The 458,229-nt window shown below is 69.8% G+C and carries 393 protein-coding genes and 12 pseudogenes (2 of these 405 only partly in view); 200 read left to right on the top strand and 205 right to left on the bottom strand.

Annotated features, from left to right (window positions below; translation table 11 throughout):
• The 4 genes from secD to OG718_RS08545 form a co-directional block, all read right to left on the bottom strand.
• Window positions 1–1,205, bottom strand: the 5' portion of a protein-coding gene (gene secD, locus OG718_RS08560; RefSeq protein ID WP_328843797.1) for a protein translocase subunit SecD. It extends 1,078 nt beyond the left edge of the window; only the first 1,205 of its 2,283 coding nucleotides appear in the window; its start codon is at window positions 1,203–1,205; its stop codon lies off the left edge, out of view.
• A gap of 63 nt (window positions 1,206–1,268) precedes the next feature.
• The gene (locus OG718_RS08555; protein WP_143641625.1) at window positions 1,269–1,736 is read right to left on the bottom strand and encodes a hypothetical protein; all 468 of its coding nucleotides are present in this window, start codon (window positions 1,734–1,736) and stop codon (window positions 1,269–1,271) included.
• Between the two features lie 151 nt (window positions 1,737–1,887).
• Entirely contained in the window at window positions 1,888–2,112 is a 225-nt protein-coding gene (locus OG718_RS08550) for a helix-turn-helix domain-containing protein (RefSeq protein WP_143641626.1), read from the bottom strand.
• Window positions 2,112–2,609, bottom strand: a complete 498-nt coding sequence (locus OG718_RS08545) for a DUF2975 domain-containing protein (RefSeq protein ID WP_328843796.1) — start codon at window positions 2,607–2,609, stop codon at window positions 2,112–2,114. Before OG718_RS08545 ends, OG718_RS08550 begins: the two co-directional genes overlap by 1 nt.
• A gap of 122 nt (window positions 2,610–2,731) precedes the next feature.
• Between OG718_RS08545 and OG718_RS08540 the strand changes: the two genes are divergently transcribed.
• The 3 genes from OG718_RS08540 (at window position 2,732) to OG718_RS08530 (ending at window position 6,636) form a co-directional block, all read left to right on the top strand.
• Window positions 2,732–3,706, top strand: coding sequence for a hypothetical protein (locus OG718_RS08540; protein ID WP_143641627.1), 975 nt, complete (start codon window positions 2,732–2,734; stop codon window positions 3,704–3,706).
• A 149-nt stretch (window positions 3,707–3,855) separates the two neighbouring features.
• The gene (locus tag OG718_RS08535; RefSeq protein WP_328843795.1) at window positions 3,856–5,316 is read left to right on the top strand and encodes an alpha/beta hydrolase family protein; all 1,461 of its coding nucleotides are present in this window, start codon (window positions 3,856–3,858) and stop codon (window positions 5,314–5,316) included.
• 114 nt (window positions 5,317–5,430) lie between these two features.
• Entirely contained in the window at window positions 5,431–6,636 is a 1,206-nt protein-coding gene (locus OG718_RS08530) for a cysteine desulfurase-like protein (protein ID WP_328843794.1), read from the top strand.
• 19 nt (window positions 6,637–6,655) lie between these two features.
• Here OG718_RS08530 and OG718_RS08525 read toward each other — a convergent pair whose 3' ends face one another.
• The 5 genes from OG718_RS08525 to OG718_RS08505 all read right to left on the bottom strand — a co-directional run bounded on the left by OG718_RS08525 (window position 6,656) and on the right by OG718_RS08505 (window position 19,468).
• A complete protein-coding gene (locus OG718_RS08525; RefSeq protein WP_328843793.1) occupies window positions 6,656–8,509 on the bottom strand; it encodes a hypothetical protein in 1,854 nt (617 codons plus the stop codon).
• Entirely contained in the window at window positions 8,506–12,270 is a 3,765-nt protein-coding gene (locus OG718_RS08520; protein WP_328843792.1) for a vWA domain-containing protein, read from the bottom strand. The genes OG718_RS08525 and OG718_RS08520 overlap by 4 nt, the downstream gene beginning before the upstream one ends.
• A 5-nt stretch (window positions 12,271–12,275) precedes the next feature.
• Window positions 12,276–13,445 (bottom strand): ATP-binding protein, encoded by a 1,170-nt coding sequence (locus tag OG718_RS08515; RefSeq protein ID WP_143641632.1) that lies wholly within the window; start codon window positions 13,443–13,445, stop codon window positions 12,276–12,278.
• Window positions 13,446–13,556: 111 nt separating this feature from the next.
• Window positions 13,557–18,617 (bottom strand): hypothetical protein, encoded by a 5,061-nt coding sequence (locus OG718_RS08510; RefSeq protein ID WP_328843791.1) that lies wholly within the window; start codon window positions 18,615–18,617, stop codon window positions 13,557–13,559.
• Window positions 18,614–19,468, bottom strand: a complete 855-nt coding sequence (locus tag OG718_RS08505; protein WP_328843790.1) for a DUF4132 domain-containing protein — start codon at window positions 19,466–19,468, stop codon at window positions 18,614–18,616. The genes OG718_RS08510 and OG718_RS08505 overlap by 4 nt, the downstream gene beginning before the upstream one ends.
• A gap of 173 nt (window positions 19,469–19,641) precedes the next feature.
• Here OG718_RS08505 and OG718_RS08500 point away from each other — a divergent pair, with 173 nt between their 5' ends.
• The 4 genes from OG718_RS08500 to OG718_RS08485 all read left to right on the top strand — a co-directional run bounded on the left by OG718_RS08500 (window position 19,642) and on the right by OG718_RS08485 (window position 22,970).
• The gene (locus OG718_RS08500; protein ID WP_186001369.1) at window positions 19,642–20,475 is read left to right on the top strand and encodes an 8-oxoguanine DNA glycosylase OGG fold protein; all 834 of its coding nucleotides are present in this window, start codon (window positions 19,642–19,644) and stop codon (window positions 20,473–20,475) included.
• 124 nt (window positions 20,476–20,599) lie between these two features.
• Window positions 20,600–20,965, top strand: a complete 366-nt coding sequence (locus OG718_RS08495) for a peptidoglycan-binding domain-containing protein (protein WP_186001370.1) — start codon at window positions 20,600–20,602, stop codon at window positions 20,963–20,965.
• Window positions 20,966–21,118: 153 nt separating this feature from the next.
• Window positions 21,119–21,832 (top strand): N-acetylmuramoyl-L-alanine amidase, encoded by a 714-nt coding sequence (locus OG718_RS08490; protein ID WP_260695566.1) that lies wholly within the window; start codon window positions 21,119–21,121, stop codon window positions 21,830–21,832.
• A 127-nt stretch (window positions 21,833–21,959) separates the two neighbouring features.
• Complete coding sequence (locus OG718_RS08485; protein ID WP_143641637.1) at window positions 21,960–22,970, top strand: ArsR/SmtB family transcription factor; 1,011 nt, start codon at window positions 21,960–21,962, stop codon at window positions 22,968–22,970.
• A gap of 113 nt (window positions 22,971–23,083) precedes the next feature.
• Here OG718_RS08485 and OG718_RS08480 read toward each other — a convergent pair whose 3' ends face one another.
• The 7 genes from OG718_RS08480 to OG718_RS08450 form a co-directional block, all read right to left on the bottom strand.
• On the bottom strand, window positions 23,084–24,343 hold the full coding sequence (locus tag OG718_RS08480) for a vWA domain-containing protein (RefSeq protein WP_143641638.1): 1,260 nt from the start codon (window positions 24,341–24,343) through the stop codon (window positions 23,084–23,086).
• Window positions 24,340–25,602: an AAA family ATPase gene (locus OG718_RS08475; RefSeq protein WP_143641639.1), complete on the bottom strand. Its 1,263-nt coding sequence runs from the start codon at window positions 25,600–25,602 to the stop codon at window positions 24,340–24,342. Before OG718_RS08475 ends, OG718_RS08480 begins: the two co-directional genes overlap by 4 nt.
• Before the next feature lie 118 nt (window positions 25,603–25,720).
• Entirely contained in the window at window positions 25,721–27,172 is a 1,452-nt protein-coding gene (locus tag OG718_RS08470; protein ID WP_143641640.1) for a hypothetical protein, read from the bottom strand.
• Window positions 27,173–27,282: 110 nt separating this feature from the next.
• Window positions 27,283–28,794, bottom strand: a complete 1,512-nt coding sequence (locus tag OG718_RS08465) for a HEAT repeat domain-containing protein (RefSeq protein ID WP_328843789.1) — start codon at window positions 28,792–28,794, stop codon at window positions 27,283–27,285.
• Between the two features lie 69 nt (window positions 28,795–28,863).
• Window positions 28,864–29,400 carry a hypothetical protein gene (locus OG718_RS08460; RefSeq protein WP_143641642.1) on the bottom strand — a complete coding sequence of 179 codons (537 nt, stop codon included), beginning with the start codon at window positions 29,398–29,400 and terminating at the stop codon, window positions 28,864–28,866.
• 59 nt (window positions 29,401–29,459) lie between these two features.
• Window positions 29,460–30,311, bottom strand: coding sequence for a class I SAM-dependent methyltransferase (locus tag OG718_RS08455; RefSeq protein WP_143641643.1), 852 nt, complete (start codon window positions 30,309–30,311; stop codon window positions 29,460–29,462).
• 32 nt (window positions 30,312–30,343) lie between these two features.
• The gene (locus OG718_RS08450; RefSeq protein WP_186001382.1) at window positions 30,344–30,754 is read right to left on the bottom strand and encodes a MerR family transcriptional regulator; all 411 of its coding nucleotides are present in this window, start codon (window positions 30,752–30,754) and stop codon (window positions 30,344–30,346) included.
• Window positions 30,755–31,018: 264 nt separating this feature from the next.
• On the opposite strand from OG718_RS08450, the gene OG718_RS08445 reads away from it, so the two are divergent.
• On the top strand, window positions 31,019–31,282 hold the full coding sequence (locus OG718_RS08445) for a hypothetical protein (RefSeq protein WP_186001371.1): 264 nt from the start codon (window positions 31,019–31,021) through the stop codon (window positions 31,280–31,282).
• 41 nt (window positions 31,283–31,323) lie between these two features.
• On the opposite strand, the gene OG718_RS08440 is transcribed toward OG718_RS08445, so the two are convergent.
• Entirely contained in the window at window positions 31,324–31,923 is a 600-nt protein-coding gene (locus OG718_RS08440; protein ID WP_143641645.1) for a TetR/AcrR family transcriptional regulator, read from the bottom strand.
• Window positions 31,924–32,019: 96 nt separating this feature from the next.
• On the opposite strand from OG718_RS08440, the gene OG718_RS08435 reads away from it, so the two are divergent.
• Window positions 32,020–33,510, top strand: coding sequence for a carboxylesterase/lipase family protein (locus tag OG718_RS08435; protein ID WP_328843788.1), 1,491 nt, complete (start codon window positions 32,020–32,022; stop codon window positions 33,508–33,510).
• A gap of 170 nt (window positions 33,511–33,680) precedes the next feature.
• Here OG718_RS08435 and OG718_RS08430 read toward each other — a convergent pair whose 3' ends face one another.
• A complete protein-coding gene (locus OG718_RS08430) occupies window positions 33,681–35,213 on the bottom strand; it encodes a DUF4419 domain-containing protein (RefSeq protein ID WP_328843787.1) in 1,533 nt (510 codons plus the stop codon).
• A 51-nt stretch (window positions 35,214–35,264) separates the two neighbouring features.
• Between OG718_RS08430 and OG718_RS08425 the strand changes: the two genes are divergently transcribed.
• Window positions 35,265–36,248, top strand: coding sequence for a phosphotransferase family protein (locus tag OG718_RS08425; protein ID WP_443054947.1), 984 nt, complete (start codon window positions 35,265–35,267; stop codon window positions 36,246–36,248).
• A gap of 34 nt (window positions 36,249–36,282) precedes the next feature.
• Here OG718_RS08425 and OG718_RS08420 read toward each other — a convergent pair whose 3' ends face one another.
• The gene (locus OG718_RS08420; protein ID WP_143641648.1) at window positions 36,283–36,999 is read right to left on the bottom strand and encodes a FadR/GntR family transcriptional regulator; all 717 of its coding nucleotides are present in this window, start codon (window positions 36,997–36,999) and stop codon (window positions 36,283–36,285) included.
• A gap of 220 nt (window positions 37,000–37,219) precedes the next feature.
• On the opposite strand from OG718_RS08420, the gene OG718_RS08415 reads away from it, so the two are divergent.
• From OG718_RS08415 to OG718_RS08400, 4 genes are all read left to right on the top strand, one after another.
• Window positions 37,220–38,443, top strand: coding sequence for an aminotransferase class V-fold PLP-dependent enzyme (locus OG718_RS08415; RefSeq protein ID WP_328843786.1), 1,224 nt, complete (start codon window positions 37,220–37,222; stop codon window positions 38,441–38,443).
• 119 nt (window positions 38,444–38,562) lie between these two features.
• Window positions 38,563–39,867, top strand: a complete 1,305-nt coding sequence (locus tag OG718_RS08410; RefSeq protein WP_143641650.1) for an ABC transporter substrate-binding protein — start codon at window positions 38,563–38,565, stop codon at window positions 39,865–39,867.
• Window positions 39,868–39,869: 2 nt separating this feature from the next.
• Complete coding sequence (locus OG718_RS08405) at window positions 39,870–40,865, top strand: carbohydrate ABC transporter permease (RefSeq protein ID WP_143641651.1); 996 nt, start codon at window positions 39,870–39,872, stop codon at window positions 40,863–40,865.
• Window positions 40,862–41,698, top strand: a complete 837-nt coding sequence (locus OG718_RS08400; RefSeq protein ID WP_055611961.1) for a carbohydrate ABC transporter permease — start codon at window positions 40,862–40,864, stop codon at window positions 41,696–41,698. The genes OG718_RS08405 and OG718_RS08400 overlap by 4 nt, the downstream gene beginning before the upstream one ends.
• Before the next feature lie 95 nt (window positions 41,699–41,793).
• Here OG718_RS08400 and OG718_RS08395 read toward each other — a convergent pair whose 3' ends face one another.
• Together OG718_RS08395 and OG718_RS08390 are read right to left on the bottom strand one after the other, a co-directional pair.
• Window positions 41,794–42,258: an SRPBCC family protein gene (locus OG718_RS08395; RefSeq protein ID WP_143641652.1), complete on the bottom strand. Its 465-nt coding sequence runs from the start codon at window positions 42,256–42,258 to the stop codon at window positions 41,794–41,796.
• Window positions 42,259–42,594: 336 nt separating this feature from the next.
• Window positions 42,595–44,544 carry a rhamnogalacturonan lyase family protein gene (locus tag OG718_RS08390; protein ID WP_328843785.1) on the bottom strand — a complete coding sequence of 650 codons (1,950 nt, stop codon included), beginning with the start codon at window positions 44,542–44,544 and terminating at the stop codon, window positions 42,595–42,597.
• A gap of 359 nt (window positions 44,545–44,903) precedes the next feature.
• On the opposite strand from OG718_RS08390, the gene OG718_RS08385 reads away from it, so the two are divergent.
• Entirely contained in the window at window positions 44,904–45,980 is a 1,077-nt protein-coding gene (locus OG718_RS08385; protein WP_143641653.1) for a LacI family DNA-binding transcriptional regulator, read from the top strand.
• A gap of 112 nt (window positions 45,981–46,092) precedes the next feature.
• On the opposite strand, the gene OG718_RS08380 is transcribed toward OG718_RS08385, so the two are convergent.
• Window positions 46,093–48,951, bottom strand: coding sequence for an ABC transporter substrate-binding protein (locus OG718_RS08380; RefSeq protein ID WP_328843784.1), 2,859 nt, complete (start codon window positions 48,949–48,951; stop codon window positions 46,093–46,095).
• A 148-nt stretch (window positions 48,952–49,099) separates the two neighbouring features.
• Between OG718_RS08380 and OG718_RS08375 the strand changes: the two genes are divergently transcribed.
• From OG718_RS08375 to OG718_RS08365, 3 genes are all read left to right on the top strand, one after another.
• Window positions 49,100–49,819: a hypothetical protein gene (locus OG718_RS08375; RefSeq protein WP_328843783.1), complete on the top strand. Its 720-nt coding sequence runs from the start codon at window positions 49,100–49,102 to the stop codon at window positions 49,817–49,819.
• Between the two features lie 207 nt (window positions 49,820–50,026).
• On the top strand, window positions 50,027–50,470 hold the full coding sequence (locus OG718_RS08370; RefSeq protein WP_306935838.1) for a hypothetical protein: 444 nt from the start codon (window positions 50,027–50,029) through the stop codon (window positions 50,468–50,470).
• A gap of 252 nt (window positions 50,471–50,722) precedes the next feature.
• Window positions 50,723–52,237, top strand: coding sequence for an FAD-binding oxidoreductase (locus OG718_RS08365; protein ID WP_328843782.1), 1,515 nt, complete (start codon window positions 50,723–50,725; stop codon window positions 52,235–52,237).
• 13 nt (window positions 52,238–52,250) lie between these two features.
• Here OG718_RS08365 and OG718_RS08360 read toward each other — a convergent pair whose 3' ends face one another.
• Together OG718_RS08360 and OG718_RS08355 are read right to left on the bottom strand one after the other, a co-directional pair.
• Entirely contained in the window at window positions 52,251–53,633 is a 1,383-nt protein-coding gene (locus OG718_RS08360; RefSeq protein ID WP_328843781.1) for an FAD-binding oxidoreductase, read from the bottom strand.
• A 21-nt stretch (window positions 53,634–53,654) separates the two neighbouring features.
• Window positions 53,655–54,635: an antibiotic biosynthesis monooxygenase gene (locus OG718_RS08355; protein ID WP_306935835.1), complete on the bottom strand. Its 981-nt coding sequence runs from the start codon at window positions 54,633–54,635 to the stop codon at window positions 53,655–53,657.
• A 78-nt stretch (window positions 54,636–54,713) separates the two neighbouring features.
• On the opposite strand from OG718_RS08355, the gene OG718_RS08350 reads away from it, so the two are divergent.
• Window positions 54,714–55,280, top strand: a complete 567-nt coding sequence (locus tag OG718_RS08350; RefSeq protein WP_143641659.1) for a nucleoside deaminase — start codon at window positions 54,714–54,716, stop codon at window positions 55,278–55,280.
• A gap of 1 nt (window position 55,281) precedes the next feature.
• Here OG718_RS08350 and OG718_RS08345 read toward each other — a convergent pair whose 3' ends face one another.
• Window positions 55,282–56,244 (bottom strand): AraC family transcriptional regulator, encoded by a 963-nt coding sequence (locus OG718_RS08345; protein ID WP_328843780.1) that lies wholly within the window; start codon window positions 56,242–56,244, stop codon window positions 55,282–55,284.
• Between the two features lie 110 nt (window positions 56,245–56,354).
• Here OG718_RS08345 and OG718_RS08340 point away from each other — a divergent pair, with 110 nt between their 5' ends.
• From OG718_RS08340 to OG718_RS08330, 3 genes are all read left to right on the top strand, one after another.
• Window positions 56,355–57,338: an oxidoreductase gene (locus tag OG718_RS08340; RefSeq protein WP_328843779.1), complete on the top strand. Its 984-nt coding sequence runs from the start codon at window positions 56,355–56,357 to the stop codon at window positions 57,336–57,338.
• Between the two features lie 245 nt (window positions 57,339–57,583).
• The gene (locus tag OG718_RS08335) at window positions 57,584–59,059 is read left to right on the top strand and encodes an alpha/beta hydrolase (protein WP_328847711.1); all 1,476 of its coding nucleotides are present in this window, start codon (window positions 57,584–57,586) and stop codon (window positions 59,057–59,059) included.
• A gap of 13 nt (window positions 59,060–59,072) precedes the next feature.
• Window positions 59,073–59,726, top strand: coding sequence for a hypothetical protein (locus OG718_RS08330; RefSeq protein ID WP_328843777.1), 654 nt, complete (start codon window positions 59,073–59,075; stop codon window positions 59,724–59,726).
• Window positions 59,727–59,836: 110 nt separating this feature from the next.
• Here the strand turns inward: OG718_RS08330 and OG718_RS08325 are convergent, their stop codons facing one another.
• The 3 genes and pseudogenes from OG718_RS08325 to OG718_RS08315 all read right to left on the bottom strand — a co-directional run bounded on the left by OG718_RS08325 (window position 59,837) and on the right by OG718_RS08315 (window position 62,299).
• Window positions 59,837–60,394 (bottom strand): DUF1062 domain-containing protein, encoded by a 558-nt coding sequence (locus OG718_RS08325; RefSeq protein ID WP_143641663.1) that lies wholly within the window; start codon window positions 60,392–60,394, stop codon window positions 59,837–59,839.
• Between the two features lie 246 nt (window positions 60,395–60,640).
• A pseudogene (locus OG718_RS08320) lies at window positions 60,641–60,871 on the bottom strand (VOC family protein); the annotation flags it as partial.
• 39 nt (window positions 60,872–60,910) lie between these two features.
• Complete coding sequence (locus OG718_RS08315) at window positions 60,911–62,299, bottom strand: glycoside hydrolase family 43 protein (protein ID WP_328843776.1); 1,389 nt, start codon at window positions 62,297–62,299, stop codon at window positions 60,911–60,913.
• A gap of 385 nt (window positions 62,300–62,684) precedes the next feature.
• Here OG718_RS08315 and OG718_RS08310 point away from each other — a divergent pair, with 385 nt between their 5' ends.
• Both OG718_RS08310 and OG718_RS08305 read left to right on the top strand, forming a co-directional pair.
• Entirely contained in the window at window positions 62,685–63,911 is a 1,227-nt protein-coding gene (locus tag OG718_RS08310) for a cytochrome P450 (protein ID WP_143641665.1), read from the top strand.
• A gap of 11 nt (window positions 63,912–63,922) precedes the next feature.
• The gene (locus OG718_RS08305; protein WP_055611986.1) at window positions 63,923–64,123 is read left to right on the top strand and encodes a ferredoxin; all 201 of its coding nucleotides are present in this window, start codon (window positions 63,923–63,925) and stop codon (window positions 64,121–64,123) included.
• An 84-nt stretch (window positions 64,124–64,207) separates the two neighbouring features.
• On the opposite strand, the gene OG718_RS08300 is transcribed toward OG718_RS08305, so the two are convergent.
• A complete protein-coding gene (locus OG718_RS08300; RefSeq protein WP_328843775.1) occupies window positions 64,208–65,839 on the bottom strand; it encodes an amidase in 1,632 nt (543 codons plus the stop codon).
• Between the two features lie 223 nt (window positions 65,840–66,062).
• On the opposite strand from OG718_RS08300, the gene OG718_RS08295 reads away from it, so the two are divergent.
• The 3 genes from OG718_RS08295 (at window position 66,063) to OG718_RS08285 (ending at window position 69,728) form a co-directional block, all read left to right on the top strand.
• The gene (locus OG718_RS08295) at window positions 66,063–66,755 is read left to right on the top strand and encodes a hypothetical protein (protein ID WP_306935827.1); all 693 of its coding nucleotides are present in this window, start codon (window positions 66,063–66,065) and stop codon (window positions 66,753–66,755) included.
• Between the two features lie 720 nt (window positions 66,756–67,475).
• On the top strand, window positions 67,476–68,756 hold the full coding sequence (locus OG718_RS08290; RefSeq protein WP_143641668.1) for an MFS transporter: 1,281 nt from the start codon (window positions 67,476–67,478) through the stop codon (window positions 68,754–68,756).
• A gap of 207 nt (window positions 68,757–68,963) precedes the next feature.
• Complete coding sequence (locus tag OG718_RS08285) at window positions 68,964–69,728, top strand: alpha/beta hydrolase (RefSeq protein ID WP_328843774.1); 765 nt, start codon at window positions 68,964–68,966, stop codon at window positions 69,726–69,728.
• Between the two features lie 48 nt (window positions 69,729–69,776).
• Here OG718_RS08285 and OG718_RS08280 read toward each other — a convergent pair whose 3' ends face one another.
• Together OG718_RS08280 and OG718_RS08275 are read right to left on the bottom strand one after the other, a co-directional pair.
• Window positions 69,777–70,196, bottom strand: a complete 420-nt coding sequence (locus OG718_RS08280) for a VOC family protein (protein ID WP_143641670.1) — start codon at window positions 70,194–70,196, stop codon at window positions 69,777–69,779.
• A gap of 82 nt (window positions 70,197–70,278) precedes the next feature.
• Window positions 70,279–70,671 carry a helix-turn-helix domain-containing protein gene (locus tag OG718_RS08275; protein ID WP_223064960.1) on the bottom strand — a complete coding sequence of 131 codons (393 nt, stop codon included), beginning with the start codon at window positions 70,669–70,671 and terminating at the stop codon, window positions 70,279–70,281.
• A gap of 185 nt (window positions 70,672–70,856) precedes the next feature.
• Between OG718_RS08275 and OG718_RS08270 the strand changes: the two genes are divergently transcribed.
• The 4 genes from OG718_RS08270 (at window position 70,857) to OG718_RS08255 (ending at window position 74,713) form a co-directional block, all read left to right on the top strand.
• Window positions 70,857–71,480, top strand: coding sequence for a tellurite resistance TerB family protein (locus OG718_RS08270; RefSeq protein WP_328847710.1), 624 nt, complete (start codon window positions 70,857–70,859; stop codon window positions 71,478–71,480).
• A 199-nt stretch (window positions 71,481–71,679) separates the two neighbouring features.
• Entirely contained in the window at window positions 71,680–72,603 is a 924-nt protein-coding gene (locus tag OG718_RS08265; RefSeq protein ID WP_186001374.1) for an SGNH/GDSL hydrolase family protein, read from the top strand.
• A gap of 117 nt (window positions 72,604–72,720) precedes the next feature.
• Window positions 72,721–74,082 (top strand): NAD(P)/FAD-dependent oxidoreductase, encoded by a 1,362-nt coding sequence (locus tag OG718_RS08260; protein ID WP_328843773.1) that lies wholly within the window; start codon window positions 72,721–72,723, stop codon window positions 74,080–74,082.
• Window positions 74,083–74,239: 157 nt separating this feature from the next.
• Window positions 74,240–74,713, top strand: a complete 474-nt coding sequence (locus OG718_RS08255; protein ID WP_443054944.1) for a cupin domain-containing protein — start codon at window positions 74,240–74,242, stop codon at window positions 74,711–74,713.
• Between the two features lie 33 nt (window positions 74,714–74,746).
• Here OG718_RS08255 and OG718_RS08250 read toward each other — a convergent pair whose 3' ends face one another.
• The 5 genes from OG718_RS08250 to OG718_RS08230 form a co-directional block, all read right to left on the bottom strand.
• Window positions 74,747–75,640: a Gfo/Idh/MocA family protein gene (locus tag OG718_RS08250; protein WP_143641673.1), complete on the bottom strand. Its 894-nt coding sequence runs from the start codon at window positions 75,638–75,640 to the stop codon at window positions 74,747–74,749.
• Window positions 75,641–75,787: 147 nt separating this feature from the next.
• A complete protein-coding gene (locus OG718_RS08245) occupies window positions 75,788–77,854 on the bottom strand; it encodes an iron ABC transporter permease (protein ID WP_143641674.1) in 2,067 nt (688 codons plus the stop codon).
• 44 nt (window positions 77,855–77,898) lie between these two features.
• Window positions 77,899–78,882, bottom strand: coding sequence for an iron-siderophore ABC transporter substrate-binding protein (locus OG718_RS08240; RefSeq protein WP_143641675.1), 984 nt, complete (start codon window positions 78,880–78,882; stop codon window positions 77,899–77,901).
• Complete coding sequence (locus OG718_RS08235) at window positions 78,879–79,748, bottom strand: ABC transporter ATP-binding protein (protein ID WP_328843772.1); 870 nt, start codon at window positions 79,746–79,748, stop codon at window positions 78,879–78,881. The genes OG718_RS08240 and OG718_RS08235 overlap by 4 nt, the downstream gene beginning before the upstream one ends.
• A gap of 56 nt (window positions 79,749–79,804) precedes the next feature.
• A complete protein-coding gene (locus OG718_RS08230; RefSeq protein WP_143641677.1) occupies window positions 79,805–80,368 on the bottom strand; it encodes an MSMEG_1061 family FMN-dependent PPOX-type flavoprotein in 564 nt (187 codons plus the stop codon).
• Between the two features lie 299 nt (window positions 80,369–80,667).
• Between OG718_RS08230 and OG718_RS08225 the strand changes: the two genes are divergently transcribed.
• Window positions 80,668–81,477, top strand: a complete 810-nt coding sequence (locus tag OG718_RS08225) for a hypothetical protein (protein ID WP_143641678.1) — start codon at window positions 80,668–80,670, stop codon at window positions 81,475–81,477.
• 39 nt (window positions 81,478–81,516) lie between these two features.
• Window positions 81,517–82,668 carry an acyl-CoA dehydrogenase family protein gene (locus tag OG718_RS08220; RefSeq protein ID WP_143641679.1) on the top strand — a complete coding sequence of 384 codons (1,152 nt, stop codon included), beginning with the start codon at window positions 81,517–81,519 and terminating at the stop codon, window positions 82,666–82,668.
• A 73-nt stretch (window positions 82,669–82,741) separates the two neighbouring features.
• Here the strand turns inward: OG718_RS08220 and OG718_RS08215 are convergent, their stop codons facing one another.
• The 6 genes from OG718_RS08215 to OG718_RS08190 all read right to left on the bottom strand — a co-directional run bounded on the left by OG718_RS08215 (window position 82,742) and on the right by OG718_RS08190 (window position 89,847).
• Entirely contained in the window at window positions 82,742–83,287 is a 546-nt protein-coding gene (locus tag OG718_RS08215; RefSeq protein ID WP_143641680.1) for a PaaI family thioesterase, read from the bottom strand.
• A gap of 16 nt (window positions 83,288–83,303) precedes the next feature.
• Window positions 83,304–84,278 carry an LLM class flavin-dependent oxidoreductase gene (locus tag OG718_RS08210; RefSeq protein WP_143641681.1) on the bottom strand — a complete coding sequence of 325 codons (975 nt, stop codon included), beginning with the start codon at window positions 84,276–84,278 and terminating at the stop codon, window positions 83,304–83,306.
• Entirely contained in the window at window positions 84,275–86,848 is a 2,574-nt protein-coding gene (locus OG718_RS08205) for a bifunctional acetate--CoA ligase family protein/GNAT family N-acetyltransferase (RefSeq protein WP_328843771.1), read from the bottom strand. The genes OG718_RS08210 and OG718_RS08205 overlap by 4 nt, the downstream gene beginning before the upstream one ends.
• Window positions 86,849–86,883: 35 nt before the next feature.
• The gene (locus OG718_RS08200) at window positions 86,884–87,963 is read right to left on the bottom strand and encodes an amidohydrolase family protein (RefSeq protein ID WP_143641682.1); all 1,080 of its coding nucleotides are present in this window, start codon (window positions 87,961–87,963) and stop codon (window positions 86,884–86,886) included.
• A gap of 84 nt (window positions 87,964–88,047) precedes the next feature.
• Window positions 88,048–89,010, bottom strand: a complete 963-nt coding sequence (locus tag OG718_RS08195) for an electron transfer flavoprotein subunit alpha/FixB family protein (protein WP_328843770.1) — start codon at window positions 89,008–89,010, stop codon at window positions 88,048–88,050.
• A gap of 75 nt (window positions 89,011–89,085) precedes the next feature.
• Window positions 89,086–89,847 (bottom strand): electron transfer flavoprotein subunit beta/FixA family protein, encoded by a 762-nt coding sequence (locus OG718_RS08190; protein ID WP_328847708.1) that lies wholly within the window; start codon window positions 89,845–89,847, stop codon window positions 89,086–89,088.
• A gap of 174 nt (window positions 89,848–90,021) precedes the next feature.
• On the opposite strand from OG718_RS08190, the gene OG718_RS08185 reads away from it, so the two are divergent.
• From OG718_RS08185 to OG718_RS08155, 7 genes are read left to right on the top strand one after another with little or no spacing between them, the layout of a single operon-like run.
• On the top strand, window positions 90,022–91,347 hold the full coding sequence (locus tag OG718_RS08185; RefSeq protein WP_328843769.1) for a phenylacetate--CoA ligase family protein: 1,326 nt from the start codon (window positions 90,022–90,024) through the stop codon (window positions 91,345–91,347).
• The gene (locus OG718_RS08180) at window positions 91,347–92,081 is read left to right on the top strand and encodes a hypothetical protein (RefSeq protein WP_328843768.1); all 735 of its coding nucleotides are present in this window, start codon (window positions 91,347–91,349) and stop codon (window positions 92,079–92,081) included. Before OG718_RS08185 ends, OG718_RS08180 begins: the two co-directional genes overlap by 1 nt.
• Before the next feature lie 2 nt (window positions 92,082–92,083).
• A complete protein-coding gene (locus OG718_RS08175) occupies window positions 92,084–92,995 on the top strand; it encodes an SDR family oxidoreductase (protein WP_143641687.1) in 912 nt (303 codons plus the stop codon).
• A gap of 1 nt (window position 92,996) precedes the next feature.
• Window positions 92,997–93,464: a Zn-ribbon domain-containing OB-fold protein gene (locus OG718_RS08170; RefSeq protein WP_328843767.1), complete on the top strand. Its 468-nt coding sequence runs from the start codon at window positions 92,997–92,999 to the stop codon at window positions 93,462–93,464.
• A complete protein-coding gene (locus OG718_RS08165; protein WP_328843766.1) occupies window positions 93,461–94,609 on the top strand; it encodes a thiolase family protein in 1,149 nt (382 codons plus the stop codon). Before OG718_RS08170 ends, OG718_RS08165 begins: the two co-directional genes overlap by 4 nt.
• A gap of 18 nt (window positions 94,610–94,627) precedes the next feature.
• Window positions 94,628–95,872: an acyl-CoA dehydrogenase family protein gene (locus tag OG718_RS08160; RefSeq protein WP_328843765.1), complete on the top strand. Its 1,245-nt coding sequence runs from the start codon at window positions 94,628–94,630 to the stop codon at window positions 95,870–95,872.
• Window positions 95,869–96,990, top strand: coding sequence for an acyl-CoA dehydrogenase family protein (locus OG718_RS08155; RefSeq protein WP_328843764.1), 1,122 nt, complete (start codon window positions 95,869–95,871; stop codon window positions 96,988–96,990). The genes OG718_RS08160 and OG718_RS08155 overlap by 4 nt, the downstream gene beginning before the upstream one ends.
• Window positions 96,991–97,014: 24 nt before the next feature.
• Here OG718_RS08155 and OG718_RS08150 read toward each other — a convergent pair whose 3' ends face one another.
• The 7 genes from OG718_RS08150 to OG718_RS08120 all read right to left on the bottom strand — a co-directional run bounded on the left by OG718_RS08150 (window position 97,015) and on the right by OG718_RS08120 (window position 104,517).
• Complete coding sequence (locus tag OG718_RS08150) at window positions 97,015–98,964, bottom strand: protein kinase domain-containing protein (protein ID WP_443054943.1); 1,950 nt, start codon at window positions 98,962–98,964, stop codon at window positions 97,015–97,017.
• Between the two features lie 114 nt (window positions 98,965–99,078).
• Entirely contained in the window at window positions 99,079–100,236 is a 1,158-nt protein-coding gene (locus OG718_RS08145; protein ID WP_328843762.1) for an acyl-CoA dehydrogenase family protein, read from the bottom strand.
• Window positions 100,237–100,273: 37 nt separating this feature from the next.
• Window positions 100,274–100,810: a DoxX family protein gene (locus OG718_RS08140; RefSeq protein ID WP_143641693.1), complete on the bottom strand. Its 537-nt coding sequence runs from the start codon at window positions 100,808–100,810 to the stop codon at window positions 100,274–100,276.
• Window positions 100,807–101,718, bottom strand: coding sequence for an SDR family NAD(P)-dependent oxidoreductase (locus tag OG718_RS08135; protein WP_328843761.1), 912 nt, complete (start codon window positions 101,716–101,718; stop codon window positions 100,807–100,809). Before OG718_RS08135 ends, OG718_RS08140 begins: the two co-directional genes overlap by 4 nt.
• Before the next feature lie 28 nt (window positions 101,719–101,746).
• The gene (locus tag OG718_RS08130; RefSeq protein ID WP_143641695.1) at window positions 101,747–102,901 is read right to left on the bottom strand and encodes a CaiB/BaiF CoA transferase family protein; all 1,155 of its coding nucleotides are present in this window, start codon (window positions 102,899–102,901) and stop codon (window positions 101,747–101,749) included.
• Window positions 102,902–102,979: 78 nt separating this feature from the next.
• Window positions 102,980–103,759, bottom strand: coding sequence for an enoyl-CoA hydratase/isomerase family protein (locus OG718_RS08125; protein ID WP_328843760.1), 780 nt, complete (start codon window positions 103,757–103,759; stop codon window positions 102,980–102,982).
• Window positions 103,760–103,761: 2 nt separating this feature from the next.
• Complete coding sequence (locus tag OG718_RS08120) at window positions 103,762–104,517, bottom strand: SDR family NAD(P)-dependent oxidoreductase (protein ID WP_328843759.1); 756 nt, start codon at window positions 104,515–104,517, stop codon at window positions 103,762–103,764.
• Between the two features lie 85 nt (window positions 104,518–104,602).
• Between OG718_RS08120 and OG718_RS08115 the strand changes: the two genes are divergently transcribed.
• The 6 genes from OG718_RS08115 (at window position 104,603) to OG718_RS08090 (ending at window position 111,327) form a co-directional block, all read left to right on the top strand.
• On the top strand, window positions 104,603–105,745 hold the full coding sequence (locus OG718_RS08115; protein ID WP_328843758.1) for an acyl-CoA dehydrogenase family protein: 1,143 nt from the start codon (window positions 104,603–104,605) through the stop codon (window positions 105,743–105,745).
• A gap of 117 nt (window positions 105,746–105,862) precedes the next feature.
• Entirely contained in the window at window positions 105,863–107,353 is a 1,491-nt protein-coding gene (locus OG718_RS08110; RefSeq protein WP_328843757.1) for an aldehyde dehydrogenase family protein, read from the top strand.
• 27 nt (window positions 107,354–107,380) lie between these two features.
• A complete protein-coding gene (locus OG718_RS08105; protein WP_328843756.1) occupies window positions 107,381–108,988 on the top strand; it encodes an AMP-binding protein in 1,608 nt (535 codons plus the stop codon).
• A gap of 4 nt (window positions 108,989–108,992) precedes the next feature.
• Window positions 108,993–110,144, top strand: coding sequence for a thiolase family protein (locus tag OG718_RS08100; RefSeq protein WP_328843755.1), 1,152 nt, complete (start codon window positions 108,993–108,995; stop codon window positions 110,142–110,144).
• Window positions 110,141–110,560 (top strand): Zn-ribbon domain-containing OB-fold protein, encoded by a 420-nt coding sequence (locus OG718_RS08095; RefSeq protein ID WP_328843754.1) that lies wholly within the window; start codon window positions 110,141–110,143, stop codon window positions 110,558–110,560. Before OG718_RS08100 ends, OG718_RS08095 begins: the two co-directional genes overlap by 4 nt.
• Window positions 110,561–110,577: 17 nt before the next feature.
• Window positions 110,578–111,327 carry a FadR/GntR family transcriptional regulator gene (locus OG718_RS08090; RefSeq protein ID WP_260695573.1) on the top strand — a complete coding sequence of 250 codons (750 nt, stop codon included), beginning with the start codon at window positions 110,578–110,580 and terminating at the stop codon, window positions 111,325–111,327.
• 87 nt (window positions 111,328–111,414) lie between these two features.
• Here OG718_RS08090 and OG718_RS08085 read toward each other — a convergent pair whose 3' ends face one another.
• The 3 genes from OG718_RS08085 to OG718_RS08075 are packed head-to-tail and all read right to left on the bottom strand — an operon-like array spanning window position 111,415 to window position 114,385.
• Window positions 111,415–112,437: an LLM class F420-dependent oxidoreductase gene (locus OG718_RS08085; RefSeq protein ID WP_143641704.1), complete on the bottom strand. Its 1,023-nt coding sequence runs from the start codon at window positions 112,435–112,437 to the stop codon at window positions 111,415–111,417.
• Window positions 112,434–113,585 carry an acyl-CoA dehydrogenase family protein gene (locus OG718_RS08080; RefSeq protein WP_143641705.1) on the bottom strand — a complete coding sequence of 384 codons (1,152 nt, stop codon included), beginning with the start codon at window positions 113,583–113,585 and terminating at the stop codon, window positions 112,434–112,436. The genes OG718_RS08085 and OG718_RS08080 overlap by 4 nt, the downstream gene beginning before the upstream one ends.
• Before the next feature lie 5 nt (window positions 113,586–113,590).
• Window positions 113,591–114,385 (bottom strand): enoyl-CoA hydratase/isomerase family protein, encoded by a 795-nt coding sequence (locus OG718_RS08075; protein WP_143641706.1) that lies wholly within the window; start codon window positions 114,383–114,385, stop codon window positions 113,591–113,593.
• A 126-nt stretch (window positions 114,386–114,511) separates the two neighbouring features.
• On the opposite strand from OG718_RS08075, the gene OG718_RS08070 reads away from it, so the two are divergent.
• The 3 genes from OG718_RS08070 (at window position 114,512) to OG718_RS08060 (ending at window position 118,550) form a co-directional block, all read left to right on the top strand.
• Window positions 114,512–115,378 (top strand): crotonase/enoyl-CoA hydratase family protein, encoded by an 867-nt coding sequence (locus OG718_RS08070; RefSeq protein WP_143641707.1) that lies wholly within the window; start codon window positions 114,512–114,514, stop codon window positions 115,376–115,378.
• Between the two features lie 29 nt (window positions 115,379–115,407).
• A complete protein-coding gene (locus OG718_RS08065) occupies window positions 115,408–117,009 on the top strand; it encodes a GMC family oxidoreductase (RefSeq protein ID WP_328843753.1) in 1,602 nt (533 codons plus the stop codon).
• A gap of 131 nt (window positions 117,010–117,140) precedes the next feature.
• Entirely contained in the window at window positions 117,141–118,550 is a 1,410-nt protein-coding gene (locus tag OG718_RS08060; RefSeq protein ID WP_328843752.1) for a glycoside hydrolase family 1 protein, read from the top strand.
• On the opposite strand, the gene OG718_RS08055 is transcribed toward OG718_RS08060, so the two are convergent.
• Both OG718_RS08055 and OG718_RS08050 read right to left on the bottom strand, forming a co-directional pair.
• Window positions 118,529–119,029, bottom strand: coding sequence for a MaoC family dehydratase (locus tag OG718_RS08055; RefSeq protein ID WP_328843751.1), 501 nt, complete (start codon window positions 119,027–119,029; stop codon window positions 118,529–118,531). The genes OG718_RS08060 and OG718_RS08055 overlap by 22 nt on opposite strands.
• 74 nt (window positions 119,030–119,103) lie before the next feature.
• A complete protein-coding gene (locus OG718_RS08050; protein ID WP_143641711.1) occupies window positions 119,104–119,925 on the bottom strand; it encodes an enoyl-CoA hydratase/isomerase family protein in 822 nt (273 codons plus the stop codon).
• 109 nt (window positions 119,926–120,034) lie between these two features.
• Between OG718_RS08050 and OG718_RS08045 the strand changes: the two genes are divergently transcribed.
• Genes OG718_RS08045 through OG718_RS08030 form a run of 4 tightly spaced genes read left to right on the top strand, consistent with a single transcriptional unit; the run spans window position 120,035 to window position 123,682 of the window.
• Window positions 120,035–121,153, top strand: a complete 1,119-nt coding sequence (locus OG718_RS08045; protein WP_328843750.1) for an acyl-CoA dehydrogenase family protein — start codon at window positions 120,035–120,037, stop codon at window positions 121,151–121,153.
• 20 nt (window positions 121,154–121,173) lie between these two features.
• The gene (locus tag OG718_RS08040; RefSeq protein WP_143641713.1) at window positions 121,174–122,352 is read left to right on the top strand and encodes an acyl-CoA dehydrogenase family protein; all 1,179 of its coding nucleotides are present in this window, start codon (window positions 121,174–121,176) and stop codon (window positions 122,350–122,352) included.
• Entirely contained in the window at window positions 122,349–122,918 is a 570-nt protein-coding gene (locus OG718_RS08035) for a nuclear transport factor 2 family protein (protein WP_328843749.1), read from the top strand. The genes OG718_RS08040 and OG718_RS08035 overlap by 4 nt, the downstream gene beginning before the upstream one ends.
• The gene (locus OG718_RS08030) at window positions 122,918–123,682 is read left to right on the top strand and encodes an SDR family NAD(P)-dependent oxidoreductase (protein WP_143641715.1); all 765 of its coding nucleotides are present in this window, start codon (window positions 122,918–122,920) and stop codon (window positions 123,680–123,682) included. The genes OG718_RS08035 and OG718_RS08030 overlap by 1 nt, the downstream gene beginning before the upstream one ends.
• Before the next feature lie 247 nt (window positions 123,683–123,929).
• On the opposite strand, the gene OG718_RS08025 is transcribed toward OG718_RS08030, so the two are convergent.
• Window positions 123,930–125,141 carry a CaiB/BaiF CoA transferase family protein gene (locus OG718_RS08025; protein ID WP_328843748.1) on the bottom strand — a complete coding sequence of 404 codons (1,212 nt, stop codon included), beginning with the start codon at window positions 125,139–125,141 and terminating at the stop codon, window positions 123,930–123,932.
• Window positions 125,142–125,317: 176 nt separating this feature from the next.
• Between OG718_RS08025 and OG718_RS08020 the strand changes: the two genes are divergently transcribed.
• The 6 genes from OG718_RS08020 to OG718_RS07995 all read left to right on the top strand — a co-directional run bounded on the left by OG718_RS08020 (window position 125,318) and on the right by OG718_RS07995 (window position 130,213).
• Window positions 125,318–125,812 (top strand): PaaI family thioesterase, encoded by a 495-nt coding sequence (locus OG718_RS08020; protein WP_143641717.1) that lies wholly within the window; start codon window positions 125,318–125,320, stop codon window positions 125,810–125,812.
• A 4-nt stretch (window positions 125,813–125,816) separates the two neighbouring features.
• Window positions 125,817–126,668 carry an enoyl-CoA hydratase-related protein gene (locus OG718_RS08015; protein ID WP_328843747.1) on the top strand — a complete coding sequence of 284 codons (852 nt, stop codon included), beginning with the start codon at window positions 125,817–125,819 and terminating at the stop codon, window positions 126,666–126,668.
• Window positions 126,669–126,747: 79 nt separating this feature from the next.
• Window positions 126,748–127,200 carry an FAS1-like dehydratase domain-containing protein gene (locus OG718_RS08010; RefSeq protein WP_328843746.1) on the top strand — a complete coding sequence of 151 codons (453 nt, stop codon included), beginning with the start codon at window positions 126,748–126,750 and terminating at the stop codon, window positions 127,198–127,200.
• Window positions 127,197–127,619, top strand: a complete 423-nt coding sequence (locus OG718_RS08005) for a MaoC/PaaZ C-terminal domain-containing protein (RefSeq protein WP_143641720.1) — start codon at window positions 127,197–127,199, stop codon at window positions 127,617–127,619. The genes OG718_RS08010 and OG718_RS08005 overlap by 4 nt, the downstream gene beginning before the upstream one ends.
• A gap of 4 nt (window positions 127,620–127,623) precedes the next feature.
• Window positions 127,624–129,096, top strand: a complete 1,473-nt coding sequence (locus tag OG718_RS08000; RefSeq protein WP_143641721.1) for a class I adenylate-forming enzyme family protein — start codon at window positions 127,624–127,626, stop codon at window positions 129,094–129,096.
• Window positions 129,086–130,213, top strand: coding sequence for a serine hydrolase domain-containing protein (locus OG718_RS07995; protein WP_328843745.1), 1,128 nt, complete (start codon window positions 129,086–129,088; stop codon window positions 130,211–130,213). The genes OG718_RS08000 and OG718_RS07995 overlap by 11 nt, the downstream gene beginning before the upstream one ends.
• A 90-nt stretch (window positions 130,214–130,303) precedes the next feature.
• Here OG718_RS07995 and OG718_RS07990 read toward each other — a convergent pair whose 3' ends face one another.
• Window positions 130,304–131,485: an amidohydrolase family protein gene (locus OG718_RS07990; protein ID WP_143641723.1), complete on the bottom strand. Its 1,182-nt coding sequence runs from the start codon at window positions 131,483–131,485 to the stop codon at window positions 130,304–130,306.
• Between the two features lie 98 nt (window positions 131,486–131,583).
• Window positions 131,584–132,384 carry a FadR/GntR family transcriptional regulator gene (locus tag OG718_RS07985; RefSeq protein WP_143641724.1) on the bottom strand — a complete coding sequence of 267 codons (801 nt, stop codon included), beginning with the start codon at window positions 132,382–132,384 and terminating at the stop codon, window positions 131,584–131,586.
• Between the two features lie 170 nt (window positions 132,385–132,554).
• On the opposite strand from OG718_RS07985, the gene OG718_RS07980 reads away from it, so the two are divergent.
• Together OG718_RS07980 and OG718_RS07975 are read left to right on the top strand one after the other, a co-directional pair.
• Window positions 132,555–133,403, top strand: a complete 849-nt coding sequence (locus OG718_RS07980; RefSeq protein WP_328843744.1) for an enoyl-CoA hydratase-related protein — start codon at window positions 132,555–132,557, stop codon at window positions 133,401–133,403.
• Window positions 133,400–133,969 (top strand): DUF2889 domain-containing protein, encoded by a 570-nt coding sequence (locus tag OG718_RS07975; protein ID WP_143641726.1) that lies wholly within the window; start codon window positions 133,400–133,402, stop codon window positions 133,967–133,969. The genes OG718_RS07980 and OG718_RS07975 overlap by 4 nt, the downstream gene beginning before the upstream one ends.
• A gap of 200 nt (window positions 133,970–134,169) precedes the next feature.
• Here the strand turns inward: OG718_RS07975 and OG718_RS07970 are convergent, their stop codons facing one another.
• Window positions 134,170–135,387 carry an acyl-CoA dehydrogenase family protein gene (locus OG718_RS07970; RefSeq protein ID WP_328843743.1) on the bottom strand — a complete coding sequence of 406 codons (1,218 nt, stop codon included), beginning with the start codon at window positions 135,385–135,387 and terminating at the stop codon, window positions 134,170–134,172.
• A 103-nt stretch (window positions 135,388–135,490) separates the two neighbouring features.
• On the opposite strand from OG718_RS07970, the gene fabG reads away from it, so the two are divergent.
• The 5 genes from fabG to OG718_RS07945 all read left to right on the top strand — a co-directional run bounded on the left by fabG (window position 135,491) and on the right by OG718_RS07945 (window position 141,042).
• Entirely contained in the window at window positions 135,491–136,237 is a 747-nt protein-coding gene (gene fabG / locus OG718_RS07965; protein ID WP_143641728.1) for a 3-oxoacyl-ACP reductase FabG, read from the top strand.
• Between the two features lie 90 nt (window positions 136,238–136,327).
• Complete coding sequence (locus OG718_RS07960) at window positions 136,328–137,587, top strand: acetyl-CoA C-acetyltransferase (RefSeq protein WP_328843742.1); 1,260 nt, start codon at window positions 136,328–136,330, stop codon at window positions 137,585–137,587.
• On the top strand, window positions 137,587–139,026 hold the full coding sequence (locus OG718_RS07955) for an OB-fold domain-containing protein (protein WP_328843741.1): 1,440 nt from the start codon (window positions 137,587–137,589) through the stop codon (window positions 139,024–139,026). The genes OG718_RS07960 and OG718_RS07955 overlap by 1 nt, the downstream gene beginning before the upstream one ends.
• Entirely contained in the window at window positions 139,023–140,231 is a 1,209-nt protein-coding gene (locus OG718_RS07950) for an acetyl-CoA acetyltransferase (protein WP_143641730.1), read from the top strand. Before OG718_RS07955 ends, OG718_RS07950 begins: the two co-directional genes overlap by 4 nt.
• Window positions 140,232–140,247: 16 nt before the next feature.
• Entirely contained in the window at window positions 140,248–141,042 is a 795-nt protein-coding gene (locus tag OG718_RS07945) for an SDR family NAD(P)-dependent oxidoreductase (RefSeq protein ID WP_143641731.1), read from the top strand.
• 67 nt (window positions 141,043–141,109) lie between these two features.
• Here the strand turns inward: OG718_RS07945 and OG718_RS07940 are convergent, their stop codons facing one another.
• Window positions 141,110–143,866, bottom strand: a complete 2,757-nt coding sequence (locus OG718_RS07940) for a branched-chain amino acid ABC transporter permease/ATP-binding protein (protein ID WP_328843740.1) — start codon at window positions 143,864–143,866, stop codon at window positions 141,110–141,112.
• A gap of 188 nt (window positions 143,867–144,054) precedes the next feature.
• Here OG718_RS07940 and OG718_RS07935 point away from each other — a divergent pair, with 188 nt between their 5' ends.
• Genes OG718_RS07935 through OG718_RS07920 form a run of 4 tightly spaced genes read left to right on the top strand, consistent with a single transcriptional unit; the run spans window position 144,055 to window position 148,803 of the window.
• A complete protein-coding gene (locus OG718_RS07935; RefSeq protein WP_328843739.1) occupies window positions 144,055–145,293 on the top strand; it encodes an ABC transporter substrate-binding protein in 1,239 nt (412 codons plus the stop codon).
• Window positions 145,294–145,338: 45 nt separating this feature from the next.
• Window positions 145,339–146,052, top strand: a complete 714-nt coding sequence (locus tag OG718_RS07930) for an ABC transporter ATP-binding protein (RefSeq protein WP_143641734.1) — start codon at window positions 145,339–145,341, stop codon at window positions 146,050–146,052.
• Window positions 146,053–146,062: 10 nt separating this feature from the next.
• Window positions 146,063–147,406, top strand: a complete 1,344-nt coding sequence (locus OG718_RS07925; protein ID WP_328843738.1) for a hypothetical protein — start codon at window positions 146,063–146,065, stop codon at window positions 147,404–147,406.
• Window positions 147,403–148,803, top strand: coding sequence for an acyl-CoA reductase (locus OG718_RS07920; RefSeq protein ID WP_328843737.1), 1,401 nt, complete (start codon window positions 147,403–147,405; stop codon window positions 148,801–148,803). Before OG718_RS07925 ends, OG718_RS07920 begins: the two co-directional genes overlap by 4 nt.
• A 61-nt stretch (window positions 148,804–148,864) precedes the next feature.
• Here OG718_RS07920 and OG718_RS07915 read toward each other — a convergent pair whose 3' ends face one another.
• Window positions 148,865–149,551, bottom strand: a complete 687-nt coding sequence (locus OG718_RS07915) for a DUF2848 domain-containing protein (protein ID WP_143641737.1) — start codon at window positions 149,549–149,551, stop codon at window positions 148,865–148,867.
• A 139-nt stretch (window positions 149,552–149,690) separates the two neighbouring features.
• Here OG718_RS07915 and OG718_RS07910 point away from each other — a divergent pair, with 139 nt between their 5' ends.
• The 3 genes from OG718_RS07910 to OG718_RS07900 are packed head-to-tail and all read left to right on the top strand — an operon-like array spanning window position 149,691 to window position 152,233.
• Window positions 149,691–151,055 carry an MFS transporter gene (locus tag OG718_RS07910; RefSeq protein WP_143641738.1) on the top strand — a complete coding sequence of 455 codons (1,365 nt, stop codon included), beginning with the start codon at window positions 149,691–149,693 and terminating at the stop codon, window positions 151,053–151,055.
• Between the two features lie 51 nt (window positions 151,056–151,106).
• A complete protein-coding gene (locus OG718_RS07905; RefSeq protein ID WP_328843736.1) occupies window positions 151,107–151,898 on the top strand; it encodes a carbon-nitrogen hydrolase family protein in 792 nt (263 codons plus the stop codon).
• Window positions 151,895–152,233 carry a cupin domain-containing protein gene (locus tag OG718_RS07900; RefSeq protein ID WP_328843735.1) on the top strand — a complete coding sequence of 113 codons (339 nt, stop codon included), beginning with the start codon at window positions 151,895–151,897 and terminating at the stop codon, window positions 152,231–152,233. The genes OG718_RS07905 and OG718_RS07900 overlap by 4 nt, the downstream gene beginning before the upstream one ends.
• A 98-nt stretch (window positions 152,234–152,331) precedes the next feature.
• Here the strand turns inward: OG718_RS07900 and OG718_RS07895 are convergent, their stop codons facing one another.
• The 3 genes from OG718_RS07895 to OG718_RS07885 form a co-directional block, all read right to left on the bottom strand.
• A complete protein-coding gene (locus OG718_RS07895; RefSeq protein ID WP_143641811.1) occupies window positions 152,332–152,958 on the bottom strand; it encodes a GntR family transcriptional regulator in 627 nt (208 codons plus the stop codon).
• Window positions 152,959–153,116: 158 nt separating this feature from the next.
• Complete coding sequence (locus OG718_RS07890; protein ID WP_328843734.1) at window positions 153,117–153,614, bottom strand: hypothetical protein; 498 nt, start codon at window positions 153,612–153,614, stop codon at window positions 153,117–153,119.
• Window positions 153,615–153,847: 233 nt separating this feature from the next.
• The gene (locus OG718_RS07885) at window positions 153,848–154,858 is read right to left on the bottom strand and encodes an ArsR/SmtB family transcription factor (RefSeq protein ID WP_328843733.1); all 1,011 of its coding nucleotides are present in this window, start codon (window positions 154,856–154,858) and stop codon (window positions 153,848–153,850) included.
• 404 nt (window positions 154,859–155,262) lie between these two features.
• On the opposite strand from OG718_RS07885, the gene OG718_RS07880 reads away from it, so the two are divergent.
• Window positions 155,263–157,377 carry an AAA family ATPase gene (locus tag OG718_RS07880; protein ID WP_328843732.1) on the top strand — a complete coding sequence of 705 codons (2,115 nt, stop codon included), beginning with the start codon at window positions 155,263–155,265 and terminating at the stop codon, window positions 157,375–157,377.
• A 26-nt stretch (window positions 157,378–157,403) separates the two neighbouring features.
• Window positions 157,404–157,967, top strand: coding sequence for a helix-turn-helix transcriptional regulator (locus tag OG718_RS07875; RefSeq protein ID WP_328843731.1), 564 nt, complete (start codon window positions 157,404–157,406; stop codon window positions 157,965–157,967).
• A 333-nt stretch (window positions 157,968–158,300) separates the two neighbouring features.
• On the opposite strand, the gene OG718_RS07870 is transcribed toward OG718_RS07875, so the two are convergent.
• From OG718_RS07870 to OG718_RS07855, 4 genes are all read right to left on the bottom strand, one after another.
• Complete coding sequence (locus OG718_RS07870) at window positions 158,301–159,209, bottom strand: GlxA family transcriptional regulator (protein WP_328843730.1); 909 nt, start codon at window positions 159,207–159,209, stop codon at window positions 158,301–158,303.
• 10 nt (window positions 159,210–159,219) lie between these two features.
• On the bottom strand, window positions 159,220–159,819 hold the full coding sequence (locus OG718_RS07865) for an isochorismatase family protein (RefSeq protein ID WP_143641745.1): 600 nt from the start codon (window positions 159,817–159,819) through the stop codon (window positions 159,220–159,222).
• Window positions 159,820–159,943: 124 nt separating this feature from the next.
• Window positions 159,944–160,180 (bottom strand): hypothetical protein, encoded by a 237-nt coding sequence (locus OG718_RS07860; protein WP_143641746.1) that lies wholly within the window; start codon window positions 160,178–160,180, stop codon window positions 159,944–159,946.
• 334 nt (window positions 160,181–160,514) lie between these two features.
• The gene (locus OG718_RS07855; RefSeq protein WP_328843729.1) at window positions 160,515–161,846 is read right to left on the bottom strand and encodes a cytochrome P450; all 1,332 of its coding nucleotides are present in this window, start codon (window positions 161,844–161,846) and stop codon (window positions 160,515–160,517) included.
• Between the two features lie 186 nt (window positions 161,847–162,032).
• On the opposite strand from OG718_RS07855, the gene OG718_RS07850 reads away from it, so the two are divergent.
• The gene (locus tag OG718_RS07850; RefSeq protein WP_328843728.1) at window positions 162,033–162,500 is read left to right on the top strand and encodes an SRPBCC family protein; all 468 of its coding nucleotides are present in this window, start codon (window positions 162,033–162,035) and stop codon (window positions 162,498–162,500) included.
• 261 nt (window positions 162,501–162,761) lie between these two features.
• On the opposite strand, the gene OG718_RS07845 is transcribed toward OG718_RS07850, so the two are convergent.
• The 3 genes and pseudogenes from OG718_RS07845 to OG718_RS07835 form a co-directional block, all read right to left on the bottom strand.
• Complete coding sequence (locus OG718_RS07845) at window positions 162,762–163,664, bottom strand: TIGR03619 family F420-dependent LLM class oxidoreductase (RefSeq protein WP_328843727.1); 903 nt, start codon at window positions 163,662–163,664, stop codon at window positions 162,762–162,764.
• Between the two features lie 213 nt (window positions 163,665–163,877).
• Window positions 163,878–164,774, bottom strand: coding sequence for a hypothetical protein (locus tag OG718_RS07840; protein ID WP_328843726.1), 897 nt, complete (start codon window positions 164,772–164,774; stop codon window positions 163,878–163,880).
• 255 nt (window positions 164,775–165,029) lie between these two features.
• Window positions 165,030–165,236: pseudogene (locus OG718_RS07835) on the bottom strand (NAD(P)-dependent oxidoreductase); the annotation flags it as partial.
• Between OG718_RS07835 and OG718_RS07830 the strand changes: the two are divergent.
• Window positions 165,226–165,426 (top strand): annotated as a pseudogene (locus OG718_RS07830) (LmrA/YxaF family transcription factor); the annotation flags it as partial. The pseudogenes OG718_RS07835 and OG718_RS07830 overlap by 11 nt on opposite strands.
• Before the next feature lie 77 nt (window positions 165,427–165,503).
• Here the strand turns inward: OG718_RS07830 and OG718_RS07825 are convergent.
• A complete protein-coding gene (locus OG718_RS07825) occupies window positions 165,504–167,168 on the bottom strand; it encodes a serine/threonine-protein kinase (RefSeq protein ID WP_328843725.1) in 1,665 nt (554 codons plus the stop codon).
• Here OG718_RS07825 and OG718_RS07820 point away from each other — a divergent pair.
• Entirely contained in the window at window positions 167,167–167,574 is a 408-nt protein-coding gene (locus OG718_RS07820; RefSeq protein WP_328843724.1) for a hypothetical protein, read from the top strand. The genes OG718_RS07825 and OG718_RS07820 overlap by 2 nt on opposite strands.
• Window positions 167,575–167,601: 27 nt before the next feature.
• Here the strand turns inward: OG718_RS07820 and OG718_RS07815 are convergent, their stop codons facing one another.
• From OG718_RS07815 to OG718_RS07800, 4 genes are all read right to left on the bottom strand, one after another.
• Complete coding sequence (locus OG718_RS07815) at window positions 167,602–167,943, bottom strand: VOC family protein (protein ID WP_328843723.1); 342 nt, start codon at window positions 167,941–167,943, stop codon at window positions 167,602–167,604.
• A gap of 140 nt (window positions 167,944–168,083) precedes the next feature.
• Window positions 168,084–168,419: a YnfA family protein gene (locus OG718_RS07810; protein WP_328843722.1), complete on the bottom strand. Its 336-nt coding sequence runs from the start codon at window positions 168,417–168,419 to the stop codon at window positions 168,084–168,086.
• 57 nt (window positions 168,420–168,476) lie between these two features.
• Window positions 168,477–169,997 (bottom strand): serine/threonine-protein kinase, encoded by a 1,521-nt coding sequence (locus OG718_RS07805; RefSeq protein ID WP_328843721.1) that lies wholly within the window; start codon window positions 169,995–169,997, stop codon window positions 168,477–168,479.
• 229 nt (window positions 169,998–170,226) lie between these two features.
• Window positions 170,227–170,778, bottom strand: a complete 552-nt coding sequence (locus tag OG718_RS07800) for a DUF3455 domain-containing protein (protein WP_328843720.1) — start codon at window positions 170,776–170,778, stop codon at window positions 170,227–170,229.
• Window positions 170,779–171,227: 449 nt separating this feature from the next.
• Between OG718_RS07800 and OG718_RS07795 the strand changes: the two genes are divergently transcribed.
• Genes OG718_RS07795 through OG718_RS07775 form a run of 5 tightly spaced genes read left to right on the top strand, consistent with a single transcriptional unit; the run spans window position 171,228 to window position 176,677 of the window.
• Entirely contained in the window at window positions 171,228–171,851 is a 624-nt protein-coding gene (locus OG718_RS07795) for an isochorismatase family protein (RefSeq protein WP_223064962.1), read from the top strand.
• Complete coding sequence (locus OG718_RS07790; RefSeq protein ID WP_328843719.1) at window positions 171,848–173,737, top strand: anthranilate synthase family protein; 1,890 nt, start codon at window positions 171,848–171,850, stop codon at window positions 173,735–173,737. The genes OG718_RS07795 and OG718_RS07790 overlap by 4 nt, the downstream gene beginning before the upstream one ends.
• A gap of 33 nt (window positions 173,738–173,770) precedes the next feature.
• Complete coding sequence (locus OG718_RS07785; RefSeq protein WP_143641757.1) at window positions 173,771–174,280, top strand: PhzA/PhzB family protein; 510 nt, start codon at window positions 173,771–173,773, stop codon at window positions 174,278–174,280.
• Window positions 174,277–175,806, top strand: a complete 1,530-nt coding sequence (locus tag OG718_RS07780) for an FAD-dependent oxidoreductase (protein WP_328843718.1) — start codon at window positions 174,277–174,279, stop codon at window positions 175,804–175,806. The genes OG718_RS07785 and OG718_RS07780 overlap by 4 nt, the downstream gene beginning before the upstream one ends.
• Before the next feature lie 7 nt (window positions 175,807–175,813).
• Window positions 175,814–176,677, top strand: coding sequence for a PhzF family phenazine biosynthesis protein (locus tag OG718_RS07775; RefSeq protein WP_328843716.1), 864 nt, complete (start codon window positions 175,814–175,816; stop codon window positions 176,675–176,677).
• A gap of 58 nt (window positions 176,678–176,735) precedes the next feature.
• Here OG718_RS07775 and OG718_RS07770 read toward each other — a convergent pair whose 3' ends face one another.
• From OG718_RS07770 to OG718_RS07755, 4 genes are all read right to left on the bottom strand, one after another.
• Entirely contained in the window at window positions 176,736–177,704 is a 969-nt protein-coding gene (locus OG718_RS07770; RefSeq protein ID WP_328843715.1) for an AraC family transcriptional regulator, read from the bottom strand.
• A gap of 243 nt (window positions 177,705–177,947) precedes the next feature.
• Window positions 177,948–178,523: a DedA family protein gene (locus tag OG718_RS07765; protein ID WP_328843714.1), complete on the bottom strand. Its 576-nt coding sequence runs from the start codon at window positions 178,521–178,523 to the stop codon at window positions 177,948–177,950.
• 140 nt (window positions 178,524–178,663) lie between these two features.
• Entirely contained in the window at window positions 178,664–179,830 is a 1,167-nt protein-coding gene (locus tag OG718_RS07760; RefSeq protein ID WP_328847707.1) for an FAD-dependent oxidoreductase, read from the bottom strand.
• A 136-nt stretch (window positions 179,831–179,966) separates the two neighbouring features.
• Window positions 179,967–180,896: a LysR family transcriptional regulator gene (locus tag OG718_RS07755; protein ID WP_328843713.1), complete on the bottom strand. Its 930-nt coding sequence runs from the start codon at window positions 180,894–180,896 to the stop codon at window positions 179,967–179,969.
• 255 nt (window positions 180,897–181,151) lie between these two features.
• Between OG718_RS07755 and OG718_RS07750 the strand changes: the two genes are divergently transcribed.
• The 3 genes from OG718_RS07750 (at window position 181,152) to OG718_RS07740 (ending at window position 185,439) form a co-directional block, all read left to right on the top strand.
• Entirely contained in the window at window positions 181,152–182,963 is a 1,812-nt protein-coding gene (locus tag OG718_RS07750) for a non-ribosomal peptide synthetase (RefSeq protein ID WP_328843712.1), read from the top strand.
• The gene (locus OG718_RS07745) at window positions 182,954–184,201 is read left to right on the top strand and encodes a cytochrome P450 (protein WP_328843711.1); all 1,248 of its coding nucleotides are present in this window, start codon (window positions 182,954–182,956) and stop codon (window positions 184,199–184,201) included. The genes OG718_RS07750 and OG718_RS07745 overlap by 10 nt, the downstream gene beginning before the upstream one ends.
• 254 nt (window positions 184,202–184,455) lie before the next feature.
• Window positions 184,456–185,439 carry a helix-turn-helix domain-containing protein gene (locus tag OG718_RS07740; RefSeq protein WP_328843710.1) on the top strand — a complete coding sequence of 328 codons (984 nt, stop codon included), beginning with the start codon at window positions 184,456–184,458 and terminating at the stop codon, window positions 185,437–185,439.
• 49 nt (window positions 185,440–185,488) lie between these two features.
• Here OG718_RS07740 and OG718_RS07735 read toward each other — a convergent pair whose 3' ends face one another.
• On the bottom strand, window positions 185,489–187,033 hold the full coding sequence (locus OG718_RS07735) for a hypothetical protein (RefSeq protein ID WP_328843709.1): 1,545 nt from the start codon (window positions 187,031–187,033) through the stop codon (window positions 185,489–185,491).
• A 145-nt stretch (window positions 187,034–187,178) separates the two neighbouring features.
• On the opposite strand from OG718_RS07735, the gene OG718_RS07730 reads away from it, so the two are divergent.
• Both OG718_RS07730 and OG718_RS07725 read left to right on the top strand, forming a co-directional pair.
• Complete coding sequence (locus OG718_RS07730) at window positions 187,179–187,904, top strand: TetR/AcrR family transcriptional regulator (protein ID WP_328843708.1); 726 nt, start codon at window positions 187,179–187,181, stop codon at window positions 187,902–187,904.
• A 51-nt stretch (window positions 187,905–187,955) separates the two neighbouring features.
• The gene (locus tag OG718_RS07725; RefSeq protein WP_328843707.1) at window positions 187,956–189,125 is read left to right on the top strand and encodes an FAD-dependent oxidoreductase; all 1,170 of its coding nucleotides are present in this window, start codon (window positions 187,956–187,958) and stop codon (window positions 189,123–189,125) included.
• 25 nt (window positions 189,126–189,150) lie between these two features.
• Here the strand turns inward: OG718_RS07725 and OG718_RS07720 are convergent, their stop codons facing one another.
• On the bottom strand, window positions 189,151–190,341 hold the full coding sequence (locus tag OG718_RS07720) for an MFS transporter (RefSeq protein ID WP_143641768.1): 1,191 nt from the start codon (window positions 190,339–190,341) through the stop codon (window positions 189,151–189,153).
• 122 nt (window positions 190,342–190,463) lie between these two features.
• Here OG718_RS07720 and OG718_RS07715 point away from each other — a divergent pair, with 122 nt between their 5' ends.
• The 3 genes from OG718_RS07715 to OG718_RS07705 all read left to right on the top strand — a co-directional run bounded on the left by OG718_RS07715 (window position 190,464) and on the right by OG718_RS07705 (window position 192,661).
• Window positions 190,464–190,901 (top strand): glutaredoxin domain-containing protein, encoded by a 438-nt coding sequence (locus tag OG718_RS07715; RefSeq protein ID WP_143641769.1) that lies wholly within the window; start codon window positions 190,464–190,466, stop codon window positions 190,899–190,901.
• Between the two features lie 171 nt (window positions 190,902–191,072).
• Complete coding sequence (locus OG718_RS07710; protein WP_328843706.1) at window positions 191,073–192,176, top strand: DUF4037 domain-containing protein; 1,104 nt, start codon at window positions 191,073–191,075, stop codon at window positions 192,174–192,176.
• 104 nt (window positions 192,177–192,280) lie between these two features.
• On the top strand, window positions 192,281–192,661 hold the full coding sequence (locus OG718_RS07705; protein WP_143641771.1) for a RidA family protein: 381 nt from the start codon (window positions 192,281–192,283) through the stop codon (window positions 192,659–192,661).
• A 108-nt stretch (window positions 192,662–192,769) separates the two neighbouring features.
• Here the strand turns inward: OG718_RS07705 and OG718_RS07700 are convergent, their stop codons facing one another.
• Both OG718_RS07700 and OG718_RS07695 read right to left on the bottom strand, forming a co-directional pair.
• On the bottom strand, window positions 192,770–193,147 hold the full coding sequence (locus OG718_RS07700; protein ID WP_306935785.1) for an SRPBCC domain-containing protein: 378 nt from the start codon (window positions 193,145–193,147) through the stop codon (window positions 192,770–192,772).
• A 64-nt stretch (window positions 193,148–193,211) separates the two neighbouring features.
• Entirely contained in the window at window positions 193,212–193,634 is a 423-nt protein-coding gene (locus OG718_RS07695) for an ankyrin repeat domain-containing protein (protein ID WP_143641773.1), read from the bottom strand.
• 79 nt (window positions 193,635–193,713) lie between these two features.
• On the opposite strand from OG718_RS07695, the gene OG718_RS07690 reads away from it, so the two are divergent.
• The 3 genes from OG718_RS07690 (at window position 193,714) to pepN (ending at window position 197,711) form a co-directional block, all read left to right on the top strand.
• Window positions 193,714–194,676, top strand: coding sequence for an NAD(P)H-dependent flavin oxidoreductase (locus OG718_RS07690; RefSeq protein ID WP_328843705.1), 963 nt, complete (start codon window positions 193,714–193,716; stop codon window positions 194,674–194,676).
• A gap of 13 nt (window positions 194,677–194,689) precedes the next feature.
• Window positions 194,690–195,025, top strand: coding sequence for a nuclear transport factor 2 family protein (locus tag OG718_RS07685; RefSeq protein WP_328843704.1), 336 nt, complete (start codon window positions 194,690–194,692; stop codon window positions 195,023–195,025).
• Window positions 195,026–195,233: 208 nt separating this feature from the next.
• The gene (pepN, locus tag OG718_RS07680; RefSeq protein WP_328843703.1) at window positions 195,234–197,711 is read left to right on the top strand and encodes an aminopeptidase N; all 2,478 of its coding nucleotides are present in this window, start codon (window positions 195,234–195,236) and stop codon (window positions 197,709–197,711) included.
• Window positions 197,712–197,724: 13 nt separating this feature from the next.
• Here the strand turns inward: pepN and OG718_RS07675 are convergent, their stop codons facing one another.
• Entirely contained in the window at window positions 197,725–198,450 is a 726-nt protein-coding gene (locus OG718_RS07675) for an alpha/beta hydrolase (protein ID WP_328843702.1), read from the bottom strand.
• 157 nt (window positions 198,451–198,607) lie between these two features.
• On the opposite strand from OG718_RS07675, the gene OG718_RS07670 reads away from it, so the two are divergent.
• A complete protein-coding gene (locus OG718_RS07670) occupies window positions 198,608–199,453 on the top strand; it encodes a helix-turn-helix domain-containing protein (protein ID WP_328843701.1) in 846 nt (281 codons plus the stop codon).
• A gap of 167 nt (window positions 199,454–199,620) precedes the next feature.
• Here the strand turns inward: OG718_RS07670 and OG718_RS07665 are convergent, their stop codons facing one another.
• Window positions 199,621–202,629 carry a family 16 glycoside hydrolase gene (locus tag OG718_RS07665; protein ID WP_328843700.1) on the bottom strand — a complete coding sequence of 1,003 codons (3,009 nt, stop codon included), beginning with the start codon at window positions 202,627–202,629 and terminating at the stop codon, window positions 199,621–199,623.
• Between the two features lie 424 nt (window positions 202,630–203,053).
• On the opposite strand from OG718_RS07665, the gene OG718_RS07660 reads away from it, so the two are divergent.
• Window positions 203,054–203,512: a nuclear transport factor 2 family protein gene (locus OG718_RS07660; protein WP_328843699.1), complete on the top strand. Its 459-nt coding sequence runs from the start codon at window positions 203,054–203,056 to the stop codon at window positions 203,510–203,512.
• Window positions 203,513–203,652: 140 nt separating this feature from the next.
• Here the strand turns inward: OG718_RS07660 and OG718_RS07655 are convergent, their stop codons facing one another.
• Both OG718_RS07655 and OG718_RS07650 read right to left on the bottom strand, forming a co-directional pair.
• A complete protein-coding gene (locus OG718_RS07655) occupies window positions 203,653–204,345 on the bottom strand; it encodes a metal-dependent transcriptional regulator (protein WP_328843698.1) in 693 nt (230 codons plus the stop codon).
• Between the two features lie 8 nt (window positions 204,346–204,353).
• A complete protein-coding gene (locus OG718_RS07650; RefSeq protein ID WP_328843697.1) occupies window positions 204,354–204,893 on the bottom strand; it encodes a YbhB/YbcL family Raf kinase inhibitor-like protein in 540 nt (179 codons plus the stop codon).
• Window positions 204,894–205,052: 159 nt separating this feature from the next.
• Here OG718_RS07650 and OG718_RS07645 point away from each other — a divergent pair, with 159 nt between their 5' ends.
• From OG718_RS07645 to OG718_RS07630, 4 genes are all read left to right on the top strand, one after another.
• Window positions 205,053–205,799: a helix-turn-helix domain-containing protein gene (locus OG718_RS07645; protein WP_328843696.1), complete on the top strand. Its 747-nt coding sequence runs from the start codon at window positions 205,053–205,055 to the stop codon at window positions 205,797–205,799.
• Between the two features lie 10 nt (window positions 205,800–205,809).
• Window positions 205,810–206,694, top strand: a complete 885-nt coding sequence (locus OG718_RS07640) for a hypothetical protein (protein ID WP_143641784.1) — start codon at window positions 205,810–205,812, stop codon at window positions 206,692–206,694.
• A 312-nt stretch (window positions 206,695–207,006) separates the two neighbouring features.
• A complete protein-coding gene (locus OG718_RS07635; RefSeq protein WP_055617413.1) occupies window positions 207,007–207,210 on the top strand; it encodes a cold-shock protein in 204 nt (67 codons plus the stop codon).
• Between the two features lie 106 nt (window positions 207,211–207,316).
• Entirely contained in the window at window positions 207,317–208,303 is a 987-nt protein-coding gene (locus OG718_RS07630; RefSeq protein WP_328843695.1) for a phosphotransferase family protein, read from the top strand.
• A 105-nt stretch (window positions 208,304–208,408) separates the two neighbouring features.
• Here OG718_RS07630 and OG718_RS07625 read toward each other — a convergent pair whose 3' ends face one another.
• Window positions 208,409–209,731, bottom strand: coding sequence for a HEAT repeat domain-containing protein (locus OG718_RS07625; RefSeq protein ID WP_328843694.1), 1,323 nt, complete (start codon window positions 209,729–209,731; stop codon window positions 208,409–208,411).
• A 137-nt stretch (window positions 209,732–209,868) separates the two neighbouring features.
• On the opposite strand from OG718_RS07625, the gene OG718_RS07620 reads away from it, so the two are divergent.
• Window positions 209,869–210,237 (top strand): hypothetical protein, encoded by a 369-nt coding sequence (locus OG718_RS07620; RefSeq protein WP_328843693.1) that lies wholly within the window; start codon window positions 209,869–209,871, stop codon window positions 210,235–210,237.
• Window positions 210,238–210,337: 100 nt separating this feature from the next.
• Here the strand turns inward: OG718_RS07620 and OG718_RS07615 are convergent, their stop codons facing one another.
• Together OG718_RS07615 and OG718_RS07605 are read right to left on the bottom strand one after the other, a co-directional pair.
• Window positions 210,338–211,012 carry a GOLPH3/VPS74 family protein gene (locus OG718_RS07615; protein ID WP_328843692.1) on the bottom strand — a complete coding sequence of 225 codons (675 nt, stop codon included), beginning with the start codon at window positions 211,010–211,012 and terminating at the stop codon, window positions 210,338–210,340.
• Window positions 211,013–211,592: 580 nt separating this feature from the next.
• Window positions 211,593–213,830: an MMPL family transporter gene (locus OG718_RS07605; protein ID WP_328843691.1), complete on the bottom strand. Its 2,238-nt coding sequence runs from the start codon at window positions 213,828–213,830 to the stop codon at window positions 211,593–211,595.
• A gap of 241 nt (window positions 213,831–214,071) precedes the next feature.
• Between OG718_RS07605 and OG718_RS07600 the strand changes: the two genes are divergently transcribed.
• From OG718_RS07600 to OG718_RS07590, 3 genes are all read left to right on the top strand, one after another.
• Entirely contained in the window at window positions 214,072–214,803 is a 732-nt protein-coding gene (locus OG718_RS07600) for a TetR/AcrR family transcriptional regulator (RefSeq protein ID WP_143641790.1), read from the top strand.
• A 109-nt stretch (window positions 214,804–214,912) separates the two neighbouring features.
• The gene (locus tag OG718_RS07595; RefSeq protein ID WP_143641791.1) at window positions 214,913–215,332 is read left to right on the top strand and encodes a YciI family protein; all 420 of its coding nucleotides are present in this window, start codon (window positions 214,913–214,915) and stop codon (window positions 215,330–215,332) included.
• Window positions 215,329–216,474 carry an RNA polymerase sigma factor gene (locus tag OG718_RS07590; RefSeq protein ID WP_223064968.1) on the top strand — a complete coding sequence of 382 codons (1,146 nt, stop codon included), beginning with the start codon at window positions 215,329–215,331 and terminating at the stop codon, window positions 216,472–216,474. The genes OG718_RS07595 and OG718_RS07590 overlap by 4 nt, the downstream gene beginning before the upstream one ends.
• 8 nt (window positions 216,475–216,482) lie before the next feature.
• Here the strand turns inward: OG718_RS07590 and OG718_RS54395 are convergent, their stop codons facing one another.
• The gene (locus tag OG718_RS54395) at window positions 216,483–216,836 is read right to left on the bottom strand and encodes a hypothetical protein (RefSeq protein WP_443054937.1); all 354 of its coding nucleotides are present in this window, start codon (window positions 216,834–216,836) and stop codon (window positions 216,483–216,485) included.
• 104 nt (window positions 216,837–216,940) lie between these two features.
• On the opposite strand from OG718_RS54395, the gene OG718_RS07580 reads away from it, so the two are divergent.
• Window positions 216,941–217,378: a VOC family protein gene (locus OG718_RS07580; protein ID WP_005474438.1), complete on the top strand. Its 438-nt coding sequence runs from the start codon at window positions 216,941–216,943 to the stop codon at window positions 217,376–217,378.
• Window positions 217,379–217,426: 48 nt separating this feature from the next.
• On the opposite strand, the pseudogene OG718_RS07575 reads toward OG718_RS07580, so the two are convergent.
• A pseudogene (locus OG718_RS07575) lies at window positions 217,427–218,616 on the bottom strand (IS110 family transposase).
• Window positions 218,617–219,095: 479 nt separating this feature from the next.
• Here OG718_RS07575 and OG718_RS07570 point away from each other — a divergent pair.
• Window positions 219,096–220,721 carry an IS4 family transposase gene (locus OG718_RS07570; RefSeq protein ID WP_328843690.1) on the top strand — a complete coding sequence of 542 codons (1,626 nt, stop codon included), beginning with the start codon at window positions 219,096–219,098 and terminating at the stop codon, window positions 220,719–220,721.
• Between the two features lie 33 nt (window positions 220,722–220,754).
• Here the strand turns inward: OG718_RS07570 and OG718_RS07565 are convergent.
• Together OG718_RS07565 and OG718_RS07560 are read right to left on the bottom strand one after the other, a co-directional pair.
• Window positions 220,755–221,891: pseudogene (locus OG718_RS07565) on the bottom strand (IS110 family transposase); the annotation flags it as partial.
• 700 nt (window positions 221,892–222,591) lie between these two features.
• Window positions 222,592–223,400 (bottom strand): IS5 family transposase gene (locus OG718_RS07560; protein ID WP_328843689.1). Its coding sequence is split into 2 segments (ribosomal slippage): window positions 222,592–223,061 and window positions 223,061–223,400, totalling 810 coding nucleotides; the frame shifts between segments, so codons are not numbered across the junction.
• A 171-nt stretch (window positions 223,401–223,571) separates the two neighbouring features.
• Between OG718_RS07560 and OG718_RS07555 the strand changes: the two genes are divergently transcribed.
• Window positions 223,572–223,814: a DUF6411 family protein gene (locus OG718_RS07555; RefSeq protein WP_328843688.1), complete on the top strand. Its 243-nt coding sequence runs from the start codon at window positions 223,572–223,574 to the stop codon at window positions 223,812–223,814.
• Window positions 223,815–224,075: 261 nt separating this feature from the next.
• On the opposite strand, the gene OG718_RS07550 is transcribed toward OG718_RS07555, so the two are convergent.
• From OG718_RS07550 to OG718_RS07540, 3 genes are all read right to left on the bottom strand, one after another.
• Entirely contained in the window at window positions 224,076–224,525 is a 450-nt protein-coding gene (locus OG718_RS07550) for a spore-associated protein (protein ID WP_143642602.1), read from the bottom strand.
• 431 nt (window positions 224,526–224,956) lie between these two features.
• Window positions 224,957–225,502 carry an AAA family ATPase gene (locus tag OG718_RS07545; protein WP_328843687.1) on the bottom strand — a complete coding sequence of 182 codons (546 nt, stop codon included), beginning with the start codon at window positions 225,500–225,502 and terminating at the stop codon, window positions 224,957–224,959.
• A 225-nt stretch (window positions 225,503–225,727) separates the two neighbouring features.
• Window positions 225,728–227,797 carry a serine/threonine-protein kinase gene (locus OG718_RS07540; protein ID WP_328843686.1) on the bottom strand — a complete coding sequence of 690 codons (2,070 nt, stop codon included), beginning with the start codon at window positions 227,795–227,797 and terminating at the stop codon, window positions 225,728–225,730.
• A 165-nt stretch (window positions 227,798–227,962) separates the two neighbouring features.
• Between OG718_RS07540 and OG718_RS07535 the strand changes: the two genes are divergently transcribed.
• Window positions 227,963–228,451 carry a MarR family winged helix-turn-helix transcriptional regulator gene (locus tag OG718_RS07535; protein ID WP_143642605.1) on the top strand — a complete coding sequence of 163 codons (489 nt, stop codon included), beginning with the start codon at window positions 227,963–227,965 and terminating at the stop codon, window positions 228,449–228,451.
• Window positions 228,448–229,737 (top strand): MFS transporter, encoded by a 1,290-nt coding sequence (locus OG718_RS07530; RefSeq protein WP_328843685.1) that lies wholly within the window; start codon window positions 228,448–228,450, stop codon window positions 229,735–229,737. The genes OG718_RS07535 and OG718_RS07530 overlap by 4 nt, the downstream gene beginning before the upstream one ends.
• An 84-nt stretch (window positions 229,738–229,821) precedes the next feature.
• On the opposite strand, the gene OG718_RS07525 is transcribed toward OG718_RS07530, so the two are convergent.
• The 3 genes from OG718_RS07525 to OG718_RS07515 all read right to left on the bottom strand — a co-directional run bounded on the left by OG718_RS07525 (window position 229,822) and on the right by OG718_RS07515 (window position 235,552).
• Window positions 229,822–230,580 carry a YhjD/YihY/BrkB family envelope integrity protein gene (locus OG718_RS07525; RefSeq protein WP_306935764.1) on the bottom strand — a complete coding sequence of 253 codons (759 nt, stop codon included), beginning with the start codon at window positions 230,578–230,580 and terminating at the stop codon, window positions 229,822–229,824.
• Window positions 230,581–231,237: 657 nt separating this feature from the next.
• On the bottom strand, window positions 231,238–234,531 hold the full coding sequence (locus OG718_RS07520) for a GH92 family glycosyl hydrolase (protein ID WP_328843684.1): 3,294 nt from the start codon (window positions 234,529–234,531) through the stop codon (window positions 231,238–231,240).
• A 562-nt stretch (window positions 234,532–235,093) separates the two neighbouring features.
• Complete coding sequence (locus OG718_RS07515; RefSeq protein ID WP_328843683.1) at window positions 235,094–235,552, bottom strand: DUF6086 family protein; 459 nt, start codon at window positions 235,550–235,552, stop codon at window positions 235,094–235,096.
• A gap of 538 nt (window positions 235,553–236,090) precedes the next feature.
• Between OG718_RS07515 and OG718_RS07510 the strand changes: the two genes are divergently transcribed.
• Both OG718_RS07510 and OG718_RS07505 read left to right on the top strand, forming a co-directional pair.
• The gene (locus OG718_RS07510) at window positions 236,091–237,179 is read left to right on the top strand and encodes a LacI family DNA-binding transcriptional regulator (RefSeq protein WP_143642609.1); all 1,089 of its coding nucleotides are present in this window, start codon (window positions 236,091–236,093) and stop codon (window positions 237,177–237,179) included.
• A 276-nt stretch (window positions 237,180–237,455) separates the two neighbouring features.
• Window positions 237,456–237,905, top strand: coding sequence for a DUF5959 family protein (locus OG718_RS07505; protein ID WP_328843682.1), 450 nt, complete (start codon window positions 237,456–237,458; stop codon window positions 237,903–237,905).
• On the opposite strand, the pseudogene OG718_RS07500 reads toward OG718_RS07505, so the two are convergent.
• A pseudogene (locus tag OG718_RS07500) lies at window positions 237,885–238,459 on the bottom strand (transposase); the annotation flags it as partial. The gene OG718_RS07505 and the pseudogene OG718_RS07500 sit on opposite strands and share 21 nt — an antisense overlap.
• Window positions 238,460–238,513: 54 nt before the next feature.
• Here OG718_RS07500 and OG718_RS07495 point away from each other — a divergent pair.
• The 6 genes from OG718_RS07495 to OG718_RS07470 all read left to right on the top strand — a co-directional run bounded on the left by OG718_RS07495 (window position 238,514) and on the right by OG718_RS07470 (window position 246,060).
• Window positions 238,514–239,473, top strand: coding sequence for an ADP-ribosylglycohydrolase family protein (locus OG718_RS07495; RefSeq protein ID WP_328843681.1), 960 nt, complete (start codon window positions 238,514–238,516; stop codon window positions 239,471–239,473).
• A gap of 550 nt (window positions 239,474–240,023) precedes the next feature.
• Complete coding sequence (locus OG718_RS07490; RefSeq protein WP_328843680.1) at window positions 240,024–241,268, top strand: sugar ABC transporter substrate-binding protein; 1,245 nt, start codon at window positions 240,024–240,026, stop codon at window positions 241,266–241,268.
• Window positions 241,269–241,283: 15 nt separating this feature from the next.
• Window positions 241,284–242,261, top strand: coding sequence for a carbohydrate ABC transporter permease (locus tag OG718_RS07485; RefSeq protein WP_328843679.1), 978 nt, complete (start codon window positions 241,284–241,286; stop codon window positions 242,259–242,261).
• The gene (locus OG718_RS07480) at window positions 242,258–243,127 is read left to right on the top strand and encodes a carbohydrate ABC transporter permease (protein ID WP_328843678.1); all 870 of its coding nucleotides are present in this window, start codon (window positions 242,258–242,260) and stop codon (window positions 243,125–243,127) included. Before OG718_RS07485 ends, OG718_RS07480 begins: the two co-directional genes overlap by 4 nt.
• Before the next feature lie 135 nt (window positions 243,128–243,262).
• Window positions 243,263–244,465, top strand: coding sequence for a glycoside hydrolase family 1 protein (locus OG718_RS07475; protein WP_328843677.1), 1,203 nt, complete (start codon window positions 243,263–243,265; stop codon window positions 244,463–244,465).
• Between the two features lie 170 nt (window positions 244,466–244,635).
• A complete protein-coding gene (locus tag OG718_RS07470; protein ID WP_328843676.1) occupies window positions 244,636–246,060 on the top strand; it encodes a glucoamylase family protein in 1,425 nt (474 codons plus the stop codon).
• A gap of 51 nt (window positions 246,061–246,111) precedes the next feature.
• Here OG718_RS07470 and OG718_RS07465 read toward each other — a convergent pair whose 3' ends face one another.
• The gene (locus OG718_RS07465; protein WP_328843675.1) at window positions 246,112–247,314 is read right to left on the bottom strand and encodes an erythromycin esterase family protein; all 1,203 of its coding nucleotides are present in this window, start codon (window positions 247,312–247,314) and stop codon (window positions 246,112–246,114) included.
• Between the two features lie 58 nt (window positions 247,315–247,372).
• On the opposite strand from OG718_RS07465, the gene OG718_RS07460 reads away from it, so the two are divergent.
• The gene (locus OG718_RS07460) at window positions 247,373–248,140 is read left to right on the top strand and encodes a TioE family transcriptional regulator (RefSeq protein WP_328843674.1); all 768 of its coding nucleotides are present in this window, start codon (window positions 247,373–247,375) and stop codon (window positions 248,138–248,140) included.
• Between the two features lie 211 nt (window positions 248,141–248,351).
• Here OG718_RS07460 and OG718_RS07455 read toward each other — a convergent pair whose 3' ends face one another.
• Complete coding sequence (locus OG718_RS07455; RefSeq protein ID WP_328843673.1) at window positions 248,352–249,371, bottom strand: aldo/keto reductase; 1,020 nt, start codon at window positions 249,369–249,371, stop codon at window positions 248,352–248,354.
• A gap of 154 nt (window positions 249,372–249,525) precedes the next feature.
• Here OG718_RS07455 and OG718_RS07450 point away from each other — a divergent pair, with 154 nt between their 5' ends.
• Window positions 249,526–250,116 (top strand): TetR/AcrR family transcriptional regulator, encoded by a 591-nt coding sequence (locus OG718_RS07450; protein WP_143642749.1) that lies wholly within the window; start codon window positions 249,526–249,528, stop codon window positions 250,114–250,116.
• Between the two features lie 158 nt (window positions 250,117–250,274).
• The gene (locus OG718_RS07445; protein WP_143642620.1) at window positions 250,275–251,090 is read left to right on the top strand and encodes a DUF899 family protein; all 816 of its coding nucleotides are present in this window, start codon (window positions 250,275–250,277) and stop codon (window positions 251,088–251,090) included.
• 120 nt (window positions 251,091–251,210) lie between these two features.
• Here OG718_RS07445 and OG718_RS07440 read toward each other — a convergent pair whose 3' ends face one another.
• Window positions 251,211–251,498: a hypothetical protein gene (locus OG718_RS07440; RefSeq protein WP_143642621.1), complete on the bottom strand. Its 288-nt coding sequence runs from the start codon at window positions 251,496–251,498 to the stop codon at window positions 251,211–251,213.
• A gap of 267 nt (window positions 251,499–251,765) precedes the next feature.
• On the opposite strand from OG718_RS07440, the gene OG718_RS07435 reads away from it, so the two are divergent.
• Window positions 251,766–252,749 (top strand): helix-turn-helix domain-containing protein, encoded by a 984-nt coding sequence (locus OG718_RS07435; RefSeq protein ID WP_186001417.1) that lies wholly within the window; start codon window positions 251,766–251,768, stop codon window positions 252,747–252,749.
• 176 nt (window positions 252,750–252,925) lie between these two features.
• Window positions 252,926–253,375, top strand: coding sequence for a DoxX family protein (locus OG718_RS07430; RefSeq protein WP_143642622.1), 450 nt, complete (start codon window positions 252,926–252,928; stop codon window positions 253,373–253,375).
• A gap of 92 nt (window positions 253,376–253,467) precedes the next feature.
• On the opposite strand, the gene OG718_RS07425 is transcribed toward OG718_RS07430, so the two are convergent.
• From OG718_RS07425 to OG718_RS07415, 3 genes are read right to left on the bottom strand one after another with little or no spacing between them, the layout of a single operon-like run.
• On the bottom strand, window positions 253,468–254,127 hold the full coding sequence (locus OG718_RS07425; protein WP_143642623.1) for a response regulator: 660 nt from the start codon (window positions 254,125–254,127) through the stop codon (window positions 253,468–253,470).
• A complete protein-coding gene (locus OG718_RS07420; RefSeq protein ID WP_328843672.1) occupies window positions 254,124–255,272 on the bottom strand; it encodes a sensor histidine kinase in 1,149 nt (382 codons plus the stop codon). Before OG718_RS07420 ends, OG718_RS07425 begins: the two co-directional genes overlap by 4 nt.
• Window positions 255,269–256,105 carry a CPBP family intramembrane glutamic endopeptidase gene (locus tag OG718_RS07415; RefSeq protein ID WP_328843671.1) on the bottom strand — a complete coding sequence of 279 codons (837 nt, stop codon included), beginning with the start codon at window positions 256,103–256,105 and terminating at the stop codon, window positions 255,269–255,271. Before OG718_RS07415 ends, OG718_RS07420 begins: the two co-directional genes overlap by 4 nt.
• A 183-nt stretch (window positions 256,106–256,288) precedes the next feature.
• Here OG718_RS07415 and OG718_RS07410 point away from each other — a divergent pair, with 183 nt between their 5' ends.
• Window positions 256,289–257,155: an LLM class flavin-dependent oxidoreductase gene (locus OG718_RS07410; RefSeq protein WP_328843670.1), complete on the top strand. Its 867-nt coding sequence runs from the start codon at window positions 256,289–256,291 to the stop codon at window positions 257,153–257,155.
• Window positions 257,156–257,168: 13 nt separating this feature from the next.
• Here OG718_RS07410 and OG718_RS07405 read toward each other — a convergent pair whose 3' ends face one another.
• Window positions 257,169–257,993: an SDR family oxidoreductase gene (locus tag OG718_RS07405; RefSeq protein WP_306935748.1), complete on the bottom strand. Its 825-nt coding sequence runs from the start codon at window positions 257,991–257,993 to the stop codon at window positions 257,169–257,171.
• Window positions 257,994–258,450: 457 nt separating this feature from the next.
• On the opposite strand from OG718_RS07405, the gene OG718_RS07400 reads away from it, so the two are divergent.
• Window positions 258,451–259,104 (top strand): DUF1707 SHOCT-like domain-containing protein, encoded by a 654-nt coding sequence (locus OG718_RS07400; RefSeq protein ID WP_328843669.1) that lies wholly within the window; start codon window positions 258,451–258,453, stop codon window positions 259,102–259,104.
• A gap of 162 nt (window positions 259,105–259,266) precedes the next feature.
• Here the strand turns inward: OG718_RS07400 and OG718_RS07395 are convergent, their stop codons facing one another.
• Window positions 259,267–260,229 (bottom strand): LysR family transcriptional regulator, encoded by a 963-nt coding sequence (locus OG718_RS07395; RefSeq protein ID WP_328843668.1) that lies wholly within the window; start codon window positions 260,227–260,229, stop codon window positions 259,267–259,269.
• Window positions 260,230–260,352: 123 nt separating this feature from the next.
• Here OG718_RS07395 and OG718_RS07390 point away from each other — a divergent pair, with 123 nt between their 5' ends.
• Entirely contained in the window at window positions 260,353–261,600 is a 1,248-nt protein-coding gene (locus OG718_RS07390; protein ID WP_328843667.1) for an MFS transporter, read from the top strand.
• A 231-nt stretch (window positions 261,601–261,831) separates the two neighbouring features.
• On the opposite strand, the gene OG718_RS07385 is transcribed toward OG718_RS07390, so the two are convergent.
• The 3 genes from OG718_RS07385 to OG718_RS07375 form a co-directional block, all read right to left on the bottom strand.
• Window positions 261,832–262,254, bottom strand: a complete 423-nt coding sequence (locus OG718_RS07385) for a hypothetical protein (RefSeq protein WP_328843666.1) — start codon at window positions 262,252–262,254, stop codon at window positions 261,832–261,834.
• Between the two features lie 623 nt (window positions 262,255–262,877).
• Window positions 262,878–263,291 carry a hypothetical protein gene (locus tag OG718_RS07380; RefSeq protein WP_143642632.1) on the bottom strand — a complete coding sequence of 138 codons (414 nt, stop codon included), beginning with the start codon at window positions 263,289–263,291 and terminating at the stop codon, window positions 262,878–262,880.
• Between the two features lie 383 nt (window positions 263,292–263,674).
• Window positions 263,675–264,514 (bottom strand): alpha/beta fold hydrolase, encoded by an 840-nt coding sequence (locus OG718_RS07375; RefSeq protein ID WP_328843665.1) that lies wholly within the window; start codon window positions 264,512–264,514, stop codon window positions 263,675–263,677.
• 70 nt (window positions 264,515–264,584) lie between these two features.
• Here OG718_RS07375 and OG718_RS07370 point away from each other — a divergent pair, with 70 nt between their 5' ends.
• Window positions 264,585–265,535, top strand: coding sequence for a GlxA family transcriptional regulator (locus OG718_RS07370; protein ID WP_328843664.1), 951 nt, complete (start codon window positions 264,585–264,587; stop codon window positions 265,533–265,535).
• A gap of 54 nt (window positions 265,536–265,589) precedes the next feature.
• Here the strand turns inward: OG718_RS07370 and OG718_RS07365 are convergent, their stop codons facing one another.
• Window positions 265,590–266,648 carry a helix-turn-helix domain-containing protein gene (locus tag OG718_RS07365; RefSeq protein ID WP_328843663.1) on the bottom strand — a complete coding sequence of 353 codons (1,059 nt, stop codon included), beginning with the start codon at window positions 266,646–266,648 and terminating at the stop codon, window positions 265,590–265,592.
• Window positions 266,649–266,844: 196 nt separating this feature from the next.
• On the opposite strand from OG718_RS07365, the gene OG718_RS07360 reads away from it, so the two are divergent.
• Both OG718_RS07360 and OG718_RS07355 read left to right on the top strand, forming a co-directional pair.
• A complete protein-coding gene (locus OG718_RS07360; protein ID WP_143642636.1) occupies window positions 266,845–267,630 on the top strand; it encodes an SDR family NAD(P)-dependent oxidoreductase in 786 nt (261 codons plus the stop codon).
• A gap of 63 nt (window positions 267,631–267,693) precedes the next feature.
• The gene (locus tag OG718_RS07355; RefSeq protein ID WP_143642637.1) at window positions 267,694–267,876 is read left to right on the top strand and encodes a hypothetical protein; all 183 of its coding nucleotides are present in this window, start codon (window positions 267,694–267,696) and stop codon (window positions 267,874–267,876) included.
• Window positions 267,877–267,892: 16 nt separating this feature from the next.
• On the opposite strand, the gene OG718_RS07350 is transcribed toward OG718_RS07355, so the two are convergent.
• The 3 genes from OG718_RS07350 to OG718_RS07340 form a co-directional block, all read right to left on the bottom strand.
• Window positions 267,893–269,098 carry an aldo/keto reductase gene (locus tag OG718_RS07350; protein ID WP_328843662.1) on the bottom strand — a complete coding sequence of 402 codons (1,206 nt, stop codon included), beginning with the start codon at window positions 269,096–269,098 and terminating at the stop codon, window positions 267,893–267,895.
• 691 nt (window positions 269,099–269,789) lie between these two features.
• The gene (locus OG718_RS07345; RefSeq protein ID WP_328847706.1) at window positions 269,790–270,584 is read right to left on the bottom strand and encodes an SDR family NAD(P)-dependent oxidoreductase; all 795 of its coding nucleotides are present in this window, start codon (window positions 270,582–270,584) and stop codon (window positions 269,790–269,792) included.
• A 282-nt stretch (window positions 270,585–270,866) separates the two neighbouring features.
• Window positions 270,867–271,187 (bottom strand): hypothetical protein, encoded by a 321-nt coding sequence (locus OG718_RS07340; protein WP_306943077.1) that lies wholly within the window; start codon window positions 271,185–271,187, stop codon window positions 270,867–270,869.
• 439 nt (window positions 271,188–271,626) lie between these two features.
• Here OG718_RS07340 and OG718_RS07335 point away from each other — a divergent pair, with 439 nt between their 5' ends.
• The gene (locus OG718_RS07335; RefSeq protein ID WP_143642640.1) at window positions 271,627–272,274 is read left to right on the top strand and encodes a dihydrofolate reductase family protein; all 648 of its coding nucleotides are present in this window, start codon (window positions 271,627–271,629) and stop codon (window positions 272,272–272,274) included.
• Between the two features lie 216 nt (window positions 272,275–272,490).
• Here OG718_RS07335 and OG718_RS07330 read toward each other — a convergent pair whose 3' ends face one another.
• From OG718_RS07330 to OG718_RS07300, 7 genes are all read right to left on the bottom strand, one after another.
• Window positions 272,491–273,492 carry a hypothetical protein gene (locus OG718_RS07330; protein ID WP_328843661.1) on the bottom strand — a complete coding sequence of 334 codons (1,002 nt, stop codon included), beginning with the start codon at window positions 273,490–273,492 and terminating at the stop codon, window positions 272,491–272,493.
• A 57-nt stretch (window positions 273,493–273,549) separates the two neighbouring features.
• Window positions 273,550–274,830, bottom strand: a complete 1,281-nt coding sequence (locus tag OG718_RS07325; protein ID WP_328843660.1) for a TRAP transporter large permease subunit — start codon at window positions 274,828–274,830, stop codon at window positions 273,550–273,552.
• 3 nt (window positions 274,831–274,833) lie between these two features.
• Window positions 274,834–275,439 (bottom strand): hypothetical protein, encoded by a 606-nt coding sequence (locus tag OG718_RS07320; protein WP_328843659.1) that lies wholly within the window; start codon window positions 275,437–275,439, stop codon window positions 274,834–274,836.
• On the bottom strand, window positions 275,436–277,565 hold the full coding sequence (locus tag OG718_RS07315; RefSeq protein ID WP_328843658.1) for a hydantoinase/oxoprolinase family protein: 2,130 nt from the start codon (window positions 277,563–277,565) through the stop codon (window positions 275,436–275,438). The genes OG718_RS07320 and OG718_RS07315 overlap by 4 nt, the downstream gene beginning before the upstream one ends.
• 99 nt (window positions 277,566–277,664) lie before the next feature.
• On the bottom strand, window positions 277,665–279,263 hold the full coding sequence (locus OG718_RS07310; RefSeq protein WP_328843657.1) for an FAD-dependent oxidoreductase: 1,599 nt from the start codon (window positions 279,261–279,263) through the stop codon (window positions 277,665–277,667).
• A 58-nt stretch (window positions 279,264–279,321) separates the two neighbouring features.
• Window positions 279,322–280,419 (bottom strand): LacI family DNA-binding transcriptional regulator, encoded by a 1,098-nt coding sequence (locus OG718_RS07305; protein ID WP_328843656.1) that lies wholly within the window; start codon window positions 280,417–280,419, stop codon window positions 279,322–279,324.
• A 308-nt stretch (window positions 280,420–280,727) separates the two neighbouring features.
• A complete protein-coding gene (locus tag OG718_RS07300) occupies window positions 280,728–281,006 on the bottom strand; it encodes a LysE family translocator (RefSeq protein ID WP_260695686.1) in 279 nt (92 codons plus the stop codon).
• Between the two features lie 205 nt (window positions 281,007–281,211).
• Here OG718_RS07300 and OG718_RS07295 point away from each other — a divergent pair, with 205 nt between their 5' ends.
• From OG718_RS07295 to OG718_RS07285, 3 genes are all read left to right on the top strand, one after another.
• Window positions 281,212–282,345: a serine hydrolase domain-containing protein gene (locus tag OG718_RS07295; protein ID WP_328843655.1), complete on the top strand. Its 1,134-nt coding sequence runs from the start codon at window positions 281,212–281,214 to the stop codon at window positions 282,343–282,345.
• 38 nt (window positions 282,346–282,383) lie between these two features.
• On the top strand, window positions 282,384–282,983 hold the full coding sequence (locus OG718_RS07290) for a YdcF family protein (protein ID WP_143642648.1): 600 nt from the start codon (window positions 282,384–282,386) through the stop codon (window positions 282,981–282,983).
• 278 nt (window positions 282,984–283,261) lie between these two features.
• The gene (locus tag OG718_RS07285; protein WP_328843654.1) at window positions 283,262–283,402 is read left to right on the top strand and encodes a hypothetical protein; all 141 of its coding nucleotides are present in this window, start codon (window positions 283,262–283,264) and stop codon (window positions 283,400–283,402) included.
• On the opposite strand, the gene OG718_RS07280 is transcribed toward OG718_RS07285, so the two are convergent.
• The 8 genes from OG718_RS07280 to OG718_RS07245 all read right to left on the bottom strand — a co-directional run bounded on the left by OG718_RS07280 (window position 283,399) and on the right by OG718_RS07245 (window position 294,236).
• On the bottom strand, window positions 283,399–284,127 hold the full coding sequence (locus OG718_RS07280) for a spermidine synthase (protein WP_306935728.1): 729 nt from the start codon (window positions 284,125–284,127) through the stop codon (window positions 283,399–283,401). The genes OG718_RS07285 and OG718_RS07280 overlap by 4 nt on opposite strands.
• Window positions 284,128–284,268: 141 nt before the next feature.
• On the bottom strand, window positions 284,269–285,954 hold the full coding sequence (locus OG718_RS07275) for a ribonuclease J (protein WP_143642650.1): 1,686 nt from the start codon (window positions 285,952–285,954) through the stop codon (window positions 284,269–284,271).
• Between the two features lie 458 nt (window positions 285,955–286,412).
• Complete coding sequence (locus OG718_RS07270; RefSeq protein WP_328843653.1) at window positions 286,413–287,150, bottom strand: phosphotransferase; 738 nt, start codon at window positions 287,148–287,150, stop codon at window positions 286,413–286,415.
• A 175-nt stretch (window positions 287,151–287,325) separates the two neighbouring features.
• Entirely contained in the window at window positions 287,326–289,794 is a 2,469-nt protein-coding gene (locus tag OG718_RS07265; protein WP_328843652.1) for a CBM35 domain-containing protein, read from the bottom strand.
• Window positions 289,795–289,894: 100 nt separating this feature from the next.
• Entirely contained in the window at window positions 289,895–290,719 is an 825-nt protein-coding gene (locus OG718_RS07260; RefSeq protein WP_143642752.1) for a carbohydrate ABC transporter permease, read from the bottom strand.
• Window positions 290,720–290,763: 44 nt separating this feature from the next.
• Window positions 290,764–291,693, bottom strand: coding sequence for a carbohydrate ABC transporter permease (locus tag OG718_RS07255; RefSeq protein ID WP_143642653.1), 930 nt, complete (start codon window positions 291,691–291,693; stop codon window positions 290,764–290,766).
• 31 nt (window positions 291,694–291,724) lie between these two features.
• On the bottom strand, window positions 291,725–293,059 hold the full coding sequence (locus OG718_RS07250) for an ABC transporter substrate-binding protein (protein WP_143642654.1): 1,335 nt from the start codon (window positions 293,057–293,059) through the stop codon (window positions 291,725–291,727).
• A 109-nt stretch (window positions 293,060–293,168) separates the two neighbouring features.
• On the bottom strand, window positions 293,169–294,236 hold the full coding sequence (locus tag OG718_RS07245) for a LacI family DNA-binding transcriptional regulator (protein WP_143642655.1): 1,068 nt from the start codon (window positions 294,234–294,236) through the stop codon (window positions 293,169–293,171).
• Between the two features lie 85 nt (window positions 294,237–294,321).
• Between OG718_RS07245 and OG718_RS07240 the strand changes: the two genes are divergently transcribed.
• Window positions 294,322–296,457, top strand: coding sequence for a glycoside hydrolase family 36 protein (locus OG718_RS07240; protein WP_328843651.1), 2,136 nt, complete (start codon window positions 294,322–294,324; stop codon window positions 296,455–296,457).
• A 96-nt stretch (window positions 296,458–296,553) separates the two neighbouring features.
• Here the strand turns inward: OG718_RS07240 and OG718_RS07235 are convergent, their stop codons facing one another.
• Window positions 296,554–299,214 carry a cellulosome protein gene (locus OG718_RS07235; protein ID WP_328843650.1) on the bottom strand — a complete coding sequence of 887 codons (2,661 nt, stop codon included), beginning with the start codon at window positions 299,212–299,214 and terminating at the stop codon, window positions 296,554–296,556.
• 730 nt (window positions 299,215–299,944) lie between these two features.
• On the opposite strand from OG718_RS07235, the gene OG718_RS07230 reads away from it, so the two are divergent.
• The 7 genes from OG718_RS07230 to OG718_RS07200 all read left to right on the top strand — a co-directional run bounded on the left by OG718_RS07230 (window position 299,945) and on the right by OG718_RS07200 (window position 307,506).
• Window positions 299,945–301,000, top strand: a complete 1,056-nt coding sequence (locus tag OG718_RS07230; protein WP_328843649.1) for a LacI family DNA-binding transcriptional regulator — start codon at window positions 299,945–299,947, stop codon at window positions 300,998–301,000.
• A 166-nt stretch (window positions 301,001–301,166) separates the two neighbouring features.
• Window positions 301,167–302,411: a sugar ABC transporter substrate-binding protein gene (locus tag OG718_RS07225; protein WP_143642658.1), complete on the top strand. Its 1,245-nt coding sequence runs from the start codon at window positions 301,167–301,169 to the stop codon at window positions 302,409–302,411.
• A 19-nt stretch (window positions 302,412–302,430) separates the two neighbouring features.
• Window positions 302,431–303,414, top strand: coding sequence for a carbohydrate ABC transporter permease (locus tag OG718_RS07220; RefSeq protein ID WP_143642659.1), 984 nt, complete (start codon window positions 302,431–302,433; stop codon window positions 303,412–303,414).
• Window positions 303,415–303,494: 80 nt separating this feature from the next.
• Window positions 303,495–304,256, top strand: coding sequence for a carbohydrate ABC transporter permease (locus OG718_RS07215; RefSeq protein WP_373466344.1), 762 nt, complete (start codon window positions 303,495–303,497; stop codon window positions 304,254–304,256).
• Window positions 304,257–304,366: 110 nt separating this feature from the next.
• Window positions 304,367–306,124, top strand: coding sequence for an amylo-alpha-1,6-glucosidase (locus OG718_RS07210; protein ID WP_328843648.1), 1,758 nt, complete (start codon window positions 304,367–304,369; stop codon window positions 306,122–306,124).
• Window positions 306,125–306,192: 68 nt separating this feature from the next.
• Complete coding sequence (locus OG718_RS07205) at window positions 306,193–306,615, top strand: hypothetical protein (protein WP_328843647.1); 423 nt, start codon at window positions 306,193–306,195, stop codon at window positions 306,613–306,615.
• Between the two features lie 60 nt (window positions 306,616–306,675).
• On the top strand, window positions 306,676–307,506 hold the full coding sequence (locus OG718_RS07200; protein ID WP_328843646.1) for an alpha/beta fold hydrolase: 831 nt from the start codon (window positions 306,676–306,678) through the stop codon (window positions 307,504–307,506).
• Between the two features lie 131 nt (window positions 307,507–307,637).
• Here the strand turns inward: OG718_RS07200 and OG718_RS07195 are convergent, their stop codons facing one another.
• From OG718_RS07195 to OG718_RS07170, 6 genes are all read right to left on the bottom strand, one after another.
• The gene (locus OG718_RS07195; RefSeq protein ID WP_328843645.1) at window positions 307,638–310,613 is read right to left on the bottom strand and encodes a glycoside hydrolase family 2 TIM barrel-domain containing protein; all 2,976 of its coding nucleotides are present in this window, start codon (window positions 310,611–310,613) and stop codon (window positions 307,638–307,640) included.
• A gap of 51 nt (window positions 310,614–310,664) precedes the next feature.
• Window positions 310,665–313,394, bottom strand: coding sequence for an alpha-mannosidase (locus tag OG718_RS07190; RefSeq protein WP_328843644.1), 2,730 nt, complete (start codon window positions 313,392–313,394; stop codon window positions 310,665–310,667).
• A gap of 41 nt (window positions 313,395–313,435) precedes the next feature.
• Window positions 313,436–314,242 carry a carbohydrate ABC transporter permease gene (locus OG718_RS07185; RefSeq protein ID WP_328847705.1) on the bottom strand — a complete coding sequence of 269 codons (807 nt, stop codon included), beginning with the start codon at window positions 314,240–314,242 and terminating at the stop codon, window positions 313,436–313,438.
• Between the two features lie 47 nt (window positions 314,243–314,289).
• The gene (locus OG718_RS07180) at window positions 314,290–315,246 is read right to left on the bottom strand and encodes a carbohydrate ABC transporter permease (protein ID WP_306935715.1); all 957 of its coding nucleotides are present in this window, start codon (window positions 315,244–315,246) and stop codon (window positions 314,290–314,292) included.
• A gap of 7 nt (window positions 315,247–315,253) precedes the next feature.
• Entirely contained in the window at window positions 315,254–316,588 is a 1,335-nt protein-coding gene (locus OG718_RS07175; protein WP_328843643.1) for an ABC transporter substrate-binding protein, read from the bottom strand.
• A 314-nt stretch (window positions 316,589–316,902) separates the two neighbouring features.
• Window positions 316,903–317,907, bottom strand: a complete 1,005-nt coding sequence (locus OG718_RS07170; protein ID WP_143642667.1) for a LacI family DNA-binding transcriptional regulator — start codon at window positions 317,905–317,907, stop codon at window positions 316,903–316,905.
• A gap of 189 nt (window positions 317,908–318,096) precedes the next feature.
• Between OG718_RS07170 and OG718_RS07165 the strand changes: the two genes are divergently transcribed.
• On the top strand, window positions 318,097–318,282 hold the full coding sequence (locus OG718_RS07165; protein WP_055613218.1) for a hypothetical protein: 186 nt from the start codon (window positions 318,097–318,099) through the stop codon (window positions 318,280–318,282).
• Window positions 318,279–318,590 carry a hypothetical protein gene (locus tag OG718_RS07160; protein ID WP_143642669.1) on the top strand — a complete coding sequence of 104 codons (312 nt, stop codon included), beginning with the start codon at window positions 318,279–318,281 and terminating at the stop codon, window positions 318,588–318,590. The genes OG718_RS07165 and OG718_RS07160 overlap by 4 nt, the downstream gene beginning before the upstream one ends.
• A 114-nt stretch (window positions 318,591–318,704) precedes the next feature.
• Here the strand turns inward: OG718_RS07160 and OG718_RS07155 are convergent, their stop codons facing one another.
• The 3 genes from OG718_RS07155 to OG718_RS07145 are packed head-to-tail and all read right to left on the bottom strand — an operon-like array spanning window position 318,705 to window position 320,498.
• On the bottom strand, window positions 318,705–319,277 hold the full coding sequence (locus OG718_RS07155) for a hypothetical protein (protein WP_328843642.1): 573 nt from the start codon (window positions 319,275–319,277) through the stop codon (window positions 318,705–318,707).
• Window positions 319,267–319,842: an NADPH-dependent FMN reductase gene (locus OG718_RS07150; protein WP_143642671.1), complete on the bottom strand. Its 576-nt coding sequence runs from the start codon at window positions 319,840–319,842 to the stop codon at window positions 319,267–319,269. Before OG718_RS07150 ends, OG718_RS07155 begins: the two co-directional genes overlap by 11 nt.
• Complete coding sequence (locus OG718_RS07145; RefSeq protein ID WP_306935711.1) at window positions 319,839–320,498, bottom strand: dihydrofolate reductase family protein; 660 nt, start codon at window positions 320,496–320,498, stop codon at window positions 319,839–319,841. Before OG718_RS07145 ends, OG718_RS07150 begins: the two co-directional genes overlap by 4 nt.
• Window positions 320,499–320,618: 120 nt before the next feature.
• Between OG718_RS07145 and OG718_RS07140 the strand changes: the two genes are divergently transcribed.
• Window positions 320,619–321,479 (top strand): LysR family transcriptional regulator, encoded by an 861-nt coding sequence (locus tag OG718_RS07140; protein WP_328847704.1) that lies wholly within the window; start codon window positions 320,619–320,621, stop codon window positions 321,477–321,479.
• 178 nt (window positions 321,480–321,657) lie between these two features.
• On the opposite strand, the gene OG718_RS07135 is transcribed toward OG718_RS07140, so the two are convergent.
• Together OG718_RS07135 and OG718_RS07130 are read right to left on the bottom strand one after the other, a co-directional pair.
• Entirely contained in the window at window positions 321,658–322,167 is a 510-nt protein-coding gene (locus OG718_RS07135) for a DinB family protein (RefSeq protein WP_328843641.1), read from the bottom strand.
• A 42-nt stretch (window positions 322,168–322,209) separates the two neighbouring features.
• Complete coding sequence (locus tag OG718_RS07130) at window positions 322,210–322,890, bottom strand: SAM-dependent methyltransferase (RefSeq protein WP_328843640.1); 681 nt, start codon at window positions 322,888–322,890, stop codon at window positions 322,210–322,212.
• 132 nt (window positions 322,891–323,022) lie between these two features.
• Between OG718_RS07130 and OG718_RS07125 the strand changes: the two genes are divergently transcribed.
• The 5 genes and pseudogenes from OG718_RS07125 (at window position 323,023) to OG718_RS07105 (ending at window position 327,733) form a co-directional block, all read left to right on the top strand.
• A complete protein-coding gene (locus OG718_RS07125; RefSeq protein ID WP_328843639.1) occupies window positions 323,023–323,610 on the top strand; it encodes a helix-turn-helix domain-containing protein in 588 nt (195 codons plus the stop codon).
• 241 nt (window positions 323,611–323,851) lie between these two features.
• Complete coding sequence (locus OG718_RS07120; RefSeq protein WP_328843638.1) at window positions 323,852–324,964, top strand: ABC transporter substrate-binding protein; 1,113 nt, start codon at window positions 323,852–323,854, stop codon at window positions 324,962–324,964.
• Between the two features lie 187 nt (window positions 324,965–325,151).
• Window positions 325,152–325,570, top strand: a pseudogene (locus OG718_RS07115) (ATP-binding cassette domain-containing protein); the annotation flags it as partial.
• Between the two features lie 253 nt (window positions 325,571–325,823).
• On the top strand, window positions 325,824–326,282 hold the full coding sequence (locus OG718_RS07110) for an SRPBCC family protein (RefSeq protein ID WP_328843637.1): 459 nt from the start codon (window positions 325,824–325,826) through the stop codon (window positions 326,280–326,282).
• A gap of 392 nt (window positions 326,283–326,674) precedes the next feature.
• Window positions 326,675–327,733 (top strand): WD40/YVTN/BNR-like repeat-containing protein, encoded by a 1,059-nt coding sequence (locus OG718_RS07105; RefSeq protein WP_328843636.1) that lies wholly within the window; start codon window positions 326,675–326,677, stop codon window positions 327,731–327,733.
• A gap of 145 nt (window positions 327,734–327,878) precedes the next feature.
• Here OG718_RS07105 and OG718_RS07100 read toward each other — a convergent pair whose 3' ends face one another.
• Complete coding sequence (locus tag OG718_RS07100; RefSeq protein ID WP_328847702.1) at window positions 327,879–329,447, bottom strand: LamG domain-containing protein; 1,569 nt, start codon at window positions 329,445–329,447, stop codon at window positions 327,879–327,881.
• A gap of 694 nt (window positions 329,448–330,141) precedes the next feature.
• Between OG718_RS07100 and OG718_RS07095 the strand changes: the two genes are divergently transcribed.
• The 3 genes from OG718_RS07095 (at window position 330,142) to OG718_RS07085 (ending at window position 332,631) form a co-directional block, all read left to right on the top strand.
• Window positions 330,142–330,915 (top strand): metal-dependent hydrolase, encoded by a 774-nt coding sequence (locus tag OG718_RS07095; RefSeq protein ID WP_328843635.1) that lies wholly within the window; start codon window positions 330,142–330,144, stop codon window positions 330,913–330,915.
• Window positions 330,912–331,487: a helix-turn-helix domain-containing protein gene (locus tag OG718_RS07090; protein WP_306935704.1), complete on the top strand. Its 576-nt coding sequence runs from the start codon at window positions 330,912–330,914 to the stop codon at window positions 331,485–331,487. Before OG718_RS07095 ends, OG718_RS07090 begins: the two co-directional genes overlap by 4 nt.
• An 82-nt stretch (window positions 331,488–331,569) precedes the next feature.
• Window positions 331,570–332,631 carry a threonine aldolase family protein gene (locus OG718_RS07085; RefSeq protein ID WP_328843634.1) on the top strand — a complete coding sequence of 354 codons (1,062 nt, stop codon included), beginning with the start codon at window positions 331,570–331,572 and terminating at the stop codon, window positions 332,629–332,631.
• A gap of 166 nt (window positions 332,632–332,797) precedes the next feature.
• Here OG718_RS07085 and pgm read toward each other — a convergent pair whose 3' ends face one another.
• Window positions 332,798–334,438, bottom strand: a complete 1,641-nt coding sequence (pgm, locus tag OG718_RS07080) for a phosphoglucomutase (alpha-D-glucose-1,6-bisphosphate-dependent) (protein WP_143642682.1) — start codon at window positions 334,436–334,438, stop codon at window positions 332,798–332,800.
• A 268-nt stretch (window positions 334,439–334,706) separates the two neighbouring features.
• On the opposite strand from pgm, the gene OG718_RS07075 reads away from it, so the two are divergent.
• From OG718_RS07075 to OG718_RS07065, 3 genes are all read left to right on the top strand, one after another.
• Complete coding sequence (locus OG718_RS07075; RefSeq protein WP_443055328.1) at window positions 334,707–334,904, top strand: DUF3556 domain-containing protein; 198 nt, start codon at window positions 334,707–334,709, stop codon at window positions 334,902–334,904.
• 17 nt (window positions 334,905–334,921) lie between these two features.
• Window positions 334,922–336,352 carry a phytoene desaturase family protein gene (locus OG718_RS07070; protein ID WP_328843632.1) on the top strand — a complete coding sequence of 477 codons (1,431 nt, stop codon included), beginning with the start codon at window positions 334,922–334,924 and terminating at the stop codon, window positions 336,350–336,352.
• Window positions 336,353–336,466: 114 nt separating this feature from the next.
• Window positions 336,467–337,009: a GNAT family N-acetyltransferase gene (locus OG718_RS07065; RefSeq protein ID WP_328843631.1), complete on the top strand. Its 543-nt coding sequence runs from the start codon at window positions 336,467–336,469 to the stop codon at window positions 337,007–337,009.
• 126 nt (window positions 337,010–337,135) lie between these two features.
• Here OG718_RS07065 and OG718_RS07060 read toward each other — a convergent pair whose 3' ends face one another.
• On the bottom strand, window positions 337,136–337,540 hold the full coding sequence (locus OG718_RS07060; protein WP_328843630.1) for a nuclear transport factor 2 family protein: 405 nt from the start codon (window positions 337,538–337,540) through the stop codon (window positions 337,136–337,138).
• Window positions 337,541–337,636: 96 nt separating this feature from the next.
• On the bottom strand, window positions 337,637–338,599 hold the full coding sequence (locus OG718_RS07055; RefSeq protein WP_143642686.1) for a threonine ammonia-lyase: 963 nt from the start codon (window positions 338,597–338,599) through the stop codon (window positions 337,637–337,639).
• Between the two features lie 285 nt (window positions 338,600–338,884).
• On the opposite strand from OG718_RS07055, the gene OG718_RS07050 reads away from it, so the two are divergent.
• The 5 genes and pseudogenes from OG718_RS07050 to OG718_RS54390 form a co-directional block, all read left to right on the top strand.
• Window positions 338,885–341,734, top strand: coding sequence for a lectin (locus tag OG718_RS07050; RefSeq protein ID WP_443054931.1), 2,850 nt, complete (start codon window positions 338,885–338,887; stop codon window positions 341,732–341,734).
• A gap of 17 nt (window positions 341,735–341,751) precedes the next feature.
• Complete coding sequence (locus OG718_RS07045; RefSeq protein ID WP_328843629.1) at window positions 341,752–343,509, top strand: lectin; 1,758 nt, start codon at window positions 341,752–341,754, stop codon at window positions 343,507–343,509.
• A gap of 208 nt (window positions 343,510–343,717) precedes the next feature.
• Window positions 343,718–344,785 (top strand): hypothetical protein, encoded by a 1,068-nt coding sequence (locus OG718_RS07040; protein ID WP_328843628.1) that lies wholly within the window; start codon window positions 343,718–343,720, stop codon window positions 344,783–344,785.
• A gap of 20 nt (window positions 344,786–344,805) precedes the next feature.
• Window positions 344,806–345,915 (top strand): WD40/YVTN/BNR-like repeat-containing protein, encoded by a 1,110-nt coding sequence (locus OG718_RS07035; protein WP_328843627.1) that lies wholly within the window; start codon window positions 344,806–344,808, stop codon window positions 345,913–345,915.
• A 222-nt stretch (window positions 345,916–346,137) separates the two neighbouring features.
• Window positions 346,138–346,377 (top strand): annotated as a pseudogene (locus OG718_RS54390) (hypothetical protein); the annotation flags it as partial.
• 214 nt (window positions 346,378–346,591) lie between these two features.
• Here OG718_RS54390 and OG718_RS07025 read toward each other — a convergent pair.
• A complete protein-coding gene (locus OG718_RS07025; protein ID WP_143642691.1) occupies window positions 346,592–346,975 on the bottom strand; it encodes a hypothetical protein in 384 nt (127 codons plus the stop codon).
• A gap of 378 nt (window positions 346,976–347,353) precedes the next feature.
• Between OG718_RS07025 and OG718_RS07020 the strand changes: the two genes are divergently transcribed.
• Both OG718_RS07020 and OG718_RS07015 read left to right on the top strand, forming a co-directional pair.
• A complete protein-coding gene (locus OG718_RS07020; RefSeq protein WP_143642692.1) occupies window positions 347,354–347,779 on the top strand; it encodes an effector-associated constant component EACC1 in 426 nt (141 codons plus the stop codon).
• Window positions 347,776–350,418: an ATP-binding protein gene (locus tag OG718_RS07015; protein WP_328843625.1), complete on the top strand. Its 2,643-nt coding sequence runs from the start codon at window positions 347,776–347,778 to the stop codon at window positions 350,416–350,418. Before OG718_RS07020 ends, OG718_RS07015 begins: the two co-directional genes overlap by 4 nt.
• A 110-nt stretch (window positions 350,419–350,528) precedes the next feature.
• Here the strand turns inward: OG718_RS07015 and OG718_RS07010 are convergent, their stop codons facing one another.
• On the bottom strand, window positions 350,529–351,392 hold the full coding sequence (locus OG718_RS07010; RefSeq protein WP_328843624.1) for a helix-turn-helix transcriptional regulator: 864 nt from the start codon (window positions 351,390–351,392) through the stop codon (window positions 350,529–350,531).
• Window positions 351,393–351,523: 131 nt separating this feature from the next.
• Between OG718_RS07010 and OG718_RS07005 the strand changes: the two genes are divergently transcribed.
• The gene (locus OG718_RS07005; RefSeq protein WP_328843623.1) at window positions 351,524–352,474 is read left to right on the top strand and encodes an NADP-dependent oxidoreductase; all 951 of its coding nucleotides are present in this window, start codon (window positions 351,524–351,526) and stop codon (window positions 352,472–352,474) included.
• 115 nt (window positions 352,475–352,589) lie between these two features.
• On the opposite strand, the pseudogene OG718_RS07000 reads toward OG718_RS07005, so the two are convergent.
• Window positions 352,590–353,488: pseudogene (locus OG718_RS07000) on the bottom strand (helix-turn-helix transcriptional regulator).
• Between the two features lie 201 nt (window positions 353,489–353,689).
• Here OG718_RS07000 and OG718_RS06995 point away from each other — a divergent pair.
• The 6 genes from OG718_RS06995 to OG718_RS06970 all read left to right on the top strand — a co-directional run bounded on the left by OG718_RS06995 (window position 353,690) and on the right by OG718_RS06970 (window position 359,435).
• On the top strand, window positions 353,690–355,090 hold the full coding sequence (locus OG718_RS06995) for an MFS transporter (RefSeq protein ID WP_328843622.1): 1,401 nt from the start codon (window positions 353,690–353,692) through the stop codon (window positions 355,088–355,090).
• Complete coding sequence (locus OG718_RS06990) at window positions 355,087–355,488, top strand: DUF2255 family protein (protein WP_328843621.1); 402 nt, start codon at window positions 355,087–355,089, stop codon at window positions 355,486–355,488. The genes OG718_RS06995 and OG718_RS06990 overlap by 4 nt, the downstream gene beginning before the upstream one ends.
• A 61-nt stretch (window positions 355,489–355,549) precedes the next feature.
• Window positions 355,550–356,593 (top strand): NAD(P)-dependent alcohol dehydrogenase, encoded by a 1,044-nt coding sequence (locus tag OG718_RS06985; protein ID WP_328843620.1) that lies wholly within the window; start codon window positions 355,550–355,552, stop codon window positions 356,591–356,593.
• 300 nt (window positions 356,594–356,893) lie between these two features.
• A complete protein-coding gene (locus OG718_RS06980; RefSeq protein WP_328843619.1) occupies window positions 356,894–357,277 on the top strand; it encodes a DUF2255 family protein in 384 nt (127 codons plus the stop codon).
• 156 nt (window positions 357,278–357,433) lie between these two features.
• Window positions 357,434–359,029: a Na+/H+ antiporter gene (locus tag OG718_RS06975; RefSeq protein WP_328843618.1), complete on the top strand. Its 1,596-nt coding sequence runs from the start codon at window positions 357,434–357,436 to the stop codon at window positions 359,027–359,029.
• A gap of 22 nt (window positions 359,030–359,051) precedes the next feature.
• Complete coding sequence (locus tag OG718_RS06970) at window positions 359,052–359,435, top strand: nuclear transport factor 2 family protein (RefSeq protein ID WP_328843617.1); 384 nt, start codon at window positions 359,052–359,054, stop codon at window positions 359,433–359,435.
• Window positions 359,436–359,464: 29 nt separating this feature from the next.
• Here OG718_RS06970 and OG718_RS06965 read toward each other — a convergent pair whose 3' ends face one another.
• Window positions 359,465–360,367: a helix-turn-helix transcriptional regulator gene (locus tag OG718_RS06965; protein ID WP_143642702.1), complete on the bottom strand. Its 903-nt coding sequence runs from the start codon at window positions 360,365–360,367 to the stop codon at window positions 359,465–359,467.
• Between the two features lie 259 nt (window positions 360,368–360,626).
• On the opposite strand from OG718_RS06965, the gene OG718_RS06960 reads away from it, so the two are divergent.
• Together OG718_RS06960 and OG718_RS06955 are read left to right on the top strand one after the other, a co-directional pair.
• A complete protein-coding gene (locus OG718_RS06960; protein ID WP_328843616.1) occupies window positions 360,627–361,601 on the top strand; it encodes an aldo/keto reductase in 975 nt (324 codons plus the stop codon).
• A 257-nt stretch (window positions 361,602–361,858) separates the two neighbouring features.
• A complete protein-coding gene (locus OG718_RS06955) occupies window positions 361,859–362,836 on the top strand; it encodes an aldo/keto reductase (RefSeq protein ID WP_328843615.1) in 978 nt (325 codons plus the stop codon).
• Between the two features lie 120 nt (window positions 362,837–362,956).
• Here the strand turns inward: OG718_RS06955 and OG718_RS06950 are convergent, their stop codons facing one another.
• From OG718_RS06950 to OG718_RS06935, 4 genes are all read right to left on the bottom strand, one after another.
• Entirely contained in the window at window positions 362,957–363,571 is a 615-nt protein-coding gene (locus OG718_RS06950; RefSeq protein WP_223064981.1) for a flavodoxin, read from the bottom strand.
• Between the two features lie 92 nt (window positions 363,572–363,663).
• Complete coding sequence (locus OG718_RS06945; RefSeq protein WP_328843614.1) at window positions 363,664–364,443, bottom strand: SDR family oxidoreductase; 780 nt, start codon at window positions 364,441–364,443, stop codon at window positions 363,664–363,666.
• Between the two features lie 44 nt (window positions 364,444–364,487).
• Complete coding sequence (locus tag OG718_RS06940; RefSeq protein ID WP_328843613.1) at window positions 364,488–365,339, bottom strand: aldo/keto reductase; 852 nt, start codon at window positions 365,337–365,339, stop codon at window positions 364,488–364,490.
• A 43-nt stretch (window positions 365,340–365,382) separates the two neighbouring features.
• A complete protein-coding gene (locus OG718_RS06935; protein WP_328843612.1) occupies window positions 365,383–365,649 on the bottom strand; it encodes a hypothetical protein in 267 nt (88 codons plus the stop codon).
• Window positions 365,650–365,816: 167 nt separating this feature from the next.
• Between OG718_RS06935 and OG718_RS06930 the strand changes: the two genes are divergently transcribed.
• Window positions 365,817–366,737, top strand: coding sequence for a helix-turn-helix transcriptional regulator (locus OG718_RS06930; protein ID WP_328843611.1), 921 nt, complete (start codon window positions 365,817–365,819; stop codon window positions 366,735–366,737).
• 66 nt (window positions 366,738–366,803) lie between these two features.
• Here the strand turns inward: OG718_RS06930 and OG718_RS06925 are convergent, their stop codons facing one another.
• Together OG718_RS06925 and OG718_RS06920 are read right to left on the bottom strand one after the other, a co-directional pair.
• Complete coding sequence (locus tag OG718_RS06925) at window positions 366,804–367,718, bottom strand: helix-turn-helix transcriptional regulator (RefSeq protein ID WP_328843610.1); 915 nt, start codon at window positions 367,716–367,718, stop codon at window positions 366,804–366,806.
• Between the two features lie 367 nt (window positions 367,719–368,085).
• Window positions 368,086–368,946, bottom strand: coding sequence for a helix-turn-helix transcriptional regulator (locus tag OG718_RS06920; RefSeq protein ID WP_306935673.1), 861 nt, complete (start codon window positions 368,944–368,946; stop codon window positions 368,086–368,088).
• Window positions 368,947–369,073: 127 nt separating this feature from the next.
• On the opposite strand from OG718_RS06920, the gene OG718_RS06915 reads away from it, so the two are divergent.
• Entirely contained in the window at window positions 369,074–370,069 is a 996-nt protein-coding gene (locus tag OG718_RS06915) for an aldo/keto reductase (protein ID WP_328843609.1), read from the top strand.
• A gap of 135 nt (window positions 370,070–370,204) precedes the next feature.
• On the opposite strand, the gene OG718_RS06910 is transcribed toward OG718_RS06915, so the two are convergent.
• The 5 genes from OG718_RS06910 to OG718_RS06890 form a co-directional block, all read right to left on the bottom strand.
• On the bottom strand, window positions 370,205–371,224 hold the full coding sequence (locus tag OG718_RS06910) for a ThuA domain-containing protein (protein ID WP_328843608.1): 1,020 nt from the start codon (window positions 371,222–371,224) through the stop codon (window positions 370,205–370,207).
• Window positions 371,225–371,238: 14 nt separating this feature from the next.
• Window positions 371,239–373,398, bottom strand: coding sequence for an outer membrane protein assembly factor BamB family protein (locus OG718_RS06905; RefSeq protein ID WP_328843607.1), 2,160 nt, complete (start codon window positions 373,396–373,398; stop codon window positions 371,239–371,241).
• A 153-nt stretch (window positions 373,399–373,551) separates the two neighbouring features.
• Window positions 373,552–374,373 (bottom strand): citryl-CoA lyase, encoded by an 822-nt coding sequence (locus OG718_RS06900; protein WP_143642713.1) that lies wholly within the window; start codon window positions 374,371–374,373, stop codon window positions 373,552–373,554.
• Window positions 374,370–375,572 (bottom strand): CaiB/BaiF CoA transferase family protein, encoded by a 1,203-nt coding sequence (locus OG718_RS06895; RefSeq protein WP_328843606.1) that lies wholly within the window; start codon window positions 375,570–375,572, stop codon window positions 374,370–374,372. Before OG718_RS06895 ends, OG718_RS06900 begins: the two co-directional genes overlap by 4 nt.
• A gap of 90 nt (window positions 375,573–375,662) precedes the next feature.
• Entirely contained in the window at window positions 375,663–376,445 is a 783-nt protein-coding gene (locus OG718_RS06890) for an IclR family transcriptional regulator (RefSeq protein WP_260695677.1), read from the bottom strand.
• Window positions 376,446–376,576: 131 nt separating this feature from the next.
• Between OG718_RS06890 and OG718_RS06885 the strand changes: the two genes are divergently transcribed.
• Genes OG718_RS06885 through OG718_RS06855 form a run of 7 tightly spaced genes read left to right on the top strand, consistent with a single transcriptional unit; the run spans window position 376,577 to window position 385,557 of the window.
• Window positions 376,577–378,127, top strand: coding sequence for an aldehyde dehydrogenase family protein (locus tag OG718_RS06885; protein ID WP_328843605.1), 1,551 nt, complete (start codon window positions 376,577–376,579; stop codon window positions 378,125–378,127).
• Window positions 378,124–379,878, top strand: a complete 1,755-nt coding sequence (locus tag OG718_RS06880; protein WP_328843604.1) for a thiamine pyrophosphate-binding protein — start codon at window positions 378,124–378,126, stop codon at window positions 379,876–379,878. Before OG718_RS06885 ends, OG718_RS06880 begins: the two co-directional genes overlap by 4 nt.
• Window positions 379,879–379,919: 41 nt before the next feature.
• Window positions 379,920–381,095, top strand: coding sequence for an ABC transporter substrate-binding protein (locus OG718_RS06875; RefSeq protein ID WP_328843603.1), 1,176 nt, complete (start codon window positions 379,920–379,922; stop codon window positions 381,093–381,095).
• 17 nt (window positions 381,096–381,112) lie between these two features.
• Window positions 381,113–381,982, top strand: a complete 870-nt coding sequence (locus OG718_RS06870; RefSeq protein WP_055612771.1) for a branched-chain amino acid ABC transporter permease — start codon at window positions 381,113–381,115, stop codon at window positions 381,980–381,982.
• Window positions 381,979–383,898 carry a branched-chain amino acid ABC transporter ATP-binding protein/permease gene (locus OG718_RS06865; RefSeq protein WP_328843602.1) on the top strand — a complete coding sequence of 640 codons (1,920 nt, stop codon included), beginning with the start codon at window positions 381,979–381,981 and terminating at the stop codon, window positions 383,896–383,898. The genes OG718_RS06870 and OG718_RS06865 overlap by 4 nt, the downstream gene beginning before the upstream one ends.
• The gene (locus OG718_RS06860; protein WP_328843601.1) at window positions 383,895–384,653 is read left to right on the top strand and encodes an ABC transporter ATP-binding protein; all 759 of its coding nucleotides are present in this window, start codon (window positions 383,895–383,897) and stop codon (window positions 384,651–384,653) included. Before OG718_RS06865 ends, OG718_RS06860 begins: the two co-directional genes overlap by 4 nt.
• A gap of 25 nt (window positions 384,654–384,678) precedes the next feature.
• A complete protein-coding gene (locus OG718_RS06855) occupies window positions 384,679–385,557 on the top strand; it encodes a shikimate dehydrogenase (protein WP_328843600.1) in 879 nt (292 codons plus the stop codon).
• A gap of 115 nt (window positions 385,558–385,672) precedes the next feature.
• Here the strand turns inward: OG718_RS06855 and OG718_RS06850 are convergent, their stop codons facing one another.
• Window positions 385,673–387,964 carry an FUSC family protein gene (locus OG718_RS06850; RefSeq protein WP_328843599.1) on the bottom strand — a complete coding sequence of 764 codons (2,292 nt, stop codon included), beginning with the start codon at window positions 387,962–387,964 and terminating at the stop codon, window positions 385,673–385,675.
• Window positions 387,965–388,432: 468 nt separating this feature from the next.
• Window positions 388,433–389,299, bottom strand: coding sequence for a helix-turn-helix domain-containing protein (locus OG718_RS06845; protein WP_143642721.1), 867 nt, complete (start codon window positions 389,297–389,299; stop codon window positions 388,433–388,435).
• 200 nt (window positions 389,300–389,499) lie between these two features.
• On the opposite strand from OG718_RS06845, the gene OG718_RS06840 reads away from it, so the two are divergent.
• The 3 genes from OG718_RS06840 (at window position 389,500) to OG718_RS06830 (ending at window position 391,654) form a co-directional block, all read left to right on the top strand.
• Window positions 389,500–389,835 (top strand): carboxymuconolactone decarboxylase family protein, encoded by a 336-nt coding sequence (locus OG718_RS06840; protein ID WP_328847700.1) that lies wholly within the window; start codon window positions 389,500–389,502, stop codon window positions 389,833–389,835.
• Window positions 389,836–389,882: 47 nt separating this feature from the next.
• Window positions 389,883–390,296: a (R)-mandelonitrile lyase gene (locus OG718_RS06835; protein ID WP_328843598.1), complete on the top strand. Its 414-nt coding sequence runs from the start codon at window positions 389,883–389,885 to the stop codon at window positions 390,294–390,296.
• A gap of 518 nt (window positions 390,297–390,814) precedes the next feature.
• The gene (locus OG718_RS06830; RefSeq protein ID WP_328843597.1) at window positions 390,815–391,654 is read left to right on the top strand and encodes an SDR family oxidoreductase; all 840 of its coding nucleotides are present in this window, start codon (window positions 390,815–390,817) and stop codon (window positions 391,652–391,654) included.
• A 174-nt stretch (window positions 391,655–391,828) separates the two neighbouring features.
• Here the strand turns inward: OG718_RS06830 and OG718_RS06825 are convergent, their stop codons facing one another.
• From OG718_RS06825 to OG718_RS06815, 3 genes are all read right to left on the bottom strand, one after another.
• Complete coding sequence (locus OG718_RS06825; protein ID WP_143642724.1) at window positions 391,829–392,545, bottom strand: DUF4389 domain-containing protein; 717 nt, start codon at window positions 392,543–392,545, stop codon at window positions 391,829–391,831.
• 103 nt (window positions 392,546–392,648) lie between these two features.
• Window positions 392,649–393,746: a MerR family transcriptional regulator gene (locus OG718_RS06820; protein ID WP_186001426.1), complete on the bottom strand. Its 1,098-nt coding sequence runs from the start codon at window positions 393,744–393,746 to the stop codon at window positions 392,649–392,651.
• A 351-nt stretch (window positions 393,747–394,097) separates the two neighbouring features.
• Window positions 394,098–394,355, bottom strand: a complete 258-nt coding sequence (locus tag OG718_RS06815) for a hypothetical protein (protein WP_328843596.1) — start codon at window positions 394,353–394,355, stop codon at window positions 394,098–394,100.
• Window positions 394,356–394,858: 503 nt separating this feature from the next.
• Between OG718_RS06815 and OG718_RS06810 the strand changes: the two genes are divergently transcribed.
• A complete protein-coding gene (locus OG718_RS06810) occupies window positions 394,859–396,058 on the top strand; it encodes a serine hydrolase domain-containing protein (RefSeq protein WP_328843595.1) in 1,200 nt (399 codons plus the stop codon).
• A 203-nt stretch (window positions 396,059–396,261) separates the two neighbouring features.
• Here the strand turns inward: OG718_RS06810 and OG718_RS06805 are convergent, their stop codons facing one another.
• Both OG718_RS06805 and OG718_RS06800 read right to left on the bottom strand, forming a co-directional pair.
• Window positions 396,262–396,639 (bottom strand): hypothetical protein, encoded by a 378-nt coding sequence (locus OG718_RS06805; RefSeq protein WP_328843594.1) that lies wholly within the window; start codon window positions 396,637–396,639, stop codon window positions 396,262–396,264.
• A gap of 121 nt (window positions 396,640–396,760) precedes the next feature.
• Complete coding sequence (locus OG718_RS06800) at window positions 396,761–397,975, bottom strand: MFS transporter (RefSeq protein ID WP_328847699.1); 1,215 nt, start codon at window positions 397,973–397,975, stop codon at window positions 396,761–396,763.
• A 352-nt stretch (window positions 397,976–398,327) separates the two neighbouring features.
• On the opposite strand from OG718_RS06800, the gene OG718_RS06795 reads away from it, so the two are divergent.
• A complete protein-coding gene (locus tag OG718_RS06795; RefSeq protein ID WP_328843593.1) occupies window positions 398,328–398,606 on the top strand; it encodes a hypothetical protein in 279 nt (92 codons plus the stop codon).
• 51 nt (window positions 398,607–398,657) lie between these two features.
• Window positions 398,658–399,077 carry an SgcJ/EcaC family oxidoreductase gene (locus OG718_RS06790; RefSeq protein ID WP_328843592.1) on the top strand — a complete coding sequence of 140 codons (420 nt, stop codon included), beginning with the start codon at window positions 398,658–398,660 and terminating at the stop codon, window positions 399,075–399,077.
• 446 nt (window positions 399,078–399,523) lie between these two features.
• Here the strand turns inward: OG718_RS06790 and OG718_RS06785 are convergent, their stop codons facing one another.
• From OG718_RS06785 to OG718_RS06750, 8 genes are all read right to left on the bottom strand, one after another.
• Window positions 399,524–399,946 (bottom strand): nuclear transport factor 2 family protein, encoded by a 423-nt coding sequence (locus tag OG718_RS06785; RefSeq protein WP_143642727.1) that lies wholly within the window; start codon window positions 399,944–399,946, stop codon window positions 399,524–399,526.
• Window positions 399,947–399,951: 5 nt separating this feature from the next.
• Entirely contained in the window at window positions 399,952–400,758 is an 807-nt protein-coding gene (locus OG718_RS06780) for an MBL fold metallo-hydrolase (RefSeq protein WP_328843591.1), read from the bottom strand.
• A 31-nt stretch (window positions 400,759–400,789) separates the two neighbouring features.
• Complete coding sequence (locus OG718_RS06775; protein WP_143642729.1) at window positions 400,790–401,416, bottom strand: DsbA family protein; 627 nt, start codon at window positions 401,414–401,416, stop codon at window positions 400,790–400,792.
• A gap of 151 nt (window positions 401,417–401,567) precedes the next feature.
• Window positions 401,568–402,062 carry a MarR family winged helix-turn-helix transcriptional regulator gene (locus OG718_RS06770; RefSeq protein ID WP_328843590.1) on the bottom strand — a complete coding sequence of 165 codons (495 nt, stop codon included), beginning with the start codon at window positions 402,060–402,062 and terminating at the stop codon, window positions 401,568–401,570.
• A 208-nt stretch (window positions 402,063–402,270) separates the two neighbouring features.
• Window positions 402,271–402,918, bottom strand: a complete 648-nt coding sequence (locus tag OG718_RS06765; RefSeq protein ID WP_328843589.1) for a response regulator transcription factor — start codon at window positions 402,916–402,918, stop codon at window positions 402,271–402,273.
• Window positions 402,915–404,171: a sensor histidine kinase gene (locus OG718_RS06760; protein ID WP_143642732.1), complete on the bottom strand. Its 1,257-nt coding sequence runs from the start codon at window positions 404,169–404,171 to the stop codon at window positions 402,915–402,917. Before OG718_RS06760 ends, OG718_RS06765 begins: the two co-directional genes overlap by 4 nt.
• 133 nt (window positions 404,172–404,304) lie before the next feature.
• Window positions 404,305–405,444 carry an ABC transporter substrate-binding protein gene (locus OG718_RS06755; protein WP_143642733.1) on the bottom strand — a complete coding sequence of 380 codons (1,140 nt, stop codon included), beginning with the start codon at window positions 405,442–405,444 and terminating at the stop codon, window positions 404,305–404,307.
• A gap of 183 nt (window positions 405,445–405,627) precedes the next feature.
• Complete coding sequence (locus tag OG718_RS06750) at window positions 405,628–406,665, bottom strand: LacI family DNA-binding transcriptional regulator (RefSeq protein WP_328847698.1); 1,038 nt, start codon at window positions 406,663–406,665, stop codon at window positions 405,628–405,630.
• 363 nt (window positions 406,666–407,028) lie between these two features.
• Between OG718_RS06750 and OG718_RS06745 the strand changes: the two genes are divergently transcribed.
• The 5 genes from OG718_RS06745 to OG718_RS06725 all read left to right on the top strand — a co-directional run bounded on the left by OG718_RS06745 (window position 407,029) and on the right by OG718_RS06725 (window position 416,671).
• Window positions 407,029–407,976 carry a carbohydrate ABC transporter permease gene (locus tag OG718_RS06745; protein WP_328843588.1) on the top strand — a complete coding sequence of 316 codons (948 nt, stop codon included), beginning with the start codon at window positions 407,029–407,031 and terminating at the stop codon, window positions 407,974–407,976.
• The gene (locus tag OG718_RS06740) at window positions 407,973–408,794 is read left to right on the top strand and encodes a carbohydrate ABC transporter permease (RefSeq protein ID WP_143642736.1); all 822 of its coding nucleotides are present in this window, start codon (window positions 407,973–407,975) and stop codon (window positions 408,792–408,794) included. Before OG718_RS06745 ends, OG718_RS06740 begins: the two co-directional genes overlap by 4 nt.
• Before the next feature lie 55 nt (window positions 408,795–408,849).
• Window positions 408,850–410,118 (top strand): ABC transporter substrate-binding protein, encoded by a 1,269-nt coding sequence (locus OG718_RS06735; RefSeq protein WP_328843587.1) that lies wholly within the window; start codon window positions 408,850–408,852, stop codon window positions 410,116–410,118.
• Between the two features lie 72 nt (window positions 410,119–410,190).
• Window positions 410,191–413,391 carry a family 78 glycoside hydrolase catalytic domain gene (locus tag OG718_RS06730; protein WP_328843586.1) on the top strand — a complete coding sequence of 1,067 codons (3,201 nt, stop codon included), beginning with the start codon at window positions 410,191–410,193 and terminating at the stop codon, window positions 413,389–413,391.
• Window positions 413,392–413,476: 85 nt separating this feature from the next.
• The gene (locus tag OG718_RS06725) at window positions 413,477–416,671 is read left to right on the top strand and encodes a family 78 glycoside hydrolase catalytic domain (protein ID WP_443054927.1); all 3,195 of its coding nucleotides are present in this window, start codon (window positions 413,477–413,479) and stop codon (window positions 416,669–416,671) included.
• Between the two features lie 128 nt (window positions 416,672–416,799).
• Here OG718_RS06725 and OG718_RS06720 read toward each other — a convergent pair whose 3' ends face one another.
• The 7 genes from OG718_RS06720 to OG718_RS06690 all read right to left on the bottom strand — a co-directional run bounded on the left by OG718_RS06720 (window position 416,800) and on the right by OG718_RS06690 (window position 425,404).
• Entirely contained in the window at window positions 416,800–417,936 is a 1,137-nt protein-coding gene (locus tag OG718_RS06720) for an XdhC family protein (protein ID WP_328843584.1), read from the bottom strand.
• Between the two features lie 75 nt (window positions 417,937–418,011).
• Window positions 418,012–420,216 carry a xanthine dehydrogenase family protein molybdopterin-binding subunit gene (locus OG718_RS06715; RefSeq protein ID WP_328843583.1) on the bottom strand — a complete coding sequence of 735 codons (2,205 nt, stop codon included), beginning with the start codon at window positions 420,214–420,216 and terminating at the stop codon, window positions 418,012–418,014.
• A complete protein-coding gene (locus tag OG718_RS06710) occupies window positions 420,213–421,193 on the bottom strand; it encodes an FAD binding domain-containing protein (RefSeq protein WP_143642741.1) in 981 nt (326 codons plus the stop codon). Before OG718_RS06710 ends, OG718_RS06715 begins: the two co-directional genes overlap by 4 nt.
• Before the next feature lie 6 nt (window positions 421,194–421,199).
• Window positions 421,200–421,841: a (2Fe-2S)-binding protein gene (locus OG718_RS06705; protein WP_143642742.1), complete on the bottom strand. Its 642-nt coding sequence runs from the start codon at window positions 421,839–421,841 to the stop codon at window positions 421,200–421,202.
• Window positions 421,842–422,243: 402 nt separating this feature from the next.
• Window positions 422,244–423,485 (bottom strand): sugar ABC transporter permease, encoded by a 1,242-nt coding sequence (locus OG718_RS06700; RefSeq protein WP_328843582.1) that lies wholly within the window; start codon window positions 423,483–423,485, stop codon window positions 422,244–422,246.
• The gene (locus OG718_RS06695; protein WP_186001421.1) at window positions 423,476–424,255 is read right to left on the bottom strand and encodes an ATP-binding cassette domain-containing protein; all 780 of its coding nucleotides are present in this window, start codon (window positions 424,253–424,255) and stop codon (window positions 423,476–423,478) included. Before OG718_RS06695 ends, OG718_RS06700 begins: the two co-directional genes overlap by 10 nt.
• A gap of 36 nt (window positions 424,256–424,291) precedes the next feature.
• Window positions 424,292–425,404, bottom strand: a complete 1,113-nt coding sequence (locus tag OG718_RS06690; protein WP_328843581.1) for a sugar ABC transporter substrate-binding protein — start codon at window positions 425,402–425,404, stop codon at window positions 424,292–424,294.
• 812 nt (window positions 425,405–426,216) lie between these two features.
• On the opposite strand from OG718_RS06690, the pseudogene OG718_RS06685 reads away from it, so the two are divergent.
• Window positions 426,217–426,863, top strand: a pseudogene (locus OG718_RS06685) (DinB family protein).
• 262 nt (window positions 426,864–427,125) lie between these two features.
• On the opposite strand, the gene OG718_RS06680 reads toward OG718_RS06685, so the two are convergent.
• The 3 genes and pseudogenes from OG718_RS06680 to OG718_RS06670 all read right to left on the bottom strand — a co-directional run.
• Window positions 427,126–427,539 carry a VOC family protein gene (locus tag OG718_RS06680; protein WP_328843580.1) on the bottom strand — a complete coding sequence of 138 codons (414 nt, stop codon included), beginning with the start codon at window positions 427,537–427,539 and terminating at the stop codon, window positions 427,126–427,128.
• On the bottom strand, window positions 427,536–428,120 hold the full coding sequence (locus OG718_RS06675; RefSeq protein WP_328843579.1) for a dihydrofolate reductase family protein: 585 nt from the start codon (window positions 428,118–428,120) through the stop codon (window positions 427,536–427,538). The genes OG718_RS06680 and OG718_RS06675 overlap by 4 nt, the downstream gene beginning before the upstream one ends.
• 149 nt (window positions 428,121–428,269) lie before the next feature.
• Window positions 428,270–428,495, bottom strand: a pseudogene (locus tag OG718_RS06670) (IS256 family transposase); the annotation flags it as partial.
• A 17-nt stretch (window positions 428,496–428,512) separates the two neighbouring features.
• On the opposite strand from OG718_RS06670, the gene OG718_RS06665 reads away from it, so the two are divergent.
• Window positions 428,513–428,887 carry an IS110 family transposase gene (locus OG718_RS06665; protein WP_328843578.1) on the top strand — a complete coding sequence of 125 codons (375 nt, stop codon included), beginning with the start codon at window positions 428,513–428,515 and terminating at the stop codon, window positions 428,885–428,887.
• Between the two features lie 26 nt (window positions 428,888–428,913).
• Here the strand turns inward: OG718_RS06665 and OG718_RS06660 are convergent, their stop codons facing one another.
• Window positions 428,914–430,143: a PP2C family protein-serine/threonine phosphatase gene (locus OG718_RS06660; protein ID WP_143645110.1), complete on the bottom strand. Its 1,230-nt coding sequence runs from the start codon at window positions 430,141–430,143 to the stop codon at window positions 428,914–428,916.
• A 269-nt stretch (window positions 430,144–430,412) separates the two neighbouring features.
• On the opposite strand from OG718_RS06660, the gene OG718_RS06655 reads away from it, so the two are divergent.
• A complete protein-coding gene (locus tag OG718_RS06655; RefSeq protein ID WP_328843577.1) occupies window positions 430,413–432,146 on the top strand; it encodes a sensor histidine kinase in 1,734 nt (577 codons plus the stop codon).
• On the opposite strand, the gene OG718_RS06650 is transcribed toward OG718_RS06655, so the two are convergent.
• Together OG718_RS06650 and OG718_RS06645 are read right to left on the bottom strand one after the other, a co-directional pair.
• On the bottom strand, window positions 432,132–433,127 hold the full coding sequence (locus tag OG718_RS06650; RefSeq protein ID WP_328843576.1) for an Acg family FMN-binding oxidoreductase: 996 nt from the start codon (window positions 433,125–433,127) through the stop codon (window positions 432,132–432,134). The two genes, OG718_RS06655 and OG718_RS06650, sit on opposite strands and share 15 nt — an antisense overlap.
• A gap of 133 nt (window positions 433,128–433,260) precedes the next feature.
• Window positions 433,261–433,962: a response regulator transcription factor gene (locus tag OG718_RS06645; protein ID WP_328843575.1), complete on the bottom strand. Its 702-nt coding sequence runs from the start codon at window positions 433,960–433,962 to the stop codon at window positions 433,261–433,263.
• 225 nt (window positions 433,963–434,187) lie between these two features.
• Between OG718_RS06645 and OG718_RS06640 the strand changes: the two genes are divergently transcribed.
• On the top strand, window positions 434,188–434,775 hold the full coding sequence (locus OG718_RS06640) for an Rv1733c family protein (RefSeq protein ID WP_328843574.1): 588 nt from the start codon (window positions 434,188–434,190) through the stop codon (window positions 434,773–434,775).
• Between the two features lie 403 nt (window positions 434,776–435,178).
• Here OG718_RS06640 and OG718_RS06635 read toward each other — a convergent pair whose 3' ends face one another.
• Complete coding sequence (locus OG718_RS06635) at window positions 435,179–435,511, bottom strand: carboxymuconolactone decarboxylase family protein (protein WP_328843573.1); 333 nt, start codon at window positions 435,509–435,511, stop codon at window positions 435,179–435,181.
• Between the two features lie 387 nt (window positions 435,512–435,898).
• Here OG718_RS06635 and OG718_RS06630 point away from each other — a divergent pair, with 387 nt between their 5' ends.
• Window positions 435,899–436,333, top strand: a complete 435-nt coding sequence (locus tag OG718_RS06630) for a DUF7144 family membrane protein (RefSeq protein WP_373466108.1) — start codon at window positions 435,899–435,901, stop codon at window positions 436,331–436,333.
• A gap of 61 nt (window positions 436,334–436,394) precedes the next feature.
• Window positions 436,395–436,760 carry an amphi-Trp domain-containing protein gene (locus tag OG718_RS06625; protein ID WP_143643883.1) on the top strand — a complete coding sequence of 122 codons (366 nt, stop codon included), beginning with the start codon at window positions 436,395–436,397 and terminating at the stop codon, window positions 436,758–436,760.
• A 182-nt stretch (window positions 436,761–436,942) separates the two neighbouring features.
• Here OG718_RS06625 and OG718_RS06620 read toward each other — a convergent pair whose 3' ends face one another.
• Both OG718_RS06620 and OG718_RS06615 read right to left on the bottom strand, forming a co-directional pair.
• Entirely contained in the window at window positions 436,943–437,617 is a 675-nt protein-coding gene (locus tag OG718_RS06620) for a CBS domain-containing protein (RefSeq protein WP_143643884.1), read from the bottom strand.
• Between the two features lie 34 nt (window positions 437,618–437,651).
• Window positions 437,652–438,114 (bottom strand): annotated as a pseudogene (locus tag OG718_RS06615) (Crp/Fnr family transcriptional regulator).
• Window positions 438,115–438,514: 400 nt separating this feature from the next.
• On the opposite strand from OG718_RS06615, the gene OG718_RS06610 reads away from it, so the two are divergent.
• The 3 genes from OG718_RS06610 to OG718_RS06600 all read left to right on the top strand — a co-directional run bounded on the left by OG718_RS06610 (window position 438,515) and on the right by OG718_RS06600 (window position 441,957).
• On the top strand, window positions 438,515–439,423 hold the full coding sequence (locus tag OG718_RS06610; RefSeq protein ID WP_143643886.1) for a universal stress protein: 909 nt from the start codon (window positions 438,515–438,517) through the stop codon (window positions 439,421–439,423).
• 42 nt (window positions 439,424–439,465) lie between these two features.
• Window positions 439,466–439,822 (top strand): universal stress protein, encoded by a 357-nt coding sequence (locus tag OG718_RS06605; RefSeq protein ID WP_143643887.1) that lies wholly within the window; start codon window positions 439,466–439,468, stop codon window positions 439,820–439,822.
• A 326-nt stretch (window positions 439,823–440,148) separates the two neighbouring features.
• The gene (locus OG718_RS06600; protein WP_398940085.1) at window positions 440,149–441,957 is read left to right on the top strand and encodes a PAS domain S-box protein; all 1,809 of its coding nucleotides are present in this window, start codon (window positions 440,149–440,151) and stop codon (window positions 441,955–441,957) included.
• A 44-nt stretch (window positions 441,958–442,001) separates the two neighbouring features.
• On the opposite strand, the gene OG718_RS06595 is transcribed toward OG718_RS06600, so the two are convergent.
• From OG718_RS06595 to OG718_RS06565, 7 genes are all read right to left on the bottom strand, one after another.
• On the bottom strand, window positions 442,002–442,382 hold the full coding sequence (locus tag OG718_RS06595) for a hypothetical protein (RefSeq protein ID WP_143643889.1): 381 nt from the start codon (window positions 442,380–442,382) through the stop codon (window positions 442,002–442,004).
• Window positions 442,379–443,044 (bottom strand): DUF4389 domain-containing protein, encoded by a 666-nt coding sequence (locus OG718_RS06590; RefSeq protein ID WP_328843572.1) that lies wholly within the window; start codon window positions 443,042–443,044, stop codon window positions 442,379–442,381. Before OG718_RS06590 ends, OG718_RS06595 begins: the two co-directional genes overlap by 4 nt.
• 128 nt (window positions 443,045–443,172) lie before the next feature.
• Window positions 443,173–443,649, bottom strand: coding sequence for a pyridoxamine 5'-phosphate oxidase family protein (locus tag OG718_RS06585; protein WP_143643891.1), 477 nt, complete (start codon window positions 443,647–443,649; stop codon window positions 443,173–443,175).
• Between the two features lie 164 nt (window positions 443,650–443,813).
• The gene (gene adhE, locus OG718_RS06580) at window positions 443,814–446,516 is read right to left on the bottom strand and encodes a bifunctional acetaldehyde-CoA/alcohol dehydrogenase (RefSeq protein ID WP_328843571.1); all 2,703 of its coding nucleotides are present in this window, start codon (window positions 446,514–446,516) and stop codon (window positions 443,814–443,816) included.
• 203 nt (window positions 446,517–446,719) lie between these two features.
• Complete coding sequence (locus OG718_RS06575) at window positions 446,720–447,445, bottom strand: CBS domain-containing protein (RefSeq protein WP_306935577.1); 726 nt, start codon at window positions 447,443–447,445, stop codon at window positions 446,720–446,722.
• Window positions 447,446–447,725: 280 nt separating this feature from the next.
• Window positions 447,726–450,413 (bottom strand): pyruvate, phosphate dikinase, encoded by a 2,688-nt coding sequence (gene ppdK, locus OG718_RS06570; RefSeq protein WP_143643893.1) that lies wholly within the window; start codon window positions 450,411–450,413, stop codon window positions 447,726–447,728.
• A gap of 163 nt (window positions 450,414–450,576) precedes the next feature.
• Window positions 450,577–451,449, bottom strand: coding sequence for a universal stress protein (locus tag OG718_RS06565; RefSeq protein ID WP_328843570.1), 873 nt, complete (start codon window positions 451,447–451,449; stop codon window positions 450,577–450,579).
• A 337-nt stretch (window positions 451,450–451,786) separates the two neighbouring features.
• Here OG718_RS06565 and gap point away from each other — a divergent pair, with 337 nt between their 5' ends.
• Complete coding sequence (gene gap / locus OG718_RS06560) at window positions 451,787–452,815, top strand: type I glyceraldehyde-3-phosphate dehydrogenase (protein WP_143643895.1); 1,029 nt, start codon at window positions 451,787–451,789, stop codon at window positions 452,813–452,815.
• Between the two features lie 412 nt (window positions 452,816–453,227).
• Here the strand turns inward: gap and OG718_RS06555 are convergent, their stop codons facing one another.
• The 5 genes in view from OG718_RS06555 to OG718_RS06535 are tightly spaced (at most 5 nt apart) and all read right to left on the bottom strand, a layout consistent with a single transcriptional unit that may run on beyond the window.
• Window positions 453,228–453,605: a cupin domain-containing protein gene (locus OG718_RS06555; RefSeq protein WP_260695830.1), complete on the bottom strand. Its 378-nt coding sequence runs from the start codon at window positions 453,603–453,605 to the stop codon at window positions 453,228–453,230.
• Window positions 453,605–454,342, bottom strand: coding sequence for a respiratory nitrate reductase subunit gamma (narI, locus tag OG718_RS06550; RefSeq protein ID WP_328843569.1), 738 nt, complete (start codon window positions 454,340–454,342; stop codon window positions 453,605–453,607). The genes OG718_RS06555 and narI overlap by 1 nt, the downstream gene beginning before the upstream one ends.
• Entirely contained in the window at window positions 454,339–455,025 is a 687-nt protein-coding gene (narJ, locus tag OG718_RS06545; protein WP_260695831.1) for a nitrate reductase molybdenum cofactor assembly chaperone, read from the bottom strand. Before narJ ends, narI begins: the two co-directional genes overlap by 4 nt.
• 5 nt (window positions 455,026–455,030) lie before the next feature.
• Window positions 455,031–456,836, bottom strand: a complete 1,806-nt coding sequence (gene narH / locus OG718_RS06540; protein WP_328843568.1) for a nitrate reductase subunit beta — start codon at window positions 456,834–456,836, stop codon at window positions 455,031–455,033.
• Window positions 456,836–458,229 carry the 3' portion of a nitrate reductase subunit alpha gene (locus OG718_RS06535; protein WP_443054926.1) on the bottom strand. Its footprint extends 2,347 nt past the window's final position, so only the last 1,394 of its 3,741 coding nucleotides appear in the window; the start codon falls outside the window, past its right edge — the gene reads right to left on this strand; its stop codon occupies window positions 456,836–456,838. The genes narH and OG718_RS06535 overlap by 1 nt, the downstream gene beginning before the upstream one ends.

Genomic DNA, 458,229 nt, shown 5'->3' with positions numbered 1-458,229 from the left:
CCGGAGGCGAGGAAGAAGAGCAGGCCCGCGGCGATGAGCGTGGTGATGTTCGAGTCGGCGATGGCGCTGAACGCGTTGCGGAATCCGGCGGTGAGGGCGGCGCGCAGGCCCTTGCTCTGGCGGGCCGCGTATTCCTCGCGGGCCCGCTCGAAGACGAGCACATTGGCGTCGACGGCCATACCGATGGCCAGGACGAACCCGGCGAGCCCCGGGAGGGTGAGAGTGGCGCCGAGCGCGGCGAGAGCCGAGTAGGAGATGACTCCGTAGCAGGCCAGGGCCACGGCGGCCAGGGCGCCGAGGAGCCGGTAGACGGCGATGATGAAGAGCGAGGTCAGCGCGGTGCCGATGACGGCGGCCCGGGCACTGGCCTCGATGGCGGTGGCGCCCAGGGTCGGGCCCACAGTGCGCTGTTCGACGGTCTCGACCGGCACCGGCAGGGCTCCGCCGTTGATGAGCAGGCCCAGTTCGCGTGCCTCGTCCCGGCTGAAGGAGCCGGTGATCTGGGTGGATCCGCCGGCGATGCCCGTACGGCAGGCGACGGAGGAGTTGACCTGGGGTGAGGAGATGACCTTGTCGTCCAGGACGATGGCCACGCGGCGGGCGGGATCGCCGGCGGGACGGCACGCCGCCTCGCCCGTCAGTCGGGCCCAGGCGTCGCCGCCCGCTCCCTTGAAGTCGACGCCGACGTACCAGCCGACCCCGCTCTGCTGGTCGATGCGCGCCTCGGCGCTGTCGACGTCCGCGCCGGTGAGTGCCGACGGGCCCAGGCGCACGGGCCGGCCGGATTCGTCGGGCAGGACGAGTTCCGCCGGCTTCTTGGGCAGCGGCTGACGTGAGGTTTCGCCGGTGTCCGCGGTACCGAGGACCGGATGGAAGGCGAGTTGGGCGGTACGGCCCAGGACGTTGGCGGCCTCACGCGGGTCCTGGATGCCGGGCAGTTCGACGATGATCCGGTTGTCCCCGGAACGGGCGATGGTGGGTTCGGCGACGCCGAGTGCGTCGATGCGGTGGCGCAGCACTTCCAAAGTGCGGTCGGTGGCCTCCGAGTCGGCCTTGGCTGTGGGCGAATCCCGGGTTTCCAGGACGATCTGAGTGCCGCCGCGCAGATCGAGTCCGAGGCGGACCGGCACGGTCAGCGTGATGTAGAGCGACAGGGCGAGAACGGCAAGGGCGAAGAACGCCCGCACGCGGATGGCGCGCGTCAAGGGTGCCTCCAACAGGCATACCGCAGCCGTGAGAAAGGTGCGGTGGGGATCGACTGGGTGACGTCAGATGCCGTTGGAGGGCGGCGGGCCCCGCCCGCTGTGACGCTCGGAATGCTGTGGAGGCGTGAAGGTGCCCTGCGAGAGCGGCAGTTGCTGCCCGGGCTCCGGCAGAGGGAGCACCAGGCTGGTCGGGACGGACACCCCGCCCGGAGACAGGGTGTGCCACTCGCCCGGCGTGGCCCTGCCTACGCGGGGCTGCTGACCGCAGGCGGTGGTGCACTTGTCGTCCGCGTTGCTACGAGTGTCGGCCTGGGTGGCAACACTCGTGGCCGGGGGGATCGCTGCGGCCGGTGCCGGGCTCTGGTGTGCGGCGGCTGCGACCGGCGTCGGTGCGGCGGGGGAGGCCGCGGCGGGGATGCCCTGGAGACCGAGTACGCCGAGGAGTGCGAACAGCGCCGACAGGAGCGCGCCGGTGATGGGCGTGAGGTTCCGGCTGGTGGAGGTGGCGGACGCACGTGTTTGCTGTGCCATGCGATGCCTCCTCCTCCACTGCTTCTGGTGGAACCCCCGGGCCCGGCCACGGGCAGGACCGCCACCCGTGGCGGCCCTTGAGGACAACGGATGAGGAACGCATAAGGTTCGCCGGGACCGGTACGGAGGGCGAATCCGGTCCGGGACTTCTTCAGCCGTCGTTCGTGTCGTCGTCGGGAACCCAGCGAAGTACGTCGCCGGGCTGGCAGTCGAGCGTGCGGCAGATCGCGTCGAGGGTCGTGAACCGCACCGCCTTCGCGCGGCCGTTCTTCAGTACGGCGATGTTGGCGGGCGTGATGCCGACGGCGGCGGCGAACTCGCCGACCGACAGGTTGTGTCTGGCGAGCTGGACGTCGAGGTCGACGATGATCGCCATCAGACGACCGCGGCGATCTCGGTCTGCAGATCCGTCGCCTTGCGCAAGAGGCTTCGCATGATGACGGTGAGCATCGCGAACGCCGCTCCCACGCCGACGCTGATGATCGCGGCGCCCAGAGCGCTGAGTTCCTCCATACCGTCGTCGGGAGACGGGATGTCGGCCACGAAGAGATGCCCGGCGACCCCGATCGCCAGCAGCGTCGCCACGACGGAGGATCCGATGACGATGTCGACCCACCGGAAGGCCAGCGGCGAGAAGATCGCGCCGCGTCGGACCATGGCGAGCAGCATCCACACCGCGACGAGGGCGACCTGGACACAGACGACGCCGACGATCGCCACCATCACATACGGCGTGGCGAACGGTGCGTAGGGAGGGAAACGGTCGACCTCGTCCGCCGCGGTCGTCGGAATGACTACGATCTGGCCGAAGAGACCGAACAGGATCGCTGCGGCGATGCCGGCGCGGAGCGCGGCTATGAAGAGACGATGCATGCATCGATTATCGATTGGTATCGATCGAAAAGCAATCGATTCTGTCCGGATCTGGAGACGTTGCGGGTGGAAGTCGATCTCGCGCGTCGGATTCTGACGGGAACTCACCCGGGAGGTGCGCCGTGTTGAGGGGACCTGGGTGGCGGATGTCGGGCCTGGCCGGGCTCGCCGTGACACGGCGCTCCTTCCGGCGACGGCGTCCTGCCGCACGTCCGACGCTCGATCTGCTCGAGCCGTGGGAGGAGGAGGTCGACGAGCAGGCCGCGCGCGTCCAGGTACTCACCGGGATTCGCGGGTTCCCGTACCGGCCGCGCCGAGCCGAGGACGTGCCCGGCGACGCGCTCGCGGCACTTCGCCAGGCCGTTGGGGCCAGGGGGGTCGAGGACCTGTTCGTTGTTCCGGCCCAGGCCAGGCCCGGCCGTCTCGGAGGCGGCCGTCGGCAGATTCTGACGCCTGCCAGTGTGCTCGGGTTCGGACCCGGCGGCGTGGCGATGTGGGTCGGTGCTCCCGCCCTCCCCGGAGTGCGAGTGGTTCTCCGCCCGGAGCAGGTGGCCGCGATCGAGACCGAGCACATCCTGCTGTACGCCCGCCTGACGATCCTCGCCACCGACGCGCGGCTGAACATCCATTACAACGCCGTCGCCGATCGCGAACTGCGGCCTCTGCTGCTGTCCTTGCGGCGCTGTGTCGCCGGCACCGCGCTGGACCTGCCCGCTCCTGTGCCGAACGCCGGGCTTCCGTACAAATGGCGACGGCTGCTCACCTCGGGTGCGGCGTGCCTGGACGACGACGATACGGTCGCCGCGGTCGCCGGGGCCCTGCCCGTGCCTCGGTGGGGCGAAGCCGCGTACGCAGCTGTTGTGCTCACGTCCCGCGAGCTCGTCGTCCTCGCGGACCCCGTACACGCCGAGGGGGCCGGTGGCCGCCACGGCGTGGACATCCACTGCATTCCCCGCGCGAGGATCGAGCAGGTACGCGCGGATGGCCCGCTCCTGCGAGTCCGGGTTTGCGGAGCCGATCTCCAACTGCCGTTGGGCGGGGAGCTGTCCGCCCGGGTCGTCCGGGCCTTCGCTCGGCATCTGCCCACCGTTCAGTGACTCTCGGCCGAGGCGGGCATGTCTCGGGGCGGGCGAATGGGCGAGCGTACGGCTGCTGGTGTCCAAGGCATGTCGTCGCTACCGATGAGAACGCGCCCGGCGCCCAGTCTGCACTTGAGTACGCCTGTGGACGACGACGGGAGACGAGAGTGAGCAGATGGACGAGCGGGGCGGGCCGGTGGCGTCGGCGGACGGCCCGGGTGGGGCTGGTGGGTGCGGCTCTGGCAGGGTTGGTGGCCGGGCTGGTCGTCGGAGGGCCGCCCGCCGGAGCGTCGGCGGAGGCGTCGGCCGCTGCCGGAGGACGGAAGACGTACACCGGTGAGATCGACGGGGCGGAGTACCGCGTCGAGTTGCCCGCCCGCTGGAACGGGACGCTGGTGCTCTACAGCCACGGGTACTTCCTGGCCGAGTGGGTGCCGGAGGGCGTCCAGGTGGCGAACCGGGTCGAGACCGAACAGTGGCTGATCGAGCACGGCTACGCGGTGGCGGCGTCGAAGTTCAAGAACGACGGCGTCGGCTACGGCGTCCAGGACGGGGTGACCGACCAGGTCGCCCTGCTCGACTGGTTCGAGGAGCACGTGGGCGAGCCGTGGCGGACCGTGTCCAGCGGCATGTCGCAGGGCGGTCTGATCGCGGCGCTGCTCGCCGAGCGGAACCCGAAGCGCTTCGACGGGGTGGCCGCGATGTGTGCGGAGTACGACACGCACGCGACGTGGAACTCCGGTCTCGACATCACGTTCGTGGTGAAGACCCTCCTCGCGCCCGGCGAGGACATCGAGTTGGTCCGGGCCGGCGAGGACGCCGCGGCCAGCCGGGACGCGTTGGCCGCCGCGATCGATCGTGCCCTCGAAACACCGGAGGGGCGGGCCCGGTTGGCCCTCGCCGGAGCCGTGGCGAACATCCCGGGGTGGTACGCGGCGCACGAGCCGAAGCCGAAGACGGCCGACGAACTGGTCGCCGCCCAGTCGCTGTGGACGAAATGGGCGTACAGCTATGGCATCGGCCCAGTCGGCCGGACCGAGTTGGAGGCCCGCGCGGGCGGCAACCCGTCCTGGAACACCGGCATCGACTACGCTCGGCTGCTCGCCCGGTCGAGCCGGCGGGACCTGGTCCGCGACGCGTACGCCGCCGCACCCGGAGGCGACCTGGACGCCGACCTGAAGCGCCTGGCGAAGGCGCCGAGGATCCGGCCCGACGCGAAGGCGGTGGCCTACCAGTACCGCCACGGCATCGTCCGCGGTACGACGCCGGCTCCCGTCGTCACCCTGCATTCGACCGGAGACGGCGGCGCGGTGACCGACCAGGAGCGGTGGTACGCCGACCGGATCCGACGCCACGGCAGCTCCGCCTCGCTGCGACAGCTGTGGGTCGACCGCGGTGGGCACTGCTCGTTCAGCTCCGCCGACGAGCTGGTCATGCTGCGGACGTTGCTCGACCGGATCGACGACGGGCAGTGGCCGAGCACCACACCGACACGGCTCAACGCCTCGGTGAGCGCGATGGGTCCGGCGTACCAGAAGGTGCTGGACCTCGGCACCGGCGCGGACCTGCCGTTGGATCCCGCGTACACCAGGTTCACACCGCCGAGGATGCTCCGCCCGTCGCGGTGACCTCGGAAGAACGGCTGTACAGCTCAGGAGGACCTCATCCCTGCGGGGCAGCCCTGGACGAAGTGCGTACTCTCGTCCAGGAACTGCCCCGGCACGGCACCCACAGGAGCTCTCGTGACGTACGACATCGCCGCCCTCCGCTCCCAGTTCCCGGCGCTGAGCGCCGGAACCGCGCACTTCGACGGCCCCGGTGGCACCCAGACCCCACAGCCCGTCATCCGGGCCATCGCCGACGCGTTGGCACAGCCCTTGTCGAACCGGGGGCAGGGAACGCCGGGGGAGCGGAACGCCGAGAGCATCGTCACCAAAGCCCGTCAGGCACTGGCCGACCTTTTGGGAGCGCAACCGACAGGGATCGTGTTCGGCCGTAGCGCCACCCAGCTCACCTACGACTTCTCCCGCGCCCTCGCCAAGACGTGGTCGCCGGGGGACGAGGTGGTCGTCACCCGTCTCGACCATGACGCCAACATCCGCCCATGGGTTCAAGCCGCCGCCCAGGCCGGTGCCACCGTGCGATGGGCCGACTTCGATCCCGCCACCGGAGAACTGACCGCCGCCGACGTCCGTGCCGTTCTGTCCCCGCGCACCCGGCTGGTCGCCGTGACCGCCGCCTCCAACCTGATCGGCACACGTCCCCCGATCACCGAGATCTCGGGCCTGGCGCGTGATGCCGGAGCGCTCACCCACGTCGACGGCGTCCACCACACCGCCCACACGCTGGTCGACCTGGAGCGGCTCGGCGCGGACTTCTTCGTCTGTTCCCCGTACAAGTTCCTCGGCCCCCATCACGGAGTCCTCGCCGCCCGGCCGGAGTTGCTGGAAACGTTGCAGCCGGACAAGCTCCTGCCCTCCACCGACGCGGTCCCGGAACGCTTCGAACTGGGCACACTGCCCTACGAGTTCCTCGCGGGCACGGCAGAGGCGGTCGATTTCCTCGCCGGACTCGACGCGGATGCCACAGGAACGCGACGACAGCGCCTCGCCGCGGCGTTCACGGCACTCGAAGCACACGAACAGGCCCTGCGCACACGGCTCGACAAGGGACTGTCCTCACTCCGAGGAGTCCAGGTCCACTCCAGGGCGGTCGACCGCACTCCCACCCTGTTGCTCACGTTCGAGGGACGCTCGTCGGTGGAGGCCTACCAATTCCTCGCGGAGCGTGGCGTCCACGCGCCGTCCGGGTCCTTCTACGCGATCGAGGCCTCCCGTCGGCTCGGCCTGGGCGACACCGGTGGGCTCCGGATCGGCCTGGCCCCCTACAACAACACGGAGGACGTCGAACGGGTCCTGGAAGGCCTGTCCGAGTTCCTGGCGCACTGAGGGGAACCATTGGCCTCGTTCAGGGGACAGGCGCCGGCGCCGGATCCGCTCCCCACGCGGCAGCGCACAGTGACCGGTCGACCTCCTCGGTGTAGTGGGCAGCCGCGAGCCAGGCGTGGGTGAACCGGTTGACGTCGGCGGGGACGAGACGGCCGAAGACGTCGCGGGACCGGTCCGCTGCGGCCGAATGGAGTTCGTCTAGGAGGTCTCCGGCGCAGGCGAAACCGTAGCGGCCCAGGCGTCGGCTGTCGGTGGCGCTGTCCCCGGGGAAGGCGAGCACGCGACGGCCCGCCGAGGCCGCCTGGTGGACACGGCGGCGCAGGAGATGCAGCGGGGCCTCGTCCGAGGCGGGTGGAGATCCGGCGGGCGGCATCGCCGGGGCGGGCAGGTCCGCGTGCTGGAGGCGGTCGAGACCCAGGTCGAGATGGACCCCGGGATCTCGGGGGTGGTCCGAGGCGAGGAGCAGCGCACGGGGCACGGGAGACGGGTCGAGGCGGGCGACGACACGCAGTCGGGTGCCCGGGGAGGCCGCGAGGAGACGGAGGTTGTCGCGGTAGGGCAGTGCGGGGTGGTCATGGGCGGCGGCGAGGCGGAGCGTCAGTCCGTCGCAGTCGGCGAGCAGGCAGTCGCCCGCTGCCTCGCGGACCGTACCGGTCAGGGTCACGTCGAGGAACAGCAGGCCGTCCCCGCCGGTCAGGGCACGTGACACCTGGTCGGCGACGGGCAGGGCCCACAGGCGGTCGAGGGGGGCCTCGCGCCAGGCGGCGCCGGACGCGCGCACGGCCCGTACACCCGCGCCCGCACCCAGTCGGCCCGTCGGGGAGACGGTCGCGCCGGACACGGCGAGCCCGGCCCCCGACAGTTCACGGTGGGTGAGAGCGGTGTCCCCGATGCGTACGGCCCGGTCGGCCGCACCCACCGCCCGGCCGGGCCCTCCCGGGACGACATCCGAGACCGTACAGAGACGGCCCTCGGCATCGGCCGTCCAGGTGACCGCACCCGCGTATCCGGTCGCGGTGAGGACGGGTTCGGAGAAGAGCCCGTACAGCCGCAGGGATCCGTCCGGGGTGTACGGCTGCCGTGCGGTGCCGCGCAGGGTGGCGAGTTCGGGACCGGTGGAGCCCGGAAGGCGATGGGTGGTCCCGAGGACGTCGCGGAGAGCGGCGGTCAACTCGGTGAGGCGGTACGCCGGATCGGTGCCGCGGGCGGCGCGCAGCTGGGTGACCACGGAGACCGCGGAGGCGGCGATCCTGGGCAGACCGCTGATCCGCGCGGTGTGAGCGGCGCGCAGCAACTCCGCCTGCAGCACGGCTCCCGCCCCGTCCGTACCGGCTTCGAGTACGGCGGCCGCGGCGTCGTACATGGCTTGCGCGGCGGCGCACTGGTCGGGGGTGGGGGACTCGGGCTCCGTGGGTGACGCGGACTGGGTGGAGGCCGGAGTGTTCGGTGTGCCTGGTGTGCCTGGTGTGTCCGCCGCGGTTGGCGTATTCACGGAGGCCGGGCCGTCCGGGGAGACGGGCACGTCCTCGCCGACCGATGCGGACAGGGCTTCCGGTACCGTCCGCGACTCGGTGTCGGAGTCGGAGTCGGCGATCGGTGCCGCCGAGGCCGCGGCCGCGCGGTGCAGGCAGTCCGGTGCGAGCAGACAGCCGCAGCGGATCGCGTCCGTGCTGGTCACGGTGCCACCGGGGGCGTGCAGTTCGAGGTGGGTGTCGTCGTCGACGGCGATGCGTACGGTGTCGCCGTCGCGGACGGCCGGCCGCCCCGCCAGCTTGGTGACTCCGGCGTCCAGCCGCTTGCGGAGCCGGGGCGTGAGCCCTTGGACGAGTTCGGCGGTCACGGCCGGTGAGACTGGAGGCAGGTCGAGGCTCAAGAGACTTTCTCCCCTACCCAGCGGGCGAGTTCGAGTGGGCTGAGGGCGGCGACGGGCATGCCCGCGGCGACGAGCTGGCCCGCGACGCCGGTCGAGTAGCGGGGGCGACCGGCGTCGTCCAGGCTCGCGCAGCCGAGTACGTGGCAGCCGGCCCCGACGAGACTGCGGACTTCGGCGAGCAGACCACCGAGGGGGTAGCCCTCCTCGAAGTCGCTGATGACCACGACGAGGGTGCGCGACGGCACGGTGACGAGCTCGCGGGCGTGGCGCAGCCCGGCGGCGATGTGGGTGCCGCCGCCCACGCTGACCTCGAGCAACAGCGACAACGGGTCGTCGACATGGCCGGTGAGGTCGATGACCTCCGTGGAGAAGGCCAGGAAATGGGTGGACAGGGTCGGCACTCCGGCCAGGACGGAGGCCGTGAGAGCGGCCCAGACCGTCGAGGCCTCCATGGACCCCGACACGTCGGTGACCAGGATGAGCCGCCAGTCCGCGGCGCGTTTGGCGCGCGAACGGAAGACGGGGTGCTCCGGAATGACCTGGACGGTGCCGTCCGGGCCGCGGCGCGCGGTCGCGAGGTTGGCGCGCAGGGTGCGGGGCAGATCGAGGCCACCGCCCGGCCGTCGGCTGGGGCGCGGCAGGACCGTGCCGTGCAGAGCGGGGCGCAGGCGTGTGGCCAGTTCCCGGGTCAGCGCCTCGACCAGGCGGCGGACCAGCGGGCGCAGGGCGGCCAGTTGTGCCTCGGGCAGTCCTCCCGCGTGCTGGAGCACGGTGCGCAGCAGGTCGACGGAGGGCCGCACGACGTCCGGGTTGAGCTCGGCTATCACGTCCTTGCGGCCCGACGCCGCGGCCGCCGCCAGCACCTCTTCCCGGATGCCCGGTCCGAACAGGGCGGCCAGTTCCTCGGACCACTCACGCACTCCCGGGTACGAAGCCTCCCTGCCGCCCCCGCCACGTCGGCGAGGTCCGGTCAGGTCGCCCCTGCTGCCCTCGCCGCGTCCGCTGCCGTACAACTCGTCCAGCGCCGTCGCGAACGCCGAGGCCGAGCGCGGCAGTTGATCCGTACGACGGCCGAGTACGAGCCGCCAGCGGTCGGCGGACGCGAGGACGTGATCCTCGGGGGAGTGGTCAGCAACTCGCTCGGTTGCTTCGGTTGCTTCGGCTCCGGGGCCCGAGAGGACCTCGAGGGCTTTGGCTGCTTCGCCCGCTTCGGGGTTCTCGGCCGTCGGAACGAGGTCGTCCCCCTTGGGCGGAGGCAGCAGCCCGAGTGTGCGCAGGGCGGCGCGGGCCGCGAGGTCCGCGCGGGTCCAGGTGGCGAGTGCGGCGGGGTCGACGCCGCCGGTGTCGGTCAGATGCGTGGTGGCGAGGCGCTCTTCGACGGTGTCGAGAAGCCGGTCGCGTGCCGCCGGGCTGAGGGTGTCGAAGCCTCCCCGGAGCGCGGGGAGCCGATCGAGGAACTGCCGGTCGGGCATGTCGACGATGCGGTTGAGCAGCGGCTCCAGGGCGGGAGCCGCCGCCTCCAGGAGCGGGCCCGCGGCGGTCAGCACCCCGACGAGCCGGTCGGTGAGGGCGGTCCGGGCCTCGGGAGTGTTGGCCGAGTCGACCCATGAGGCGATGCGATCGCCCAGAACACGCGGGTCCTCGTGACCGAGGAGTACGCGTACGGCTCCGGCGGCGCCGCGCATCAGCGGGGAGCCGTCGGCGGCCAGCCGGGCGAGCGCGTCGGCGAGCCGTATGCCGCCCAAGAGGTCCGCGCGATGGGCGAGTTCGAGCAGCGCGTGCGCGTCGTTCCGGTCCTCGGAACCCGTGAGACCGTCCACCTGGCGCACCGCCGCGGCGGTCAGCAACTCGGCCACGGTGGCCACCGTTTCGGTGCGTTCCTCGTCGGTACCGAGGCCCGCGACGTGACCCGCCCGCAGTCGGTCCAACAGGGCCAGACCGGCGAGGAGTTCCGGCAGTGCGGCGGACTGCGGCAGCACGTCGCGGACGTCGGAGAGGCGTTCCTCGGTGAGGGCGGGCAGGCCGCACTCCGCCGCCTGCCGAAGACCGTGCAGGGTCTGCGCGGCCGTGGGCCCGCCCTCGTCGCGCTCCGCGCGCCGGCGTTCGCGCAACAACCCTTCGGCAGCCTGCGCGGCGGTGACTCCTCGGACACCGGCGGCGGTCAGCATGGCCGCGGTGGCGGGTGTCCAGCGCACCTCCCAGCGAGAGGTCAGGGCCTCGGACCCGCCTGCGCCGACGACCTCCTTGTGGTCTCCGTACGGCACGCCGCACACGGTCAGGCGCTGCAGCAGGAGTTCACGGCGGCGGTCCAGGTCGGAACGCAGCGGGTCCAGGCGCAGATCCCGCTTGGCTTCGGTGCCCCGGCTGTCGGGCCCGGGCAGCCCCAACGCCGTCAACTCCGTCTCCACCGCCGGAGCGAGTCCACTGCGGGGCGCGCCGGGTGCCGGGCGGCCGCCGCGCGTTCCTACCAGCACCCGTTCCATCGCCTGCGCGACGGCGCGGCCACGCCCGTACGGCTCACCCTGTGTGAGTACGGTCTGCACCGCTTCGACCAGCTCGCCCCGGCCGGCCGCGGGGAGTCCGCGCAGCCGGGCGAGGTCTCCCGCGAGGCGGCAGATCTCCCGGGCGTCGGGGGGTCCGGACGGGTGGCCGAGGGCGCGTAGTTGGGCACAGATCCGTACGGCGGCGCGTGTCAGGGCGTCTTCCAGCGCGGCCGGGTCGCCTGCCGCGCCCAGGACCAGGTGCTGCCATTCCGGGTCCCGGATGCCCGCCGGGTAGCCGGACCGCTCGTCGAGAAGCGCGTAGGTGTAGGGGATGAACGACGTCGTCCATGCCGAGGCCTCGGCGCCCGGGCCGCCGGGAACGGGCGATCGAGGGTCCGCCGGTGTGCCCGGTGACGTCAACGCCGGGGCGTGGAAGGCGCCGACGACCACGGCGGCGCGTTCGCCGTTCGCGGTGGCGGCGGCCAGCCGGGCGCGCATCCACTCCTCGCGCCGCAGGTCCAGCTCGGGCACACCTCCCGAGGCGGCCGCGTCCTCGCGCAGCGCCCAGCCCGTCAGAAGGGCGGCGCGCCGCAGTGCTTCGGGAGGCGAGCCCGGGGCGGCCGCCTCGACGAGACGGTCCCACAGGTCGTCACCGGTACGGCCCGTGAGCCGGGCTCGTAGCGCGGTGGCGAGGCCGGCTCGGCCGGACGTCTCGTGGACGCCGACGGGAGCGGGAGCGCCCGGTGTCTCGCCGGTTGCGACCCGGTCGGCGCCGGGGGTCTGCGCTGGTGGAGGGGCAGGGCTGCCGGACGGCTGTGCGGACGCCGGGGCGCCGTGAGGGTCGGGCGGCTCCGGGGCCGAGGTCAGGTCCGTACCGTCGTCCGGGCATGCGGGAGCGTGCCGTTCGGCACTCCACGCCCGGTCGGCGAGCGGGAGATCGCATGCGACGACCGGCACGTCGTGCCGCGCGGCCCAGCGCACGGCGGCGAGTTCGGGGGAGAAGTCGGCGAACGGATAGAAGGCCGGGCCCTGGCCGCCGCCCCCGTCGCGGGGAGCGGCGGCGAGGGCGACCGGGGCCCGCGTCTCCTCATGACCGAGCCAGGGCAGCCATTCCTGCATCTCGCCGGGGAGTTCGACGAGCAGCACGTCCGGCTTTGCCTCGTCCAGCAGCGCGGGCACGGCCGCGGCCAGGGAGGGCGCGTGGTGCCGTACGCCGATGAGGTAGGGCGCCGCCGGGTCGGTGAGGGCCGCGACGGCTTCGTCGGGGGAGAGGGACACGGTGGTCAGTCCTCCAGGACGGTGCGCAGGTCCCACAGGGTGCGCCAGGTGGCGGAGCCCTGTTCGGCGCGGCGCCTGACGGGGCCGTCCCAGTAGCCGCGGAGCCTGGCCGCGTCGGCGGGGTCGTCCTTGCGGACCACGCCGAGGAGATGACCGGGCAGCAGGCCGAGGACGTCACGGTCGCCAGGGAAGTAGGCGGCGGCGAGCCCCAGCGCGCCCGCCACGGACACGGCTTCCGCGGTGCTCATCACCGTGGAGGGCCGCTCGACCTCCCAGCCTTCCGCGGACCGGCCCTCCCGCAGGTCCCGGAAGGCCGTGATGAGGGCTTCCAGTACGGCGTCGTCGACCCGGAAGGGTGCTCCGGCCCGCTCGACCGAGGCACGTGCCTGACTGCGTACGAGCGCGGTCTCGGCGTCGAGGTCCGTGATGGGGCCGACGGTCTCGAAGTTGAAGCGGCGCTTGAGCGCGGCCGACATCTCGGAGACCCCCTTGTCGCGCAGGTTGGCGGTCGCGATGAGGCTGAAGCCGGGTGCCGCGTGGGCCAGGGAGTCCTCGGTGCCCGCCAGTTCGGGTACGGCGATGCGCCGCTCGGAGAGCAACGACACGAGTGCGTCCTGCACTTCGGGCAGGCAGCGGGTGACCTCCTCCACCCGGGCGACGGCTCCCCGGGTCATGGCGGTCAGGACGGGCGAGGGCACGAGGGCCTGCCGGCTGGGCCCCTGGGCCAGCAACAGGGCGTAGTTCCAGCCGTACTTCAGCTGGTCCTCCGTCGTGCCCGCGGTGCCCTGGACGACCAGGCCGCTGGTGCCGCAGACGGCGGCGGACAGCAGCTCGGAGAGCATGGACTTGGCGGTGCCGGGCTCGCCGACGAGGAGCAGCCCGCGCTCGCCGGCGAGGGTGACGACGCACCGCTCGACCAGGGCCCGGTCGCCGACGAACTTGCCTTCTACGACGAGGCGCCGCGGCACACCCTCGGGCGTCGGGGCGTCGTCGGGCAGCCGCAGGGCCCGGCCGTCGCTGCCCATGACGAACGTGACGACGGCACGGGGCGTGAGCCGCCACGCAGGTGGGCGCGGCCCGTCGTCATAGGCGGCGAGGAAGGCCAGTTCGGTGGCGTGCCGGTCCTCGGGCGGGGTGATCTGGCGGGCCGTGTCGGGGGCCAGGGTGGCGGTCATCGGTGGTCCGTCCGGTCGGGTCGGGAGGTCGTCAGCAGAGGGGGCGTCATCCGGGGAGCCGTCATCCGGCGCGCCGTCAGCAAGGGTTCATCCGGTCGGCTCGGGTGGTGGTCATCGGCGGCGGCCCTTCCGGGTGGCGCGGGTGGTGAGCTTTTCGTAGGCGGGCGCGTCGCCGTCCTGGACGCGCTGCCAGGCGTGGGCGAACAGGTCGGGCACCGGGAGGCGGGGCACGGCACGCGAGCCGTCGCGCACCGGGTAGAGGCCTTCCTTCCAGGTCTCCACCGGCAGGGCGGGGGACTTGAGGTCGCGCCAGCCGCACGGCAGGAAGAGGGTGCGCCCTGCGCGCGGTCGCTTCGCCTCGACGACCAGGTCGGTGGCGGCCAGTTCGGTGCGGGCCTTCTTCAGCCGGGCGGGCTTCCAGCCGGTCCAGCGTGCGCAGTTGCGGTCCGTCGGATCGGGCAGGGCCAGCAACTGGAGGTACAGCGCGGCCGCGTCCTCACTCAGACCGTGAGCCGAGGCCACTTCGGTGACCAGCGCGGGAGCGACGACGGTGGGGTCCTGTGCGTGACCGACGGGCTCCTCCGGGGCGAAGCCGGCCGCCAGGGCGCGGTCGAGTCCGTCGCCGAGGATCGTGCGCAGGGCCTGGAGACCACCGTCGCGGTCCGGACCCACCAGGCCCTCCAGGAGCCCGAGGACCGCGTCGTCCGGACCGGTGAGCGCGGCGGGGCGGAGCAGTACCGTCTCCTGATCGCCGTACCAGGGGCGCAGCACGAGAGCCTCCCCGACAGGCGTCAGGCCGTGTGCGTCGGCGCCTCCGGTGGCGGGAAGCCCGTACGCCTTGCGCAGTTCGACCGCGGTCGAGCCGCCCTTGTCCGTCCACATGACGTCGAGGTCGAGCAGCAGACCAGGGTCGGTGAGGCGGCGCCGCACGGCGGCCAGGCCCTCGGGCAGGCGGGCGCGCAGCGAGTCCCCGTACGGCAGGCCGTAGGCGAGTGCGGCCAGCGAGGCGACGGCACGCGTCAGGTCGTACCGTCCGGGCAGCGCCGCGGGGTCGGCGGCGGCGAGGTTGCCGTCCTTGTCCGGCCGTTGCACCGTCGTACGGCTGATCCAGGGGGTGAGCGTCGGGTTGAGCACGGCCTCGACGGCGTCGGCGGGCAGACCTGCGAGATCGACCCCGAGGTCCTCGGGCAGGCGGACGACGGAACCGAGTCGCTCGGCCCACACCCGGCCCGCGGCCGCGATGTCCGGACCGGACGCCCACAGGTCGGCAGGGTCCTCGGGCAGCAGCACGCTCATGAGGGCGAACCGGTCCTCCCGGCCGAGCGACGACAGCCGGCCGTTGCCCAGGTCCAGCTGCCGGGGTTTCAGGCCGATCGTGACGAGTACGTCGGCACTGGGGTCCCGCGGACGTGCGGCGAGCAGCACGGTCGCCTGGACGGGGCCCAGACCGTCGCGGGTCGCGGCGGCGAACGCGGCGGGCGCATCGGGCCGCCAGGGGGCGGCGCCCTTGTCCCGGATCGTCCGGACGAGAGTGGCCAGCCCGTCGGCGGGGAACGCCGACGGCACTGCGGTCTCCTTGTCCAGGGTGAAGTGGGCCACGGCGCCGAACGCGCCGGAGGGGTCGTGGTCCAGGGCGAGCCAGCTGACCCGGTTGTGCTCGGTGTCGACGGACTGACAGCCGAGGAGGACCACGGTGCGTCCGTCCCGGCGGAGCACCTGACCGGCACGTTGCTGCTTGTCGTGCGGCTCGCTCAGGAGGATCTCGCGCAGCCCGTGTCCGGGTGCGGCCAGCGGTCCTTCGGAGACCGCGTCGAACAGTAGGAGAAGGGCTTCCCGTTCGGCGTCGGTCAGGGTCGGCGTGGCGGCCCGGTAGGCCAGCGGCCGCAGCACGGCCAGGATCGACGGCCACACGATGCCGATGCCGGGGATCGTGCGCTCCTCGCTCCGCCAGCCGTCACCGAGGGCGCCCGTCCGCGCGAGATCGGGCAGCGGCTTGCCGTCGGCGGGCCGTCCGGACAGTACGTGGTTCACGGCCCGGATCTGGCGCAGGGCGGTCCACGCGTGGTTGCCTCCCCACCATCCCCCCAGATCGGCGATGCCGGCGGTGACCGCGCGCAGGGTGCGGTCCTCACCGTGCTCGGGGCGGTAGTCGGCGAACATCTCCTCGTTCTGCCGCTGTTCGGACCGCTTCTTCTCTGTCGGCGGTGCCACGAACGCGGCGGCCGTCCCGGCGAGTTGGAGCGCCGCACGGACCAGGGCGGACACACCGATGAGCAGCCGTTCGTCGGTGAGGCCGGGCAGGGACCTCGACACGGCAGGCCGAATGAAGTCGTCCACCGACGGGACGACGGGCTTGCCGTCGACGGTGGTGTCGGCGGCGTCGCCGGCCTCGACGATCCGGGCCTCACGCTCGGTCAGGGCCTGGGCTCCGGCGCGGAGCACGTCCGCCGCCGCCTCGTCGGTGAGCGCGCGCAGCACGGCGGACGCCCGTTCGTCACGGGGACGCAGTGCGTGCCAGAAGGCGACAGGCGGTACGAGCCGGGTGCCCGCGGCGAACTCCCCGCCCCGCTGACCGGGTGCGACCCGGCCGAGTTCGCCGGTGGCCGAGGTGTCCTCGGAGGCGAACAGCGCGACGTGCTGGTGCAGTTGCGCGGCGATGGGCTCGGCACCTCCGGGCAGCCGGAGCGCGCCGAGAGGGAATCCGCCTGCCTGCAGAGTGACGGTCCGGCCGTCCGGCGTACCGGCGGTCGTCCTGGCCTCGGCTCCCGCGCCCTCCGAGCGCACCCAGCGGCCGAGCACCGAGCCGTCGGTGCCGAAGGGGCTGTGTTCGAGGCCGGGTTGGAGCGGCAGGACCTCGCAGTGATGCTGCAGGAGTGTGGTGTCCTCGCGGATGCCGGAGCGCAGGAAGGCGGGCAGGGAGGCCCGTCCGTGCGTACCGGTGGCCGGGTCGTACTCCAGCCAGACCTGCTGTCGGCCCTGCCTGCCCTGGCGCCAGCAGGTCGTGCCGTCACCTATGACGGACCGGCTCGGCGGCAGGACGGTGTCCCCGGCGTGCAGGGTGCGTCCGCCGGTGGCGCGGCCGCCGTCGGTCAGGGGGATGGAGGGGGCACCGGCGTCGTTGCCGTACCAGTGGGGCAGTTGCTCGCCGCCGAGGGCGAACACCTCGGACGGCCGGGCCGACCAGTAGCCGAACTGTTTGCTGTCCTGCCGCCACATCACGAGCAGTTCGCCGTCGGTGTAGCGGAACTGCGGTTGCTGCCAGCGGTTCAGCTCGACGGGCAGGCTCAGGTCGTGGTCGAGCAGCACCTTGTCAGGTCCGACGACGACGGCCTTGTGCCTGCGGGAGAGGATCAGCGTGGGCCAGGCCTCGGTCAGGCGCAGTGGGTCGTCATCGTGGTTGTGCCTGCGTTTGTTCTTGGGCTTGGTCCCGGTGTCGGTGTCGAGGAGGCGCAGCGCCTCGTCAAGGGCGGGCCAGCCCAGTTCGTCGGGGATGCCGGCCCGCAAGGTGCGGCCGAGCAGCGGCGCGATCTCGTGCTCTCCGACACGTGCGACCGCTTGGGGGCTGACCCGGGCGGCGACCGGACGGAAGGGGCGCAGGCGGTTGAGCGCCGCGCGGGCGCCGGGCAGGCCCGTCGAGGCGCTGAACGTCTTGGCCGCGTCGTCCAGCCACTCGCGCAGCACGTCACCCAGTACGGGATGGGAGGCGAGGTCCTCCAGAACCCCGGCGAGTGCCCGGTTGTCGCTCAGCGCGTCGATGGCCCGGTGCAGCAGGGGCCGGAAACGCGGATCCGCGGCGGTGGCGGTCAGGTCGCGACCACCGGGCTGACCATCGCGCAGCCAGCGGTCGAGGGACAGATACACCTCTCCGTCCGCGTCGGGCATCGCGAGGGGAATCCCCTGCGCCACGCACAGGTCCAGCAGGTCGAGGTCGGCACCGGCGTGCCAGCGGCCCGTGAACAGGTCCACGGCCCGGCCGTCGGCACACAGCCGCGGCGCCATCCGTCCGACGAGTTCGAGCGTGAGCGGGGAGCGCCCGCAGACCGTGCCGCCGTGCTTGCGGTGGGCGGCCCAGCGGCTGAGCCACTCCGCGGCGTCGATGCCGTCGGCCGCGTCCACGCCTCCTGTCTTCTCGCCGTCCGGACTGTTCTCGCCGTCCTCGCGGTCCTCGCCGGTGAGGAGGCGATCGGCGCCGCTCTCCGCGAGCAGTGTCAACCAGAACTCGTCGTCCTTGACGTCGCGTCCCAGGGCGGTCGGCATGATCTCCAGCAGCCGTGCCCGTACGGCCGGTTGCCGCTCGGCGAGGACCGGGAGGGTGGCTCGGTAGGCGGTCCAGAAGGAGACGGGCGCGCGTACCGCGGCGGGCGAGGCGACCAGATCGGCCACCAGGGCACACTCCTCGGTGACCCGGGACAGGCCGGCGGCCTTTATCAGGCCGCGGGCGTCCTGCGGCAGCGACGCGTACGGCGGCATTCCCGCCGCGCAGCGCTCCACGCACAGCTGCCGGAACTGCGCCCACGCCGTGGCCGGGTCGAGCCGGTGGGCCAGGTCCTTCACATGTTCCTTGAGCGCCTTGACCGTCAGTGCCCCGGCGAAGGCGAACTCCAGGAACACGGCGCGCTGCCGCTCCTCGTCGACGGCGAGCGCGTGCACTCGCTCGGCCTCGCGGGCCTTGCCGAAGAAGGTTGCGGCGTACGTAGTGTTCTCGTGCTGGAGGAAGATCCGGGCGGCCTGCTCGTAGAAGGTCGGCAGGAAGTGCGGCACGGCACGGCCGAGCCGCTCGCCGAGTTCCTCGAAGCCCTCCTTGGCGGTGCCGGGGCGGGACTTGGCCTGGCGAGCGAGCCGTTCGACGTCCTTGACGAGGGCCAGTGCGTGGTGGCCGTTGGCCGGGTCGTTGACCAGTGCCCAGGCGGGGAAACCGAGTGTCTCGCGACGTACCTGTCCGACCTCGGGGGTCTCCGGTTCGCGGGCCAGGCCGAGGAACTCCAGGGCGAGGTCCTCGGCCTCGCCGAGGGTGCCCGGCACCAGACGCACGGCGAGCCGGCCGTCCAGCGCGGAGTGGGTGTACGTCCGTACGGTGAGGGAATCGGCGTCCTCGCCGGTGGTGGTGCCCACGGGCAGGACGGCACCGGCTTCGAGCAGCGCGGCCGCGGTGGTGTGTGCGTAGGTGGTCATGCCGCCTGCTCCTCGTCCTCGATGTCACGCCCGGCGAACAGTGCGGCGGCCATGCGCATGCCCTCCGACCAGGCGACGGGCCCCACCTGACCGAGCTTCAGCACCCGGCCGGAGCCGTCGGTCCATATGAGGGGGCCGGTCTCGGTCTCCTCGTAGCCGTCGTAGTCGCCTATCCAGACCCGGGCCTCGACGCCGCGGGCGTCCTCCCGCACGGAGCAGACGGCGTTGCCGCCGCGCACGCGGTAGCCGAGCTGAGTGGTCCTGCCGTGCAGGAAGCGCAGTTGCTTGAACGCGCCGCCCGCGTAGTCCTCCACGGTGGTGGCGTCGGCGTCAAGGCCAGCGGGGCGCTGCCACACTTCGCGGAAGAGCTGCTGGGCCCGCTGCTCGACGCCGAGTTCGACGGCGAACTCCCGCAGTTCCTCGAGGTCGTCGAGAAGGACGGGGTGGGGGAGGTGGACGAGTTCGGGGGCGATGCGGACGCTGTCCCCGTCGAGGTCGACGAGGCCGAGACCGCGGTCGAGGTCGGCGTCCCGGAGGAATCCGGCCACTTCGCCGTCCGGACCGGTGACGACGAGATCGCGCATAGCGCTCTGCCAGGCGGGATCCGGCCACACCCGGGCGATGACGGCGAGCGGGACCGGAAGCGAGCGCACCATCCACTTCTCGACGTCGGTGAGGCACTGGCGTTCGTGCCGTTCCAGCCACTCGGCGAGCTGTCGCAGTCCCATGACCGCGGGATCGTCCGCGAGTTTGGCCGGTACGGACTTCAACCGCCGCCCCGCGGCGTTGCGGCACACCACCTTTCCGCCGTCCAGGCCGACCTCGTAGTCGCCGGCCGTGACCCACCCCATATGTGCCTCCCCGCACTTCACTGATCAAGTGACCGGAACTCTAAGTGAGACCACTGACAACACCTGTCCCGAGCCGGCCCGGACCCGGCTCCGGGCCGGTTTCCAGTCCGGAATCAGCAAGTCCCCAGTACTCTGCGGACTTTCGAGGTGTCAGGGGACACGGGGGGTGCGGGATGGGACGTCAGGATCTCGCGGACGCGCTGGACGACGAGCTGAGGAAGCGGCTGCTGCCCCCAACTGCGGTGCGCGCGCTGGGACTTTGGCTGGCCGGCTCAGGTGCTCAGTACACGACAGGTGCCGGCGGCCACGCCGTGGAGTACGTGCCCGCACACTGGTCCGGCGTCGAGCCATGGCCCGTTGAGCTCCCCGAGCGGACGCAGACAGCAACCGCGAGAATCAGCCGTGACCAGGTGGTCGCGTCGACCCGGAGGGCAGCAGAGCGCTCGGAGTGGTCCGAGGCCCTCATCGCGTCGTACGTATGGGGGCAGGGCCGGACCGGCTACGGTCCGCACCGGCTCAAGGAGATCCTGGCGGAGCCCACTGTCGACGACGCGTTGGCCATGGCCGGCGCCACCCTTCGCCAGGAGGGCGCAGTCGCGGCGTACCGCGGCCTCCACGGGGCGGTGAAGGGACTGGGGCCGGCGTTCTTCACCAAGTTCCTCTACTTCCTCGACCAGGCGAACCGCCTCGACCAGGTGTACTTCCGCGCCCTGGCGACGGACGCTCCCGCCGCTCCCCGCGCGCTGATCCTGGACCAGCGGGTCGCGCGTGTGATGAGGGCTCATGCCACGCGGGTCGGTGCGGACATGGCACTGGCCTCCGCGCCGGACGTGGCGGCCTGGATCTGGTCGGACAGCGGCTGGACCTCCCATCGGTACGGGGTGTACCTGGGGTGGATCCATGCCGCGACCGGACAACTCGCCTCCGCAGGGGTCGGATGGCCCGGGTCACGCCCGGATCTGCTGGAACTGGCGTTGTTCGACGGCGTCTGGAACCCCGCGGCCTGACCCCTGGCGGGAAGGAACGCCTGACCTGCGTTCTTTCGGCCTGGTCGAATCTCGTAGACCGGTGGTCATGTTCACACGCACTCTTACTTTCATCACAACAAACACACACCTCGGGAGAGACAACATGCGCACCCACCGCCTAGCCCTCCTGTGCAGCACCGCCGTACTGGCCATCGGAGGGAGCCTCGCGGTCGCGCCCTCCGCGAGCGCCGCGGTCGCCGAGCCGAACTGCAACTACATCTCCGACACCGCGCGGCCCACGGTCCGTCCCAACGACGAGGGCAACGCGGTTCGCCAGGTGCAGTGCCTCATCAACAACTACAGCAAGTACAACACCTGGATCGATGTGGACGGGGACTACGGTCCGGCCACCGCGCGGGGGGTCTACTGGGTGCAGACCTGCAACGGAACCACGGGCGGCGCCGACGGCATCGTGGGCTCCAGCACCTGGAACCGCCTGTACAACCCCAAGCCCGCCTGCGCCTTGTAGGAGCGCTCCTCCGCTCCACCGGCTGCCCGCTTCCCGACCGCAGGAGCGGGCAGCTTCGACCGGCCAGGACACCCCCACAGGAGGAATCACGCGATGACGGTCCCGGACTCGAACTCCGCAGGCTCCCCGAGCCCAGCTCGCACGACGCCCCCAGTGCCGCGACGCGTGTTCCTGGGTGCGCTCGGAGTCGCCGCCGCGTTGAGCGTCGTGCCCCGTCCGCCCGCGGCCGCTGCCGCCTCCGCCGCGTACACGTTGCGCTCGCGCGCGGCCTGGGGTGCGGACGAGGCCCTGCGGTACGCCGCCGACGGCACGGAGATCTGGCCGCCGGAGTACTACCCGGTCCAGACCCTCACCGTGCACCACACCGACGACGGGAGCACCGACCCGGACCCGGCCGCAGTGGTACGCGCGATCTACCGCAACGACACCGTCGGCAAGGGCTACGGCGACATCGGTTACAACTTCCTGATCGACCGGAACGGCCTTGTGTACGAGGGGCGTTGGTCCGGCACCGACGGCACCGACGGCACGCCCGCACACGACGCGTCGGGGCGGCTCGTCACCGGAGCGCACGTCCAGGGATACAACAGCGGAAACCTCGGCATCGCCCTTCTGGGGACGCTGACGACCACGCCCCCGACGGCCGCCGCACGCACCGCGCTCATCCAGCTCCTGGCCGAACTGGCCGAGCGGCACGCGATCGCCCCCTTGGGGAAGGTGTCCTACGTCAATCCGGTCAGTGGGGTGAGCCTCGTCGCGCCCGCCATCGGCGGTCACCGCCACTGGGCCGCCACCGACTGTCCGGGTACGGTCTTCGCCGACATGCCCGCCATACGCACAGAGGTGGCCGCCCTGATCCAGGGCTGACAGCTCGGCGTACCCAGCACTGACTCCGCTGTGTGCGCCCGAGGATGATCCGTTCCAGTCATTGTCTTCAAGGGGGCCGGCGCGGCATTGTCTGCCGCATCGGGCAGGAATCACGCATGGGGGGACCGTGCTGCGCATTCACTTCACGTCGGAGGATCTCATCCGAACGCGGCTCGCCTGCCGCCCCGACCCCTTATGGGAGATCGCCGCCAGTCTGCACCGGCTACAGTCCCAGCTCGGGCGCTGGGCCCATGCCGCCTGGTACCGCGACGCCCGCGCCGCCATCGCCACCCAGCAACTGGGCACGGTCGTACGCACGTTGTTGTTTCCGCTGTTCCCGCGCGCGACGTACTTCCCCGACTTTCTGACCCCGGCCGAGGCGGGCCAGGGACTGAAGAGCGGGCTCGACGCGATCCTTGATACGCCGCCTGCCCGGGTCCGGCACGAGATCGGTCTGCTGGCACAGGTGAGGAACGTACCGAAGGACATGTACCGCCTGGCCGACAAGGACGTCCGCGGGGAACTGGTCGCGGCGCTGCGCAAGTACCACAACGCGGCCATCGCCCCCCACAGCGAGCGTATGCAGGCCCGCGTCGACGCCGAGTGCGCCCGACGAGGCCGCGATCTGCTGCACGGCGGGGCGGAAGGGCTGCTCGGGGGACTGGGGCCCGCCATGCGCTGGAGAGCCCCCGTCCTCGAGGTGGAGTACGTGGGCGGTGTCGATCGTGATCTGCGCCTGGGCGGCCGCGGGCTGGTCCTGATCCCCTCGTACTTCTGCTGGCAGAAGCCGGTCTCCTTCGCCGACCCCAACCTGCCGCCCGTCCTGCTGTACCCGCTGGCATCAGGCAGCCCCGTTCCCCAACACCGCCCGGCCGAGGCACCGTTGTCTGCGCTGCTCGGGCGCACCCGGGCCGCGGTACTGCTCGCGGTGACGTACGGCGCCACCAACTCGGAGATCGCCCGTGCGGTCTCGGTGTCCCCGGCCAGCGCCAGCCACCACACCACGGTGCTGCGCGACTCGGGACTCATCGCCAGCCACCGCCACGCGAACACCGTCCTGCACACCCTCACACCGCTGGGGGCGGCACTCCTTCGTCTCCCCGACCAGGACCGCCAGATCGCGGTGCAGGACGGCTGAATCCCGGAGCCCGGTCCTTCCGGGGCGGCCGCGATACCACCGGGCCGCCCACAGGACGGTCGGGGTCACGAGCATGAACTCCGTTACCCGGTCCGCGAGTTGACCTGAAGAGATCACCGGACGGCGGGAGCCGAGCCGATCTCCACCACGCGAGCCCACGCGGGCGGCGTGTCCGGGACGTACTCGGGATCGTCCTCGTCCCACGCCCCTGAGTCGTACGGCCGGGGAAACAGGCCCACCACCGTCCGGCAGGACGGCTGCGAGCTCGGCCAGGGCGTCTGACCGTCGGTCAGGACCACGATGACATCCGGCCGCGGCCGGGTACGGAGCGCCTTGGCGAAGCCCGTGCGCAGGTCCGTGCCCCCGCCGCCCAGCAGCGGAATCCCCTCGGCCCGGCACAGCGGGTGCACGACCTCGGCGGCCGCGTCGCACGGCAGTACGGAGACCAGGTCCCGGCGGCCGCCGACGGCACGGGAGATCGCGGCAACCTCGCGGAGCGCACTGCCCAGTTCGGTGTCACTGACCGAGCCGGAGGTGTCGATGATGACGGAGACCCGCGGAGGCCTGCGCCGGAGACTGGGGAGCACCACGCCGGGCAACCCGGCCGACCGGCGTGAGGGACGGCCGTAGCTGTAGTCGTCGCCCGCGCCGGAGCCCGAGGTTGCCGAACGGATCGCCGCGCCAAGCAACTCCCGCCACGGCTGCGGTGGTTGGAACGCCTCCTCCGCCCATCGCTGCCACGCCTTGGACGTGTTGCCCGGACGGCCCTTGATGCCCTGCGCCACCCGGAACCGAACCGCGTCGCGTTCCTGCGCGCTGAGGCCGTGCGCGCCGTTCGGACCCAGCTCCCACTCCCTCTCCGAACCGTCCGCCCCACTGCCGCAGTCCAGCCAGGAGTGGCTCTGGGTGCGCGGCCCGAGCCGGAACTGCCGCAGGTAGTCCTCCATGAGTTCGCCCTCGGGCAGCCCCAGGGAGCCCGGCTCGACGACGTCCTTGGGCCAGGCCAACCCGTCGCCGTACACGTCGTCGTTGATCTCGCAGTCCGCGGCGATGTTCATCCGAAGCCGTTCCCCGGGGCCGGTCAGTCCGCGTTCCTTCGCGACCCTGTCGCTGCGCCCGTGGTGGTCGCGCAGCAGGTGCGACACCTCGTGCACCCACACACCGGCCAGTTCCTCCACCGGTGTGCGATCCACGAACGCCGGTGAGACGTAGCACCGCCAGTGCCGGTCGACGGCCATCGTCGGTACCGAACGCGACTCCACGGTGTGCAGGGCGAACAGCGCCGTGGCCAAGTAGGGCCTGGCCCTCGCCGCCTGCAGCCGGGCGGCGAAGAGCTTGTCGAGGTCCAGTGCCCTCGTCGGCTCCGGGATCACCGGCTCGCCTTGGTGGCGACCGCGGCCCGGGCCGCCGCCCGGTCCGCCCGCCGGGAGATGGACACCGCTCCGGCGAGCCTCTCGATCGACGCCGGAACGTCCCAGTCCTGTCGGCGCAGCGAGGCGAGTGTGGTCGCGGGGACGACCACCAGGTCCGGGGCTCCGGTGTCCAGTGCCCGCACCAGGAGCGCCCACGCGGCGTCCCAGCGCGCCTTGTCCGGGCGCTTGCGGACGGCGGCCACGACACCGTCGAGCACGGCCTGGCGCAGATCTCCGCGCTCGGGCAGGGCGGCGGACGCCGGGTCGGCGAGCAGCAGTTCGGGGTCCGGGAGGTCCATACGGTCCAGACCGGCAAGGAGTTCCAGACCCGGGCCGTCTCCCACCGTTCCCCTGACGAGCAGGGACAGCACCTCCCTGGAAGAGCCGGCCGCGGTGGCGAAGGCGATCAGGCACAGGGTCATCTCCCAGCTGCGGGGTGACGGCCAGGGTCCGCCCCGACGCGTCTCGTTGCTGGGCAGCCGGTGTACGAGTCCGGGGCGGGCGGAGAGGAGCTCGCACACGGCACGGCGGGCGAAGCTCACGGCCTCAGGCAGCCGCTCCGGATCCAGCCGCGGCAGTGTGGCCCGCGGCCATGTCCCGCCGAGGCCGCGAACCACCACGTCGTGGTCGTGGGTCCACTGGAGATGGACGAACCGGTTGGCCAGGGGCGGGCTCAGCTCCCAGCCGTCGGCGGCGGAGGACCGCGGATTGGCGGCGGCCACGATACGTACGCCGGGCGGCAACTGCAGGGCGCCGATGCGCCGTTCGAGTACGAGGCGAAGCAGCGCGGCCTGCACGGCGGGAGGCGCGGTGGACAACTCGTCCAGGAACAGCAGCCCGCGGCCGGCCCGTACCAGTCGGACCGCCCAGTCCGGCGGGGCCATCGGGACGCCCTGTTCCGCGGGATCGTCGCCGATGACGGGCAGCCCGGAGAAGTCCGACGGCTCGTGCACGCTGGCGATGACGGTGGTCAGTGGAAGGTCCAGGGACGCGGCGAGCTGTGTCAGGGCCGCGGTCTTGCCGATGCCCGGCTCGCCCCACAGGAGGACGGGCAGGTCGGCGGCGACGGCCAGTGTGAGGGCCTCCAGCTGGATGTCGGGGCGCGGTTCCGTGGTGGTGTCGCGCAGGCGGGCCAACAGGTCGCCTGCGATGTCCAGTTGGGAGATGTGCGTCGGGTCGGAGGGTGCGTCGGGCGCGGCGAACGGGCTGTATGAGGGCATGTTTGATCACCTGAGGGTTCGTGGAGCGGCGAGTAGAGGCAGCGGCGAGCAGAGGAAGGGCGAGTAAAGGGCGAGTAGAGGGAGGGGCGAGCAGAAGGCAGGGAGAGGCGCCCCTGGGTCAGCGGCCGGTCGTGTGGCGTGGACGGGAGCGGTGGTTGCGAGGGCGAGGCGGACTCGGGCGGACGCGGCCGGGTCCCGGGCCGGCGAGATCCGCCCGAAAGAGCCCGTAGGTGATGCGCCGCCTCGCGGCAGCCTCGAGTTCGTCCCGCAGCGCGCCGTCGCGCAGCAGTGCGTCGGGGCCCAGCAGGCCCTCGACAACGGCCAGTGCTCCGGCGATGTCGCCGTGGTGGAGGCGTTCCCGGACACCGGTCAGGCAGTCGGGATGACGGTGTGCCGTGTCGATGGTCTGAAGGCAGGGGAGTGGTGTGCCGGTCAGCTCTGCCAGGAGTTCCTCCCGGCGGATCTCGGCAGGGTCGTGGTCCAGCGGGGACAGGACTCCGTCGACCAGGCCGATCCGGTGCTGTTCTCCCCGGCACTCCACCAGGTGCGGCTGCCCGGGCCGGGCAGGGGTGCGGGAGGGACGTGTCACGGGGTGGTCCGGTGCCAACGCCGAAGCGACCAGCGGGTGCAGCCGATCGACCTCGATGGAACCACTGCGGATCAGTTCCAGGTCGGGCAGCGTCCAGGTCGCCGCATCGGGCAGGACGGGCAGCGCGGCGGTGGCCCCTCTCGTGGGCGCCACCGCGACGGTGAACCCGGGCGGCCCCGGGCCGTCACCGTCCGCGACCAGGTCCAGCAGCAGCCGCTGCCCGGACCCCAGCCGCACGGCGACTGTACCGGTGGCCCTTCCCTCGGCGCGGAGCAGTATCCCTGCCTCGGCGGCCCACCGGCCGACGGCACAGCGCGGATCCCACTGCACCGGCTCCAGTGCGTCCGGGTTCCCCAGGGGAAGCCCTTCGCCGGCCTTCACCAGGGGAAAGCCCTCGCCCGCCGGCCGATCGGCTCCCGACCGGACCCGTAGCTCATCGCTCCTGCGCGCGTCCCACAGGTGACGGTGCAGATCGAGGCGGAACCGTCGGTTGGGACGGGGATGCGGGTGACGGCGGGCGCCGGCGTCGGCATGGGATCCGTCCCACAGCGCGAGGCTGACGCGCTGACCGGCATCCGCCCAGGCAGGCGCCGTCCGGACCACCAGATACACCGTTCCCGGGCCGTCATGCACAGGGCCAGGGCCGTCACGCTCCACCGCGTCGTACCGCGTCAGAGCGATCGTCAGGCCCGGTCGCAGCAACCCGTGGGGAGCGATCCTCGGCATGTGCCAGCGCAGCAGGTCAGGAGCCAAGTGGCGGAGATCTGTGCGGACTTGGGCGGCGAGGTCCCGGCCTCGGTCACGAGCCAGGGACCGCAGATCGAGATCGATGTCGACGCCCGCGGCGGCGCACGCCCCTGCCCAGTCCCCGGCACGGCGACGGGCGGTAGCAGTCTCGATCATGGAGGGCGGCACGGCGAACTCTCGCACGCGCGGCCAGAAGGAAAGGCGGAGATCCTCGTACGCGGTGTCAGTGAGCATCAGCACTCACCTTGCGCGGACGGGACCCCCATTCTGTCAACAGAGTGAGTCGTCATCGCGAGCGACAGTATCTCGCCCGCGCCGACCTGTCAGGTGGTTTTCCACGGCAGTCAGTTCCGGCCACCTGGATCAGCGAGGGTCTGGAGCACGGTGGCGGCGGCCCGCCGCAGCCGCGGGGACGGGTCCGACGCGAGGGTCTCCAACCGGTTGTGCAGCGCCTCACGGTCAGGCGGGAGCGCGAAGCCGAACTTGAGCCACTGCTCGAGAGCGAGCGCGGCCCTGTAGCGGACCGGCTCCTCAGGGTCGTCGAGCGCCCGCACCAAGCGGCGTACGTCCTCCGCGGAGCCGTATCTGCCGCGACCGGGACCATCAAGGTCTTCCGGGACGAGCAACGAGAGCACCGCGGCCCTGACCTCGGCCGCCTCGGCACTGTCGGCCAGGCGTCGCAGGGCCGGCAGGGCGTCAGGCAGCCCGATCAGGGCGTAGCCCGTCCGGTATGCGGTGCCGGGTTCGGCCGTGAGGCGATCGACCAGAACGCGGGTCACGGGCCAACGCTCCCAGAAGCGCAGTCCTCTGTAGACGGCCGCGCCCAGGCCGTCGACGGCACCGGCCTGCACGTCCGCGTCCGGGTCGTCGAGCAGCGGGAGCAACTGCCACACGGCGTCCCATCTCCCGCACTCGCCGATGGCTTTCGCGGCGGCGGCACGGGTAGGTCCCGGTACCGCCGTGTCGTCGATGACGCCGCGCAGGAGTTCCACGGCCGTCCCGGTGTCCACCTCTCCCAGCGCGCGAGCGGCCGCCGGACCGGCCACCGGGTCGTGAAGCCATCGCCGTGCCGGGCCGATCAGCTGCCGGTCGTCCGGCTGTTCCAGCATGCCCAGCAGGCGCGCTGCCACGGCCGGGCTCTGCTCGGCGTCGAGAGCGGCGGCAAGCGCGTCACGAACCTGCGGCGTCTCCACGCCGGACAGTCGTCCCGCCACCGCGATCCGTACGTCGGGGGACGGGTCGCGCAGCCCCGCGAGCAGCGAGTCGAGCAGTCGCTCGGTGCACTGTCGGGGCAGCAGCGTGAGCGCCTCCACGCGTGCAGCGGCTTCGCCCTGCCGGGCCGTTCGGATCACCTCTGCCTTCACGGCCGGATCGTCCCTCAGTACGTAGATCAGGCTCCGGGCCCGCCCCCACACGGCGCCGTCCAGATCGCCGAGCAGGCTCACCAGCGCCGGGACGTCGCCGGGTACGCCCAACGCCGTCAGGCCGACGAGTGCGTTGATGCGGACGTGATGTTCCGGGTCGTTGAGCAGCCCCGCGAAGGCCCGCACGATCCCGTCACCGTGAAGCTCAAGGCGGATCGCGGCGAGCGAGGCCCTTCGGCGTACCCATGGATCCATGTCGCGCATCAGGAGCGGCAGCACCTTCTCGCCCGCCTCGGGCACTCCCAGCCGACCGAGACCGACGGCCGCGGCCTCGCGCACCTGGGGCGCCGGGTCACCGGCTGTCTCGGCGAGCACCCAGGCGTGCTCGCGACGACCGAGCTTGCCCAGCCCCTTCGCCGCCGCCACGCGACGCTGAGTGTCCCGTCCGGCCAACTCCCGCAGGAAGAAGGCGATCTGGTGTTCCGATCCCATGTCACACCCCGGAAAGGAAGACCTCCGAGCCGCTCGGAGGTTGTACGGCCGGACCGGGTCCGCCGAGGGTCACAGCGCCCGGGCGAAGGAGTCGAGGACGGCGAAGTCGGTGTCGAGCAGCCCGACCCGAGCGTCGACATGATGGAGAAGTGCCGGGCCCCCGTGGTGCGAGGCGACGAAAGCGCGGTCGGTGTCGTCGACGTCGTCGTCGACCCAGGCGAACGGCCGGCCCTCGGCGTGTGCGACGAGGTGACGGGTCTTCCAGAACGTTCCGTCCGGGCGTATGTCATGTGTCGTGGGCCAGTCCACGACCGGCAGCCGGGGAAGGCCGATGACAGGCCCGATGAACGTGTTGGCCTCCGCGCCCCAGGTGGTCGCCCACACCAGGTCGTACCGCTCGCCCAACTCCCGGAGACGGGAACCGTGTTCGGGGTTGAGCCAGACCCGGAGGGGTTTCACGTGGGCCCGCGGCGTTCCGGGGTGCTGGGCGATCCAGCCCTCGGGCTTCATCCGATGCGTGGCGTAACCCGCGGGCCGTCGGTGCGGCTTGGCGGCGTAGGGGTTGAGCGGCCCGTCCACGTCGAGGTAGAGAATCGGCCGGATCACGGCGGTACCCCCTTCTCCGTTCGTTGCGTATCGCTGCTCCGGCCCCGCAGTCGGCTCGTTTACGCGACTCCCGGCCAGGTGGCGGTCACCAGCCAGAGGCGGGCTGTCAGCCGCACGCCGGTGTCCGACTCGTAGGCGCGGAAGGCGTCGACCGCCGCGCGCCGGGCGCGCTCCGTGGCGTCCGGGTCGGCGTCCCGCAGCCAGTGCCGCATGGGGCCCCAGCCGAAGAGGAAGGTCGCGGCGTCCTCCGCGTCCGCGCCCCACAGTTGAGTCCGCTCGATCGCCTCGGCACCGGGGTCCTCGAAGCCGGCGTCGCGGAGTACGCCCGTGGTGCGTTCGGGGTCGGCGAAGGCGGCGGGGCCGGTCTTCGTGTCCTGGGACAGGTCGGGCAGGGTCACATGCTCGGCGACGGCGGCGAGGATGACGGACTGTTCCATACGGCTGAAGGCCTGCGGACAGACGAAGGCAAGCCGTCCGCCCGGCCGCAGAGCCCGTCCGATGTTGGCGAACGCGGCCACCGGATCGGCGAAGAACATCACCCCGAAGCGGCTCAGCGCCACGTCGAAGCCCGCCTCGGGAAAGGGATACACCTGGGCGTCGCCCTGCACGAAGGAGACGTTGTCGAGCCCCTCCTCGGTGGCGCTCGCCCTGGCCCGCTCCAGCATCGGCACGGACAGATCGACGCCGAGGGCACGGGCTCCTCGGCCGGCCGCGAGGCGGGCGAGACGTCCGTTGCCGCAGCCGATGTCGAGGACCGCGTCCGTGTCCTGGATGCGGGCGGCGGCCAGGAGAGGCTCGTTGGAGGCGTCGTTGAGATCGTCGTAGCGCGTCTGGTGTTCGGCCCAGTGGGTGCCTTCATAGCCGTTCCAGGCCTCGGCCTGATGCGTGTTCACGATCGTCTCGTCCGTCATACGTACATGGTGACTCCCGGCTTTGTCCCGTGTCACCGCGTGGGAGCGGGGTGCGAGGGCCGGTAGCAGGCGGATGTGGCCGATTGGAGCCCGTCGCGGTGTGCCCGGGCCGTGGTCATCAGCCGGTCCAGGGCGTCGCGGGTGTGAACGAGTTCCGCGATGTGTGCGGTGAGCCGGTCGCGCTCCTGGCCCATGCGACCGAGAGCGGCGTCCGAGTTCTCCTCGCTGGGCGAGTCGACGCAGGGGAGCAGTTCGGTGATGGTCCCGCTGGACAGGCCTGCCGCGTACAGCCGCTGGACAAAGGTGACGCGTTCGGCGTCGTGGTCCGTGTAGCGCCGCTGTCCACTGGCGCTACGGGTGCTGGTAAGCAGGCCCTGTTCCTCGTAGTGGCGCAGCGACCGGACGCTGACGCCGGCCCGTTCGGCGAGCTCTCCGATGCGTATGCCGCTCTCCCCACTCCCCGCTGTCACTGCGCCACAGGCCATGCCTCTGACGTCAATGTCAGGTTTTAGCGTAACCGTCGTGCCCGGGACCCGGGCTGACGGATCGTGAAGGAGTCTTGAAGTGACGAGCCTGTTCCAGCGTCATCAACTCGGCGAACTGACGTTGCCCAACCGCGTTCGGCTCTCTGCCTCTCCCGTTGCTCAGTGCCCGGCCGGCCCCTTCGTCAGGCCGAACGAGTTGTCGGTGGAGGGGCGGGGACGTTCATGCGCCAGGAGTGGTCATCCGAGGACGTGGTCGCGTGCTGGACGCCGGCAGGCCCTGACTGGGAGCTGGTCGCGAACAAGTCCGGACCGACCCGGCTCGGGTTCGTGCTGACGCTGAAGTTCTTCGAGCTGGAGGGCCGGTTCCCCCAGTTCGTGGAGGAGTTCCCGCCGACCGCGGTCAAGGTGCCGGGTCGACAACCTGAGCGCGGCGGCCGTTGCGTCAATCTCCGACCAACCGATGCCGGGCGCCGTAGCCCGCGCTAGAGCTGGTCTTGTCCCCACCTGCCCCTATGTCCGGGGGCAGGTCACGTACTGCTGAACAGCCGGTCCAGATGCACGTCGATCGCGGCGAGCGCGTCCGAGGGCTCGATCACGTCGAGTTCGATCAGGGAGGTGAAGCCGGTGAGGGCGAGGAGCAGGTTGGTCTCGGTCGCCGGGTCGCGGCCGGAGTCGATGTGCCCGTCGGCGATCGCCTGGCGGACCAACTGCTCGACGAGGCCCCGCCCTTGGACGAGGCCGCGGCGCGCCTGCTCGTGCACGGCCCGGTCGTGCAGCGCCTCCAGGACGTAGGCGGCGCTCATCCGGCTGGTCGCGCGGGCGTCGGCATGCAGGGGGAGCATTTCCGCGAGCGTCAGTCGCAGCACGTCACGGGGGTGCGGACGGTCACCGAGCTTTTCGAGCCCCTGGTTCACGCGCACCGAGGTCTGCTCGGACGCGAAATCCATGGCGAAGGAGAGCATGGCGGTCCGGGAGGCGAAGTAGTGCTGCAGCTGCCCGAGTGACATGCCCGCCTCCTGCGCCACCACGCGCATCGTCAGCTGTGTGACGCCGCGCTGCTCCACCACCCGCCACAGTGCGCGGGCGATCGCTTCGCGGCGTCTGCGGTGATCCACCTGTTTCGGCATCGCCGGCTCCTCCCTCGTACCCCTGGACTGTTCCAATACAGTCGACATAATACATCTGACCCATAACCTTGGGTCCACTCGAGGGAAGGAATCGTCATGTCCGAACAGCCAAAGGTACGGACCGCGGAAGGCGTGGTGCAGGGGCGCCGGCGGCAGGGGCACGCGGTGTTCCGCGGCATCCCCTACGCCCAGCCCCCGGTCGGAGCGCTCCGCTTCGCCGCACCCGCGCCACCGCACCGCTGGGAGGGGACGAGGCAGGCGGTCGAGTTCGGCCCCGTGGTGCCGCTGTCCCTGCCGATCGACGTGCCCCCGCAGGGCACCGACTGGCTGACGCTCGACGTCGGCACTCCGGATCCCGGCGCGGCGGGACTGCCGGTCCTGGTGTGGATCCCCGTGGGCGGCTACCTCTCGGCGGTGTCGAGCGACCCGATGTACGACCCGGCGGCGCTGGCCGAGGCGGGAGTCGTCGTGGTGACCATCAACTGCCGCGTGGGCGCGGAGGGATTCGCGTTCCTCGACGACGCGCCGCCCAACCGCGGATTCCTCGACCAGATCGCGGCGCTGGAATGGGTGCAGCGCAACATCGCCGCCTTCGGAGGCGACCCCGGCCGGGTCACCGTGGGTGGGCTGTCCGCCGGGGCGGGCTCGGTCGCCGCCCTGCTGACGATGAAGTCCGCGCGCGGCCTGTTCCGGCGGGCCATCGCCCATTCGGTGCCGGGGCTGCACAGCACCCCCGCACTGGCACGGGAGGTCACCGCCGCGTTCGCGGACCGGCTCGGCGCGGTGGCCCCCACCGCCGAGGCCCTGCGCGACATCGACCCGTGGCACCTGGCCGCCGAGCTCACCTCCTTCAACGCCGGTCTCCACGCGCACCGGGAGAACTGGGGACGCCTCACGGAGACCGGCACGGCGCTGTGCCCCGTCGTCGACGGCGAGGTCCTCCCGGAAACGCCCTGGGCCGCGCTGACCGGCGCCCGCGCGAGCGGGACCGAACTGCTCGTCGGCCACACCCGGGACGAATTCCGGTATTTCAGCGTCATGAGCGGACGGCACGGCACCTTCACCGAGGAGGACGCCCACGCAGCCCTGGAACTGCTCGCCCCGCGACCGGACGGCGCGCGGGCCTACCGTGCCGCGTTCCCGCAGGCAGGCCCGGAGGAGCTGGTGGAGACGGTGTACTCCGACGCCCTCTTCCGCATGCCGTCACAGAAGCTGGCCGAGGCGAACGCCGCAGCCGGCGGCACCTCGTACCTGTTCGAACTGAGCTGGGTCACCCCGGTCCTCGGCGGCATCCTCGGCGCCTGCCACAGCCTCGACGTGCCCCTGGCGTTCGGCACGCTGGACAGCCCCGTCGGCACCCAGCTCATCGGCGGGGAGCCAACTCCCGAGGCCGTCGCGCTCTCCCGCGAACTCCAGGAGGTATGGGTTCGCTTCGTCACCACCGGCGACGCGGGCTGGTCCGCCCACCGGCCCGGCGGGCACCTCACCCGCGTCCTGGACGCCGAGTCGAAGACTCTGCCCTACCCCGAACAGGCATCCCGCCAGATCTGGGAAGGCCACTCCCCCGCCCCCTTCGATCATTCGTAACTGTCCGGGTCGGCTCCTACGACTGCGACGCCGCCACTCACCTGCCCATCGAGGACAGCGTGAATTGGCGTACAGCCAGGCAACACCCGGCCCGCTTGGCATCAGATCCCACCCGAGGGTGACGGACGACGTCAGCGCCGGTTCCCGAGCCCTGTATCCGGTCGCCTCGGTCAGGCGATACCGCGGTCCAGTTCGTCGAGTCGGCCGGTCTCCAGGTGCGCGATGTCACCGCCCGAGTCCAGGGCCGCATCGAGGAGGAGAGCGAGTGAAGTGCCGTACACCGGGACCTCGTTCGGCTCGTCGACGAGCCGGCGGCGCGGGCGGTTCGTTTCCGCGGCGTCGGACGGTACTTCCTCGACCCGGCAGACGACCCAATGGGTCGTCCGTGTGCGGGAGTTGTCGACCGCGCCGAGGCTCCGGCCGTCCGCGAGGTCGATGACGACGGCGATCGAATGCGCGCGGTGGCCGCGCCACACCGTGCGGCGCTCGGCGATCGGCCGGAGCCGCCAGGCGCCGTCGAACAGCGTCGCGGAGCCGACGCGACTGTAGAGCGCCACCACGTCCGCGCACCCCTCGAACCAGAGCCCGTCCGGCGACTGCGCGGGGGTGGTGGCATGGTCGCGCACGATCCGGTCGATCACGTCGTCCATCTCGACCGCCGCCGACGCGAGATGCCAGCCCGCCACCGGCCGCAGCGACCCGTCGTCGTCCTGCCCGACACCCACGAGTCCGGCGTGCAGGGCGACCGCTCGATTGTCGCCCCCCACCCGGTCGTTGATGTGGACGACCAGCCGTGACAGGGTCGCCGGCACCTCGTCGCTGCGCACCCCTGGGCCCCGGTAGAACATGCCGTCGAGGGTCAGGTCGCGTGGTTCGTCGAGAGGAAGTTCCAGCAGTGGATTCGGCTTCGCGACGGCACCGTGGCGGGTCAGGTACGGATAGAACCGCGCGATCCACCCCGTGACCACCTCGCCGCCATAGGCGTCGACCGGACTGTAGATGCGCTGCCAGAACGCGGTGTCCACGTCGCCTGTCGCGGCACGCACGAACTGGTCGGCTATCGGGACGAGCGATCGGCACCACGTCTCCGGGCCCAGGTCGGCGACCGCGTCCAGCCGTGCGTGAATCCGCTGCCAGTCCTCGACCGTGCCGGTCAACGTGATCGACGGGATTCCGCACACGAAGGTCATCCACACCGCGAAGTACGGCGCGTACGCGTCCAGCATGACAATGCGTCCCGCTACCCGCTCGACGTCGGTACTGGTGGAGAAGTCGCACTCGAAGAGGTCGGCGTTCGTCCCGGTGTCCTTGATCTCCGCCGCGAGCAGTTTGTGGAACAACTCCACGGCGTCCTGCCAGGAGTTCGGGTCGTGCGGCATCGGTCCGTCGACGGCCACGGTGAGCCGCTTGCGACCGGCGTGACGCACCAGCCGCGGCCGCAGTTCCTCGGCATGCAGACGGATGTGCTGGGCGAGGCCCTGCGCGATGGTCAGCCACACCGCGTCCGGAGTCAGCACGAGCCGACGATGATCGGCGAACGCACGCCCCACCGCCCCGAGCAGCGGATGCACACCATTCGGCTCGACAACCGGCGTATTCGGGTCCCCACCGACCGCGAGCGCACCCACAACAAGTTCACCGAGAGGCCGGGTGGGCAACGGCTCGACTGCGGGCGTCACATCGTCGATCTCGAAGGTCACCATCGCGCGATCCTATGGAGTTCCGGGCTCCTCGGTGATCAGTAGGCTGTTCCCGTGGACGTGGGGGAGCATGCGGACGTCGTGGGTGCCGGAGTGGATGATCGAGGCTGGTCCAACACCCGTGCCTGGGTGGAGAAGACGCTGGGCGAAGGCGATCGCATCAGGGCCGTCGTCCCGCTGCGCGGCGGCTGGACCTCGCGGATGCGCCGTCTCGACATCGAAGGGAAGGGCGAACCCCGGTCGTTCGTCCTGCGGTCGTTCGTCAAGCCCTTCTTCGTCAAGCACGCGCAGGGGCTGCTCACGCGCGAAGCGGACATGTTGAGGTTCCTCGCGGAGACACCCGTGCCGGCCGCCGACTTCCACGGTGTGGATGCCCTGGCTGCGCACTGTGACCACCCCTCGCTCCTGATGTCCTGGCTGCCGGGAAGCGTCAGGCTGGACGACGAGGACGTGCCGCGCAGGACCGAGCTGCTGGCTCGACAACTCGTCGACATCCATGGGCTGTTCGTGCCGACGAGGTCACGGCCGCGTACGTACGAGGCCTGGACGGCACCCGATCGCGTGCGGTTGCCCGAAGGCACGCCGCGGCCCGAACTGTGGCGACGAGCCGTGGATGTCATCCGTCGTCCGCCCCCGCCGTACCGGTCCTGTTTCCTGCACCGGGACTTCCATCCCGGCAATGTCCTCTTCACCGGCCACGGCGCCGACTTGGCGGTCACCGGTGTCGTGGACTGGGTGGAGACGTCCTGGGGCCCGGCCGACCTGGATGTGGCACACTGCTCCACCGCGCTCGCCCTGCTGCACGGCGTCGACGCCGGAATGCGCCTGGCCGACGACTACTCGGCGGCCGGGGGAGTGCTCGACGGGGACCACGGAGGTCACCTGTACTGGCGTCTGCTGGATGCCCTGGCCTTCGCGCCGGAGGCGGAGAAGGTCGCCGGGCCCTGGCGGGAACTCGGCCGGCATGACCTCACGCCCATGACGCTCACCCATCGGCTGGAGGACTACCTCCGGGCACTCTTCAGCCGCTACGGATGACCCCGCCCGACCGTGCTCCGAGAACGAGCGGCCGTCAGCCCCGGGAGTCCTCCGGCCCTCCGTCGTTCTCCTCCACCGGTGGCATGAAGGCTCGCAGCCATCGTTCCGTCTGGGCGACGTGGGCCTCGGCGGCGCCGGCGGCGGCGCCCGGGTCGCGGTCGGCGATCGCTGTGGCCAGGACCCGGTGGTCGGCGTCGCTCTTGCGTCGCATTTCCGGGCCTTCGGGGAGGGTGAAGACCTGGTACTTGCGGGAGCGGGCGCGGAAGACCGCGAGCAGGGAGGCGAGTGTGGGGTTCTCGGCGGCCCGCGCGACCTCCGCGTGGAAACGGTGGTCGAGCTCCGAGGCCTCGGTGGGATCCTCGGTGGCCTCCATGGACTCGATGAGCGAGTAGAGCGTTTTCACCGTCTCGGGGGTCCGGCGCGCGGCGGCTTTGGCGGCCACGTGCGCCTCCAGCACCCGCCGGATCTCGTAGACCTCCAACAGGCCCGACAGCGGCAGGAGTTCGAGAGTCAGAGAGAGACTTCCGATGACGTCCTCCGGCCGGAGCTGGGAGACGTATGTGCCCGATCCGTGCCGCGGCTCCACAACGCCGAGCGCCGCGAGCATCCGTACGGCCTCGCGCAACGGACCCCGCGAGACGCCCAGTTCCTCGCCGAGCTCGGCCTCGGGCGGGATGCGATCCCCCGGGCCCAGACGTCCCGTCGCGATCATGTGACGCAGACCGTGGAACGCCTTGTCGACTGCGGACATCCGATTCCTCCCCTGACGGGCCGGCGGCACCACCGAAACCCTCGGGCACTGTAGTCAGTCATCTGATGTCTCGGACGTATCGGCCGGAAGTCATCTGATGACTTTCGCTGCATGACCCTTGCGAGGCCGGAAAACGCCTGCCAGGATGCCGAGTCATCATACGTGTCGCCGTCATCCTCTGATGTCTGGTGGCACTCGGGTTCGGTAGATGTGGAGTGATGTGAGCGAGACCGAGGTCACCACCGCCCCGCGTCCCCTGCTGCTGGCGGACGGCCGGCCCGCCGCCCGGGCGTGGTCGCTCGATCCCGTCATGAAGCACCTGAACCACGGTTCGTTCGGGGCGGTCCCGCTGGTGGCGCAGGAGCGGCAGAACGAACTGAGGGCCGAGATGGACAGCTCCCCGGTGGTGTGGTTCCCCGCGCTGCCGCAGAAGATCGCCGACGCCCGGGTCGACCTCGCCGCCTTCCTGCGGGCCACGCCCGACGACCTCGCCCTGGTGCCCAACGCGAGTGCCGGAGTCAGCGTCGTACTCAACGCTCTCCCGCGCCGCCGCGGCGGCGCGATCGTCGTCACCGACCACGGCTACGGAGCCGTGACCATGGGCGCCGAACGACTGGCCCGCCGTTGGGACGGCGAGGTCCGTACCGCCCGGGTGCCGCTGGACGCGGACGAGGAGCACGCGTACGAGGCCGTGATGGCGGAGGTCGACGACGCCACGGACCTGATCGTCGTCGACCAGATCACCTCGGCGACCGCCCGTCGGATGCCGGTGGAGCGCATCGGTGCGCAGGCCGGGCGGCTTGGGATCCCCCTGCTCGTGGACGGCGCGCACGCCCCCGGCCTGATCGCCGCCCCGCTGGACGGCCTGACGTGCGACTTCTGGGTCGGCAACCTGCACAAGTGGGGCTGCGCACCGCGCGGCACCGCCGCACTGGTCGCACGCGGCGCGCTGCGCGAGGACCTCTACCCGCTGATCGACTCGTGGGGCGCCGCCGATCCCTACCCCGACCGCTTCGACCAGCAGGGCACGGTGGACGTCACCGGCTATCTCGCCGCGTCGACGGCACTGGACTTCGTCGACCGCACCTGGGGCTGGGACACCGCACGCCAGTACATGGACGACCTGGCCGGCTACGCCGAGCGCCTCGTCGGAGCCGCCTTCGCCGGACTCGGCGCCGTCCCCGGCACCGTCGACGTGGGCATGCCCGTTCCTGGTATGCGGCTCGTGCGACTGCCCGAAGGGCTGGCCGCCAGCCGGATCGAGGCGGACGCGCTGCGCGACCGCGCGGCCCGCGAACTGGGCGTGGAGGCGGCCTTCACCAGTTTCGACGGCATCGGCTACATGCGGCTGTCCGCACACGTCTACAACACCGCCGCCGACTACGAGTACTTCGCCGAGGACTGCGTCCCCGTCATCGGCGAATGGGCCCGTGCGGCCCACTGACAGCCCGGCGCGTCGACGGCGCGACACCGCGCTTCCCCGACAGCACGGCCCCCGACAGCACGGCTCACGGCCCCGAAGCCGCAGCCGGCGCGCCCGTATCCAAGGAAGAGGACGGCACGATGAGTAGAAGGACGGCAGCTCTCGCCCTCGGCACAGCCGCCACCATGGTCCTGACCGGCTGTTCCGCCATGAGCGGCGGAGAAGCCGACGGAACGGTCACCCTCAACATGGTCGAGAGCCTGACTAACCCCGCCCGCACGGACCTGCTGAAGAGCCTCATAGCGGACTTCGAGAAGCAGAACTCCAAGATCAAGGTCAATCTGATCTCGCCGCCCACCGAGCAGGCGGACCAGAAGATCCAGCAGATGCTCCAGTCCGGCAGCGGCGTGGACACCCTCGAAGTACGGGACACCACCGTGGGCCCGTGGTCGAACAACGGGTGGCTCCACGACATGAAGAAGGACCTCAAGCCCTGGAAGGGCTGGGAGGCGATGACGGAGAACGCCGTCAAGGCCTCCGAGACCGCCGAAGGCAAGACGTACTTCGTCCCGTACGGCTTCTACGGCCTGAGCGTCTTCTACCGCACCGACCTGATCAAGGAGGCCGGCTTCGACAAGCCTCCGGCCACCTGGGACGAGCTTCTCGAACAGGCCTCCGCCATCCACGATCCGGCCGAGCGCCGGTACGGGTACGCCTTCCGGGGCGGGGCCAACGCCAACGGCAACGCCACCGCCGTCATCGAGGCGTACGTCGCCGACAAGATCGACCCCGCCGACGGCTTCAAGGTGAAGGACGGCAGCACGATCTTCGCGGCCCCTGAAGCGGTCGACGCGATGAAGACCTACCTCAAGCTCTTCAAGGAGGCGTCTCCCAAGTCGTCGGTCTCCTGGGGCTACCCGGAGATGGTCGAGGGCTTCTCCAACGGCTCCACGGCCTTCCTCCTGCAGGACCCGGAAGTGATCGCCACCGTCTCGGAGTCCAAGGCGATCGCGAAGGACCAGTGGGACACCGCTCCGCTGGTGGCGGGGCCCAGCGGCAAGACCGTACAGCCGCTCGCCACCGCCGGCTGGGGGATCGCGGACGGCAGCAAGCACAAGGCAGAGGCCGTCAAGCTGGTCGAGTTCCTCTCCGAGGGCAAGGCGTCGACGGCCTTCACCAAGAAGAACAGCCTGGTGCCGATCCTCAAGTCGGCGACCGAGGACCCCTTCTACAAGACCGGCCCCTGGTCCAGCTACGTCACCATGACGGAGAACCCGGACACGTACCTCAACGTCAGCCAGCCGCGCGGCGTCGCCTGGTGGGCGGAGTGGCAGCAGAAGGCCGACGCGGACATCCAGAAGATGGTGCTGGGCAAGACGACTCCCGAGAAGCTGCTGGACGGCTGGGACGCGTACTGGACCGAGAAGCGGCAGCAGGAGAACTAGCCATGCCGACCGCGTCCGACACGACGGAAACGACGAAAACGGCGTCGGCGGGGTCCTCCGGAACAGGGGGCACCCCGCCCGGCCGCGGCGCACAACGAGGCCGCCGCAAGCCGGAGTTCACCGCCCGGCGCGGCTTCCTCATCGCCGCGTTCATGGCACCGGCCGCGGTCTTCGTGGCGGTCTTCACGTACTACCCGATGATCGCCGGCAGCCAGATGGCCTTCCGCAACTGGAAGCTGACGGACCTGACCGACACCTCATGGGTGGGCCTGAAGAACTTCCGCGACGTCTTCGCCGACCCCGCCTGGGGCACCGTGCTGGGCAACACCGGGATCTGGGTGTTCGGGTCGATCGTGCCCCAGTTGGTGATCGGCTTCGCCCTCGCGCTGTGGCTGCGCAGGAAGTTCCGCTTCCGGGGCCTCTACCAGGCGCTGATCTTCTTCCCCTGGGCGATATCCGGCTTCCTCATCGGCATCCTGTTCCGCTGGATGTTCAACAGCGAGTTCGGCGTCGTCAACGACCTGCTCCAGAAGGTGGGCCTGATCGACGAGCCGGTCGCCTGGCTGGCCGACCCGAAGACGGCCATGTTCGCCGTCGTGGTAGCCAACATCTGGTACGGCGTCACCTTCTTCACCATCATGATCCTGGCCGCGCTGCAGTCCATCCCCGAGGAGCTGTACGAGGCGGCGGCGCTGGACGGCGCGGGCAAGGTGCGCACCCTCTTCCAGATCACCATTCCGTACATCAGGGTCACGCTCGCGCTGACCGTGCTGCTGCGCGTCATCTGGATCTTCAACTTCCCCGACCTGATCTTCGGGATGACCGGCGGCGGGCCGAACAACGAGACGCACATCGTGACCACCTGGATGATCAAGATCACCCAGCAGGGCGACTACGGCAGGGCGTCCGCGCTCGGGCTCATCGTCGTCGCCACACTGCTGGTGTTCGCGGTCTTCTTCCTCCTGGCCACGCGTGAGAAGCGAGAGGTGAAGTCGTGATCGGCAAGGAGTCCACGGCGGGCCGGGCCACCAAGTTCACCTTCCTGGGGCTGTGGCTGGTCTTCACGGTCTTCCCGCTCTACTGGATCACCATCACGTCCCTGAAGGCGCCCGGCGACATCTTCGCCTTCCCGATCGCCTACTGGCCCGAGCACTTCTCGCTGGAGAACTACAGCGGGCTCTTCGGGAAGGCCGACTTCGGTGTCTACCTCACCAACAGCCTCATCGTCGCGTTCGTGGCGGGCGCGGTGGCCACCGCGATCTCGATGCTGTCGGCCTATGTGCTGGCCCGCTTCGAGTTCCGCACCAAGTCCGCCCTGCTGATGGCCGCGCTGGTCACCCAGATGATCCCGACCTTCATCGCGCTGGGACCGCTGTACCTGCTCATGACCGACCTCAACCTGGTCGACAACAGGCTCGGGCTCATCCTCGTGTACGTCGCCGTGTGCATCCCCTTCTGCACGGTGATGCTCCGGGGCTTCTTCGAGAACATCCCGGACGCGTTGGAGGAGGCCGCGATGATCGATGGCCTGTCCCGGTTCGGAGCACTGTTCCGGGTGCTCCTGCCGGTGATGCGTCCGGGGATCGTGGCCGCGTTCATCTTCAACTTCGTCAACTGCTGGAACGAGCTGTTCCTGTCGGTGACGCTGATGAACAGCGACAGCAACAAGACCGTCCCCACGGCCCTGAACGGCTTCATCTCCAGCTTCAACATCGACTGGGGATCCATGTCCGCGGCCGCGGTCCTCACCATCCTGCCCACGATGGTGCTGTTCGCCTTCGCCAGCCGTCACATCGTGCAGGGGCTCACCGCCGGTGCGGTGAAGGGCTGAGGGACTGACGACCGAGGAAAGACGGCCTGAGGCTGAGGTCAGAGGGCTGCGGGCGGCTTCGGAGAGTGGGCGCGGGGCGCGCAGGACCGCGTGGCTCAGCCGCTGCGGCCCTCCAGCGCCGCCGCGATGTCTTCGAGGTCCTTGGCGATGGCCTTGCTGACCGCCCGCGCGCCCAGACCGCCCATGATCTTGGCAAGCAGGCCCGCGACCCCACCCGACGCCACGGCCGAGAAGGTCATGCGGACCGTCGTCGTCACCGGACCGTCGGCTCGCAGCACCCACTCCGAGATGTAGCGCGAGCCATGGGACTCGGCCTCCACCACATACCGCTCGGGCGGGTCGCTGGCCGTCACCCACATCTCCTCGGTGGCGTCCTTGCCGAACATGCGCCGCGTCTCCCGCCACCGCGTGCCGACGCCGAAGGCGCCCTCCGTGAGGACCTCGACCTTCGAGACGCTGCTGAGGACGTGCTGCATGCCGGCCAGGTCGGTGATGGCCTCCCACACCGGTCCCTGGGCCGCGGCGATGCGCCGTTCGACGACGACACTTCTGCTGGTCATGGTTCCCATGAAAGCATCAGGGTCGGACAATGGCCTGATGACCGCCTCGACGCGTACGTGCTCGTCGCGCTGCGCGCAGGCGCCTACGGTTTCCCGCTCAAGGACGTGCACCACGCCGAACCGCTGCACGGCGTCCGGGCAGTGACCGCGGGCGAGAGCCCGCTCGCCCCGTCCGCGCCCCGGCTGCTCGTCGCTGCTCGTCGGTCACTCCGCGGCCGGGCCGGACATCGGGAGCCGGGCCGGAAGCGGCTCCCGCCGGCTGGACAGGCCGACCGGAAGCCGACGGAACGTCCTCCCCGGCCGGCGCAGGGACCGGGTGCGCGCCGAGAGGCAGTCCTACCTGCGGGAAGCGGCCCGTTCGACTGGTGCTCCCGTGGCGACGGAACCGCCCGCCGCGTAGGCGATGTTCGGCCGAGGCGGCCTGGCCATTCCTGCTCCGAGGAAGTAGTCGGGGTGGTGGGACTGCATGTACCCCTTGAACGTCATGGCGTTCCGGTAGGCGGGATTGTGGGCCAGTGCGTAGAGCCGGGTGTTCGTCGGCTGGTTGGTGGAGAAGATGATCAACTCGTCGTAGGACGCGTTGGTGTACACGGCCTCCTCACGCCAGTCGCCGAGGATGTCGCCGACGAAGGTGGGACCGCCCTGGGCGGCCGTGACCGCGCCGTGGTTCCAGGTGCTGACCACCCGGGGCAGACTGCCGCTGGGCGTCGGGCGCGCAGGGTCCCACTTTTCGATCTTGCCGTCGTTGAGCAGCTCCATCGTGAGGTCACCGTCCCACCACAGGCCCAGCTGCGGCCACGGGCGCAGCGACGCGTTCGGTTCGGTGAGCCTGTTGGCGGGCGCGTTGTACAGGCCGGAGAAGGACCAGACCTCCATGCCGGGGAAGCGTGGGTCGACATCGCCCGCCATGCCGCGTCCGATGTCGGCGGGGCCGCCGTTGTGTTTCCAGACGACGGATCCGCTCGCGGCGTCGTAGTAGTAGTCCAGCAGGCCGTTCGGGTTGTCCTGCTGCACGCCGTAGCCCTCCAGGCCCGGCCGGCTGGGGTCCATGTCGGCGATGTGGAAGCGGTCGCCGTGGACGATGCCCTGGGGCGCCATCGAGTAGCGCAGGGAGCCGTTGCCGTTGAGTACGAACCCGATCTCGGCGACCTCGTCCGTCCCGTCACCGTTGACGTCGACGGCGCGGGTGTTGTGTCCGTCGGGCGCGTCCTGGTTGCCTCGCTCCCACGTCCACTGGCGGTCCAGTGAATCGCCGTCGAACTTCCAGGCGCCCATCATCAGGTTGAAGGCTCCGTCGTCGCGCCGGTTCTTCATGTAGGCGACCAGGCTCGGCGTGGTGCCGTTGAGGTACGCCACCCCGAGACGCGCGGCCATCGGACCGTCGCCCAGGTAAGTGGTCGGCACCGCGGACCAGTTGCGGAGCGCCCCGGTCCGCCCGTCGAGGACGGCCATGAACTGACGCGCGTCGTTCTCGTGCGTCCAGGTCGTCCCGTCGCCGAACCTGACCCCGTCGGCGATCCGTACGGCGACCTCCGCGCGGCCGTCGCTGTCGAAGTCGAAGACCGTGACGCCGTCCCAGTGGCCCAGGTCGATCGCGGACGACCCCGGTTCGATGTTGTCCTGGTTCTGGCTGTTCGGCCCCATGTCGACGTCCCAGAGGAAGTCGCCGTCGCTGCTGTAGGCCTCGATCTTCTGGGGGGAGGTCTGTCGGTCCACCACGTAGTCGTACTCACCGTCGCCGTCGAGGTCGCCGACCCAGACGAACTTCACCGGACCGCCGGAGCGCAACGGCACACGGACCACGGGTTCCTTGGCATGGTCGGCCGTCAGGGCGAAGGCACCGCTGGGCGCCTGCTCCTGCCCGTTGACGACCGGAGTCACTCGGTAACTGTTGGACCGAGTCAGGTCGGCCGTGGAGTCCACGTAGTTGGTCCCACCGGTCAGGACGCCGGCGTTGAGCCTGGCGTACGCGCCGCCGCCGGTGGACCGGTACACGTTGAAGCCGATGCCCTCCGGGTCGAGCCCCAGCAGCCGCCAGGAGACGAGGACCTGGGTGTCGGTGGAGCGCACCGCCACGACCCCACGACCGAGATTCTCCATGACGCGCGCCGCCCGCACCGCTGTGTCGCCGGCCGTGGCACCGGCTGTGGATGTGGTGGTTGCCGTGGACGCGCCGGGCGAGGCGGGGCTCGCGGGGCCGACGGCCAGAGCGGCGCAGACGGCCAGGACCGCCGAGACGGTGACAGGCACCCGGTGGGCGGCTCGCCACCGATGCGTTAAGTGCATGACAACCTCCTTGGGTTGCTGGTGGATGAGCACGTGGCGCGGGGTGCGGAGCGGACTTGACTGCTTGTGCTCGCCTCACGGGTTTGAGCCTGGGGCCGGTCGGAAGCCCCGGAAATCCTGAGAGAGTTAAACCGTTTACACAGTCGCAATGGAAGCAGTGTGACGAGTACGCGTCAAGGTGATGATGAGGCTGTTGAATGGAAATGCGGATGGTGACACGCATCGAGCGCCGTCCGATCAGGTCGGCGCCCAGACGGGAGAAGTCCACGATCCACGGCCTGCGTTGACGCGTCTGGCCGCGTGCGGGACCATCGGACGGAAACGGTTACATGTGGGTGTGATGGGAGACGGGAGGCCCGATGCCTGGCCGGATCGCGCCCGACGACGGGACGCCCCGCATCGCGACGATCCGCGACGTGGCTCAACACGCAGGTGTCTCGGTCGCCACCGTCTCCCGGATCCTGTCCGGCACATACCCCAGCGCCCCCGCCACCCGCGCCAAGGTCCTGCGCGCCGTACGCGAGCTCGACTATGTGGCGAACGCCCACGCCAGAGGACTCGCGGGTGTGCGGCCCAAGAGCGTGGCCATCGTGGTCAACTCCGTTGTCTCGCCGCACTACGCCCACGTCGCTCAGGGCGTGCACGAAGAGGCCGCGCGGGAGGGCAGGCTGTGCATCGTCGGCACGACCGGCGGCGACCCCGAGAGGGAGCTGGCGGCCATCCGGCTGATGCGTCAGGAGCAGGCCGAAGCGGTGATTCTCGTCGGGAACATCGTCGTCGACGACGCCTACCGCGAGCGCATGGCGAACTACGCCCTCGCCCTCGCCAAGGCCGGTTCGCAACTCGTGCTCTGTGGCCGCCCTCCGCTGGGGCCCGACGTTCCGGCCATCGTGGTCGAGTACGACAACACCGCCGGCGCCCACGCCATCACCAGCCACCTGCTCTCCGCGGGCCACCGGCGCATCCTGTTCCTGGGGCGTCGCACCGGATACACGACTCCCGACAGCAGAATCGCCGGCTACCGCGCGGCCCTGGCCGCGTACCGCGTCCCGCACGACCCCGACCTGGAGGCCGACGGCACGATGGTGCGTGACGAGGGCTACCGCATGATGCGTGAGCGGCTCGACAGAGAGGCACGAGACTTCACCGCCGTCTTCGCCGGCAACGACCTCATCGCCGCCGGCGCGCGCGATGCGCTGCGCGAGCGCGGGCTGCGCATCCCGGACGATGTCTCGATGGTCGGATTCGACGACCTTCCCCCGGCGGCGGACGTCGACCTGACGACCGTTCACGTCCCGCACGAGGAACTGGGCCGTACCGCCGTGCGGCTGGCGCTGAGGAGCGGGACGCCTGGTGTGGCTCAACACGTCCTGTTGGGCACCCACATCGTGGTCCGTGACTCGGTAGCTGTGCCCGCAGGCCCATCGCTCCCGTGAGTGACATGGTCGCTCGACCCTGGTCCGAGCCCCGCAATGTCGTCGGCGGGAGCCGTGAGCGCCGCGCAAGGACGTGCGGACCCCGACGATCGCCTCGGTCGGCGAACGGCTGTCACTCGGTCACATACGCGTTGAGCGGCGACAGCCCGTCCAGGTCCACCTGGAGCCCCTTCAGCCTGGAGCTGTAGAGGAACGTGCGCACCGGCACGTACACCGGAATGGCCGCCGCCTGCTCCATCACCCGGCGGTCGACGGTGGACCACTTCTCGCCCGCGGCCGCCAGGTCGGCCGTCGCGTTGGCCTCGTCGATCGCGTTGTTGACCGCAGTGCTGTTGAGCCGGGAGAAGTTGGAAGTCGTCGGGAAGGTGTAGCGGCCGTCGAAGGAGTCCGGCAGAAACGCCGACGCCAACGGGAGGCCGCTGATGTTCATCGGCAGACGGGCCAGGTCGTACGCGCCGTCGCCCACGTTCTCGTAGATGTCGGATACGTCGACGTTCTTCAGCGTCACCCGGAAACCCGCCTTGTCCAGGGCCTTCTTCACGGCTTTCGCCCGTGCTTCGTCGGCCGTCGTCGCGTAGGCGACGGTGAGGGCGAATCCCGTCTCGCCGGCCTCGGCGAGCAGCGCGCGGGCACGGGCGGGGTCACCGTGCTCCCCGGCCCCGTACAGGTCGAAGTCACGCGAACCCGGGATGCCGGGCGGCATGAGGTGGTGCGTGGCGACGCCGTCCTCGCCGCTCGCGGCCAGGACGTCCGCCGCCGGATACGCGGTCGCGATGGCCTGACGGACCTTCAGCTTCGGTACGCGTTTGGTGTCGACCGAGTACGCGTGGACGTAGGGAGCCGGTGAGGTCACCCGGACCGTGCCGCTGCCTGTGGCGCCGTCCGTCGTGCCCAGTCCGTCCTTGTCCAGCGAGCCGGAGAACGTCATCACGGCCGACTTCGAACCGGCCGTGCGGATCCGGGACTTGATCTCGTCGAGGGTCAGCGAACCGGTGACCTCGTAGCGGTCGGGGTACGCGGTGCGCACCGGGTCCGTGTCCGCGCGCCACTTCGGGTTGCGGGTGAGCGTGAGGTTCTTGGCGCCGCTGAAGGAGTCGACCTGGTACGGGCCCGTCGACGGCAGGAGCGTGGAGGTGCCGGAGATGTCGGCGACCCGCTCCGGCATGGGTGCGCCGTTCGGGCCGGCCAGGACGACGTTGAAGTCGGGGTGGGCGCCGTCGAGGTGGAAGATGATCGTGCGGTCGTCCGGGGTCTCGATGACGCCCGGCGGCATCTCGTGCTCGCTGCCGATGCCGTCCGCGTCCTCCGGACCGAGCAGGAAGTTGCGCAGGGTGCGGTCACCCATCGGGAACTTGTCGGGGTCGAGGGCGCGCTTGACGGCGTACGCGAAGTCCTGGGCGCGTACGGGCGATCCGTCGTTGTAGGTGAGGCCCGGTTTGAGGGTGAACGTCCATTCGCGGCCGTCCAGCGACGGCCGGCCGGTGTCCTCGGCGAGGTCCCCGACGAGTCGGACGGAACCGTTGGGCAGGGTTTCGAGGGTGGTCAGGCTGCGGTAGACGAGGCGGGAGATCATCCGGTCGGTTCCGGACCACATGTTGCCCGGGTCGAGAGTGGTGATTCCGCCCGGTTCGAGGACCGTGACCTTGCCGCCCTTGGTGGCGCCACGCACCGCAGGAGCGGGGCCCTTGGCGTCGGCGCCGGAGCCGAGTGTGAGGGTCTGGGTCTTCGCCACCGGGGCCACGGTGCCGGCTTTCGGCGCGTCCGGGCCGCTCTTCCCGCTGCCCTCGTCACCGTCGTCGCCGCCGAAGGGCTGGACGACCGAGAGTACGACCACGAGCGCGGTGACGACCGCGGAGGCCGCGATCCACGTGACGCGCCGCCCGCGCAGGCGAGCCGCCGGGGGAGCCGGCGGCTGCTTCGGCAGGGGTGGCGCGAGCAGGTACGAGGTGGGGTCAGGGCTCGTGGTCGCGGCGCCCGCGGCGAGTTGCCGCGGGGCTGGGGCAGGCGCGGGGTGCTGCTGTTCGGGGGATGTGTGGGCCGGGCCCTCCGGTGCGGTGGAGCCGGAATGCTGCCCCGGAGGCGGGATGCGATCCCGGACCCCGTCCGCAGTCTCGGCGGAGGCAGGGACCCGTGGTGCGGGCAGCGCCAGTCTCTCGAATGCCGCCCGTGCCTCCTCCGCCGTGGGCCGCTGATCGACCGGCTTCGCCAGCATCCGCCCCACCAGCTCGTCCCACTGGGGGGCGAGCCCCGGACGCCGTACCGACGGCTTCTCCGGTGTCTCGTACACATGGCTGTGCATCAGGGCGGGCGCCGACGTCGAGTCGAAGGGCGGTGCGCCGGTGAGCATCTCGTACACCGTGCAGCCCAGTGCGTACACGTCCGTACGGCCGTCGTCCGCGCCTCGCGTGAAGCGCTCGGGCGCCATGTAGGGGAGGGTGCCGATGGGGGAGTCGGTGGTTGCGGTGAGCCGGCCGCCGGCCGCCGCGTCGAGGAACTTGGCGATGCCGAAGTCAAGCACCTTGACCGTGCCCTCGTCCGTGAGCATCACGTTCGCCGGTTTGATGTCGCGGTGGACGATGCCGGCCCGGTGTGCGGTCGCCAGGGCCCGGCAGACCTGTGCCGCGAGCTCCGCGACCCGCTCCGGTGGCAGCGGCCCCTCGGTCAGCAACTCGCCCACGGTCCGGCCCGAGAGCAACGGCATGACCAGGTAGGGGACTTCACCGTCCGCCCCGTGGTCGAAGACCGGCACGATGTACGAGCTGTCCAGTGCGGCGGCGGCCCGCGCCTCCCGTCCGAACATGGCGAGCAGCCGCTCCCGTTCGGCGCCGGCCGTACCCGGCGGCAGGCTCAGCAGCTTGACGGCCACCGGGCGTTCGAGCCGGGCGTCCCTGGCCCGCCACACCACACCCATACCGCCCGCACCGATCCGCTCCGTGAGCGTGTACCGGCCGTCCAGGACCGTGTCGCGCATCCCCGCCCCCACTCGCTCAAGGAATCAGCGGTCTCAATGTACCTACGCACAACCGGAGTTGAGCGGTTCCCGAGTGAGGTCCGGGGGCTTGCGCGACCGATGCGGACGTCCCATGCTGGCCGCAACGCCGAGGCAGGGGGGCCTTGAGATGCGATACGGGCGCGTCGTACGAGCTGCTGCCCTACTGGGTGTACTGGTGTGGGCGGCCGGCTGCTCGGACGGCGACGACGAGGCGCGCGGATCGTCGGCGTCACCAACCGTGTCGGCCCCGGCCACGACCGGGACCCCGTCGAGCAGTTCGTCCAGGCCGGCGTACTACGACAACGACGACAACGTGCTGATGGCCAAGGGCGACTGCTACGGGCCCCCGAGGGGTGACGGGCAGGGTCATGCCGTGGAGGTGCCCTGCGACGACCCCGACGCCATCGGCAAGGTCCTCAAGCGCGTCGAGAAGAAGACGACCCTGTACACCTACACCGACTGCTCCGACTCCACGGACGACGTGCTGGGCATCAGCGGCGATCCCGGATGGGAGGTCGCGGGCTCGCGTGACTACGCCGAGTACGCGGTGGGTGAGGGTTATGCCTGCGTACGCAACCTCAAGGCCCCGCACCCGGGCGAACCGGGCGAAGGCGGTATGGAGATCCGCGTCGGTGACTGCCTGGAGGCTTCGGACACGGGAGACAGGTACGAGGAGGTCCCCTGCGAAGGGGAGGTGCTGCCCGACGTCAAGGTCATCGGCCAACCGGACCTGGACAACAACTGCCCGCGCAAGGACGACACTCGGCTGACGGAGGAGTCCATCCTGGACGTGGCCGGGCTGGGGGGCGGTCCGGACTACTGCGCAAGGGCTTTCGCGGACCCGTGACAAGGCGCGCGCCACCGGATCCCAGTTCCGCGCAGGGCCGTCGAGCCTCAGTCGCTCCGGCCCCTGGCGAGCGCCCGGAATCGGCCAACGGGAGTGCCGTCGAGGACGGAGTGGGAGAATCCTCTTCCTGGGGCCGCGCGCTACGGCCATGGGACGGTCGGTGCATCTCTCCGTCGGCGCCCGGGAGGACCGGAAGGAACCGTCAGCGTGATCGAGTGGGTTTCTCTCAGCGTTGAGGCAAGGCCCGTCCCTCGGCCGGTCGCGACCCCGCTGGTGTGGGCCGCGGCTTTCGGCGGTGCCCTGTTGCTGGTGGCAACCCTCAACACCCTCGTCGGCCCCGACCGGCCCGCACTCGCGCTCACGGCGCTGTCCCTGCTCGCCGCCCTGCTGGGCGGGCGCTCACGCTTCACCGCGGCACCCGGAACAGCCGCGCTGTGCTGGCTGTTCCTCAACGGCTTCGCCATCCCGCCCCTGGGCACCCTCAGCTGGGCCGGACACCGCGACACGTTCTGGCTCGGCTGCCTGCTCGCCGCAGCCCTCGTCGGCACAGCGGTGGCGCGCCTTGCCCATGCCCGCGCCGCCTACCGCCGCATAGCCGCGGGAGCCGGCCCCGCGGCGTGGGAACCGGGCGAGCGCCCGGAGGACGCCTGACCGGCACGAGGACGCCTGACCGGCACAGGGGCACACAGAGGCGTCGTACTGGGCGCGCTTCCAGGGGCCGGACGGCCTTGATCGTCTCTGGCCCGTTCGCATGAAGCCTGCCTGCCCCGGGGTGTCAAAACCCCTTCCCCACCCCGCCCATCTACATCGTGAGCCCTGCCCGGGCTGGAGGATCCTGCGCATCGCGCGTGCACGACTGCCATGCCTGCGGCGTCCGGACACCATGTGCGAAGGGGCGTACCTGTGCAGACTGGCCGACGAGATGTCCTGCGTACCGGAGGGGCCATCGTGGCCGCCGGGGCCGCGATCGCGCTGGGCGGCGCAGACGGCCCGGCGTTCGCCGCTGCCCGCCGGACCTCCCTCGCCGGGGGAACGGAGCCCGCCGCCTGGCGCGAGCTGGCCAGGAGTCTGAGCCCGGCAGCCCGGCTCTACCGGCCGGGGCAGCCGGAGTACGCGGCCCGGGCGACGGTCGACAACCAGCGCTACGCGTCCGTGCGCCCGGCCGGGGTCCTCGCCTGCGCGACGGAGAGCGACGTACAGACGGCGGTGCTGTGGTGCGCGAAACACGGAGTGCCGCTCGCTCCGCGCTCCGGCGGTCACAACTACGCCGGCTACTCCACCACCCCTGGCCTCGTGATCAGCCTGCGTGCGATGAAGCAGGTCGAGCCGCGAGGAAATGAGCTGCGGCTGGGCGGGGGCGCCACCAACTCCGACGTGTACGCCGCCCGAGCCGCGAACCTGTACTTCCCCGGCGGCCGTTGCCCCGAGGTGGGCGTGGCGGGCCTGACTCTCGGCGGCGGCCTCGGCTTCAACGACCGCAAGTGGGGCCTGACTTGCGACCGGCTCACCGAGACCCGTCTCGTACTGGCCGACGGCGCCCTCGTCCGCGCGGCCGAGGACGAGAACCCGGACCTGTTCTGGGCCTGCCGCGGCGGAGCGGGCGGCAACTTCGGCATCAACACCGCGTTCACCTTCGCCGCCGTACCCGTGGGCAGGCTGCGCGCCACCGTCTTCCACCTCACCTACCCCCTGCACGCGGCCGTCGACGTGCTGGCAGAGCTGCGGGACATCCTCGACACCGACCGGGACAACGACTTCGACGTACGCATCGGCTTCAAGCACGCCGGGGACGGCACGGCCACCCTCGCCCTGCTCGGGCAGCGACTCGGCGACGAGGACGGACTGCTCCGCCGGTTCACACCTCTGCTTCGCCTGCGTCCGGCCCAGGCGGTCATCGAGGAACGCGGTTTCTGGTCCGCGCAGGAGTTCCTGATGGAAACCCCCGGCCCGAAAGAGGCCTACGCCTCCAAGTCCCTCGTCCCCAACCAGTGGCCGAGCCCGGACACCGTGGCGGCCATCGCCGACTGGACCCGCAACTGGCGCCCGGGACCGGGCCGTGGCACCGGCTACGTGACCCTGTTCGCCATGGGCGGCGACACCGCGACACGACGACCGGACGAAACGGCCTACCCCCACCGGGAAGCAGCCTTCGTCATCGACATCGGCACCCACTGGAAGCCGGCCACCCGGCCCGCCGAAGTGCGGGGCCTGCTGGAGCAGACCCGCGCCGCCCATCACATGCTGCGCCGTCACTTGAACACCGACGCCGCCTACGTCAACTTCCCCGACCCGGACCTGCGCGACTGGCGGCACGCCTACTACGGCGCCAACTACGACCGCCTGGTCGACGTCAAGCGCCGGTACGACCCCGCCGCCCTGTTCCGCTACCAGCAGGCCGTCGGCCGTCCACAGCCCTGATGAGCATGGATCCCTACGGCGTGAGGTAGGTGTGGAAGACGTTCGCGGGGTCGTACGTGGACTTGAGGGCCTGTAGCCGCTCCCAGTCCTCCGGGGCGTACGACCTCCGGGCCCGGGAGGCGTCGGCGGTGAGGTCGGCCTCGGCGATGTAGTGGCCGGTTCCGTACGGCTCGACGGCACGCATGGTGTCCCGGAGCCAGCGGGTGTTGGTGTCGTCCGCCGCCGGGTCGTCCCAGATCGCGAAGGGGGCGACATAGGTCTCGCCCAGGACCGAGAAGGCCATGTCGTCCGAGAGGGAGCGGTCCCGGGAAGCGGGCCACAGGGGAGCGAGGATGAGCGACTGCTCGGAGGGGGCCCGGTCGAGCGAGGCGCCGAGCGCCGGCAGCAGGGTCTCGTAGCCGGTGTCCGACCACAGGGTGTCCACCGCGTTGCGGTGCGCTCGGGGCCAGAAGCCGGACGACGTGCCGTACAGGTCCTCGAAGGTCTTCGGCTCGTCCGTCTGCCGGAACAGGGCGCGTTCGGCGAACGGGCAGGCCCGCAGCGGCTCCAGGCAGCGGACGGCCTCGTCGCGCGTACGGGCGAAGGCGGTGCCGGTGAAGCTGATCACCTTGGGCCTCGGTGAAGCCGCCGTGATGTCCGGGGAGGCGGTCGAGAGCATGAAGGACGCCTCGACGTTCGCCGGAAGGCGCTGGGCTGCTTCGGTGGCCCATCGGGCCACCCGTTCGGCCTCGGCCAGGGGAAAGGTGTACGTGGTCTCGGCGACCGCCGCCGGAAGTTCGTGCAGTGTCACGTGGAAGCGGGTGGCGACCGCGAAGAAGCCGGGGCCCGCGCCGCGCGCGGCCCAGAAGAGGTCGGGGTGCTCGCGTCGGCTGCAGGTGAGGACGTCGCCGTCCGCGGTGACCACCTCGACCGCGTGCACGCTGGCGGCAGCCGGACCGAGCAGACCGGAGTTCCAGCCGAGGCCACCGCTGAGGAGGTAGCCGCTCAGGGCGACGGGCCCACAGTGCCCGGCAGGGAAAGCAAGGCCGTGCGGGGCGAGCGCGGCGACGAACTCGCGGCCGGTGAGCGCGGGTTGCACGGTCGCGGTGCGCGCGGCCGGATCGATCTCGCAGGCGTTGAGCGCGGAGAGGTCGATGAGCATGCCGCCGTCGCGCAGCGGGGAACCGCACCAGCTGTGTCCATGGGAGCGAATGGCGACCCGGAGACCCTCGGAGCGGGCCAGCCGGATGGCCGCCGAGATGTCGCGGTCCGAGGCGACCCGGACGATGAGGTCGGGAAAGCGCTCCGGCTTGAGGCTGTTCCAGAGCATGGCCGACCAGGTGCTGTCGTAGGCGGCGTCGCCCCGCCGGACGATCTCTCCTTCGATCACCTTGCCGACTCCGCCAACTCCGCTCACGATGCGCTCCTCAGCCGGTGGTCAGTCGGTGGTGGTCAGCCCGAATATCAGGATGCACAGCCCCCAGCACAGCATCACGAGGGCCGCCCCCGCCACATGGGTCCGCACGGAACGCGCCCTGCTGGGCGCCAGCCAGAAGGCGAGAACCCGGTTCACCAAGGGCATCAGCAGCCAGGTCAGGATGGAGACGCTCAGCATGTTTCCGATGAACAGGCCGATATAGCCGGGCAGTCCGAGCTCGTCCAGCTCGAAACCGACCGTCAGATTCAGAACCATCACGGTGGGATACAGCGCCAGCACCACGGTCATGGCCTGTTTCCAGCTGGGCGGGACGGCCTCGTCCGCGCCTTCCCCGAAGCGGAACCAACCACTGAACGCCGACTCCACCTTGCGCACGTCGTAGGAGTAGAAGTAGTCCCGGCCCTCTTCGAGGAGCTTTTCGCGGGCGCCGGACGCGAGCCATTCGTCGAGGTGCTCGTGGGTGTCGAATCTGAATACAACCACCCAGTTGTCCTGGATCCCCTCCACCGGCTTGAACAACTCGGTCCCCATGAAACCCGGGTACTTCTCCTGGGCCTTGAGGGCCTTGTCCTGCCACCGCATGAAGTCCTCTTCGCGGCCGGGCCGCACCTCGTGGGAGATGACCGCCGTGACGGCTTCCTCGTCCGGGGGCGGTGGCGTGCCGCCGACCAGGACCTCCTGGGTCGGTGTCCCGTCGAACAACGGACGTCCCTGGGCAAGCAGTTCCTGGCGCTCGCCGGACTCCAGCCAGGCGGTCAGCAGGTCGATACGGGAGAAGCGAAAGACCACCACCCATTCCCGCTCTTCACCGGCGCCCGGGGGATATATTTCCGTCCCCTCGAATCCGTCGAATGCGCGCACGGCATGGTTGGTCCGCTCCTGCCATCGCTCATAGTCGTCGGCGCGGCCTTCCCGCACCTTCTGGGAGGTCACAACGGTCGCACCGTCGCCGGTCGGGGCACGGATTGCACTGACACCCATACGGAGTAGTCTAATTCCAAGGGGAGTTATCGGACAATCGGGGCAGTTTTCCTCGGTGATACCGAGCGGAGGTCCGGCATGAGCCACAAGGAGTTTCTGACCGAAGCGGTACGGTTGGCCACCGAATCCGTCGAAGAGGGCTGGGGCGGTCCGTTCGGTGCCGTGATCACCCGGGACGACGAAATAGTGGCCCGGGGTCAGAACCGCGTCCTGCTCACCGGCGACCCCACCGCGCACGCCGAGGTGGAGACCATACGCAAGGCCGTGCAGCGCCTTAATCCCGAGGCTCCCTCGATATCGCCGGAACACCAGAACGAGAGCACGCTCGAATATGTGCCGCGCCCCGAAGGGTCCCCCGACCCGGTACCGGAGCGGGCCCGGATGCTCAAAGGCTGTTCGATCTACATCAGCGGCGCCCCCTGCCCGATGTGCATGAGCGCCATCTACTGGTCGAGGATCGACAACGTCTACTACAGCTGCGATCTGAAGGCCACACGTGAGATCGGCTTCGACGACGCCTTCCAGTACGAGGACTTCCAGAAGCCCCTCGACCAGCGCCGGATCCACGTCGAGCAAATCCACCCCGAACTCGGCGCCCACGCCTACGAAACCTGGTCGCACAAGCCCGACCGGCATCCCTACTGACCTACTGAAGTCGTGGACGGCCGGGACCTGTCCGTGGTCGCCCTTCCGTGGCCTCTGCCCGGTAGCGTCGCGGCGCCACGCCGACCGCCCGCTTGAAGGCGTTGCTGAAGGCGCTCTCGGAGGTGTAGCCCACGGAGCGGCCGAGCGCCGCGACCGGGGTGGTGTCCTGCCGCAGGGCCCGGGCGGCCAGGCTCATGCGCCAGTTCAACAGGTACGTCAGGGGCGGCACCCCGGCCGCTTCCTTGAACCGTACGGCGAACGTGGTGCGGGACATCGCCGCCGCCCGGGCGAGCTCCTCAAGCTGCCAGGGGTGGGCCGGGTCGCCGTGCATCAGGCGCAGCGCCGGGGCGAGCCGTTCGTCGGCGAGGGCGCGCAGCCAGCCGGGCGGCAGCCCGTCCGCCTCGGTCAGGCAGACCCGCAGCACCTGCACGAACATCAGCTGTGCGAGATGGGCGGAGACGAACTCGACCCCGGCCCGGCGCTTCGTCATCTCCGCCGCCAACTGCCCGATGAGCCACCGCAGTACGCCGGCCTCGGGTGAGTCGGCCCGTACGTGGACCAGCTCCGGCAGTGCCCGTCGCAGCAGGTCGCCGCGGTCCCGGCTCAGGTCGATGTGCCCGGACACGCAGGCGACGTCCACGTCCTCGCCGCGGCCGAGTCGGGCCATCCGGGTCACCGGGTCCATGACGACGTCGTCGGAGTCGGTCGGCTCGATGCCGGGCCCGCTGCACAGCGTGTAGGGCTGCCCGCCGTCGGAGACCACGACGTCCCCCTCCGTGAGCCGCAGGGGTTCGCCGCCCGAATCACGGGCCAGCAGACAGCTGCCCCGCAGTACGGCGTTCACCTTCAGCCGGTCTCGGCCGCGCAACCGGATCGCCCAGTCCCCGCCTGCCTCGAAGCCGCCGGAGAACACACTGCGGGCGTCGGCGACGGCGAGAGCGTCGGACAACGGGTCTGTGGTCATGCTCGAACTATCACGCAAGTAATGCGGATCCTCAAGCATTCATCGTACGGATCCGTCGACCTACGGTGGTCCGGACAGCTCAGGTTGAGCACGTTGAGGAGAGACCGGACATGACCACCGCACAGCACCCCCTGGGTTCCGGCTTCGGCGCCGCGTCCACCGCCGAGGAGGTGATCAAGGGGATCGACCTGACCGGAAAGGTCGCGATCGTCACGGGCGGCTACTCCGGCATCGGGCTGGAGACGGCTCGTGTACTGCGCGCCGCCGGCGCCGAGGTCGTCGTACCGGCACGGGACGTGCAGCGGGCCCGGACGGCGCTGGAGGCCGTGCCCCGAGCCGAGGTCGAACACCTGGACCTGCTGGACCCGGCGTCCATCGACGCCTTCGCGGAGAAGTTCCTGGCGTCCGGACGGCCGCTGCACCTCCTGGTCAACAGCGCCGGGATCATGGCAACCCCTTTGGCGCGGGACGCGCGCGGATACGAGGGACAGTTCGCCACCAACCACCTGGGGCACTTCCAGTTGACCACCCGACTGTGGCCCGCGCTGGTCGCGGCCGAGGGCGCGCGGGTCGTCGTGCTGTCGTCGCGGGGCATCCGCTTCGCCGGCGTCGACTTCGACGACCTGCACTTCGAGCACCGGACGTACGAGCCCTTCCTGGCCTACGGGCAGTCGAAGACGGCCAACGCCCTGTTCGCCGTGGAGTTGGACCGGCGCGGGCAGGCGCACGGCATCCGGGCGTTCGCCGTGCACCCGGGTCTCATCGTCGACACCGGGCTGGTCAAGCACCTCGACACCGCGACGCTTCAGGCCGCGGGGGCGCTGGACAGCGAGGGCAGGCCCGTCCGTGATCCCGAGCGCCAGATGAAGACGGTGCGGCAGGGCGCGGCCACCAGTGTCTGGTGTGCGACCAGCCCGCAGCTCGACGGTCTCGGCGGGGTCTACTGCGAGAACGTCGACATCAGCCCGTTGGTGACCCCCGAGAAGGAGGCCGCCTGGGCCGGCGGCGACAGCACCCCTGGCGTGCTGCCACGTGCTGTGGACCCGGAGGCGGCCACCCGCCTCTGGGAGGTCAGCGAACGGCTCACGGCCTGACGATCGCGTCGATGCGGGCCGGCTCGTCGGCGTCGAGGCCCAGATCGCGGGTGACCGCGACGCCACGTCATGCTTTCGCCCTGACGAACGTCATGGCCAAGTGATGACATCACGCCCTGTCAGGTGAGTGTGCCGGCGGCTGAGGTGGATGCATGACCTCGAAACCCGGCACCGACGCTGAACGCCTGAACCTCACCTACGGCGACGTCCACTCCGTGAAGGAGCTGCCTCACGGAGGACATCGGATGCGCAGAGTCTTGTCCCTCGCCCTCGCCACCACCGCGGTGGCGGCGGCGACCGCGGTTCCCGGAGTGTCGGTGGCGGCGACCCCGGACACTGTGCGGTGGGGACCGTGCCCGCAGAAGGCCGACTCGGAGAAGGCCACCTTGCCCCGCCTGGAGTGCTCGACGCTAGAAGTCCCGCTGGACTACCGGGATCCGGACGGCAGGCAGATCGAGATCGCGATCTCCCGGCTGGCGAGCAAGGAACCCTCGCAGCGCCGCGGCGTACTGCTGACCAATCCGGGCGGGCCCGGCGTCACGGGACTGGGCTACCCGGCCGTACTCGCCGCCTCGGGGCTGCCACGGAAGGTGCTGGACTCCTATGACCTGATCGGCTTTGACCCGCGTGGCGTCGGCCGCAGCGCGCCGGTGACCTGTGACCTGACCCCGGCACAGCGGAACCGCGGCAACTTGCCGCCGTACGCGCACACCGCGGCCGATGTCGCGCACGCGGCGGGGAACGCGCGGACCATCGCGAAGCAGTGCGCTGCCTCGCAGACGGCATCGATGCTGCCGCACACCACCACCGCGAACACCGCGCGCGACATGGACCGTATCCGGGAGGCACTGGGCGAGCCGAAACTCTCGTACCTCGGGGGGTCCTACGGCTCCTACCTCGGTGCGGTGTACACGACGCTGTTCCCGGGGCGCAGCGACCGGATCGTGCTCGACAGCAACCTGGGCCCCGGCGGTTACGACGTCACGGCCATGCGGTTGCTCGCCCGTGGAATGGAGGACCGGTTCCCGGACTTCGCGGCGTTCGCGGCCGCGCGCCCCGAGTACGGTCTGGGCACCACACCGGAGCAGGTGACCGCGAAGTTCTTCGAGCTCGCGAAGCGGTTGGAGGCGAAGCCGGTCCGAGGCATCGACGCGACGTTGTTCCGCGGGCTCACCTTCGACCGCCTCTACAGCGACGCGTCCATGCCGTTGGTGGCCGAGATGTGGCAGGCGCTCGACAGGGACCGGCCGCTGCCGCCCGACACCCCGCCGTCGATGGAGGCCATGGAGAACTCCATGGCCGCGCGCTTCTATGTGATCTGTGGTGACTCGCGCTGGCCGCGCACGATCCGGGAGTATCAGCGCGATGTCGCCGTCGACCGGCTGAGGTACCCGATGATGGGCGGCTCCGCGGCAAGCATCGGACCGTGCGCGTTCTGGCCGGCCGAGCGGGTCGAGCCGCCGGTGCGCATCGGTGACCGGGGCCCGTCGAACGTGCTCATGGTGCAGAACGAGCGCGACCCGGGAACGCCGTTGGCCGGGGCCCGGGAGCTGCGGCGGGCGTTCGGAAAGCGGGCCACGATGGTGACGGCCGATCAGGGCGGGCACGGTGTCTATCCGTACGGCGGCAACACGTGCGCGAACGACACGGTGACGGCGTTCCTGACCACCGGTCAGCGCCCCTCTCGAGACCTCGCCTGCGCGGCGGAACCCAGCAAGTAGCAGGAGTAGAGGCATGCTCAAGGATTGGCGGCATCGTCGGGCCCTGCAGCGGGTCAAGCCCGGGGACGGGCGACCTTTGAAGCGTTTCCGCTGGTGGCAGATGCTTACCCGCGCACTGTTCCATCTCCGGCTGATGAACGACGACGGTCGGCAGACCGTCTACGCCGTCGACGTCAAGCACCAGAACGCGTCGGAGGGCCACGTCAGGGCCCACCTGTACCTCGATGGCAGGCATCACGCCGAGTCCAGAGTCCCTGCCGTCTTCCCCGTCCAGGGCGGCACCGTCGAAGTAAGGGCGAGCGGCTTCGGGCTCAAGCGCTGCCACTACGTCACCACCGAGGGCGCCGAGCACCAACTCGTCCCGGATCCCGCCTCCGCCGAGGGGCGCCGCGCGCGCTTCGACCGCTCGCACCCCGCACTGAGCCGCTGTATCGGGTTCCTCTCGGTGACCGTGCTCGCCATCGGCCTGGTTCTCCTGGTCCTTCAGCTCGCCGAACAGATCACCCGGGCGCCGGAGGGCGTCGCCCAGTACGTCGGGACCTTCACCTCGCCCATTGACCTGTCGGCATGGGGCAACACCGTGCTCGGGGTCGCTACCGTGGCGGCCAGCACGGAGCGGGCGCTGCGGCTGCGTTACAGCCGGCTGCTCGACGGCGCGGCAGGCTGAGCTCGACGTTTGTCCGGGTGCCCGGCGGTTGAGCGCTGTGAGGTGCGTTCGGGACCAAGGGGCCTGTCCGGCGGAACTTGCCGGACAGGCCCCTTGGTCCCCAGGAGTGCTCAGCGCTTGAGCGTGAAGGTGAAGTCGCCGGAGAGCTTGCCGCTCAGCCGGACTGCCGAAACGAGCTTCCCCTCCGTGATCAGTCGCTCGACCTCGGCCCGCGAAACTCCGCAGCCTTCAGCGATCAGCCGCACCGGCCGGACCGGGATCCGCGCCGCGAAGCGGACCGACACGTCGATGGCGTCGTTCACCTCGCGGCCCAGGTGTTCCGATCCGCCCGTATCGAGACGCCAGGCGCTGTCCCAGTCGAGGGCGATGCGATTACGGCGCCGCACGACCGGATCCTGGAGCAACTCGGCTGCCAGGCCGAGGTCGTTGTCGTGCATCCGGTCCAGCAGCTCAGATCGTACGGAGCGCACGTTCATCCGTTCCAGGACCGTGAGCTTTGCCGTGTCCCCGCAAGCGGTACAGAGGACGAGGAGCCAGGCGTCGAGGAGCTTGTGGTTTGCGTTGACGCGGAATTTGCCGTTTGCCCTGAAGCGCTCGGACGCGCACGCGTGGCAACGGCGGAGAACAGTAGGCAGGCAGGTGGGCATGACCACCCAGCTATTGAGCACAGAAGTACACCGGTTTCAGTGAGAAGTCCGCAGCAAAAAGGAGCGCGGCGCACATGCGCGACGCGCGACAGATCAGCTCTCGGGAGGTCTCACAGGGTGTACAACGGCACGTCCTTGCCTAGACGACTTGGCTCGGCAGCACGGTAAGGCAGCACAGCGGCGCCGCTCCACCGATTTTCGAGCGCCTCATGCCCCGGCACACGCGGCGTCAGCCGAAGGCATTGAAGGGTATTGCCCTGGAAGGGATCAGCCTCTGACCAAGCAGAAGGGGTGCCCGGCCGGGTCGGTGAGGACTCGCCATCTGGCCTCGTCCGGTTGGTGGTCCGGTCTGCCCGCGCCCAGTTCCAGCAGCCGGGCCTCGGCCTCGTCCAGGTCGTCGACCGCGAAGTCGAGATGAAACTGCTGGGGAACGGTCTGGTCGGGCCAGCGCGGTGCCTGGTGGTCGTCGACCCGTTGGAAGCCGATGGAGAGCCCGTTCCCGAAGCCTGTGCGGAGCGTCCCGGTGGACCTGGGCCCTCAATAGCCGACGCGGAACGTCGCGTCCTGCCGTTCGGTGGACGTGGAGATCGGGTCGATGCGCAGCACGTAGTCGGCGTGGCGGATGTAGCGGGTCGGGTTGTTGTACGAGCGGAAGGACGCCCAGGAGCTGTCCGCGAGGCCCGCCGTGCGGTAGAAGGTCGCGTCGCCCGCAAACGTCGACGTGCCGTCGTTGACGTCGAGTTGGAGCTGGTAGTTGTAGTGCCGCAGATAGCGGGTGGGGTGGTTGACCGACTGGAAGGAGACCCCGGAGCTGTCGGCCAGGCCCGGGACGAGCTTCCACTGCGAGTCGGAGTACAGGTCGAACGGGTACGTGTCGATGCGGGCCGCGTAGTTGGCGTGACGGACGTAGCGGGCCGGGTAGTTGTACGACTTGAGCCGGTTCCAGGTCGGCGCGCCCCACTTGGTGAGCAGGTTGTTGTACTCGGCCGTGGTGATCGTCGCGATGCCGCAGTGCTTGGAGTTGACCGGCTGGGTGTACGTCTTCTGGTCGAGCGCGGTCCAGGTGCCCGCGGCCAGGTCGGTGGACTGCCAGGCGTAGAAGACGCCGTTGGGGGTGTATGTGTCTCCCCAGAGGTACCAGGTGTTCGAGGTCAGTGACTTGAACACGGTGGGGGCCTCGGTGCCGCCGTGTGCGACGCCCGCGCTGAACTCGGTGAAGCTGCCCGGGGCGAGAGAGCTGGACCTCGCCGCCACCAGTGTCTGGTTCTTCTTGAAGAAGAGGTAGTTGACGCCGTTGACGCCGACGGCCATGTTGCCGTCGATGACGTCGTAGCCGGGGTCGAAGAAGACCTGCGGGGCCGATGCGGTGACGAAGTCGCTGGTGTAGTTCACCATGATCACGTTGTGGCCGCTGGAGTTGACCGAGGAGTAGATGACCGCGTACTGGCCCCGCCCGGCGTCCCAGAACGCCTCGGGGGCCCAGCTGTGGGTGGTCATGTCGTGGAGCTTGAGGCGGCGGTAGCCGGTGAAGGTGCGCAGGTCGGCGGAGTCCCAGACGTGGATGTACTGGCTGTTGTAGCCCCAGTCGGTGCCCTTGAGGTCGGTGGCGATGACGACGAAGGTGCCGTCCTGCTTACGCATGAGGAACGGGTCGCGCAGGCCGAGTGCGCCCGCGGTGGGGGTGACCAAGGGGTTGTTCTGGTTCAGCGGCGTCCAGTTGAGCGAGTCGGTGCTGACAGCGAGGTGAAGGCCGTAGTCGGTGCCCTCGCCCAGGCTGGTCGACTCGGTGAAGTAGCACATCACATAGGCCGAGTCGGCCGCGTGGGCGGTGCCGGCGCCGAGGGTCATCACGCCGGACATGGCCAGGGGGGTGGTGGCGGCCATGCCGAGGAAGAGGCGGCGGGACGGCTGGGGTCTTGCGCTCATCGTGGTCTCCAGGCGGCGGGTGCGGGGGCGGAGTGAGCGGCTGCGCGGGGTGGGGGACCGGGGGACGTGAACTGAGCAGCCACGCAAGCAAGTTGGCCGAAATTTCGAACTAGGTTCGGAAAGTCGATCAGAAGGTAGAGCCCTGTCCGGTGCGCGTCAATCACTCTGTCGAGGCTGTGGTGATTCTGTGCCGCCGAGAGCTGTGGGCTTCCGGTCGCGAGGAGTCGCCGTGTTCGACGGAGCGGCCGAACTCGCACACCGGAGCGGTCAATTCCGGCCAGATTGTCCCCTTCGTGGATCTGGCTGAACTCGATGTCGTCTCATTAGATGCCCGCGGCATCTAATGAAGATCGGTACGACGCATCCTTCGTCCGCGAGGTCTTCGATGACAGACATGACGGATACGGCAGACGTGACGCCGCTCTCGGCACCCGTCGCCTTCCCCCAGGACCGCACCTGTCCCTACCAGCCGCCCACGGGCTACGACCCTCTGCGCGCCGCCCGACCGCTCGCCCGCGTCACCCTCTATGACGGCCGGGCCGTCTGGCTGGTCACCGGCCGTGACGTGGCCCGCAGCCTGCTCGCCGATTCCCGCCTGTCGTCCGACCGTATGCGCCCCGGTTATCCGGCCACCTCACCGCGCATCGTGGCGTTCCGCGACCGCCGGGCCGCCCTGCTGAACGTCGACGACCCCGAGCACCATGCCCAGCGGCGGATGCTGGTCCCGAGCTTCACCCTCAAGCGCGCCGCCGCGTTGCGGCCGGCCATCCAGCGGATCGTCGACGAGTGCCTCGACGCGATGCTCGCGCAAGGCCCGTCGGCCGAGCTGGTGAACGCCTTCGCGCTCCCCGTTCCCTCGACGGTGATCTGTGAACTGCTCGGTGTCCCGTACGCCGACCACGAGTTCTTCGAGGAACAGTCCCGTCGCCTGCTGCGTGGCCGGGACATCGACGAGGTGCGGGACGCGCGCGACCAGCTCGACGGCTACCTCGGGGCGCTGATCGACCGCAAGTCCGAGTCACCCGTCGGCGACGGTGTCCTCGACGCCCTGGTCCACGAACAGTTGCGCGACGGCGCTGTGGACCGCGAGGAGGCGGTCTCGCTGGCCACGATCCTGCTGGTCGCCGGCCACGAGACGACCGCCAACATGATCTCGCTGGGCACGTACACCCTGCTCCAACACCCTGAGCGGCTGGCGGAGCTGCGGGCCGATCCGTCGCTGTGGCCCACCGCCGTCGACGAGTTGATGCGGATGCTGTCCATCGCGGACGGGCTGCTGAGGCAGGCCACGGAGGACATCGAGGTGTCCGGGACGACGATCCGCGCCGGTGAGGGCGTGGTCTTCGCGACGTCGGTCATCAACCGCGACGGAGAGGTCTACGCCGAACCCGACGCCCTCGACTGGCACCGCCCCACCCGCCATCACGTGGCGTTCGGCTTCGGCATCCACCAGTGTCTCGGCCAGAACCTCGCCCGTGCCGAGATGGAGATCGCCCTGCGTTCCCTCTTCGAGCGCGTGCCCGGGCTTCGGCTCGACGTGGCGCCGGACGAGGTGCGCTTCAAACCGGGCGACACGATCCAGGGGATGCTGGACCTCCCCGTGGCCTGGTAGGGGGTCTCCTCGTGCACATCGACATCGACACGGACGTGTGCATCGGCGCCGGCCAGTGCGCGCTGTCCGCCCCGGCCGTCTTCACCCAGGACGACGACGGCTTCAGCACCCTCCTGCCGGGACAGGAGGACAGCGGCGACCCGATGGTCCGGGAGGCGGCCCGAGCCTGCCCGGTCGGCGCCATCAAGGTGTCGGAAACCGCGCGGCCGTGACTGTCGTGGTGGCCCCTCGGACAGGGGCCACCACAGGTACGCCGTCATGTGCGTCGCAGCCCGGGCGCGTTGTCGACGGCCGGGTCAGAAGCCGACATCGGCGTCCCGGTAGGCCGGCGGTCGGCGGACACCGCTGGCCTGCTCATGGGCGTAGGCGAGACGGAGCAGCACCGGCTCGCTCCACGCCGTACCCATGAAGGTCAGGCCGACCGGCAGGCCGAACGCGAAGCCGGCCGGGACGCTGATCGCGGGGTATCCGGCGAGTGCGGCGGGCGTCGACGAGCCGCCGCCGTAGCTGTCCCCGCGGATCAGGTCGATCTTGGCCGGTGGTCCGGTGGTCGGCATGACCAGCGCGTCCAGGTCGAAGCGGCGCAGCACCGCGTCGATGCCCTCGGTGCGTGAGAGCCGGTGGTTGGTGGCCAGTGCCTCACGGTATTCGCGTTCGCCGAAGTCCAGCTTGTGCACCGCCTCCAGTCCGTCCTGCTGCACATAGCGGAGTTCGCGGTCGGCGTGCGCACGGTTGAACGCGATCAGCTCCGCCAGGCTGCGCGGATGGTCGCCGGGGGCGGCGGCCAGGTAGGCGTTCAGTCCACGCTTGATCTCGTACGCTTGGACGACCATCGAGCTGGGCAGGTCCTCGAGCTGTTCGGCTGTCGGGATGTCGGCCGGGTCGACCACCGTCGCCCCCGCCTTGCGCAGCACGGCGATCGCCCGCTCCGCGATCTCGTCGGCGTGGTGGCTGTAGCCGAAGTACACCGCTCGCGGCACGCCGATGCGGGCCCCGCGCAGCCCGTCGGCGTCGAGGAAGCGGGTGTAGTCGCGATGGAAGTGGCCGCGGCTCGCCTCGGTCGCCGGATCGCGGTCGTCGATTCCGACGAGCGTGCCGAGCAGGATCGCGGCGTCGCGGACCGTGCGCGCGATCGGACCGACACTGTCCTGGCTCGGTACGCCGGGGATCATGCCGCCGCGCCCGACCAGTCCGACGGTCGGCTTCACCCCGACGACGGAGTTCGCCGAGGACGGATCGATGATCGAGCCGTTGGTCTCCGTACCGATTCCGGCGACGCACAGGTTGGCCGCGGCGGCGACCGCGGTGCCCGAACTGGACTCGTTCGGTGACCGGTCCAGTTTGTAGGGGTTCCTGGTCTGGCCGCCGCGAGCGCTCCAGCCTGCATGGTGGGTGAGCGACATCCCGCCGGCCCACTCGCTGAGATTGGTCTTGCCGAGGATGACGGCACCGGCCGCGCGCAGCCTGGCGGCGACCGTGGCGTCCCTCGCGGGCCGCAGGCCCTGCAGGGCGAGTGATCCGGCCGTCGTGTGCATCCGGTCCCCGGTCTCCACCAGGTCCTTGAGCAGGATGGGCATGCCGTGCAGGGGTCCACGCCGACCCCGCTCGGCGTCCAGGCGCCGGGCTTCTCGCAGCGCGTCGGGATTGACCTCGATCACCGCGTGCAGGAACGGGTCGATGCGTTCGATGCGCTCCAGGTAGTGGCGGGTGAGCTGTTCGGCGGTGAGCCGTCCGTCGTCCATCCGCCGGCGAAGCTCACCGATGCCGAGTTCGTCCAGTCCGGTGGCCGCGGCGTGTGCCGTGTCCGCGGCTCGTTTCGTGGTCGAGCCGTCGGCCCGGGCGGGGCCTCCGCCGAGCCAGGGTGTGGCTGCCGCGGCGGTGCCGAGTGCGAGCACGGTGCGGCGGCGTGGGGCGTTGATCCGGTCCATTCACCGCACGTTAGAGGCGTGGTGGAGGATTCTCGCTCCGGCTGTCCCCCGGCTCTGTGGTGACAGCAGCCCCCGGTCACTCCGGGTGCCAGCCGGAACGTCGTGCACGGCAGGCCGCTGTTAGCCGCTCCTCCACTTGTGTGGATTCAAGTTGTTTGTCTGGTGCGGGTGTTGAGCCGCGGTTAGCGTGCCTTGACCGATGTGCCTCAAGGGGGAGCAGTAGATGCGTAAGACAGGCATCCGCAGGATTCTGGCGCGACTGAGCGTCGCGCTGCTGGCGGCCACAGGACTCGTCCTGACCGGACCGAACGCCGCCCAGGCCAGCACCGTCGTCGACATCCCGGCGCCCACGCCCGGCGGCGTCTCCATGACGATGAAGTTCTACGGGGCCGTCGTGCCCCAGCCCTACACCCCGGACCCGGACGCCGCGTACAACGAACCGAACACCTGCCAGCTGTACTTCCGGCAGTTCGACCCGACCTCCGGCTGTGGCGGCTTCAAGTTCGGGACGGTGCTGCACGACGTCCGCGAGCAGCCCGGTTACAAGGCGGGACTGGCCGGCACCGGCTACTTCGACGCGTATGCCGACACCGACCGCACCTTCGGCTGCCTGCGTCCTGACGGCAGCTTCGACCACTCCACCTCCTTCGTCGTCCACCAGGACCAGCGCCGGCTGTCCCCGGTCTACGTCGAGGGCGGCGCCGCCAATCTCGTCCAGCGCCTCCGGGACTATCCCGACGCCGAATACGGGCCCAACTGGTTCGTCAACTTCACCCCCATCGTCGACGTCGACTGCCCGGCCGGCATGACCCCGACCCAGTACGGGCTCAAGGTCAGCAACGTGCGGGTCTCGATCGAGGACCCCGAGATCTTCGGTACGACGACGTGGGCCTACCCGGGGCCGTTCTACGCGTAGAACGTCGTAGAACCGGCGCGTACGAGGGCCTGCCCGGCCTTGAGAGGCTCCCGGGCCCTCGTACGTCACCCCCGTCAGCCGGTCCGGGGACGCCCCGAACTCGCCGTCAGGCCACTAGAGTTGACGCCAGTGGCCCAGCACCGGCGCGGGTATGACGCGGCAAACTTGTGCACAATCTGTGGTTGATTACTCAACAAGGCGTGTGGCAAGGTCACTTCACAACTGTCGGGCGTGCCGCTTCATACCGCAGGCCTGACTTCCCTCTTGCCCCCCACTTGAGTGGAGTCCGCGTGCCCAAGAGCTCGCACCCTGGCGTGGACGGACAGCGTCCCCGCCACAGCCATGCCCGCCGCCGAGCGGAGCGGCACGAGTGGGGCAACCGGCATCCCTTCGGCGCGCGGTCGCGGGAATCCGAGAGGCGTGTCCTACGAGGCCGCGCAGCCGTTCAGGGGTCCGTGCCGACGGTGCGCGGACGGCGGTGCGACGGCCGCGTATCGCGTACGGACAACACCTGATCCCCTGCTGATCGAATGCGGAGCCTCCCGCGCCACACGGCCGGCGACGGAAGCCCGCCGAGTGCCGGTCGCCGCCCTGTAGGAACGGCTTCGGCACCCCTTCCGGCTTCAGGCCAAGAATCCTCGACCGGGTCCTTCATGCGATGGCCCGCCAGGTCGGCTCTCCCCTTTGTGATGCCACCGCTGACTGAAAGCACCCCACTCCGTGACCATCTCCGTTTACGAGGGCCAACCGGCCGGTCGGCACGCAGCCATTCCCCAAGGCAGCCTGCTCCGCCGGGTATACGCACCCCGAGCCTTCGACGCGCTTGCCTTCTCCATGTGCACCTACGCCATGCCGCTCCTGGTGCTGGCCACGACCAAGTCCGCGTCCCTGACGGGGCTGGCCTTCGCGCTGGAGTGGCTTCCGCGGGTGGCGGCCTTCGGCCTGGCCGGCGACCTGGTCGACCGGCGTGGGGCCGCGATCGTGTTCTTCCTCGCCTCCCTGGCACGGGCGCTGCTCGTGGCGGCGGGAGGCGTCGCCCTGTTCATGCTTCCGAGCGGGACGGCCGAAACGGTCACTGTGATGGCGCTGGCCGCCGGAACAGGTGCCCTGACACAGTTCAGTTTCATCGCCAACGAAGCCGTGGGCGCGATCGTCAGCCGGCGAACGGCGGTCCAGGCGCACAAGGTGCAGTCCGTGCTGATCGGCATAGACCAGACCGCCACGCTCACGGGCCCCGCGCTGGGTGGTGTGCTTCTGCTCGCCGGGCCGAGCCATATGCTCGCCGTCCTCGGGGGGTTGTCCGTCCTCGCGGCCTGTCTCGCCCTGCAGACGCCGCCGACTCCACTGCGCGGCTCTGCGAAGAACGGGGTGCCACGGGAAGCGGGGCTCAAGACCGGCTGGCACACGCTGAGTTCGCTGCCCGTGCTGAGCTGGCTCGTGGCCGGGCTGGTCGTCTCCAACCTCGCGCTCGGACTGCTGCAGGCCGCCAGCCCGATCATCGTGATCGAGCGCTTCGGGCTGACCTCGGCAGCCGTGGGCACCCTCTGGTCGGCGGCAGCGGCATCCACCCTTCTCGCCGTCGCGGCCTGCCGATTCGCGCTCAACCGGCTGGGCCTCTGGGGCGTCGGCGTGGTCTGTTCCACCGTCGCGTCCGCGGCTTGTCTCGCGCTGGCGCAGGCGCCCACCTACATCTCGTACGTCCTGGTCATGGCGCTCTTCATGGCCGCGGACGGCGGCCTGACCGTCGTGCTGCGCACACTGCGCTCGCTCCTCATACCGCCGGCCGCCTTCGGAAGCACCCTCTCCCTGACCATCCTGCTTCTCCTGTTGCCCTTCCCGGTCGCGGGAATCGTGGTTGCCCTGACACCGTTGTCGGCACTCCAGCACGCCATCCTGGTGTGCGGCGTACTCCAGGCGGTCGCTCTGGGCCTCGCGTTTCTGCGGCTGCGGGGCGATCCGGTCCTGCGCGGCTCCGGCAACATGGCCCGGGCGACAGCCTGATGGCGAAGTGACCCAGGGCCAAGGAAAAGGGTTGGGCGGGACGGAGCCCGGGCTGCTAGCTTGCAGTCGATCGTGACATCGAGCGAGGAGGTGAGACCCATGAACGCTGTATCCATGTGGGTGCTCCCCCTTCCCTTCACGGTCGGGCGATTGGCATAGGTGTCGCCGGGAGCGCCTCGACAAGGCACTCCCGAAAGGCAACGACCCATGCATTCTGTGCATTTCACCGCGGAGACATCGTCTAACGGTGTCCGCGAACGCGACTTCACTGTGGGTGAGGTCCCTGGCGCCCTCTGGTCACCGTCCACCGGTTCCGGTCGCGCACCCTTGGTGCTGATGGGCCACGGCGGCGGCACGCACAAGAAGGCGCCGGCGATGACGGGGCGCGCACAACTCCTCGTCGCCGAGTGCGGTTTCCACGTCGCCGCCATCGACGCGCCCGGCCACGGCGGCAGGCTCCGCGCGGCGCACGACGAGCAGGAGATCGCCGCGATGCAGCAAGCCATGGCGGCGGGCGAACCGGTCGGCCCGATCGTCGTCCGGTACAACGCCCACCTGGCGGAGCGTGCCGTACCGGAGTGGCGGGCGACCCTGGACGCCCTCCAGGAACTGCCGGAGATCGGCACCGAAGGGCCGGTCGGCTACTTCGGGCTGAACATGGGCACCGCGATCGGGGTACCGCTGACGGCGGTCGAACCCAGGATCACCGCCGCGGCCTTCGGCCTCCACTGGCCCGACGCCCTGGCCGAGTACGCGCGGCGGATCACCGTACCGATCGAGTACGCCCTCCAGTGGGACGACGAGCACATCCCACGCCAATCCGGTCTCGCGTTGTTCGACGCCTTCGCCTCGAAGGAGAAGACGTTGCACGCCAACGCGGGCGCGCACAAGGAACTGCCTCGGTTCGAGGCCGACAGCGCGGTCCGGTTCTTCGCCCGGCATCTCGGCCGGGCCGTGACGACGTCGGCCTGACCCGACGGGCATCGGCGTCCGCCCACTGGGCGGACGCCCGTGCCGCTGTCAGGAGCCCTGCTCCTTCAGCTGGGTGAAGCGGATGCTGTTGCCGAAGGGGTCGCGGAGCCCGCAGTCGATTCCGTACGGACGCTCGGTGGGTTCCTCGGTGAACTCGACGCCCCGGGCGAGCAGCTTCTCGTACGTCTTGCGGCAGTCGTCGGTGGTGAAGATGAGGTGGCCGCCCATCGCCCCCTTGGTCAACAGCTCCCGTACCTGCTGCGCCGTCTCCTCGGACAGCGCGGGCGGGCCCGGCTTCTCCAGCAGGATCTGACGATCGGGGTGACCGGGCACGTTGACGGTCAGCCAGCGCATGAAGCCCATGGGCACGTCGGCGTTGACCTCCAGGTCGAGCTTGCCCACGTAGAAGTCGAGGGCCTCGTCCTGGTCGAGGACGTAGATCTGCGAGTGCGTGATGGCGGTGAACATGTGCATCACGCTATCGAGCCGGCCGGACGAAAACTTATCCAAAACTGCTCAGCCGACGGGATGGTACGGACCGTGCGGACGGTCAGTCGCTCGGACGCGTCCACGCCATGGTGAAACACGTCGGTACGGCCGCGGTCACCGCTTCCCGGCGGTACGCCCTGGGCGAGCGGCCGACGATGTCGCGGAACGTGCGACTGAAGGTTCCCGGGCTGCCGAAGCCCACCTGGAAGCAGATGTCCGTCACGCTGCGGTCGGTCTCGCGCAGCAGGAACATCGCACGCTCGACCCGGCGGCGCTGCAGATAGCGGTGCGGCGTCTCGCCGAACGTGGCCCGGAAGGTGCGTGTGAAGTGTGCCTGGGACACATGGGCGATCCGGGCCAGGGCCGGGACGTCCAGCGGCTGCGCGTATCCGCGATCCATCGCATCCCGCGCCCGAAGCATGCGACGGTTGCTCTCTTCTGCGGCACGACTCACGACGCCATCACATCACGGGCCCGCGCGGCCCGTGGAAGAGGCCGCCGACGAGGATTGTTTTACGTTGCCTTTGCCATTCGGGAACACTGGTGGTGGTGAGGAGCGTTGATCTGTCGCGGGGCGTGAACCAGCGCGACCGATGATTCAGGACCGGACAGGCAACAACAAAAGCCGAGGTGGCAGTAGTGGCGATGTGGGACCGGCTCAAGGACCAGGCCAAGAACCTCCAGCAGTCCCAGAGTGGCAGGGGATCGGGGGGACAGGGGCAGGCTCCCCATGGGCAGGGCCAGGCCCCCTATGGACAGGGTCAGGCCCCCTACGGGCAGGGCCAGAGCAGTGGCCATGCGCCCGGTTCGTCCTCCGGTGGTTCCAAGGCCAAACTGGTCGGACTGCTCAAGTCCCAGCTCGCGTCGGTCAAGACCGAGCTCAAGAGCGGCGCCTACCGGGACGCCAGCATGGCCATGTGCGCGCTCGTGGCCGCGGCCGACGGACATGTGGAGCAGGCGGAGAGGCAGCGAGTCGAGGAGCTGATCGTCTCCAACGAGGTATTGCAGAACTTCCCGGCGGACCAGCTCCGCCAGCGCTTCAACAAGCACCTGGACCAGCTCATCGCCAACTTCGAGGTGGGCAAGGCCGAAGCGCTGCGGGAGATCGCCAAGGCCGCCAAGAAGCCGGTGGAGGCCCGCGCGGTCATCCAGACGGGCATCGTGGTCGCGGGTGCCGACGGGCACTTCGACCAGTCCGAGCAGTTCGCCATTCGCGATGCCTGCGCAGCCCTCGGTCTGTCACCCACGGAGTTCGGCATCTGACAACTGTCGCCGCCGACTCCGCCCCCCCCCTGGAGTCGGCGGCCTCGTGGTCACAGGCGGATCCACGGCGCGAACCCGTTCCTCCTCCGTCCTACGCGCCTCTGTCCTGAGGACGAACTGGCCGGTATACAAGTTCAGTCACCGTGCAAGGGCGCGCCGTCGGCGGCCCTGCTCGCGGTATTGGACTCAGGGGGGAACCTTGAAGAACCGTCGCACCCAGTACGGCAGCACGGCAACGAACCGCCGACGGGCGACCGCGGTGGGAGCGGCGGTCAGCGGCTGCGCCCTCGTCGTCGCGTCCGCGGCACCGGCCGCGGCGCACGGTGGCGGCCACGGGCACGGCCGGGGCACGGACTACGTCTCGCTCGGAGACTCCTACACCTCGGGACCGGGGATCCCGACACAGGTGGACGCGAACTGCGCCCGCTCCGATCACAACTACCCCTCACTCGCCGCCGCGGAGCGGAGAATGTCCACGTTCAAGGACGTGAGCTGCGGCGGCGCCACCACCGAGCAGATGTGGAAGGCGCAGGGGACGAATCCTCCGCAGCTCAACGCCCTGAAGCGGGACACCGACCTGGTGACCGTCCAGATCGGCGGCAACGACATCGGGTTCAGCTCCATCATCAGCACCTGCGCCCAGCTGAGTTCGCAGGACCTCGCGGGGGACCCGTGCCGACGTCACTTCAGGTCCTCCGGAGTCGATGAGCTGACGCTGAGGATCCTCGACACGGCACCCAAGATCACTCGCGTGCTGCGGGCCGTGCACGCCAGGGCGCCGCACGCCCGCGTGCTCGTCGTCGGCTACCCGGATCTCCTGCCGGAGGACGGCAGTGGTTGCTACCCCTCGGTGCCGTTCGCGGCGAAGGACTTCCCCTACCTGCGCGACACCGGCAAGCGCCTCAACCTGATGATGCGCGTGGTGGCGCGGTTGAACGGGGCGGAATACGTTGACACGTACGGACCCACGATCGGACACGACATGTGCAAGGCCCCGGAGATCCGCTGGGTCGAACCGCTGCGACCAGCCTCGCCCGCGGCCCCGGCCCACCCCAACGCCAAGGGCGAGGCGGCCATGGCACGTGCCCTGCTGCGGAGCCTGAGCAAGGGGCACGGACACTGACGGACCTCCCACGCGGAGAGTGTCCGCTCGCCTCATCGGGGGATCACCACGTGCGAAGAGGGGACTCAGGGGGCAGAGGGACCGTGGGAAGTCAGAACGTGCGCGGCCGGTGAAGGGATGGACATCGTGGTACGACCGAAGATCTTGGTGGTGGGAGCGGGCTTCGCGGGAATCGGGTGCGTCCGGCGCCTGGAGCGCAAGCTCGGATCCGACGAGGCCGACCTGGCGCTGGTGACACCGTTCTCCTACCAGCTCTATCTGCCGCTGCTCCCACAGGTCGCCTCAGGAGTGCTGACCCCGCAGTCGATCGCCGTGTCGCTGCGCCGCAGCCGTAAGTACCGCACCCGCATCATCCCCGGTGGTGCCATCGGTGTGGATCTGAAGGCCAAGGTCTGCGTCGTCCGCAAGATCACCGGCGAGATCGTGAACGAGCGGTACGACCACATCGTGCTGGCACCGGGCAGCGTCACGCGCACCTTCGACATCCCCGGCCTCACCGACAACGCCCGCGGCATGAAGACGCTCGCCGAGGCCGCGTACCTCCGCGACCACGTCATCTCGCAGCTCGACCTCGCCGACGCCAGCCAGGACGAGGCCGAGCGGGCGGCGCGGCTTCAGTTCGTGGTGGTCGGCGGCGGCTACGCCGGTACGGAGACCGCCGCATGCCTGCGGCGCCTGACGCAGAACGCCGTCAAGCGGTACCCGCGGCTCGACCCGAAGCTGATCAAGTGGCATCTGATCGACATCGCACCCAAGCTCATGCCCGAACTGGGTGACAAGCTCGGCCGCAGCGCCCAGGAGATCCTGCGCAAGCGGGGCATCGACATCTCGCTGGGCGTCTCCATCGCGAAGGCGGGCCCGGACGAGGTCACCTTCACCGACGGCCTGGTGGTCCCGACCCATACGCTGATCTGGACCGCCGGAGTCGCGGCGAGCCCGCTCATGGCCACCTTGGGCGCCGAGACGGTCAAGGGGCGGCTGGCGGTCACTTCGGAGATGTCCCTGCCCGGCCACGACGGCGTGTTCGCGCTCGGCGACGCCGCCGCCGTACCGGACGAGGCCAAGGACACGGAGGGCGCGATCTGCCCGCCGACCGCCCAGCACGCGATGCGTCAGGGCAAGCACGTCGCCGACAACGTCATCGCGTCGCTGCGCGGCCAGCGGATGACCCCGTACGTCCACAAGGATCTGGGACTGGTCGTCGACCTCGGTGGCCTCGACGCCGTGTCCAAGCCGCTCGGTGTCGAACTGCGCGGCCTGCCCGCCCAGGTCGTCGCCCGCGGCTATCACTGGTCGGCGCTTCGCACCAATGTGGCGAAGGTCCGGGTGGCGACGAACTGGGCGCTGAACGCAGTGGCCGGCCACGACTTCGTGGGCACCGGACTGCTGTCCCGTTCGTCCGCGAAGCTGCGGGACTTCGAGCACACGAACGCGTACCTGACCCCGGAGCAGATCCGAGAGCGCACCGAGAGCGGGTGACGCGAGGGGCGTGAGCGGACGTGGCCCGGCGGGAACACGAGTGGCCCGGAGCGGTCCGGGCCACCGGGTGTGGACGGCGGCGCGCGGGGGCAGTGAGCCTGTCGGGTCCAAGTCGGCGGAAGGGCCGACGAGTTGGCCGATCCGGAGGGGGATTCCCATGAGCAGCACGTCTCGGCTGGGCAAGATCCGCAGAACGTTCGTCATGACCGGCTGTGCGGCCGGACTGGCCTTCGGGTCGACGTCCGCGCTCGCCACTCCCGGCAGCGGGGTCACCGGCACGATCCTCGCCCAGGGCACGTCGGCCGGCACACTGAAGGTCAAGGCCAAGGGGCGTACGGACGTCATCGTGCGGTCCATCACCATCGCACCGGGCGGCACGACCGGCTGGCACTACCACCCGGGCCAGCTCATCGCCGTCGTCAAGTCGGGCACACTCACCCGCACGTTGCAGGACTGCTCCGTGGAGGTCAGCCCGACGGGCACATCGTTCATCGAGCCGGCCGGGTCCCGTCACGTCCACGTCGGCCGCAACCTCGGCACCGAGCCGGTCGAGTTGTACGTCACCTACCTCGTGCCCAAGGGCAGCCCGCTGTCCCTCGACGCGGACGCGCCGACGTGTGCCGGGAGTTAGGCACACGTCGGCGAATTCGGTTCCGTAGCGCTTTCAGCGGACCTGGGGTGCGGTGCCCAGCTGTGCTTCGGCATCGGTGAGGATCTCCGTCACCCGCAGGCCGAAGGCGGCGTCGCACGGATGCGGGCGACCGCTGCGGGCAGCGTCGAGGAGAGCGTCGGCAGCCCGCGTGAGAGCTTCGACCGCCCCTTCGGCGGACCCGGGCAGGACGCTCACCCCGGCCTTGCCGCGCAGCTCGACGGCCGCTCCGGCGGCCGCGGGCGGGGCCGTCAGGCTGAGAGTCAGGGTGCTCGACGCCCCGCTGACGTGGTGGAGCACCAGGTGAACGGTGTCCTTCGGGCCCCGCGCGGCGGCGGCCACCCGCTCGACGTCGCCGAGAACCGGCATCAGCACGGACAGGGCGTGCGGGCCGACGTCCCAGAGGCCGCCCTTCTCCTGCCGCCAGGGCGACGCGGCGAACGGGCTGTCACTCGTGAACACGGCGCCGAGCCACTCCGCGCGTGCGGTGAACCAGCCCTCCGTGGCGGCCTGTTCGGCGATCCAGGCCTGGATCTCGGTCTGGAATCGGCTGGTGAAGAAGACGACGGAGGCGACGCCGGCCTGCTCGACCGCCTCGACGACGGCGCGTCCCTCCTCCACGGTCGCCGCGAGAGGCTTGTCGAGCAGCAGATGGCAGTTGGCCCGCGCGGCGCGCGCCGCGAGCGGGGCCTGCACGGACGGAGGCAGGGCAATGGCGACCGCGTCCACCTCGGCGAGAAGGGCGTCGACATCCTCGTACGCGCGCGTCCCGTGACGGTCGGCCAGCGCCTTGGCCGCGTCGGCGCGCCTGCCCCACACCCCCACGAAGTCCAGTTCGGGATGCCCGCTCAAGGCGGGAGCGTGAGCCATGTCGGCCCAGGGCCCAGTACCGAGCAGTCCGATGCGCATGCCGCCACCTCTCGTCGTGCCTGTCTCATACGGGGGCCGCCGCACGTGATCGTCCTGCGCCACCCGGAGTGAGCCTTTCACGCAGGCCCGGACGGTGCCCAGCCCCACCCACCGCACCGGACACGGCGAGGACGCGGTCCCGCGGGGTTATCGCCGGCTTCGTACCAGCAGATACAGGAAGTACGGCGTGCCGATGACCGCGGTCATCAGGCCGGCGCCCAGCTGGGCGGGGGCGATGACCGTGCGGCCGAGGAGGTCGGCCGTGCAGACGAGTGCGGCGCCGAGGAGGACGGCGACCGGCACCACCCGTACGTGCCGCCGGCCCACGAGGGCACGTGCCGCGTGCGGTGCCACGAGGCCCACGAAACCGATGGTGCCGGCCGAGGCCACGGCGGTCGCGCTGAGCAGGACGCTCACCACCAGGAAGCCGAGCCTGGCCGGGGACAGCCGCAGGCCGAGGAGGCGAGGGGTGTCCGCGTCCAGGGAGATGAGGTCCAGCTCGGTGCGCCGGGCGACCGCGACGACAAGACCCAGCACCAGCACGAGCGCGACGGGCAGGACGTCCGGCATGGTCCGGCCGTACGTCGAACCGGACAGCCAGGTCAGCGCCTTCGTGGCGTTGAACGGATCGGTGAGCACGATGAGCAGGCTGACCAGTGCCGTCGTACCGGCGGCCATGCCGATGCCGACGAGGACCAGCCGGTTCTGCTGGTAGCCGCCCCGGGCGGCGAGCCCGAAGACGATGACGGAGGTAACCGCGGCGCCCACGAACGCGGCCCCCGCGACACCCCAGGTGCCTGCGACAGGCACGGTGGTGACAAGGAGTACGGCGCCCAGCGCGGCTCCGCCGGACACGCCCAGGACTCCCGGCTCCGCGAGCGGGTTACGGGTCACGGCCTGCACCAGCGTGCCTGCCAGGGCGAGTGCCGCACCCGCGCACAGGGCCGCGAACACCCGGGGCATCCGGGTGTCCAGGACGAAGGAAACGGCCTGGCCGGCCCGCCCCTGCGCCCAGTTCACGACATCGCCGAGCAGGAGCTTGCTGTCGCCCAGCAGCGCGCCGGCGATCGTGACGCCGACGACCACGGCCACGAGGGCGGCCAGCGTGGCCAGGAACGCCGTCCGGCTGGGGATGCGCAACCGGTCCGGTGCCTCGGATCCGGCCGTGTCCCGCAGCCGCAGGGCCATCACCACCAGGAACACCGCGCCGATGAGGCTGGTGACGACGCCGGTGGGCACGGCGACGGCCGTGTCCGAGGGCACGAGGGCCCGCAGCAGCACGTCCGACCCGAGGACCAGCCCCGCGCCGACCACTCCGGCCACGGGCAGGACCGCACGGGTGCGGACGAAGCCCCGGAACCGGCGGGCGAGCGGACGCACCAGAGCCGGTGCGCACAGCCCGACGAAGCCGATGGGCCCGGCGAGCGTGACGGCGGCCGCGGACAGCAGCGTCGCCAGCACGACCACGGTGACGCGCGTGGCGCGGACCGGGACGCCCAGCCCGCGCGCGGCGTCGTCACCGAGGGCGAGGGCGTCGACCCTGCGGGCTGTCAGCAGCAGGCCGACGAGTCCGATCAGGGCGACGGGCAGCATCTGCAGGACGCCGTCGAAGCCGTTCTGGCTGATGCTGCCCTGATTCCACTGGTAGAGGCCCTCGGTCTGCTCGGGGAACAGCAGGAGCAGGCCTTCGGTCACGGAGGTCAGGCCCAGTGCCAGCGCGGTGCCGGCGAGGACCAGCCGTACGGTGCCCGTGCCGAGGCCGGACAGGGCGAGCACGACGGCCGCGGCCAGGAGCCCGCCGACGAAGGCGACCCCGGAGGAGGCGAGCAGCGGGAGGGAGACGCCGGTGGCGCCGACGAGCCCGAGCGCCAGGTATGAACCGGCGTTCACCGCAAGGGTGTCGGGAGCGGCGAGCACGTTGCGGCTGACGGCCTGCAGTACGGCGCCCGCCACGCCGAGGATGACGCCGACCAGGATGCCGGCGGTCATCCGCGGCAGACGGGAGGCGATCACGACGGACGCGTCGGACGGATCGGCCTGCCCGGTCAGGGCCTTGAACACCTCGCCCGGTCCGACGGCGGCGGTGCCCTGGGTGATGTCGACGACGGCGAAGGCGGCGACCAGGAGGACGAGCCCGGCCGTCACCGCGGCCGCGCCCGTCCGGGACGCGGCCGTCGACGGACGGGTGGCAGGGGTTGTTGCGGTGACGGCCATGGCTCTGTTGCTTCGTCTGCCTCGTCTGCTTCTTTCCGGATCGTCTACTTCGTCAGCGCGTCGACGACGGCGTCGATGTATGCCTCCATCGACTCGGGACCGCCGAACATCCAGATGCCGTCGGGCAGTCGGTGCACGTTGCCGGCCTTCACGAACGGCAGGGACTTCCATACGGCGTTCTTCGCCAGCGCGCCGGTGAAGGGCGTGCTGCCCTTGTCGTCGTCGTTGCCTATGTAGGCGAACTGGACGTCCTTGGGCAGGGCGGTGAGGCCTTCGACGTCGGTGGTCCCGAGGCCGTAGGCCGCGTCGCCCTTGATCTTCCAGGCGTTCTTCAGGCCGATCTGCTCGTTGACGGCTCCGATGAGCGAGCCGCTGGTGTACGGGCGCAGGGAGACCTGGTTGGAGGTGACGTAGCCGTCGGCGAAGGCGAAGTCCGTGCCGGCGAGATCGGCGTCGGCCAGGGCTTTCTTGCCCTCGGCGACCTTGGCCTCGAAGTTCGCACGGGCCGTCTCGGCCTTGTCGGTGGTGCCGGTGGCCTTGGCGATGAGGTCGAGGTTCTCCAGCATCTGCCCGACCTGGTCGGAGGCGTCGGCGGACTTGATGCCCAGCACCGGGGCGATCTTGCGCAGCTGCTTCACGGCCGCGGGCGGCAGGTCGGAGGAGGCCACGATGAGGTCGGGGGAGAGGGAGGCGACGGTGTCCATGCTCGGCTCGCCGCGCGTGCCGATGTCCTTCGGCTCGTTCTTGAGCGGGACGGCCGTGTCCCAGGTCTTGTAGCCCTTGACGTCGGCGACGCCGACGGGGTCGACGCCGAGCGTGATGAGGCTCTCGACCTCGTTCCACTCGGTGGCGACGACCTTGGTGGCCGGGCCGTCGAGCTTGAGCTTCGCGCCGGTGCCGTCGGTGAGGCTGATGGCCTCGGACGTCTTCTTCTCGGACTTGTCCGCGGCAGGCTCGGTCGTGCCGCAGGCGGCAAGGGTGAGTGCCGCGGCGGTCGTGGCGGCCGCGGTGAGCAGGAGGCGTCTCATGAGGTGGTGCCGAGCCTTTCGGTTCGAGTGTTTCGCGTGTGATGGCGGCCGATCGGGCGGGTGCGCAGTCGGCCGGTCAGGGGGTCTGTGTCGACGTCGATCCGGATGCCGTAGACGGCGGTCAGGCGTTCCGGGGTGAGGACGTCCTCGGGCAGACCGTCGGCGACGATCCGGCCCGCTTCGAGCAGCGCGATCCGGTCGGCGATGGCCGCAGCCTGGTCGAGGTCGTGCAGGACGACGCCGACCGCGATTCCGTGGTCGTCCGCCAGGTCGCGGATGAGGTCGAGGAGTTCGATCTGGTAGCGCAGGTCGAGATAGGTGGTCGGCTCGTCGAGCAGCAGCACACCGGTTTCCTGGGCGAGGCAACCGGCGAGCCACACCCGCTGCAACTGACCGCCGGACAGGTGGTCGGCGCCCCGCTCGGCGAGGTCCGTCACACCGGTCAGCGCGAGCGCACGGTCGACCGCGGCCGACGCGTCCGGATCGGGCCGGCCGAAGCGGCCCCGGTACGGGTAGCGGCCGAACTCGACGACGTCCCGCACGGTCAGTCCGCTGGGCGTGGGGCGGCCCTGGGTCAGCAGGGCGACGTGGCGCGAGAACTCACGGGCACTCAGGGCGAGGCCGTCGGTGTCGCCGTCGATCCTGAGCGTGGCGTGGCGGCCCCGCTGCAACCGGGCGATCGTCCGCAGGAGCGTCGACTTGCCGCTGCCGTTGGGGCCGACCAGCACGGTCACCTCGCCGGGCCGGAGCGCGACCGCGGCGTCGTGTACGACGTCGACGCCGTCGTACGACACGGTCACACCCGTGGCCGACAGTTCATGACCGCGCAGACGCGGGGCGTCGGCTGCTTCTTCACCAGATCTCACATGGCGAAGGTTAGCCTAACCTAAATTCACCTTTACAGGGGTGCCCAGGAACCGGTTCAGCCGGTCTGCCAGGACTCCGGATTCCACACTCCCGAGCGGCGCAGGGACTGCGGGCAGTGCAGATAGATCTCGTCGATCTCCAGGACCAGGGCCAGCGTGGGGCGCTGGTCGTCCAGCTTCATGGCATCGAAGAACGGGGCGTCGGTGAGGATGCGGGCCCGGCCGTTGACCCGCAGGACCTCCTTGCTGCCGGGTATCAGATACAGCAGGCCGGCGTGCGGGTTGTCGAGGATGTTGTGGAAGCTGTCGCCGCGCCGGTTGCCCGGCCGGTCGGGCAGGGCGAGGGTGCCGGAGTCGATGACGTGCGTGAAACCCGGGGCGTCCCCGCGCGGAGAGACGTCGCAGTTGCCGCGCGCGTCCGAGGTGGCCAGCAGGCAGAAGGGCGAGCGGGCCACTATGTCCCGGTCCTTGTCGGTGAGTTGGTCGTGAACCTTCTCGATCACCACGGGCCAGGGCTCGCCCAGCAGTTCACGCAACTCGGCGCTCGACCCCAGCTCGACCCAGCCCTCCTCGGTCACCGTGTCCGGCCCGTTCCCGGCGGTATCGATCGTGTGCGGCAAGGCCGACTCCCAACGTGCGTGCGTCCGGCGAGTAGTTGCACCGGGAACACTATCCCGACGTTAGGCTTACCTTACTTTCACGGCCCGGACATGACCGTCGTGATGTGCGGGGCTGTGCTCGTGCCCCCGGGTTCACGGTGTCGGTGTACACGGTGCGGGCCTGGTTCGCGAGTAATGCCATGCCCGCGATCCTTCCGGGCGGAGGGTGGAGTTTCTGAGCAGCTGTCCCGCTGTCCCGAGGGTTCGGTGGTCGCGGCCGCGTAGGTTCCGGGACCGGTCCCGGGTTGGAGGGGATCACGGTGTCCACGCCGGAACAGGTCGACGATCGACTCGGCCGTCTGCTCAGCATCCATCCGGTGGCCGGCGGAAGGTACCTGAGCACGGGACTCAAGGCGCTGGCCTTCGCCCTTGGTGGCGTGCTCCTCATGGTCTTCCTGATCGCCAACCCGGACTTCGTCCTGGGGCAGCTCCTCGGCCTCGCGGTGATCCCCACCATCGCCGGCCTCCCTGTCGCCGCGATACAGCTGACCCGCGCGGTTCGGAGCGGCAGGAGTGAGGTCTACCGGCTGTACGAGAACGGCCTCGCGCGCCACGCGTCAGGGGGTACGCGAAGCTGGACCTGGGACGAGGTCGCCGTCCTGCATGCCAATCCGGACACGGCGGACGAGGAACCAGCCCAGGTACCGATCGAGCGCCTTGCCCGGCATCTCGGCCGGCACTTCCGCTGTGTGGTCCGGTTCACCGATGGGGCCAGGATCAGGATCGACGGGTACACGGCCGACGGCCCGGCCATCGCGCGGGCGCTGCTCCTGCGGCGCCCCGACGCGGCGCCGCAGGAGAACACGGGCAAAGGCCCTTGGGTCATGCTCGGGACGCTGCCGCTCGTCGGTGCGGCCTGTGCCGTCCCCGTCGTGCTCATCTACCAGCACCTCAACTCCGCCGGCTCCGACGACACCGGCGACAGCACGCTCGTCGCGCTGGCCCTCGGGATGATCGTCTGCCTCGTCGCGACGGCGGCGGCGTCAGCCCTCGGCGCTAGGACATTCAGGAGTCGCACAGCCCTCATCTGTGAGTACCCGTCCTCTCCTCTATCCGCTAACATAGAATAATTAGATAGATGAATAGGCTAGTGGTGGCGAGGAGTGGCCGTGGACTTCGGGCTGACCGACGAGCAGGACATGTTGCGCGCGACGGCACGGCAGTTCGTCGCCGACGTGTGCCCGGCCGAGAAGGCGAAGCAGTGGGACGAGGAGGGCGTCGTACCGCCCGAGCTGTTCCGGGGCATGACCGAACTCGGATGGTTCTCGCTGCCGTTCAGCGAGGAGGAGGGCGGTGACGGCGGGGGACCGCTCGAACTCGTCCTGATCGCGGAGGAACTCGGGCGGGCCAGTTTCGACGTCGCCATGTGCTACATAGGCGTACTCATCCCGGGAATCACCGTGTTCCGCTGGGGCAACGAGGCGCAGCGCGACTTCATCCGCGAGCAGGTCATGACCGGACGCCACCGGCTCGCCGTCGGCCTCAGCGAGCCGGACAGCGGCTCCGACGCCGCCGCGCTGCGCACCACCGCGGAGGACCACGGCGACCACTTCCGCGTGCGCGGCCAGAAGGCATGGTGCACCGGCGGCGGGCTGCCCGACACGACCATCGCGACCTATGTGCGGACGGGACCCCGCGAACCCAAGCACGGCGGCATCAGCCTGCTGCTCGTCGACCCCGCGACCGACGGCGTCGAAGTACGCCGCACACCCACGCTGGCCCGACACATCCTGGGCACCAACGAGGTCTTCTTCAACGACGCCCTGGTGCCGAAGGAGAACCTCGTCGGGCCGCGCGACGAGGGCTGGAAGGTCATGCTCTCCAACATCGAACTGGAGAAAGTGATCATCAGCGGGGGGTACCTGGGCGCCGCACAGGCCACGCTGGACGAGATGCTGGAGTACGCGCGCACCCGGCACGCCTTCGGCCGCCCGATCGGCAACTTCCAGGCCCTCGCCCATGCCATGGCCGATCTGCAGACCGAGATCGATTCCGCCCGGCTGCTCGCGTACCGCGCCGCCTGGCTGCTCGCGCAGGGTCGGCCGTGCACCCGTGAGGGCTCGATGGCGAAGTTGAAGGGTTCGGAGACGTACGTGGCGGCCGCCCGGCTCGGAATGCAGGTCTGCGCGGGGCACGGGTTCTCGACCGAGAGCGTGATGAGCTTCCGCTACCGCGAGTCGATCGTCGCCACCATCTCCGGCGGGACCAGCCAGATCCAGCGCAACGGGATCGCCCGCAGCATGGGGCTGCGGTCCTACTGACCCGACCGTCCCTGCCGTCCTCGGCAGGGCCTGCCGGTCTCACCGGTCCGCGGCATGCCCTGCCGGCGGCTTCTCACCGCTCCTCTGCGTCCCCGCCCTGTCCGGCCAGCCACTGTGCGTGCCGCACGTAGTGGCTGTGGTCGCGTGTCACCCAGATTCCGGAGGCGCGGGCCAGTACGGCTCCGCCGGTCGGCAGAGTCAACTCGCCCGCGATGTACCAGCGTGAGCCCTCCCTCCGGTCCGCCCACACCCGCAGCTCCAGCGGCCGTTCCACCGGTACCGGCTTCACGAAGCTCACCGTCAGCTCGGCCGTCACGCTCATCACGCCGTGCAGCAACGGGAGATGGCCGAGGCAGTCGTCCAGGACGGCCGCCGTCCAGCCGCCGTGCGCGACATCGGGCCCGCCTTCGTGGGAACGAGGACAGCGCAGCTCGAACCTCGCCACGCCGTCCTCGTCGAGCCGTTCGCGCTCCACGCCGAGCCTGCAGGAACCGAGGACGCGGCATCCGCCGCAGAGGGTCACGCCCCCGGCAGTCCGGGGCGGCTCGGGCAGACCGGATTCCGCCCAGTGCCCGTTCGGCGTCGTCGCGCCGGTCTTTCCGGTTCCCGTCGTCGGCATGGTGGAACTCCTCGTGTCAGACATCGGCAAGCAGCGGTCGCAGCTTCCCGGCGATGAGCTGGACCTGGCGGGCGACCATCTCCTCGGGCATCCCGGCCAGCGAAGCCCACAGGAAGACCCCTTCGACCGGCAGACCGGCCACGTACGCCTTGATGGCATCGGCGGTCTCCTGCGGTGTGCCGTACAGGAACTGACCGACGCCGGTCGCGCTCAGCCCCGTCTCGCGCCACTTCTCGGGGTTGATCGGACGGGGGGCGGGCTGGTCGGTCCCCTCCACCATGTACCGGCGGTAGCTGTCCCACTGGTAGGAGAGATGCTTGCGGACGACCGGCCAGTCGGCCTCCGGGTCCTCGGTGACGAACGTGGTGAACGAACCCTGCATCCGGCCCGCCGACACGTCGTGGCCGCTCTCGGCGAGCCCTTCCCGGTACGGCTCCAGCAGCGCGGGGTTGAGCGACAGCAGCCCGGTGCCCAGCCGGCCCGCCCGGCGAGCGCCCTGCGGGCCCTGGTAGCCGAGCCAGATCGGCAGCGGGTCCTGGACCGGTCCGGGGGTGACCAGGGACTCGGCCCACAGGCCACGGATCTCCCGCACCCGTTGGTCGGTCGTGGAGTAGCGCTTGGTCAGGTCGGCGTCGTACAGCCGGTATTCGGGCACGCGATAGCCCGTGCCGAGCCCGAGGTCCAGGCGGCCGTCGCTGATGATGTCCACGAGCGCGGCCTGTTCGGCGATCTCGGGGGCCGCGTGCAGCGGTGCGGGGATGACCGCGGTACCGAGGCGGATCCGCCGTGTGCGGGCCGCCGCCGCGGCCGCCATGGTGAGCGGCTGCGGGAGGTATCCGTCCTCGAAGCCGTGGTGTTCGGAGAACCAGACCGAGTCGATGCCGAGCCGGTCCGCCTCCTCGCACATCTCCAGGGCGAATCCGTAGACCCGGGACCAACTCTGCCGCCAGGGCGGGGGATTGCGCATGTCGAAGTAGATGCCAACCCTCACGAGGGGCCACCTTTCCTTGTTTCGTCAGCGAGCCGGATCGTCGCGTGGGTGACGGCGACCCCGTCCCCGGGCGGCAGCAGCCGTATCGGACGCAGCTCCATCGCCTCGATCTCGGGCAGGTCCTCGACCATCGCGGAGATCCGCAGGACGGTCTCCTCCAGCGCCGCGAGGTCCACGCCCGGCCCGCCCACCCTGCCGTCCAGCAGCGGAGCCGCGCGCAGCGAGCGGACCATCTCCCGGGCGTCGCGGTCGCTGAGCGGGGTCACCCGGTGGGCGACGTCCGCCATCAGATCGGCGTAGTCCCCGGTGAGGCCGAAGGCCACCACTGGGCCGAACACCGGGTCGGCGCCGACGGACAGGAACGCGTCCGGCCCCGAGCCTGGTTCGGTGTCCCGTACCGCGATCCCGTACGAGTCCAGCAACTGGGCGGCGGTACGCGCCGGTACGGGTCCTGGAGCGCATCCGGCCACCAGCGACCTGGCACGGTCGGTGTCGACTCCGGCGAGATCAGGGATGACTCCCGCGGGCGTACTCCGCCACGCCTGATAGGCCGCCGCGTGCCCGAGCGAGGCCGCCGCCGACTCGGGGAACGCGTAGGTGGGGACGACGAGTTCACCGCGGTGGAGGAGGTCGGCGACGCCCGCGCCGCCCAGGAAGCTCGCCACCACCGGCTTCGAGGGCGCGGCCTCGGCCGCGTCGAGAATCGCAGCGGCCACCTCGTCGGGCTTGTCCGCCAGCGGGGGCATGAACAGGACGATGGCGGCGTCGATCTCGTCGTCGGCCAGTACGGCGTCGAGTGCCCGCCGGTAGTGCGCGGCCGTCGCCATGGGCGTGAGGTCGGCCGGGTTGGCGACCTCCGCCCCGGGGCCGAGGGCCGCGCGGAGCGTCTCCCGGGTGCGCTCGCCGAGCGGGGGCACGCGCAGGCCGCTCGCCACGCATGCGCCGACGGTCAGTGCCGCGGGGCCGCCCGCGTTGGTGATCACGGCGACCCTGTTGCCGGGCGGGGGAGGCTGGTGGGCGAGCAGCAGTGCTGCGTCGAACAGCTCCTGAAGGCTGCGCGTACGGATCACGCCGGACTGGGCGAACAGCGAACTCACCGCCGAGTCCGACGGACCTGCCGGATCCGCATGCCCCGCCGAATCCCCTCGACGTCCCGAATCGCCTCGACCTGCCGGGACTCCTCGATGTCCCGGGGCTCCTCGAACTTCCGAGTCCAACTGACCCGTCGCGTGCGCGTGGCCCGGGTGGACCGCGATGATCGGTTTGCGCGGCGCGACCCGGCGGGCGATTCGGGCGAACCGGCGTGGATTGCCGAAGGTCTCGACGTGGAGCAGGATCACCGAGGTCTCGGGGTCCTCCTCCCACCACTGGAGCAGGTCGTTGGTGGACACGTCCACGGCATGGCCCACCGATACGAACCCGGAGAAGCCCAGTCGCAGCCGCCGGGCGAAGTCGAGCACCGCGAGCCCCAGTGGCCCGGACTGGCTGGACATCGCCACCCGGCCGGGCGTGGGCAGGGCGGGCGAGAAGGTCGCGGCCAGCCTCGCCGCGGGCGTCGTGTTGACCACGCCCATGCAGTTCGGGCCCACCAGTCGCATCCCGGAGGCGCGGGCGTACCGGGCCAGCTCCAGCTCGGTCGACCGCCCGGCCGCACCGGTCTCACCGAAGCCGGTGGAGACTACGACCACCGCTTTGACGCCGGCCTCGGCACACTCCCGTACGACATCGGGCACCGCCTCGGCCCGTACGGCGATCAGTGCCAGATCCGGCGGCTCGGGCAGCTCCCGGACGCTCGGATACGCCCGGGCTCCCGCGACCTGCCCGGCCCGCGGATTGACGGGGAACACGCTGCCGCGGAAACCGCCGCGCAGCAGGTTGGCCACGATCTCGTGGCCGATCGTCAGGGGGCGCCGGTTGGCGCCGATCACCGCGACCGACCGGGGTTCGAGCAGGGGGCGCAGGGAGCGTCGTACCGCCGTGTGTTCGCGACGTTCGGCCCGGGCGACCGCCTGGGCCTGCGGGTCGACGGCGATGTCGAAGTGGACGATCTGGCCGGGCGGCCCGGACTCGACCCGGTAGCCGGAGCCGAGGAACACGTTGATCATTCGGGTGTTGTCGGCGAGGACGTCGGCCTTGAGGACCCGGATGCCCCGGGCGCGGGCGGCAGCGGCGATGTGCTCCAGCAGCAGTCTGCCGAAGCCCTCGCTCTGGTCGTCGTCCCGGATGGTGAAGGTGACCTCGGCGTGGTCCGGGTCCTCGGTGTCACGGACGTAGCGCACCAGGCCCGCGATCTCGTCGCCTGCCAGCGCGACGAGCGCCAGCTCGTTGAGGTAGTCCACGTACGCGCCGCGCCGGATCACGTCGTCGCGCGCCCGGATCACCGGGCCGAGCGAGCGGTAGGCCAGGGTCGCCCGCGACAGGCCGCCGACGAAGGCGACCAGGCGGTCGGCGTCCTCCGGCCGGATGGGCCGGACGAAGGTCGACCGCCCGGTCCTGACGAGTCCGGGCTGTTCCAGGTCATCGGGATACGCGGGCTGTCCCAGGTCCGCGGGATCCGGGGGAGTGGTCACGGTTTCGTCCGGAGTCCTCGCGTCGCCGACGCCGCTCAGACGGCCGCCTCCTGGGGAGTCTGCTCGGGCAGACGGAACAGTTCGTTGAAGGTGCCGCGCGTGACGCGCTCGCGGATCTCGTCGGACACGCCGTCGAACAGCTCGTGCAGCGTGGACTGCGTGTGCCCGTACGTGCCTTCCAGATGGGGGTAGTCGTCGCCCCACATCACATTGCGGTAGCCCGTCGACTCGACGATCTCCACCGAGCTCTTGTCGTGCTGGAAGGAGGCGTACACCTGCTGCCTGATGATCTCGCTGGGCAGCCGGCTCAGCTTCGGCCGTACGAACATGCCGTGCTGGCGGTAGGCCTCGTCCATCCGGTCGCCGATGGCCGGCACCCAGCCGGCGCCGCCCTCCGCGATGAGGATTTTGAGGTCGGGGTGACGGTCCAGGGCGCCGCCCGCGACCATGTGCGAGACCACGCGCATGCCCGGGTAGGTCGTCTCCATGTAGTTGACGACGGCGCCGCCGGGTCCGCGGAAGACGACGTTCTCGCCGCCCGTGCCGATGTGGAAGCCGAGTACGACACCGGCCCGCTCGGCCGCGGTCCACAGCGGCTCCCACAGATCGAGGGCGTACTCCTCACCGGGCCGGGTGGAGCACGGCAGGAAGACCGACTGGAAGCCCATCTCCGCGACCCGCTCGACCTCGGCGACCGCGTCCTCGATGTTGGTCGTCGAGACGCAGGCGGGGGTGATGATGCGCTTCTGCTTCCCGAGGACCTCGGAGTGCGCCCAGTCGTTCCAGGCCCGGACGGTCTCCCGGGCCAGCTCCCGCTCGGTGATCGAGCACAGCCAGAACCCCATGGAGGGAAAGGCGAGTTGGCCCCAGACGCCCTCCTGGTCGAGGTCCTTGAGCCGGACGTCGAGGTCCCTGGCGCCCGGTGGCCGCATGGCGTCCATGAAGTCGTTCAGCTGGCGGTCGATGCGCTCTCCGTCGATGTAGAGCACCTCGTACTTGTCGCCGCGTTCGCTGCGCGGCGCGCGGTCGGCGAGGCGCGGCGGCAGCGCCCGGATCCAGAGGTCGTCGGGTTCCATCACGTGGGAGTCCCCCGAGTTGACCCAGATCTTCGTCATGGCGCTCCTTCGGGTCAATGGATGTAATCAGTTAGCGATTTTAATCGTATCGGCCTCCGGGTGGAAGGCCGGAAGGGGTGGAGATCAGCTTCGGCGCCGCTCGATCTCCTCCACCAGTTGCGGGAGCACCTGGAAGAGGTCGCCCACGACGCCGTAGTCGGCCAGCTCGAAGATGGGGGCGTCCTGGTCCTTGTTGACCGCGACGATGGTCTTGGAGGTCTGCATCCCCGCGCGGTGCTGGATCGCTCCCGAGATGCCGGCGGCGAGATAGAGCTGCGGGGAGACCTGGGTGCCCGTCTGGCCGACCTGGTGGCTGTGCGGATACCAGCCCGCGTCCACGGCGGCGCGGGACGCCCCGACGGCCGCGCCCAGGGTGTCGGCGACGCGCTCGATGACCGCGAAGTTCTCGGCACCGTTCACGCCCCGGCCGCCGGAGACCACGACGTCGGCCTCGGTCAGCTCGGGCCGGTCGCCGCGCTCCCGCGGCGAGCGGGACAGGACCTTGGCAGCGGCGGAGGCGGGACCGAAGGTGACGTCCCACTTCTCTATTTCGGGTGTGACGGGGGCAGGTTCGGGGGCCGCGGCGTTCGGCTTGACCGTGATCACCGGGATGCCCCGTGTGACATGGGCCGTCACCTGGTACGTCGCCGCGAACGCGGACTGCTCGGTCACCGGGCCGTTCCCGCCGACGACGATGTCGACGGCGTCCGTGATCAGCCCCGACTCCAGGCGGAGTGCGACCCGTGCGGCGGTCTCCTTGCCATCCGGGTTCGAGGGCAGCAGGATCGCCGCAGGGCCGGTGTTCTCGGCGATCTGGGTGAGCGCGTCCACGGCCGGAGTGACAAGGAGTTCGTCGACCTCGGGGGCGTCCACGACGTAGACCTTGTGCGCGCCGTACCGGCCGAGCGCCTCGGTCGCGGAGTCCGCGTCCCGCCCGAGGAAGACGGCCGACGGCTCGCCCAACCGGCGTGCCAGGGTGAGTAGTTCGAGGGTCGGCTTGCGTACGACGCCGTCGGTGTGATCGACGAGTACGAGGATCTCGGCCACGGTGATGCACTCCTCCTGTTGGAACGGTTCCGGGGCGGGGCAGGGCGGGGCCGCACGGTGCTGTGCGGTGGGTGGTCAGGCGAACTTCCTGGCTGTGAGGAACGCGGCCAGCCCGGCGCCGCCCACACCGTCGTCGGCGACGATCTCCCCCTTGGAGCGCGGTGGGCGCCTGGTGGCGGTGTCCACGGCGGACCGCGCACCGGTCCGCCCCACCTGCCCGGCGTCGATGCCGAGGTTGGCGAGGTCGAGGGTCTCCAGGGGCTTCTTCTTCGCGGCCATGATCCCCTTGAAGGAGGGGTAGCGGGCGTCGCCGGAACGGTCGGTCACCGACACGACGGCGGGAAGTGTGCCCCGGACCCGGACGGTCGCGGAATCGCCCTCGCGACGGCCGGTGACCGTGCCGTCCTCGACCGTCAGTTCCTCGACGTGGGTGACGGCCGGGACTCCGAGCCGTTCGGCCAGCAGTGCCGGTACGACGCCCATGGTGCCGTCCGTCGAGGCCATCCCGCACAGGACGAGGTCGAAGCCGTGCCGTTCGATCGCCCTGGCCAGTACGAGTGAGGTGCCGAAGGCGTCGCTCCCCTCGATGTCCTCGTCACTCACATGCGTCGCCGAGTCGCCGCCCATGGCGAGCGCCTTGCGCAGGGCGTCCTTCGCGTCGTCGGGGCCGACGGTGAGGTAGCTGATCTCGGCGTCGACGCCCGACTCGGCGATCCGCAGGGCCTGCTCGACGGCGTACTCGTCCAGTTCGGACAGCAGGGAGTCGACCGACTCGCGGTCGGTCTCCCCTTCCTCGGTGAAGGTGCGGTCCGCCGTGGCGTCGGGCACGTGCTTCACGCAGACAACGATCTTCACAGTGCTCTCTCCGTGCTCTCCCGAAGGTCTAATGAGTGCTAATAGTTAACTATATGAATCGCTAGAGCGCGAGGGTCTTCCGGGAATCCGTCGAATTGGTTGACTGATTGCGCTGATGGCTGGAAGATCTGGGCAGCCGAGCCGCGAGGAGGCGCCATGGGCGGTGACAGGGACACCAGGGACAGGTACTTCGAGCCACAGGTGGAGACCATGCCCCGCGACCAGCTGCGGGCCCGGCAGGAAGAACGGGTACTGGAACTCGTCGAGTACGCGTACGGCAACTCCGCCTTCTACCGCGAGCTCTGGGACGAGCACGGGGTGCACCCACGTGACATCCGCTCCCTGGAGGACTTCCGGGCGCGCATACCGTTCATCACCAAGGACATGGTGCGCGCCCACCGGGCCCGTACCGGCGATCCCTTCGGCGGTCTGCTCTGCGTTCCCGTCGAAGGGCTGACCTCCGTCTCCTCCAGCTCCGGCACCACCGGAGACCCGGAGTTCTTCGCCGAGATCTGGGAGGACGCGCCGCCCCTGGTCACCGCACAGGTGCGTGACCTCTGGGAGCTCGGCCTCAGGCCGGGGGACCGGGTGCTGAGCCCGCCCGGCACCTTCCGCAACCTCATGGACCCCGGCTACCAGGCGCTCGGCGCCGTGGTGATCGAGGTGGACACCTGGCTGGGGAAGATGAGCGAGGTCGTCGAGGCCCTGCGCACCTACCGGCCCGCCTACCTGCAGATGATGTATCCGCAGATGGTGGAGCTGGAGCACCTCGCCGAGCACACCGATCTCAAGGAGGCGTTCTCCTCCCTCAAGGGCGCCTCGTGCGCCGGACAGCCCCTCAGTCGGAAGATGCGCGAGCGGATCCGCGACGACTGGGGCATCGACGTCTACGAGTACACCAGCGCGGCCGACACCGGCACCGCCTGGGAGTGCCGGGAGCACGACGGCTTCCACCTCTGGGAGGACACCGTCTTCGCGGAGTGCGTCGAGGTCGACGAACAGGGCGGATGGCGTGACGTCCCGGAGACGGACCTCGGCGAACTGGTCGCCACCGACCTGGACAACCGGGCCGCCCCGCTGATCCGCTACCGCAGCGAGGACCTCGTCCGCCTCTCGGGAGACCGCTGCGGCTGCGGGCGTACCCACGCCCGGATGTGGGTGGCCGGTCGACGCGGCGACGAGACGCTGGTCCAGGGACGTTCCGTGGTCCTGCGGGACATCTGGCAGGCGGTGGAGGACCAGCCGGAGACGGCGTCGGGAGTCTTCCAGATCGTCCGGGACCGGCGCGAGGTCGACGAACTGCGGCTCCGCGTCGGCTACGACCCAGGGCTCACCGAGGATGTCGACGCCCTGGCAGGACGGCTCGGCGAGGCCGTGCGTGAGCGGACCGGAGTCAAGCCGGTGCTCGACATGCGCACCGAGGAGGACCTGTTGAAGACCATGACCAGCGTCGCCAAGTTCCCCCGGGTGGTGAAGAGCTGATGGCGCGCGCCGACACCCTGGCCCGCGCCAGGACACTCGACCGGCCCGAACTGGCCTATCTCGTACGCTTCCCCACCGCCGACGGCATGCGGGACATGGAGCTGACCTGGGCGGAACTCGCCCGCGACACCGACTGGGTCACCGCACGGCTGCGGGAACACGGACTGACCGCCGGCCGGCGGGCGCTGTTGACGACCTCCGGCTTCGAGGGCTTCTGGGGTCATGCGGTGATCGGTGCCCTGCGCGAGCTGAAGGTCACGTACGGCATCGCCGAGGCGATGGGCTGGGACCACCGCCGCACCGCGGTCTTCCACCGCGAACTGGACCCGCACGCGGTGATCGGCCTGTCGGCGGAGACCCTGGAGGGACTCGCCGGAGCGGCCGATCTCGGTGACATGTTCCGTTCGACGGCCGTCGTACTGGCCCGTCCCGCGGCCGTGCCGATGCTCCGCGGGGTGGGTGTGTCCGCCTGTCTGATCTCGGCCGTGGGGCCGGCTCTCGCGCTGGAGTGCCCCGAGCGGTGCGGCGCGCACGTCAACGGCGCCGAATGGCGGGTCGGCGAGCGCGAGGACGGACAGCTGTACGTCTCGGCGGGGGAGGGGCGTTCCTCACTGCTCCCGGAGACGCCGCTCGGCATCGCGGGCCGCGCCGTCACCGGCAGGTGCGCCTGCGGCAGCGAGGATCCGCGAGTACTGCTCGGCGATGCCAACTCGCCGTATTCAGCAAGGAGTTGAGGATGTCCGAAGGAGTGGTCGACGGCCGTGTCGTGGTCGTCACCGGGGCCGGCAACGGGATCGGCAGGGCGCACGCCCTGGCGTTCGCCGCGCACGGCGCGAAGGTCGTGGTCAACGACCTGGGCGGCTCACGCGACGGAGGGGGCTCCTCGGCCGGGCCCGCCCAGACCGTGGTCGACGAGATCGTCGCCGCCGGCGGCGAGGCGGTGGCCAACACGGACGACATCGCCACCTGGGAGGGCGCGGGCCGGCTCGTCCAGCAGGCCGTGGACACCTACGGCGGCCTCGACGTGCTGGTCAACAACGCCGGCATCCTCCGCGACCGGATGATCGTGTCGATGACCGAGCGGGACTGGGACAGCGTGCTCGCCGTCCATCTCAAGGGCAGCTTCGCGACCCTGCACCACGCCGCCGCGTACTGGCGGGGGCGGGTCAAGTCCGGTCACGACAACGACGCCCGGGTGATCAACACGACGTCCCCGTCCGGCATCTTCGGCAATCCGGGCCAGTCGAACTACGGCTCGGCAAAGGCCGGCATCGCGAGCCTCACCGTCATCGCCGCGGCCGAACTCGCCCGCTACGGAGTGACGGTGAACGCCATCGCGCCCACCGCGCTGACCCGGCTGACCGAGGACATCGAGATGATGAAGCAGGCCGCCGAGAGCGAGGACCTGACCCCGGAGGCCATCTCCCCACTCGTGGTGTGGCTGGGCTCGGCGGCGTCGCGCGAGGTCACCGGCCGGGTGTTCGGCGTCGTCGGCAACCGGATCACCGTACTGGAGGGCTGGGTCAACGGCCCCGGCGCGAGCGCCGAGACCCGGTGGACGCCGGAGGAGCTGTCCTCCGTCGTCCCGAACCTGGTGGCCAAGGCGGCTCCGAACGCCGACGCCCTCGGCAACCGGAACGGGGTGTGACATGACGACAGCGCAACGACCGGTCGCCGAGGGCCTGTTCACCTGGCCGCCCTCCGCATCCGAACCCCTCCGGCTCATCGGCTCCGAGTGCACGGCGTGCGGTCTGGTGAGCTTCCCGGCGGCTTCGGACTGCGTCCGGTGCGCGAGCGACGAGTCGAAGACACGGCTGCTCGCGGACAGCGGGACGCTGTGGACGTACACGACCCAGAACTTCCGCCCGCCGTCCCCGCCCTACGACGGCCCGGAGACCTTCGAGCCGTACTCCGTCGGTTACGTCGAACTCCCCGGCGAGCTGCTGGTCGAGGCCCGTCTCACCGAACCCGACCCGGGGAAGCTGCGGATCGGGCAGGACATGCGGCTGACGCTCGTGCCCTATGCCGTGCGGGACGACGGCACCGAGGTCATGACGTTCGCTTTCGCGCCGGTCGAAGAGTCCGCCCAGGCAGAGTCGGCAGAGGAGGCGTCATGACCGAGGCCGTCATCATCGGGGTGGGGCTCCACCCCTTCGGCCGGTTTCCCGGCAAGCCCGCCATGGACATGGGCGCGGACGCCGTACGGCTGGCGCTCGCCGACGCGGGCGTGACCTGGCCGCAGATCCAGGGCGGTTACGTCGGCAGCTTCGAGGTCGCGAACCCGGACGCGATCGTCGGCAAGCTGGGCCTGACCGGCGTTCCGCTGCGCGGAGTGTTCAACGGCTGCGCCACGGCCGGAACGGCGGTGGCCCTTGCGGCCCGGGCCATCGAGACCGGCGAGCACGACCTGACCATCGCCATCGGCCTGGACAAACACCCGCGCGGCGCGTTCGCCGCGGACCCCTCCGTGGCCGGCATCCCCTCCTGGTACGGACAGACCGGGCTCTTCCTCACCACCCACTTCTTCGGCATGAAGATCAACCGCTACATGCACGACCACGGCATCTCGCACGACACGCTCGCGCGCGTGGCGTCGAAGAACTTCCGCAACGCGGCCGGGAACGAGAAGGCCTGGCGCCGAACTCCTCTCACCCCGGCGGAGATTCTGGCCTCCCCGGTCCTCAACCACCCGCTCCGCCAGTACATGTACTGCGGCCCGGACGAGGGCGCAGCGGCCCTCGTGCTGTGCCGCGCCGACCAGGCCCACAAGTACACCTCCACGCCCGTACGGATCCGGTCCACCTCCTTGCGCAGCCGCAGGCTCGGCGCCTTCGAGGTGCAGAGCCCGTCGTTCCCGGTCGGCGAGCCGGTGGTCAGCCCGACCGTGGATGCCGCCCGCGACGCGTACGAACGGGCCGGCATCGGACCCGAGGACGTCGACGTCGCCCAGCTCCAGGACACCGACGCCGGGTCGGAGATCATCCACATGGCGGAGAACGGCCTCTGCAAGGACGGCGAACAGGAACGCCTCATCGCCGAGGGCGCCACCGAGATCGGCGGCCGGCTCCCGGTCAACACCGACGGCGGCCTGCTCGGCAACGGCGAGCCCATCGGGGCCTCCGGCCTGCGCCAGATCCACGAGATCGTGCTCCAACTGCGCGGCACGGCGGGCACCCGGCAGATCCCCGGCACACCGCGCGTCGGCTACACCCACCTGTACGGCGCGCCGGGCGTGTCGGCGGTCACGATCCTCTCGACCTGAAAGCAGCAGGGGACCCCGATGGAACATGACATGCAGGACTTCGCCGCCGAGGTGCGCCGCTTCCTCGACGCCCACGCGGCGAAGGCCCCCGACCGCACCGCCTTCACCTGGGGCGAGGGCGACGACTCGATGGCGTACTTCAGCAGCCTCCCGCCCGAGGAGGAGCGCGAGCACGTGCAACGGGCGCGGGACTGGCAGCGGATCCGCCACGAGAACGGCTTCGGCTGGATCACCGGCCCGCCCGCGTACGGAGGCCGCGGCCTCACCCCCGTCCACGACCTGCTCTACGACGCCATCGAGTCCGAGTACGACGTCGCCGACACCGGCACGCTGAGCGTGATCGGCCTGGGCATGATCGGTCCCACGATCCTCGCCCACGCCCAACCCCGCATCAAGGACCGCTGGCTCCCCGCGATGTACCGCGGGGACGCCATCGCCTGCCAGCTGTTCAGCGAGCCCGGCGCGGGATCGGACCTGGCGAGCGTGGCGACGAAGGCCGTCCGTGACGGTGAGGACTGGGTGCTCAACGGGCAGAAGGTGTGGACGTCGGTCGCCCAGCACAGCCAGATCGGCCTCGCGCTGACCCGTACGAACCCGGACGCGCCCAAGCACCGCGGCATCACGGCGTTCCTGGTCCCCATGGACGCCCCCGGTGTCGAGGTCCGGCCGCTCAGGCAGATGACCGGCGGCGCGGACTTCAACGAGGTCTTCCTCACCGACGTACGCGTCCCCGACGACCACCGCCTCGGCGAGGTCGACGGCGGCTGGACCGTCGCCCTGACCACCCTGATGAACGAGCGCGCGACGGTCGGCAGCGAGGGCGCGGGCCCGGTGGCCGCCGCTCTGTCCCCGGACCGGCTCTCGGCACTGATGCGGGCCACCTGGACCTGGGACGACCGCGCCCTGCGCGCCCGTCTCGCCGAACTCCTCGTGGACGCCATGGCCACCGAACACCTCAACGCGCGCGCCCTGCGCAAACTCCGCGGCGGTGTCGCACCGGGCCCCGAGATGTCCGTCTCGAAGCTGATGTACGGTCAGAACCTCACCCGGGCCGCCCACTTCGTCTCCGACGTCCTCGGCCCGCGCGTGATCGCGGACACCGGCAAGTGGGGCACGTATGCGTGGTCCGAACTCCTCCTGGCCACACCGGCGTTGCGCATCCTCGGCGGCACCGAGGAGATCATGAAGAACATCCTCGCGGAACGCGTCCTCGGTCTGCCCAAGGAACCGGCCGTCCCCACGGCCAAGGAGGTGCGGTCGTGACCGCCGACGAGAACGAACTGCTCGAACTGCGTTCCTCTGTACGGGAGTTCCTCGAAGCCAAGTCACCCGAGGAAGCCGTGCGCAAGCTCATGGAGAGCGAACCGCGCTTCGACCCGGCGGTGTGGGCACAGGCCGCCGACCAACTGCGCCTGCCGGGGCTGGTGATCCCGGAGGAGTACGGCGGTGACGGCTTCGGGCCGGTCGAGCTCGGCGTCGTACTGGAGGAGATGGGCCGCGCCCTGCTGTGCGCGCCGTTCCTCGCCACCGTCGTCCTGGCCGCCCAGGCCCTGCTGGCCTCGGGTGACAGCGAGGCCTGCGCTCGCCACCTCCCGGGCATCGCCTCGGGCCAGACCACGGCCACCCTCGCCGTCGCCGAGGACAGCGGCTCCTGGGACCCTGCCCTGATCTCCGCACGTGCCGTGCCGGACGGAGGTGGAGATGCCGCCTGGCGACTGAGCGGCCGCAAGGCCTTCGTCATCGACGGTACGACGGCCGATCTGCTCCTCGTCGTCGCCCGCACCGTCGCCGGCCCTTCGCTGTTCGCCGTCGACCGGCGGGCGACGGGGCTGGAGGCCGAACCGATGGAGACCCTGGACGCCACCCGCGCGATGGCCCGGCTGACGTTCGACGCCGTGCCCGCCACACTCGTCGGCGCGGACGGGGCGGGCGGGCGCGTCATGGCCAAGGTCCTGGACATCGCCACGGTCGCGCTGGCCGCCGAGCAGGCCGGCGGGGCCCGCCGGTGTCTGGAGATGAGCGCCGACCACGCCCGTACCCGGCACCAGTTCGGCCGGCCGATCGGTTCGTTCCAGGCGGTCAAGCACAAGTGCGCGGACATGCTCGTCCAGGTGGAGCTGGCCGAGGCCGCGTCCCGCGAGGCGGCACGGCTGGCCGCCGAGGGCGCCCCCGACTTCCCGGTCGCCGCCGCCGTCGCCCACGCCTGCTGCTCACGGGCCTACGTGTTCGCGGCCATGGAGAACATTCAGGTCCACGGCGGAATCGGCTTCACCTGGGAGCACCCCGCCCACCTGTACTTCCGGCGGGCCAAGTCCTCACAACTGCTCTTCGGCGGCCCGGCGGTGTACCACGAGCGGCTGCTGGACCGGCTCGGCATCTGAGCCGAAGCCGAAGCCGGCGCTGTGTCAGGACCAGTTCCACACCTGGTTGATGCTGCCCGCACAGCCCCATCCCTGCACCCTTTGACCGTCCTGGCCCGAGGTCCTGGCCTCCGCGTCCAGGCAGAGGCCGTCCGGGACGCCGACCAGTGTTCCGCCGCCACCGAGCCGCCATCTCTGGGCGCTCTGTCCGTCGCAGTTCCTGGCCCGGATCTGCTGGCCGTTCCGGCCTGCCGTGCCGGCGTCCAGGCAGAGGTGGCTGCCCTGGTTGACGACGAGGTACTGGGAGCCCTGCCCGGACACCCGGTACAGCGCCCACTTCTGCGTGGCCGTGCCCTGGCATCCCCACACCTGTGCGTCCGGCTCGCGGATGTCGAGGCACCGGGCGACCGACGCGCCGTCGACGCTCTGGGTCACGGTGACCGAGCCGGCCTTGACCGGCCCGGGCGGATTGCCGTACAGCAGCTTCTTGGTCGCTTCGCCGACCTTCCCGTCGACGGTGATACCGGCCTCGCTCTGGAGAGCCCTGACCGCGGTGTGGGTCGCCTCCCCGAACCGTCCGTCGACCGTGACGCGCAGGCCGTGCCCGACGAGAAGCATCTGCAGTGCCTCGACGCAGTCGCCCTGGGCTCCCGACGCGATCTCGGCGGGACAGCGGGCGGTTCGGATGTCCAGCGTCGCGGGATCCCGTGAGCCCCCGGCACCGGGGGATTTCTCCGCCGCCCGGTCGAGGCCCGTCCTCGACGGAGTGGCCGTGGGCGCCTTCTGCGAACTGGTGGGCACCGAGGCCGGGTTCTCCGTCACGGCCGACGACGCCTCCGGCCCGGGGCCTGCCGAGGGTGTGGTGTCGCCCTGCCGCAGAAGGGCGACGGTGATGCCTCCGGCGACCAGGACCGCCATGGCAGCGGCGCCCGCCATCAGTCTTCTGCGCTTCCCGGGCGTCGGCGCGGCAGGGGCGACGGACGCGCCGGAGCCGGTGGACGGGTCCACGGGCGGTGCCGCAGTGAGGGCGGCGGGCCGCCTGTCGCGCAGGGGCGCCCACTTCGGGGTGGACCGGGGCCGCTGCTCGACCGGGGCCGGCAACTGGTGCCCGATGGCGGTCCTGAAGACCGCCTCCGGTAATGGGCGACTCCGAGGATCCTTGTCCAGACAGGCACGGACGAACGCGGCCAGTTCCGCATCGACGGCCGCCACCTTGGCGAGGACTTCCTCCCGCGGCGGTTCGAAGGCCACCCGGTGCAGGACGTCGACACCGGTCCCCTCGCCGAACGGCGCCAGCCCGGTGACGGCGTAGGCGAGGGCGGAGGCAAGCGCGAACACGTCGGAGGCGGCGGTCACCTCGTTGCCCCTGACCTGTTCCGGGGACATGAAGGCGGGGGTGCCCACGTTCTGGCCCGTGGCGGTGATCGAGGTGCCGTCGGCGGCCTGGACGACTCCGAAGTCGATGACGCGGGCACCGTCGGACGCCAGGATCACATTGGACGGCTTGAGGTCACGGTGGACGATCCCCGCGCGCCAGATGGCTTCGACCGCACGCCCCATGTCGGCCATCAGCCGCCAGGCCGGCGCCGCGTCGATCGGCCCGCACGCGGTGACGACCTCGTCGAGCGTCGGCCCTGGGACGTACTCGGTGGCGACCCACACCAGGTCCTCGTCGAAGCCACTGCCCAACAGCCGTACGATGTGCGCCCCCCGGACGCGGTCCAGCGCACCGACCTCGCGCTCGAAACGCTTGCGGAACAGGGGATCCTCCGCGTATTCGGACCGGATCACCTTGACCGCGGCCCTTCCCGTCCCGCCGACGGTGTCCCGGCCCAGATAGACCCGGCCCATCCCGCCGCTGCCCAGCCGTGACAGCAGCACATAGGGGCCGACGCGTGCGGGATCGTTCTTCCGGAGCGGGACCGGAGCCGGCGGGTCCATGCCGACCGCCGCGTAGGCGAGCGCGACGGACCGGCTGAACTGGAGGTCGGACATGGGGGATCCCGGTCTCTCGCGTGACATGTGCGACGAGCGCGGCGTGCGCGACTGACGTCGGTCAGCGGGAGACTATCCCAACAACCCTGCGAAAAAGGGGAGTTGGTGTTCGGTTCAACCTTGTGTCGCCTTTCCCAGCAACGCCTTCGCGATGATCACCTGCTGGACCTGGCTCGTGCCCTCGTAGATACGGAAGAGACGGGCGTCGCGGTAGAAGCGCTCGACGGCGACCCCGCGCATGTAACCCGCGCCGCCGTGGATCTGCACCGCGCGGTCCGCGACCCGCCACACCATCTCGCTGGCGAAGTACTTCGTGCAGGACGGACCGATCTTGGTGTCGGTCCCCGCGTCGAATGCGCGGGCGGCCTCCAGGACCGTGGCGCGTCCGGCGTAGTAGTCGGTCATCGAGTCGGCGACCAGGCCCTGGACCAACTGGAACGAAGCGATCAGCCTGCCGGACTGGCGGCGGGAGCCGGCGTACTCGACCGACTCGTGGACGAGCCGCTCGGCCATGCCCACGCAGAGCGCCGAGATGTGTACCCTGCCGTGCGCGATGCAGCCCATCGCCGTGCCGAAGCCCCGGTTCAGGCCGCCCTCGCCACCGACGAGCGCGGAGGCCGGTACGCGTACGTCGTCGAAGAACACGTCCGCCGTCCAGGCGCCGAACTGGCCCATCTTGTGGTCCTTCGGAGCCACGGTGAGGCCCGGCGTGCCGGCCGGCACCAGGAACGTGGAGATCCCACGGGTGCGCGGGGCGTCGGGGTCGGTGCGGGCGAAGACCATGAAGACGTCGGCGAGCGGAGCGTTGGTGATGTACCGCTTGGAGCCGTTGATCACCCACTCGTCGCCTTCCAGGTGGGCGCGCGTGGTCAGCGTCGACGGGTCGGACCCGGCCTCGGGCTCCGTGAGCGCGAACGAAGCCAGTACGTCACCCGAGGCGATCTTCGGCAGCCACTCGGCCTTCTGTTCCTCCGTGCCGCCGACCATGAGGACATGACCCGCGATGCCGTTGTTGGTCCCGAACATCGACCGCAGGGACGGGGTCGTGTAGCCGAGCTCGAACATGAGCTGGGCCTCTTCGTACATCGACAGACCCAGCCCGCCGTACTCCTCGGGCAGCGCGAAGCCGAACAGGCCCATCTTCTTGGCCGCCTCGCGGATGTCCGCGGGCATCTCGTCCTTCTCGTCGATCTCCGCCTCCAGCGGCACGACGCGCTCCCGGACGAAGCGCCGGACCTCGGACAGCACCGCACTGAAGTCAGCCGCGTCCATGTCGACTCCCTGATAGTCCTGATAACCCTGGTTGCACTCAGTGATCTGTTTGTGTCTCGTCCGGCTTCCGCTCGGGCCGGTAACACACGGCCAGCAGTGCCGCAGCGCTCGCCGTGCCGATTCCCGCGGACAGCAACGCGGGCCCCACGCCCGTCCGTTGGCGTCGCAGCAGTCCGTCGAGCGAGTACCTGCCGTTGCCCAGCGCCGCCAGCGCGACGGCCGCGCCGCCCACGACACCGACGTACTCCCAGCCGCCCTTGAAGACGAAGAAGCCCTTGCCCCGGTGGTCGGTCCGGGCCGCCACGGCCATCAGGCCGACGGCCGCCGCCGCCGGAAGGGGGTTGGCCGCGCCCAGGGTGATGCCCATGCCCGCCGCCATCTCGGTCCCGGCGGCCATCCGGGCGTGCATCTCGGGCGGCTTCAGCCCGAGCGCCTCGAACCAGCCCGTCGTGCCCTTGAGCCCGCCAGGACCGGCGACCTTGTTCCAGCCGTGCGCGAAGAGCATCGGGCCCAGGGTCGCGCGCAGCACGAGAGCGGCGACGTCGTGGCCGCCCCCGCTGCCCCGGGCCTTCACTGGCCGACTCCGGTGGCGCGGCCGGCGGGGGCGACTCCGTACAACTGCGGTACGGCTTCGACGAGTTCGTCGTACGTGAGGGCCTCGCCGGACCGGCTGGGATGAACGCCCGCGACGGTCCAGCCCTGCAGTCGGTTCAGCCGGTTGCCCTCGATGCGCAGGACCTGGCCGGTCAGCCAGGCCGAGGTGTCGGAGGCCAGGTAGACGACGACACCTGAGGCGTTGGCAGGATCGCGCGGATCGAAGCCGTCCACGGCCTGGAGGGACGCGCCGACGTCAAGACCGTCCGTCATCCGCGTGGCCGCGATCGGCGACACGGCGTTCGCGGTGACGCCGTACCGGCGCATCTCCAGGGCGGTCAGGACGGTGAGCCCGGCGATACCCGCCTTCGCCGCGCCGTAGTTGGACTGGCCCTGGTTGCCGAACAGGCCTGTCCCGGACGTCGTGTTGATCACTCGGCCGGCGACGCGCTCACCCCGCTTCGACGCCTCGCGCCAGTACGCGCAGGCGTGCCGCGTCAGCGCGAAGGTGCCCTTGAGATGAACGGCGATCACCGAGTCGAACTCGGCCTCGCTCATCGAGAACAGCATGCGGTCGCGCACGATCCCCGCGTTGTTCACGACGATGTCGAGGCGGCCGAACTCCGCGACGGTGTCCGCGACCATGGTCTCGGTCGCCGCCCAGTCCGTCACCGACGAGTGGTTGGCGACCGCCCGGCCACCGAGCTTGGTGATCTCGGCGACGACCTCGTCGGCGGGGGAGTCACCGGTCTGTTCACCGTGGATGCCCGAGCCGAGATCGTTCACCACCACGGTCGCGCCGGCCTCGGCGAGCGCCAGGCAGTGCGCCCGCCCCAGCCCTCTCCCACCGCCGGTGACGATGGCGACCTTGTCGTCGAGGATGCCCACGCCGTACCTCCTGAGCAGATCTGTCGGGTCAGTTGAGTTCGCGGAGTACTTCGTCGGTGTGCTCGCCGAGTGTCGGCGCGCCCCCGCGCGGCTTGTCGTCGACGCCCCAGAAGGCGACGGGTGTCGCCACCGTCCGCAGCATCGGGGCGTCACCCATGCCGGGCTGTTCGACGAACGCCCCCACCGCCTCCGCCTGCGGATCGGCCGACACCTCCGCCAGGGTCTGCACGGGCGCCCACCACACGCCCTCGGCGTCGAACCGCTCCGCCCACTCGTCCAGCGGGCGCCGCGCGAACTCCTCGTCGAACACGGCGATCAGTTCGCGTACGTGGCCACGCCGGGCCCTGCCGGTCGCGAACCGCTCGTCCGTCGCCAGGTCCTCGCGGCCCAGCGCCTTGACGACACCTGGCCAGTGGCGGTTGCCCTCCAGGCCGACCAGCCAGAACCAGTGGTCGTCGGCGGCCCGGTAGGAGTTGTAGAGCGGGGACTCGTGCTCGGTCCGGTGGCGGGTGCGCCCGCGTTTGCCGAAGAAGTTCTGCAGGGCGAGGTCGTTGCCGTTGGCGTACGTGCCGGAGCGGAGCAGCGACACGTCGACCACGCCGCCCTCGCCCGTATGCCCCCGCCGCAGCAAGGCGGCCAGAACGCCTGCCACCAGGTTGGACGCGGCCGTACGGTCGCCGAGGCCGGGGCGGATACCGGGCGGCGGCTCCCCGGCCGGGTTGAGCATGGCGGCGATGCCGGGCCGGGCCCAGAACGCGGAGACGTCGTACCCGGCCCGGTCGCGCTCGGCGCCCGTCCAGCCGTAGCCCGTCAACGTGCCTATGACCAGGCGGGGATGGCGGACACGCAGCTCGTCCGGTGCCAGGCCCAGGCGTTCCAGGGCGCCGGGGCGGAGATTGGTGACGAAGACGTCGGCGCGCTCAAGGAGCCGCTCCAACGCGTCCTTGCCCTCGTCCGACCGCAGGTCGAGGACGATCCCGCGCTTGCCGCGGTTGTCGGTCTCGAACGGGGGCGCGCTGTCGATGTCCTGACCGACGTGCTTGAGGGTGTACCGGTTGGGGTCACCGGTCGGAGCCTCCACCTTCACCACGTCGGCGCCCCAGTCGGCGAGCATGGTGGCAGCGGCAGGTGCCGCCACCCACATGCCCAGCTCGACGACGGCAATGCCCTCCAGTGGCCGCACGGTCCACCACCTCCACACCGGTTGGAATCAGTCGGGATCTGTCAGGGGGTCTGTCAGCAGGTTCGTCGTGAACACCCGCTACCTGCCGCGGAACTCTCCCGGGCGGCGCTCGCGGAAGGCCTTGAGTCCCTCGGCCCGGTCCTCGGTGGAGAACAGCACCGAGACGGTCTCGCGCTCGTACGCGATCGCCGTCTCCAGGTCCATGCCGAGCCCGTGGTCGATCAGCCGCTTGCCCGCCGCGAGCGCCAGCGGCGCCCCGGCCGTCAGCGTGGCGGCCAGCGCTTCGGCGGCGGCGAGTGCTCCGCCGGGCTCGGCCAGTTCGTTGACCAGCCCGAGCTGCCAGGCCCGCTCCGCGTCGATCGGCTCGCCGGTGAGGATCATCTGCTTGGCGATCGCGGGAGGCAGCAATCGCGACAACCGCTGCGTGCCGCCCGCGCCCGGCAGAACGCCAAGCTTCATCTCGGGCAGGCCGAGCCGCGCACCCCGCTCCACCACCCGCAGGTCACAGGCGAGCGCCAGCTCAAGGCCGCCGCCGAAGGCGAACCCGTGGACGGCCGCGACCGAGGGCTTGGGGAACTCCTCCAGAAGCGCGTACACCTCGGTCAGGCGCCCCACGAAGGCACGGAACTGCCCGGGTGCCGTGAACGACTCGATCTCGCTGATGTCGGCCCCGGCCGAGAAGGCCCGGCCCGCTCCCGTCAGGACCAGGGCGCGGACGTCGTCGTTGTCCCGTACGTCGTTCAGCGCCTGTGCGAGCCGGTCGACGGTCTCGGAGCCGACGGCATTGAGCTGTCCGCGCCGGTCCATGGTCAACACGGCCAGTCTGTCGCGGAGTTCGACATGCAGCACGGTGCTCACCCTCAGACCATCGTGAGGCCGCCGCTGACCGAGAGCGTCTGCCCGGTCATGTAGGCGGCGTCGTCGGACGCCAGGAAGGCCACCACTCCGGCGATCTCGGCAGGCTGGGCCACACGGCGGAGCGGGATCGCCCGCACGGTCGCGTCGTACATCTTCTGGCTGTACTCGGCGACCTGGCCGAGCAGCGCGGTGTCGGTCGGCCCCGGGCAGACGCTGTTCACGGTGATGCCGTGCCGGGCGACCTCGCGGGCGAGCGCCTTGCCGAAGGCGATGACCCCGCCCTTCGTCGCGGAGTACACCACCTCGCCGGACGAGCCGACCCGGCCGGCGTCCGAGGCGATCAGGACGACCCGGCCGCCGCCGCGCTCGGTCATCGAGTCGAGCACGGCTCTGGTCATGGTGAGGGTGCCCCGGAGATTGACCGCGATGATCCGGTCCCAGGTCTCCTCGGAGCTGTCCACGAAACGGCCGATGACGTCGACGGCCGCGTTGTTGACCAGGATGTCCACCGGGCCGAGGTCGGCGGTGACCCGCTCGACGGCCGAGTGCACGGCCATGCTGTCGGAGATGTCCACGCCGACGCCCGTCGCGCGCACGGAATGCCGTTCGGCGAGTCCGGCCGCGACCTTCACGGCGGCCTCCTGGTCCAGGTCGCAGACGGCGACCGAGGCTCCCTGGGCGGCGAGCCGGTCCGCGATCGCCTCGCCGATGCCGCGGCCCGCTCCGGTGACGAGCGCCACCTTGTCCCGTACGCTCACGCGCCCTCCCTCGCCTCGGTGCCGATACAGCGCTATCGTATAACTACTTCAGCTAAATAAGCGAGATGCCTGAGTGGAGTCGAGTATGCGCCGTACGATCTTCACCGCGGAACACGAGCTGTTCCGGGACACCGCCCGCACCTTCTACCTGCGTGAATGCGCCCCGAATGCCGAGCAGTGGGAGCGGGACGGCCAGGTGGGCCGGGCCGCGTGGGCGGCCGCTGGCAAGGCCGGGCTCATCGGCTGGCAGTTCCCGGAGGAGTACGGCGGGCAGGGGATCTGGGACTTCCGCTACAACGCCATCATGGCGGAGGAGATGGCCGCCACCAGCTCGGTCGGCATCGGGCTCGGGCTGCAGAACGACGTCATCCCGCCCTATCTGATGCACCTCACCAGCCCGGAACAGAAGGCCCGTTGGCTGCCCGGGGTCATCAGTGGCGAGACCATCTGTGCACTCGCGCTGTCCGAGCCGGCCGCCGGGTCCGACCTCAAGGGCATCCGCACCACCGCCCGCCGGGACGGCGACGAATGGGTCATCGACGGGTCCAAGACCTTCATCACCAACGGCATCCTGGCCGACCTGGTCATCGTCGCCTGCAAGACCGATCCGGAGGCTGGGCACAAGGGCATCAGTCTGATCGTCGTCGAGCGCGGCACCGAGGGCTTCGAGCGCGGGCGCAAGCTGGACAAGGTCGGCATGAAGGCCCAGGACACCGCCGAGCTGTTCTTCCATGACGTCCGCGTCCCCGCCGAGAACCTCATCGGGCAGGAGGGGTGCGGTTTCTACCACATGATGGGCAACCTCCCGACCGAGCGGCTGGCCATCGCCGTCTCCTCGCTCGCCGCGGCCGAGCGGGCCTACGGGCTGGCGCTGGAGTACGCCAAGACCCGTACGGCGTTCGGGCAGCCCATCGGGGAGTTCCAGGCGAACCGCTTCGCCCTCGCCGACATCAAGGCCAAGCTGGGTGTCGCCCGGGTCTACGTGGACGGCTGCATCCTGGCCCTCTTCCAGGGTGAGCTGACGCCCGAAGAGGCGGCCGCGGCCAAGTACTGGACCTCGGAGACCGGCTGGGAGGTCATCGACCGCTGCATGCAGCTCTTCGGCGGCTACGGCTACGTCAACGAGTACGAGATCGCACGCATCTGGCGGGACAGCCGGGTGCAGCGGGTGTTCGGCGGGACCTCGGAGATCATGCAGGAGATCATCGGGCGGTCGCTCGGGCTGTGAACCGGTGGGGCGGGACGTGCTCCGGTCATTGCTCCAGTCATTGACTACCTTGGCTAAATAGGTTAGCTATTTAACCTGAACGCGCGGACGGCGCCGAACGGTTTCAAGGAGGCATCCGTGGTCACGGTCGATGTGAAGCTGCACCAGGACAGAGCCGAGCACGATCTGCCGCAGCCGCGGCTGGTCATCGGCGGCAAGGACATCACCGACACGAGCGGCGGCCTCTACGAGCACAGGAATCCGGCGACCGGCCTGGTCCAGGCGCACATCCCGCTCGCGGGGGCGTCCGAGGTGGACCGGGCCGTGGCCGCCGCACGCCGGGCCTTCGAGGTGTGGGGCACCATGCGCCCCGCCGAGCGCCGCCGACTGCTCACCCGCTTCGCCCAGCTGCTCCGCGACCACATCGCCGACTTCGCGGCCATCTGTCCGCTGGAGAACGGCGTCTGCATCGGTGGCTGGGCGGAGAACGTCGGACCGTACGTCGCCGAATGGACCGAGTACTACGCCGGCTGGGCCGACAAGATCGAGGGCATGGTCGGCGCCGCCTACAGCCCGCACGAGAACGTCGAGTACACCATCGCCGAGCCGTACGGCGTCATCGGCCACATCATCACCTGGAACTCGCCCGCGCTCTCCCTGGCGATGAAGGTCCCGCCCTCGCTCGCCGCCGGGAACACCGTGGTCATCAAACCGGCCGAGTCCACGCCGTTCTCGGCGCTGCTCTTCGCCGACCTGGCCCGCGAGGCCGGCATCCCCGACGGTGTGATCAACGTCGTCACCGGGCTCGGTGACGCGGGCGCCGCCCTGGTGACGCACCCAGGGGTCGACAAGATCTCCTTCACCGGCGGTCCCGCCACCGCGCGCCGCATCATGACCGACGCGGCGCTGAGCCTCAAGCCCGTCGTGTTCGAGCTGGGCGGCAAGTCCGCCAACCTGCTCTTCGCCGACACCGACCTGGACACCGTCGTGCCGTACTGCGCGGCCTTCGCCATGAGCAACACCGGGCAGGGCTGCGCACTGCCCACCCGACTGCTGGTCGAGCGGCCGGTCTACGACGAGGTCGTCGCGCGCGTAGCCGGAGTCGTGGCCCACCTGCCCGTCGGAGACCCGCTCGACCCGACGACGTACATCGGACCCCTCATCAACGAAGCCGCCCGCGACCGCGTCCAGGGCATGATCGACAAGGCCGTCGAGGGAGGCGCGGGCCGGCTCGTGTTCGGCGGCGAACGCATCGACTCCGACGGCTACTTCGTGTCCCCGACGGTCTTCGCGGACGTCGACAACCGCAGCGACCTCGCCCAGCAGGAGATCTTCGGCCCGGTCCTGGCCATCACCCCGTTCGACACCGAGGACGAGGCCGTCGCCCTGGCCAACGACAGCGAGTACGGCCTGTCGGCCTACGTCCAGTCCCGAGACATCGCACGCGTCAACCGCCTGGTGCCGCGCCTGAAGGCCGGCACCGTCTACGTCAACCCCGGGCCGAATCCCATCACTTCGCCTGCCACGCCCTTCGGTGGCGTCGGGCTCAGCGGGTTCGGCCGGGAAGGCGGAAGGGCCGGCCTGGAGGAGTTCATCAACGTCAAGGGTGTCGGCATCGGCCGCGGCTGACCCTCACCCTCCGAAGCCTTTGGAGCCATGAGCATGCATTCCGCCCGCCGCCTGACGCTCGGCGACATCATCCGCGAGCACCGAAGGTCCTTCCCCGACGGCGTCGCCCTCGTGGACGGTGAAGTCCGGCTGACCTGGCCCGAGTTGGACGAGCGCACCAACCGGCTCGCCCACGCCCTCACGGATGCGGGGGTCGGCCCGGGCGACCGCATCCTGTGGCTGGGACAGAACTCCTTCCGGATCTGGGAGCTGCTCGGCGCCGCGGCCAAGGTCGGCGCCATGGTCTGTCCCGGCTACTGGCGCTGGGCCGCCCCCGAAATGGCGTTCGCGGTCGAGGACTTCGACCCCAAGGTCGTCGTCTGGCAGGACGAGGAGATCGGCGACACGGTCGGCAAGGCACGGGCCGAACTGGGCAGCGACCACCGGGCGTTGTGGCTGCGCCATGACGCCAAGGTCGCTGCGGGTGCCGCCGGCGCCGCGGGGGTCGACTCCTACGAGTCCTTCCTGGCCTCCGGATCACCCGAGGACCCGTCCGTCGACGTGGACCCGGACTCCGCACTCCTGGTCATCTACACCGCCGCGATCACCGGACGGCAGTCCGGCTCGATGCTCTCGCACCGCAACCTGCTCGCCATGGGCGCGAGCAGCGCCTGGATGGGTGACATCGGCCGGGAGACCTCCTTCCTCGGAGCCGGACCGATGTTCCACATCGGCAACTACCAGTTCTGGGGCGTCCCGGCCTTCGTCCACGGCGGCAGGAACGTCGTCGTCCGCCGCGTGATCGCCGAGGAACTGCTCCCGCTGCTGGCGGCGGAGCAGTGCACCCACGCGTATCTGATGCCCCCGACCATCGCGCAACTCGTCGCCCTGAACCGCGAGGCCGGCCACGACCTGTCCCATCTGCGGGCCAGCGTCGCCGCACCCCTGTGGCAGGGCACCGTGCCGACCGACCAGAGCCGCTTCACCCGCAACGGCGGTGGCGAAGGCCGCGGCTATGGGCAGACGGAGGTGACCGGGTTCGCCGTGACCGGCGCTCATGGCGGCTCGGGCGCCGGCAACGCGGGACGACCGGGACCCTTCAGCGCCGTACGCATCCTGGACAGCACCGGCAAGGAATGCGCGATCGGCGAGGCCGGCGAGATCTGCGTCCGCGGCGACCTCGTGCACCTCGGCTACTGGAACCGGCCGGAGATCAACGAGGAGCGCTTCCGCTTCGGCTGGTGGCACACCACCGACCTCGGACGGCGTGAACCCGACGGCACGATCAGCTTCCTCGGGACGACGACCCGCATGCTCAAGTCGGCGGCCGAGAACATCTTCCCCGCCGAGGTGGAGAACTGCGTCGAGTCCCATCCCGCGGTGAAGGAGGCCGCCGTCATCGGCGTGCCCAACGAACGCTGGGCCCAGGACGTCAAGGCCGTCGTGGTGCTCCACCAGGACACCGACGGGGTCACCGCCGCGGACATCGTCGAGCACTGCCGGTCGCGCATCGCCTCGTACAAGAAGCCGAAGACGGTGGAGTTCGTCGAGGCCCTGCCCCGTACCAAGGACTTCGCCAAGGACTACGAGGCACTCGACGAGCGGTTCGGCGGTGGCGGCTATCCCGGCGGCGACACGCTGGGCGCGGGACGGTGACCTCGTGAACGATCGCATGCCCGTGGTGGTCGGCGTCCACGCCACCGAACAGGCGCTGACCCTCCCGCACCGTGACGCCATGGACCTCGCCCTCGAAGCGGTGTCCGGAGCGATCGCCGACGCCGGGCTGACCCCGGCGGACGTCGACGGCGCCCAGGTCGACTGGCCCGGCCCCGGCGGCGTACCCGGCGAGGGCAGTTCATGGGCCCGCATGCTCGGCCGGGACCTGCGCTGGACCAGCGACTCGATGCTCGACAACGCGGGCTCCCGGGGCCTGCTGAAAGCGGCCGCGGCCGTACGGGCCGGTCTCGCGGACACCGTCGTGGTCGGCGGCTGCAAGCTGGTCTCGCGCGGGGCAGGTCCGGTCGGAGCCGGTGTGCCGCTGGAGTTCGCCGACGTGTGGGGCAGTTACGTCGTCGCGCAGTTCGCGCTGGTGGCGGCACGACACATGCACGAATACGGGACCACGGCCCGCCAGTTGGCCGAGGTCGCCGCGACGATCCGCAACAACGGCACGACCAACCCCGAGGCCATGATGTACGGCCGCGGCCCGTACACCGCCGACGACGTGCTCGCCTCCCGCATGGTCGCCACCCCCTTCCACCTGCTGGACTGCTGCATCGTCGGTGAGGGCGGCGCGGCACTCGTGGTGACCACCGCGGAACGGGCCCGCGACCTGCCCCACCCGCCCGTCGCGGTGCTCGGCGGAGGCATGGAGTACCACCAGGCCGCGTACGCCAATCCCGCGCTGCACCGGGAGGTCGGGCAGCTCGGCCGCGACGCAGCCGCCCGCGCCTACGCGATGGCCGGCATCGGCCCGCACGACGTGGACGTGTTCTCCCTCTACGACCCCAACTCCTTCGAGATCATCAGGCAGTTGGAGATCCTCGGCCTGTGCGGGGAGGGAGAGGGCGGACCGCTGGCGGCCAGTGGTGCCATCGCCGTCGGCGGCAAGCATCCCGTCAATCCGGACGGCGGCTGCCTGGCATACGCGTGGAACGGGACACAGCAGATGACGCTCAAGGTCGTCGAGGCCGTACGCCAGTTGCGCGGCAGCGCGGTGCACCAGGTCGAGGGCGCGGAGCTGGCGGTCGTCGGCAACGCCGGATCCGGCGCGCAGCACTACGAGATGAGCGTGCTGGGGAGGACCCGATGAGCCGGCCCGTACCCGTCCCCACCTCGCTGTCCCGGCCGTTCTGGGAGGCGGCGAGTCGCGGAGACCTGGTCGTCCCCTGCTGCACGAGCTGCGGCCTGCGCTTCTTCGTGCCCGAACCCGCCTGCCCCGGCTGTATGTCCCGCGACTGGCGGTACGTGCCCAGCGCGGGCCGCGGGACCGTCTACTCGGTGACCGTCGTCCACCGGGCGCCCGGCCCCGGCTTCGACACACCCTTCGCCCTCGCCGTGATCGACCTCGACGACGGCGCCGCCCTGCTCTCGCATGTCGACGCCGGAGATCCGGACGCCGTCGTCATCGGCATGCGCGTCCGCGTGGATTTCCGGGCCTTCACGGACGAGATCACGCTCCCGTACTTCGTGCCGGACACGAGACACGAGCGACTGACAACCCAATGAGCGTGGAGGTGGGCGCGGTGACGAACACGCCGGTACGGGTCCCCAAGATGGCCGAGCTGGTGGCGGCACAACTGCGCCGCAAGATCGTGCGCGGAGAGCTGACGGAGGGGGAGGCGCTGCCGGCCGAGACGGCGCTGATGGAGGAGTTCGCCGTCTCCAGGCCGACGCTGCGCGAGGCATTCCGGGTACTGGAGTCGGAGTCGCTGATCAGCGTGCGCAGGGGAGCCCGGGGCGGGGCGCGCGTGCAGACGCCGGAGGGCACGGTCGCCGCCCGATACGCCGGGGTGGTCCTCGAATACCGGGGCACGACCCTCAAGGACGTCTACGACGCCCGTACGGTCATCGAGGCGCCGTGCGCCGGGCTGCTCGCCGAGCGGCGCACGGACGAGGATCTGGAGCGGCTGCGAGCTGCCGTTACCGAGGCCGAGGCGCTGATGGACGACCCGTCGGCCTTCATCCGCGCCCACATGGAGTTCCACGCGCTCGTCGTCGAACTCGCGGGCAACGAGACGCTGGGCGTCCTCAACGGCATGGTCCGGCACATCATCGACCAGGCGAACTGGTCCCACGTCGACCTCGACGCGGGCAGCCCCGAGAACGTACGGGCCAACCGCCGTGGCTTCCGCGCCCATGGCGCGCTCGTCGAGCTGGTGGCCGCCCGCCGGGCCGAAGCCGCCGAGGAGCTGTGGCGCGTCCACCTCCAGGAGGCCGAGGACTACCTGCTGCAGAGCAGGTCCATGACGACGGTCCTGGACCTGCTCGGCTGACCGGCAACGGTTGACTGACAGGCGGCGGCCGTCATCGGGCATGACACGAGCTCGTGTCATGCCCGATGACGGCCGCCGCCGTGATGTTCAACTGCCGTGCAGTTCCTGCACGATCGGCTCCCACACCTCGGCGTCGATCTCGTACGCGGTGTAGAAGGACACGCGGTCGACCAGCGACCCGTACCGGCTGCGGATCTCGGCCGCGACGTGCTGCGGCTCAGCCACCACCGCGAAGGTGTGCAGTACGTCGTCGTCGACGAGCCGGCCCATCGCCTCCCACTTGTCGTCGCGGTCCGACTTCGACAACGCGTTGAGCTCGTCGCCGAGTTCGCCCCAGCCGTGCAGTTCCAGGACACCGCGGTAGGCGGGGGTACTGCCGTAGAAGGCGATCTGGCGCCGGGTGCCGTCCACCGCGCGGGCCAGTTCCTCCTCGGTGCGGCCGGTCGCGGTCAGCAGCAGATGGGAGACGGAGAAGTCGCCGCGCGTACGGCCCGACTTCGCCAGTCCGGCCTCGACGGTCGGCAGAGTGACCTCCCGCAGATACCGCTCGGTGGTGAAGCCGTGCGCGAGCAGCCCGTCCGCCACCTCGCCCGCCACCCGGGTCATCGCCTCCCCGACCGCGGCCACGAAGACCTGGGGCGCGCCGCCGGGAGCGGGCGGGGGAGAGAAGAACGGGGACATCAGCGTGTGCGTGTAGAAGTCGCCGCGGAAGTCGAGCTTCTCGCCCTCGTTCCAGGCGGCCCAGATGGCGCGCAGCGCGCTCACGTACTCCCGCATACGGGCCGCGGGCCGGCTCCACGGCATGGCGAAACGCCGCTCGATGTGCGGTTTGATCTGGCTGCCGAGGCCGAGCACGAAGCGTCCGCCGGAGTAGGTCTGCAAGTCGTGGGCGGTGTAAGCGAGTTGCATGGGTGAGCGGGCGAAGGCCACCGCGATGGCCGTACCGACCTCGAGCCGGTCGGTGTGCTCGGCCGCCAGCAGCAGCGGCAGGAAGGGGTCGTGCTTGGACTCCGAGGCCCACAGGCCGTCGTAGCCGGCCTTCTCGTGGTGCCGTGCCTCCTCGACCACCTCGGTGGTGCGCCACACACTGAGCTTCCCGTCGACCTTCATACCGCTCCTCCGACCGCGTTCGTACCGCTGTCCATGCCGATGCGCCGTGCGAGCAGTTCCCGGTGGTACGCCGGGTCGCCGAACAGCAGTTGTGATGTCTTGGCCCGCTTCAGATACAGGTGGGCCGGGTGCTCCCAGGTGAAGCCGATGCCCCCGTGGACCTGGATGTTCTGTTCTGTCGCCTGCAGAGAGGCGTCGGAGCAGAAGGCCTTGGCCAGGCTTGCCACGGCGGGCAGATCCGTGTCCTCGTTCTCGGCCGCGAGCAGCGCGTAGTGCGCGGCGGCGCGGGCCGACTCCACCTCCAGCAGGACGTCCGCCAGGAGGTGTTTGACGGCCTGGAAGGAGCCGATGGGCCGCCCGAACTGATGCCTCACCTTGGCGTACTCCACCGCCATGTCGAGCGCACGGGAGGCCACTCCGACCTGCTCGGCGGCCAGCGCCACCGAGGCCCGGTCGAGCACCTCCGACACCAGGTCCCAGCCGTCGCCGCCGCTCGTACGGAGCCGGGTCGCCGGTACGTCGTGGTAGTCGAGGCGTGCCTGCCTGCGGGTGGGGTCCATCGTGGGCAGGGGCTCATGGGTCAGCCCGGCCGCGTCGCCGTCCACCCAGAAGACACCGATGCCTTCGCCGGTGCGGGCCACGGTGAGGACGACATCGGCGGCGGCCCCGTCGAGCACGAACATCTTGTGGCCGGTCAGCAGCCAACTTCCCGCGGACTCACGGGCGGTGAGCTGGACTCCCTCGGCGTCCCAGCGGGCGGAGTCCTCGGTGAGGGCCAGCGTTCCGACCAGCTCGCCGGAGGCCAGGCCGGGCAGCAGCCGCTTGCGGGCGTCCTCGTCGTCGCAGCGCAGGAGCGTGGTGGTCGCCAGCACGGCCGAGGCGAGGAACGGCGCGCACAGCAGCGCCCGTCCCAACTCCTCCATGACCACGCCGACTTCGACCGGCCCGTAGCCCGCGCCGCCGTACTCCTCGGGGACGGCGAGACCCTGGAGGCCGAGCTCCGTTCCCATCCGGCGCCACAGTGCCCGGTCGAAGCCCTCCGGGGTCTCCATGAGGCGTCGCATCTCGGTCTCGGGGGAGGTGTCCGCGAGGAACGCCCGCACCGTGCGCCGCAGTTCCTCCTGCTCGTCGCTGAACGCGAAGTCCATGCCCCTCAGCCCTTCTCGACGGCCTGGCGACGGCCGCGCGACGCGATGATCTTCTCCACGACGGCGATGTGGTCCGGGTCGTGCATGGTGTCCCGCTCGGCGAGCAGGGCAGGCTCCAGCACGGAGTTCATGGCCTGCTCCAGGTGCAGGTTCACGGCCCGCTTGGTCTCGCGCAGCGCCCGCACCGGCAGGGCGGCCACCCGCCCGGCCAGGTCCATCGCCTCGTCCAGCAGTTTGTCCTTCGGTACGACGCGGTTGGCGATGCCCAGCCGGACGGCCTCCTCCGCGCCGACCCGGTCGCCGAGGAACAGCAGTTCCTTCGCCCGGGTCAGACCGACCAGCAGCGGCAGGACCAGTGCCCCGCCGTCGCCCGCTACCAGCCCGACCTGGACGTGCGGGTCGGCGATGTAGGCGTCGTCGGCGATCAGCACGAGGTCGCTCAACAGGGCCAGGCTGCAGCCGAGGCCCACGGCGGGCCCGTTGACCGCCGCGATCACCGGCAGTGGGCAGCGGACCATGCCGGTGATGATCCGCCGGGCCTCGTCGACGTTCCGCTCCCGGAAGGCACGGTCGCGCTGGACCCGGGTCATGATGTCGAAGTTGCCCCCGGCGCTGAACGCCCGCCCGCGACCGGTGAGTACGACCACTCGTGCCTCGGGGTCGTCGGCGAGCGTGTCCCACACCGACGCGAGACCGGAGTGCAGCTCCTCGCTCATCGAGTTGAGCTGTTCCGGCCGGTTGAGCTCGATCAGCCGGACCGCCCCGTGGGAGGTCACCACCAGATCCGCCGGATCAGCCATGTCCACACCGCCGCAATCCATCAATGAGTCAGTAGAGTGTAATGCTATAACTAATTAAGCTAACTGGGAACCGGTCGCAGAGTGACGGGGCCGGTCCCGGGGTGACGAGGCTGACGGAGGACGCGCATGCCGGAGCAGGAGTACGAGACCGTGCGGGCCGAGGTGGCGGACCGGATTCTCACGGTCACCCTCAACCGGCCGGCGAAGCTGAACGCCTTCAATCCGCAGATGATGCGCGACCTGCTGGACGTCCTGGACGCGGCCGACGCCGACGACGAGGTACGTGTGGTGGTGGTGACCGGTGCGGGCCGGGGTTTCTGTGCGGGTGCCGACGTCAGCTCCGGCGGCTCGTCCTTCGACCATCGCAAGGCGGGTGCCTGGCACCGGGACACCGGCGGCCGGGTCGCGCTGCGCATCTACTCCAGCAACAAGCCGGTGATCGCGGCGATCAACGGCCCGGCGGCGGGCGTCGGGGCCAGCATGACCCTGCCCATGGACATCCGGCTCGCGTCGACCTCGGCCAAGTTCGGCTTCGTCTTCGCGCGCCGCGGCATCGTGCCGGAGTCCGCCGCGAGCTGGTTCCTGCCGCGGGCCGTGGGTATGCAGCGGGCCATGGAGTGGGTGGCGACCGGCCGCGTCTTCGGCCCCGACGAAGCCCTCTCCGCCGGGCTGGTCCGCTCCGTCCACCCGCCCGAGGAGCTGCTGCCCGCGGCGTACGAACTCGCCCGTGAGATCGCCGGGAACACCTCGGCGATCTCGGTCGCCCTGTCGCGCCAGATGATGTGGCGGATGCTCGGCGAGTCCCACCCGATGGCCGCGCACCGCCTCGACTCGCGGATCATGAGCCAGATCGGCGGCGGCCCGGACCCCGTCGAGGGCGTCGAGTCGTTCCTCGCCAAGCGGCCGCCCGAGTTCCCCGGCCGGGTGAGCAAGGACATGCCGGCCGTCCACCCCTGGTGGCAGGAGGAGGAGTTCCGGCCCTTCGGGGAGTAACCCTGATCGCCTCTGAACCAGGAGAACGCATGACAACGTTCGACTACATCGTGGTGGGCGCTGGCTCAGCGGGATGCGTGCTCGCGAGCCGCCTCTCCGAGGACCCCGGGACGTCCGTGCTGCTGATCGAGGCGGGCGGCAAGGACACCACTCCGCTGATCAGGATGCCCAAGGGGTTCGGCAAGCTGCTGGGGGACCCCGGCTTCGCCTGGCACTATCCGGTCGAGCCGGTGGGTCCGACGGGGCGCGTCGAACACTGGGTCCGCGGCCGGACGCTCGGCGGATCCAGCTCGGTCAACGGCATGGTCTACAACCGCGGTGACCGCGCCGACTACGACGAGCTGGAGCGGCTCGGCAACCCCGGCTGGGGCTGGGACACGATGCTGCCGATCTTCAAGGCGATCGAGGACAACGCCCTGGGTGCTTCCGACGCGCGGGGAGCGGGCGGCCCCTTGCACATCTCCACCGCGCCGAAGCCGGAGCAACTCTGCGAGGACGCCATCGCCGCCGGCACCGGACTCGGCTGGCGCCGCACCGAGGACCTCAACGCGAGCGACGACGAACGCATCGGCTACGCCATGGCCACCATCAGGAACGGACAGCGGTTCAGCGCCGCCCGCGCCTTCCTGCATCCGGCCGCGCGCCGGCCGAACCTCACCCTGTCGGTGGACACCCTCGTGACGCGAGTTCTGACGGAGAAGGGCAGGGCGGTGGGCGTACGCGCCCGCAGCGCGGGCCGGGAAACCGACTTCCGAGCCCGACGCGAGGTGATCCTCTCCGCCGGAAGCATCGCCACACCGAAGATCCTCCAGCTCTCGGGCATCGGTCCGGCAGAGACACTGAAGTCGGCGGGCGTCGACGTCCTGGTCGACAGCCCCCACGTCGGCGGCAGGATGCGTGAGCACCGCTGTTTCGTCGTCCAGTACCGGCTGAAGGCAGCTCTCGGCTACAACAAGGCGCTGAGCACCCCGCTGCGCCAGGCCCTGTCCGGTGTCAAATACCTGGCGACCCGCCGCGGACCTCTCGCCGCCCCCGCCTTCGACGTCATCGCCTTCTTCAAGACCCGCCCCGAACTCGCCCGCCCGGACGCACAACTGCTGATCGCACCCTTCTCCCTCATGCCGGAGATCCCGGGAAAGGAAACCGGCGTGGAGCGCGAGCCGGGAGTGATGGGCCTCGGCTACGTCCTGCGTCCCACCGCCGAGGGACGCCTCCACATCACCGCGGCCGACCCCGACGCGCACCTCACCATCACGCCGAACTACTACGGCTCCGATCACGACCGACGCGTCGGGACCGCCGCCTTCCGCAGAATGCGCGCCCTCTTCGAGACCGGCCCGATCGCCGACCGGATCATGGCCGAAACGCTACCCGGCCCCACGGTCGGAGAGGACCAGGAGATCATCGACGCCGGCCTCGAGCACGGCCGCTGCGGCTATCACGCCGTCGGCACGTGCGCCATGGGCCCCGCCGAGAACGACGTCGTGGACTCCCGGCTGCGCGTGCGCGGTGTCGATGGCCTGCGGGTTGTCGACTGCTCGGTCATGCCGACCATGGTCTCCGGCAATCTCAACGGGCCGATCATGGCCATGGCCTGGCACGCCGCGGACCTCGTCCTCGACAAGGGCTGAGCGATCACCGGGCGGCCTTACGAATTGATGAGATCTGTCCGAAACGTTGTCGTAGTTTCCCTGAAGTGTTAGCGTCCGCACGGCGTTCATTCAGTTGAATGCGTTAAACCATTACGCCCTGGACGGTGACCATGAGCGATGGTTTCCTGTACGAATCGTTCCGTGGTGTCGACTGGGGGGTCGCCACCGCGGACTCCATCGCGGCCCCGCCGCCGCCCCCGCCCGAGCGCGGCGGGCACTTCCGGCAGTGGACCGACGACATCCGTCAGCTGGTCGGTGCGACTCCCGACGCGCACCGGATGGTGGCCGGCTGGCCACGGCTGCAGCCCGACGGCCCCGGTGTCTGGGACCGGCAGGCCCTGGACCGCTGCGACCGCGCACTGGACTCGCTGCTCGAACTCGGTCTGCGGCCCGGCCTGACACTGCTCGACCGGTCGCTGCCGCCCTGGCTGGAGGCCTCCGGCGGCTGGCTCGCCCGCGACACCGCGGAACACTTCGCCGCCTACGCCGCCGAGCTGGGCCACCGCTTCGGCGACCGCGTGACGCGCTGGATCACCTCCACCGACCTGGCCGGGCCCACGATCGCGGACCACGTGGCCGGGATGTACACACCGGGCCGGGGCATCGGCCGCGCGGGCCTGGCCACCGTCCACCACATCCTGCTCGCCAACGGACTCGCGACCCAGGCACTCAGGGCCGCCGGCGCGAGCGGCCGCATCGGCACCACGGTCACCCTCGTCGGTGGTTACCCGGCCACCGACGACCCCTTCGACCGTCTCGCCCTGGAACGCCTGGAGAGCTGGACCAACCGCCTCTTCCTGGACCCCATGCTGCTCGGCGAGCACATGGTGACCGAGGACGACGTCTCACCGGTCGAGGCCACCGGCTGCGTACACCCCGGAGACCTGGAGATCATCGCCACCGCGCAGGACATGCTGGGCCTCTCCTGGCACACGCCCTTCCGCGTCACCGCACCGGAGAACCTGGCCCGCGTACTGCCGGCCAACAAGTGCCAGGGCACCCTCAACGAGGTGAACCGCCTGCTCATCGGCCTCGGATTCGCGATCACCCCGTTCGACGACGTGGAGACCACGGCGTACGGCTGGCCCCTCATCCCCGAGGCGCTCGCCGACGCCGTCGCGGACCTCCACGACCTGTACGGGGAGCTACTGCCTCCGCTGTCCGTCATCGACAACGGCATGGGCGATCTGGACCTGGTCGACGAGACGGGGCACAGCGACGACGTCCGGCGCAGGACACTGCTGAGCGCCAGGCTCTCCTGGCTGGGCCGCGTGATCGCACGCGGCGTGCCCGTCTGCGGCTACGAGTACTGGTCGGTGCTCGACAACCTGGAGGCGAAGTTCCGCTACACCCGCCTCTACGCGATGGCGGTCCCGGACCACGAGCCCCCGCCGCGTCCGCCGATGCCCTCGGACTGGGTACGCGGAGGTGCGTTCGCGGGCCCGGTTCCGTCCGGTGCCGCGGCCGGTCTGACGCTGGTGCCGACCGGGCCACGGGCTCAGAGCGTCGGAGCCCCGTAGTCCCTGCCCCGGATCAGGCGCACCGGGGTGTATACGAGCACGTCCTCGTCCCGCTGGTTGCGTACGGTGATCCGGCTGGTCACCACGCCCCGGCCGGGCTTGCTGGAGGGGCGGGAGCCCGTGGTCTCCACGACGGCGTACAGCGTGTCGCCGACGTAGACCGGCCCCTGCACCGTCAGCTCCATGTGCAGGAAGGCGAGGCCCGTGCCGTGCAGCACGTTCGTCTGGAGTACGAGTCCCTCGGCGATGCAGTACGTCAGCGCCCCCGGGACCAGCCGCCCCGTGTAGCCGCCGTCCGCGGCGTGCGAGGCGTCCCAGAAGAGCGGCTCGTTGAAGCCGCCCCAGGTGATGAAGTTGACCAGGTCCGTCTCGGTGACGGTGCGGCGGGCGGTCCGGAAGATCTGGCCCTTCGGCATGTCCTCGTACGTCATCCCCTGGACCAGCGGCGGGATCTCGGTGGCGGTGTGCTCCGATGTCATGGCGGGCTCCTCAAGCATTCGTGGCATTCGCAGGCGTCAGCGGGTGTCCATGGCCGTCAGTGGGTGTCCGTGGGTCAGAGGTCGATCGGGTGCTTGTCCGCCACGCCCTCGAAGTCAGGGGCGCGCTTCTCGCGATGGGCGGCCAGCCCTTCGACGACCTCGTGCCCGCCGAACCCGAAGAACTCCAGTCCCAGCGAGGCCTCGAAGATCGGCTGGGCGGTGCGGTACCAGTGGTTGAGGGACCGCTTGGTCCAGCTGATGGCACTGGCGGGCCCGGCGGCCAGAGCGGTCGCCACCCGCAGACCCTCCGCGTGTACGTCCTCGTCGTCCACGCACTTCGACACAAGGCCGATGCGCTCGGCCTCCTCGCCGGTGAGCGTCTCGCAGGTCAGCAGGTAGTACTTGGCCTTGGCCATGCCGCACAGCAGCGGCCAGCAGATGGCGGCGTGATCACCGGCCGCGACCCCGAGACGTGTGTGCCCGTCGACGATCTTCGCCCGGCGTCCGGCGATGGAGATGTCCGCCAGCATGCCGACGACCAGCCCGGCGCCGACGGCCGGGCCGTGGATGGCGGAGACCACCGGCTTCGAGCAGTTGATCACCCCGTACACCATGTCCCGCGCCTCGCGCATGACCCGGGCACGCACCGCGTACTCCTCGGTCAGGGCATCGATGGAATCGAAGGTCCCGCCGGCCGAGAAGGCCTTGCCCGCGCCCTGGACCAGCACCGCACGCGTCTGTTCGTCCCGGTCCACGACCGGCCAGACATCGGCGAGCTCACCGTGCATCCGAGGATCCACGGCGTTGAGGTTCGGGGCGTCGAGCACGATGCGGAGCACGCCGGACGCGGGCCTCTCGAACGTCAGGCTCGTGAACTGGTCGTAGAGATCGGTCACGTCGCGCTCCTGGTGTATTCAGTGCGGATACTATAATTATCTAACTGTATCGAGGGGTGGGCAGGCAAGCGGGCGGCAACCGCATCGCACCGAGGACGGGAAGCGCGGCATGGATCTCACCTTCAGCGAGGAACAGGACGAACTGCGCAAGGTCGTACGGTCGTTCCTCACCAAGCACGCCACGGAGGCCGACGTGCGCCGCCTGGCGGCCGACCCGAGCGGGTACGACCCGGTCGTCTGGCGGCGGATGGCCACGGAGATCGGCCTGCAGGGACTGGCGGTGCCGGAGAAGTACGGCGGCTCGGGCTTCGGTTACGTCGACCTCGGCGTCGTCTTCGAGGAGACGGGCCGCGCGCTGCTGTGCGCGCCGTACTTCGCCACCGTCGCCCTGGCCGCCGAGACGCTGCTGCGCTGCGACGACGAGAGGGCCCGCGGCGATCTTCTTCCCGGCATCGCGTCCGGCGAGACCGTCGCCACGCTCGCGCTCACCGAGGAGAACGGCCGGTGGGACGAGACAGGCATCCGGCTCACCGCCCATGACGAGGAGGGCGGCTGGCGACTGACCGGAGCAAAGACATACGTCCTCGACGGACACCTCGCCGACCTGCTCCTGGTCGCCGCCCGCACACACTCCGGCATCAGCCTCTTCGCCGTAGACGGCGAAGCGCCGGGCCTCGCCCGCACACCCCTCCCGACTCTCGACCAGACACGCAAGCAGGCCCGGGTGGAGTTCACGAACACCCCCGCCCGCCTGCTGGGCCCCGAGGGCGCCGCCTGGCCGGCCCTCGAACGAACCCTCGCCGCGGCCTCCGTACTGCTGGCAGCCGAACAGGTCGGGGGAGCGGACGCCGCACTGGACGCGGCCGTGGAGTACGCCAAGATCCGCGAGCAGTACGGACGGCCCATCGGTTCCTTCCAGGGGATCAAGCACAAGTGCGCCGACATGCTCGTGGAGATCGAGTCCGCCCGCTCGGCCGCGTACGGAGGACTGTGGGCACTGGACGCGGGCGACGGGGCGGAGACCGCGATCTCGGCGGCCCTTGCCCAGGCGTTCTGCTCGGAGGCCTTCACGAAGGTCGCAGGCGACAACATCCAGGTCCACGGCGGCATCGGCTTCACCTGGGAGCACCCCGCGCACCTGTACCTCAAGCGGGCCAAGAGCTCCGAGGTGCTGCTCGGCGCGCCGTCGTACCACCGGGAGCTGCTCGCCGCCCGGCTCGGCATCTGATCATCGGCAAAGGAGCTGGCATGGAGCTGGACTTCGGGCCCGCGGTACGCGACTTCCGCGACGAGTTGCGGGACTGGCTGGCCGAACACCTCGTGGGGGAGTTCGCCGAGCACCGGGGCGTGGGCGGCCCCACCGACGGGGCGGCCTGGGAGGTCCGCCTCGCCTGGGACCGCGAGCTGGCGGCCGGGAACTGGCTCGGGGTCGGCTGGCCGCAGGAGTACGGCGGACGAGGGCTCGGTCTCCTTGAGGAGATCGTCTTCGAGTACGAGTACGCCCGCGTGAACGCCCCCTACCGGGCCACCGTCAACGCCCTCGACCTGCTCGGGCCCATGCTCCTGAGGATGGGAAGCGAGGCGCAGCGGAAACGCTTCCTGCCGCCGATCCTCGCCGTCGAGGAACTGTGGGGCCAGGGCTTCAGCGAACCGGGCGCCGGCTCCGATCTGGCCTCCGTGCGCACCCGTGCCGAGCGCGACGGCGACGCCTGGGTGGTCAACGGGCAGAAGGTGTGGACCTCCTTCGGTATCCACGCCGACTGGCTCTACGTCCTCACGCGCACCGACCCCGACTCCCGGCGGCACAAGGGACTGACGATGCTGCTCGTCCCGGCCGGCCGGCCGGGCGTGGAGATCCGGCCCATCCGCAACCTCGCGGGCCAGGACGAGTTCGCCGAGGTGTTCCTCTCCGACGCACGCACCGATGCCGACATGGTGGTGGGCGAGGTCGGCCAGGGCTGGCGCACGGCGATGGCCACCCTCGGCATCGAACGCGGCACCACCTTGTTGCCCCAGCAGCTCACCTTCGAGCGGGAGGCCGAGGCGCTGATCGGTCTGGCCCGTGAGCGGGGCGCGCTCGACGACCCGATGCTGCGCCGCCGGATCGTGGACGCCTGGATCTCCGTACGCATCATGCGCACCACCAACCTGCGGACCATCGCGGAACTGACCGCGGGCCGCACACCGGGACCGCAGGCCACCACGGCCAAGCTGTACGCCTCGACCAGGCACCAGCAACTCGGCCATCTGGCCATGGAGTTGGCCGGACCCGCAGGGCAGATCGTCGGTGAGGACTACGGCCTGGGCACCCGGCAGCGCTCCTTCCTGCTGTCACTGGCGGAGACGATCTACGGCGGGTCGAGCGAGATCCAGCGCAACATCATCGGGGAACAGGTCCTCGGCCTGCCGAAGGAGCCTCGGCCATGAGCGAAGCTGAGCACGGGCCACTGAACGCGGCCGGAGGTTCCCTCGGTGCCGCGGGAGGGTCCTTGGAGGACCGGATCGACCGCATCGAGTCGCACCTCGCCATCCAGCAACTGCCCATCCGCTACGCGCTCGCCGTGGACGCCCGCGACCTCGACGCCTGGGCCGGCTGTTTCCGGCCCGACGTGGAGATGGGGCGGCACGGCCGGGGTCGGACCGCACTGCTGGCGTACATCGAGCCTCTGGTCCGTGGCTTCCGCCGGTCGGTCCACCAGATCTGCGGCCACCGCGTCGAGTTCACGGACCGTGACACGGCGACCGGTGCCGTCTACTGCCGTGCCGAGCACGAGGTGGGGGACCGGTGGATCGTGATGGCGATCTGCTACCGGGACGACTACACGCGCGTGGAGGGCGAGTGGTACTTCTCCCGCCGCCGTGAGCAGCACTGGTACGCGGCCGATGTGACCGAGCGCCCCCAGGCCGTGGACTTCAACGGCTGGGAGGGGTCCGGACAACCGGCGCTGCCTGACGCCTTTCCCTCATGGGCGCCCTTCTGGAAGGACAAGTGATGCAGCGAGGCACACGGCTGGCCGGGAAGACGGCGCTGGTCACCGGCGGAGGACAGGGAGTCGGCCGCGGCATCGCGCTCGCGCTGGCCGCCGAGGGGGCGGCCGTGGTGATCACCGGCCGTACCGAGAGCAAGCTCAAGGACACCGCCGGGGAGATCGCCGAGCGCGGTGGGCGGGCGTACACCGTCGTCGGGGACGTGGGCGACCGTGACGACGTCGACCGCATGGTGGCCGACACGGTACGGGAGTTCGGCGGGCTCGACGTGCTCGTCAACAACGCGCAGTCCTCGGTCCAGCGCCGACTGGAGAAGACGTCGTACGAGGATGTCGAACTCACCTACCGGAGCGGGCCGTTGGCCGTGTTCCACGCGATGCAGGCCGCCCTGCCCCACCTCAAGGACAGCCGCGGCAGCGTCGTGAATCTCGGCTCCTCGGCCGCGGTGCAGGGCGAGGTGACCTTCGCGGCGTACGCGATGGCCAAGGAGGCGATCCGCGGGCTGACCCGGGTTGCCGCGCGGGAGTGGGGTGCGTACGGGATTCGCGTGAACGTCGTCTGCCCCGCCGCGCTCAGTCCGGCGGCGGAGGACTATCTCGCCGCGCATCCGCAGAAGGCGGCAGAACTCGCCCGCGAGATTCCGTTGGGCCGGCTCGGGGCGCCGGAGGCGGACATCGGCCGCGCGGTCGCCGCGCTCGTCAGCGACGACATGGCGTACCTGACGGGAGCGACGCTGATGCTGGAGGGGGGCCGGACGTTGATCGGGTGACCGGTGCGTCCGGCAGGGCCCCTTTTCGCCCCCGCCGCCCCTGCCCATTCCCGTCACTACTCGGGGGCGCTGCCCCCGAACCCCCGCTCCTCAAACGCCGGAGAGGCTAGATTTTCCGCGGTCCGGGCCGACATTTCAGCCCGTCCGGCGTTTGAGGACGAGGCCGTTCAGGCCGATAAGCGGGGGTCTGGGGGCGCAGCCCCCAGAAGGGACGGGAATGGGTAGGGGCGGCGGGGGCGAAAGAACTTCACACAACCCCCCGCGCCCGCAACCCCGCCAACTGACTCTCCGTCACCCCCGCCAACCTGCCCAGGACTTCGGCGGTGTGCTCGCCCAGCCCGGGCGGAGGTTCGTAGCCCTCGACGGGGGTCGCCGTGAACCGGATCGGGTTGGCGAGGAGCGGGAGACGCCCGGACACGGGGTCGTCGACATCCACCAGCATCCCCCGATGCTGAATCTGAGGGTCGGCGAAAACCTCGGGCATCTCGTTGAACGGCCCCGCGGGGACGTCGTGTTCGTCGAGAACGGCCAGCCACTCGTCCCGCGTCCGAGTCAGCATGATCTCTTCGAGCACCGGCAGGATCTCCGCGCGATGGGAGATCCGCGCGGAGGTGGTGCCGAACCGCGGATCCTGAAGCAGGTCGCTGCGCCCGGCCGCAGCACAGAACGCGGCGAACTGCTTGTCGTTGCCCGCGACGAGGAACAGTGGCTTGTCCTTGCACAGGAAGGCCTGTGAAGGGATCCCGCCGTAGCCGCCGTTGCCGCGCCGCTGCGGGACCTCCCCGGACACGAGGTAGTTCATCGCGAAGTGCGACAGGGAGGCGAGCCCGCAGTCCAGCAGGGAGAGGTCGATGAACTGGCCCTCACCGGTGGCGTCCCGGTGTCGCAGCGCCGCCAGGACGGCCGTGGAGGCGTACAGCCCGGTGAGGATGTCGACCATGCTGACCCCGACCTTCATCGGCTCGTCGGGGTGTCCGGAGACGCTCATCATCCCGGACATGGCCTGGAAGATGCCGTCGTAGCCGGGGCGGGCGGCGTACGGACCGGTCTGGCCGAAGCCGGTGACCGACAGGTACACCAGGCGCGGGTTGAGCTCGCGCAGGCTCTCGTGGTCGAGGCCGTACTTCGCCAGCGTCCCCGCGCGGAAGTTCTCGACGAGGACGTCCGAGCGGGCGGCCAGGGCGCGGATCAGCGCCTGGCCCTCGGCGGTGGCGTGGTTGACGGTGACGGACTGCTTGTTGCGGTTGCAGGAGAGGTAGAAGGCGGCCGTGTCCGTGCGGTCGCCCTCGGGGCCGGCGGCGAAGGGCGGGCCGTAGGTCCGTGAGTCGTCGCCCGTCCCGGGGCGCTCGACCTTGATCACCTCCGCGCCGAGGTCGGCGAGTATCTGGGTGGCCAGCGGGGCCGCGAGGATGCGGGACAGGTCGAGGACACGTACTCCGGCCAGGGCGGTCGACGGCATCGAGGGGCCTCCCTCTGGGAGGGCACTCCATGCCGGAGCGCCCTGTGACGAGCGAGCTAATGAGTTATATAAATAATACATCTGGAGCTCGGGCTCGTCCCGTACGATTGCTTCAACTATCCAATTCATGTAACTATATCGATCGGCCGGACAGGCCGAGACCGGAGGGCGTGCGGATGACCGTCGCGGCGAGGACCCTCACCGACCAGGAACAGCGCGAACGCCGTGCGTGGTTCCGGGCCCGCTGGGAACGCGGGGTCGCGTTCAACCGCAACTGCCGTATGCGAATGGTGCGTTGGGACCCCGATGGCGTAGAGGTGGCACTTCCCTACGCCGAGGCCCTCTCCGCCCACGAAGGCGTCTTCCACGGCGGAGTGATCTCGGCGCTCATCGACACCGCGGGCGCCGGAGCCGTGATCGCCGGGCACGACTTCCAGAAGGGGAGCCGGCTCAGCACGGTGTCGATGTCGGTCCAGTACCTCGCGCCCGCCCGGGGCCGGGAGGCCATCGCCTTCGCGCGGTGCGTCAGACGGGGCCGCCGACTGCACTTCGCCGACGTCGACGTGCGGATGCCCGACGGACGCATCTGCGCCCGGGGCCAGGTGGTGGTGACCATCTCGGGGGAGCGGCCGGGCGTCGGTGACCCCATCGAACCGTTGACCGAGGAGTGACGTGATGCCCGAGGAGCCCACCCAGGACCAGGACCTGGTGCTCTACGAGGTCGACGAGGACGGCGTCGCCACCGTCACCCTCAACCGGCCCGAGCGCAAGAACGCGTGGAGCATCCCCATGGAGCGCCTCTTCTTCGCGCTCCTCGACGAAGCCGCGCAGGATCCCGCCGTCCGCGTCGTCGTCATCACGGGCGCGGGCCGGGCGTTCTGCCCCGGCATGGACGTCCAGCGGCTGGAGCAGAACGCGCAGCCTGGCCAGTCCCTCAACCTCCAGGCCCGCGTACCCATGTACAGCAGGCGGAACATGCCGAAGCCCATGATCGCCGCCGTCAACGGCGCCTGCGCGGGCATCGGTCTGGTCCAGGCACTCGTCTGCGACATCCGCTTCGCCGCCCGCGGGGCCCGCTTCACCACCGCCTTCACCCGACGGGGCCTGGCCGGCGAGTACAACATGCCGTACGTGCTGCCACGCGTCGTCGGCCTGGAGAACGCGCTCGACCTGCTGCTGTCCGGCCGGGTCTTCGACGCCGACGAGGCGAAGGAACTCGGCCTCGTCAGCCGCGTCGTGGAACCGGACGACCTGCTCGACGCCGCCCGTGCCTACGCCCGGGACATCGCCCGCAACTGTTCCCCGCGCGCCATGGCCGTCGTACGCCACCAGGTGTACGGCGACCTCGACCGCGACTTCACCGGGGCACTCGCCCGCTCCTACTCCGCCATGGAGTTCTTCGCGGGCTCACCGGACTTCCGCGAGGGTGTCGCCAGCTTCGTCGAGAAGCGGGAGCCGAAGTTCGAGGGGCTGCCTCCCGACTTCGACCCGGACGAGGCCACCCGCGACGCCTTCCTGCCGTACTGACCTGCCGCACGATGCGCCGTGCCGGCCTGCTGTACGACGTGCCGCGCCGAACCGCCGTACCGACCGAGGAGACTTGACGATGACAGGGCAGCCGTTCCCCGTCGAGGCCGGGCACATCATGATGTTCGCCCGCGCCATCGGCGACGAGACCCAGGCCCACCGGGGCGAGACCGCACTCGCGCCGCCCACGTTCACGATGGCGAGCGCCCAGTACGACCCGGACCACCACTTGCGGCCCAGGCCGGGCGCGGAGTGGTTCGGATCGGGAGGCGGTCCCGGGGTGATGCCCGAAGGCGGCGGCGGGCTGCACGCCGAGCAGCACTTCGAGTACCACCGCCCGGTGCGCGCGGGGGAGACCCTGTACGCGACCACCGTCACCGGACGCAGCTGGGAGAAGCAGGGCCGCACCGGCCGCCTGCTGTTCAGTGAGCGAGTCACCGAGTACCGGGACGCCGCCGGCGAACCCGTCGTCAGCGCCCGGACCGTGGCCGTCGTGCCCGAGGGCCCCGCAACCCCGAAGGACGCCCGATGAGGCTGAGCGCAGACGGCATCAAGGTCGGCGAGACCAGAAGGAGCGTGCTGGTCGAGGACCTGAAGCGCACCCGGATCGTGCAGTACGCGGGCGCGTCCGGCGACTACAACCCGCTGCACACCGACGAGAGGTTCGCCACCGAGGTCGCGGGGTATCCCAGCGTGTTCGCCCATGGAATGCTCACGATGGGCATGACCGGCCGGGTCCTCACCGACTGGGTCGGCACCGAGTCACTGCTGACCTTCGGCGTGCGCTTCAAGGCCCAGGTCTGGCCGGGGGACACCCTGACGGCCACGGCGACCGTCGAGTCCGTCGAGGACACCCCGGCCGGACCGGTCGCCCACTTCTCCGTGCGCACCGTCAACCAGAACGGCGCCGAGGTGGTCACCGGTACCGCGGCGGCCCGGCTGGAGCCCTGATCCGGTGGCCGGCGCGCTGAAGGCCGTAGCGGCACCCACCTGGACCGCGATGGTGAGCCGTGCCTACGACCACGCGCGCCCCGCCGTCCGGTTCCACGACGTGAGCTGGACAGGACGCGAACTCCTCGACCGGGCGGGCGGCGCGGCCGACCTGCTCGACACGCTCGACCTCGCCCCCGGCGAGCCTGTGCCCGCGCTGATCGCCACCTCTGCCGACGCCCTCGCGCTGGTGATCGGCGGCGCCGGATCGGGCCACCCGCTCGCCCCGCTCGGCGTCCGCGCGACCCCGTACGAGATCGCGGCGGTGGTAGAGGCATCGGGGTCCCAACTCCTCCTCGCCCAGCCGGAGTTCGCCGAACTCGGTGAGCGCGTCGGTCAACTGGTCGGCTGCCCCGCCGTCGTCGTCCCCGAACTGCGCCCGAGCGGAAGGGCGTTGACGGCCGAGCCCGACGCGCTCGCCGCTGTCCTGCACACCTCCGGGACCACGGGCATCCCCAAACCCGTCCCCATGACGCAGCGACGTCTGGCAGCCCGTGCCGGCGTCAACGGTCGGCTCTGCGCGCTCGACCCCGACAGTTTCTACGGCGGCAGCGCGCCCTTCCACCACATCGCGGGCCTCGGCAACATCGCCGTCGCCCTCGCCGCCGGCGCGCTGATCACCGGCCTGCCGCGCTTCACCGTCGAGGGCTGGGCCCTGCTGCGGGAACTCGGCACCACCCACACCAGCATGGTCCCCGCGATGCTTGAAACGCTGCTGGGGGCAGGTCAGGCCCGCCACGAAGGGCTGCGCGTCCTCCAGTACGGCGGCGCGCCCATCCGTCCGGGCACACTGCGCCGCACGTACGAGGCGATGCCCGGCGTGCGCATGCTCAACATGTTCGGTCAGACGGAGGGCTCGCCCATCAGCGTGCTCACCCCCGAGGACCACCGTGAGGCGGTCGCCGGGCACACCGCACTGCTGCGGTCGGTCGGACGGGCCGCCCCGGGCGTCGAACTGCGGGTCCGGGACGCCGGGCCGGACGGGGTCGGCGAGATCCACGCCCGTGCCGACCATCTCTTCCGCGTCGACGCCGAGGGCTGGCTGCACAGCGGCGACCTGGGCCGGGTCTCGGAGGACGGCTACCTCTACCTGTCCGGCCGACGAAACGACATGATCATCCGAGGTGGCGAGAACGTCCACCCGCTGGAGGTGGAGACGGTCCTCGCCTCGCATCCCGGCATCGCGGACGTGGCGGTCGCCGGCGCGCCGGACCACCGGCTCGGCCAGACCGTCGTCGCCTTCGTCGTACCGTCCGACCGTGACGACCCACCGGAACCGGGGCTGCTCAGGGAGTACGCCCGCGACCGCCTGTCCGGGTTCAAGGTGCCCGTCCGCTGGTGGTTCGTGGACGAGCTGCCGCGCAACGCCAACGGCAAGGTCGTACGCCGCGGCCTGCGGGAACCGCCGGTGAGCAAGGGAGACTCGCATGACGCCTGACCACTCCGTCGTCGCCCCGGAGACCGTCGGAGTCGACCCGCACCGGCTCGACGTACTGCTGCGAAGGATCCGGCTGGAGGTCGATCACGGACCGCTGCCGTCCGCGCAGGTCGCCGTCGCCCGGGGCGGTCGGCTGGTGGCCTTCGAGACCTGGGGCGACGCCCGTCCCGACACCCGGTACGTCCTGCAGTCCGTCGGACGGTCGATCGTCGCGGGCGTCGTGTGGAAACTGATCGGCGACGGGCTGCTGGACGTGGGTGAGCAAGTCGCCGCGATCATCCCGGAGTTCGCACCGAACGGGAAGGAGGAGGTGACGGTCGAGCACGTCCTCACACACACCGCCGGCTTCCCCTTCGCGCCGCTCGGGTACCCGAAGATGCTCGACCGCGAGCAGAGGCTCGCCGCGTTCGGCCGCTGGCGGCTCGACTACCCGCCGGGCAGCCGCTTCCAGTTCCACCTCACCTCGGCGGCCTGGCTGATCGCCGAGATCGTCGAGCGGCGTACGGGCCTGGCCTTCGCCGACTACCTGCACGAGCGGATCGCCCGCTCGCTGGGCCTGTCCTCGATCGAACTCGGCGTCCCCGTGGACCGACAGCCCGCCACCGTCGCCCCGATGATCGCCACCGACCGCACGGACGACGACCAGGAGCCCGACCCCTGGGGACCGTGGTACCTGTCCGACCCGCGTGTGCTCGCGGCCGGCGAGCCGAGTCACGCGCTGGTCGCCACCGCCGCCGATGTCGCCCTGTACTTCCAGGCGCTGGAGCACTCGGGCCTGTGGAAGCCGGAAGCGGTGGCGGAGGGCACCAGGATCCGCCTGACCGGGCACCCGCACGGCGAACAGATCTACGGGGGCGGCAGCGGGCGGCGTACGAGCGTGGGGCTGTTCGTCACCGTGGCCGGTCCGGATGCGGGCAGCCAACTGCCTTCCACCGGCTCGCCGTTGCTCTTCGGCAGTGCCGGCGCGGCGTACCAGCTGGGCTTCATGGACCCGGAGTCCGGTCTGTCCTTCGCCTGTCTGAGCAACGGCTACCCGCTCGCGGGCTACGACCACTCGCGGCGCGGGACGGCCCTGCTCACCAACCTGGCGAACCTCGCGGCCGATCTCGTCGACTGAGCGCGGCCTGGCTCTCCGCGTCGCATGTCCCACTGAGTGGGCCCGGTACCGACCTTCGGTACCGGGCCCACTCAGTGGGTACTGCCAGTCTCAACGGCTGATCAGCTGCTGTGCGTTGTTGTACATGATGTCGTCCTGGACCGACTCGTCGAGCTCCGCGAGGAGCTTGCGGTAGTCGGCCGGGTTGGCGATGCCCTCGGCGTGCGGGAAGTCCGAGCCCATCACGATGGACTCGTGATAGCCGAGACGCTTCACCAGGCTCGGGATGTCGTCCTCCGGGTAGGGCACGACGCGGATGTGCTTGCGGAAGACCTGGCTGGGGCGCTCGTCCAACTGGCCGCCGATCCAGGGGCCGTTGCGGCCCATGCCGCGGCTCTTGTCCATGTGGCGGACGAAGTGCGGCACCCACTCGGCGCCGAACTCGGACACCAGGACGTTGATGTCGGGGAAACGCCCGAAGAGGTTGTCGAAGATCAGCGCCGACAGCGTCTCCTCGATGGGGCGCTGGCCGTAGGTGTTCATCCACTGCCACGCGGACATCCGGAAGTGGATCGGGCTCGCGTCGTGGCCCCAGGCCGGGGCGACGTTCGAGTTGTAGTAGAACTCGCTGATGTGGTAACAGACGCTGGCCTTGGCCTCGTTGACCAGTTTCCAGAACGGGTCGAAGTACGGGTCCCCGGGCGAGCGGCCGTACTGCGGGCCGGTCGGCAGCATGATGAACCGGGCGCCCTGCTCCAGCACGAACTCCAGCTCCTTCACCGCACTGTCCAGGTCGCGCAGGGACAGCAGGGCGGGGGAGTAGATGCGGTCGTTGTGGTTGAAGCCCCACACCTCGTTCATATAGCGGTTGAACGAGTGGTAGTTGGCGTAGAGCGGCTCGACGCCCTGCACGTACTCCTCGGCGACGAGTGCCCAGCCGCCCGGATAGATGATCGTCTGGTCCAGTCCCTGCTCGTCCATGACGCGCAGCCGGGCCTCGCGGTTCTGGTACGACTCGTGCATCGGCTCGAACTGGTACGTCTCGTCGGGGTTGCCCGAGGCCATCGCCTTGAGCATCTCCTTGAGCGAGCCGGGCCGGTAGACCTGCCCGAACTCGGGCTCCAGACAGACCACGATCCGGTCCCCGGCGAGGATGACCTCACGGCCGTCCGGCAGGGTCACCGGCGCCACTGCCTGGCCGAGGAACTCCTTCGGGAGGTAGCGAGTGAAGGAGTCCCGTTCCTCGTACATGTGCTGGTCGCAGTCGAAGATCCGCTTGCGCTGTTCGGCCATGGCCGTCGCCTCCACCCTGAAGCCATTCAGTACGCCTCCTATAATTATCTAACTATTTGGAGAACGCAAGGGAGGATGAGAGGCGGGTGTTGAGATGGTCAGTCGATGAGCTCAAGGACCGTCTTGGGGCCCAGTGCGTTGACGACGTCGTCGGCGCTGGAGATGTGGCGCTGCCACAGCTTCTCGGCCTCGTCCGCCTTGCCGGCCTCGATCAGGCCGACCAGCCGGACGTGCGCCCGGTGCCCCTTGAGGGCCTGTGTCTTCTGGGTCTCGGCATCGGTGGCGGCCACGGTGTACGAGGCGTTGGCCCGGTCGATGATGTTGCGCAGCATGCCGCAGAGGAGGATCAGGGTCTGGTTGCCGGTGAGCTCGACCAGGAGGGCGTGGAACGCGTCCTGCGCGTCCACCAGGGCCAGGGGGCTGTCCAGGACGGCCTTCTCGGCAGCCACCGCGTCGCGCAGCCGCTTGATGTCGTCCGCCGTGTGCTTGGTGGCGACCTGGCGCGCGCACGGCGGCTCGATGAGGGCCGCCGCCCGGTAGACGTCCCCGAGGGTGGCGCCGCGGTACTCCAGGATCAGGCCGGCGAAGCGGGCTGCGACGTCCGAGTCGGGCGCGCTCACCCGGGCACCGCCGTGCGCTCCGCGCCGGACCGTGATCAGGGACTCCGACTCCAGGACGCGGAACGCCTCGCGCAGGGTCGGCCGCGAGATGCCGAACTGCTCCATCAGCCCCGACTCCGGCGGCAGCGCGTCGTCGGGCTTCAGCTCGCCCCGTACGATCTGGCGGCGCAGGTGTCCGGCGACCAGTTCGGCCGTCTTCGGTACGCGCACCTGGCGTCCGACGGGGCCGCGGGAGGGAGCGGGCACGATCGGCGTTTCTGCGCGGGCTGCCTCAGCCACGGTGGGCTCCTCATATAGCAAAATGAATCGTCTTAGTGCATCGAGGGTACCAGGTCAAGAGGTGAGTGATCTTGTCCATGCGGGACTTGGTCTGGCGCCTGGGTCGTCGGTGGGTATATAGATGATTCATCTAGCTATAAATCCAACACGGGCCCGTGGGAGTGACCTCGATGACCGAGAACCCGACCCCGGTGATCCTCACCGAGCTGACCGACGACGGGGTCATGATCCTCACCCTGAACCGGCCCGAGCGGCACAACGCCTGGACGCTGGAGATGGAGCTGCTCTACAACGAGCTGTTCGACCGCGCCGAGGCGGATCCGGCGGTTCGGGCCGTCGTGCTGACCGGGGCGGGGCGCAGTTTCTGTCCGGGCATGGACATGAGTGTGCTGGACGGGGCGTCCTCCGGCGCGAGCCCGTGGCCGACCGGTGAGCTGCCGCCGCGCACGAGGCCCATGTCCTTCCCGAAGCCCCTCGTGGCGGCCGTCAACGGCGCCTGCGCCGGCATCGGGTTCAACCAGGTGCTGATGTGTGACGTGCGGTTCGCCGTACCGGGCGCCAAGTTCGCCGCCGCCTTCAGCGCGCGCGGCCTGGTGGCGGAGGACGGCGTGTCGTGGATCCTGCCCCGGCTCGTCGGATACGGGAACGCGAGCGATCTGCTGCTGTCCTCGCGCAGGATCACCGGTACGGAGGCCTTGGCGATGGGCCTGGTGAATCGCCTGGTCGAGCCGGCGGAACTGCTCCCGACGGCCATCGCGTACGCGACCCGACTCGCCTCCTCGGCCAGCCCGTACGCGATGTCCCTCATCAAGCGGCAACTCGCCGACGACCAGTCCAGGAGCTTCACCGAGAGCCGCGACAGCGCGGCCGCGCTGCTCGCCACGGCGAAGCGCGCCCCGGACTATCGCGAGGGCGTACGCAGTTTCATCGAACGCCGACAGCCGGAGTTCGCGGCGCTCGGGGCACCGCCATCGGCACCGGAGACATCCTCGGAACTCCGGGAGGAGGCCTCGTCATGACGCGAGCCGAACTGCCGCTGCACCGGCGCACGATCACCGTGACCGCACACGAGGAGGACGGGGACGAGATCTCGGTCGAGGCGGTGCTCTGTGACGAGCGGCCCAGGGCGGAGGTGCCGGCGCATGTCGTCCACCGGATGGTGCTCGGAGTGCGTGTCCGCCTCGCGGACATGGTCGTGGTGCACGCCGACGCGGACATGCGTACGTTCCCGCATGCCGAGTGTCCGCTGATCACCCCGGTCTTCGACGGACTCGTCGGGCTGAGTGTCGCCGCCGGGTACAACCGGGCGATCCAGGAGCGGTTCCGCGGGGTGTCCGGGTGCTCGCACCTCTACGAGCTGGCCCGCGTCCTCGGCCCCGCCGTCGTCCAGGCGGCCATCTCGGCCAACGCGCGCCGCCGTGACGCCGGTGAGCGGTCCCACGATCCGCGCTCCACGGCGGGTGTGCTGAACAGCTGCCACATCTGGGCGCCGGACGGGGTGGGCCTGCGCAAGCTCGACGCGGGCTGGCGGCCTGGGGAGGGGCCGCGCCCGGTTCCGGGGGTGGAGGCGTTCGGAGGGGCGTAGGTGGTGTGTTTTCGCCCCCGCCGCCCTTACCCGTCCCGTCCCTGGGGGCTGCGCCCCCAGACCCCCCTTATCGGCCTGAACGGCCTCGTCCTCAAACGCCGGACGGGCTAAGACTCAGCCTCTCCGGCGTTTGAGGAGCGGGGGGTTCGGGGGCTGGCCCCCGAAAGTGACGGGAATGGGTAGGGGCGGCGGGGGCGAAATCAAGCCCTCGGCTCGCGCGGGAGCCCCAGTACCTTCTCCGCGAGGATGTTCCGCTGCACCTGCGACGTTCCCGCATAGATCGTGCCGGACAGGGCGATCAGATAGGTCGTCGACCAGGACGCCGAGGAGTTCGCGGCGCCGGGATCGTCGGTGCGATAGGTGCGCAGGGGCGGCCGCCCGACCGGCACCTGGCCGTGCAGGCCCATGATGTCCATCGCCAGGTCGGTGACCTTGGTGTGGTACTCGCTCCAGTACAGCTTGGCGATCGACGTCTCGGGGCCGGGTTCGGCGCCCTTGAGCCAGCCCGTGAGGATCCGGTAGCCGAGGAAGCGCATGATCTCGACCTTGGACCAGCACCAGGCGATCCGCTGCCGGATCACCGGGTCCTGGTCCCTGCCGTACAGGCGGGCCAGCTCGACGAGGCGTTCGACCTCCGCCCGGAAGAGGATCGGATTGGTCGCCGCCTCCTCCCCGCGCTCCACGCCCAGCAGGCTCTGCGCGACCGTCCAGCCGTTGTCGACTCCGCCCACGACGAGGTCGGCCCGGGTGTGGGCGCCGTTGAAGAAGACCTCGTTGAAGTGGAGCTGCCCGCTCATCATGCGGAACGGCCGGACCTCGACACCGGGTTGGTCGAGCGGCACGAGGAGGAACGAAATGCCGCGGTGCTTGGAGGCGTCGGGGTCGGTGCGGGCCAGGACGAAGATCCAGTCGCTGTGGTGGGCGCCGGATGTCCACACCTTCTGCCCGTCGATCACCCATTCCTCGCCCTCACGCACCGCGCGCGTCCTGAGCGAGGCGAGGTCCGAGCCCGCGTCCGGCTCCGAGTAGCCCTGGCACCAGGTGTCCTCGCCGCTGAGGATGCGCGGGAGGAAGTGACTCCTCTGCTCCTGGGTGCCCCAGCGCAGCAGTGTGTTCGCCAGCATCTTCACGCCGAAGGTGTCCTGCGGCAGACCGAACGGCACGCCCGCCAGGGCCAGTTCCTCCATCAGGACGACCTGGTGGAGCTTGGACAGGCCTCGACCGCCGAACTCCTCGGGCCAGGTGAGCGAGAGAAGGCCGCGCTCGGCGAGCCGTCGGCGCCAGTCGCGCGCGAAGGCCCAGGCGGCCTCCTCGTCGAGGGCGCCGATGCCCTTCCAGCCGGCGGGCAGGGCATCGGCGAGGAACGCCTTGACCTCGGTGCGGAACGCCTCGGTCTCCGGGGGATAGGTGATGTCCACCTGCAGTGCCTCCTGCGCTTGGCCGACCCATCGCGGTATTGATTGTTTCAGTGTAATAGGTTATCTATTTAAGAGGAATAGCGACGAGCCAGGGCGGGCTGACATGGGACTGCTGGACGGCAGGAACGCCGTGATCACCGGCGGAGCACAGGGCATCGGCTTCGAGATCGCCGGCGTGCTCGGCGGCGCGGGCGCGTCCGTCGTCATCGGCGACATCAACGAGGACGCCGCGGCGCAGGCCGCCGAACACCTCGCCAAGAACGGCGTGGCCGCCACCTCGCTGCGCTGCGACGTCACCGACGAGGACGAGGTGGCCGCCCTCGTCGCCCATGGCACCGACGTGTTCGGACCGGTCGGCGTCATGGTCAACAACGCCGGGATCACCCGCGACGCGACCCTGCGCAAGATGGCCCTCGCGGACTTCCGTGCAGTGGTCGACGTCCACCTCACCGGAGCCTGGAACGGCACCCGCTACGCCGCCGAGGCCATGCGCGCCCACGGACAGGGCGGCAGCATCGTCAACATCTCCTCCATCGCCGGCAAGGTCGGCAACTTCGGGCAGACCAACTACAGCGCGGCCAAAGCCGGACTCGTAGGCCTCACCAAGGCGTCCGCCAAGGAACTGGCCCGGGCCGGCATCCGCGTCAACGCCGTGCAGCCCGGCCTCATCCGCACCGCGATGACCGAGGCGATGCCCCAGGCCGCCTGGGACGCGAAACTCGCCGAGATCCCCCTGGCCCGCGCGGGCGAACCCGCCGAGGTCGCCCAGGTCGTCCTCTTCCTCGCCTCCGACATGGCGAGCTACGTCACCGGAGCCGTGGTCGAGGTGACCGGCGGCCGGTACATGTGACCTCGTCCCTTCCGTGCCAGGTCCCCCTCCTGACCGGTCACCTCTCGACCCGCCCCCTCCTGCCCGTACCCCTCATGAAAGGCACGACGGATGCCCGCCCTCTTGCGTGACGCGGTGATCTGCGAACCCCTGCGTACCCCGGTCGGTGGCTACGGAGGCGTCTTCCGCGACGTGACGGCGGCAGAGCTCGCGGCCACGGTCGTACGCGCCGTGCTGGAACGCACCGGTGTACCGCCCGCCGCAGTCGACGACGTCCTGCTGGGCCAGTGCTATCCCAACGGCGAGGCCCCGGCCATCGGCCGTGTGGCCGCCCTGGACGCCGGCCTGCCCGTGGAGGTGCCGGGGCTCCAGATCGACCGCCGTTGCGGCTCCGGGCTGCAGGCGGTCATCACCGCGGCGATGCAGGTGCAGACCGGTGCGAGCGACCTGGTGCTGGCCGGCGGTGTGGAGTCCATGAGCCAGGCCGAGTTCTACACCACCGACGTGCGCTGGGGAGTACGCGGCGCGGGTACCACGCTGCACGACCGGCTGGCCCGCGGCCGGGTCACGTCCGGCGGTGCCAACCACCCTGTTCCCGGAGGCATGTTGGAGACCGCCGAGAACCTGCGGCGCGCGTACGGCATCCCCCGTGAGGAGCAGGACCTACTCGCCCAGCGCTCGCACGAGAAGGCCGTCGCGGCCCAGCGCGAAGGCCGGTTCGCCGACGAGATCGTGCCCGTCACCGTACGAACGCGGAAGGGCGAGACGGTCGTCGACACCGACGAACACCCGCGCCCCGGCTCGTCGTTGGAGAAGCTCGCGTCGCTGCGTCCCGTGCTCGGCCGGCAGGACCCCGAGGCGACCGTCACCGCGGGGAACGCCAGCGGGCAGAACGACGGCGCCTCGATCTGTGTCGTCACCCACCCCGAGCGCGCGGCCGAACTGGGCCTGCGCCCGCTCGGCCGCCTGGTCTCCTGGGCCGTCGTGGGCGTGCCTCCCGAGACGATGGGCATCGGACCGGTGCCCGCCACGGCCAGGGCGCTGGAACGGGCGGGACTGAAGCTCGCCGACATGGACCTGATCGAACTCAACGAGGCCTTCGCCGCCCAGGTCCTTGCCTGCACCCGTGAATGGGCCCTGACCGAGGCCGACTTCGAGCGGTTCAACGTCAACGGCTCCGGTATTTCGCTGGGCCACCCCGTCGGAGCCACCGGCGGCCGCATCCTCGCCACCCTGCTGCGCGAACTGGACCGCCGAGGGGCCCGCTACGGCCTGGAGACCATGTGCCTCGGCGGCGGGCAGGGCCTGGCCGCGGTCTTCGAACGGCCGACGCACGCACACAACGCGCTCAACGCTCTTGGAGGACGCTGATGGCCGGACTGATCGCATATGGCGCGTACGTGCCGTACCACCGCCTCGCGCGAACGGATGTCGCCGCGGTACTGGGCACCCGGGCGGGCAAGGGAACCCGGGCGGTCGCGGGCTACGACGAGGACACCACCTCCATGGCCGTCGAGGCCGCCCGCGGAGCCCTGGCCGTCGACGGTCTGCGTCCCCGCATCGGGCAGCTCTTCCTCGCCACCGCCGCGCCCGCCTACCTCGACAAGACCAACGCGACCGCCGTGCACGCCGCGCTCGGCCTCGACGAGCACGTCCTCGCCGCCGACATGGCCGGCTCCGTCCGCTCGGGCCTCGGCGCCCTGGTGACCGCCGCCCGCTCCCCGGTCCCGACCCTGACGGTCCTCTCCGACCTGCGCACCGGCCTGCCCGGCGGCAGCGAGGAGATCGCAGGAGGTGACGGCGCGGCAGCGTTCGTCTTCGGCGGCCACCGCAACGGGGCACCCGTCATCGCGGAACTGCTCGCCCACGACACCGTGAGCGACGAGATCCTCGAACGCTGGCGGCTGCCCGGCTCGTCCACCTCCCGTGTCTGGGAGGAGCGCTTCGCCGAGGAGATCTACGTGTCCCTGACGGGCAAGGCGCTCGGCGCTGCACTCGACCAGGCCGGCCTGGACATCGGTGCGATCGACCACTTCGTGGTCTCCGGACTGCATGCGCGGGCCTGTGCGACCGTGCGGCGCACGGCAGGGGTGCGCCCCGAGGCAGTGACCCCTGACCTCACCGGGGCGATCGGCAACGCGGGCACCGCCCAGCCCGGGCTGCTCCTCGCCGACGTCCTCGACCGTGCCCGCCCCGGCGAGACCATCGCGCTGGTCGTCCTCGGCGACGGAGCCGGCGTACTCCTGCTGCGCACCACCGAGGCGCTGACCACGCACCGCGGCGCCCGCCCGGTCGCCGCCCAGATCGCGGCGGGCGGCGAACCGCTGCCCTACGCCACGTACCTCTCCTGGCGCGGGCTCCTCGACCGGGAGCCGCCCCGCAGGCCGGACCCCGAGCCGCCCTACGCCCCGCCCGCGCACCGGCGGGGCGGCTGGAAGTACGGTTTCGTCGCCTCCCGCTGCGAGAAGTGCGGCACCCGGCATCTGCCCCCGGACCGGGTCTGCGCGTCCTGCCGGAGTGTCGACGCCATGACCGACGAGCCGATGGAGCACGTACGCGGCACCGTCGCCACCTTCACCGTGGACCGCCTGGCCCACACTCCGAGTCCGCCGATGCTCGTCGTGGTCGTCGACTACGACGGCGGCGGCCGGTTCCGCTGCCAGCTCACCGACGCCACCGAGGCCGACGCCGTCATCGGTGCCCGGGTGGAGATGACGTTCCGGCGCACGGTCACCGCGTCCGGCGTCCACAACTACTTCTGGAAGGCCCGGCCGGTGCGCACGGGCGAGACCGAGGGGACACACGGATGAGTTCGCACGGAATCCGGGACCGGGTCGCGATCGTCGGCATGGGCTGCACGCCCTTCGGCGAACACTGGACCCGCTCGGCCGACGATCTGCTGATCGACGCCGTCGGCGAGGCCGTCACCTCGGCCGGCATCACCCTCGACGACATCGACGCGTTCTGGCTCGGCACCCAGGCGTCGGGAGTCTCGGGACTGACCCTCAGCAGGCCCCTGCACCTGCAGTACAAGCCGGTCACCCGCCTGGAGAACATGTGCGCCACCGGCTCCGAGGCACTGCGCAACGCCTGTTACGCGGTCGCCTCGGGTGCGTACGACGTGGCCATGGCGGTCGGTGTGGAGAAGCTCAAGGACTCCGGGATGTCCGGCCTCTCGGGCACCACCATGCCGGGCGCGGGCGACGACAGCCGAGGCGAGATCACCGCCCCCGCGAACTTCTCCCTCCTCGCCCCCGCCTACGCCGCCAAGTACGGCCTGTCGGAAGAGGAGTTGAAGGACGTCATCACCCGCATCGCCTGGAAGAACCACCTCAACGGCGCCCGCAACCCCCGCGCCCAGTACCGCAGGGAAGTGCCGCTGGAGCGCATCCGGTCGGCACCGATCGTCGCGGGCATGCTGGGGGTGTTCGACTGCTCGGGGGTCTCCGACGGCTCGGCCGCCGCGATCGTCGTACGGGCCGAGGACGCCTACAAGTACACCGACAGGCCCGTCTTCGTGAAGGCGCTGTCCTTCGTCGCCGGTCCCGCGGACGGCCTCCTCGACCCGGAGTACGACTTCACCACCTTCCCCGAGGTCGTCGCGTCCGCCCAGGAGGCCTACCGGCAGGCCGGAGTCACCGACCCGCGCGCCGAGATCGCCCTCGCCGAGGTCCATGACTGCTTCACGCCCACGGAACTGGTGCTGATGGAGGACCTGGGCTTCTCCGAGCGCGGCCAGGCCTGGAAGGACGTCACCAGCGGGGCCTTCGACCTGGACGGCTCACTGCCGGTCAACCCGGACGGGGGACTGAAGGCCTTCGGTCACCCCATCGGCGCGTCGGGCCTGCGCATGATGTTCGAGGCCTGGCTCCAGCTGCGGGGCGAGGCACCGCCGGAGCGGACGGTCCGGACGCTGGCCGAGGGGCGTTCGCTCGCCCTCACCCACAACCTGGGCGGCGGACCGGGCGAATGCGTCTCCTTCGTGTCGGTGGTCGGAAGCCAACTCACCGATTGAGAAAGGCGGTTCGGTCATGGGACGACTGGACGACAAGATCGCGATTGTCACCGGAGCCGCGTCCGGCATCGGCGCCGCCACCGCCCGCCGCGTGGCGGCGGAGGGCGCGCACACGGTCGTGGCCGATCTGAACCTGGACGGCGCCGAGGCGGTCACCGAGGAGATCCGTGCCGCCGGAGGTTCCGCGACCGCGGTCCCGGTCGACCTCGGCGACATCGAGAGCGTACGGGCCATGGTGGACGCGGCGGTTCGGACGTACGGCGGACTCGACGTCCTGCACAACAACGCGGCGGCCACCCACCTGGCCGCCCGCAAGGACCTCGCCGTCGTGGAGGCCGACCCCGCGGTCTGGGACGACACCATGCGCATCAACCTCCGCGGGACGATGGTCGCCATCCAGGCCGCGGTCCCGCACATGATCGCGCGCGGCGGCGGCTCGGTCATCAACACCTCGTCCGGGGCCGGGCTCTCGGGCGACCTGCGCAATCCCGCGTACGGCGCCTCGAAGGCGGCGCTCATCAACCTCACGCAGTACGTCGCCACCCAGTACGGCAAGCAGGGCGTGCGCTGCAACGCCATCGCGCCGGGCTTCATCGTCACGCCGGCCAGCTCCGGCTCGGCGCACGGCGCGATCCGTGAGGCGATGCTCCGTCATCACCTCACGCCGCGTCTGGGCGAGCCGGAGGACGTCGCGTCGGCGGTCGTCTTCCTCGCCTCCGACGAGTCCGCTTTCATCACCGGGCACACCCTGCGCGTGGACGGCGGCCTGCTGGCCCACCAGCCCTACGTCGCGGACCTGCGGGACGCGTGAGGTGACACGGTCGCCCCGGAGACGCGCCGCCCCGGGCGCGCGTCTCCGGGGCGACCGTGCGCCCTTTTCAGGCCAGTGCCTCCGGCTCCAGTTCCCCGAGGTAGGCCGCCCGGACCGCAGGATCGCCGCGCACCTCCTCCGGTGTGCCGACGCAGATCCGGCGGCCGAAGTCGAGGACGACGACCTCGTCGCAGACGCTCATGACCATGTCGACGTCGTGCTCCACGAGCAGCACACCCATGCCCCAGTCCTCGGCGAGCCGCCGGACCAGCTGGGCCAGCTCCCGGGACTCGTCGTCCGACAGCCCCGCGGCCGGTTCGTCGAGCAGCAGGACGGACGGCGAGGTCGCCACCGCGCGGGCGATGGCCAGCAGCCGCCGCTCGCCGTACGACAGATCGCCCACCGGCCGGTGGAGGGCGTCCTCCAGCCCGAACTCCCTTACGGCGACGAGTACATGGGCGGGCAGCGGGCGGCTCCCGGGGCGCACCAGGTCCTTGAGGTACGCCCACGGGCCGGGACGGTCGCAGGCGGCGTACAGGTTGTCCAGGACGCTCATGTCCTCGAACAGCTCCAGCGACTGGAAGGACCGGCTCAGCCCGGCGCCGGCCCGTCGGTGCACCGGCAGGCGGGTCACGTCCCGGTCACCGAGGCGGACGCTGCCGGACGCCGCCCGGGTGAAGCCGGTGACGGCGTCGATGGCGGAGGTCTTGCCGGCGCCGTTGGGACCGATGAGACCGACGACCCGGCCGGGCTCGATGTCGAAGGAGAGGCCGTCCACGGCGACGACCCCGCCGTACCGCACGGTCAGGTCGCGCACGTGCAGGGGGAGTCCGGGGGCGCGGTGCGTGGCCTGCGAAGGGGCCGCGGGGCGTACGTCCGGTGCGTCCGGCCCGTAGTCCTCTGCCGAGCCCGCTGCCGAGTTCTGTGCGACACCGGTGTGCTTCGCGCCCCGCTTCCGGAGCAGTCTGTGCTCGGCTGCCGCCGCCTGCCTGCCGACCTCCCGTCCGATGCCGTCCTGGTTGCCCACCAAGGTCAGCACCAGGATGATCCCGCCGATCAGCGGCATCCACTCGCTGAGCCCGGGCAGCACCAGGTCTCCGAAGCGGGCGCCGACCGTGCCCGCGGCGAAGGTGGCGGCGAAGAGCGGTCCGACGAGGAAGCCGACGCCTCCGATGACCGCGAGGCCGAGTGCGGTGATGGAGTCGAAGCTCGCGAAGTCGGCGAAGACCACCGAGGTCGAGCGGAAGCCGGTGAGCACTCCGGCGAGCGCGGCGATGGCCGCGGACAGCCCAAAAGCGTAGAGCTTGGCCGCGCGGACGTCGATGCCGAGCGCCGCCGCGGCCCGCTCGTTCGCCCGCACCGCGATGAGCCGGCGGCCTGTTCTGCTGCGCCGCACGTTGGCGACCACGAGGGCGGCGGCCACGAACATCACCAGCACGACAGCCGCGTACCGCTGCGGATGGTCGACGCCGGAGATGCTCATCCCGAAGAGTGTCTGTTTGCCCACCGCGATGCCGTCGCTGCCCGGTGTCGTGGACAGGTCGGTGTTCTGGAAGACCATGGTCTCCAGCGTGGTGCCGAGTCCGAGCGTGATGATCGCGAGGTTGACCCCGCGAGTGCGGACGGCAGGAAGGGCGAAGAGCAGGCCGATCGGCACCGTGCCCAACACGCCTGCGAGCAGGGCGAGTTCGAAGGGCCAGCCCCAGTCGGCCGCCGCGTGCCCGGCGATGAAGGCGCCGGTCCCGGCGAGGGCGTACGCGGCGAGGGAGACCTGTCCCGCGTACCCGGTGACCACGATGATCGACAGGATGATCAGCGAGAGCACCAGGGTGTTGGTGATCGCGTCGGCCCACAGCGGCGAGGACAGACCGATCAGCAGCAGCCCGGTAACGAAGGCGAGCGCCAGCGGCACCGGGCGCACTCTTCCGGTGCCCAGGGCCGGCAGCCGCTCCAGGAACGTGCCGCGCAGCGGCAGGGCCCGGCCGCGGGCGACCAGCATGAGGGCGATGACGAGGAAGGGCACCGACGCGGCGAGCCCCGTGACGTCGGAGCCGAAGCGGGTCAGTTCGGACTGCACGACCCCGATGACCAGGCCGCCCGCCAGCGTGACGGGGAACGACGAGAACCTGCCGACCAGCGCGGCGGCCAGCGCGCTCAGCAGCAGGGTGGTCAGGCCGGTCACCGACAGGCCGATCACCGGGACGATCAGGATGCCTGTCAGACCCGCGAGAGCCGAGCCGAGTCCCCAGTTGGCGGCGGCGATCAGGTCCGCGGACCAGCCGAGCGAGGCGGCCACGCCCTGGTTCTCCGCGACCGCGGTCGTGCCCAGGCCGAACAGGGTGCGCTTGTAGAGGGCATGCAGGGCCGCGGTGACGACGACGGCGATGCCGAGCAGCCAGATCCGGTCCTCGGAGACCGTCGCGCCTGCTATCTCCACCAGCCCGGACGGCAGCTTGGCCGGCACCAGCTGCACACTGTCGCCGTAGCGTTTGACCGCGACGGCGGTGAGCACGATGAACACCGCCAGGGTGCCGACCAGGCGTGCCAGCGAGGACGCCCTGCGCAGCGGCCGGATCACCAGCAGATGGGTGAGCACCCCCAGCACCGTGGAACCGAGGACCCCGCACGCGACTGCGGGCCAGTACGGCACGCCGTGGTTGACGGCCAGTTCCCACTGCACGTAGGCGCCGGCCATGCCGATCGCGCCGTGCGCGAAGTTCAGGACGCCGGAGCCCCGGTAGACCAGCACGATGCCGTGCGCGGTGAGCGCGTAGAGCGCACCGAGCCCCAGGCCGAGCAGTGCGAAACGCAGGATGTCGTCCACGTGAAGAACCTCCCAGGGCCTACTTCTCAGAGCTCCATGAGTAGCGAACGCCGGATCACCCGGCAAGACCAGACAGCGTATTTATTTAAATAATTGTGCCGAGAGTACTTCACTAAACAAACGCCACCCTCCATGCTGTCGGCATCTCGACGACGCCCATGACGGGCGCGAGCCCCGCGGAGGGACCCATGAACGACTCACGACGACGCAGAAGTGCCACAGCGAGCTGTCTCGCCGTGACCGGAGCCCTACTGGCCGCCGGATGTGGGGGAGAGGCCTCCAGCAGCTCGACCGACACGTCCTCGCTGAAGGGCGCGACGGTCAAGGTGATGGTCTGGGCACCGGAGAACACCCAGGGCAGCGCCCAGCCCGGTGTCCGGCAGACGGCCCAGGCCTACGAGAAGTGGATCAACGACAACGGCGGGATCAAGGGGGGCCCGCTGAAGGTGCTCACCTGCAACGAGAAGAACGACGCCGACGAGGCCGAGAACTGCGCCCAGAAGGCGGTCGCCGAGAAGGTGGTAGCGGTCGTCGGCTCGTACAGCCTCGCCGGAGACCGCTACATGCCGATCCTGGAGAAGGCCGGCATCCCCTACCTCGGCGGGACGGGCGTCTCGGCGGCCGAGTTCTCCAGCCCGATGTCGTTCCCGGTGAACGGCGGCACCCCCGTGGTGTTCGCCGCACACGGCAAGCAACTGGTGGACGAGGGCTGCAAGAAGATCTCCGGCGTCCGGTACGACGTGGCCGCCGCCGACACCGTCTCGAAGTTCCTCGCGCTCGGCGTGACCGCCGCCGGAGGGGCGCCGCCCAAGGACCTCAAGGTGCCGCTCACCGCCACAGACCTCGCCCCGCAGGTCGCCGCGGCGACCAAGGGATCCGACTGTGTGAGCGTCATCCTGGGCACGCACTCGGACCTGTTCGTGAAGTCGTACGTGCAGTCCGGAGCCAAGACCGAACTGGGCAGCGTCGTCGGCAACCTCACCCCGGAACTCGCCGAGAGCACCGGCGGCGGCAGCAGCCCGCTGAACGGCGCCGCCATCACCGGCTACTACCCGCCGACCTCCGACGCCGCCTGGAAGGACTTCGTCGAAGCCACCAAGGGCGACGGCCTCGACACGTCGAACGGCGCCAACGCGACGGCCTGGGTGGCGTTCAAGGTCTTCACCGAAGCCGCCAAGAAGCTGCCGACGATCTCGTCCAAGGCCCTGGTCGAGGAGCTCAACACCACGAAGGGCATCGACACGGGCGGTCTGACCCCACCGCTGACCTGGGCGGAGTCGACGGCCCTGCCGATCAAGGGTCTGAACCGTATCCACAACACCACCGCCACCGAACTGACCATGCGCGACGGAAAGATCGAGTGGGCCAAGTCGGGGTCGACCTTCATCGACGTCCGCAAGGTGCTGACGGGCGGCTCGGCCGGCTGACGTCCGGCGCACGAGAGCCCTGGAGTCCGAGGAAGGAGAACGTCCGTGCACGACACCGGACAGCCCTTGATCGAAGCCCGCGCACTGTCCGCCGGCTACGGCACCGTGCCCGTACTGCGCGACCTCGACCTGGAGGTCCGCCCCGGTGAGGTCGTCGCTCTGCTCGGGCCCAATGGCGCGGGCAAGAGCACGACCCTGCGGGTGCTGTCGGGAGAACTGGCCCCGATGAGCGGCGAGGTGCACTGGCTGGGTGGCACCGGCCACACGCCACTGCACCGCCGCGCCCGCCAGGGGCTGGCCTACGTCGGTGAGCGGGCGGTCTTCACCCGGCTCGACACCGCCGACAACCTGCGCGTGGGTCGGGTGACGACGGACCAGGCCCTCGCGCTCTTCCCCGAGTTGGAGAAGCGGCTCAGGACCGGTGCCGGAATGCTGTCGGGCGGAGAGCAGCAGATGCTCTCGCTCGCGCGGGCCCTGTGCCGCACGCCCAAGCTGCTCCTCGCCGACGAGCTCTCGCTCGGTCTCGCCCCGCTCGTGGTCGACCGCCTCCTGCGCGCCGTGCGCGAGGCGGCCGACCGCGGGCTGGGCGCACTGCTGGTCGAACAGCACGTGCGCAAGGTGCTGGACATCGCCGACCGCGTGTACGTGCTGCGCCGCGGCCGGATCGTCATGACCGGGACCCCGAAGGAACTGCGCGCGAACCTGGACGAGATCGAGTCGTCCTACCTCGCGCACAGGACAACTGTGACAACCGATTGAGGTAGGTGCTGTGGCAAGCGCACGCGAGCAGATCCGATCCCTGGTCCGGTCCGGCGACCCCTTCGACCAACCCGCCGAAGACATGGCGGAGCTGCAACTGGAGGCAGCGCGGGAGGCTTTCGCGTCCCATCGCGAGCGCATCCCGCTGCTGCGCACCCGGGCGGAGGAGACCGGCGTGCGGGAGATCACCGGCCTCGACGACCTCGTGCCCCTCCTCTTCTCGCACACCAGCTACAAGTCGTACCCCGTCTCCCTCATCACCGCCGGCCGCTGGGACCGGCTCCTGCGCTGGTACTCGACCGTGTCGGTGGTCGAACCGGACGAGGTCGACGTCGACGGCGTACGCGACATCGACGAGTGGACCGAACGCATCACCGCCGCCGGCCACCGCCCCTACATCACCAGCGGCACGTCCGGGAAGGTCTCCTTCCTCAACTGCGACGGCACCGACCTCCGGTTCCTGCACGACATCCTGGAGAACCTCACCTGCTGGCCCGACCCCCTGCCACCGGATCCCGTCCGCCGGGGCTATCTGCTCGCTCCGGCGAGCGGACCGATGCGCTCCATCGACGGCTTCCGATGGCATGCGGACGTCTTCGCCCTGCCCGGCGAGACCCGGTTGCTGACCGAGGACCCGATGCGGGTGTCCGAGCTGATGAGCAGTGCGCTGCTGCGCCGGCGGATGGCGGAGGGCGTCGCGACGCCGCAGGAGATCAGCTCCTTCGAGTCCGCTTCCGGCTCACGCGAAGAGGAACTGGGTGCGGCCATGGCCCGGATCGTCGACGACATCGCCGCCCACCGCGACGAACCGCTGCTGATCGCCGGGATGAACAACCAGCAGTTCACCCTGATCCAGGCCCTGCGCGCCCGGGGCATACCCGAGGGCGGCCTCCACCCGGACACACTGGTGCTCAGCGGCGGCGGCAACAAGGGCCGTGCGCTGCCCGACGACTACCAGCAGCAGTTCGCCGCCTTCTACCAGGGCGTACGGCGGGTACGCAGCTACGGCATGACGGAGCTTCAGGGCTCCTGCCTCGCCTGCGAGAAGGGCAACTACCACGTGCCGCCGTGGGTGATCCCGCTGGTGCTCGACGAGGCCGGGGAAAAGCTGCTGAACCCCGAACAAGGCGTCGTGGAAGGGCGGTTCGCCTTCCTGGACGTCTCCCTGGAAGGCCGCTGGGGCGGACTGATCAGCGGCGACCGTGTCTACGTCGACTTCTCACCGTGCGACTGCGGCCGATCGGGCCCGGCCGTCCTGCCGGACATCCAGCGCTACGGAGACCTCGGCGGCGACGACAAGATCACCTGCGCGGCGACACTCGACTCCTATGTGAGGGGAATGATCCACGGATGAGCGGTACGACGCTGCCGGGCGAGCCCTCGGTCCGGACGGAGGTGGTGCACGTCGTGCGGGGCGAGGTCGACCAGGCCCCGCCCGTCGGCCACGGCCGCGGAGACTCGGCCTTCACGACACCGGCACTCGACCTGGACCGCCTCGTGTGGCCCCGCACCGAACCCGGACCCGCCTTCGACGTGCCCAGCGGGGAGATCGTCGACCTTCTCGTGGAGACCGGTGAGGCACTCAAGGCAGACCGGGAAGGGCTGCTCGCCGAAGCACTGGATCGCATGGTCCGGGTCAGCCCGCTCCCCGCCGAGGTGCTCGAACGCGCCTACGCCGTGCTGTGGCGCAGCTTCCAGCGGATCAACCTGCACGCCCAGATCGACCACGAACTCGGCGGAGCGGACGTGCTCGACGGCTGGCGCGAGGTGCGGCTGCCCGAGGGCCGGATCGCCGCCACGCGCGCGTTCCCGCCCCGCCTGGTGCACATCATCGCGGGCAACGCGCCCGGCGTGGCGGCCATGTCCGTCGTACGCGGCGCCCTCACCAAGGGCGTCAACCTCCTGAAGCTGCCCTCGAACGACCTGTTCACCGCGACCGCGATCCTGCGCACGATGGCCTCCGTGGCACCCGGCCACCCCGTGGTGCGCTCGTTCTCCGCGGTGTACTGGAGGGGCGGCGACGAGACGGTGGAGAGCGTGCTGTTCCGCCCGCAGTTCTTCGACAAGCTGGTCGCCTGGGGCGGTGAGTCCACGATCCGCGGAGCCCTGAAGTACGTCGGCCCCGGCTTCGAGCTCGTCTCCTTCGATCCCAAGACCTCCATCTCGGTGGTCGGCCGTGAGGCGTTCGCCTCCGAGGACACTCTGCGACAGGCAGTCGAGGCGGCCGCCTCGGACGCCACGTTCTTCAACCAGCAGGCGTGCGTGGCCAGTCGCTTCCAGTTCGTCGAGGGCTCCGAGCAGGACGCCGACCGCTACGCCGCGCTGCTCTGCGAACGCCTCGGCGTCGCCCGGGAGTTCAGCTCGGCCGACGGCCCACGCGTCGCCGGGGAACTCCGTGAGGAGATCGACGTACTGCGGTCCCTCGCCCCCGAGTACCGGGTGTGGGGCGCGTACGACGGCCGAGGCCTCGTCATCCGCTCCCCGGAACCGGTCGACTTCCACCCGGACGGAAAGATCGTCAACGTCGTCCCGGTCGCCGCGCTCACCGACGCCGTCGCGCACGCCGGGGTCGCCACCCAGACGGTCGGCGTGTACCCCGACACCCGCAAGGCGGAACTGCGCGACGCCCTCGCCTGCGCGGGTGTGCAGCGCGTGGTGTCACTCGGGAGGGCAGGCGGCATGCCACCCGGCCTCTCCCACGACGGCTTCTATCCGCTGCAACGGCTCATGCGCTGGGTGAACGACGAGTAGCCGGAGCGGTGCCGCAGAACGGCGTCGTCCTGCCGTCGCGCCCGAGCCGAGCTCGGCCGGGTCAGCCGATGGGCTCCGGCATGGGCCGGACGTCGTAGGCGAGGCTGATGGCGTCGCCGCCGGCCGGATCGGCCAGTTCGACGCGCCAGCCGTCGGCGAACTGGTCGACGCCGGGAGCCATGGGGATGGTGCCGGAGATCAGAACGGTCCCGGGGGTCAGCTCGCCGCGGGACCGCAGGACGTCGACCCAGTAGCCAGGCGTGAGGAGCTCGGCGAGCGTCCCGGCCTGGATCTCGGTCTCCATGCCGTCGTGGCTGACCCAGGCGCGCAGAGTGAGCTCGTCGATGCGGGACTCCACGTCGGCCAGGCGCCAGGCGCGGCGGGCGAGGACGTCGGGGCCGGCGTTCTTGCTCCACGCCACCCCGTGCACCTCCAGATCGCGGTCGGTGTGGTCGCAGGCGGCGGTCAGCAGCAGCTCCCCGCCCTCCGCGACGACCAGCGCCCACTCCGCCTCGCCGGAGGTGCGGCCGTGCTGGACCGCGACGCGCCCGGTCTGCTGGGCGAGGTACGGGGAGACGGGGTAGAGCGCCGGCGTCACGGACGGCCCCGGCACGCCCAGCTCGGCGAGCTCCGCGACGTGCGCGGCGACATCGTCCTGGCTGCGCCCGGCGTACCCGGCGTTGAGGACCTGGACTACATCGACCTCGCGCGTCGATCCGTCGGGCAGTTCGAAGGTCAGCACGGCCATGAGGGCACTCCCAGGGATCGGGGAACGGTCCGCGGATCCTGATTTCTCCGCGGTTAACTTCCGGCGCAGGGCTTGCGCATACGACCTGTATACAAGAAGTATGCCGGAAGGTCGATGTCCCCGAGCAAGGATGGGCACCATGCACGACACCCCGAAGAGCGACGCCGGGGCCGCGGAGAAGCGCTCCGGCGTCCGCCGCGCCTTCGTCGCGAGCCTCACCGGCACCGCCCTGGAGTGGTACGACTTCGCCGTCTACTCCGCCGCGGCCGCCCTGGTCTTCGGTGATCTGTTCTTCCCGTCGGAGGACCCGCTCACCGGCACGCTTCTGGCGTTCTCCACCTACGCGGTCGGCTACGTCTCCCGTCCCCTCGGCGGATTCGTCTTCGGCCGCCTCGGTGACGTGATCGGCCGCAAGAAGGTGCTGATCGCCACGCTTGTCCTGATCGGCGTGGCCACCTTCCTGATCGGCCTGCTGCCCGCCTACGGAACGATCGGTGTGGCCGCGCCGATCGCCCTGGTCGTGCTGCGCTTCGCCCAGGGCGTCGGCGTCGGCGGCGAGTGGGGTGGCGCCGTACTGCTGTCCAGTGAGTTCGGCGACCCGCGCCGCCGGGGCTTCTACGCCTCCGCCGCACAGGTCGGTCCGCCCGCGGGCAACCTGCTCGCCAACGGTGTGCTCGCCGCCCTCGGCGCACTGCTGACCGAGGCGCAGTTCGAGTCGTGGGGCTGGCGTGTGGCCTTCCTGCTGTCCGGCGTACTGGTCGCCTTCGGGCTGTGGATCCGGGCCAAGCTGGAGGAGACCCCGGTCTTCAAGGCGATGGAGGCCGAGCAGTCCCGGCCCGAGGCCCCCATCCGCGAGGTCTTCACCACCCAGCCCCGCGCCCTGACCGCCGCCATCCTGTGCCGGGTCGGCCCCGACGTGCTGTACGCCATGTTCACCGTCTTCGTGCTGACCTACGCCACCCAGGAACTCGACATGTCGCGCGGCTCGGCCCTCGCGGCCGTCCTCATCGGCTCCTCGGTCCAGGTCTTCCTGATGCCGCTGGCCGGCGCGCTCTCCGACCGCGTCAACCGCCGCCTGCTGTACGGCGTCGCAGCGGTGGCCGCCGCGGTCTGGCCGTTCGTGTTCTTCCCGATGGCCGCCGGCGGTTCCTGGCTGCCGCTCGCCGCCGGAGTCCTTGTCGCCCTGGTCATCCACTGCTGTCTCTACGGACCGCAGGCCGCCTTCATCGCGGAGCAGTTCTCGCCCCGGCTGCGCTACACCGGCTCCTCGCTGGCCTACACCCTGGCCGGGATCATCGGCGGCGCCATCGCCCCGCTGCTGTTCACCACCCTGCTGAGCGCCTACGACAGCTGGGTGCCGCTGGCCGTCTACATTGCTCTCGCCTGCGCGGTCTCCCTGGTGGGCGTCCTGCTGGGCCGCAACCCCGAGGCCGCCGTCGACGAGGACGCGGAGCTCGCCGCGCCGAAGACCCCGGCCGCGGCGGACGTCCCCCTGCCCCGCTGACCACAGCCACACAACCCCGTCCAGACTCGCCCCGGACAAGGAGGCCCCGCAGTGCGGATCGCCATCGGCCAGCTCACCACCGGCCCCGACCCCGACAAGAACCTGCGCTTCGTCGAGGAGTGGACGCGTCGCGCCGCGGACGCCGGAGCCCGCGCCGTCGTCTTCCCGGAGGCGTCGATGGCCTGCTTCGGCACGCCACTGGCCCCGCTCGCCCAGCCGCTCGACGGGCCGTGGGCCGACGGGGTCCGCGAGATCGCCCGGGCGACCGGCACGGTCGTCGTGGCCGGCATGTTCACCCCGGCCGACGAGGGGCGGGTGACCAACACCCTGCTGGCCACCGGCCCCGGCGTCGAGGAGTCGTACGACAAGATCCACCTGTACGACGCCTTCGGCTTCCGTGAGTCCGAGGCCGTCGCCCCGGGCTCCCGCCCCGCCGTGATCGACGTGGACGGCGTTCGGCTGGGCCTGGCCACCTGCTACGACGTCCGCTTCCCGGAGCTGTTCCGGGCTCACGCCGACGCCGGGGCGGTGGGAACACTGCTGGCAGCCTCCTGGGGGGCCGGCCCCGGCAAGCTCGACCAGTGGGAGCTGCTGGTGCGGGCCCGCGCGCTGGACGCCACGGTCTGGGTGGCCGCCGTCGGCCAGGCCGATCCGGGCACCGGTCCGGGCCCTGTGCCGACCGGCATCGGGCACAGCCTGCTGGTCGGCCCCGACGGGACCGTACGGGCCTGTCTCGGCGCCGAGCCGGAGCTGCTCGTGACGGACCTGGACGTCGAGGAGGTCGGCGCGGTCCGCGAGAAGACGTCCGTACTGGCGAACCGGCGGCCCGAGGTGTGGCGATGAGCGGGCCCGAGCTGGAGTTCCACCGCCCCGACGGGCCCTGGCGCGCCCCGGTCGGCGCCGGACCCGGCGTCGAGGAGTGCCTCCTGGCCGAGGACCCCGAGAGCGGCCGGCGCACCGTGCTCGTCCGCTGGGCGCCGGGCACCGACACCTCGCCCACGGGCGTGGCCCGGCACGACGTGTGGGAGGAGGTCTATCTCGTCGAGGGAGCCCTGTACGACCTGACGCTGGAGCGCACCTTCACCGCGGGCATGTACGCCTGCCGTCCTCCGGGCATGCCGCACGGGCCCTGGACCTCGCCCGACGGCGTGACGATGCTCGTGATCACCTACCCCTGACCTCGGCGGGCACAGGAGCGTCCCTCGGCAACGGGGGACGCCTCCCGTCGGGGCCCTGCAGGTCCCTGAGCAGCACCGTCACAGCCGTCTCAGCCGTCTCAGCCGTCGAGGAGCACCTTGAGGGTCGACTCCAGGTGGTGGTCGATGGCCGCGCACGCGGCCTGCGCGTCACCGGCGGCGAGAGCGTCGACGATGGCCTCGTGTTCGTCGAGCACCGCCTTCTGCCGTCCCTGCTGGTTGAAGACGGCGACGACCCCGGCGCGGACCTGACGGCTGCGCAGGCCGTCGTAGTGCCGGTCTAGAAGGGTGTTGCCGACGGCCGAGACCAGGGACGCGTGGAACCGGTGGTCCACGGCGATGAACTCCCGGGTCTCCTCGGCGCCGGTGAGCGCGCGCTGCTGTTCCAGCAGGGAGCGCAGTTCCTCGAGGGGCACCCGCTCGGCCGCGACGAGCCGCTCGGCCGCGTACCGCTCGACGAGGCCGCGCAGCTCCATCAGCTCCCGCACCTCCCGCCCCGTCAGAGGTGCCACCCGGGCACCGCGCTTGGGCACGAGCTCGACCAGGTCCTCCGCGGCGAGCAGCAGCAGCGCCTCCCGGATGGGGGTGCGGGAGACACCGATACGATCGGCGAGCTCCTGCTCCGACACGAAGGCCCCCTGCATCTCGGGGTCCGTCAACACCGTGTCCTTGAGATACGCGTAGGCCTTCTCCCGACCGGACGCCACGGCAACCCCCAGACATCGCATACAATTTGTATACCGACGCTACCACGCGCGTTCCCGCACAACACAGGGCCGCCAACCCCTGGCCGTGCCTGCTACGTCCGCCCGGCGCCGCACTCCCCTGAGTGCGGCGCCGGGCGGACGTCATCGCGTACATGCGCTCAGCAGTTGCGGACGCTCCAGACGGGGGTCCAGGTGTAGGAGTGCAGGGCCGAGTCGGGCCTGAAGGAGTGGAGGACGTTGCCGCTCTGGCCGTAGAAGTACGAGGTGACGCCTCCGGTCTGGAAGTCGTAGTACCAGCCGGCGCCGTTCCAGTAGGACGTGTAGTACCGGTTGCAGGTGTAGAGGAAGAAGATCTCCCAGCTGCCCGTCGTGGGATCCCAGACCTCCGTGCAGAGGTTTCCGCTGGGGCAGTTGAAGGTGGCGCCGGGTGCCACATGGATGGACCTGGCGGACGGCGAGACGCTCGGGGAGTTCGCGGCCGGGGACCGGGTCGACGCCGACTGCGCGTCCTGTGGCGCCGGCGGCGCGGTCAGGACCCGGCCGACCGTACCGTCGTCCGAGGCGACAGCCGCCTGGGCCGGTCCAGCGGTGAACACAGCGGCCAGCATCAGAGCCAAGGCACCGATGAGGCCGAGGACGGAGTGCCTGTCACGCACTCCGTGCACGCTACGTATTCTGCGCATTCGGTTGATCCCCCTGTTCAGGACGCGACATACGAGGCACCCGGTGGCGGCGTGGCCCCGTTCGTGGTGCCAGGCTGTCGTCGGCCGCCGAGTCGTCGCCACACGTTGAAGCCGTGGCTTAAACGGAACCCGCCTCTCAGGCCTCGGACTTCAGGCCGCAGGCGCCAGGGGGCATGCGTGCGGCCTCAGTTGTCAGTTGTCAGGCGTCAGGTGTCCATCGGCGTGTGTGGCGGACTGTCGAGGAGGACGAGCCCGGCGGGCGTGATCGTGTGCAGCACGTACTTGCTGCGGCGCACGCTCAGCAGCAGTCCGGCCTGCCGCAGCACGGCCGTGTGCTGGCTCACCGCCGCCCCGGAAATGCCGATCCTTTCCGCGAGTTCACCGGTCGTACGGCCCGTCACGACGTCCTGCAGGATGGCGGCCCGGGTTCGGCCGAGCAGCGTGCCCAGCCCCGTGTCCCGGTTCGAGTCGCCGGGCAACAGCGCCCAGCCGAGGGTGTGTTGGATCGGATAGACCAGAACCGGCGTGCGGTCGGGGAGTGGTACGGCGAGAGTCACGGGTCGTCGGGAACAGAAGAAGGACGGTTGCAGCAGTAACCCCCGCCCACCGAGCCGAAGTTCGTGGTCGACCGGATAGTCGGCCTCAAGTACCGGCGGATGCCAGCGAAGGACGGGCCGGAGGCTCGCCAGCAGCCCGTCGGTTCCGCCTCCCAGCACAGCCCTGGCGCGCACGGCACGGTCGGCGTCCACCTGCGCGCGGATGTGCGGCCAGAAGGCGGAGAGCGCTCGCCGGTGGTACCCGTGCAGCGCTGCACCCAGCCGGTGCAGGGCCTCAAGGGCGCCCTCGGCGAGGGCACGGGCCTCGGCCGGCAGCGGTCTCGGCCGGGCCGGGGAGGCGGCGAGCCTGGCCAGATCGCCGCGCAGGTCGGCCCGGGGTGTGCCGAGCACGGTGTCGACCGCGCTCTCCAGCCCGAGGGAGCCGCCCAGGTCAGGCGTGAGGAAGTCCGGGAAGTAGCCGCGGGGCGGCAGCAACGCGGCGAGCAGCCCGTCCGCCGGACACAGCCGCGGCCGCACGATGCGCCGCCACTCGCCGAACGCCAGGCCGTTCTCCTCCCTGATCAGCGCCTGGAAACTGTTGACGATCTCCCACAAGGGGTCGGGGGCAGCGGCGACACGCACGCGTGCGATGTCGTCGGCCGTGAAGTGCACCCGCAGCATGGGGATCTCCGACGGTGAGCGGTCATCAGACGAACGACGGTGCCCAACGACAGTGATGGAGCACCATCACCCGGGCAAGAGGGCACATTCGGTCACGCGGGCCTGCTTGTCCGGGGTGACCACACGTCGGTCATCGCCACACACGGCAGAGGGCAGGTCCGACACCGAACTGACATGGCCAATCGGGGGATGTGAGCGTCTCTCCGTGGTGGTTGCGAGGCAAGCCGAGTCGGCGACGTGCGTCCGACTCGGAGAAGTACCGGAGAGCCGGTTGGTCCGCTCCGCCGGGCGTTCCTAGACTCACTTGGCGTCAAGCGGATCGTGCACGTGCTGAGTGGGCGGAGTGCGGCCGGGGGTGCCCGTCGGGGGTGTTCGCGTGCCGTGCCCTGCCAGGGGGAGCCGTGGTGCGGGACTGGGTGGGCCGTTGGCCGTTGGTGGGACGCGGGGCGGAGTTGGATTCCTTCGCCGCGGCGCTGGCGGACCGGGAGTGCCGGGGGTTCGTGGTGGGCGGGTCGGCCGGGGTGGGCAAGTCCCGGCTGGCCGAGGAGTGTCTGGGCCGGGCCTCGGCGGCGGGTTTCCGCGTGGGGCGGGCCACGGCGAGTGCCGCGGCGGGTGCCGTGCCGTTGGGAGCGATCGCGCATCTGCTGCCCGCGGGGGTGGATCTGTCGGACCCGGTGGCCGGGTTCGCCGCGGTCGCCGAGCGACTGGCCGCCGGGCCCGGGCGGCGACGGTGGGTGCTGCTGGTCGATGACATGCATCTGCTGGACTCGGCCTCGGCGGTGCTGCTGCGGCAACTGATGGACACCGGCGTGCTCCTGCTGATCGGCACCGTACGCAGCGGTGAGCCGTACGGGAAGGCCGTCACGGCGCTGCGGGGCGGAGACGCGGTCCACCGCGTCGACCTGACCGTACTGAGCCCTGAGCAGATCGAGGAGTTGCTCCAGGCCGCGCTCGGCGGAGCGGTCGACCGGCGCAGTCTGCACGAGCTGTCGGCTGCCAGCGGCGGCAACGTGCTGTACCTGCGTGAACTGGTCCTGGGAGCCCTGACCGCCGGGGACCTGACCGAGGACGGGGAGATCTGGCACCTGGCCGAGGGCCGGCTGCCGGCCACCGCGCGGCTGACCGAAGTGATCGGCACCAGGCTGGCCACCGCCGATTCCGCCGGACGCCCCGTTCTGGAACTGCTGGCGCTGTGCGAGCCGCTGTCCCTGGCCGATGCCCAAGACCTCGCCCCGCCGGTGGTGATGGCCGCCTTGGAACAGGCCGGACTGATCCGCATCATGCAGGACCGGAGGCGCACCGCCGTGTCCCTGGCCCACCCGCTGTACGGGGAGGTACTGCGGGCCGGGCTCCCGGTCCTGCGCCGCCGGACCCTGCTGCTGGACCAGGCCGCACGCGTCGAGGCCCGCGGTGCCCGCCGCCGCGGCGACCTGCTGCACATCGCCACCTGGCGGCTGGCCGCCACCGGCACCGCCGACCCCACCCTGCTCACCCAGGCCGCCGTACTGTCCCGCCACGCGCACGACTACCCCCAGATCGTCGCTCTCCTGGAGGCCCTGCCCGAGAAGCACCGCACCACGGCCACCGGTTTGATGCTCGGCCATGCCTACTTCGAGTTGGGCCGCTGGGACCAGGCCGAGGCGGCGATCGCCCAGGCCGACGCCGTCGCCATCGGTGAACTGGAAGAACTGGCGGTCGCTCTGGTCCGGACGCTGAACCTGCTGTGGAGCAACGCCCCCCTCAGCGAGGCGCTCGCGGTCAACGACGCGGCCCTGAACCGGATCACCAGCCCGGCGGCCCGCCGAAAGCTCACCATCAATGAGGGCTTCATGCGGATCGTCGCCGGTCAGCCGGCCCAGGGGCTGACACTCCTGGAGGACCTGGAGACCGACGTCGGTGACGCTCCCGACGTCGACGTCTGGCTGCGAGGCGCCTGGATGAAGCCCTTCGCGCTGGCACTGGTGGGCCGCACCGGCGAGGCCGCGACCTGGGCGGAGCGCGCCCACGCCGGCCACCGGAAGGTCGACGAACACGCCCTCGTCTCCCATCCCGCCGTCCAGCGCATCCCGCTCGTCCTCGCTCTCACCGAAGCCGGTCTCCCGGCTGAAGCCCGCCGCGAGGGCGAGCGCACCTACTCCGAACTGGTCGCCGCCGATTCCGTCGTACGGGTCTGGCTGGCGGTCTTCCTCGGCCGTACGGAGTGGCTGGCCGGCAGGCCGGCGACCGCCCGCCGCTGGTGGGCCGAGGCCGCCGCCCTGGCCCGTTCCTTCGACCACACCATGGCCCTGCGCCCGGTGCTCGGCGGCCTCGCCGCCTGTGCGGCCGTACTGGGAGACCTGGACGCGGCCGAAGCGTCGCTGGCCGAGCACCGCACCCTGCCGCCGCTGGCACCGGGCCTGCTGTCGGCAGGGGAGGAACGCCTGGGCGAAGCCTGGCTGTTGGCCGCCCGCGGACACCTGGGCGGGCACGGTCCGTACTCACCGCCGCCGCCCTTGCCGCCCGCTCGACCGGCCACCTGACCGGCGAGGCACTGCTGCTGACCGATGTGGCCCGTCTCGGCGGAGCGAAGGAGGTCACGGACCGGCTGACCGCACTCGCGCAGAGATGCGACGGGGCACTCGCCCCGGCCCGGGCCCAACTGGCGGCCGCGCTGGCAGCCGACGACCCCGACCAGCTCCTCCAGGCCGCCGACGCGTGCCAGGCCGTCGGCGCGGAGTTGCTCGCCGCCGAGGCGGCCACCGCAGCCGCGGCCGCCTGGCGCCGGGCACACCAGACCCGCCGCGCCTCAGCCGCCGCCCACCGGGCCGCGGCGGCCCCGGCCCGCTGCGAAGGCGCCCGCACACCACTGCTGACCACCGCCCAGTCCACCGCTCCGCTCACCGACCGCGAACGCGAGATAGCCCTGCTCGCCGCCCTCGGCAACGCCAGCAAGGACATCGCCCAGGCGCTGGTCCTGTCGGTGCGCACGGTCGACAACCACCTCCACCGCGCCTACGCCAAACTCGGCGTCACCACCCGGCGCGAACTGGCCCAGACACTGAGGACACCATCACCCGTCCCACGTCCGGATCACCAGCACGGCCGGTCGGAGACCACGACTGGCGGTTGAGTACCGACCGCTCACGCCTTCCCGCCGAGGCACGGGCACTCTCAGTCGGAGTGGGGGTCTCCCAGACACGTTCTGGGCGGTCGGAGGGCGGCGGCAGCGGACGTCGCTCGTCCAGGGCGGCGAGCACCGCCGCGATCCAGTCGAGGTCGGTGAGGCCGACCGTCGAGATTGTGCGCCGGGTAGCCAACAGGGCGTCCGTGCAGTGGAGTTCGGGGCCCGCGGCATCGGTCACGTGCACGAGAGCGGCATGGAAGCGCAGCAGGCCCGCGGACGTCGCCGCCGACGCTGCGCAGCGACTGGGCAACTGGCCGCCTCACTCCCGTCTGTTCGTGGTCAGGCGGCGCGGGCGCGGAGGCGGCGCAGCATGCGTGGGTCCTCGAAGCCGACCGAGCGGGCGGCGGCGTCGGTTGTCGCGCCGTGGCTGATCAGGTGTTGGGCGCGTTCGAGACGCAGGGCCTGCTGGTAGCGCAGTGGGGTGAGCCCCGTGGCGCGGCTGAAGAGGCGGGTGAGGGTCCGTTCGCTCACGCCGACGGCCGAGGCCAGGGCGGGGAGGGGGAGAGGTTGGTCGAAGCGGGCGTCGATGAGGTCCTGGGCCCGGTGCACCGTGTCGTCGAGGTGGGACCGGTGCCGGAGCATCGCGCTGGACTGCGGCTCATGGCCGTTGCGGCGGGCGTAGACGACCATGTCGCGGGCCACCTGGGCTGCGACGGCCGGACCGTGCCGGGCGGCGACCAGATACAGGGCCAGGTCGATACCGCTGGCGATGCCGGCCGAGGTGATCACCCGGTCGTCGGCGGTGAACAGGACGTCGCGGACGACCAACGCCCCGGGGTGGCGCACGGCCAGTTCGTCCTGCACGTCGTGGTGGGTGGTGCAGCGGCGACCGTCCAGCAGACCGGCCCGGCCGAGCGCCTCGGCTCCGGCGCACACGCTGGCCACCGTCCCACCTCTGGCATGGTGGTTCCGCAGGACCCGCAGGGAGGCGGCACCGATGGCGGGACTGCCGGCCAGGGTTGCCGCCCGCCAGCCGGGCACCACGATCAGGTCCTCGGGGCCGAGCTCGGGCCAGTCGAGCCCTGCCACCAGCGGCAGCCCCTGCGCGGTGGAGACCTGCGTCCGCTCGGCGACGTAGGAGAGCGTGTAAGGGTGCCCGAAGTCGGTGGCCGTCGAGAAGACCTGCGCGGGTCCTGCCAGATCCAGCAGGTGGACTCCGGGCACCAGGAAGAAGACGATGTGGCTCACGATTCGGTCATCATGCCCTACGTCCTGCCGCCGCCTCCAGCTGGTCGACGGTCGCGATGGTGGCGAAGCGTCCGGCGAGGGCGTACTCGGTGCGCCTGATGACCTCTTCTGCAGGGAGGGTGAGCGGGTCGGCCAGCAGCTCGGCGACGCTCTGGTCGGCGGGCGCGTCGCGGTGGGGGATGGGATTGGTCGCGGTCGCGTCGGTGACGAAGGTGACCTGGTAGCCGAGGTCGCTTGCGACGCGGGTGGTGGTCTCCACGCACTGCTCGGTGCGGATGCCGCAGACGGTGAGTTCGCGGACACCGCGCTCGGTGAGCAGTTGCTGCAGGTTGGTGGTGGTGAAGGCGTTGTGCGAGGTCTTGTGGATCAGCGGTTCCCCGTCCGCCCGCTCCAGTTCCTCCATGAGCCGGACGTGGCCGAGGGCAGGGTCGAAGACATCCCCGCTGCCGGGCTCGGAATGCAGCACCCACACGACCAGGTCCCCGGCCTGACGGGAGAGTCGGACCAGGCGGTTCACCTGGTCGGCGATCTTCAGATCAGAGGTGGTCTCCCACAGCGGGCGGGCCCGGAAGGACTCCTGGACATCAATGACGATCAGCGCTCGGGTCATGTCCCCAAGCCTGGCCCGCGCGGGAGGGTCAGGACCAGGCCCCATCGGGTCCGGGTGCGGACCGATCCGGTCATCGTGGGAGGGCTGGGAGGTCATTGATGTCGTCCCCTGTCCCTACGAGTCCCTACGAGTGGGAGTCACGATCCCGCAGGGCACTGATGCCGCCGACATCGTTGAAATGCTGATGGGCATGAGCCTGGCGGCGCGCATCGCGCACGCCTCTCGTGGCCGCCGCTTCAATTCGCTGCGCTTCCGAACCGGAATCCGGTCGGCGCCGCCGACGCCGCACCAGCACGGTCACGGCGGCCGCCACGATGGACGCGACCGCTGTCGCAGCCAGGACCAGGTAGACCATCTTCACCCCGTGCTCGCCTCGGACCGTTCACCACGATCGCGCCCCGGCACAGATCCCCCAGGGCTCCTCACGCCACCGTACTCAGCGGGCGACGGCAGACGAACAGGCGCTTCCGGCACCGATGACGGGCGGAACTCTGCCGCCCTCCGGCAACTTCATGGTCCCGCTCGGCATTCTGACAGTGGTCCTGGTGACGTAGGGGATCGGCGGCGCCGGTGAAGCATCCCGGAGGGACACTGCCTTCACAACCGCCAGGACGTCGACAGTGCCCAACAGCGCCACGAAACCCATGGTCCTGCACGGGCCCATCAGGCTGCGGGCCGTTCCCGGCATGACCTGTTCAGATAGTTGGCCGTACCAAGGTCGCTGGGGTGGGGCCGTCCGGCCGGACGGTGAAGCCGTGTACCGCCTTTGTGGGAGTGGAGGAGAAGGCCGGGGTGTGGGCCGGTAGCAGGTGTTCGAGCAGGACGGTTGATTCGCGGAGTGCGAACTGCAGCCCGAGGCAGGCGCGGGGGCCGATGCCGAAGGGGAAGTAGGCGCCCGGGTGGGTGGGGCGGGCGCCCGGCGTGATGAAGCGCTGGGGGTCGAAGTGCTGCGGGTCCGGCCAGAGTTCGGGATCGCGGTGCGTGAGGTACGGGCAGACTAGGAGGTCGGTGCCCGCCTCGACGGCGTACCCGGCGAGGGTGTCGTCCTCGGTGGCGTGGCGGGGCAGGATCCAGGCGGACGGGTAGAGCCGGAGCGTCTCGTGGATCAGGGCCTGGACGGCCTGGCGGCGTTCCGGGGATCCTTCGCCACCGGCGGCCAGGGCATGTTCGCGGGCGGTGGGGTACCGGTCGAGAAGCAGGTAGAGCCAGGTCAGGGTGGTGGTGGTGGTCTCGTGCCCGGCCGCGAGCAGCGTGACCAGTTCGTCGCGGATCAGCCGGTCGGTGTACTCGGGGTGCTCGGCGGCGGCGTCGAGCAGGACATGCAGCAGGCCCGGTCCGTCGGGGCCGGCCGCTCCGCCGCGGGCGGCCTCGATGGCGTGCCGCGCGACCGCATCGATCCGGGCGAGATCGGCGGCGACGGCGTCCTGGGCGTCGCCGATATCGGCGGGCAGAGTCGGAAGGGCGGCCCCCACGGCTTCCACAGCGGCCAGTTCGCGCTCGGTCCCGTCATCGAGGGGGTACCCGGTGAGGGAGCGCCAGATGGAGTCCAGGGCGAAGCGGCGCATCTCCTGCCCGACATCGAAGGGCTGTCCGGTACGCGCGTATCCGTCCCAGCGTTCGGCGGTCGTCCGGGCGGCCCCGGTGATCCGCTGTTCGTAGCGGCGCATCCCGGTACCAGTGAACTGGGACTGCAGCAAGCGGCGTTGCTGCTTCCACGCCGCGCCGGTGGCGGCCAGGACACCGTCGCCGATCAGCACACGGGCGCGGTGGGAGCGCTTGACGTACTGCTCCGGGTGCCGGGCCAGGACGTGCTGGACCGCTTGCGGGTCGGTGACGAGAACGGTGAGGGCCGGCCCGAGGCGGAACGCGGCGACGCCGCCGAACCGCTCGCGCACCTGGGACAGCAGCTCGACCAGTTCACCTTCGCCCGAATGCCACCGCTTCACGAGTGCGGGCTCGGCTTCGGGGACCGGCCGCCCCGTTCCGGGGACGTTCGAAGGGGAGCCGCGACCGGCTTCAGTGTCCATGTCTTCTCTCCTGGTCAACCGCCGTGCTCGGCCGTAACGGAGCGCTGGTACCAAGGCGGACTGTACGGGGGCGGGCATGTCGGGTGACAGTCCACCGTGGTGGGGCCTCCGCCGCGGCCGCCGGGGCATACCTGGAAACCGTCACCCTGCGCCGCCAAGGAGCCGCCGTCGCCCTAAACTCGGGCCATGGACAGGACTGACCGCTCCAGCCGGGTGATCGCCGTACCACCGGCGACTGTCTACGGTGCCCTCCTCGACCCGGAGTCCCTGGAAGCGTGGTTGCCGCCGGACGGCATGCGCGGGCGGGTCGAGCGGTGGGACCCCCGGCCCGGTGGAGGGTTCCGGATGGTCCTCACCTACCTCGACCCCACCGACAGCCCCGGCAAGACTTCGGACGCGACGGATGTCGTCGACGTCGGGTTCGCCGAACTGGTGCCACCGGAGCGCGTGGTGCAGCGGGCGGTGTTCGAGGCCGACGACCCGTCGTTCGCGGGCACCATGACGATGACCTGGCACCTCGCTGCCGCCGGTGACGGAACCGAGGTGACCGTCACCGCCACGGATGTGCCACCCGGCATCGACCAGGCGGACCACGAGACCGGGATCGCCTCATCGCTGGCCAACCTGGCGTCGTACCTCGAAGGGACCGACTGACTCAGGTCGGCTGCCCCCGTGCCCGGCCGTGTCGAGAGCAGGCGATCGACCCGCTTCCGGCCTGGCCTCGGCCCACCGTGGACTATTCGGACGGACGCGGGTTGTCCTGGAGGTCACCCGCGACCGTTTGAACAGTCCACTTCGAAAGGCTGCGGCCGGCACTGTCGGGCCGCGAAGGGCCTCGGTCGGAAGATGCCCCGTAGAGCCGATCGATCCCCTGAACGATCCCCTGGCTGGGACAGGAGGATCGGGGCAGCGCGGTCAGCCCTTCCCGACCAGGGCGATCAGTTCGGAGGCCTGGGCCAGGGCCTCGTCGACGCTGTGGACGGCGTACATGGAGTCGACCATGAAGTGGTCAATGCCGGTGCGCTCGTGGAGAGTCCTGATGGTGTCGGCGACCTTCCGGGTCGTGGTCCCCGCATCGATGTTGACCCGCAGGACGGCATCGATCGCGGACGGGTCCCGGCCGGCCTCCCGGGCCAGTTGGTCGATGGCCGCCCGCTGGGACACCAGCCCGTCGATGTCCACGTAACTGGGCACCACGACCAGCGGCAGCCAGCCGTCACCGCGCTCTGCGACCCGCCGCAGGGCGCGCTCGGACATCGCGCCGAGGTAGAACGGCGGACGGGGACGCCGGGTGGGCTTGAGGGGGGAGTGGTGCAGGGGCACCGAAATCAGCTCACCGCTGTACTGGGCCGGGTCGGTGGTCCAGATGGCGTCTAGGGCGTCGAGCAGTTCGTTCATCCGGGCGCCGCGCCGGGTGAAGTCCGAGCCCGCCGCCTCGTACTCCTCGGGCGACCAGCCGATTCCGAAACCGGGCAGCAGACGGCCGTCGCTGATCACGTCGATGCTGGTGAGCGACCTGGCCAGCTGGACGGGTGGATACAGCGGGGCGATGAGTACGTGCGTTCCGAGCAGTACGCGTTCGGTGGCGCTCGCGGCGATCGCAAGGAGTACGAACGGGTCGGCGGCCGTGTTGAGTTCGGCCGGAATGGTGTCGCCCTGCCCGCCGTAGCCGACCTTGGGACTGACGGCGGCCAGATTGCGGTCGCCGACCCAGAGACTCGCGGCCCCCGCGTTCTCCGCCTCGCGGGCGAACTCTGCGGTCCGGGCTATGCCTAAGGCCTGCTTGTGGAACTGCGGGAGCGCAAAGCCGATCTTCATGGCTGATCCTTGCTGAATAGTCGTGGCAACCATCGACCGTCCCCTCGGGCGACCGGCCGACGCCCGTTCCCTGGAAGGGAGTTGGCAGGGCGGGACGGTCGTCCACGGCCGTCATCCGGACCGAGAGTACAGAAGTTGATTGCGCAACTACTTCGTTCGGGTGCTGTCGGCGTGTCGCGCCCCGTTGTCGAGCAGCGGAGAGGCCGGCCCGCGTCAGTCGCCTCCCACGAAGCCACCGCCGTGGTCCACATCCACGTCCGCCGTGTCGTCGATGAGTTCGGCGGGATCGCCACGTCCCGTGCGCTCGGTGGGCCCGTCCGGGGTCCGGCGGACGTTCGCCCCGGCAGCGGACGCCTGCGAGGTGGGTGGGGGGAAAGCTCCCCTGGAGACCATGTAGGCGCTCTCCGGGCTCTCGCCGGCCAGCGCCCGTGCGAGCGCGGCGCGGCAGCGGCGGGTGAACAGCGGCCAGGGGCGGGACGCTTCGGGCGGCCAGGCAGCCGCCAGGAGGGACAGAACGGCCCAGAGCGCCATCCACAGAAGCGTCCACCATCCGGGGTCCTGGTCGGACAGGCCCGGGAACCCGTTGCCCATGAGCATCGCGTTCATGGACATCGCGAACGAGACCACGAAGGCGGCGAGCAGCGCGGGGACGCGGTAGGCGCCGAAGCATCGTCGCAGGGGGGCCCGGCGTGATTCCAGGGCCGTGCGGAACGGGGTGAAGCGCGGCTCGGTGAGGAGTTCGTGGACGGTGACGCCCTCGTCCCGGCCCAGGCAGGCCGCGAGGGCGGCGAGGGCCGGATCCTCCGGAGTGCTGTGCTGCCCCGGGGCCAGGGTGATCCGACCGCTCCCGTCGGCCTGGGCGTGGCCGGCCAGGACGAGCAGTCGTACGGCCACCTCGGCGGCGTATCCCTCCCGCTGGGCCGACGCGCCCTTCCACGAGGCGCCGAGCCACCACCCCGCCTGAATCGGGTCCACGTCCGATCTCCGTGAGCTCCGCACGAACTGCCGCTCCGCGCGCGTACGCCTCCACCACGCCACGCCCAGGCCCGCGTTGAACGCGGCGAATCCCAGCAGCCACCCGGCCGTGATCCATCCCATCTCGCCGCTCATGACACGGACCCCGCTCCCTCACTTGTGTGACCTGACATCAGGAAGCGCCCCCGCTGTCCAGCCACGTCTCCTCCGGACGACCACCAACAGGACGGGAGATCGGCGCACGTGTCGGAGTTTCCCAACAAGAGGCGAATCCATGTATGAGCAACCTCCTTGTCGGCGCGGGCAGTTGCGCGGCTCACCGGTCCGCGGGCGCGCTCCTGGCAGCAGCGGTGGCCGCGGCGCTCAATGGTTCAGGTCGTGCTCGCTCCTTCAGCCGGGCGGACACGGGACGCCACCGGTCCGAGCCTCCAGCGCGTGCAGTAAGGCCACCATGTCCTCGCCGCCGTGGCCCTGGTCGACGGCTTCGCCGAAGAGGGTGTGGCAGATGTCGAGGAGCGGGGAGGCCAGGCCGGCCTTGCGGGCGGCCTCGGCGATCAGACGGTTGTTCTCCAGTACGTTCGTGGCGGCCGCCTGGACGGGTCCCGTGGCCCGGGCCCTGACGGACATGGGCGTGCCCGACGAACGGTCCGAAGCACTCGCGACGCTCATGATCAGCACCCTGGAGGGCGCGATCCTCATGGCCAGGGCCGAGCGAGACGTCCGCCCCCTGACGGCCGTCACCCGCGTGGGCCCCCTCCTCGACGCGGTGGCGAGCAGGACCGACTGACCGGCCGCTCTGATGCCGGCTTCGGAAGCGGACGCGTCAGAGGCGACTGCTCCACCGGATGCACAGGGTGGGGTCGTTCATCGCGCGGCCGGGCGGAAGGATGTCAAGAAGGTGTTGAGGGCCTGCTGGTTTTCGGGAGTGTTCCAGTCGTCGGCCGGGGTCGTCCACCTGATGGAGTAGCCGAGGTTGGTGTCGACGAGGAGGGCGCGGGCTAGCGTGCGCGTGCGGTCGGGGTCGCCGTCGGCGAACCACTCCAGGTCGGCTGCTCGCCCACCGGACCCGGTCACGCCCTGGATGTCGCCGATGCGGTCGAAGCCGGGGTTGAGGCGCCGCAATTGGGGCTCGGCGTTGCGCCAGACGGTGACGGGGTCGGATGAGGGGACCCTGCCGAAGGTGACCCTCAGCGCGCGTGGGTCGCCCGAGGCACCGAACGTGACACTGAAGGCGTTGTCCGGCCGCCCGGTGTCGTTGACGCGCCGCCAGTCAGCGGGGAGTTGGACCGAGAATCCTTCCGGCGCGTTGTAGCGCTTGGTGGCGGGCGGCGCCTTCTCCTCCGAGGAGACGGTGGGGGAGGGGGAGGGTGTGGCGGGCGCGACCGGGTCCGATGCGCCGGCCGAGGCGCTGCCGGTCGGGTCCGCGGAGGGCCGAGCAGGGGCGGAAGCCGCGGGAGGCGGCGCGGCGGCGGAACCGGATGCGGTGGGTACCGGGCCGGAGGCGTCGGGTGCGTCCGAGGCCGGTCTGCTGTTCACGGCGAGCACGACCGGGATGGCCACGACGGCCAGCGCGGAACCGACAATGGCGAGGACGATGGGCCGCTTCCTGCGCCAGGCACGTTCCTCCCCCGGCGCGCTCCCGTACGCTCCGCGCAGCCTGAACATGTGCGACTGTTCGGCCGAGTCCTCGCTGACCATGCGGCTCAGCGCCCTGCGCAGTACCGGTTCGGTGAGCCGTTCGTTCGGGTTCTCGCGGAGCAGCCCGTGAATGGTCTGGCGCAGCCGGCCGGTGTGGACGTCGTCCCCCGGGGATCTTTCCCCTCCTGCCTGGGTTCCCTCTCCCGCGTACACCTGCGCGAAAGTCGAACTGCCCTCTCCGTTCCCCGAGTTCGGAGCGGGCGGCCGGCCATCGATCATGGTGTGCAGTAGCGCTCCCAGGGCCCACAGATCCGTCGACGGATCGATCGCCTCACCGCGGATCTGTTCCGGAGAAGCGTACGAGGGTGCGGTCGCCCTCAAGGACCGGGTCGCTCCGGTCAGTCCGAACCCCGTGACCACGACCCCGCCGTCCGCCTTGACGAAGACCTGGTCGGGACCGAGGTCGCCGTGTGTGACGCCCAGGCGGTGCGCGGCCGCGAGTACATCGAGTATCTGCAGGCCGATGCGGACCGCCCGGGGCTGGTTGAACGGCCCACGCCGGTTGAGGAGTTCGCTCAGGGACCGGCCTTCGATCGGTTCCATGACGGTCCACAGGCGGCCGTCCTGCTCGGTGACGTCGAGGACGGTGGCCACCCGGCCGGGGGCGGCGGCCTCCAGGTCCGCGGTCTCCCGCAGCACCCGGGCCGTGGTCTGCCGGGACGTCTCCTCGCGGAGAACCGCGGGCAGCCGTGCTTCCGCAAGGAACACCAATCGGCCGGACGCCATGTCCTGGCCGTGCCAGCCGACCCGGAATTCCTCTCGGTGCACGATCTGGAGCGGTCGATACCTCCCGGCGATCAACTCGTTTGTGGAGGCCTGCGCTTCTGCCATGCTGATCCTTCACTGCGCCCGTGGGTTGCACCTTGGCCATGAGTACGCGGGCAATGCCGGTGAGTGTTCAATCAGGTGTGACCGCGCTTTCCGGCGGTGCGACGCGTCAACGATCCGAGGCCGGGCCGTCTTCGGCCAACTGGCCTCAGGCGAAAAGGATTTGGCGCAGAACGAGGCTCAGGTGAACGCGCGGTTCGTCCGCGGACATCTCGGCGAACCTGCCGACCTCGACGAAGTAGCGGGTGAACGTCACGCCGATCAGCTGTGCGGCGAGCATCCCGACGAACGGGTCGCCGGACGTCTTGTCACCATGGCCGAGATCGCCGATACCACCGACTTCCTCCTACGGAACGCGGGCATGAGCGCTCACGCTCTGAACGTCGACGGCGGCATGCTGATCACCTGACAGAAGGCGGATCATCGCATGGCGGCGTCAGTGTGCGGCGCCGCCGAAACCGAACTCGTTGCCGTCCGGATCGTGGTAGGTGATCTTGCGCATGCCCTCCGCGTAGGTCTCGCGGGTCGTGGGCTCCAGACCCCGGTCGGAGATCTGCGCGACACGGGTGTCGAGGTCGTCGACGAGGATGGTGTGCACGGCGTTACCGGCCTGACCGGGCCGCTGCACGATGTACACATATCGGTGTTCCGCGAGTTCCCACACGGCTTCCGTGTCGTGCGGGAAAAACGTCGCCGGGGTGCCGAGGAGTCGCTCGTACCAGGCCAGCGCCGCCGCGTAGTCGTTGACGGGGATGCCTGCGAAGAGGTCGAGGGGCATGCCGCCATCGTAGGTCCGGCGCCCGAGAACCAAGAGCTGGAAATCGGCGCGCTCCTGGCTGCCACGCGGTCCCGGGCCGGCTTCACCTGCTGCCCGGGCGCGACACCGCGGCGTGGAAGCGCCGGGGTGGTGGCCCGCGCTCAGTGGCTGCGGGGCGCGTACATGATGATGGCCATCCCGGCGAGGCACACCAGTGCGCCGATGACGTCGTACCGGTCGGGCCGGTAGCCGTCGGCGACCATGCCCCAGGCGATCGACCCGGCGACGAAGATCCCGCCGTACGCGGCGAGGATGCGTCCGAAGTTGTCGTCGGACTGGAAGGTGGCCACCACGCCGTAGAGACCGAGGGCGATGACTCCGGCGCCGATCCAGATCCAGCCCCTGTGTTCGCGGATTCCCTGCCAGACCAGCCAGGCGCCACCGATCTCGAACAGGGCGGCGACGACGAACAGGGCAACGGAACGCGCAACACTCATGATCGGTGAGCCTACCGGCGACCCGTGCCGGTGATCGGGAAACGGGTCGGCGGCCCGTCAAGGTTGGTGCGTGACGCTGACCTGTACGGTCACGGTTCCCCTGTTGTCGTGGACGCATCTGTCGGCGGCGTCGTTGATGGCCAGTTGGAGGGTGCCGTTGCCGGCTGCCTTGAACGTCAGGTTCCGCCCGACGGAGTGGATGGGGTGGTCCTTCTCACCGGCGAGGCGTGCCAGCAGTGTGCCGAACGGTGCCGCGGGCTTGATCTTGCAGTCCTTCGCGCCGTCCAGCGACTGGTCGATGGCCGCGTTGTAACCGGCCGGCCCGGTCATGGGGATGTTCACGTGGTCGACGGTCCATTGGCCCGAGACGAAGCGCACGGTGATCCGGTCTCCTTGCCGGACGGACACCCCTTTCACCTGCTGCCAGCCGGTCGTGGACTTCACGGCCTGACGGGTGGTCGTCGTGATCGGGTCCTTCTTGAGCGGCAGTACCCCGGTGACGAACAGACCACCGCCGACGCCCGCCGCCAGCACAGCCGTACCGGCCAGGGCCCACCACAGCCGCTTCGCGCCCTTGGGCCGGGACGGGGGGTGGGGCGCGGGCCTCAGCGACGTGGTGTGCAGTGCCGTCTGCCCGGTCTGCCCGGCCGGGACCAGGTGCTGCCGGCCACTGGTCATGGTGTCCGCGTCGGCCAACCCGGGCGCAGGCCAGGACACATGCCCGGTCGGTGAGGGCAGTGGTCCGGAGTCCATTTCCCCCGCCGCGACACGCCACAGTGCGGAACGTGCACTGGCCGCGGTGGGGCGTTCTTCGGGGGACTTGCGCAGGAGTGCCTCGATGACCGGGCGCAGCGGGCCGAGCCGCTCGCTCAGGGCGGGTTCCTGGTAGGCCACCGCGTGCAGTGTGGCGGGGCGTGCCGGTCTGCGGAACGGGGACTGCCCGCCGCACACCGTGGCCAGGGTCGCGCCCAGGGACCACAGGTCGGAGGCCGGGCCGACCTCCGCCCCCATCACCCGCTCGGGCGCCATGAACTCCAGCGAGCCGATCAGTTCGCCGGTGGTCGTCAGGAACTCGCCGTCGTCCAGGGCCGCGATGCCGAAGTCCGTGAGGACGGCGTTGCCGTCGCGGCGCAGCAGGACGTTGGCGGGCTTGACGTCACGGTGCAGGGTGCCGGCCGCGTGCACGGCCTCCAGCGCGTCGAGCAGTTGCAGCCCGAGGGAGGCGGCGTGCTGCGGGGTGAGCGGTCCGCTCTCGACGATGTGCTGGGCCAGTGAGGGCCCTTGGACGAGTTCCATGACGATCCACAGCCGGTCCTCGGACTCGACCAGGTCATGGACTCCCACCACATGCGGGTGCGGAACCCGCGCGACCGCGCGCGCCTCACGGATCGTACGGCGCAGCCGTGTGCGGTGTTCCTCGTCGTCGTGGGCGAGGATGTGCAGTTCCTTGACGGCGACCGGGCGGTCCAGTAACTGGTCGTGTGCCCGCCAGACCGTGCCCATACCGCCCCTGCCGAGGATGTCGTGCAGCAGGTACCGTCCGGCGATCAGCCGCCCCGAGCCGCGTTCCGAACGCATCCCCGCCTGCTGATCGCCATCTCCGGATATCACGCGCTCTCTCACGTTTCCTTCCCGGCGGCCTGGACACCCACCGGTCGTCGTTTGTTCGAACCGGGCCGAGCGTAGCGGTCGGAGGCCGGTCCGGTGCGTGGCATCAGTCCAAGTCGAGGGTTCTGCCGCCCGGGGGAAGCAACAGCAGTGGCCCCTCGAACTCGTCCAGGGGCCACCGCCGTTGCTGCCTACCGCATCACTTGGCGGGCTTGTAGAAGGTGTAGGTGGCGGAGTAGGGGACGCTCGTCTGCTCGGTGCCGGTGCAGGCGGTGCTGGGGGCCACGCCGCCGCGGGTGTTGAGTCGCTGGATGTAGGAGACGTCGGCGAAGACCCCGGTGCCGCGAGTGGCGGTGGACTTCAGGAGGAGTTCGGGGATGGTGCCGGCCTTGGGGGAGGTGACAAGGGCGGCGGCGTTGACGGCGCTGCCGTCCACCGTGGACACCCAGACGGGGCCGCGCGAGTGGAGGGCGACCGTGCGGCGGGAGTGGTCGTTCTTGGCCCAGAGGGTGGCGGCGGGCTCCAGCAGCTTCCAGGCGCCGTCGGTGCAGGTGTAGACCTGGACGCCTTCGGCGGAGAAGACGCCGGTGAGGCGGTTGCCGTCGGGGACCTTCAGCGCGGCGGGAACGTCGACGCCGGTGCGGGCGGGCTGCGAAGCCGCCGCCGAGCCGACCGTCGCGCTCAAGAGCGTGGCGGCGGTGACGGCGGCGAGAGCCGTGGTGGTGAGGACGAGCCGCTTGGCGAGCTTCATCAGGTGTGTCTCCAGAGCAATTTCTGAACGTGTTCTTGGGTATGGACGCGGATGTTGTGCGTGTCCCAGAGCCGGGACTGGGCAGATTCCGAACGTCCGGGCCGGTCAGATGATCTTCAGGCTTGCTGCCGCACTGTACGCGTGAACCCATCCGGCTGGGCAGTCAACTTCTGATCAGTTTGTGGCCAACTCTGCTCACTGGCTGGGACGGCCGTACATCAGGCTCAGACGCGTATGGATCCGGGCCTTGCGCGTATGGCTGTGGGGTACGAGGCGGTGGTTGCGTAGGCCGTCGTAGTCGCCGCGGGGGCACCACGGAACGTGCAACCTCACGAGCCACCCCGGCCGAACCGCCGTAAGTGGAAGAGGAATTCAGTCGTGATGCACGCCTCCACCGTTCCCGGGGGACAGCTCTCCACCCGCTGTTCCGAGAGTCACCTGGGGGGATCATGACCGGCATTCCGAACATCGAGCCGTACCCGCTGCCGACATCGGCGGAGCTGTCGAAGAACGTGGCCGACTGGACGGTCGACCCGCAGCGCGGCGCGTTGTTGATACACGACATGCAGCGGTACTTCCTGCGTCCTTTTCCCGAAACCATGACGAGGCAGCTCGTGCGGAACACGGTTTCGGTGCGGGACCGGTGCCGGGATCTGGGCATGCCGGTGGCGTACACGATGCAGCCCGGTGCCATGAACCCGTCGCAGCGCGGCCTGCTCGCCGACTTCTGGGGTGCGGGAATGGAAACCGCGCCGGTCGACCGTGACGTGCCTGAACCGCTGACACCCGGGCCACTGGACGGGGTGTTCACGAAGTGGCGGTACAGCGCCTTCTTCCGAACCGAGTTACTGGCATGGCTGCGCCGGCACGGCGCCGATCAGCTCGTCATCTGCGGGGTGTACGCCCATGTGGGCGTCCTGGCCAGCGCGGTCGACGCGTTCAGCAACGACGTCCAGCCATTCGTCGTGGCCGACGCGGTCGCGGACTTCTCGGCGCGGGACCATCGATTCGCCCTGGAGTACGCCGCGCGGAAGTGTGCTGTCGTGGTCACCGCGGAGGACGTCCTGCCGTGACCGGTACGTCAGGTCTGCTCCGCCGAGTGCTGGCAGCGGAGCCACCTCCGTTCGCGCTGCTGCACCGACCCGAACGGACCGGCCGACATCAACTCGACGTGCTGACAGGTGAGTCGTGCATGCCGGACAGCCTCGCCGATGTCCCGATGGCCGAGGACGGGCAGGGGCATCAGGTCCTGGCGGTCGTCCCCTACCGGCAGCTCCGCGAACGTGGCCTCGCGTGTGTCGACGACGGCGCGCCGCTGACCGCGATGCTGATCACCGAGCAGGCGGTGGTGCCACTGACCGATCTGCTCCGGCACATCCCCGAGGTCCCGGTCCGGCTCGTCGACGGGCACTTCGACACCGACGACGACACCTACGCCCGTACCGTCGAACGGATCGTCAGCGACGAGATCGGGCAGGGCACGGGCTCGAACTTCGTGCTCGGACGACGCTTTGCCGGGCGTATCGCCGACTACGACCTCGACGTGGCACGCACCGTCTTCCGCCGACTGTGCGAACAGGAGTCCGGCGCGTACTGGACCTTCCTCATCCACACCGGCACCCGTACGTTCGTCGGCGCCACACCGGAACGCCACGTCAGCCTGGACGACGGTGACGCGGTGATGAACCCGATCAGCGGCACGTACCGCTATCCCGGAGACGGGCCCACCCTGGCCGGACTGATGGCGTTCCTGGACAGTCACAAGGAGTCCGACGAGCTGCACATGGTGCTCGACGAGGAACTGAAGATGATGGCCCGCGTCTGTGACAGCGGCGGTGCCCGGGTCCTGGGGCCTCGACTCAAGGAGATGGCCCGGCTCGCGCACACCGAGTACCTCATCACGGGCCGTTCCCGCCGACACCCGCTGGACATCCTGTCGGAGACGTTGTTCGCGCCCACGGTGACCGGCAGCCCGCTGGCCAGCGCATGCCGGGTGATCACTCGGTACGAGCCGGCCGGGCGCGGCTACTACGGCGGTGTCGCCGCACTGATCGGCCGCGACTCCGCAGGCGGTCACCGCCTCGACTCGGCCATCATGATCCGTACGGCGGACATCGACCCGACGGGCCGGGTCGGGATCGGTGTCGGTGCGACGCTCGTACGGCACTCGAATCCGACGGCCGAGGCGGCGGAGACCCACGCCAAGGCGGCGACCCTGCTGCGGGTCATGTCCACCGATCCGGGGGCCGAGGCCCGCCGTGGGCCCGGTCGCCTTCGCCCGCTCGGCGAGCATCCCTACGTACGGGACGTCCTTCAGCGTCGCAGACGGGGCCTCGCCGGGTTCTGGCTCGACACCGGACACCAACGGCCGACGCCCGTGTCGTCCCCGCGCCGGGCTCTGGTGGTGGACGCGGAGGACACGTTCACCGCGATGATCGCCGAGCAACTCCGGTCACTGGAACTGGAGGTGACCGTCCGACGCTGGGACGAACCGTACGCGTGGGACGCGGAAGACCTTGTCGTCCTGGGCCCCGGGCCGGGCGACCCCCGGGACGCCGACGACCCCAGGAACCTCCACCTCCGGCGGGCGATCGAAACGCTGCTGGCCGGGCGGAAGCCGTTCCTCGCCGTGTGTCTGAGCCACCAACTCCTCTGCCGGGCACTCGGCTTGGACGTGCGCCGCGGCGCCGTGCCCCATCAGGGCACGCAGCGCGAGATCGAGCTGTTCGGCGAGAACGAGACGGTCGGTTTCTACAACACGTTCGCCGCGCACAGCGACACCGACAAGCTCGACGTGCCCGGTGTCGGCCCGGTGGAGGTCAGCCGGGACGCAGACACCGGTGAGGTGCACGCACTGCGCGGACCTCGCTTCGCCTCCCTGCAGTTCCACGCCGAGTCGGTGCTGACCCGCAACGGCCCCGCCCTCTTCGCCGCGCGCATCGACGAGGCGCTGGCCTGACACATGCCCAACCCGCGACAGAGGAGATCGACCATGACCCAACACACGAGGCCCCAGGAGTGGGTCGACAGCGACTCCGAACTCCGCCGTACCAACCGGGCCACGGTGGAGCGATACCTGGACATGACGGAAGGACCGGCGAGGCTCCAACGCCACCACCTCTTCACCGAGGACGCGCGAGGCGGTCTGTGGACCACCGACACCGGGCAACCGGCCGCGGTCACCGGACGGGAGAACCTGTACCTGATGGCCGCGTGGTCGCTCGAGTGTTTCCCCGACTGGCGCTGGACCAATGTCGAGATCTACGAGACCCAGGATCCCAACCGGATGTGGGTCGAGTGCGACGGAGAGGGACAGATCATCTTCCCCCACTATCAGCCGGGCCACTACCGCAACCACTTCATCCACTCGTTCCGCCTCGACAACGGAATGATCGCGGAGATAAGGGAGTTCATGAATCCCTGCGAGCAGATGCGGGCCCTGGGCATCGTGGTACCGGTCGTCAAGAGAGGCGGGATCCCCACCGACGGGGAGGTGGCATGACCTCGGTGATCGTCGTCGGTTCGGGCGCGGCGGGGCTGGCCGCGGCCCTGTCGGCTCGCGAGTCGGGCGCCGAGGTCACCGTTTTGGAGGCGACATCGACGATCGGCGGCACCACCGCCCTGTCCAGCGGGGCGGCCTGGCTGCCCGACAACCACCTGCCGCTCGCCGCCGAGGACACCCCGCAGCGCGCCCGTACGTATCTGCGTGCCCTCGGCCGATCCGACGAGTACGGGTACGAGTCCGCGGACACCGCCATGTCCGACCGCTTTGTCGACGAGGCGCCGCGCGTGGCCGAGTGGCTCGAAACGAAGACACCGCTGCGCTGGGCCACGCTTCCGATACCGGACTGCCACGGCACACTGCCAGGTGGGTACGAGGTCGGCCGGTCGCTCGAACCACGGCCGTTCCGCACCGCACCGCAGGTAGCCGACCTGGTGCGTGCCGCTCTGCCCTGGCGGCCGCCGGCGACACTCACCGAACTCCTCACAGGAAAAGCCGCACCCGAACTCATCGAGCAGCGCAGACAGGCCGGAGTGCACACCGCGGGGCAGGCACTGGTGGCCGCCCTGCTCACGGCTGCCATCGACGCGGGCATCACCATCCGTACGCACGCCAGGGCGACTCGGTTCCTCGGCGTCGGCGTGGTGGTCGACGGCATGTCGCTCGACGGACGGGTCGTACTCGCGACGGGTGGCTTCGAACGCGACGAGGCGCTCGTCCGGCGATTCCTCGGCGGCCCTGTTGCCGGTCTCGCGGGAGCACCGGGCGCACGCGGAGACGGGCTGCGCATGGCCATCGACGCCGGGGCAGCGCTGCACAACACGGCGCAGGCCTGGTGGTGCCCGACGATCCGGATACCCGGCGACGCGATCGACGACGAACCCGTGCACCGGATCCTCCTTGCCGAGCGTGCGCGCCCCGGCAGCGTGTTGGTCAACCGCGACGGCCACCGGTTCACCAACGAGGCACAGAGCTACCACGAGGTCGGCCGATCGCTGCACCCGACCGAACCGTCATGGCTGATCGTCGACGCCGCTTACCGCCGGCGCCATCCGATCGGCCCGGTCCGGCCCGACGACCCCGACCCGGACTGGCTGCAACGCGCGTGCACACTGCTGGAGTTGGCGCGGCTCATCGATGTCCCGGGCGACGCGCTCGCCAAGACGATCAGCCGGTTCAACTGGGCGGCGGCCGCCGGCGAGGATCCGGACTTCGACCGGGGAGTGAACCCCTACGACGGCGTTATGGGCGATCCCGGCGCCGTCCACCCGACGTTGGGGCCCCTTTACGCACCACCCTTCTACGCCGTGCCGGTACGGCCAGGACTCGGCGGGACCGGCGGCGGCCCGCGCACCGATCCCGACGGGCGCGTGCTGTCCGACGACGGGACGGCCGTGTCAGGTCTGTACGCCGCGGGCAACGTCGCCGCCGGCCCGTTCGGGTCGGCCTACCCGGGCACCGGCGCGACGATCGGCCAGGCTCTCGTGTTCGGCGCCCAGGCCGGCAGAGCAGCGGCAGGAGACTGAACCCACCATGCACCAGTACGTGATCGTCGACGTGTTCACCACGATTGCCCTGCAGGGCAACCCCCTGGCCGTCTTCCCGGACGCGGTCGGCATCCCCGCCGAGAGGATGCAACTGATCGCGCGCGAAATGAACCTCTCGGAGACGACGTTCGTCCTCCCCGCCCGGGCCGACGGGGACCGGCGGGTCCGCATCTTCACCCCGGTCGGCGAACTGCCGTTCGCCGGGCACCCGGTACTGGGCACGGCGGCGGTGCTCGGCGTGTCCACGGCGGTGGACCGGCTACGGCTCGAAACCGCGGGCGGCACCATCCCGGTCGACTTCCACCACCGAAGCGACCGGACCGTCACGGCCGCCATGCGCCAGCCGATCCCGGTCTGGGAGCCGTACGGACGGCGGGACGAACTCCTCGACGCACTCGGCCTCGAATCCTCGACCCTCCCGGTGGACGCCTACCGGAACGGGCCCCGGCACGTCTACGTCGGAGTCGAGAGCGAGGCGGCCCTCGCCCGGGTCCAACCCGATCTGGGCGCGCTGGCACGACACCCTGACATGGCCGCCATCTGTTTCTCGCGCCCGGGCGGATCCGGGGGCCCTGCTGACTGCGGAGATCGCTGGCGTATGCGGATGTTCTCCCCGGCCTACGGCGTGAGCGAGGACGCGGGGACGGGATCGGCCGCCGGCCCGCTCGCGGTGCACCTCGCGCGGTACGGACTCCTCCCGTTCGGCAAGCAGATCGAGATCGTCCAAGGAGTGGAGCTGGGCCGCCCGTCACACATGTTCGCCAGGGCCGAGGGCAACAGTCGTCGACTGGACACGGTCGAGGTCGAAGGATCAGCGGTCATCACCGCCCGCGGAACGCTCTTCGCCTGACCGGCCGAGCGAGCCGAGGCCGCTGGTCGAAGCGGCTCCGGGAGTTGGTGGCGCAGCCCTATGTCCCACAAGCCTGGCGGGACTCGACGTCACGGAAACGGCCTGGTGAAATGCCGTACTCGCGGCGGAAAGCGGCGCCGAACGCGAATTCCGTCGAGTAGCCGACCTGACGGGCGATCGTCGCCAGCGGTGCCCTGGATTCCCGGAGCAGCCGGGCCCCGTGGCTCAGGCGTCGGCCGGTCAGATACGTCATGGGCGGCTGGCCCACCATCGCGGTGAATCGCTTGGTGAAGGCCGTCCGCGACAGTCCCACACTCTTGCTGAGCTGCTGTACCGTCCACGGCTTGTGCAGGCTCGTATGGATCTCGCGCAATGCGGCGGCGATGGCGGGATCATTGATCTCCGGCCGGTCCGCGTCCCGATTCTGCTCCATCCACTGGCGCAGAGCGTGGGTCAGCAGGAGGTCCAGGAGCGCGGGACGGGTCGCCCCACTGCCCGGTTGTGTGTCGGACACGTCCACAGCCAACAGATCGGTCAGCAACCGGAGTTGCAGGTCGCGGTCATGGCCCGGCGAAACAACGAGGACCTCGGGTAACGCTCTTAAGTACGGGTGTACTTGTCCGTGGTCGAGCCAGTACGCGCCGCAGAGGAGCTCGACGTCGGCCGGGTCGGGACTGTGCGCGTCCTCGTTCAATGCCGCTGCCACCGGGGGCAGGTCCTTGAGCAGGCTCGGTGCGTGGCTGAGTCCGAGCTCGGCACCGAAGGGGGTGAGGACGACATCGCCCGCCTTGAGTGCACGTGGCCGGCCGGTTGCCGGGATCAGCCAGGCAGTGCCCCGGAGGAGGATGTGGAACCCGCTGCCCGCGAAGGCGGGGAATCGCATGCCCCAAGAGCCCGATTCCCTGGCCCGGCAGGCCTTGGCCCGTCCGATCCGCACGCTGCCGATCGCCTCGCTCAGTACGTCCATGCCCGAGTCGGTACGGGCGCGGGTGGTGGCAGCCGTGCCGGTGGAACTCTTTGGGTTCACGCGTTTCTCGTCTTTCGTATGCAACAGGGCCCAGAGCTGCCTGGGTTTGCCCTACTGCCGGAGCCTAGGTTGATCGGCACGGCAGACACTTGAACCACAGCGGCATCCGAACAGAACATCCGCGCCACAAGCCGGTGTTGTCGCGCGCGGAGCCGGTTCGACGATGTGGATCCTCGGACGGCCGGCTCCTGAACCGGACCGGGCGCCGAAGGACCTCTGCTGGGAGGCTGTGGAAGCCGCGCCTCAACGATGTCCGGCGCTGAGATCATCTGTCTTGACAGGACTCCTGCGGCGCCGAAGATGTCGTGAGAACTCCACCGCGCCGGTTACCGCGAACGCGAGCCCGACGCCGACGGCGATGGCAAGGAGCGTGTTCTCCTGGAAGAAGACGCCGCCGAGGTATCCCGACAGTGCGGTGTAGGCGCTCCACGTGGAGGTGGAAATCGCGACGTACAGCATGAAGCTGCGCAGCGGGTAACCCACCACCCCCGCCGTGCCTGTGGCGAGATAGCGTCCGACCGGAATGAATCGCGTGGAGACGAGTACGAAACCGCCGCGTGTTTCAAGTTCACGCTCGAACCAGTCATACGCTTTCCGGCGCTTGGTACCGACTGGCAGGCGTTTGAGTACGCGCTTCCCCATCAACCGGCCGATGGAATAGGGAACGAGGTCGCCGAGAAAGGCGCCGACCGTCGTAGCGGCGATGACAAGCATGATGTTCGTCTGCCCGGTCGCGCCGGCGATTCCTGCGAGGATCACGACGGGTTCGCTCGGGATCAACGGGAGGAACGAGTCGAGTAGGGACACCGCGATGAGCACGGCGTAGAGCGTAGGAGACGCTACTAAAGACTCCGCGAGGTCTATCCAGTCCGGCATTTACTACCTGCTCCTGTCGTATGGATACGGAACTTCATGGGCGATTCCAAAATTCTTGGGATGCCTTGGTACAGCGGCGGGTGTCAGGTGGCGGGTGCCGTGGTGAGCATCCAGTGGCTGAACGCGGCGTAGCGTCGTGCGAACTCGGCTGCGTCACTGGCGTGTTCGACGGCGGCGGAGTGTTCGCGGACCGTATCGAAGCGGGCGCGGCGGTCGTGCTCGTAGGTGGTGAGGGCCTTTTCCTGGTCGGTCTCGGTGCTCAGGGTGTTGCGCAGGACGCTGACGTCTTCGATGCCGAGAGTGCCGCCGGAAGCGATGTGGGGGGACAGTCCGTGTGCGGCGTCGCCGATCAGAGCGACCCGCGTGCTGGTCCAGTGGGGCAGTTCGGGGACCAGGGTGACCTGGTTCTCCAGGATGGATTCCTCCGGTGTTTCGGCGATCAGGGACAGGAGTTCGTCGTTCCAGCCCGCCTCGGCCAGATTCCGTGCGCGTTGCAGTGCCCGTTCGCGCTTGCTGCCGGTGAGCGGTCCGGCGTCGAACTGGTTGACCATCCACATGGTCCGGTCGCGAGCGATCCTGGCGTATCCGCCGCGGGTTCTGCGGTGGCCGACGGTGAGCACGGTGGCCTCTGCTTTTTGGCTGCCGGTCGGCACGATCGCGCGCCAGGCGTAGTGGCCGGAGTGTGTGACGGCGTCGCTTCCCGGCACCAGTTGCCTGCGCACGTGTGAGTGGACGCCGTCCGCGCCGATCAGCAGATCCGTGTGCAGTGTCTCGCCGTTGGCGAGATGTACGGCGACGTTGGATCCGGTCTCGGTATATCCGGTCGCGTGGGCGTCGGCGCGGATTCGGTCGCGGCCGATGGTGTCGGCCAGGAGGTTGTTCAACTCGGGGCGCGGCACGAGGAGGAACTGGTGATCGCTGTCGGTGTACCCGGGAGCGCGGACCGGATCGCCGGCAGGGTTGAAGAACCACGTGTTCTGTTCGATGCCCATGTCGCGGATGGCCGGGCCGATGCCGAGGTGGTCGAATTCTCGCAACGCGTTGGCCCACAGGCCGATACCGGCGCCGACGGCTCGGATCTGTGGTGCCTGTTCCAGCACGATGACCTCGTGGCCGATGAGTTTGAGGGAGGCCGCGGCTGTGAGCCCTACCAGGCCGCCGCCGACGATCACCGTGGATTTCGTGGACAACGTCTCTACTCCTTCGGTTGACGGACAAGGGCGTGCCGGGCGCGCCGCCGAAACCGGCAGCGCGCATGAAGGCTCTTAGCGGGAGTTCAGATGCCGATGGGCACGCCTCGACACTACGAGCGGCCGCCGCTTGCTTCAAATGCAATGTCATCAATGAGGGATTTACCCGCGTGCACTTAACTCGCGACGCTCACCACTACGCGGCAGGTCCACGGCAGGCGCCGACCCGGCCGAGAAAGGTGGCGAAAGCGTCGCGTACCTGGGTGCGGAGCCACGCGTGGGCCTTGTCGTTGTCGTAACGCTGGTGCCAGGCGACGGTCACCGGTACGGGCGCGAGGTCAAACGGCGGCGTGCCGGTATGGAGTCCGCAAGCGTCGAGCGTCGGCCGGCAGATCTGCTCGGACACCACTACGAGCAGTTCGCTCCGGCTGACGATGTGCAGTGCTGCCGTGCTGGTGGGGGCAGACGCAACAACTCTGCGCCGCAAGCCGAGGTCTTTGAGGGCAACGTCGATCGGGTCCTCGGTCCGGCCGCGACGGGACACGATGACGTGGTCGGCGGCTGCGAAGCGTTCAGCGGTCAACGGGGCGCCCGCGCAGGGGTGGTCGGGCCGGAACGCGACCACGAGCCGGTCGTCACCGAGCGTTTCATGGCTGATCTCAGGCAGGACCGGCAGGGTCGAGCTGATCTGCAGGTCGACCCTGCCGTGCCGCAAATCGTTGGTGTCGATGTCGGCCTCCGCCAGCAGCCGCACGGACAGGCCGGGGCCGGCCTGCCGGATCGCGGCGAGGAGATGGGGAGCGATCGCCGTTGTGAGGGCGTCGTTTCCGCGGATGATGAAAGCTCTCCGCAGGGTGCCGAGATCCAGCGTGCGCTTCGGTTCGAGGATCGCGCGCGACTGTTCGACGAGGTAGTGCACGTCGTCACGAATTTCCAGGGCATAGGGCGTCGGTGTCATTGTCCGGCCTGTGCGGACCAGGATCTGGTCCCCGGTGAGCCGGCGGATCCGGCCGAGGCTGCGGCTCGTGGCCGGGGCGGACAGGCGCAGCCGTTCTGCGGCCCCTGTCACGCTGCCCTCCTCCAGGAGGGCATCCAGCACCGCCAAGAGATTCAGGTCCAGTTGCATGGGCGCACTTTAGGGCTGCCAAGTACGCGCTGGTCGGCATGAGTTGGCGGCTGTGCGGTTCCGCTGCTTGCGATGGTTGCCGCGAGGCTCGGTCCTTGTGGCCCGCGGTGTGCGTACGCACGCGTATGGATCCGCGCCACCGGAGTATGTGCCCCTCGGCCGGCCGCTGGTTGTGTCGGCTGTGCGACAACCTCATCCGACCGGCCGCGCCGACTTCGTCCGTGAGGGTGGGGCACAGATGAAGCGGGGATGCCGATGAAGGACGTCACGATCACCGGGCTGTTCGCCGATCGCGTGCGGTGCGCACCCGACGCGACGGCGTTGCGCTTCCGCGGTGAGGAGATGACCTATCGGCAGTTGGATCTGCGCGCCGAACACCTGGCACACCGGCTGCGAGACCTCGGCGTCGGGCCGGAGGACATCGTCGGTGTATGCGTCGAGCGCTCCTTCGAGATGATCGTCGCTCTCCTCGGTGTGCTGAAGGCGGGAGCGGCGTATCTGCCGTTGCACCCGGACGAGCCCGCCCCGCGGCTGCGGTTCATGCTCGACCACGCGGACGCCCGTGTCCTGCTCACTCACCGGCCCGTCCTCGGGCAACTGCCCGATCTCGACGTGACCGTGCTTGATGTGGACGGCCCCGAGGCCCCTGATGCCACGCCACTTCCGTACCGCGGGTCGGCCGACGGGCTGGCCTACGTGCGCTACACCTCGGGCTCGACCGGTCATCCGAAGGCCGTGGCCGTGCCGCACCGGGGCGTGGTCCGGCTGGTGCACGACACCGGCTGGATCGAGTTCGGCCCTGGCGAGACCTTTCTCCAGCTGTGTGCGCTGACCTTCGACCCGTCCGAGTTCGAGATCTGGGGAGCCCTGCTGAACGGTGGCTGCCTGGTCATCCACCCGCCCGGCCCGTTGTCGCTGCCGGAGCTGGCGGAGTGCCTCCGGCGGGAGAAGATCACGACGCTCTGGCTGACCGCCGGACTGTTCCACCGCATGGTGGACCGGCACGTGGACAGCCTCGGCGGGCTTCGCCAACTCGTCGCCGGCGGGGACGTACTCTCACCGGCCCATGTCAACCGCGTACGGCGTGCCCACCCGAAGGTCAGGATGGTCAACGGCTACGGGCCGACGGAGAACACCTGCTTCACGACATCCCACACGGTCACCCGCCAGATCAGGGGGACGGTTCCGATCGGGACGCCGATCTCCGGCACACGCGTGTACATCCTGGACGAGGGCCTGCGGCCGGTCCCCGAGGGGGAGTGGGGCGAGCTGTACACCGGCGGCGCCGGGCTCGCACGCGGCTACCTGCACCGTCCGGAGCTGACACAGCGGCGATTCCTGCCCGATCCGTTCCTGCCGGGCGAACGGATGTACCGGGTCGGGGATGTGGTCCGCCGAGACTGGAGCGGCGTGATGGAGTTCCGCGGCCGCGCCGACGACCAGGTGAAGATCGCCGGTCACCGGATCGAGCCGGGCGAGGTCGTGGCCGCGCTGACCGACCAGCCCGGTGTGTCGGAGGCCGTCGTGATCGCCCGGGAGGACGTCACGCCGGGCGAGAAGGTACTGGTCGCCTATGTCGTCGCGGAACTCCCGGCCGAGAACCCCGCCGACCTGGCCACCGAACTGCGCCGAGCGCTCCGACACCGGTTGCCGCGGCACATGGTCCCCGCCGCGTTCACGATGCTCCCCGAGTTCCCGCTGACCCGGGCCGGCAAGATCGACCGTTCGGCGCTACCGGTGCCGAAGCTCATGCCGCGCGCCATTGGCACCGCGTACGAATCCCCGAGGACGCCGGTCGAGACGAAGCTGGCCGATGTCTTCGCCGATGCCCTTGCGGTCGAACAGGTCGGCATCCACGACGACTTCTTCGCCATCGGCGGCAACTCACTCATCGCCGCGGACGTCCTCGCCCGACTCCGGGGTGAACTGGCGGTCGACGTACCGGCGGCCCGCTTGTTCTTCGAGAACCCCACGGTGGCCGGGCTGGCCGAAACGGTCGCCGCGCACACCGCATCGTCCACCGAGGCATCCGGCGAAGACCACGAGGGAGACAGGGCATGCGACTGACACACCCCACCGAAGACGAAGCGATCGACCTGGACAAGGCCGACCTGTTCGACCCCGTCGTGCACGCGGAGGGCGACCCGCATGCGATCTGGCTCGCCATGCGCACCCACGACCCCGTGCACTGGCAGCAGTTACGTCCGGACCTGGGGTTCTGGTCGGCCACGGTCTACGACGACGTGGCGAAGGTGTTGCGGGACCACACCGCGTTCACCTCCGAACACGGCACGCTGCTGAACCTGTTGGGGAGGAAGGATGCCGCCGGCGGGAAGCAACTTCCAGCGACCGATCCGCCGCGGCACACACGCATGCGCTCGCCGGTCCAGCGTGCGCTCAACGGCCGTGCGGTGGAGGGGCATCGAGGCGTGATCCGCGACGAGGTGCGCCGCCTCTTCGCCGGGATCGTCGACGGTGAGCCGTTCGACTTCGCCGAGCTGACCGACCAGTTGCCGATGGCGGTGATCGGGACACTCATGGGCCTCGATCGCGGCGACTGGTCCCACCTGACGCTCCTCACCACCCAGGCTGTCGCACCCGACGACCCCGAGTTCGTACGACCGGAGGGCGCGCAGGCCACGCTGCACCGGGCACACCGGGAACTGTTCGCATGCCTGCAGGACGCCCTCGCGAAGCGCTGGGGCGGCGGCACCGGCGACCTGATCGACGTACTGTCGACGATGGAGTTCGAAGACGGCGGAGGACCGCTTACCGCGGGCGAGATCGTCTCGAACTGCTACAGCCTGCTCCTCGGCGCGAACGTCACGACACCCCACGTACCGAACGCGGCCCTGGCCGAGTTGAGCGCCACCGGCACGTACGCGGACTGGGCCGAACATCCGGAATTGCTGGACGGCGGGATCGAGGAGGCGCTGCGCTGGTCCTCGCCGACCAGCCACTTCATCCGCTACGCCAGGCACGACGTCCAACTCGGCAAGGTCACGGTCCGTGCGGGTGAGGCCGTGGCCGCGTGGATCGGCTCGGCGAACCGGGACGCGAGCGTGTTCCCGGATCCGTACACCTTCGACGTACGCCGCAACGCTCGACGTCACCTGGCCTTCGGCGTCGGCCCGCACTTCTGTCTCGGCCACGCCCTGGTGAGGATCACGTTGGAGGAGTTCTTCCAGGAGCTCTTCGCCCAGTTCGAGCACTTCGGGCCGGCGGGTGAACCAGAACACCTGCACTCGAACTTCATCGCGGGGATCAAGCACCTGCCGCTGGTCGCGACTCGCCGCAAAGGGTAGAAAGCGCGGGGCCAGTGGGACTGCGGCTGTGGACGCCGCCCGCAGGAGCACGACTTCTTGGGGCGACGTGCGGCGTCAGGCGGAGGTTCTCGTCCCTCGTATGCGCCACGCCCGGAACCGCCGGGGTTTTGCCCCTCGCGCCGAAGTCCAGGAAGGTCGACACGTCATGCACTCGAACCACAGCGGCATCCGGACGGAACATCCGTGCCACAAGCGGGCGTTGGAGCAACTCGTGCGAGGGGGATCGGAGGGCGATGAGCACTGGATCCAGGGCCGACGTGTCGCACGGGACGTTCCACCTGGACTCCACGGTCCCGGGCGCCGCATCGCGAGGACTCGACGCCTTCCGGCGCGGGTGGGAGACACAGCTCGGTGGCGGTTTCAGGTTGCCGGTCTTCAGCCCGGCCACGATCGGTGACTTCCGGGTCAAGGGCCGCGCCGCCAGGCTGAGCGACGTGACGATCGCCGATCTCCACGGCGCGTCGGCCACCCGGACCGTGGGCACCCCGCGTGGCGATGAGGATCTGGTGCGGATGTACGTGGTGCGGCAGGGCACATGGGCGTTGGACGGCCCGCGCGACCGTGACGAGCACACCGTGTCGGCCGGGCAGTTCCTTCTGCGGCACTTCGGACATCCATCGGCCTTCGGGACAGCGCCGCACACCGCGGCGAAGATCCTCTTCCTGCCCACCGCGATGCTCGGACCACTGCTCGGCAACCGGACCATCACCGGACCGGTCGACTCGGCCGAGGTGCGGCTGTTGGTGGCGCACGCGAACATGGTCCACGAGACCATCGCCGAGCTGAGTCCGGCCGGTGTGCACGCCGCCCACAGCACCCTGATCGAGCTGGCCAAGGCCGTGGCGCAGAGCCGGTTCGACGACACGGAACCCTTGCTGGCTCCTTCGCTCGCGAAGGCCGCCAAAGACCTCGCGGACAGTCATCTCGCCGATCCCGAGCTGTCTCCGACGATGCTGGCGCGTGAACTGCGTGTCTCCGTACGCACTCTGCAGCGGGCTTTCGCCGCGGCGGGGGAGTCGGTGACCACCTACATCCGCGACCGGCGCCTGGAGGAAGCCCGCCTCGCTCTCACCGCCGGGCCCGGCCGACCGAGCGTCTCGGAACTCGCCGCCCACTGGCAGTTCGCCGACAGCAGCCACTTCATCCGGGCCTTCAAGAAGCGCCACGGCCAGACGCCCACCGAGTACGCCCGCTCGACCGGGCGGACCGGGAGCTGAACCGAAGGTCCGGGGCAGGCCGCCGGTTCTGCGGTCACCACCTTTCGCATCAAGGCGTACGAGTCCTCGCCGCACGAGCCTCTCGCGAGACCAGGTCCGACATCACCGCACGCGGCAGCGACGGGTTGGCGGCGGCCGCTTCAACCACCTGCCAGTCCGTGTCGGTGAGGAGTTCCACGATCACCGGCGTCGGGAGAGCGGGATGGCCGGCGGCGATGGGCCGCGCCCTTCTGTCCGTCAAGCAGGTGAGCAGTGCCGGGGCGGTCGCATTGTGATGCCGGGCGACCTCGCGCAGCGCCTTCTGTACCGGTGGTTGATGCTGGGTCAGATCCTCCAGCAGCGCCGGAGTCGCGTCCGGATTGGCCGCCACCTTGGCGAGGACCCGGGCTCCGTGCCGGGCGACCATCGTGCGCAACCGTGCCTCGGAGAGGCCCGGATGCCCAGCGATGGACTTGACCACCTTCGCGTCAGGGTCGATGGCCAACGCGTCGCGAATCTCGGCCGGCAGATCGCGTCGTTGGCCCAGGAGCATCCGCACGGCCGGGTTCGCTGACCGGGCCAGTTCCACAGTCTCCATGGGCGAGGCGGCGGCGATCCGCGGCAGCAGGGTGGCGCCGATCTTGGCGGTGTCGGCCAGGTCGATGAGCACGTCGAGCGGTACACGTGGGTTGTGCGCGAGCCTGCGCCGCACTTCGTGGCCACGGTCGGCGGCCAGCACGCGGATCAGGGCTTCGTCGATCGAGGGATTCTCGGCGAGGTCGGCTCGTACACCAGGAGTGCCATCTGCCGCGAGCCGTCCGCACACCTCGGAAGGCAGGTCCGGACGGGCAGCGAGTGCCCAGCGGAGCAGCGTTGAAGGATGGTCGGCAAAGGCGATGACGGCCTCGGTGGGTGTGGCGGGGTTCCGCAGGGCCGCCTGCCGCATGTCATGCATGGTGGACTCGTGCGAGCCGTCGCAGGACGCGCCCGGCAGCAGAACGCAGTCGAGCCGGGCGCACTGCGGATCATGCACGAACGGCGTCTCCTCGCGGTCGCAGACCAGACACCGTTGCGCGGGAGGCAGCCCTTCGCCGCTTATCAGCGCCGCCAGCACGGCCGACGGTGTTGCCTCGTTTGCCGCCACCGCGCGCCGGACCTCGGCGTGCGGATGTCCGGCAAGCCTGGCTGCCACGTCCGGCGTGGCACACAGCGCGAGCTCGGCGACGACTCCTACGTCCGAGTCCGCGGCAAGCAACTCCACCACATCGCGCGGGAGATCGGGACAGGCAGCCAGCTCCTCCCGGTGCTTGGCGAGCGGATCCGCCGCGAGCAGGCGCGCCCACTCCGGCCTGCCGGCGCCTACGTGGAGCAAGGCGAGGGCGGCGTGCGGCTGCGCCGCGGGATCGATGTCGGCGGCGGTCAGCCGGCCCTCGTCCGCAAGCCGCCCGGCGCTCTCCTCGACGCGCGAGACCAACGCGACCGCCTGTGCATGGCTGAGGTCCGCGCGACCGGCGAGCTCCGCCGCGATGTCGGCGTCCGCGACCGCGACCAGCCGGTCGACCAACTCGGACGGCAGGGCCGTATTGGCGGCGAGCCCGCACAGGACATGGTTCACGAGGGCATCCTGCCTGGACCGCGGCGGAGTAGCTCGTGGATTTCGACGTCGACGAGTTGTCGGCGGCACGTGAGCACGTCCCGAGAGTGACGAACATGTTCGTTACGAACTTGTTCCTGACGAACATGTTCGTTACCTTCGTGGTGTGACAGAACGCCGCGGGACACCGAGCAGCAGGCGGGAGCGGCCGGCGAAACCGGCGCTGACCCGCGAAGGAATCGTCGCGACCGCGGTCGCCCTGATGCGGGCCGAAGGGCTGGAGAAGGTGACCATGCGGCGCCTGGCGCAGGAGCTGGACACCGGACCGGCCTCGCTGTACGTGTACGTGGCCAACACCGCCGAACTGCACACGGCCGTTCTGGACGAGCTGCTCGGCGAGGTCGACCTGGACCTCGCCGAGGACGTCGAGGAAGGTGACTGGCGCGACAGGCTCGCGAGGGTGCTCACCTCCTACACCGACATGCTCTTCGAGCACCCCGCACTGGCCCGCGCGGCCCTGACCGCCCGTCCCAGGGGCGAGCACTACCTGCGGCTGCTGGAGCGGCTGCTGGCTCTCCTGGACGAGGGCGGCGTACCGCGCACGCAGGCCGCCTGGGGCGTGGACGTGCTGCTGCAGTTCGCCACCGCCACCGCGGCCGAGCAGTCCACCCGCGGGCAGGCGACCGAAGCGGCGGAGGAGTGGGACGCGCTGACCCGTGCCATCCACGGTGTCGCGTCGAAGACCCACCCCCACGTCCACACACTGGCGACAAGCCTCCTGGGCGGCTCGCCCGAGGACCGCATGACCTGGTGTGTCCAGGCGCTGATCAACGGCATCGCCCTCACTCCCATTCCCACCCCGACTCCGGACACCGACCGCACCGACAGCTGAACCCTCCCCACGGCCTCGACCAGTAGCCAGTAGCCAGTAGAAGGAGCAGTCATGACTGACAGCTATTCCACCCGGCCCATGCGACACCACCCCGTCGCGATCATCGGAGGCGGACTCGGCGGCCTCACCCTGGCCCGGGTGCTGCACGTCAGCGGCATCGAGGCGACCGTCTTCGATCTGGAGGCATCACCCGAGGTCCGTACTCAGGGCGGCATGCTCGACATCCATGAGGACTCCGGCCAGGCCGCGCTGCGCGCCGCGGGCCTGTACGACGAATTCCGCAAGCTGATCCATCCCGGCGGCCAGGCGATGCACCTCGTCGACCCACAGGGCACGGTGCGCCTGGCGGAGGAGGACGACGGCAGCGGAGACCGTCCAGAAGTGGACCGCGGGCAGCTGCGCGACCTGCTGCTGGACTCGCTTCCGGCGGGCACCGTTCGCTGGGGAAAGCGGGCCACCGGCGCCCGGGAGCTGGACCGCGGCCGCCACGAGGTGACCTTCGCGGACGGCACGGCGATCACCACTGATCTGCTCGTCGGCGCGGACGGCGCCTGGTCGCGCATACGCCCCCTTGTCTCCGATGCCCTCCCCGCCTACACGGGGATCTCCTTCGTCGAGACCGACCTGTTGGAGGCCGCTTCCCGCCACCCGGCCGCCGCCGCACTGGTCGGAGGTGGCTTCTTCATCTGCCTCGGCGACCACAAGGGCTTCCTCGCCCACAACGAGTCCGACCGCAGCATCCACGTCTACACCGCGGTCAAGGCAGCCGAGGACTGGCTCGACACCATCGACTTCACCGTCACGGAGGCCGCGAAGAAGGAAGTCCTCGCCCACTTCGACGGGTGGCACGAAGACCTGCGCGCGCTGATCGCCGACGCCGACGGCCCCTTGGTACCTCGCCGTATCCACGCCCTGCCCGTCGGCCACCGCTGGGACCACCGGGCCGGCGTCACCCTCCTCGGCGACGCCGCGCACCTGATGTCCCCCTTCGCAGGCGAGGGCGCCAACCTGGCCATGCTCGACGGGGCCCGGCTCGGGCAGGCAATCGCCGATCACTCCGGCGACACCGAGGCCGCCCTCACGGCCTACGAACAGGAACTCTTCCCTCGGAGCGAGGCGTCCGCCACAGGCTCCGCCGGCAGCCTGGAGCTGATGTTCGGCGACAACGCGATGCAGGGCCTGCTCGATCAGTTCGCCTCCCACCACCACGCCGACAGCTGACCCGGCGTCCGAAGGGGCTCACACCTCACGTCGTCGTTCGTACCGGCCGCCGGAGCAGGTAGACGCCCGCGGTCGAGACCAGGACAGCCATACAGGCGATGAACACCAGCCCGGCGCCCTCCAGGCCGATCGGACCCGTCAGTACTCCCACACCGATCACCGGCACCGAGATGCCCGCGTAAGCCACCACGAACAGCGTCGAGACGACCGACGCCCGGTGGTCCGCGGGAGACGCCTGGGCCACCGAGGACAGCGCCCCGCGAAACGCCAGCCCCTGCCCGACCCCACCGACGATCGCGCTCAGCACCACCAGCGACAGCAGGTCCCAGTGCAGCGCGCCCGCGAGCAGCGCCAGTCCGGCGAGGAGCCCGGCGCAGCCCAGGGGCAGCGACCGTTCCAACCCGACCCGGCCGACCGCCAGTTGCCCTGCGGTCGAGGAGAAGAAGGCGAGCGCGACGACGAGCCCGCTGACGGCGTGGTTGTCCATGTCGAGGGACTGCGCGAGGAACGCCGGGCTGACCGACGTGAAGACTCCGAACAGTGCGAACCCCACGAACGAGGCGGTCGCCGCGGGCCCGAACACCGCCCGCACCCGCGGGGGCACACCGGGCCGCTGCGGCCGCACCGTGCTCAGCGGCCGCCGCTCACGGACGGTCTCCCGCAGCCACAGCACGACGGCGGCCGAGCCGGTCACCAGCGCGAGGTGTACGGCGAACGGCAGGTACAGCGGCCAGGAGGCGTACTGCGCGAGGACTCCGGCGAGCAGCGGACCGCAGCCCAGCCCACCCATGTTGGCGGCGGTCGCCACGAACGTGGCCCGGGACGCGCCGCCGTCCGGTGCCAGCTCCATCACGTACACCGTGGCAGCCCCGGTGAAGAGACCGGCGGACAGCCCCGAGAACAACCGCCCCACATAGAGCCAGCCCAGTCCGGTGGCACACAGGAAGCAGACGGCACTGGCCGCCGCGAACCCCAGGCCCCACAGCAGTACCGGCCGCCTGCCCACGGCATCCGATACGTTGCCCGCCAGCAGCAGTACGGCGATGACCGCGAAGGCGTACACGGCGTACACGACGGTCACCGTCAGCTCGGAGAACCCGAACTTCTCCTGATAGAGGCCGTAGAGGGGGGTCGGCAGCGTGGTGCCGGCCATGCACACGGCGAACACCGCCCCGCTGAGCAAACACTGGCGCCACCCTCGGCGATCACCGTCCATGCCGCCGACGGTAATCCCGCGAGCCGCTGGGCACCGGCACGGCGTGCCCGGCGCGCCGCCGATACGGAAGAGTCGCACACGCCCAGAAACTGTTCCGGTCCGGCTCGATAGCCTGCGTCATCATGATGCGCGCCTGGATATTGCCGATGCTGCTGGTGCTCAGCGGCTCAGTCGTTGCCGCTGGGCTGATCCTCAGGGGGAGCACAGGCGCGGCCGTGGCACTCCTGCTGGTGTTTCTGCTGCTCGCTGGCGTGCACTCGCCTCTGATCTTCCCGAGGTCGATCGGCGCGCATGAGGCACAACGCCGCAGTGCGGTCGACGGCCGGCCGGTCGTCTTCTGGCGGCCGGGCTGCATGTACTGCCTGCGACTGCGCATCCGATTGGGCCGCAGCGCCCGCCGGTTGCACTGGGTCGACATCTGGCGTGACGCGGATGGAGCAGCGGCGGTGAGAGCGGCCAACGATGGCAATGAGACCGTGCCGACGGTCGTCGTGGCGGGCCGGCCGCACGTCAACCCCGAACCTGAATGGGTGCGTGAACAGCTCACCCCACCCACGTGATCGGGAACGACACCACATCGGGGAGGCGTCCGGAGAGCCCCGATGGACCGTCAGACCTGCGGTCGGGATGGTCCGTTCGAAGAACTGCGGGCCGTACGCGCAGCCAGCCGCGCCCGCTGGACGTGGAAAAGCCTTCGACCGACCGCACGCCGATCCGGCACCCTCCACGGCATGACCACGCCGTCCTTCATCCCCGGACTGGAACTCTCCCGCCACTTCTACGTCGAAGCAGTACGGCCCCTGCTGGACGAGGGCGTCCCCGGAGTTGCGCACTCCGCCGCCCGCCTGGGCAGTGGCTCGGAAGTCCTCGGATTCGACACCGCCCGCTCCGCCGACCACGAGTGGGGGCCCCGCCTGCAGCTCTTCCTGCACCCGCGGGACGTCACCCGTCATGGCGCGGGGATCGTCGCCCTGCTCTCCGAACGCCTGCCCAAGACCTTCCGCGGCTACTCGACGCACTTCGCCCCGGCCGGCGAAGCGGGCATCGGGGTCATGCGGACGACCGACGGGCCGGTCCACCACCGAGTCGAAGTCACTGACCTGGGCGCCTGGTTCACCGCACAACTGGGCTTCGACCCCTGCAAGGGCGTCACACTGGCGGACTGGCTGGCCACCCCCACTCAGCTGTTCGGCGAGGCCACCGGTGGTGCCGTCTTCCACGACGGACTCGGCCGGCTCGCACCAGCCCGCGCCGGCCTCGACTGGTACCCCCACGATCTCTGGCTCTACCTGCTCGCCTGCCAGTGGCAGCGCGTCTCCCAGGAGGAAGCCTTCGTCGGCCGTTGCGGCGAAGTGGGCGACGAACTCGGCTCCGCTGTCGTCGCCGGCCGCCTGGTGCGCGATGTGATGCGGCTCTGCCTGCTCATGGACCGCCGCTATCCGCCCTACAGCAAGTGGCTCGGCAGCGCCTTCGCCCGCATTCCCCAGGCGCCCTCCCTCACCCCGCTCCTCACCGCGGCCCTCGCCGCCACCGACTGGCACGTCCGCGAGCACCACTTGACCCGCGTATACGAGGCCATCGCGACCATGCACAACCAGCTCGGCCTCACCGAGCCCGTCGACCCCACCACGCGGCCGTACCACAGCAGACCATTCCAAGTGCTGCACGCCGAACGCTTCAGCACGGCGCTGCTCTCCCGCATCACCGACCCGGCCATTGGCTCCCTGCCGACGATCGGCACCGTCGACCAGTTCATCGACAGCACCGACGTCCTCAGCCACCCCGAACTGACACGCGCGGCCACTCACGTAACGGTGTCCGAAAGGACAAGGTGAGTTCTGGCAACACCTGAAGGCTTGCAGTGGGAGCATCGGAGCGCGGCTGGTGGCCGAGGTGACGGTCAGGTTGAGCAGGAACCTTCGCGACAGGAGCCCAATCGATGCCCCGAGAAGTCATTTCCACCCCCGACGCGCCGGAGTTCCCCGGTTACAGTCAGGCGGTCAAGGCCGGCAACACGATCTACGTTGCCGGAACAGTCGGCGTCGATGTGACGACCGGTGAACTCGCAGGGCCCACGATCCAGGAACAGACCCGCCGGTCGTTGCTCAACTGCCAGGCGATCCTGCGTGCCGGCGGCGCCGAGCTGAGTGACGCGGTGATGGTTCACACGTTGCTCATGCGACCCGAAGACGCCGATGGTGTCGTCGAGGTCTTCGACGAGTTCTTCCCCGACGTGCGACCGCCGCGTTGCGTGAGCAAGATCGGCGTCGACCGGCCTGGGATCCTGGTGTCCATCGCCATGACAGCCGTCACGGACTGAGCCGTTGCCGCCCGCCTCACCCGCACGCTTCCACGGTGACCGTCACCTCGGGAGAGCTGTCGCGGACCGTGACGGCGGCCCGGACCGGCGCCCCCACGGCACCGAGCCCTACGCCCCGGCGAGCTTCGCCAGCAGTGAGAGTGAGTTCCGCCAGGCCATGGCGCTGGTGGCGGCGTCTTCCAGCGCGCCGCTCTCGCTGATTCGTACCAGCGTGCCGGCCCCTTCCGGCGTGAGTGTGATCTCGACGAGGTCCCCAGGCTCCGGCAGCCACCGGAAGGCGAACCGACGGCCAGGTTCCACAGCGAGCACCGTCGCGGGAAAGCTGCCGTGCTCGTCCCAGCGCAGGAGCATCGCGCCACCGGCCACCAGCTCGATCTCAGCGCCTCCGAACGCGTACCACTGCTGGAAGTACTGCGGGTCGGTGACCAGCTGCCAAGTGCTCTCCGGGTCGGCTGGGACCAGGGTCTGCTCGGAGATTCTTTCCATGCCGCGAAGATAGCGGGGCAGGGCGGCAGGCGCACAGAGTCGAGTTGGTCATTGGGCGGCGGTGCTACGTGTCCGCGGCTCCCGCTGTTCTGAGGAGCTCGGCGGTTTCGGGGTGGGGGCCGATGTTCGCCCAGTGCAGGGGGGAACGGCCTGTGCCGTGATCTTCATGCAGGTTCGGATCGGCGCCGTGTGCCAAGAGTTCGCGCACCGTGTCGGTGTGCCCCCAGCATGCGGCCGCGCACAACGGCGTGCCGTCCGAGCCGAGGCCGCTGCTCTCGACGTCAGGGGAGGCTCCGGCAGTCAGGAGCAGCCGGGCGATCTCTGCTTCTCCGTTCACGGATGCCACGTAAAGCGGCGTGGTGCCCTCGCTGTCGCCTCGCTGTGGGTCGGCTCCGGCCCGCAGCGCTGCCTTCACGCGGGCGGTGTCACCCGCCAGAATCGCTGCGAAAAGCTGGCGGGAGAGCTTTTTCCGCTTCCGCTGGTTCATGGGTGCCGAGGCTAACGACCGGGTGTGCGGCGGGGCCAGCCGTATTCGCGGGGGCGAGTCGAGGGGGATGAAGGCGGTTATGGGGCTGTCTACGCGGTTCACGGAGTTGTTCGGTGTGCGGCACCCGATCGCGCCGGCGCCGATGGGTGGATCGGCCGGCGGCGCGCTGGCGGCGGCCGTCTCTCGTGGCGGCGGGCTCGGGATGCTGGGCTCCGCGAACGGGGACCCTGAGTGGTTGGCCCGCGAACTGCCGCTCGTCGCGGAGGCCGCCGGCAGGCCGTGGGGTATCGGGTTCCTGACCTGGCAGATCGACGCCGACGCGATCGAGCGGGCGCTGGAACACCGGCCCAGGGCAGTGATGTTGTCCTTCGGGGACCCGAGCCCCTTCGCTGATCGCATCCGCGCGGCGGGCACGGTGCTGATCATTCAGGTGACCGACCTGGAAGAAGCCAGGCGGGCGGTCGACCTGGGCGCCGATGTCATAGTGGTGCAGGGCACCGAGAGTGGTGGGCACGGGGCCCGACGAGGGCGTTCCACCTTGCCGTTCGTGCCTGTCGTGGTGGATCTGGCGGCACCCCTCCCGGTGCTGGCGGCCGGCGGGATCGCCGACGGCCGTGGAGTGGCGGCTGCCCTGGCGCTGGGCGCCGCGGGAGCGCTCGTCGGCACACGCTTCCAAGCCACGACCGAGGCGCTGGTGGATCCCTCCACCACCAAGGCGATCGTCGAGGGACGTGGCGAGGACACCGAGCGCAACCGGGTGCTCGACATCGCCCGAGGCTCCCGGTGGCCGTCGAAGTACACCGCTCGCACCCTGGGCCATCCCTACCTCGACCAGTGGCGGGGCAGGGAAGCCGAACTCGCCGCGGACCCCAGGGCCAGGCAGGACTACCAACACGACGTGGCACAAGGGGAAATCCCTCCGTTGCCGATGTGGGCCGGCGAGGGCATCGACCTCATCAGCGACCTGCCGTCCGCAGCTGATCTCGTCGCCACCCTGGCCGCGCAGGCCGAGGACGCACTCGACCGCGCCGGAAGATGCTGACCGGAACCGGCCATTGGCCCGCGCGCAGGCACCCGATGCCGTTGCCGAGACCCTCACCGCGGATGGCGTCTTCGAGGCACCGCTCATGCCTGCCGACGCCGCCTTCCCCAGGCGGTTGGTGGGCCGTGAGGAGATCCGGAGCGTCATGGCGGCGTACTACGAGCAGCCGGCGAAGGACGGCCGCTCGCCGAACTTCGAGAAGTCCGCGTACGTGCTGCACACCACCTCCAGCCCCGATGTGTTCATCGCCGAGATCGACACGGTCTTCGACGGTGACGGAGAGGATGTGACTGTGTCCCTGGTACAGATCTTCCGTATCCGCGACGGAGCTGATGAGTTGAGCACGTGACTCTTCCAACGGTTGGGCTCGGCGCTCGGCATACGTTTCAGCGGGTTCCGTCGAAGTCCGGTCCGGTGGTGATCGCGGCCGACGGCAAGCATGCCCGCAACCACGACAACTACAAGGCACCCGGAGCCCGTTCGGCACACCGAAAAGCCCGCGCCCACAGCCGCCCTCCGTCGTACGCTGGCGCCCGCTGTCTGCCCAGGGAGGACGCATGGAGATCCGAAGCCTGACCCGTACCGAAGCCGAGCGCCGGGGTGCGCTGTTGCAGGTCGAGCGGTACGACGTGGACATCGACCTCACCGGCCTGCCCGACGGGCCGGAGGTCCGGTGTGTCTCCAGCGTGACCTTCAGCTGCGGCGAGCCGGGCGCGGAGACTTTCGTGGACTGCGCGGCAGAGGTGCGGAGCGCCACGCTGAACGGCACATCCCTCACTCCCACCGGGGACGGCCGGATAGCCCTGCCCGCGCTTGCCGGGCACAACGTTCTGCGCGTGGAGAGCGTTCAGGCAGACACGACCACGGGCCAGGGCGTTCACAGGGCGATCGACCCCGCGGACGGCGAGGTCTACATGTGGATGAGTTTCGAACCGGACGAGGCCCGCTACGTCTGGGCGTGCTTCGACCAACCCGACCTCAAGGCACCGCACGCCTTCACGGTCACGGCCCCGCCCGCCTGGACCGTCACCAGCAACTCCGGCGACCCGCGCATCGAGGAACTGGAGTCGGCCCGCCGCTGGACCTTCCCTGACACCCCGCCGCTGTCGACGTACAACACCGTCATCAACGCGGGCCCCTTCCACGAGATCCGCCGTGAGGCCGATGGCCACGACTTGGGCATCTACGCCCGCCGGTCCCTCGCTCCGATTCTCGACCGGGACGCGGACGAGCTCTTCACCGTCACTCGCCAGGGCCTCGCCTTCTTCGGCGAGGTCTTCGCGATGCCGTTCCCGCAGCGCAAGTACGACCAGGTGTTCGTGCCCGAGTTCGGCGGGGCGATGGAGAACTACGGCTGCGTGACCTGGTCGGACGCGTTCCTGCGGCGGGCCACGCCGACGCCCGCCGAGAGCGAGCTGCTCGCGAAGGTGCTGCTGCACGAGATGGCGCACATGTGGTTCGGCAACATCGTCACCATGCGCTGGTGGGACGACCTCTGGCTGAACGAGGCGTTCGCGGAGTTCGCCTGCCACTGGGCCGCCGAGCGCGCCACCCGGTACACCGACGCGTGGGCGAGCCACCTGGCGGGCGACAAACTCAAGGCGTACCTCTCCGACCAGGGTCCCGTCTCGCACCCGATCCACCAGCCCATCCACGATGTCGCCCAGGCCGCGTCGATCTTCGACAACATCACGTATCCCAAGGGCGCCTCGGTTCTCCAGCAGCTCATGACGTATGTCGGCGAAGAGCGCTTCAGGGTCGGCATGACCGCCTACTTCGCGCGCCACGCCTGGGGGAGCGCCACGCTCCAGGACCTGATCGACGCTCTCTCCGAGGCCAGTGGGCGGGACCTGGACACCTGGCGCACCGCCTGGCTCGCGACGGCAGGGACCGACCGCTTCTCACTGGAACGCGACGGCGACACCGTCACGCTCGTCGCCGCCGACACCCCGCGCCCACAGGTGCTGGCGGTGGGCGCGTACAGCAGGAACGGCAGGAACGACGAGACGAGCGGTGAAGTCCTGGAACGCACGGCGCTGGTGCGCGTAGAGGTCACGCAGACCCGCACTCCGGTCACGGGTCTCCCGACCGAGGCCGATTTCGACGTTCTGCTGATCAACGACGAAGACCTGACTTTCGCCACGGCCCGTCCCGACCCCGCGACCAGGGACGCCTTCTTCCGGGCGGCGGCCCAACTGCCCACTGCCATCTCCCGCGGCGTGGCCACGGCGACCGTATGGGACATGCTGACCACCGGCGAGGCCACGGCGGCGGAAGCCGGGCGGTCTATCACCGCTGTCCTCACGGCCGAGACGTCCGACGCCGTGATCGAGCCCTGTCTGACCCTGGCCGCGAACATCGCCGAACTGTGGGCGCCGGAAGGCGAACGTGCCGGACTGACGGCGGGGGTGGCGGACGCCTGTCGGCACCTCGCCACGGACCCCGGTCGCCGCCAGGTCGCCCTGCGCGGCCTGGCCCGCACCGCGACGAACCCGGACGACCTGGCCCGGCTCCGCGAACAGGCCGGCGACGACGTGGACCTGCTCTGGCGGGCGCTGGTCCGTGAGGCGGAACTGGGCGGGGACGTCTCGGCGGAGAGCGCCCGTCTGCTGGAACGGGACCCGGACCCCGATGCCTGGGTCCGCGCCCTCACCGTACGGGCCGCCCTGCCGGACCCCGCCGCGAAGGCAGAGGTCTGGCAGAAGCTGGCGGTGGACCGTGCCGTGCCCGTCAACTCGGTCGGTCAGGTGGCGGCCGCGTTCTGGCGCCCCGACCAGGACGCCCTGTTGACGCCCTACACCCAGCGCTACCTGGACTTGATCCCGCACCTGCACCGAGGCGGAATGATCCCGGCGATGGTCTTCGCAGGCCACCTCTTCCCACCGCACGCCATCGACCCCACGTACATCGAGGAGGCCCAGAAGGCGTCCCACGAGGCGGCCCCGGTGGTCCGCAACACCCTCCTGGAACGCTCGGACACGGTAAGGCGAATGCTCCACTCCCGGGGCACCCCGACGGACCGGGTGAGCGGGTGAAGTGGTGAATGGGTCAGCCGAGCTTGAGCAGTAGCTCGGCGAGCTCGACCGGCATCGTGACCATGCAGTCGTGGCCGGTCGAGAGCTCCCACACCTGTGCCGGAGCGCCGTTGGGCTGTGTCGCGGGGACGGGGCGCCGGTCGAAGCCGTCCGGCTTGCCGACGGTGCAGTGGATGTGGGCCCGCGGGATCGTGTTCACGGCCGGGTTGTCCAGTCGGACGGGTTGTTGGAGGCAGCGCACCGACTGGTCCGAAAGCATCGTGCGCAGCCAGGCGACGTCCGCCGGGTCGGTGACCCCGAACAGGCCCGAGGGCGGGGGCAGTTCGGGTAGCGGCGGAACCCGCCAACCGGTGGCGGACTTCAGAGCGAGGTCGATCAGGGTCTGGGTCACGGGCAGGACATCGGCCGCGCTCTCGCCGTCCTCCGGCACCATCGCATCGAGGTAGACCAGACGCGCGATCCGGTCCGGGACCTGGTTGGCCGCGGACGAGATGACCAGCCCGGCGTAGCTGTGCCCCACGAGGGTCACCTCGGTGAGGTCCTCCTCGACGATCAGCTTGACGATGTCGTCGACATGGGTGTCAAGCCCTACCTCGGGGCCGAGCAGATGCGCCTTGTCGCCGTAGCCGGTCAGCGACGGCGTGAGCACCCGATGCCCGGCCGACGCCAGCAACGGGACCACCCGCTGCCAGCACTCTCCGCTGTGCCAGGCACCGTGTACCAGCAGATACGTCGACATGGTTTCGCTCCTTGCTGTGCTTGTCCGCGCTGAGGGCGGGCGATGACGTGGGCCGTCGGCCACGCTGCCGCCCACGCTCCGACCGAGCCAGGGCTCCCGTGATCCTGGGGGTGACAGGACCAGGCACGCGCGCAACCGCGGGAATTACAGTGGAGAGATGACCGACGAACCGAACCTGCTGGGCGAATACGTGCGCGCCCGCCGTGAGCTCGTCACTCCCGAACAGGTCGGCATCCCGGTTCTGGGCGTACGGCGGGTACGGGGCCTGCGCCGGGAGGAGGTCGCGATGCTCGCCGGTATCAGTGCCGACTACTACCTGCGCCTGGAACAGGGCCGCGACCGCAACCCTTCCATGCAGGTCCTAGAGTCCCTCGCCCGCGTGTTGCGGCTCGACGACGACGCGACGGCATACCTGCTGCGCCTTGGCGCCGACAAACCCCGACGGCACCGACGCCGGCGGCGGAAGGAGACCGTGCCTCCGGGCATCGCCAAGCTTGTTGACGCGCTTCCGCTACCCGCGCTGATCGAGGGCCGCTACTTCGACGTGCTCGCCGCCAACGCCCTGGCGACCGCCCTGTCGCCCCGCCTCGTGGCCGGCGCCAACCGGCTGCGGGACGTGTTCCTCGACCCCGCCGAGCAGGCCCTCTATCCGGATTGGGAGAACGCCACCGTGGGCATGGTCGCCGGCTTCCGCGAGTCCGTCGGCACCGACACGGACGACCCCCGATTCATCGAACTCGTCGGCGAACTCTGCCTCGCCAGCCCCCGCTTCAGCCGGCTCTGGGCACGCCACGACGTAGAGGCGTGCGAAGGCGCACCCAAGCACATCGACCACCCCCAGGTCGGTGGACTGCAGCTGAACCGGGAGAGGCTCGGCATCGGCGGCACGGCAGGTCAGACGCTCGTCGTCTACCACCCGGACGCCGGCACCGACAACGCCGACAAACTGGCACTGCTCGCTTCCGCCATGCAGATGTCCGTCCGGACGGGGACGAGCCACTAGGCGCCGCATCCTGGCCGACGACACTCATCTCCACGACGCCCTGGTGGGCCGCGCGGCAACCCATCGGGGACTGGTCCCAAGTGGACCGGATGGCAGGGGAGTTGGCATCGCGCACCCGGCGGCGGTATGGAAGCCGGGCCCGGTCAGGAACCGGGCCCGGCTTCGGATCAGGTCAGCGGCTCCAGTCTGATGTTGCGGAACCGGACCTTGTTCCCGTGGTCCTGCAGACGGATCGCTCCCGCTGCCGGTGTCTCGGCTCTGCCCGAGGCAGTGGGGCCGTCGAGGGCGATGTCGTCGTGCACCTTCTCGCCGTTCCACACCACTGTCAGCCGCGCGTCGGCTGTCTTGCGGCCGCTGTCGTCGTAGCGGGCGGCGCGGAAGACGATGTCGTACGTCTGCCAGGTCTCGGGCGCCTTGGCCGCGTTCACGTCGGGCGCCTTCTTCAGATAGATGGCTCCGGCCTCATTGGTGTCCAGGGAGGTGTCACCGTAGGAGTCGAGGATCTGCAGTTCGTAGCGGTCCTGGATGAAGATTCCGCTGTTCCCACGGTCCTGTCCCGTGACATCGGGAGGCAGCAGGGGAACGCGGAACTCGACATGCAGCTTGAAGTCCTGGTAGGCGTCCAGAGTCCGGATGTCACCGCAGCACACCTCCATCGACGACTCGTCGGAGAGTGGCCACTTCAGCCGTCGTCCGTCCGTGTGCTGCCACTGGGACTGTGAGGCGGCGCTCCCGTCGAAGAGAGCGACCCGCGCGCCGTGCGGGCGAACAGTGATCAGATCGAGGTTGACGTGGCCGGTGTCGCCCGGGTCGTAGCGATAGGAGAGGGTGTTCCTTCCCGCGCGCAGCACCACCGGTTCGGTCTGCGTGGACCATGTGTCCCAGTCACCGGTGGAGGCCAGCTTCACTTGCCGCAGCTTCTTCCCATTGGTGTACAGGGAGAGCGACTTGGTGCCCTCGAACGGATTCGGGCCGTTGGCGTAGCGCAGGTTGACGTCGTACGTGCCCGCCTTGGGGACTGTCACGTCGAAGGTGGTGCCAACCTTGCCCTCCGTGGCGTATCGGTCGACGAAGCCGCTGCCGGAGTAGCCGACGTGATCGGTGTCGACGCCGGCTTCGCCGGTGAGACGCGCCTCCTCGGCCTCGTACTGGGTGGCGGGCGGCGGCTGCTTGCCGGGCATGGCGTTGAGTGTGTACCAGGCCTCGGTGCTCCACAGCGCCTCGCCGGACGCCGAGGTGAAGGGACGCGGGGAGCGAAGGTGGACGACTCGTCCCGACTTCAGACCGTCCAGCCGCAGCCGCACGGTACGCCCGTCCTTCGACAGCTCTGCCGAACTTACGGGCAACGCCTCTTCGGCGATCTTCGGACCGCCGTAGTCGGTGGTCGGCGTGTATCGCCACTGTTCGGCTCGGTAGTGCTTGGCCAACTCCTCGGCCGTCGTCGCTGACACCGGCTGGGTGTACGTCAGGTCGAAGCCGCCCGGCACGGCACGCATCGTCTGGATGTCGAAGGTGTTGCCGCCGTTGGGCGTCAGCTTCTGCAGGCCGAACTTGAGCTTGCCCTCCTGGCCCCAGTTGCCCTCGGCACCGAGACCGCCGGCGTAGATCGAGCCGTCGGGACCGAGAGTGAGGCGGTTGACCCCGGCCTCAAGTCCCTGTGTGTAGCGGAAGACTGCGCCCTGGTACTGCCCCTTCACCTTCTCCAGGTACGCGCGCTGCAGGCCCCCGTAGGTCACGTCGCCGATCAGCATCTGACCCGCGAACCTGCCCTTCTTCACATACAGGGGCGTGGAGGGGGAGTTCGCGATCTCGTTCTGGGGCAGCCACAGCACCGGATCGGTCGGAGTGGAGGCGTCGAAGGGGCCGGACGGCTCGGTGTAGTGGTTGAAGAAGCGGTCCTGCTTGATGTGGACGAGCTTCGACGAAGGAAGCCAGCCGCCTTGGTTGTCCGTCGCGAAGAGTTCACCGTCCGGGCCCCAGCCGATCCCGTTCGGCGTACGAAGCCCGCCGGCGACCGGGCTGATCTTGCCCGTCTTCTTGCTGACCTTGTACGTCGTCCCGCGGCCCGGCGCTGGCTGCGGAACCGTGGTCGCACCGCCGAGGTTGATGGAGACGGAGAGGTTCACGTAGAAGTAGCCGTCGCGGTACAGGAGGCCGAAGGCGAACTCGTGGAAGTTCCCTCCGTACGGCCAGGTCGCGACGGTGCGGTACTCGTCGGCCACGTCATCGCGGTTCCGGTCGACGAGCCGGGTCAGCTCGTGTTTCTGCGAGACGTACAGCGAACCGTCGACGTACTTGATGCCCATGGGCTCACGCAGCCCACTTGCCACCTTCTTGAAGGTGACCTTGTCCTTGCTGGTCGGACCGGTGACGTTGTCGAGCAGGTAGACCTCTCCGGCAACGTTGTCGGAGCCGCCCCAAGTGCTGATCGCCAACCGTCCGTCGGGCAGCCAGTCCATACCGGTGACCTGCGGTTCGAAACCGTCGGGGCGCAGATCGGTGAGCGTCAGGTCCGGCCGTACGGAGGTGAGCGGAAGGCCGTCGCCGGGGGAGTCGCCGCTCTCCTCGCATTCCTTGCGTCCGGGCGCCGTCACCCGGACGACGTCCGCGTCCGTGCTCAGCGCTTCACGGGGCACGATGGTGAAGTCGCTCTCGCCCGGCGGCTTCCAGGCCAGTTGCAGCTGCTGCCCGCCGTCGCGCTCGAAGTGATCGATGCGCAGTGGGTGCGACCCCGCGGTGAGCGTGAGGGCGCCGTCCTTCGGTTCCGCGCCGTGGAGTCCGTCGTGGTCGACCACCGTGGCGTCGTCGATGGTCAGCCGGGAGCCGTCGTCGCTGGTGAGGCGGAACCCGTAGGTGCCGTCGCGCGGCACGTTGAGGTTGCCGGTCACCTCTGTGACGAAGCGGTCGGAGAAGCCGCCGAAGTCGTCGGCCGTGGACCAGTCGACCGTCGCCTGCAACGAGTCGTGGTTGGGGGTCTGCCCGGGTTTGAGGGTGCACAGCTTGCTCAGCGGCGTCTGCACGTCGAACACGCGCAGCGTGACTCCGGGCTCCTGCGGTGGGATGTCCGCCGGGGCGGCTGAGGACGCCGGGGCGGCCAACAGACCCCCGGCCAGGATGGCTCCGGTCGCTATAGCGGTGACAAGTCTTCGGGCACGCAGGAACAGATGGTGGGACAACGGTCCTCCATGAAGCGGGACCGGACCGTGCCGGATTTCGTTCCGGTCTTCAGTGATGTGACTGCGTTGCGCCGCAAACCTAAGGGGCTTTCACTTGGCATGTCCATACTTTGTACTGTCAGTGTTCAAAGTCTTTGGCGGACACCCGAGGTGACCGGTCGTTGGCGGTCGGCCTGGGCGCCAGTGTGGCTCTCGTCGTTGCCTGGAACGCGCATGACGCGAAAGCCACGACACAACGCCACAGCCCCAGTTCCTCAAGGAGGTCGTCGAGCAGGTCGCGCAGGCGGCCCAGGCGGGACACCGTCATGGACCCGGGCAGGCATTACCCCAGGGGTAATCGACCGTTGACCCCTCACTCCAGCAGGATCAAGCACATCGGCGGGAACACCCGCCGGGATCCAGCCGCAGCAGCGAGGAGAGTGCCATGTCCGTCGAATCCCCCGCGACCACGGCGAGTTCGGCCACCACCGCGAGTTCCGTGGCCGAGGCCACTCGGGCCGTTGTGCAGGAGTTCATTGCCGCCCGGGTGGCGGGGGACACCGGGCGGCTCGTCGCGCTCTTCGCCGACGAGGTCGACTGGAGGCTTGCCGAGAACCCGGTCGTCCCGTGGATCCGCCCGCGGTCCACCGCCGCCGAATGCGCCGCCCAGTTCCAGGAGTTGATGGAGCACACCGCGCCCGAGGAGGCGCGCGCCTCCGTCGACACCTTCCTTGTCGACGGCACCGACGCGGTCCTGATGGGCCATCTGTCGGGGACCGTGCGCGTGACGGGAAAGTCCTTCGAGGGCCCGTTCGCACTGCACCTCACCGTCGAGGACGGCCGGATCACCCGGCACCACCTCTACGAGAACAGCCTGTCGATCGCCGAGGCCTGCGCCCCCTAAAGCGCGGGCGGCCGGGCCCCGAAGGGAGCCCGGCGACCCCGGGGCGAACCTGAACGTGCCGCGCAGGCGTTGGCACGCGCAGCCGACCGCTCCGCGCGATGCCCAGCAACCTGCTGACGCTCGGCGCCACCTGGCTGGGCTCAGCGCTCGGACACGAAGACGTGCGCGGCGGACTGCGTGGGGAGTTCGGCGGCCTCCCCGCCGCTGCCGACCGTCACGCCGCCCGGCGATGACGTCACGCTCACGACCGCGCCGGGCTGTACCCCGGCCTGCCGCAGGGTGCACATCAGCCGGGGGTCGGTCTGGATCAGCTCCCCTATGCGCCGTACGACCGCGCTCACGCCGTTCGCCCCGGGCTCCAGGTCGCTGAGGCTGAGCATGGTCCCGTCGAGGTACGGATCCGCGGTGCTCGGCACCCCGAGCTCCTCCAGGCCCGGGATCGGGTTGCCGTAGGGCGACTCGGTCGGGTTCCGGAGCAGCTCCAGGACGCGGCGTTCGACGGCCTCGCTCATCACGTGCTCCCAGCGGCAGGCCTCGGCGTGGACCTGCTCCCACTCCAGACCGATCACGTCGACGAGCAGGCACTCCGCGAGCCGGTGCTTGCGCATCACGCGCGTGGCCAGTCGACGGCCCTTGTCCGTCAGCTCCAGGTGCCGGTCGCCGGCGACGTGCAACAGATCGTCGCGCTCCATTCGGGCGGCGGTCTGGCTGACGGTGGGGCCACTCTGGTCCAGGCGCTCGGCGATGCGGGCGCGCAGGGGGAGTACGCCTTCCTCCTCGAGCTCCAGGATGGTGCGGAGATACATCTCCGTGGTGTCGATGAGTGCGGACATGCTGTTCGTCAGGCCGGAGTTTCGGCACTGGCGGTCAGGACCGCGCGGCCGAGTATGTGGCCCGCCATCGTGAAGCCGAGGACGGCCGGCGTGGCGTCGGTGGCAACGCCGATGGACTCGACGGCAAGGGCGTGCACCACGACGAAGTACCGGTGCGGCCCGTGCCCGGCCGGCGGGGCGGCGCCGATGAAGCGGGCGAGGCGGGCGTCGTTGGGCAGTTGGAAGGCGCCCTCGGGCAGGCCCGAGCCGGTGTCGTCGCCGGCGCCCTCGGGCAGCGCGGTGACGGTCGCGGGGATGTCGGCGACCGCCCAGTGCCAGAACCCGGACCCGGTGGGAGCGTCGGGGTCGTAGACGGTGACGGCGTAACTCTTGGTGCCTGCCGGGGCGCCGCTCCAGGACAACTGTGGGGAGACGTCCTTACCGCCGGGGACGCCGGACACGCCGGAGAGCTGCTCGGGCGACCAGGCGGCGCCGTCGGTGACGTTGGTGCTGGTAACGGTGAAGGAGGCCGCCTCGGGGAGGCGGGCGAAGGGGTTGTTGGCGCTCATCGCGTCGTTCCTTTCAGGCCGTGCTGTGGGTGGGGCGGTGATGCGGCCGAGGGAGGGCCCACAGCGTCGTGTGGAGGGATCGCTGTCGTCCTCCGGCGACCGGTGAATCGACGATAACATGGATAATCGATTATCTGCGGGATCGTCTTCGATGGAGGCATGACCCGGACGGCTATCGTGGATGGCGTGACCTACCGCGAGTTCCGCGCGCCGACCGGGCTGCAGCCCGTGGTGGCTTGTCTGTGGCGCAACGACACGCTCGTGGACGGCACGCAGCGGGTGGTCCCGGACGGCTGCGTCGACCTGGTCTGGCTGGGTGAAGGCCCGCCGCTCGTTGTCGGCCCCGACACCGGTCCGGTGCTGTGGGAGCCGACCGGTGTACCGACCTGCGGCGTACGCCTGCGACAGGGTGCCGCGGGCGACGTGCTGGGGCTGCCGGCCTCCGCCGTCCGCGACCTCCAGGTGCCTCTCACCGAGGTGTGGCCGGAGGCCGGGGTCCTGAGCGAGCAGGTGGCCACGGCCGCTGACACGTCCGAAAGCCTCCGCCTGCTGGCCGGAGCCGTGCTCCACCGCCGGGCCACGCCTGATCCACTCGCCACCGCGGCGGCCCGCCGCCTGGCGGATCGCGAGATCCGGGTGGCCGATCTCGCCGTCGAACTCGGAGTCGGCGAACGGCAGCTCCATCGACGGGTGACTGCCGCGGTCGGGTACGCCCCGAAGACGCTCGCCCGCGTCGCCCGGCTCCGCCGGCTCGTCGGGTCCGACGAGGCCTCCACCATGTCGCTGGCCGATCAGGCGCTTGCGGCCGGCTATGCCAGTCAGGCCCACATGACGGACGAGGTCCACCGGCTGACGGGAGTCACGCCTGTCCGATTCCTGGAAGACGTCCGACTGACCGCGGCCTAGCGTCGATGGCATGACTACTCGAACGACCCCTGAGACCGGCAGCGAGTCCCGCGTCGACTCGGCGCGACAGTTCATGGAAGGCACGGCCCGCGTGCTTGAGCGGCGCCAGCTCGAGGCGTTCCTCGACGACGCGCCGGTCGAGCCGGTGCTCGACGCGCTGCGGCCCTATCGGAATTCCGACGGCGGCTTCGGTCACGCGCTCGAACCCGATGTGCGGTGTCCGGGCAGCCAGCCCTCCGCGGCACTCACCGCACTTGGGGTGCTTGCGGAGATCGGCGCCACGAACGACCCGATGGTCACTGCGACTGCCGACTGGGTCGCCTCGGTCGCCCGACCCGACGGCGGTGTCCCACAGGTGCTTCCCTCGGCGCTCGGCCATCCGCGTACCCCCTGGATGGAGCCCAACGACGAGTCCAGCTTCCTGACCTTCGCCATCGCCGGCCGACTGCACCAGCTGGGAGTCGAGCACCCGTGGCTCGACGCCGCGACGGCCTGGAGCTGGCAGGAGCTCGAATCGCAGAAGGAAGCCGGCGGCTACACCGTGGTGTTCGCCCTCCAGTTCCTCGACGCGGTGCCCGACCCGGACCGCGCCGCCGCCGCGATCGACCGGCTACGGCCATCGATCCGCCCCGACGGCACCGTCCCCGTCCCGGGAGGCATCGAGGGCGAACACATCAAGCCGCTCGAACTCTCACCGCGGCCGGAAACCCCGAGCCGGGCACTCTTCACGCCCGCCCAGATCGATGCCGATCTCGAGCGGCTCGCTAGCGAGCAACTGGACGACGGCGGCTGGGACTTCCACTTCCTCCACTGGATGCCGGCGCAGAGCTCCGAGTGGCGCGGCATCGTCACCCTCGGCGCCCTGCAGGTCCTCCGGGAGCACGGCCGGCTCTGAGCTGATCCGGCCGTGCCCCTCCCGTTGAGCGGCGCTGCCACGCCTGCGGAAGGTCGCGCGCGGGCGCCAGGAGAACGCGTGCCGACGCTGCGCGCGAGGACGGCTGATGGGCAGTACGCGCGACGCGGTCCGGATCATGGCTGTTGTTCTCTGGTGGGAGCCGGTTTTGCCGTGTAGCGTCATTCTCAGATGTCGTGGTTCGCAGTACCTGCCCGCGCTCCGGCGCGGGCGCTTTGCTGTGCAGTGCCGGACCAGGGCGATCACCTCCGGGGCCGCGCGGTGCGGGTCCGATATTGACTGGAAGGCAGCAGCATGGCCAAGGGAACCGTCAAGTGGTTCAACGCCGAAAAGGGTTTCGGCTTCATTGCTCAGGACGGCGGGGGACCGGACGTCTTCGCGCACTACTCCAACATCAACTCCACCGGCTTCCGTGAGCTCCAGGAAGGCCAGGTCGTGACCTTCGACGTGACGCAGGGCCAGAAGGGCCCGCAGGCGGAGAACATCACGCCCGCCTGACAGCGGTCGGACATCGTCGGCCCCCGGAACGCGTGTTCCGGGGGCCGACGCGTTCCTGAGAATCCGAACGGTGCGTAAGTCGTCGTTCGGGAGAGGCGGTTCGGACGTGGCGCCCAGGGCAGAGACGCGTGAGCAGTTGGCCGGTGCGGCGCGGGCAGCGCTGGGCGGCGGCCGGCGGCTGGAGGCCGTTGAACGGATCGCGGGCGGCAGCAAGAAGGGCGTGTACCGCCTGGTGATGGACGACACGACGACTGCGGTCGCCTACCTGTGGGACGACGCCGAAAACTACTGGCCGACGATCGAGGGTGACGACGACCTCACCGATCCGTTCGCGCCCGGCCTCGGGCTCCACCTGTTCGAGGCCGCGCACGCCCGGCTCGACGCACTCGGCGTCCGCGTCCCCGCGATCCGCCTCGTCGACCGCAACGGCGCCCACTGCCCGGCCGACCTCGCGATCGTCGAGGACATCCCGGGCGAGAACCTGGAGGACCTGCTCGCGCGTGACCCGAGCGCGGCCGCCCCGGTCATGGCCCGGCTCGGGGAGTCCCTTGAGGCGATGCGGCAATATCGGGCGTCCACGTACGGCAAGGTGGCCGTGGTCGACGGGGGAGGTACGTCGCTCGGGACGTCGTGCGAGGCGGTCGTGCTGGACCGCGCGCTGCGGGACCTCGCCGAGGCGGCGTCGCGTGATCCGCGGATCGCGGTAGCCCGCGAACGGCTGGAGGAACGGCTGCGGGGTCTGGCGGCGGAGGTGAGGCCGCGCACGGAGCACGCGGTCGTGCACGGCGAACTGGGGCCCGACCACGTGCTGGTGGACGCGGTCGGGAACCCCGTGGCGATCGACATCGAGGGCTTGATGTACTTCGACGTCGAGTGGGAGCACGTCTTTCTCCGGATCCGCCTGCACGACGCCTACCGACCGCTGGAGGTGGACGGACTGGACGAGGACCGGCTAGCGCTCTACATGCTGGCGCAGCGTCTGTCGCTCACGGCGGGGCCACTACGGCTCCTCGACGGGGACTTCCCCGACCGGGCGTTCATGGCGGGCATCGCCGAGCACAACCTGAAGCAGGCACTGGAACTGATGCGATAGCAGCGCTGCGGCAGGTTCTGCCGACCGCGCTCCGCGCCGGGTAGACGCATCGGTCAACGCCATTACGATTCCGATTCCCGCCTGTGCCGGTGCGGGGCCGGTGCGTCACCCTCGCCTGAACCGCTGCCGGAACTTGTTCCAGAACGACTGGGACGCGGTGTAGCTCGCGAACCGGGTGTGCTCGTGCGGTGTGGCGATGGCGTCGAAGATGGTCCGCGCCTCGCGCCGGCGTGCCTCGTCGTCCTGGACCATCTGCGGGAACAGCAGATCCCAGCAGGTGCGGCGCAGGGCGAGGAGCGCAGAGTCGCCGACCTGGGAGTGCGACGACAGCCGGTGCAACGCGCGGGCCAACCGCAGAGGATCATCCAGTGCGGAGGTGTGCACCCCTAGGACGAGTCGTAGCGCGAGGCGCAGTTCCTGGGCGTCCGGCTCGGGTGAGTCCTGGGTGAGCGTGGCCTCGACGGCTCGCGCGGCGGGCGGCGTGTGCCGTATGCGGCGCAGCCTGCTCGTCAACTCCCGGTCATGGCCCCGTGGTTCGCCATGGGCGGCCAAGGCGATCGCCGAGCGGATGACATCGGCCGGGGGCGGCGCTTCCCAGTCGGAGAACATGTCTCTCTCGACTGGGTTGTTGTCGAGCTTGTTCAGACTGCCGACGGCCTCCCATCGACTTGTGTTGTCCTTGTCGTCGAGTGCGAGAAAGACCAGCGAGTCTCTGATCTGCGACTCGGAGGGCCTGCCGGTGCCGTCGTCAGGCAGCTGCGTCATCAAGTGCAACAGGCGTACCCGGCCCAGCGGGGAGGCCTCGGCCTCGAACCGTTCCCGTGCCTGCGCCAAGGAGACCCCGTAGCTCCGTAGTGAGGCCAACAGCGGGTCGAACACGAGGCTTCTGTTGATGTTGTGGTCAATGAGGGTGACAGCGTCGAGCAACGCGGGCACGGCCCGGTCGGCGTGGATGTCACACAGCGCCTGGGCCGCCGCGGGGATACACGTACGGTCCGACAGTGCGGCCGTGAGCACGGGCGCCGCCCGCTGGTCACCGAGCTGACGCAGAGCCTCGATGATCCCCTGTTTGAGGTCGTGGGGATCCCGGTAGTTCGTGTCCTGCGCCGACCGCTGGGGGAGGCTGTTGCTGGGGATCGTGCGGTAGCGCTCGAGGTCGGCGCCCAATCCGTGCTCGTCGCTGAGTCTGTCGCTCTCCTCGTACCAGGCGGTCCACGCGGCCTGGACCGCGGCGACACGCTCGCGATGCCCCGCGGTGGCGGCCAGGAGATCCTCGAGACGCTCGATGAGTGCCTGGACTGCTTGCGGCCCCATCGTCCGCAGCTCGACGATGGCCAGGTCGCGAGGACTTGGGGTGTTGCCGCCGCCGTAGTCGCCCGTCTGCCAGATACTCAGGTTCTCAATCAGCTTTTCGAGCTGCCTGCCCATCCGCGTCGTGATCTTTCTGTGTGGCCCTCCGGCACCGCGCGTTCGAGCGTCCGTGCCCGAACGCCGGGAACTCTACTGAGGGACGCCGGGAGGGGTCCCGAGATGAAGAGAACCCCACCGACACCAAGGAGGTTCAGATGCTCGAAGGTGTGCTGATCGCCGAAAGCCTGCGGGTCGGGGCCGAGTTGACCGGGATCCCACTGCGGATCACCAAGCTGACACGGGTCGAGATGACCGACCCCGGGCAGGAGCAGCCACGGCTCTGGACATTGCTGGACTTCACCGCCGATGAGCTCGAAGCCCAGCGACTCGCGGATCAGCTGGCGTCGTGTCTCTTGTCAACGGGAGGCTGGTACACCGACTTTCACACCGCGCGCGACACGTTCGTGATCTTTGCGGACAAGGTCTTCCGCTATCCACGCGGGCAAGCCGAAGGGCGTCGCGAAGCCCAGGACTACGGGCGCTCCGTCGGTGTCCCCGAACAGCAACTCGACTGGCACGCCTGACCTCGGCGTCCGCTTGAGCGAAGCTCGACGCGCCAGAACAATCACGACGCCCCAGAACGTGGGGAGTTGCGGGATCGTCCGGACAAGTCCCCACTGAGCCCTAGTTGGTGACGGTGACAGCCACAGCGGTCCCCACAGAGACCGCTGCCACGGTCCGCATCACGGCGGTGTTCACCGCTTCGGCGCTCCAACTGGCCTGCTCCAGTTCCTTCGCACGCTTGTAGACCTTGCCCGACCACGGGATGGAGCGGTGCAGGCTCGGCAGGGTGCCGCTCGCGGAGAGCAGTCCGATCACCGCCGCTGTACGGGCATCGGGCTCCTCGCCGTAGACCAGGACGGCGCGGACTCTTTCCAGTAGAGCGTTCTTGTGCCCGGTGTCCGCGGCCTTCGTGGAAGTCGAACGGAACAGACCCAGCGTCTTCTTGCTCTCCTGACGCAGCATGCCCCGCTCGACGAGTCGCTCGAGAACGGTCTCGCGCAACCCTGTGCCGATCTCGATGAGGAGGGTCTGCACACCTCGCACTCGGTCGGCGACCTGCTCATGGGCGGTCTGGAGCACAGGGTCCGACAGCGGATCGCCGGAGACGGCGTGGACCTTCAGACCGTTCAGTCCCTTGTCGTTCTCGTCGACCGTGACGTGTCCGTCGAGGCCGAGCTCGACGAGAACGGCGCCACCGAGGGTGTAGTACAGCGTGCCCGCTCCCGCGATCGCTCCCGACTTGTCGTCCATCAGCAGCAGCATCAGGTCTTCGACAATGAGGGTCTCGTTTTGCATGGTCCAGTTCCAACCGTTGGCGTCGTGAGAGGCCCCGGGAGCGGGCCTCAGCCCAAGCTAGGCCCGAATGGACAGTGTGAGGAGCGTGGCCTGTCATCACTGTTCGTGACAGACGTCATGAGTGTCCCGTGACAGCCCGCCCCGGCGATCAGCCGACCGCGATGCACGTCATCGAGGCGCCGTCGTCGGTTGTCGGTCGTGGGGGAGGCGCACGGTGAAGATGGTGCCTTCGCAACCTCGGCTTCGACGGCTGTCCGACTCTGCTATTCGTCCAGGCGGACGAGTCGGCCATGGAGGACGTCCACGCGGTACTGCCCGAGACCCTAGCGCCGGACAATCCCGGCCTGGTCAACGTCAGCCGCCCCTCGGACGCACTCGCCGCGAAACGCTCCACACAGGCCGACTTCTCCGGCCTCTTCGTCGGGGTGGCCGGTGTAGCCCTGCTCGTCGGTGGGATCGGCGTCGCCAACACCATGGTGATTTCCGTTGGAGGCCACCAGGCGGCGAACGCCGACCGCGCGGCAGTGCCCGCCTCTCGTGCGGAAGAGGCGGGCACACAGCGGCGCATGGGCTCGGTGGATCAGACTCCCGTCGAGTCCTTCACGTACGGCGGCTCCGCTGCGGAGACCGGTGCGGCCGTGGGCGCGGGGCCGCCCTCACTGAGGCCGAACCGCCCGTGGAACTTTCGCAGGAAGCCGGGCGCGTACCAGGCCGAGCGGCCGAGCAGGCGCATCGCGGCCGGAACGAGGATGCCGCGTACGGCGACGGCGTCGATGAGGATCGCCAGTCCGCTGCCCAGGCCGAACAGCTGCATGAAGCTGAGCTTGGCCGTTCCGAACGCGAAGAAGCTCACCGCGAGCAGACAGGCCGCCGCGGTGACGATGCGGCCCGTGTGCCCCAGGCCGTTGGTCACGGCGGACTCGTTGTCCTCGCCCAGGTCGTGGAGTTCCTTGATCCGGCTGGTGACGAACACCTCGTAGTCCATCGAGAGGCCGAAGGCGATGCAGAACATCAGCACGGTCATCGACACATCCATCGGCTGCGCCGTGAAGCCGAGCAGGGAAGAGAGGTTGCCGTCCTGGAAGATCCAGGTCATGACGCCGAGGGTCGCTCCCAGGCTGATCATGTTGAGGACCAGCGCACGCAGTGGCTGTACGACGCTGCCGGTGAACAGGAAGAGGAGGAGGAAGGTGGTGAGGGCGACCAGGGCCACGGCGAGCGGGAGCCGGCTGCCGACGGAGTCCTTGGAGTCGACCAGTACGGCGTCGACTCCGCCCACCAGGGGGTGTGACCCGGAGGGCGGGGCGACCGCCCGCACCTCGTCGACCAGGCTCTGGGCCTCGTCGGACTTCGGTGACAGGCCGCTCACCACGTTGATCTGCTGCGCGTCGGGGCGGCCGAGGGCGCTGTTGCCGGGGCCGGTCGCCGTGGACGCTCCGTCGGCGTAGGTGCCCGTGCCGGTCTCGACGCGGACCACGCCCTTGAGCCCGGACAGTTCGACCGCGTACGACTCCAGTGGGGCCTTGCTCACGGCCTTGTCGATGACGACGTGGAGGGCCGCGTTGTCATTGCCGTTGAACTTCTCCTGCAGTACCGACGAGACCTGGCGGCTCTCGGAGTCCTCGGGCAGCACGCGTTCGTCCGGTGTGCCGAAGGTGATGCCGAGGAGCGGACTCGCCGCCACCAGCAGGACCGCGAGCACGGGCAGCGCGGTGAGCGCGGGCCGCCGCATGACCGTGCCGGCCAGCCGTCCCCAGAAGGGTTCCCGGGTGCCGGAGCGCTCACGGTTCGCCCACGGCAGCCGCCCGCTGTTGACCCGGTGCCCAAGGACGACGAACAGAGCCGGCATCACGAACAGGGTGCTGACGGCCGCGATGGCGACGACACCGACCCCGGCATAGCCGAACGAGCGCAGGAAGTACTGAGGGAACACCATGAGCGCCGCGAGCGCGGCCGCGACCGTCGCGGCGGAGAACGCGACCGTACGGCCCGCGGTGCTCACCGTCCGCCGGACCGCGTCGTCCACGCTCGCCCCCGCCGCGAGCTGCTCCCGGAACCGGCTGACCATCAGCAGCGCGTAGTCGATACCGAGGCCGAGGCCCAGAGCCGTGGTCAGGTTGACCGCGAAGATGGAGACGTCGGTGACGCTGCCGAGGACGAAGAGCTCCGCGAACGTGCCCATGATGGCGATGATTCCGATCGCCAGCGGCAGCAGGGCCGCGACCATGCTGCCGAAGACGAGCAGAAGCAGCACGAGGGTGAGCGGCACCGCGATGGCCTCGGCCAGGACGAGATCCTCGCCCGACTGCGTGCCCATCTCACTGTTCACGGCGGCACCGCCACCTGCCTGGACCGTGAACGCATCCTTGTACGGCCCGGTGTAGGCGTCGATGACGCTCTTGGCGTTCTCGTCCCGCTCGGTGTCCTCACCCTTCACATGCGCGAGCACCATGGCTTCGCGGCCGTCCTCGGAGCGGAGGTCGGGGCTGGCCGTGTCCCAGAACGAGACCACGTTCTCAAGGTTCTTTTCCTTCTTGAGGTCGGCCACCAGGTCCCGGCCGCTCTGCTGTGCGGCCGGGGCGTCGACACGGCCTTCGGAGGCGCGGACCAGCAGGACCAGGTTCGTCTCCCCGCCGAACTTCTCCTCGATGACCTTCCCGGCCCGGGAGGACTGGGAGGCCGGGTCGTCGTAGCCGCCTCCCAGCAACTTGCCGAACGCGCCGGCGCCGAGGACTCCCATGAGGGCCACAGCCACGGCGGCGACGACGAGTACCAGCCGGGACCGGCGAATCGCCAGTTCGGCTATGCGTTCAAACACGCCCGATCTCCTTTGATGTCCATACGGTGAAAACGGCGCGAAACGGCCGGAGTTGAGCAACGTGAGGCCGGCGCGGTGCCCTGCGGAGCCTCTTCACCCCGCCAGAAGCCGGTGCGGTGTCGCACTCTTCGTCGCCGAGACAGACGTTAGTGAGGACAAAGAAGATTTGGCAGTGTTAGATTTTCCGCACACCCCGCAACTCCTGGGTGGCCCACAGGGGCGACCGTCGTACGGTCGCCGCATGCCCGCGGAGGAACACGCAATGGCCCCGCCCACCCTGCGTCAGCGACGCAGGGCCGCCGCCACCCAGGAGATCCTGGACGCCGCCGAGCGCCACATCGGCGAACGAGGACCCGCGGCCCTGTCCCTGCGAGCGGTCGCCCGCAGCCTCGGAATGACCGTGCAGGCGCTCTACCACTACTTTCCGAGCCGGGACGCCCTCGTCACAGCGCTCGTCACCAAGGCGTACGACGACCTGGCCGATGCCGTGCAGGCCGCCGTCGAGACCGCGCCGGACGACTCGGCCCTGCCGCGCCTGGTGGTCGCGGCCGAGGGCTACCGCCGATGGGCCATCGCCCATCCCGAGCGCTTCCAACTCCTCTACGGAACACCGCTGCGGGACTACGCGGCACCGGTCGACGGCCCGACCACCCAGGCGACGCGCCGGATGAGCTCGATCTTCGAGCGCGAGATGTTCGACGAGTTCACCGCGGAGCAACTCGCCGCGGCCGACGCCCCCGCACTCTCGCCCTCACTCCGGGCATACCTGGAACAGCTTCCGCATTACGGTCTGGGGTATCTGCCGCCCCCTGCGACCGCTCTGCTGCTGAGCGCGTGGGGGCACCTGCACGGCCTTGTCGTCCTGGAGGTGTTCGGGCACACGTCTTTCCTCGGTGACCACCAGGCCGAGATCTTCCGCATGGCCATGCGGACCCTGATCGAGGACATCCACCGCCGGATCCCGCACACGTGAGCAAGCCGTGTCAGAAAGATTGGACGGCGATGTCGAGAATCCGTGGCCTGCTCCGTCCCCGCAGTGAACGCGGCCACAATGGGCCGCACCAGTACCGAGGAGAGACACCATGGCCAAGTACCTGCTGCTGAAGCACTACCGAGGCGCCCCGGCATCGGTCAACGACGTGCCCATGGACCAGTGGACGCCGGAGGAGATCTCGGCGCACGTGCAGTACATGAACGACTTCGCGGCGCGGCTGGAGAAGAGCGGCGAGTTCGTCGACAGTAAGGCGCTGGCTCCCGAGGGGACGTTCGTCCGGTTCGACGGTGAGGGGCGTCCGCCGGTCACCGACGGGCCGTTCGCCGAGACCAAGGACCTCATCGCCGGCTGGATGATCATCGACGTCGACAGCTACGAGCGTGCCGTCGAGCTGGCGGGGGAACTGTCGGCCGCCCCCGGGGCCGGTGGCAAGCCGATCCACGAGTGGCTGGAGCTGCGCCCGTTCTACAGCGCGCAGCCCACGGTCACGGAATGCACTTGGAAGTGAACGAGGCCCTGCTCCGGAGCCTCACGCCGAACGTGCTCGGGATCCTCGTCCGCCGCGGAGCCGACTTCGCGGCGGCCGAGGACGCCGTGCAGGACGCGCTCATCGAGGCGGTGCGCGTGTGGCCGGCCGACCCTCCGCGGGATGCGAAGGGCTGGCTGGTCACCGTTGCCTGGCGCAAGTTCCTCGACGCGACCCGCGCGGACACCGCCCGCCGTCGACGCGAGGAAACCGTCGATGAGGAACCGGCCCCCGGGCCGGCCCCCGCAGCGGACGACACGCTCCAGCTGTACTTCCTGTGCGCCCATCCGTCGCTGACGCCGTCGTCCGCGGTCGCGCTCACGCTGCGCGCGGTCGGCGGGCTGACGACCCGGCAGATCGCCCAGGCCTACCTGGTTCCGGAAGCGACCATGGCGCAGCGCATCAGCCGGGCCAAGCGCACCGTCTCCAGCGTCCGGTTCGACCAGCCCGGCGACGTCGCCACCGTGCTGCGCGTCCTCTACCTGGTCTTCAACGAGGGCTACTCCGGCGACGTCGACCTCGCCGCCGAGGCCATCCGGCTCACTCGGCAACTCGCCGCCTCGATCGACCACCCCGAGGTGGCGGGGCTGCTCGCCCTCATGCTGCTCCACCACGCCCGGCGCGCCGCCCGGACCGCGCCCGACGGGAGCCTGGTGCCGCTCGCCGAGCAGGACCGCGGCCGGTGGGACACGACGTCGATCGCCGAGGGCGTCGAGATCCTGCAGGCAGCCCTCGCCCGGGACAGGCTGGGCGAGTTCCAGGCCCAGGCCGCCATCGCCGCGCTCCACGCGGATGCGCCCGTCGCCGAGGAGACCGACTGGGTGCAGATCGTCGAGTGGTACGACGAGCTCGCCCGCCTGACCGACAACCCGGTCGTCCGCCTCAACCGCGCTGTGGCCGTCGGCGAGGCCGACGGACCGCGCGCCGGCCTGGCCGCGCTCGCGCCTCTCGACGACTCACTGCCCCGCCACACCGCGGTGGCCGCCTACCTCCACGAACGTGACGGCGACCTGACGACGGCGGCACGCTTGTATGCCGAGGCGGCCCAGAAGGCCCCCAACCTCGCCGAACGCGCCCACCTCACCCGCCAGGCAGCCCGCCTGAACACCCGCCGGCCTCGCTGACTTCTCGTTCAGTTGCTTCCGTCCGCGAGGGGACGGTAGACCAGCGAGGGGTGCGTGTAGTTGCTCGGGGTGGCCGACGCGGAGGCCCCCAGGGCGCGGCCTGCGGCGATGGCGATGAACCATTCGTCGGTGTAGGCCACCTCGATGGTCGCGATGGGCCGGGCCGTCGGCGGCCACAGGTCCGTCGTCGTGGTGCCGGCCGGCGGACCGCCGAGCTCATGGATCACTGGGGTGGCGATCACCACGGTGTCCTGATCTTCGTCCTCGTGCACGGCGCGTACACGGCCCAACGGGCGCTCGCGGCCGGGGTACTGGATGAGGTGCAGATCCATCAGATCCCTGTGCTGCTGGGTGGCGGCCATCGATTCCTAATGCCGTTCGTCAAGCCGCGGCGCACGCTTGAGGTAGCGGGCAGGAGGTGTCGGAGGTGCGCGGTACAGTCCGTTCATCCGACTGGGGAGGGCTCATGGGGACCAAGTGGAGCTTGACGATCGACTGCGCGTACCCGGGGAAGCTGGCCGCGTTCTGGGCGCTGGCGTTGGGCTACGAGGAGAAGCCCGCGCCCGCAGGGTTCGGGAGCTGGGAGGAGTGGTTCTCGCATCATGAGGTTCCGGAGGACGAGTGGGATGACGGGGCGTACCTCTCAGATCCGGACGGCGTGGGCCCTACCTTGTCCTTCCTGAAGGTGCCGGAGCCGAAGGTGGCGAAGAACCGGCTGCATATCGATGTGCAAGTTGGTGGCGGCCGTGAAACCCCGTGGGAGGTGCGCTGGCCGCGCGTGGTCGAGGCGGTGGAGCGGTTGACCGCTGCGGGCGCGACCGTGGTCCGCGAGGACGAGTTGCAGGGCAGGCCGGATCACGTGGTGATGGCAGACCCGGAAGGTAACGAGTTTTGCCTGGTCTGACGGGGTCGGTCAGGCCAACTGGCGGCGCGCAGCGTGTCGCGTCCCTTCCTATGCGGCTGCCCTTGCCGGCGGAGCTGGCTCGTAGCGCCGTCCGTCGCGCAGAAGGGCCCAGAGGACGTTGACGCGGCGGCGAGCGAGAGCCAGGACGGCCTGGGTAGGGCGCTTGCCCTCGGCACGTTTGCGATCGTAGAAGCGCCGGGATTCCTCGCAGTGGCGGATGCTGAACAACGCCGAGGTGTAGAAGACGCGTTGGAGGCGGCGGTTGTATCGCTGCGGGCGGCGCAGGTTCCCCGCTCAGCTTCCCGGAATCGCGGGGCACCGGGGCGACGCCGCCGAAGCCGGCGAGGCGGTCGGCGGTGCCGAACGCCGTCATGTCGCCGCCGGTGGCCGCCAGGAACTCGGCGCCGAGGATGATGCCCAGGCCGGGCATGCTGGTGATCACTTCGAAGTCGTGGTGGTCGCGAAACCGGGCCTCGATGAGCTTGTCGAGCTCGGCGACCTGCTGGTTGAGGCCCATCACCTCCATCGCCAGCGTGTGAACCATCTCGGCGGTCAGCTTCTCGCCTGGCAGGCTGGTGTGCTGGCGTTCGGCGGCTTGGACGGCCGTCTCGGCGAGCTTGTCGGCGCGGACGACATGGCGATTGCGCAGCCAGGTCTCCAGCCGCTTGGCACCGAGTCGTCGGATGGCGGCCGGGGTCTGGTAGCCGCTCACCAGGGTGAGCGGGCCGGTGTTGGTGAGGTCCAGCGCGCTCCAGGCCGGGGAAGATGCCGGAGAACTGGGCGCGGAGGCGGTTGACGGTGCGGGTGCGGTCGGCGACCAGGTCCATGCGGCGACCGGTGAGGATCTTCAGGTCGACGACCGTCTCGTCGCCAGCACGTAAGGGGTGCAGGTCGCGTCGGACGCGGACCTGGTCGGCGATGACGGCAGCGTTCTTGGCGTCGGTCTTGCCCTCGCCGCGGTAGCTCTCGGAGGCGCGGTGGCTGGCCCGGCCGGAGATGTAGTGCACCGGCTGGTCGTGGTTGAGGAGGATCGCGATGGCGAGGGCGGCTCCGCCGTCAGCCAGATCAATGCCCCAGGTCGCCTTGTCGCCCAGGGCCAGGACGTCAGCGAGTAGTTCGAGGAGCTCGGGTTCGTCGTTGGTGACGCGTCGGGACAGCAGCCGGCGGCCGCTCTCGTCGATCGCGACGCAGTGATGGTGGGCTTTGCCTGCGTCGATGCCAGCCCAGATCGCGGCCATGTGGTGCCTCCGTGCGGTGCGGTGCTGGTGCCTCCCGACGGACGACCTCGCTGTCGATTCCCTACGGAGCGATCATTCGCAATTCCTAATTGGAAGCCGAGTCGTCGTGGGGCATCGGGCGGCAAATCGATGGAAGCCACAAGTGGCAGAAGTTTGAAAGCCACACCCGACGCCCCTGGGTGGATGAACCATACGAAGGGCTCACCACGTCCCGCAGAACAACGTAGACACCTCACGTTGCTATGCCGTCAAGCGGCGGCGGCAAGTTCGGTGGGGTAAGCGGTGTGTTCGTCGAACAGTTTGTGGTGCTGGAGGCAGTGGTAGAGCTGGCCGATCATGCGGTTGAAGCAATGCCACGAAGTTAAGACTGGCCCCGCGTCGTCAAGGACTGTCGGTGCATGCGTAGTTCGGGGCACGTAAGACGGGATCCCCTGGTAGGAGGAAAGCCGACCAAGACTTCTTCCGTTCAGAGGATCCCGTTGCCGAGCCAGTCTGTCACCCGCACCTTGACGCGTACTACGACCGTTGCCGCTGGCGCCTTTGCTCCCGGGCACCTCGGCGGGTTAACCCAGTTCCTGCCCTTCGAGCTCGTGGACGACGTACTCGAGCAGACCGGAACCCTGCAGCGCCGCGTGCGTACTCTTCCGTCCCGGGTCGGTATCTACTTCGTGCTGGCTCTGGGACTTTTCCCGGGCCTGGGTTACCAGCGTGTCTGGGACAAGCTCGTGGCCGGTCTGTCCGGGCTGAACCTGTGTACCCCTTCGGAGGCAGCCCTGCGCCACCTGCGTAAACGGCTCGGACCAAAGCCGTTGGAGCTGCTCTTCAATGTGCTCGCGGTGCCGCTGGCACGCCCTTCGACGTCAGGCGTGTGCTACCGGCGCTGGCGGACCGTCGCTTTCGACGGCTGCAACTCCCTCAAAGCACCCGACATGCCGCGAATTCGAGCCTTGCTCGGCAAGGTCCGGCACCACTGGGGCATGTCCGGCTACCCCTCTTTGCGGCTGACCGTGCTGTGTGAGACCGGAACCCGCGGCCTCCTCGGCGCCGTCTTCGGCCCCGCCGAAGCCGGCGAGATCGTCCAGGCGGGTCGGCTGCTGCCGAGGCTGACCTCGCAGATGCTGCTGCTGGCCGACCGCGCCTACGACGGCGACGAGTTCCTGGGCCAGGTCGCTGACACCGGCGCCCAGTTCCTGGTCAGACTGTCTGCCCGTCGGCGACCCGCGGTTCTCGCGGTCCTGCCCGACGGCTCTTATCTCACCCGCTTCCACCACGTGCACGTGCGCGTCATCGACGCGGACATCACCGTCACCACCAGCAAAGGTCAGAGCATCACTGGGCGCTACCTCCTCGCAACCACACTCACCGACCACCGGCGCGACCCCGCCGACACTCTCCTGCGCCTCTACCACGAGCGCTGGGAGATCGAGACCGCCTACTACTCCCTGCGGCACACGCTGCTGACCGGACGAGTCTTGCGCTCCCAGGATCCACGCGGCCTCGAGCAGGAGGTCTGGGCCCTGCTCACCCTCTACCAAGTGCTACGAATGGCCATGACCGACGCCGTCGAATCGCTTCCCGGAGCCGACCCCGACCGGGCCAGCTTCACCGTCGCTCTCCACGCGGCCCGCGACCACGTCATCCGCGCCGATCACATCGTGCCGGAACGGACAAACAGTCAGGGCCTGGCGGCAGCAGTCCGGACGGGCCTCCTGCCGCCCAGACGGGCACGCACCAGCGCCCGCAAGGTGAAGTCCCCGACCTCGCGCTATCCGGCGCATCCGACCAGCGGGCACCCCCTGAAAAGCCAAAATGTCACCAGCCTCACTGTTGTACTTCGAGCTCAGCCGGCCTCAGCCCGACCCACGGGACACGGCGGACAACGCAACCAGGTCCTGCAGATCATTCGCACCGCACCCAGCCGGGTCTGGCACGCCCGCGACCTCGCCGCAGCTCTCGGGATCACCACCCGCTACGACAGCTTCTGCGTCCAGCTCGGCCGCTGGACCCGCGAAGGACTCCTCAACAAGGTCGCTAACGCCACCTACACACTCGCCACCGACTGGATGCCGCCCGACACTCAACCCTCCAGCCAAGAACGCTCTTGACGACGCGGGGCCAGCCTTAACTTCGTGGCATTGGCGGTTGAAGAGGTTCCGTTGGGCAGCTGCGTGCCAGTCGCCATGCTCGCGTCGGCGTCGGTAGTGGGCGCCGGCCCCCGGCGAGTGACGCAGGGCGGCGAAGGCCCATAGGTAGCCGGCATGGTTGAGCCGGTCGTTCTTCACCCAGCGTCGGGTGATGGACGATTTCTTGCCGGAGGCCCTGGTGATGGGTGAGGCGCCTGCGTATGCCTTCAGGCCGCGGGCGTCGGCGAAGCGGGTGTGGTCGTCCCCGGTTTCAGCGAGGATCCGGGCGGCGAGCTGGATGCCGAGCCCGGGGAAGCTCAGCAGGATCTCGGCGTCCGGGTGCTGAGGGAACACCTCCTCTACCGCCTTCGCGAGATCGTCAGCTGCGGTGCAGGCGGCTTCCAACTGAACGAGGAGGGCGAGCATCTGCTTGCCGAGGGCGTCCTCGACCAACAGCGGCTGGTGGGCCCAGTCGGCCCGGAAGATGTCACGGATGCGGTCGGCTTCCGCCTCGATGCCACGCTTGCGGCCGGACCGCTTGAGGGCGGCCTGGAGCTGGGTGCTGGTCATCCGCGCGGCCCGGATGGGGGTCGGTGCGGCCTTCATGAGCTCGCGGGCTTCGGGGCGGCAGAGGCCGTTGGTCCAGGTCGCGAAGGCGTCCAAAGCGGCGGGGTAGTACTCCCGCAGCAGGGAACGGAGCTGGTTGGCGAGCTGCTGCCGGTTCCACAGAGAGTCCTGTTGAGCGCGAGCGAGCACGGCGATCGCGCGGCCGAGGTCGGAGTCGTCGGGCAACGGCCTGTGGGCGTGCATGTCGGTGCGCAGGATGTTCGCCAGCACCAGGGCGTCACCGGGGTCGGACTTTTTGCGCGAGACGCTGTGCCGGTCGCGGTAGCGGGCCGCGGCCATCGGGTTGATCGCGTACACCTTCCGCTTGCCGGTCCGCAGCACCGCCACCAGCAGACCACGGGACGTCTCGATCGCCACCGGGATCGGGTTGTCTTTGGTGTCGCCGTACTCGGCGAGCAGCTCGATCAGGATCTTGTAGCCAGCGGCGTCATCGGCAATGTGCCGCTTGGCCAGTAACTCGCCGGTATCGTCGACGAGAGCGACATCGTGGGTGCGTTCCGCCCAGTCGATTCCGCAGTAGATCAAGGTGTTCCTCCCCAGCGTGCTGGTTTTTGCGCTGGTCACGAGCGCATGCGGGGCCACGCAGCGACCTAATCCCAGGCCTCAACCACAAGGGCAGGGCCGACACCTCACTAGCCGTTCGTGGCACCAGCGCACCCCACGGGCCCCGGTCTATGCGGGAGCTTAGACGGCTCGGGCATCGCAAGAGGTCACCATGCGGTGGGCTCGCACCACCAACACCAACGAGTGATCAAGAATTCGGTGTTGACGGTGGTGGCAGCCACGAGGACACCGGACGCTACCGCTCTACGTTGGGGCCTGAAGGCCGGGGAAGTTTTGGGCATCCGCCCGGCGCCCACGTGACCGTCACCACCATGAGCACCAGAACCGTGCACGCTGCCTAAAGCGAGGCGTTGCCCGCCCGGCAGCCACTAGGTGTCACGGTCCGGCACTCGAACATCCCGGGAAGCAACCGCTTCCTCGGAACGCCGTTAGCAACGGATTAGGGACTGTTTGACGTCCTGCCGTCGCAGATCGAATTGGAGATCCTCCAGGTGATCGACACACCGGAGGCCACCCACATCCGCTACCGCGTCCGTCGCTGAGCCGACCGATCGGCAGGATGGGGGTGGTTGGCCGGGGGGCCGACTCGCTGGTGCGGGGACGCTGCCGTACCCCAAACCTCGAACCCCGGATCTTGCGGACCGCCCACTTACTGATGGTTTCAGAATGAGGTTCGGAGTCGTCTCAAGCAGATGATGCTGCAGGCAAGTTGGAGGAAGCCCAGGTGGAGATCTGCGCGCTTCTCGTAGCGGATCCGCAGCCGTTTGAACTGGTGCAGCCAGGCAAATGTGCGCTCCACGACCCAACGCGTCTTTCCCAGGCCGGAGCCGTGCGTGATGCCTTTTCGGGCGAACTTGGGTGTGATGCCGCGAGCCCGGAGAAGGCGGCGGTACTTGTCGTAGTCGTAACCGCGGTCGGCGAACAGCCGAGTTGGCCGGTGCCTGGGTCGACCGCGGACACCGCGGATGCGGGGTATCGCATCGAGCAGGGGCATCAGCTGGGTGATGTCGTGGCGGTTCCCGCTGGTCAGTGAGACGCAAAGGGGGGTGCCTTGCCGGTCGACGATCAAGTGGTGCTTGCTGCCGGGCCGGGCCCGGTCGACCGGCGAAGGTCCGGTGTGAGCCCCCCTTTCAGAGCCCTCACGTGGGATCCGTCGATCGCGGCGTCGTCCATGTCCAGCAGACCCGCCGCACGCAGCTCGGCCAGCAGCACCTCGTGCAGTTGCGGCCAGACACCGGCCTCGGTCCAGTCCCGCAGTCGCCGCCAGGCCGTCACGCCACTGCAGCCGACCTGTTCTGCGGGAACGTCCCGCCAGCTCACGCTTTTGCACGGCACGTAGACGATGCCTCTGAGCGCAGCCCGGTCATCTGCCGGCAACCGCCCCGGATACCGATGCCGCCGAGGCGGCCGAGCAGGTAAAAGCGGGGCTACACGTTCCCACAGGTCATCAGGCACAAGTTCAGCAGCCACTCAACCGATCCTGCCGACACAACACCCAACTGCCAAGCCCCACAACGAATGTCATTCTGAAACGGTCAGTTAGGGGTGCGGAACGCCGCGTGCGACGACGGCGTGCGGGTACCCGGGCACTTCGCCCGACGAAGGGCCCGGTGAAGGACCCGATGAAGGAGGAGTCAATTCATGATGATCGTCGGTATCGTCGCCGTCTGCGCCGTACTGCTCGTGCTCGCGTTCGTGCTGCCCAGGCTGTCGCGTCACCCCCAGAACGGAACGCAACGCACCCTCGGAGCCGGCGGTCAGGTCGCGGGCAAGGCGCCAGGTCCCCTGGGCAGGCTGCTGCGCAAACCCTTCAGCAGCAGCTCCCGAGCCATTGGCCGCAGCGGTGCCGCCGGCCGTCGTACGCGGGGCCGTATGCCTTTCTGACGGGCCGTAAGGCTGCTGACCCGATCGTGGATGGGTCATGCCTGCGCTCCGGAAGCCGTGACACGCGGTCGCACGAGTTGGAGGGCCCGAGCGCGCCCTCGCCCTGGCAGAACTCCGCGAGTCTGCCAGGGCGAGCCGAACCACTACGGATTCCCGTGCGATCGGCGGGTCGTGGGCGCCGTCGCGATGACCGTCGGCTCCGCGTGGTCGGGCGGAGGGAGTCGGCCGTAGGGGAACGTGGTGGCCGGGAGGAGGAGCGGGTCAGCGGGTGAACGTGGCCCGGTGCTCCTTGAGCGCTGCGCAGTTGGAGCCGGATATCTGCACGTACACGTTCTTGATGTGGCCGCCCCAGTTGACGCAGTGGGCCTTGCCGTACACGTAGGCCGGACCCGCGTACGACGTGTACCGCCCGAAGTCCTCCGCACCTTCATCGGTGTCGGGCACGTAGATCCAGGTGGACATGTCCACTGCGGTGCCGGGGCTGTTGCGGATGGTCGCGACGCAGTTCTCGCCGTTCGACGAGTTGTAGGTCAGGTAGACGGTGCCCAACGAGCCGACGGGAGCCGAGTTCACGGTCTTGTAGCTGCTGCCGCAGACCTTCTGCGGTGTGGTGTTGGGTGCGGCGGAGGCGGGTGCCGCCAGCGCGGTGGTGGCTCCCACCGACAGGGCCGCCAAAGCGGCACCGGCCAGGACGGAACGGTTGAATCTCATATTTCCCCCTTGTGCTTCTTGCAGGCGTTTGCTCCTGCCTGGTGTGACACGCGGGGCATCCGAATGGTTGTGCACAGTTCGCGCGAGGGTTCCGCATGATGCCGTCGTGCCCGTCCGGACCGAGATGCGTTTCCTGGCCCGAACTCACGCTGGACGGCTGCCTGTTGAGCGGCATCGTTGACCTCGCGCGTACCTGAGCGGGGGAGTCTGTGGGTCGATGTCCTCGGCGGCCATAGGTGATCAGGGCTTGTTCAACTGAGCGACAGGCAACGCGGTTCGGCGTCCGTGAGGGGCGTGGCGGCAGGGAGCAATGAGGGTCTTCCGACCTCACGGTGCCGACCTTGAGTCGCACCCTTCTGCGAAACGACGAAGCTCCTGGTGGACGGGTCCTCGACCAAGATCACCCTGTCCGCCAGGAGTTTCGTGGGGGATTACCCGGTCCGGCCGACACCGACTCGGGTGAGCACGCTGTCGGCCAGTTCCTGCGGGGTCAGCTCGCCGTCCAGGAACACGGTGTCGCCTGGCAAGGTGTCGGCCGCGGCCGTGCACGGCTCGATCCTGTCCTTGCACCACCGCCGGACCTGCTCATCCTTGGCGGGATCGTCCGGGGTGAAGCTCCGCTCGTCGATCCGCTTCACCAGGACTTCCGGCGAGACCTTGAGGAAGAAGTGGTGGGCGACGATGCCCGCGTCCTTGAGCGCGCCGAAGATCTCGCCGACATGCCCGGGGTTGACCAGCGTCATGGGGACCAGGACGGGGCGTTGATACTCCTGGACCAGACCCACGGCCAGGTCCGCGACCTGCCGCCGCCACAGTCGCAGATCCTGGAAGTCGCCGGTCGGCACCTCGACGATCTCGCGCAGCACATACCCGACCATCTCCGGGTCGTAGACCAGTGCCTCGGGCCAACGTGGACGCAGTTCATCCACCAGCGTGCTCTTCCCGCTGCCGAACGCACCGTTCACCCAGACGATCACACGCTTCTCCCACCTCATCGTCGGTGACCCGCGTCCTGGGCGCGCCCGTATCCAAAACGTCGCGATGCCCAGGTGGAGTCGATTCACTGCCAGATCATGACCCAACGATCGCCAACTGGGGCCAAAACCCACTGACATGCAGGGCCGTCACAAACTGGTCACCCGCGGTGCAGAAGCCTCACTGCCGACCCGTGAGCAACCGGGGCTGAGCGCTGGGCTGTTGGACTACACCGGCCGGTTGACCGCCGCGATGCCCCTGTTGGTGGCCACGTACACGTGCCGGCTGTCGACCACGGGTCGGTAGTCCGTCAGGACCGATGTCCTGGGGAAGGTCAGTACTCGCTGCGGAGCGCCGTTGCGGTCCACGACGAAGAGCCTTTCGCCGAGGAACGCGTAGATGAGGTCCTCATGGACGGTGGGATCGCTGCCGGTCGTGCCGCTCTGGCCATCCATCGTCCATGCCTTGGACCCGTCGTCGAAGTGGACCGCCACGAGCCTTCCGGCGAACGAGTGGACTACCAGGCCCTTGGAGCCGGCGCCGTCGGGCGGGACGACGGCGGTTCCGTTGAACTCGGCGGGCCGCCTGTCGGAGGAGTCCGTCTGGAACCCCGACAGTCGTGTTCCCTTCTCCGCGTCGAGGGTGATCAGCTCCTTGGTGTAGATGGCCACGTAGATCACGTTGTCCGCTACCACCGGAGGCTCGTGTGTCTGATCGGGCAGGCCCGCGCGCCAGGCCAGACTCCCGTCGGACCGGTAGGCGCGAACCATGTGCTTCTTGGCGAACACGTCGGTGGTCACAAGAACCAGTTCGCCGGCCAGTACCGGAATCGTGTTGTAGTGGTCCCCGGCGAACGCACGCTCCCAGCGCACGCGGCCGCCAACATCCAGCGCGCACAGCTTCTGTCCGTTGCCGGACAGGCAGTAGGCACCATCGTCGGTGGCCACGGCCGCCCCGACCGTGCCTCCGTACAGGGGCGGTTCGCCCAGATCCGTCTTCCACAGCTCCCCGCCGTCCGGAGACACGGCGTGCAGTTTGCCGTCCACACCCCCGAAGTAGAGGGTGTCGCCGTCGGGTGACAGCGTCACACTGGGCCCGCCCATCTCGCTGAGCCTGGCGATGCCGTAGGCCCAGTCCACGACCGCGGGCTGCAGCGTGGCCGAGGGGCGTGCCGAGGGCGAGGTGCTGCCGCCGGCGTTCTCTCCGTCGCCGCCCGGATTCCGCAGCCACAGCCACCCTCCGGTGCCGACTCCGGCGGCGGCCAGTGTCCCGGCCGCGAGCCCCTGAAGCAGCCGTCGCCGGGACGGCGGTGCCGAGGGCGCGTCGGCCGGAACGTCGGTGACCGTCAGCGGAGCCACGTACTCGACCCGGCTCTCCTGCTCCCCGGAGTCCCGCTCGGGAAGCCATCGCTGGACGCCCTCGGAGGATTCGGAGCCTGCCGTGGCGGCCGTGTACCACCCCGGGTGCCAGCTCTCCCGCAGCGTCTCGGGTGTGTGGGCCACCGCCGACATCACCTCGCCCGGGGTGGGCCGCTCCTCCGGTTCCTCCCGCAGACAGGGCTCGACGAGCCACCGTATGCCCTCAGGGACCGCGGACAGGTCGAAGTCCCGGTTCATGATGCGCATCAGGACCACCGCGTCCTGGCCTTCGCCGAACGGCTCGCGCCCCGCCGCCGCGTACGCGAGGACAGCGCCGAGCGCGAAGACGTCGCTAGGCGGCCCCACCCGGCCGTTGTTGCGGATCTGCTCGGGCGAGACGTACCCGACCGAGCCGACGACGGTTCCGGTGCGGGTCAGCGCGGTCGCCTCCAGTGCCCGCACGATGCCGAAGTCGATGACCCGCGGTCCGTCCTGTGCCAGCAGGATGTTGGAGGGCTTCAGGTCCCGGTGGACCATGCCCTGACCGTGGATCGCGATGAGCGCCTCGCCGAGGGCGGCTGCCAGTGATCGCACTGCTTCCTCGGGCAGTCGGCCGTGGTCCAGGACGGCGTCGCGCAGGTTCGGGCCGTCGATGAACTCCGAGGCCATCCAGGGAAGTTCGGCTTCGGTGTCCGCGTCGACGACACGGGCGATGTACGTCCCGGGACCGCCCACGGTCCGCGCCGCCCGCACCTCCTGACGGAAACGGGCCCGGAAGGTCCGGTCCTCGGCATGCTCGGCCCGCACCAGTTTGACGGCCAGCCGCGGGCCGGCGGGTGCCTCCGCGAGGTAGACCTCGCCCATGCCGCCCGCACCGAGTCTGCCCAGAACCACGTACGGGCCGATCCACCGAGGATCCGTTTCGCGGAGCGCCTGCACCTCGAACTCCCCCTGTTCGCCTGTGCGATTCGTACGGCCGCAGAAAGGGAGCGTATACGCCGGAAACCCCTCGGGTCAGCGGTCGCTCCCGCAACTGGAACGGGTGCGCCCGATGAGGTCCAGGTGAAGGGCCGCCAATTATCGCAGCGCTGTTATATTAGCGCTGTGACATATTCTGATCCCACGGCGCGGCCCGATCCCTGGCAGGCACTGCACCAGCTGCTGGCCGCCATGGACGCCGAGATCGAGCAGGTCTACGTCGAACGTGGCATCCAGGGAGTACGGCCGCGGTTCGCCTATCCGCTGATCCGGCTTGCCCACACCGGGCCACTGACCATCCGTGAGCTCGCGGAGTCCCTGGACCGCTCGCACTCCGCGATCAGCCAGACCATCGCCGCCATGCGCAAGGAGGGTCTGGTCACCTCCGAGCCGGGGCCCGACGCCCGCACCCGCCGGATCGACCTGACCGAGCGCGGCCGGTCGCTGGTGCCGTTCCTGGAGGCCGAGTGGCGCGCCACGCACGCGACGGTCGCTGAGCTGGACGCAGAGATTCCGTACGCGCTGACCACCGTTGTCGAGGAGGTGCGGCGGGCGCTGGAACGCCGGTCGATGCGGCAGCGGATCCTCCACCACCTCGTCGAGCCTTCGGGATGAGGTGGCGTATCCGGTTCCTCGACACCCGCCCGCTGCGAAGCAGCCGGCCGTTCCGCGACCTGTGGATCGGATCCTCGGCCTCTCAACTCGGCGGGCAGATAGCCACCGTGGCGGTGCTGGCCCAGGTGTGGGACCTGACCGGCAGCCCGGTCGGCACCGGCGCCATCGGGCTTGCGACCGGCCTGCCGATGGTGGTGTTCGGACTGCTCGGCGGCACGTTGGCCGACTCCGTCGACCGCCGTGCGGTGGTACGGGCCACCTCCGTAGGTCAACTGCTGGCCGCCGCAGGGCTGTGCGCCCAGGCGCTGGCGGACAACCGAAACGTGCCGCTGCTGCTCGCCCTGGTCGCCGTCGGGACCGCCTGCGGCGCGCTCGGCGCCCCTGCCCGGCGTACGTTTCCGGTCCGGTTGCTGTCTTCCGACCAGGTCGCCGCCGGTCTCGCGCTGACCAACGTCTCGTTCCAGGCGGCGATGCTGGCCGGGCCCGCGCTGGCCGGGCTGATCATCGCCCACTGGGGCTTTCCTGCCGCCTACGCAGCACAGGCCGTGGCCGTCGCCGTCTCGATGCTCGCGGTGATCCGCCTCCCGGCCATGAAGCCCGAGGGTGCCGACGCGGCGGGCGGCAGGCGCCGTCCGGAGCGCGGCGGCTGGGGGATCATCCTGCGCCGTCCGACGCTGTGGGGCTCGATGGCCACCGACCTGTCCGCGACGTTGTTCGCCATGCCCATCGCACTCTTCCCGCTGGTCAACGAAATCCGCTTCGACGGCAACCCGCAGACCCTCGGCCTGTTCCTCTCGGCCGTCGCGGTCGGTGGGATCACAGCCGGCCTGCTCTCCGGCACGGTGACGCGCCGGCGCCGAGGCGGCCTGGTCCAGCTCTCCGCGGCCGGCGTCTGGGGCGTGGCGCTGGCCTGCTTCGGCCTTGCCGGGCCGCTGTGGCTGGCGCTCGGTTGCCTGGCCGTGGCCGGTGCCGCCGACACGGTGTCCGTGGTCACCCGAAGCGCCCTGGTCCAGTTGGAGACTCCGGATGCGTACCGGGGGAGGGTTTCCTCCGTGGAACACGTCATCGGTGTCGCGGGGCCCGAACTCGGCAACTTCCGTGGCGGCCTTCTGGCGTCGGCCACCTCCGCCTCCTTCGCCCTGGTCGCCGGCGGCCTGTCCGCCGTCCTGGCGATTGCCGCCGTGGCCGCGGCCAACGCCCCTCTCCGCGCCTACCGCACGCCGCCTGCCACCGCGGAGCCAACCGCCCGCGGGGTTGCCGACGCGGCGACGGCTGCTGCTGGGTAGGTCTGTCGGGCGCAGCCGCAGCCGCAGCCGCAGCCGTCGGGCAGGCGGTCTGCCCCGTTTCAGGCCGACGAGCGTCTCGGAGCTTCAGCGCTTCCGGGAGCGGGAGCGGGACCGGGCGCGAGGGTGGGGGTGTGGAACGTGGTGCGGTTCGTGGAGGTACCAGTAGCGACCGACGAGGGCGCCGCCGAAGACGACGAAGCCGACACCGATGAGCCAGGACGTCACGATCAGGACGGTGCCGACCGAACCGTACGAGACCGCGTTGCTCACGATGAGCGGGGAGAAGACCAGGGACGAGAACAGGCGCAGGCCGACCAGGCCCGCCACCGTGGCGATGGCCCCCGGCAGGAGGGCGCGCCAGGGGATGCGGCCGCCCAGCAGGAAACGCTGTGCCCACCAGAAGAAGAGGACGCCGATCAGGGAGGACAGCCCGATGCGGCCCCACGAGCGCAGGGTTCCCGACCCCAGGACGGCCACGCTCTGCGCTTCGGCGAAGAGGTAGGCCGTAAGAGCGGCGAGCCACACCACGCGTCTCCATACGGTGTGCCAGCGCCCGGCCTGCAGGTCCCACACCTTTTCGTAACCGGTCTGGACGCTGCCCGCGAACGTCACTCCGAAGAGCGCGAGCAGCACCACGCTCAGGACGCTGGTCGTGCTCAGGACCGTGCCGGGTGCGGCGAAGAGGTCCTGTACGGCGTCGGCGGGGCGTCCGGACAGCCCCATGCCGTCCACGATCCACAGGGCGAACCCGCGTTCCTGGATCGGAAGGGCCGCCGCCACCACGATCAGCAGCGGCGCGAGCGTCACCAGTCCCAGCGCCGCGAAGCCCATGGCCCGGTGCATCAGCTCCACTTCTTTGCCACGCTGCCAAACGTGGGTGCCCCTGTCATGGAGGAAGCGCCCCAGTTCCGCCGACCGGTGCCTGCGGCTGTGTAGGTGCGTCCAGCCCCTGGCTTTGTCCGTGCCCCCGCTCCTGCCCCTGCCTGATCGGCCGGGGTGCGCGGAACCCGGAGATTCCGACGCCCCCGTGGAGTCCGGAGGCCCCGTTGCGCCGGACGATGCAGAGGACTCGGAGGACTCGGACGGCTCAGACGGGTCCGAAAGGCGGGTCATGTCCCGCGCTCCGCTCCAGAACGAGAGGGCGACGAGGCATACGAGAGCCACGACGGCTGCGAGAAGCCTGCCGCAACGGTGGCACGACCCCGTGGCACATACGTGGTCACCTCGTCCTGTGCTCCTGTGCTCCTGTGCTCCGTGCTCCTGTTCCCGTGTACCGGCACGGGGGCTCGTCCCCGCACCGGACGGCCCCGTGCATCACGAGTGGGTGCTTCCAGCGTGCCCCGCCACCTCCGGAAGCGCGACCGGCTCAGCACCCTCGGTACGCGTTGGCCTCGGTACGCGTTCCGATGCGGGCCCCGGTCCTGATGCCGATACCGATGCCGGGCATGGACATCAGGACCTTGGAGAGAGGGGGACGGCTGCCCCCGCCCCGCAAGCCGCCTAGGACAGCGTGATCGCGTACACCTCGACCCGTGGATCGTCCGGCAGTGTCAACGAGCGGATCACCTTGGCGTCGTCCAACTCGATGGAACTGCCGAACAGCCGTACCGGCGGTCCGTCGACGCCCTGGCCGGCCTTGATCCGGTGGGGCATGTCGAGGACGACGGTGCTGCCGTCGGGGGCCGACCCGGCCCAGTCGCCGACCTTGAGCGGTAGCTCGGAGCTGCTGCCGTCGGCGTATCGGACGGTCAGCCCGGTCGTCACCGGCCCGTTGTGCGACGCGGCCACCAGGCGCAGGGTGCCGTGGCTTCGGGCGGGCACGAGCAGCGTCTGGCCGCGGGCCTCGACGAAGTTCGCGGCGGTCCCGGTCGGATCCGGTGCCTCGTACCTCACGCCGTCCCAGGTGACAGGACCGGCGGCAGGAAGCAGGCCGGCGTCGTAACTCCAGCCCGATCCGTCGAAGTCACCCTGGCCCGGCTTGTCCACGCTCGCCGTCCCGTCGTGCGCCATGTCCCTGTTCAGGTCCACTGCGCACTGCTTGTCCGTGGCTGTTGCACACTTTGCGGCCGGGCGCACCTCGACGGTGGCGTCCCGGGTCACTCGGCCCGCTCCCTTCGCCTCGACCAGGAGGCGCACCGGGTACGACCCGGCGGCGGTGCCGGGTGGCACGGTCACCTCCACGGACACCGTCTTCTGCACGGGCAGGCGCAGGGACCGGATCCGCAGCGGCGAGCGCGGAGTCGTCGTCACCTGCCAGCCGGTGGGCGCCTGAGCCGTCACCGACGCCCGCAGCTCACCGGGCGCCTGTCCGAGGACGTCCAGGGTCAGGTGGGCGGTCTGAGCCGTGTCGCCGACCGGGACGACGTCGGAGGAACTCCGCAGGGACGCATCCAGCTGGCGTCGGCCGTCGGCAACCGCCCGGTTGACCGACGGCGGCTGGGCACCCGCACCGGTGCCCCAGGCCGACGGCGTCGCACCGAGCCGGTGGACCAGGGTGCCGCCGTGCGAGACCTTGTCCCAGTCCAGCCAGGTGCGCTTCACGTCCCGGCCGTCGAACGACGCACGCTGTACGTACCGGTTGGTGTCGCTCACCCCCGGCGCTTTGATCGTCAGCGTGCCGCCCTGCCGTTTCCCGTACCGGCCGATCGTGATGGCCGCCGAATCGAACTGCGGGCTGGACAGCGCCAGGAAGTCGCCGCCGCTCATCGTCGGGTAGAGGCCGAGCGAGGAGAACACGTACCAGGCCGACATGGTGCCCAGGTCGTCGTTGCCGGTCATGCCGTCGGGCCCGTTCGTGAACAGCGTCATCGCGGCGCGCACCACGGTCGCCGTCTTCGCCGGCGCGCCCGCCCACAGATACATGTAAGGCGCGTGGAGATCGGGCTCGTTGTTCGGGTTGTAGGTCGGCTTGCCGTAGTAGTCGTACGGCTGGGAGATCCAGTCCTCGCGTGCCGTGCCCGCCGGGTCGGTGAGCAGCTTGTCGTAGGCGAAGAAGGAGTCGAGCCGCTTCTCCGTGGCCTTCCGGCCGCCCATCAGCCCGACGAGACCTGCGGGGTCCTGAGGCACGAGCCACTGGTACTGGTACGCGCCGCCCTCGTGGAACTGGTGGCCCGCTTCGACCGGGTCATACGGTGTCATCCACGTCCCCGCGGTCGTGCGAGGCCGGAACTGGCCGATCGAGGAGTCCCACAGATTGCAGTACCACTGGCCGCGGGCCGCGAACTGCCGTGCGTCGGAGTCGTGCCCGAGCCCCTTGGCCATCAGGGCCAGTGACGCGTCTGCCGCCGAGTACTCCAGGGTCGCCGAAGCCGGGTGGGTGCAGTCGTTGTCGCCGCCCTTGTCCGCGCAGTCCTTCTTCAGCTGCAGGCCGGAGGGCACGTAGCCGCGCTTGCTGTACTGGTCCACGGCGGAGCGGCCGTTGTACGGGGAGTCGGCGGGCGGGGTGCTGGTCGCGTTCTTCCTCAGCAGCGCGTAGGCCTCGTCCTCGTGACCGGCCAGCAGGCCCTTCGACCATGCCTCGACGAGGAAGGGTGTCACGGGGTCGCCGGTCATGATGTTGGTCTCGCTGTTGGCGAGGGCCCACCTGGGCAGCCACCCGCCGTCCTTGCCGATCGCGAGGACCGACAGGGCGACGTCCCGGGCGACGCGTGGCTCCACCATCTCCAGCAGCTGGTTCTGCGGCCGGTAGGTGTCCCACAGCGACAGGTTCTGATAAGGCGTGAAGTCGGAGGCGGTGTGCACCGCGCCGTCGAAGCCCGTGTAGCGGCCGTCGACGTCACCGGCCAGGTTCGGGTGCAACTGGGCGTGGTAGAGGGCGGTGTAGAACACCTTCCGCCGGTCCTGGGAGCCTCCGCCGATCTTGATCGAGGAGAGCTGCTTCTCCCAGGTGGCGCGCAGCGCGGCACGCCTGGCGTCGAAGTCGTACGAGTCCCCGGTCTCCTCCGCGAGGTTCTTCCGGGCACCGTCCATGCCGGTGTACGACAACCCCACCTTCACGACGGCGTCCCGGTCGTCGGTCGCGTCGAAGGTCACCCAGGCACCATTGGCGCCGTCCCCTTCGGCATCGCGAGCGCCCGGCTCAGGGGTTGAACCGCGCCAGGTGCCGTGATCCTTGAAGGGCCGGTCGAAGGTGGCGGTGAAGTAGACGGTGTGCTGGTCCTTCCCGGCACAGAACCCTCCGGCACGCACCCGCCCCTCCACCGTGCGATCGCCGACCACGTGCACCTCGGAGTCGAACACGTTCTGGTTGGCCTTGCCGGTGTTGAACAGCACGTTCGCCGCCCCGGTGGCCGGGAAGGTGTACCGCTGCCAGCCCGTGCGCTGCGTGGCGGTCAGCTCGGCATCGATGTCGTACGTCGACAGTCCCACCCGGTAGTAGCCGGGGGTGGCTTCCTCGTCGTCGTGCGAGTACTTGGAGCGGTACGTGTCCGGGTTCACGCTGTCGACCGCGCCGGTGGTCGGCATGATGGGCAGCTCTCCTGAGACACCGCAGCCGACTCCGGAGAGGTGGGTCTGGCTGAATCCGTGGATCTTGTCCTGCTGATAGTCGTATCCGCCCTGTCCGCCGGTGTCCGGACTGACCTGGACCATGCCGAACGGGGCGGCGGCTCCGGGGAACGTGTTCCCGAAGTTCTGGGTGCCGATGAAGGGATTCACCAGTGCGGCTGGGTCGGAGACCGGCTCCGCAGCCGCCGCGATGGGCGGAAGGGCACCCCCGAACAGCAGGCCCGGGATGAGCAAGCCGACGCCCACAGCGATCGCGCGGGCCGTTATCCGTCTGACGGACAGCCGCATCGGGCAGACCTCCTTGACAACGTTGTCTCAGTGGGGCAGACCGTGAACGTGTCATGTCGGCCGGATCGCTGTCAATGGTCCAAACACCGCCGTGCGCGGGTGAGTTCGCCTGCCCGCGGCGCATGCGGCCGCTCGGGGCGACGTGTCGTCGTCCTCCTGAACAGGGACGTGAAGACGTGCGACCACCACTCTGTCCGGGTGACATGGGCTTGTAGTGGGGTCAGCGGCCCGCGACGGGGTCGCGGTGGGCGATGGCTGAGGCCAGGACGCGGCTCTGAAATGCGCCACAAACACCTGGGGCTGCAGCGTCAAGCGGCAGCGCCACCGCTATGCGTGCGGCACTGGTCCGGCGAGGTCGTGGGAGCCGACATGACGCGACGACATCCGCGAATCCATCCTTGGCCTCGCCATCTGCCTGATCGTCCACCGCCACGTCCAACGCCAATGTCACGACCTCTTGGCGGAAGTCTCAGTTGAGGCGTCAACGAGGCATCCATGAGGCAGAAACGGCAGGCTGGTCCGGGGTGTTGGGGCAGTGAGGGGCGGCATTGGGTGCACCGGCTCAGCGTGCCATCCAGCGGTCCATCTCCCGTGCCCGGGTGTCCAACGCGGTGACGACGGCGGCCGACGTGGTCCGGGGATTTCCGGGAACCTGCACGTCGCGCCGAACGCCAACACACGCATGACCGGACTCGGGTCCGGACTCGGGTCCGGTCATCTCCACCTCGATTCCCGCCCGCCGCGCGAGCGCGACCGCCGTCGCCACGAACCCTTCGGAGAGCGCGAGGATCACGGAGTGCCCCGCCCGGCAGTGCCAGGCGACGAGGCAGCGTACGAACTCCGCGTACACGGCCGGATCGACCTCAAGCGTGTCCGGGTCGCCCCAATGCTTGCCCTGACCGATTCCCGAGGCCAGTTCGAGCTCCGCCTCGAAGACCTCGACCTGTCGTAGGAAGAGGCGGCCGGCACCGTTCGACGGGTTCCACAGCGTCTCGTCACCGATGTCGAAGTACATGCTCATCGTCAATCCCCCATGCTCAGCCGCCCCGGCACAGGGTAGAAGACCGGGCGGGTGGCAGGCACTTGGGTAAAACGCCGCCTTGGGGGCCAAGGTTCGTTGCCGCGCCATGGGCACAGTCGGGCAAGAGCAGCCGGCGCCGGACGGGCTGTGGGAGATCTTCCAGGGATGCGGCGCCTGACCCGCCCGCGCGCGCCCAGGGTGGTGGTCGGCGGTGTGCGGCGGTGTGACGACCGCGCGGTCCTGGCAGCGATCATCTTCATCGCCCCATCGGGCTGCACCTGGCGGCAGCTGCCGCCAGTCTTGGGCGTCCCTGGCGGACGGTCCGCCGGCGCTGTACCGGCTGGTCCAAGGCCCGCTCCCGGAGGCCGGATTCTCCAGCGCAGGCAGGGGGAAGGCCCCCGCCTCCGCTGCCGCGGCGCCCCTCGGCTCCGAGCCTCCGGTTGCCTCACGGACGTGCCCGCCCCTAGGGTGAATGCGCTTTCATCTACATGCATGCATCAGGAGAGACGGGGGCCCGACCCATGAACGGCACCGCATCGTGAACGCGATCCCCACGGTGTACGACGTGGCCGAACGCTCCGGCGTATCCATCGCCACGGTGTCCAGGGTGTACCGCAGCCCCGACTCCGTGCGTGCCGCCACCCGTGAACGGGTGCTGGCGGCGGCGGGCGAACTGGGATACGTGCCGAGCGGCAACGCCCGCGGACTCGCCAGCCGTTCGACCGGCGTCCTCGGCCTGTGCTTCCCGGACTATTCCGACCCGGACACGCTCGGTGCCGAGGACGACGATGCCGCGATGCTCTACTCGGACCAGATCATCCGGGGCATGGAACGCGCGGCCCGCCGACACGGGTACGCACTGCTGATCGCGGCCTCTCTCGAAGGCGGCCCGGAGAACCTCGTGGCCCAGGTGGCCGGCCGTGTGGACGGCTTCGCGGTGATGGCCCGTACGGTGCCGACCGAGGAGCTCGAAGTGATCTCCCGGCGCCGACCCGTGGTGATGCTGGCCGGCCCTCGCGCGCAGGACCCCTCGCTCGACCATCTCGACCACGTCGAGGTCGCCAACGAGGACGGTCAGTACGAGCTGACCCGCCACCTGGTCGACGACCACGGGCTGCGCCGCCTCGCCTACGTGGGGCTCGTCGACGAGTCGCCGGACGTGGAGGCGCGCTTTCGCGGATTCCGCCGGGCCTGCCGCGAGGCCGGGATCGAGGCCGCCGCCGCTCCGGCACTGCGCATGCCGATGATGACCCAGGCCGAAGGCGCTCGCGCCGCTGACCTGCTGTGCGAGGGGAACGGCGACCGGCCCGAGGCGTTCGTCTTCGCCAACGACCAGATGGCGGTGGGCGCGCTCCATGCGCTCGAAAGCCGTGGCGTACGCGTGCCCGACGACGTAGTGGTGACCGGCTTCGACGGCATTCCGCTGAGTCGCCTGGTGCGCCCCGCCCTGACCACTGTGCGTCAGCCGATGGTGCGTATGGGGGAGGAGGCCGTCGACCTGCTCGTACGACGGCTGAGCGGACAGCCTCCGGAGGAGCCTGTCTCACTGATGCTGCCGGTCGGTGTGGTCCGCCGGGCAAGCTGCGGTTGCGACGAGGCACCGGCCCTCACGACGACGACCGGCTGAACGCCACCTCTCCGGCATTCGGCCACGGGCCCGCCCATCCACCTGCGACCGACCGGCCGCTCCTGGAGCGACGGGCTCACCTTCACCGCGCCTTGGTCGAACTCGGCCGTTCATGTGCCGAAGGGGAGGGGAGTGGCCCTCGGGACTCCCTGCCGATGGGCTGACTGCTGCCATTGGAACTCCTAACGGAATACCGACCGGGGTCAGTTCGCGACTCGTGCATGATGATCGGGAACGTTGCGGGTTTCGGGAGGGCGCGTGGATGAGGGCGATGGAGTGGACCTGATCTGCCTGATCGACTCGGACAGCAGCGTCCGGGTGCGCGTGCTGGGGCGGACCAGGCCGGGGGACACGCCGTACAACGACTACCTTGATGCCGAGCTCGTCATCATGAGCGCCTTCGCCGGCGGGCGCCTTGGGCTGTGCTTGTCACCTCAGGCTCTGGATGACTGGTCGACGGCCCTCGATGAACTTGCCAACGGGCGTGGCATCAGCTGGACGGCCACAGGCGACACCGAGGTCCGGATTGAGATCGACAGGTACTTTTCGACGACCCGTCCCATCGTCACGGTGGACGACAGTGGCGAGTCCGGCGTTTTGGTCCGTGTCGTCCTGGATCCGGGGGACGGCTGGGTGGACGAGCTGCGTGAGCAGTTCGGACGGTTCCGGCTGGCGTGGCCGAACGAGGTGGTGACGACGCCGTGGTCAAGAAGCTACTGGCACTGAGGTCAGGCGTCGCCAGCAGATGAGCACGCAGTCGAGCGTGAGGAGGGCCTCGTGTATGTCGTCGAGGGTCTCCCAGCGGATGCGCAGGCGGCGGAACCGGTGCAGGTGGGCGAACTTGCGTTCCACGACAGGCGTTGGCTGCCGAGGCCGGAGCCGTGCGCGGTGCTCCGGCGGGCGATCACCGGATTCACCCGAGGGCCCACACGAGGCGGCGGTACCTGTCGTGGTCGTAGCTGCGGTCGCCGAGCACCACGTCGGGGCGGCACCGGGCCGGCCGCGCTCGCCCCTCACGGGCGGCACGGCTTCGAGTACCGGGATGAGCTGGATGACGGCGTTGTGGTTGCCGCCGGTAAGGGTGACAGCGAGCGGGATGCCGGTGGCGTCGGTGAGCGGGTGGTGCTTGCTGCCCGTCCTGCCCCGGTGGTCGATGCTTCGTCCCGTCCTGGATCCCCTTTCAACGCGCGGATGTGCGATCCATCGACCGCCGCCCGAGAGAAGCCCAGGGCGTTCGGGTGGCGGGGCTTGGCAAGAAGCGCCGTCGATCGTTCGGGGAACCGAAGAAGGAACAGGGCCGCGGGTCGTCGGCGCGGCACGGATAACCTGCGCCAATGAAGCGGATTCAGCGGGCCGCTGGCGCGGTCGTCGGCTCAGCGGTGGGTGACGCCCTGGGCGGCCCCTTCGAGTTCGGTCCTCAGGGAGCGTTCTCCGCGCGGTTCCCCGCGCCTGGTGCCGGAGGCGAGATGTGCGGAGGCGGTGGCTGGGACCCCGGCGAGGCCACTGACGACACGCAGATGGCCGTCCTGGTCGCGGAGTCACTGCTGGAGCGGGGCGGACTGGATCTGCCGGACATCTTCGCCCGCTTCCAGCGGTGGGCAGCCTCGGAGCCGAAGGACATCGGCTTGCAGACCGAAGACGTCCTGACCAACGGCATGCCCTGGGACCTCGCCGCCGCGATCCATTTCCAGGTCAACCAACGAGCAGCGGGAAACGGATCCTTGATGCGGGCATCGACCTCCGCGGTCCACTTCGCGGCCGCCGGCCAAGAAGCCACCGTGGACGCGGCCCGCCGCATCGCTGCCCTTACCCATGGTGACCGCGCGGCATGGGAAGGCACCGCGATCTTCCACGAACTCATCCGCGTCACGTTCGAGGACGCCGACCCCCTCACCGCGCTCCCGGACATCCTGGCTCTCGTCCACCCCGACCACCGCGGCCGCTACGCCACCGTCCTCGCGCCCGACTGGCACCCCGATCAGGCGACCGAGTTCAACGGCGCCGTCTGGCCCTGCCTGGACTCCGCCGTCTGGGCCCTGCGCACCACCACCAGCTTCGAAGAAGCAGTGCGCGAGGCGATCGACCTCGGCGGTGACACGGACACCGTCGCCGCGGTGACCGGAGGCCTCGCGGGCGCGTACTACGGGCTGGATGCAATCCCCGCCCACTGGACCCAGCCTCTCCATGTCCCCCTCCCAGGATTCGGCCGACGGGTGCTGCACCTGGCAGAGCTGCTCCACCTTGCACACCGCCTCGGGGCTGAACGGGGTCTTGCTCATCAATCGACCGATTGATGAGCAAGACCAGTACGCGGTGGCGCAAAGCCGGATCGGCACCGGATCATGCCTATGAGACGGTGCTGCGGGCGGTGACACGTTCTTGCCGGCACCCATCGACGCGGGCTCCCGAACGTGCGACTGGTTGGAGCGCCTGCCCAAGCACGCCGGTGATCTGCCAACGGACGAGGGGCTGTTGAAGCGGCAACTGCGGTCGCTCACGTAAATCACGAACCCGTGGCGTACGGGCCCATCGCACGATAGCGACGGCAAAGACCGTACCCGTCACCGAGCGTGCGGCCGGCTTCCGGCGGCTTTCGCAGCCGCCAGTGATGGGAGCCCTCGATCGCAGATGCTTTCCCCACGCACTGATCCGTTTTACGTTGCTCTCGCACAGGTCCTTCGAGGTCGACGCCGTGTCGCCGGGCAGTGCGGGCCGCCCGTCGGACGTCCCTCTCGTTACGGGAGTGTGACCTGGACCCCTCTTGCCAGGCCCGGAATCGCTGCAACAGAGTGATGTATGCGCTTACAGGCAGCGCATACATCACTGCTCAAGGAGGAGCCGCCCATGAACCGCGCCGTCGCAACCGGGTCGATCGCACTCACCCTGGCGTCTGCGCTCACCCTCACCGCCTGTGGCGGTTCGGGTGGCGCGGGCGTGGCAGCAGACGCCAAGCAGACCCTGACCGTGTGGGCGATGGGCACGGAGGGGGAGAAGCTCGGCGACGTCGCCAAGGAGTACGAGAAGTCCCACTCCAACATCAAGGTCAAGATCACCCCGATCGGCTGGGACGTGGCCCACCAGAAGCTGGTCGCCGCTGCCGCCGCAGGGAAGCTGCCCGACGTGATGCAGATGGGCGGGAGCTACCTGGGAGAGTTCGCCGACATGGGCGTCCTGGAGCCGGTCGACACCAAGACCTTCCGTGAGGGCGACTTCTTCCCCGCCGCCTGGCAGCAGGGTTCCTACGACGGCAAGACCTACGGCGTCCCCTGGTACGTCGACACCCGCGTGCTCTTCTACCGCACCGACCTCGCCAGCAAGGCAGGGATCAAGAAGGCCCCGGCCACCATGGCCGAACTCCAGAGCGCCGCCGAGGCCTACCAGAAGAAGGCCGGCACGAAGTGGGGCCTGTCCATCCAGCCGGGCGGCCTCGACACCGTACAGAGCTTCTACCAGTTCCTGTACTCCGCAGGCGGCGCCATCATCGACGACAACGGCAAGGCCGTCGTGAACTCCGACGCGGCCGTCAAGGCGCTGGAGAACTACGGCAGTTACTTCGACAAGGGCCTCAGCGAGAAATCCGTACGCCCCGGCTACGACGTCACCAAGGACTTCAACTCCGGTGCCGTGCCCATGTTCTTCGGCGGCCCCTGGATCACCAACCTCCTCGACGAGAACTACCCCGACATCAAGGGGAAGTGGGCCGTCGCCCCGGTTCCCGCCGACGAGGCGTCCGTGTCCATGGCCGGCGGGTCCAGCCTGGCCGTCTCCGCCGACAGCGACCACAAGGCCGCCGCCAAGGAACTCGTCTCCTATCTCACCGGCGCCAAGGGCCAGGCCGACTGGTTCGAGCGCACCAACGACCTGCCCGCCAACACGGCCGCCTGGAAGTCCGGCGAACTCGCCACCGACCCCACCATGCAGGTGTGGCGGAAGCAGATGGACACCGCCCGCGCCACCCCCTCGCAGCCCAAGCTGACCGAGATCACCTCCAAGGTGGACACGGCCATCGAGTCGGTCACCCAGGGCAAGTCCTCGGCGAAGGAGGCGCTGGACAAGGCCCAGTCCGAGATCGAAGGCCTCGTGCAGTAGGAGAGCGTCCCCCTCATGTCCCTCACCACAGGACCGGCCGTCCCGCAGGCGACCGTCGACAAGAGCCGCGACAGCGGCGGGAAATCCGGTCGCGACCGCCGAGGCCGCCGCTCACTCAGCAAGCACAACCTGACCGGATGGCTGTTCTCCACGCCGTTCCTGGTGCTGTTCGGCGTCTTCATGCTCTTCCCGATCGTCGCCACGCTCCTGATGAGCTTCACCGACTTCGGCGCCCGCAACGTCACCCGCCCGCTGGAGGCGGAGTTCGTCGGCCTGGACAACTACACACAGCTCTTCCAGGACGACAAGTTCCTCACCGCCCTGTTCAACACCGCCTACTTCGTGGTCGTCGGCGTCCCCGCGACCATCGTCCTCGGACTGCTGGCGGCGATCCTGCTGAACAACGGCATCGACCGGGCTCGCACGTTGTTCCGCGTCGGCTTCTACGCACCGGTCGTCACCACCATCGTCGCCGTGGCCGTCGTCTGGCGCTTCGTGCTCGACCCCTCCGACGGGCTGATCGCCTCCCTCGCCTCCGAAGTCGGCCTGACAGCACCGGACTTCCTCGGCTCGGAGACCTGGGCCATGCCCTCCCTGATCACCATGGCCGTGTGGCGCAACCTCGGTACCGTCATGGTGCTGTGCATCGCCGGCCTCCAGGCGATCCCGGCCGACGTCCGCGAGGCGGCCCGCCTCGACGGCGCCGGCGCGTGGCAGGAACTGCGCCGCATCACCGTCCCGCTGCTGCGGCCCACCCTGCTGTACGCCACGGTCATCACCACCATCGGCTACCTCAACGTCTTCGAGGAGCCCTTCGTGATGACGCAGGGCGGACCCTCCGACTCCACGCTGACCGTGTCGCTCGACATGTACCGCGAGGGATTCAACTTCTTCCACATGGGCTACGCCAGCGCCATGGCGTACGTCCTGTTCGTCGTGATCATGGGCATCACGGTGCTCCAGCTCCGACTGCTGAAGGACAACACCCGATGACCGCCGACACTGCCACCAAGGCCCGGACCCGCCGCCGCACCCGACGGGTACGCACCCCGCTGCTCTACACGATCGCCTCGGCCGCGCTGCTGGTGATGGCCGCCCCGTTCCTGTGGATGGCACTGTCCGCGTTCAAGACGAAGCAGGACCTCACGGCGAGCCCGCCCGTGTGGATCCCCTCCCGGTGGACGCTGGACAACTTCACGGCCCTGCTCGACCAACTCGACATGCCGCAGTACTTCCTCAACTCGCTGATCGTGGCCGTCCTGGTGACCGTCAGCAACCTGCTGTTCTGCTCCATGCTCGGCTACGCACTGGCCAAGCTCGACTTCACCGGGCGTTCCAAGGTCTTCGCGATCGTGCTCGCCGCCCTGATGGTCCCCGGCAACCTCATGATCCTGCCGCTGTACGTGCTGATGAACGGCCTCGGCCTGATCGACACGTACGCCGGACTCGTACTGCCTTTCGCGGCCGGCGCGTTCGGGGTGTTCCTGATGCGCCAGTTCATGCTGTCCGTGCCCGACGAACTGCTGGAGGCGGCGCGCCTCGACGGAGCGGGGGAGTGGTACATCTTCTGGCGGATCGTGATCCCACTGGTCAAGCCCGCCCTCGCGACGCTGACGATCTTCACCTTCCTCGGCTCCTGGAACAACTTCATCTGGCCCCTGATCGCCACCAACGACCCGGACAAGTACACCCTGCCGGTGGCGCTGGCGACCTTCGCCAACGATCCCAACCGCACGGTCGGCGGCGGCAACGGAATGCTCATGGCCGGCTCACTGCTTGTCGTCCTGCCGGTCCTGGCCGTCTTCATCGTCCTGCAACGGCACTTCACGCAGGGCATCGCCACCGCGGGCCTGAAGTAGCCCCACCCGGCGCCTCTTCTCTCGGCCTTCCCGCACCCGCTTCTCCCGGCTTCTCGCACCCGCCGGTCGCCTCGCGGCGACCCCCGGGCCGGTCGCCGTGCCACCACCCCCACACCAGAAGGACAGAAACGGACGATGACGCACTCCACCACCCGCTTCCCCGAGGGCTTCCTGTGGGGCGCCTCCACCGCCGCCCACCAGATCGAGGGCAACAACGTCAACAGCGACTGGTGGCGCAAGGAGCACGACCCCGCGGCCGGGATCGCCGAGCCCAGCCTGGACGCCTGCGACAGTTACCACCGCTGGGAGCAGGACATGGACCTGCTCGCCGAACTGGGCTTCACCGACTACCGGTTCAGCATCGAGTGGGCGCGTATCGAGCCGGTTCGCGGCACCTTCTCCCGCGCCGAGATCGCCCATTACCGCCGTATGGTCGAAGGGGCCCTCGCCCGCGGTCTGCGTCCCATGGTCACCCTGCACCACTTCACCGTCCCGCAGTGGTTCGAGGACCTCGGCGGCTGGACTGTCGACGGCGCGGTCGACCTCTTCGTACGCTACGTCGATCGGTGCGCGCCCGTCATCGCCGACGGCGTACGGCACGTGTGCACCATCAACGAACCGAACATGATCGCCGTCATGGCGGGAGCCGCGAAGGCCGGAGACAAGGGCTTCCCGCCCGCGGGCCTGCCCACGCCCGACGAGGAGACCACACTCGCGGTGATCGCCGCGCACCAGGCGGCCGTCAAGGCCATCCGCGCCCAGCATCCAGATGTCGAGGTCGGCTGGACCATCGCCAACCAGGTCTACCAGGCCCTGCCCGGCGCCGAGCAGGTCACCGCCGACTACCGCCACCCCCGCGAGGACGTCTTCATCGAGGCCGCCCGTGGCGACGACTGGATCGGCGTGCAGTCCTACACCCGCACCAAGATCGCCCCCGAAGGTCCCGTGCCGGCTCCCGACGACGTCGAACGCACCCTCACACAGTGGGAGTACTACCCGACCGCTGTCGGCCACGCCCTGCGCCACACCGCCGAGGTCATCGGCGACGACACACCCCTGATCGTCACCGAGAACGGCATCGCCATCGCGGACGACAGCCGTCGCGTCGACTACTACACCGGCGCCCTCGGCGCGGTCGCCGCCGCCATCGAGGACGGCTTCAATGTCCGGGGCTACCTTGCGTGGAGCGCCCTGGACAACTACGAATGGGGCTCCTTCAAGCCGACCTTCGGACTGATCGCCGTGGACCCCACCACCTTCGAGCGCACCCCGAAGCCGTCCGCCGTCTGGCTCGGCAGCCTGGGCCGCGACCGCGCCCTGCCGCGCACCGCGTCCTGACGCCCCTCAATGACCCGGGAGTCGGCCGGCCCTGACACCGGCCGGCTCCCGTCACCCCTCACGCGTCACGACCCACCCTCCAGCACCACAATCCGGCACCACTGCACCACTGCACCACGGACACGCACCCCTCCGCCTGCCTGCCCACAGCAAACAGGAGCCAGAGCCGCATGAACCGTCGTAGCTTCCTCACCGCCGCCGCAACCACTGCCGCGGCCACCTGCGCCACCTCCCTCACCGCCACCGCAGCCAACGCCGCTCCGGCCGTACGAACCGACGCGGAACGCCGGCTGCTGCGTGACTGGTTCGTCGCGACCCACCACTCCATGGAGGCCATGACGACCGAACTCGGCCTGGCCGCCGACAAGATCGACGTCAGCGGGAGCGGCACACCCGTGCCGTCCGCGCAGACCTCGCCGACCAACATCGGCTGCGGCCTGTGGTCCACCGTCGCGGCCGCCGGACTCGGCGTCATCTCCGCCACCACCATGCGTCGCAGGCTGGCTCGCACGGTCGCCGCAGTGGAACGCCTGGAGCGCGCACACGGCTTCTGGTTCAACTGGTATGACGCGCACGACGGTTCACTGCTGACGACCTGGCCGGAGACCGGCGACCCCGTGCGCCCGTTCCTGTCCAGCGTCGACAACGCGTGGCTGGTGACCGGCCTGCGGATCGCCGCGGACGCCGCCCCCGAGCTGCGCCCCCGCGTTGCCGCCCTCCTTGCCGACGCCGACTGGTCGTACTACTACACCCCCTACGACCCGGCCGACCCGGTCGCCGGCCCCGGACAGCTGCGCGGCGGCTTCTGGCCGGACAAGCCGGGCAAGGGAGAACCCACCGGCCACCACTACGGCGCCCTCAACACCGAACCCCGTATGGCCAGTTACCTCGGCATCGCCGACGGCTCACTGCCCGCCGAGCACTACTGGCACCTGATGCGCACCCTGCTCCCGGGCATGGGCCAGGAACAGGAACCGCAGGGCCAGTACGTCGAGATCGACGGCGTACGCGTCTGGGAGGGCCACTACACCTACCGCGGCCGGAAGCTCGTTCCCACCTGGGGCGGCTCCATGTTCGAGGCGCTGATGGTCCCACTGTTCGTGCCCGAACCGGAGTGGTCCCCACGTTCCTGGGGCACCACGCACCGACGCTATGTCCGCAGCCAGATCGAACACGGCCTGGTCGAGGAGGAGTACGGCTACTGGGGCTTCTCCCCTGCCTCCGTTCCCGCCGGCGGCTATCGCGAATACGGAGTCGACGGGATCGGCATGCAGGAGGAGGGCTACAACTCCCTGGGTGTAGTCACCCCGCACGCCTCCTTCCTCGCCCTGCCCCAGGCCCCGGCCGAGGCCCTCTCCAACCTCCGTGCCCTCGACCGGGCCTTCGGCGCCTACGACGACCGCTACGGCTTCCGCGACTCCGTCGACGTCACCACCGGCCGCGTGAGCGACTTCGTACTCGCCCTCGACCAAGGCATGATCACCGCGGCCATCGCTCAGCACCTGCGCCCCGGCCTGCTCCAGACGCCGTTCCGCACGGCGGGCTTCCACACCCGGGTACGCCCGCTGCTTGGCAAGGAGCGGTTCTCCCTCTAGACGGGAGGGGCATGGCCGGGCTCCCGACGGGCCGGACCGCTCTTGGTGGCGTCAGCTCCGCGGGACGTCCTTGACGAACACGATGCCGTCGCTGTCGGCCAGGTGGGCCGGGTCGAACGAGGCGTAGCCGAACCACGGGGAGACGCGGGGCGCGGGCCGGGTGTCGCCGAGCGCAGTGGTCAGTCGCCGGGCGTCGACGACGTACCGGTCCTCCGGGAGTTCGTACAGGAGGCCTTCGACGGTGTCCGGCGGTGGGGTGTCCACTCCCTGGTGCCGGATCGTGCCGAGGGCCGTGGCCACGAAGGCGTACTCCTCGCCGAGGCGGGCGCTCACCAGCGCACCGGCGCTCCACCACTCCACCGGTCCCTGCCACATCTGCATCGAGCTCTTCTCCCGCTGGAGATGGGAGTTCTGGGCGTGGGCGAGTGCCGGTCCCCGCGCGGTGACGGCGAGGAGGTTGTGAGCCATCATCAGGTCCCGCAGCGCGCACAGCCGCGTCATGCGGGCCGGTGAGGCGTCGGCCATCCAGTGGTGGTAGCGCAGCAGGCCGGTCGCGGTGCGCCCGTACAGGCGCGCCCGGTCCAAGTCGTCCCGCGAGGTCGCCGTGATCAGGTGCGGCGTCTGTGAGTCCAGCAGCGCCACCAGATCGTCGGCGAGCAGTCGCAGCCGACCGGCCTCGGCCGACTGCCCCACGGACCGGGACGGGTCCATCATCGCGGCGGGCTCGGTCCACCGGTCGTCGGTGCCGAGCAGGCGGTCGAGTGTTTCCGCGGTGCAGGGCAGCAGCTCCGCGTCCACCCAGGCCGAGAGACAGCCGTGGAGTGCGGTGAGGGCCTGCCGGGGGCTCGCGGCGCCGGCGATCTCCAGCGGGCCGTCGAAACCGGCGAAGCGGAGCCGCTCGGACGCGGGCCGGGCCTCGTTGTGGGCGCGCATCCAGCGCACCAGCTCGCGGTTGGCCGCGGACGCGCCCCAACCATGGCTGAATCCGTGCTCCATGACCTCGTCGAGAGTGCCCGCGCCCGAGGTGACGTAGTCGTCCACGACCAGGCCCATCATGCAGTCGCTCTCGATCGCGATCGTCCCGTAGCCCTCCTGCTCGACAAGCTGCCGGAAGAGCTCGTTGCGCAGGTCGAGCAGAGTGTCCTCGCCGTGGGTGGGCTCGCCCAGCGCAAGCAGCCGAGGACGGGTCGGAAGCAGCCTCATGACGGCGGCAGCCTCGAAGGCATGGACGGCGTCCTTGATGTCAGTAGCCATGCCTTCAACGGTATCGTTGAACCTTCGGTTGAAACTTTCCCGCGATATCGGCAGGCGCATGGGACGTAACCTTCAAAACGGCGAACGGCTCAGGCCGGTTGATCTGGCGCGCGGGCACGGTCTGTCCACGCAGGCGATCAGGAACTACGAGGAGGCCGGCATCCTTCCGGCCGCCGATCGCACACCCCACGGCTACCGCACATACACCTCGCTGCACGCGGGGGCCCTGCGCGCGTTTCTCGCCCTGGTGCCCGGCCACGGCCACCGGACGGCGACGTCGATCATGCGGGCCGTGAACCAGGGCGCGGTCGACGAGGCGTTCCGTCTCATCGACGAGAGCCACGCCCAACTCCTCGACGACCGGCGGACTCTCCAGGCCGTGGAGAGCGCCCTCCGCGACCTGGAGCCCACCACGGCGTCCGAGTGCCATGCGGTTCCCGGTCCCGGTGGGGCTACCGGGACCGATGCGAGTTCCGGTCCCGTCGACAGGTTCATCGGGCCACTGGCAGGAGAGCTCGGGATCCGGCCCGCGACGCTGCGCAAATGGGAGCGCGCCGGGCTGGTGCGCCCGCGCCGCGACCCGCTGACCGGATACCGCGTCTACGACGAGTCCGACGTACGGGATGTTCGGCTGGCCCACCAACTCAGACGGGGCGGCTACCTGCTGGAGCAGATCGCTCCGCTGATCGCCCAGGTTCGGTCGGCCGGCGGACTGGAGCCGCTGGAGGCCGCACTGTCCGACTGGCGCGGCCGGGTCTCGGCCCGCGGGCGGGCGATGCTGACCGGGGCCGCCGAGTTGGAGGCGTACCTCCGCGTGTGCGGATGAGATTCCGGACGCCGGCCGAGGAGAGCGAGAGTCACCAACGGTTCCGTCTCGGCCTCCGGTCCGCCGATGACGGCCTGGTCCCGGGCCGAGCCCCACTCCACATCGACCGCAGCCGGATCACTCAAGGGCTGCAGGCCACCGGGCAGATCGGGGAGCCGGAACGAGTACCGGCTGGGATGTGGTCGTGGCCGCGGCGTGACCGGCCCGGCGGTCAGCGGCGTCGCAGCGCCGGGTCGAGCAGGGCGGGCGGAGTGTCGTGCTTCTCGTGCGCCGCCAGGTCGGTACCGGGGGCGACGATCGCGTCGATCGCGTCGAGTACGTCGGCGGGGAGCACGGTGTCGGCCGCGGCTAGCTGCGAGTGCAGGTGGTCCAGCGTGCGGGGACCGATGAGCGCGCTGGTCACGGCGGGGTGCGCGGTCACGAATCCGAGCGCGAGCTGGATCATGGTCAGACCGGCCTCGTCGGCGACCCCGGCCAGCTGCTCGACGGCATCGAGCCTGGCCCGGTTGGAGGGGATGGCGGTGTCGAAGCGCTGCGGCATGAACGTCGAGCGGCTGGTGGTGATGTCCCGGCCCTCGCGGATGGCACCCGACAGCCAGCCCGAGGCCAGCGGGCTCCACACCAGTACACCGAGCCCGTACTCCTCGGTCACGGGCAGGACGTGCGTCTCGATCCCGCGCTGCAGGATCGAGTAGCTGGGCTGTTCCGTGACGTAGCGGCTCAGGCGGTGCTCTCGGGCGGCCCACTGTGCCTGCACGACGCGGTACGCCGGGAAGGTCGAGGAGCCGAAGTAGCGGATCTTCCCCGCGCGTTGGAGGTCGGTCAACGCGGACAGCGTCTCCTCGTCGCTGGTGGTCGGGTCCCATCGGTGGATCTGGTAGAGATCGACGTGGTCGACACCGAGGCGGCGCAGGCTGTTGTCCAGCTCGGTGACGAGCCAGCGGCGCGAACTGCCCTGGTGGTTGCGCTCGTCACCCATCGGCATGGTCGCCTTCGTGGCCAGCACGATGTCGTCGCGGCGGCCGGCGATGGCCTTGCCGACCATCTCCTCCGACTCTCCGGCGCTGTACATGTCGGCGGTGTCGATGAGGTTGATCCCGCCCTCCAGGGCGGCGTCGACGATGGCCGTGGCCTCGTCCTGCGTGGTGCGGCCGATGGCGCCGAAGTTCATCGCGCCGAGCGCGAGGGAACTGACCTGCACACCGGTGCGGCCCAAGGTGCGGTACTGCATGACCGTGTTCCTCCATTGAGAGTGAAGCGTGGTGTCGGTGCATGGCTTGGTGCTGGGGCCCCTGCTCTGGCATCATGAGCAAACGGAACCTTGTTCCGGAACAATACGGAACGCTGTTCCGTTTGGCAAGCTCGACAGCGAAGGGAGCGGCGTGGTGAACGACAGCGACGAGGGCGCGGGGCGCGCGGCCCAGTCCAAGCGGAAGGACGCCCGGCGCAACAAGGAGACTCTGCTCGACGCGGCCGCGGCGGTCTTCGTCACGTCCGGCGTGGAAGCGCCGGTACGTGACATCGCGGCCAAGGCCGGCGTCGGGCTGGGCACGATCTACCGCCACTTCCCGACCCGGGCGGATCTCGTCATCGCCGTGTACCGCCACCAGGTCGACGCCTGCGCCGAGGCCGGCCCGGCCCTGCTGGAATCCAGCCCGACACCTCATGCCGCCCTCGGACAGTGGGTCGACCTCTTCGTCGACTTCCTGGTCACCAAGCACGGACTCGCGGCCGCGCTGCAGACGGACAACACCGGCTTCGAAACGCTGCACGCCTACTTCCTCGACAGCCTCCTCCCGGTGTGCACCCAGCTCCTCGACGCGGCCGCGGCCTCCGGTGAGATCCGCTCCGACCTCAGCGCCTACGAGTTCATGCGCGGCGTCGGGAACCTCTGCATCGGCGCCGACAGCGATACCCGCTACGACGCACGTCGACTGGTCGAGCTCCTCGTCGCGGGCCTACGCCAACCGCGTTGACCATGGCACCCGTGGGTGACGGGACCCTCGGAAGGGCGTCCTCGTCGCAGAGCCCGCAAGAAGCTGTGCGATGAGTTTCGGCGGGGTCGCGAGTCTCTTCTGGTGGGCGTCGTGGACGTCGTACGACGCTGCCCGGCACGAGACACCACGGAGGACACATGACGACCCCGCCCGGCAACGCGAGCAGCGACCTCCCCGGCAGGCCGCCAGTCGTCGACCTGGCCACCTGGCAGACCGTCCGCGAGGAACTGCTGGTCCGCGAGAAGGCGCACACCCGTGAGGGCGACGCGATCGCCGCTGCCCGGCGTCGGCTGCCGATGGCCGAGCTCGACGGGACGGTCGAGGTCGTCGGACCGGACGGCGCGGTCCCGTTCCTGGAGCTGTTCCAGGGGCGCGACGAACTCGTCGTCTACCAGCACATGTGGTACGACGGCGCGCCGCACCAGGGGCAGTGCGAGGGCTGCACCACAACGGCCTGGCACGTGAAGGACGCCGTCTACCTCAACGCCAGGGGCGTCTCGTTCGCAGTCCTGACCTCGGGCTCGTGGGACGAGGTGGCTCCATACGTCGAGTTCATGGGCTACACCCAGCCCTGGTACTCGGTGCGGGGCGTGGAGGCGCCGGTCGGCGGGGAAATGGGGCACATCGTCTGCTTCCTGCGCGACGGCGACCGCGTGTTCCTCACGTACTCCACGACGGGCCGTGGCAACGAGCCGGTCAACGGGTCCCTCGGCCTGCTGGACATGACGCCCTACGGCCGTGGCGAGGCGTGGGAGGACAACCCCGAGGGCCGATCCGTGATCGGCGATGTCCGTGAGGGCCACCCGCCCGTGGGCCAACAGGCCTGCTGGTACTGGCGCTCGGACGCCGACGGCATCGCCACCTGGGGCGCGACCAGCCGGCCCGTGCCGCAGTGGACCCGCCCCGGCGCGGCCCCCGTGGAGACCCTGGGCCGCCAAGGCCACCACCACTGACGCGCTCTGTGGCCGATGGTGGTGCCGGTACGGGTCAGTCGGCAGCCGATGGCCGCGGTGATCCGGAGGCAATTGCCCTGGGGCGACGACAGAACCGAATGCGGTCGCCGACCGGCCGTGTCACTGGAGGGAGTCGCTTCGAGCCGACTCCTGCCGCTGCTCGTGCTGCTCGTTCCAGAGGCCGGCGAGTTCGCCGAGTGCGCTGTTGCAGCGGCCGAGTTCCCAGAACAGGTAGACGCCGGCTCCGGCGAAGGGGATCCACTCACCCCACTTGAAGATGAGAACCGGCATATACAGGAGGCCGGCCAGGACGAAGAACTTGACGAAGATCTCCGCCGTGTACGTCTGCTTGCGGCCGACGACGACATGCCCTCCGCGGCCGTGGATCCACTGCAGTCGCGATCTCATGACTACTCCCTCGGGCTCTGGACGGACATCATGCCGTCTGCCGCTCCGTGACGGCTAGAGCGGGATCGGGGCAGGTCGGACCTCGATGCCGGCGACGACGACCAGAGTGCGCGGGGCGGTGACCAGGACATGAAGCGAACTTGCACGCTCGATGAACGGCACCGTCCACGCCTCCCTTCCGGCCCGACTCGATGCTCCCGGACCAGGCTGCCCCTAGGCTCGCCTCAGGCGGCGTCGGAGCAATGAAGGGAGGCAGGTCGACCGGAGATGAACAGCACTGCAGCGGAAGCGGACGGGCTGCGCGGAACGTTCCTACTGGACACCACCGTTCCCGGTACCGCACCGCGAGGATTCGACTCGTTCCGGCGCGGGTGGGAGGCGCAGCTCGGCGATGGTTTGCCACTGGCGACCTACAGCCCGGACACGATCGCCGACTTCCGGGTCAAGTTGCGTGTCACCAGGGTGCTGGACGCGGTGATCGGCGATCTCTACGCGGTGTCGGCCACCCGGACCGGTGACCCCCCGGGAGGGGATCAGGATCTGGTGGAGATGCATGTACTGCGGCACGGTGCATGGACGGTGAGCGGCCTGCCCGATCGCGGCAACGCCACCGTTCCGGCCGGGCAGTTCCTCCTGCGGCACTTCGTGCGGCAGTTGCCCTTCGCGAGGGAACCGCACACCAGGGAGCTGGGTCTGATCCTGCCGTCCGCGACGCTCGGCCCCCTGCTCGGAAACCGGACCCTCACCGGTCCGGAGGACTCCGCCGAGATGCGCCTGCTCGTGGCCCACACGAACATGATCCAGAAGACGGTCACCGGCCTCGGCCCGGCCGGTGTGCACGCGGCCCACCTTGTCCTGATCGAGTTGACCAAGGCAGTGGTGAAGGGTCGGTTCGACGACGTGGAGCCCCAGTTGGCACCCGCGCTCGTCCAGGCGGCGAGGGACCTGGCCGACAGCCGACTCGCCGATTCCGAGCTGTCTCCGACGATGCTGGCGCGTCAGCTCAACGTCTCGTTACGTACCCTCCAACGGGCGTTCGCCACGACGGACGAGTCGATGACCGCCTACATCCGCAGGCGGCGGCTGGAAGAGGCCCGGCTGGCACTCACCGCGCCGCACAGTCGGCTGAGCGTCTCCAAACTCGCCGCCCACTGGCAGTTCGCCGACAGCAGCCACTTCATCCGTGCTTTCAAGAAGCACTACGGCCAGACCCCCACCGAATACGCCCGCTCGACCGGGTCGGCCGACTGAAGCGGAACCCGTGCCGGAAACAAGCCACAACGGTATACATGTTCATCAGCAGTGCCTTCGTCGGAGTCCGTTTGAACCCGGAGTGCTCCGGACACGTACGGTCAGCTGAGGGCTTCTACCTGCATCCTGTGGTTCCTGGCCCCCTGATTCCGTAGTGACACTTTCTAGGAGTACCGATGACCACTCCGCGCCTCGGTGACTGGCTGACGACGCGCCAGCCGTTCGTGCTGGGCCTGTTCCGCATGGTCCTTGGCCTGTTGTTCGCCTCCGAGGGCGCTGCCACGGTCTTCGGGGTGCTGGACCGGAAGGCCAGCCCGACGGGCGACTGGCCCTTCTGGTATGCCGGGGTGATCGAGCTGGTGTGCGGCGTTCTTGTTCTCCTCGGGGTCGCGACCCGCAGCGCGGCGTTCATCAGCTCGGGCATCATGGCGTTCGCGTACTTCACGGAGCACCAGCAGGACGGCCTCTTCCCCTTGCAGAACGGGGGACTTGCACCGGTGCTCTTCTGCTGGGGATTCCTGCTCATCGTGTTCTCCGGGCCCGGGGCCTTCTCCCTCGCGGGCCTGGTCGGCCGCGGGAGCGGCGCGCGTCCCGTCGCCGGCCCGCTGACCGAACAGGCCCGATGACCGTTCGTCCTCTCCCTGCAAGGCTGCTCAAGCGACCGGCCTGAGGTCTTCTTCGCCTCCGCAGGCAGGGGCCTCGTCGCCCGAGTGCCGCGTCAGGTCACCAGGCCTTGGCGGTAGGCGTAGACGACTGCCTGGACGCGGTCGCGAAGGTTGAGTTTGGCGAGGATGCGGGAGACGAAGGTCTTGACGGTCTCCGGGCTGATCACGAGGGTCGCGGCGATCTCGCTGTTCGAAAGGCCGTTCGCGATGAGGCGAAGGACCTCCAGTTCGCGAGGGGTCAGCGGGATGTCGTGCGGGGCACCCTCGGCGGGCCGGATGCGGGCGGCGTACCTGCCCACGAGCCGACGCGTCACCTCGGGGTCCAGTAGCGCCGCGCCCGTGCCCACGGTCCTGATCCCGTGGAGCAGTTGGGCCGGCGGCGCGTCCTTGAGCAGGAACCCGCTCGCCCCCGCGCGCAGCGCCTCGTAGACGTACTCGTCGAGGTTGAACGTGGTCACCACGAGCACCTTGACGGGATGCGGTACCCCGGCGCCGGCCAGCAGGCGGGTGGCCTCGATGCCGTCCAGTACCGGCATGCGTACGTCCATCACCACGACGTCCGGGTGTACTTGGGCGGCGAGGTCGACCGCTGCCTGCCCGTCTCCGCACTCGCCGGCCACCTCCATGTCGGGCTGCGCGTCGATGATCGTCACCAGCCCGGTGCGGATCAGCACCTGGTCGTCGCAGACCAGGACCCGGATCGGTGCGGTCACGACGGGCTCCCCGCAGGTATACGCGCCCGTACGACGAAGCCACCGGCAGTCTGCCTGCCCGCGGTGAAGTCGCCGCCCAGGACGTCGACCCGTTCGCGGAGACCGGCGAGGCCCCGCCCGCTCCCGCCGGGGGACCCGGCCCGCGAGCCGGAACCGTCCGTACTGACCTCCACGGTGATCTCCCTTTCGGCATGGCGCACCTGGACCGAAGTGCGGCTGCCGTGAGCGTATTTGAGGGCGTTGGTCAGGGCCTCCTGCACGACCCGGTAGGCCACGAGTTCGGCACTGCCGGTCGACTCCGCCGGTGTGCCCTCCTCGGTGAACTCCACCGGCTGGCCTGCCCTGCGCGTCTGCTCCACGAGTGTGAGCAGTCTGCCGACGGACGGCGTTCTGGCCTCGGTGCCGTGGTCCGGGTTGAGCAGGTCGAGCAGGTGCCGCAGGTCGGTGATGGCCCGCCGGCCGGTGTCGGTGACGGCGGTCAGGGTCTGGTCGAGGCGATCGGGTGAGGCGGTGAGATAGCGGGCTGCCTCGGCCTGCACGACCATCGCCGTCACATGATGGGTCACGACGTCGTGCAACTCGCTCGCGATGCGGGTGCGTTCGGCGGTGCGGGTGTCCTCGGCGATACGGCTGCGGCGTTCGGCATCCGCGACCCGGGTGGAGCGCAGCCACGCCCCGAAACCCCAGGCGAGGACCATCGCCAGGTAGAACGTCACGAATCCGCTCAGCGGTTCGCCCGAGTCGAGCCGGTAGAGCGCGACCGCCAGCGGCACGTAGGCCACCGAGAAGACGATCGCGGCCGTACGCCGGTGCCGTTCCAGATGGGCCCCCACGCTCAGCAGCGCGATCGGCAGCGCGGTGCCCGCGAACGAGTGGTAGCCGCGGATCTGGTCGATGGCGAAGCCGACCGACACCAGGGCGAGACAGAGGGCCGGCCACCTCCGGCGCACGGCGAGCGGGAGGCATTCAAGGGCGATCGCCACGAGGGCCAGCGCGTCGAGCGGGCGGTGCGGCAGGTCGCCGATCTGCGTCCCGTAGAACCCCGGCAGGAACGACGCGGCGATGCACAGGAACCCGATCGGGAGATCCCGGACGGTGACGTCGGCCCCGCTCCACCACTCCGGGGGCCGCCGAAGACTGATCATCGGGGGAGTGTAGCGGTGGTGTCGATCCGCTCGGCGCGCCGACGGCGGGGCACCACATGACCGCGCCGGTGGGCAAGCCACATGAACGCGATCGTCGCCAGTACGCAGAACAGCACCGAGTACACGCTTCCCTCCGGGCCGAAGTCGCCACCGGTGAGCAGCTTCGGGCCCGACATCGCGGAGTCCAGCAGTCCCTGAGAGGTGTCGTTGCCCGAGACCTCGGTGCTGAAGATGCCGGACGCGGCGAAGTTCCAGCCGAAGTGCAGGCCGATCGGTACCCACAGCCTGCGGGTGGCGACGTACGCGGCGGTGAGCATGCCGCCGGCCTCGATGGCGATGGCGGTGGCGCCCCACAGGCTCGCGTGCGGGTTGAACAGGTGCGACAGGCCGAACAGCGCACCGGTCAGCACCAGCGCGATCCATGTGCCGATGTGCTCCTCGGCGATGCGGAACAGGACGCCGCGGAACAGGAGTTCCTCCGTCACCGCCGCGGCGGCCATGAAGCCGAACAGCCCTGCCGCGCCCGACACCGAGCCCAGGCCGTCGACCTCGTAGTGCCCGGAGGTGAAGAGGTTCACCATCACGGCCCCGAACAGCGCGGCGCCGATCAGTGTTCCGCGGCCTGTCGCGGCCGGGGCCCCCTCCAGGGCCACCTCCGTGGACGGGCGGCGCTCGGTCCGCCGTACCACCCACCCGTAGACGAGCACCGCGAGCACGGCCGTCGGGACGCCGACGGCCAGTTGGAGCCACGGGTGGTCCTCCAACGCGGCAAGGGCCTGACCGCCGATGAAAGCGACCGCCGCGACGGCCACGAGTTGCCAGACCAGTCTCATGAGAACTCCTACGTCAGAGCCGCGACCGGAGTGCCGCGGGCTGTGTAGAAAGCTATGGATCCGGCGACCCGGAATCGTCACCGCTCGGTGGACACCTGCGCGTAGCTCTCTCGGGGGACAGGGAATGCCGGCCCGCCAGAATTTTCGGTTGCCGGTCGCGGTGCCGTGCAGCACGATGCGGGGATGCGCTTCTCGGTGAACATTCCGAACTTCGGTGACTTCGCCGATCCCAGGACCGTGGCGAAGGCGGCCGTGGCGGCGGAACAGGCAGGGTGGGACGGGCTGTTCGTCTGGGATCACGTGCTGCACCGCAAGCACGGGGACAGACCCTTCGGGGACCCCTGGATGCTGCTGACCGCCGCCGCGCTGGCGACGTCCCGGATCAGACTGGGCACGCTGGTCACCCCCGTCGCCCGGCGGCGCCCGCAGCAACTCGCCCGCCAGGTCGCCACCTTGGACGCCGTGAGCGGCGGCCGCGTCACCTTCGCCGCGGGGCTGGGCGGGCCCGTCGAGGACGAGTACGCGAGCTTCGGCGACACCACCGACCCGAAGGTACTGGCCGAGCGGCTCGACGAGGGCCTTGACCTGCTCCAGCGCTACTGGTCGGGCAAGCCGGTGAACCACGACGGACGGCACTACCAGGTACGGGACGTGACCTTGCTGCCCGCCACGGTGCAACGCCCTCGGCCGCCGGTCTGGGTCGCCGGATTCTGGCCGAACCGCCCGCCCATGCGCCGGGCCGCCCGCTGGGACGGCGTGGTCCCGCTGTTCACCGAGGCCAGGCACGGCCACGTACCGCCCGTCGATCAGGTCCGCGACCTGGTCGCCTACGTTCGCAAGCAGCGCGAAGACCGGTCCGGCACCCCGTTCGAGATCGTCCTCGGTGGCGCCACACCGGGTGACGACGCGGCCAGGACCCGCGATCTGATCGGCCCGCTGGCCGAGGCCGGGGCCACCTGGTGGGACGAACGGCAGATCCAGACCGGCGATGCACTGGACCGGCTCGAACCGGTGCTGCGCCGCATCGAGCAGGGCCCGCCGGTCCTGTAGCGCCGCCGTGCGTCTACTGGACGTGGAGGAACTCTCTCGCTCCACGCAGCCGGGTGCGTACGCGTTCCTGGGTGGCGCTGCTGTCGAGGCGGACGTCGAGGGCGCCGGGCATGAGGGCGTCGGCTCGGCGCCCGGCAGGCAGCCGGGCCGCGTCCAGTCCGTCGCGTCGTGCGATGAGTACGCCGAGTTCGTGGCGGCTGAGGGCGTCCGCTCCGGCGAGGTGGAACATCCCGGCCCGGTCCGACAACGCGAGTTCCAGCAGGGCGGAGGCCAGGTCTTCCACATGGACCGGGCAGCGGATGTCGTCGGTGAACAGGGCGCCGTCGCGTGTGCCGGCGGCCAGCGCGTGGACCAGGTGCTCGTGCACGGATCCGCCGTGTCCGATGATCAACGAGGTACGGGCGACCGCGGCGGCCGGCGCCAGGATCCGCACAGCGGTCTCGGCGGTGGCCTTGGCCGCGCCGTACGGGGTGACCGGGTCGGGCAGGCAGGTCTCGTCGTAGTGAATCCGGGAACCGGAGAACACGGCGTCGCTCGAGACGTGGACCAGGCGGCAACCGCGTCGCGTCGCAGCCATCGCCACCCTGATCGAGCCCTCTGCGGTGACCGCCCAGTCGCTTCCTCCGCTCGTTGCGTCGATGACGGCACTGGGGGCCACAGCGGCCAGTAGCTCCTCGACATGCCCGGGGGAGCGAAGATCGAGCCGGTACCACGAGGCTCCGGCGGTTCCGCCGGGGCGGGAACAGTACGTCGCGGCCGTCTCCCGGCCCGCAGCCGTCGCCCGGCGCACCAGTTCCGTCCCGAGAAACCCGCTGCCACCGATGATCAGGACCTTCATGGCGCACCACGGTAACCGGGCTCGGACCGGCCCGACCCCAAAAGGATCAGGCCCCGGAGCAGGGAAGGCGGCTTTGAGACTGAACGACTTCCCCCGGAGACCGCGCGCGCCGGGGACGAGTGTGGCACCGTGGACCCCAGGCCCGGCCCGTCACTTCCCCCCGTAGTGGCGGGTCGGGTCTCTCGCACGCCGGGCGATCGCGTTCTCGACGCCGAACACCGTCTCGTTGCCGTGGGCAAGGACTTCCGACGACGATGGTGTCGCCCTTGTCGTCGATCTTGCACACCGGTGATCCGGAGTCACCGGGCCCGGGGCCGGACATGCCGTGAATCGACGTCGGCCATGGCCTCTCCGCGATGGGGCCAAGCAGGGATCCCTATCGCGATAGAGCGTTAGTCTTCTACCCGCGCCGCTGCCTGCGTCGCGCGGAGTCGTTCGACAGGAGCAGGACGGAAGCATGTCGGGAGAGATTTCACCCACCGGGAAGAGCTCCGGCTCGTCGCCCGAGCTGCGAGCCTCTCATGCGGACCGGGACCGGGTTGTGGATGTGCTGCGTATCGCGGCGGGGGACGGCCTGCTGACCGCGGACGAGTTGGACGAGCGCCTGGAAGCCGCCCTGTCGGCGCGGACCCTGAGCGAACTGGCCACGCTCACCGCTGACTTGCCGCCCGTGTCGGCCACGGCCGGCACGACTGTGGCAGGGGTCAAGGACGTAGTCCGGATCGAACAGGTCCACAGCGGCGCGATCGAGCGCGCGGGACGCTGGGTGGTACCGCGGAGGCTGGAACTCGCGGTGACGTACTGCGAGGTGACACTCGACTTCACTGACGCAGTGATCACGCACGACACCTTGCGGATCGACGTGGGTATGACGGGGAAGACCCTGACGCTGGTCACGAGGCCGGGCATCGTGGTCGATACCGATGGTCTGCAGCTGGTGCACAGCAGGGTCAAGTACCGTCGGACTCCGACGAATCCCGATACGCCGGTCACTCTGCGAGTGGAACTGGTCGGTCAGAAGGCCTTCGGCCGCGTGGTGGTGCGGCCCTCGCGCCGGACGTTCGGGCAGTGGCTGCTGCGCAGGCCCCCGTCCACTTCTGCAGGCGACTGACTCGGTCGTAGCGAACTGTCGGCGGGGCGGTCGCTGAGGTCCCCTGGACGGGGCGACGCCCAGGGACTGCGGGTGTGGCGGCCGCTGTCGAAATGAGCCTGGTGTGCTCGACTGCTTGGTCCGATCCGGCTTTGACAGCGGGCGAGCCCGCGGGACCCGGCGTCAGGGGTGCTCGACGGGTCCGTCGCTGCGGCGTGGTGTCGTCGCCCAGGATGGGAGCCAGGCCGTCTCGGGGAGCGGCGCCAGGCTTCCGAAGTGGTTGATGATCGCCCGGAGTCCTGGGTGTGGATTCTCCCGGGGGAGAATGAGCGAGAGCGGGTAGGCGAGCGTCGGATTCACGATCGCGATGCGGCGCAGGTCGTGGTTGGTCGGCCAGATGTACCGGTCGCGCGATCCCACGAGGGTGGCCACGTCTGCGGAGTCCGCGAGGATGTCGAGGAGCACCTCGTTGCCGAAGTTCGGCCCCGCGGCGTCGATGCGGAGGTCGAAGTCGGTGGCGAGCTGGTCGTAGAACTCCGCCCATTCGCTTCGCGGTGCGATACCCGGCACCCAGATCCGGTGCCGGCGCAGCTGGGTCGGTGTCAGTGTCCGTGCGGAGGCGAGCGGGTGCCTCGGGCCGACGAGGAGTTCCAGCGGGGAGTCGAAGGCGTGGATCATCTGCACGTCGCGCGGCAGCGTGGCCGCGTCGGTGACCGAGCGGAACGAGGCGTCGATATCGCCCGCTTGGACGGCGGCGACTGCCATGCGCGGGTCGTTGACCCTGAGCGTCACCACGTCGAGGTCGGTTTCGGGATGCGACCGCCAGTAGTCGTGCAGAACGACGGCCTGCGCGGATCGCAGGCCGAGAACATCGATCCGAAGAGCCCGCGAGCCCGGTCTGATCGCGGTGACGGCGCGGTCGACACCCGTGACGATGCTCCGGGCGTGCGGGAGGAAGGCCTGACCGTCGAGTGTCAGCTCGACCCCTCGGGCCGTGCGGGTGAACAACCTGACGTCGAGCTCGCGCTCAAGGGCTGCGATCCGCTTCGACACGGCCTGTTGCGTTACGCCGAGCTCGTCGGCCGCGTGTTGCAGCTGACCGAGCTCGGCCGCGCGGACGAACGACCGCACCGCCTCGGTATCCATTGATCGAGCATAGACGTGCCCAACTGATGGTTGTGGCTCGCCCGGGAGCCGGTTGTTTGATCCCGCGGCGGTGCGCCCGGTGTGATTCAGCGACCCGAACATCGGTTGTCGCGAGGGAGTCGCATGCGCGTGCAGTTGGGGCACGGTTTCGGTTGGCTGTGGTCGGCCTACGCCGTCAGTACATACGGTACGTGGCTTGCCTTCGGCGCCTTCCCGCTGATCGCGGTTCGAGTGCTGCACTCGTCGGCGTTCGCCGTGGCGGTGCTGGAGGCGGCCGGGCTTGCCGTCGCGGCGATCGTCGCGTTCTCGCTCGGGCCGTGGGTCGAGCACCGGGCCAAGCGGCCGGTGATGATCGCGATGGACCTGATCCGGTTCGTCGCGGTGGCGAGCGTCCCGATCGCGTACGTCCTCGGCTTGCTCTCATACGGGCAACTGCTGGTTGTCTCGGTCATCGCCGGGACCGCGAGCATCGCCTTCTCCGCCGCATCCGGCGCGTATCTGAAGTATCTCGTCCGCGGCGACCAACTCCTCGTGGCGAACGGGAGATTCGAGGGCACGAGCTGGGCGGCGACCGCGGCGGGCCCGCCCCTCGGCGGTGCGCTCACAGGGTTGCTCGGCCCGGTCGTCACTGTCATGGCCGACGCCCTCAGCTACCTGCTGTCCGCGCTCTGTGTCCTCCGCATCCGCGGAGGCGATGTCGCTTCGCCCCGCGACCGCGCCACCAGGTTGCGCGGAGCCGACCTTCTCGGCGGCTGGCGGTTCATCCTCCGCGATCGCGCACTGAGGCGCCTGTTCCTCAACTCGATCCTGGTCAGTGGCCTCATCATGGCCACCGCCCCGCTTCTGTCCGTCCTCCTGCTGGGCCAGTACCACTTCCCGGCCTGGCAATACGGTCTTGCCTTCGGCATCCCGGCACTCGGCGGCTTCGCGGGTGCCCGCCTCTCCGCGCGCCTCGTGACCCGCTACGGCCGATACCAGGTCATGATCGTCTCTGGCTGGCTGCGATCCCTTTTCCCGCTCGGTCTCGCGTTCGTCCAGCCCGGCATCCCCGGGCTCCTCACCGTGATCATCGTCGAGGGCCTGCTGATCACCTGCATGGGCATCTTCAATCCGGTCTACGCGACAGAACGCCTGCAACGGACTCCCGCGGATCACACCGCCCAAGTCCTCAGTACATGGAGTGCCACCAGCAAACTCCTGCAAGCTGCCCTGATGGTGACCTGGGGCATTCTCGCCACACTCACCAGCCCACTCGCCGCGATCACCATGTCCGGCGTTCTCCTGCTCGCCACCCCGCTCTTGCTGCCAAAACAGAGGCATTTGTCCGCTGCTGAGCCCGCAGCGTCGACCCAAGACGCCCGGGTCGCATGACTCACCGGCCTGCCCCGCTCACCGCGGAATCGTGCGGTGCCCGGGGCCGAGACCCCTGTCGCACGGGCGAGTTCGCCGATGGTGGCGCCGACTGCGACGACCGAACGGTGAAGGTTCGGCCGCCGCGTCATCTGCCGACTTGGTGAACGCGCCCACCGCGCTGCACGGCCGCCGCCGGATCACGTACCTGGAACATCCGAGGGCGCGGAGAGGCGTGCTACTCCTTCCCGGTCAGCAGTTCCGGATCGACCAGACCGGCTCCCAGTCCACGTCGGGTGCGTCGGTGCTGACCGGGAAGGTCTGGATCACGTTGCCGTTCTCACCGTAGATCGTCGCCTGGGCGTTGTCGGTCTGGCTGTTCATGACCTCGCCCGTGCCGTGCCAGTTCGACAGGTAGTAGCGGTTGCAGTCGTACAGGAAGAAGACCCGCCACTGGTTGACCGTGGGGTCCCAGACGCCGGCGCAGAAGTTCCCCGTGTCACAGGTGACGGAGTCGCCGGGCGGCACGAGCTGCGAGGGGGCGGCCGGTGAGATCGTCGGGGAGACGGCGGACGTGGCTGAGGACGCCGCCTGGGCCGAGCCGGAGGCGAAGACGGAGGCCAGCACCAGGGTCATGGTGCCGACCACACCGAGAAGGGATCTCTGGGTACCCATGGGTTCGATTGCTCCTCTGGGTGTCGAGGGTGGGTGTGAGGACGGGTGGATGCCGGTCGTGGCGACCGACAGTCGACCGACGGGAGCACGTGCGGAGGGGCCCTCTGCGAGGTCGGGCTGTCCCGGACCGACAGAGGTGGTGCCCATCGCAACCTAGAGGGCCGCCCGCCCCAACGGTCCCTGACAGATGTCAGGAACCCGCGCCGAGTTCAGGACAACGGAGCAACGCGGCCAGACAGTTTCGTCTGGATCATTGCGAGCGGAGTCGCTTGGTGCCGCAGGTGGCTGCGCTGTCAGTACCGCGGTCTACGTTGCGGCCATGTTCAACCTGCCCGATGGTCTGCCTACCGGCCGGTTCCTGACTCGTGATCCCGTACCCGTTAGGCATGACGGCCGGGCTGCCTCCCCGGTTGGGTCGGATGTGCCGTCGACTGATGCGCAGTCGGCGCGGACCGAGCCGCTGCTCCCGGACCGGACGCCGAGAGAGCGGGTGTTCACTGCGCTGAAGACCGTCGAACGCTGCATCAACCACTCGAAGCTCGGGCGAGGCATCGCCGGCCGCTACGAGAAGGCCGCGGCCATCCGTTGGGCGCGAGGCTTCGCGGACGGCTCCTCAGTCACGCTTACGTCCGGATCCACCGCCGCAGCGCCTCCACCGTGTTCACCGGATCTGTGTTGAAACACAGCCGGATCCCCGGCGACGCCTCGGTGAGGACGTTGACCAACCGCTCGAACAGCAGGGTGTTTTCCGGGAGCATACGTACCCCACCGCCGATCATCGCCAAGCCGAACGCGCGCTCTTGGAGATGCTCCCGGACGGTTGCTTCTGCTTGGTCCGGGGAGGTGCCGACAAGGCACGGGACGACTTCGAACCCCGCCTCACGCAGCGTCGCGTTCCCGGCCTCTATCCGCGCGGCAAGCACCGCCTCGTCGAGCCCGTCGGGCATCCGGCTGTAGTCGAGCGCACTCGGGTGCAGCCCGATGGACAGTACGTTCGTGTCGCGCGGCAGGGGAGTCGAGATCGTTGACCGGCCCATGGGCGATGCCCTCTCTGCTTGCGTCGCGGTGATCCTGGGTATCTGGGGGCCGCCCGGTCTGTCCCGCGCGCGATCGAACGTGCGACAAGCAGGGCGCCCAGTAGCACTTTGCTCCAGCAGCACGGTCCGGGCAGACCAACGGGCCTGTCCCCAAGAGGAATCATCCCCCGGTTACGGCTGCGTGGCTTTTGTCGAGGTTGAACAGGAACCACTCGATGCTCAACCATGTACATGAGCGTACGTGCCGTGATCTTCGGGCGGAGGTCCCGTTCCTGGGCTTGGCGGGACCCAGATCCTGACCCACGGCGGATCCCCGGCCGGAACTCCTCTCCCACTCGCGCCGTCGAAACCGAGGTCCGCTCGCATACCGCCCATCGAGACCTCTACGCCGTGAAGAAGTCGATGAGCGCGCGGGCGATCCGGCCGGGCGCGTTCTCCGTTGGGATGTGCCCCGCATCCGGGATACGTACGAGCGTGGATTGCGGGATCTCCGAGGCGAACCGCTCGGCGTACTCCACCTTCTCGAAGTCGTCGTCCTCGCCCCAGATCAGCAACTTGGGCGTCGTGGACCGCTTCAGTGCGGGAACGAGATCAAGGGTGTATCGGCTGTCGGCCGCGCCCGCCAGGGCCATCCAGGAGCGGCGAACCCGCACAGCGGTCCACGGATCCAGATAGTCCGCGATCCGCTCCTCGGTGGCGGCGCCGGCCAGCGCCGCCGTCACTGCCTCTCGGCGGGCGGCGAGAACGTCGTCGGCGGTGGTCCCCGCGACGACCCCCGGGCCCCGGAACCGGGCCACGTGGGGCGCGGGCCAGGAGTCGTAGAGGACCGAGTTGACCAAGGCCAGCCCGGACACCTCCAGTTGAGCGTGGACAAGGAGATGTTGGGCGACGGCACCGCCGATGTCATGGCCCGCCACCGCGACCGGCCCGGAGAGCTTCAGCGCGGACGCGAATCGCGCCACCCAGTCCGCGAGGGCCGGGACCGTGGCCGTTTCCAGGGTGAGCTCACCTCCCGAGCGTCCCAGCCCGGGGAGATCGACCGCAATGGGACGCAGCCCTGCCTCGGCGAGGCGGCCCAGCACCGGGAGCCAGACCCGGCTCCAGTACGTTCCGTGCAGCAGCAACACGACCGGGCCGTCCTGCTCCACGGTCAGACAGCTGGCCGTTTCGTCGTCGACCCGGACCTCGGTCCTCAACACACCCGTTCCGGTGGTTTCACTCATGGGACCACTGTGACCGGGTCGGGCCTCCCGGCCGAGAGTCCAGAAAGACACCCGTGGGTACATTCCTGCCATGAACCTCCACCGGGTGGTGGCCCTGCTCAACCCGCCCCAGTCGCCCTTCGAACTCGCCTGTGCCTCCGAGGTCTTCGGCACCGCGCTGCAGGACGTGCCGGCCCGCTACAGCTTCCGGATCTGCGCCGAGCGCCCCGGACCGCTGCAGACCACCGTCGGCTACACGATGCTCGTCGACGCGGGGCTGACTGCCTTGCAGGAGGTGGACACCGTGGTCGTCCCCGGCTGGCAGCCGCCCGGAACACCCGTGCCGCCGACCGTCACCGAGGCGCTGCGGGCCGCCCACCGGCGCGGGGCGAGGATCGTCGCCATCTGCACGGGGGCGTTCGTCCTGGCTCGGGCCGGACTGCTCGACGGCCGCCGCGCCACCACCCACTGGCGCGGCACCGCTCAACTCGCCGCCGCCTTCCCCGAGGTGCAGGTGGACCCGGACGTGCTCTTCGTGGACCACGGCGACGTGGCGACCAGCGCCGGAACGGGCGCGGGTATCGACCTGTGCCTGCACCTGGTACGTGCCGACCACGGCGCGGCATACGCCGCCCAGATCGCCCGGAACATGGTTCTGCCGCCGCATCGGGAGGGCAGTCAACTCCAGTACGCCGCACAGCCCGCACCGGCCAGGGCGGACGAGTCATTGTCGCCACTGCTGGAGTGGGCCACCTCCCGGCTCGACACCCGACTGACCCTCGGCCGCCTCGCCGGGCACGCCGGGCTGTCCAGCCGGACCCTCGCCCGGCGGTTCACCGAGCAGCTCGGCACCAGCCCGGGACAGTGGCTGCTCGGCCGGCGCCTCGACGCGGCACGGGTACTGCTGGAGCGGACCGACCTACCGGTCGAAGCCATCGCCACCAGGGTCGGACTCGCCTCGGCCGTCAACCTGCGCCGCCGGTTCCGGGCACATCTCGGCACCACTCCCGGCGCCTACCGACGGACCTTCAGCGAGACCTGATGGCGGCGAGCGGGGTTTTCACTGGCGGGCCAGTCGATGGCCGTCGGAGTCGGTTCAGTTCCCGGTCGGCCCGGTCGGCCCGGTCGGCCCGGTCGGCCCGGTCGGCCCGGTCGGCCCGGTCGGCCCGGTCGAGCGGGGCGAGCGGGTGGAGCGGGCGTACTCGGTGGGTGTCCGGCCGTAGCGTTTCTTGAAAGCCCGGATGAAGTGGCTGCTGTCGGCGAACTGCCAGTGGGCGGCCAGTTCCGAGACACTCAGTCGGCCCGATGGTGTGGTGAGAGCGAGCCGGGCCTCTTCCAGACGCCGGTGGCGGATGTAGGCGGTCACCGACTCTCCCGTCGTGGCGAAGGCCCGTTGCAAGGTGCGTACGGAGACGTTGAGTTGACGCGCCAGCAGGGGCGGGGAGAGTTCGGGATCGGCGAGCCGGCTGTCCGCCAAGTCCTTCGCGGCCTGGGCGAGCGCCGGGGCCAGCCGGGGCTCCACGTCGTCGAACCGCTGCAGCGCCACCGCCTTGGCCAGCTCGATCAGGCTGCTGTGGGCGGCATCCACGCCGGCCGGACTCAGGTCGGCCATCGTTGCGTGGACCATGTTCGAGTGGGCCGCGAGAAGGCGTACCTCTGCCGAGTCCACCGACCCGGTCATGACCCTGTTCCCCAGCAGGGGTTTGAGCATCGCGGCGGGCAGGACGAGGACCTGGGCCGTCGTGTGCGGCACCGTCTCGAAGTGCGACGGCCGCCCGACATGCCGGAGGAGGAACTGCCCGCCCGGAACGGTGTGCTCGCCACGATCACGCGAGCCGCCCAACGTCCATGCTCCGCGCCGCACCACGTACATACGCACCTGATCCTCAACGCCGCGCGGGGTACCCGCGGTTCGGATCGCCGACACGCCGTGGACATCGGTGATCGCCACGTCACGCACCTTGGCGACACGGCTCCTGACCCGGAAGTCGGCGATCGTGGCCGGGCTGTAGGTGGGCTGTGGGAAGCCGTCACCGATCCGCGTCTCCCACTCGCGCAGGAAGGCGTCGAACCCTCGCGGTACGGCGCCCGGGACGGTGGAGTCCACGGAAAACGCCCCGAGTGTCCCGTCGGCCTCCGCTCCAGTGCTGTCCATCGCAGGCCGCTCTCCTTCGTGTCCGTTGCTCCAACGTGTCGTGTGGCGCATACGTTCTGCGCGGATGCCGCACTGGTTCAAGTGCGGGCAGTGCCAGCATTCCTAGGCTTCGGAGCGAGAGGCAAACCCGGGCCGTTCTGGGACCGGCGAAACCCGGGCTGTTCTGGGCCCGGCGCAGACGAAGGACGGGAAGTTCGTGAACCAAGAGAAGTCCAGCCGCGTGGCAGTCATCACGGGTGCCGGTGCCGGCCTCGGAGCCGCGACGGCGCACCGGTTCGCCACCGATGGATACACCGTCGTGCTCGTGGGCCGCACCGAAGAGACTCTGCGGCGGACCGTCCAAGAGGGCCCCGATGGTGCGGACATGTATCCCTGGGTGGGGGACGTCTCGGACCTGGCGGCCATCACCGCGGTCATGAACGGAGTGGCTGAGCGGTTCGGACGCCTGGACGTACTGGTCAACAACGCGGGCGTGGCGATTCCGGGCACTGTCGATGAGATCGACATGGCCGACTACCGGACCATGATGAGTACGAACGTCGACGGCGTCTTCTTCGCCTCGCGAGCCGCGCTGCCCCACCTGCGAGCGGCACGTGGATGCATCGTCAATGTCGGATCCGTGGGCGCCGTGCGCGGTGACTGGTGCCAGGCCGCCTACAACGCGACCAAGGGCGCGCTGGCGAACCTGACCAACGCGATGGCGCTGGACCACGGCCGGGAGATCCGGGTCAATGCCGTCCACCCCGGCGTGACGCTCAGCAGCCAGTTCATCCGCGACGCGCTCGCCGAGGAAACCGCGCTTCACAGGCGTTTCGTGGATCGCGTACCCATGGGCCGGCCGGGGGAACCGGCCGAGGTGGCCGCCGTCGTCGCGTTCCTCGCCGGTCGCGACGCCGGGTTTCTCAATGGAGTGCACATTCCCGTGGACGGCGGCCTGACCGCGTCGAACGGCCAGACCAACCTGTACAGGATCGACAACTGACTCCTCGACACAAGGGTGGGTCGGTCAGGCGCAGCTGGCGCTGTACTGCAATATATGCCGTCCATGGACGAAGAACGGGAAGTGCTGATCTGGCGTCTTCATCGCGGTGTTCTCGTCGATGCTGCTCGTGGCGGTCGGGCTGTTCTGGGGCTTTCCATGGCCGGTGCCCCGCTGCTTGTTGTCGTCCCGGTCGCGATCGCGGGCCTGATCTCCGGTATGACGCTGGCGACCGGGGACGGGGAGTGAATGCCCGCGCGGCCGGTCAGCGGGGCGGTGCTTCGACACCCGTCATGGCGAGGGCCTCCGGCGGAAGGCGGTCGCCATGGATGGTGATGCGCGCGACGGCGGAGTTCAGCTCCTGGAGTTCGTCGGGGCTGAAGCGGACTTCTTCGGCGCCGATGTTCTCCAGGAGGTGGGACAGCCGGGTGGTGCTGGGTATCGGTACGATCCACGGCTTCTGGGCCAGCAGCCAGGCGAGGTCGATCTGGGCGGGTGTGGCGCCCTTGCGTACGGCCCAGTCCTGGAGCAGTTGCACGAGTGGCATGTTGGCGGCCAGGTTGTCCCGGCTGTTGCGGGGGAACGCGGTCCGGCGGTCTCCCTCCGCGAACCGGGTGTACGGACTCATCGTGCCGGTTGTGAAGCCCATGCCCAGAGGTGCCCAGCACACGAAGCCGATGCCGAGTTCTTCACACAGCGGCAGGACCTGCTCCTCCGGTCCGCGCCAGAGCGTGGAGTACTCGTTCTGGATCGCGGTGAGCGGCAGGATCGCGTGGGCCCGGCGGACGGTCTGCAGACCAGGCTCGGAGAGGCCCCAGTGCAGCACCTTGCCCTGGGCCACGAGGTCCTTCACCGTGTCCGCGACGTCCTCGATCGGGACGGTGGGATCGACCCGGTGCTGGTAGAGCAGGTCGATGTGGTCCGTCCTGAGGCGCTTCAGCATGCCGTCGACGGCTCGGCGGATGTGGTCCGGGCGGCTGTTCAGGCCGTTGCGTGCCCCGGTGTCCGGGTCGATGTCCCAGCCGAACTTGGACGCGATCACCACCTTGTCGCGGACGGGCCGGAGGGCGTCGCCGACGATCCGTTCCGACTCGAACGGCCCGTACGCCTCGGCCGTGTCGAAGAAGGTCACCCCCTGGTCGACGGCTGTCCGGATGAGGGCGACCATGTCCTTGCGGCTGGTGACCGGACCGTAAAGGTTGCCCGGCATGGTCTGCGTGCCGAGGCCGATGCCGGAGACCTTCAAGGAGCCGAGCCTGCGGTGACCGGACTGTGTGATGGCCGCGGTCACGTGATTGCGACCGCGGACGGGAGCCCCGGTGCCCGTGGCCGGCGATGCTGCATGGGCCTGCGCCGGTGCGGCTCCCGTCACGGCCACCAACGAGGTCGCTGCGAGTGCGGCCGCGCTCAGGAAGCCGCGACGGCCGTGGCCGGTCGAGTTGCCGCTCGGCGCGCTGTCCTGTTCGTGCATGGGCTACATCCCTCGTGGTCGTCTGTTGAAAGCACCCTCGACGCATCTCGGTCGGTGACGAAGAGACAGACCCTGTTGCCTCTGGTCGAGTCCTGGTCCTGGTCCTGGTCTTGGCCCTGGCCCTGGTCCGGACGGAACCGCGACGGGGTCGGCCTTGCGTGCGGCCGAAGTCGACCGCGCCCGAGATGAACGCCTGGGTGCTTCGTCCGGCTGCGTCGGTCCACGTCCGTGGCTTCGGGCGATGCCCACGCTCGTGGGGCGATGGGCGTCCTGTGGTTCCGATGTTGCCGGGCGGTCAGGCTGATTCAATCAGCGTGCCCGTCGGGGTGGGAGGGCGTGCTGTGCCGGGTAATGGCACTACCCCCCAGGTCCGAAGAGAGCCCTTCCCTCGTACCTTGACCTGACCGGCCTTGCCGATGAACGCCTGGGCAGTGGAACGGAGTTGGGCGCGGATACTCTCGAGGGCGATCGGCGCGGTTCTCGCGGTTGCCCTGCCGAGTGCTGAGCCAAGAGGCGTCGACGTAGGCGAGTTGGGTGCCGCAGACGGCGCAGCGGAAGAGCATGGCGGATGCTCCCACGCCCAGGTGCGTCAGGAAGTGCTCAAGCTGGGCTGCGTCGTGCCAGCCACTCATGCGCAGGCCGAGCCGGAGAGCGATCACGAGCAGCATTCATTGCCGCATGTACGCCAACCTCAGGGGAGGATGGAATCGACGTACCCGCCATCGACCCGCAGTGCGCCGCCCGTGGTCGCGGACGCCAGGTCGGAGCTCAGGTACACCACCATGTTGGCGATCTCCTCGGGTTCGATCAGGCGCTGCAGCAGCGACTGTGGGCGGTGTTGTCGCATGAAGGCTCGCTGTGCCTCGTCCCAGGGCAGGTCGCGGTCGACGAGTTGGTAGACGAAATCCTCCACGCCGGCGGTATGGGTAGGGCCGGCGATGACGGAATTCACGGTGACGCCGGTCCCTGCGGCCTGCTTGGCGAAGCCGCGGCCGACCGCGAGGAGGGCGGTCTTCGACACGCCATAGTGGATCATCTCGGCGGGGATCACCACGGCGGAGTCGCTGGCGATGTATTGGACGCGGCCCCACCCCTGTTCGATCATCCGCGGCAGGTAGGTGCGGGTGAGACGCACAGCTGCCAGCACGTTCACCTCGAAGTAGCGACGCCATTCGTCATCCGTGATCTCCATCGGGTCCTTGGCGCCGAAGATGCCGAGATTGTTGATGAGGATGTCGACGTCCGGCAGGGCCTCCCGGGCGCCGGCGGCGCCCGCCTCGGACGTGACGTCGGCGGCGACCGGAACGAAGTCGCCGTCCGGCACTTCGGATTTGAGCTGTTGGATGGACTCCTCGACCCTGCCCAGGTCGCGTCCGTTGACTCCGACCCGGGCGCCGGCCCGTGCGAGTCCGGCCGCGATCGCGGCTCCGATGCCCTGGGTGGATCCCGTCACCAGAGCGGTCCGGCCTGTGAGGTCCAGGCGCATGTCTTTCCTTCCCGAAGCAGGTTCGGCCGCCATCGGGCCGTCACGGCACTTCTTCTCCTCGAAGCGCCCGATCATGTCCGGAAACCTTGGGGTGGGGCAGTACGGGTGACTGCTCCCGCGCCGGGCCGGGCGTGTCCCGCCCGTGGCCCGCGGGGTTCGATTCGCACACCGGCACCACGCGCTGCCTCGGCCCGGACCAGGCGTGGCCGACCTGCTCGGTCGGCCGCCACCAGGTCCCAGCCCTGCTCCCGTGTTGCTTGCGGTGCGATGCGTCGCCGTGCCCTAGGCGGTGCCGGGACCGTCGAGGAAGCGAAGCAGCACGGCGGCCTCCGCGCGGAGCCGTGCGGCTCGGTCGGCGTGCGCGGGTGCGGTCAACTGCGCCGCAACCTCCAGCCGCTCGGCGGCCTCGGCGCGCACGACATCCACCACACTGCGCTCGCTCAGCTCCCGACGCGCTGCTTCGGTGGCGCCGACGCCGACCGGCGACTGCTCAAGGGCCACACCGCGCAGTTCGGCTTCGTCAACGGGCACCGCCTCGGCGTTGTCCAGCGCGGCCAGTGTTGCGCGCAGGGCGCTCACCGCGGTCTTGTCGCGGGCGCGCATCGCTTCCGGCAGTGCTTGACGCATTCGAAGACGTACAGACATGCCGATGACCTTATGGCGGCGTCCCGTGGACCCACAACGCGATATACGCGCAGCACCGGACCCACCGCCAACTGAGGCGCCTGCCCGGCTCGGTGGTGGTCGTCCTCCGGTCCTACAGCGGTGGACGCATGCTCGGCCACTGGTCGGGAGCCGGATCCTCAGCGGTTCGCCTGTCATGAGGTACGGCGGGTCGCCGCATGTGGCGGCTTCGGTCACCGTTCCATGGCGGACGACCGCCTCCAGCGCCCTGAGGGGTGTCAGGTCAGCATGGATTAATTCTGTCTATGAGACATGGGGCGAAATGGCATTAGACGTCATGACAGCGGGACGCTCATCATGGCTTCATGATGAGCTGATACGACGCAGCTCGATCGGTAGACGGAAGGGAGCGCCAGCCATGTCACTCGCCCGCGTCCACAACTTCTCCATCTCGCTCGACGGCTTCGGCACCGGTGAGGGTCAGAGCCAGGACGAACCGTTCGGCCACGCCGGCGAAAGGCTGCACGAGTGGATGTTCACCACCGGGTTCTGGCACGAGATGACCGGCCAGGCCGGCGGGACCGGCGGTCTCGACGACGCCTTCGCGAGGCAGTTCAACGACGGGGTCGGCGCCGAGATCATGGGCGCCGGGAAGTTCGGCCCGCCCGGCTGGCACGAGGACCCGGAGTGGAAGGGGTGGTGGGGGCCGAACCCGCCGTTCCACACACCGACCTTCGTCCTCACCCATCACCCTCGCCCGTCGATCGAGATGGAGGGCGGCACGACGTTCCACTTCCTCGACGCCTCGCCCGCCGAGGCGCTCGAGACGGCCCGCGCAGCGGCGGGCGGCCAGGACGTACGTATCGGCGGCGGGCCCACCGTGATCCGCGACTTCCTTGCTGCCGGGCTCGTCGACCGCATGCACATCGTGGTGGTCCCGATCCTGCTCGGCCGAGGTGTACGCCTCTTGGACGGACTGGAGGGCATCGAGAAGGACTACGAGGTCGAAGCAGTCTCCTCGCCCGGCGGAGTCACGCATGTGACGTTCACCCGTGCGGGTCGCTGAGCGGAACCGCCTCGGTCGAGAACGTGGGGTGTGGGCAGGGCTCGAAATCGTGTCTGTCACGTGTGCCGTTCCAGGTCATGGAGCCGGATGTTGATCGAGGCGACGTGGACGATGGTTTCGTAATGGCATGACGCGCTCCGCAGCCGGCGCATGGGTGGCGTCGGGGCCATCCCCCGGTGACGCGCTCCGGACGTCAGCGGGGGTCGGCTGGCCGGGTCAGCCTCGCGCCACCGCGATGGCCCCCGAGAGCCTCTCTCCCGCCTCGTAGATCATGTACGGGACGCCGCCGTCGGTGCCGAAGGAAGGTGCCGCGGCCCGCCCGTTCTCCGGGGCCGCGCTGCGCGAGTTGTAGAAGACCCCGAGATGGCTGCGCTTGCTGAAGTCGTTGCCGACCTCGGTGATCATGATGTCGCCGCCGCTTCCCTTGTCCTTGTTGTAGACGACGTACGTGCTGTTGTTGCGGTGGAGGAGGTGCGGGCCGCCGACGTTGACGGCACCTACGTCGCCGTGCCGGATCAGCGGCTGCTGGTCGTACGTCCAGGTCCGGCCGTCGGCGGACCAACCCCAGTGGATGTCCCGGTGGTTGGTGGTGTTGTTGAGCATGAAGACCATCACGTAGCGGGCGCCGCGTGAGGGCAGGTCGTGGCGGAAGACCCGGGCGTACGACGTCTCCGTGGTGCCCGCCGGGAGCATGGATGTCGACAGTACGACCTTGTCGTACGTGAAGTGGATCCCGTCGGCCGAGCGGGCGAGGCGGGTCGTGGTGTTCTCTCCGTGGAAGTACAGCCAGAACTCCTTGGCGTCCGCGTTCCACAGCACGTGGGGGGACGAGACATGGCTGACGGAGTAGTGCGGGGACCACTTGTTGGAGACGATCGGGTTCGACGGGTACTCCGTGAACGGCCCCTCCAGCGAGTTGCCGTAGGCCAGGCAGATCCCGCCGGGCGTGTCGTGCGGCGCGTAGTACAGGTAGTAGCGGCCGAGGGGAGAGCTCAGCTTGTCGTAGACGCCCCGGATGCAGGGGAAGATGATCTCGCCGGTGGGGTTGTACTTCAGCTGAGATGCCGTCAGAAGGGTGCGCTTGTATGCGTAGTCGGGGAATCCGCCGGGTGCCGCGGCCGCGGGCCGAGCACCCAGGGCCGTCCCGACGGTGAGGGCGGCTCCGGTGGCGGCGGTGGCGCGCAGGAAGAGGCGTCGGTCGAGGTGTTGCTCCTGCATGGTGGCTCCAAAGACAGAAGGTGTGTGGCTCGGCTGCCCCGGACGGGGCCGTGAGGCTCAGAGGTAGGTGGTCGCGGTCACGCACAGGCCGCCGAGGGCGACCGCCCAGACGTACGGCAGGGTGCGCACCATGACCTGCTGGGGAGAAACGCCCGCGTACTGGGCGCTCCACACGGTCTGTGTGCTGGTGGGGTCGGCGACGCCGAAGACCTGGTTGTACGAGGTGGCCATGCCGAGGACGGCGACCGCGGGGTAGATGCCGGTGGCGATGAGGACGCCGGCGATGCCCGCGCCGAGCCCGAACACGTTGAGGGGGCCGCGGTAGAGGCACAGCGGGACCAGGAGAGTGAAGACGAGGACGAACACCACGGGGTTGTGCGGGCTGACGGCCTTGACGAGCGGTTCGAGCGCGTCCACGGCACCGGGCAGTTTCACGGCCGCGAGCAGGATGCCGATGGCGACGAACAGGACGAGCGGCGGAGCGGCCACCTCGAAGCCGCCGTACAGGGTGCGCAGCAGCCGCTTGTTCATCCCGCCGGGCCGGGTCGTGGTGACCAGCGCGTACAGGACGCCCGCCAACAGCGAGGGGATGATGGCGAGTTCGAAGCCCAGGGCGAGGACGAGCGGGACGGCGGGGGCTAGCAGTGCGTACCAGGGCGCGTCGCCCAGCTGCTCGCGTCGTGAACGAGGCTTCGTGTCAACGGACTTGAGCGACCAGGCGTGCTCGGTGCCCCGTCGTCGTGTCTCGACGAGGACGAACGCGAGGGCGGCGGCCAGGGCGAACGGGAAGAGCTTCACCATGAAGCCACGCACGGTCGGGATCGGCAGGTCCAGCGCGGTGGAGAAGAACTGCCACAGCGGCAGCTCGAAAGGGATGCCCACGGCGATGCCCATCAGCACCGTGCCCGCGGCGGTCACCTTGGGCACGCCGACGGCGATCATGGCGGGGATGCCGATGATGCCGGCGAGCATGGCGGCGGGTGCCGAACCGGTCACCGTACCGACGAGTGCGGACACGGCGAGGACGCCGAGAGCGACCACGGTGGGTCGGTCACCGCCGAACTCGACGATCTTGCGGACGAGTGTGCCCGCGATGCCGGTCTCGTCGAGGAGCTTGCCCAGCCAGGAGCCCAGAATGATGGCGATCATGGTGGCGGCCAGGGCCGGCGCGCCTTCCTGGAGGACGGTGTCCAGCACGCTGTTCTTGCCGGTGAACGGTGCCCCGGCGAGAAAGGCGATGGCGACGGCGAGCAGGGTCAGCGCGAAGGCGGTGGGCAGTCTGCGGGTGAGCATCAGGGCGACGCCGGCCGCCATGACGAGAAGGATGACGACACCCATGGGTCACTTCTCTCTTCCGGGCGGGGTGAGTTCCGCGCGCAGCGCGGCGGTGAGGAGCAGGGGGCTGCGACCGAGTCCGCAGACGGTTCGGGCGTAGGCGTGCGCGGCGACCTCCTCCGCACCGGCGACATGACCGGCCACGCGGTGGCGTCCGAGGCGCAGCACGGTGTGGTCGAGTGCCTGCTTGAGCGCGGACTTCGCGGGGCCGTGGTGGAGTTGGGCGTGCACGGCCTCGTGGGCGAGCGCGGCCGCGCGCACCGAGCCCGGCGGGTACCAGGCACGCCATCCGCGGGCGTCGACCAACTCCTCGGCGAGAGCGAGCGTGTCGGTGTACAGCTCGACCGTCGGGGGCCGTGACGTGTAGCGGGCAAGCAGCATGCGCTCCAGGCCGTCGTCCCGTTCGACCACGCGCGCGGTGGACGGGACGGGTGCGAGCCGGGATCCGAACTCGTCGGCCCTACGGGCCCATTGGCGCAGCAGCTCGCGGTCCCGGCCCTCGTGGGTGGGCGTGGCGGCCAGCAGTCGTACGGCCCATTCGATGTCGTCGACCGACGCAGGATCCCTGAACTCCGGTGCCTGGATGGCGAGTTGATCCGAGGTCGGCGTCATGACCGCACCTCCAGGACCGCGACCACCGGCTCGTCGGCCGCTCGGGCCCGCAGCTCACTGCGGGCCAGCGCGAGCAGAGGCTGAGGATCGAGGATGCCGGACAGGTCGGCGATGCGGGCGCCGAGCAGCAGCCGCAGGGCGGGAGCGCGCACCCCGCCGTCGCCGTACGAGGTGGACTCGCCCACCAGCCGGGCGAGCACCTCCGGGGCGCCGGCCACGGTGGTGGTCTCCACATGGGCGTCGGCGGCGTGGTGGCGTACTACGCCGTCCACGTCGACGATCCGTATGGGCCGACGGGTCGGCCGCAGGCGGCGGTGTGTCTCCGTGCCGTAGACGGTGTGGGCGGCGGTGCCCGCCAGGACATGGACCGCCGCCGGATCGGTCTTGAGACTGGCCGCCGCGGCACGGAGCCGCTCGGTGTCGTCGGCCCGGTGGGACCGGTCCTGGGTGCGCAGTTCGGTGGCGCCGGTCGCGACCGCGCGTACGGTGTTGGTCTGCGGGTCGACGGTGACCTCGACCTCGACGCCTTCGGCGGCGGCGCCCTGGGCGACGACCGCCCGCTCCGCCTCGGCGCGGACGGCGAGGATCTGCTCCTGCGTGGCGCCGGGCACGATCCGCTCGACCTGTTCCCGTACGAGTGCGAGGGCGACGCCGATGGGGCTGATGACCTCGTTGTGGCGGGCGATCCGCCCCTCCATGCCGCTGGTGCGAGCGAGGTGCGGGGTCACCGACGCGGCACCGCCGCCCCCGCCGACGAGGATCGCCGTGTCCTTGTCGAGGCGGTAGTCGCGGATCATGGCGTCCACCACCGTCTTCACCTGGGCGATGCCCGCGTCGAGGATCCGCGTCGCGGCGGTCGCGACGTCGGTGCCGAGATGTGCGGCCAGCGGCGCGATCGCGGCACGCGCGCTCTCGGGGTCGCAGCGGGCGAAGTCGCCCTCGGGGGCGCGGCCGAGGGCATTGGCGGCACAGGTCATGGTGACGGCGAATCGCCCGCCCGCCGCGTCGATCACGGCGTAGTCGGCGGGGTCGCCTTCCATGGGCCGGACCGTGTCCACCTTGGCGTCACGCAGCTGGTCGGGGGAGGCGAAGCAGGCGTACGGCAGCCCCGCGATGTGGGCGCTGCGCGGTCCCACGCCCGTCACCCGGCCGCCGCCGATCCGCACCATGGAGCCGCCGCCGACGCCGACCGTGCGGACGTCGAGAGCGCTCAGATACGAGGTCTTGCCGAGGATGGTGGCGTGCCGGACGGCGACCTTGCCGCGACGTACGACACTGATGTCGGTCGAAGTGCCTCCGGTCTCCAGGAACACACCCTCGCTCACCCGCTCCTGCATCAGCGCACCCGCGACACCGGCAGCGGGTCCCGACAGAACTGTCAGGAGCGGTCGTCGGCGCATCTCGTCGAGAGCCATCACGCCGCCGTCGCAGCGCATCACCATCAGCGGCGCGGTCACGCCCGCCTTGGTGATGGAGGCGTCGACCAGGTCGGCGGTGGCCAGCATGCGGGGCAGGATCGCCGCGTTGACCACGGCGGTACGGGTGCGCTTGTGCAGCCCGTACAGCGAGGTGATCTCGTGCGCGGCGGTCATCGGCAGCCCGTACGGCCGTGCCGTGTCCAGGACGGCCTGCTCACCCTCGGGGCGGTCGACGCTGAACGGCTGGCTGGCGACGAGGACTTGAGCGCCTTCGCCCTTCAGCTCCTCGACCGCGCGGCGGACGTCTGCCGTGTCCTGAGGGTCGGTGACGTGCGCGTAGACGAGCGGAAGCCTCTTGCCGGGGGCGAGTTCGAGCTTTCCGAACGACGCGAGGCGGCGGGTGAGCACCGCTGAGGGACCGGTCCCGATGCCGATCAGTCCGACGGTCGCCACGTCGCCCTCCAGGAGGGCGTTGGTGGCCTGGGTCGTTCCGTGTGCCAGGAAGGCGACGTCGGCCGGGGCACAGCCGGTCTGCTCCAGGAGCCGGTCGAGCGCCTCGACGATGCCGTGTGCGACGCCGTCCTCGTGATGGTGGCTGGTGGGGACCTTGATCTGCCCCAGGAGTTCGAGGGTCGTGGCGTCCACGGCTACGGCGTCGGTGAAGGTTCCGCCCACGTCGATGCCGACGCGGATGCGGGGTGTGTTCATATCCGTGCACCTCCTTGTGCTGGATCGGTTCGCGCGGACGGTCGCCGGGCGGGGCGAGTGGAGCCGCGCCGCCCGAACTCCCGTCCACGCGGGAGTCGTTCAGTAGCCGCGTACGTCCGGCCAGTGGCGTTGCACTCCGTCGTGGTCGAGCAGCCGCGCGAACTCCTCGAACCGCTTGTCCTCGGCCTGCACCTGATGCGGCTCGACGTCCTCGGCGACGCAGTGCGCGGCCAGGGCACCGGCGACCTCGCCGACGTTCCACTCCACCGGGTGGAGCCGGTAGCAGCCGTTGGTGATGTGGGTTGTGCCGATGTTCTTGCCGGCGGGCAGCAGGTTGCGCACCCGACGCGGCACGAGCGCGCCGAGAGGGATCTCGAACGGCACGGACCCGATGTCGATGTAGTCGTCGCCGCCTGTCGAGGGGTGCAGGTCGATGCGGTAGCTGCCGACACCCACCGAGTCGCGGTGGCGCGTGCCGCCGTGCGGGCCGACGAGGTCGATCGCCACGTCGTGCTCGGTGACCGTGGTGACGGCCTTGATACGACGGGACTCGCGGACGTACGCCGCCTTGGCCAGGCCGTCCGCAGTGCCGGTCACGTCCGGGCGGATCCGCAGGCCCGCGAAGCCGGTGCCGCCGTCCGCGCGCGGCGCCTCGGTCTGCAGCCAGTACAACAGGGACAGTGACAACTGCCTTGCCTCGCGCAGCGCTTCGGCCTCCTGGCCGATGTACGGCTTGAGCCAGTAGTCGTTGAGCGGCCAGTTGACGAGTGTGATGTCGGAATCGAAGGCGCCGGGGGAGTGCAGCTTGCGGGCGAGGATGCGGCGAAAGCCCCACAGTTCCTTGTCGCCGGCATCGGCGCTCTGGTCGGCGGAGACGCTGAGCGGGTCGAGGGCTGGATTCGGTACGAAGGTCCGCGGCACCGGCTCCAGCGTGCGCGGGTCGGGCGCCTCGAAGCCCAGCAGCGGGCCGGGCCAGAACGAGGGCCGGTAGCTGCGCCAGAAGCCGTAGTCCTGCGGCCGGTCGATCGTGTGGTCCTCGCCCTCGTGATGGGAGAGCGCGAAACAGACCGTGATGCCCTGCTGGTTGAGCGGCTGAGCCTCGTCAGGTGCGTGCGGCTCGTCGAACTCGGCCCGCGCCTCGGCCCCGTTCGCGTGCTCGACACCCGCGAGGTGGAGGAGTTCGCCGGTCTCGGTGGCGTCCAGGACGTAACGCGCTGTGAGGGTGCGATGTGTCCCGTCGCGCAGGTCCTTGAGGGTCACCGACCGTACGACATCGTTGTCGGACTCGGCGGAGACCGGCCGGTGCTCGGTGAGTACGGTCAGCCGTCCCGCCGCCCGGTGTGGCGCGAGCATGCCCTCCAGGACGGCGAGGGCGACCCTCGGTTCGTGACAGAGCTTGCTGACGCGGCCGGCTCCAGGGTTGAGGTCGGTGAGCGCCAGGGCCTCGGCCCGCAGCGGGTACCAGTGGCGGTAGTAGCTCCGGATCTCCTCGCGCAGCCGCCGGTACGAGGCGGTCGTGCCGAACTGTTCGACCCACGGGTGCTCGTCGGGCGGTACGGCCTGGCTGGTGAGCTGGCCGCCGATCCAGTCCGTCTCCTCGGTGAGCACGACGCTGCGTCCTGCCCGGCAGGCGGCGAGTGCGGCGGCCACGCCACCGAGGCCGCCGCCCACGACGAGGATGTCTGCTTCGGGTATCACGCTTCTCCTTGCTGCTGGTTCGCGTTCGTTGGGGGACAAGGTCTGGTGGGGACCGTGTTCAGGAACTGGCGCGCGGCGGTGCGGCAGTCAGGCCCGGGCGGAAGACACAGCTGACGAGTGGCTCTCGCGCCTCCTCGCCCGCGACGAGCGCGGCCAGCAGACGTACGGCCGCGGCGCCCAACTGCGGCCGGGGGATGTCGAATCCGGTCGGATCGGGCTCACCCGCCAGGTCCGCGGGCGGGCTGCCGAGCAGGGCGAGGGACACCTCCGAGGGGCAGTCGAGGCCGGCCTCACGCACGGCGGAGAGCAAGCCTCGCCAGGCCGCCCCGGTGTCGGTCTCCTCCGCGACGAAGGCCGTCACTCCTTCATCGGCCCAGGCGCGCAGCCGTTGAGGTGTGAGGTCCCGCTGCGGATCCGCGGACCGGTAGACGGCCGCGGGCCCGGAGGGCAGACCTGCCGCCTCCAGTCCTTCGAGGAAGCCGCGCTGACGGTCCGCCGAGGCGGGCGCGTCGTCGTCCTCGCGGACGAGGACGATTCGTCGATGCCCCAACTCGGCCAGACGGCCTACGACTTCACGTGTGGCTTCGACATAGTCCGCGCCGACCCATGCCACGCCCTCCAACTCCTCGCGGCGGCCCAGGTGCACGACAGGGAAGCCGTCCTCGACCAGCCGCTTGAGCTCCACCCGGGGTGTGTGCCGACCGATGAAGAGACAGCCGTCGGCGAGCCGGACCCGGCTCAGGGCGTCGGGACCCGCGGCCCCCGCGCCGCCGGTGCTCGACCCGGTGAACAGCACCAGGTCATAGCCGAGCGCCGCCGCCTCGCGCTCCACGCCTACCAGGAAGGGATAGTACGAGTGCTGCACATCGGTGGGGAACGTGGCGGTGAAGCTGAAAACGCCGAGCAGGTTGTTGCGGGCGGCGGCCAGCCGCCGGGCGGCCGGATCCGGCACGTAGCCGAGGCTGCGCGCCGCCTCCAGGACCCGCTGCCGGGTCTCCTCGGAGATGATGCGTCCCTTGCCGTCGGGCTTCGGGGAGAGCACCAGGGACACGGTCGCCTGGGACACCCCTGCGAGCCGAGCCACCTCGGCCTGCCGGGGCCGCGACGTACGACCGGCCGGAGCGGGCGTACGTCCGGGCCGCTTCCTGGGTTCCACAGTGACTTCTCTCCTCCGGGACAGGGGCCTGGTGCTGTCGGCGACGGCGCCGTTAATGCGTATTACCTAATGCGCATTAACGAGAGGATGCACCTCGCTGCCCAGCGGGTCAAGAGGTGGGACGGAAGTGCCGTGGAACAGAGCGACGACGATCAGATCGGCCCGCAGGGAGTGCGAAGCGGGCGGTGGGCTTCCCGTCGAAGCGACGGCGCGACCCCGGGTACCAAGATCATCCTCTGGGTGTGGGGTTTAGCTCGCCGTTGCTGTTCGAATCCCCAGGGCGACAAGCACGGCTCCCGCAAGGCGACTCATCCCACGCCGGAACCGAGGTGTGTCGATCGCCGTGTGCGCGCCGCCTTCGGATTGAGGACATCGGACCACAGCCCCTGACCGAACCCGCCGAGTCGAGCCCACGGTGAGCGCCATCGCCTCCGTACCGCTGGTTCGGCGCCGCGACGCGTGGAGCGCCACGTCGTCACGCCCAACCAGATGAGATAGATGCCACCCAGGAGTTTCACCACCGTCAACGCCTGAGCCGACGACATGACCAGGGCGGACAGGCCAACCGCGGCAAACGTTGCGTGCACCAAGAGCCCGCACGCCGAGCCAAGCGCGGCGCGCACGCCATCTCAAGGGAAACGGCGAGGCTGGCACCCTCGATTCGCATTGAGGAAAATGAAGTCAGTGATGAGATCGCGAGAGCAAGGACTTCGGCGGGTTCGTTCCCGAACCACCGCTGCCGGTGGTTGCGTTCGGGCGGGCCGGTCGGCCGCGCGGCGGATCGCTCGGCTTGTGCCGATTCTGTCGCTCCTGGCGGTGGCCGGGTGTGCCGAGGCGTCACCGTCGAAGCCGACAGCAACAGGGGCGGCCACGGCGGCGACCGTCGATTGCGGCCGGATCGCAGGTAACGGCCGGACGTTCTACGAGAGCAATCCGACGTACGAGGACGCCGTGGACGACGGTGCGGACTGGTCGCCGACCGCGCCGGAAGCGCAGGGGATGGATTCCACCAAGTTGCGGACGGGGCTGACCAAGCTGGGGGACAACTCGTCGTTGTTCAGCGTGCTGGTCATCCGGCACGACCGTCTCGTGGCTGAGCGGTACTACCACGGTAGTGGCGCACAGCGGAGCAACAACGTGCACTCGGCGTCGAAGAGCATCCTGCAGGCGCTGGTCCACATCGCCGTCGCGAAGGGTGACATCGGAAGCCTGGACGACCCGGTGGCCGACTACCTGCCGGAGTACTTCGCCAATGGGTCGGCGGATAAGAAAAGAATCACCATCCGGCACATGTTGAACATGAGGTCAGGCCTCGACTGGACAGAGGATTCGACCGAAAGGCAGGTCGAGAAGACGTCGAACTGGGTCCAGGCGATTCTCGACCGCCCCCTCAAGTCTGTCCCTGGCACGACGTACAACTACAGCAGCGGCAATACGCACGTCGTCTCGGCCGTGCTGCAGAAGGCCACCCGTATGAGCACCTGCCAGTTCGCCCACCAGTACCTATTCGGACCGATGGGCATCACGGCCGAGCATTGGGGCCGTGATCCGCAAGGCATCTTCTCCGGCGGCTACAACGTCTATCTGACGCCACGGGAAATGGCCAAGTTCGGTCTGCTCTACCTGCAGGACGGCAAGTGGGCCGGCCGGCAGCTCGTGCCACATGACGCGGTGCGGGCGGCGCAGGCCCGGACCGCCCAGGTCGACGACACATTCGCCTATTCCGAGGGTTGGTGGATGAACACCGTCTCCGAACGCTCGACGTACTTTGCCTGGGGATACGGCGGGCAGTTCATCTACGTGATCCCCAGCGTGGACACCGTGCTCGTGACGAGCGAGAACACCGGCAACAGCAGTGTCAACAAGGAGATCAACCCAAGGGAGTTCATTCGCGACCACCTGCTGCCCGCCATAACCGGACCCTGATCCCGGCGCCCCGTGCCGAGGTGCCCTAGAGTCGCCGGATGCGGCGAAGGACGGGACTGGCGATGGCTGGGGTTGCGGCCCTGGTCTGGAGCGAGTGGTTGAACTGGCGTTGGTCTCGGACTCTCGTGGGGAACAGCGAGGGCGCGGCCGAGGCCGTGGTCGTGTTGGGTTACCGGAACCCCCGGGCGACGGCGAACGTCATCAACCGATGGCGGGTCCGAGCGGGGCTTCGCTCCATCGCAGCTGGCAGTGCGCAGGGCACCCGCGTGATCTTCAGCGGTGGTGCGACCAGCAGTGGCGCTTCGGAGGCCCAGGTGATGGCTGACTACGCGAAGTCGGTGCTTGAGTTCGACGGAACAGTGCTCCTCGAGGACCAGAGCGCTACGACATGGGAGAACATCACGAACGTGATCCCACTGCTCGAGGACGTCGACCACATCAAGATCGTCTCTCAGCCGGCCCACGCGCTCAAGGCTCGCGCGTACTTGCGGCGGCAGCGCCCTGATCTGGCAGAGAAACTGGTGCGTGCGGATGACTACCGCCCTGGCGAGTGGCTGACCGTCAAACCACTGCTGGCTGCGTACGGAATTTGGAAACTCCGCGTTCTCAAGGCCGACGAACGGAAGATCTCGCTGTAGACAGCCACCGTCGCGTGTCGGGGCCGGCCTCGCCTGTCCCGCACAGCAGCGCGAAAACCCTCGCGGCGGGCACGGCGACAGTCAGGGTGGCGCTCACGTTCTCCTGGTCCACGGTGTGCACGCCCCCGTGCCACCGATGGCGGGGCTTGTAAGGGGGCCAGCCTTTCGGACGACCGTCGAGGTTGCCTTGCCATCGCCGGAACCGAGGCGGCCAAGGTCGACTCCGGCTGCTTCATGCAGCGACCCCGGCACGCCCGAGTCCGGTCCGCCTCACCCCGGTGGCCCGGGCCGCAACCGTCCTGGTCGCCGTCCTCGGGGCGTCGCTGCCGGACGAGGTCGGCCGAACCTTCCACCTGACGCGGCCCTGGTGCGCGGTGATGGCGATGACCGACCCGGACCTGGCCAACTTGTTCACCTAGGGCGTGTCCGCTCCTGTGCCGGCCACGTAGACGGTGTTGGTCGATGTGCCGCCTTGCAGGGGATTGTCGAAGTGGACGACATGGGCCGCTGACTGCGGGAAGACCTCTGTGAGTGCGGAGGCGAACTGTGCGTCCGGCGGGTCGTTCGACCACAGGGCGAAGACCCCGTTGGGGTGGAGGTGTTCGCTGAGAGCGCGGAGCCCGGCGGGCTGGTAGAGCGCCGCGTGGCGCGGGTGGAGCACATGGCGCGGCGAGTGGTCGACATCCAGCAGGATGGCGTGGAAGCGGCGGCCCGGCTCCCTCGGGTCCAGACCGTTCGAATCGGCCGCCATCGCGAAGAAGTCGCCTTGGACCAGGCGGCAGCGGGCGTCTGAGGTGAGCCGGGCGCCGAGCGGGACCAGACCTCGCTGATGCCAGTCGATGACTTCGGCGAGCGTGTCGATCACGGTCAGCGAGCGCACCCGGGGGTCGTCCAGCGCAGCCTCGGCGGTGTACCCGAGTCCGAGTCCGCCGACGACGACGTCCAGCTCGGCGTCCGGCAGTTTCGCCAGTCCGAGTTCCGCGAGCGCGATCTCGCCGGCTGTGAACAGGCTGGACATCAAGAACTCGTCGCCGAGCTTCACCTCGTACACATCGGTGCCCGATGCCGGGTCGCGTCGGCGCCGCAGACTGATGTCGCCCATCGCTGTCGGGCGCCAGTCGATCTCCTCGAAACGCGCGCTCATCCGTTTACCTTTCTGATGCACCGTCGGTGCTGGAAGCCGATGCCTGGAACGCTGCTCCGCGCAGGCGTGGACGCAGGCGCGAAACCGTCCCTGCCCTGCCGACAGGACTGCCGGCAGGGCAGGGAGGGGGAAGGAGGCCGGTCAGGCGTCGATGATGACGGGGATGATGAGGGGCCGGCGGCGGTGGGTACGGAAGGCCCAGTTCGCCACGGCGCGGGCGATGAGCTGTTCCAGCTGGTGTGCGTCGCCGACGCCTTCCTGGGCCGCGGTCGCCAGAGTCTTCTCGATGACAGGGATGACCGGTTCGAAGGTGGTGTCGTCGTGGACGAATCCCCGGGCCAGGAAGTCGGGCGTCTCGGCAAGGGCGCCCGTGTCGGCGTCGACGATCGCCACCACCGTGACCACGCCTTCCTCCGCGAGGGTGAGGCGATCCTTGAGGGACGCCTCGGTGGCGCCGCCGACCTCCATGCCGTCCACGTAGACGTTGCCCGCGGGCACCTTGCCGGTGATCGACGCACGCCCGTCCACGAGGTCGACGACGACGCCGTCCTCGGCGATGACCACCCGCTCGGGATCGACCCCCGTACGGATGGCCAGGTCGGCGTTGGCCCGCAGATGGCGCCACTCGCCGTGCACGGGCATGACATTGCGGGGCTTGACGATGTTGTAGCAGTAGACGAGCTCACCGGCGCTGGCGTGCCCGGAGACGTGCACCTTGGCGTTGCCCTTGTGGACGACATGGGCGCCCCACCGGGTCAGCCCGTTGATCACCCGGTAGATGGCGTTCTCGTTGCCGGGGATCAGGGAGCTGGCGAGCAGGACGGTGTCGCCCTTGCCGATGCGGATCACGTGGTCGCGGTTGGCCATCCGGGACAGAGCCGCCATCGGCTCGCCCTGGGACCCGGTGCACACCAGGGTGATCTTGTGGTCCGCCAGCTTCTCCATTTCCTTGGTGCTCACGACCAGGCCGCTGGGAACCTTCAGGTACCCGAGGTCGCGGGCGATGCCCATGTTGCGGACCATGGAGCGGCCCACGAAGGCGACCTTGCGGCCGTGCTGGTGCGCGGCGTCCAGAACCTGCTGGATGCGGTGCACGTGGCTGGCGAAACTGGAGACGATCACCCGACGCGGGGCGGTACGCATCACCTGCTCGATCGCCGGGTTCAGCTCGCGCTCGGAGGTGGTGAAGCCGGGGACCTCGGCGTTGGTGGAGTCGGTGAGGAAGAGATCGACGCCCTCCTCGCCGAGGCGGGCGAAGGCGCGCAGGTCGGTGATGCGGTCGTCCAGCGGGAACTGGTCCATCTTGAAGTCACCGGTGTGCAGCACCATCCCGGCCCCGGTACGGATCGCGACCGCGAGGCTGTCCGGGATGGAGTGGTTGACCGCCACGAACTCGCAGTCGAAGGGGCCGAAGCTGCGCCGGTCGCTCTCACGTACCCGCACCGTGCGCGGCCGGATTCCGTGCTCCTTGAGCTTGGCCTCCAGGAACGCCAGTGTGAGCTTCGAGCCCACGACAGGGATGTCGGAGCGCTCGCGCAGCAGATACGGCACGGCGCCGATGTGGTCCTCGTGGCCGTGGGTGAGTACCACGGCCACGATGTCGTCCAGGCGATCACGGATCGAGGTGAAGTCCGGCAGGATCACGTCCACGCCGGGCTGGGTCTCTTCGGGGAACAGCACGCCGCAGTCGACGATGAGCAGCTTGCCGGCATGCTCGAAGACGGTCATGTTGCGGCCGATCTCACCCAGACCGCCCAGGGCTACGACCCTCAGCCCTCCTTCAGGCAAGGGAGGAGCGGCTTTCAGTTCGGGATGTGGATGGCTCATATTCCGACGTTACCGGAGAGTCCGCCGAGGAGATCCACTGGCTGCCCCGACCAGCTGGTTCGGCATGGCGCGACCGAGGCGGTCAGCGGGCGGAGCGGGGCTACCACGGCAGCGGACGGGACAGCGCGCGGCGGAGGGTACCGCCGAGCCGACATCACGATCCGATCGCGTACGTACGGGTATGGACCGGTATCACCGGAGTACGTGTCACCCAGTCGACCTCTGCTCGAATCGCGTCGGGTTGGTGATCGATTCAGGGCTTGCCCACAAATTCGGATCCGTATCCGGGAAGGCCGCCAGGAAATCCTCGCCGGCCAGGGTCGAGTCCTGTTCCCCGGATTCACCGCAATGATTGAACACCTCCCTTACAGGGCGGACCCGGGCGACCGGTCAGGCAAGTCCTCTCCGGGCGGCACCATCCTCGTCGTCGGCAGGGACGACGCCCGTCACCAAGCACGTCATCGCAGTGCGCGAGCCAGGACACGCCGGTGATCCAGGACCCACTGCCAGGCATCCTGGACCTCAGTGACCGCGCTGGCCTCTCGAAGGCCGATCATCGCCTGGTCTCCCGCCTGTGCGGCAGCCTCGATGCCGCGCCAGCACCTGTCCTGCCACCACAGGATCGCAGAGATGAGGTCGCCCCGATCGGCCAGCGCGTAGGTGTCGGCGACCGACCGCAACCGCCGCGCGCTCTCGTCGATGTCTCTCACCCTGGGCCCGAGACCGATGTACTGCCAGCACACATGGGCGACATCGTGAACACGTGCGCCCGGAGCCGCCAAGTCCCAGTCGATGAACGCCAGCGGACGCAAGGCGCCGTCGACCGATCGGTAGACCGTGTTCTTGGGCGAGAGATCGTTGTGACAGACGACCTCCTGTGATCCGGCCAGTTCTGTGCCTGCTGTCAGATCGTGGAACTCCCGCACGAGCCGGGTGACCAGCAGCAGACTCTCCTCGGAGTGCACGGCTGACGGTTGTTCCCGTTCCCAGGCCACGTGCCCGTCAAGGTAGGTGAGGACCTCACGCCCGTCCTCATCGAGACCCAGGTACCGCGGTGCCCCGGGCCAGCCGCGGGCCTCGAAGAACCTGAGCAGTTGGGCGACGAACCCGGTACTGGCCGACGCAGGGCGGCGCACCGTGGCACCGACCCGCACGACGTTATTGACGAAGCCACCCGGCAATGACGATTCAGACATCCCTCCACTCTGAATCATCGAGGCCTCCACCACGGCCGACGCGGCAGAGGCCGAGCGGGGCCGACAACTCGGTGCTCGCGGCTCGGGTCATGGCGCCGGGCCGGATCTCCGCCGAGATCCGGCCCTTCCTGATGCCTGAGTCCCAGGCGTGTGCCGTCAGCGTGGAGTCGGCCGACTAGCCGATGACTCGGCCCAGTTCGATCCGGTCGATGTTGGGAGCCCACGCGGTCGCGTTCCCGAACGTGACCTTGTTGGAGCCCTTCTTGAGGTCGACGGGGACGCCCAGGGTCCAGTAGTCGTCCCAGCTCCAGGTGTTCTTGAAGGTGGCCTTCTGGGGGGCGGCGCCGCCCACCGTGATGTCCGCCGTACGGGACATGATGTCGGTGTTGTAGGAGTGGCCGTTGTCGCGCCGGTCGTTGTGCGCGTAGTGGGTGACGAGCATGTAGCGGCCGGACTTGGGCGCGTCCACCGTGAACTCGGCGGTGCTGGAGGCGCTGTTGCCGAGCCAGCCGATGTAGGAACCGGCGGAGGCGTGGGCGGAGTCGACGAGCTTGGCGCCGCCCGCGAGGGTGGCCGAGGCGCCCTCGTAGGAGAGGGTGCCTGACGTCGAGCCGGCGCCCGAGACGTCGAGGGAGCGGACGGAGGCGTCCTTGGCCGTCATCGAGATGCGGTTGTTGCCCGCCACGAGGTACAGCCGCAGGGTCCGGCCGGGTGCCGCCGTCACCTTCTCACCGTGCAGTTCCAGCTTCACCGCCGCGGAGGCGCGTGACACCACGGTGTAGTAGCCGTCGCGCGGGGCGTAGGCGTCGAAGACCGCCTTGTCGCCGGAGCGCAGGACGAGTGCGCCCGTGCCGACCCCGGCCGACGAGGAGTAGTCGTAGGACGGCTTCCCGCTGATGTCGGCCAGCGTGGCCTCGTACGAGGCGGAGGGTGCGGCGGTGGTACGGGCGGTCAGGTCGATGCGGTCGAGGGTGACCTCGGCGTCGCCCTTGGCCAGCGTCAGCACATGTTGGCCGGCCGGGAGTTCGACGGTGACGTCCTTCTTGGCGCGGTAGGTCCAGTTCTCGGTGGAGGGATAGGAGACCGTGACCGGGTCCTTTCCGTCGATCGAGAGCTTCTGCGTGGCGGGTGCCCCGGACTGGTTGCCGTACAGGATCGCCAGGTCGTACGTGCCGGCCTTGGGCACCGTCACCGTGAAGTCGACCTTGCTGGAAGCGGTGTTGAGCGAGCCGACGTCCTTAGTCCCGGAGGCCGCGTAACCGTTGGCGTTGCTGACCGTGCCCTGGGTGTAGACCTGGCCTCCGGTGATGGTCGCGTCCTCGGCCTCGTACGAGGCGGCCCAGGGGACGGAGGCGGTGGACGGGGTGCCCGAGCCGCCGGGGGTGAGGGCGATCCGGTAGGCGGACATCTTGTGCATGCCGCGCAGCGGGACGGTCACCGAACCGTCGGCCGCGACCTTGACCTTGGTCCGTGCGAGGACACGCGGCGCCGCGTGCTGGCCCTCGTAGCCGGTCCAGGCGGACTCGGCGACGGTCGCGGTGACCGTGCGGCCGAAGACGGACCGGGAGACGTTCTGGACCACGACGTCGGAGTCACCGGCCGAGCCGCCGAGCAGGACCTGCGCCTGGTGCCGCTTCTTGTCGTACGAGGCCAGACCCTGCAGGGTGTCGATGGTGTTGGCCTGCGGTGGGGTCACCTTGACCGTGTTGCCGGTCAGCCCGGCGTACCAACGGAAGAACCACCAGCCGCCGTTGGGGATGTTCGAACGCACCACGTTGCCGTCGAGGTTGCCGGCCGCGTCCCAGTAGGCCTGATTGGCGTACACCTTGTTCCGCTCGAACATCGAGACCCACTGCGCGAGTTGCCCGGGCACGGACAGGTCGCGCCGGTTGGCGTACTCGTCGATGTTGATCTTCAGCGGCGCGATGCCGAGGTTCTTCTCGATCGAGCGGTAGTTGTCGTAGTTCCCCTGGAAGTTGCGCAGAGAGCTGGAGTCCAGCTCGTGCCAGGTCATGATCTGGGGAAGGACGTTCTCCCGCTTGGCGAAGGTGAGGAAGTCGGTCAACAGGCGTGTGTGATAGCCGGATTCGTTCGGGCCGGCGATCCTGGCGTCGGGGTCGATCGCGCGGATCCGCTGGTACACCGTCTTCCAGTCCTTGAAGAACCGGTCCCGGTTGACCTCGTACTGCGCCTGGTTGGAGGTGCCGAGGTTGTACCAGATCTGGTCGGGCTCATTGAACGGGATGTAGACGAAACGGTCGCTGTTCGGGTCGGCCGACACCTCCTTGACGATCTTGTCGACCTTGGGGAGGTAGTCGTCGATGCCGAGATCCTCGTACGGCCACTTGGAGTAGATGTCCTGCATCATCACCAGGATCTCGCCGCCGCCGTTGCGGAAGAACGACTTGGAGACGGTGAGCGCGTCGCCGTTGGGGTGCTGGGCGCCGCCCTCCGGCTTCTGCGAGACGCTGGTGATCTTCAAGGGTGCCAGCACGGCGTCGCTTGGTACGCCGTCGTCGCTGAGCCCGTACAGAGTGCCGTTGGCGCCGTGCATCACCGGGCCTTCGGACGCGGCGAGATCGACGGTGACGCGCTGCGGGTCGGCGGCGGTAGCGGTCCCCGCCGCGGGGAGGGTGCCTGCCATGGCGGTGACTCCAAGTACGGCTGTGACAAGGGCGGTTCTGGTACGGGACCTGGTGCGGGATCCCGTACGGGTGGGGGTGCTCACGCTGTTGGACCTCCAGTCATTTGACGGCTCCACTGGTGATTCCGGACACGATCTTTCGCTGGGCCACCAGGAAGATGGCGACCATGGGCAGGCTCATCACCACGACGTACGCGAAGACGAGATGCCAGTTGTTGAGGTAGAGCTGGGCGCTGGCGACCTTGTAGAGGTTGAGCGGCAGGGTCGCCTTCTCTCCGCCGCCGAGGACGAAGAAGGCGTAGAAGATGTCGCTCCAGGCGTAGAGCATCACCATGATCGTCGCGGTGGCGATGACCGGCCTGAGCAGCGGCAGGATGATCTGCCGGAAGATCCGCAGGGGTGTCGCGCCGTCCATCCGCGCGGCCTCCTCCAGCTCCACGGGGATGGCCCGGATGAAGCCGGTCATGAAGAAGATCGACGTGGAGAGGTACATCCCGGTGTAGACGGCGATCATGCCGGGCCGGGTGCCCGCGAGCCCGAGCTGCCGCAGCTCCATGACGATGGTGATGACGGCGGGCGGCAGCAGCAGTCCGCTGATGCAGAGCGCGTACGCCGCCGAGACGAGCTTCGACTTGCGGCGCGCGAACACCCAGGCTGCCCCCGCCCCGAGGATCAGCACGAGAGCGACCGAAGGCACCACGACGAGCAGGGAGTTGAGGAAGCCGCGCAGCATCTCGCCCTGGCTGACGGCATCCTCGTAGTTGCTGCCCGGCTGCCACTGCTGCGGCAGGTCCAGGTTGGGCGTGATCGCTTCGGCCTGCGGCTTGGCGGAGGTGACGGCGACCAGCCACAGCGGTACGCCCACGGCGAGCCCGGCGATCAGCAGGACGAGCGCCGGACGGCCGTAACGCCAGGCGGGGTTCACGGCGGACGCGCGACGCACGGCGGATGTGGGATTCGCGGTGGTGCTCACAGCAGTTGCTCCCTTCGGCGCAGTCCGATGACGAGGGGGATCGCGACGGCGACCACGACCAGGAAGAGGACGAGGCTCATCGCGGAGGCCTGGGCGTACAGGCCCTGCCCGAAGATGCGGAACATGTAGATGTTGAAGACCTCCGTGGAGGCAGCGGGCCCGCCGCCCGTCGTGGCCTGCACGATGTCGAAGGTGTTCATCGAGCCGATCAGCGCCGTGGTGACGTTGAAGGTGAGGGCGGGAGCCAGCATCGGCCAGCGCACCGACCAGAAGGTCCGCCACGGCCCGGCACCGTCGCACTTCGCGGCCTCCAGCATCTCGCCGGGGATGCCCTTGAGGCCGGCCAGATAGATCAGCATGGACAGGCCCATCCACTTCCAGCCGTGGATGACGGTGACCAGGACCAGCGTCCAGGTCGTCGAGCCGAGCCAGGGGATGTTCGTGCCGAGGAGTCCGTTGACGGCGCCGTCCTGGTTCAGCAGCGCCTGGAAGACGTAGCCGGTGGCGAGCGCCGAGATGAGCACCGGCAGGAAGAAGACGGCGCGGAAGAACCGGTTGAACCGGGAGTCCGCCTCCAGCAGCAGCGCCAGCACCAGCCCGAAGCCGTTCTGGAAGACCGCCGCCAGCAGGGCGTACACCAGGGTCGTACGGATCGCCCGCAGCAGTGAGCCGTCGTCGGCGATGGTCTTGAAGTTGTCGAGGCCGGTGAAGGCGATGTCCGGGTGGTACGAGGACCAGTTGGTGAACGGGTAGTAGAAGTTGAGCAGGTTCGGCACCAGGAAGAAGGCCGCGAAGACGGCGATCGCGGGGAGTGCGAACCACCAGGGGTGGTGGACGGCGGCACGGGGCAGCCGTCCCACCTTTCGTGCCCGGCCCTTGGCGGGCGCCGGTTTCTGCGTGCGCGTGCGTATGGCCGTGTCCGCCATCGGAAATCCTTGCCCGTCGGGTCGGTCGGGTCTAGAAGCCGGTCGCGCCCTGGGCCTTGGCCACCTGTGCGAACTGGTCCTGGATCGCCTGTGCCACCTGCTGCGGGCTCTTCTTCCCGTAGAGCATGTCGGCGAGGTAGAGGTGGGTGTCGGGCGCGACGATCGCCTTGGCCTGGAAGACACCGATGGCCGTGGGCAGCGCCTTGACCTGGGTCATCGATGCCTGGGGAAGGCCGTCGGGGGTCGGCACGGACGGCTGCACGGAGGGGATCTTCATCGCCTTGATGTAGTCGGGGTAGTCCGGCCCGAGCCAGAAGGCCATGAACTGGCGGGCGGCGTTCTGCCGCTTCTCGTCACCGGTCTTGAACGCGACCACGCCGTTGGTCTGGTCGGGGGAGTACATCCCGGTCGCGGAGGAGTTGGCGATCGGGAACCAGCCGATCTTCTTGTCGATCTCGGCCGTGGAGTACTTGGCCTGCAACTGGCTCTGGAAGGAGGTGACGTTGAGGACCATGCCGGACTCGCCCTTCCAGAGGGAGTCGGCCTGCCCCGTGAAGGTTCCGGTCTTGTAGTTCTTCTGCGCGAGCCCGGCGTCGAGCAGCTTCTCCTTGTACTTCTTGATCGCGTCGACGACGACCGGGTCGGTCCACTTCTCCTTGTTCTGGTTGAGGTCGGCCCACCACTGCTTGTCGAGGTCGGTGAGCTGGACCTGCATCTGCCACTGCAGCGGCCACTTGTCGCCGCCGGCCTCGTAGAAACCGGCCGCGTCGGTCTTGTCCGTGATGGTGCTGCCCAGTGCCAGCAGCTCGTCGTACGACTTCGGGAAGTCCTTCTCGGCCAGCCCGGCCTTCTTGAAGACGTCCTTGTTGTAGTAGACGCCGAGCATGGAGGGGCTGGTGACGATCGCCGCGTACCGCTTGCCGTCGATCACGCCCAGCGACTTCTCGGTGTCGCCGAGCTTGGACTCCCACTCCTCCCCGTCGAGGGGGAGGAGGTTCTGCTTCGGCTGGATGAAGGGCAGCGTGGAGATGGACGGCTGCCAGAACATCAGGTCCGGCTTGTCGCCGGAGGCGAGCTTGGTAGGCACGTTCTGCTCGTACAGGTCGGGGATGGCCTGTGCCTCGACCTCGGCGCCGGTTGCCTTCTCGAAGGCGTCGATGACCTGCTTCGGCGCGTTGACCGTGTTCTGTGCGGTCCACATCGTCAGCTTCACGCCGTCGAGGCGCGCGGTCGGGTCGACCTTCGTCTGCTTGCCGCCCGAGTCGGAGGAGGAACCGGAGTCGCCGGCCGTGGGGTCGCTGCACGCGGTGGCGGACAGAGCGGCGGCGCATATGAACGCCAGCGCGGGCAGGGCTCTTCTCTTCATGGTGTGCCTTTCGCGAACGGGCTCAGGTGTGCGGATCGGAATGCGGTCCGGCTGAGAAGGTGCGAGCGGGCGGTTCGGGTGGTGCGAAGCAAGAGGGGTGGGAGCGGCTTCACTCGCGTTCGGGCGGTGGCCCCGAGCTCTCCCGCACCACCAGTTCCGGTACGGAGACGGGGTGCGGGGCGATCTGCGCGGACTCCTCCAGCACACCGTGCAGCAGGGCGAACGCGGATCGTCCGAGACCGGTGAAGTCCAGTCGTACGGTCGTCAGCGACGGGGTGAGATAGGCGGAGTGCGGGGCGTCGTCGAACCCCGCCACGCTGACGTCGCCGGGGACTGCCCGGCCCGTCTCGTGGAGGGCGCGGATGACCCCGAGCGCGAGGTCGTCGTTGCCGCACAGAATCGCGGTGACGTCAGGGTTCCCGGCGAGTTTCAGGCCCGCCGCGTGGCCGCCCGCCGGGCCCCAGCTGCCCTGCAGCGGGCGGGGCCGTGGCGCTCCGGCCTCCTTGAGCGCCTGCTGCCACCCGGTGGTTCGGGCGCTGGTGCGCCGGGTGCTGGACGGGATGGCGACGTAGTGCACGGTCTCGTGGCCGAGGGAGAGCAGATGGCGGGTCGCTTCGTAGGCGGCCTCGCGGTCGTCGGCCCACACCCAGGGGCGGTCGTCGCCGGGCGGGCTCGCGGGGGTCTCCACCACGCCGACGACCGGCAGATCGGCGGGCACCGCGCCCAGGGCCCGTACACCGGCCGGATCGTATGCGATCACGATCAGACCGCCGCCGGCGTCCGCCGACCGCTGCACCTGGGCGGCGACTTCCGCCTCGTCGGCCCCGTCGGCCGATTCCAGTACGCCGATCCCCACGGTGTAGGAGGCAGCCCGCGCCGCCTCCTCGATGCCCTGGAGGACCGAGGCGTAGCCGTAGTGCGTGGTGTTGGAGGTGAGCACGGTCACGGCGCGGCTGCGTCCGCTGGCGAGGGCGAGCGCGGTGGAGTTGCGCCTGAACCCCAGTTCGTCGATGGCTGCGAGCACCCGCTCCCGGGTGCTCGGCTTGACGCTGGGATGGTCGTTGATCACCCGCGAGACGGTCTGGTACGAGACCCCGGCCGCGGTCGCGACATCCCTGATACTCACCGAGCGCCTTGTGTGACCGGTCACATTCATGCCAGGATTGTGACCGGTCACATGAGGCTCGTCAAGAGACCGTAATCATGAATTCACGCGGCAGACTCAGACCGCCGTCAGCGGCGGTCAGCGAGAGGGGAAGACGTTGACCGTTACGTCGGACGCGGCGGGCACGGCCCCCAACGACACTCACCAGCAGGTCACTTGGGGCCATCGGGCGCTGGAGGCGGAGTTCGCCACCGGCGCCGACGGGGTCCTGCGGTTGGTCCGGCTGGCCCGCCCCGGCGACCCGGTGTCCGAGTCCGGCTCGGACGCTCCTCTCCACCTTGTGGAGCTCACTGCCCTCGGCCACGGCAGCGGTTGGTCGGGTCCCCGCTTCACCGGCACGGCCTTCGGTGCCCGGCTGAAGCACCGGGGACACACCACCCGGGAACGCGACGGCTGGACGTATTTGACCGTCGAACTCCACGACCCAGGGACCGGTTTGACCGCGTTCGTCGAGTGGTCCTCGCCCGTCGGACTGCCCGTGCTCCGCTCCCGCGTCCGCCTCCGCAACGACGGAGAGGAACCCCTCGTCGTCCAGTCCGTCAGCAGTCTGCTGCTGGGCGCCCTTCCCTCCCCCGACAGCCTCGACGTCCACCGCGCCCGCAACGACTGGCTGGCGGAGAGCCGTTGGTACACCGAGCCGCTGCGGGACACCGTCGCCGACATCCATGTCGACGTCCACCAGCACGACAGCCGGGCGGCACTGACCCTGGCCGGCCGCGGCAGCTGGCCCACCGACGGGCACCTCGCGATGGGCGCCCTCACCGAACGCGGGGGCGACCGGGCCTGGTTGTGGCAGATCGAATCCCCGGCGGGCTGGCGCTGGGACCTGGGCGAGCGCGACCACGGCACGCATCTGGCGCTGAACGGCCCAATGGACGCGGAGCACCAGTGGCGCGTCCGACTGCCCCCCGGCTCCGAATTCACCACCGTGCCCGGTGTCCTGGCCCTCGGTTCCGGGCTGGACGACGCCTTCGGCGCCCTGACCTCGTACCGCCGTGCAGTACGCCGCTCTCACCCGGACCACACCACGCTGCCGGTCGTCTTCAACGACTACATGAACACGCTGATGGGCGACCCGACGACGGAGAAACTGCTGCCGCTGATCGACGCGGCCGCCGAGGCCGGGTCGGAGTACTTCTGTATCGACTCCGGCTGGTACGACGACGGCACCGAGGGCTGGTGGGACAGCGTCGGCGAGTGGCTGCCCTCGCCGCGCCGCTTCCCCGACGGCGGAATCCAGGAGGTCCTCGACCGTATCCGGGAACGCGGCATGGTGCCCGGACTGTGGCTGGAGCCGGAGGTCGTGGGCGTGCGCAGTCCCGTCGCGGACTCACTGCCGCCGGACGCCTTCTTCCAGCGCGACGGTCTGCGCATCACCGAGCAGGGCCGCCACCAGCTCGATCTGCGACACCCCGCCGCCCGTGCGCACCTGGACAAGACGGTGGACCGGCTCGTCGGTGACTGGGGGGTGGGCTACCTCAAACTGGACTACAACATCGTGGTCGACCCGGGTACGTGCGCGCCCGGGGACATCGCGCCGGGAGCCGGGCTGCTCGGTCATGCCGAGGCGTACCTGGACTGGCTGTCCGAGGTGCTGGACCGGTACCCGGGTCTGGTGATCGAGAACTGTGCCTCGGGCGGGATGCGGATGGACGGGGCAACACTGGCCGTCACCCAGCTCCAGTCCACGAGCGACCAGCAGGACCCGCTGCGCTTCCCGCCGATCGCCGCCGCCGCGCCGACGGCGGTCCCGCCCGAGCAGGGCGCCGTCTGGGCCTACCCGCAGCCCGAGTTCGACGATGACCTGATCACCTTCACCCTGGGTGGGGCGCTGCTCGGTCGGATCCATCTGTCGGGCCACCTGAACCGGATGCCGGAGCGCCAACTCGGGCTCGTACGGGACGCGGTGGACGTGTACAAGTCGATCCGCCGGGATCTGGCGGAGGCCGTGCCGTTCTGGCCGCTCGGCCTTCCGGGCTGGACGGACGAATGGCTGGCCCTGGGGATGCGCGTGCCCGGTGACAGTACGTCGTACCTCTCGGTCTGGCGCCGCGGTGGTGAGACCGAACTCCATCTGCCGGTGCGGCACTTGGCGGGCCGGCAGGTGCGTACCGAGATCCTGCACCCGTCCGCTCCGACAGCCGGCTCGGCGGTCTGGGACGGGGACGGACTGAGGGTGTCGCTGCCGCGCACGCCCGCCGTCCTGCTGATCCGTCTCACCTCGGGCGCATAGGGGCAAAGGTCACTGCACGGCCGCGAGAACGCGTGGATGCCCAGGTGCCGACCGGAGTCCGGTCGACACCTGGGCGTTCCGAGGAGGCTCAGGCCGCTACTTCTCCGTCATCGGTGTGACGGCGACCTGGTCGATCACCGGTGCGTACGGGGATCGCTGGTCGTACTGGTTGTAGGTGTCGCCGTCGAAGTCGGGGAGTTCCTGTGCGGTGAAGGTCAGCCGGTTCGTGCCCTTCTTCAACGTGACCGGGACGGTCAGGTCCCGGAAGCTGTTGAAGTGGAAGGTGGTCGGGAAGAGCAGCCGGCGTGCCGTTGCGCCGTTGACCGAGAGGTCGGCGTGGCGGGCGATCGGGTCGGGGTTGTAGTGGGTGGCGGGTGCCTGTTCGGCGTTGGAGTAGCGGATGGTCACCGCGTGCTGTCCCGCCCGCTTGGCGACGACGTCGAGGGTGAGGGCGTTGGCCTTTCCGTTGCCGATGTCCGTGACGGCCTTCCCGCCCGTGGCGAAGGTGTACGCCTCGGTGGCCTTGGCGGCGCCGGTCAGTGTGCCGCCCTCCGCCTGGTACACCTTCGTCGCCAGGTTGCCGCTGGACGGCGCGACCCGCAGCCGGTCGAGGACCAGCTCGCGTGAGTCGCCGGTGACGGTGATCTTGTTGATGCCCTCGGACAGGAACACCCTCATGACGTCTGTGCCACGCTTGCCGGCTCCCACCTTCGGGATGTCGAGCTTCTCGCCGTTGAGGGACACCTTCGCCCGGCCGCCGCCGAGGTGGTCCAGGGACACGGCCGCCTCGCCGTCGGTGGGGGAGTGGACCCAGAAGGTCGCGGAAGCACCCTTGGGCAGTGGTACCGCGCCCGGCCCCGAGACATTGCGGTAGCCGTAGCCGGGCCGGGTCCCGGTGACGGTGGCGTACTCGGCCTCGTAGATCGCCGGACGGGTCACGTTCTCGTCGCGCAGCGACAGGTCGATCTTGTCGATGATCGCGTCACCCTTGGTGACGCCGAGGTCCGGGTCCTGGGCGGCGAGCGTGATCCTGTGCTTGCCCGCGGTGAGCTTCACCGTGGTGTCGGTGTGGCCCCAGACCACCCACTTGTAGCCGAGCGGCAGCCGCAGTTCCTGTGGGTCCTTGCCGTCGACGCGCAGGAAGACGTTGGTCGGGCCCTGCTCCTTCACCAGATCGAACAGGTTGTAGGAGTTGGCGAAGACGCTCAGGTCGTACGTTCCGTCCTGCGGGACGTCCACGTCGAAGGAGAGCACCCCGTCGGAACCGGTGCGCAGGCCGCCGACGTTGTAGTTGCCCGACGTCGCGAACTTGCCGACGTCGGAGGGCGTGCCCTCGGGGCCGTTCTTCGAGTAGCCCTTGCCGGTGTAGGCGGCGTTCTCCGCCTCGTACGTCTTGCGCCAGCTGACCGATGGCTCGGCAGGCTCCGCGCTGTTCCCGCCGGGGGAGAGGATGACCTGGTACGCCGACATCTCGTTCATGGCGGTCATCGGCAGGGTCACCGTGCCGTCCTTGCCGACGGTGACCTCTTGGTCCGCCAGCCGCAGCGGCTGCGCCGAGTCGCCGACCTGCCCGGTCCACGGGATCTCCTGCACGGTGGCGTGCACCGTCTTCCCGAACAGCTTCGGGTCGATGTTCTGGAAGACGACGTCCGCGTCGCCGCTCTTGCCGCCGAAGATGGCCCGGGACTGCTTCTTCTCCTCGTCGAGGGTGGCCACGCCCTGAAGCGTGTACTGCTGGTTCGGATGGGGCGCGGTCACCTTCACCGTGTGCCCGGACATCTGGCCGTAGGCGTTGAACAGCCACCACTGGCCGTTGCCCTTGTTGGCGTCGACGGCCGAGTCGTTGAGGTTGCCGTCGATGTTCCAGTACGCCAGGTCGGCGTCGATCTTCGACTCCTCGATGGCGGAGACCCACTGGACGACCTGGCCGGGCACGGAGAGGTGGTAGTTGTGCCCGTACTCGTTGACGTTGATGGGCAGCGGGTCGATCCCGACCTCCTTCTCCCACTGCCGGTACTTGGCAACGCTCGTGCGGACCGCGGCGGGGCTGGACAGCTCGTGCCAGGTCATCACGTCCGGGACGACGTCGTTGGCCTTGGCGTACTGCAGGAAGCCCTTGACCTGGTCGTACAGGACGGAGGTGTTCGGGCCCGCGATGCGTGCGTCCGGATCCAGGCTCTTGATGAGGTGGTAGGTCTCCTTCCAGGCCGCGAAGAAGTCCTTCGGGTCGTTGAGCCAGGAGGTCTTGTTGTAACTCCAGTTGCCGGTGCCGAACATGTTCCCTTCGGGCTCGTTGAAGGGGACGTAGACGACGTGGTCCTTGTAGTCGCCCATGGTCAGGGCCTGCCGGACCTGCTTCTCGATCTTCCCCTGGAAGTCGGCGAGCCTCGCGGGACCGTCCGCGCCCGGCCACTCGTAGGGGAAGCCCCGGTAGATGTCGGTCATGTAGATGTAGACGTCCTTGCCGCCGGAGTCCACGAACGGCGGCAGGATCTCCAGCGCGTCCGCGCCGGGGTGTTGCGGACCGTCCTGCGCCTTGGTGGACACCGTGCGCAGGTGCATGCCCTCGATGAGGTTGCGGCTCGGCGCTCCGTCGCCGTAGATCCCGTACAGCGAGCCGCTGGCACCGCCGTGGAAGGCGCCGGTGTCGGTGGCGAGATCAATGACGAGCCGTTCCGGCTCCGCGGCCTGGGCCATACCTGCTGACGGTACGGCGAGCATGGTGGTGAGGACGGCTGCCACCGCGGCGGCTCCCATCGTTCTTTTTCGTGGTCGCACTGAAGTCTCCGTGAGTTCCGTGGCTTCTCGGACGCTGCGGTCCGACGCGTTTCGTACGTACGAGGTCCGGGCCGTGCATGGGTCTGCTCCCGTTCCGTCGGGGAACGGCTTCGCAGGGGCGAACCGGTTCGATTTCGCGCTGCGAGACGGGAGTCGTCCCAGTCGAGTGGCGCTCAGGTCGTGGGCTTCGGGTACACCCGGCCGGCCGTCGGGGCGTGCACCGCGTCGTTGCGCCGGGTGTGTCGAATCGGCGACGCACCCGGCCTGAGGGATGCACAGGGATGGGGCAGCGATGCCTCAAGGCATGGGTGATGCCTCGACAGCGGTCATGGTCCCCCCGATGTTCATCGAACCGGTTCGGGGAAGCTAGCACCGAGGAAACCGGCCAGCAATAGCCCCGACACAGATCTCTTCGGCTCCGCACGGGCTGCCGTCCTGATGGATTCAAGGTTGTCGCCGACCGTCACATCCGGCCCCTGGCCTGCTGGTGAGCGGGTATGCACCCAGGCGGGCCGGGGTCAGTGCCTGCGCGCACCGAGGTTTCCGGGCCGTTACGGGAAATTCGGTGCGAGGCGTTGACACTCGTGCGGGTTGCTCCTAACTTCACTTCACGCGAACCGGTTCGACGATCGGTGGCCGTCCGATCTCCATCACTGCGATCATCGGAACCGGTTCGCCCGATCTCGGCAAGATCTCAGCAAGGAGTCCTGTGAACATCGGTGAGATTGCCAAGCGGGCCGGTGTCTCGCGGAGCACCGTGTCCTACGCACTGAGCGGGAAACGCCCCGTGTCCGAGGACACCCGCCAGAAGATCCAGAGCGTCATCGACGAGCTGGGCTACCAGCCCAACGCGAGTGCGCGTGCCCTGGCCAACGGCCGGACCAACACCATCGGTCTGGTTTTCCCGCCGGCCGGGAACCACTACACCGGCATGCAACTGGACTTCATCGGCAGCGTCACCGAGGCCGCCGCGGCCTACGACTACGACGTGCTGCTCTCTCCGAGCGGTGCCGACAGCGACCGCTCGTTCCAGCGGCTGCTGGGCGAACGCCGCGTCGACGGCGCGATCCTGATGGAGATCCGGCTGGAGGACGACCGGCTCGACCACCTCGCCGCGGTGGACTTCCCCTCCGTCGCCATCGGCCGCACCGCCCACCCGGAGGGCAGCTGGTGGGTGGGCCTGGACCACACGGCACTGGCCGCGGCCTGTGTGCACCACCTCGCGGACCTGGGCCACCGCAGGATCGCCTTCGTCAACCGGCCCGAGCAACTCCTGCGGGCCGGGTACGAGTCGGCCCACCGAGGTCTGGAGGGTTTCACCAAGGCCGCGGCGGAGCGCGGGCTGACCGTCCGGACGTACTGCTGCGGGGACGACGCGGCCTCGGGCCTGGCCTGTCTGGAGCGGATCCTGCACGACGAGCCCACGACGACGGCCTTGGTCACGCTGAACGAAGCCGCGCTGGGCGGCCTCTACCGAGGGCTGACCGCGGCCGGCCGCCATGTGCCGCGCGACTTCTCCGTCACCGGGGTCGTGGCCAGCAGGTGGGCGGAGACCGTGACCCCGCAACTCACCGCGGCGGACGTGCCGGCGGAACAGATGGGCCGCCTCGCGGTCGAGCTGCTCGTCGAGCGGCTGGACCACCCCGACACACCGGCCCGGCATCACCTGCTCACTCCGCCGATCTCGTTGCGAGCGAGCACCGCGCCTGCCGGCACCGCGCCCACCGACCCGGCTCCGGACCTCGGCGCCTCTACGAACGGCTGACCGCCGCCCCGCTCTCTTCCTTTCCGTCTCCGCTCCCCTTACCGGCGGCCTGTAGAGCTCACCGCTCGATCTCGGCGAGCTCAGCAGCCCTCGACGACCCCTCCCAGGGCACGCACGTGTGCCGATCCCAGGGCACGCCTGTGCCAAAAACCATGAGGAACACGCCATGAACAGATCTGCCGGACGGCGTCTCACCGCCGCGGCCCTGACCGTCGTCGCTGTCACCGCCGGCGCCACCGCGTGCTCCTCGGGCGACGGCGGTGGCTCCTCGAAGGCCGCGGACAGCGGCACCTACACCGTCTGGGACCCGTACCCGCAGTTCGACAAGAGCTCGGCGTGGGCCAAGCTGCTCGACGACTGCGGCACCAAGGCCGGCGTGAAGGTCAAGCGGACGGCGTTCGACACCAGTGACCTGACCAACAAGGCCCTGCTGGCAGCGCAGCAGGACAACTCCGCGGACGTCCTCATCGTCGACAACCCGGTCGTGTCGACCCTCGCCGAGGCGGGGGTGCTCACCACGACCGACGACAACAAGCTGGACACCTCGGCCGTTGACCCCAACCTGCTCGCCGCGGGCCAGGCTGACGGGAAGACGTACGGCACCCCGATCGGCGCGAACACCCTGGCCCTCTACTACAACAAGGCGGTGCTGAAGAAGGCCGGAGTGGACATCGCCTCCGTCAAGGACTGGACGACGCTGACCGCGGCCCTGGAGAAGGTCGACAAGGCGGGGGACAAGGGCATCACCTTCTCCGCGATCGGGACCGAGGAGGGCAGCTTCCAGTTCCTGCCGTGGTTGTGGGGCTCAGGCGCACAACTGACCGAGCTGGACTCGACCGAGGCCGTCTCGGCGCTCTCTCTGTGGAACGACTGGCTGAAGAAGGGCTACGCCCCCAACTCGGTCATCAACAACACCCAGACAACCAGCTGGCAGGAGTTCGCGAGCGGCGACTACGCGTTCGCCGAGAACGGCACCTGGCAGCTCGCCAACGCCGAGAAGGCCGGCTTCGACTACGGGGTCATCCCCGTCCCCGGCGCCAAGGGCGGCAACGCCGCGGCCCCGACGGGCGGCGAGTTCGTGACCATCCCGGTGCAGGGCGAGACCGACCGCTACACCACCTCGCAGAAGCTCGTGTCCTGCCTGACCAGCGGCCAGAACCTCCTCGACACCGACACCACGCTGTCCTATGTCGCGCCCACCGGCGAGGTCCAGGACAAGCAGGTGGCGGCCGACGCCAAGCTGAAGCCCTGGGTCGACGCGGTCAGGGCGGCCAAGGGGCGCACCAGCGACGACCTCGGCACCAAGTACCCGAAGATCTCGGAGCAGATGTGGAAGGCCGTCCAGTCCGCCCTGAGCGGGTCGAAGTCGCCCAAGGACGCGCTGACGGCCGCTCAGTCCGCCGTCAAGTGACCGGAACACGGGCCCATCGATGAAGCACACGACACAGTTGCCGGACCGTCGGCCTGTGCGAGACCGGAACGGGGCGGCGACCGCCGCCCCGCCCCCGGCGCGCACCACGGCCCGGCGCCGACCCAGCTCCCAGCAATGGGCAGCCTGGGGATTCCTCGCCCCGGTCACCCTCTACCTCGCCCTCTTCTACGCCTATCCGCTCTACCGCAACATCGACCTGAGCCTGCGCAACTACACCGTCCGCTCCTTCGTCCAGGGCGACGCCCCGTTCACCGGTCTGCGGAACTACCTGACCGTCTTCGACGACCCGACCTTCGCTCCCGCACTCCTGCACACCGTGGTGTTCACCGTCGTATCACTGGTCTTCCAGTACGCCATCGGCCTGGCGCTCGCGGTGTTCTTCACCCAGCACTTCCGGCTCTCCGCGACCCTGCGCGCGCTGTTCCTGGTGCCCTGGCTGCTGCCCCTGATCGTGTCGGCCTCCACCTGGTCGTGGATGCTCAACAGCGACTCGGGCATCGTCAACGCCGCCCTGCACGCCGTCGGTGTCGGCCCGGTGAACTGGCTGACCTCCCCGGACTGGTCACTGACCTCGGTGATCATCGCGAACATCTGGATCGGAGTCCCGTTCAACCTGGTGGTCCTCTACAGCGGCCTGCAGTCCATCCCGGCCGGCCTGTACGAGGCGGCTGCCCTGGACGGCGCGAACGCCTGGCAGCGGTTCTGGCGCATCACCTTCCCGCTGCTGCGCCCGGTCTCCGCCATCACACTGCTGCTGGGCCTGGTCTACACACTCAAGGTCTTCGACATCATCTGGATCATGACCAAGGGCGGCCCGGCGGACTCGTCCACCACCTTCGCCACCTGGTCCTACCAACTCGGCTTCGGCAACCTGCTTCCCGCCTTCGGCCCAGGTGCCGCCGTCGGGAACCTGCTCGTCGTCGCCGCTCTGGTATTCGGCCTGGTCTACATGCGCGTCCAGCGAAAGCAGGGACTGTCATGACAGGGGTTGTCGTGACCCGACACAATCGACACAGCCGTACGTGGTGGAAGACAGCCATCGGCCTCCTACTGACCGCGATCATGCTCTTCCCGGTCTACTGGATGCTGAACGTCTCCTTCACCAGCGACCAGGACATGCGCAAGAGCCCGCCGGACCTGTTCCCCTCCCACGCCACCCTGGAGGGCTACCGGGCCGTCGTCGACCAGCAGTTGCCCTTCCTCGGCACCAGCCTCGTCATCGGTCTGGGCACCGTCCTTCTGACCGTGGCACTGGCTGCCCCCGCCGGCTACGCGCTGGCCAAGCTGCGCCCGCGCGGCGGAGGCCTGCTCAGCTTCGTCCTCCTGGCCGCCCAGATGATCCCCGGAATCATCATGGCGATGGGCTTCTACGCCATCTACCTCAGCCTCGGCCTCCTCCAGTCCGTACCAGGACTGATCGTCGCCGACTCCACGCTGGCCGTTCCCTTCGCCGTACTCATCTTCACCGCGTTCATGTCCGGCATTCCAGGTGAACTGCTCCAGGCCGCGAAGACGGACGGGGCCGGGGCGGTGCGGACCTTCTGGTCCATCGTCATGCCGATGAGCCGCAACGCCGTCGTCACGGTGTCACTGTTCGCGTTCCTGTGGTCCTGGTCCGACTTCATCTTCGCCAGCACCCTCGCGAGCGGCGGCGCTCACCAGCCGATCACCCTCGGCATCTACCAGTACATCGGCAACAACAACCAGGAGTGGAACGCCATCATGGCCACGGCCGTCGTGGCCTCACTGCCGGCCGCGATCGTCCTTGTCCTCGCCCAGCGTTACGTCGCCGCCGGTGTGACCGCCGGAGCCGTCAAGGACTGACACCGGGTGGCCGCCCCACCCGTCACATCATCCCGGACCGGTGCGCGACTGCCGTCACCCCGCCCCGGCAGCCGCTGACCACCTCTGCTCAAGAAACGAGTACCGCTCTCATGACCGCCGCCCCGTCCGGCCCGGCCTTCTCCGTCCACGACATACCGTTCAGCGCGCACGGATCCTGGTTCGGCATCTCTCCCGTGCTCGCGGAGAAGGTACGCGCCGAGGACCTCCACCTCGTCTCGCACCAGAACGGCATGCACGCAGTCCTGCGTTTCGTCCCTCTGGACGCGGCGACGGGTGACCGGGCGGAGACCGCCGTCGAGGCGACGCCGAGCCGGCTCGGCTGGACGGGCTCGGAGGGGCGCATCGACCTCGCATACGAGACGCCGGACACAGTCCGCCTGCGCGGCGAAGGGCTGGGCCTGCGTGTCACCGCGGCGGCGAAGGACCTGACCCCCTTCAGCGGGACCTACTTCTACCGGGACCCGGTGGACGGCGCGCATGTGTTCACTTCGTACGAGACCGGGCGTCGGTACCGGATCACCGTGCTGTCCGGCACGGTTGACGACGTGTCCGGCGCTCAGGCCCTGGGCGGCGGTGACCGCGGTCTCACGGTCACCGGCGGCGCCGCCGGATCGTGGGAGATCGCGGTCGAGGAACTCGACAGTGCGCGACGGCCCTACAGTTCGCCGTCGACGTTCGGCGAGGTCACGGAGGCCGCGCGGCGCTCGTTCGCCGAGTTCGCCGACACGGTCGCCCCGTGGCGCTCCTCCGGCACCCCGGCCGCCGAACTCGCCGCCTACGTGGTGTGGTCCGCGACCGTACAGCCGGCGGGCCTGGTCACCCGGCCCGCCGTGCTGATGTCCAAGCACTGGATGGACAAGGTCTGGAGCTGGGACCACTGCTTCAACGCCCTCGCCCTGGCCCCCGGATCTCCCGCCCTCGCCTGGGACCAGTTCTCACTGCCCTTCGACCACCAGGACGACAGCGGCGCACTGCCCGACTCCGTCACCCACTCCGAGGTCCTCTTCAACTTCGTCAAACCTCCCGTCCACGGATGGACCCTGGGCCACCTGCGCCGCCGGCTTCCCGAACCTCTCGGCCGGACCGAACTGGCCCACGCGTACGACAGACTGGCGCGCTGGACCGACTTCTGGCTCACCGCACGGCGCGCCCCCGGTGCCGCCCTGCCCCACTACCAGCACGGCAACGACAGCGGCTGGGACAACGCCACCACCTTCGATCCCGAACGCCTGATCGTCACCGCCGACCTGGCCGCCTTCCTCATCCTCCAACTGCGTGAACTGGCCGACCTGGCCGCCGAACTGGACCGGCCGGACGACGCCCACCGCTGGACGCGTACGGCTGACGCGACCCAGGCCGCGATGCTCGACCAGCTCTGGACCGGCGAGCGGTTCGTCGCCCGCGGCGTTCACAGCGGCGACACCTGGACCAGCTCCAGCCTGCTCGACCTGATGCCCATCGTGCTGGGCGAGCACCTGCCCGAAAGCGTCAGCAGCGTGCTGGCCACCCGTATCGGGGCCCACCTGACCCCGCACGGCCTGGCCACCGAACTGCCCGCCTCACCCCACTACCGTTCCGACGGCTACTGGCGCGGCCCGATCTGGGCCCCCGCGACCGTTCTCATCGAGGACGGCCTCCGTCGCGCCGGACACCAGGGCCTGGCGGACGAGATCAGCGCCCGATTCCGCGCCCTGTGCGAGACCTACGGCTTCGCGGAGAACTTCGACGCCCTGACCGGCACGGGTCTGCGCGACCGCGCCTACACCTGGACCGCCAGCAGCTACCTCCTCCTCGCCGAGGCTCACGAACTCCGGCGCGCCGAGACCGCTGAGACCGTCGGCGGCTGAAGGTGCCGCATACCTCTCCGTGGACGGCAGGGATCGAACGGAACGCGTACCCGCGGCGTCTGAGGTGCATGAAAGCATCGCGCCAAGCCGTCGTCGTGCTCCTGAGCGCCGGGCTGCTGCTCTCCGGCTGCTCGTCCTCGTCCGACGACCCGGAGGACGAGGGGTACACCGGCCCGACCCTGCCCGCCCGCACCATCGCAAAGAACAAGTGGCAGGAGGGGCCGGCCAAGCCCGAGCAGCACAAGCCGTATCCGTACGACATCAATACGCACTGCGGGATCAAGTGGCTGAAGTTCGGCGGCCGTTGGTGGGTCCTCGACTCCGTGTTCCCCGGACCCGAGCAGGTCAAGGGTGAGCCACCTCCGCAGTACACCGAGAGGCTCGCCGGCTACATGACCCTGATCGACCCGGAGACCGCCAACTTCGACGCCGCGGGGATGCCCACGATGCAATTCGTACCTACCGAGGACGAACCACCGGGCTGCGCCTAGGCAGCGTCATGACACGATGGGTATCTGACGGTCAATCAGATCACCGGGGCGGTGGCGATCATGGAGTGGGTGTCGGTCGGCGGAGTGCGGATCGCGTACGAACGTCGCGGGGCCGGGCGGCCGGTGGTCCTGGTGGGGGGTACCGGCATGCCACCGGTCGCCTGGGAGCTGTGCGGTCTGCGCGGCGAGTTGGTCGACGCGGGCTTCGAGGTGGTGACCTATGCCGCGCGTGGTGTGGCGCCCTCCGATGCAACACCCGCCCCGTACACGGTCGAGACCCTTGCCGCGGACCTGGCCGGTCTGCTGGACGCACTGCGACTGACCGATGTCACGGTCATCGGGTACTCGCTCGGCAGCTTCACCACCGAACTTCTGGTCCGCACCCGTCCGGATCTGGTACGCGCGGCGGTGCTCCTCGCCGGCGCCGGGCCGTTGACGGCAGTGCTGGACGCCGTCCTGCAGGCGGAGACCGAACTGGTCTCCGCCTCCGGGCACTTGCCTCCGGCGTTCGTGAAACTCCAGACCCTGCTGACCTCGCTGCCGCCGGAGGTACTGCGCGACGACGAGGAACAGGTGCGCACCTGGCTGGAGTTGCTCGACGCCCAGGAGTCGGTGTGGGCCTCCCGGGAGGGAGCGGCCGGGCAGTTGGCGGCCTCCGACCGGTGGATGCGGGACGAGCTCCGTATGTCCGCCCTCGCGGACATCCACCGGCCGGTGCTGGTCGTGGCGTTCGAGCACGACCAGTACTTCCCGCCGCGGTCCGGGAAAGCCGCGGCCGAGGTGCTTGCACGGGGGCAGTTCGTTGCGATTCCCGGGGCCGCTCACGCGGGTGTGCTGACCCATCCGAAGGAGACCACTGATGTGCTCCTCGGCTTCCTCGCCCGCACCTGAACACTGCGGGCCGGGAAACACCTCCTGACGCCAAAGCTGAGCGGCGCAGCGCCGGGAGTCCGCCGGTGCCCGCGGCGCGGGGTCTGCGGATTGCAGACCCCGCATCACGCCGCAGGCACCGGCGCGGATCCCTAACCCGCCGAGATACGCAGCCTGATCGTGCGGGACTCGGGACGAAGCGCGAAGTCGGGCCAGACGTCCGGTCCGCACGTCCGTGAGCCGAGCCCCTGCTGGGCCGCGTCGACGATCAGGTGGCTCGTCGTCGAGTCGCCGAGTTCGAAGGGGTGTGCGGCGCGGGCGATCTGCTGGGGGGTGTGCCGGCTGAGGGTGAAGCCTGGGCGGCGTCCCCGGGTGTCGGGAAGCGCCTCGATGCGCAGCACCTCGGTGGAGCCGCTCGTCAGTGCCAGTCGGCGCAGTCCGGAGCGGTGTCCGGTCTCCTGGGGGCGTGCGTAGTCGACCGAGAGGTCGTGGACCGTGGCGGAGAAGCGGCCGGTACGGCCCGCGCGGAGACTGTCGGGGTAGGTCTCCAGCGGACCCAGGCCGAACCACTGAGCCCCGTCGACGGGAGCCGCGCCGTCGGGCAGTTCGAAGCGGACCCCGATCCGGGGCCACACCGTCTGCCAGCCACGCGAGGGCTCGATCTCCACGCGCAGTTCCAGCTCGCCGTCTTCAAGAGACCAGACGGACTCCACCATCACGTACAGCGCGGAGTCCGCCGCGGAGACCTTGTCGAGGGTTCGCAGGGCGTCCGCGGTGTGCTCCACGGAGACGCGCCGGGTGGTCAGCCGGTCGAGCCCTTCACGACGCCACAGGTCGGCGCTGGACACCCCGGCGATGCTGCCGTCGCTCTCCTCGACCCCGTCGGACGGGCTTTCGTCGTTGTCGGTCGGCGCGCGGAACAGCTCCAGCCGTGCCCCGGTCACGGGGCGGCCGGCGAGGCGCAGGAGGGATCCGCCGGTGAACTCGGCGATTCCGAGCGACAGGGTTCCGTCGCCGGGTCGCCAATCGGACTGTGGCCGGACAGCGGGCACGGGACGACGTGTCGAGCAGTCCAGCTGGGTCGTCGCGATCACATGTCCTTCAGGTGCCCAAGGCGTCGGCGCCGCCAGCGTCGCGTCGATCGTGAGCCACGTCTCGGCGTCGGGAGCGACTGCTGTCCTGGGCAGTGACGCTCGCTGCGACTCGCCCGCGGCGACGACGGGGATCTCCAAGTCCCCCGAGGCGACGGGGATTCCGTCGTGCTCGACGCGCCAGCGGAAGCGCAGGTCGGACGTGTCGGCCGAATGCCGCAGGTTCGTGACCGCGACCTTCCCGTCGTCGAAGGCGAACTCGACCGGCTGCACGACCGCCTTGTACTCGTGGAGGCTGGGCGTGGGGACGTCGTTGCTCAACAGCATGCCGTCCATCACGAAGTTGCCGTCGTGCACGACCTCTCCGAAGTCGCCGCCGTAGGCGTAGTACGGCGTCCCGTCCGGGGCCTTGGCGAGGATGCCGTGATCACGCCACTCCCATACGAAGCCGCCGTGCAGCCGCGGATACTGGCGCACGAGTGCCTCGTACTGGTCGAACGCGCCCGGCCCGTTGCCCATCGCGTGCGCGTACTCGCACAGCAGGAACGGCTTGGTGCGCTGCCGGGCGCTCTGCGCGGGAGTGCAGTTGAGCAGTGCTGAGCGTGCGCCGTCGGTTCCGATCTGCTCGGTCTCCGGCACCGACGCGTACATGCGCGAGTAGATGTCGGTGTACTCGCCGGTGTAGTCGCCCTCGTAGTGCACGGGGCGTCCGCTGTCCCGGGCGTGGACCCACGCCGACATGGCGGCCAGGTTGCCGCCGGTCCCCGATTCGTTGCCGAGCGACCAGATCACGATGCTGGGATGGTTCTTGTCCCGCTCGACGGTGCGCCGGATGCGGTCCAGATACGCCTCGCGCCACGCCGGGTCGTCACTCGGATTGCCGACCCAGTCGATCTTGTCGAAGCCGTGCGTCTCCAGATCGCATTCGAGGACCACCCAGAAGCCGAGTTCGTCGGCCAGGTCGAGCAGCCGGGGATGCGGCGGGTAGTGGCTGGTGCGGATGGCGTTGATGTTGAACCGCTTCATACGGGCCAGGTCCTCGCGGGCGTGCTCCTCGTCGAAGACGCGGCCGCGCTCGGGATGCGTCTCGTGACGGTTCACCCCGTGGAAGACGACGCGGCTGCCGTTGACCAGGAACCGGTCGCCGCGGATCTCGACCGTACGGAAACCCACCCGCAGCGCGATGCTCTCCGCGGCCGTGGACACGGTGGCGTCGTACAGGCGGGGCCGCTCGGCCGACCAGGGCTCCACGCCGGTGACCTCGACGGGGGCCACGTCGGCAGGCGCGGCCCAGACGTGCTCGACACCGAGTTCGGGGATGCGCAGGGTGACCGGGAAGGCGGCCGCGTCGGCGGTGATCTCCGCCTCGACCCGTCCGCGTCCGTGGTCGAAGCCGGTCCGCAGCCACACGTCCTCGATGCCTCCGGCGGGCCGGGCGATCAGGGTGACATCGCGGAAGATGCCCGGCAGCCACCACTGGTCCTGGTCCTCGACGTAGCTGGCCGCCGACCACTGGTGGACCCGTACGGCGACGACGTTGTCGCCCGTGCGCACCGCGGAGGTCACGTCGAATTCGTGGGCGAGCCGGCTGCCGCTCGCGCTGCCCATCTCGACGCCGTTGACCCACACCCGGAACAGCGACTCGACACCGTCGAAGCGCAGCACCACGCGTTCGGCGTCCGACCAGTCCGCGGGGACGTCGAAGTGGCGGCGGTAGTCGCCGGTCGGGTTCTCGTCCGGGACGTGGGGCGGGTCGATCGGGAAGGGGAACTGGATGTTCGTGTAGATCGGCCGGCCGTAGGCTCCGTCACCCTCCAGCACCCAGTGGGAGGGCACGGGGATGCTGTCCCAGCCGTCGTCGACGAAGCCGTCGGCCGCGAAGTCCTCCGTGGCCGAAGCCGTGGGGGACAGCCGGAACCGCCAGGGCCCGTTCAGTGAACGCGAGGGTGCGTCGGAGTGCAGCCACGAGCGTGCCGGGCGCAGTGCGCCACGGCCCGGCGCGATGTCGGAAACATGGGGGGAGAGTTCGCTGGGCAAGGGGTCACAACTCTTTCTGTGTGTCACGTATGACGCTGATACGAGGGGGCTCTATCGGAGTACGACCGTGCGGATCTCCCATGGACCGAGGGCCAGTTCGAGTTCGTCCGCGGCCTGGGTGCGGGAGATCGGCCTGCCGAGCAGGTCCACGGTGGTGGCCTCGGAGAACGCGCCCGTCACGCGGACGGTGGACGCGTTGTCGTTCATCGCGGCCAGCCGCACCTCGGTGCCGGGCCCGAACTCGTCGTCGGTGACGCGGCGGATGCCGGACACGAGGACGTCCTGGCCGTCGACGCGCAACCCGGCCGTGTCGGGCGGCAGTTGGCACCCGGCGGGCGCTGTTCCGCGTGAGACGAGTACGTCGTTGCGGAACTCCTCGGCGAGAGCAACCGCGTTCGACCCGCGCCAGCCGGTCGCCGAGGGGACGACGGCGAAGCGGTTCTCGATGCGCATGCCGAGGTCCTGCGCACCCGGCACGGGGATCTCGCTCGCCGCCGGTTCGTCGCGGAGGGGGTGGATGTTGACGCTGATCGAGCCGATCGCGCGCAGCAGGGTGACGGCGAGTTCGGTGCCGTCGCCCACGAGTTCGTACTCGCTGGAGTGGTCGAGCAGGACGGTGGCGGCACCGGCCGACACGAACGTACTGGCCGGGAAGGTCGGCAGCGGGTATTCGCCCCAGCCGCCCTCGGCGGTCAGACCGCGCTCGGTGACGGCGAACTGCCCGGCGGACGAGGACGTGGCCACCGGCTCGGGCAGCGGCACGTGGAAGCGCAGCCGGTGGTCCGCGGACTGGTTGAGGAACGAGGTGGAGATCCGTACGAACGGTTCACCGGCACGGACTTCCACGAGTGTCTCCACCGGTGTCGGCAGGGTCCGTTCGGCGCGCAGGTCTCGGTCGGACGAGAGCGCGGCGGGCCACGCGTAGACGCGGGTGACGCGCAGCCGTGACCGCAGCGGGCCGTCCTCCAGAAGGTCGACGGTGATGTTCGTCGGGTCCGGGACGAGGACGTCGTGCGCCGGGGGAGCGTAGTTGTAGCTGTCGCCGCGGTCACCGCCGTCGACGAGGCGACCGACGCCGTTCAGTACGGTCCCGTCGGGGCCGGTGATGTCCAGCGTGCCGTCGGCGGCGACCGTGACCTCGACCAGGCCGTTGGAGAGTGTGCGGTCCGTCGCCGTCGCGGGCTCGTACGAGGCCGGCGCGGCGGCGGTGTCCTCGCGCGGCTCGACCCGGAAGGCGGACAGCCCCGAGGCGGGGACCTGCACGGGTACGAGTGCGGTGGCCCGGGCTTCCTCCACCGTCAGCACCCGCCACTCACCGGGATGCGCGGCGGCCGCGGCGGCGACGTCCCGGCGCAGGACCAGCAGGTCGAAGGGGCCGCTGGTGGGGACCTCGGCGAGGTGGAAGACGAGCTGGCCGGGGGTGAGTTCGTAGCGGTCGATGAGACGGCCGAACAGTTCACGGCGGTGGATTCGGCGCAGCACGCGTTCGAGTTGTGAGGCGTCCATGCGCTCGTCGCTGAGTACCGTCGGTGCTTCTGCGATCAGCTGCACGGGGTGCGCCGAGCCATCGGTGGCGATCGCGACCAGCCCCGTTCCCTCGGGCGGGGCGGCGACGTCCACCTCGACCAGTGCCGTACGTCCGAACGGCAGCGGGTTGGCGACCAGGTAGCCGTCGCTCGGCACCAGGGCGGCCGGTTCGGCGAGCGCCGTGTCCCGCACGGCGCGTGCGGTCTGCGCGGCCTCCGCGAGGCGCGCGGCGACCTGGTCGCAGGTCTCGTCGGTGCCGGAGCCGACGACCGAGTCGTGCGCGGTCGATTCGATGATCTTGTGCCAGGCGAGGGCGAGGAACGGTGAGTCGTCGCGCCGGGACCACAGCGCGTTCATGCGCTCGGCGTGGTCGACCGTGCGCTCGGCGACCGCCATCCGCTGCTTGAGCCCGAGCCGTACGGAGAGCACGCCCGGGAGGATGTTGCCACGCACATGGCTGCGCAGCTCCCCGGTGACGACGGCGGACACCTCGTCGCGCACATGCCTGCGCAGGTACTCGTCGAGTGTCGCGATGGTGATGGCCCGTCCTTCGCCGGATGCCTGCCGCAGCCAGGCCGCGAGGTGCGGGTCGGGCGCGTTGTGATCGGTGCCGGCCATCGCCAGTACCGGATCGCCGCCCCACCGCGCGGCCGTCATCTCCGCGTACTCGCCCAGCGCACGGGCGATTCTGTCGGGCACCAGCAGGACGTCGAGCCCGTTGTCGTAGCCGTCGAAGAGGAACTCGGTGCGCACCTCGGAGCCGTCGGGCGCGCGCCAGCGGAAGGCATGACCGTCGACGGAGCCCGGCACACCGCGCCACAGGGCCGCGTGCTCGATGCCTGCGCGCGCGAGGATCTGCGGCATCTGCGCGACGTGACCGAACATGTCCGGCAGATAGCCGATGGGCATCGCGCCGCCGAGGTCCGCCGCGGCCGCCCAGCCCATCTGCAGGTTGCGGACGATGGTCTCGCCGGAGCAGAGGAACTCGTCGAGCAGGATGAGCCACGGGCCGATGGCGAGCCGTCCCTCGGTGACCAGGGCCACGACCCGGTCGCGGTTCTCCGGCCGCATCTCCAGGTAGTCCTCGATCGCGGCCATCTGCCCGTCGACGGTGAACCGGAAGTCCGGGTTGGCCTCGGCCGTCTCCAGCACTGTGTCGAGGGCGGCGACCAGCCGGTGCCGGAACACCTGGAACGGCTCGTACCACTCCCGGTCCCAGTGGAAGTGGGGAACGAAAACTGCGGAGTCGGGCATGGCGGGGCGGACCTTCTGTACGGGGTGGAGGGCGGGAGCGGTCACTTGAGGGAGCCGGCGGCGAGTCCGGTGCGCCAGAACCGCTGGAGGACGATGAACAGGATGATCACCGGCACGATCGACACCAGCGAACCCATGATCACGGACTCCTGGAGGAGTGGGGTGCGGGCGGTCTGCCCGTTCCAGGTGAAGAGGCCGAGCGTGATCGGGAAGAGCTCCTCCTTCTGGAGCATCACCATCGGGAGGAAGAAGTTGTTCCAGATGCCGACGAACTGGAACAGGAAGATGGTCACGAGCGCCGGCGACATCAGCTTGAACGACACCGAGAAGAACGTGCGGAACTCGCCGGCGCCGTCGAGGCGCGCGGACTCGATGAGTTCCTGCGGCACGGCGGCGTTCGCGAAGATCCTCGCGAGATAGACACCGAACGGGCTGACGATGCTGGGCAGGAAGACCGCGAAGTAGGTGTTGACGAGTCCGGCCTCGGAGAACAGCAGGAACAGCGGCAGCGCCAGCGCGGTGCTGGGAACCAGCACACCGCCGAGAATCACCGAGAACAGGAACTCCCGGCCGCGAAAGCGGAACTTGGCGAGCGCGTAGCCGCACAGCGCCGAGATCAGAGTGCCCACGGCCGCGCCCAGCACCGCGTAGACGACCGTGTTGAGGATCCAGCGGGCGAAGATGCCGTCGTTGAAGGTGAACAGGGTGTGCAGGTTGTCGAACAGCTGGAAGTTCGAGAACGTCAGGCCGCTGGTGGAGGCGAGATCGCCCTGCGGTTTGGTCGCCGCGACGATCAGGAAGTACAGCGGCAGCATGAAGTAGATCGCCAGCACGAGCATCAGGGCCATGACGGCCGTACGACTCACGCGGCTTTCCTGCGAAGGGGGTCGATTGCTCACAGTCCCGCCCTCTTGGAGGTCAGTCGCATGAACCCGAAGCTCAAGACGAACGTGATGACGGCGATGACCACCGAAATGGCGGCGGCCTGCTGGTAGTTGTTTCCGACGGCCACGGTGTACGCCAGCATGTTCGGGGTGAACGTGCTGGAGATGTTCGAGGAGATCTGGCGCAGCACGGCCGGCTCGGAGTAGAGCTGGAGTGTGCCGATGATCGAGAACACCGTGGTCATGACGATGGACGGGGCGATGATCGGGACCTTGATGCGCCAGGCGATGGCCCAGTTGCCGGCCCCGTCGATCCTCGCGGCCTCGTAGAGTTCCTGCGGGATGGACTGCAGCGCCGAGAACATGATCAGCATGTTGTAGCCGGTCCACAGCCAGGTCGAGACGTTCGCCGCCGACCACAGCACGGCACCCGGGCCGAGGAAGTCCGGCTTCAGACCGATGCCGTTCAACAGGTCGACGACCGGGCTCAGTTGCGGCGAGTAGAGATACGACCACATGATCGCGGCGATGACGCCGGGTACCGCGTACGGCATGAACGCGGCGGTGCGGAAGAACCCCTTGAGCTTCAGCAGGTGGGTGTCGAGGAGCAGTGCCATGACCAGCGCGGTGAACAGCATCACGGGCACCTGCACGATGCCGAACAGGCCGATACGGCCGATGCTGGCCCAGAACTCGTCGTTCTGGAACACCTCGACGTACTGCTCGAAACCGCCGAACGTCGTGTACGAGGTGCCGTACTGCCCGCCGGAGCGGCGTACCACGCGGAAGCTCTGCCAGAGCGCGTAGCCGACGGGCACCAGGTAGAAGAGGACGAACGGCAGGAAGAAGGGCGTCAGGAACGCGACGATGGTGCCGGCCCGGGGGCCGCCGCCGTCCAGACGCGGACGGCGGCGGCCCCGGGGCGGTGGTGACACCGCGTCGGTGGGGCGGGTGGCGATGTCGGTCATTCCGTGGTCACTTGCCCGCCGTGGCCGGGATCGCCAGGTCGTCCATCGACTTCAGCGCGGAGGACTGGGCAGCCGCGAGCGCGTCGGTCAGCTTGCCGTCACCGGCCACCGCCTTGGCCATCGCGTCCTGCAGTGCCAGGTTCACCGTCTTCTGGGTGGGGCCCCAGCCGAAGTCGGTGTCGACCTTCTTGGACGACTCGGCGAAGACATCGAAGATCTTCTCGTTGTTGTAGTACGGCACACCCTTGGCCAGCGCCGGAAGCTTCAGCCCGTCGGTGGACGCCGGGTACAGGCCGCCCACCTCGTTCGCCAGCGCGAGCGCCTCGGGGTCGGTGTTGAGCCACGTGTTGAACTCGGCCGCCTCGTAGAGGTGCTTGCCGCCCTTCATGAACGCGACGGTCGAGCCGCCCCAGTCACCGGAGTTGCCGCCCGCACCCCAGGTCGGCATCGGGACGATCGACCACTTGCCGGCCTGGTCGGGCAGGTTGTCACGGATGCCCGTGTACCCCCAGGCCGCCCCGAGCTGGGTGGCCATCTGGTCGTTCTGGTAGGCGGCGAACATCTGCGTCGACCCGTTGGCGAGGTCGGTGCGCACCAGCTTGTCGTCGATCAGCTTCTGCCAGTACTCGGCGACCTGCCTGCTCTTGTCCGACTCGACGGTGACGTGCCACTTGTCGTCGGAGTAGCTGTACATGTTCGCGTTGTTCTGCCAGAGGAGCCCGTTGAACCATTCGGCGTTGTTCGGGTCGAAGAACGTCATGGTCAGCTTCGGGTCCGCCTTGTGCAGCTTCTCCGCGGCGGTGGTGTACTCGTCCCAGGTCGTCGGAATCGGGACGTCGTACTTCTTGAAGATGTCGGTGCGTACGTACATGGCCATCGGGCCCGTGTCCTGCGGAAGGGCGTACACCCCTTCGCCGCCGAAGCCGGCCTGCGACCAGGTCCACGGAACGAACTTCGACTCGGTGCCGGCGGCCGACTTGCAGGCCGAGGCGTCCACGAAGGCGTCCTGGGAGCGCAGGGTGGGCAGCTGGTCGTAGCCGACCTGGGCGAGGTCCGGGGCCTTACCGGCCTTCAGGGCGTTGCCGATCGCGCCGTACTGGTCGTTGGAGATGTTCTTCGACTCGACCTGGATGCCGGGATGGTCCTTGTTCCACAGGTCGACGACCTTGTCCATGCCGTTGACGGTGTTCCAGTACTGGAGGGTGACCTTGCCCTTCGCGGGCTCGCAGGACGCTGCGGACGACTCGCCCGACGAGTCGGACGACGAGCATCCGGCGAGTACGAGGACGCCGGCTGCCGCGGTGACGACGGCTAGGCGGATGCGCGTGACTGTGCTGCTCATATTTTCCGTTCCAGACAACGGCTAGCGACGGTGCTAGGCGGCTCGATGCTGATCCCTCGGGCGGAACGCCCTCTGGGTGGAAGGGACAGGACGCAACGGTGTCGGTTCAAGCGCCGAGCGCCGTGGCGAGGTGGGGGAAAACATTGGTTATGGATGCTTGTGAGTGGTCCCGTGAGCGGTCCCGTGAACGCTCACGGGAGCGCTCACGGGGACACTCAGAGGTACATCGCGAGGTGCAATGCGAAGTGCTCGGAAGTCTGCGCTTCGGCGCCGTTCAATGTCAAGACATTCGAGCCGGATGCGTTTCCGGCGGGTTACGCGGACCCGCTCAGCCGCAGCTCGGCATGCACGACCAGGTCCTCGACCGCGAGCGTGCGCGGGTCCGACAGCAGCCGTGCGACCTGCTCGATGGCGAGCGTGCCGAGGTGCCGCGTGTCGAGGGCGACGCTGGTGAGCGGGGGCTCCATGAGCGCCCCGAGCTGAAGACCGTCGAAGCCGATGACCGCCAGATCCTGCGGCACGCTCCTGCCCAGTCGGCGGGCTTCCCGCAGAGCGCCGATCGCGATGATGTCGTTGAACGTGAAGACGGCGGTGACATCGGGATGAGCCGTGAGCAACTCCCTGAGCGCGGCGCCGCCGCCGTCGGCCGTCTGATCCGCACCGACCACCATGCCGGCGTCGATCCCGTGCGCCGCCGCGGCCGCCGTGAACCACGTGTGCCGGATACTCGGCTCGGCCCGGGCCTGGTGGTCGACCATGCCGATCCGTGTGTGCCCCTTCGCGACCAGGTGCGCGATCGCAGCGTGGACCCCCTCCCGACCGTCGATCCGGATCGAACTGAAGCGCGTGGACGTGCCCTCACGGCCGATGAGCACCACCGGCATACCGCGGGTGAACGACTCGAGTTCGCCGTCGGAGCAGCTGAAGTAGCCGATGACCGCATCGACCTGCGAACTGATCACCTGGAGGGTGCCGAGCTCCTCTTCCGCCCGGTCGGCGGTGTCGTACACGACGACATGCCAGCCATGGGTCCGGGCGGCCTCCAGGGCGGAGGCCGCGACCTCGGTGAAGTACGGGTTGAGCAGATCGGGGATGACCAGCCCGATCGTCATGGTGTCCTGCCGCACCAGCCCGCGTGCGAACCGGCTCGGCCGGTAACCGAGTGCGCGAGCGGCGTCCAGCACGCGCTGTTTGGTGTCGCTGTCGATCTCGTCCTTGTCGTTGAGTGCCCGCGACACGGTCTGCCGGGACACCCCCGCGGACCTGGCGACGTCGTTGATCGTGACCTTCCGGGACTCCGCCCCCGATGACGACACCATCGCCCACCTCCTGCTTCTCGCGAACGCCGGTGCGCGCGCAAAGCCTGAGTATGCACGTACCGGCCGTCGGCGCGACGCCAGGCCTCGGACGAACCGGCCGACCCCGCTCAAGCCGTCGACCCGGGGTCGGGCCGCTGGAAATCGGGGAGGGGCTGTGGTGATGGCAGCCTTGGCACTAGATTTGGTGGCATGACTGCCATCACGGTTCGGATTCCGGATTCCATGGACAAGCCGTTGCGCGATGCCGCGGCCGGCGCCGCCTCGCTGAACGAGTACATCGTCAAGGCCGTACGCCGTCAGATGACCCTCGACGCCGCAGGTCGGCTGGCCTCCCTGGAGCGCCTCGACCTCGACGGCGAGGGCGACGCTCTGTGACGATCTGCAAGGGCGACGTGTGGGACGTCGACACGGGCAAGGGCAACCGGACCGTGCTGATCGCCAGCCTCGACGGGCTTGCCGACCGGTACGGGGCCGTGGTCGCCCTGGTGCTGCACGCCCCCGCGGCGCATCCCGACACGGCGATGAGTGTGCGCCTGGCGACTCCGGTCGACGCCTCGGTCGTGGCCGTCAACCTGCTCCAGCTCTCCGCGGTCCGCTTCGAGACGGGCACCCGCCTCGGCAACATCGGCCCCGCGCAGCAGGCCCTGGTCGACGACGCACTCCGGGCGGTGCTCGACCTGTAGAGCATCGCTTCGCGAAGCTCCGGCGCTCGCGCTCGGTCTGTCGGCCGGGGGAGACGGAACGCGGGGAGCGGCTGAGGTATTGGCTGAGGTATCGGCTTCAGCGGCAGGCCCTGCTCAGAGCGCGTCCTCAGGGCTGTCCCAGCCGGAGACGAACCATCGGGCTTCGCCGGTGCCGGGGTCGTACGACCGCCGTCCGATCGTGCCGATGTTGCCGCCGTAGACGTGGATCCCGACGGTGGGTTCGCTGCCGACGGCCGCGACGGCGTGGACGTCGTCGTCGGTGGTGCAGCAGACGGTCACCTGCCCCGGCGCCCACCGCGATTCACCGGCCGGCGTCAGCGGCGTGCTCGTGGTGGACGCCGTCGGCTTGAGATACCGGATCTCGTGTTCGACTCCCGCGTAGATGCCGGCGACGCCCCACGTCTCGTGCGAATGCACCTGGGTCCGTTGGCCCACGTCCCAGACCACGGACGCCATCGACCAGCTGTCGTCGGGAGCGATGTAGAGCGGATACGTCAGGTGACGCATGGCCGATGATCGTGTGACCTCCGGCGGAAGCCGGTAACCCCCGGCCAGGAGAGCCGACAGCCGCTCGGCGACCCGCGCCGTGATCTCGTGCTCGTCGTCGGTGCCGCTCACCACGAGCCCCACGTCGTCGATGAAGGTCTTCAGGCGATCAGGTTCCATGGTGCTCTCCTCTGCGCAGTACCTTCAGCGCGGTGCCCCAGGCGATGACCTGGTCCAACAGCGTGGTGAGGGCGTCCTCGTGGCGTCCCGCCGGACGGAAGACCGTGAAGTCCTCGAAATCGGTGAACAGCGACAGCTCCACCTGGGCGCTGACGTGGGCGACCTGGAGACAGCTCAGCACCAGCCGCAGATGTTCGATGGCGCGGGCGCCGCCGGCGCTTCCGTAGCCGACGAACCCGACCGCCTTGTTGGTCCACTCCGCGTAGAGAAAGTCGATCGCGTTCTTCAGCGGGCCGGGTGCCGAGTGGTTGTACTCGGGCGTCACGAACACGTAGCCGTCGAACGAGGCGATCTTCGCCGCCCATGTGTGGGTGTGCGGCCGGGTGTACTGGCCCGTGATCGCCGGCATCGGCTCGTCCAGGGGCGGCAGCGCGAAGTCGGTCAGGTCCACCACCTCGAACCTGGCGTCGCCGCGCCTGACCGCAAGGTCATGGACCCAGTCGGCGACCGCCTCGCCCTTGCGCCCGGGGCGGGTGCTGCCAATGACGATCGCTAAGTCGATCATGATGGATCGCCGGGCAGGATGCGGTACTTGAGGTGGGTGACGCCGGGCGCCTCGACGGCGCGGACCTGCTCGAGTCGCACATCCGCGTTCCCGAGGTTGTCGAGGAGGCGAGAGCCGCCACCGAGCAACACCGGAACGACGTGCAGTTCGAGCTCGTCCAGGAGTCCCGCTGCCAGGTACTGCTGAGCGACCTGGCCGCCACCCCACAGCATGACGTCCTTGCCGTCGGCTGCCTTCTTCGCCTGTTCGAGCGCGGACTCGATTCCGTCGGTGACGAAGTGGAACGTGGTCCCTCCCTCCATCTCCACGGGCTCGCGCGGGTGATGGGTCAGGACGAACACGGAGTAGTGGTAAGGCGGGTTGTCACCCCACCAGCCGGTCCACTGCTCGTCGCCCCAGGCACCGCCGCCGATGGGGCCGAACATGTTCCTGCCCATCACCGCGGCGCCGATGTCCGCGATCGCCTCCTCGAACACCGGTGTGCTCGCGTTCACCTCGCCCTCCTGCTCGCCGTGGGCCCGGCGAAAGGCGGACAGCGGAACCACCCAGTCGTGGAGCCGCTCGCCACCCTCGCCGAGCGGGTTCTCCTCGCTCTGGTTCGGGCCGGCGACGAAACCGTCCAGCGAGATCGAGATGTGACACCTGAGCTTGCTCATCGTGCCTCCTCAGTCGGCTCGGCGCCGCCGTCCGGCGCCCTCACCAACGAGCATGGACGGATACACAGATGACGTCTAATGCCAATCCTTCGAAGATCACATCGATATCCTTGATATGTGATGAACCTGGTCCATCTCAAAGTGTTGGCCGCGGTGGCGCGCCACGGGTCCGTGACCGAAGCAGCGAGGGAACTGCACTACTCGCAGCCGTCGGTGAGCCATCACCTGTCCCGCCTGGAAGCGGCCACCGGTGTCAAGCTCGTCCAGCGGGTGGGCCGCGGGATCCGACTGACCCCTGAGGGCGAGCTGCTGGCCAACCGGGCCAACGAGATCGTGGGACGGGTCGACGCGGCAACCAACGAACTGGCGGCGCAGGTCGGTCTCGCGGCTGGGCGGGTTCGCCTGGCCGCCAACGCGTCCGTACTGAGCACGATCGTGCCGAAGGCGGCCGCCACACTGACCGAGGCGCACCCCGGCCTCACGCTGAGCGTGATCGACCGTCATCCGGTCGAGGCGCTGCAGATGCTGAGACACGGCGAGATCGACGTCGCACTCGTCTTCCGGTACGCGCACGCTCCGCTGGAGGACGAAGGGTTCCGCATGGTCCACGTCGCCGACGACCCGATCTACCTGGTGAGCCGGAGCCCCCACGACAGCATCGCCAACCATCGCCATTCCGCCTGGATCGGCGGCTGCGAACGGTGCCAGGGGGAGCTGACCGCCGTCTGCCGGCACTATGGCTTCACCCCGCACATCGAGTCCGTCTGCGACGACATGGTCGTCGTGCAGGCCCTCGTCGCCGCCGGTATCGGCGTCACCACCCTGCCCGGACTCGCGCTCCGCGCCCACCGCCTACCCGACGTACACACCACCGAGGTACCCGAGTTCCCCCGCCGGATCTACACCGTCACCTACGGTGAGCCACCCGATCCGCCCGCCACCAGGGCGCTGATCGAGGCCATCCAGGAGGCCGCCCGGTAGGAAGCCGGTCCGTGGAGCGCCGGTAGCGCGGAGGTGACATCGGGCCGTTTCGACCGCCCCGTACCGCCCGGCAGCGGCGATCGTTGCCGGATTGCCTGCCACGCGGTGAATGCCGAGACCTGGCCGGCCGGTCCGATCGCGAGGTGGCCCAGTGCGTCGCGCGCCGGTGGCCGGCTGGTCAGCGGCCGGTGGATCCGTCTATCTGCTCGCGGAGGATGTCGGCGTGGCCGGCGTGCCGGCCGGTCTCTTCGATCATGTGCACCATGACCCATCGCATCGAGGGCGCCTGACCGCGGCGCGGGGGCTGTGGAGCGGGCAGAGCCAGATCCGGGCAGGCGTCGATGACCTGGTTCGCGCGCTCGACGGCCGTCCGGTAGTCGGCGAGTACACCGTCGGCAGTGTCCTCCGCGGACGGCCGGAAGGTCGTACGCCAATTGCCGGCATCCTCCCCGAGGAAGTAGAACCGTTCGACGAACGCCAGGTGCTTCAGCAGCCCGAGAAGGCTTGTACCCGAGGGCACTTGACCCGTTCGGACTTGCGGTTCCGGCACGCCCGCAACCTTGTCCGCGACCGAGTTCCGCAGGTAGTCGAGGAAGCCCCGCAGGGTTGCCTTCTCGTCGGCACCGGTCCGCGGAGGTCCGGTGTCCTTCGGCCGAGTCCGGGATCGCTGCCCACCGTTCTCTGGCATCGAGTCACTCCGTTCCGACGTGATGTCGTGTGGTTCGGGCGGTCATCGGGCGGTGCGCTGGACGAGCAGGACGTTGTCGATGACGGTGGCTGTCTCACCAGCGGGTCCGGTGGCCCGGCGGCGGGGCATGTCGGCACGCAGGACTGGCCACTGCGCGGGGTCGAGATCAAGTTCGGTGGCGATCTCGGTGGGTGTGGGGTAGTGGACGTCGGGGTCCTGATTCCATGACCAGGGCGCGGTGGAGCCGTGGTCGACGACGAGCAGGAGACCGCCGGGTCGCAGGGCCCGTGCGGCGGTGCGCAGAACTCGGCTGCGGAGCAACGGGAGCGGGGTCTGGAAGTACTGGGCGGAGACCAGATCGAACCGGCCGGCCGGGAAGCTGCGGGCCAGGTCGTGCTGTTCGGTGGCGACCCGGTCCGCGAGGCCGAGATCGCGGGCACGTTCCCGCACCCCTTCGACTGCGGTGGTGGAGATGTCCACGGCGGTGACGTGCCAGCCCCGCTGGGCGAGCCAGATGGCGTCGCCGCCCGCGCCACAGCCCAGATCCAGGGCCGCTCCGGGGTGCAGCGGCGCGGCGGCCTCGGCGAGCAGTGGGTTGACGCGTGCGCCCCAGGTGCGCTGGGTGCGGTAGTGCCGCTCCCAGAACAGCTTGGCGTCCTCGTCCGCCGTGCCAGGGTCGCCCGCAGTGTCGGCGGGAGGCTGTCGGCGTCGGGTGGAATCCATCTGAGCTGCCCTTCGTCGGCCGGTGTGCCGAGCGCGATCCGATACGCACTTTCGACGCCGGTCATGTACGGACAGCTTCGGTACCGCCGTTTCTCCCTTGCAAGAAAGATTGCGGATCCGCATCATCGGGTCATGGACAACATGGGCAACCCCGCAGGAGACGTTCTGGCCGGAGTCGGGCCGCGACTGCGTGCCCTGCGCCGGGCACGGAGCGCGACGCTGGCGGCGCTGGCAGACGAAACCGGCCTCACGGCGAGCACCCTGTCCCGCCTCGAGAACGGCAAGCTCCGCCCCACGTTGGAGCAGCTACTGCCCCTGGCCCGGGCGCATGGCGTCCCGCTCGATGACCTCGTCGCGGCGCCGCCCACCGGCGACCCTCGCATCCACCTGCGGCCAGTGCGGCGATCCGGGCTGGTGATGGTGCCACTGACCCGGCGGGCCGGCGGCATCCAGGCCTACAAGGTGATCCATCCGCCCGCCGGCCGAGCACCCACGATGAACCTGCAGACCCACGAGGGATGTGAGTGGTTCTACGTCCTCAACGGAGACGTCAGATTCGTGCTCGGCGAGCAGGAGTTCCGGCTCGGCGCCGGAGAGGCCGCCGAGTTCGACACCCGCACCCCGCACTGGATCGGCAGCGCCGACAGCCGGCCCGCGGAACTGCTCGCGCTATTCGGCCCGCAGGGAGAGCGCGCACACCTCGCACCGTCCAAGCACTGAGCCTCCGGCGGTCGTTACAGCTGGCGTGTGACGGGCGCTGCTACGTCGAGAGACGATGGAGCTGGAGGGTTGGCCCTGGATCGCAGGCTTGTGGGTGGGTAGGCTGCATGCCGGATGATCTTGACTTGCCGAGGTGACTGCCCTCGTCTCCCACATCGATGTCCTCTGGCGGCTGACAGGGACGTTCACTCCGCGATCCGGGTCAACCGCAAGCGCGTAGTCACACGGGAGGCGCCAACGCATGACCAGGCCACCATCGCCACCTGGATCGGAGCGGACCGACGGATCGTCCGTGCAGATCGGCGCTCTCGTTCCGCTGACCCGGCCCGGCTGGGTCGAGGCGGGCCAACACTTGCTCGCCGGGTTCGAGTTGGCCGTTCGTGAAGTCAATGACGCGGGCGGGATCGTCGGAAGACCACTCGAGCTGGTGGTCCGGGACACCGCGGCTGATCCGCAGAGGGCCGCGGCGGCCGTGGATGAACTGGCTCGCCTGGGCGTGGCAGCGGTAGCGGGGGAGTATCACAGCGTCGTCGCTCGGGCCGCTGCGGCGAGGGCCGACGCCCTCGGCCTGCCGTTCCTCTGCTCGTCAGCGGTTCTCGACGCGCTCACCGAACAGCCGACGCAATGGGTCGCGCGCCTTTCCCCGCCGCAGTCCCGCGGCTGGCAGGTCTACGCGGACTTCCTCCTCGGCGCGGGTCACAGCCGAATCGCCGTAGCAGCCCAGCCGAGTGTCTACTGGGCATCTGGGACTCGCATTCTGCGGGACTACCTCGCCCCACGCGGCGGTACCGTCATCGAACTCGACATGAGCGCGCTCGACCCCACGGACGTGTGCGACGAAGTCGCCGACAATCGCGCGACAGCTCTCCTTCTTCTGGTCGGCCACCCGGAGCCGGCGGTGCCGATCGTCAAGTCCGTCCGCGGCGACCGGCGCCTCACCGAGATCATGATTGGTGCTCCGGCCGGACAGCCGGAGTTCGCCGAATGGGCGACGTCGCTGGGCGACGACAGCGCCGGCATCCCGTTCCTGCGCTACCTGCCCGAGCGCCTCACCCCACTCGGTGTACGAGTCGAGACGGCTCTCCGTGAGGAACTGGCCGAAGCGCCCTCGTTCGTCGCCTTCGAGGGCTACGACACGGTTGCCGTCCTCGCCGATGTGCTGCGTTCTCACGGCACGGACCGGGCGCGCACCGCCGAATCCTGGCCGCGCGTCGCGGTCGAAGGCACCCGCGGGCAGATCCAGTTCTCCCGCACGCCGGGCATCAGCGTTTGGCAATGGACTTGGGCGCCGATCCAAGTCGTTGATCGAGATCCGGCGGAACCCAATCACTTCCGGATCCTTCACTCCGGCTGAGAGAGTCCGGAGCGCGCACTGCCCAGATCTGCCCGAACATGGGCTGATCCGCAGTGAACCAACCGTCTGTGCCCGGGTAGTCCCGACGTGGGCCGAAGGCCGACTGCCCGATCCTGGATCCGTCCCGATCGAGGGCATGGCCGAGATGGTCCCTCACTTTGCCTGGCCGGGGTGACACGACCGGCACGACGCACCAGTGTGGGAAGCAGTCGAGGAAGTCGGCATGCGCGAAGCCGTCGAAGACCGCCCCGCCGCCCTCGACACACTCCTCGCCCGCGAGATCTTCGGGGGAGCCGAACTGTCCAGCGGACAGTGGCAGCCCTCGCCTGCTCCAGGGCCCTGTACCGCCGCCCCCAGCTTCTGATCCTGGACGAGCCGACCTCACAGATGGACCCGAGGGGTGAGCCCGCAATCTTCGAAAGGATCAAGGCCACCGCCCTCGACCGCATCACGATCGTGGTCACGCACCGACTGGAGAACACCAAGATCGCCGACCGCATCGTAGTGATGGAACAGGGCCGCATCACGGAACAGGGCGTGTACGAGGACCTCGTACACGCCGGCGGCACCTTCGCCGAACTGCTCGCCCTCTCGCAGGACCGCTGAGGGATCCCTCGGTTGCCCGCTCAAGCCGAGGCGGGGCCTGCTCCCTCCTGCTCGTGGTTGTGTCGCTTGCCGCGCGAGATGCCCGGTGGTCCCGTAGGGTCGCGGTGCCGCCACGACAGGACGGGCGGTACGGCGCGGCCCTCGCGTTCCTTCGCGTGTGCGCGGGGCGGTTCCCACGCGGCATGGCGGTCCGGCGGACATCAGCCGAAGGGGGCGCGTCGGAGCGGAGCGGCTCGACCGATCAGGAGTGCCGATGTCAGGACAGTTCGAAGCGACGGTCGAGGTCGATCGGCCCGTTGAAGAGGTGTTCGCCTACCTCGCAGACGGACGCAACGACCCGCAGTTCAGCCCCCGGGTGCTCAAGATCGAGCGGATCCCCGACACCCCCACAGCCGAGGGCACCGTCTTCCGGAGCACCGTCAAGGACGCCGGGATGAAGACCGCCAGGGAGTTCCGCATCACCACCCTCGAAGCCCCGGTGAAGATCCGGTGGGCCGAGGTGACGAAGAACAGCGTGACGGCACGCGATGGCGGCTACGACCTGGAGTCGCTGGCGGACGGCAGGACCCGGGTCCGTATCTTCAACGTCCTGGAGGGCCACGGACTGGGCAAGCTCCTCGTCGGCCTGGCGCTCGCCGCCGCGCGCAAGGACGCCGACGGTTTCGGTTCCCGGATCAAGGCGGCAGCCGAGGCGGCGATCGATCCGCGCTGACTCCATTCGAACGGGCCCACCGGTCCTACGCGGATCCAGGCCCGTTCGCGGAGCGTCGGCGCCGACCGTGGAGCTTGGACGATCACCCAGTGCGCGCCGGCCGGGAACGGCTAGGAGTTGCCCAGACGACCACAAGCGCGCAGGCCGGACCGAGGCGTTGATCCGGCGCAGGCCCTCGGTCAGCTCGAAAGGTGGTCGACCTGCGCCCAGTTCCTGCCATCGCCCTGTCAGTACTGAATCGACAACTCGTTTGCCGAGGCCGCTGCGGGGATCCGTCATTGTGCGTATGTGCGCGGCGGTCTGCGGCGGTTAGCGTCCCTGGGATGGTCGTTACCATTTGTACGTTTCCGCTTCGTCTGTGCGCGTTGGTCGGGCTCGTGACCCTCTGGGCCGTGTCTGCCGCATCAACGGGGCCGGTCACCCCAGTCGCGTCCGGTCTGACGCCGTCGTGGCGTTTCACACCGACGGCGACCAATGACACGCTGATCGTGGTGGACGTCGTGGACCGCGACGTGGTGTGGGCCGCCGGTGGGGGATTCCAGGGCGCCACCGGCGACGGGAGTGTGGTGCGGTCCGTGGACGGGGGCAGGTCCTGGCGTAATGTCACCCCGCCCGGTGGGGCTGTCGACGAGTTCCGGGATGTGGAGGCGTTCGACCGGGATCATGCCCTCGTGCTGACGCTGTCGAGCGCCACCGAGCCGCCAAGGATCTATCGCACGGCGGACGGCGGAGCCTCCTGGCAACTCGTGTTCCGTGACCCGGATCCCGAGGCCTTCTACAGTTGCATGGCGTTCTTCGACGACCGCCGTGGACTTGCGGTGGGCGACCCGGCCGGTGGCCGATTCCCGATTCAGACCACTGCCGACGGGGGCCGAACCTGGCACCCGGCCCCGACCGGTTCGCTGCCTGTGGCACAGCCCGGTGACGGAGCCCTTGCGACCGGTACCTGCATGGCCGCGCAAGGACCTCGCGACGCGTGGTTCGCCACCACCGGAACCCGTAGTGAGCCCACCCGCAGCCCCCAGGTGTTCCACACACGGGACGGAGGCCGGACATGGAGTGTGGCCGACACACCGATCCCCGGCGCGACATCGGCGATCGCTTCGCTGTCCTTCCTCGATCGACGACGCGGTCTGGCGGTCGGCGGCAACTTCGCCCCTCCGCAGGGAGTCGATGTGGGAGCGGCGGCGCGCACCGTGGACGGCGGGGCGGCCTGGTTCGCAGGGCGGGCACCTGCCGGATTCCGTAACAGCGTGGCCTGGGTGCCGAGCCGGGCGGACACCGCCGTCGCGGTGGGCCCCGGCGGCAGCGATGTGAGTACCAATGGCGGACGGACCTGGGAGCAGTTCGACCACACGCTGCTACTCGGCGTCAATTGTGCGCCACACGCGGGGTGTTGGGCTGTTGGTGAGAACGGCTTGGCTGCCCGTCTTGTGCTCACGCACCATTGACACGCACTCACGCGAGGAGGATCTTCCGTGCCCCCTCGACCGGGCACGGGCGCTCGGGGTCGACGGCTCCTTCGCGCGAGCGGAGCAGGACGGCCCGCCGGAACCTGGGTTCGGGCGGGCCGCCGGGGAGGTCAGGAATCGGGGATCAGCACAGACAAGGATCCGTGCCCGAACCCAGGCCGCGGACGTCCCTGTCCCTCAGTGCACCGGAGTAGGCCTGCACCTCGTCCACGTCGCCATGCAGATACTCGCCCCAGCTGTCACCGGCCTTGGCCCGGCCGATCTGGAGGGCACCGGTGCTGTTCCAGCCGTTCGGCAGACTCGCGGTCGCCTCGGCGTTGGTGTACCCGTCGAGATAGAGCCTGATCGTGTCGGTCCCGTCGTCGTAGACCACGGCGAGGCGATGGCCCTGGCCCTCGCCTCCGTCGGCGCCCGCGATCTGGGACACCACCTTCTCCGGAGCTCCGGCCTCGTCCTTCTCGGGCATCACCAGTTGCCAGCGGTGCGTGGACGGCTCGTAGCGCACCCTGAAGGTGTCGGTGTTGGCGCCGGCCTGCGAGAGCACGGTCATCGGGTGGGCGGGCTCGGCATCCGCGAGGCGTACGACGACACCGAGAGTGAAACTGTCCCCGGTGTCCACGACAGGCCCGTCGGCAGCGGCGTACCCGTTCTCGCCGTCCAGCCGCAGATGCCCGTCGCCGACGAGTGGCGGCGGCACGTAGGTGCAGTCGGGGTCGAGGTCCGGGATGCAGGAACTGTCGGAACCCCGGTAGATCGACGAACCCGTGCCGAGCCGCAGCGGCACGCCGTCCGACTGCTCGGGACTCACGCCGTCCGCCGCGTTCTCCAGCGACCAGTGGCCGAGCAGCTTCGGCTTGCGGTAGGCCAGTTCGGCCACCTCGTCCGGCACCACGACCCGGTCGTGAACCCGTACGTCACCGATGTCCCCCTGCCACCGGTCCCGATAGCCGGCCGCGCCGCGGGCGCGCCCGATCTGGAAAGCGCCGGCCGCCTCGGCGGGAGCCGCGTCCGCCGCCGTACCGACCTCGTGGCCGTTGACGTACAGCCGCGCCTTTGCGGTCTCGGCGTCATACAGACCCAGCACATGGGCCCATTCGCCGGTCTCGGGGGCGCCGCCGGACACCCGCGCGCCGCCGATCGCGAACGACCAGGCGGCACCGGAGTCCTGACGGCGCAGCCCGAGTCCGAAGCCTGGAGCCCCGTTGGCGTCCTGGCTGGCGACGGTCATGTTCCGGTCGGTTTCGGCGGGCCGTACCCACGCGCTCACCGCGAAGGTCTTGCGGATGTCGGTCGCCGGGGCGTCCGGGGTGAGAAAGCCGTGTCCGCTGCCGTCGAGACCGACCGTGGCGGAGGCTTCGGTGCCCGCGGGGACCGGGCCGCCGAAGGTCACGCCGGTGCCGGCACGGGCGGCGGTGCCGGTCTCGGCAGCGGCTGAGCGCGAGCCCGCCGGGTCGTCCAGTTTCCAGCGGGCGACGGGAGCACGGCCGGCCTTCACGTTGAAGTCGTACCGGGACTCGCCGCTGCTTCGGCCCGACCGGTCGATCGCGCGGACCGTCAGCGCCTTGGGCCCCGAGGTGAGCGGCAGGTACGGAATGGTCACGGCCGCGCCCGGACGCTCCGCGGAGACGGTTCCGTAAGGGCCGCCCAGGAAGCCGTACGTGTACGACACCACGTCGTCGGAGGGCGAGTCCATGGTGAAGTGGCCGTAGACGCCCACTCCGTCCACCCAGAACACGTCTTCGGGGTTGGGGTATTCGGGAGAGGTGATCGTTGCCTTCGCCGGGCTCACGTCGTCGTACACGAACGAGCAGACCGAGCCGTCGCCCTCGTCGCTCCACGCGGAGGTCGCCTTGCCGTCGTTCGCGCGGACGTGCCAGGAGACGACGGTGTTCGCCGGGATGTCGTCCGGCATCGTCCAGTAGTGGCGCGACCCCGACGACTGAGTGATGGTGGTCTTGCTGCGCCGCTGTTCCACTCCTGAGGCGTCCGTCCACCAGGCTTCGAACTCGCCGTTGACCGGGCTGAATTCGGAGGGCTGGTTGTCCTCCTCCGGGTCGTACAGCACCGCACTGAGCCTGGGTGGCGCCGAGACGTACGGTGTGTCGTCGCCGGCCGCGCAGGCCTTGCTTCCCGATTGGAGGTCCTGGACGAGCGGCTGCTTCGGCGGCAGGTTGTCCACCGCGTACGCGGTCCCGGTGGCCGTGACCAGCAGCGCCACCGCGCAGCTCCCCACGACCGTCCGTCTGCGTCTGCCTGTCCTTCTGAACCTGGTCAAGTGGCCCTCCCCTGTGAGCGTTTGAGGCTCGTGGATCACACGAGCGCCTGAAGCTAACAGAGGGCACTGACAGCACCGAAAGGGTTTCTCCAGCGTTCGGTATAGTGAACGTATGGTTCACTCAATCGAGGCCCTTGGGGTAGGCGCACAAGTCGGCGCCTACCTCGATGACACCTACCTGGAGCAGGTCGATACGCGGGTGATCGCGGTCGGTGAGAGGGACGGAACGCCATGGGCGGCCGTCGAGCACTGCCTGTTCCATCCGCAGGGCGGGGGTCAGCCCGCCGACCGGGGGTGGCTGGAGGACACGGAGATCATCCCGGTCCGGGACCGCGAGTCGGGACTGGTCGTGGCAACTGCACCCGAGGGCGGCAGCCTTCCGGCTCTCGCCGAGGGACAGAAGGTGCGGGCCCGGATCGACCTACGGACCCGGACAGCTCACGCCGCGCTGCACACGGCCGGGCACCTCGTCGAGGCGGTCGGGCGGATGCAGGGGTGGGAGATGGTCGGCAGTATCCACCGTCCCGGTCAGGCGCGGATCGAGTTCCAGGCACCCCGGACGGAGACGGACACACGGCTGACCGACCCGGAAGGGCGGGAAGAGGTGACTGCCGCGCTGCGCGCCGCGGTGGCAGTCGCGGTCGCCGACGATCTGCCGGTCTTCGCACGGTGCCTCGCCGACGGGCGGCGCGTGGTGCACCTGGACACGCTGCACGCCGCGCCCTGCGGGGGCACGCACGTACGCAGCCTCGGCGACCTGGCCGAAGTGGTGCTGCCGACGCTGAAGGTCAAGAAGGGCCGTATCCGCGTGTCCTACACCGCAACGCACGTGTCGTACGCCGCACCCCACATGTCGGGCACCGCAACACACAGGAGCCACGGATGACGCCCCCGCCGTCCGGCCGCCAGCCGGTGAGCAGTACCGCGGCCGCGGTCGGTGCGAAGATCCGGCTGCGTCGTCAGCAGCGTGGCATGAGCGCCGCGGAGATGGCCCGGCGCGCCGGGCTGAGCAAGGCCACGCTGTCGCAGCTGGAGGCCGGCAACGGCAACCCGACGATCGACACCCTGGACGCGATCGCCATCGCCCTGCGCATCCCGATCGCCGACCTGCTGGCGCGTGACGCCGACACCGGGCCGGTCTTCCGGCCGGCCACGGACGTCGAGCCCGGCGAGGTCTCCCGGGAACTGCTGCGCCGCATCAGCAGCGGCAACAGCCTGGAGATCTGGCGGCTGCGCATCCCGTCCGAGACGGAGCTGCCCGGCGTCCCGCACGCCACCGGCACGATCGAGCACCTGCTCATCGCCACCGGGCACGTGACCGCCGGCCCCGTCGACGCGCCGCAGGACCTGGGCCCCGGCGACATGCTCGCCTTCGCCGGGGACGCCCCGCACTTCTACCGCACCGGCGCCGAGGAAGTGGACATCACGGTCGTCTTCGCCTCACCCATCACCACCTGAGGTCTCGGCGCCTGAGACCAGGCAACGCCGTGGCACCTCAGTACCTCAGTACCTCAGTACCCCGGACCAAGGAAGCCCTCTCATGAGCACCACCATCGGCATCACCCCCTCCAGCCGTGCTTTCAGCAGCGACAACATGGCCGGGGCATCCCCGCAGATAGCCCAGGCCGTCGCCGACGCGGCCGCCGGACAGGTCCTGCCCTACGGCAATGACCCCTTCACCGACAGCGCCCGCCAGAGGCTCAGCGAGATCTTCGAGCGGGAGGTCGACGTCTTCCCGGTCTCCACCGGGTCCGCCGCCAACGGCCTGAGCCTGGCCGCCCTCACCCCGCCGTGGGGCAGCGTGCTCTCTCACCCCGACAGCCACATCAACACCGACGAATGCGGTGCTCCGGAGTTCTTCACCAACGGTGCCAAGCTCGTCGGCGTACCGGGCCCCGACAGCAGGATCGACCCCGAGGCACTGCGGGCGGCGGTGCGGCGCAGGGCCGGTGACGTACACAGCGTGCAGCCGTCCGCGGTGAGCATCAGCCAGGCCACCGAGAGCGGCAGCGTCTACACCCTGGAGGAGATCCGCCGCCTGTCCGCCATAGCCAAGGAGGCGGGACTGCGCGTCCACATGGACGGTGCGCGTTTCGCCAACGCCCTGGAGCATCTCGGCGCCACCCCGGCCGAGATGACGTGGAAGGCGGGCATCGACGTCCTGTCCTTCGGCGCCACCAAGAACGGCGCGATGACCGCCGACGCCATCGTCTCCTTCGACCCCGCACTCGCCGCCGAGCTCGCCTTCCGCGCCAAGCGCGCCGGTCAGCTCGCCTCCAAGATGCGCTTCCACACGGCCCAGATCGACGCGTACCTCACCGACGGACTGTGGCTGCACAACGCCCGCCAGGCCAACGCGATGGCCACCCGGCTCGGCGACGGGCTCAAGGCCATCCCCGACGCAGGCCTGCTGGCCACGCCGCAGGCCAACATCCTCTTCTGCCGCTTGCCCCAGGAGGTCACCGAAGGACTCCTCGCCGAGGGCTACGCCTTCTACCACGACCGCTGGGAACCGGGCATCGTCCGCTTCGTCACCGCCTTCTCCCACAGCGCCGAGGACATCGACCAACTCCTCGACGCGGTCCGCCGCCACACACGCTGACCGACGGTGAACTCCCCGCGTTCGACCCGGGGACGTGACCTGACGCACCGGACGGCACTACGGCGCCCCAGTGCCCACGGCATCGCGACGCGGGCTTCGCCAGTGGGGAGCGACCGATCGTGGCCCCGGCGGCGGCGATGAGCGCCGTCAAACGTTCTCGTCCACGTCAGGCGCTCAGTGCCGCGAGCACCACGGACCTGGCCTCCTCCTGGACCTGCCGCAGATGGTCCGGGCCCAGGAACGACTCCCCGTAGATCTTGTAGACGTCCTCGGTGCCCGAAGGGCGGGCCGCGAACCAGGCGTTGGCGGTCGCGACCTTGATGCCGCCGAGGGCGGCACCGTTGCCGGGGGCCTCGGTGAGTACGGCGGTGACCGGCTCGCCCGCGAGGGTGTCGGCCGTGACTTGGCGCGGGGACAACTTCGCGAGCAACGCCTTCTCCTCGCGGGAGGCCGGGGCGTCGATGCGCGCGTAGGCGGGGGCACCGAAGCGGTCGGTGAGCCCGGCGTAGTGCTGCGACGGGGTCTTGCCGGTGACCGCCGTGATCTCGGAGGCGAGCAGGGCCAGGATGATGCCGTCCTTGTCGGTGGTCCACACCGAGCCGTCCCGGCGCAGGAATGACGCGCCCGCCGACTCCTCGCCACCGAAGCCGAGCGTTCCGTCGGACAGTCCGTCCACGAACCACTTGAAGCCGACCGGGACTTCGACCAGCTGCCGGCCGACGTCCGCCGCAACCCGGTCGATCATGCTGGACGACACCAGGGTCTTGCCGATCCCGGCACCCGCGGGCCACTGCCCCCGGTGCGAGAACAGGTACGAAATCGCCACGGCCAGATAGTGGTTGGGGTTCATCAGGCCCCCGTCCGGCGTGACGATGCCGTGCCGGTCGGCGTCGGCGTCGTTGCCGGTGGCGATGTCGAACCGGTCGCGCTGCTCGATGAGCGAGGCCATGGCGTACGGCGAGGAGCAGTCCATGCGGATCTTGCCGTCCCAGTCCAGCGTCATGAAGCGCCAGGTGGGGTCGGCGAGCGGATTGACCACTGTCAGGTCGAGCCCGTGCTCTTCGGCGATCCGGCCCCAGTAGGCGACGGAGGCGCCGCCCAGCGGATCGGCTCCGATGCGCACTCCGGCGGACCGGATCGCCTCCAGGTCCAGCACGTTCGGCAGGTCGGCCACATAGGTGCCGAGGAAGTCGTGGCGGCCGGTGCCGGGTGCGGCCAGAGCGCGTGTGTAGGGGATACGCCGTACGTCCTTCAGGCCGCCGGTGATGATCTCGTTGGCGCGGTCCTGGATCCAGGAGGTCGCCTCGGAACCGGCGGGGCCGCCGCTGGGAGGGTTGTACTTGAAGCCGCCGTCGGCGGGCGGGTTGTGCGAGGGGGTGACCACCACGCCGTCGGCGAGGCCGGACGTGCGGCTGCGGTTGTGCGTGAGGATGGCGTGCGAGACCGCGGGGGTGGGCGTGTAGCCGTCGGCCTGGTCGATGAGGACGGTCACGTCGTTGGCGGCGAACACCTCCAGTGCCGTGATCCGCGCGGGCTCGGACAGTGCGTGGGTGTCGGCGCCGAGGAAGAGGGGGCCGTCGGTGCCCTGGGCGGCGCGGTACTCGCAGATGGCCTGGCTGGTGGCCGCGATGTGGTCCTCGTTGAACGCCGCGGCGAGGGACGACCCGCGGTGTCCCGAGGTGCCGAACGCCACCCGCTGCCCGGGCTCGGCCGGGTCGGGGTGCAGTGCGTAGTACGCCGTGACCAGGCGGGCCACATCGATGAGGTCTTCGGGCCCGGCGACCTGCCCCGCTCGCGCGTTCTGCATGTGCCCGCTCCTCCGTAAGAGTCGACCGTTGGGTACGGCCCTCATTCTCCCCTGCCCCGCCCGCCGTGACGCGCACCGGGCTGCGGTGGCGGCACGCGTCCTGTGGGTGCGACGACTCAGGTCGGTGAGTGAAGGGACACCGACGTGAGGCCCCGAGGCCCAATGGCCGCCCGCCGCCGTGTTGTTCGACGCGCTGGGCGCGCCTACGAGAAGCCGTTCGCGCATGCCCTGGCGGTTCAGAGGCGGCTGAACCTCTCCCCCGGGTGAGCTGATTGTGGTCCGGGTCGAGTCCCAGCCCGTGCACAGGGAGACTCAGGGGCACAGGGGCATCCACGCGTCCCTCGGTGTGGTCGAGATCGGGACGTGGAAGGTGTCGGACTGTGTCGAGCAGCAACCGTCGTTGCCCGACCGGCCGATCCCGGTCGACGTGGATCGGCCGAACCCGGATACGTCCCTCATCCGATGAAAGCGCAGGGCTGATCAATGGTCACCGCAGTGATTGTCGGCAGCGGACCCAACGGGCTCGCGGCGGCGGTCAGGCTCGCCCAGGAGGGTGTCGACGTCACGGTGCTGGAAGGCAGTGACCGGCCGGGAGGGGGGACCCGTACCTCGGAACTGACCCTTCCCGGCCTGCTCCACGACGAATGTGCGGCGTTCCACCCCGTCGGCGTCGTCTCGCCTTTCCTGACGTCCCTCGGGCTGGGCCGCTTCGGCCTGAAATGGCGGTGGCCCGAGATCGACCTCGCGCACCCCCTCGACGACGGACGGGCGGTCCTGTTGACCCGGGACATGGAGCGCACCACGGCCTCGGTCGGGGTGGACGCGGACGCGTGGCGGCGGCTCTTCGCGCCGATCGCCGCGGACTTCGACAAGCTCGTCCACGAGGTCCTGCGGCCGATGGCGCACGTCCCCCGCCATCCGGTCGCCCTGATCCGGTTCGGAGCCAATGCGCTGCTCCCCGCCACCTGGACGGCACGCCGGTGGAAGGGCGACCCGGCACGGGCCGCGTTCATGGGTATCGCCGCCCACGCCTTCGGACGGCTCGACACCCCGCTCAGCGGCTCCGTCGGCCTGATGCTCACCGCTGCCGGCCACGCTGTCGGCTGGCCGGTCGCGGCCGGAGGAACGCAGTCGATCAGCACGGCGATGATCCGGCTGCTGGAAAGCCTCGGCGGTACCGTTCGCACGGGCGTCACCGTCACGAGCCTCGAACACGTACGGGAACTCACCGGGTCGGCACCCGACATCGTGATGCTCGATACCGCACCCGATGCCGCCGTACGCATCGTCGGCGGTCAACTGCCTGTCCGGGTACGTCGTGCCCTGACGCGCTATCGGTACGGGCCGGCCGTGCACAAGGTCGACTTCGCGATCGACGGCGACGTTCCCTGGACGAACGAGGACTGCCGCCGCGCGGGCGCGCTCCATCTCGGCGGGACCGCTGAGGAGGTCGTGGCCGTCGAAGGCGCAACGGCCCGGGGAACTATGCCGGTCCGGCCCTTCGTCCTGGTCGGCCAGCAGTACCTCGCCGATCCGTCCCGCTCCGCCGGCCCGAACAACCCGCTGTGGGCCTACGCCCACGTTCCGCACGGGTACGCCGGAGACGCGACCAAGGCGGTCGTCGACCAGATCGAACGGTTCGCGCCCGGGTTCCGCGACCGGATCGTCGCCACCCGGGCCCGGACGGCCACACAGACGGCGGCCTACAACCCGAACTACGTCGGCGGCGACATCAGCGCCGGAGCCAACACCGCACGGCAGATCGTCCTGCGGCCCCGGCTCGCGCTCAACCCCTACGCGCTCGACGTGCCAGGCGTGTACCTCTGCTCATCCGCCACTCCACCGGGCGGCGGCGTCCACGGTATGTGCGGAGCCAACGCGGCCGACGCGGCATTGTCCTGGCTACGCCGATAGGGCCTGCCCGGCGGGTCTTCACGGGCCCGCGACGCGTCTCCAGGCTCTGGGAGGAGCCGATGGAGTTGCCTCATCGGATTGCCGTCGCCGAGGCCGGTCGGATAAACATCTCGCATGCTTAGGGGTAGCAAGATCGCGCTCAGGGCCCGGCACGATGACGACATCCCGATCCTGCGGACCGAGCTCTACGACGACGTGGTCAACGGCTCGCGGGCCGAAGGCCGGCCGTGGCGGCCGATCACGCCCGGCTCGAAGGACTCGCGGCTCGTCGTGGACGACAAGGAGGAAGGGCGCGTCCCGTTCTCCGTGGTGGAGCTGGACGGTGGCACGCTGGTCGGCACCGCGACGCTGTGGGGCATCGACAACCACAACCGGTCCGCGCACATCGGTCTCGGGCTGCTGCCGTCCGCCCGCGGTAAGGGCTACGGCACCGACGTCGTCGCGGTGCTGTGCCACTACGGTTTCGTCGTGCGCGGCCTGCAGCGGCTGCAGATCGAGACGCTGTCGGACAACGCCGCGATGCTGCGCTCCGCCGAGCGCAACGGCTTCGTCCGCGAGGGCGTGCTGCACTCCTCGGCCTGGGTGCTGGGCGAGTTCCTGGATGAGGTGCTGCTCGGTCTCCTCGTCCGGGACTGGAAGCAGAACTCGCAGGGCTAGGCTGCTTCGTTCGTGCGGAGGCGCTCATAAGAACCGTGGTCTCCACGCGGGAGGCGACGTTCAGTTCGGCCATCTCCCGCAGCTAGCGCCAGAGGTCGCCAGAGGCTGGGCGAGCCCACCGGACGATCAGTCGTCGAAGTAGGCCTTGGCAACGGCGTAGCTGTCCTCGTAGAGGTGGTAGCGGGTGATCCGCCCGTCCCTGACCGTGGTGTGCAGGGCGAACGCGGTGTCGATGTCCCGGCCCGTCTTCTTCACCTCGGAGACCATGCGCCCGATGAGCACCACGTCGTCACCCTCGGCGATGACCTGGCGGAGGTCGAACTCCTTGGCCTGTACATGGGTCTCCAGCAGCTCGAAGAACGTCCGCATGCCCTCCGCCGAGTCGACCTCCGGCACCCACGGAATGCCCGGCGGGTGCGGGATCGAGAACGAGACCGAGTCGGCGAACAGGGCCGCAGCCTCCGCACTCTTCCCCTCGGCGAGCAGCGGGAACAAGCGTTGCACAGTGAGCGTCGGTGTCTCTGCTGTCATGTATGTCGACCTTACAGATCGGATAGGCGGCGCAAGCCCTTCCAGGTAGTCGGTACGAGCGTGAGACCAGAGCTTCCTGCGCCCGATCTCGGCGGCTCATGTGCGGACCCAGCGGTGGTACGCGTCCACGTCGACGTTGCTGCCGCAGATGATGGTGGCCACGTGGCGGCCGGCGAAGCGGTCACGGTCTTCCAGGACGGCCGCGATGCCGAGGGCCGCCGAGGGTTCGACGACCAGGCCCGCGCGCTCCAGGAGCATCCGCATGCCCGTGACGATGGACGCCTCGCGGACCAGGACGGCGTCGTCGGCCACCGTGAGGAGGTCGTCCAGGACCGCGGGGATGGGGTACCGGCCGGCGACGCCGTCGGCGATGGTGTCGGTCGAGTCGGTGGTGACGACCCGTCGCTGGTGCCAGGAGCGGGTCATCGCGGGTGCGCCGAGGGGCTGCACGCAGATCACCTCGACTTCTGGTGACAGGGTCTTCAGGACGTAGCCGACTCCGGTGGCCATCGCGCCGCCGCCCAGGGCGATCAGGACAGCGTCGAAGGACGGCTCCCCGTCGGCCAGTTCCAGGCCGATGGTCGCCGCGCCCTCGCAGGTCTCGATGTCGAGGCTGTCCTCGACCAGCCGGATGCCGCGCCGTTGCGCGATGGCCACGGCCCGTTCGCGGGCCATCTCGAAGTCACCGTCGACCAGCTCCAACTCCGCACCCAGCGCGTGGATCCGATCGAGCTTGGCAGCGGGCGCCCTGCGTGAAGCCACGACCGTCACGTCGAGGCCACGGCGGCGACCGGACCAACCGAGAGCCTGGCCGAGGTTGCCGGCGCTGGCGCACACCGCGGCTGTGCCGCCCTGATCGTTCAGCAGGCCGGCGACGAGCTCGGTTCCGCGGGCCTTGAAGCTGCGTACCGGGTTCGCCGTTTCCAGCTTGATACTCACCGTGCAGCCAAGCTCGCGTCCCAACGCGTCGCACTGGTACAGCGGAGTATCGAGGAAGATCGGGTCGATGTCCCGGCGGGCCGCGCGGATCCGGGCAAGATCGAGACGCGTGGTGAGCATGACCGGCAACGTACCCCTCTGTGGCGTCGCGGCGGAGACCAACAGCCCTACGCTGCCCATGACTTTGCACGTTGCGCTCGGCGCGGGTCTTTGTCCCGTGCGTGGAAAAAGTATCGAGATCTTGAGTGAAATGGGTTACGGAGCTCGACAAAGCTCGCTAACTTCCTTGAAATGAACCGGTCATAGAGCCGCAACCGGTCATGACGGCGCGACGGCGCGCGCCTGTGCACTGCTTGGCAGCCCGACGAGGGCTGCCGTCATCCCACCCCACTTTGGGAGACCTCTGTGCGCAACAAACCGCTCAGACACAGACGTATTCGTTACCTGCTGACCGCCGTGGCCTGCGCCTTCGGCTGTCTGCTGCCCATGCCCCAGGCCGCCGCCCATCAGGCGGATCCGGCCGCCGGGCCCAAGGCGGCCGCCGTCGAGTACCAGCAGGTCACACTCGCCAAGGGCGTGGCCGAGACGGGCGAGCCCATGACCCTGGCGGTGCTGCCGGACCGCTCGGTCCTGCACACCTCACGCGACGGCACCGTCCGGCTCACGAACGCCGCGGGGACCACCGCCGTCGCGGGCAAGCTGGACGTCTACAGCCACGACGAGGAAGGCCTGCAAGGCGTCGCCGTGGACCCCGGCTTCGCGTCCAACCGGTCCGTCTACCTCTACTACGCCCCCAAGCTCAGCACTCCGGCCGGTGACGCCCCGGCCGACGGCACGGCCTCCGACTTCGCCCCCTTCGACGGGGTCAACCGGCTGTCCCGGTTCGTGCTGAAGACCGACGGCACCCTGGATCTCGGCAGCGAGAAGAAGATCCTCGACGTGCCGGCCTCCCGCGGCATCTGCTGCCACGTGGGCGGTGACATCGACTTCGACGCGGCCGGAAACCTGTACCTGTCCACCGGAGACGACACCAACCCGTTCGCCTCGGACAGCTACACCCCGATCGACGAGCGCGCCACCCGCAACCCCGCCTTCGACGCCCAGCGTTCCTCGGCCAACACCAACGACCTGCGCGGCAAGGTTCTGCGGATCAAGGTCAACGCCGACGGGTCGTACGCGATCCCGAGCGGCAACCTCTTCGCCCCCGGCACCGCGAAGACCCGTCCCGAGATCTACGCGATGGGCTTCCGCAACCCCTTCCGCATGAGCGTCGACAAGCCCACGGGCATCGTCTACCTCGGCGACTACGGACCCGACGCCGGCACCGCCAGCCCCACCCGCGGACCCGGCGGGCAGGTGGAGTTCAACCGGATCACCAAGGCCGGCAACTACGGCTGGCCGTACTGCACCGGCGACAACGACGCCTACATCGACTACAACTTCGCGACCGGCGCCTCCGGGTCCGCATTCAACTGCGCGGCGCCCACGAACAGTTCACCGAACAACACCGGCCTCATCGCCCTGCCTCCCGTCCAGCCCGCCTGGATCCCCTACGACGGCGGATCCGTACCGGAGTTCGGCAACGGCTCGGAGTCGCCGATGGGCGGCCAGGTCTACCGCTACGACGCCGCCTCCACCTCCGAGGTGAAGTTCCCGCAGGAGTACGACGGCGACTACTTCGCCGGGGAGTTCGGCCGTCGCTGGATCAAGCGCATCGAGTCGGGCACCGACGGAACCGTGCAGTCCATCAACGCCTTCCCCTGGAGCGGCACCCAGGTGATGGACATGGCCTTCGGCCCCGACGGAGCCCTGTACGTCCTCGACTACGGCACCGGCTACTTCAGCGGCGACGAGAACTCCGCCCTGTACCGCATCGAGCACGTCACCGACGGGCTCGCCCCGACCGCACAGGCGAAGGCCGACGTCACCTCGGGCAAGGCGCCCCTGGCGGTCTCGTTCTCCTCGGCCGGCAGCACCGACCCGGACGGCGGCGCCCTGAGCTACGCCTGGACCTTCGGCGACGGCGCCACCTCCACCGCCGCCAACCCCTCCCACACGTACGCGACCAACGGCCACTACACGGCCACGCTGAAGGTCACGGACACCACCGGCAAGTCCGCGACGGCCTCCGTGCAGATCACGGTGGGGAACACCGCGCCCACGGTGAAGCTCGACCTGCCCGCGGACGGAAGCATCTACGACTTCGGTGACGCCATCCCGTTCAAGGTGACGGTGACCGATCCCGAGGACGGCACGATCGACTGCTCCAAGGTGAAGGTCACCTTCATCGTCGGGCACGACAGCCACGGCCATCCGCAGACCTCGACCACCGGATGCACCGGCACGCTGCAGACGCTGGCCGACGGCGAGCACGACCCCAACGCCAACATCTTCGGCGTGATCGACGCCGAGTACACCGACAAGGGCGCCGGCGGCCAGCCCGCGCTGACCACGCACGACCAGCACGTCGCACAGCCCAGCCACCGGCAGGGCGAGCACTACGGCGCCTCCGCCGGCGTCGACGTCATCTCCCACGGTCCCGCGCACGGCGGGAAGACCGTCGGCAACATCGAGAACGGCGACTGGATCTCCTTCCAGCCGTACGCCCTCGGCAACGCGACGCAGTTCACCGCACGGGTCTCCTCCGAGGGCGCGGGCGGCACCATCGAGGTCCGCGCCGGATCCACGACCGGCACCCTGCTCGGCACGGCGACCGTGCCGGTGACCGGCGGATGGGAGACCTTCCAGGACGTGACGGCCGGCCTGAGCAACCAGCCCACCGGCTCCACCTCCCTCCACCTCGTCTTCAAGGGCGGCAGCGGAGCGCTCTTCGACGTGGACGAGTTCTCCTTCACCACCTCGGGCGGCAGCACCCGCTCCGGTGAGGTGAAGGGCGTGAACGGCAAGTGCCTGGACGTGGACAACGCTCAGACGGCCGACGGTACGAAGGTGCAGATCTGGACGTGCAACGGGTCCGGGGCGCAGAGGTGGTCGGTCTCCGGTGACGGCACGCTGCGGGCATTGGGCAAGTGCCTGGACGTGTCCGACGCGGGCACCGCGGACGGTACGAGGATCCAGCTCTGGACCTGCAACGGTTCGGGGGCGCAGACCTGGGCGGCCCAGTCGGACGGCACGGTCCACAATCCGCAGTCCGGCAAGTGCCTGGATGCCTCGGGCGGTACCTGGAACGACGGAACAGCGGTCCATCTGTGGACCTGCCACGCCAACGCCAACCAGAAATGGACCCTGCCGTAGGAGGGAGGAGACCGACCATGCGTACCTACTTGAAAGCGGCCCTCGGCCTGTTCGTGGGCGCCGCGCTCTGTCTGACCCCGCAGGCCGCGGCACTGCCCGCGGCGGTGAGCCAGTCCGTCACCGCTGAAACACGACCACTCACGGCGGCGGATCCCGCGTACAAGATCCTCGTCTTCTCCAAGACGGCGGGCTTCCGCCATTCCTCGATCGAGAAGGGCATCGAGACGCTGCGCGGCCTGGGTACCGCGAACAACTTCACCGTGGACGCGACCGAGGACGCGGGGACCTTCACGACCGGCAACCTCGCCCAGTACAAGAGCGTCGTCTTCCTGTCGACGACGGGTGACGTACTGAACGCCGCCCAGCAGACGGTCTTCGAGCAGTACATCCAGGGTGGCGGAGGATACGTCGGCATCCATGCCGCCGCCGACACCGAGTACGACTGGCCCTTCTACGAGGGCCTGGCCGGTGCGCTGTTCCACTCGCATCCGGCCATCCAGTCCGCCACGGTCGAGGTGGAGGACCGGGCGCACGACGCCACCGCCCATCTCGGCAGCACCTGGCAGCGCACCGACGAGTGGTACAACTACCGCACCAACCCGCGCAGCACAGCCCGTGTCCTGGCCTCGCTCGACGAGTCCAGCTACTCGGGCGGGAACATGTCCGGCGACCACCCGATCGCCTGGTGCAAGGACTACCAGGGCGGCCGGGCCTTCTACACCGGCGGCGGGCACACCGACGAGTCGTACGCCGAGCCCGCCTTCCGGCGCCACATCCTCGGCGGCATCCGCTGGGCCGCCGGAATGACCGACGCCGACTGCCGCCCGGAAACCGGCTACACACCGCTGTTCGACGGCTCGTCCACCAGCGGCTGGAAGCAGGCCGGGCCGGGGCAGTTCAGCCTCGCGGACGGCACCCTCACCTCCGTGGGCGGGATGGGGCTGTTCTGGTACAACGCCCAGGAGTTCACCGGCGACTACTCCCTCAAGCTCGACTGGAGGATGGCCGGGGACGACAACTCCGGCGTCTTCATCGGCTTCCCGGCCTCCGACGACCCGTGGACGGCGGTGAACAACGGCTACGAGATACAGATCGACGCCACCGACGCCGCCGACCGCACCACGGGCTCCGTCTACGGCTTCAAGTCGGCGGACATCGCCGCACGGGACGCCTCCCTGAATCCGCCGGGGGAGTGGAACACCTACGAACTCCGGGTCACCGGTGAGCGGTTGGAGATCTTCCTCAACGGCCGAAAGATCAACGACTTCACCAACACCGACCCCGTACGCAGTCTGCGACAGGGGCACATCGGCATCCAGAACCACGGCGACGGCGACGACGTGTCGTTCCGCAACATCCGCGTCAAGCACGACGGCGGCCAGGAGCCCGGCCCCCGCTCGGGTGAGGTGAAGGGTGTGAACGGCAAGTGCCTGGACGTGGACAACGCTCAGACGGCCGACGGTACGAAGGTGCAGATCTGGACGTGCAACGGGTCCGGGGCGCAGAGGTGGTCGGTCTCCGGTGACGGCACGCTGCGGGCATTGGGCAAGTGCCTGGACGTGTCCGACGCGGGCACCGCGGACGGTACGAGGATCCAGCTCTGGACCTGCAACGGTTCGGGGGCGCAGACCTGGGCGGCCCAGTCGGACGGCACGGTCCACAATCCGCAGTCCGGCAAGTGCCTGGATGCCTCGGGCGGTACCTGGAACGACGGAACAGCGGTCCATCTGTGGACCTGCCACGCCAACGCCAACCAGAAATGGACCCTGCCCTGACGAACCGACCGACTGGCACGGCGCGGTGAACCAGCAGTTCTCCTCATGACTTCGCCCCGCTCACCGGCGTGAGCGGGGCGCAGACGCGGTGCATCGCCCGGTTGCGCACGAACCTAGGCCGGCTGCGCGGCCGTGTCGGCCGAATGTCGTCTGGCCACGGGTGTGTGCATGCCAATAGCGTGTGCGACCTTCTCGTTCTGGGGGTCTCGTGAATGGTCTCCGTGCGGTCATCGTCTGCCTTGTGATCGTGTGTGCCGCGATCGTGTCGCCCGCCGCGGCTGTGACACCGGCCGCGGCGGCGAAGCCGAGCTGGTCGGCGCTGCCGGTGCCGGCGGCGGCCCCGCCGGTGACCGTGTCCGACCTCGCCGCCCGTGGGCCGGGCGAGGCGTGGGCGACCGGGTACGAGCACGCCGCCGATGGACTGCGGCCGATGCTGTACCGGTGGGACGGCACGGCGTGGAGCCGGGACACGACGTTCCCCGGCGCCGATGAGCCGGGCTGGCTCGGCAAGGTGCAGTTCGTCGGCGAGGAGGTGTGGATCTTCCACAACCGCGCGGGGACCGGAGAGATCCTGCGCCGGTCGGCGGGAGGCTGGAGTGCCGTCCCGCTGCCGCAGACCCTGTGGACCTACCAGGACTTCACCGCCGTGCCGGGTGCCGCGTGGGTGGTCGGCGAGGACGACACCGGGCTGAAGGTGTTGCACTACGACGGCTCCACCTGGACCACACAGTCCACCCCGGACGACGTGCTGTACGTGATGGGCGTCATCGCGCGTACTGCCACCGACGCCTGGGCCTGGGCGGACACCAGCACCGGGACCACCGTCCTGCGCCGGAACGGCACGGCATGGCAGGACGCGAAGGTGCCGCTGCCGCCGAACAGCAACGTGCACACGATCCTGGTCGAACCGTCCGGCCGGGTCACGATCGGCGGCAGCCAGTACACCGACGGCGTGGCCCGCACCTACCTGATGACCTTCAACGGGCAGGCCTGGCACACCACTTACCCACCGCTGGGCGACACCTACACCGAGGCCATGGTGCGCGGCCCGGACGGCGCGCTGTGGCTGCCGGTGCGCAGCGACCGCGCGTTCCAGTCGAAGTACGCACGGGTGGACGGCCCCCGCACCACCTTCTCGTACGGCCCCGAGCGCACGAACGCGATCGACGTCAAACCGCGTGCGCTGGCGAGGGCCGGGTTCTCACTGTTGTCCTTCGGGACCGTGGAGATCTACGGCTCGAAACCGAACCTGATGAGCGAGCGGCTGGGAGGCTGACCATGGCACGCCGACTTCCCATGGCACACAGACTCTTCGTCGCGGCTCTCGCTGCCGCCATGACGATCATGGCCCTCATGTCCTCGGCCGCGGCGGAAACCCTGTCCTGGCAACACGTTCCGGTCCCGCCACAGGTCCGCCCGCAGGCGGGGCTGAACGAGGCCGTGGCGTTCGGTCCGGACCGGGCGTGGGCGGTGGGTGCCGACGCCGTCGGACGCGAGGCGCCGGGCTTCCCTCTCGTGCTGCGCTGGGACGGAACCGCGTGGCAGCGCCAGGGCCTGCCCGGGATCGGCTGGCAGGGAGAGCTGCTGTCCATCGCCGCGACCTCACCGACCATGGTCTGGGCGGTCGGCCGCGACTCGGCGGGCGGCGCCCACCTGCTGCGCTACGACGGCAAATCCTGGAACGAGAGCCGGCCGCCGCGTGGTGTCCTGCTGACCAAAGTCGTCGCCGGCGGCGGTGAGACCTGGCTGATCGGTTCGCGGGACGGCGCGCAGGCACTGCTGCGCTGGGACGGGCGTAGCTGGCAGGACGTGCCGGTGCCGCCGGGAGCCGTGTACGGCCTGCACATCCTGGCGGCCGACGACGTCTGGGCCGCGGGCGACACCGGCTCGGGCGCTGTCGTGTCGCACTGGAACGGGGAGGCGTGGCAGCAGACGATCGTCGACGGATTCCCGCGGTCGGCGGTGAGCAGTGTGCTGGCGGTCTCGCCGACGGAGGTCTGGGCGGGTGGCACGGCAGGCTTCGTCGGCGGCCCGCCGGGGCGGCCGATTCCGCCACTGCTGGTCCGCTTCGACGGGCAGGCGTGGAGCCGGGTGACCGTGCCCACCGACTTCGGCTCGATCAGCTCACTGTCGCCCAGCACGTCAGGCGCGCTGGCCTGGGTCTCGGTCGCCCGCTCGCAGAAGTGGGGCCCGCCGGGCAGCAGTCCGCCGTTTGTCTCCGGGCCGGATTTCCTTGCCTGGAACGGACAGTCGTTCACGGAGTACAGCGAACCGGCGGTGGCCGGGGAGGGCGATTCCCGGGTGCCGCGGCTGGCGCCGGTGCCAGGCACGGCGACGGTGTGGTCGGTGGGCCGCGCCGACGGCCCCGAGGGCACCTTCGCCCCACGCATCCTGCGGTTCGGCTGAGACGACGAACGGGGCTCGGTCCGGCGAGGGTGGGTTCGGGTTGCTCCGGGTGTGGGGCATGCCGACTCGGCGGCCGGGGGTCAGCCGGTGGTGTGTTGGAGTTGGGCGATCCAGCCGGGTGCGGTGGTGTCACCGGCTTGGGTGCGTTGGTGCAGCCAGGTGAGGGCTTGGGCGGTATGGCCCTGGTCGTGCAACAGGGTGACGGCCAGGGCGAGGGAGGCGGTGTCTCCGCGTTCCTCGACGCGGCACGCACCGCCCTCACCGCCACGCCCTGACTCTCCCTCGCTCGTCGACGAGGTTGTCCGCGAGGGCGCCCGGCGGACGCCTGCCGACGCCTCGGATGCCGAAGTGGACCAACGCATAGCCGAGTTGGCCGCGGGGGCGGATGAGGCAGAGTGGCGCCTGGTGGTCCGGAACGGCCAGCACGGGCCGAGGACCGTAACGGCTGCCGCGGGTTCTGTGCGCGGTTGCCGGAGCCCACCTCGTCGCCCAGGTCCGCGCGGGCGCCGAGTTCGAGAACGGCTTCAGCGTCCCGGAACGGCGTCGGCCCGCATCAGAGCAGACAGAAGCACCTCCGGTGCGCGCCGCGGGATTTACCACGCCCCCGCGCGCACCGAAGGTGCACTGGATCGCTGACCGGCAACTTCACGCTGGAAAGGGCACAACGGCCGTCTGGTCAGCAGCGCGTGATGACTGACTTGGAGGCGGCGCTGTTGTCCACGTACGGCGCGTACGTCCACCCGGTCACGGTCAGCTCGAGTCCGTTGAAGCGGTTGTAGCGCTCATAGACGGTGAGGTACCAACGGTTTCCTCCGCCGAGGTCCTCTCCGGTGCTCCAACAGGTCGCGAGGAGTACATCCCCCGACCACAGGGCCGGGACTCCGACCTCACCGGAGGCCAGACTGCGGCCGTTGAAGACAGCCGCCCCGACCTCCACCCTGAGCAGCGCGGACGCGGTCGTGGATGCGGATGCGGTTGCGGTCGTCAGAACCATCCCAGCGGCACTCAGCGCCGCAACCGCCGCGACCATGGCGCCTCGGCGTCGTAACTTGCCTCTCATACCAGCCTCCTGATCAATACCGACCGTGCACCGCTCCGCTGAGCAGGCACGTGAACCCCTCGCCCTTGCCGGAAGGCTCTGCCAGGCCCGACGAGCCGAGCCGGCAGACAGACCCTCCGTGAGCTCGACAGTGCCGTGCGCCGCTGTGGCATGGCATGAGTAACCACTACTCAACCGCTCCATGGCTTTTGACCGCAGGCCTCTGTCTGGCGCTGTTCATATCCGCCAGGTACCGGGAACAGGCCGCCGGAGCCGCATCTGATGTGGCGTGATGTCGCCAGTCGGCAGAGTGAAGCGGACGGAGAACTCTCCTAATCCACGGGGAAGATGGGACCCTGGCTCTTCACGTGGTGAACGCGCGATTTCGGGGGAGCGTGGATGAGCGAGGTACGGATCAGTGTGGGAAGCGCTGCGGGTGCCACTGCCCTGAGCGGGTGGCTGCGCCGTGATCCGTCAGTGGCACGGTCGGGCGCCGCGATCGGGTCCGCCGACCCCTACGCGCCGCCACCGCCTCCGGGGCCCTCGCCTGTTCCGCCGCGGCCCGCGGACATGACGGGGACCCGGGCCGCGCCACCACCGCCCCCGGGCACGATGGGGACCCTGGACACGATCACCGCCGTCGTGGACAGCACGGTCGGCCTCCTCGGGCTGCTGGTCGCCATCACCGCCTGGCGGCGCCCGAGCGGAACGCAGGCGCCCACCGTACGTGTCACCGAGAGCGACGGCACCCTGGTGGAGGGAACAGCCGAGGACGTACTGAAAGTGCTGCGGGCCCGCAGGGAGCAGGAGCAGGCCGACACATGACGGCGCGGCTGGCCGACCGGTCGGCCTCCAGGGCGGTACTGATCGGCATCCACGGGTATGCCGCCGGCGGTGGACTCGCCCAGTTGCCCGCGGTCGAGCGGAACATCACGGCGCTGCGGGACGCACTGTGCGACGAGGCCGTCTGGGGCCTGACCGCGGCAGGCTGCCGGGTGCTCGGTCCCGAGGCCGACGGCAGCGATGTCATGCGAGCCATCGACGCCGCGGTGAACGAAGCCACCGACACGCTGCTCATCTATTACGCCGGACACGGACTGCTGCACCCCGACCGGCCGGCCGACCTCCATCTCGCCCTGCACGACTCCAACGAGCAGCAGATGTGGCGCGCGCTGCCGTACGCCCACATCCGTGACGAGGTGCGATCGGCGTACCGCCGACGGGGCCTGAAGTGCGCCGTGGTCCTCGACTGCTGCTTCAGCGGCGCCGCCGTCGAAGGGGGCATGAGCGCCCGCGCGACACTGCTGAAACAGGCCGCCGACATCGACGGCGTCTGCGTCCTTACCTCCAGCGCGGCCACCGAGCTCGCCTACTCCCTGCCCGGTGAGGAGCTGTCCGCGTTCACCGGCGCCATGCTCGGACTCCTGCGGACGGGTGTGCTCGGAGCCGGCCCCGAGCTCGACTTCGGAACCGTGCATGCCCGGCTGCACCGGCTGCTGAGTACTCGGGAACACCCACAGCACCCCCAGCTCGGGGCTCACAACTCGGGTGAGCGGATCGCTGTCTTCCGCAACCCGGCGTACGTCGCGCAGGAGCCGCACGAGGCGGGCCGGAGCGCGAACGCCCCGGGACTGCTGCCCGCGGAGCAGTTGTTCGGCCGGGATCGTGAGCTGCGGGACCTGGCCGCGGAGACGGCTCGAGGACCCGGCGTACTCGTCATCCACGGGCCGCCGGGCGTGGGCAAGTCGGCGTTGGCGGCCGAGTTGTACCAGCGGCTCACGGGCGGTCGGGAGGGTCATCCGGCGGTCGGCTTCCCTGTTGTGCTGCTGGATGACGTCACGGACGCAGCCGAGGTCTCCCAGACCGACGCGCCCCCGCGCGACGCGCTGTTCGTGGTCACCAGCCGTGCCTCGCTCACTGATCTGATGCCGCGGTACGTCCGCCGGTTTGCGCTCGCTCCGCTCGAGGTGGACGACGCGGTGGCGATGATGCACGATCTCAGCGGGCTCACCGGGCACGACGGCGAACTCGCCGAGATCGCCCGGCTGTTGAGCTGCTTCCCGCTCGCGCTGCGCCCCATCGCCGCCAGACTGCGCCGCACCCCACCCGATCTGCTGCTGGACGCCATGCGGGAGTCGGACCGTCCGCTGCAGCACCTCCACTCCGACGACGACCGCGTCCGTACGGCCTTCACCGTGTCGTACGAGGCGCTCAGCGAGCAGCAGAGGCAGGTGCTCCACGACTGCGCCGGCCATCCAGGCCCTGACTTCGACCGCTACTCGGCCGCAGCCCTCTGTCGTATGCCGCCCGGCATCTGCGGACTGTTGCTGGAGGAACTCGTCGATGCGGGACTCCTTCAGCGCACCGACGGCCGCTACGCCTTCCACGACCTCTACCGCAGCTATTCGCGCACCACGCCCGCACAGGAGGCCCTGCGGCGGACCTGGTTGTACCTCCACCTCCGCCGCTGGCTGGAGGCCGCGCGAGGGGACAGCGCTCGAAGCGCCTGGCGGACCGCCGCACTTCCTGAACTGCGCGCGGCAGCGCGGGCGGCGCGCGAGGACCGATGGAACCTCGCAACCGAGTTCAGCTGCGAGGTGGCCGACGCCCTGCGTGAGGAGCAGCGGCCCGCCGTGGCCAGGGAAGAGGCCGAGGCCGCCTACCGGTACGCGACGGGCAGGAGTTACGGCAGGGGTATCGCGCGGGCGCGCGGCGCCCTGGCCCTCGTGGGCACAGAACTCGACCCCGGCCACCCGCAGTTGGTGAAACGCGACCCCTCGCACGTGCGGCGGGACGTGGCCGCCGAACTCCTGCGTGCGGCCCGGTCGGTGCCCGAGGGCGCGGCCGAAGGCGGTCGGCACCTGATGTCTCTCGCCGAACGGGCCCTGGCTGCCAACCTGATCGACGAGGCCATGCGGTTCCAGGCCGAGGCGCACACCTGCTTCGAGGAAGCCGGGGACGACAGTCTGCTGGCGGAGTGCCTCGCGGCGGAGGCCGCAGTGCACATGTACACCGGGCAGTACCCGGATGCGGCGGTACTGGCCCAGAAGGCCGCCCAACTGCTCGACGACCAGGGCGACCGGGAAGGGGCGGCGCACTCGCACGCGACGGCAGCCGAGGCCTTCCGCAAGGCCGGAACCCTCACGCCGGCCCGCCTCCATGCCGATCTCGCGCTCGAGCGCTTCGAGGCAGTCGACGACCCCGCCAGTCTCAGCTATGCGTACCGTCTGCTCGCCAAGATCCAATGGGCGCTGGGAGACCACGCGCACGCACGTCGGCTCATGCACAAGGAACACGAACTGCGTCGCGGTTCCGGCCCGGAGGAGGGACCGTCGACCCAAGCCATCGCACATCCGTCGTCCCGAGCCGCCCGAATGAGCCGCGCTGAAGGACAGGTCCCCACGGATGGCGCGTTGGAACAGGGGGCGGACAGTGACGCGGCGAGGCTGCCGTCGCAGAGCTGATCCGCCTGAAGCCGTCCTCGAAACCGTCGCGCCTGCCTGCTTCCGCACCGAACCGGCAGAACCGGCGGCCGAGCGGGTAGGCAAGAACCGGGGGCTGATTCTGTCTTGCGTCAGCCGGCGTTGAGCAGACTGGCCAGCAGTTGGAGTCGCTCGGCGTCGGGGCCGCCCTCGACGGCGGTGTAGACGATCAGCATCGGGCCGGGAGTGCCCGGCAGCGGGTAGGCGTCCCAGTCCAGGTTCAGCTCCCCGACCATGGGGTGGTTGACACGCATCCGGCCGCGCGTCGTCTCGCCCACGTCGTGACGGGCCCACAGCGTCGCGAACTCGTCGCTGCGGACCGCGAGTTCGCCTACCAGCTCCGCGGCGCGCGGGTGCCCCGGATCGGCGGCGACCTGTGCGCGCAGCATCGCGGTCAGCTCGGCGACGGTGGCGGCCCGCTCCGGACAGGTCTGGTCGGCCTCCGGGTGCAACAGGAGCGACAGCAGGTTCCGCTGCGTCACCGGGAGTCGGGTGAACTCGCCCAGCAGCGCGCCGGCCAGCGGGCTCCAGGCCAGTACGTCCAGGTAGCGGCCCACGACCAGGGCGGGCGAGGGCATCGTGCGCAGCAACCGCTCTGTGGTGTCCGGTACTTCCTCCGGTTCGTACCGGCGCGGGGCGCGAGCCGGTGTGCGTGCGGCGGCGGCGAGGCTGTGCAGGTGTCGGCACTCCTCGGTGGAGAAGTTGAGGGCGCGTGCGAGGGCGTCCAGGACCTGTTCGGAAGGCCGCACGTCGCGACCCTGCTCCATGCGCTGGTAGTAGTCCGAACTCACCCCCGCCAACAGGGCCAGTTCCTCACGCCGCAGTCCGGCCACGCGTCGCCTCGGGCCGGGTTCGAGGCCGACGTCCTCCGGCCGCAGCCGGGTCCGGCGGGTCCGCAGGAATTCGGCGAGTTCGCGTCGGGGGTCGTCGGTCGGCGCGAGGGGGTTGTCGGTCACGGCGTCAGTATGCCTCGGGCGTGGATTGGGAGGGTGGGTCTGCCAGTCCCAGGAAAAGGCGAACGACCGTGTGCCGTGAGCAGAGGACCAGTATCGGTTCCACCCCAGCCGACCACGGAAGGAACAGCGCCATGAAGGCTGCTCAGATCACGAGTTACGGTGCACCGGACGTCCTGCGGATCAACGATGTGGACCGGCCCGCTCCCGGTGTCGGCGAGGTCCTGGTGTCGGTCGAGGCGTCCAGCGTGAACGGACACGACGTGATCGTCCGCGCCGGGCAGGTGAAGATGGTGTCGGGGCGCCGCTTCCCGATCGGCGCGGGGCTGGACTTCACGGGCGTCGTCGTCGAGACCGGCGCCGAGGTCGAGGGTTACCGGGCCGGGGACCGGGTGTGGGGCATGGTGCACCCCCGGCAGCGGCACATCACCGCGGGGGCGGCCGAGTACGTCGTGGTCCCCTCGGACCGGATCGCGCCCGCCCCGGCAGGACTCTCGTCGGTCGACGCGGCCTCCCTGGTCGTGGCGGGCGCGACGGCGCTGATTGCGTTGCGCGACAGCGTGCACCTCGCGGGCGGGGAACGGGTCCTCGTGCGGGGCGCGGCCGGCGGAGTCGGCACCGCCGCCGTGCAACTGGCACACGCATTGGGCGGCCATGTCACCGCGCTGGCTCGTGACCGCCACGCCCAACAGCTCACCGGCCTCGGTGCCGATGAAGTCCTCGACTACGGCTCGACCACCTCGGACCGGATCGGACCGTTCGACGTCATCGTCGACACCGTCGGCTCTGAACTGCACTGCTATCGAAGCCGGTTGGCCAAGGGCGGCCGGATGGTCACCGTCGGCCTGTCGGCCGGTGCCTTGGCCGCGATCGCCGCGTCGAGCGTGCACGGCTCCCGCCGCATCCGCACCTTCAGCGCCAACCCGGACACCGCCGTGCTGCGTGATGTGGCTGACCATGTCATTTCGGGTGCGCTGCGCCCGGTGGTCCACAGCGTGTACCCCTACGCGGACATCGCCGCAGCGCACGAGGCGTTCGAGCGTGGCGGCGTCGTGGGCAAGCACGTGGTCGCGGTGTCCGCGTAGCTCCATCGTTCTCGTGGAGCATCATCGACCGACAGGGGGCGAGGCCGTCCTCGGCTCGTTCCAGAAGCTGCTCGAAGCCTGGATCAGGTCGAAGCGGTCACGCCCGCCGCCGCCGTCAGTTCCGCTTCTCTTGCGCGGGTTTGAGGTCCGGTTCGGTGACAGGCATGTCCAGGAGGATCATTTTGTCGTGGTCGGGGGTCCCGGGGTTGGCGTAGTGGGCGACCAGCCGGTGGCCGGGGGCACCCTCCAACTGCATGGACTGGTACTCGAGGGTGAGGTCGCCGATGTCCGGAAGGTGGAACGTCTTGCTGCCGTGGGTGTGCGCCCGCACGTCGTAACGCTCCCACAGCTCCACGAACTCCGGGCTCTCGGCCAGCAGTTCGTCGACGAGCCCGACGAGGTCCGGGGCAGCGGGGTCGGTGCCGGCCAGGGCGCGCAGCCGCCCGACGCAGGCGCGGATCTGCTCCTCCCAGTGGTCGAAGACCGTGCGAGCCCCGGGATTCAGGAACACCCAGCGCGCGACGTTGCGCTTCTCGACCGGCCACTGCTCCATCCCCACGAAGAGCCGCAGCCCGCCCGGGTTCCACGCGAGCAGGTCCATCGTGCGGCTCACCACGACCGCGGGGTTGGGCCGCAGGCTCTCCACAGCAACTCGATTCCGGGCCCCACCGACGAAGTGGGCGCGGTCGCGGGCTCCGGAGCGGTGGTGCGGGCGGCGCACACGGCGAGGTCCCGCAAGTGCGCGTGCTCGCGCTCGTCCAGCAGGAGGACCCGGGCCAGCGCGTCGACGACGGACGGGCTGGGGCGGGTTTCCTTGCCGCGCTCGATGCGCGTGTAGTAGTCGATGCTCACGCCGGCGAGTGTGGCCAGCTCCTCGCGGCGCAGTCCCGGCGTACGACGAAGGCCGTGGCCGGACGGGAGACCGGCCTCCTCGGGAGTCACCCGGGTGCGGTGGGCGCGCAGGAAACGCCCCAGTTCCGTGCCGTCGCCGCCGTTGCGCTGCTCACGTGCCATGTGCTCAGTGTGGCAGGCCGGGCGTAACGGATCCATGAGCTGTGTGAACGCACAGTGAGGGGCCCTGTCACACCCCCGAACAGTGCTCCCCTGCACAGCTCGGCCTGCCACGGGACGGGCTCGGAGTCCAGGCTGGGTGTCGGTCGAGGAACACCTCCCGCGCAGAGAAGCCATCCCGTTTCGTTCTCAGGAGAACCACCCGTGTCCAGTTCTGTCGTATCGGACCGGTCGTCCGCCGAAACCGCCGGCGGTCGGCGTGGCACCGCGAACGGTGCCCGGTGGGCGCTGGCGGCCGCGCTGCTCGGCTTCTTCGTCATGACACTCGACGCACTGATCGTCAACGTCGCACTGCCCGAGATCGGGCGCGGCTTCGGCGGCGGCATGACAGGCCTGCAGTGGGTGGTGGACGGCTACACGCTGATGTTCGCCGCGCTGCTGCTGTCGGCCGGCTCGGTGACCGACCGCATCGGGGCGCGGCAGGCGTTCGGGGCGGGGCTCGTGGTGTTCACCGTCGCCTCGGCGGCCTGCGGCTTCGCACCGAACCTGGGTGTGCTGGTCGTGGCGCGGCTGGTGCAGGGCGCGGGTGCCGCGGTGATCGTGCCCGCCTCGCTGGCGTTGATCCGCGAGGCGTTCCCCGACCCCGTCCGGCGTGGCCGGGCCATCTCCATATGGGCGATGGGCGGTTCGGTGGGCGCCGCGGCCGGGCCGGTGCTGGGCGGTGTGCTCAGTGAGCTGAGCTGGCGGATGATCTTCTTCGTCAACCTGCCGGTGGGTGTGCTGGCACTGTTCCTGCTCACCCGGACCGCGCGTTCGCCCCGCCAGGGCGACGCTCCGTTCGACTGGACCGGCCAGATCGCCGCGGTGGCGGCGATGGGCGGTTTGACGTACGCCGCGATCGAAGCAGGCGCCGTCGGCATGGGCGCGCCGCGCGTGCTGCTCGCGCTCGCGGTGGCCGTGGCGGCGGCGGTGGTCTTCCTGACGTCCCAGGCACGCGGCCGGAACCCGATGGTGCCGCTGGAACTCCTGCGTACCCGGACGATGGCGCTCTCGGCGACCGTGGGTTTCGCGCTCAACGTCGGCTTCTACGGCATGATCTTCCTGCTCGGCCTGTACCTCCAGCAGGAACAGGGCCTGTCGCCGATGGCCACCGGTCTGGCGTTCCTGCCGATGACGCTGCTGACCGCGGTCGTCAGCCCGACGGCCGCCAGGCTCGCCGCGAGCTTCGGTCCGCGGATGCCGATCATCACCGGGCAACTCCTGATGGCCGCGGGCCTGGTGGCACTCACCGTTCCGTCGGCGTCGGCGCCCGCCTGGCTGCTGGTCCTGCTGATGATCCCGGTCGGAACCGGCGGCGGCCTCGCCGTACCGGCGGTGACCTCACTGCTCCTGGACCGCGTCCCCGCCCAGCGCGCCGACACCGCGAGCGGCGTCCTGAACGCCTCCCGCCAGCTCGGCGGCGCCCTGTCAGTGGCCGTCTTCGGCGCCCTGGTCTCGAACCACGCGCACTTCCTGCACGGGCTGCGCACCAGCCTTCTGATCGCCGCGCTGCTCGTGGCCCTGACCGCGGCGGCATCCGTACTCCTCAAGGAGAAGACCTCATGACCTCGACCTCGGCCTGGACGAGCCAGGAGCTCGACAGCATCGAACACGCGGAGGAACTGGAGATCGCCTCCGTGCGGCGCGGCGGCGAACTGGGCAGCCGACGGACGATCTGGGTCGTCCGCGTCGGCGACGGCATCTACGTCCGTTCGGTCAACGGCCCCGGCTCCGACTGGTACCGCGGCACCCGGGCCCGCCAGGAGGGCCGTATCCAGGCCGGCGGGGTCGAGAAGGCCGTCACGATCATCGACGCCGGCGACGAGGCCAACGACGCCGTGGACACCGCGTACCGGACCAAGTACGGGCACTACGCCGCGTACATCGTCAAGGCCATCACCAGCCCCGAGGCGAGCTCCACCACGATGCGGCTCGAACCCCGCCGGCCGCGCTCGGCCGACTGAACCCCCTTACGGCCGACAGCAGTTCCACCAGAACCACCGGTTCCACCAGAACGGAGAAGCCATGCTCACCGTCAACGCGTACTCCGCAACGGCCGCTGCCGAACCCCTCGCGCCGACCACCGTCGAGCGTCGTGACGTCGGACCGCACGACGTCCTCATCGAGATCAAGTACTGCGGCATCTGCCACTCCGACATCAGCCACGCCCGCAGCGAGTGGGGCGAGCAGGTCTACCCGATCGTGCCCGGCCACGAGATCGCCGGCGTCGTCACGGACGTCGGCCCGGAGGTCGGTAGGTTCGCCGTCGGCGACCGGGTCGGCGTCGGCTGTCTGGTCGAGTCCTGCCGCGAGTGCGAGTCGTGCCTGAAGGGCGAGGAGCAGTACTGCCTGAAGGGCAACACCCTCACCTACGGCGGCATCGACAAGGACGGCACGGTCACCCAGGGCGGCTACTCCACGCACGTCGTGGTCACCGAGGACTTCGTCGTCCGCATCCCCGAGGGCATCGACCTCGACGAGGCGGCCCCGCTGCTGTGCGCCGGCATCACGACGTACTCCCCGCTGCACCGCTGGGGCGCGGGACCCGGCAAGAAGGTCGCCGTCATCGGTCTCGGCGGCCTGGGCCACATGGCCGTCAAGCTCGCGCACGCGATGGGCGCCGAGGTCACCGTGCTGTCCCAGTCGCTGAAGAAGATGGACGACGGCCTGCGCCTCGGCGCCGACCACTACCACGCGACCAGTGACCCGGCCACTTTCGAGCAGTTGGCGGGCACGTTCGACCTGATCGTCAACACGGTCAGCGCGAAGCTCGACCTCGACGCCTACCTCGGTCTGCTGGCCGTGAACGGCGCCCTGGTCAACGTCGGCGCGCCCGCGGAGCCGCTGTGCGTCCAGGTGTTCTCGCTGATCATGCGCGGGCGGTCGTTCGCCGGTTCGCTGATCGGCGGCATCCGGGAGACCCAGGAGATGCTCGACTTCTGCGCCGAGCACGGCATCGGCTCCGAGATCGAGGTCATCCCGGCCGACAAGATCAACGAGGCGTACGAGCGTGTCCTCGCCTCCGACGTGCGCTACCGCTTCGTGATCGACACCTCGACGCTGGCCTGACCCACGGCCACGTCCCCCTGAGACCACCCCGTACGAGGAGCCGCGCCCCCGAGAGCCCTCGTACGGGGTGCCGCCCAGCAGTGGAAAGGGCAGGGACGGCGAGGGCGCGACGGCAGTGGCGTGGGAGGCCGTGTCACACCCTGGAACGCCGACTTCCGGCATGGCACGGTCTGCCGTGATGCGGGAACAGCGACCGGGCCCGATGCTCGTCGAAGATCCTCTCGCACCCGCGGGAGTCCGGCCGCCCCGCGGAGACATCCGCACGAGAACCGAGGACACCAGAACCGAGGAGATGAGCGGATGACCACCACTGCTCCCTGGACCGACGACGAACTCGACCGGGTCGGATCGGCCGAGGAACTGGAGGTCGCCTCCCTGCGCCGGGACGGCGAGCTGAGCAGTCGGCGCACGATCTGGGGCGTGCGCGTGGGCGACGACATCTACGTCCGCTCCGTGAACGGCCCCACCTCCGCCTGGTTCCGCGGCACCCGAGTCCGCCACGAGGGCCGTGTCGAGGCCGGCGGGGTCGAGAAGGACGTGGCGTTCGAGGACGCCGACGGGGAGATCAACGACGCGGTCGACACCGCCTACCGCACCAAGTACGGCCGATACTCCGCCAACACCATCCAGCGCATCACGAGCGCCAACGCGGGCTCGACGACCATGCGGCTCCTGCCTCGCTGACCGCCGCCGGAGAAGAGCGATGTTCACCGTGAGTACCCACGCCGCCACCTCGGCCGGCGGGCCCTTCGCCCCGGCCATGGCCGAGCGCCGTGACACCGGCCCCCACGATGTCGCGCGGTTGGTCGTCCGACCTCTGACCGGACCGGGAGACATGCCGTGATCGGCCTCGAACTCGTGGTGGTGCTCGGTGTGGCGGTGCTCCTGGGCAACGCCCTCGGCGACCGCTTCCGGATCGCCCCACCCATCGTGCTACTCGCCTTCGGCGCGCTGCTCGGCTTCGTACCCGCGCTGCGGGAGGTGGACCTGCCGCCGGAGGCGGTGCTGCTCATCTTCCTTCCGGTGCTGCTGTACTGGGAGAGCCTGACCACCTCGCTGCGGGAGATCCGCCGGGACCTGCGCGGCATCATCCTGATGAGCACCGTCCTGGTCATCGGCACCGCCGGAGCCGTCGCGACCGTGGCACACGAACTCGGCCTGGCCTGGGGCCCGGCATGGGTCCTCGGCGCCGCGGTGGCCCCCACCGACGCGACTGCCGTCGGCGTCCTCGCCAAGTCACTGCCCCGCCGCAACGTGACGCTGCTGCGTGCCGAAAGCCTCATCAACGACGGCACCGCGCTAGTCGTCTTCGGTCTCGCCGTCGGCATCACGGTCGGCGAGGAGCACTTCACCGTCCCGCACGTCACCGGGCTGTTCGCCCTCTCCTACGTCGGTGGAGCCGCGGCCGGAGCGCTGACCGCGTGGCTGGTGATCAAAGCGCGCCGGGTCTTCGACGACCCGCTGCTGGGCAACGTCGCGATGATCCTCACCCCGTTCACCGCCTACCTGCTCGCCGAACTGATCGAAGCCTCCGGGGTCCTCGCGGCCGTCGTGGCGGGCCTGATCATGAGCCAGGCCGGCCCGCGCGTGGCGGGAGCCGCGATGCGCCGGCAGGCGGAGGAGTCCTGGTCGCTTGCCACCTTCCTGCTCAACGGCTCTCTGTTCGTCCTGGTCGGTCTGCAGGCGCAGTCGGCCGTGCGCAGCCTGCACGGCAGCGACCTCACCCAGGCCCTCATCGCCGTCGGGGTGGTCTCCGCCGTGGTCGTCGCCGCGCGCTTCGCCTTCAACTTCACCTTCCCGTACCTGATCCGCCTCCTCGACCGTCGCCCGCAGCAGCGCCTGCGCCGCATGAACTATCGCGCCCGGGTGGTCACGTCGATCGCGGGCTTCCGTGGTGCGGTGTCGCTGGCGGTGGCCCTGTCGGTACCGATGACGCTCGACTCGGGCGCCCCCTTCCCCGACCGGGACACGATCGTCTTCGTCACCTCCGGTGTCATCGTGACCACGCTGGTCGTGCAGGGTCTGCTGCTGCCGATCGTGGTGCGCTGGGCCCGGCTGCCCCGCGACACATCGGTGGAAGAGGAGCGTTTCCTCGCCGAGTCGACCGCCACCGAGGAGGCCCTCAAGGCCCTTCCGGAAGTCGCCGAGGAGCTGGGCACCGACCCTGCCGTCGCCGAACGCATGCGCCAGGAGTACGAGACCCACCTGCTCGTCGTCCGCGCGGGCGGCGGAGAGACCGATGCCTCCGACAAGGAGGACGTCCTGCGCCACGACCGGCACTACACCGCGCTGCGTCTGGCCCTCCTGGCCCACAAACGCGCCACCGTGCTCCGACTGCGTGACGAGCACGAGATCGACGACACCGTGCTGCGTCAGGTCCAACGTCACCTCGACATCGAAGAAGTACGGCTGTCCCGACGCCAAGCCGCCGAGTGACCGCCCCAGGACGGGAGCCACCATGCACACCTCACCCGACGAGAGCACCCGCGAGGAGGTCGTCAGCGCCTACCGCGCCCAGCTGCGGGCGATGACCGACGGTGACACCGACGCCTTGGACGCCCTGCTCGACGACGGCTTCACACTCACCCACATCACCGGGTATGAACAGCCCAAGGCCGAGTGGCTCTCGCAGATGAGAGCCGGCCGGTTCGTCTACCACGGTGTCGCAGAGAAGACAGTCACCGTCGACGTGGAGGGCGACACGGCCCACCTCGTCGGCCGGATCGTCACCGACGCGACGGTCTACGGCACGCATGCCGACTGGCGGCTGCAACTGGCCCTGACCTACACCCGCGAGGGCTACACCTGGACCGCGGTGCGCTCGGTCGCCACCACTTGGTGACAACCCGTACGCGGTCGTTCGGCGGTGCGTCAGGACGAGGCGGACGATGCCGTGCCCGGTGTCGCCGGCCGCGAAGCGGGCTCGTGAGCCAGGAGGTCGAGGAGGGCGACCGCGTCGTGCTCCGGGGTGCCGGGTTCGGCGTTGTACGCGAGCAATCGGTGGCCGGGAGTGCCTTCCAGACGCAGGGACTCGAAGCCGAGGGTGAGCTCGCCGACTTCGGGATGGTGGAAGGTCTTCCTGCCGTACGAGCGGCTCCTGACGTCGTAACGCTCCCACAGGCGGGCGAACTCCGGGCTCTTGAGCAGGAGTTCGCCGACCAGCCGGGTCAGGTCGGGGGAATCGGGGTCGGTGCCGGCCAGCGCGCGGAGGTGGGCCACGCAGGCACGGACCTGGGTGCCCCAGTCGTGGAACAGGTCGCGTGCGGCGGGGTGGAGGAAGACATAGCGCGCGATGTTGCGCTGCTTGACCGGCCACTCCTCGATCCCGGCGAAGAGTCTCAGCCCGGCGGGGTTGGCGGCGAGCAGGTCGTTCGTACGGCTGACCACGTACGCGGGAGAAGGCCGCAGACTCTCCAACAGGAGCCTGACGCCGGGGCGTACCGCCCTGCTCGGTGCGGCCGGCGGCTCCGGTGGCCTTCGGGCGGCCAGGGCGGCGAGGTTGCGCAGGTGGTCGATCTCGTCCTGTTCCAGCAGGAGGCCACGGGCGAGAGCGTCGACGACGGAGGGGCTCGGCCGGGTCTCCTTGCCGCGCTCCAGCCGGGTGTAGTAGTCGATGCTGATGCCGGTCAGGGTGGCGAGTTCCTCTCGGCGCAGGCCAGGGGTGCGGCGCGGACCGGCGCCGGTCGGCAGTCCGGCCTGCCCGGGGGTCACCCGGGCCCGGCGGGCGCGCAGGAAGCGGCCCAGCTCGGTGCCGTTCTGCGGCTGAGGTGTCATGTTTTCGAGTGTGCGGGGCGCCGTGACCTGGCCGGTAGGCAGTTGGGGGGCCCTGTCGCACCCCGGAACACCGCTCCCCGGCACAGCCCGGCCTGCCATGGCACGAGCCCGGCCAGCAGGCTGGAAGCGGCCTGAAGATCAGGTTCCTCGCGCGGGGAACCCCACCCGGATACCCGCCCCGCGTTCCCGTCCCGCCATGCGGCAGGCATGCGGCGTGCGGGAGATCCGCAGGTACCCGCGAACCCACGGAGTGGCAACCATGAAGCACATCAAGCTGGGAGACCTGGACGTCTCCCGAATCGGTCTCGGCGCGATGCCGATGAACGCCTTCTACACCGGGAAGGACACCGACGAGGCGGAGGGGATCCGCACCGTCCACCGGGCACTCGACCTGGGTATCACCCACATCGACACCGCGGAGGTCTATGGTCCCTTCACCAATGAGGAGTTCGTCGCCAAGGCTCTCAAGGGCCGCCGCGACCAGGTGGTGCTGGCGTCGAAGTTCGGGTTCATCTCGCACACGGGGCGCGAGGGTGGCCTCGACAGCAGCCCGGCGAACATCCGGATCGCGGTCGAGGGGTCGCTGAAGCGCCTCGCGACCGACTACATCGGCCTGTACTACCAGCACCGGGTCGACCCGGACACCCCCATCGAGGACACCGTCGGTGCCCTTGCCGAACTGGTGCGGGAGGGCAAGATCCGCCACATCGGCCTGTCCGAGGCCGCGGCCGACACCGTCCGCCGTGCTCACGCCGTGCACCCGATCACCGCGCTCCAGACGGAGTACTCGCTGTGGTCCCGTGACCCGGAGACGGAGATCCTGCCGACGACACGGGAGCTCGGCATCGGCTTCGTGCCCTGGTCGCCGCTCGGACACGGGTTCCTGACCGGCGCGATCCGCTCGACCGACTGGTTCGACGAGGACGACTTCCGCAAGAACAACCCGCGGTTCCTGCCCGGCAACTTCGAGCAGAACCTCCGCGTCGCCGACGAGGTCAAGGCCGTCGCCGACGAGGCCGGTGCCACCCCGGCACAGGTCGCTCTCGCCTGGCTGCTGGCCCAGGGTGACGACATCGCCCCGATCCCCGGCACCAAGCGTGTGTCCCACCTGGAGGACAACACCGCAGCCGCCGACGTGGAGCTGACCGCCGCGCAGATCGAGAAGCTGAACAACCTCACCCCTGCCTCGGGTGAGCGCCTCGACGAAGCGGCCATGGGGCTGTCCAACCGCTGATTCGAGCTCCGGTGCCGTCCTCCACTGTCCGGCCGCGGTCTCCCACGTGCTGAGCGAAGGCAGAAGAGTGCGTCTAGCTTGAAGATCAGGTTCGCGTGACAGGACACACCGGCCGCGCCACCGCGCTAGGCAATGGGAGGCCGGGTCGGTCGGCCGAGGCGCGGCAAGGGCTCGGCGGCCGGCACCTCTGAATGAGCTGGGCTCGGCGCAACGCGCCGGGTCGGCCCGCAGACACTCAAGAGACAGGGAGCAGCCTCATGAAGCACATCAAGCTGGGAGACCTGGACGTCGCCCGCATCGGTCTGGGCGCGATGTCGATGTCCCACGCCTACACGGGTGCGGGCTCAGACGACGCCGAGTCGATCCGCACCATCCATCGGGCACTCGACCTGGGCGTCACCCTGATCGACACCGCCGAGGTCTACGGGCCCTACACCAATGAGGAGCTCGTGGGCCGGGCTCTCAAGGGGCGCCGTGACCAGGTCGTGGTGGCGACGAAGTTCGGATTCATGTCGCACACGGGCCGCAGTGCCGGCGACTTGGACAGCAGCCCGGCGAACATCCGGATCGCGGTCGAGGGGTCGCTGAAGCGCCTCGCGACCGACTACATCGATCTGTACTACCAGCACCGGGTCGACCCGGACACCCCCATCGAGGAGACGGTCGGGACGCTGGCCGAGCTGGTCGACGAGGGCAAGGTCCGCCACATCGGGCTGTCCGAGGCGGGGGTCGAGACCATCCGTCGTGCCCACGCCGTCCACCCGGTCACCGCGCTGCAGTCGGAGTACTCGCTGTGGACCCGCGACCCGGAGCCGGAGGTGCTGCCGGTGCTGCGTGAACTGGGCATCGGCTTCGTGCCCTACTCCCCGCTGGGCCACGGCTTCCTCACCGGCCAGATCCGCTCGACCGACGACTTCGGTGACGACGACTGGCGGAAGAACAACCCGCGCTTCACCGGCGAGAACTTCCGGCGCAACCTGCGCCTGGCCGACGAGGTCAAGGCCGTCGCGGACGAGGCCGGTGCCACTCCGGCGCAGGTGGCCCTGGCGTGGCTGCTGGCCCAGGGCGACGACATCGCGCCGATCCCCGGCACCAAGCGGGTCTCCCGCGTCGAGGAGAACACCGCCGCCGACGGCATCGAACTGGGCGCCGAGCAGCTCGCCAAGCTGGACGACCTCACTCCGGCGGCGGGCCACCACCACGACGAGGCGGGCACGCGGCTCCTCGGCCGCTGAGACTGCCGCCGGCATCGACAGCACTCGTCCGAGGAGACCGTTCCCACCGTCGAGACCGCGATCAGGGACGGGTACCGGCTGATCGACACGGCGCCGGGCAGTCGGGCGGCCAGGTCGGCGTCAACGAATGCCGACGCGCCGCTGCCACGACTCGACCTGGGCATCGGCATCCCGGACTTCCTCGCCGCGCACCGCGAGCCCTTCCGCGATGGTCGCGCCCGGGCAGGACCGCGCGTAGTCGCGCTCGGTGGTACCCAGTCCGCTCATCGCATACGTCGTGACCGGATGGACCGTCTTGCCGCGGAAGTCGTACCTCTCGGCGAAGGTCGACATGATCATGGGTGCTCGGACGTTCCAGATCGGGCTGCCCAGCAGCACCACGTCGTAACGCCCGATCGAGGACGGGGGGTCGACGATGGCCGGTCGCGCATCGGCGTTCTGCTCGCGGACATTGCGCGCGACCGTCTCGTCGTAGTCGTCGGAGTAGGGGTCGACGGCTTCGATGCGGTGCACGTCGCACTCGATGCGCTCGCTGATCATCTCGGCGAGAACTTCGGTGTTCCCGATCTTGAGATTCGTACGCCCGCCGTAGGAGTAGTTCTCGCCCGGCCGGGAGAAGTAGGCCAGCAGGACCCGCCGCCCCGGCGAGGCGGCCGAGTCGGATCGCTCGGTGGACTCCGGCGCCGGCCCGCTCGACTGCGACGGAGAACAGCCGGTGATCTGGACGCCGGTCACGATGGTGGTTCCTCCCAGAAGTACGCCACGAAGGAGCGCGCGTCGCCCCAGCCCGGCGGGTTCGGCTCTCACGGCGCCGAGTCCGCCCGCCGTCATCCGCTGGTTCCGTGAACGGAACGGATGGCCTCGAGATCCGCGCGCAGCGTTCGCGGCTCGGCTTCGACAAGAAGGTCGGCCGGGTCCAACACGCCGTCAACGGAGCCGGACTCGTCGCCCTTCAGAGCGCCGAAGAGCTCTGCCCAGTCCGACGGCTCATCTCCTTCGGTGGCGATGAGCTCGAACGTCTTGCCCAGCGCGGTGTCGGTCAGCAGGCTGCGTACCAGTGTCTCGGCGATCTGGTCGCGGGCGATCCCGCCGTCCGCCGTGCCGCCCTGCTCCAGAACGAGCCGCCGCTGAGTGGGGCCGGAATGGTCGAACCAGCCGGGCCGGACGATCGTGTAGGGCAGGCCACTGGCCCGGAGCAGTCGCTCGGAGCGCCGCTTCCACGGGGTCGCACCGGGGATGTCGCTGCGCGTGGCGTAGACGGAGGTCATCAGTGCCACGCGCGGCCGGGCGTCGTCGAGGGCCCGCAGGATGTTGAGAACCCCGCCGTAGTCGACGTGCGCACGGGCGTCCGAGCGGGAGTCGCCACCGGATCCGTGGGTGAGGACGATCGCGTCGACCTCGCCCACCGCGCGCCGCAGGGAGGCGGAGTCCTCGAGGTCGCCCTGCACCAGTTCGACGTCGGGGAGGAGTTGTTCGGCTCGCCCCACGTCGCGCACGAGTGCCCGTGGGCGCAGGCCATGTCGCCGCGCGGCGCGCACGGCGAACTGTCCGATGCTGCCGGTCGCGCCGACCATGAGTACGTCGGTGATGTTCTGGTGCTTGGACATGATGGGGTCCTGGTCCGTGAAGTGGATGCTGTCGAGATGCCGGATCAGCCGTCCAGGCGCCGCGCGCTGAGCCAGCTCACCATGTCCGGGGCGTGGTGGTCGAAGAACAGCGTCCCTCCGGTGTCCAGGGTGGCGATGGACGCCATCTGGTCGTCGGTCAGTTCGAAGTCGAAGATGTCGATGTTCTCCGCCATGCGGTCGGCGCGGACGGACTTGGGGATCGCGACGACGTCGCGCTGGGTCAGCCAGCGGAGCACGACCTGTGCCACGGACTTGCCGTGCTTCTCGCCGATCCCGCTCAGGACCGGATGGGTGAAGATGTCGTTCTTGCCTTCGGCGAACCCGCCCCACGACTGGATCTGGACCCCGTGCTCGCGCATGAGCTCCTGGTCGGTGGTGCGCTGGAAGAACGGGTGGGTCTCGATCTGGTTGACCGCGGGGGTGACCTCGTTGTTGAGGATGAGGTCGAGGAGCCGGTCGGGGTAGAAGTTGGCGACGCCGATCGCCTTGGCCCGGCCCTCGCGGTGGAGGTCCTGCATGGCGCGCCACTGGCCGTACACGTCACCGTAGGGCTGGTGCATCAGGTACAGGTCGAGGTAGTCCAGGCCGAGCTTGGTCAGCGACGTCTCGAAGGCACGCTCGGTGTTCTCCTCGGCGGGCGCGTCCTGGACCCACAGCTTGGTGGTGACGAACAGCTCTTCGCGGGGGATGCCGCTGTTCTTGATGGCGCGGCCGACGGCCTCCTCGTTCTGGTACGCGGCGGCGGTGTCGAGCAGTCGGTAGCCGGCGGCGAGGGCGTCGGTGACGGCCTGCTCGGTCTGCTCCGGCGGGATCTGGTAGACGCCGAAACCGAGGATCGGCATCTCGACGCCGTTGTTGAAGGTGACGGTCTGCATGGGATTTTCCTTCTGTACGAGACGGGGTGGGGCAGGTGACCGGTCAGCGTCCGAGCAGGCGCGGGCCCGCGTCGGTGGCGGTGGTGGTGCCCGGATTCTGATGAGGGACGATCGCCCTCGCCCGCGCGGCCGGTCCGGGGAAGGCCTCCCGCAGCACGGCCGGGGAGGACGGGACGACCATCGCGTCGACCATGACCGTGAAGAAGCCGAGCAGCAGGGCGGTCGGCGCCATATCCCCACCGGACGTGTGCTCCGGCAGCGGACGGCCCGAGCAGTCCTGGAGCGTCGAGGTGGGAGCGGACGTGGACAAGGGACGATCTCCTGCCCTGGGAAGACCCGGTGTGCTGACAGAAAACCACCCTCGCGCTTTTCCGGCCGTGGTGGCAGGCCGGGATGTGCCAGGGAGTGACGTTCAGGGGTGTGACAGGGCCCCTCATGTGCCTGCCGCGCTGGTCAGCGCGGTGTGACACTGTCGACATGGCATCTGAGCAGAGGAGCGGCGGGGGCGCCGAAATGGAGCTGGGCCTGTTCCTGCGCGCGCGTCGTACCCAGACCAGTCCCGACCAGGTCGGCCTCACCGTGGGCACCGGCCTGCGCCGTACCCCGGGGCTGCGCCGCGAGGAACTGGCCACGCTCGCCGGCATCAGCATCGACTACTACGTACGCCTGGAGCGTGGCAAGGAAACCCGCCCCAGCCCCTCCGTGCTGGACGCCCTCGCCCGTGCCCTGCAGCTCGACGACGCCGAGCACCAGCACCTGCGCGAGCTCGCCGCCCGCGCTGCCCGGTATGTCCCCGAGCCTCCGCCGCCGCCCAGCCGGACCGTGCGCCCGCATCTGAAGCTGGTCCTGGAGACGCTGCGGCCGAGCCCCGCGTACGTCATCAGCCGCAGCATGGACCTGCTGGCCTGGAATCCCGGCGGCCTCGCCCTGTACGCCGGTCTTGACGACTGGCCCACAGGGCAGCGCAACCTCGCCCGCTACCTCTTCCTCCACCCCACAGCCCGCACCCTCTTCCAGGACGACTGGGACGAACTCGTCCGCGGCTGCGTCGCCAGGCTGCGCGGTGTGGCAGGCACCGCCCCGGACGCCCCCGACCTCACGCACCTCGTCGGCGAACTCCTGCTCAAGAGCCCGGACTTCGCCAAGCTCTGGGAGCGGTACGACGTCATCGGCCGCAAGCGGGTCCAGAAGACCTTCCATCACCCCCGGGCCGGCGACCTCACCCTCAGCGGCCAGAGCATGCACCTCGACGGCACCCCCGGCCAACGCCTCGGCGTCTACACCGCGGAACCCGGTACGCCCGACCACGACGCCATGCTCCTGCTGGACCTGGCCGCGTCGCCGCCCGCCGGGCATCCCGATACGAAGGCCGAACAGCAACATCGCACACAGTCCTGACGCGCACCCGCTGTCTGCCCCGACACCTTGCGTTGTCCGTTCGAGGGCGTTGAGGGCGTCGTGGGCTCACGTCGAGGGGGAGGTGGGTTCGTCGTGGGACGGCGTCGGTGTGTGGGAAGTGGGTTGTGAGCCGAGCAGGTCGAGGAGGGAGAGGGCGTCGTAGTCGGTGGTGCCCGGCTCGGCGTAGTAGGTGATGAGGCGGTGGCCCGGGGTGCCTTCCAGCTCCATGGACTGGTAGCCGAGGGTGAGGTCGCCGACGTCGGGGTGGTGGAACGTCTTGCGGCCGTGGGAGTGGCCCTTGATGTCGTAGCGCTCCCACAGGCGGGCGAACTCCGGGCTCTTGAGGAGGAGTTCACCGGCGAGCCGGGTGAGGTCGGGGGCGTCGGGGTCGGTGCCGGCCAGGGCGCGCAGGCGGGCGACGCAGCCGCGTACTTGGGTGGCCCAGTCGTGGAACAGGGTGCGCGAGGCGGGGTGGAGGAAGACGTAGCGGGCGAGGTTGCGCTGCCTGGCCGGCCAGTCCTCGATCCCGGTCAGTAGTCTCAGCCCGCTGGGGTTGGCCGCGAGCAGGTCGTTGGTACGGCTGACCACGTGCGTGGGATTCGGCCGCAAGATCTCCAGCAGAAGCTTCACGCCCGGCCGTATGGTCCGGCTGGGCGGCGCCGGAGGTTTCGGCGCGGTGCGGGTGGCGAGGGCGACGAGACTGCGCAGATGCTCGTGTTCGTCCTCCTCCAGATGCAGGGCGTGGGCCAGGGCGTCGATGACGGAGGGGCTGGGACGGGTTTCCTTGCCGCGTTCCAGGCGTACGTAGTAGTCGACGCTGATGCCGGTGAGGGTGGCCAGTTCCTCACGGCGCAGTCCGGGGGTGCGGCGCGGTCCCGGGCCGACCGTGAGCCCGGCCTCGGCGGGGGTGATTGCGGCCCGGCGGGCGCGCAGGAAGCTGCCCAGCTCGGTGCCCCCGCCGGCGGGCTGCTCACGTGTCATGCTTCTGAGTGTGCGGGCGCAGGTGACTCGCCGGTAGGCGTGTGAGGGGTCCTGTCATGCCCCGGAACACGGTTCCCTGGCACGGCGCGGTCTGGCACATGACCCGTGTACGAGGGACGTTGACGGTGATCGGTGACGGCGCGATCGGGCTCTGGGCCGTGCAGGCCGCCAAACGGCTCGGCGCCTTGAGGTCTCCTGGCCGAAAGCCGGGGGAGGATCATCCTGATGGGCGTTGAGAATTACGCTCACAGGCGGGGTGCCCGCGCGTACATCGAGCCCCGACGGCTGAAGAGGGCATGCTCGGCGGCTACAGCCATTCCGCCGACCCGACCACCGCACACCGAGCCGCTGCCCATGGCCGGCCGCTTCACCGTGCCGTCGGGCCCGTTGCCCCCGTGGGGAATTCCTCGATCCCGATGACCCGCAGCAGCTCCAGCCGCTCGCGAGCCTCGGCGTCCGCCGGGGTGAGCACCAGCAGCTGCTGACCCTGGTCGGGAGTGACCAGGGTCTCGCAGTCCATCAGCAGGCGGCCGACCCGCGGATGCAGCAGGGTCTTGCGGTCGGCGCGCCGGACCGCCACCTCGTGCTCTGCCCAGAGCCGGCGGAAGTCGGCGCTCGCGGCCTGCAACCGGTCGACGAGTCCGGTGACGATGGAGTCGCCGGTCCGGCGGCCGGCCGCCGCACGCAGGTCGGCCACGAGCTGGCGGGCGTGGCGTTCCTGCTCCTCGGGCGGGGTGACGGCCCGGGTCGCGGGGTCGGTGAACCAGCGGTACGCGATGTAGCGGCGGTCGCCGGAGATGCCGGTGTGGTCGCCCGTGAGCAGGAGGGCGGCCCGGTTCTGGGCGAGGACCTCGCCCAGGTCGGACATCACAAGGGCCGGGGTGTCGCCGAGCAGGTCGAGCATGCGGATCAGGCCGGCGCGGGCCTGGCGGGCCACCCCGTCGGCCGGTGGGGGCCGGTGTCCGGCCAGGTGGAACAGGTGGTCGCGCTCGTCGTCGGAGAGGCGCAGCGCCCGGGCCAGTGCGCCGAGCAGCTGGGTCGAGGGCTGACTGCTGCGGCCCTGCTCGAGGCGTACGACATAGTCCACCGACATCCCGGCGAGTGTGGCCACCTCTTCCCGGCGCAGGCCGGTGGTTCGGCGGCGGGGGCCGTCGGCGATGCCGACCTCGGCCGGGCGGATCGCCTCGCGGCGGCGGCGCAGGAAGTCGGCGAGCTGCTCACGTTCCATGGCCCCATCGTCCCTCGGGCCGGGCGAGCCGAGCCAGGGAGCGGCGCTCCCAGGATGAACGCTCCGCTCCCGTGGGTCGCGGCGCCGCCGCAGGGTGGACGGCAGACCGACGACGAAGGAGAACGCGATGCAGACACGAACCCTGGGCAGCACCGGTCCGGCCGTTTCCGCGCTGGGCCTTGGCGCGATGGGCATGTCGGGCGCTTACGGCGTGGCCGACCGCGCGGAGGGTATCGCCACTGTGCACGCCGCGCTGGAGGCCGGCGTCACGCTGATCGACACCGGTGACTTCTACGCCATGGGCCACAACGAGCTGCTGCTGGCCGAGGCCCTGCGCGGCCGGGACCGGGACAGCTACCGGCTGAGCGTCAAGTTCGGTCAGCTGCGGGGGCCGGGCCGCGAGTTCAGCGGGCAGGACGGCCGGCCCGAGGCGGTGAAGAACTTCCTGGCCTACTCGCTGACCCGGCTGGGCACCGACCACATCGACATCTACCGTCCCGCCCGGCTGGACCCCGCGGTACCGATCGAGGAGACGGTGGGTGCGATCAAGGAGATGATCGACGCCGGGTATGTCCGGCACCTGGGCCTTTCTGAGGTCGACGCGGCGACGATCCGCAGGGCGCATGCCGTCCACCCGGTCGTCGACCTTCAGATCGAGTACTCCCTCCTGTCCCGTGCGGTGGAGGCGGACATTCTGCCTGCGCTGCGGGAGCTCGGCATCGGCCTGACCGCGTACGGAGTCCTCGGCCGTGGCCTCATCTCCGGGCACTGGTCCGCCGACCGCACAGCCGGCCCCGGCGACGGCCGCGGCTTCAGCCCGCGGTTCTCGAGCGGGAACGTGGAACACAACCTCGCCCTCGTGGAGGCGCTGCGCCGGGTCGCCGACGCGAAGGGGTGCACGGTCGCCCAGCTGGCCATCGCCTGGGTGGCCGCGCAGGGCGACGACATCGTGCCGCTGGTCGGCGCCCGCACCCGCGAGCGGCTGGCCGAGGCGCTGCCCGCGATTGAGCTGGACCTCACCGAGGACGACCTCGCCGAGATCGAGAAGGCGGTGCCGCCGGGCGCTGCACGCGGCGACCGATACCCGTCCGCTTTCATGGCCGGCCTCGGCGTCGGCAACTGAGGCCGCGCACCCGTCAGCACTCCGCAGAGGTCGGTGACGGACCTCGATGCCGAACCAGCGGATCAGCAAGGGGATGAGGGCGATGACCGGCACGCCGGTCCTCACGATCACTTGGCCCGTCCGGTGTGGAGCGGTTCAGCCTGCCCGGCAGAACGGGGTCCTGCCCATGGCGGACTCGATGCCGCCCAGGACCAGGTTCTGGAACTGGTCCGCACCGGGGAAGGAACCATCGGTCGAGAAGGCCTTGGCGTCGTGGCCGAGGGTGGTGAGCCAGGCACGTCCGCCGTCGTAGTACTGGCACCAGGCGACCGGGTGGTGCCTGCCGTGTCCGGGGTGGCCCTGGTTGCCCGTGACACCCTCGGCAAGCGTGGATTCGTCCACGGAGGCCAGGACGCGGACCTTCGAAGGGGCCGGGACGAGGTTGTACCACTCGTCGGTGAAGTCCCAGCGTGTCGGAAGATCCGAGGTGGAGGAGTCGCGGCGGTTCTGCACGACGACCGTGCCACGCTGGTCGGGCCCGTGGTCGTAGAAGTTCGCGCCGCCCAACAGGCCTTCGTACCAAAGCCAGTTGTACTGCGTGCCGAACGCGTTGTGGATCCCGACGAAGCCTCCGCCGCCGCGGACGTACTGGCGCAGGGAGGTCTGCGCGGCGTCGTCTAGTGTGTCGCGGCTGGTGGAGTAGAAGACGACCGCGTTGTACCGGAAGAGCCGTGCGGGGGAGGAGAGTTGGGTGACGTCCTCGGTCCAGTCGACGGTGAAACCGTTCTTCGTGCCCATCCCGACCAGGGCGTTCTGTACGACGTTGGTGTCGGCGAGCGCCGGGTTGAGTCCGGCGCCGAGTGTGGGACCGAGGTTCGCGTGGCGGGGTCCCGCGGTCCGTGTGTAGAGGAGCACTCGGTAACCGTCGGCGGCCGGGGAGAAGTTGCCCCAGTCGTGGTAGCACTTGGCGCTGGTGCCGCGGCAGACCCCGTAGTCGGGGTCGCCGAGTTCCTGCGCTCCGGTTCCGGCGGGTCTGCCATCGCCTCGCGCGGAAGCCTGGTTCTCGGACATCTGGTGCTGTAGGCCGAGGAAGGCGGCCAGGGCGATGAGGAGCGTGGCACTGACCGCGGCCACTACGGACACCGTCGTACGTGCTGGACGTGCTCTGGACATCATGGCGGCCGGTCCTCTCACTGGACGACGATCTTGCCGGTGGACTGGGGGAAGGCAGGGTCGTTGTAGAAGTACTCGCCGGGCTTTCCGAAGGTGTACGTGTACGACTGGCCCGGCATCAGCAGCCCGGTGTCGAACTCCGCGTCGAAGAAGGCCACCGCGCCATGGGCCTGCCGGTTGTCGGCGGGGTTGGTGAAGGTGACGGCGGTGCCGGCCGGGACCGTCAGGTGCTGCGGCGCCATGGCGTTCTGGGCGACCGTGTTCTCGGTTGTGCCGGGGGAGCCCGTGGCGGTGCTCCAGACGCGGCCGAGGGTGACGGTGTCGCGTGCCGTCGCACCGGTCACGGCGGCGGTACGGATCTGGTTGCGGCGGGACGGGGGAGTGGGCGCGGGTGCCTGCTCGACCTTGCCGCCGAGCTTGAACGCCCAGAGGTGGTCGCCCCGCGGGATGTCGGGGAAGGGGAGTCCGTTGCCTCCGGCGAGCACGGCGATGTACTGCTCGCCGTCGATCTCGTAAGAGACCGGGACGGTGTTGACTCCTGCGCCGCACTGCCAGGTCCACAGAGTCCTGCCGTCGGTGTCGTTCATCGCTTCGAGGACGCCGTCCGGGCGGCCCTGGAGGAGGACACGGCCGGCGGTGGTGAGGATGCCGTTGCCGTGGGCGAGGGACCAGGGGCCCTCCTTTCGCCAGGCGACCGAGTTGGTGCGGGGGTCCATCGCGACGAGGCCGCCGCCGAACAGTTCACCCAGAGGGCGGGCCGTGTTGACGCGTCCGCCGCGGGTGTTGGAGTAGGAGGAGTTGACGAGGCCGTAGCCGACGTAGACGTATCCGGTCTTCGGGCTGAAGGAGGGGAAGCCCCAGTCGGCTCCGCCGCCCGCGCCCGGGAAGAGGATGGTGGCCCGGTCCCAGAAGACCTCGTACAGGCCGCCGGTCGGGTAGAAGGGCACGGGCCGGGTCGTCTTGTCGAGTTCCGGATACGGGGACACGAACGGCTCGCCACCGGGGAAGGGCTGGGTGGGCGAGGTCTTCTGCAGGGCGTGCTGGGGGACCGGCCGCTCCTCCATGCCGTGGACGGCCTCGCCGGTGCGGCGGTCGAGGATGTAGTACCAGCAGGTCTTCGAGCCGTAGACGACGACCTTGCGCTTCCTGCCGTCGATGAGGAGGTCGGCGAGCACCGGCGCCATGACGTTGTCGGCGTCCCAGATGTCGTGGTGGACCGACTGGAAGTGCCAGCGACGCTTGCCGGTCTTGGCGTCGATGGCGACGATCGAGTTGGCGAAAAGGTTGTCGCCGCCGCGCGAGGAGCCGTCCGTGCGGGGGTAGGGGTTGCCGAACGTCCAGTAGACCAGGTTGAGTTCGGGGTCGACGGCCGGGTGGATCCAGGGGACCGCGCCGCCGGTCTTCCAGGAGTCGCCCTCCCAGGTGTCGTGCCCGAACTCCCCGGGTCCGGGCGGTCCCCAGAAGGTCCACACGACGTTGCCGGTCTTGGCGTCGAGCCCGTATCCGCGGCCGCGCGCGCCGGCGGTCGAGCCCTCGGTGCCGATGTAGACCAGGCCGTCCCAGTGCACGACCGCGCCCGCCAGTCCTCCGCTGTTGCCGCCGCACTGGCCGCTGTCGTTGTCGCAGCCGTCGTCGCCACCGTTGTCGTCGACGATCAGTGGCTTCTGCCAGACGATCGCCCCGGTCTTCTTGTCGAGGGCGTAGACGATGTTGGTACCGGAGATGGTGAAGACCTTGCCCTCGGCGACGGCGACACCGCGCATGTTCGTGGTCTCGGTGCCGAGGTTCGTCTTCCAGATCACCTCGCCCGTCCTGCCGTTGACGGCGAAGACGTTCTGCTGGGTGGTCTCGACGTACAGCACACCGTCCTGCACGACGATCGTGCACTGCTGGTACGCGCCGGTGGAGCCGCCCTCCAGGTTGATGTGCCAGGCCCCGCCGAGCCTCTTGATGTTCTGCGGGGTGATGTCCCGGAGCGTGGAGTGGTTCTGGTTGCCGTAATTGCCGCCCACCTTGGGCCAGTTGGTGCCTGTGTTGCCGAGCGCGGCGGACTGCGGGGGTACCGGGAGGGCGAGGCCGGCAGACGTGTTCGGGGCCGCTTCGGCGGGGGTCGCCAGGGAGGAGACGGTGGCCGCGCTGCCCGCCGCGGCTGTCAGGAGGAAGGAGCGTCTTTCCATCGTTCAGTTCCCTCGATTCGATCAAGGTCCGCTAGATGGTTTACGCAATCCGCAGAATGGGTTCGCGTGATGGGAGGTCACGTTAGGGACGGCTGTGCGTCCATGACAAGACGCGCGACAGGGGATTTTCGAGCGGTGAGGGTCAACCGAGCGCTACGGACGCGCTGTTGGTGCCACCAGGTGGACCGGCACCATGGAAGGCGGCATGGGGCTCTTGTTGCGGCGCCCCTGTCCGGTCTCCTCCCAGGCGTGGGCCAGGATGCCGACACTGCGGCTGAGCACGAAGAGGCCGCGGGCCAGTGGCGCGGCGAAGCCGAGTTCGGCGTAGATGACGGCGGTGGCGCCGTCGATGTTCATGGGCACGGGCTTCCTGCCCTCGCGCCCCCGGTTGAGATGTGCCTCCACGGCGCGGGCCGCCCGCAGGTGGGCGCCCTCCACCAGGCCGTCCGCCACGGCCCGGTCCACCAGGGCGAGCAGCGGGTCGCGGCGCGGGTCGCGGGGGTGGAAGCGATGGCCGAAGCCGGGCAGATAGCGCGAGCGCCCGCGCCATTCGCCGACGACCTCCGCCACGGCGAGGTCGAACTCCCGGCCCTGGCCGTGCCGTTCGGTGATCTCGCTCAGCAGCTGCACGCATTGCTGACCTGCCCCGCCGTGCACATCACCGAGCATGTTCACCCCGGTGGCCACGGCGCTGTTGAGCCCCACCCCGCAGGTGGCGGCCATTCGGGCGGCGGCGATCGAGGGCGCCTGCGGTCCGTGGTCGACGCCTGCCACCAGCGCTGCTTCCAGGAGCCCGGCCTGCTCGGGACGGGGAAGTTCGCCCCGGAGCATCAGCCAGATCGTCTCGACGAAGGTCGCGTGGCCGATCAGGTCCTGTACCGGGTGTTCGCGCAGTTCGATGATGCCGGGTTCGACCCGGCTGACGGCGGTGGCCCACCACTGCGCGACCAGGCCGTCCTGCGGCCCGGCCGTCATGACGCCCGCGCCTCGGCGGCGTGGCGGTGCGCCCGCCAGCGTGCGATCAGCCGCTCCCGCTCCTCGCCGTGCTGGTCGAGCAGCGGCGGCGGGTCGTCCGGCGACAGCGGTTCGCCGTCCACCAGTACGCCGTTGCCGCTGACCCGCAGCGTGCGGCCGGAACCGTCCGGATAGGGCAGATCGGTGAAGAAGCAGCGGTGGGCCAGCTGTTCCAGCTCCACGGCTTCGGGGACCGTCAGGACGCGGGCCGCGGGGACCCCGGCCGCGGACAGCGTTGTCTCCCACTCCAGAGCGGTCTTCTGGCGCAGCGCCGCGTTCAGCTCGGTGTTGAGTTCCGTACGGTGCCGTTTGCGTGCCTCGCGCTCGGCGAACCGCGGGTCTTCGACCAGGTGGGGCAGCCCGGCCAGACGGCAGAGCGTGACGAACTGCTCCTGCCGGTTGGCCGCGATGTTCAGCCCGCCATCGGCGGTCTCGAAGGTTCCGGACGGGGCCGCGGTGGCGTTCTGGTCGCCCATCGGTTCCGGATCGACCCCGCTGATCAGGTAGTTGGAGACGGCCCAGCCCATCGCGGAGAGGGAGACCTCCAGCATGGAGACGTCCAGCCGCGCCCCATGTCCGGTCCTCTCCCGTCCCAGAAGAGCCGCGCTGATCGCGAGGGCCGCGCCGAGGCCGCCGAGCGAGTCGGACACGGGGAAGCCCACCCTGAGCGGGGCGGTGTCGGTGGTGCCCGTGATGCTCATCATCCCCGACAGACCCTGGATGATCTGGTCGTAGGCGGGGGCCGCGCTCATCGGCCCCGACTGACCGAAGCCGGTGATCGCACAGCTGACCAGGCGCGGATTGAGTTCCCGCAGCCGGTCGGCGTCGTATCCCATCCGGGCCAGCACCCCGGCCCGGAAGTTCTCCAGCAGGACGTCCGCGCCGCGCACCAGCTCCTCGAAGTCGGCCCGGTCGCCGGGGTCCTTGAGGTCGAGCACGAGTGACTTCTTGCCGGCGTTCTGGGCGAGGAACGAGGCGCCGATGCCGGCCCGGTTCAGCTCCGGATCAGGGCCGAGACTCCGCGCGAGATCGCCCCTGCCCGGCTGTTCGACCTTGACGACCTCGGCGCCGAGGAGCATGAGGTGGTAACTGCAGTACGGTCCTGCGAGCACATTGGTGAGATCGAGTACGCGGATTCCTGAGAGCGGTCGTTCGGGCATGCACCGGCTCCTTCTGCGGTTCCTGCGGCTTCTGTGCTTCCTGGAGTTCGTGCAGTCTCTGCGGAGGTTGCGGCGCCTTCTGCCGCGTGGTCACTTCGTCGGGCTGAGCGGGTGGTCGAAGCCCTGTTCCGACATCTGCCGGGCGACTTCCGTGAGCGCGGTGGCGAACCGCTCGACGGCTGACTCGGGGAAGCGGTGGCTGGGTCCGCTGAGCGAGAGAGAGGCGACGACGGCCCCGCTGCGGCCGACGACGGGTACGGCAACGGCCGTCAGACCTTCGTCGCGCTCGCCGCGGCTGACCGCGAAGCCGCGCTCTGCCGCCAGGTCCGCCCACACCCGCAACTGCCTGGCGTGCCCCTCGCCGTGCGGCGAGCCCGTGGCGATCCGGTGCAGCAGGGCGTCCGGAGCCGTACGCAGCAGGATCTTGGACGAGGCGCCCGCCCACAGCGGGAGTTCGTCGCCGACCCGTACGACATGGCGCAGCGGTTGCGGGCTCTCCTGCTGGGCCACACAGACGCGGGACAGACCGCGCAGCATGAAGAGGTTGACCGTCTCCTGCTGCTCCTCGGCCAGCTCGCGCATCAACTTGCGGGTCTCGCGGGGCAGTTCCCAGCTGGTGTGCGCGAGATGCGCCCAGCGCCACAGGCCGGGACCCGCGGTGTAGCCGGCCGGGGTGTCCCAGAGCAGACCGCACTGTTCGAGGGTCTGCACCAGGCGGACCACCGTGGTCTTGGCCAGACCGGTGGCGTCGACGATCTCCCTCAGCGTGACCGTCGGCTGATCCTCGGTCAGCAGTCCCAGGATGTCCAGAGCCCTGCGCACACTGCGCACCCCGGTCGCCTCGGCCGCCCTCTCATGGTCGGTCTCGCTCACGCGCCTTCCCCCTTCGCTTCGAAACTTCCTCGAACGGCCCTCTTGCCACCGCGAGTTGGCGCCCGTACGTTACACGCCGACCCACAGAGCAGTCCACCAGTACCACTTAGCGGTTTCCTGGGAGAGATCTCATGCTCGATTCCCTTCTCAAGGCCGGGGCGGACGTGGCGGTGGCCGAAGCGCCTCCCTACGTCGCCGGCCAGTGGGGTGGCAACGGTCCCACGGTGACCCGAACAGGCCCGTACCTGCGCCGGGTTGTCAGCCGGACGACCACGGCGACGGGAGAGGAGGTCGCCGACGCTCTCGCCTACGCCCGTTCCTCGGCCAGCACGGTGGCCGGCCTCGCCCCCGCCCTGCGCGCGGACATCCTGGACCGAGCATCCCGCGCCGCCTCGGCCCACCGCGAGGGGTTGGCCCGCCTCCTCGCCCTGGAGTTGGGCAAACCGCTCAAGGACGGACTCGGCGAGATCGACCGGGTCGCGGACACCTTCGCGGTGTGCGCCTCCGAGGCGCGCCACATCGGCGGCGAGACCCTGCCCGTCGCAGGCTGGCAACGCGGCGTCGGCAACACCGCCTTCACCTATCGCGCACCGGCCGGGGTGGCCCTCGCCATCACCCCCTTCAACGCCCCCGCGAACCTCCTCGCGCACAAGCTCGGAGCCTCGTTCGCCGCGGGCAACACCACACTCGTCAAGGCTCCACCGCAGGCACCGGCCGCCACCGCCGCGATCGTGGCCCTGCTCCTGGAGTCGGGCATGCCCCCGCAGGCGGTACAACTGCTGCACGGCGGCGCCGAGGTGGGCGCGCTGCTGTGCGCTGCCGACGAGGTGGCCGTCATCAGCTTCACCGGCAGCGCGGAGACCGGCCGGGCCGTCGCCCGCGCCGCCGGGGCCAAGCGCCTGGTCCTCGAACTGGGCGGCAACGCCGCGACGATCGTCTGCGAGGACGCCGACACAGGGCAGGCCGCGAAGGAGTGCGCCCGCACCGGATACAGCAACTCCGGCCAGAGCTGCATCTCCGTCCAGCGCGTCTACGTCCACCGCTCCAGCTACGACGCCTTCCTCGACGCCTTCACCGCAGCCGTCGACACCCTGAAGGTCGGCGACCCTCTCGACCCGGCCACCGACGTGGGCGCCATGGTCGACGAGGAGGCCGCCGAACGCGTGGTGCGCTGGTCGGCCGAGGCCGCCGCCTCCGGCGCCCGGGTGCTGCGCGGCGGCACCCGGGACGGCGCCACCGCCGCGCCCACCGTCGTGGCGGACCCGGCGCCGGACGCCTCGGTCGTGGTCCACGAGGTCTTCGGGGCGCTGGTCGCGGTACTCCCGTACGACGACTTCGGCGCGGTCATCGACGCCTGCAACACCAGCCGTTACGGCTTGCAGGCCGGTCTGTTCACCCGCGACATGGGCCGCATCATCACCGCCTGGCGCGAGCTGGAGACCGGCGCGCTGATCGTCGGCGGCAGCTCCAACTACCGCCTCGACCATGTCCCCTTCGGCGGGGTCAAGGACTCAGGATTCGGACGCGAGACACCCCGCTCGATGATCGACGACTACACGGTCGTCAAGACCCTCATGCTGCGCGGGCTGTCCGTGTGGGGCGACACGAGCCTCCTCGACGCAGCCGCCATGGACACGACGTCGACCGGTACGACCTCCACCGACGGGGAGACCGACGCATGACCGTGACCGCCGCCGAAGCCCTGGCCGGCCAGCTGGAGTCGTACGGAGTCGAGTACGTCTTCGGCACCTGTGGCCACACCAACATCGCCCTGCTGGACGCACTCGGCCCCAGCTCGATCAAGTTCGTGATCGCCCGCCACGAGCAGGCCGCCGCACACGCCGCCGACGGCTACGCCCGCGCCTCCGGAAAGCCCGGCGTTCTGCTCACCCACGTCGGCCCCGGCATGATGAACGCGGTCACCGGAGTCGCCACCGCCGCCCTCGACTCGATCCCGCTGATCGTGATCTCCGGCGACATCCCCTCCTACTACGCCGGCCGCCACCCGCACCAGGAGGTCAACCTCCACGCGGACGCCGACCAGACCTCCATCTACCGGCCGTTCACCAAGCGCGCCTGGAACGTCCACCGCGTCCAGGACCTGGCCCGTACGACGGAACGGGCGTTCTGGACCGCGACCTCCGGCCGGCCGGGGGCCGTGCTCGTCAACGTCCCCATGGACCTCTTCAGCCGGCAGGTCGAGCAGTACGCCGGTGAGTACCCGCTGCCCGGCGGCGCCACGCTCCCCGGCCTCGACCGGGCGACCGCCGAGCGCATCGCCCAGACGCTGCTGGACGCCGAACGCCCGCTGATCTACTTCGGCGGCGGGCTGCGTGAACCGGCCGCCCGGCAGGCCCTGTCGGCGCTCGCCGAGCACCTCGACATCCCGCTCGCGCACTCCCTGATGGGCAAGGGCGTCCTGCCCGACAGCCACCCGCTGCTGCTCGGCATGCCCGGCTTCTGGGGCCTGGACACCACCCACGAGTACACCAAGGGCGCCGACGTGGTCCTCGCGCTGGCCACCCGGTTCGCGGAGACCGACGCCAGCTCCTGGGACCCGGCGTACACCTGGACCTTCGGTGACAAGGACAGCCCGCCCAGCAAGCTCATCCAGATCGACATCGACCCTGCCGAGATCGGCCGCAACTACCCCGTCGAGATCGGTGCCGTCGCGGATGTCGGAGACGCGGTACGGGCCATCGGGCAGGCAGTACGAGGCGCCCGCCCCGAGCCGCTGCGACGCCCCGGCCTGCGCGACACCATCGCCACCGCCCGCCGGGCCGTTTTCGACACCGTCCGCGAGGACGGCCGCAGCGACAACTTCCCGCTGCGGCCCCAGCGCATCCTCGCCGACCTTCGCGAGGCCCTGCCTGACGACGCGGTGCTCGTCACCGACGTCGGGTGGAACAAGAACGGCGTCGCCCAGTGCTACGAACTCCCCGAAGGCGGGCGCTTCGTCACACCCGGGGGAGCCTCGACCATGGGCTTCGGCCCGGCCGCCGCGGTCGGTGTGCAGCTGGCCCAGCCGGACCGCGTGGTGGTCGCACTGATCGGCGACGGCGGGATGAGCGCCCAGCTGCCCGCGGTGCCGATGGCCGTCGAACAGGGCCTGCCCGTCATCTTCGTGGTGATGAACAACCGGGCCCACGGCACCATCGCCGACCTCCAGGCCTCCTCGTTCGGCCGGTCCTACGGCTGCGAGTTCACGGACGCCGAAGGACGGCCCTACAGCCCGGACTTCGCGGCCTTCGGCCGGTCCTGCGACGCCGACGGATACACCATCGCCGCCCCCGCCGACCTGTCCAAGGCCCTCGCCGACGCGATCGCGCGGCGCAGGCCCGCCGTCATCGACGTACCGATGGTCAACGAACCCGTGCCGACGCCGGGCCACTGGAACATCAAGGACATCTACCGCGGGTCCTTCGCCGACTGACCTCCCCGCACCTTCCCGTCCGCTCACAACGAGGTGACCCCATGACCCGCAGCAGTACCCCACGACCACGCACCACCACCCGAGCCGCCGTCTGCACCGCCGCCGCGCTGGCCGCCGCCCTCACCGCGTGCAGCGCACCCGGCGAATCGTCCGACGACACCAAGGCGTCGTCCGGACCCATCAAGGTCGCCGTCGTCAACGCGCAGAGCGGGCAGCTCAGTTCACTGGGCGACTGGGAGTACAAGGGCGCCAAGCTCGCCGTCGACGAGTGGAACAAGAAGGGCGGCATCGACGGCCGCAAGATCCAGCTGAAGCTCTTCGACGACCAGGGCGACCCGACCACCGGCACCAACCTCGCTCGCAGGCTGGTCAGTGAGAAGTACGTCGCCATGATCGGTACGGCGGAGAGCGCCGTGACCATCGCCATGGGTCCTGTGCTCCAGCAGGCGAAGATCCCTAACATCACCTCCGGCCAGTCCGACGGCCTGGTCGCGTTGAAGAGCCCGTACCTCTTCCTCAACGGACCGACCAGCACCACCTACGACTCGACGCTCGCCCAGCACCTGGTGAAGGACAAGGGCTACAAGAAGATCGCCATGATCACGAACAACGGCTCCTTCGGGAAGGGCGAACACGACGCCTTCCTCAAGGCCGTGAAGGGGCTCGGGGTGAACCCGTCCACCGACCAGGTGGTCACCACCGACCAGAAGGAGTTCAGCGCGGCACTGACGAAGATCCGGGCCAAGAAGCCCGACGTCATCTTCATCGGCTCGGAGGAGGTCGAGGCCGGACTGATCGTCAAGCAGGCCCGGGACCTGGGTATCACCGCCCCCTTCGCGGGCGCCGCGCCGCAGGGCACCCCCGTCTTCATCGACACCGCGGGCAAGGCCGCCGCCGAGGGCACCATCGTCAGCTCGCCCTATCTCAGCAACGACGTCAGCGACGCCTCGAAGAAGTTCGCCGCCGCCTACGAGACCGCCTACGGCAAGGAGGCGGAACTGCACGGTGCCAAGGCCTACGACGGGGCGAACATCCTGCTGACCGCCCTCAAGACCAGCAACGGCGCGGTCGGCGAGGAACTCGCGGACGCGATCCGCGACACCCGGTACAAGGGCCTGCTCGGTGACTTCCAGTTCGACGAGACGGGAGTCGGCATCACCAAGACCACCATCGGCGTCATCCGCGACGGCAAACTCGTAGCCCAGCCCCAGCAGTAGGCACCGGGAGCACTGACGTGCAAGAGACACTGCAGACACTCGTCGGAGGCCTGAGTCTCGGGGCGGTCTACGCCCTGGTCGCCATGGGGTTCTCCCTGGTCTACCGCACCATGGGCCTGGTCAACTTCGCCCACGCCGACATCGCCATGATCGGCGCCTACGCGGCCTCCACCTTCTACCTGACCTCCAAGCTGCCCTTCGCCGTCGCCATGGTCGTGGCCATCGCGGTCACCGCCGCGATCGGTCTGGTCATCGAGCGGGTGCTGCGGCCGCTGGAGAACAAGGACTTCGACCTGATGCTGATCGGCACGATCGGCTTCGGCATCGTCCTGCAGGCTGTCGCCATCCTGATCTGGGGCACCACCGGACGGGCGGTCCGCTCGCCCGTCCGCTCCGCCCCTCTCGACCTGTTCGGCGTGCGTGTGCGCACGTACGACCTGCTGGTGATGGCCGTGGCCGCCCTCGCCGTGCTCGGCCTCGCCTGGTTCCTCGCACGCACCAAGCGGGGCGCGGCCATGCAGGCCGTCGCCATGGACCACGAGGCGGCCACCGCCGTCGGCATCAACGTCGGCCGCAGCAACGCCCTCGCCTTCTCCATCGGCGCGGGCCTCGCCGCCCTGGCCGGCGGTCTCGTCGGACCGATGCTGTACGTCGACGCTTCGCTAGGCGGTGCGCTCGGCATCAAGGGCTTCGCCGCCGCGATGCTCGGCGGCTTCGGCTCCATTCCCGGAGCCGTCGTCGGCGGACTCGCGATCGGCGTCCTCGACTCCTACGCGGCCGGCCACTTCCAGGGCTACTCGGTGCTCGTGACCTTCCTGGTCTTCACCGCCGCCATCATGATCCGCCCGATGGGCGTCTTCGGGGAGAGGACGGTGAGCCGCGCGTGAAGCTCCGTGTCAAAGGGCCCTCGGCCACCCGTGCAGGAGGGCTCGCCGCCATCGCGGTGGCCGCCTGGCTGCTGCCGTACGGCCTGGGAAGCTACTCCATCCATGTCGTCAACATCGCGATCATCTATGCCCTGTTGGCCATCGGTATGGGCCTGGCCATGGGCATCTCCGGGCAGATCAACCTCGCCCAGGTCGCGTTCTTCGGCGTCGGCGCGTACACCCTCGCCATCCTGACCACCGACTCCGGGTACGGGTTCTGGGCGGCGGCGGTCGTCGCCGTACTCGCGACCGTGGCGACCGGCCTGTTCGTCGGCATACCGGCCCTGCGCATGCAGTCCCACTACCTGGGGATCGTCACGCTCGGCCTGGCACTCGGCTTCATCAGCTGGATCACCAACGCCTCGGTCACCGGAGGCGCCGACGGCATCTCCGGAATCCCGCTGCCCACCCTGCCCGGCATCGATCTCTCCAGCGAATACCTCTACTACTACCTGGAGTTGGGGGTCTGCGCGTTCGGCCTCGGCTTCGGGCTCTTCGTCGTCCGTACGTCCCTGGGGCGGCGGCTGCGCGCGATGCGCGACGACTCCCTGGCCGCGGGCGCGATGGGCGCGGAGATCCCGCTGCTGCGCATGACCGCGTTCCTGCTCGCCAGCCTGTACGGGGGGCTGGCCGGAGTGCTGTACGCGGGCCTCATCCGCTATGTGGCCCCGGAGACCTTCTCCATCGGCAACATGTTCATCCTGCTCGCCATGGTCATCATTGGCGGCCGACGCTCCCTCGTCGGCTGCGTGGTCGGTGCGGTCGGACTGACCCTGATCCGCGAGTGGCTCTCCGACTTCTCGACGTACGCACAGCTCGGATACGGCGTGGTGGTCGTCCTCATGGTCGTCTTCGCACCGACCGGACTCGCCGGAATCCCCTCCCGCGCAAGGGAGTTCGCGAACCGACGGCGACGCAGCCACACCGAGGACCGTGCCCGGCTGCGCCCCTTCCAGCCGTACGAGGCCGTCGAGACGCCGGCCGCCGCGGACGAGCCTCTCCTCGAAATCCGTTCCGTCACCAAGGACTTCCGCGGACTGCGCGCCCTGGACGACGTCTCCCTCACGGTCCGCCCCGGCGAGATCCGCGGCATCGTAGGACCCAACGGCTCCGGCAAGACCACCCTGTTCAACGTGATCAGCGGCTTCTACCGGGCCACCTCGGGGCAGGTGCGGTTCGGCGGCCGCGCCACCACCACTGCCCGTCCGTACGCGCTCTCCCTCCTCGGCGTGGCCCGCACCTTCCAGAACCTGCGTCTGTTCGGCCAGTTGACCGTCCGGGAGAACATCCTCGTCGCGCTCGACCGCACCAGGACCTACACCATCTGGCAGTACGCGGTGTGGCAGCCCGGAGTCGTACGCCGCGAGCGGCAGCTGCGCCGCCAGGCCCAGGAACTCCTGGAACGCTTCGGGCTCACCGACTTCGCCGAGGCCGCCCCCGGTTCCCTGCCCTACGGCATCCAGCGGCGCATCGAGATCGCCCGTGCCATGGCCTCCCGGCCCCGGCTGCTGCTGCTCGACGAACCGGCCGCCGGGCTGAACGGCGAAGAGGTGCAGCAGCTTGCCCGCATCGTGCGCTCCATCCGCGACAGCGGCACCACCGTCGTCCTCATCGAGCACAACATGGGTCTGGTCATGTCGCTGTGCGAGCGCGTCACGGTGCTCTCCAGCGGAGGGGTCATCGCGGAGGGTACGCCCGCCGAGGTGGTCGCCGCTCCGGAGGTGATCGAGGCGTACCTCGGGGACTCCGCGATGGCCGACGTTCCGTTGCCGGAACCGGCCCCGCCCCGGGCGCCCGCGGGTCCGGCCCAGGCACCGGCCTCGGCCGAAGCCTCTGCCTCGGCTGAGGCACCTGCTTCGAAGGAGGCAACCCGGTGAGGACGACCCCTTTCCGACGAACGACGGCCCCCGCGACCGGCACCCCGGCCACACTCGCCGTCGACGACCTGTCCGTGCACTACGGCGGGGTCCGCGCGGTCAGTTCGATCAGCTTCAGCGTGGAGCCCGGGGCGTCGGTGGGCATCATCGGCGCCAACGGCGCGGGCAAGACCTCCACCCTCAAAGCCCTCATGGGACTGGTACCGCGCGGCGGCGGAAGCATCACGCTGGGCGAGCACGACCTGACCCGCGTGCGGGCCCGCGACATGGTGCGGCACGGCATCGGCTACGTACCGGAGGGCCGGCATGTGTTCCCCGGCCTGACCGTGGAGAAGAACCTGCTGCTCGGCGCGTACGCCCGCCGGTGGGACGCCGAGACCCGGGCCACGCTCGCCGAGGTGCACGAACTCTTCCCGGTGCTGGGCGAGATGGGCCAGCGGCTGGCCGGCGCGCTCTCCGGCGGGCAGCAGCAGATGCTCTCCATCGGCCGAGCCCTGATGGCCAAACCGCGCATCCTGCTGCTCGACGAACCGTCCATGGGGCTCTCGCCCAAGCTCGTCGGCGAGATCCTCAGCGCGCTGAAACGGCTGCGTGAGGAGGGGATGAGCCTGCTCCTCGTGGAGCAGAACGCCAAACTCACCTTCGGCGCGACGAGTCACTGCCTGGTCATGGAGAACGGCGGCGTCGCCATGACCGGAACCTCCGAGGAACTCAGCCAGGACGTCCGGGTGCGCCAGATCTACCTCGGGCTGTGAACGGCTCACGGAAGGGAGGGCGGCGATGGACCAGGACTCGTATCTCGTCGGCCTGATCGGCTCCGGCATAGGCACGTCGCTCAGCCCCGCACTCCACGAACGCGAGGCCGACCGGCACGGCCTGCGTTACCTCTACCGCCTGATCGACCTCGACACCCTCGGCACCGCCCCCGCGAAGGTGGGTGAACTGCTCGACGGCGCACAGGACACAGGCTTCACCGGTGTCAACATCACCCACCCCTGCAAGCAACTCGTCATCGATCACCTCGATGCCCTGTCCGCGCAGGCCGAGGCGGTCGGTGCGGTCAACACCGTCGTCTTCGGGGAGGGGCGGGCGACCGGCCACAACACGGACGTCACCGGGTTCGGGGCCTCGTTCGCCCGCTCACTGCCCGAAGCCCGCCTGGAGCGGGTCGTGCTGCTCGGCGCCGGAGGAGCCGGGGCGGCCGTCGCCCACGCGGTGCTCGCCCGCGGCGCCGCACACATCACGGTCCTCGACCTGGAGACCCACCGTGCAACCGGGCTGGCGGCCTCGCTGACTCGGCACTACGGCACAGGGCGCGCGTCCGCGGAAACGCTGGACCTTCTCCCCGCGCTGCTGGCCCGTGCCGACGGCCTCCTGCATGCCACGCCCACCGGAATGGCCGCACACCCGGGCCTGCCACTTCCGGCCGAACTGCTGCACCCCCGACTGTGGGTCGCCGACGTCGTCTACCGACCGCTGGAAACCGCGCTGCTGCGCACCGCCCGCGAACGCGGCTGCACAGTCCTCGACGGTCTCGGCATGGTCGTCTTCCAGGCCGCCGACGCCTTTCGGCTGTTCACCGGCAGGGAGCCGGACAGCGCACGGATGCTCGCCGATGCCGACGAACTGGCCCACGCGTCCGAAGCCGAAGCGACGTGAACGGACTCGAACGAAAGCGACACGACCGAGCGACACGAACGACGGAGTACCGCAGCGTCCGCATCTCCGCCCGGCCCGGCGAGCCCGTCGGAGTGCGCGTGGTCCGGCGGATGGATCAGGACGGCTTGCCCACCCCTGCGGCAGCCGCCAGGCCCGGCTGGAGGCGGCGGGCGGCGTCGAGGTGGTCGGCGGTCCAGATGATGCGGACGGCGGTGTCCGTGGCCTGCCCGTGCTCGTCACTCAGCTCGCGGCGGAGGGATTCGACCAACTCCGCTTCGGCGACGGGATTGCGCGGCAGCGGATCGCGGACCGGGGTGTCCTGGCCCAAGCCGGCGGCCAGGTCCCGGTACCAGCCGGAGACGCGGCCCACGGCACCCAGCAGAACGAGCCGAGCGTCGGACCGGTCCGGCTCGGCCTGCTGCTCGCCGGCGCGCTGCCACAGCCCCAGCACCGCGTCCGCCGCGAGGCGCAGTCCCACGATGCCGGTGACCAGGGTGGTCATCTCGGCCAGGGGCACCGGTTTCGACCCGCGTTCGGCCAGGTAGCTGCGGAAGGCGTCGTCGAGCCTTCGTGCTGCGGCAGCGGCTTCGAGGCGGTCCTGCAGCGCCACCTCGGCGGAGGCGGACGCGGCGCCGCAGCGGCCGACGGCGTATTCCACTGCGCCCGCCAGATAGCGGGCGCTGTCCCGGTAGGCCTCGGCGAGAGCTCGGTCGACCGCCGCCGTCGCGCCGCGCGGCCAGAAGAAGAGCCCCACCAGAACGCTCACCGCACAGCCGATCGCGATGTCCTGGATCCGCAGGAGCACGATGTGCCAGTCGGGGTCCTGGCCGATGTTGAACAGGATGACCAGGGTGATGGTGAAAGATGCCTGCCCGGCGGCGAAGGAGATGGCGGCGGGGGCGATTCCGGCGAGCAGCACCGCGATGGGCAGCAGGAACCAGAGAACCGTGCCGTGGTGGCCGATGATCTGCAGGAGCACGGTGCCGATGATCGAACCCGCGACGGTGCCGCCCAGGGCACGCGCCGCGTTCTGCCCGGTGTTGAGGGCGTTGGAGCGCAGCACCGACAAGGTTCCGAGGAGTACCCAGAACGAGTGCTGGACGCCCGTCAGGTTCGCGAGGGCGACCGCGATGCCGAGACCGACCGCACCCCGCAGGCTGTTGTGCAGCCAGACGGACTGCGGCTGGAGGTGGGCGGCGGCCCGCTCACGCGCCGATGCCAGTGGTTCGGTCGCCGCGCCGGGCTCGCGTCCCAGCACGCGTTCGAACCAGCCCCGGCGTTCGGCTGCCGCGGCCAGGTCCACGTTGCCCGCGATCTGCAGCGTCGCGAACCCCAGCTCCTGCGCGCGGAAGGACAGGTCCAGGGCGCCGATGACGGGGTGCACGTGCGAGGGTGTGCCGGCTCCGCCCTGGTCCATGGGCAGCCGTGTGGTGGCGTCGCGTTCCATGTCGGCCATGGCCGTACGCAGGTTCTCCGAAGCGGCGTGCAGCCCGTCCGGTGAGCCGTGCGGAGCATCGAGCAGGGTGGCCGCCTCATCGAGCACGGAGGCGGCGGCCCGCCGTACGGACTGGGCCTCGGCGTCGCATTGGGGGTTGCCGTCGAGGGAGGGCGCGCTGTCGGTCAGGATGCCGCAGAGCCACGTCAGTTCGTCGACGAGGCGGACGATGGCGCGCGAGCTGGTGGACAGGCCGGTGGGGCGGTAGGGGGTGGCGTCGAAGACAGTGCGCAGATCGTCTGCCGCGGTGGAGGCCTCGTCTGCCGCGGCACGGCATTGCCCGGTGCTCGGTGCGCCCGGACCGCCTGTCAGGAGGGACGCGTCGGTGCGCAGTTGCTCGGCGGCCGCGCGGCAGACCCGGGCGGCGGGTGCGCTGAGCGGGTCGGCGGCGGGGCGGGGCCACAGCAGGGTGATCGCGAGAATGGAGGCGGCCGCCGCGAGGCCGGCGCCCGCGAGCCGGTCGGGCAGCTCGGAGAACGGGACGGGTGAGGTCACAGGGAGGATGAAGGCCAGCAGCAGCGCGGTGGACGCACCCGCGAGGACGGAGCTGACCACGCCGGAGAACAGCACCAGGAAACCGATGACGACCATCACGGCGACCGCGAGCCAGGTCTCGTCCGCCACGAGCGTCCCCAGGCAGATGAGAGCTGCCCAGGCGACGGCGAGGCCGAGGTGCGCCCGCAGCCGTTGCGCCATCGACCCGGTGAAGTCCACCAGCAGCAGCATCGAGAACGAACCGAACGCGGCGAAGGTGGCCATGGTCGGCGAGCCGATGACCTGGCTGCAGAGGGCGAACAGGGCAGGCATCACGATGGCCGTCCGTCCGGCGCGCCGGGTGGCTGCCAGTTCCGGATCGTGATCACGCAGCCACGAACCGGCCCGCCCGAGCCGGATTCGGCTGAGTTTCTCCATATGACCGTGTACCTCCTGGCGGCATGACCTCCGGTGCACCGAGCTTGACGTCATTTGCGGAGCGATGCCGCACGCACGACCCCCGTTCGTGATCGACCCGGATGGGTCAGCCACGCACGCCAGGAGGCGCGTTCAAGCGTGTGCCGCCTTTCTCCGTACTCCGTCTCGTCCGGCGGAATCAATTCCGTACGTAGCTGGTGTGGCCTGTGTTCGGAATTGAGCCGGTGACCTGAATTGCAGCCCTTCGATTCGGTATCCGCGCGACACGGCGGAGGAACTGCGACCGGAAATGCTGCACGCAGACAGGGCCCTCGCCTTGTGAGGTGATCTTCGTTAGCGTCCAGCTTGCACGCCTGCTGCGCCGCGTGACAGACCGTGCGGTGCCGGGGAGCAGCGTTCCAGGGCATGGTGGGGCCTCCCACGTGAGCGGCAGAGCAGGGCGGGCTGCTCGGCAGGTAGGCGGCGCGTTCAGTCGGTCGGTGCGGCGGAGAGGTGTTGGTCGGCGGCCCAGGAGGCGAGGATGCGCAGGCCGTCGTGGGTACGCGTGCCGACTTCCGCGGTCCAGATGACGAGCTGCTGGTCGGGGTCGGTGCTGGCGGTGAGGGTGTCCCAGTCCAGGGCGAGTTCGCCCGCGACGGGATGGTCGAGGATTTTGGTGCCGACGCTGAGGGTGGCGACGTGGTGGGCGGCCCACCACCGGCGGAAGTGCGGGTCCTGGACGGAAAGTTCGCCCACGAGCGCGGTCAGACGGGGGTCGTCGGGGTACTTCGCGGCTTCCATCCGCAGCTGGGCGACGCAGGTGCGGGCGACGGTTTCCCAGTCCGAGTACAGGGTGCGCATGGCCGGGTCGGTGAACAGAATGCGAACGTAGTTCCGGTGCTTTTCCGGGATCTTCGTGAAGTCCGTGATGAGCGCGGCCGCCAGTGCGTTCCATGCGATGACGTCCATGCGCCGGCCCATGACGATGGCCGGGGTGGCGGTGAGGTCGTCCAGGAGGCGGCGCAACTGCGGTTGGACCTTCTGCCGTGCCCGACGCCGGGGGCGTGCCGTCTCCTTCCCGGCGAGGCCGAACAGATAGCTGCGCTGGTCGTCGTCGAGGTGCAGGGCCTGGGCCAGGGATTCCAACACGGGAGCGGAGGCCTGGATGCGGCCCTGCTCCAGGCGGGTGTAGTAGTCGGTGGAGATCGCCGCGAGCCTGGCGACCTCTTCCCGGCGCAGTCCGGCAACCCGTCGAGCCCCCGCACCGTCGGGCAGGCCGACGGTGCGGGGGCTGAGTTCGTCCCGGCGGGCCTTGAGGAACTCGCCCAGTTCGTTGAGGTGTGCGTCGGGGCTCATGGCTCCCAGTGTGGCACCGGCCGCCCGGCTCCTGAGGGGGAGGGTTTTCTCCCAGGATGATTCTCTCCCAGGAGGAAACCCTCCCCTTTGCAGCCCCGGACAGGGGTGCAAGCCTGGAAACCGAGGCACCGGGAAAGTCGGCTCTGCCGAGTATTGAGGAATTTCCCGGTGGCCCGATGGAATGCGAGAGGAACGGTGTCGTGCCGGAACAGGAATCAGCCGCACAGAAGGCGCTCGGTGACATTGCGCCGAAAATGGTGGAACTCACGGACAGTGTCCTGTTCGGTGACGTGTGGGAGCGCCCGGAGCTTTCACCACGGGACCGCAGCCTGATCACCGTGACCACCCTGGCGGCGTTGTACCGCACCGAACAGCTCGGCTTCCATCTGCGGCTCGCGATGGAGAACGGGCTGAGCCGTGAGGAACTCGCCGAGGCCCTGACCCATCTGGCGTTCTACGCCGGCTGGCCCAACGCCATGAGCGCACTCGGCCAACTCAAGGACATCGTCGGCAGCTCGCACGGCTCCGCCGACTGACATCCGCTCACGGCACCGAAACGGCCACCCGCACTTGGAAGGACACCATGGAGTTCGTCAAGCCCCGGCCCACCACGAAGGCTCCCGAGAATTGGTTCACCGGCGACGTCTGGTTCGACGTCCTCCACGCCGGACAGGAACCGTCCCGGATGCGCGCCAACATGGTCCGGTTCTCCCCGGGAGCCCGCACCGCTTGGCATCATCACGCCGTCGGCCAGACCCTGCATGTCGTCGACGGCATCGCTCTGATCGGTACCCGCGACGGCACGGTCTTCGAAGCCCACCCGGGCGACACCGTGACCTGCCCGCCCGGCGAGGAGCACTGGCACGGTGCCACCGGGGACCGGTTCATGCAGCACCTGGCCATGTGGGAGGGACCGGGCGACGACCGGCCGGAAACCACGTGGTTGGAGAAGGTCACCGACGAGCAGTACAGCGGCCCGCGCACCCGCAGGTTCTGACTCCCGAGACCGACTGCCACCGGCCTGTCCACCCGGGACACCGGGCACACACCCCTTCAGCATCGAGGAGCACGCATGTCCGCGTGTCCTTCGGTTTCTCGCCGGCCGGTGAACTGGGAGCTGCCATCGCCTCCGCCGGTGAGCAACCGCTCCCGGCGGTCGCCGACGGCCGGGTCCGCCTTCTGATCGACAGCACGCCTTTCTTCGACACCGCCGACGAGGCTGCTGCGCGGCTTCGCTCGCATCAGGCCGGCGGGAAGATCGTTCTGTCCGTTCCCTTCTCTTGGCGTGCGGAGAATTCCGCGTGGGCGATGGATGCCAGTGGGTGGGGGGCCGTGTCATTCCCCGGCTCAGTGCGGTCTGCCACAGGGGTGGAAAGAGCCCAAGGCTGGACGGCGTCCCCCCATCTCCACGCGTGGCAGGGAGCACCCCTCCATGTGGGGATCGCACCGCGGGCGGTACGAGTCGGCGGCCGGGCCGAAGCACCAGCAGAACGTGATCGAAAGGTTCGGAACAGGATGAGCACTCAGACCAAGGAAATCGTCGTCGTCATCGGCCCCGGCAGCATCGGCCTGGCCATCGCCCGTCGGGTCGGCACCGGCCGCACCCTGTTGCTGGCCGCCCACGACGAGAAGGCCTCCGAGGCCGCAGCCGAGCAACTGCGTGGGGAGGGCTACGACGTCGCCGTCCAGGCCACCGACATTTCCGATCTGGCCCAGGTCGAGGCGCTCGCCGCCAGGGCCGCCGAGATGGGTGCGGTCACCCAGGTGATCCAGGCTGCAGGCGTCTCACCGACCCAGGCGACCACCGAACGGGTGCTGCATGTCGATCTGCTCGGTACCGCCTATGTCCTCGACGCCTTCGCCCGCGTGATCGAGCCCGGCGGGGCCGGCATCGTGGTCGCCAGCATGGCCGGGCACCGGGAGAGCCCGTACACGCACGAGATCGAGCACGCACTCGCGACCACCGAGACCTCCGAGCTGCTCGCGCTTCCCTTCCTGCAGCCCGACCGGATCGGCTCCTCCGTTCACGCCTACGCGCTCTCCAAGCGCGCCAACTCGCTGCGCGTGCAGACCGCGGCCGCGGCATGGGGCAAGCGCGGGGCCCGGGTCAACGCCGTCAGCCCCGGAGTGGTCATTACGCCGCTGGCCCTCGACGAGCTCTCCGGCCCACGCCGCGAATGGTTCGAGAAGGTGCGCGAGGTGTCGGCCGCAAAGCGGTTCGCCACCTCGGAGGAGGTCGCCACGGCAGCCGCCTTCCTGCTCGGCCGAGAAGCAGGCTTCATCACCGGAGCGGACCTCCTGATGGATGGTGGTGTGACTGCCGCTCTGCGTGCTGGAGAGCTGACGACCCCCTGACAGGCAAGAACTACCAAGCATGAATCCGTCGGGGAGCGTGAGGAAGAGGGAGCCGGAGCCGGTGAAAGTGATGAGGCGCAACTCGACGCGGAGTCAATTGCGATGACCCAGTCCAGGTCCCGTCGGCATCGGCATCGGCATCGGCATCGGCTTGGGCGAGGGCCCGCTGCGCAGTCAGCCCTTTGTCATGGGGGAGGCCGGCGGCGCGGTCGGCGGTGAGTCCGGCCGGGGGCCTGGTGTGGCCTCCTGTCCGCCCATGTCGAGACGGAATGGCGGGTACTCGTCTGTCATCAGTGCGGCGTAGGCGGTCACTCGCGCAACCCAGCGGGCGAGGCCCAGCAGGAAGTCGAAGAGGTGCATCGGGTACCGGGCGGTGAACAGCAGGATGACCACGGCGACGAGGGAGAGGAAGGGCATCAGCCCGCCGCCCCGCCAGCCACCTCCGTCGTCCCCGCCCCATCCCCAGCCGCCCGCGAACATCGCGACGACGATGTACTGCGGGATCGCCAGCAGCCACCACTTCACCAGGACCAGGCCACGCGAGAGACGCGCGGGATAGGCGACGTCGAAACGCGCCGGATAGTCCGGCACATCCGCGAGGGTGAACGGCGGGTACCGGTCGGTACCGAGCGCGGTGTGGGCGTAGTAGCTGACCCGCCAGTTCCATCGCAGTACGCCGACACTGAAGTCGAAGAGGGGGCGAGGATACCGAGCGGTGAACAGGATGGCGAAGAACGCGATCACCGTGACGAGGACAAACCCGATCCACAGGAAGAACAGCACGATGTAGTGCGGGATGGCGAGGAGCCACTTCACCAGCCACAGCCATCTGGACAGCCGGGGATCGACGGATGCTTCGATACGCACGGGCGACGCGGTGACAGGAACCATGGGAGGGAACTCCTTTCGCTTGCAGATTCGCAAGCGAGGTGGAGTACCGCGACCTGGGAGGGGCCGTTCGCGCGGCAGGCCACGGCCGTCGCTGCGACGCGGCTCAAGCTATGAGCAGGCGGAGGCCAAGATCTGCCGCGTCGAGGTCGGCAAGGTCGCTGTTCCGTTCGGCCCACCGGCCGGAGTCGAGGTCGTCGCTGAGGCTTCGTACCGCCCGCTGCTCAACCTCCGGCCCCACCCTCGTCCACACCGACACCGCACGACGCACGTGATCCTCCAGATACGCCTCCGGTCGGCGCCAGTACGCCTCGAACAGGCCGTCGGCGCAGTCCCACGGGATGGGCACCGGCTCGGCGTGGGCACCGATCGCGTCAGCCATGTCAGCAAGTGAGGGAAATTCTGCGAGGACGGCGGCGAACTCGGACAGGTAGTCACGGGTAAGCCAGAACCGGTCCTGCCACCCGGGCTCGTCGGTGTCGAACGTGAGCACCACGACGCGGCGGGCCACGCGTCGCATCTCGCGCAGCCCCGCTACCGGGTCCCCCCAGTGGTGAACGGTGGAGACGGCCATCGCGACGTCGAAGGAGTGGTCCTCGAACGGCAGGTTCTCCGCGGCGGCCGCCACGCACGGCGCCGAGCCGGCAGGCCGCTGCTCCCGCATGACCGCCGATGGCTCCACCGCGGTCACTTCGCGATCAGCAGGCTCGTAGGAGCCGGTGCCGGCCCCGACGTTCAGCACCGTCTGAGCGTCTCCGAGCGCGTCCGAGATCTGCGCGGCGATCCGGGGCTCGGTACGCCGTGTCGCGGTGTAGGCGCCACCGATCGCGTCGTACAGCCGTGTACCGAGCATCTCCCGTTGCTCCTCCGGTGTCACCTTCAGTCCCTTCGCCCGTGCCTCGAGTTCCCTGTCGATGGCAGCCACCATGGCGTCAGCGCGGTCACGCCGCTCCAGCAGCAGGCCACGCAGTCGGCGCAGGTGCGCGACCGTGTCGGTGGACGGGTCGCCGACCAGTTCCGCAACCACCCGCAGCCCGAAGCCCAACCGCCGATAGGCCAGCACCTCCCGCAGTCGCTCCAGGTCGCCCGCCGAATAGGCCCGGTACCCGGCCGCGGTCCGCGCTGACGGCCGCACGAGTCTGATCTGGTCGTAGTGATGCAGCGTGCGGACGCTCACGCCGACCAGCTCGGCCACGCGTCCCACGGTCCAGTGATCCTCCACGGCACCGACTATGCAGCCTGACGCCACGTGAGGGTCAAGAGCCTTACTCACGGCTGCGAGAGCCGAACGCGAAGCAGCGGTCGGAGGCGACTCCTGCGAGCCAGAGCGATGGGTCTGTTTCTGTGGAGTCACCAGGCCGAACGAGAGAGCGCAGAACCAGAGGGCGTGGGGCATGGCAGACCTCCGCCACGCGGGGGCTCGTTGATCACTTTCCGGCGTGGTCCATCCCGGCGACTGTTCGCTGTCGTGTGTCGGCACCGCAGCTGCGGCAACCAGGTTGGAAAAGCATCACCGTGCGACGCGGGGTGAGGCCCTCGAAGAGAGCCCTCGGTGTCACATCGTCGAAGTATGGGACGACGTGGGAATGCTTCCGGCCCATTCGTCTCCCACGCTCACCTGAAGACCGTGGGAGGGCCGCTGCTCAGCTCCGGACGAGTCGTCGGTCAGCACCCAGATCACGACCATGGCGAAGAAGCCAACTATGAGAAGTGCCGGCAGAGCCAGGATGAGGGCGACAACCCACCACCTGGTCCGCCCCGGGGGAACCTGGATGTCCTCGTGCCCCACCGGCCGGCCCCGCGTCGTTCCCATGAGGTCCATCCTTCGTCCGCCTGCTTCTGTCGGCCGTATTTGTCAGCTGACACGCAGGAGTTCGTAACGCGATCTTGTTGAAGTGTGTTGGTCAGGCGCGAGGAGCACATGTCGCCGACCCATCCAACCAGAGACGTCATCCGCTCTCGCATTCGGCCCCAGCCAACTCGGCCTGCGCGCAACCAGGTTGAAGTTCCTCCGGCATGGACGCCTTCCTCCCACCCCCGCCGTCGACGTGTCCGGCTCCGCCCTCCGCTTCCTCGCTGCGGGAGCCTGTGCGGTTGTCGGAGAGCTGGTGGAAGGGAGGTACATCTCCAGCAGGCCGTTGGCGAGATGGGGCCGGCCACGCCCGCTCGATCAGCCCGACTGGCGCTCAAGGCGCGGCTGCCCTTGCCCACGTGGTCCCGGAACCGTGGCCCCTGATATGTCCCTGAGTCGCCCCCTGAGCGATCTCCGGGGCATGCCCGATGGCGTTCGGTTTGCGTAACTGGTCAGCTCTTGTCATGAGTAACCTCCAGTTATCCCGCCGTCTGCTGGTCGTCCTCACCGTGGTGGGTTCGATCGTCGCCGCCTACTCTGCTCTCGCGGATTCCCGCCCCCAGGGATCGCGATTACACGCCAAGACCCAGAGCGCCTTGAACGAGATCGTGCAGCAGGGCACCCCCGGGGTCATCGCCCAAGTGCGCGACGGCCACGGAGTGTGGAACGGCCGTTCCGGTGTCGGTGACCTCTCCGTCCGGCACCAACGCAGCACCCACGAGAAGTTCCGCATCGCGAGCGTGACCAAGACCTTCACCGCGACGGTGCTTCTCAAGCTCGAAGCCAAGGGAAGGCTGTCGCTGGACGACAGCATCGAGAAATGGCTGCCCGGGGTGGTGCGCGGCGCGAACTACAGGCCCGAGGCCATCACGGTGCGGCACCTGCTCAGCCATACGAGCGGGATCTTCGACTACAACATGGACGAGGGATTCCGCGCCAAGTACGCCGGCGACGAGTTCGACAAGAACCGCTACACCAGGTGGGCCCCCGCGGACCTGCTGGACATCGCGCTCGCCCATCCGGCGAACTTCCAGCCCGAGCAGGGCAGTAGGCCCGGCAGGCCCGGCAAATGGGACTACTCCGACACCAACTACATTCTCGCGGGAATGATCATCGAGAAAGTCACCGGCGGCACCTACAAAACGGCGGTCGAGCGACTCATCATCAAGCCGCTCGCCCTACGCGGCACCAGTGTGCCCAGTGCCTCGCCCAGGCTTCCCTCGCCGCATGCGACGCACTACTCCACGCTCTTCCAGGACGGGCCGAACGCACAGGTGCGCGACGTCACCGAGTTCAGCCCCACGGTGGCCTTCTCTGCCGGACAGATGATCTCGACCGTGGGCGACGTGAACACCTTCCTGTCGAAGCTGGTCGGTGGCGAGCTGCTGCCCGCCGTCCAGCAGCGGGAGTTGCTCGACGCGGTGCCGGTGGGCGGGGACAAGGGACACGGTGGTCCGCAGGACGTCTATGGCCTGGGCATCCGGCACTTCAAGCTCGAGGCGGACTGCTGGGCCTGGGGCCATGGCGGCATGATCCCAGGATCCGCGACCCGGACGATGGCCTCTGCGGACGGCCGGCGCGTCCTCACCATGAACCGCAACGGCGACTGGGGTGAGCAGAAGCTGGAGGACGCGACGGTTCGGGCCGAGTTCTGTCAGGGTTGAATGCTCGTCACCGACGTCGACATGACGACCTGCTGCGGCGATGCGTGCGTGACACCCGAGTCCGCCCCGGACGTGCTGTCTGACTGGAGCGACCCACGAGCACGGACGGTCCTGCGACAGCGTTTCGAAGGACACGAATGACCGCTGCGAAACCGCGCGAAGGTACGCCGACGCCGCACGCAGGACGATAAGCACCAGGCGGCCTAACAGTGATAGCCATCAGGACACTCAGCGAGCAGTACGCCGAAGACCCAGGCGGCGAGGACCAACGCGCTGGACAGCGTCGCCATGATGATGAAGCGCCGGAGGGCCTTCTGCCGACGTCCGATGCGCGCCACCACGAGCCCCGTGACCGGCGCGACCATCGCGCCAGTCGGAGCAGCCCACCAAAAGATGCTGCCGAACTCCTCCATCACCCAGGGAAACCCCATCGCACGGGCGATCGCCGGAGCGAACAGGATGAGAGGACTGGCCATCCACCACAACGACAACCACGTGATCGCACGGTCCACCCCGGAAGGCACCCGTCCATCAGGCACATCGCCGGAACGCCGGTCGGGACCGACAGTGAGGGATGACATGCCCGAATCATAGGCAGTTCTGCGAGCCAGCATCACTTGTCGGCGGAGGTTGTTGTGCCAGGCCCTTGACACTCAACTTGATCCGCCGACCAGCGCAGTGGCAGCCGGTGCGAGCAGTCTCTCAAGCTGCGCTCTCCGGGGCCTCGTTCCGGGTGTCGGTTCTGTGCTGGGGTGTTCGGTGTTCTTGTGGCAGTCGGTGCTCCAAACGGAGCATCAGTACTGCGCCCAGTGCGGCGAGGAGACCAACGGCTAGCCACGGCAACTGGCGGCCATGGCTGAAGAGAAGACCGAACAGGGCAGGCGCGAGGATGTCCGCGCCCACGAACGAGTACTGGAATGCTGCCAGGTAGGTGCCCCGCGACCCGGGTGGCGCCGCCTCCGCGGCGAGCGCGTTCGACGCGGGCCCGTAGGTCATCTCCGCGACGGTGTAGCACACCACCACGGCCACCAGGAACGGCACCAGCGCTCGGGACGGCAGCAGTACGGCGGCCGCGGACGCCCCGCACCACAGCGTCCACAGACCGCCGGCCCATGCCATGGCGCGGACACGCGTGCAGCGGCGCCGTACGAAGCGGGTCACGGCGGCCGTGCAGGTGGCCAGCAGCAATGTGTTCAGGGCCAGAAGAGGGCCGGGCGCCCAGTCGGGTCCGGACAGGCCCTGGACGACGTAGACGGGCAGCGACAGGGCCAGAAACGAGCTGCACAGGGCGAAGATCGTGCATGTCCCGATCAGCGCGAGGTAGGGCCGGTCCCGCAGCAGTGCCCGGTAGCCGAAACTGCCCTCGGCCGGTGGCGGGGCGTGCGGGGTGGAGGGCACCGCGAGGACAACCACCAGCGCGGCGGCCAGGAACGCCAGTGCGCTGGCGAGGATCAGCCCGTTGTACACGCGCGCGGAGCCGGCGGCGAGCACCGCGCCCGCGAGCAGTGCCCCACCGCCGGCGCCCGTCTCCCGCATCATTCCGGTCCGGGCGAACCAGTGATCCTTGGCGCCCGCACCCTCGGCGTCCGCCTGGTCCGCGATGAGCGTGAAAACCGAGGACCAGTAGACCCGTAGCCCGACCGATGTCACCAGGACCGCGGTCACCAGTGAACCCGCCCCGGAGACCGTCAGGTAGAGCAGGAAACCAAGCCCCTGCACGGCCTGACCGCCGGCGACCACCAGACGCGGCCCGAACCGGTCGACCAGCCGCCCGACGGCCAACGGCACCGGCAGGGTCAGGGCGGTACTCACACTCACGAGCACACCGATAGCAGCCAGGTCCAGATCAGTGACTCTCAGGAAGTACAGCATCGACAACGGGAGATACAGGCCCGTGCCCAAAGAGTCGACCGCCACTGCCGCCAAGAGCGGCCAGCGCCTTAAGCCGCTATGGCCCGTACCGTCGCCCGTCGTCGCCCGTGCCACGCCATACACCGCCCTCGTCCCGACCTGCCGCCAGATGGCCAGCCCTCGTTTGTAACAACGTTGTCGGTAGTCCTCAACTGCTTATATCTGCAGCTGTTGGTGTCACCTGTCTCAGCAACGGACGGCGGCGCTCTACGCCAACCGCGGCCGCGCGGGCGCCGGGTGCAGGTTGGTCAGGAGGGCCCCGTCAACAACAGTCGCCGCTACGCCTGACCGGACCCTACGGCTCCCAGGAGGGCGCCGGCAGCAGCGCGTCCACCACCGACACGGCATCGGGCACGTAGTGAAGCCACATAATCCTGCGGTCGCTCGGCGGGTCGTCACCAGCGACTCCGTCCGGGTGGAATCCGGCGGCCGGATCCTGGTCGAGGGCTCGGCTACGGAATGCCTGAGCACCGAAGTCCCCGCCGCCTCCGCCACGTACCGCCCCACGGTCGAGGCGAGCCGCTCCGCGGAGGACGCCTCCGCCAGTACGAAGATGTCAGGGGTGTGGACGTTCACCTCGGCCCGGCCGACGCCGAAGGCGCGACGCAGTGCGCCTTACGAGCTGGGTGTCGATTGATCCGAATTCGGGCTTGATCTCAAGTCTGGTTGAGGTTCCATGCTGATCAGCATGGAGACGACAGTTATGGACCAGCAGACGCGGGAAGCCGAGACGGAAGCGATCAAGCAGGTGATCGCCACGATTCAGCACTCCCAGCAGAACGAGTTGCCCGACGAGTTCGTCGGCCTGTTCCGGGCCGACGCGATCTGGACGACGGGCCACGGCAAGCGCCTCACCGGTCGCGATGAGATCTCGGCCTTCACCCACAAGGTGCTGCCGGGTGCCATGAAGGACTCGACGGCCACGTACGAGGTGGTGCACGTGCTGTTCATCCGCCCCGACGTCGCCGCGGTCAAGGCGCAGGCGCAGTACTGGACGCTCGAAGGTCAGCCGATCGGGAACGCGGGCACCCCCCTCTACGTGATGGCCAAGGAGGACGGGCAATGGCGCCTGGTCGCCTGCCAGAACACGGAAGTGTTCGCCGAGTGACGTGGGAAGAGTCGTACGGGTTCGGCAAGTTGTGAGACAAGCCCGGGCCCATGCGGCCTTCTCCCGTCATGCTCTGTCGGGCATCTCTCGCGCACACGTCGGTGAGTTGCTCGGCGGGCTCGCTCCCAAGCGCCAGGCCGCTTGGGAATCGGCGCGGCGTCGTTTCTCTCTCCCCCCGGACGGCGCCGCGTGCTTCGCCGTCGGTGAAGCGGAGAGTTCCCGACATGGCTGTGCCGCGCGGTCTGCATTCGAAGCTACGAGCGCCGCAGGCCGGGACGTTGGGACCGGAGGGGGAATCTTCGGTGCCCGAGTGGTTCCGCGGTACCACTCGGACCACCTGCGCCGACAGTTCTCAGCGAGGACTCGTCGGACTCTCGGCGAGCTTTGGACGGGTAGGACGTGCACGCGCCGCGGCGAGCCCCGAAGGAGTTCGGCCACCGGACTGTTCAGCTCGGCATGGCGTCGCGCACCAGTGCCGTGTCGACGAACTGTTCGAAGCGGACGATCAGTCCGCCGCGTACGACGAAGTGGTGGGCGACGCGCACGGCGATGTCCTTGCCGGTGGCCTTGTTGGTGGCGGTGTAGCGGGCCAGGACGACGACGTTCTCGCCGTCGACGACGTACGTGTCGTCGTGGGCGATCCAGTCGTCCCACTCCTTGCCGAGGCGCTCCATCACGTTCGCGGTGACGCCGTCGGGGGTGCGGTAGGTGCCGGCCAGTGGGAAGCCGGCCATCTCGGTCCACTCCACGTCAGGGGCGAGGGTGGCGCGCAGGGCTGTCAGGTCTCCTGCGGCCGAGGCGAGGTACTGGCGACGCACCACGTCGGCGGGGGCGGCGGAGTTGGTGAGGTCGGTGTTCGGTGACGCCATGGCGGTCAGCCCCACTTCATCTCGCCCTTGGCGACCTTCGCCCCGATCTGGGCGGCGATCAGCATGCCGTTGTCGGGGTAGCGCTTCACGAGGGCGTCGGTCAGCGCGGCGCCGTCGGCGGCCTTGCCGAGTTCCTCCTCGAATGCGAGGAGGTAGTCGCGGGTGGCGGTGATGGCGGACGCGTCGGCGGGGGCGTCGGGCAGGCGGTGGCCCGGCACGACCAACTGCGGGTCGAGGGCGGCCATCTCGTCCAGGAGCTCGACCCAGACCGCGCGGTCCTGGGGGGTGGGGGTGTCGGCGACCCAGACGTGTTCCTGCTGGAAGAGCAGGACGCCACCGAGCAGGGCGCGGTGCTCGGCCTGCCACAGGTAGTGGCGGTCGGACAGGTCGGCCGGGCCGCCCCTGAGCTCGAAGCGGTTACCTTCCAGGGTGAGGTCGCCGCTCAGCGGGGTGAGGTCCACGAGACGGGTGGGGAGGTTGGGGCCGAGTGCCTCCCACGCCTTGAGCTTGCCCTCGTAGGAGTGCTGGATGTGTTCGATCACGATCGGGGTGGCGACGAACCGGGCGTCGGGGAAGGCGTCGGCGAGTACTTCGGCGCCGAAGTAGAAGTCGGGGTCGCCGTGGCTGATGAAGACGGTGGTCAGTTTCTTGCCCGAGTCGAGGACCTCGGCGGCCAGCCGGTGACCGTCGGCGCGGGTAAAGCCGGCGTCGACCAGCAGCGCCTCGTTCTCGCCGGTGACGAGGGTGGAGGTCTTGTTCTTGGTGCCGGCGGGGAAGTCGAGGTCGAGGACCTTGAAGGAGAGGGTGCTCATGCGGGCTCCTTTGTGGGGGGGGGGTGAGGGTTCAGTGGGTGCGGGCGGCGCTCAGGGCTGCCAGCCGCTGTTCGATCTCGTCGGCGGTGGCGTGGCCCTGGGCCAGGGTGGTGACGGAGTTGCCGTCGACTGCCAGCAGGGTGGGGAAGCCTGTCACGCCCAACTCGGCGCTGCGGCGGAAGTCGGCCTTGGCGTTGGCCTGTGTCTCGGGTGCTTCGAGGGCGGCGAGTACGACGTCGGTGTCCAGCCCGGCCGCCTCGGACACCCGCCGGTAGGCGGCCGGCTCGGACAGGCTCAGGCCCTCGACGTAGAAGACCCGCTGCAGGTCGACGGCCAGTTCCACGGCTCGGCCGGGTGCGGCCTGGCGCAGGGCGGCCACGCCCCGGGCGGCGGCTTCGGAGTCCATGACGAACGAGCCGTCGGCGATGAGCCGCTCGTAGCCTTCACCGAACTCGGCGCCGGTCAGCTCATTGATCTTGGCGTTCGCCCCCTGGACGTAGCCGAACTCACGAATCGGTACCCGGCGTGATCCGGTGAACAGGCCGCCGGAGACCGCGTCCACCGGAAGGTCGGGGTGACGGGAGACGACTTCGAGCAGCGTCCCGGAGAAGCCGTGGGACCAGCCGCAGTAGGCGTCGAAAACGTAGACCAGCTTCATCGAGGACCTCGACAGGGATGACGTCCACCCGGTGCGGACGATTCATCTGACGAAACAGTAACTGACGCGTCAGATATTTCCGCGGCTCTGTGAGCCGCACCACATGTACGTGGTTGATGTCATTGGACCAACGCCTGCGCCGCGACGCAGGTCAGGGAAGGCGGGGCAGCATGTCCCGAGCCGAGTGGCTGAGGATGCGAAGGTTCTCCGCGAACCGTTCGCGGTCCTTCGAGGGGAGCGGCTCCACGAGGTACCGCTTGATGTTCTCCACGTGGACCTGAGAAGCGCGGACCGTCGTCTCCTCGCCCAGCGGAGTGAGCCGCACCAGCTTCCCGCGCCGGTCGCCGGGGGATTCCGCACGCGCCACGAGCCCCGCCGCCTCCATGCGGTCCACCAGCCGAGTGGCGCCACCCGTGGTCAGCACCTGTTCCTGGGCGACGGCCCGCATCGAGAGCCCCGGCGAGCCCGCCCTCCCGAGGATCAGCAGCACCTCGAACATCAGATGGCTGATCCCGCACTCCTCCTCGAGTGCCCGCCCCAGGATGTACTCAAGCCGGTTGGCCGCGCCCTGCAGTCGCCCGAACACGAGGATCAACTCGTGGTCCGCGGCCTCCTTGGCCGTCTTGATCCCCGCCTGCTCGCTCACGGTTCGCCGCCCCTTGATGTCGTCCCGGGTATCACCGTACCGATCATGCCCCGGACACCGGGGGAGACGGCGGATATGACCAGACCGGCGCTACTGGGGGCCAGGCCGAGAAAGCCCCTGGGCAGGTGGGTGGCAGCCTCGAACCGCCCCGCACGGTCAGGCGGCTCCCAGGGGTTCGACGGTCTCGCGCCCCGGGGCGGCCTCTCCTTCAGGTGAACTCCAGCAGACCCCGGCGGACCGCCTCGGAGACCGCGGCCGCCCTGTTGTCGACTCCGAGCTTCCGGTAGATGCGTACCAGGTGGGTCTTGACGGTCGCCTCGCTGAGGTACAGGGAGTCCGCGATGGAGCGGTTGCTGTGGCCGTCGGCCATCAACCGAACGACCTCCCTCTCGCGTTGCGTCAACTCCGGTACAGGGCTGACGACTTGACCGACGAGGTCTCCGACCACCTCCGGTGCGAGGCCCATGCCCCCCACGGCGGCGCTCCGCACGGCGCGGAAGAGGTCCTCCGGCGGCCCGGCCTTGAGTACGTAACCGCGGGCGCCGGCTTCCAGGGCGCGCACGACCTCGGCGCGTCCGGAGTAGCTGGTCAGCATCACCACGGGTGTGCCCGGAGCCTCGGAGGCCAGTCGGCGGACCGCCTCGACGCCGTCGATGCCGCGGTTCGTGCCCGCGAACCGCAAGTCCATCAGTACGACGTCGGGCGTCAGCTCGGCGCCGAGGCGGACAGCCTCTTCGCCGCTGCTCGCCTCCGCGATCACGTCGAGGTCCACCGCACCTTCCAGCAGGGCCCGCAGACCCGCCCGTACGACGGCGTGGTCGTCGGCGATCAGCAAGCGCAGCGGTGGTGCCGTCATCGGACCGCCGCCGAGGCGACGGGCACCGGCAGACCGGGCCAAGCGCGGGCGGGGACGGTGGCCCGAATCCGCGTGCCACGGCCCGGCACGCTGTCGATGTCCAGATCACCGCCGTTCGTGCGAAGCCGCGCCCGGGCGGCGGGGAGACCGAACCCCCGGCCTGACCGGACCGCCCCACCGACGCGGGCCGGGTCGAAGCCCACCCCGTCGTCGCTCATGTCCAGTTCGACGCGGTCTGCCCGATGGTGAAGTGTCACCAGCAGGCTCGTGGCGTGTGCGTGTTCGCGGACGTTCGCCATCATGCCCTGCGCCACGCGGAACAGGGTGGTGGCGGCCTGTTCGTCCAACTCGGGGCGATGGGTTCCGACCGAGCGGAACTGCACGCGCACCGCGGCTTCGGCCTGCTGCGCCTGGTCGCACAGCAGCCGCAGGGAACCTTCCAGCCCGGCCTCGGCCACAGTGGACGGGGTGAGGTCCTGGATGATGCGCCGGGTCTCGGTGAGCCCCGCGTCCAGGCCGTCGGTGACCGCGCGTACCCGAGTACGCGCCACGTCGGGCCGCTCCTCCCAGTCCCGCTCGGCCGCCTGCAGCAGCATCAGGCTGCCGGACAGTTCCTGGGCGAGGGTGTCGTGCAGGTCACGGGCGAGGCGCGCGCGTTCCTCGAGCACACCGGTCCGATGCCGCTCGTCCGCCAGAACGTCACGCGTGCCGCGCAGTTCCTCGACCAGGCGCTGGCGCTCCGTGACGTTCCGCTGCTGTGCCCGGTACAGGGCCACGGTGCTCCAGACGGCCGCAACCGGGATCAGCACCATCTCGGGGTCGAATCCGCCCGCCGTCCGGGTGAGTTGACCGACCAGCAGGAGGGTGATGGCGGTCAGCGCCGCCATCGCGGCACGGTGGCCGAGCGCACCCAGGGCCACGCATGCCAGCGGTATGGCGCACCAGACGTAGGCACCGGTCAGCGGCGGCGGGGTCAGGAGGACGAGGACCGCCCATTGAAGGAGGAGAGCAGCGACCCAGGCGTGCCGGACCAGCGGGCCCAGCCTGCTCCACAGCGCCAGTCCAGCCGCGTATGTCACGGCGAGCAGCCCGCTGACAGCCACGATGTCCCAGCACAGCGACAAGTTCAGACGGGCGAGGCGGACCAGCGCGGCACCGACGATGAGGAAGAACACGAAGTGCGGTATCTGCCTCGGGCCGAACCGGCTGCGAATGCCCGGTGCCGAGGCGAGGGCGAGACCGGGATCGGACACGACGAACCCCCTGGGATGAATGATCCACTGGGACAGGGGAGCCGAGTCTATCCGTCGCCTGTATGACTGATGTGAAGAGCGGGGGCTGCCGTTCCGTCGGCCAGGGGGCAACGGAACGGCAACCCCTCGACGCCTACGCTCCCGGGTGCAGTCCGAGCCAGCCGGGCGTGGGGTCGCCCTTGACCTCGCCGAAGTACAGGGCGAACGTCTGCTTCCAGCGTTCCACCTCGGCGCGGTCGGCCATGAAACGGGGGAAGCCGTCCACGTTGGCGTTGGGGTACTCCCAGATCTGCTTCAGGCCCGCCGGGGGAGTGACGTCGGTGCGTACCGACCAGCCGTTGAAGGACTGCTGCTGGTGTTCGGTGGACAGCTGCCAGTTGAGGAAGAGCTTGGCGGCCGTGGAGTTCTTGGCCTGCTCGAGGATCGCGGCGCGCTGGCCCCAGGCCATGAACGGGTGCCGCGCGTCGATCACGAACGTCACAGGAGACGAGCCGGTAGCCGAGCCCGCGGTGCCGACGCCGATCGTCTTCTGCCCGCCGAAGACGGCGTCCCCCGGGGAGTTGCTGCCCCGCGCGAACTGCACGTCCTGAGCCGCGAACTTGGCCACCCAGTCCCAGCCGTACTTCTGGGCGTACAGCGAGTACAGGTAGAGGACCGCGTCGTCGTCGTGCGGGTACGACGAGGCGATCCTGCCCTTCCACTTCGGGTCGACCAGGTCCCGCGGGGTGAGCCGCGCACTCGAACCGACCGCAGCCGTGTCGTACATGAAGCTGAAGGCGATCGCTCCCGTGGCGACCCACGCGCCCTGCGGATCCTTGAACTTGTCGTAGACCTTCGAGAAGCCGGCGGGCTTGTAGCGCAGCAGGCGGCCCAGCTGCTTCCAGCGGTCGAAGTCCTGAAGAGTCTGGAACTGCACGACGTCGGGTACGAGGGTGCCGGTCGCGAACTGGTTGTCGACACGCACGTCGTGGTACTTGCTGTAGTCCACGATCAGCGTCAGGTCGAGGTCCGGGAAGCGGTCCTTGAAGGCGGCCTTGGTGCCGTCCTGCTGGGTCGGGGTGTCGCCACCGGCGTAGACGACGAGCTTCCCGCCTTCGGCGAGGGCGGCCCGATAGAGCTCGTCGAGTGTCCTGGTCTCCTCGCGCCCGGTCGAGCGCCGTGACGCGGCGGGAGAGGCCGACGCCGGAACCGCTGAGGCACCGAACGCACCGGCACCGAGGGCGGCACCGGCACCGACGGCAAGGACACGTCGTCTGCTGGGCAAACTGGGCATGCGGAGGAGACCTCTCTCAAGGGGGTGGCTGACAGGGCCCGGGCGCCATGGGGCGATCGCCATTCTGGCGCGATCGCGGTCATCTTCGCGTCGTCCGTACGGAGCGATGAGGCCTGCCGGAGGTTGAAACGGCGTTCAACCGAACGGTTGAACGCCGCGCTGCCGGACCCCGGAAACGACGGTCTACTCCGGGGGCGGAGCGGTCGTCCGGCGTGGCACCAGCGAGGGGGACAGCTTGACCTGGACCGGTGCCTTCTGGCGGTCGGCAATCCGCTCCAGGAGGAGGCGTGCGGCGTTCCCGCCGATCTCGTGGCCCGCCTGGTCGACGCTCGTCAGTGAGATCGGACCGAACGAGGCGAACGTCGTGTTGTCGTAGCCGGCAACCGAAATGTCACCGGGGGCGGACAACCCGGCTTCGGTGAGGGCCTCCAGCACACCCATGGCAACGATGTCCGCTCCGGCGAAGACGGCCGTGGGCCGGCGGGGGCGCGCGAGCAGTTCCTTGGCGCCGTCGTATCCGCCCTGCTGGGTGTAGGTGGTGGAGACGATGTCGATCTCCTCCGCGAGGCCGAAGGACCGCATGGCACGCCGGTACCCGTCGGCACGCTGGGCGTTGGGCATCTCCGCGATGCGCGTCGGGTCGGTTTCGTGGTGTTCGATGTGGGCGATCCGGCGGTGGCCGAGGCCCGCGAGGTGTCCGACGACCAAGGACGCGCCCGCCACGTCGTCGTCCGTCACGGTGTCGTACACAGGGGAGTGCCCATGGCGGCCGACGACGACGGTCGGGACGACGGAGGCGATGTGCTCGAGATGGGCGCGCTGTGACACGGGTGCGATCAGGACGATGCCGTCCATTCCCCGGTCGATCATGGCTTCGGTGATCCGTGCTTCCGCCAACTCCCCATTGCAGCCCGGGCCCAGGAAGACCTGGTAGTCGGTGTCCGCGAGCCGGTCGGTGATCCCGTCGAGGATCTCGGGGAAGAAGGGGTTGCGGATGTCGGGCAGCATCACGCCGATGGTGTACGTCTGCCCGCGCAGGCCCCTGGCCCCCGCGTGCGGCCGGTAGCCGAGCTCGTCGATCGACCGGCGCACCTTCGCGCGCATCTCGGGGCTGGCTCCGTAGGCGTTGCGCAGGACCTTGGAGACAGCGGTGGTGGACACCTGGGCGTGACGTGCCACGTCGACGATCGTGACGCGACGAGGTGGTGTTGGCGGTTCCATCCGGGTGCCCTCCGGCGAAGTGGGGAACGTTGCCGAGAGTGTACGGACGGAGCAGTAGCCCAGGAAGGCGTATTCGTCGACTCCGAGTCGCGCCCAGCGGTCGTCGGGCACCGCGGGGCGCGTCACTGCCGTAACAGTTGCGCAGCTTGCGCGGCATCTTGACGTCACGCGGGGCGCTCTCTAAGGTCTGGCAGCACCCTTTGGGAAACGTTGCCCACAGGGTCCCACGCCGGGGCGCCTTCGCCGGGCCCCGGACCACATCTCCACGACGTAGGGCCGGCAGATGCCTCACGGTGTCGAGCCGACCGGAGCCCTGATCTCGCTGTCTCTTTGAAACGTTTCAAGGAAGAATGAGGTCCGCCTGTGACCCTCGCCCCGAACGAGCAACTTCCGGACCACGACCACTTCCAGCACGAGGCACCGGCCGGGCGCGTCCGCAGTCCGCGTACCACGCCTCCCTGGTGGTTCGCACTGCCCGCACTGCTGCTGTTCGCCTTCGTCGTCCTGGTGCCGAGCGTTCGCGGCGTGTACTACGCCTTCACCGACTGGGACGGTCTGGACCCCAGCTTCTCCTTCGTCGGGCTGGGCAAGTTCGCCGACATGTTCAGCGACGACGACGCGATGCAGGCCATCCGCCACACCCTGCTGATCGCCGTGTCCATCACGGTCATCCAGAACGCGCTGGGGCTGGCCCTGGCCCTCGGGGTCAACGCGGCCATCAAGTCCCGCAACATCCTGAGGGTGTTGCTGTTCGCCCCGGCAGTGATCACCCCGATCGTGACCGCATACCTGTGGCGGAACCTGCTCGGCCCGGAAGGCGCGGTCAACAGCCTCCTGGGCGCGGTCGGACTGGACGGGTGGCGACAGGACTGGCTGGGCAGTCCGCAGGTCGCCCTGTGGGCCGTGGTCGGGGTGATCGTGTGGCAGTTCGCCGGCTACTCCATGGTCATCTTCCTGGCCGGGCTCCAGTCGGTGCCCAAGGAGATCCACGAGGCGGCGGCCATCGACGGGGCGGGCCCGGTGCGGCGCTTCTGGTCGGTCACCCGTCCGCTGTTGGCTCCGGCGCTCACCATCAACCTGATGCTGTCGATCATCGGCGGGATCAAACTCTTCGACCAGGTCTACGCGCTGACGGGCGGCGGGCCGGGACACGCGACCGACACCATCTCGACGCTGATCTACAAAGACGCCTTCACCCTGGGCGAGTTCGGATACAGCATCGCGCTCGCGGTGGTTCTGACCATCATCGTCGCGGTCGCGTCGACCGGGCAGTACCTGGTGCTGTCCCGCAATGAGAGGGCCGCGTCATGACCCGCTACCGCCCGCGCACGCTCGCCCTCGAACTGGCGATGATCGCCGCCGCCCTCTTCGTGGGCTTCCCGGTGTACGTCCTGGTCAACCTCGCGGTGCGGCCGGAGTCGGACACGTCCTCGCCCATCGAGCCGACCACCTCGCCGACCCTGGACAACTTCACACAGGCCTGGCAGCAGGGCGCGCTCGGCGGCGCGCTGGCCAACAGCGTGCTGGTGACGGTCTGCAGCGTGGCCGTCGTGCTGGCCGTTTCCTCGCTCGCCGCGTATCCGCTGGCCCGCGTCACGGCACGCTGGTCGCGCGGCACGTACCTGCTGGTCCTCCTGGGCCTGGTCCTGCCCTTCCAGCTCGCCGCGCTGCCGCTCTACCAGACCATGCGGGACCTCGGTCTGCTCGGCACGCCCTGGGCGCTGGTCCTCTTCTACTCCGGCCTGCAGGTGCCCTTCACCGTCTTCCTGTACGTCGGCTTCCTGCGCGCTCTGCCCCGCGACTTCGAGGACGCGGCCCTGATCGACGGCTGCACACCGCTGCAGGGCTTCCGCTACGTGGTGCTGCCGATGCTGAAACCGATCACCGTGACTGCCCTGGTGCTCAACACGGTCGCCGTGTGGAACGACTTCTTCACCCCGCTGCTGTACCTCAGCGGCAGCGCCCAGCAGACCATGCCGGTCGCGATCGCCGGCTTCGTCGGCCAGTACGTCACGGACTGGAACCTCATCTTCGCCGCACTGGTGATCAGCATCCTGCCGGTCCTGCTCGTCTACTTCCTGTTGCAGCGCAGCATCATCAACGGTTTCGCGGGAGGGCTGAAGGGATGACGTACGAGTCTCACCTGTCCGCCACGGCCGCGGCCTCTTCTCCGAGGGAGACATCATGAAGACACGCATACCGACGGTCCTGCCGGCCGTTGTGACCGCCGCTGCCCTGCTTGCCGCCTGCAGCGGCGGCACCAAGGCCGGTGACTCCGGCGGCGGTGGCTCCAAGACCCTGACGCTGGCCTCGGTCGACCAGGGCTCCGTCGAGGACGTCGTCAAGGCCTTCGAGAAGGCCAACCCGGGCGTCAAGGTCCGCTACACCACCAGCGGCGCAGACCAGTACCAGCAGCAGATCCGCACCCAGTTGTCCTCGGGCACCGCACCCGACGTGATGTCGGTCTGGCCGGGCAACGGAAACCCCGGTGCCACCTACGTCCTGGCCAAGCCCGGCTACCTGCGCGACCTCTCGGACCGGCCCTGGGCCGCCAGGATGCCCGACGCGATCAAGAGCGTCGCCCAGTACGAGGGAAAGACCTACAACGCGATCTTCGGGCAGAACGGCATCGGCGCGGTCTACAACCAACAAGCCCTGGAGAAGGCCGGACTCACGCCCCCGGACACCTGGAAGGACCTCCTGGCGTTCTGCCGGGCCGCGAAAGCCAAGGGAACCCCCGCCTTCGCACTGGGCAACCAGGACAACTGGGTGACCCAACTCGTCCAGTACGCACTGGTCGCCACGACCGTCTACGGCGACGACCGCGACTTCGACAAGAAGATGCAGGCCGGCCAGGCCACCTTCGCGCAGTCACCGTGGACCACCGCCCTGGACAAGTACCTGACGATGGAGAAGACCGGCTGCTTCCAGGAGAACCCACTGGGCACCAACTACGAAGCCAGCCAAGGCCTCGCCGCCACCGGCAAGACGCTCGGCATCGTCCAGGGCAACTGGGTGATCGCCCTCCTCAAGGGAAAGAACCCGAAGGGCACGTTCACGTTCAAGGCCCTGCCGGCGACCGACGACCCGTCCGCCACGATCGTCCCGGCCGCGGCGGGTGCGGGCTACGGAGTGAACGCCAAGGCGAAGAACAAGGACCTGGCGCTGAAGTTCGTGGACTTCGTGATGTCTCCCGAAGGCATGAACCTGTTCGTCAAGAAGCAGGGCGGTCTGCCCTCCCTGCCCGACACGGGCTATGCGGTCGACCCGTCGCTGACCGAACTGTCCAAGTTCATCAGGGCGGACCGCACGGTGCCGTTCATGGACCAGCTCTGGCCCAACCCCAAGGTGCAGCAGACCATGCTCAGCGGGCTCCAGGAGATCTTCAGCGACCAGTCCACGCCCGAAAAGCTCCTCAAGGAAATGGACGCCGACTACAAGGCCGGGAGCTGACCACTGAGCCGTCGGGCACGTGGGCGACCCATCACATTCCCCCAGGGTTCATCGAATCGACGGAGGTTTTGCATGTCCGGCATATCGGGCGGAGCGTTGAGCCGTAGACAGGTGGTCGGCACCGTGGCCGTCTCAGCGGCAGGGATGGCGCTGCCCACCGTCCCCGGCCTTCCCACGCAGGAGGCCTACGCCGCCGAGGAGGGTGACAGACACGGAGCGAGAGTCACAGGCCTCGCCGTCGACGGCCGCGAGGACAACCCGCTCGGCGTCGACGACCCCGCCCCACGACTGAGTTGGCGGGTGGAGGGCGGCCCGGGATGGACCCAGGCCGCCTACCGGATCCGCGCGGCGCGCACTGATCGGGATCTCGACAAGGGCCGTCTGCTGTGGGACAGCGGCAAGGTCCGCTCCTCGGCCCAGACCGACGTCGCATGGCACGGTCCCGCCCAGGCCTCGCGCGCCCGGGTCGTCTGGCAGGTGCGGGCGTGGAACACGCAGGGCGACGCGACACCGTGGAGCCCGCCCGCCTCATGGGAGATGGGGCTCCTCAAACGCTCCGACTGGGGCAAGGCACGGTGGATCGAGTACCCGGGCCGAACCGTCGACCAGCCGCTGCCCATGTTCGCCCGCGCCTTCCGGGTGGACAGGCGCCGGGGGAAGATCGTCGGAGCGAGGCTGTACCTGTCCGGCGTCGGACTGCACGTGGCCCGGCTCAACGGCAAGCCCGTCACCGACGAGGTACTCGCCCCGGGCAACTCCAACTACCAACTCTCCACCGAATACCGGGCCTTCGACGTCACGGGCCTCATCCGCAACGGCGACAACACCCTGGGCGTCGAACTGGGCCACGGCACGGCGCTGGTGACCCGGTCCGTCACGAACCCCACGAGCGGCCGCACCGCCCCGTACAGCTGGTGGCAGAGCCAGTCCAAGGGCAGCGGGGGCCTCCTCGCACCCGCCGACCGGGGCGCCACCACCATCAAGGTGAACAACGTGGCCAACTACCACGTCGGCGGCACCGTCAACATCGACACAGGCGACGGCGGAGAGCGTCTGGAGTCGCGCACGATCACCGCGATCGGTACCGCGGGCGCAGACGGCACGGGCATCACCTTCGAGCCGGGCCTGGCCTCAGGACACGAGAGCGGCGCCGCTGTCACCGGCTCCGGCAACCCACTCGCGAGCACCGACCCGAGTGCGGGCGCCGCCGTCACGCCGCGTCTGATCGCCCGCCTGGAACTCACGAAGGACGACGGCACGGTCGAGACCGTTGTCAGCGACCGCTCGTGGAAGGCGGCTCTCGGCCCGACCACCACCGCCAACTGGTACTCCGGATCCGACTACGACGCCCGCCGCGAACAGCCCGCCTGGACCGCCCCCGGCGCGGACCTCGGCGCCTCGGCGAGACGGCGGGACGATACGGCCATGGGCTGGACCGGCGCCGGAATCGCTCCGCCGCCCAATCTCACCACCGAGCTGGTGTGGCGCGTGGCCGAGCCGCTCAAGGTCGTCGACACCCTGCGTCCGGTCGGCGTCAGGCAGCCGCAGCCGGGCGTGTGGGTCTTCGACTTCGGGCAGAACTTCGCCGGCTGGCCGCTGCTCCGGCTCGACGGCCCGCTCCCGGCCGGCACCACCGTCAAGCTGTACCCCGCCGAGTCGCTGAACGCCGACGGCACCGTCAACCAGGCGTCGATCATGGGTGGCGGCGCGGCTCGCGGTACCAACGTGTTCGCCTCCTACACGACGTACGGCGACAAGCGAGGCGAGGAGTGGCACCCGCAGTTCCACTACTTCGGCATGCAGTGGCTCCAGGTGACCGGCCTGCCCGAGGGATACGTACCGACCAAGGACACGGTCACCGGCCTGCAGATCCACGCGGACGTACCGTCCGCCGGCTCCGTGCGGACCTCCGACGAGCGGATCAACCGCATTCACCGCATGGCCCGTTACTCGATCATGAGCAACACCATGTCCACCTTCACGGACTGCCCCGGCCGCGAAAAGCTCGCCTACCCCGCCGACTACGTGCAGCCTTTCGGCTCCCTGCACCGCACCTTCGGATACGCGGCCTACCTGCGCACCATGCAGCGCCACCTCGTGGAGGGGCAGTCCAGGGCGGGCGACAACATCGGCAACGTGGCGCTCAAGGCCCCGGTCTACGACTGGGGTTACACCGGCCGGTTCGGCGACGAGATCAACTGGGGCAACGGCATCATCCTCGTGCCGTGGCTGCTGTACGAGACGTACGGCGATACGCAGACGATGCGCCGCCACTACCCGCAGATGCAGGCCTTTCTGAACTACATCAGGACCAGGAAGGCGGGCACCGGCGCGGACGCCCACCTCGTGGACGCCGCCCTGGCCGACTGGATCGCCAGTGAGAACACCTCGGGCCGCATCACCGGAACCTGGGGCTACCACCAGATCGCCGACCGCATGGCCCGGATGGCAGCGCTGATCGGGCGCGACGCCGACGCGTCCGAGTACCGCAACCTCGCCTCCAACATCAAGGGCGCCTTCAACGACGCCTTCTACAACGAGCCCCTCGGCCGCTACACGGCCGAAGGCGACCAGGGCACTGGCGGGGCGACCCAGGCCGCCCAGGCGCTCGCGCTGGACGAAGGGCTGGTACCGCAGGGCGAACGAGGAAGGGTCCTCGACGCACTGGTGGAACTCGTCCGTGCCCACCAGCCGTTCGGGGGCGGGCCGCATTTCAGCGGCGGAACCATCGGTCTCGCGCCGATCGTCAGGGCTCTGCACGAGGGCGGTCGCGACGACGTCCTCTGGGATGTCCTCCAGGAGGACACCCGTCCCGGCTACGGCCACTTCATGGCACCCACCACCGCCAATCCCGACGGCCTGACGACCATCCCCGAGCAGTGGGACATGGGCAACTCCAAGAACCACATGATCCTGCTCCAGGTCGAGGAGTGGTTCCACAGCGGCCTGGCGGGCATTCGTCAGGCGCGTGGCAAGGCCGGCTTCCGCGACCTGGTGATCGACCCTCGACCGGTCGGCGGACTCACTCACGTCGAGGGCAGCTACCGCAGCCCGTGCGGAGTGGTGTCCGCACAGTGGACCCGTAGGGACGGCAGGTTCCGGCTCGACGTCGAGCTTCCGCCGAACACCACGGCGGAGGTCCGGGTGCCCACGGGGAGCGGTACGGCCCACGCGGCCGGAGACGGCGCGGTGTTCCGGGGACTGCAAGGCGACCGAGCCGTTTACCTCGTCGCCTCGGGGAGGCACACGTTCACCGCCCGCGACACCGTGTAGATCCCCGACTCCAAATGATCTTCAACGGACAGTTCATGCCCGATCCGGCCCCTCACCGACGGCCGCACAACCGAAAGGCAGATGGGTGCACCATGAAGCGCGCAGTGGAGACGGCGGCGACCGCGATGTTGACGAGGCCGTTCCACCCCGTAAGGACAGGACCGGAGTTGGTCGTCGAACCGTGCTTGCCGCGACGGCCGGAGCCGTGCCAGTAGCGGTTGGCGTCCTGGGAGGCGGAGCGAATGCGGCGGAAGCATCACGCGCGGAGGGCGGCGCGGTGACAGGGCTGACCGTGGAACACCGCACTGATCCCGTGGGCGTGGACGCAACCCTGCCGCGATTCGGCTGGCGCATGCGCTCGGAAGGCCGGGGGCGTGGCCAAGGCGCCTATCAGATCCTCGTGGCGACCTCGCCGGGCAAGCTCACCGCCGCCCGCGCGGACGTCTGGAACAGCGGCCGCGTCGGCTCCTCAGACTCGGTGGCCGTCCGCTACGCGGGCAAGTCACTGCGCGCCTCGACCCGCTACCACTGGACCGTCACGGTCTGGGACGCCGAAGGTCGCCCGGTCGGCACTGCCACACCCTCCTTCTTCGAGACCGGCCTCATGAGCACCAACGGCTTGACCGGATGGGACGGCGCGCAGTGGATCGGTATGAAGGGGAAGACCCCCAACTCGGCCGGCGCACCCATGCTCCGGAAGAAGGAGCCCATCAGGACAGGGAGCGCCGAGAAGAGCCGACCCAAAGTCAGCGAGGCGCGACTGTACATCTCTGCCCTCGGCGTCTACGAGGCCTACGTCAACGCACGCCATGTCAGCGTTCCGCAGGACGGCGACACCACGATCGAACTGCTTCCCCCGGGCTCGACGAACTACGACGCGCGCGTCAACTACATGACGTATGACGTCACTGACCTGGTGACACGGGACTCGGACGTCACCCTCGCGGTCGTCCTGGGCAACGGCTGGTACAACGGCCGCATCTCCGAGGGCAGTACGTACTACTCGGAGGAGGGCAACGCATTGGCCGTCAAGGCCAAGCTGCTGATCTCGTACGCCGACGGGACGTCGCAGACCATCGTCACCGAGCCGGACGGCGGCTGGAAGGCCACGGACACCGGTCCCTACCGCGCTGACGACATCTACGACGGCCAGACCTACGACGCCCGCAAGGAGCTGCAGGGCTGGACGTCGCACGGATTCGACGACTCCGCCTGGTCGGACGTGGAACGCGTCGCCTTCGACGACAAGTACCCGGAGACGCGGCTCCTCGCCTACCCCGGTGAGACCGCTCGCCTGATGCCGAAGTGGGATCGCCGACCGCAGTCGGTCACCGTCGCCACAGGAGTGACCGGACAGGACGGGAGCCCCAACGGCAGGGGGCGCATTGTCGTGGACCCCGCCCGGACGGTGACCGATCCCGCCCAGGCGGCCTCCGCCTCCGTCACGATCGGCGATGGCGAGACCGTCGTCTTCGACCTCGGCCAGAACATGGTCGGCGTGCCCCGCTACAGCCTGCGCGGCCCGGCCGGAGCCAGGGTCGAGTTCAAGTTCGGCGAGATGCTCAACGACGACAGCGCCGGCGCGGACGGCCCCGAGGGGTCCGTCTACCGGGCCAACCTCCGCAGCGCCAAGGCCACCAGCACGTACATCCTCAAGGGGGACCGGCGCGGCGAGACCCACCAGGACTCTCTGACCTTCTACGGCTTCCGCTACGTGTCCGTCACCGCGACGGACACCGTCACGATCACCCGGCTGACCGGGAAGGTCGCCACGTCCGCGATCCGCGAGACCGGCACCGTCACCACCAACGATCCCGACATCAACCAGCTGGCGAGCAACATCCGTTGGGGCCAGCGTGGCAACTACCTCTGGGTGCCCACCGACTGCCCGCAGCGCGACGAACGCCTCGGCTGGACCGGCGACACCCAGGTCTTCTCCACGACCGGCCTGTACAACGCGGACGCCGGTGTCTTCCTCAGCCACTTCCAGGACACGGTCGTCGACTCCCAGGTCATCTACGGCGTGGACAAAGCGCAGTTCACCGGAGTGGCCCCCACCGGACGGTACAACTTCCCGGGCGGCGGCAGCGGTTGGGCGGATGCCGGAGTCATCGTGCCGTGCACCGTGTGGCAGATGACCGGCGACGCGACCGTCGTCAAGGACAACTGGCCCGCGATGACCCGCTACCTGGACTGGATCCGGCAGCAGGCCGGCGATACCTACGCCGGACAGGGCTCCCTCACCGGCGACTGGCTGGCGCCGCAGAAGACCAGCGCCCAGATGATGAGCGACGTCTACTACGGCTACAGCACCCAGCTGATGGCTCGGATGGCCCGCGCGATCGGCAGGACGGCGGAGGGGCAGGCGTACGACCGGCTCTTCGGGCACATCAAGCAGGCGTTCATCACCAAGTACCTGAGCACCGAGGGCGGCACGGTCACGGTCAAGTCCGGCCTGGGCGAGGCCTCTCCGATCGAACCGGGTGCCGACCCCAACCAGAAGACCGAGGACAACAGCCAGACAGCGCTGCTCTGGGTCCTCAAGCTCGGCTTCTACGAGACCGAGGCCCAACGCCGCACACTGGTAGGGCTGTTGGCGGACAACATCGGCAACGACGAGGCCTACAAGGCAGCACACCCGAACAGCAGCCGGGTCAGGTACGCCGAGAACACGCTGTCCGTCGGCTTCCTCGGCGTCAACGTCCTCGCCCCCGTCCTCACCGACGAGGGCCGCGCGGACCTGGCGTACAAACTGCTGCACCAGGACGAGTTGCCGTCCTGGCTCTACTCGGTGAAGAACGGTGCCACCACCGTGTGGGAGCGCTGGAACTCCTTCTCCGAGGACGACGGATTCGGCCCGGTCAGCATGAACTCCTTCAACCACTACGCCTACGGCGCGATCATGGAGTGGATGTACGCCTACATGGCAGGCATCGCCCACGACCCGGACAACCCCGGCTTCAAGCACTTCCTTCTGCAACCGCACATCGATCCCACCGGCAGGATCACCCAGGTGGCAGCCTCGTACGAGTCTCCGTACGGCAGGATCAGAAGCGAGTGGGCGGTCGGTGACGGAGGCCGGAGCCTTGTCTACGACGCGGTCGTGCCCGCGAACAGCGGGGCAACCCTGCGGCTTCCGGCGGCCTCCGCCGACTCCGTTCGCGAAGGACGAACGCCGTTGGCACGAGTGGACGGCGTGCGTTTCCTCGGCCACACGGACGGGGTGTCCTCGTACCGGATCCCGTCCGGCACATTCCGCCTGACCACACGGCTTCGCTGATCAACACACGTAGAAATGACGGCGCGGTCGGTCTGCGGTACCACATTGGCACCGCAGACCGACCGCGCCGCCGGGACCTACTTCCTTGTTCGACGACTTCATGGATGTAGTCGTCGTGTGCCGGCCGCTCACGCCGGAGAGGCAGCCATGGACGGTGTCGTTCGGTGATGGATGGGCCCCGCGCTCCGGGTGAGGGGCGTACCCGAGCCCTGATGCGTGTGAGCGACGATCTCCGCCGCGATGGAGAGTGCCGTCTCCTCGGGAGTGCGGGCGCCCAGGTCGAGACCGATCGGGGAGTGCAGGAGGGCGAGATGCTCCTCCAACACGCCTGCCTCGCGCAGCAGTTCCAGGCGATGGGAGTGGGTGCGGCGCGAGCCCATCGCGCCCACGTAGGCCACCGGCAGACTCAGTGCCAGACGCAGCAGAGGCACGTCGAACCTGGCCTCGTGGGTGAGGACACAGACGACGGTGCGGGCGTCCACCTCGGCGGTGGCGAGGTAGCGGTGCGGCCAGTCGACGACGACCTCGTCGGCGTGCGGGAAGCGGGCAGGGGTGGCGAAGACGGGGCGGGCGTCGCACACCGTGACCCGGTAGCCGAGGAACCGGCCGACTTCGCTCAGCGAACCGGCGAAGTCGATGGCGCCGAAGATCAACATGCGGGGGCGTGACGCATGCGTGTGGATCAGGACGGACAGGCTCTCCGGGCAGGTCACCGCGTCTCCGCCCAGGTCGACACGACCTGTACGGCCCGCGCGCAGCAGTGCGCGAGCCTGCGCCGCCACCGCACGCTCCCACTGCGTGCTGCCCGCGACGCCGTGCGTGCGGCCGTCGTCGGTGACGCTCAGCATGCGGCCGAGTAGTTCCTCGGGTCCGTCGATGATCTGGGCCACGGCTGCCGGCCTGCCGGACGCCACCTCGCCGAGTGCCGTGACGAGGTGGGGCCGGTCGACGGAATCGATCCGCTGCACGAGGACGCCGAGTTCGCCGCCGCAGGTCAGGCCGACGGCGAAGGCGTCCTCGTCGGAGTAGCCGAACCGCGCTCGGGTTGGAGGTTCACCCGACTCGAGCAGCTGTTGGCACAGCTCGTAGACGGCGCCCTCCACGCAGCCTCCGGACACACTGCCGACCACGTTGCCGTCGGCGTCCACGGCCAGAGAGGTGCCGACGGGCAGCGGTGCGCTGCCGCTGACCTGGATCACAGTGGCGAGGGCGAAGGGGCGGGCCTCGCGGCACCATGTGCGCAGCGTGTCCGCGATGTTCAGCATGGGCGGGTCTCCAGTAGGAACAGCGGCTCCAGGCCTCGGGCAGCGATGCGTGTGCACCACTGCCCGAGGCCTGGCTCAGATCAGCGCCTCGGCGGTGATGGGCAGGTCGCGCACTCGTCGGCCGGTGGCGTGGAAGACGGCGTTGGCGATGGCGGGTGCCACGCCTACCAGGACGACTTCGCCGAGACCCTTGACGCCGAGGGGGTCGGCTTCGTCGTCGCGGCCGTCGACGTAGATCGCCTTCAGGTCGGGGACGTCCGCGTTGACGGGGACCAGGTAGTCGGCCAGGTTGGCGTTGACGATCCGGCCGTCGCGGTGGTCGGTGACCGTGTGTTCCAGCAGAGCCATACCTATGCCGCCGGTCATGGCGCCGATGGCCTGGCTGTCGGCCAGCTTGGGACTGATGATCCGGCCCGCGTCGAAGACGCCGAGCATCCTCCGCACCCGGACCAGACCGAGGCGGGCGTCGACGGCCACCTCGGCGAACACCGCGCCGTAGGCGTACATGGAGGACCGGGACTGCCCCGGAGTCCAGGACCCGTCCGCTTCGAGGTGGGTGCGGTTGTTGCGGGCGAGGAGTTGCCGGTAGGTCTCCCCGCGCGCTGGGTTGTTTTTCAGATGCAGCCGCCCTCCCCGTACGACGATCTCGTCGGCATCGGCGCCGTACAGCGGTGAGTCCTCGTCCTCGACGGCCAGTTGGATCGCCTGCTGCCGCAGTTTGTCGCAGCCGTCCTGGACGGTGGAGCCGACGCTGGCCATGGTGAGCGAGCCGCCGTGGAGCGGGGCTGTGGGCATGTTCGTGTCGCCGAGCCGGAAGGTGACGTTGCGGACCGCGAGGCCCAGGGCGTCGGCGGCGACCTGGGTCATGGAGGTGTACGTGCCGGGACCCATGTCACTGGTCGAGGACTCGATCAGGGCGGTGCCGTCGGCGTCCAGCCGCACCGAGGCCTGGCCCGGGGCGCGCAGGGTGTCGTACAGCGCGGTCGCCATGCCGGTGCCGATGAGCCAGTCGCCGTCGCGGGTGGAGCGGGGCCGGGGGTCGCGGCGGCTCCAGCCGAACTCGCGGGCGCCGACGGTGTAGCACTCGCGCAGCCGTCGGGTGGAGAACGGCCGCCCACTGGCCTGGTCGTTCTCGGGTTCGTTGCGCCGGCGCAGTTCGATGGGGTCGATGCCGAGCTCGTGGGCGAGTTCGTCCATCGCGCTCTCGATGGGGAAGGCGGCGGTGGAGTAGCCGGGGCCGCGCATCGGGGTCGGGGTGTTCACGTCCAGCGGCACGGTCCGGTGCGTCTGGGCGACGTTGGGGGTGGTGTAGAGCATCTGCCCGGGGGAGAGGACGCCGCGTTCCGAGAACCTCTCGTAGCGGGAGGTCTCGGCGCGCAGGTCGTGGGTCATGGCGGTCAGCCGCCCGCGGCGGTCGCTGCCCAGCCGGACCTTGTACTCGTACGCCGGCCGGTATCCGACCCCGAAGTAGAGCTGCCTGCGCGTCAGTACGAGCTTGACCGGGCGCCCCACCTCGCGGGCGGCGAGGGCCGCGATGGTGATGTGCGGCCAGGCCCGTGCCGCGTTTCCGAACGCACCGCCCACGAAGGGCGAGATGACGCGGACGGACTCCGCGGGTATACCGAAATTGGCGGCGACCTCGGCTCGCGGGCTCTGCACCCACTGGGTCTTGTCCCACAGGGTGAGCCGGTCGCCGTCCCACTGGGCGACGGTGGCATGGAGTTCCATCGCGTTGTGGTGGTTGCGGGCGGGCCGGTACGTCATCTCCAGCCGAACGGCGGCGGATTGCAGAGCGGCCTCCGCGTCGCCGCGCGTATAGGTGACGGGCTCGCCCGTCGCCGGCGCCTCGCTCAGGTCGGTCGTGGACGGCTCCACGGAGTAGTCGATCTCCACCAGGCTCGCCGCGTGCTGGGCGGCCTCCAAGGTGGTGGCCACGACGACGGCGACGGGCTGGCCGTGGAAGCGTACCTGGTCGTCCTGGAAGACGCGCAGCCGCTCACCGGGCAGGTTCAAGGAGCCCGGGTTGGGCCCGTACGGCAGCCTGGGGGCGTTGCGGTGGTGGAGCACCTTCAGCACGCCGGGCTGGGCCTCGGCGGCGCCGGTGTCGATGCCGGTGATGCGTCCACGGGCGACACTGCTGTCGACCACGACGGCGTGCACAACACCCTCTGGCCCGCTGGGCTCGTGGTCGGCGGCGTACTTCGCCTGGCCGGTCACCTTCAGGCGCCCGTCCACCCGGGAGAGCGGTGCGCCGACGGCTGCCTGCGGCTGGGGGCTCATTTGGTGTCTCCTACGATGCGCAGCTGGCGTTCGACGGTCCGCACGAGCAGCTCGACCTTGAAGCGGTTGTGCGTGAGAGGGCGCGCCCCGTCCGCGGCCGACTCGGCGGCCCGGGCCCAGAGCCGGTCCGAAGGGCGCTCACCCATGAGGGCTTCCTCGACGGCAGCCAGCTTCCACGGCACGGTGCCCACCCCGCCGGCGGCGACCTTGGCCTCGCGGATCACGCCTCCGCGGACGTGCAGGGCGACGGCGGCCGAGGTGAGGGCGAACTCGTAGGACTGGCGGTCACGCACCTTCAGGTAGCCGGACCTGAGCGGGCGTGGATACGCCGGTATCTCCACGGCGGTTATCAACTCGCCGCTCCGGATGGCCTGTTCGCGGTTCGGTGTGCTCCCGGGCCGGAGCAGGAAGTCGGCGAAGGGCACCGTACGCTGCCCGCCCGGGCCCAGCAGATGCACTCGCGCGTCCAGGGCGGCGAAGGCGACGGCCACGTCGGAAGGGTGGGTGGCCACGCAGTCCTCGGAGGTGCCCAGGATCGCGTGGGTGCGGTTGAAGCCTTCCCGGGCCGCGCAACCGGAGCCCGGCTCGCGCTTGTTGCAGGCGGCCGTCACGTCACGGAAGTACGTGCAGCGGGTGCGCTGCATGATGTTGCCGCCGATGGTGGCCATGTTCCGCAGCTGCGCCGACGCGCTCAGTTCAAGAGCCTGCGAGATGACCGGATGGAGGGTGCGTACCTTGCGGTGGGCGGCGGCGTCGGTCATGGTCACCAACGCGCCGATGCGCAGCCCGCCGCGCTCGGTGACGGTGACTTCCCGCAGCGGCAGGTCGCTGATGTCGACCAGGGTCTCGGGACGTTCGACGGTCTCTCGCATCAGGTCGACCAGGGTGGTGCCGCCTGCGATGTAACGGCCGCCGCGCCGACCGGCTTCGAGGGCCTCACGTGTGCTGGGCGCCTTGGTGAAGGAGAAGGGATACATCGCCACTCACTTCCGGCCCGAAGCCTGCTCGACCGCGCGCACGATCTTCACGTAACAGCCGCAGCGGCAGATGTTGCCGCTCATCGATTCCCGGATCTCGTCCGCGGAGCCGGTGTGTCCTTCCTGGATGCAGCCGACCCCGGACATGATCTGGCCCGGGGTGCAGTAGCCGCACTGGAAGGCGTCCTGGTCGATGAACGCCTGCTGCAGCGGATGCAGCCGGTCGCCCTGGGCCAGCCCCTCGATGGTGGTGACCTCGGCTCCGTCCAGGCGTACGGCCAGGGTGAGGCAGGAGTTGACCCGGGTTCCGTCGACCAGGACCGTGCACGCCCCGCAGGCTCCGGCGTTGCAGCCCTTCTTCGAGCCGGTCAGGCCGAGGTGCTCGCGCAGCAGGTCAAGGAGCGAGGTGCGGTTGTCGACCGTGACGGTGTGCCGCCGGCCGTTGACGGTCAAGGTGACACGGCTGCTGGGCGCCGCCTCGGCGGCAGCGGCCTCCTCGACGCCGAGCAGCGGCGGACCGGCGACCAGGCCGCCCGCCGCGATGACACCGCCGACCGCGGACGTCGTCGCGATGAAGGTCCGACGCGAGGGTGCGGACGGCGGCTCGGCGGGGGGAGACGTGGCCGACTCGGGAGTTTCGGTAGACATGCTCACTCTCTCGACACGAGGAAGGTGGGGGACTTGCTGATCGGTGTGAGCCCGGGACGGAGGTTCACCGCTGCCCTCATGGCACTTCGGCTTCCGTACAGCCTTGCGGGCCAACTGGCCGAGTGGCAGGCCGTGTTGTGCCAGGGAACAGTCAGCCAGGTTGTGACAGGGCCTCTCTCCCACCTGTCCCACGGGCCACGGCGATGTCAGACTGGGGCGTTTGAGGGGTCAGTCACGGAGAGCGCCGATGCGCCGCAGCCACGACTCGACTTGGGCATCGGCTCCACGAACTTCCTCGCCGCGCACTCTGACCGACGAGCAGGTCACGCCGCCCAGATCGCCACGCTGATCCGCGACCGCGTCGCCACCGCCCTGGTCGGGTGGCCGGTGACCGCACATCCCTCAGGCCCGCCCGCGTGCCTCCACGGCACGTCGTGCCAACGAGTCGAAGACGACCGCGGTGAGCAGCACTCCACCGGTGATCATGAACTGGACCGCGGGCTCGACTCCCAGCAGCGCCATGCCCGAGGCGATCGACTGGATGATCAGCACTCCCAGCAGAGCGGACCAGGTCGAGCCGCGTCCGCCGAACAGGCTGGTGCCACCGATGACGGCAGCTGCGATGGCGTTGATGAGCAGCATGCCGGAGCCCGGGACCTGGGTTGCCGAGGTGAGCCGCGACGCGACGAACAGGCCGCCGACCGCGGCCAGGGTCCCCGACACCAGGAACACCGCGATCCGCACGCGCGCCACATCGACGCCGGCCCGCCGGGCCGCCTCCACACCGCCGCCCAGTGCGAGGACCTGCCGGCCGTAGCGCGTGCGGCGCAGGAAGAGGTCCGAGGCGACGACGACCGCGAGGAAGATCAGGAGCGCCAGCGGCAGGCCCTCGAACCGGCCCAGCACGTAGACGGCGGCGAACGCGACCATCGCGAGCAGAGCCGTACGCGCCCAGATCTCGCGCACCTGCCGGTAGGGCATGCCGGCGGCGCTGCGGCGCCTGCGGTCGTAGTGGGCGACGAGGAGGTAGGCGAGGGTGCCGAGCGCCGCCAGGCCGTAGGTGACCAGGGCGGCGCTGAAGTAGCGGCTGGTCATCATGGCGACCAACCCGTCCTCGCTGAAGTTGATGGAGCTCTCCGGCCCCAGCAGGTAGAGCATCAGACCGTTCCAGGCCAGCAGGCCCGCGAGGGTGACGACGAACGCGGGTACGCCGATCTTGGCGAAGAAGAATCCGTGGACGGCACCGGCGGCGGCACCGCAGATCACCGCGATGACCACGGCGAGCCATTCCGGCATTCCAAGGTTCACGTTCAGCGCCGCGAACAGGGCGCCCGCCAGGCCGGCGAGCGAGCCCACCGACAGGTCGATCTCTCCGATCAGCAGCACGAAGACGATGCCGACGGCGATCATGCCGGTCCCGACAATGTCCACGCTGAGGACTGACAGGTTGCGCGAGGAGAGGAAGTTGTCATTGAGGCCCTGGAAGACCATCCAGGTCACGGCGAGAGCGAACAGGGCCGGGACCGGGCCGAGTTCAGCCTCGTGCAGTCTGCGGCGTACCGCACCGGCGTGCGCCCTGAGACGGCCGGCGGGGGGCGAGGCACCGGCGGCGCGCGCCCGCGTCCGCCTCCATCTCACGGCCATGCCTCCTCCGGGTTGGTCGTGCGGTGGGCGACGGCATTGTCCGACGCGCCGGTGATCGAGGAGATGATCTGTTCCTGGGACGTGGTGTTCACGTCGAAGAGGCCGTTGTTGCGGCCGAGGCGCAGCACGGCGACCCGGTCGGCGACGGCCTTGATGTCACCCATGTTGTGGCTGATGAGGAGCACCCCGGTGCCCCGGTCTCGCACTTGCTCGATGAGGTCGAGGAGCTGATTGGTCTGCTCGATGCCCAGGGAGGCGGTGGGCTCGTCGAGCAGGAGCAGCCTGGGCGCGCTGAGAAACGAGCGGGTGATCGCGACGACCTGCCGCTGGCCGCCGGACAGGGTGGCGAGCGGCGCACGTACGTCGGGGATGCGGATGGACAGGGTTTGCAGCAGCTCTCGGGTGCGGCGCTCCATCTCCACCTCGTTGAGGATGCCGAGCCGGTGGATTTCCCGGCCGAGGTAGAGATTGCCGACGACGTCGAGGTTGCCGCACATCGCGAGGTCCTGGTAGACGGTCGCGATCCCGAGGGTCTGGGCGTCCTGCGGACGCTTGATCTGAATGGCGCTGCCCTGCCACTCGATCACGCCCTTGTCGGCGGGACCGACTCCCGAGATCACCTTGACCAGGGTGGACTTTCCGGCGGCGTTGTCGCCCACCAGGGCGACCACCTCCCCGGCCCTGATCTCCAGCTCGACATCCACCAGAGCCTGGACGGCAGCGAAGCGCTTGGAGACGCCGCGCAACGCCAGCAGGGGCTGTGCCGGCACGTGGCCACCTCCTTCCGCCTCCGCCACCGCGGAAGCTCATGGGGTGAGTCCGGCCTTGTCGCAGGCGGACCGGAGCTTCGGAGTGCAGATCTGGTCGATTGTGTACATACCATCCTTTACCAGAGTGTCCTTGATGTTGCCGACCGTCACCGAGACCGACGGGAGCAGGACTGCCGGGATGTTCTTGGTGGTGGCGCTGTCGACGGTGTCGGTGGCGATGGACGCGACCGTCTCGCCGCGCCCCAGGGCGACGGCCATCTCGACGGCGGCGTCGGCCGCGGGCTTGAAAGGCTTGTAGACGGTCATGTACTGGTCGCCCCGGACGATGCGCCGCACGGCCGCGAGGTCGGCGTCCTGGCCGGTGATCGGGGGCAGCGGTCTGACCTCCGTGGCGTTGAAGGCGGAGACCACGGCGCCGGCGAGGCTGTCATTGGCGGCCAGAACACCGTCGATGTTGCCCCCGCCGAGGGCGGCGATCGCGCCGGTCATGTTGACGTAGGCGTTCTCCGGCCGCCATCCGACCGTGTCGTACGACTTGCCGATCTTTACGTTGTCCTTGAGGACTGATAGGGCTCCCTGCTTGTACCAGTCGGCATTGGGGTCGGTCGTGGCGCCGTTCATCATGACGATCTGGCCACCGTTCGCCTTCGTGCCCATGGCCTTCAGGAGTGCCTCGCCCTGGAGCTTGCCGACCGTCGCGCCGTCGAAGGTGGCATAGCCGGAGACCGGGCCTTGTGCGAGTCGGTCGTAGGCGACGACCGGGATACCTGCTCGGTGCGCGGCCTCGACGGTCGAGCGCAGTCCCTTGGCGTCGACGACGGCGAGGATCAGGACATCCACACCCCTGGTGATCATGGCCTCGAGCTGCTGCCGCTGGACCGCCGGCTCGGGTGTGGCAGCAACGGTCGCCGCCGGGCAGTGAGGGCACAGCTGCTTGAGCTTCTTCTCGATCAGCGGCCTGTCGAACTGCCCGAAACGAGAGGCTCCGCCGCCCGGAAGCAGCACGCCGACGGTGAGGCTGTCGCCGCCGCCCTCACCGTCCCCGCCGCAGGCACCGCTCAGGGTCAGACCGGCGGCAACCGAGATCGCCACGGACGCACGGGTGAGGGACCTGCGCTTCATGGCCGGAAGGCTGACACCGAGACCCATTTATGGTTCCTTAGTGAACTTTGCCCAATTGTGCCCACTAATAGGAGCTTAGTACCAAGCGCAGGCTGGGCGTCGGCGTCGTCCTGTTCATATCCGGCCCCGACGGTGGCAGAGGGCTCGACCCTCGCGGTACGCCGATCGGACTGCCGCCCCGCCAGGTGTAGGCCGACCGCATCCTCTACGAGGCTCAGTAGACGGCTGACCCGGTACGCCTCGTCCGTCTCTTCGGCATCCACCCCGACATCGCCGTCAAATACGTGCACCCCGCGCACCCGTGGACAAGGTCCTGTCAAGATCCGCTGACCGGGCGACACCGAGCTCTTGCTCGCGGTGAAGGACGTCGTGGCGGACGTCCCCGTCACCGACGCGTTCCTCGAACGCCTGACGGACGAGGTCCTCCTTACGAGTCACCGACCCGGCGGAGAATGCTCCGCGCCAAGGTCACACGCACCGAACGCACCAGCCCGGCTGGCACCACGACGTCCCCCTCGTCACCGTCGCCCAGGCCTTCCTCACCCTGTGGCGCTACGACACAAAAGTCCGCAGAGCGGCCTGACTCTCTATCAAGTCCTCGACGCACTGCAAGACCTGCTGCGGTGCTGGACCGGCACCTGCACCACCTGCGGCCGCCCCCTGACCAGAACCAGAACCCAACGAAGCGCTACTAGGAGGTTGTCTCACGTGGCAAGCTTCGCGAGCTTCTTGTAGCAGGTCAGGGGTGGCGGGCATGGCCAGGCCTCGGCTCTGCCAGTCGTTGCGGAGCACGTACGGGATCGTGAGACCACGAGCAACCCGTGGCAGGCTCATGCCGCATGATCGATGAATTCGCCAAAGGCAACCTGCACGGGAGACTGCGGCGGGACCGCAAGGCGCTGCTCTGGAAACTCGACGGCTTGTCCGAATACGACGCCCGCCGGCCTTTGACAGCGACCGGGACCAACCTCATCGGTCTGGTCAAACACATGGCCACCGTCGAGGCCAGGTACTTCGGTGAGGTCTTCGACCGCCCTTCCCCGGAACCGCTGCCCCGGTGGCAGGACTCCGACGGCAGCGATCTGTGGGCGGCAGAGGACGAGACCCGCGATCAGATCATCGGGTTCTACCGGCGCACGTGGGAACACTCGGACGCGACGATCAACGAACTTCCCCTCGACGCCGCCGGCCACGTGCCGTGGTGAACGAACTTCCCCTCGACGCCGCCGGCCACGTGCCGTGGTGGCCGGAGCCTTATCCCAACACGAACCTGTTCGCCATCATGGTCCATGTCCTCGCCGAGTCCATCCGGCATGCCGGGCACGCCGACATCCTCCGCGAGGGCCTCGACGGCCGGACCGGCGTGCGCGCCGAACACGAGAGGCAGATCGACGAGGAAGCCCGTGCAGCCTACTGCGCGAAGATCGAGGAGGCCGCCAGGTCGGCCGCACCAATCAAGGCTTTGAGGCAACGGCATTGGCTCTAAACCTTGAGTCAGTGATTCTCGTTTGCGATGAGGGCCGGCGTGATCGAAGTGCCGTAGAACGACGCGGTGGTTGGCCAGCTCTGGGCCGGAGAACCAACTGCTTCCTTCTCCTGGCAGTTCTTCGAATCGGTGTGCAGAGCTGCGGCATCCTGGTGAAGGGCTCGAGTAATTGTCAAGATCTGTGGATGGGGTGGGGATGTCGCCTCACGCTGCGTCGCGTCCGCCCCGAAGCGACGCTGTTTCACTCCGCTCTCCGGACCGCTCAAGAGAAGTCCGCGGCGGTGAGGCCGTCGGGGTGTCCGGGCGGCCACTCGACCAACTCGATCCGGTAGCCATCCGGGTCGGTGAGCCATGATGTCTTCGGGCCGTGAGGCCCGCCCGGGTACTGGACAGGTCCCGGCTCCAGGCCGGCGCCGGTCAGCCGCTCCAGGGTGGCGGCCAGTGCGTCCACCTGGATCGCGAGGTGGTCGAAACCGCTGCCCACGTCGACGCGTCCGCCAACGGGACGGTGGACCAGTTCGAGCGAGGCCGCCGGTTCGCCGGGGAGCTTCAGGATCACGAGGCGGCTCCCGTCCCCTACGTCGACCGTGCCCAGCTCGACGTAGCCCAGGGCGGTGTAGAAATCGAGCGAGCGGTCCAGGTCGGTGACGCGGTAGGCGACGAAGAGCGTCTTCATGCGGCCTCATTGGGGCGGCGTACCCGGTAGCGGAGGTGCGTGACGTCACGGTCCTCGAGCCGTCGCACGAGGTCGAGTTCGATGTGATCACCCCCGAGGTGGTCGAAGAGCCGTCGGCCGTCCCCGAGGAGGACCTGGACCAGGTGGATCTCCATCTCGTCGATGTGCCCGGCCCGGAGGAGCGCCTGGGCCGCTCCCGCCCCATGGACCATGACCGGCCGGTCCCCGGCGGCCTCGCGGGCCTGACGGGCGCAGTCCTCGACGTCGGTGACGAATCGCGCGTGGCCCGGTGGTACGTCCCCGTCCTCCACATGGTGGGTGAGGACGAAGATCGGCACACCGTCGTGATGGTCGCCCTGCCACCGCCCGGCGAGTTCGAAGGTCCGACGGCCGGAGATGACCGCGCCGGTCGCCAGCGCCTCGCGATACACCTGTCCACTGGGGCCCTCGGATTCCCGGTCGTCGAGCCAGTTGAAAAGACGTCCACCGGCGCGTCCGAGCTCCTGGCCCGGTCGATCGTCCGGACCGGCAACGTAGCCGTCGAGCGACATCGACATGTACAGCCGAATCGGATTGCTCATCCTGGCCTCCATCTCTCCTCCATGGCATGGGGATGCTCCGCTTCTCGCCCCATCGGGGCGGGAATGTCGAAGTGGAAGACTTTAGGCAGCAGGCAAACTCATCGGCCTGACGAGGCGTAAATCAAGAGCAGACGATCAGTTGCGGTCATTCAGGCTGCGCGAGCCTCTGGGCGTTCGACGAACCGACCGCGTTCGAAGCAAGCTCCGGCCCGCACGAGGGCGACCAGGTGGGGCGCGTTCACGGCCCGCCAGCGGGTCTGGCCGGATTCGACCAGCTTGAACACCATGGCCAAGGTTGCCGCACGGGAGCCGGCACCCCTTGGCGACCTTGGACCGCAGCCGGCCGGCTGCGAAGGTCGACTCGATCGGGTTCGTAGGCGATCGCACTGCTGATGCGCCCGAAAGCGGCGCGGGTCGTGGTTTCTGACCCGCACAAGACCAGGGCGATCGCCGAAGCCAGGGTGAAGACCGACAAGGTCGGTGCGCGGATCCTCGCGCAGCTGCCGGCGGCGGACTTCCTGCCGCCGGTGTGGCTGCCCGACGAGCGCGCGAGCCGCAGGCGGCGACTGATCGGGCGGCGTACGCACGTGGTCCGCCAGCTCGCCAGGATCAAGAACCAGGTCCATTCGATGCTGTCGACCGTGCCGTGCTCGACGAGCCGGGGCCGTTGGTTGCATCCGCCCGGCGGAACGCCGCACAACCGGCCGCCCAGGGTTTGCGCGCCCTCGCTGTGTGCCGGGCCCGCGCGACGACGCTCCCGCCTGTGACCCGTCGCCGACCGGCTGGGGACGGGTCACAGACGGATGACGATCAGGGCGGTGTCGTCGGTGTTGCCGGTGGGAGGAAGGAGGTCGGCCAGGAGGGCATCGGCCAGGGCCTCGGGGTCGGATTGCCGGTGGTGGGTGAGGGAGTCGGCGAGGCGGGCCAGGCCGGTGTCGATGTCCTCGCTGCGGCGTTCGATCAGCCCGTCGGTGTACAGGACGAGGGTGGCACCCTTGGTGAAGGGCGTGCGGGCCTGGGGGCGGGGCACGTGTTCCGGCCGGGCACCGAGCGGCGGGTCGGTGGCCTGGTCGAGGAAGATCACGGTGCCGTCGGGGTGGAGCAGGGCCGGCGGAGGGTGGCCCGCGCAGCTGTAGGTGATGGTGTGGTCGTTCCAGTCGATGAAGGTGGTCACCACGGTGGTCGACTCGGCGCCCTCGACGAAGCGGGCGTACAGGCCCAGGGCGTCCAGGGCCCGGGCCGGCCCGGCGGCGACGCGGCAGGCCGCGCTCAGGGCACTGCGCAGCTGTCCCATGGCACAGGCAGCGGCGAGACCGTGGCCGACGACGTCGCCGACAGCGACCGCGAGGCTCTTGCCGGGCAGGTCGACCAGGTCGTACCAGTCGCCGCACACGTTCAGGGAGCCGATGGCGGGCTGGTAGCGCACGGCCGCCCGGTGGTGTCCGAGGGGTCTGGGGGCGGGAAGCATCGCCGCCTGCAGGGCCAGGGCGACCTCGCGTTCGTGTGCGTGCGCCGTGCGTAGCCGTTCGTTGACCTCCTGCAGCTCGCGGGACCGGGTGTAGAGCTCGGCTTCCAGCACGCGGGCCCGGCTGTCGCGGCCAGGGCCACCGCGGGCGCGGATGAGCTCGGTGACCTCCTCCACCCGGTGCACGACCAGCACCACCTGTCCGTCGGGGCCGCAGACGGGCGCATTGACCGGACTCCAATAGTGTTCCTGCCAGTGGCCGGGGCGCTGGGGGTCCTCGATGTCGTAGCGGAGCAGGGCCATGGCGTCGCGTTCGCCGGTGGCCGCCACCCGCAGCATCGACGCGCGGGTCTCCCGCATGCCGGCCGCGGCCGGTTCGTTCGGGTTTTCGGGGAAGACGTCGAAGATGTAGCGGCCCAGCAGTTGTTCGCGGGTGCGTCCGGCGAGCCGTAGGAAGTCGTCGTTGGCATCGGCGTACACCAGGTCGGGGGTGAGCAGCGCCACCATGCCGGGCAGGGCCTGGAAGACCGCCGCGTAGTCGATCTGCGGTTCCCTCATGTCCGGCCTGCCTCGACGTCGAAGGTCACTGTGCCGTTCCACGATAGGAGCGAACACGCCACGGGGCCCGGGCACTGTTCCCTCGACGGCCCGGCAGGTCCGTATCGCACCGGCCTGAGCCGCGAGACCTGCGCCGGCGAGTTCCCGCCCTGGCCATGACGTAACTGTCTGCACATACGACCCTCGGCATGGTTCATCAGCCAGTACGGTGAGAACGAGGTCTATGGGTTGAGTTGCACCTTGTCTGCGCGAGTCGGTCGGAGGAATTGATGAGCGGGGAAGGGCGCGGCGGCTCCGAGCAGCAGCTGCCCAAGCTGCGGCTGGATGAGCTGCTGGATGAGTTGCAGGCACGGATCGACGCGGCGCGGGGTACGCAGGACCGGGTGCACAGCCTGTTGGAGGCGGTGCTGTCGGTCGGGCGGGAGCTTGATCTTCCCCATGTGCTGCGGCGCATCGTCGAGGCCGCCGTGGTGCTGGTGGACGCCGAGTACGGGGCGTTGGGTGTGATCGGCGACGACAGCAGGCTGTCGGAGTTCCTGACCGTGGGCATCGGCGAGGAACGGCGCGGGGAGATCGGTGACCTGCCCAGCGGCCACGGCATCCTTGGCGAGCTCATCCGCCATCCCGTTCCGCTGCGGCTGCCGGAGCTGTCGGATCACCCCGCCTCGTACGGCTTCCCGGCTCACCACCCGCCGATGCACTCGTTCCTGGGGGTGCCCATCCGGGTGCGCGACAGGGTGTTCGGGAACATCTACCTCACCGAGAAGAGGGGGGCTGCTGAGTTCGACGCCGAGGACGAGTCGGTGCTCTCCACCCTCGCTGTGGCGGCCGGAGTGGCGATCGAGAACGCCCGGTTGTACGAGGAGACCCGGATGCGCGAGCGCTGGATGCGGGCCAGTGCGCAGGTCACGAGCACGCTGTTGTCCGGCGCTCCCAGTGCCGAGGTGCTGGAGCTGATCGTCGAGCAGGCTCAGGAGATTGCCTCGGCCGACGTCGGGATGATCGCGGAATATGTGTTCGGAGCGGACGAACTGCGGCCGGTGCTCGCGGTCGGGGCGGACGCGGAACGGCGCAGCGGGCTGGTCCTCCCGGCCCAGGAGGGGTTTGTCGCGGCAGCGCTCACTACGGCGGAACCGGTGGTCAGCGTCGACATAGTGCATGACGCCCGTACCGGTGAGCGGGAGTCGCACTGGGCCGGGCTCGGCCCAGTGGTCGCGGTGCCGCTCGGCGCCGGCGGCAAGGCCCGCGGAGTGCTCCTGTTGGGACGCCTGGTGGGTCGCACGCCGTTCTCGGACGACGACAGCGGGCCTCTGCTCGGCTTCGCGGGTCAGGCGGCGCTGGCGCTGGAGCTGGCCCAGCGGCGTCGGGACGCGGAGCAGATCGCGCTGCTGCAGGACCGGGACCGGATCGCGCGCGATCTGCACGATCTGGCGATTCAGCGCCTCTTTGCGGCAGGCATGACCCTGCAGAGCGCCCAGCGGTTCATGGACCACCCCGAGGGCACGGAACGGCTGTCGCGGACCGTCGATGACCTCGACGACACCATCAAGATCATTCGTTCTACGATCTTCGGCCTGCGTACACACGGGGGAGGGGCCAAGGAGGACAGTGGTCTGCGCGGCCGGGTGTCCGAGGCGGTTAAGGCCTCCGCCACCTCGTTCGGCTTCACGCCCGCACTGCGGATCGAGGGCCTTGTCGACACCGATGTCCCCGGTGACGTCGCAGACCACGCCCTCGCCGTGCTGGGCGAGGCGCTCAGCAACGCGGTCCGGCATTCGGGCGCGCGTTCTGTGGACATCCATCTGCGGTGCGCCGGGGGAGAGTTGGCGCTGACGGTGGCGGACGACGGCTGCGGAGTGCCGGACGGGGCCGCGCGCAGTGGGCTGAAGAACATCGAGGAACGGGCCCGCGCGCTCGGTGGCGCGCTGACGCTCGGTGAACGGCCGGACGGCGGGGGCACGCAGCTGGTGTGGCGCGTGCCGACGGGCTCAGCAGGGGACTGAAGGAACGCCGTCGACGAGTGTCTGCCGAGCTGTTCGACGCGGGGAGGAGGGCCCCTGCGGGCCGTACCCAAGGCGGATCACCATCTGCGCGTGACCGCGCCGGTCACTCGGTAGTGGTGCGAGCTGCTCGCGGAGGTCGGGCCATTCCAGCGCTTGGTGCAGCAGCGACGCCCGTATGCCGTTGGCGGTGGCTACGAGCAGGACGCGTTCGAGTGCCTGGCCGGCGCGCAGCCAATCGGTCCGACGGTCGTGCGCGGTGGACAGTACGGCTATCGTCGGCCGTTTTTCGAAGGGGCGGGCGGTCAGCACGGCCGGGTGTCGGTGGGCGCCGAAGTCCCGCATCGGGATCTGTTCCCGGAAGTCCTGCGGTCCCAGTGTTCCGGGCGGCATCCCAAGGGCTTCGTGGTTCGGATCACGCACCCATCGGCGGCTTTCTGCGGCTCGGTCGGCGTCGGCCGTGTTGCGGTGCTCCGCCTCCCTGGTGATGTGCAGCAGACGGTCGGTTTCGCCTGGCGGAAGACGGCTCAGCAGCGCGCCTTCGGTGTGGGCGGCCTCGACGAGTTCCGTGAGTACGGCGGTGGGTAGCGGCCGCTGAGAGAAGGGGAAGCGGCTGCTGTGCCGGCGCCACACCGCGTCGTACAGGCGCGGCGAAGAGGCGCTTCTGGCGGTGCCGCCCAGGCGTACGGCGGCGAGCAGATCCGGCTCGTCGGGCCGGGGCAGCAGGCGGGTCACCGGTTCCCAGCCGAAGTGCGCAACCGCCACCCGCAGGTTGAGCAGTGCGCACCCGACGGAGAGGTGCAGGGCACGCCCGGTCGGGTCGATGTGGCGCAGGCCATGGTCCGGGGCGGCGCGGATCTCCAGGGTGACGGTCTCGGGGTCGAGGCGGAAGCGCCAGGGCTGGGTGTTGTGGATCGAGGGGGCGGCCACGGCCGCGGAGACGAGCGTCTCCAGCGTCGGGACGTCGAGAGTCGCAGACCTCATGGAGAATTCCTCACCGCCCTGAGCCGACGGATCGGCCGGGCTTCTCGGCAACCGTTCCCAGCGTGCGGTTACCGCAAGAGGCGGGAGGAGAGGCCGTACGGCCCTGTGCGGTGCCGGACGGCCCGGATGCGCTTCACTTCGTGGGGCGGTCTCCGGATTCGGGTTGTTCGAGGTGGGAGGCGAGGACCGCGGCCTGTACTCGGCGCTGGACGCCCAGTTTGGCCAGCAGGCGGGAGATGTGGTTCTTGACGGTCTTCTCGGAGAGGTAGAGCTTCTTGCCGATCTCGCGGTTGGTGAGTCCGTCTCCGATGAGGGCGAGGATGTCGCGTTCGCGTGGGGACAGGCTTGCCAGTTCGGGGGCGACGGCCGGGGTTTCGGCGGGGTCCGCACGGAGTGAGGCCATGAGCCGGGCGGTGGTCGCGGGGTCGAGCATGGACTGGCCGGAGGCGACGGTGCGTACCGCCGAGACGAGATCGGAGCCCTTGATCTGCTTGAGTACGTAACCCGAGGCACCGGCCATGATGGCGTCGAGCAGGGCCTCCTCGTCGTCGAACGAGGTCAGCATGAGAACGGCCAGCTCCGGCATCTGGCTGCGCAGCTCGCGGCAGACGGTGATCCCGTCGCCGTCGGGCAGGCGTACGTCGAGGACGGCGACGTCGGGGCGCAGGGCCGGGCCGCGGACGAGTGCGTGCTCGACGTTCTCGGCGTCGCCGACCACCGAGATGTCCGGCTCGGAGTCCAGGAGGTCGGACAGGCCGCGTCGTACGACCTCGTGGTCGTCCAGCAGGAAGACACGGATCGGGTCCTGCTCAGTGAAGGTGCGTGCCTCGGTCATGACGACCCCCTGTTTCCCGGCGGCTGACGGACTGCGGACTGTCCGTGACGACGATCGTCACGCGCCGGGACTGGATGCACTAGGGCCGACCGGCCCCTCTCCAACCCACAATGCGCCCTGACCGGCCTACTGGCCACGGACCAGCGGCCCCTCCCGGCGGCGATCACGCGGTGACACCGTCCTTGCACTACTCCTGCTTGTGGTGCCCATGAGGGGGTGTGACCGATGCGGAAGGTCAAGCGCACGAAGGTCCGGGGGTGGCGGTGGCGGAACAATCCCCTACGGCGCCACAGCGATGCCGTGGAGGCATGGGTCGTGCTGGCCGCCCAGGCGACCGCGATGGCCGGCGGTGCCGCTGTCGGCGTCGTCGGCGCGCAGGCCATGGAGAGCGCGGTCGAGCGGCAACGCGCGGGCCGGCAACCGGTCGCCGCCGTACTGCTGGAGACCGCGCCGACCGGTGTGCGTGATGTGGCCACCGGAATCAAGTACGACCACGTGAAGGCGAAGGTGCGCTGGAACGACGGCAACGGGGTCGCACACACGGCCAAGGCAGGCGTGAAGCCAGGTGCCGAGGCGGACACCGAGGTGACGGTGTGGACCGACGGACAAGGACGTGCGGTGTCCGAACCCGTCAGTCCTGCGGAGGCGACGGCACGTGTGGCGCTGGCCGGCACGGGGGTCGCCATGGCCGGATGCCTCGTGATCCTCGTGGGCGGGCTCACGGTGCGCCTGCGCGTGGAGCGTCGTGCCACCGAGCGGTGGGGCGAGGAGTGGGATCTGGTGGGGCCGCAGTGGGGGCGCACGACTGGCTGAGGACCCGATGCGGTCAGGTGCCGCTTCGTCCTCTCGGCGCGCTGCCGTCAGGCCGGAGGCGGCCCCCAAAGCAGTCGATGGACCGCCGCATCCACTGGGAAGGGGCGCTGGCGCCCGGCAGCCGGAACTTCGAGGCATGCCCAAGGCGGGGCCTGTTACGCCGCCGAGTGAGGAGCACCAGGAGTTTCACCCGGACGTCGCACGCACCGACGACCGCCTCGAAATCGTGATCACGCAGTTCCAGGTAGGAACTCGCGCACACCGTCACCTGGAGCAAGGCTGGTGCAGAGGAAGTCCCAGCCGCGGCGCAGAAGCACTACGGACCGGGCACGTCGGACAGCCGGACTCCGTGGCCTTCTCCGATCTCGGTCGCGTGGAGAACTGATGCCGGGTGGGTCCGCTCTCAGCCCTGGGATTGGATCTCGGCGTCGGCGTCGGCGACGGCAATGGCGATTCCGAGGGCCGTGGCGATGTTGCCTGCTGCCGTCATGACGCGGGCGGTGCCCACGATGGGCGCGATGGCGACCAGGACGTCCTGCAGCTGGTCGGCGGTCAGGCCGCTCCTGAGGGCGGGGTCGATATGGGCCATGTAGGAGATGGGCGGGGCATCCGAGGCGGCGAGCGCCGCGATGCGCGTGAGTATGAGCATGTCCGGGGCAAGCCCGCATCGCTCGATCGAGTCGACCGTCATGGCGGCGAGGGTGTCCAGGACAGGGGTTTCAGATGCAGTGGACATGGCGCATGCCCTCCTGGTGCGTTTCGAGCCTGCGAGATATGTGTCGCAAGGAACCGAGTGTTCCGCGAGCAAGGGGCTTCCTCCCAACCCTAGAACCCATCCGGGCCCCGTGCATGGGGGCGCGTGGTTCGCCGCGCCGACTTGCAGAAAGCCTGTGGGGGATGGCATCCGCAGGTGCTGAAAGCCCAGCTGCCGCGCTCGGCTGTCCGAAAGCGCGACGACGTAGTCCTGACCTGCACAGATGGCCTGTGAACTGCTCATCAAGAGCTGCCGATCCCGCACGTCGACGTGCGCAGCGCACCCGACAGGACGAGATTGGAAGTAGCCCGACCGGCCGAACGGAGACGTGGCGGTCGCGCGGGGCCGTACGACGCGAAGGAGCTGGCGATGACCAGTCATGTGAGCGGGGCCCGCTCGGGTGCGGCGGTGCGGAGTTCGGAGAGGACCGGTATAGGCAGTGGCTGGCTGGTCTTCGCCGCCGTCCTGATGATCTTCGGTGGCCTGATGATGCTCTTCGCGGGCATCGCCGCCATCGCCAACGACGACGTGTTCGTCGCCACCCGCAACTACGTGTACGAGTTCGATCTCACCGGATGGGGCTGGATCCATCTGGTCATGGGCGTCGTCATCACTCTCGCCGGTGCTGCCCTGTTCCAGGGCGCCACCTGGGCCAGGGTCGTCGGCGTGGGGCTGGCCGGCCTGGCCATGCTCGCGAACTTCCTGTGGATTCCCTACGCGCCGTTCTGGGCCATCGTCCTGATTGCGATCAATGCCTTCGTGATCTGGGCGCTGTGTACGGCTCCCAGTCCGTCGGAGCGATGAAGCCGGGGACGGTCTCAAGGTGCGGTCCGACACCCAGGCCGTATCCGGATCGGAGACACCCATGAAAGACCTCAAGTTTGAGTGGAAGCGTTCGCTGTCACGCTTTGAGGCAGCTGACCAGCTCACATCACTCGCGGCCGCGCTGAGGGAAGGCGGGGATGCCGAACTGGAACTCAGCCCGGGAACGCTGAGCCTGCGGATTCCCGACGACCTTCGCAGCGAGATCGAGGTCGAGATCGGCAATGGGGAGATCGAGCTGGAGATCGAGTTCAAGTGGCCGAGCACGCCGACTCGGCCAGGGCGATCGCGGACAGCCACAGGCACGGAGGCAACAACGCGAAAAGGCGTCCCTGCAAAGCAGGGGCGCAGCAGCACGGGCACCAACAGAAGCAAAGGCGCGAAGCGGCCTGCCAAGAAGGCGTCCTGAGTCGCTGCGAATCGGGCCGACCGCGGCAGCCCGAGGGTGCCTGAGGACTGCGGACCCCGGGCTCCCACGGCGGTGCACTCCTCGGACACCGCAACAAGGAACCAATCCACATCACTGTGTCAGGTGTTGTAAGACCGTCATGTGCGGACCTGATGCCAAAGGGCTTCCTCCCGTCCCCGTCCCTATGTGGCAGGCGCTGTCTCTGAGGAACGGCCATGTCCCGTGAGCTCGAACTCCACGTCCACGACGCCCTCGACGGCCCGGACCAGGCGCGCGGCCACGGGGACCAAGGACGTGTCCCGGACGTGCCCGCCGAGCTTCACGACCCCGTCCCGGACCTCTACCCGGACAGTGGATGCAGGCGCGGGGAGGAGGTACGAGACGACCTCCCTGCGGACCTCCTCAGCGATCTCCTCGTCGTCTCGGAGGAACACCTTCAGCAGGTCGGCGCGGCTGACGATGCCTTCCAGCATGCCCAGGTCGTTGACCACGGGGAGCCGCTTGACCTTGGCCCGAGCCATGGTCCGTGCGGCTTGGGCGAGCGTCGCGTTCGGGTGTGTGGTGAGGGCGGGAGAGGTCATCAGCTCGCCGGCGGTCACCGCGCCGGCCTTGGCGAGGTCGGAGAGCCGCCGCAGTTGCGTGTACCGGTCGGGGTCGCTGTCGCGGAACTCCTCCTTGGGCAGGAGGTCGGCCTCGGAGACGACGCCGACGACACGGCCCTCGCCCTCAAGGACGGGCAGGGCGCTGACCTTCCACTCCTGCATCATCTGCACGATCTCCTTGAACCGCGCCCCGCGGCCGATGGCGGCGACCGTGTGGGTCATGACGTCGCTCACGATGTGCGGTGTGCCGTGCATGGTGACTCCTTGGTCGCGTCGGATTCGAGCCCTGTCACAGGGTGCTTCCGCTGCCGTACGGCGCGTACAGGTCCAGCAACCTGTTACGGGTCGACCGCAGCCGGTGGGCGAGGATGTCGCCCACCCACTGGGTGACCGTGTGGCCCAGGGCGGGGTCGTCCTGGCACATCGCCCGTACGGCCGTGGCGTCGAACTCGTAGGCGCGGACCGGGCTCGTGGCCTCGGCGCCCAGATGCCACGCGTGCGGCGCGAACAGCCAGGACCAGCCGACCAGTTCGTCGTGTCCGATGGTCTCGATCACGGCCGCGCGGCGCCCCGGCACATGCATGTCGAGAGCCACCGTGCCGGTCCGGATGATCCAGAACCGGTCCGCGCGTGCGCTCTTCGAAAAGGCGGGCCCCCTGCGGGAAGGACACCTCGCGGGCGCCGCGCATCAGCCGTTCGCGGTGGTCGGCGGGCAGCGCACGCAGCATGCTGAATGTGGTGGAAGTGTTCATGACCCTGCTTCTTCCTGGAGAACGTGGACCGCTTCGTGGGGTCGACGAGCACGACGACGATGGGCCGGGGCCGCAGCCGTGGTGAAGGCGGCCAGGACGACCAGTGCGCTGTGCCGGGTGGTGTGTGTCATTCCTCCCTCCCGGACGGGAGTACTGACCTGCCGACTCCAGCGTCTTGCGGCGGGCCGGCCCTCACCAGGGGCCACCCGGCCCAGAGACCGGGCCGTACGGCACCGGACCGGTAGGGAACAGGTGCCCAGAGCCGCGCGACATCGCCAGGACCGCTCAGCGTTGGGCCGAAGGGCTCTCGGAAGGGCCCGGGCGGCCCCTGCTCACCGTGTCCTTTTCGCACGAGGCTCGACACAAGGACAGGTACCTACACACCCAGGAGGTGCGGATCATGCTTCGACACGTCGCCGCAGGGATCGACGGCTCGCCCGAGAGCCTGGCCGCCGCGCACTGGGCGGCCCGGGACGCGATTCGGCGCGGCGTCGCGCTGCGTCTGGTGCATGCCTGGGAATGGCGTCCGCGCCCCGCCCCGTCGGTGCCGATGGGCGTCTCCCAGCGAGAGTGGGCCGAGCAGACCCTGATGCGGGCGTCGAACAGCGTCCGCGCCTCTCACCCCGGGCTGCGCATCATCGACGAGCCGGTGTCGCAGTCGCCGGTCGCCGCGTTGCTCGCGGCTACCGAGCAATCCGGGCTGCTGGTCCTCGGCTCCCGTGGACTCAGCGGCGTCGCGGGTTTCCTGGTCGGCTCCGTGTCCCAGCGGGTCGTCGCCAGGGCGACGTGTCCCGTGGTGCTCGTACGGGTGGGGGAGAGCTCCGCGGACGAGCACTTCTCGGCCCCCGGCGGAGTCTCGCCGGACGAGATCTCCGAGACCCCGTATCGCGACATCGTCCTCGGTCTCGACACCGGCCGGCCCTGTGACGAGCTGATCGAGTTCGCCTTCGAGACGGCCCGGCGCTGCCATGCGGCCCTCCGGGTTGTTCACGTCTTCAGCGCCCCGCCGGCCCACCCGGCCGCCGACCGGCCGGTTCCGCAGTCCGGCCCCGAAAGGCTGGCCGAGCACGAACACGCCGTGGTCGCGGCGCTGCGCCCGTGGTGCGAGAAGTTCCCCGAGGTCGCCGTCACCGAGACGGTTGTCGAAGGGCGTGCGGCCAATGAATTGGTGAGGGCCACTTCCGGAGCGGCCCTCGCCGTCGTGGGACGGCGGGTGCGAGAAGCGCGGCTCGGTACGCACATCGGTTCCGTCGCGCACGCAGTGCTGCACCACGCCGGGTGCCCCGTCGCTGTGATCCCGCATGCCTGAAACGGCGTCGCGCCGACCTCGCGAACCGGGTGGGGACGCCATATCCGTGCCTGCCCGGCCCATCGATCCATAGGAAGGGACGGACATGACCACCCGCCATGTGACCGTCGGCGTGGAATCGTCGCCCCCGAGTTCGACGCCGAACTGACGGCCCAGGTACGGCACGAGCTGAGCGACGTACTGCGGTCGTGGCGGACGAAGTTCCCCGGTGTCGAGGTGCACGAGCAGACTGTGATCGGCGGAGAGGGCTCGAACCTGGTGGATGCCTCACGGGACGCGGCACTCGTGGTCGTCGGCCGCCGTACCCGGCACGCGCAGTTCGGGACTCACATAGGCCCCGTGACCCATGCGGTCCTGCATCACGCCACCGCGCCGGTAGCGGTGGTCCCGCACGACTGACCACGAGGACCGCACCGCTCACAGCAGGGGCGGAGGAGCCGACAGATGGGCATTGCGTGCTCTCACAGGGAACAGGTTCGGCCGTTGTACGGACAACAAGGAACATGCCGGAGTCGCTGTGACCGAAACACGCTGGGATGGCCCAACTGATTTCGAGATGCGGGTCGTTGGGGGCGGACATGCGTGACACGGTCGGACCGGCGTTAATCCCGGAAGCCCCAGTGGCCTGCCGCGGAGGGCGCGAATGCTGCGCGGGAGCGCTCAAGGGCGGTTCAGAAGGCGCCGAGGAGCGGTTTCGGGGATTGCTGGAGGCGGCGCCGGACGCGATGGTCATCGTCGACGACATGGGAACCATGAGACTCGTCAACGCCCAGACCGAGGCGCTCTTCGGCTACCGACGCGAAGAACTCCTCGGCCAACCCGTCGAGTTGCTCATCCCCGGCCGCTTCCGTGCCCACCACGTCCAGCACCGCGACGGCTATGCCGCCAACCGTCAGGTGCGCCCGATGGGAGCGGGCCTGGAGTTGCACGGGCTGCGCAGGGACGGCACCGAGTTCCCGGTCGAGATCAGCCTCAGCCCGCTGGAGACCGCCGACGGCCTGCTCGTCTCCGCCGCCGTCCGTGACGTCAGCGACCGCAGGCGGGCCGAGGAACGTATCAACGAGCTGGCCGCACTCGTCGAGTCCTCCCAGGACGCGATCCTCGCCAAGACCCTCGACGGTCACATCACCTACTGGAACGCCGCCGCCCAACGGCTGTACGGGTACACCCGGGACGACGTCATGGGCCGCCATGTGTCCCTGCTCGCCCCGTCCGAACGCCGCCACGAGATCGACGCGCTCATGGACCAACTGCGCGACGGCGAGAGGATCGAGCACTTCGAGACCCTGCGGCAGACCCGTTCCGGTGGCCTGCTGGACGTCGACATCACCCTGTGGCCCACCCGCTCCCCGGACGGAACGGTCATCGGGGCGTGCGCCATTGTCCGTGACATCAGCGACCGCAAGCGGGCCGAAGCGGAACTGACCGTCCTGTACGAACAGCAACGGCACATCGCCCTCACCCTGCAGCGCAGTCTGATGGGCACACCGCCCGCCATCCCGGGGCTGGCCACCGCCAGCCGTTACCGGCCCGCCACTCAGGGGGCCGGGGTGGGCGGCGACTGGTTCGACCTCGTCCCGCTGGGAGCCGGCCGGGTCGGCGTCCTGATCGGTGATGTGATGGGCCGCGGCCTGGAAGCCGCCGCAGTCATGGGCCAGTTGCGCTCCGCCGCACATGCCCTGGCCAAGACCGGCATGCAGCCCCGACAGCTCATGCAGGCCCTGGAGACGGTCGTCGCCGATCTGGACGTGCCCGACCAGCTGGTCACCTGCTGCTATCTGGTGATCGCGGCCGACGCGGGTGAGGTGATCATCTGCTCGGCCGGACACCTGCCCACCCTCATCGCCGCACCTGGTGAAGGCGCCCGGGCGCTGTCGGCACCCGTGAACGCACCCCTCGGTGTCGGTGGAGTCCTCTACGAGCAGACCAGCGCGGAGATCCCGGCCGGTGCCACACTCGTGCTCTACACGGACGGCCTGATCGAAACCCCGGGCAGTGACATCGAGGACCAACTCGCGCAGCTCACCGACGTACTGAGTGACCTCTTCACCACCGCCCCCGACCTGGAAGTCGCCGCCGATCGCGTCCTGGCCGCTCTGCTGCCCGACGCGGAGGGCCACAACGACGACGTCACCCTGCTGCTGACCCAGCTCCCGGACGCGCCCCTGGCCGCTGTCACCACCGACCTGCCCGCCGTCCCCGAATCAGTACCCGAGGGCCGGGCCTTCCTTACCAAGGCGCTCACCTCCTGGGACTGCACGACAACCGCGGACGACGCACGACTCCTGCTCTCCGAGATCCTGACCAACGCCGTTCAGCACGCCCAGGGTCCCCTCGGCCTGCACCTGTGCCGCACCGCCACCGAACTCACCGTCGAGGTCAGTGATCACAGTCCGCATCTGCCCCAGCCGCGGCTCGCAGCCGAGGACGAGGAATCCGGACGAGGACTGATCCTCGTCCGGGCCCTTGCCGACACCTGGGGCGTCCGTCCCACCGACGAGGGCAAAACCACGTGGTTCACCCTCGCGCTGTAGTGCCTGTCGCCGACGGGCCCGGGCCGCCGGGTGGCGTGGTCGGTTCAGTAGAGGGACGCGGGCCAGGTGCCGGCCACGGCGACGATGACACTCACGTCGAGCAGTACTCCGACGCTGAGCCAGGGATCGAACCAGATGGCCTTGAGGGCAAGTCCGGTAGAGGCCGCCACGATCGCTGCGGTGGGCCACCAGCCGCTTCCCGCGGCCACCCCGGCCCCGGCGACGACGTAGACCAGGGCCACGTACCAGGCGAGCGCCAGCGACGCGGCCCTGGTCGGTGCGGCGGAGACGTGCGCCGCTTCGAGGACCCACGAGTGCCCGGGGTCGAAGGCGAGCTGTTTGCCGGGCTGCGTCGGCGCCGTCCAGACACCTGGGTGCAGCAGCCCGTGCGCGATCAGGAACACGGTCACCAGCATGGTGGTCACGACAACTCCTCCGCATCGGCCGGTTCGGTGCCGCCCATGTCCAGCCGGAACGGCGGGTACGAGTCGGTCATCAGGCCGACATACGCGGCGACGCGCAGCACCCAGCGGTTGAGACCGAGGATCAGGTCGAACAGGTCCTTCGGGTACTCCTCGGTGAAGGCCATGATCACGCCGGCGACGACGGTCAGCAGGGCGACGAGTCCGCCCGACCACCACCCGAGGTGGTAGCCGCCGAGGAAGAAGCCGACGACGATGAGGTGCGGGACGGCCAGCAGCCACCACTTCACCAGCACCAGGCCCCGGGAGAGCCGTTCCGGGTAGGCGATGTCCAGCCGCGCAGGGTAGTCGGGTTCCGCACGCAGACTGAACGGCGGGTAGCGGTCGGTGGCCAGGGCGCCGTACGAGTAGTAGGCGACTCGCCAACTCCAGCGCAGCACACCCAGGTTGAAGTCGAAGAGTGCGCGCGGATAGCGCTCGGTGAACAGGATGGCGAAGAACGCGATCACGCTCACCACGGCGAAGGCGATCCAGAGGAGGAACAGCACCACGTAGTGCGGAATGACCAGGATCCACTTCACCAGCCACAGCCACCGGGACAGCGGCGCGTCGAGCTCCGCGTTCACCCGGACCGGGTGGTCCGGGAATCCCACGAGGGTCGTCATGGCGATCAGCTCCTTCGTCCGCGCCGGCCGAAGTGCACCACCGGCACATGACCAGCGTCCGTCGCGCACGGTCCCGGCCGCGAGGGCTGTGTGGGGTTGTCCCGTTGGGCCTGTCGGCCCTTCGTCGCTCAGCTCGCTTCGTGCCCGCCGTCCGGCCCGGGCGCGGACGTGAGACGGATTCCGGTGACCAGATCGGGACGGATGCGGACCGCGTAGTCCATGGTCCGGTTCATCCAGGGGCGGAGCATCGCCCGATAGCGGGCCACCTCCGCGGCGTCGGTGACCAGGTGGGCGTATCCGGTCACCACGACGCTCCAGCCGAGGTGCGTGTCCGGGTCGATGGTGTCGGCTTCGTAGGCGACGACGACGCCCTCACCTCCGGCGTGCTGTGCGTGCGAGGTCAGGGCCGCGCCTTCGTGGGTGCGGATGATGATGTCGCCGTCCTCCAGGACGTGGTTGACCGGGCGGATGGTCGGCAGCGCGTGCTGGGTGAAGACGACCCTGCCCAGCGACACACTGCCCAGCAGTTTCAGGGCTGCGGCGCTGTCGAGTTCGACACTCTGCCGCGGTCCTGCGGCGGGCTGCTGGGCGTTCTCGGTTGCCATGGTGAACTTCCGTACGGATTCGTCGCTCGCTCCGTGGCTCGGCGGGTTGAGGAACCGTTGCCAGAGCCACAGAGCGATTCCGGGTGCGGGCGGTGGTCTAAATCAGACGGCGGTTGATCGCGCCGTACAAGGGCCGTTCGGTCCAGGTGGCCGACCGGCCGACCCTATTCGCCGGGAGCGACCCTCTCGCCGTGGTAGGCCGTGCGCATGAGCTGTTGCATGTCGTCGAGCATGGGCATGCGTGGGTTAGCGGGCGCGCACTGGTCCTCGTAGGCGTTGAGAGCCTGCTGGGGCAGGGCGTCGAGGAAGGTCTGCTCGTCGATGCCGAGGTCGTGGAACGACGGTTCGATGCGCACGCCGTCGCGCAGCCGTTCGACGGCGGCGGCCAGCGACTCGACACCCTCGGCCGGGGTGGCCGCGGGCAGGCCGAGGGTGCGGGCGATGTCCTGGAACCGCTCGGGGGCGCGGTAGTGCTCGTACTTGGGCCAGCCGGTGAGCTTCGTCGGGACGGTGCCGTTGTAGCGGATGACGTGCGGCAGCAGGACGGCGTTGGTGCGGCCGTGAGCGATGTGGAAGGTCGCGCCGAGCGTGTGGGACATGGCGTGCACGATGCCGAGGAAGGCGTTGCCGAAGGCCATGCCGGCGATCGTGCCCGCGTTGTGCATCTTCTCCCGCGCCTCGGGCCGGGCGTCGCGGTCGTTCACGGCCGGTTCGAGGTTGTCGAAGACGAGCCTGATGGCGTGCAGGGCAGGGCCGTCGGTGAAGTCGTTCGCGTAGACGGACACATACGCCTCGATGGCGTGAGTGAGAGCGTCGAACCCGCTGTCGGCCGCGAGGGCCGGGGGCAGGTCGGCGGTGAGCAGCGGGTCGACGATGGCCACACTGGGGGTGAGCGCGTAGTCGGCAAGGGGGTACTTCTTGCCGGTCGCCGGGTCGGAGATCACGGCGAACGGGGTGACTTCGGCGCCGGTGCCGGAGGTGGTCGGAATGCACACCAGGCGGGCGCGCTCGCCCAGGACCGGGAAGCGGAAGGCGCGTTTGCGGATGTCGGAGAACTTCTGCCGCATGTCGGCGAAGTCCATTTCCTTGCCGATGGCCTGCTGCTCGTACAGCAGCCACATCACCTTGGCGGCGTCCATGGGTGAGCCGCCGCCCAGCGCGATGATGGTGTCCGGGCGGAAGTCGTGCATGAGACGGGCTCCGCGCCGCACGGAGTCGATGCTCGGTTCGGGCTCGACGTTGTCGATGATCTGCACTGTCACGGGCTGGGGGCGGCGCTGCAGGACGCGGCCGACACGGTCCACGAAGCCGAGACGGGTCATGGTCGCGTCGGTGACGATCGTGACGCGGTGGACCTCCGGCATGGACGAGAGGTAGCTGATGGATCCCGGCTCGAAGTAGATCTTCGGCGGCACCTTGAACCACTGGAGGTTGTTGTGGCGACCGGTGACGCGCTTGATGTTCAGCAGGTTGGCGGCGGACACGTTGTTGGACACCGAGGTACTGCCCCAGGAGCCGCAGCCCAGGGTCAGCGAAGGGAGCAGGCTGTTGTAGATGCCGCCTATCGCGCCCTGCGAGGACGGAGCGTTGACGATCACCCGTACCGTCTTCATGCGTGTGCCGTACGCCTCGGCCAGTGCCGCGTCCTCGGTGTGGATGACGGCGCTGTGGCCCTGGCCGTGGAAGGCGATCATGTCGGCGGCCAGGTCGAAGCCCTGCCGTTGTGAGCCGGCGCGCAGCACGGTCAGAACCGGGCACAGCTTCTCGCGGGTCAGTGGTTCGTCCGGGCCGACATGGTCGGCCTCGACGAGGATGAGCGAGGTGTCTGCGGGCACGGTGAAGCCGGCCTGTTCGGCGATCCATGCCGGGCTCCGGCCGACGGCCGCGGAGTTGACCTTGGGCTCACAGCCTCCCCCGACCTCCGACCGGGTGTGCCCCCGGTTCGAGGAATCGGTGGGGAAGAGGTACGCCTCCAGCTTCCGCTTCTCCTCGGCGGTGGCCAGGTGGGCGTGCAGGATGCGGAACTCGGCCAGCGCCGCGTCGTAGATCTCGGTGTCCAGGATGACGGCCTGCTCGGAGGCGCAGATCATGCCGTTGTCGAACGCCTTGGACAGCACGAGGTCGTTGATGGCGCGGCGCAGACGGGCGCTCTTGTGGACGTAGGCGGGGACGTTGCCGGCGCCCACCCCGAGCGCGGGTTTCCCGGCCGAGTAGGCGGCTTTGACCATGGCGTTGCCGCCGGTCGCGAGGATCAGCGAGACACCGGAGTGGTGCATCAGTGCGCTCGTCGCGTCGATGGAGGGGGACTCGATCCACTGCACGCAGTGCTCCGGCGCTCCCGCGGCGACGGCCGCGTCCCGGACGATGCGGGCCGCCTCCGCGCTGCAGCGCTGGGCGGAGAGATGGAAGGCGAAGACGATCGGATTGCGGGTCTTCAGCGCCATGAGGGCCTTGAAGAGCGTGGTCGAGGTCGGGTTGGTGACCGGTGTGATCGCGCACAGGACGCCGACCGGTTCGGCGATCTCGACCATGTCGTCGATGTCGTCGCGGGCTATGACCCCGACGGTCTTCATTCGGCCCATGCTGTGGGTGACGTGCTCGCACGCGAACATGTTCTTGGCGGCCTTGTCCTCGAAGACTCCGCGGCCGGTCTCCTGCACGGCGAGGCGGGCCAGCCCGGTGTGCTGGTCCAGGGCGGCTACCGAGGCCTTCTTGACGATGTGGTCGATCTGCTCCTGGTCCATGGACTCGTAGTCGGCGAGCGCCTTGAGCCCGTCGGCGACCAACCGGTCCACGGCGACGGCGATGTCCGACGGCGCATCGTTGCCTGAAGCGGTCCGAGGTCGGCTGTCGTCATGCCGGGTCATGGGAATCTGCCTCCGTCGTTGAAGTCTGTGGCTCAAGGTCAGTGGCTCGAACGAGACCGGCGCGTGGGGAGCGAGGGCGGGAGCGGCACCGCGGGGGATCGGTACCGCTCCCACCACTACGGTCTCCCCGGCCCCGTGCCGTCCCGCAGATGCCGATGGTCCCCTTGAGGGGCCGACCGGCCCCGGTCCGTGAGTGCCGGATGTCACCGCTCCGGAAGCCAGTGGTGGTCGATCCTGTGTGAAGGGTGACTCTCGGGCGGGCGGGTGTCGTCGATGCGGAACGTCAGGCTGTTCATCACGCCGACGACTCCGTCCACCCGCCAGGTCAGCCGGATCGTGAGCGGAATGTCGCTGCGGCGCTCCAGCCGGCCTTCCAGCGTGACCACCCCGTCGTTGACCGAGACGAACACGCTCTGGGGCGGCAGGAGCATGGCCTGGGTCAGGACCTCGTCGATCACCTCCTGCCGGATCTCGTCGTCCGTCCGGAGGAAGACGCGCAGGAGGTCGCGGCGCGTGGCGATGCCGATCAGGCGGTCCTCCTCGTCCACCACCGGGAGTCGCTCGATGTGGTGGCGCTCCATCACACGTGCGGCGTCCGCGACGCGTTGTTCCGGGTGCACGGTAATCGCGGGCGTGGACATCAGCTCCTCCGCGGTCACGGCAGTCGCCTTGGCGGTCGCCGCGCGGGCCGCACGCCGCCTCGCGGGCATCCGGAAGCGGCGCTCCCGGCCGTGGTCGGCGCGGAACGCCTGCCGGTGTATCAGGTCGGTCTCGGAGATCACTCCCAGGACCTTGTCGTCGTGATCCACGACGGGCAGGCCACTGATGCGATGCCCGTCCAGCAGCCGTGCCACGTCCTTGAACGACGTCTCCGGGCGGGCTTCGACGACCTCGCTGGTCATCACCTCGCCGACGGTGCGGGTCTTCACGGCATTTCCTCCTCTACGGGTACAGGAAGCGGCTGATTCTGAGTCGCGCACCTGTGGGTGGCGCAGGGCTCCGCCGGGGGCTGTCGCCCGCTATGGCTGTCCGGCGGCCGGACGCGCGTGCCCAAGCGGGGGGACCGACCGGGGGCGTCCCTTCGGACGGTCCCGGCAGCCCGGCTTCCGGTGCTTCTTCAGCCTCTCGCCCAGCCGACTGCCGTGGCAGGGGCCGACAGTCCCGTGTATCGGGTCGAACCGCTCTGCCGGACCGGAGCCCGGCTCTTCGTCACTTGCTGTCGTCGTTGTCCGCAGGCCCGTGGAGCGCGGCCCGTCCGGCCTCGAGGCGGGCGACCGGGACGCGGAACGGGGAGCAGGAGACGTAGTCGAGCCCCACTGTGTGGAAGAAGTGGACCGACTCGGGGTCGCCTCCGTGCTCGCCGCAGACGCCGATCTTCAGCCCGGGGTGCGCGGCGCGGCCCTCTGCGATCGCGATCTCGACCAGGCGGCCGACACCTTCCCGGTCGATCGTCTCGAACGGGGACACCTTGAAGATGCCTTTGTCGAGGTAGGCGGAGAAGAACGCCGCCTCCACGTCGTCGCGGGAGAAGCCCCAGGTGGTCTGGGTCAGATCGTTGGTGCCGAAGGAGAAGAACTCCGCCTCCTGCGCGATCGCGCCCGCTGTGAGGGCGGCCCTCGGCAGCTCGATCATCGTGCCCACCGGGCACTGGACGGGGACGCCCGAGGCGTTGGAGACCTCGGCGAGGACCTGCTCCACTTCTTCGCGTACCAGCCGCAGTTCCTCGACGGTGTCGATCAGCGGCACCATGATCTCCGCCTGGGGATCTCCGCCCGCGCGCTTGCGCTCCACGACCGCCTCGGCGATGGCCCGTACCTGCATGGCGACCAGGCCCGGCGCCACCAGGCCCAGTCGTACGCCGCGCAGGCCGAGCATCGGGTTCTCCTCGTGCATGCGGTTCACGGCGTCGAGCAGCTCGGAGTCGTGTGCGCTCGGTGGGTTGCCGTGGGCCTCGGCAGCGGCGAGCCGTACGGCGAGTTCCGTGCGGTCGGGCAGGAACTCGTGGAGGGGCGGGTCGAGGAGGCGGATGGTGACCGGCAGGCCGTCCATCGCCTCCAGGATGCCGATGAAGTCCTCTCGCTGCAGGGGCAGCAGCCCGTCGAGGGCCCGTTCGCGTTCGGCGTCCGTGCGGGCGAGGATCATCGCCTCGACCAGCTGTCGGCGCTCGCCGAGGAACATGTGCTCGGTGCGGCACAGGCCGATGCCCTCGGCACCGAACCGGCGGGCCCGGGCCGCGTCCTCGGGGGTGTCGGCGTTCGCCCGCACGCCCAGGCGTCGTACTCCGTCGGCCCGGTTCATCGCGCGGGCCACGGCCTCGACCAGTCCCGCCGAGTGTTCGCCGGTCTCGAAGTAGCGCATCACGGAGGAGTCGACAAGCGGGGCGGCGCCCAGGTACACGGCGCCTTCGGAGCCGTCCACCGAGATGACCGTGCCTTCCTCGACCGTGGTGCCGTCGGCGGTGAAGCGCCGCGCGCCGGTGTCCACGCCGAGTTCCTCGGCGCCGCAGACGCAGACCTTGCCCATGCCGCGGGCGACCACGGCGGCGTGGCTCGTCTTGCCGCCGCGGCTGGTCAGCACGGCCTGGGCGGCGATCATGCCAGGCAGGTCGTCGGGGGTGGTCTCCTGGCGTACGAGGACCACCTTCTCCCCGGCCGCGGCGCGACGGACGGCCTCGGCGGAGTCGAAGACCGCGGCGCCCACGGCGGCCCCCGGTGAGGCCGGGATACCGTGCGCGAGTGCTGGGCCGACCTTCGAGGTGTCGAAGCGAGGGAACATCAACCGGGACAGTCCGTCTCCGCCGACCCGCGCCAGGCCCTCGTCCGTGGTGATCAGTTCCTCGTCGACCAGCGCGGCGGAGATGGCGAACGCGGCCTCCGCGGTGCGCTTTCCGACCCGCGTCTGCAGCATCCACAGCCTGCCGCGCTCGATGGTGAACTCGATGTCGCACAGGTCGCGGTAGTGGGTCTCCAACGTCCGCATGTGGTCGCGCAGTTGCGTGTACGAGGTCGGGTCCAGGTCCTTCAGTCCGTCGAGCGGGATGGTGTTGCGGATGCCCGCGACGACGTCCTCGCCCTGGGCGTTGGCCAGGTAGTCGCCGTACACGCCCGGGGCGCCGGTGGCCGGGTCCCGGGTGAAGGCGACGCCGCTGCCGGAGTCGGGACCGAGGTTGCCGAAGACCATGGTCTGGACGTTGACCGCGGTACCGAGGTCGTCCGGGATGTGCTCGCGGCGGCGGTAGAGCCGTGCGCGTTCGCCGTTCCAGGACTCGAAGACGGCGAGGACCGCACGCCGCAGTTGCTCGGCGGGCAGCTGCGGGAAGTCCTCGCCGGTCTCGTGGTGGATCAGGTCCTTGTAGGCCTCGACCAGCCCGGCGAGGTCGGTGGCGTCCAGATGCAGGTCGTCGGCCGCGCCGCGCATGTCCTTGAGGCGGGCCAAGGTGCCTTCGAACAGCGCGCTGTCGACTCCCATGACGGTACTGCCGAACATCTGCACGAGGCGGCGGTAGGAGTCCCAGGCGAAGCGCTCATTGCCGGAGGACTTCGCGAGGCCCAGCACGGAGTCGTCGTTGAGCCCGATGTCGAGGATCGTCTCCATCATGCCGGGCATGGAGAAGCGGCCCCCGGAGCGGACGGACAGAAGCAACGGGTCATCCGGCTGCCCCAGAAGCCGCCCGGCGGCCTGCTCCAGGGTGGTCAGGTGGCTGGAGACCTCGCGGAACAGCCCGTCCGGCTCGCTGCCGGTCGCGAGAAAGGCACGGCAGGCCTCCGTGCTGACGGTGAACCCGGGCGGCACGGGCAGGCCCATCCGGGTCATCTCGGCCAGGTTGGCGCCCTTGCCGCCGAGCAGGTCGGCCATGTCACGGCCGCCCTCGGCGAATTCGTACACGTAGTGGGCCATGGCGGTGTGCTCTTCCTTCGGATTCGGGGGAGTCGCCGGACGTGGTGTCCGCTCTCCTTGAGGGATGCGACGGATGTGAGTGACCGGGTTTCCCGCTCCAAGCGGGCCTTTGGCGTGGCTGCCATGCCCCGGACGTTCCCGAGGCCGGGGAACCTGTCGGCCGTCAGTCGTGCGGGACGATGACGACAGGGGCGGCCACGTGGTGGAGCACGGCGTGCGCGACCGGGCCGATGCGCATGCCGAGCGCGGGCCGGTGTACGCGGCGGCCGACGACCACGAGCCCGGCATCCGCCGCGGCCTGCAGCACGACTCCGGAGGTGAAGGCAAGGTCGACTGTCTCAACCACTGTGACCTGCGGGAACCTTTCCCGCCACGGCTGCAGGGCGGCGGACAGTGCCTTCTCTTGCTGTTCGGCCAGGGCACCCGGCTTGACCGCCGCCTGCCCGGCCTCGGGGCCGCGTCCGTACAGCGGAGGCAGACCCCAGGCGTGTACGGCACGGAGCGTCGCCCCGCGGGCGGCCGCCGCACGGAACGCGAACTCCAGAAGCGGGCCGGCCTGCGTGCCCAGATCCTGGAGCCCGACCACCACCTCCCCGGTGTCCCCCTCGGCCGCGGACCGCGTGTTCGCCCGCACCATCACCACCGGATGCTGTGCCTTGGCGAGCACGTGCTGGCCGACCGAGCCGAGGAGGAAGCCGGCGACGGCGCCGTGCCCGCTGGAGCCCAGCACCAGCATCTCGGCCTTCTCCGCCCGGCCCAGCAGAACCTCGGTGGCCGGCTCGGAGACCTGCTCGGAGTCGATCGTCAGCTGCGGGTACCGGGCACGCAGATCCTGCTCGGACTCGCGCAGCACGCTCAGGGCCCAGCGTTTCTGGGCGTTCAGGTCCTCGGCTACGGGCACGTCGTGCGGCTGCCAGATCCAGGCGTTGACCAGGTGTAGCGGCAGGCCGCGGCGCTGAGCCTCGCGGGCGGCCCAGTCGGCTGCGGCCAGGCTCTCGGGAGAGCCGTCCAGGCCGACGGTGATGGGGCGAAGCATGGGAGATACCTCCGGGTCCGGTGGGACGGGTGGCGGCGGCCGCCGCCGGTACTTCGCTCCGAGCCTCGCGCCGATGCGGTCACGTCCTCCATGGGCCGGTGGTCCCGAACTGCGGCCACCTGGTCCCGCTCTCGCGACGGTCCGTACGCATCGTGGCGGTGGGTCGGTTCCTGCTCGGTCGCGATGCCACCGCCCAGCCGATGAGCCGGCCGCGACCCGGCCCCGTACACGGGGCCGAACGTCCCCCGAGTCGTCCCCGTACGGCCCATGCCCCTTTCGGCACGGGCCCCGCAGGCTGGCAGCGCACACCAGACACCGACCGGGGAGGACGACGGACATGACCGTGCGCATAGGAATCAACGGCTTCGGCCGCATCGGGCGCAACTACCTGCGCTGCGTACTGGAGCGCGCGGAGGCCGGGACCGGTGCCGCAGTCGAGGTGGTGGCGGTCAACGACCTCACCTCGCCGGCGGCGCTGGCCCATCTGCTGGAGTACGACTCGACCTTCGGGCGGCTGCGTCGCAGCGTCGAGCACGACGACACGTCGCTGACGGTGGACGGTCACCGCATCGCGGTGACGGCCAAGAGCGACCCCGCGGCCCTGGAGTGGGGTGAGCTGGGAGTGGACGTGGTCATCGAGTCCACCGGACGCTTCCGCAGCCGTGAGGATGCCGGACTGCACCTGAAGGCCGGCGCGCGCAAGGTACTGCTCTCCGTACCGGGCAAGGAAGTCGACGCCACCGTTGTCATGGGGGTCAATGAGGGCGTCTACGACCCCGAGCGGGACCACGTGATCTCCAACGCCTCGTGCACGACCAACTGTGTGGCGCCGATGGTGAAGGTGCTGGACGAGCACTTCGGCCTCGTCAAGGGCCTGATGACCACCATCCACGGCTACACCAACGACCAGGTGGTCCTGGACGGCCCTCACAAGGACCCGCGTCGTGGTCGCACCGCCGCTGTGAACATCATCCCGACCAGCACCGGAGCTGCCCGTGCGGTGGGCCTCGTCCTGCCGAAGCTGGCAGGCACTCTGGACGGCATCGCCGTGCGGGTGCCGGTCGAGGACGGCTCGCTGACGGACCTGAGCGTGGTGCTCGACCGTCCCGTGACCGCGGACGAGGTCAACGCCGCGTTCCGTGAGGCGGCCGACGGCCCGCTGAAGGGAATACTCCGGGTGTCGGACGCCCCGATCGTCTCCCGGGACATCGTCGGCGACCCTGCCTCGTGCGTGTTCGACGCTCCGCTGACCCAGGCGCACGGCGACCTGGTGAAGGTCTTCGGGTGGTACGACAACGAGTGGGGCTACACCAACCGTCTGCTCGACCTCACCGAGTACGTCGCCGCCCGACTCCCGCAGAGGTGAGCAGCGGTCGCGACCGCACCAGCGCGAGGAGTGGCCGGGCGACCGGCAGACAGGGCCGACCGGGTCTGCTGAGGGCCGGTCGGCCCACACATGTCCTGGCCCGGCGCGCGATTCTGGAAGCAGCAAACGAGGCCGGGTTCCCCGGTATGCGCACCGCCCCAGGGCTGCACGGCAGGCTCTGAGTGGGGCTGCGACCGCTGAACCGCGACATGGAACTCGTTTCCTGGCTCAAGAGTCGGCACGGCCTGGGCACGGCCACGCCGACGTACTCGTCGCTCACTCGCTCGCCGAGAAGGGCGGCGAGTGAGCCGCCTGGTGCACTACGCGGCACGTGGCGGGCAGGCCGAAGAGAGGGAAGTCCTGGAGCCGAGTCGTTCCGTGGCTGCGGTGGATGCGCCTTGTCCGCCGGTGGTCATGCCAGCCGGACGGTGAGGAGTACCGCCGCGTCGGTCTCGGCGGTCAGGCTGTGCCGTTGGTCGGGAATGGCGACGATGTCGCCCTGGCCGAGGGGCCACGTGCGGTCGGTGGTGCCGAGTGTCACCCGGCCGGTCAGGCAGGTGAGGGTGGCGGCGCCCGGGGCCTCGTGTTCGGCGAGTTCGGAGCCCGACGCGAGCGCGATCAGGGTGACGCGAAGTCCCGGAAGGGCGACGACGGTTCGTGCCGCTCTCCCGGAGTTCGCGGACCTGGCATCGGCGAGCAGCCGCTCTCCCATGGCCGGCAGCTCGGTGACCTCACCGACGGACAGGTGTACCTCGTGCGGCCGGGCAGGACCGTTGTGGTGGGTGTTCATCAGGTGCGTTCCCATCCGCGCCGGGGCGGGCGGGAGCCCAACTGCGCATCCCGGCTGCGATAGACGATGTACGGGCGGGTGAGGTAGCCGAGCGGTGCGGTGAGCATGTGCACCAGCCGGGTGAAAGGCCAGACGCCGAACAGCAGCAGGGCGCTGAGCGCGTGCAGCCGGAACAGCAGTGGCGCGCCGGCCATCAGCGCGGGGTCGGGGTGCAGGTAGAAGACCGACCGGAACCAGGGCGAGATGGTGGTGCGGTAGTCGTAGCCCACGCCGATGATGTTGCTGACCACGGTGGCGAACAGACCCAGTGCCAGGGTCACGGTGAGCATGACGTACATGAGCTTGTCGTTGCGGGTGGTGGCGCTGAACACCGACCCGACCGTACGCCGCCGGTAGACGAGGATCACGAGCCCGGCCAGGGTGCTGACCCCGGCGACGGTCCCCAGCAAAGTGGCCATGACGTGGTAGCTGTGCTCGCTGACACCGACGGCTTCGGTCCAGCCCTTCGGGATCACCAGTCCGCCGATGTGGCCGAGCACCACCGCCAGGACCCCGAAGTGGAACAGCGGGCTGCCGACGCGCAGCAGCCGGCTCTCGTACAGCTGGCTGGACCGGGTGGTCCAGCCGAACTTGTCGTAGCGGTAGCGCCAGACATGGCCGGCGACGAACAGGGTCAGCGCGATGTACGGCAGGACGACCCACAGCACGACGTCGAGTGCGTTCGTGTCCGGGGTCATGACCGGCCTCCCATCGGGGCGGGGGCCTGGGCCGGGGCCGGGGCGGGCATGAACTCCGGGGGTGCGAACGGCGCGAGGCCGACCTGTTCCTCGGGCGGTCCCTGGGCAGCGAGCTTGGCGACGGCCTCGCGCTCGTCACCGGCCAGCGGGGGCAGGGTCGCCGATACGGAGTCGAGGACGTCGGCCCACGCGGATCGCGCGTCGCGCAGTGCCAAGCGCAGCAGTTCCAGTCCTGCCCGGTGCTCGGTGAGGAGGCGGCGGCCTGCTTCGGGGTCGCCGGTGGCGGCGAATTCCAGGACGACGCAGAGGTGGTCGGGCAGTTCGTCGTCGGTCAGCCGCAGTCCGGCCGCGGCGTAGGTCTGCTTGAGGCGCAGCAGCGCGGCACCGCGATTGCGGGTGTCGCCGTGGGCGTAGTACGTCAGGAAGAGGCAGTTGCGTTTGCGGTGGTCGAAGGTGGTGACGTAGTCCGCCGCCAGTTCCGTGGCGGGCGTTCGGCCGAGGTGCCCGAGGAACCGGCGCAGCGGCTCGGCGACACGGTCGGGCAGCGTGTCGGTGACCGCCCGTACGAGCCGCGCCTGTTCGAGCAGCCGCTCGTCGGGATAGCCGAGGAGGAGGGACTGGACCTGCCAGGCGGATGCGTGCCGGGCGGTGTCTTCGCGGGCAGCGGCTTTGCGCTTGTTCACGGGGCTCATGGACGCGGCTCGCTCTCGGCGTTCGTGTCGGGTGTCTCGCCGTTCCCGTCAAAGGAGCGCTCGTCCCTGTCCCCGGAGGAGCGGGGGAACATGCCCTGAGGGCGGCCGTTTCCGTCCCAGTTGAGGAGGTTGAGCCGGGTGGACTTGTCGCCGGGGGCGGCCGGGGAGTCGGCTGAGGTGTCCACGGCGTCGGCGGTCTGGCGGTCGCGCAGCAGGTGGAAGTTCTCCACGGCGATCGGGGCCGGAGCATCGCCGGAAGCCTCGCCGAAAGGCCCTGAGCCGCCCGGACCCGAGCCGCCCATCCCGGGGCCGTCCTCGAAGTCGAGGCTGCACTCGGTGGCCAACTCCTCCAGGCTGTGCGCCTGTTCGGCGTGGGCGGGCGGGATGACGTACCTGTCCTCGTACTTGGCCAGGGCCAGCAGTCGGAACATGTCGTACATCTGCTCCTCGGTCATGCCCACAGCGGCGGGGATGGTCGCGTCGGGTTCGCGGCCGAGGTTGATGTCGCGCATGTAGCTGCGCATGGCGGCCAGCCTTCGCAGTACGGCGTCGACGGGGACCGGGTCGCCGGCGGTGAACAGCTGGGCGAGGTAGTCCACGGGGATGCGCAGGGCGTCGATCGCGGCGAACAGGTTGCCCCGGTCCTCGGCGTCGTAGCCGGTGTCGCGCACCACGTCCACCACCGGGGAGAGCGGCGGGATGTACCAGACCATGGGAAGCGTGCGGTACTCCGGGTGCAGCGGCAGGGCGACCTTGTACGTGTTGATCAGCGCGTGGACCGGGGAGCGCCGGGCGGCCTCGATCCAGTCCCGTGGGATGCCGGAGCGCTCCGCGTCGGCGGCCACTAGCGGGTCGGCGGGGTCGAGGAAGACCTGCCGCTGCGCCTCGTACAGGTCGGTGTCGTCGGGGGTGGAGGCGGCTTCGAGGACCTGGTCGGGGTCGTAGAGGACCAGGCCGATGTAGCGGAGCCGGCCGACGCAGGTCTCGGCGCAGACGGTGGGCTGGCCGACCTCGATGCGCGGGAAGCAGAAGGTGCACTTCTCGGCCTTGCCGGTGCGGTGGTTGAAGTAGATCTTCTTGTACGGGCAGCCGGACACGCACATCCGCCAGCCCCGGCAGCGGTCCTGGTCGACCAGGACGATGCCGTCCTCGGAGCGCTTGTAGATCGCGCCGGAGGGGCAGGATGCGACGCAGGACGGGTTGAGACAGTGCTCGCAGATCCGCGGCAGATAGAACATGAAGGTCTGCTCGAACTCGAACTTGACCTTCTCGGCGATTCCCGCGAGGAGGACGTCCTTGTCGCCGTGGTCGGTGGAGCCGCCGAGGTTGTCGTCCCAGTTGGCCGACCAGGTGATCTTCATGTCCTTGCCGGTGATCAGGGACTTGGGGCGGGCGACCGGGGTGTGTTCCTGGAGCGGCGCGTTGGTCAGCGTCTCGTAGTCGTACGTCCAGGGCTGGTAGTAGTCGTCGAGCGAGGGCAGCGTGGGGTTGGAGAAGATGTTGATCAGCTTCTTGAACCGGCCGCCGCCCTTCAGCTTCAGGTTGCCGCGCTTGTTGAGGTCCCAGCCGCCGCGCCACTTCTCCTGGTCCTCGTAGCGGCGCGGATAGCCCTGGCCGGGGCGGGTCTCGACGTTGTTGAACCACACGTACTCCACGCCGGGGCGGTTGGTCCACGCCTGTTTGCAGGTGACCGAGCAGGTGTGGCAGCCGATGCACTTGTCGAGGTTCATCACCATCGCCATCTGGGCCATGACCCGGCGGCCGGGCGCTGCGCTCGGGGGCGTCGCGGCTGTCGGGGCCATCAGTACGTCACCTCCTGGTCGGTGCGGCGGCGGATGACGGTGACCTCGTCGCGCTGGTTGCCGGTCGGGCCGAGGTAGTTGAAGGCGTACGTCAACTGGGCGTAGCCGCCGATGAGATGGCTGGGTTTGACCAGCAGGCGGGTCAGCGAGTTGTGGACGCCGCCGCGCCGCCCGTTGGTCTCGGTGCGGGGGACGTCGATGAGCCGGTCCTGGGCGTGGTGCATGTAGACGGTGCCTTCCGGCATGCGGTGGGAGACGACCGCGCGGGCGGCGACGACGCCGTTGCGGTTGACCGCCTCGATCCAGTCGTTGTCGTGCACGCCGATCTTCGCAGCGTCCTCCTTGCTCATCCAGACGGTCGGGCCGCCCCGGGAGAGCGAGAGCATGAACAGGTTGTCCTGGTACTCGGAGTGGATGGACCACTTGTTGTGCGGGGTCAAGTAGCGCACGGTGATGCCGAGTTCGCCCTGATCGCCCACCTCGGGCTCGTCGAAGAGGGCGTGCATGTTGAGCGGCGGCCGGTAGACGGGCATCCACTCGCCGAGTTCGGCGATCCAGTCGTGGTCGATGAAGAAATGTTGACGGCCCGTCAAGGTGTGCCAGGGCTTGAGGCGTTCGACGTTGATGGTGAACGGTGAGTAGCGGCGCCCGCCCGACTCCGTCCCCGACCACTCCGGTGACGTGATGACCGGGACGGGGCCCGCCTGGGTGTCGGCGAAGGTGACCCGCTTGCCCTCGGCCTCGGCGGCAAGGTCCGCCAACTTGACGCCGGTACGGGCCTCCAGGGTGTGGAAGCCCTGGGTGGCCAGGTGTCCGTTGGTGGTGCCGGACAGGGTCAGGATCGCCTCGCAGACCTGAACGTCCCGGGCGATCGACGGGCGGCCGTCGGCGGGACCGCCGCGCACGGTGCCGTTCTTGTGCCGCAGGTACTCCAGCTCTTGCCGTACGTCGAAGGTGACGCCCTTGGTGGTGGCGCCCAGGGTGTCGAGGAGCGGGCCGAGGGCGGTCATCCGGTCGGCGACGCCCGGGTAGTCGCGCTCCACCGTCACGAGCTTGGGCATGGTCCGGCCGGGCACCGGCTCGCACTCGCCGGCCTTCCAGTCCCGGACGCGGCCGTGCGGGGTGGCCATCGCGTCGGGGGTGTCGTGCAGCAGCGGTGCCGCCACGACGTCCTTCACGGTGCCCAGCCGCCCCTCGGCGAGACGGCTGAACGCCGCCGCGATGGTGTTGAAGGCGTCCCAGTCGGTGCGGGTCTGCCACGGCGGCGGGATGGCCGGGTTGAAGGAGTTCACGAACGGGTGCATGTCCGTGGTGTTCAGGTCGTGCTTCTCGTACCAGGTCGCCGCCGGCAGCACGATGTCGGAGTAGACGGTGGTGCTGGTCATCCGGAAGT

This window comes from Streptomyces sp. NBC_00258 (assembly GCF_036182465.1).
Lineage (GTDB): Bacteria > Actinomycetota > Actinomycetes > Streptomycetales > Streptomycetaceae > Streptomyces.
This window is presented reverse-complemented; position numbering and strand designations above follow the sequence as displayed.

What these genes read in the sequence shown, in the direction of transcription:
- OG718_RS08555 (WP_143641625.1), bottom strand. Translation starts at nt 1,736, where the DNA reads ATGGCACAGCAAACACGTGCGTCCGCCACCTCCACCAGCCGGAACCTC.
- OG718_RS08550 (WP_143641626.1), bottom strand. Translation starts at nt 2,112, where the DNA reads ATGGCGATCATCGTCGACCTCGACGTCCAGCTCGCCAGACACAACCTG.
- OG718_RS08545 (WP_328843796.1), bottom strand. Translation starts at nt 2,609, where the DNA reads ATGCATCGTCTCTTCATAGCCGCGCTCCGCGCCGGCATCGCCGCAGCG.
- OG718_RS08515 (WP_143641632.1), bottom strand. Translation starts at nt 13,445, where the DNA reads ATGACCGCCACCCTGGCCCCCGACACGGCCCGCCAGATCACCCCGCCC.
- OG718_RS08510 (WP_328843791.1), bottom strand. Translation starts at nt 18,617, where the DNA reads ATGACCACCTACGCACACACCACCGCGGCCGCGCTGCTCGAAGCCGGT.
- OG718_RS08505 (WP_328843790.1), bottom strand. Translation starts at nt 19,468, where the DNA reads ATGGGGTGGGTCACGGCCGGCGACTACGAGGTCGGCCTGGACGGCGGA.
- OG718_RS08500 (WP_186001369.1), top strand. Translation starts at nt 19,642, where the DNA reads ATGGGACGTCAGGATCTCGCGGACGCGCTGGACGACGAGCTGAGGAAG.
- OG718_RS08495 (WP_186001370.1), top strand. Translation starts at nt 20,600, where the DNA reads ATGCGCACCCACCGCCTAGCCCTCCTGTGCAGCACCGCCGTACTGGCC.
- OG718_RS08475 (WP_143641639.1), bottom strand. Translation starts at nt 25,602, where the DNA reads ATGCCCTCATACAGCCCGTTCGCCGCGCCCGACGCACCCTCCGACCCG.
- OG718_RS08470 (WP_143641640.1), bottom strand. Translation starts at nt 27,172, where the DNA reads ATGCTCACTGACACCGCGTACGAGGATCTCCGCCTTTCCTTCTGGCCG.
- OG718_RS08465 (WP_328843789.1), bottom strand. Translation starts at nt 28,794, where the DNA reads ATGGGATCGGAACACCAGATCGCCTTCTTCCTGCGGGAGTTGGCCGGA.
- OG718_RS08455 (WP_143641643.1), bottom strand. Translation starts at nt 30,311, where the DNA reads ATGACGGACGAGACGATCGTGAACACGCATCAGGCCGAGGCCTGGAAC.
- OG718_RS08445 (WP_186001371.1), top strand. Translation starts at nt 31,019, where the DNA reads ATGCGCCAGGAGTGGTCATCCGAGGACGTGGTCGCGTGCTGGACGCCG.
- OG718_RS08440 (WP_143641645.1), bottom strand. Translation starts at nt 31,923, where the DNA reads ATGCCGAAACAGGTGGATCACCGCAGACGCCGCGAAGCGATCGCCCGC.
- OG718_RS08435 (WP_328843788.1), top strand. Translation starts at nt 32,020, where the DNA reads ATGTCCGAACAGCCAAAGGTACGGACCGCGGAAGGCGTGGTGCAGGGG.
- OG718_RS08430 (WP_328843787.1), bottom strand. Translation starts at nt 35,213, where the DNA reads ATGGTGACCTTCGAGATCGACGATGTGACGCCCGCAGTCGAGCCGTTG.
- OG718_RS08420 (WP_143641648.1), bottom strand. Translation starts at nt 36,999, where the DNA reads ATGTCCGCAGTCGACAAGGCGTTCCACGGTCTGCGTCACATGATCGCG.
- OG718_RS08410 (WP_143641650.1), top strand. Translation starts at nt 38,563, where the DNA reads ATGAGTAGAAGGACGGCAGCTCTCGCCCTCGGCACAGCCGCCACCATG.
- OG718_RS08405 (WP_143641651.1), top strand. Translation starts at nt 39,870, where the DNA reads ATGCCGACCGCGTCCGACACGACGGAAACGACGAAAACGGCGTCGGCG.
- OG718_RS08395 (WP_143641652.1), bottom strand. Translation starts at nt 42,258, where the DNA reads ATGACCAGCAGAAGTGTCGTCGTCGAACGGCGCATCGCCGCGGCCCAG.
- OG718_RS08390 (WP_328843785.1), bottom strand. Translation starts at nt 44,544, where the DNA reads ATGCACTTAACGCATCGGTGGCGAGCCGCCCACCGGGTGCCTGTCACC.
- OG718_RS08385 (WP_143641653.1), top strand. Translation starts at nt 44,904, where the DNA reads ATGCCTGGCCGGATCGCGCCCGACGACGGGACGCCCCGCATCGCGACG.
- OG718_RS08380 (WP_328843784.1), bottom strand. Translation starts at nt 48,951, where the DNA reads ATGCGCGACACGGTCCTGGACGGCCGGTACACGCTCACGGAGCGGATC.
- OG718_RS08375 (WP_328843783.1), top strand. Translation starts at nt 49,100, where the DNA reads ATGCGATACGGGCGCGTCGTACGAGCTGCTGCCCTACTGGGTGTACTG.
- OG718_RS08355 (WP_306935835.1), bottom strand. Translation starts at nt 54,635, where the DNA reads ATGGGTGTCAGTGCAATCCGTGCCCCGACCGGCGACGGTGCGACCGTT.
- OG718_RS08350 (WP_143641659.1), top strand. Translation starts at nt 54,714, where the DNA reads ATGAGCCACAAGGAGTTTCTGACCGAAGCGGTACGGTTGGCCACCGAA.
- OG718_RS08345 (WP_328843780.1), bottom strand. Translation starts at nt 56,244, where the DNA reads ATGACCACAGACCCGTTGTCCGACGCTCTCGCCGTCGCCGACGCCCGC.
- OG718_RS08340 (WP_328843779.1), top strand. Translation starts at nt 56,355, where the DNA reads ATGACCACCGCACAGCACCCCCTGGGTTCCGGCTTCGGCGCCGCGTCC.
- OG718_RS08335 (WP_328847711.1), top strand. Translation starts at nt 57,584, where the DNA reads ATGCGCAGAGTCTTGTCCCTCGCCCTCGCCACCACCGCGGTGGCGGCG.
- OG718_RS08330 (WP_328843777.1), top strand. Translation starts at nt 59,073, where the DNA reads ATGCTCAAGGATTGGCGGCATCGTCGGGCCCTGCAGCGGGTCAAGCCC.
- OG718_RS08315 (WP_328843776.1), bottom strand. Translation starts at nt 62,299, where the DNA reads ATGAGCGCAAGACCCCAGCCGTCCCGCCGCCTCTTCCTCGGCATGGCC.
- OG718_RS08310 (WP_143641665.1), top strand. Translation starts at nt 62,685, where the DNA reads ATGACAGACATGACGGATACGGCAGACGTGACGCCGCTCTCGGCACCC.
- OG718_RS08300 (WP_328843775.1), bottom strand. Translation starts at nt 65,839, where the DNA reads ATGGACCGGATCAACGCCCCACGCCGCCGCACCGTGCTCGCACTCGGC.
- OG718_RS08295 (WP_306935827.1), top strand. Translation starts at nt 66,063, where the DNA reads ATGCGTAAGACAGGCATCCGCAGGATTCTGGCGCGACTGAGCGTCGCG.
- OG718_RS08285 (WP_328843774.1), top strand. Translation starts at nt 68,964, where the DNA reads ATGCATTCTGTGCATTTCACCGCGGAGACATCGTCTAACGGTGTCCGC.
- OG718_RS08280 (WP_143641670.1), bottom strand. Translation starts at nt 70,196, where the DNA reads ATGTTCACCGCCATCACGCACTCGCAGATCTACGTCCTCGACCAGGAC.
- OG718_RS08260 (WP_328843773.1), top strand. Translation starts at nt 72,721, where the DNA reads ATGGACATCGTGGTACGACCGAAGATCTTGGTGGTGGGAGCGGGCTTC.
- OG718_RS08255 (WP_443054944.1), top strand. Translation starts at nt 74,240, where the DNA reads ATGAGCAGCACGTCTCGGCTGGGCAAGATCCGCAGAACGTTCGTCATG.
- OG718_RS08250 (WP_143641673.1), bottom strand. Translation starts at nt 75,640, where the DNA reads ATGCGCATCGGACTGCTCGGTACTGGGCCCTGGGCCGACATGGCTCAC.
- OG718_RS08245 (WP_143641674.1), bottom strand. Translation starts at nt 77,854, where the DNA reads ATGGCCGTCACCGCAACAACCCCTGCCACCCGTCCGTCGACGGCCGCG.
- OG718_RS08240 (WP_143641675.1), bottom strand. Translation starts at nt 78,882, where the DNA reads ATGAGACGCCTCCTGCTCACCGCGGCCGCCACGACCGCCGCGGCACTC.
- OG718_RS08215 (WP_143641680.1), bottom strand. Translation starts at nt 83,287, where the DNA reads ATGCCGACGACGGGAACCGGAAAGACCGGCGCGACGACGCCGAACGGG.
- OG718_RS08200 (WP_143641682.1), bottom strand. Translation starts at nt 87,963, where the DNA reads ATGACGAAGATCTGGGTCAACTCGGGGGACTCCCACGTGATGGAACCC.
- OG718_RS08185 (WP_328843769.1), top strand. Translation starts at nt 90,022, where the DNA reads ATGGGCGGTGACAGGGACACCAGGGACAGGTACTTCGAGCCACAGGTG.
- OG718_RS08180 (WP_328843768.1), top strand. Translation starts at nt 91,347, where the DNA reads ATGGCGCGCGCCGACACCCTGGCCCGCGCCAGGACACTCGACCGGCCC.
- OG718_RS08175 (WP_143641687.1), top strand. Translation starts at nt 92,084, where the DNA reads ATGTCCGAAGGAGTGGTCGACGGCCGTGTCGTGGTCGTCACCGGGGCC.
- OG718_RS08170 (WP_328843767.1), top strand. Translation starts at nt 92,997, where the DNA reads ATGACGACAGCGCAACGACCGGTCGCCGAGGGCCTGTTCACCTGGCCG.
- OG718_RS08165 (WP_328843766.1), top strand. Translation starts at nt 93,461, where the DNA reads ATGACCGAGGCCGTCATCATCGGGGTGGGGCTCCACCCCTTCGGCCGG.
- OG718_RS08160 (WP_328843765.1), top strand. Translation starts at nt 94,628, where the DNA reads ATGGAACATGACATGCAGGACTTCGCCGCCGAGGTGCGCCGCTTCCTC.
- OG718_RS08150 (WP_443054943.1), bottom strand. Translation starts at nt 98,964, where the DNA reads ATGTCCGACCTCCAGTTCAGCCGGTCCGTCGCGCTCGCCTACGCGGCG.
- OG718_RS08145 (WP_328843762.1), bottom strand. Translation starts at nt 100,236, where the DNA reads ATGGACGCGGCTGACTTCAGTGCGGTGCTGTCCGAGGTCCGGCGCTTC.
- OG718_RS08115 (WP_328843758.1), top strand. Translation starts at nt 104,603, where the DNA reads ATGCGCCGTACGATCTTCACCGCGGAACACGAGCTGTTCCGGGACACC.
- OG718_RS08105 (WP_328843756.1), top strand. Translation starts at nt 107,381, where the DNA reads ATGAGCATGCATTCCGCCCGCCGCCTGACGCTCGGCGACATCATCCGC.
- OG718_RS08095 (WP_328843754.1), top strand. Translation starts at nt 110,141, where the DNA reads ATGAGCCGGCCCGTACCCGTCCCCACCTCGCTGTCCCGGCCGTTCTGG.
- OG718_RS08085 (WP_143641704.1), bottom strand. Translation starts at nt 112,437, where the DNA reads ATGAAGGTCGACGGGAAGCTCAGTGTGTGGCGCACCACCGAGGTGGTC.
- OG718_RS08080 (WP_143641705.1), bottom strand. Translation starts at nt 113,585, where the DNA reads ATGGACTTCGCGTTCAGCGACGAGCAGGAGGAACTGCGGCGCACGGTG.
- OG718_RS08075 (WP_143641706.1), bottom strand. Translation starts at nt 114,385, where the DNA reads ATGGCTGATCCGGCGGATCTGGTGGTGACCTCCCACGGGGCGGTCCGG.
- OG718_RS08070 (WP_143641707.1), top strand. Translation starts at nt 114,512, where the DNA reads ATGCCGGAGCAGGAGTACGAGACCGTGCGGGCCGAGGTGGCGGACCGG.
- OG718_RS08065 (WP_328843753.1), top strand. Translation starts at nt 115,408, where the DNA reads ATGACAACGTTCGACTACATCGTGGTGGGCGCTGGCTCAGCGGGATGC.
- OG718_RS08060 (WP_328843752.1), top strand. Translation starts at nt 117,141, where the DNA reads ATGAGCGATGGTTTCCTGTACGAATCGTTCCGTGGTGTCGACTGGGGG.
- OG718_RS08055 (WP_328843751.1), bottom strand. Translation starts at nt 119,029, where the DNA reads ATGACATCGGAGCACACCGCCACCGAGATCCCGCCGCTGGTCCAGGGG.
- OG718_RS08045 (WP_328843750.1), top strand. Translation starts at nt 120,035, where the DNA reads ATGGATCTCACCTTCAGCGAGGAACAGGACGAACTGCGCAAGGTCGTA.
- OG718_RS08040 (WP_143641713.1), top strand. Translation starts at nt 121,174, where the DNA reads ATGGAGCTGGACTTCGGGCCCGCGGTACGCGACTTCCGCGACGAGTTG.
- OG718_RS08035 (WP_328843749.1), top strand. Translation starts at nt 122,349, where the DNA reads ATGAGCGAAGCTGAGCACGGGCCACTGAACGCGGCCGGAGGTTCCCTC.
- OG718_RS08030 (WP_143641715.1), top strand. Translation starts at nt 122,918, where the DNA reads ATGCAGCGAGGCACACGGCTGGCCGGGAAGACGGCGCTGGTCACCGGC.
- OG718_RS08025 (WP_328843748.1), bottom strand. Translation starts at nt 125,141, where the DNA reads ATGCCGTCGACCGCCCTGGCCGGAGTACGTGTCCTCGACCTGTCCCGC.
- OG718_RS08020 (WP_143641717.1), top strand. Translation starts at nt 125,318, where the DNA reads ATGACCGTCGCGGCGAGGACCCTCACCGACCAGGAACAGCGCGAACGC.
- OG718_RS08015 (WP_328843747.1), top strand. Translation starts at nt 125,817, where the DNA reads ATGCCCGAGGAGCCCACCCAGGACCAGGACCTGGTGCTCTACGAGGTC.
- OG718_RS08010 (WP_328843746.1), top strand. Translation starts at nt 126,748, where the DNA reads ATGACAGGGCAGCCGTTCCCCGTCGAGGCCGGGCACATCATGATGTTC.
- OG718_RS08005 (WP_143641720.1), top strand. Translation starts at nt 127,197, where the DNA reads ATGAGGCTGAGCGCAGACGGCATCAAGGTCGGCGAGACCAGAAGGAGC.
- OG718_RS07995 (WP_328843745.1), top strand. Translation starts at nt 129,086, where the DNA reads ATGACGCCTGACCACTCCGTCGTCGCCCCGGAGACCGTCGGAGTCGAC.
- OG718_RS07990 (WP_143641723.1), bottom strand. Translation starts at nt 131,485, where the DNA reads ATGGCCGAACAGCGCAAGCGGATCTTCGACTGCGACCAGCACATGTAC.
- OG718_RS07980 (WP_328843744.1), top strand. Translation starts at nt 132,555, where the DNA reads ATGACCGAGAACCCGACCCCGGTGATCCTCACCGAGCTGACCGACGAC.
- OG718_RS07975 (WP_143641726.1), top strand. Translation starts at nt 133,400, where the DNA reads ATGACGCGAGCCGAACTGCCGCTGCACCGGCGCACGATCACCGTGACC.
- fabG (WP_143641728.1), top strand. Translation starts at nt 135,491, where the DNA reads ATGGGACTGCTGGACGGCAGGAACGCCGTGATCACCGGCGGAGCACAG.
- OG718_RS07960 (WP_328843742.1), top strand. Translation starts at nt 136,328, where the DNA reads ATGCCCGCCCTCTTGCGTGACGCGGTGATCTGCGAACCCCTGCGTACC.
- OG718_RS07955 (WP_328843741.1), top strand. Translation starts at nt 137,587, where the DNA reads ATGGCCGGACTGATCGCATATGGCGCGTACGTGCCGTACCACCGCCTC.
- OG718_RS07950 (WP_143641730.1), top strand. Translation starts at nt 139,023, where the DNA reads ATGAGTTCGCACGGAATCCGGGACCGGGTCGCGATCGTCGGCATGGGC.
- OG718_RS07945 (WP_143641731.1), top strand. Translation starts at nt 140,248, where the DNA reads ATGGGACGACTGGACGACAAGATCGCGATTGTCACCGGAGCCGCGTCC.
- OG718_RS07935 (WP_328843739.1), top strand. Translation starts at nt 144,055, where the DNA reads ATGAACGACTCACGACGACGCAGAAGTGCCACAGCGAGCTGTCTCGCC.
- OG718_RS07920 (WP_328843737.1), top strand. Translation starts at nt 147,403, where the DNA reads ATGAGCGGTACGACGCTGCCGGGCGAGCCCTCGGTCCGGACGGAGGTG.
- OG718_RS07915 (WP_143641737.1), bottom strand. Translation starts at nt 149,551, where the DNA reads ATGGCCGTGCTGACCTTCGAACTGCCCGACGGATCGACGCGCGAGGTC.
- OG718_RS07910 (WP_143641738.1), top strand. Translation starts at nt 149,691, where the DNA reads ATGCACGACACCCCGAAGAGCGACGCCGGGGCCGCGGAGAAGCGCTCC.
- OG718_RS07900 (WP_328843735.1), top strand. Translation starts at nt 151,895, where the DNA reads ATGAGCGGGCCCGAGCTGGAGTTCCACCGCCCCGACGGGCCCTGGCGC.
- OG718_RS07885 (WP_328843733.1), bottom strand. Translation starts at nt 154,858, where the DNA reads ATGCTGCGGGTGCACTTCACGGCCGACGACATCGCACGCGTGCGTGTC.
- OG718_RS07865 (WP_143641745.1), bottom strand. Translation starts at nt 159,819, where the DNA reads ATGACCCGAGCGCTGATCGTCATTGATGTCCAGGAGTCCTTCCGGGCC.
- OG718_RS07855 (WP_328843729.1), bottom strand. Translation starts at nt 161,846, where the DNA reads ATGGACACTGAAGCCGGTCGCGGCTCCCCTTCGAACGTCCCCGGAACG.
- OG718_RS07850 (WP_328843728.1), top strand. Translation starts at nt 162,033, where the DNA reads ATGGACAGGACTGACCGCTCCAGCCGGGTGATCGCCGTACCACCGGCG.
- OG718_RS07845 (WP_328843727.1), bottom strand. Translation starts at nt 163,664, where the DNA reads ATGAAGATCGGCTTTGCGCTCCCGCAGTTCCACAAGCAGGCCTTAGGC.
- OG718_RS07840 (WP_328843726.1), bottom strand. Translation starts at nt 164,774, where the DNA reads ATGAGCGGCGAGATGGGATGGATCACGGCCGGGTGGCTGCTGGGATTC.
- OG718_RS07820 (WP_328843724.1), top strand. Translation starts at nt 167,167, where the DNA reads ATGCTGATCCTTCACTGCGCCCGTGGGTTGCACCTTGGCCATGAGTAC.
- OG718_RS07825 (WP_328843725.1), bottom strand. Translation starts at nt 167,168, where the DNA reads ATGGCAGAAGCGCAGGCCTCCACAAACGAGTTGATCGCCGGGAGGTAT.
- OG718_RS07815 (WP_328843723.1), bottom strand. Translation starts at nt 167,943, where the DNA reads ATGCCCCTCGACCTCTTCGCAGGCATCCCCGTCAACGACTACGCGGCG.
- OG718_RS07810 (WP_328843722.1), bottom strand. Translation starts at nt 168,419, where the DNA reads ATGAGTGTTGCGCGTTCCGTTGCCCTGTTCGTCGTCGCCGCCCTGTTC.
- OG718_RS07805 (WP_328843721.1), bottom strand. Translation starts at nt 169,997, where the DNA reads ATGCGTTCGGAACGCGGCTCGGGGCGGCTGATCGCCGGACGGTACCTG.
- OG718_RS07800 (WP_328843720.1), bottom strand. Translation starts at nt 170,778, where the DNA reads ATGAAGCTCGCCAAGCGGCTCGTCCTCACCACCACGGCTCTCGCCGCC.
- OG718_RS07795 (WP_223064962.1), top strand. Translation starts at nt 171,228, where the DNA reads ATGACCGGCATTCCGAACATCGAGCCGTACCCGCTGCCGACATCGGCG.
- OG718_RS07785 (WP_143641757.1), top strand. Translation starts at nt 173,771, where the DNA reads ATGACCCAACACACGAGGCCCCAGGAGTGGGTCGACAGCGACTCCGAA.
- OG718_RS07780 (WP_328843718.1), top strand. Translation starts at nt 174,277, where the DNA reads ATGACCTCGGTGATCGTCGTCGGTTCGGGCGCGGCGGGGCTGGCCGCG.
- OG718_RS07775 (WP_328843716.1), top strand. Translation starts at nt 175,814, where the DNA reads ATGCACCAGTACGTGATCGTCGACGTGTTCACCACGATTGCCCTGCAG.
- OG718_RS07755 (WP_328843713.1), bottom strand. Translation starts at nt 180,896, where the DNA reads ATGCAACTGGACCTGAATCTCTTGGCGGTGCTGGATGCCCTCCTGGAG.
- OG718_RS07750 (WP_328843712.1), top strand. Translation starts at nt 181,152, where the DNA reads ATGAAGGACGTCACGATCACCGGGCTGTTCGCCGATCGCGTGCGGTGC.
- OG718_RS07745 (WP_328843711.1), top strand. Translation starts at nt 182,954, where the DNA reads ATGCGACTGACACACCCCACCGAAGACGAAGCGATCGACCTGGACAAG.
- OG718_RS07740 (WP_328843710.1), top strand. Translation starts at nt 184,456, where the DNA reads ATGAGCACTGGATCCAGGGCCGACGTGTCGCACGGGACGTTCCACCTG.
- OG718_RS07725 (WP_328843707.1), top strand. Translation starts at nt 187,956, where the DNA reads ATGACTGACAGCTATTCCACCCGGCCCATGCGACACCACCCCGTCGCG.
- OG718_RS07720 (WP_143641768.1), bottom strand. Translation starts at nt 190,341, where the DNA reads ATGGACGGTGATCGCCGAGGGTGGCGCCAGTGTTTGCTCAGCGGGGCG.
- OG718_RS07715 (WP_143641769.1), top strand. Translation starts at nt 190,464, where the DNA reads ATGATGCGCGCCTGGATATTGCCGATGCTGCTGGTGCTCAGCGGCTCA.
- OG718_RS07710 (WP_328843706.1), top strand. Translation starts at nt 191,073, where the DNA reads ATGACCACGCCGTCCTTCATCCCCGGACTGGAACTCTCCCGCCACTTC.
- OG718_RS07705 (WP_143641771.1), top strand. Translation starts at nt 192,281, where the DNA reads ATGCCCCGAGAAGTCATTTCCACCCCCGACGCGCCGGAGTTCCCCGGT.
- OG718_RS07700 (WP_306935785.1), bottom strand. Translation starts at nt 193,147, where the DNA reads ATGGAAAGAATCTCCGAGCAGACCCTGGTCCCAGCCGACCCGGAGAGC.
- OG718_RS07695 (WP_143641773.1), bottom strand. Translation starts at nt 193,634, where the DNA reads ATGAACCAGCGGAAGCGGAAAAAGCTCTCCCGCCAGCTTTTCGCAGCG.
- OG718_RS07690 (WP_328843705.1), top strand. Translation starts at nt 193,714, where the DNA reads ATGGGGCTGTCTACGCGGTTCACGGAGTTGTTCGGTGTGCGGCACCCG.
- pepN (WP_328843703.1), top strand. Translation starts at nt 195,234, where the DNA reads ATGGAGATCCGAAGCCTGACCCGTACCGAAGCCGAGCGCCGGGGTGCG.
- OG718_RS07675 (WP_328843702.1), bottom strand. Translation starts at nt 198,450, where the DNA reads ATGTCGACGTATCTGCTGGTACACGGTGCCTGGCACAGCGGAGAGTGC.
- OG718_RS07670 (WP_328843701.1), top strand. Translation starts at nt 198,608, where the DNA reads ATGACCGACGAACCGAACCTGCTGGGCGAATACGTGCGCGCCCGCCGT.
- OG718_RS07660 (WP_328843699.1), top strand. Translation starts at nt 203,054, where the DNA reads ATGTCCGTCGAATCCCCCGCGACCACGGCGAGTTCGGCCACCACCGCG.
- OG718_RS07655 (WP_328843698.1), bottom strand. Translation starts at nt 204,345, where the DNA reads ATGTCCGCACTCATCGACACCACGGAGATGTATCTCCGCACCATCCTG.
- OG718_RS07650 (WP_328843697.1), bottom strand. Translation starts at nt 204,893, where the DNA reads ATGAGCGCCAACAACCCCTTCGCCCGCCTCCCCGAGGCGGCCTCCTTC.
- OG718_RS07645 (WP_328843696.1), top strand. Translation starts at nt 205,053, where the DNA reads ATGACCCGGACGGCTATCGTGGATGGCGTGACCTACCGCGAGTTCCGC.
- OG718_RS07640 (WP_143641784.1), top strand. Translation starts at nt 205,810, where the DNA reads ATGACTACTCGAACGACCCCTGAGACCGGCAGCGAGTCCCGCGTCGAC.
- OG718_RS07635 (WP_055617413.1), top strand. Translation starts at nt 207,007, where the DNA reads ATGGCCAAGGGAACCGTCAAGTGGTTCAACGCCGAAAAGGGTTTCGGC.
- OG718_RS07625 (WP_328843694.1), bottom strand. Translation starts at nt 209,731, where the DNA reads ATGGGCAGGCAGCTCGAAAAGCTGATTGAGAACCTGAGTATCTGGCAG.
- OG718_RS07620 (WP_328843693.1), top strand. Translation starts at nt 209,869, where the DNA reads ATGCTCGAAGGTGTGCTGATCGCCGAAAGCCTGCGGGTCGGGGCCGAG.
- OG718_RS07615 (WP_328843692.1), bottom strand. Translation starts at nt 211,012, where the DNA reads ATGCAAAACGAGACCCTCATTGTCGAAGACCTGATGCTGCTGCTGATG.
- OG718_RS07600 (WP_143641790.1), top strand. Translation starts at nt 214,072, where the DNA reads ATGCCCGCGGAGGAACACGCAATGGCCCCGCCCACCCTGCGTCAGCGA.
- OG718_RS07595 (WP_143641791.1), top strand. Translation starts at nt 214,913, where the DNA reads ATGGCCAAGTACCTGCTGCTGAAGCACTACCGAGGCGCCCCGGCATCG.
- OG718_RS54395 (WP_443054937.1), bottom strand. Translation starts at nt 216,836, where the DNA reads ATGGCCGCCACCCAGCAGCACAGGGATCTGATGGATCTGCACCTCATC.
- OG718_RS07580 (WP_005474438.1), top strand. Translation starts at nt 216,941, where the DNA reads ATGGGGACCAAGTGGAGCTTGACGATCGACTGCGCGTACCCGGGGAAG.
- OG718_RS07555 (WP_328843688.1), top strand. Translation starts at nt 223,572, where the DNA reads ATGATGATCGTCGGTATCGTCGCCGTCTGCGCCGTACTGCTCGTGCTC.
- OG718_RS07550 (WP_143642602.1), bottom strand. Translation starts at nt 224,525, where the DNA reads ATGAGATTCAACCGTTCCGTCCTGGCCGGTGCCGCTTTGGCGGCCCTG.
- OG718_RS07530 (WP_328843685.1), top strand. Translation starts at nt 228,448, where the DNA reads ATGAGGTGGCGTATCCGGTTCCTCGACACCCGCCCGCTGCGAAGCAGC.
- OG718_RS07525 (WP_306935764.1), bottom strand. Translation starts at nt 230,580, where the DNA reads ATGCACCGGGCCATGGGCTTCGCGGCGCTGGGACTGGTGACGCTCGCG.
- OG718_RS07520 (WP_328843684.1), bottom strand. Translation starts at nt 234,531, where the DNA reads ATGCGGCTGTCCGTCAGACGGATAACGGCCCGCGCGATCGCTGTGGGC.
- OG718_RS07515 (WP_328843683.1), bottom strand. Translation starts at nt 235,552, where the DNA reads ATGAGCATGTACTTCGACATCGGTGACGAGACGCTGTGGAACCCGTCG.
- OG718_RS07495 (WP_328843681.1), top strand. Translation starts at nt 238,514, where the DNA reads ATGAAGCGGATTCAGCGGGCCGCTGGCGCGGTCGTCGGCTCAGCGGTG.
- OG718_RS07490 (WP_328843680.1), top strand. Translation starts at nt 240,024, where the DNA reads ATGAACCGCGCCGTCGCAACCGGGTCGATCGCACTCACCCTGGCGTCT.
- OG718_RS07485 (WP_328843679.1), top strand. Translation starts at nt 241,284, where the DNA reads ATGTCCCTCACCACAGGACCGGCCGTCCCGCAGGCGACCGTCGACAAG.
- OG718_RS07480 (WP_328843678.1), top strand. Translation starts at nt 242,258, where the DNA reads ATGACCGCCGACACTGCCACCAAGGCCCGGACCCGCCGCCGCACCCGA.
- OG718_RS07475 (WP_328843677.1), top strand. Translation starts at nt 243,263, where the DNA reads ATGACGCACTCCACCACCCGCTTCCCCGAGGGCTTCCTGTGGGGCGCC.
- OG718_RS07470 (WP_328843676.1), top strand. Translation starts at nt 244,636, where the DNA reads ATGAACCGTCGTAGCTTCCTCACCGCCGCCGCAACCACTGCCGCGGCC.
- OG718_RS07465 (WP_328843675.1), bottom strand. Translation starts at nt 247,314, where the DNA reads ATGGCTACTGACATCAAGGACGCCGTCCATGCCTTCGAGGCTGCCGCC.
- OG718_RS07460 (WP_328843674.1), top strand. Translation starts at nt 247,373, where the DNA reads ATGGGACGTAACCTTCAAAACGGCGAACGGCTCAGGCCGGTTGATCTG.
- OG718_RS07455 (WP_328843673.1), bottom strand. Translation starts at nt 249,371, where the DNA reads ATGCAGTACCGCACCTTGGGCCGCACCGGTGTGCAGGTCAGTTCCCTC.
- OG718_RS07445 (WP_143642620.1), top strand. Translation starts at nt 250,275, where the DNA reads ATGACGACCCCGCCCGGCAACGCGAGCAGCGACCTCCCCGGCAGGCCG.
- OG718_RS07440 (WP_143642621.1), bottom strand. Translation starts at nt 251,498, where the DNA reads ATGAGATCGCGACTGCAGTGGATCCACGGCCGCGGAGGGCATGTCGTC.
- OG718_RS07435 (WP_186001417.1), top strand. Translation starts at nt 251,766, where the DNA reads ATGAACAGCACTGCAGCGGAAGCGGACGGGCTGCGCGGAACGTTCCTA.
- OG718_RS07430 (WP_143642622.1), top strand. Translation starts at nt 252,926, where the DNA reads ATGACCACTCCGCGCCTCGGTGACTGGCTGACGACGCGCCAGCCGTTC.
- OG718_RS07420 (WP_328843672.1), bottom strand. Translation starts at nt 255,272, where the DNA reads ATGATCAGTCTTCGGCGGCCCCCGGAGTGGTGGAGCGGGGCCGACGTC.
- OG718_RS07415 (WP_328843671.1), bottom strand. Translation starts at nt 256,105, where the DNA reads ATGAGACTGGTCTGGCAACTCGTGGCCGTCGCGGCGGTCGCTTTCATC.
- OG718_RS07410 (WP_328843670.1), top strand. Translation starts at nt 256,289, where the DNA reads ATGCGCTTCTCGGTGAACATTCCGAACTTCGGTGACTTCGCCGATCCC.
- OG718_RS07405 (WP_306935748.1), bottom strand. Translation starts at nt 257,993, where the DNA reads ATGAAGGTCCTGATCATCGGTGGCAGCGGGTTTCTCGGGACGGAACTG.
- OG718_RS07400 (WP_328843669.1), top strand. Translation starts at nt 258,451, where the DNA reads ATGTCGGGAGAGATTTCACCCACCGGGAAGAGCTCCGGCTCGTCGCCC.
- OG718_RS07395 (WP_328843668.1), bottom strand. Translation starts at nt 260,229, where the DNA reads ATGGATACCGAGGCGGTGCGGTCGTTCGTCCGCGCGGCCGAGCTCGGT.
- OG718_RS07390 (WP_328843667.1), top strand. Translation starts at nt 260,353, where the DNA reads ATGCGCGTGCAGTTGGGGCACGGTTTCGGTTGGCTGTGGTCGGCCTAC.
- OG718_RS07385 (WP_328843666.1), bottom strand. Translation starts at nt 262,254, where the DNA reads ATGGGTACCCAGAGATCCCTTCTCGGTGTGGTCGGCACCATGACCCTG.
- OG718_RS07380 (WP_143642632.1), bottom strand. Translation starts at nt 263,291, where the DNA reads ATGGGCCGGTCAACGATCTCGACTCCCCTGCCGCGCGACACGAACGTA.
- OG718_RS07375 (WP_328843665.1), bottom strand. Translation starts at nt 264,514, where the DNA reads ATGAGTGAAACCACCGGAACGGGTGTGTTGAGGACCGAGGTCCGGGTC.
- OG718_RS07370 (WP_328843664.1), top strand. Translation starts at nt 264,585, where the DNA reads ATGAACCTCCACCGGGTGGTGGCCCTGCTCAACCCGCCCCAGTCGCCC.
- OG718_RS07365 (WP_328843663.1), bottom strand. Translation starts at nt 266,648, where the DNA reads ATGGACAGCACTGGAGCGGAGGCCGACGGGACACTCGGGGCGTTTTCC.
- OG718_RS07355 (WP_143642637.1), top strand. Translation starts at nt 267,694, where the DNA reads ATGGACGAAGAACGGGAAGTGCTGATCTGGCGTCTTCATCGCGGTGTT.
- OG718_RS07350 (WP_328843662.1), bottom strand. Translation starts at nt 269,098, where the DNA reads ATGCACGAACAGGACAGCGCGCCGAGCGGCAACTCGACCGGCCACGGC.
- OG718_RS07345 (WP_328847706.1), bottom strand. Translation starts at nt 270,584, where the DNA reads ATGCGCCTGGACCTCACAGGCCGGACCGCTCTGGTGACGGGATCCACC.
- OG718_RS07340 (WP_306943077.1), bottom strand. Translation starts at nt 271,187, where the DNA reads ATGCGCGCCCGCGACAAGACCGCGGTGAGCGCCCTGCGCGCAACACTG.
- OG718_RS07335 (WP_143642640.1), top strand. Translation starts at nt 271,627, where the DNA reads ATGTCACTCGCCCGCGTCCACAACTTCTCCATCTCGCTCGACGGCTTC.
- OG718_RS07330 (WP_328843661.1), bottom strand. Translation starts at nt 273,492, where the DNA reads ATGCAGGAGCAACACCTCGACCGACGCCTCTTCCTGCGCGCCACCGCC.
- OG718_RS07325 (WP_328843660.1), bottom strand. Translation starts at nt 274,830, where the DNA reads ATGGGTGTCGTCATCCTTCTCGTCATGGCGGCCGGCGTCGCCCTGATG.
- OG718_RS07320 (WP_328843659.1), bottom strand. Translation starts at nt 275,439, where the DNA reads ATGACGCCGACCTCGGATCAACTCGCCATCCAGGCACCGGAGTTCAGG.
- OG718_RS07315 (WP_328843658.1), bottom strand. Translation starts at nt 277,565, where the DNA reads ATGAACACACCCCGCATCCGCGTCGGCATCGACGTGGGCGGAACCTTC.
- OG718_RS07290 (WP_143642648.1), top strand. Translation starts at nt 282,384, where the DNA reads ATGCGGCGAAGGACGGGACTGGCGATGGCTGGGGTTGCGGCCCTGGTC.
- OG718_RS07280 (WP_306935728.1), bottom strand. Translation starts at nt 284,127, where the DNA reads ATGAGCGCGCGTTTCGAGGAGATCGACTGGCGCCCGACAGCGATGGGC.
- OG718_RS07275 (WP_143642650.1), bottom strand. Translation starts at nt 285,954, where the DNA reads ATGAGCCATCCACATCCCGAACTGAAAGCCGCTCCTCCCTTGCCTGAA.
- OG718_RS07270 (WP_328843653.1), bottom strand. Translation starts at nt 287,150, where the DNA reads ATGTCTGAATCGTCATTGCCGGGTGGCTTCGTCAATAACGTCGTGCGG.
- OG718_RS07265 (WP_328843652.1), bottom strand. Translation starts at nt 289,794, where the DNA reads ATGGCAGGCACCCTCCCCGCGGCGGGGACCGCTACCGCCGCCGACCCG.
- OG718_RS07255 (WP_143642653.1), bottom strand. Translation starts at nt 291,693, where the DNA reads ATGGCGGACACGGCCATACGCACGCGCACGCAGAAACCGGCGCCCGCC.
- OG718_RS07250 (WP_143642654.1), bottom strand. Translation starts at nt 293,059, where the DNA reads ATGAAGAGAAGAGCCCTGCCCGCGCTGGCGTTCATATGCGCCGCCGCT.
- OG718_RS07235 (WP_328843650.1), bottom strand. Translation starts at nt 299,214, where the DNA reads ATGGGAGCCGCCGCGGTGGCAGCCGTCCTCACCACCATGCTCGCCGTA.
- OG718_RS07225 (WP_143642658.1), top strand. Translation starts at nt 301,167, where the DNA reads ATGAACAGATCTGCCGGACGGCGTCTCACCGCCGCGGCCCTGACCGTC.
- OG718_RS07220 (WP_143642659.1), top strand. Translation starts at nt 302,431, where the DNA reads ATGAAGCACACGACACAGTTGCCGGACCGTCGGCCTGTGCGAGACCGG.
- OG718_RS07215 (WP_373466344.1), top strand. Translation starts at nt 303,495, where the DNA reads ATGCTCTTCCCGGTCTACTGGATGCTGAACGTCTCCTTCACCAGCGAC.
- OG718_RS07210 (WP_328843648.1), top strand. Translation starts at nt 304,367, where the DNA reads ATGACCGCCGCCCCGTCCGGCCCGGCCTTCTCCGTCCACGACATACCG.
- OG718_RS07205 (WP_328843647.1), top strand. Translation starts at nt 306,193, where the DNA reads ATGAAAGCATCGCGCCAAGCCGTCGTCGTGCTCCTGAGCGCCGGGCTG.
- OG718_RS07200 (WP_328843646.1), top strand. Translation starts at nt 306,676, where the DNA reads ATGGAGTGGGTGTCGGTCGGCGGAGTGCGGATCGCGTACGAACGTCGC.
- OG718_RS07190 (WP_328843644.1), bottom strand. Translation starts at nt 313,394, where the DNA reads ATGCCCGACTCCGCAGTTTTCGTTCCCCACTTCCACTGGGACCGGGAG.
- OG718_RS07185 (WP_328847705.1), bottom strand. Translation starts at nt 314,242, where the DNA reads ATGGCCCTGATGCTCGTGCTGGCGATCTACTTCATGCTGCCGCTGTAC.
- OG718_RS07180 (WP_306935715.1), bottom strand. Translation starts at nt 315,246, where the DNA reads ATGACCGACATCGCCACCCGCCCCACCGACGCGGTGTCACCACCGCCC.
- OG718_RS07175 (WP_328843643.1), bottom strand. Translation starts at nt 316,588, where the DNA reads ATGAGCAGCACAGTCACGCGCATCCGCCTAGCCGTCGTCACCGCGGCA.
- OG718_RS07170 (WP_143642667.1), bottom strand. Translation starts at nt 317,907, where the DNA reads ATGGTGTCGTCATCGGGGGCGGAGTCCCGGAAGGTCACGATCAACGAC.
- OG718_RS07165 (WP_055613218.1), top strand. Translation starts at nt 318,097, where the DNA reads ATGACTGCCATCACGGTTCGGATTCCGGATTCCATGGACAAGCCGTTG.
- OG718_RS07155 (WP_328843642.1), bottom strand. Translation starts at nt 319,277, where the DNA reads ATGGAACCTGATCGCCTGAAGACCTTCATCGACGACGTGGGGCTCGTG.
- OG718_RS07150 (WP_143642671.1), bottom strand. Translation starts at nt 319,842, where the DNA reads ATGATCGACTTAGCGATCGTCATTGGCAGCACCCGCCCCGGGCGCAAG.
- OG718_RS07145 (WP_306935711.1), bottom strand. Translation starts at nt 320,498, where the DNA reads ATGAGCAAGCTCAGGTGTCACATCTCGATCTCGCTGGACGGTTTCGTC.
- OG718_RS07140 (WP_328847704.1), top strand. Translation starts at nt 320,619, where the DNA reads ATGAACCTGGTCCATCTCAAAGTGTTGGCCGCGGTGGCGCGCCACGGG.
- OG718_RS07135 (WP_328843641.1), bottom strand. Translation starts at nt 322,167, where the DNA reads ATGCCAGAGAACGGTGGGCAGCGATCCCGGACTCGGCCGAAGGACACC.
- OG718_RS07130 (WP_328843640.1), bottom strand. Translation starts at nt 322,890, where the DNA reads ATGGATTCCACCCGACGCCGACAGCCTCCCGCCGACACTGCGGGCGAC.
- OG718_RS07125 (WP_328843639.1), top strand. Translation starts at nt 323,023, where the DNA reads ATGGACAACATGGGCAACCCCGCAGGAGACGTTCTGGCCGGAGTCGGG.
- OG718_RS07120 (WP_328843638.1), top strand. Translation starts at nt 323,852, where the DNA reads ATGACCAGGCCACCATCGCCACCTGGATCGGAGCGGACCGACGGATCG.
- OG718_RS07110 (WP_328843637.1), top strand. Translation starts at nt 325,824, where the DNA reads ATGTCAGGACAGTTCGAAGCGACGGTCGAGGTCGATCGGCCCGTTGAA.
- OG718_RS07100 (WP_328847702.1), bottom strand. Translation starts at nt 329,447, where the DNA reads ATGGACTCGCCCTCCGACGACGTGGTGTCGTACACGTACGGCTTCCTG.
- OG718_RS07095 (WP_328843635.1), top strand. Translation starts at nt 330,142, where the DNA reads ATGGTTCACTCAATCGAGGCCCTTGGGGTAGGCGCACAAGTCGGCGCC.
- OG718_RS07090 (WP_306935704.1), top strand. Translation starts at nt 330,912, where the DNA reads ATGACGCCCCCGCCGTCCGGCCGCCAGCCGGTGAGCAGTACCGCGGCC.
- OG718_RS07085 (WP_328843634.1), top strand. Translation starts at nt 331,570, where the DNA reads ATGAGCACCACCATCGGCATCACCCCCTCCAGCCGTGCTTTCAGCAGC.
- pgm (WP_143642682.1), bottom strand. Translation starts at nt 334,438, where the DNA reads ATGCAGAACGCGCGAGCGGGGCAGGTCGCCGGGCCCGAAGACCTCATC.
- OG718_RS07070 (WP_328843632.1), top strand. Translation starts at nt 334,922, where the DNA reads ATGGTCACCGCAGTGATTGTCGGCAGCGGACCCAACGGGCTCGCGGCG.
- OG718_RS07065 (WP_328843631.1), top strand. Translation starts at nt 336,467, where the DNA reads ATGCTTAGGGGTAGCAAGATCGCGCTCAGGGCCCGGCACGATGACGAC.
- OG718_RS07060 (WP_328843630.1), bottom strand. Translation starts at nt 337,540, where the DNA reads ATGACAGCAGAGACACCGACGCTCACTGTGCAACGCTTGTTCCCGCTG.
- OG718_RS07055 (WP_143642686.1), bottom strand. Translation starts at nt 338,599, where the DNA reads ATGCTCACCACGCGTCTCGATCTTGCCCGGATCCGCGCGGCCCGCCGG.
- OG718_RS07045 (WP_328843629.1), top strand. Translation starts at nt 341,752, where the DNA reads ATGCGTACCTACTTGAAAGCGGCCCTCGGCCTGTTCGTGGGCGCCGCG.
- OG718_RS07035 (WP_328843627.1), top strand. Translation starts at nt 344,806, where the DNA reads ATGGCACACAGACTCTTCGTCGCGGCTCTCGCTGCCGCCATGACGATC.
- OG718_RS07025 (WP_143642691.1), bottom strand. Translation starts at nt 346,975, where the DNA reads ATGAGAGGCAAGTTACGACGCCGAGGCGCCATGGTCGCGGCGGTTGCG.
- OG718_RS07020 (WP_143642692.1), top strand. Translation starts at nt 347,354, where the DNA reads ATGAGCGAGGTACGGATCAGTGTGGGAAGCGCTGCGGGTGCCACTGCC.
- OG718_RS07015 (WP_328843625.1), top strand. Translation starts at nt 347,776, where the DNA reads ATGACGGCGCGGCTGGCCGACCGGTCGGCCTCCAGGGCGGTACTGATC.
- OG718_RS07005 (WP_328843623.1), top strand. Translation starts at nt 351,524, where the DNA reads ATGAAGGCTGCTCAGATCACGAGTTACGGTGCACCGGACGTCCTGCGG.
- OG718_RS06990 (WP_328843621.1), top strand. Translation starts at nt 355,087, where the DNA reads ATGACCTCGACCTCGGCCTGGACGAGCCAGGAGCTCGACAGCATCGAA.
- OG718_RS06985 (WP_328843620.1), top strand. Translation starts at nt 355,550, where the DNA reads ATGCTCACCGTCAACGCGTACTCCGCAACGGCCGCTGCCGAACCCCTC.
- OG718_RS06980 (WP_328843619.1), top strand. Translation starts at nt 356,894, where the DNA reads ATGACCACCACTGCTCCCTGGACCGACGACGAACTCGACCGGGTCGGA.
- OG718_RS06970 (WP_328843617.1), top strand. Translation starts at nt 359,052, where the DNA reads ATGCACACCTCACCCGACGAGAGCACCCGCGAGGAGGTCGTCAGCGCC.
- OG718_RS06965 (WP_143642702.1), bottom strand. Translation starts at nt 360,367, where the DNA reads ATGACACCTCAGCCGCAGAACGGCACCGAGCTGGGCCGCTTCCTGCGC.
- OG718_RS06960 (WP_328843616.1), top strand. Translation starts at nt 360,627, where the DNA reads ATGAAGCACATCAAGCTGGGAGACCTGGACGTCTCCCGAATCGGTCTC.
- OG718_RS06955 (WP_328843615.1), top strand. Translation starts at nt 361,859, where the DNA reads ATGAAGCACATCAAGCTGGGAGACCTGGACGTCGCCCGCATCGGTCTG.
- OG718_RS06945 (WP_328843614.1), bottom strand. Translation starts at nt 364,443, where the DNA reads ATGTCCAAGCACCAGAACATCACCGACGTACTCATGGTCGGCGCGACC.
- OG718_RS06940 (WP_328843613.1), bottom strand. Translation starts at nt 365,339, where the DNA reads ATGCAGACCGTCACCTTCAACAACGGCGTCGAGATGCCGATCCTCGGT.
- OG718_RS06930 (WP_328843611.1), top strand. Translation starts at nt 365,817, where the DNA reads ATGGCATCTGAGCAGAGGAGCGGCGGGGGCGCCGAAATGGAGCTGGGC.
- OG718_RS06925 (WP_328843610.1), bottom strand. Translation starts at nt 367,718, where the DNA reads ATGACACGTGAGCAGCCCGCCGGCGGGGGCACCGAGCTGGGCAGCTTC.
- OG718_RS06920 (WP_306935673.1), bottom strand. Translation starts at nt 368,946, where the DNA reads ATGGAACGTGAGCAGCTCGCCGACTTCCTGCGCCGCCGCCGCGAGGCG.
- OG718_RS06915 (WP_328843609.1), top strand. Translation starts at nt 369,074, where the DNA reads ATGCAGACACGAACCCTGGGCAGCACCGGTCCGGCCGTTTCCGCGCTG.
- OG718_RS06910 (WP_328843608.1), bottom strand. Translation starts at nt 371,224, where the DNA reads ATGATGTCCAGAGCACGTCCAGCACGTACGACGGTGTCCGTAGTGGCC.
- OG718_RS06905 (WP_328843607.1), bottom strand. Translation starts at nt 373,398, where the DNA reads ATGGAAAGACGCTCCTTCCTCCTGACAGCCGCGGCGGGCAGCGCGGCC.
- OG718_RS06900 (WP_143642713.1), bottom strand. Translation starts at nt 374,373, where the DNA reads ATGACGGCCGGGCCGCAGGACGGCCTGGTCGCGCAGTGGTGGGCCACC.
- OG718_RS06895 (WP_328843606.1), bottom strand. Translation starts at nt 375,572, where the DNA reads ATGCCCGAACGACCGCTCTCAGGAATCCGCGTACTCGATCTCACCAAT.
- OG718_RS06885 (WP_328843605.1), top strand. Translation starts at nt 376,577, where the DNA reads ATGCTCGATTCCCTTCTCAAGGCCGGGGCGGACGTGGCGGTGGCCGAA.
- OG718_RS06880 (WP_328843604.1), top strand. Translation starts at nt 378,124, where the DNA reads ATGACCGTGACCGCCGCCGAAGCCCTGGCCGGCCAGCTGGAGTCGTAC.
- OG718_RS06875 (WP_328843603.1), top strand. Translation starts at nt 379,920, where the DNA reads ATGACCCGCAGCAGTACCCCACGACCACGCACCACCACCCGAGCCGCC.
- OG718_RS06855 (WP_328843600.1), top strand. Translation starts at nt 384,679, where the DNA reads ATGGACCAGGACTCGTATCTCGTCGGCCTGATCGGCTCCGGCATAGGC.
- OG718_RS06850 (WP_328843599.1), bottom strand. Translation starts at nt 387,964, where the DNA reads ATGGAGAAACTCAGCCGAATCCGGCTCGGGCGGGCCGGTTCGTGGCTG.
- OG718_RS06845 (WP_143642721.1), bottom strand. Translation starts at nt 389,299, where the DNA reads ATGAGCCCCGACGCACACCTCAACGAACTGGGCGAGTTCCTCAAGGCC.
- OG718_RS06835 (WP_328843598.1), top strand. Translation starts at nt 389,883, where the DNA reads ATGGAGTTCGTCAAGCCCCGGCCCACCACGAAGGCTCCCGAGAATTGG.
- OG718_RS06830 (WP_328843597.1), top strand. Translation starts at nt 390,815, where the DNA reads ATGAGCACTCAGACCAAGGAAATCGTCGTCGTCATCGGCCCCGGCAGC.
- OG718_RS06825 (WP_143642724.1), bottom strand. Translation starts at nt 392,545, where the DNA reads ATGGTTCCTGTCACCGCGTCGCCCGTGCGTATCGAAGCATCCGTCGAT.
- OG718_RS06815 (WP_328843596.1), bottom strand. Translation starts at nt 394,355, where the DNA reads ATGGGAACGACGCGGGGCCGGCCGGTGGGGCACGAGGACATCCAGGTT.
- OG718_RS06810 (WP_328843595.1), top strand. Translation starts at nt 394,859, where the DNA reads ATGAGTAACCTCCAGTTATCCCGCCGTCTGCTGGTCGTCCTCACCGTG.
- OG718_RS06805 (WP_328843594.1), bottom strand. Translation starts at nt 396,639, where the DNA reads ATGTCATCCCTCACTGTCGGTCCCGACCGGCGTTCCGGCGATGTGCCT.
- OG718_RS06790 (WP_328843592.1), top strand. Translation starts at nt 398,658, where the DNA reads ATGGAGACGACAGTTATGGACCAGCAGACGCGGGAAGCCGAGACGGAA.
- OG718_RS06785 (WP_143642727.1), bottom strand. Translation starts at nt 399,946, where the DNA reads ATGGCGTCACCGAACACCGACCTCACCAACTCCGCCGCCCCCGCCGAC.
- OG718_RS06780 (WP_328843591.1), bottom strand. Translation starts at nt 400,758, where the DNA reads ATGAGCACCCTCTCCTTCAAGGTCCTCGACCTCGACTTCCCCGCCGGC.
- OG718_RS06775 (WP_143642729.1), bottom strand. Translation starts at nt 401,416, where the DNA reads ATGAAGCTGGTCTACGTTTTCGACGCCTACTGCGGCTGGTCCCACGGC.
- OG718_RS06765 (WP_328843589.1), bottom strand. Translation starts at nt 402,918, where the DNA reads ATGACGGCACCACCGCTGCGCTTGCTGATCGCCGACGACCACGCCGTC.
- OG718_RS06755 (WP_143642733.1), bottom strand. Translation starts at nt 405,444, where the DNA reads ATGCCCAGTTTGCCCAGCAGACGACGTGTCCTTGCCGTCGGTGCCGGT.
- OG718_RS06750 (WP_328847698.1), bottom strand. Translation starts at nt 406,665, where the DNA reads ATGGAACCGCCAACACCACCTCGTCGCGTCACGATCGTCGACGTGGCA.
- OG718_RS06740 (WP_143642736.1), top strand. Translation starts at nt 407,973, where the DNA reads ATGACCCGCTACCGCCCGCGCACGCTCGCCCTCGAACTGGCGATGATC.
- OG718_RS06735 (WP_328843587.1), top strand. Translation starts at nt 408,850, where the DNA reads ATGAAGACACGCATACCGACGGTCCTGCCGGCCGTTGTGACCGCCGCT.
- OG718_RS06730 (WP_328843586.1), top strand. Translation starts at nt 410,191, where the DNA reads ATGTCCGGCATATCGGGCGGAGCGTTGAGCCGTAGACAGGTGGTCGGC.
- OG718_RS06720 (WP_328843584.1), bottom strand. Translation starts at nt 417,936, where the DNA reads ATGCTGAACATCGCGGACACGCTGCGCACATGGTGCCGCGAGGCCCGC.
- OG718_RS06715 (WP_328843583.1), bottom strand. Translation starts at nt 420,216, where the DNA reads ATGAGCCCCCAGCCGCAGGCAGCCGTCGGCGCACCGCTCTCCCGGGTG.
- OG718_RS06710 (WP_143642741.1), bottom strand. Translation starts at nt 421,193, where the DNA reads ATGTATCCCTTCTCCTTCACCAAGGCGCCCAGCACACGTGAGGCCCTC.
- OG718_RS06705 (WP_143642742.1), bottom strand. Translation starts at nt 421,841, where the DNA reads ATGTCTACCGAAACTCCCGAGTCGGCCACGTCTCCCCCCGCCGAGCCG.
- OG718_RS06700 (WP_328843582.1), bottom strand. Translation starts at nt 423,485, where the DNA reads ATGGCCGTGAGATGGAGGCGGACGCGGGCGCGCGCCGCCGGTGCCTCG.
- OG718_RS06690 (WP_328843581.1), bottom strand. Translation starts at nt 425,404, where the DNA reads ATGGGTCTCGGTGTCAGCCTTCCGGCCATGAAGCGCAGGTCCCTCACC.
- OG718_RS06680 (WP_328843580.1), bottom strand. Translation starts at nt 427,539, where the DNA reads ATGAAGACGCTCTTCGTCGCCTACCGCGTCACCGACCTGGACCGCTCG.
- OG718_RS06675 (WP_328843579.1), bottom strand. Translation starts at nt 428,120, where the DNA reads ATGAGCAATCCGATTCGGCTGTACATGTCGATGTCGCTCGACGGCTAC.
- OG718_RS06665 (WP_328843578.1), top strand. Translation starts at nt 428,513, where the DNA reads ATGCGCCCGAAAGCGGCGCGGGTCGTGGTTTCTGACCCGCACAAGACC.
- OG718_RS06660 (WP_143645110.1), bottom strand. Translation starts at nt 430,143, where the DNA reads ATGAGGGAACCGCAGATCGACTACGCGGCGGTCTTCCAGGCCCTGCCC.
- OG718_RS06655 (WP_328843577.1), top strand. Translation starts at nt 430,413, where the DNA reads ATGAGCGGGGAAGGGCGCGGCGGCTCCGAGCAGCAGCTGCCCAAGCTG.
- OG718_RS06650 (WP_328843576.1), bottom strand. Translation starts at nt 433,127, where the DNA reads ATGAGGTCTGCGACTCTCGACGTCCCGACGCTGGAGACGCTCGTCTCC.
- OG718_RS06645 (WP_328843575.1), bottom strand. Translation starts at nt 433,962, where the DNA reads ATGACCGAGGCACGCACCTTCACTGAGCAGGACCCGATCCGTGTCTTC.
- OG718_RS06640 (WP_328843574.1), top strand. Translation starts at nt 434,188, where the DNA reads ATGCGGAAGGTCAAGCGCACGAAGGTCCGGGGGTGGCGGTGGCGGAAC.
- OG718_RS06635 (WP_328843573.1), bottom strand. Translation starts at nt 435,511, where the DNA reads ATGTCCACTGCATCTGAAACCCCTGTCCTGGACACCCTCGCCGCCATG.
- OG718_RS06630 (WP_373466108.1), top strand. Translation starts at nt 435,899, where the DNA reads ATGACCAGTCATGTGAGCGGGGCCCGCTCGGGTGCGGCGGTGCGGAGT.
- OG718_RS06625 (WP_143643883.1), top strand. Translation starts at nt 436,395, where the DNA reads ATGAAAGACCTCAAGTTTGAGTGGAAGCGTTCGCTGTCACGCTTTGAG.
- OG718_RS06620 (WP_143643884.1), bottom strand. Translation starts at nt 437,617, where the DNA reads ATGCACGGCACACCGCACATCGTGAGCGACGTCATGACCCACACGGTC.
- OG718_RS06610 (WP_143643886.1), top strand. Translation starts at nt 438,515, where the DNA reads ATGCTTCGACACGTCGCCGCAGGGATCGACGGCTCGCCCGAGAGCCTG.
- OG718_RS06600 (WP_398940085.1), top strand. Translation starts at nt 440,149, where the DNA reads ATGGTCATCGTCGACGACATGGGAACCATGAGACTCGTCAACGCCCAG.
- OG718_RS06590 (WP_328843572.1), bottom strand. Translation starts at nt 443,044, where the DNA reads ATGACGACCCTCGTGGGATTCCCGGACCACCCGGTCCGGGTGAACGCG.
- OG718_RS06585 (WP_143643891.1), bottom strand. Translation starts at nt 443,649, where the DNA reads ATGGCAACCGAGAACGCCCAGCAGCCCGCCGCAGGACCGCGGCAGAGT.
- adhE (WP_328843571.1), bottom strand. Translation starts at nt 446,516, where the DNA reads ATGACCCGGCATGACGACAGCCGACCTCGGACCGCTTCAGGCAACGAT.
- ppdK (WP_143643893.1), bottom strand. Translation starts at nt 450,413, where the DNA reads ATGGCCCACTACGTGTACGAATTCGCCGAGGGCGGCCGTGACATGGCC.
- OG718_RS06565 (WP_328843570.1), bottom strand. Translation starts at nt 451,449, where the DNA reads ATGCTTCGCCCCATCACCGTCGGCCTGGACGGCTCTCCCGAGAGCCTG.
- gap (WP_143643895.1), top strand. Translation starts at nt 451,787, where the DNA reads ATGACCGTGCGCATAGGAATCAACGGCTTCGGCCGCATCGGGCGCAAC.
- OG718_RS06555 (WP_260695830.1), bottom strand. Translation starts at nt 453,605, where the DNA reads ATGAACACCCACCACAACGGTCCTGCCCGGCCGCACGAGGTACACCTG.
- narI (WP_328843569.1), bottom strand. Translation starts at nt 454,342, where the DNA reads ATGACCCCGGACACGAACGCACTCGACGTCGTGCTGTGGGTCGTCCTG.
- narH (WP_328843568.1), bottom strand. Translation starts at nt 456,836, where the DNA reads ATGGCCCCGACAGCCGCGACGCCCCCGAGCGCAGCGCCCGGCCGCCGG.